Raw genomic sequence first — 448,939 nt, forward strand, 5'->3', positions numbered from 1 at the left:
GGTTTATTGCTGATGAGGGATCAATACCACCTGCGCCGGCAATGAACGCTGGATCTCATGCTTCTGCTTCAGCTCGAAGCCACTGTCGAGCTTGCGCACTCGCTTCTCCAGCAGGGTCTTGAGCCAAGGCGCATCCTCGGTACGCGGCACCTGGAACACCACCTCGCACTGATAACTCACCACGTCCGCCGCGATATCGTCCAACTGGCGACGCATCGCCCGGCTATCGGTGGTTTTCAGCGCCACGACGGTGGTCGGCGCGGTCGGGTCGATCACCCGGGCCTTGGGCTTGGACTCGGCAGCCTTGAGCGCCGCTTCGGCCTTTTCCAGTTCGGCCTTGCGTGCCTGGGCCACGGCATCGCCGCCGGTCAGGGCCGGTGCTTGCGGCATCAGCGCCCGGGCGCGGGCCAATGCCGTGGCAGCGGCATTCACATCGCCCTTCTGCAGGACGATCTGGCTACGGCGCAGGTAGGCCTCGGCCAGCTGGCGCTGGCGCGGCTCCAGGCGTGCGTCATCTGGCGCCTGGGCCTGCAAGGCGGCCAGTTGATCCTCGGCGGTGGCCAGCTCGTTGCTGGCGATGCTTTGCTCGAGCTGCTGCCAGGCATCGGGCTGGGCAGGCGCCACCGGCTGTTCGGCCGGCTTGCTGGAGCAGGCAGCCAGGAACAGGGAAAACGCGGCAACAAGCAGATAACGTGAGGCGAACGGCTTCATTCCTGCGACTCTCTATTTGCGCAAAAAGCGAGCAAGTCTACACCCAGGTGCGCACGCTCGAAAACAGGTCTTCTCAGACTCGAAACCTGCGAAAAGGTTGCAGGATGCGCCTGCGCGCACCCTGAAAATTCAGCGTTTCGGCAATGCCAGGCTCAGCAAGAATAGCACTGCCGCACAGACCACGATCGAAGGCCCGGCCGGGGTGTCCTTGAACCAGGACAGCGCCAGGCCCCCGCAGACCGCGGCAACCCCCAGCAGGCTGGCGCCCACGGCCATCTGCTCCGGTGAGCGGGCGTGACGCTGTGCCGCGGCGGCCGGGATGATCAGCAGCGAGGTGATCAGCAGCACACCGACGATCTTCATCGCCACCGCGATCACCACGGCGATCAGCAGCATCAGTGCCAGGCGCAGGCCGGTCACCGGCAAGCCTTCGACCATCGCCAGTTCCTCGTGCACGGTCACCGCCAGCAATGGTCGCCAGAACATCGCCAGCAGCACCAGCACCAAGGCGCTGCCGCCGAGGATCCAGGCAAGGTCGGTTGGGCTGATCGCCAACAGGTCGCCGAACAGGTAGGCCATCAGGTCGATGCGCACATCGTGCATGAAGCTCAGCACCACCAGCCCCAGCGACAGCGTGCTGGGGGCGAGGATGCCGAGCAGGGTGTCCGAGGCCAGCGGCTGGCGCTGCTGCAGGGTCACCAGCAGGATCGCCAGCAGCAGGCAGCCGACGGTCACCGCCAGCGCCGGGCTGACATCCAGGGCGAAGCCCAGGGCCACGCCGAGCAGCGCGGCATGGGACAGGGTGTCGCCGAAATAGGCCATGCGCCGCCACACCACGAACGAGCCCAGGGGGCCGGCGACCAGCGCCAGCGATACACCGGCAAGCAGGGCGTAGAGAAGAAAATCAGCCATGCTTGCAGTGCTCTCCGTGAACATGGGCGCCGGGGGCGATCACCGACCCGTGCAGGTCGTGGCTGTGATCGTGATGGTGGTGATAGACGGCCAGGCTCGGGGCGTTCTGGCCGAACAGCTCGACGAAGGCCGGGTCGTTGCTGACCTGTTCCGGGTGGCCCGAGCAGCACACGTGGCGGTTGAGGCAGACCACCTGGTCGGTGGCGCTCATCACCAGGTGCAGGTCATGGGAAACCATCAGCACGCCGCAGCCGTGGCGGTCGCGCAGGCGAGTGATCAGGTTGTACAGCTCGGTCTGGCCAACCACGTCGACACCCTGCACCGGTTCGTCGAGTACCAGCAGCTCGGGCTCGCGCAGCAGCGCGCGGGCCAACAGCACACGCTGCATCTCGCCACCGGAGATGGTCTGGATCGGGTTGTCGATCACCTGCTCGGCGCCGACTTCCTGCAACGCCGCCAAGGCTGCCGCACGGTCTACACCGGGCACCAGGCGCAGGAAGCGCAGCACCGACAAGGGCAATGTGGCGTCCACCTGGATCTTTTGCGGCATGTAGCCGATGCGCAGCCTGGGCTTGCGCCACACTTTGCCGCGATGCGGCTTGAGCAGCCCCAGCACGGCGCGCACCAGGGTGGTCTTGCCGGCGCCGTTGGGACCGATCAGGGTAACGATCTGCCCCGGTGCCACCGCCAGGTCGATGCTGTCGAGCACCGCTTCGCCAGCGAAGCTGACACCGACCTGCTCGAGGCGGATCAGGGCATCGCTCATGCCTTGCCCCGGCAGTTGCCGCACAGGCCGACCACTTCGACGGTTTGCGTCTCGACCGCAAAGCCCACGGCATTGGCGCTGCTGACGATGGCGTCGCTGATGCTGTTCTGCTCCAGCTCGATGGCGACATGACATTCGCGGCAGATCAGGAACTGCCCCTGGTGCGCGTGCTCGGGGTGGCTGCAGCCAATAAAGGCATTGAGCGAGGCGATGCGGTGCACCAGGCCATTTTCCAGAAGGAAGTCCAGGGCACGATAGACGGTCGGTGGCGCGGCGCGGCGGCCGTCCTGCTCGCTGAGCACGGCGAGGATATCGTAGGCGCCCAGCGGCTTGTGGCTCTGCCACACCAGCTCCAGCACGCGGCGGCGCAGGGCGGTCAGGCGCAGGCCCTGACGGTTGCACAGCGCGTCGGCCTCGGCCAGCGCACTGTGGACGCAATGGGAGTGATCGTGGGGACGGTGGGCCAGCGGCGTGATGGACATGGGCAGCGACGGTTCAGGATGGAGACGTTATTATGTTACCTGTTTCTGACGACCCGAGTATCCACCGTGTCCCGAATCCTTGCCCTCTTTGTCGCTTTCATCGCTTTTTCGGCGCACGCCGACGTACGCGTGCTGACCAGCATCAAGCCCCTGCAACAGATCGCCGCCGCCGTTCAGGACGGTGTCGGCAGCCCCGATGTGCTCCTGCCGCCGGGCGCCTCCCCGCACAACTACGCACTGCGCCCCTCCGACGTGCGCAAGGTCGCCGATGCCGACCTGCTGTATTGGATCGGCCCGGACATGGAAGGTTTCCTGCCCCGCGTGCTGAAGAGCCGCGCCAAGCCGACCGTGGCCGTGCAGTCGCTGTCGGGCATGCAGTTGCGTCATTTCGGCGAGGACAGCCACTCCCATGACGAGGAAGACCACGACGATCATGACCACGACCACCGCCCGGGCAGCCTCGATGCACACCTGTGGCTGTCGTCGCTGAATGCCCGGGTGATCGCGACGAAGATGGCCGGCGACCTGGCAGCGGCCGACCCGGCCAATGCCCCGCGCTACCAGGCCAACCTCAAGCAGTTCGTCGAGCGCCTGGATGCCCTGGATGCGCGCATCAAGCAGCGTGTGGCGGGGATCGCCGGCAAGCCTTACTTCGTGTTTCACGAGGCGTTCGACTACTTCGAAGCCGCCTATGGCCTGAAGCACACTGGCGTGTTCAGCGTGGCGTCTGAGGTGCAGCCGGGCGCGCAGCACGTCGCCGCCATGCGCAAGCGCTTGCAGGCGGTGGGCAAGACCTGCGTGTTCAGCGAGCCGCCGCTGAGGCCGCGCCTGGCCGAGACGCTGACGGCCGGGTTGCCGGTGCGGTTGGCCGAACTGGATGCGCTGGGTGGCACCGACAAGGTGGATGGCAAGGGCTATGAGCGCTTGCTGGAGAAGCTCGGCGGCGACCTGGTCGGCTGCCTGGAACAGCTCTGAGGCTGTAGGCGGACCAGGTGGGAGTGGGCTTGCCCCGCGATAGCGTTGGCAGGCCCGGCGCTATCGCGGGGCAAGCCCGCTCCCACAAATGCCGCTATTGCCTATCAGAGCGCGAACGGCAGCTTCAGCGCAACCTGCTGGCGTTGCGCCAGGCGCACCTCGAACTCGCTAGGGTCATGGATCATCACGTCCATCCCGGCGAACGCCTGCGCCGCGATCAGGCGCGACAGCCAGAAGCGCACGCACGCCACCCGCAGCATTACCGGCCACAGCTCAGCTTCAGCGGCGGTGAACGGCCGCAGTGCCGCGTAGGCGCCCAGCAATGCCTGGGCGTGTGGCAGGTCGATACCACTCTGCTCGTCCAGGCACCAGTCGTTCACGGTGATGGCGATGTCGTACAGCATCGGCCCGGAGCAAGCATTGTAGAAGTCGATCAGCCCGGTCAGGTGGGTGCCTTCGAACATCACGTTGTCACGGAACAGGTCGGCGTGCAGGTTGGCCTTGGGCAGGGCGAGGATCTGCGCCTTGTGCGCGGTGATTTCCGCCAGCGCCGGTTGCAACAGCCCGGCTTGCTCCCGGTTCAGGCTCGGCAGCAGCTCGGCGCCCGATTCCAGCATCCAGTCCAGGCCACGGTCGGTGCGGCGCTCGATGATGCGCTCGCGGGTGGCCAGGTGAATGTGCGCCAGCAGCTCGCCGACCTGGGCGCAATGCTGGTTGTTCGGCAGCTTGACGTGCTTGCCCGACAGTCGCGGCTGCAGCAGCGCAGGCTTGCCGCACAGTTCGCGCAGGCCATGCCCTTCGCGGTCGCGCAGGGCGTAGGGCACGGGCATGTCGGCATCGTGCAGCACGTCGAGCAGTTCGATGAAGAACGGCATGTCTTCAGCCGGCCCACGCTCGATCAGTGTGAGGACGAACTCCCCTTTTTCCAGGCTGACGAAGAAATTGCTGTTCTCGGTACCGGCGGCGATGCCCTGGAAGTCGAGCAGGCGGCCCAGCTCGTATGGCGCCAGAAAGGTTTCCAGCTCAGGCCGGGACACAGGGGTGAAGACTGACATGTTGAAGAATTGCCCATGCGGGCACTTCCGCCCGGAAGTGCCTGGTTGATAAGAACGATACGCGTTACTAGCTTACCACTCGAAGATCTTCCAGGACGGAATCAGCATGTCCGGCTGGTCGGAACGAATGAAATTGCCTTCGGAGCCATCGGCGCGTACCAGGAAATAAGGCTTGCCGTTCTTCGGCGTGACCTTGATCGCATACAGGAAACCGTTTTGCCGGTACTCCTGGATGGTTTTATCGCCTTCCGTGCGAATGGTTACATCGGGATCGGCCGATGGGGCTTCGTCCGCCGCCTGGGTGACGACTGGCATGGTGGCCAGCAGACCGAGCAGTAACAGGCGATTGAGTGTGCGCATGATAACCTAGTCCTTTTGTCGTCATTGATCCGGCTATTCTAGCGCCGGACCCGTCGAAAAGGTTGATTCTCCTCATGAGCCAAGCGCCCCTCGTCCTGGTGGACGGTTCGTCCTACCTCTACCGCGCCTTCCACGCGCTGCCGCCGCTGACCACCTCCAAAGGCATGCCTACCGGCGCGGTCAAGGGCGTGCTGAACATGCTCAAGAGCCTGCGCAAGCAGTACCCGGACAGCCTGTTCGCAGTGGTCTTCGATGCCAAGGGCGGGACCTTCCGCGATGCCATGTTCGCCGAGTACAAGGCCAACCGCCCGAGCATGCCCGACGACCTGCGGGTGCAGGTCGAACCGCTGCACGCCAGCGTTCGTGCACTGGGCTACCCGCTGTTGTGCGTCGAAGGCGTGGAGGCCGACGACGTGATCGGCACCCTGGCGCGCAGCAGCGCCGCCGCCGGCCGCCCGGTGATCATCTCGACCGGCGACAAGGACATGGCCCAGTTGGTGGACGGCCACGTCACCCTCGTCAATACCATGACCGGTAGCGTGCTCGATGTCGCTGGCGTGCACGAGAAGTTCGGCGTAGGGCCCGAACACATCATCGATTTTCTCGCCCTGATGGGCGACAAGGTCGACAACATTCCCGGCGTGCCGGGCGTTGGCGAAAAGACCGCGGTGGGCCTGCTGACCGGTATCGGTGGCGGCCTGAGCGATGTGTACCAGAACCTGGACAAGGTGCCGGGCCTGGCCATTCGAGGCGCCAAGACCCTCGCCGCCAAGCTCGAGGAGCACCGCGACGCGGCCTTCCTCTCCTACGAGTTGGCCACCATCAAGTGCGATGTGGAGCTGGATGTCGAGGTGGACGCCCTGGTCTGTGGCGAACCCGACCGTGAAGCACTGATGGCGCTCTATACCGAGATGGAGTTCAAGAGCTGGGTTGCCGAAGTCCAGCGCAGCGCGCCCCAAGCCGGTAATGGCGCCGCTGTCGCCGAGGCTGTGGCCGAGAAGGTCGAGCCGAAGTACGAAACCATCCTCGACCAGGCTCGCTTCGACGCCTGGCTGGAAAAGCTGCGTCAGGCGCCGCTGTTCGCCTTCGATACGGAAACCACCGGCCTGGATGCCCAGCAGGCGCAGATCGTCGGCCTGTCGTTCGCCGTCGAGCCCCATGAAGCCGCCTATGTGCCGCTGACCCACGACTACGAAGGCGCTCCGGCCCAGCTGGACCGCGAGCGCGTGCTGCTGGCGCTCAAGCCACTGCTGGAGGACCCGGCCAAGGGCAAGATCGGCCAGAACGCCAAGTACGACATCAACATCCTGGCCAACGGCAGCCCGGCCATCCACATGCGCGGCGTGGCCTACGACACCATGCTCGAGTCCTACGTGCTCGACTCCACCGCCACCCGTCACGACATGGACAGCTTGGCGCAGAAGTACCTGGACCACACCACCATCGCCTTCGAAGATATCGCCGGCAAGGGCGCCAAGCAGCTGACCTTCAACCAGATCCCGCTGGACAAGGCCGGCCCCTACGCTGCCGAAGACGCCGATATCACCCTGCGCCTGCACCATGCGCTGCAGGCACGGCTGGCCCAGACGCCCAGCGTGCTGCCGGTGCTGATGGATATCGAGATGCCGCTGGTGCCGGTGCTGGCGAAGATCGAGCGCCAGGGCGCGCTGGTCGATGCCGGGCTGCTCGGCGTGCAGAGCGGTGAGCTGGGAGCGAAGCTGGTCGAGCTGGAGCGTGAGGCATATGTGCTGGCCGGCGAGGAGTTCAACCTGGGCTCGCCCAAGCAGCTGGGCGCGATCCTCTACGACAAGCTGGGCATGCCGGTTTTGAGCAAGACCGCCAAGGGCCAGCCGTCCACCGCCGAGGCGGTCCTGGATGACCTGGCCGAGCAGGGCTACCCGCTGCCCAAGGTGCTGATGCAGTACCGCAGCCTGAGCAAGCTCAAAAGCACCTACACCGACAAGCTGCCGGGGCAGATCAACCCGCGTACCGGACGCATCCATACCTCGTATCAGCAGGCTGTGGCTGCCACCGGTCGCTTGTCGTCCAGCGACCCGAACCTGCAGAACATCCCGATCCGCACCGCCGAGGGCCGGCGCATTCGCCAGGCTTTCGTCGCCAGCCCCGGCTACAAACTGCTGGCGGCGGACTATTCGCAGATCGAGCTGCGCATCATGGCCCATCTGGCCAAGGACGAAGGGCTGCTGCACGCCTTCCGCAACGACCTTGACGTGCACCGCGCCACCGCCGCGGAAGTGTTCGGTGTCGCCCTCGAGAACGTCACCACCGACCAGCGTCGCAGCGCCAAGGCGATTAACTTCGGCCTGATCTATGGCATGAGTGCATTCGGCCTGGCCAAGCAGATCGGCGTCGATCGCAAGCAGTCGCAGGACTATATCGACCGCTATTTCGCCCGTTACCCAGGTGTGCTGGCCTATATGGAGCGCACCCGCGCCCAGGCCGCTGAAAAGGGCTTTGTCGAAACCCTGTTCGGACGTCGCCTGTACCTGCCGGACATCAACGCCAAGAACCCGGCCTTGCGCAAAGGCGCCGAGCGCACCGCGATCAACGCGCCGATGCAGGGCACCGCGGCAGACATCATCAAGCGCGCGATGGTGGCGGTGGACAACTGGCTGACCGAGAGCGGGCTGGATGCGCGGGTGATCCTGCAGGTGCACGACGAACTGGTGCTCGAGGTGCGCGAAGACCTGGTCGACCAGGTGAAAGCCGAGATTAGGGTCCACATGAGCGGCGCGGCGCAACTGGATTTACCGTTGCTGGTGGAAGCGGGCGTTGGCTCGAATTGGGACGAAGCTCACTAAACGCCGCGTGAAAGCTGTGTAGGATCTGCGGCGTGGTGTCGCGGATCCGGTGCAGGCCTCGGGCCTTAGATCGAGAGTTTCATGAAACTATCGCAAATAGTTTCCAGGGGCTCGGAACTAAACCGGTGAACCGCCACTCAGAGGTACTGAATGGCTGGTGAAGCCTTTCGATGCTCCTATGTTGTGTTAAGTGTTGGCAGATATCTGGACCCCGCCCTAGCGGTCCGGACTTGGACCCCGAACTTCCCCCTCCCCATACGAAGTCCGGGGTTTTTTTTGCCCGGAATTCGGCGTCATGTCTGCCTGGGCTCGTGGGGGCGGGCTTGCCCCGCGACAGGGCCATCGCGGGGCAAGCCCGCTACCACGAAAGCCTCACTCGAGCTCAGACAGCCGGCTTGTCTTCCAGCTCCATCCAGTCCGCCAGCACGCGATAGGCCTCTTCCAGGCCCAGGCGCTTGGGCGCCGAAAACAGCTGGATGGTCGCGGTATCGCCCCAGCCCTTGCGAATTTCCGACTGCACCTTGAGCAAGGTGTTCTTGCCCGCGCCGTGGGTCAGCTTGTCGGCCTTGGTCAGCAGGATGTGCATCGGCATGCCGCTGGCCTTGGCCCAGTCGAGCATCATCTTGTCGAAGTCGGTCATCGGATGGCGGGTGTCCATCATCAGGATGATCCCGCGCAGGCACTCGCGGCTGCCCAGGTAGGCTTCCAGGTGTTTCTGCCAGTGCTGCTTGAGCGGAATCGGCACTTTTGCATAACCGTAGCCCGGCAGGTCGACCAAACGCCGTTCATCGTCCAGACTGAAGAAATTCAGCAGCTGGGTGCGGCCGGGGGTCTTCGAGGTACGCGCCAGGCTGGCGTGGGTCAGGGTGTTGAGGGCGCTGGATTTACCGGCGTTGGAACGGCCGGCGAAAGCCACCTCGTAACCCTGGTCTTCGGGGCATTGTTCGACCTTGGCGGCGCTGAGGGCGAATTTGGCTTTCTGGCAGAGGCCGAGGATGGGGTTCTTGACTTGCATGGGATTTCCGATGTGGGTGTTGCCCAGCGCTGGAGGCGTAGGACCAGGCCTGGCAAGCGGTGTCGTTTCCGTTTGGCTGGCAGAAGTATATAATGCCCCAGTTTTTGTGTGCTCATTCGCCCAGCGAAGGCAATTGAGCATGGGGTGTCGAACAATAGCTCGCGCAACAGAACGCAGCGCGGCCCCCAACCCTGTCAGGTCGTTTCGCATGGCGAAATGGCTGCTTGCTGTCGGTATGTTCCTGCCGTTTTTCAGCGCACAGGCTACACAGGATCCCGAGGCGTTGTACAACCGCACGTGCGCGGCCTGTCACGCCGGACAACTGCCCCAGGCACCCAGAAGCGGTGACCGGGCGGCCTGGGAGCCAAGGCTGGCGCAAGGCATGGCGCAACTGGTGGTGCATGTTACACAGGGTTTCAAGGCTATGCCGCCGCGTGGATTGTGCATGGACTGCAGTGCCGAGGACTACCGTTTGGTCATCCTTTGGATGAGCGGCAGTCCCGATACATAACATTTCACCCTTAGCCGTGTTGGATTAGCTGATGAACAAACTAGTCGTGAGTCTGCTGTTGACCATGGGGGTCGCAGGTGCGGCAACTGCTGCGGGACCCATCAAAGGCGATGCCGCCGCCGGCCAGGCCAAGACAGCTGTCTGTGGGGCCTGTCACAACCCGGACGGCAACAGCCTGGCACCGAATTTCCCGAAGCTCGCCGGCCAAGGTGAGCCCTACCTGAACAAGCAGTTGCACGACATCAAGGACGGCAAGCGTACCGTGCTTGAGATGACCGGCATGCTGGCCAATTTCAACGACCAGGAGCTGGCCGACATCGCCGCTTATTTCGCCAGCCAGAAAGGCAGCGTGGGTGCTGCCGATCCGAAGCTCGTCGAGCGTGGCCGTGCCTTGTTCAACGGCGGCAACCTGGAGAAAGGCATGCCGGCCTGTACCGGTTGCCACTCCCCCAACGGCGCAGGCATCGCCCTGGCGAAGTTCCCGCACCTCAGTGGCCAGCACGCGCAGTACGTCAGCAAGCAGCTGACCGACTTCCGCGAAGGCAACCGCACCAACGACGGCGACGCCATGACCATGCGCACCATCGCCGGCAAGCTCAGCAACAAGGACATTGAAGCGCTGTCCAGCTACATCCAGGGCCTGCACTGAAATACGCGTTAACACTCGGTTAATGCTTCAGCGCTAAAGATGAAAAGGGCAGCCCGCGCTGCCCTTTTTTCTGTCCGTAGCCGTTACACTACAGAACTCGAGCCCTTCCCGACCTGTCCTACACAGGTCGCGTCGAGGCGACCAAAGACTGCTCAGGAGTAAAGCATGCGTAAACTGATTCTCAGCGCTGCGCTGGTCGCCGCCAGCGTATTCGGTATGGCCGCCGTCCAGGCTGCGGAGCCTGTGGCCGGCAAGGAATATATCGAGCTGAGCAACCCCGTGCCGGTGTCGGTGCCAGGCAAGATCGAGGTCGTCGAGCTGTTCTGGTATGGCTGCCCGCACTGCTACCACTTCGAACCGACCATTAACCCTTGGGTCGACAAGCTGCCCAAGGATGTCAATTTCAAGCGTGTGCCGGCCATGTTCGGTGGTCCCTGGGATGCCCACGGCCAGATGTTCCTCACCCTCGAAGCCATGGGTGTTGAGCACAATGTCCACAACGCGGTGTTCGACGCCATCCAGAACAAGCGCATGCGCCTGACCAAGCCTGAAGAAATGGCCGAGTTCCTGGCCACCCAGGGCGTGGACAAGGACAAGTTCCTCGCCACCTTCAACTCCTTCGCCATCAAGGGTCAGGTCAATCAGGCCAAAGAGCTGGCCAAGAAGTACGAAATCACCGGCGTACCGAGCCTGGTGGTCAACGGCAAGTACCGCTTCGACCTGGGTACCGCCGGTGGTCCGGAAGGCGTGCTGAACGTCGCCGACCAGCTGATCGCCAAGGAGCGCGCCGCTAAGTAAGCGGCGAATGCCATGGGCCGCTTTCGCTCAACCCGAAGCGTCGGCCTGCACCAGCCGCAGGTCAACGAACATCACCTGCAGGCCAGCGGCCTGCCGGCCGATGGTCGCCTGCGGCTGCTCAGTTTCAATATCCAGGTCGGTATCAGTACCGAGCGCTATCGCCACTACGTGACCCGCAGTTGGCAGCACTTGCTGCCGCACAACGGGCGAGCCGGCAACCTGCAGAAGATCGGCGACCTGCTCAACGACTTCGACCTGGTGGCCTTGCAGGAAGCCGACGGCGGCAGCCTGCGCTCCGGCTTCGTCAACCAGGTGGAGCACCTTGCCCAGCTGGGGGCCTTCCCCTACTGGTACCAGCAGCTCAATCGCAACCTGGGGCGTTTTGCCCAGCACAGCAACGGTGTGCTCAGCCGCCTCAAACCCCAGCACCTGGAAGACCATCCCCTGCCCGGCCCCTCTGGGCGAGGGGCGATCCTCGTGCGTTTCGGCGAAGGTGCCGACGCTTTGATCGTGGTGATGATGCACCTGGCGCTCGGCTCCAAGACGCGCGCACGGCAGCTGGCCTATATCCGCGAGCTGATCGGTGGCTATCGCCACCAGATCCTCATGGGTGACATGAACACCCACGCCAACGACCTGCTTGACCATTCGCCCTTGCGGGATCTCGGGCTTGTCGCGCCCCAGGTCGAGGCCACTTTTCCCAGCTGGCGTCCCCAGCGCTGCCTTGACCACATCCTGCTCAGCCCGAGCCTGACACTGGAGCGTGTCGAGGTATTGGCACAGCCAATTTCCGATCACCTTCCCGTCGCCGTCGAGATCCGATTGCCTGATGCCCTGACTGTGGATACGCTGCCGGTCCTGAGTTAGTCCTGCCTGGGCGAATCCTGCACTCAAGTGTTGGGCTTTTCCGCCGAAATCCAGTGATTGCAGGACTAGATGCCACTACCCGTTGCGGATCCAGGCATGACCGAAGAAGCCGAGCGCTGGAAAGAAAAATACCTCAAGAGCATCGAGCAGCAGGAAAAGCTCGAGCGGCGCTGGGAAGCCCGCCTCGACCTGCTGCGTCGTGGCCTGGTGCGCAGCACCCTGGCGGCGGAAGGTAGCGACAAGATCGTGGACCAGTGCATGAAGGAAATGCGCGAGGTCATCCGCAGCGACAATATGGACGCCGGCCTCGCCGGGCTGATTCCGCGCCTGGAAAAAGCCGTGCTCGATTCCGAGCAGCGCCGCGAAACTCGCATGAACCAGGTTAGCGAGGCGCTGACCGCGCTGGTTACCCAGTTGCAGACCTTGCCCCTGCCGGGCGATGTGGCACGTCCTTTGAAAAAGCTGGCGAAGAAGCTCGACGGTGGCGTCAGCCAGTCCCGCGAGCTACCACCCTTGCTGGGCGAGCTCAGTGGTTTGCAGGGGCGCGCCCTGGATGCTATGCAAAAGCCCGATGATGAAGCTCGCCCCGGGTTCCTGCAGCGCCTGTTTGGTGGCCGTGACGAGCCCCAAGGGGAATTGGCGACCGCACCTGTTGCCATCGAGGCGACGTCGCCCGCACCCCAGCCAGCCGCTGCAGCCCCGGTCATCGCACCTGAGCCACAGCCCAGGGATGCCGACGAACTGCACGCCCTGGCACCTGCCCCTCAGGCCTTGCCCGAAGCGGCACAGGCAGTGGATGAAACGGTGCCCGTCGAGCTGCCTGAAGCGGAAATCGAATTACCCGGCCCGGCGCTGGTTGAAACCACGCCGTTGGTCGTTGCCGATCCGCGTCCCGAAGCCGAGCCATCGGTGGCCGCGGTTGCCGAACCTGTACCCGAGCCTTTGACTGTCATCGAGTCGGAGCAAGCCGCAACGGATGAGCCGGACACAGTGGCGGAGCTGGTCACCGTCGATGATGGCCCCTATGCCCTGCCCGATGCGGTCGAGCCGCCCTACAGCCAGGTTGCCGCCCATATCGAGCAGACGCTGATCGGCCTGCTCGACGACCTGAGCCTGCCCGAGCGCCACAAGGCCCAGGCCCTGGAGATGCGCGAGCGGGTTTCGCGGGGGCTGAACTGGTACGAGCTGATCCCGGTACTGGATGACCTGGCCGTGCTCATGCTGGCAATCACCGACAGCGGCCAGCATGAGTTTGAGGCTTACCTGCAGCAGCTCAACGAGCGCCTGGAAACCTTCCAGAGCCACCTGCACGAAGCCAGCACCGGCCATGCCGACAACAGCTCCGCCGCCCGAGAGCTCGACAGCCAGCTGCGCGAGCAGGTCGATGGCCTGCAGAGCAGTGTACAGGGCGCTGCCGATGTCGACAGCCTCAAGCATATCCTGGAGAACCGCCTCGAAGGCCTGCTGGTGACCATGGATGATCACCAGCACGAGCGCGACCGCCGTGAGCATGAGCTGGCCAGCCGCCTGCAAGGCCTGGCCGAGCGCGTGGCGAGCATGGAGCAGGAGGCCCTGGGCTATCGCGAGCATCTCGAGGAGCAACGCCAGAAGGCCATGATCGATCCGCTCACCGGCCTGCCTAACCGGGCGGCCTGGAGCGAACAGGTCGAGCGCGAGGTGCTCGACTGGCAGGAAAACGGCGGCCACCTGGCGATGGCTATCCTCGACCTCGATCACTTCAAGCGCATCAATGATGGCTATGGCCACCTGGCGGGCGACAAAGTGCTGAAGATCGTCGCCGACCAACTGCGTAAGCGTATGCGTGGCCGCGACTTCATTGCCCGCTTCGGCGGTGAGGAATTCGTCCTGCTGTTGCCGCAAACCTCACCACCCGCTGCGCTGCAGGTTGCCGAAGCACTGCGTGCGGCAATCGAAGCCTGCCCGTTCCACTTCAAGGGCGAGCGGGTGGTGATCACTACCTCCATTGGTTTCAGCGCCTTCCGCCCCGGCGAGCGCGGCGACCAGGTGCTAAAGCGCGCGGACGAAGCCTTGTACCGGGCCAAGGACAAAGGGCGCAATCGCATTGAGCAGGCATAAATATATGCCGCATGACGGCCCCTGGTCTGACTAACACTGCTGGTCGAGGGCCTGGCATGCCAGCCCTGCGCCCTCGACCTAATTCAGTCTGGCAGTGGAGCAGTTATGACCGTCAATCGCTTATTCCTAGTGCTGATGTTGGCATTCGGGATTCAGGGCGCGGCGTACGCCAATCAGGCCATTTTTACCGCACACATCAGTGATGACGGCACGATCCTGAACCAATCCCCCCAATGGATCACACAAGTCGAGCGGCGGGTTCAGACCGATTACCTGACCGAGTACACCATAAGCCTCAAGAAGAAGGTGACCCAAGGTGACCCTGGTTATTGCGCCATGTCGCCCATTGATAACAGTCAATATGAACGCGTTATCTATGGTCAAGGTAAGGTGATTGGCAAGCCACGGGCAGACAAGGTGATCGTGGCCACCCAACTGGTCGACGTTAACGGGCCATCCGGTGATAACTCGCTGGCGTTCCAGTTGCTGTGCGTGCGCTGAACGCCACTGAGTCATCAGGAGCACGTTATACTGTAGCGCTGTTGTCACCTACTCAATGACGTGCTCCCCGCAATGAAAAGACTTTTCACCGCCCTGCTCCTGTTGGCCCTGGCAGGCTGTTCCAGTGGCCTGCGTATCGACCGCAACCACCCCTCGGCCAATCAGGACAGCCGCATCCAGTTCGTCGTCGTGCACTACACCAACGCGTCGCTGGAGCGCTCCCTCGCCCTGCTGACCCACGGCGAGGTCAGCAGCCATTACCTTATCGGCGACGGCCCGGCCACTGTCTACCAGCTGGTGGACGAGAACCGCCGCGCCTGGCACGCCGGGGATAGCCAGTGGCAGGGGCGCACCTGGCTCAATTCCAGCTCCATCGGTATCGAGATCGTCAACGAGGGCTACACGGACACGCCGACCGGGCGTGTCTGGCACCCTTACAGCGAAGCCCAGGTGCAAGCGCTGATCGCCCTGCTCCAGGATATCGTCAAGCGCAACAATATCGACCCGCGCCACATCATCGGCCATAGCGACATCGCCCCGCTGCGCAAGCTCGATCCGGGCCCGCTGTTCCCCTGGAAGCGTCTGGCCGAGGCCGGCCTGGGGGTCTGGCCGGACGCGCCTTCTGTAGCGCGGCAGCAGGCCTATTTCGAGGTCAATCCGCCGACCATCAGCTGGTATCAGCAACAACTGGCGCGTTTTGGCTACGCCATCGACCAGACCGGTGAACTGGACGTGGCCACCCGGCATGTGATCGCGGCCTTCCAGATGCGTTTCCGCCCGCGGCTATTCGATGGCACGCCGGATGCGCAGACCGCCGCGATGTTGCAGGTGCTTAACCGCAACCGCTGACCCGAACTTTTCGGATGCTTGGCGCGCAAGCGGGCCAATTCACATGCCCAGCGGCTGCGCCAAGCTTTGATTCAGTTGCTATACCTTTGGTATTCAACTGGATGCCACGCATGCTTGCCCTTTTCACTTCGGTGCGTCAATTTTTCCACCGTCCCTGGCTGTTGGCCGCGCTCGCGGCGCTTGCCAGCGCCGGGCTCTTGCTTGCGATCAGCGTCAACGTTGCCCTGCAACAGATGAAACAAAGTGAAAGCGCGCAGATGAATGCCCAGGGCGAGCGTTTCCTCGAGCGCCTGGAGCAGGTGTTCGGCCAATTGCGCGAGGCTGTGGACCAGCTTCAGGCGCAGCCCCTGCGCGGCTGTGATGCGCTGATGCTGACGCAACTGCAACAGGTGGCGCTGAAGTCGCGGTTCATCTATGAAGCGTCCTATGTGGAGGGTACGCGGGCCTGTTCCAACCGCGGCGACGAGCGGATCATCGAGCCCTTGCGCAGCCCGGACATCCAAGGGCCGACCTACAGCTACTGGCTCAATACCACTACTGAACCCAACGAGAATCTCGCGGCCCTGATGTTGGGCCGTGGCCGCTTCGTCGTCTCCACCTCCCGTGGCCACCTCACCGACGTCGTCGACCTGCCGCCCGGTGGCAGCCTGCTGGTAGTGCTGGATCGGGGTACCCGGGCCATCCCCGTGCTGGGCCCGACGCAACCCTGGCCACCGACCAGCGAATGGCCGCCCGCGCAGGGCAAGTCGTTGATCGAGCTGCCCGACCGCCTGGTCTACCGCATGTCCACCAAATCCCCGGACTACCAGTTGGTGCTGATCGCGCCGAGGGCAAGCCTGCCATTGAAGCTCAATGGCCTGCTCTGGTTGCTGTTCCCTGGAAGCCTGGTATTGGCCGGCTGCATCGGTTGGCTGGTGCTGCAACTGATCCTGCAACGCCGCTCGATGAGTTCGGAGCTGCAGCATGCGCTGCGCCGTGGCGAGCTACAGGTGCTGTACCAGCCGATCTTCGAACTGGACAGCCGCCGCTGTGTCGGTGCCGAGGCCCTGGTGCGCTGGCGCCGCCCGGACGGCAGCCTGACCAGTCCGGAGCTGTTCATCCCCCTGGCGGAGAACACCGGCCAGATTCGACAGATCACCGACTTTGTCCTGCAAAGGGTGCTCGAACAGCTGGGGCAGTTGCTGCGGGCCAACCGCCAGCTCTATATCTCGGTCAACCTGGCGGCCTGCGACGTCATGGCACCGCGTATAGGCCGGGTGGCGGCGCGGTTGCTGGCGCACCATCGCGTCGCCCCCAGCCAGATCGCTTTCGAGGTGACCGAGCGTGGCCTGATCGATGTGGTGGTGGCGCGGGACAACCTGCAGGCCCTGCGCGCCGTCGGGCACCAGGTGCTGATCGATGACTTCGGTACTGGCTATTGCAGCCTCGCCTACCTGCAGACCCTGCCGGTGGACTGCCTGAAGATCGACAAGTCGTTCATCGATGCCCTGGGCCATGACGCCGCCAGCAGTGGCGTGGCGCCGCACATCATCCGCATGGCCCACGACCTGCACCTGCGGGTGATCGCCGAAGGCATCGAGTGCGAGGACCAGGCGGTGCTGCTCAACAGCGAGGGGGTCAACTACGGGCAGGGCTGGTTGTTCGCCCATCCGCTGAATGCCCGTCAGTTTGCCGAGCTGATTACCCGCGGGCGGCGGGTGGCGGGGCGGCGGATCGATGATGAGCCTTGAGGCTGGGCGCCCTGGAGGGACAGGTCATACCGGCAGTGCCATGTAGAACTGCGTCCCCTGCCCCGGCCGTGAGAACACGCCCATCCGCCCGCCATGCAACTGCACGATTTCCTTGCACAGCGCCAGACCCAGCCCGGCCCCGCCCTTCTTGCGCCCGACCTGCACGAAAGGCTCGAAGATCCGCCCCTGCTGGCCATAGGCGATGCCCTCACCGTTGTCTTCGACGCTTATGATCACTCGCTCGGCATGCCGCCTTGCATGCAGGCGGATACGCCCGCCGGAGCCGGTGTGGCGAATGGCGTTGTGCAGCAGGTTGTCCAGCACGCGGTCGAGCTGGGCGACATCGGCCTGGATGCGTGGCAGCGGTGGCTCCAGCTCGCGGATGATCTCGATCTGCTTGTCAGAGGCTTGTTCGACGAAACGCGCCTGGGCGCGCTCGAACAGTTCCTCCAATGAACAGGGGGCCAGCTCCAGCTTCTGCAAGCCGCTTTGATAGCGGGAAAAGTTGAGCAGGTCGTTGATCAATTGGGTGAGGCGCTGCATTTCCTCGGCAATGGTTTCGAGCAGATCGTTCTCCCGCGCTTCGGGCGGGAAGCTGACACGTTCGCGCAACAGCCCGAACGCCATGTGCATGCCCGTGACGGGAGTGCGCAGCTCGTGGGAAGCACGCAGTACGAACTCGCTGCGTACCCGTTCGAAGGCGCGTTGTTCGGTGACATCGTGCAACACCATCACCGCGCCTAGAATAGGTCCTTCGGGGTGGCTGACCGGCGTCAGGCTATAGGTCAGCAGCCTGGTCTCTTCATCCACCTCAAGGCTCAGGTCTTCCGGCAGTCGGTCCAGGCTGCCACCGCGCAGCACCTGGCGCAGTTGTTGTTCCAGCTCGGGGCGTTGCAGGGCTTCGGCCAGGCTTACGCCCAGGCGGCTCGGGTCCCAGCCGAGCTGGCGCTGGGCCACCGGGTTGAGGTGCTCCAGGCGTCCTTGGCGGTCGATGATCAGTAGGCCGTCGTCGATGCTGTCCAGTACCGCTTGCAGGCGCTGCTGGCCAGCCTGCAGCTCATCGACATTGGTGGCCTGGTGCTTGCGCAGGGCGTCGGCCATCAGGCCGAAGCGGCGGGTCAGCAGGTTGAGCTCGGTGGCCTGCGTCACGGGCAGGGTGACGTCGAAGTTGCCCTGGCCGACCTGGTCGGCGGCCTTGGCCAGCGCCTCGATCGGCTGGCCAAAGCGGCGCGCGATGTTGTGCGCGGTGATGAAGCCGAGGACCAGTACGACAAGGCCCATCAGGCCGAGCAGGCCACTGATGAGCAAGGCGTGGTCGCGTGATGCCGCCTCGCTGCGGGTAATGTGCTCCAGGGCCTGGCGGTGCGAGTCGAGCAAGTCGGTGCGCACCTGGTTGAAGGCGGCGCCGAGGGGCTGGTCCACACCCATGCTGCGAGCGGGCGCCGGACTCTGCCGATAGGCCTGGACGAACGCCTGGTAGTTGCTGGCGGCCTTGCTGAAACCGGTACGCTCGCCGCCTTGTTCCAGCCCCTGCTTGAGCAGTGTCTGGAACTGATCCTGCAGGGTGACGAGGGTGCTTGGGGCGGTGTCCTCGTCGAGGATGAGGTTGAGCTGCTCGCCCAGGTTCTGGCGCAGCTTCAGGGCCAGCTCCAGGGTCTGGGTGGTGTCCTGCACCACGCGCTGCTGCAGCGCTGCCATCTGCAGCACACTGAACAACCCCAGCAGTAAGCCCAGCAGGGCCACGGTGACCAGCGCCGAGATGCTCAGGAACAGCCGCGTGCGCAGCTTCATCGGCCATTTCATAGGTTGTACTGCTTGCGCTTGCGGTACAGGGTGGAGGCATCGATACCCAGGGTCTTGGCGGCCTGGTCGAGGGTGTCGCTGGTGGCCAGCACCGCGCCGATATGGGCGCGTTCCAGCTCGTCCAGGCTCAACGCCGCACCGACCCGCGGCGCGTTGCCGGCGGGTTGCTCAGCCATGCCCAGGTGGCTGATCTCCACACGTTCCTGTGGGCAGATGATGCTGGCGCGCTCGATCACGTTGCGCAGTTCGCGGATGTTGCCCGGCCAGCGGTAGTTGAGCAGGGCGGCGCGCGCTTCGTCGCTGAAGCCACGGGCCGGGCGGGAATACTCCTTGACGAAGCGCGCCAGGAAACGGTCGGCCAGGGTCAGGATGTCTTCACTGCGCTCGCGCAGGGGAGGCAGGTGCAAGGTGATCACGTTCAACCGGTACAACAAGTCCTCGCGGAAACGGTTCTCGCGCACCATCTCGTCGAGGTTGAGGTTGGTGGCCGCGAGGATCCGCACATCTGCCCGTCGCGTGACCGGGTCACCGACCCGCTCGTATTCTTTGTCCTGAATAAAGCGCAGCAACTTTGGTTGCAATGTGAGGGGAAAATCTCCGATCTCGTCAAGGAACAGTGTGCCGCCATCGGCCTGGCTGACCCGCCCCAGGGTACTTTCGCTGGCGCCGGTGAAGGCGCCACGGGTGTGTCCGAACAGCTCGCTTTCCATCAGCTCGGCGTTCAACGACGGGCAGTTGATGGTCACGCAGGCCTTGCGTGCGCGCTTACTCCAGCCATGGATGGCGCGGGCCAGTTCGCCCTTGCCGGTACCGGACTCACCGAGGATGAGAATGTTGGCATCGGTGGTCGCCACCTGGCGGGCGGTTTCCAGCACCGCCATCATCGCGGGGCTGTGGGAGTCCAGGCCGTCCTTGGGCTTGCGTACTTCACCCTCGAGGGCCTCCAGGCGCGCCGACAGCTGGCGTACTTCCAACTGCTTGGCCGTGGCCAGGCGCAGTTGGTCGGGGCTGCAGGGCTTGACCAGATAATCGGCGGCACCGGCCTGGATGGCGTCCACCGCGGTATCGATGGCCGAGTGGGCGGTGACGATGACCACCCGCATCCATGGCGCCTGGATGCGCATTTGCGCCAATACGTCCAGGCCGTTGTCCTCGCCCAGGCGCAGGTCGAGGAAACACAGGTCGAACACCTGGCGCTGCAGCAGCGTCTCAGCCTGGGCGGCGCTGTTGGCGGTCGCCACGCTGTAGCCCTCGTCCTCGAGGCAGTAGCGGAAGGTACGCAGGATGGCGGACTCGTCGTCCACCAGCAGAATGCGGCCTTGGTTGTCCTGGGCTGATTCCATTTCCTGCGCTCCTTTGGGATTGATCTCAATTAGTGTCGGAAAAATCGGGCAAGTTGCATGGTCGATTCTGATTGATTCTGTTCCATGCATGCTAGCCGCATGCCTTCATGATGGCTAAGTGGTTGATAAATCGAAAGTTGATTGTGGGTAAACAGCTGGCATGTCGGTTGCGATAGTCCAAGGTTGAGTGATGCGAAAGGAGGTTTTGTGATGTGTATCTACCCTCGAATGGCCGTGCTAGCGGCTTGTGTGTTGTCGATCGTCGCCCAGGCCCACGCCGACCCGGTGCAGGAAGCGCGACTTGAAGGTGCCCTGCAGACGGCGCTGTCCCTTAACACCATGCTCAATGCCTTCCCTATAAAGGTAGAAGTCGATGGCCGGCGGGCTCGGCTTTCGGGCGAAGTGGAAAACCCGGTGGAACGCATGCTGGCCGAACAGGTGGCCCTGGCCACACGCGGGATCGAACAGGTGGACAACCAGTTGCGGATCGACCCGGGGCTGGTGGACAAGCCCTTGGAACTGCGTGCCTACGCCCAGCGTCTGGAGGACGCTACCCTCGGTGCGGTGGTGCGCGCACGGCTGCTGTGGAGCCGGATTACCGAGAAGGCCCCTATCGAGGTGGAAAGCCGTGAAGGCGTGGTGACCCTGCGCGGCAAGGTGGACAGCCCCGAGGCCAAGGAACTTGCCGGGGTTCTGGCGCGTACCACCGATGGGGTGCACCTGGTCAACAACCTGGTCAGCCTGGACAGCACGGCCCTGGCCAAGGCCAGGGAAAAACCTGTCGATGCCCCAACCGGTCCGCAGCCCAGCGACAGCTGGATCGTCGACAAGATACAGGCCAGCTACCGCTTCAGCCGCAACCTGGACGGGCTGAACATCAAGGTAGCCAGTGAAGACGGACTGGTCAGGTTATCGGGCGAGGTGGTCAGCAGCGAGCAGAAGGCCATTGCCGTGGACGTCGCGAGGCAGATCGTCGGGGTGCGCGGAGTAGACGCCGATCTGTTGAAGATCGCCACCAAGGTAGAGGGCTGATCGTGCAAATCGCACGAGCCCTTGTAGGGCCATCGTGCAGGATACGTCCTTCGCTATTATGCGTATATTCAGTAACTAATTGATTTAAAAGGATTTATCTAGAGTACTACGGCTGGCATGCAGGCTGCACTGATCTTCCCAAGAACGGATAACAAGTACTGCAGGAGGAGCCGGCATGAATCGCCCCAACGTCAACCGCACGCAGAGCGCTGTAGTACCCCTGCAGCAGCTGCTGTTCCTCGGCATGGCCCTGCTGCTGACCTTGGCGGTCGGCCTGTTCCATCACAGCTGGCAGACCGCCCGGCTGGCCGAGCAAGTGGCGGCGCAGACTGCGCTGTTGACGCAGCTGCGGGCAACGCCCCACGCCAGCACCTTGGTCAAGGCCACCCAGCCACTGCCCAGCGCCGATACTGCCCCTGCCGTTCTCGACCGCGTCGAGCCTCAGGAACGTTGGGTGTTCTGATACTTCTGACCGATTTCGTACAAGAAAAGGAGAAACATCATGCTGAGTTGGGCTATCACCTTCCTGATCATCGCCATTATTGCCGCAGTCCTGGGCTTTGGTGGTATCGCCGGTGCTGCGACTGGTATCGCGAAGATCCTGTTCATCGTCTTCCTGGTGCTGTTCGTAGCCTCCTTCTTCTTCGGCCGCGGTAGAGGTTGACGATCATGAGCAGGATGCTCCCGAAAGCCTTGGCCGTCGCACTGCTGCTAGGCAGTGGTGCGTCGGCGCTGGCCGCTAATGACGGCCAGGTCCGGGTCAACCAGTTGCTTGGCTCGGACCCCGAATACCAGAAGACCTGGCAGAACACGATAAAGAAAGAAGAGCGCTTGCCCGAATGGGTGATCAACCTCAGCGGCAGCTCGGCGCAGCAGATGTCGGCGGTGACCGAGGACGGCGACCAGTATCTGGTTGGTCCGCTCTGCGAATCCGAGGGCAATTGCACCTACAAGCGCCTGGTCGTTGCCTTCAGCTGGGACAAGGACGAAGCCTACGGCATGCTTGTGGAAGTGCCAGAGGGCTTGCCAGCGGACAAGTCGCCGACCCGCCATGCGGACTACCGCTGGTTGGGCAAGCCGGACGAAGGCATGAAAGCTTTGCTGCAGGAGCAGCTCAAGCGTGACCCGAACTGGTACTGACCAGCGGTCGCGCACTGTAACGCTATAGAAGCTGAACCTTTTTATCTTTCAGGCTTCTATGATGCGCCGCCCCGAGGAGGGACGGCGCATGACCAGGGGGCCGGGCCGTTCTGACTGTTGCAGGGTCGGAGTGGCCTAGGGGTACAGGGAGTGCCTCCATCATGGGCCGGGTCAGGAGAGGGTGGCATCGGAAGTTGCAGGTCGATCGGGTCTGCATAGCAGGACGTGACCGATCTGGCTTCCGAAGCGCCTGTAGGAATTTATCTATCCATACGAGCGACTTTTTAGTTCAGACACATTTTGTCGCTACCGTATATCGAAATTTTTTTAGTTGTCCGACAGGTCAGCCTGTGTGGCATTTCAGCCATTCGGATTGTCGAACACGCCATCAAACCCCCATCTTCCATACCTGCAAATCTGCCGAAAAATGGCGCATTGGCCTTGTTCGGAAATCCGAACGTTGAAAATCAAGGCTTTGGCGATGCTCGATTTCGGCTTCTGGTCTCATGCCGATTCGGTATGGGGTAGTCGTTTCCGGCATTAGACTGCCCCTGCCCACGTCGCAATAGTTGCCGCCTTTTTCCTTGGCCCGAGCGCCAGAAATACTCGCTCGCGGTGTCCTTACAGAGGGGCCCGGAACGGAACATGCAGCCCACCAGAAGCTTTCAAGCGCTCTGGAACGCGACTTTCCGTCAGGTGCCCGTGACCACTACAACAAAGGGTAATGACATGAAGAAGGCAAAACTGAGCCTCGCCTGGCAGATCGTCATCGGTCTGTTGCTGGGCGTTGCAGTCGGCGCGCTACTGAATCATTTCAGTGCAGAAAAGGCATGGTGGATCAGCAACGTCCTCCAGCCGGCCGGCGATATCTTCATTCGCCTGATCAAGATGATCGTCGTCCCGATCGTGATTTCGTCGCTGATCGTGGGCATCGCCGGGGTAGGCGACGCGAAGAAACTGGGCAGTATCGGCCTGAAGACCATCATCTACTTCGAGGTGGTGACCACCATCGCCATCGTCGTCGGCCTGGTCCTGGCCAACGTGTTCCACCCAGGCGCCGGCATCGACATGAGCACCCTGGGCACCGTCGACATCTCCAAGTACCAGGCCACCGCGGCCGAGGTGCAGCATGAGCACGCGTTCATCGAGACCCTGCTCAACCTGATCCCGTCGAATATCTTCGCGGCGCTGATGCGTGGCGAGATGCTGCCGATCATCTTCTTCTCGGTGATGTTCGGCATGGGCTTGTCGAGCCTGAACGCCGATCTGCGCGAGCCGCTGGTGCGTACCTTCCAGGGCGTGTCGGAGACCATGTTCAAGGTCACCCACATGATCATGAACTACGCGCCGATCGGTGTGTTCGCCCTGATCGCCGTGACTGTCGCCAACTTCGGCTTCAGCTCGCTGCTGCCGCTGGCCAAGCTGGTGCTGCTGGTGTACTTCGCCATCGCCTTCTTCGCCTTCATGGTGCTGGGCCTGGTAGCTCGCCTGTTCGGCTTCTCGGTGATCAAGATCATGCGCATCATGAAAGATGAGCTGATCCTCGCCTACTCCACCTCCAGCTCCGAGACCGTGCTGCCGCGCGTGATCGAGAAGATGGAGAAGTACGGTGCGCCGAAGTCGATCTGCTCGTTCGTGGTCCCGACCGGCTACTCGTTCAACCTCGACGGTTCGACCCTGTACCAGAGCATCGCGGCGATCTTCATCGCCCAGCTGTACGGCATCGACCTGTCCTGGAGCCAGCAGCTGCTGCTGGTGCTGACCCTGATGGTCACCTCCAAGGGTATCGCCGGCGTGCCGGGCGTATCGTTCGTGGTGCTGCTGGCCACCCTGGGCAGCGTGGGCATCCCGCTGGAAGGCCTGGCCTTCATTGCCGGTGTCGACCGAATCATGGACATGGCCCGTACCGCGCTGAACGTGGTCGGCAACGCCCTGGCCGCAGTGGTCATCGCCAAGTGGCAGGGTATGTACGACGCCGAGAAAGGCGAGGCGTACTACAAGTCGCTGGTGCTGGAAAAAGGCAAGAAAGAGGCCGTGGTGGCGGGCAAGACCGTCAACCAGTAAGCCGCTGAGCTGAACGAAGAGCCCCGACAAAGTCGGGGCTTTTTGCTGTCTGAAAGTTGACCGCGGCCGTGTTACCCACACTGGCCCCATCGCCGGCAAGCCGGCTCCCACACGGGTATCGCAAATCCCTGTGGGAGCCGGCTTGCCGGCGATGGGGTGCGAAGCGCCCCCAACAGCGCGTACGTTGATTGCGCTATCATTCGGGCATTTTTCACGGGGGAACACACGGATGCTCAACGGCCTCTGGCTCGGCTTTTTCCTGATTGCGGCCATCAGCGCCCTGGGCCAATGGCTGGTGGGCGGCAATGCCGGCATCTTCGCCGCTATGGTCGAGAGCATCTTCGCCATGGCCAAGCTCTCGGTAGAGGTGATGGTCCTGCTGTTCGGCACCCTGACCCTGTGGCTGGGTTTTCTCAAGATCGCCGAGAAGGCCGGTATCGTCGAATGGCTGGCCAAGGTCCTCGGGCCGCTGTTCGCCCGGCTGATGCCGGAGGTGCCGCCGGGTCACCCTGCCTTGGGCCTGATCACCATGAACTTCGCCGCCAACGGCCTGGGCTTGGACAACGCCGCCACGCCCATCGGCCTGAAAGCCATGCGTTCGCTGCAGGAGCTCAACCCCAGCAGCACCACGGCGAGCAACGCGCAGATCCTGTTCCTGGTACTCAATGCCTCGTCACTGACCCTGCTGCCGGTGACCATCTTCATGTACCGCGCCCAGCAAGGCGCGCCTGACCCGACCATGGTGTTCCTGCCGATCCTGCTGGCCACCAGTTGCTCGACCCTGGTCGGCCTGCTGTCGGTGGCGGTGATGCAGCGCCTGCGCCTGTGGGACCCGGTGGTGCTTGCCTACCTGATCCCCGGCGCGCTGTTGCTGGGTGGCTTCATGGCCTTCCTTGGCACGTTGTCAGCGGCCGCGCTGGCCAGCCTGTCCTCGATCCTGGGCAACCTGACGCTGTTCGGCGTGATCATCCTGTTCCTGGTGATCGGCGCGTTGCGCCGGGTGCAGGTGTACGAGGCTTTTGTCGAGGGTGCCAAGGAGGGTTTCGACGTGGCCAAGGGGCTGTTGCCCTACCTGGTGGCGATGCTGGTGGCCGTGGGCGTGCTGCGCGCTTCGGGCGCCCTGGAGCTGGCCCTGGACGGCATTCGCCACGCGGTGACCTGGATGGGCCTGGATACGCGCTTCGTCGAGGGCCTGCCCACGGCGCTGGTCAAGCCGTTCTCCGGCAGTGCGGCGCGGGCGATGCTGATCGAGACCATGCAGACCCAGGGCGTGGACAGCTTCCCGGCGCTGGTGGCGGCGACCGTCCAGGGCAGCACCGAAACCACCTTCTACGTGCTGGCGGTGTACTTTGGCGCGGTGGGTATCCAGCGCGTGCGCCACGCGGTGGGTTGCGCGCTGCTGGCCGAGTTGTCCGGGGTGATCGCGGCGATCTTCGTCTGCTACTGGTTCTTCGCCTGAGCCTGGCTGACAGTCCAGTCGATCACCTGGCGCGCCAGCTGGTCGCTGGCTGTACCGAAGCCGGCGACCACTGCCGGCACTTGCTGGCTGCCTAGCGGCTGGCGTACCTCGAAGCGTTTACTGGCGAGAATGCGCTGGCTGCGGCCCTGCACCAGCCGTGCATCGTAGCGGATCACCACCTCCACTGCCCCGCCCGGGCGGTACTCGCTCTGGAACGCTTGCAGTTCGCCACCCAGCTCGTAGTCCGCCTGCAGGTTGCTGTCGTCGGCACTCAGGCGCTGCACTCGGCCATCGCGCTGGAAGCCGTCGAGCAGGCGATTGCGCACCAGCATCGGCGTCGGATCGCTCCAGCGGGCGCCCTTGTAGCTGCTGATCACATCCCCCTGGGGAATGACCGCGATACGCGGCCCGGCCAGGGCTTCGCTGGCCAGTGGCTTGTTCAGGCGCAGCGACCAGTCCAGCGGCGCGGCACTGCGGGCGGTCTGGCTCACCGGCAGACGATAGATATCCACAGGCTCGGACTGCGGCAGGATCGAGCAGGCCGTAGCCAGGCTCAGGGTGGAAACGAGTGCGGCCAGGCGCAGCGACAGCTTCATGGCTGGAACTCCTTGTTGTTGTCGCGGCCCAGCAGGTAGCCGCTGGGGTCGGCTTCCAGGCGCCGGGAGATGCCCTTGAGCGAGTTGAGGGTCTCGCGCAGTTCGCGGATTGCCGGGGCGATCTGGTTCAGGCCCTGGGCGCCGTCGTCCAGGGACTGGCGGTTGTCCTGCAGCAGGCTGTTGATGGTCGCCGTGCTTTCGGCCAGCGACTGCATGGCCTGCTCGGCGCTGCCGATGGCCTGCTTGCCCTGGGTGCCGAGCAGGCCATTGGCGTTGCGCATCAGGGCCTGGGTCTCGGCCAGGGTGGCATTGGCCTGCTTGCCGACCTGAGCCAGCTGTTCGATGGCCTCGGAAATCCCGCCCTTCTGGTTGGCGAAGGCGCCGGTGGTCTGCTCGAGGTTGGCCAAGGTATTGCTGAGGCGCTCGATGTTGCTCGAGGAGAACATCTGGTTGGCGTTGTGCAGCAGCAGGTTGATGTTGGTCACCAGGTCGCTGCTGTCGTTGAGCAGGCGCGAGATTGGCGATGGCGAGGCGACGATCACCGGCAGCTTGCCGTCCTTGCCCTTGAGTTCCGGGCTTTGCGGCGTGCCGCCGCTGAGCTGGATGAACGAGTTGCCGGTCACCCCCGCCAGGGTCAGCTTGGCCTGGGTGTCCTCCTTGACCGGCGTGTCGCCGCTGAGGCGCACGCGAGCCAGGACCCGGCGCGGGTCCTTCGGGTCCAGGCGCAGGCTGCTGACATCACCGACCTTGATGCCGTTGTACTGCACCGGGCTGCCGCGGGACAGGCCCGAGACCGCCTCGTTGAACACCACTTCGTAGTCCTTGAAAGCGTCGTCGACACTGGACTTGGTCAGCCACAGGCCGAACAGCATGGCGCCCGCCACCACCAGCACGGTGACCAGGCCGATCAGGACATGATGAGCTCGGGTTTCCATCGTTCAGCGCTCCTGGCGGGCGCGCAGGGCGGCGTTTTCGGCCGCCCGGCCACGCGGGCCGTGAAAGTATTCGTGAATCCAGGGATCAATGGTCTGCTCGACCTCGGCCAGGGGCCCGGCTACCAGCACCTTCTTCTGCGACAGCACCGCCACCCGGTCGGTAATGGTGTAGAGCGTGTCCAGGTCGTGGGTGATGAGGAACACCGACAAGCCCAGGGCGTCGCGCAGGGTGAGGATCAACTGGTCGAAGGCGGCGGCGCCGATCGGGTCGAGGCCGGCGGTGGGCTCGTCGAGGAACAGGATGTCCGGGTCCAGGGCCAGGGCGCGTGCCAGGGCGGCGCGCTTGATCATGCCGCCGGACAGCGAGGCCGGGTACTTGTCGGCGGCGCTGATCGGTAGCCCGGCCAACGCCAGCTTGACCCCGGCCAGGTGCTCTGCGTCGGCCCGCGACAGCCCGGCATGCTCGATCAGCGGCAGGGCGACGTTCTCGGTAACGGTCAGCGATGAAAACAGCGCGCCCTTCTGGAACAGCACGCCGAAGCGGCGTTCGACCAGCGAGCGCTGGTTTTCGTCGAGCGTGGCCAGGTCCTGGCCGAACACCTTGACCGTGCCTTCATTGGGCCGGCGCAGGCCGACGATGCTGCGCAGCAGCACCGACTTGCCGCTGCCCGAACCGCCGACCACGGCGAGGATCTCACCGCGGTACAGGTCCAGGTCGAGGTTCTCGTGCACGCTCTGGCTGCCGAAGCGGTTGCACAGGCCCCGGGCTTCGATCACCGCTTCAGTCACCAGCCCATCTCCATGAAGAACAGCGCGGCCACCGCGTCCAGCACGATGACCACGAAGATCGATTGCACCACGGCGGAGGTGGTGTGGGCGCCCACCGACTCGGCGCTGCCGCTGACCTTGAAGCCCTCCAGGCAGCCGATGGCGGCGATCAGGAAGGCAAAGAATGGCGCCTTTGCCATGCCCACGAGGAAATGCTGCACGCCGATGTCGCTCTGCAGCAGCGAGAGGAACATGGCAGGCGAGATGTCCAGGGTCAGGGCGCAGACCACCGCGCCACCGATCATGCCGCAGAGCATCGCGACGAAGGTCAGCAATGGCAATGCGATCAACAGTGCAAGCACCCGGGGCACAACCAGCAGCTCGATGGGGTTCAGGCCCAGGGTGCGGATGGCGTCGATCTCTTCGTTGGCCTTCATCGAGCCGATCTGCGCGGTGAACGCGCTGGCGGTGCGCCCGGCCATGAGGATGGCGGTCAGTAACACGGCGAACTCGCGCAGGAAGGAGAACGCCACCAGGTCGACGGTGAAGATCGTTGCGCCGAAGTCGGCCAGTACCGTAGCGCCAAGGAAGGCCACCACAGCGCCAACCAGAAAGGTCAGCAAGGCGACGATGGGCGCGGCGTCCAGGCCGGTCTGCTCGAGGTGCGCGACCACCGGGGTGACCCGCCAGTGATGCGGCTGGAACAGGCGCAGGAACAAGGTCTGCAGGATCAGGCCGATGAAACCCAGCACCTGGGTGGTGTCCTGCCACAGCTGGTCGACGGCGCGGCCGATGCGCGCCAGCAGGAGCAGCAGCACTGGCTGCTCCGGTTCCTTGACCGGGATGCAGTAGTCTTGCACCGAGCAATAGACGTTCTTCAGCAAGGCCCGGCTGGCGTCGGGGAGTTCGTCGCTGCAGCGCGACAGGCGTTCGGAGCCCAGCAGTTCGGCCAGCAGCGAGGCACCGGCGGTGTCCAGGCGGCCCAGCTGGCTGAGGTCGACCTGGGTGTCATCGCCGTACTGGCTGCCCAGGCGCTCGCATTCGCGCTTGAGCTCGGCGTAGTGGGCCAGGGTCCAGTCGCCGACGATGCGCAGGCGGGTGGGCTGCTGCTCGGTGTCCAGGGTAGCGCTCGGGGCGGTCATAGGCTCCATGCATCTGACTGGTGAATCGGCGACTCAGATCATAGCCCATCACGGGGCAGGCCCGCTCCCACCAGAATCATGGCGTGGGAGCGGCGGTGCGCCGATGCGACTTGCCCGGCGATCTTGTCAGGATTCGACCACCCTGAACCGCAACACCCCGATCACCTGCCCGTCCTCGGTCAGCACCCTCACCTGCCACTTGCCCACGGGATTCGGTGGGAAGTTCTGCTTGTGGGTCCAGGCGCGGTAGCCCTCCTTGCGCCCGCCGTGGATGTCCAGGGCGATGCGGTCGACCTCTTTGCCGTCGAGCTGCCACACATGGTAGATGCGCTCGTTCAGCCCGCGCGGCGCGTTGATGGCGGTGTAGGCATACAGCCCGCCACTGCGGATGCGGCTGGCTGCTACTTCCTCCAGCGACGCGCCTGGCTGGCGGTTGAGCACCTCGGTGCTGATCGCCACGTCGGTCATCCACAGCGTGGCCGGCGGCACCCAGGAGCGCAGCAGCCAGCCGCCGCCGCCCACCGCCAGGGTCACCAGCACCAGCGCTACGCCACGGCGCCAGTTGTTGATCGGGAAGCTGCTGGCCAGGCTCGGGAACGACAGCGCCATGGCGGCGATCAGCGCAAGCTTGAAGCTCTGCGCGGTGGTCAGGTGAAGGATGATCGGCAGCGCCGTGAGCATGGCCGCGAACAGCGTCAGGGTATGCAGCGCCAGGAACAGCCAGCGCCGCGGCGCCAGCCACTTGTGGTACAGCGGGTCGATGATCGAGATCAGCCCCGCGGCACCGAGCAGGCCGGTGAACACCAGCTGGCCGCTGTTCCAGGTGGTGGTGATGAAGAAGAACGGCAGGACGAAGAACAGGCTTTCCTGGTGAATCATCTGCGTCGCGAAGCGCAGCAGCGGTTGTGGGATCTCGCGCTTGAAGGTGCGGGCGAACAGTTCGGTGAGGGTGTTCTCCAGCATCAGCCAGACCCAGCTGACCAGCATCGCGATGGCGATCCATCTGGCCAGGCCGGCCTGGCGGTCGACCAGGATGAAGCTGCCGATCCCCGAGACGAAGCCGTAGAGCGCAATGATGCCGGGGTAGCGCTTGAGCAGCTCGATGATGCGCAGGATGAAGCTGGGGAGTGGGGGCATGGGGCAAGCAACAGGGAGCGGTGGATGGCTGTGCCAGCTTCATCGCGGGGCAAGCCCGCTCCCACGCAAGAGTCGGCGTGGGAGCGGGCTTGCCCCGCGATGAGCGCTAGCGAACGGCTTACAGGATACCGCCGAATCAAGGCGCCCGTGTAGCACCGCTGGGCTTGGTGTGTGGCCGACGGCGACGGATCAACCCGACCGCCAGTATCAGCCCCAACAACAACGCCACCAGCCCATACAACTCGTCATAGCCCAGCAACGGCTTCTCGATACGCAGGTAACCAGGCTCCTTGAGCAGCTCGCGCAGCGCTGCATCGGCCTGTTTCAGGCTGACCTGGCGAAGTTCTCGCACCGGGTCGGTGAAGCGCCCGTCCTCGTAGGCGTTGAGCGCCCCCCAGTAGTAGTCGGCGAGCGCCGCGTTGCCCTGGGTGGTCCAGCTCTCCCGGGCAATCGCTGCCTCCTTGATGCGGGCGAAGGTGTCCGGGTCCAGGCCATGCTTGCGCAGGTGGTCGAACAACTGCTCGAGTACCTTGAGTGCCTTGTCGAGTTCCTGGCGCTCGAGGTCGGCATTCAGGCTGAGCAGCCCGCTGTCGCCAAAGCTCTCGCGTTGCACCGATGGCCCGTATGACAGCCCGTGGCGCAGGCGCAACTGGTCGTACAGCGCCCAGTCCAGGTAGCGCGACAGCAGCTCGAGGGTCTGGTCGTGCCCCTCCTCCAGGGTCGGCTCGATGAACAGCCAGTGCAGCTTGACGTTGTCGCCCAGCCAGCCGCGGGTCAGGTCGCGACGCGGCTCGGCCTGCTGGCTGATACTTTCGAGGTTGCGGCGTTCTTCGGGCTCGGTCGCCGGCAGCTCGCCGAAGGTGCGTTCCAGATAGGCCGGCAGCAGGCGGTCGAGGCCGCCGACGACGATCAGCGACATGTTGTTGGCCACATACCAGTGCTCGCGCAACTGCTGGACCTGCTCCAGTGTCATGTCGTCGAGGTTGGAGCGTTCCGGGCATTTCAGGCCCAGCTCGGTGGCCAGCTGGTCACTGGCCGGATGGCCGATGTCCTGGCGATCGAGCCAGCGTTGCAGGCGGCCATAATGGCCACCGTCCTCGCGCTCGATGATCTTTTTCGCGGTGGCCAGCGCCTTGGCGTCGATGTGGGTATCGCGGACCACCGCCAGCAGCAGGTCGAGCACCTTGCGCTGGTTGCGCGCCGGGGCCTCGATGACGAAGGTGGTGTCGGCGCTGCTGGTAAAGGCGTTCCACTCCCCGCCCAGGGCCTGGATGCGCTCCTCCAGGCCGCCCTCGCCCGTCTCGTCGATACCGCTGAACAGCAGGTGTTCGAGCAGGTGCGGCAGCTCGCGCTGGTCACAGTCGAAGTCGTCCAGGCCCACGCCCACCACCAGGCGGATCGACACATGATCGCGCTCGTAGCCGGACTTGAGGATTACCTGCAGGCCGTTGGGCAGCAGGTAGCCCTCGACCCGCGAGCGGTCGAGGGCGAGCGTGGGCAGGCTGCAGATCAGCAGGCAAACGAACAACAGGCAACGCATAGGCGAGCTTCGGTCTCCGGGGTGTCGTGGCTCAAGGCTGGCGGGCTTCGTCCGGCACGCTGTCGAGCATCAGCCCGCCGGTATCGGTGCCGCCCAGTACCACATAGGCACTGCTGCAGAACAAAGAGTTCAAACGCTTCATGTCGGCAATGAGCTCCAAGTGTAGCGAACTGGTCTCGATACTCTGCACCACTTTACGTTGCAGGCGGCTGACATGGGCGTGGGCCAGGCGCCGCTCCTGGGCGCGGAAGCGACGTTTCTCGCGCAGCAACTGGTGCGCGCTCTGCGGGTCGGCGCTGAGGAACACCGACAGGCCCAGGCGCAGGTTGGCCAGCAATTGCTCCTGCAGGCCGGTCAACTCCTCCAGGCCGACCTGGGAAAACTCCCGGCGCTGCGAGGTCTTCTGCTGCTGCACCTTGCGCAGCATGCGCTCGATCAGGTCGCTGGCCAGCTTGAGGTTGATCGCCACCTCGATGATCTCTGCCCAGCGCCGGTTTTCCTGTTCGGCGAGGTCTTCACGGGGCATCTGCGCCAGGTACAGCTTGATGGCGTTGTACAGTGCCTCGGCATCCTCCCCGAGGGCCCGAACCTGTTGCGGCAAGGCCGTCTGGGTACCGCGCAGGGCGCCGAGCATGGCCTCGAGCAGGCTGTCGACGATATCGCCCAGGCGCAGGGTCTCGCGCACGGCGTTGACCAGCGCCAGGCTGGGGGTGTTCAACGCGGTCGGGTCCAGGTGGCGTGGCTGGTGGTGGCCATTGCCGTTGTCGCGTTCGGGCAGCAGGTAGCCGCACAGGCGGCCCATGGGTTTGACCGTCGGCAGCATCAGCAGGCAGCGCAAGGTGTTGTAGAGCAGGTGGAAGCCGATCACCAGCTCCTGCGGGCTGAAACTCAGGCTGTCCATCCAGGCCACCAGCGGGTGCAGCACCGGGATGATCAGCAGCAGGCCGATCACCTTGTACAACAGGCTGCCCAGCGCCACCCGGCGCCCGGCGCTGTTCTGCAGGCTGGTGGTAAGGAAGGCGAGCAGGCCGCTGCCGATGTTGGCGCCGATCACCAGGCCGATGGCCACCGGCAGGCTGATTACCTCGGCGCCCGCCAGGGTGGCGGTGAGCAGCACGGCGGCCAGGCTGGAGTAGGAGATCATGGCGAACAGCGCGCCGATCAGGGCATCGAGGAGGATATCGCCGGTGAGCGAGGCGAACAGCACCTTCACCCCTTGGGCGTGGGTGATCGGCGCGGCGGCGTGGACGATCAACTGCAGCGCCAGGATGATCAGGCCCAGGCCGATGCCGACGCGGCCTAGCTGGCCAGCGCGGGTCTGCTTGCGCGAGAGGAAGAAGATCACCCCGAGGAAGATCAGCAGCGGCGACAGCCAGGACAGGTCGAAGGTCAGCACCCGCGCCATCAGCGCGGTCCCGACGTCGGCACCGAGCATGATCGCCAAGGCCGGGGTCATGGCCATCAGGCCCTGGCCGACGAACGAGGTGACCAGCATGGCGGTGGCGTTGCTGCTCTGCACCATGGCGGTGACCAGTATACCGGCGATGAAGGCCAGCGGGCGCTTGTTCATGTTCTGGCCGAGCACGCGGCGCAGGTTCGAGCCATAGACCCGCAGGATGCCGGTACGCACGATATGGGTGCCCCACACCAGCAACGCCACGGCGGATAGCAGATTGAGCAGGGTCAGCATGGTCGGGCCCCCTTTTCTTCTATGCCCCTGGGCGGGGCCAATGGGTGCAGCGGCGAGCCTGGCCCGGGGGTGGGCTGTTTTTTCCAGTGCTCACTGAAGCTTTAGTTGTTTTGCGTGGCTGGCGCCAGCTTGGCATGGGTGAAACGTATTTGAAACATGCTCTGGCCTCATCGTCGGCAGCAAAAAAGGCCCCGAAGGGCCCTTTTGCTACCGCGCTTCCTGGGTTTATTGACCCGGGATGTCCTTGCGCAGTTTCACTGGATCGTGTTCCTTGCCCTTCTTGCGTGCCATCGCCGTGCGCATGCGGATGTTGATCGCCTCCACCGCCAGCGAGAAAGCCATGGCGAAGTAGACATAGCCCTTGGGCACATGCACATCGAAGGACTCGGCGATCAACACCGTACCGACGACGATCAGGAACGAAAGTGCGAGCATCTTCAGCGACGGATGCTTGTCGATGAAATCGCTGATGGTGCCAGCGCAGAGCATCATCACCAGCACGGCGACGATGATCGCGGCGATCATCACCGGCACGTGGGAGACCATGCCCACCGCGGTGATCACCGAGTCCAGCGAGAACACGATGTCGATGATGGCGATCTGGATGATGGTGTAGAAGAACTTGCCGCCAGCCCCTTTCGGCTCGTCGGGGTTTTCGTCCTCGCCTTCCAGGCCGTGGTAGATCTCCTGGGAGCTTTTCCACAAGAGGAACAGGCCGCCGAAGAACAGGATCAGGTCGCGGCCGGAGATACCCTCGCCCAGCACATGGAACAGGTCGTCGGTCAGGCGCATGACCCAGGTGATCGACAGCAGCAGCATGATCCGCGTGACCATGGCCAGGGCCAGGCCGAATATCCGCGTGCGCGGTTGCATGTGCTTGGGCATGCGGCTGACCAGGATCGAGATCATGATGATGTTGTCGATCCCGAGCACGATCTCAAGCGCGGTGAGGGTGAAAAAGGCAACCCAGATTTCCGGGCTGGTCAGCCATTCCATGTGTATTCCTTCGAGCGGTAAAGGCAAAGCGCCCTGATGGCGGGCGCTTTGCGGTTGGATGAGGCGCTTGTATTACAGACTGCTGAACAGCGGGAAAGTCCCCAGTGCCAGAGCGCCGAACATTATGCACAGGCACACCAGCACTGCCCACTTGAGGGTGAAGCGCTGGTGATCGCCGAACTCGATGCCGGCCAGGGCCACCAGCAGGTAGGTGGAGGGTACCAGTGGGCTGAGCAGGTGTACCGGCTGCCCGACGATCGACGCGCGGGCCATTTCCACCGGGGTGACGCCGTAGTGGCTGGCGAACTCCGACAGCACCGGCAGCACGCCGTAGTAGAAGGCGTCGTTGGACATGAAGAAGGTGAACGGCATGCTGACCAGTGCGGTGATCACCGCCATGTAGGGGCCGAACGCTTCCGGGATCACCGCCAGCAGGCTCTTGGACATGGCATCGACCATGCCGGTACCCGACAGGATGCCGGTGAAGATGCCAGCGGCGAAGATCAGCCCGCTCACGGCCAGCACGCTGGAGGCGTGGGCGGCGATGCGGTCCTTCTGCTGCTGCAGGCACGGGTAGTTGACGATCATGGCGATGCTGAAGGCAATCATGAACAGCACCGGCAGGGGCAGTACGCCGGCGATCAGCGCGACCATCAGCGCGGCGGTCAGGGCGCCGTTGAACCACAGCAGCTTGGGCCGGCGGGCTTCCGGGAACTGCGACACGCTGATTTCGCTGTGGTCGATGTCGTCGGTCGGCAGGTGCAGTTCACCGAGGCGGGCACGTTCACGCAGGCCGTACCAGTAGGCGATGGCGAGGATCGCCAGCACACCGAAGGCCATGGCCGGGATCATCGGCACGAAGATGTCCGAAGGGTCCACGTGCAGGGCGCTGGCGGCGCGCGCGGTTGGGCCGCCCCACGGGGTCATGTTCATCACCCCGCCGGCGAGGATGATCAGGCCGGCCATGATCCGCGGGCTCATCCCCAGGCGGCTGTACATCGGCAGCATGGCGGCGCAGCAGATCATGTAGGTGGTGGCGCCGTCACCGTCCAGGGACACCACCAGGGCCAGCACCGCGGTGCCGACCGAAACTTTCAGCGGGTCGCCCTTGACCAGCTTGAGGATCTTGCGCACGGCTGGGTCGAACAGGCCGGAGTCGATCATCAAGGCGAAGTAGAGAATGGCGAACATCAGCATCACGCCGGTGGGCGCGAGCTTGCTGATGCCCTGCAGCATCATCGGGCCGATGTCGCTGTAGAAGCCGCCGAACAGGGCGAACAGGATCGGTACCAGGATCAGCGCGATCAAGGCCGACAGGCGCTTGGTCATGATCAGGTACATGAAGGTGATGACCATGGCGAAGCCGAGGAAGGTCAGCATGGCGGTACTCCAGGCGTGGCGCGGCGAAAGGAAGGACGATTCGGGCGGATCAGCGCGTCAGGCGCTGCGCGAGGAGCAGGCGGAGGGGGACTGCGAAAAGGCGGGCACAGGAAAACATCAGAATCACCATTGTTGTTGTTGATTGGGCCGGGCGCGGAAGTTTCCGGGTGCCCTGGCTGGCCGGTCTGCTGCCGGTGGTGGCGCTATCCTATGTGGGCAAGCTTTCAGCCAGCTTTCGGCTGGTGCCAGGCGACGGGAGGTCGTTACGATGGTGAATGTCGTGGAAGGCGGGTGCCATTGCGGTGCCCTGCGTTATCGCTTGTCGGGCGCCCTGGGCAATGTCGCCCATTGCCATTGTTCGATCTGCCGGCGGGTCAGCGGGGGCACGCTGGTGACCTGGGTCACGCTGCCCTCCGAGGCTTTCCAGTGGTTGGCGGGCTCACCGCAGCGCTATAGGGCGCCGGAAACCTGCAGTCGGTATTTCTGTGGCAGTTGCGGGGCGCACGTGGCGCTGGTGACGACCCATAGCCCGGACTCGATCGATGTGACCGTGGCGACGCTGGATCACCCGGAGCGGGTGCCGGCCAATCGGCATATCTGGGTGGGGAGTCGGTTGCCGTGGTTGCAGGTCGACCCGGGGTTGCCGGAGGAGAATGAAGAAAACCTCTAGGGCAGTTGCAATCCTCCGGCGGCCTTGTGCAACGCCCGCAGGTGCTCGCCTACCTGCTTGATATTGGCCTCCACCGCCTTGATTTCCCGGCCCCGCTCGGGCCCCAGCAGCGCCCTCACCTGCTGGTCGAGGTCGGTGCTCAGGCGCAGCAGCTGCGCCTGGCGCTCGCTGCTCACCTGCTCCAGTTGCTTGCGCTCGTCCGGCTGCGGCAGGCCGTAGCCCCCTGCCCCGAGCAGCTCCGCCGGGCGGCTGAGGAAGCCGCTGTTGGCCAGCATCGCCTGCAAGGTCTCGTTGGCCTTGTCGAAACTGCCGTCCTTGAGTGCCCGCCCGTTCAGGTAGCGTTGCTTGACCTCATCCTGGGCCAGCAGCAGCTGGCGCCGCAGCCCGGCCTGTTCGAGCAGCAGCAAGGCCGCGCTGGTGCGCAGGTCGGCGCGCTCGAACCACTGGCGGCGCTGCTCGGCGTCCAGCGCCAACCAGTCTTCCACCGTCGTCTGTTTGATTGGCAGCTGCTTGCGCAACACCTCGAACATCGCCTGGTAGCGGTCGCGGTAAGAGTCGAAGCGATAGCCCAGGCGCAGGGCTTCGCGTGGATCGTCGAGCACGCTGGTATTGGCCAGCCCCCTGCCCTTCATGACCTCGAGCAGGCCGTTGGGCATGATGCTGTCCAGGTCATTCAGGCGTGGATTGCCGGTGCCGCTGCGCAGCAGCTTGAGCGACTCCACCGCGCAGTTGTTGGACAGGAAGTAGTAGTTGCCGTCGTAGCTCCAGTGCATCTCGGCGGCCTGGCGCACCAGGTTCTCGATTTCGGCGCGACTGAGCTTGAGCGGCACCGAGGCCAGGCTGCGCAGCTCGGTCTTGGTGTACTCGTCGATCACCTGCCCCAGCGGCAGCACGAACAGCCGCGACGGGTAGGCGCCGACCAGGCCGTCCCAGCTGGACAGCTGCACATCATTGACGAAGGCGCGGTACGACAGCACCAGGCTCTGGTCGAGGTCCAGGCGACAGGCCGGCCCGCGTGGGCGGCCCGGGGCGCAGATCACCAGGCGCAGCATGCTGTGGCCCCAGCGGCTGACCCAGTTCTGGTTGGCTTCTGCCAGCAGGTAGTCGACCTCGTAGACCCGCTCCGGGTCGATCTCGCCCAAGGGTTGGCGGGCAAAGTCGTTGCCGGCGTTGAGGAACGGCAGGCCCTTGGCGCAGGCATCTTGTTGCGGCGCCCAGGCAAAGTGGTCGCGCAGGTACTGGTTCAGTGCCGGCCGGCGGCAGCCGTAGCTGGGATCGAGGAGGAAGTACTCCATGTTGACCGCGACGAATTCCTTCGGGCTGCTCAGCTCGTAGGGGTCTGGGCTGCGCACCAGCTGGCCGTTGTGCTGCTCGCGCTCGCCGCGCCGGCCGACGTACTGCGGCCAGCCGGCCAGGTCCAGCAGGCGCGGGTCGTCGCTCAAGGTGAAGCGGCGTTCGGCCTGGCCGCGACAGTCCTGCGGCAGGCCGACTTTGCCAAGCGCGCCCTGCTGGCGCTTGCAGCGGCTGATCAGCTGGCGCTCAGCCTCCGGCCACAGGCGGGCGCGGTCATAGATATGGGTCAGCTCGTGGAGCACGGTGGCCAGCAGTTCTTCGCGGACGGTGCCATGGGGGCGGTTGGTCTTCTCGCGGGCGGCGCTGCCATCCACGAGGCCCGGCAGCAGGCGCCGGTTTAGATCCAGACTGGCGACCGGCGAGGCCTGGCCATAGGCATCCTCGGGCATGCGCGCGGTCCAGCTGACCAGGATCTGCCGGTCGAGTTGCTGCTTGAAGCGCGGTGGCAGCTTGGCCATGGCTTCGTCGAGCAGCAGTTGGCTGGCTTGCCGTTGCGAAGGGTCAAGGCCGTCGGTCTGCAGCACGAGCTGCAGATCGGCCAGGGCGGGCGTGCCAAGCAGCGTCAGGGCGCAGCCCAGCAGCCAGGCACGCATGCGCTTCACAGGGCGAGGATGGCTTCGGCCAGCACCTGGTCGCTGGCGTCGCGGGCTTCGGGCACACGGGCGCGCAAGGTGTCGAAGGCGGCTTCGAGCTGCGCGCCGCGGATGTCGCCATTGCTGGCGACGAAGCTGGCGGCGTCGTCGTGGGCTTCACGCACCACTTTCGAGTCGCGGATCGAGGTAGTGGTGTCGGAGGTGAAGTCGATCGACCGGCCAAAGGCGCGGACGATGATGTTGCTGGTGGCCACCAGGGTGTGTGCCTGGGCCAGGTCGGCGAGCAGCAGCATGCCGAGGGTGGCGGCGATCAGCGGTTTACGCATGGAGCATCTCCGGAAATACAAGGGAGCGGGTGTAGTTATTGGACGAGAATCGCCTCGGCCAGTTCACGGTCACCGACAGAGTGCCGGGCGCAGCCTTGGCGCAGGGCGTCGAACGCCGCCTCCAGGCGGGCGCCACGGATCAGGCCGTCGCTGGCGACGAACACGGCGGCATCGTCACGGGCCGCGACGATCCGTTTGCGGTCGAAGGGGGCGGCAGTCACTTGGCTGGTGACGTAACCCGTGATGACCAGGCTCTGGGTGGTGGCATCCATCGCCTGGGCGCTGTTCATGCAGGCCAGGGCGACAAAGGAAAGCAGTAGGTAACGCATGGGCTTTGAAGTGGCGATTGTCTCGGGCTGCGAAGGCTACCCCGGATGCACGGCTCGGGGCCAGTGAATCCGGGGCAAGGGCAAGGTCAGATGGCGAGGATGGCGCGCGCCAGCTGCGCATCGCTGGCTTGCAGGGCCGGCAACTGCTGGCGGATGTGCACGAATGCGCTTTCCAGCTTGGCGCCGCGGATGGCGCCATCGCTGCCGACGAAGCTGGCGGCATCGTCACGGGCGGCCTTGACGATCTTGTCGTCGCGGAACGAGGAGGAGATATCGGACGTGGCATCGGTCGAGGCGGCTACGGCGCCGACGACGGCATCGGTGGTGACGACGAAGCTGGTGGCGTGGGCGGCACCGGTGAGGGACAGCAGCAAGGCGGCGCCAATCAGGTGATAACGGGACATGTTGGTGGACTCCTGCACAGGGTCAAGGGTGGTTCTGGTTATCGGACGCTCGCTTGGCTCGTCACGGTACGTTATATGCCAGGCGCGTAAGACAAGCGTAACACGCGGCGGTTCTGACGCCTGGGCGCGAAAAAGAGATCAAATCGTAACTGTATCTATAGAATTTGAGTTTTATAAAACTGTTACGGTTGCTTGCGCGAGAGCTCTATTGCGCGGCTCATAACAAAAAACCCGCCGCAGTTGCCTGCGGCGGGTTCTTGAGAATTCACGGTGCCGGCCTGGGCCGGCGGCCGGCGCTTAGCGCCAGAAAGGCTTGCTCAGCTCTTCGTAGCGCTGCGACTCGCTGATACCGGCGTCGGCCAGCAGGCGGGAGTCCAGGCGCGCCAGCTGGCGGCGGCTAGCCATGCGGCGCTGCCACAGTACCAGGGTGGACAGGACGCGCAGCGGCAGGGCGGCGTTGGAAGCTTGGGCGTTTTCGAAAACCAGGTCGGAACTGAGGGTACGTTCCATGATGTGTCATCCTTCCGCTTGTGGCGGCATTAGGGAGTGATTTAACTGGTGCCCATCTTCCTCCTCTCTCGTCCAGAACAGTAGGTACAGTTCAGGTGTATTGTGATGGGCCAGTTAACTGTTGAAAGCGACTGTTGCACCGGTTATTGAGGGAACTGTACTGGTACGCACTTTTTTGGTGCGGTTTTGTGGTGTTGGCAGTGAAATGGTCGGCAGGAAGTGAGGTATATAGCAGTACAGTAGTACAGTTTTATATGGATGCTGGCTTCAAAGTGTTCAGCGATACAGTTGCGGCGCTTGTGAAATCGAGCGCCGCCGCGCGGCGATGGCGCGCGCAGCGGCCTCGGGTGTCTCAGACTGACACCGCCGCCCGCCGCGCACGCTCAGCCTTGCCCAGCAGCCGCTTCATCCGCCATTCGAAGCCGAACGTCAGCGCCACCGCCGCGCAGGCCAGACCCAGCGCCAGCCCCCACCAGATACCCTGTGCGCCGCCACCGAAGGTGAAGGCGAACAGCCAGGCGCTGGGCGCGCCCACCAGCCAGTAGCACACCAGGCCGATCAGGAAGGTGGTCTTGGCGTCTTTCAGGCCGCGGATCGAGCCCATGGCAATGGTCTGCACGCCATCGAACAGTTCGAACCACGCCGCCACCATCACCAGTTGCACTGCCAGCATGAAGATCGCGGCGAAGGCCGGGTCGTTGCGGTCGATGAACAGCCCGACCAGGGCATCCGGCAGCAACCAGAACAGTGCCGCGAAGGCGAACATCAGCGATGCGCCAAAGCCAATGCCCACGCGCCCGGCGCTGCGGGCTGCCAGCAAGTTGCCGGCGCCGTAATAAAGGCCGACGCGCATGGTCACCGCATACGAAAGGCCCGTCGGCACCATGAACGCGGTGGAGACGATCTGCAGGGCGATCTGGTGCGCCGCCAGTTCCGTGCTGCCGAGCACGCCCATGCACAGGGCGGCAAAGGCGAACAAGCCCACTTCGACCATATAGGTGCCGCCGATCGGCAGGCCCAGCCGCCACAGCTCGCGCAGTGCCGGCAGGGAAGGGCGCAGCAGGCCCTTGCGCAGCGGGTAGGCGGCATAGGCCTTGTGCCAGCGGATATACAGTGCGAGCGCGATGGCCATGCCCAGGGTCACCACCGCCGTGACCAGGCCGATCCCCATCAGGCCCAGCTTGGGCAGGCCGAACATGCCCTCGATCAGGGCGTGGTTGAACAGGTAGTTGAACACCGTGCCCACCAGGCTGATGACCATCACCGGCGTGGAGTGGCCCAGGGCACTGGTAAAACCGCGCAGGGCCATGAACGTCATGTAGCCGGGGAGGGCAAGCGGCAGCAGGGTCAGCAACTGCATCGCCGAGTCCACGTTCTCCGGCTTCTGGCCGAACAACAGCAGCACCGGCTTGAGGTTCCACATCACCAGTGCCGAGACCAGCGCCAGGCCCCAGGCCAGCCACAGGCCACTCTGCGCCAGGCGGGTGACGCCCTCGATGTCGTTGGCGCCCTTGCGGATGGCCACCAGCGTGCCCACCGCGGCGATCACGCCCAGGCAGAAGATCGACACGAACGAGTAGCTCGCCGCGCCCAGGCCACCGCCGGCCAGGGCCTGCGGGCTGATGCGGGCCATCATCAGGGTGTCGGTGAGCACCATCAGCATGTGCGCCAACTGCGAGGCGATCAGCGGCCCGGCCAGGCGCAGCAAAGCCTTGAGTTCGGTGGTGGGCGCGACGTGCATGGGGGCGGTCCTTCTTGATGATTCTGGAAACGAGCCGTCGATTCTGAGGCTTCGGTCAGCTTTGCACAAAAGGATAAATGCGATCGGTGTCATGAGTCTGACTCATGCCTGTATGATCATCTGCTCCTATCCAGCTCCCGTATGACAGGTGCGCCATGATTCGCCAACTGCCTCCGCTCTATGCGTTGCGCGCATTTGAAGCCGCTGCTCGGCTGAGCTCGTTCACCCGCGCCGGGGAAGAGCTGGCGATTACCCAGAGCGCGGTCAGCCGGCATATCCGCACCCTGGAGGAGCATTTCGCCTGTCGCCTGTTCGTGCGCAATGGCCGCAGCTTGCAGCTGACCGAAGCCGCGCGCATGCTGCTACCTGGTGTGCGTGATGGTTTTGCTTCCCTGGAGCGGGCTTGCGAAACCTTGCGCGGCGAAGATGACATCCTGCGCATGAAGGCCCCTTCGACCCTGACCATGCGCTGGCTGCTGGCGCGCCTGAGTCGCTTCCGCCATCTGCAGCCCGGCAACGAGGTGCAACTCACCAGTGCCTGGATGGATGTCGACCATGTCGACTTCAACCAGGAGCCGTTCGACTGTGCAGTGCTGCTCAGCGATGGCAGCTTCCCGGCGGACTGGGAAGTGCGCCGGTTGTTCTCCGAGTTGCTGATTCCGGTAGGTGCGCCGGACCTGCTCGATGATGCGCCTTGGGACGAGCGGCGCCTGGCCGGTATCGAGTTGCTGCATCCCACGCCGGACAAGCGCGACTGGCGGGCTTGGCTGGCGCGCATGGGCCTGACCGACAAGATCTCGCTCAAGGGCGGGCAGGTGTTCGACACCTTGGAGCTGGGCATGATCGCCGCCGCGCGGGGCTACGGGATCTCCATGGGCGACCTGCTGATGGTGGCCGAGGATGTGGCGCAGCGGCGGTTGAGCCTGCCCTGGCCGACTGCGGTAGCCAGCGGCATGGACTACTACCTGGTGTGGCCACGGACCCGGCCGGGCGGGGAGCGGTTGCGCCGGCTCAGTGTGTTTTTGCAGGAGGAGGCGGCGGCGATGGATTTGCCGGCTGTGCAAATCCTGTCGGCACAGGGCTGACAACCCCTCTGAGGCCACGGCAAGAAAACGTTTGCGAATATCCCGGTCCCGCACTCAAGTATTTCCTACAGACGCCGATCAACTTGCACCAGCGTCCCGGAAGAGGACGCGATTCCCCGTCGATATGCAGCGGGCGGTCAGCGTGATCAGGACGATCCCGGCCTCTTGCCAGGAGCCTTGCCATGTCTCAACCGCGTGCCCGAATCGCCTCGCAGCTCGGGATTGCCCTCGCCATCGTGCTGGCGCTGGTGATCACCGGTAGCACCCTGTTCGCCCTGCGTTCGCTGGACGACGCCAACCTCACCACGCGCCAGGCGCACCTGGCCAGCGAGGCGCGGCTGCTGGCCGATCAGCTCGATACCTTCCACGGTTCGCTAAAGGACAATACCCAGCGCCTGAGCGGTCTGTTCGAGCGGCGGTTCGCCAGCGGACTGGCGCTGCACGCGGGGGAAACGGTCAACGTTGCAGGTGTCGCGACGCCTGCGCTGTACCTGGGTGACCACCTGTTGAACAACGATTTCCACCAGGTCGACGAGTTCCAGCAGATGACGGCCGGTGTTGCGACCCTGTTCGTGCGCAGCGGTGACGACTTCGTGCGCATCAGCACCAGCCTGACCAAGCAGGACGGCAGCCGCGCCATCGGCACCCAGCTCGACCGCCAGCACCCGGCTTATCCGAAACTGATAGCCGGGCAGACCTACGTCGGCCGTGCCGTGCTGTTCGAGCGCAACTACATGACCCGCTATGTGCCGGTGCGCGATAGCGGTGGCCGGGTGATCGCAGTGCTGTTCGTCGGCTTCGACTACACCGACGCGCAGAACGCCCAGTTTGCCAACCTCAAGCGCTTCCGCATCGGCCAGACCGGTTCGCTGGCGTTGCTGGACGAGCAGGGCAAGTGGCTGGTGCCGCCGGCCGAGGTGCGCGACGGTGAGGCGGCGGCCCAGGCGGTCAAGGCGATCAAACCGGGGGCAGGGCAGTTCTGGGCCGGTGCCGGCGAGCCTTTGTTCAGCGTCACCGAGCCGTTCGCCGAGGGGCCGTGGACCGTGGTGGCAAGCATGCCCGAGGGCGAGATCCGCGAAGTGACCTGGAGCGTCGGCCTGCGCCTGGCCATCGGCAGCGTACTGGCGATGCTGCTGGCCGTGGCCGCCACCCTCTGGCTGCTGCGGCGCAAACTGCGCCCGCTGGGCGACCTGGTGCGCCAGGCCGAAGCCCTCGGCGCTGGCGACCTGAATGCCCGCCTGAGCGTCACCAGCCATGACGAGATCGGCCAGCTCGCCCGCAGCTTCAACCAGATGGGCGATGCCCTGGCGACCATGGTCGAGCATATCCGTGCCGCCTCCGACCAGGTCAGTGGCCGCGCCCGCTCGCTGTCCGGCCTGTCGTCCGGCGCCTGCGAGGGCATGGACCAGCAGTCCGGCGAGATCACCAGCATGGCCGGCGCGGTGGAGGAGTTCAGCGCCACCTCGATGAACATTGCCGACAACATGGCCGGGACCGAGCGCATGGCCCGCGACAACGCCCAGCAGACCCGTATCGGTCGCAGCGCCATGGACGAAGCCTCGGTTTCCCTGCGGCAGATCGCCGAGGCACTGGGCGGTACTGCCAGTGTGATGGACACCTTGGGCGCTCGCTCGCAGGAGATCGGAGGCATTGTCGGCGTGATCACCTCGATTGCCGAGCAGACCAACCTGCTGGCGCTCAATGCCGCCATCGAAGCGGCCCGGGCTGGCGAGCAGGGCCGTGGTTTCGCCGTGGTCGCCGACGAGGTCCGCAGCCTGGCCGCGCGCACCCGCCAGGCCACCGACGAGATCTCGGGCATGATCGCCAGCATCCAGCAGCAGACCGGCCATGCCATCAGCACGCTGGAGCAGGGCAACCAGCTGATGCAGGAAGGCCTGGCGCGCAACGACAAGGTGGCCGAAGCCCTGGCGCGCATCGATGAGCAGAGCCGGGTGGCGGGCGAGCAGTTCGCCGTGATCAGCACCGCGACCCAGGAGCAGAGCAGCACCGCGACGGTGCTCAGCCGCAACCTGCAGAGCATCGCCCAGGCCAACAGCGAGCAGCGAGATGTGGCCAATGAGCTGGCCACGACGGCCCGCGAACTGGAAGGACTGGCGGGGCAGTTGCGCCAGGAAGTGGATCGGTTCCGAGTGGGTCGCTAAAACTTTCGCGGGGCAAGCCCGCTCCCACCGACCCTGTGGGAGCGGGCTTGCCCCGCGATGACGTTTATAGGGCCGACAGCCCCAACGCCTTTGCACACGCTTGCAATGAGCGGCGCTCGCTCTGGGCATACAACGCCAGTTCGTCCTGCACCATCAGCCCCAGCGCTGCCTCGAAGGCATCCCGATTGGCATTGCTGCCATAGTCGGCCTGGCCATCATCCCCCAGGTTGGACTGGAAGATCCCCGCCGCACTCACCGGCAGGAAGTCCTCGTACACCAGCGCCTCGTAATGCACATGCCCGGCGTCGACCAGCCCTTCCAGGGTGGTAGGTCGGCCAGGCTGCCCACGCGCCGCCAGTCCCTTGTCGGTGGCGAAATAGCGGAAGTAGGCCAGCCCTTGTTCGCGCATCTGCCCCAGGTCGTCCGGAAATTCGGCGAAATGCTCGGCGAGCAGGCTCATGTAGCGTTCTGCGTTGGCCTCGGCGGGCACGCCTCCCAGGGCCGCGCGGGTCGCGTCCAGCAGGCGGTCGTACAGCTGGCGCCCCTTGGGCGTCAGCGCTGCGCCGCGTTGTTCGATCTCGCCGAAGCGCGCCGTGTGACTGCCCTGGGCATCGCTGAAAGCGACCTTTTCCTGTAGCGCCTTGAAGCTGGTCTGGCGTAGCAGGATCGGCTGGCGGCGGGTGGGTGGCCCTTCGACCACGGCCTTGGGTGGAATGCCCTTGGCTGGCATGCCGAGCTGGATGGCGTCGATGTCCAGGGTGCGCGGGGTCAGGTGGTTGATGTGGGGGCCTTTGAACGCCACCACGTCAGCGATCAGGCGGTGCTGGTCGTGCAGTTGCTGGTACTGGTCGGCGGTAACGGTGGCGTCCTGGTGCCAGCGGAAGGTGTGCAGCGCTTCCTGGACGAAGGTCTCGGCATCGCTAGCGTTCAGGCCACCATCGCGTTCGCATTGGGCGATCAGTTCCAGCACACGGGCGGTGAAGATCTGCCGCTTGTCGAGGATGCCCTGGGCCAGTGTGCGCAGTTGCGGGTTGTCGATCAGTTCCAGGCGCAGCAGCGAAGTGAACACGCGGAACGGGCTGACATGCAGCGACTGTTCGTGCACGGCACGGAACGCAGTGGAATGCACCGGTACGCCGGCCGAGCTCAGGTCGTAATAGCCGACCGGCGCCATGCCCATGACCGCGAACAGGCGGGCAATGGTGGCGAGCTCCTCGGCGGTGCCCACGCGGATGGCGCCATGGCGCTCCTGGTCGAGACGTTCGATCTCGCCGGTCCAGCGTAAGGCCTCGGCCACCTTGGGTTGCGCAGCCACGACCTGCCGGTTGGTTTCGCTCACCAGTTCAAGCAGCGTGCCGTACAGGGGGACTTCCTGCTTGTACATGAGCGACATGGCGGCAGAGAACTGCGCACGGATGCTGTCGGGGCTGACGAAATCATGGGCGGGCATCGCAAGCTTCCTGGGTGAGTGGAGGACACTTACATGAAAGCTGGGAATGGAGATGCCGTACAAGCGAAAAAAAGTGCGGGTTTCATTCCTTTTCTTATCGATCTTGACGCCCCTATCGCGGCGCAAGCCTGCTCTCACGACGGCGTCAGTGGTGGCGCCGCTGGATCTGCTCGGCAACCCACTCCACCAACGCCCGCACCTTCGGCACCTCCGCCGCATGCTCGGCATACGCCAGGTAATGCGCGCCATTGCTCTTCATCGCATGGTCCCAGGCCAGCACCAGGCTGCCCTCAGCCAGCTCTTTGGCCACCAGGTAACTGGGCACCAACGCCACCCCGCATCCGGCCTGCGCCGCGCTCAACGCCATGTAGAAGGTATCGAAGCGCGGCCCATGGTAGCTGTTGTCGGTATGCAGCCCCTGCTCCAGGAACCATTCGTGCCACGCCTGCGGTCGCGAGGTGCTCTGCAGCAGCACCAGCTCCGCCACCGCGCCTGCGTCAGGCAGCGTGCGCCCTTGCAACAGCTCCGGCGCGCACACCGGCACCACTTCCTCGCCGAACAGCTCGATGCAGGTCGCCCCGGGCCAGGTGCCCTGGCCATAGAAGAACACCACGTCGGCCGAGCCCTGCAGCAGGGCGAACGGTTCCATCTCGTTGCGGATGTCCAGGTGCAGGTTCGGGTGGCGCTTGCCGAAGCCCTTGAGGTGCGGGATCAGCCAGCGCACGCCGAAACTCGGTTGAGTGGCTACCTTCAATACTTCGGTCTGCGAGCCGTAGCTCAGGACATAGCGGCTGGACATGTCCACCTGGGTGAGGATCTTGTTCACCTCGGCCAGGTACAGGCTGCCGGCCGGCGTCAGTTGCAGGCGGCGGCGGATGCGCAGGAACAGGTGATGGCGCAGCATTTCCTCGAGCTGCGCCACTTGCTTGCTTACCGCGCTCTGCGTCAGGTGCAGTTCCTCGGCGGCGCGGGTGAAGCTCAGGTGACGGGCTGCGGCCTCGAAGCACTGCAGGGCGGTCATGGACGGTACCAGGCGTTTGGACATAAGCGGTCTCGGCGGCTGAAATCATTACCTGGTGGAATGATATGCGGAATAAAGGTCGTTTGTTGCACCCGAGTAATCGGATTAATACTGACCCACGACATTTTCAACCCCTTCACCCGATGTAAGGAGAAGCATGATGGTTGCTGGATTGCTCGAGCGCCTTGGCGTTGCCGCTGCGGCTCACACCCAGGGCGATTACCCTGTCCATACCCCGATCGACGGCAGCCAGATCGCCTCGGTGAAGTTGCTCGGCAAGGCCGACACGGTTGCCCGCATCGACCAGGCGCAACAGGCCTTCGAAGCCTGGCGCAGCGTGCCGGCCCCACGTCGTGGCGAGCTGGTGCGCCTGTTCGGCGAGGTGCTGCGCGAGCACAAGGCCGACCTCGGCGAGCTGGTCTCGATCGAAGCTGGCAAGATCACCCAGGAAGGCCTGGGCGAAGTGCAGGAAATGATCGATATCTGCGACTTCGCCGTCGGCCTGTCGCGCCAGCTGTACGGCCTGACCATCGCCTCCGAGCGCCCGGGCCACCATATGCGTGAAACCTGGCACCCGCTGGGCGTGGTCGGGGTGATCAGCGCCTTCAACTTCCCGGTGGCGGTGTGGGCATGGAACACCGCGCTGGCGCTGGTGGCGGGTAACGCCGTGGTGTGGAAGCCGTCCGAGAAGACCCCGCTCACTGCGTTGGCGTGCCAGGCGCTGTTCGACAAAGCCCTGAAAGCCTTCGGCGATGCCCCGGCAGGTGTGGCGCAACTGGTGATCGGTGGTCGCGACGCCGGCGAAGCCCTGGTCGACGATTCACGCGTGGCGCTTGTCAGTGCCACCGGCAGCACCCGCATGGGCCGCGAAGTGGGCCCGCGTGTAGCGGCGCGTTTCGGCCGCAGCATCCTCGAGCTGGGTGGCAACAACGCCATGATCCTGGCCCCGAGCGCCGACCTCGACCTGGCCGTGCGCGGCATCCTGTTCTCTGCCGTCGGCACCGCCGGCCAGCGCTGCACCACCCTGCGCCGCCTGATCGTGCACCGCTCGATCAAGGACGACGTAGTCGCCCGCGTCAAAGCCGCCTACGGCAAGGTGCGCATCGGTGACCCTCGCAAGGACAACCTGGTCGGCCCGCTGATCGACAAGCAGTCGTTCGATGCCATGCAGGGCGCGCTAGCCAAGGCCCGCGACGAAGGCGGGCAGGTTTTCGGTGGCGAGCGCCAGCTCGCCGAGCAGTACCCGAACGCCTACTACGTGTCGCCGGCCATTGCCGAGATGCCGGCCCAGAGCGAGGTGGTGCGTCACGAGACCTTCGCGCCGATTCTCTACGTGCTGGCCTACGACGACTTCGAAGAGGCCCTGCGCCTGAACAACGAAGTGCCGCAAGGCCTGTCGTCGTGCATCTTCACCACCGACCTGCGCGAGGCGGAACGTTTCCAGAGCGCTGCGGGCAGCGACTGCGGCATCGCCAACGTCAATATCGGCACCAGCGGCGCGGAAATCGGCGGGGCGTTCGGTGGCGAGAAGGAAACCGGCGGTGGCCGTGAATCCGGCTCCGATGCCTGGAAAGGCTACATGCGTCGCCAGACCAACACCGTGAACTACTCTCGCGAATTGCCACTGGCGCAAGGGATCGTGTTCGACTGATGATCGTCGCGGGGGCTTTGCCCCCGTTTCGCCGGCAAGCCGGCTCCCACAGCGACCGCGTCGATCTGTGTGGGAGCCGGCTTGCCGGCGATGGGCCGCAACAAGAATAAAATCTGCTGGAGCCGGTCATGTCCGAACTGCGTCAAGAATGCTTGTGGGAACACATCACCCAGCCGACCGTTGCCGCCCAGGCCCTGGCCGGTGAGCTCAAGGCCGATGTCTGCGTGATCGGCGGCGGCATCACCGGCCTGTCCGCGGCGATCCACCTGCTGGAGCAGGGCAAGTCGGTGATCCTGCTGGAGGCCTGGAAAATCGGCCATGGCGGCTCCGGGCGCAACGTCGGCCTGGTCAACGCCGGCACCTGGATCCGCCCCGACGACGTCGAGGCCACCCTCGGGCACAAGCAGGGCGGACGCCTGAACAAGGTGCTCGGCGAGGCGCCGGGCGAAGTGTTCGGCATGATCGAACGATTAGGTATCGACTGCCAGGCCCGCCATCAGGGCACCCTGCACATGGCACACAATGCCACCGGCATCGCCGACCTCGAGGCCCGCCACCAGCAATGGACCCGGCGCGGCGCCGACGTCGAGCTGCTGACCGGCGCGCAATGCCAGGAGTACTGCGGTACCGACAAGATTTCCGCCGCGCTGCTCGACCGCCGCGCGGGTACCATCAACCCCATGGGATATACCCAGGGCCTCGCCGCTGCCGTGAGCCGGCTGGGCGGCAAGCTGTTCCAGCAGTCCGCGGTCGAAGGCCTGGAGCGCGACGGCGATGCCTGGCGGGTGAAAACGGCGCGCGGCGCGGTGCGCGCCGACAAGGTGGTGATCTCTACCGGTGCCTACACCGAAGGCGACTGGAGCAATTTGCAGAAGCACTTTTTCCGCGGCTACTACTACCAGGTCGCTTCCAAGCCGTTGCACGGCGCCGCCGCCGACCAGGTCCTGCCCCATGGCCAGGGTTCGTGGGACACCCGCACCGTGCTCAGCAGCATCCGCCGCGACGACCAGGGCCGGCTGCTGCTCGGCAGCCTTGGCCGAGTCGACAACAAGCCAGACTGGTTCGTGCGCAGCTGGGCCGACCGCATCCAGAGCCACTACTACCCGGCGTTGGGCAAGGTCGAATGGGAGATGCACTGGACCGGCTGCATCGATTTCACCCCGGACCACCTGATGCGCCTGTTCGAACCGGCGCCGGGGCTGGTGGCGGTCACCGGCTACAACGGGCGGGGCAACACCACCGGCACGGTGATCGGCCGGGCATTCGCCGAGTTCTTGCTCAAGGATGACCCGGACAGCCTGCCGATTCCGTTCTCGCCGATGAAGCCGGTGAGCGCGCCATCGTTGCGCACGGCGTTCTACGAGTCGGGGTTCTCGCTGTATCACGCCGGGCAGTGCCTGCGGGTGGTGCTGTAGTTCCTGTGCTGGCCTCATCGCTGGCAAGTCGCGGCGGCGAACCGCAGCTCCCACAGGCTTTTGCGCGTACCCTGTGGGAGCCGGCTTGCCGGCGATAGGGCCCGTGCGAGCGACGAAGCTCGGTCATTTGTGCAACCAGCTGAGGAAGCCACCCTTCTTCACAACCGCCGGCTTCTGCAACAACAGTGACTCGCGCTTCTGCCGCCGGAACCGCTGCAGTTTGGTCAGTGCCGACTTCACATCGCCGCTCTCGGCCAGGCAACCACGTACCTGTTCCTTGTCGATGCGATACAGCATGCAGCCACTGAGGGCGCGAAACTCGACAGGCGAGGCTTCGTCATCCACCAGGCCCTCGAGCCCGAGTACCTCGCCGGGCCCCATGCGGCCACCCTCGATAAGCCGCTCGCCATCGCGAACCGACGCCAGCACCACGCCGCGGCTGATCAGCAGCACATGCTCCGAGCGCTCGCCGATGTCGAGGATCACCTGGTCTGCGAGGTATTCCACCGTGGTCATACGCTGGCTCAGGGCGTCGCGCTCTTCGTTGCTCAGCGAGCGGAACACCCGCACTTCGTCCAGCAGCTCGCGCTGGCGGCTGCGCACCGGGGCGCCCAGCTCGGTGTTCCAGGTCACGCCGCTGGCTTCCAGGTGGCGGTGGGCGAGGTCGAACAACTGATTGCGCACTTCGGTCTTGCGCGACATCTCGGCGATGAAGCCGCTGGCCTCGTACTCCACTGACTCCAATGTCGAAGCCTTTACCGTGACCTTGGGCGCCGGCTTGTCCAGCAGGATGCTGGTGCCTTGCAGGGTCTTCTCCAGTGCATCGAACACCCGTTGCGGGCGCACCTTGGCCGGCACCACGACGCTGATCGACACCCCGTGCACCTCGGCCGGGCGGCTGAAGTTGAGAATCTTGGCCTTGGCCGCCACCGAGTTGGGGATCACCGCCAGGCTGCTGTTGCCAGTGATCAGCCGGGTGGCCCGCCAGTCGATATCAACCACCTTGCCCTCGGTGCCGTCGATCGAGATCGCGTCGCCGATCTGGTAGGGCCGAGTGGTGTTCAGCACGATGCCCGAGAACACGTCGGCCAGCGTGCTCTGCAACGCAAGGCCGATGACGATGGCCATGACCCCTGAGGTCGCCAACAGGCCTTTGACCGGCAACTGCATCACATAGGCCGCCGCCGCCACCGCTGCGACCAGGAAAATCAGCGCCCCGACCACATCCTGCAGCAGACGCCCGCCGTGGCTGCCCCGTGCCACCAGCAACAAGCCGAACACCACCGTCACCGTGCGTGCGCCGAACAGCCACCAGCCGATCCCCAGCACTGTGGCCATCAGGTTGCGCGAGACATCGTCGGCCCAGGGCGGGGGTTGCAGCGGGCTCATGCCCGCGGCCAGCAAGAGCCAGCTGAACAGCAGGAAAATCGCCAGCCGCGACGCGATGCGCCAGGCGCGGCGCTCCAATGGGATCAGGTGCCAAAGCAGCAGGTCGAGGAAGATCAGCAAGGTGCCGAGCAACAGCGGGTACGACTGGATGAACGCCAGCATGGTGGTCTCGGTGCGGGGGAGGGCTGTCCGTAGTAATAGAGCAGCTTGAGGTGCCAGGCAATGGGGGCAACGCCGTCCCTGTGGGAGCCGCAGTTCGCCGCTGCGACTTGCCGGCGATGAGGCCGGTGCAGCCAATGTTGCTTAATCGTTCATAAAACAGAACGCTAAAGCCAAATTTCGCTATCTACCGCCACAAAGGTCCTGGTTTTAATCTTCTCCCATCAACGCGAAACACCCAACCCACTGAAGATCGAAACCCAAGGAGCACCGGCAATGAACAACTTCAAATACAACCGCCTGAACAAAGACGACGCCGCCGTACTGCTGGTCGACCACCAGGCCGGCCTGCTGTCCCTGGTTCGCGACATCGAGCCGGACCGCTTCAAGAACAACGTGCTGGCCCTGGCCGACCTGGCCAAGTACTTCAACCTGCCGACCATCCTCACCACCAGCTTCGAGCAAGGCCCCAACGGCCCGCTGGTGCCGGAGCTCAAGGAGCTGTTCCCGGATGCCCCGTACATCGCCCGCCCCGGCCAGATCAACGCCTGGGACAACGAAGATTTCGTCAAGGCAGTGAAGGCCACTGGCAAGAAGCAGCTGATCATTGCCGGCGTGGTGACCGAAGTGTGCGTGGCCTTCCCGGCCCTGGCGGCCCTTGAAGAAGAGTTCGATGTGTTCGTGGTCACCGACGCCTCCGGCACCTTCAACGAAATGACCCGCGACGCCGCCCACGACCGCATGAGCCAGGCCGGTGCCCAGCTGATGACCTGGTTCGGCGTGGCCTGTGAGCTGCACCGCGACTGGCGCAACGATGTCGAAGGGCTGGCGGCGCTGTTCTCCAACCACATCCCTGATTACCGCAACCTGATCACCAGCTACAACGCCCTGACCGCCGGCAAGTAAGCCGCCGACAGCCTGGCACCCGCGAGGTGCCAGGCAAGGCAGCACACTCATCCAATCCAGCGCTCGTCTGCCGTTGCACAGTGGTTACAGGCCAGCTCACCTCCAGGGAATGTCAGCGATGAACACCGCAGCCGAAGGCAACCGCAGCGTCGTCACGCTTGTGATCCAGCACAAGGTCCGAGCCCAGGCGCTGGCGCACTACGAAACCTGGCTCAAGCGCGCCGTGACCACCGCTCGCAAACAGCCCGGTCATCTGGACGTCAATGTCATCCGACCGGACGACGGCGGCCGCCACTTCACCACCGTGGTGCGCTTCGCCGACGCCGGCCTGCTGCAGGCCTGGGTCAACTCTGCCGAGCGCCAGGCGTTGATCAGTGAAGTGCTGCCATTGTTGGAAGACGGCGATCAGACCCAGGTGCACGATGACCCGGAGTTCTGGTTCACCCCGCCCAGCGTCGGCGCCGCGCAACCGCCGCGCTGGAAGCAGGCTTTGCTGACCTACCTGGTGATCTGCCCGGTGACCCTGGTCATTCCGCAATTACTGGCGCCGCTGTTTGCCCGCTATCCGCTGTTGGGTGGCCAGATCACCGGCAACTTGATCACCAACCTGTTCGTCATCCTGCCCGTGGTGTTCTTCATCATGCCCTGGGTGACGCGCCGCTGTGCCGGCTGGCTGCGTCGCTGAGCGCCCGCCGTGATCCATTGCTAGCCTTCAACCGCCTGCCGATCACCCACCCGGACGGAGAGCACCATGAGCCAGGACCCTACCGACCAGAGCCGCCGCAAGTTCCTCGCCACCAGCACCGTGCTCGGTGCCGCCGGCGCCTTGTGGAGCGCATTGCCGTTCACCGATTCCGCCCATGCCGCCCTTTCAGGAGATCCCATGTCCGCCGACCTCATCTTGTTCAATGGCAAGCTGCACACCGTTGACCGCGAGAAGCCCACCGCCAGTGCCGTGGCCATCAAGGACGGCAAGTTCCTCGCCGTGGGCAGCGACGCCGAAGCGATGGCCCACAAGGGGACCGCCACGCAGATCATCGATCTCAAGCAGCGCACGGTGATTCCGGGCCTCAATGACTCGCACCTGCACCTGATCCGTGGCGGCCTGAACTACAACCTCGAACTGCGCTGGGAAGGCGTACCGTCGCTGGCCGACGCCCTGCGCATGCTCAAGGACCAGGCCGAGCGCACGCCGAGCCCGCAGTGGGTGCGCGTGGTCGGCGGCTGGAACGAATTCCAGTTCGCCGAAAAGCGCATGCCCACCTTGCAAGAGATCAACCAGGCCGCGCCGGACACCCCGGTATTCCTGCTGCACCTGTACGATCGCGCCTTGCTCAACCGCGCCGCGCTCAAGGCCGTGGGCTACACCAAGGACACGCCGAATCCGCCGGGTGGCGAGATCCAGCGTGACAAGTTCGGCAACCCCACCGGCATGCTCATCGCCCGGCCCAATGCCACGATCCTCTACGCCACCCTGGCCAAGGGACCGAAGCTGCCGCTGGAGTACCAGGTCAACTCCACCCGCCAGTTCATGCGCGAGCTCAACCGCCTCGGCCTGACCAGCGCCATCGATGCCGGCGGCGGCTACCAGAACTACCCGGACGACTACCAGGTGATCCAGGAGCTGGCCGACAACGACCAGCTGACCGTGCGCATTGCCTACAACCTGTTTACCCAGAAGCCCAAGGAAGAGCTCACTGACTTCAAGAACTGGACGCAGAAGGTCAAGCCGGGCGACGGCAACGACTTCTTCCGCCACAACGGCGCCGGCGAGATGCTGGTGTTCTCCGCCGCCGACTTCGAGGACTTCCTCGAGCCGCGCCCGGACCTGCCGCAGACCATGGAGCAGGAGCTGGAGCCGGTGGTGCGCCACCTGGTCGAGCAGCGCTGGCCGTTCCGCCTGCACGCCACCTACGACGAGTCGATCTCGCGCATGCTCGACGTGTTCGAGAAGGTCAACCGCGACATTCCGTTCAATGGCCTGCCATGGTTCTTCGACCATGCCGAGACCATCACCCCGCAGAATATCGAGCGGGTGCGGGCACTGGGCGGGGGCATTGCGATCCAGGACCGCATGGCCTTCCAGGGTGAATACTTCGTCGACCGCTACGGCGCCAAGGCCGCCGAGCACACCCCGCCGATCAAGCGCATGCTCGACATGGGCGTGCCGGTGGGGGCCGGTACCGACGCGACCCGGGTGTCCAGCTACAACCCGTGGACGTCGCTGTACTGGATGGTCAGCGGCAAGACCGTTGGTGGCCTGGAGCTGTACCCGGAGGGTTTGAGCCGCGAGACCGCGCTGCAGCTGTTCACCCACGGCAGCGCCTGGTTCTCCAGTGAGCAGGGCAAGAAGGGGCAGATCAAGGTCGGTCAGTTGGCGGACCTGGCGGCGCTGTCGCTGGACTTCTTCAGTGTCGATGAAGAGGCGATCAAGGGCATCGAGTCGGTGCTGACTGTTGTCGATGGCAAGGTGGTGTACGGCGCCGCCGAGTTCGACAAGCTCGGCCCGGCGCAGGTGCCGGTGTTGCCCGAGTGGTCGCCGGTGGCCAAGGTGCCGGGGCACTGGCGCGCTGGCGCACCGATGGCGGCGGCGCTGCACCAGTGCGTCGGGCCGTGCGGGGTGCATGCCCACAGCCATGAGAAGGCGCGGCATTCCAGTGTGCCGGTGAGTGATTACCAGGGCTTCTGGGGCGCATTGGGCTGTTCCTGCTTCGCGTTCTGAGGGTGGCCCGCTCCTGCTTAGGTCGTGGGAGCGGCGCTACGCCATGTCGCTGAAGGCGAATTCCTCCGCCAGATGATCGATCAACGACCGCACCGACGGCAGCAGTCCGCGCCGCGACGGGAAGATCGCATGCACGATGCCGCATCGCGGATGCCAGTCCGGCAGCATCTCCACCAGACGCCCCGCCGCCAAGTCCTCGCGCACCGCCACCCTGGGCAGGTGCGCGATCCCCACGCCCGCCACCACGAAGTGTCGCAAGGCAAACAGATCATCGGTGACCATTCGCGGCGTGTGCGGGATCACCAAGCTGCGGCTCATGTCCTCGCCCTGGAACAGCTCCCACTGGTACTCACGCTGGGCGCTGCCCCAATGGACGCTGGGCAGCTCACTGAGCTGCTGCGGGTCGAAGCCTTCGGCAAGCTGTTCGAGAAACGACGGATGCCCGACCAGGCACTGGGTGCTGTTGCTCAGCACCTTCATCACCATGTCGGTGTTCTCCAGCGGCGGGAAGCGCACCCGCAGCGCTACGTCGAAGCCTTCATGCAGCAGGTCGACGCGGCGGTTGGTGCTCTCGATGAACAGCTCCACCTGCGGGTATTTGAGCATGTAGCGGGTGAGCATCGGCCCGACCCAGGAGTTGAGCAGGGTGGTCGGGCAACTGATGCGCACCAGCCCCCTCGGTTCGCTGCGGTTGCGCTCGATGATCTCGGCGGCGCCCTCGGCCTCCACGCGCATGGCCAGGCAACGGTTGTAGTAGGCCTGGCCGATCTCGGTCAGCGAGCAGTGCCGGCTGGTGCGGTGCAGCAGGCGCACGCCGAGGCGCTCCTCGAGGTCGGCAATGCGCCGGCTGAGCTTGGACTTGGGCATGTCCAGCGCCCGCCCGGCCGGGGCAAAGCCACCGTGCTCGACCACCTGGGTGAAGTAGTAGAGGGAGTTGAGGTCTTCCAAGGGCGATCTCCGCAGCGCTCCGGGGTAATGGGGCGCAGTCTACCGGGCGGTGATGGCCTTCATCCAACTCCCTGAAGGCAATGTCGCTCAGGGCGACTCGATACCCTCCAGCATCGCTTCGGTCAGGCCCTCGGCCATCTCGATCCCATGCAGGCTGGCCCACAGCAGGCTCCTGCCGGTTTCATCCATATGGTCCAGCGCCTTGTAGCCAACGTTGTAGGCGCTGCGCAGGTACTCGGCGACATGCACCAGGGCGTCGTGGGCGTTGATATTGGGGTTGACCGCAAACAGCGGTGGGTGGCCGGCGTCGCATTTGCCGAAGGCGTGGTGACGGGTGTCGGGAAGGGGTGGGTCGGGGACGATTTTTTTCATGGTCAAGCTCCGATAGAAATTGACCGGCACCGTCCGTTTCCACGCGAAGGGTGGCGGCTGTACACGGGGTGGAAAACCAGGTCATCGGAGAACCCCGGCAGGCCTTGCGGCCTCCCGCGTACAGCTGCCGTCACGACAGATAATCCGATAACCAACCAGCCGGGTTTCCACGCCCGATCGCTGAACCGACAGCGACCCGGTCAGCCTAGAGGGCATGATTTCCCCGGACAATCAGAAGGGTATCGACAGACCTTGTAGGGTATTTCTTGGGCTGTAGGCTGCCCAGTGGGAAAGGTCCGCATAGCTCGTAGGAAGTGGATGGGGTTGTTCTAACTTGAGGTTGCCAGCCACTCGCAGCAGCTCAGGAACGATCTGACAAGAACTCCAGAGAGCGGGGGCTCTCATCGAGTTGGCCTGAGTGATCAAACTGTGTTCATGTCGAACTGGTCGATTACCTGGACAATCAATAAGGGGCTGAAACCATGCCTATGCACAACCCTCCCCACCCCGGCGAAGCCTTGCGCGAAGACGTCCTGCCCGCCATTGGCATGAACGTCTCCTCCCTGGCCCGCCACCTGGGCTATTCACGTGGTCAGTTATCCACAGTGCTCAACGGCCACGCAGGCATTTCAGCCGACCTGGCCTATCGCCTCGAACTGGCCGGGCTTGGCAGTGCCCGTCAGTACCTGGCCGAACAGGCGGCCTACGACCTGTGGCAGGCCGCGCACCGCGAGCATCCACCTATCGAGCGGCTGGCGTTCGCCTGAGACTCAATCCTCATCCGACGCAAACAACCGCTCCAGCTCCACCCGCGCTTCCTTGGCCGTCTGCATCACCTTGGCCCGGTCGTCGCGGACCTGCCCTTGGGCCTCCAGCACCTGTTCGTCATGCTCGGTGAACCGGGCGATGCGGTCTGTCGCCTGTGCTTCGGTGAGCCCCAGCCCGACCAGCGCGCGGCGGCTCATCTCCAGGCTGGAATAGAACGTCTCGCGGATCGGGTCGGCGCCCACGTCCATCAGCTTGTGCACATGCTGACGGTTACGTGCCCGGGCGATCACCTTCAGGTGCGGGTACAGGCGCTTGGCCCGCTCCGCGGTGTGAATGGCCACCTCGGGGTCGTCGATGGTGATGATGAAGTACTCGGCCTCGCCAACCTTGGCCGCGTGCAGCACTTCGGGGCGCAGTGGGTCGCCATAGAACACCGGCACCTGTTCGAACATGCGGGTCATCTCGATGGCGTCCACCGAGGTCTCCAGGGCTATGAACGGGATCTTCTGCGCCCGCAAGATGCGCGCGACGATCTGGCCCATGCGGCCCATGCCGGCGATCACCACGCGCGGGGTGCCAGCGTCGATGGCCTTGTACTGCTCGGGCACCTCGCGGGCAGGCTGCGGGCGCTTGAGGGCGCGGGCGCAGCCGAGCATCAGCAGCGGCGTTAGGGCCATCGACAGGGTGATGGTCATCAGCAGCAGGTCGTAGGTCTGGGTGTCGAACAGGCCCTGGTCCTTGCCCAGCTTGAACACCACGAAGGCGAACTCGCCGCCGGCAGCCAGTACCATCCCCAGGCGCAGGGCGCTGGCGCTGTTCAGGCCACCGGCCAGGCGGCCGACGCCAATCAGCAACGCAAGCTTCACGCCGATCAACAGCAGGGTCAGGCCCAGCAGCACCAGCGGCATTTCCAGCAGCAGGCGCAGGTTGGCGCCCATGCCGACGCTGATGAAGAACAGGCCCAGCAGCAGGCCCTTGAACGGTTCGATCTGCGATTCCAGCTCATGGCGGTATTCGGAGTCGGCCAGCAGCAGGCCGGCAAGGAAGGCGCCCAGGGCCATGGACACGCCGGCCTCTTCCATCAACCAGGCGGTGCCGATCACCACCAGCAGCGCGGTGGCGGTGGACACTTCCGGCAAACCAGTGCGGGCGACGATACGGAACAACGGGCGCAGCAGGTAGCGGCCGCCGACGATGACGATGGCGATGCTGGCGAACACCTTCAGGCCATGTTCGAGGCTGTCGCCGTGGCTGGTGTCGGGGCCGCTGGCGGCCAGCAGCGGCACCAGGGCGATCAACGGGATGGCGGCGATGTCCTGGAACAGCAGGATGGCGAAGGCCAGCCGACCGTGGGGCGCATTGAGCTGCTTGCTTTCGGCCAGGCTCTGCAGGCCCAGCGCGGTGGATGACAGGGCCAGGCCAAGGCCGAGTACGATGGCCGCCGGCAGCGTCTGGCTGAAGCCGAACAGGGCGATTGCGCCGAGTACCGCGCCGGTCAGGACTACCTGCGCGGCACCCACGCCGAACACCGACTTGCGCATCAGCCACAGGCGTCGTGGTGAGAGCTCCAGGCCGATGATGAACAGCAGCAGGACAACACCCAGCTCGGAGATGTGCGCGACGCTCTCAGTATCGCGGATCAGCCCCAGGGCCTGCGGGCCGATGGCCACGCCGGCTAGCAGGTAGCCGAGCACGGCGCCCAGCTGCAGGCGCTTGGCCAGCGGCACGGCGACCACGGCGGCGAGGAGGAAGATGACGGCGGTTTGTAAAAGGCTGCCTTCGTGTGGCATTGCTCGGACTCCTTGAACTGCGTGCGGCAGCGCTTGATGCAACAGCTTATGCCATCAATGAAAGAGGCGGGCATTTTCGGGCGGGGAGGGAAATAGGACAATCCTTGGGTTACAGGAAGCAGCGTTCTGAAAGTAGGACCTTTGCTGAATCCATCGCGGGGCAAGTCGGACCGCCGCATCGCCGCTCCCACGAAGGTCTTATACCTTGCGTGGGAGCGGGCTTGCCCCGCGATGGTGATCGGCCACTTATTGCAGATGGTTTTTCAAGGCCTGTGCCGCCTGGTCCATGGCACTGCGCACACTGGGCACGGTGCTCAGCACGTTGAGCAGGCCATAGTCATGGATCATGCCGTTATAGCGCACGGCGGTCACCGGTACCCCGGCAGCGTCCAGCTTGCGGGCGTAAGCCTCGCCTTCGTCACGCAGCACATCCATTTCGGCGGTCTGCACCAGCGCTGGCGGCAGGCCTTTCAACTGCTCCAGGCTGGCGCGCAGTGGCGAGGCGTGGATGTCGTCGCGTTGGCGCGGGTCGGTGGTGTAGCTGTTCCAGAACCACTGCATCATGTTTCGGGTCAGGAAGTGGCCTTCGGCGAACTGGTTGTAGGACGCATTGTTGAAGTTGGCGTCGGTCACCGGCCACAGCAGGGCCTGGAAGCGCAGCTTCGGTGTGCCGGCCTCCTTGGCCTTGAGTGCCACCACCGCAGCCATGTTGCCGCCGACGCTGTTGCCGGCCACCGCCAGGCGGCTACCGTCAACACCGATCTCCTTGCCGTGCTCGGCGACCCAGCGGGTGGCGGCGTAGGCCTGGTTGATCGCGGCGGGGAACTTCGCTTCCGGTGACGGCGTGTAGTCGACGTAGACCGCCGCAGCGCCGGAGCCCACCACCAGGTCACGGATCAGGCGTTCGTGGGTGGGGTAGTCGCCCAGCACCCAGCCGCCGCCGTGGAAGAACATGAACACTGGCAGCTCGCCCTTGGACCCTTCGGGCCGCACCACGCGGATTTCCAGCGGCTGGCCGTCGGCCTGGATGGTCCGGCGTTCGACGCGGATCCCCGACACATCGGCCTTCACCCCGGCCTGGGCACCGCTCAGCACCGCACGGGCATCCTTGGGCGCGAGGGTTTCCAGCGGCTTGCCGCCACCGGCGGCCAGGGCGTCGAGGAAGCCTTGGGTGGTGTGCTCGACGCCGGGGCTGCCAGCGGCGAAGGCGCTGTTCACGGCAAGGGCCAGCAGGCCGGCGGTCAGGGTGTGGGACAGTTTCATGTTCTAGCTCCTTTGGCGGGCGAGCCGCGGCTCAGTTCTGGTTGGCGAGGACGGTGGGTTGCACGTAGCTCACGGCGCGCAGCTGGCCGCTACTGTCGCGGTAGGTCAGGGTGGCGGTGCTGGTTTGGCCTTGGGCGCTGACGGGGGCATCGACGCTGACGACCTTGGCGATGTCCAGCTCCATGCCGTAGCGGTACGGGGTGGCTTCGCTGGCGAAGCTGCTGACGCTGGTGCCGAGGGCCAGGGTGGTGACGGTGACGGCGAAGGCTTTGCGAAGGGTCATGATCGTTCTCCGGGTTCTGCTGAGTGGGGTTGGCGACTGCTTTCTGCTTGAGATGAATGATGCGCGCAAATATTTAGTGCGCAAAATATATTTCCGCTATGAGACCGATTGAATGGATCTGTCGAAGGGGCTCAGCCACGCGGAAACCCGCCGTAAAAGATCAGGCGCTGGGCCGGTACTGCAGCGCCTCCGCCAGGTGCGACCTGGCGATGGATTGCGCCCCCTCCAGGTCCGCCAGGGTGCGGGCCACCTTCAACAGCCGGTGCGCTGCCCGCAACGACAACGTCAACCGTTCGCAGGCCTGCTCCAGCCAGGCCTGGTCGACCGGCTCCAGCGGGCAGTGCCGGCGCAGCCCCTTGAGGTCGAGGAAGGCATTGGCGCAGCCCTGCCGGCGCTGCTGCAGCTCCCGTGCCTCGGCCACCTGCTGGCCAACACTGGCGCTGGTCTCGCCGCTGGGCTGGTGGGTCAGCACGGTACTTTCCCGGGCCACCGTCAGGTGCAGGTCGATGCGGTCGAGCAGGGGGCCGGACAGCTTGTTGCGGTAGCGCTGGATCTGCTCGCTGCTGCAGCGACAGCGGCCGGTGGGGTCACCCAGGTAGCCGCAGGGGCAAGGGTTCATGGCCGCCACCAGCTGAAAGCGCGCCGGGAAGCGCACCCGGTCCTTGGCCCGGGCCACCACGATCTCGCCCGACTCCAGCGGCTCGCGCAGTACCTCCAGCACGCGTCGTTCGAACTCGGGCAGCTCGTCGAGAAACAACACGCCGTGGTGCGCCAGGGTGATCTCGCCGGGTTGCGGTCGGCTGCCACCGCCCACCAGCGCTGGGCCGGAGGCCGAGTGGTGAGGATGGCGAAAAGGCCGCTGTGGCCAGCAATCGAGCGGGGCATGGCCACTGACAGAGCGGATCGCCGCCACCTCCAGCGCCTCGCGCTCGTCCAGCGGCGGCAGCAGCCCGGGCAGGCGGCTGGCGAGCAGGGTCTTGCCGGTGCCCGGCGGGCCGGAGAACAACAGGTTGTGCGCGCCAGCTGCGGCGACCAGCAGCGCCCGCTTGGCGGCGATCTGGCCCTGCACTTCGCTGAGGTCCGGGTAGGGGCGTTGCTCAAGCAACAGGCCATTCGCGGCGTAGGGTGGCAGCGAAGGTTGCGCATTCAGGTGGGCGACCAGTTCCCGCAGGTGCCCCACCGCGTACACCACCAGGCCGCTGGCCAGGCTCGCCTCTTCGGCGTTTTCCTTGGGCACCACCAGCGCCCGACCCGCGTCTCGCGCCGCCAGTGCCGCAGGCAGTACGCCCTGTACCGGACGCAACGTACCCGACAGCGCCAGTTCGCCCAGGCATTCGATGCTGTCGAGGGCGGCAACCGGTACCTGGCCATTGGCGGCCAGGATGCCCAGGGCGATGGCCAGGTCGTAGCGGCCACCGTCCTTGGGCAGGTCGGCCGGGGCGAGGCTCTGGGTGATGCGTCGGGCCGGGTAGTCCAGCCCGGAGTTGACGATGGCGCTGCGTACCCGGTCCTTGCTCTCCTTGACCGTGGTTTCCGGCAGGCCAACCAGGGTGAGCGTGGGCAGGCCGTTGGCCAGGTGGGTTTCGACACTGACGGCGGGTGCTTGCACCCCCACCTGGGCGCGGCTGTGGACGAGGGCGAGGGACATGGGGCACTCCGTGTTTGCAGGTGATGGCCGCGTCCTGCGGCCTGGCAGAGCTTAGTGGTGTTCCTTGCCTGTTGGGCTCAAAGAGTGCGTCGAGTTTTGTCCGGCCTGGCGCCCAGATATGTGGATGCCCACCGTGTCGGACATCGGCGTGCCCCGACACGTCGACCTGCCTGGTTTCATGAAGCAGGTTGCGACCTCATTCGAATACGCCGCGCAAGGTCAGCACGAAGTTGCGTGGCTCACCGTAGTAGTTGCCGTACTCGGATGTGCCGACGCTGGCGTAGTACTTGCGGTCGAACAGGTTGTTGCCGTTCAGGGCCAGGGTCCAGTGATCGTCGACCTTGTACTCGACCATGGCGTCGTAGACGGCGTAGCCGCTCTGGCTGAAATCGAACGGGGTTTCACCCACGGTGTTCCAGTTGGCGTCGAAGCGGTAGGCCTTGCCTTCCACGTAGCTGGCGCTCTGGGCGGTTACCCCGGCGCCGACGCGCCACGCCGACCAATCGCCCGGCAGGTTGTAGACCGACCAGAGCTTGAACAGGTGCTTGGGCGTGACGGTGCTGTACAGCGTCTCCTCGCTCTGGTCATCCATCAGGTTGAGGGTATAGCCGGCGATCACATCCCAGCCCGGCAGGACTTCGCCGGTGGCCTCCAGATCGATACCCTTGCTGACCACCTTGCCCTGGCCGATGAAGCAGCAGGAGGCACTGTAGCTGAACGGTGTGTCAGGGTAGGCGGGGTCCTTGATCGCCTGGTGTTCACGCTTGGTGTAGAACAGCGCGGCGCTGAGGTTCAGCGCGCCATCGAACAGCTCGCCCTTGATCCCGGTCTCGTAGGTCTTGCCGGTCATCGGGTCGAGGGAGGTGCCGGACTTTTCCGGGCCCTTGAGTTTCTGCGCCTGGGGTTTGTAGACCTCGGCGTAGCTGACGTAGGTCGACCACTGGTCGTCGAGCGCGTAGATCAGGCCACCGAATGGCACCAGGGTGGTCGGCTCGCTGTGCGAGACCTGGTCCTGGCGAGCCCAGTCCCCGGAGCCATCGCGATTGCGTGTGGCGTAGGCCTGTTCGAAGGTATAACGCTGGGCGCGGGCGCCGATCACCAGCTTGAGCGGGTCGGCCAACTGCAGGCGTAGGGTGGAGTAGAGACCGTACTGCTTGCGTTTGTTGGGGTAGTAGTCGCGGTAGAAGGCATGGTTGGTGGCCTCGGTCGGCAACGGTGTCGACTGTGGGTCCCACAGGTCGATCATGCCGCCCAGGCCGATCTTGCCCTGGGCCGCGCGCCAGCGGCTGGTGACCTCCTGGTAGTCGCCACCCACCAGCAGTTCGTGTTGGCGGCCGAAGGCGTCGAAGGTGCCGGAGAGGTTGACGTCGAACACCGACTGCTTGCTCCAGCTGGAGACATAGCTGCCCCACCAGTAGGGGCCGGTGTTGCTGTTCTCGTCAACGGAGCCGTAGGGGATCACGCCTTCGGTGGAGCCTTCGTTGTACGAATAGGTGTAGGAGGTGTTGAGCTTCCAGTCATCGGAGAAGTGATGGTCGAGCTTGGCGAATAGCTCGCGGGTGTAGCTGTCGTTCCAGGCGCTGTTGGTGGTGTACCAGGTGTGCCGCGGCAGTTTCAGGTCGCCGCCGGTGCTGTAGCGCGGCAGGCCGTCGCCCACGCCGTTTTCATGAACCTTGTCGTAGCTGCCGCCGAAAGTGAGCATGGTGTCGTCGCTGACGTCGGCCTCGAGCACGCCATAGAAAAACGGCCGTTCGGTGCTGCGGTTGTCGAAGAAGTACTGGCGGTCCTGGTAGGCGGCCACCATCCGTCCGCGCAGCTTGCCGTCGAAGGCCAGGGGACCTGTGACATCCACTTCGCTGCGATAGTTGTCCCACGAGCCCGCCGAGGCTTCGAGCTTGAGCTGGTAGTGATCGAGCGGGCGCTTGCGCACCAGGTTGACGATGCCGCCCGGGTTGCCGGTGCCGCCGAGCAGGCCGCTGGCGCCGCGCAGCACTTCGACATGGTCATAGGCGGCCAGGTCGTACTTGCGCTGGCTGTAGAAGGTGCCCAGACCGTTGCCGATGTCCATCGGTGCCGTGCCGTCGATCTGCAGGTTGTCGATCGGGAAGCCGCGGGAGATGAATTCCTGGGTGTTGAAATTGACGTTGCGCAGGGTGATGCCGGGGGTGAATTTCATCGCGTCGTCAAGGCTGACCATGCGCCGGTCCTCGATCAGCTGGCGGCTGACCACCGATATCGACTGAGGGGTGTCCTTCAGGCTTGTCGGGGTCTTCGAGCCGACGCTCACCAGTCCGGTGGTGTAGGAGCGCGTGCCCTCGGTGGCCTGGCCCATGCCTTGACCCTGAACCTGCGTGCTGCCGAGTTCCAGAGCGTCGCCAGCGCTGGCGGCGAGCTGCAGCGCCCAGTTGCCGTCGGCGGCCTGCACGGCCTTGAGCCCGGTGCCTTCGAGCATCAGGTACAACGCCATGTCGGTGGGCAACTGGCCGCGCACCGGCCTGGCCTGCTTGCCCTGCACCAGCTGCGGGTCGTACGGCAGGGTGATGCCGGCCTGCTCGGCGAAGCGGTTGAGGGCTTCGGCCAGCGGCGCGGCGGGCAGGTCGTAACGGCGCAGAGGCTGTTCGGCCAGCACGGGATGGGCCAGGCCGATGCCGGCGCCAAGCAACAGGGCCCGGGCGAGCAAGGTGGGGCGGTAGCGGGACAGCAGATCCATCGGAAGCTCCTGGGAATTGGCAGGTGTTTTTCCTGTTTGTCGAAGGAGCGGGGAAAACCCGTAAACGAGAATCGATTTTCTTTACGCCGGGAGGATGCGCACCCACAACGCGGTGCGCCATTGCAGGCGCACTGGCCAGGTGTGGGCCAGGCTGCGCAGGGCATTGTCGGTGTCGTCGAGCTGGAACACCCCGGAAACGCGCAGGTCGGCCACCGTCGGATCGCAGCCGACCCAGCCTTCGCGCTGACGGGCCAGGGTATCGGCCAGTTCGGCCAGGGGCATGTCGTTGGCGATCAGCAGGCCACGGGTCCAGGCCGAGCCTTGGGCCTGGGGATTGGCCAGGAGCTGCGCGCCATGGCGGTCGATGCGGTACTGCTCGCCGGCCTTGGCCAGTTGTTGGGCTCGCCCGGGCACCTGGATCGCGATCTGGCCCTGGTCGATGGCCAGGCGCGTGTTGCCGCGCGCCTGGCAGACATCGAATGCCGCGCCGAACGTCCACAGGCTGGCCTCGGCACTGGTCACGCACAGGGGGCGTTGCCGGGTGTCGCCCTGCGCGCGGACATAGACCTGCCCTTCAAGCAGTTCGACCAGGCGCTCGGTCGCGCTGAAGCGCACGTTGACCGCGCTGCGGCTGTTGAGCTGCAGCTCGCTGCCATCGGCCAGCTGGACACGGCGGCGCTCTCCGGTGCGGGTGCTGTGGTCGGCCAGACTCAGGCGCCAGGGTGAGTGTTGCAATGCCGTGCCGCTCAGGCCCAGCCCCAGCAGGCCGAGGGTGAGCAGCTTGAGGGCGTGCCGGCGATCCGCCCGTTCGGGCGCCGTCAACGCACGCAGGGCAACGCCACCGGGCAGTTCGCGGGCCTGGCTGAAGCAGGCCTGGGCTTCCTGCAGGGCCTGCCAGGTGGCTTCATGGCGTGGGTCGCTCTGGCGCCAGGCAAGGCAGGCGGCACACAGTGCCGGCGCATGTTGCGCCGACTCGAGTCTGACCAGCCAGCCGATGGCCTGGTCGAGCACGTCGTCGCTCATGATTCCAGCCTTGCCAGATAGCAGTGGCGGATGGCCTTGACCATGTACTTCTCGACACTGCTCAGGCTGATCCCCAGGTGATGGGCGATTTCCTGGTAGCTCATGCCTTCCAGGCGTGACAGCAGGAAGGCCATGCGCACCTTCCCCGGTAGGCCATCGAGCATGGCGTCGATCTGCATCAGCGTCTGAAGCAGGATCAGCTGGCGCTCGGCCGAGGGCGCCTCGGGTTCGGGCAGGCTGGCCAGGGCCTGCAGATAGGCGGTCTCCAGCTTGTGTCGGCGTTGGCGGTCGATCATCAACCCTTTGGCCACGCTGCTGAGCCAGGCTCGCGGTTGGCGCAGCGTCGGGATCAGCTCCGGCCGGCCGAGCAGTTGCACGAAGGTATCGTGGGCCAGGTCAGCGGCGTTGTCGGCATGTTGCAGGCGTCGCCGCAGCCAGCCCAGCAGCCAGGCGTGGTGATCCTGGTACAGCGCATCCATGGCCTGGCGCGGCGGCGGAAGTGAGGGTGAGGGCACGACGAGCCTCTCCTGCAAAAGGAATGAGCGAGATGCAGATGGGAATCGCTCTCAATCCTACGGGGTTTGCGGTCGTGTGCTCAAGAGGGCTACGGAATGTTCTGATGGGGGACGCCAAGCGCCCCCTCAGATCGTGGTCAGGTCAATGTGACCGTGGCTGCCTGCCGCAGATCACCGGAATCCCCGAACCCCGCGCCCGTGCCAGCAGCTCCTCGGTATCGTCGCCGCCCGGCAGCGCCAGCACCAGGTCGGGCCGGCTGTCGCGCAGCATGAAGACGTTGCGCAGGCGTTCGGCCAGCTTGCCGTGCAATTGCCAGTTGGGCGGATAGCGCACGATGTCGGCGCCCTGTTCGCGGGCCCAGCCTTCGATTTCGCCGCCCAGGTGCTGGCTGCCACCGTGGATCAGCACCCGGATCGGTTGCTGGCGCTGGAGGGCGTCCAGCGCCTGGCGGCAGCGGTGGTTGTCGGCGTAGTTGCGCCCCGCGCAGATCAGTACACGCATGCCCACCCCCTCAGAACCACTGGCCGAAGCGGCGGATGTACAGGGTCTTCATGCCCTGGGCCACTAGGCAGTAGCCCAGCAGGGTCGCGGCCAGCCATGGGAAGTATTCCCACGGCAGCGGCACCAGCCCGACCATCGCCCCCAGTGGCGAGAACGGGATGTAGATGCCCAGGCACATCACCAGGCCGGTGGCCAGGATCACCGGCAGCGCCGCGGTGCTCTGGAAGAACGGCACCTTGCGGGTGCGCAGCATGTGCACCACCAGGGTCTGCGACAGCAACCCCTCGATGAACCAGCCGGACTGGAACAACGCTTGCATTTCCACGCTGTTGGCGGCGAACACGTACCACATCAGGGCAAAGGTGGTGATGTCGAACATCGACGAGGTCGGGCCGATCCACAGCATGAAACGGCCGATGTTGCGGGCATCCCACTTGCGTGGTTCGCGCAGGAACTCCTTGTCCATGCGATCCCACGGCAGCGACAGCTGGGAGAAGTCGTACATCAGGTTTTGCAGCAGCAGGTGGATCGCCAGCATCGGCATGAACGGGATGAACGCGCTGGCCACCAGTACCGAGAACACGTTGCCGAAGTTGGAGCTGGCGGTCATGCACAGGTACTTCATGATGTTGCCGAAGGTTTCGCGGCCCTTGAGCACGCCTTCCTCCAGCACCATCAGGCTCTTTTCCAGGAGGATGATGTCGGCCGATTCCTTGGCGATGTCGGTGCCGCTGTCCACCGAGATGCCCACGTCGGCATCGCGCAACGCCGGTGCGTCGTTGATGCCGTCACCGAGGAAGCCCACGGTGTGGCCATTGGCTTGCAGCGCCTTGAGCACCCGCGACTTCTGCAGCGGAGTGAGCTTGGCGAACACCGTGCGTTCTTCGACCAGGGCCTTGAGCTGGGTGTCGTCCAGGCGTTCGATGTCCTGGCCGAGCAGCGGCTGGCCGGGCTCCAGGCCCACTTCGCGGCAGACCTTGCAGGTGACCACCGGGTTGTCGCCGGTCAGCACCTTCACCTTCACGCCCATCTCGCGCAGGGCGGCGATGGCCGGGCCTGCGGTTTCCTTGGGCGGGTCGAGGAAGGTCAGGAAGCCACGGATCACCAGCTCGCGCTCGTCATCGGTGTGGTACTGGGGTTTGCCGTCAACGGCCGGAATATCACGGGTGCCAACCAGCAGCACGCGGAAACCTTCCTGGTTGTAGGCGCTGGCGGTGGCCAGCAATTGCTGGCGTCGCCCGGCATCCAGAGCGATCCGCTGGCCGCCTTCTTCGACATGGGTGGCGATGGCCAGCATTTCCTCGACGGCGCCCTTGCTCACCAGCAGGTGGTCGCCCAGGGCATCCTTGACGATCACCGACAGGCGACGGCGGATGAAGTCGAAGGGCAACTCGTCGACCTTGGCGTAGGCATAGGGTGGCTGGAAGCGCTGGTCTTCGCCAGCAAAGCGCAGCACGGCCTGGTCCATCAGGTTCTTCACGCCGCTCTGGTGATGGCTGTTTAGCCAAGCCAGCTCCAGCAGGTGCGGGGCCACCTGGCCACTGGGGTCGACGTGGTGTTCGAGGATGATGCGATCCTGGGTCAAGGTACCGGTCTTGTCGGTGCACAGCACATCCATCGAGCCGAAGTTCTGGATGGCGTTCAGCCGCTTGACCACCACCTTGCGCCGGGCCATGGCGACGGCGCCCTTGGCCAGGTTGGCGCTGACGATCATCGGCAGCATCTCCGGGGTCAGGCCCACGGCCACGGCCAGCGCGAACAGGAAGGCGTCGCTCCAGTCGCCCTTGACCACGCCGTTGAGCATGAACACCACCGGCACCATCACCAGCATGAAACGGATCAACAGCCGGCTGACGCTGTTCACGCCACGGTCGAAGGCGGTCTGGCTACGCGAGCCGACGATGGCCTTGGCCAGCGAGCCGAAATATGTGCGCTTGCCGGTGGCCACCACCACGGCGCGGGCGCGGCCGCTGACCACGTTGGTCCCCATGAAGCCGATGTTGGGCAGATCCAGCAGGCCGCTTTCATCGTTGGCGCTGTCGGCGGCGGACTTCTGCGCGACGTGGCCGAGGGTGTCGTACTTCTCCACCGGCAGCGCTTCGCCGGTCAGCACCGCCTGGCTGATGAACAGGTCGCGGGACTCGATCAGGCGGATATCGGCGGGGATCATGTCGCCGGCGGCCAGTTGCACGATATCGCCGGCCACCAGTTCGTTCATGGGCACTTCGCGCAGGCGCGCCGGCTGGTCGTGGCGCTCGCGGCGCAGCACGGTGGCGGTGGTGCGGACCATGGCCTTGAGGGCGTCGGCGGACTTGCCCGAACGGTACTCCTGCCAGAAGCGCAGCAGGCTGCTGAGGCTGACCATGGTCATGATGATGATGACCTTGGTCAGGTCCGCTTCTTCCATGTCGCCTGCGCGTACCGGCAGCCAGTAGTCGGTAACGAAGCTGATGCCGGCGAGGGTGAGCAGCACGTAGATAAAGGGGTTGTGCAAGGCCTTGAGCAATTGCACCAGGGCCGGTTGCGGCTTGTCATGGGCGACTTGGTTGGCGCCGTCGCGCTGCAGGCGCTTGGCGGCTTCGTGCTCGGTCAGGCCCAGTTCGCTGGCGTCGAGGTTGGCCAGGGTCACGGCCAGGCCGTTGCGTGCCTCGCGGGCGGCACGCATGGACAGGCGGGTGTCTTCGCCGGCTTTGCTGCGGGTGTTGTGGTCTTTTACGGTCATTTGGCTGTGCTCCTGCCGCAGGAGGCGGCACGACACACAGTCGACTCACGGTGGGGAAGGTGAGTGAACGTGTTTCGTGTCGCAATGATTCAAACAATGAAAAGCGTGGTTTTTCCGACATTTAAGTGTTCGCTGGCGAATGCCGGAAATAAGATCGGCAGCGAACTTTCTACTGGCTGATTCCATGGTCGGTTAATCCCATCTGTTAAATGGCGGGCAATAGAGTTCCAAAGAACTTTAATTACTTAAGGTTCGGAAGTTTCTGACGATTTAAATGGCGTCAGTTCAGCGAACAGACAGCATCGCGCGCGTCACTGCAGGCAGCAACGGGCACGCTATCGACTGGGCGGTTTCAGGGGCGAGGACAAGCCCCCGTCGCGGACAGGACGGTACGGGGCCTTGTGCGCAAAGGCGCGCAGGCGAGGGGTAGCGATATCAAGGTTCATGAGCTTGCCTCCGACCGGGCGGGCACCCGGGGCGGCAAGCTACGGCGGAGCATCAGGCTCTGGCGCGGCTTGCCCGACCTAGGGGCGGGCCCGGAGTTCCGGTTCAAGTGCCTGGCGGCCAGGAGCTGCCAGACAGCGACTAGATACTGTGTCCATTGAATTCTTCGTGAGTTGAAATAAAGGCCCGTTTTTCGGGGCGGGTGAACTTTATGCAAAGCATAGCGAGGAAGTCAACCAGGAAGACGTAACTTAAACAAGTTTCATCTGCTGGGAGGGAAATTAATGCAGTGTGCGGCGCGATTACCATCGCGTGGTAATCCCGCTTCTACCTGGGCAAGGTAGAAAGCGGGCATTCATTCAAGGCTTGGCACCCAGGATGATGTGCGAGGCCTTGATCAGCGCGGTGGCCTTCACACCCGGCTTCAGGCCGAGTTCCTGCACCGCTTCGCGGGTGACGATGGCATACACTTCGGTGCCGCCGGAAAGCTTCAGCACCACCTCGGCATTCACCGCGCCGTCACCGACTCGCAACACTTCGCCTTCGAGGCTGTTGCGCGCCGACAGCCTGTAGCCGGCGGCATCGGTCATCAGCACCACCCACGGCGCCTTGACCAGGGCAACGGCCTGTTTACCGACGTTGATACTGAGGTTGTGCAGGCTGGCCATGGTGACCACCGCGACCAGTTTCTCGCCGCCACCGAGAGTCAGCTCGACCTCGGCATTCACCGCGCCAGGCTGGACGGCGCTGACGGTACCTTCAAAGACATTACGGGCACTGACTTTCATGGCAAGCACTCCCTGTATCGATCGTTATTCTTTGGCGGACGGCGCCATCCTGGCTTCCAGCTCGGCGAATTGCTGCTCGAGGGCTTCGAGGCGGGCGCGTGTACGGGCCAGCACCACCATCTGGCTGTCGAATTCCTCGCGGCTGACCAGGTCGAGTTTGCTGAAGGCCCCCTGCATCAGCACCTTGAACTGGCTCTCCAGTTCGGCACGGGGCGCGGCGGTGTCGCCGCTGAACAGGCGCGAGGCCTGGTCGCTCAGGGCATCGAGGAAGGCTTTGGGCGCGAGCATGTCTGGTATCCGCTGATCACTGAAAGTGCCGCAGTGTAGCACGCCGCTTTTGCCCGCTTGCCCTGCACGCTTTTCGCGCAGGGCGGCCAAAGGTCGCGCACCGATTTTGTGCGCTTTTTCGCTGCTGGCAACTGGCCAATCCCTACCGATTCACGCAACTCCCTGTTTTCCCGATCGTTGTTCGAACTGGCAAGGTTTCTGCAAAGACCCGAGTGAGCCATGCACTGATGCAGTCCCTTGTGACCAGGCAGTGCGCAGGCGGAGCCGCAAGGTCCTTCGTCACAGGCGGATCGTGTGTCGGCGGGGAGAATGGAGCCGACGATGCGTTACAAAGCCAGGCGCTGCGCTTAGACTTGAGACGGGTTTGTTTTCCTGGGGCAAGTCCATCAAATCGGGAGAGAGTTTCATGAAGCTAGTCACTGCCATCATCAAGCCGTTCAAGCTGGACGACGTGCGCGAGTCGCTGTCGGAAATCGGCGTGCAGGGCATCACCGTGACCGAGGTCAAAGGTTTCGGCCGGCAGAAGGGTCACACCGAGCTGTATCGCGGCGCTGAATACGTGGTCGATTTCCTGCCCAAGGTGAAGATCGATGTCGCCATCGACGACAAGGACCTCGATCGGGTGATCGAAGCCATCACCAAGGCAGCCAACACCGGCAAGATCGGCGACGGCAAGATCTTCGTGGTCAATCTGGAGCAGGCGATCCGCATCCGTACCGGCGAAACCGATACCGACGCGATCTAAGCGCCAAGCAAAGCCTCACCAAACCCAACGCCCCAGGAGAAAACAACATGACTCTGCGCAAGATCGCAGGGCTAGGAGCCCTATTGTCCCTCGTAATGCCAGGGCTGGCCCTGGCCGAGGAAACTGCCGCCCCTGTGCTGAACTCCGGCGACACCGCCTGGATGCTCACTTCGACGGCATTGGTCCTGTTCATGACCATCCCGGGCCTGGCCCTGTTCTACGGCGGCATGGTGCGCTCGAAGAACGTGCTGTCGGTGATGATGCAGTGCTTTGCCATCACCGGCCTGATCAGCATCCTCTGGGTCATCTACGGCTACAGCCTGGCTTTCGATACCGCCGGTATGGAAAAGGGCGTGCTCAATTTCAACTCCTTCATCGGTGGCTTCTCCAAGGCCTTCCTCAGCGGCGTCACGCCGTCGGGCCTGACCTCGGCTACCGCGTTGTTCCCCGAGGCGGTATTCATCACCTTCCAGATGACTTTCGCCATCATCACCCCGGCGCTGATCGTCGGTGCCTTCGCAGAACGCATGAAGTTCTCGGCCATGCTGATTTTCATGGGTGTGTGGTTCACCTTGGTCTACGCGCCGATCGCGCACATGGTCTGGAGTGGTGACGGCGCGCTGATGTGGGACTGGGGCGTGCTGGACTTCGCGGGCGGCACCGTGGTGCACATCAATGCCGGTATCGCCGGCCTGGTCTGCTGCCTGGTGCTGGGCAAGCGCAAGGGCTACCCGACTACGCCGATGGCTCCGCACAACTTGGGCTACACGTTGATGGGTGCGGCCATGCTGTGGATCGGCTGGTTCGGCTTCAACGCAGGTTCCGCTGCGGCGGCCAACGGTACCGCCGGCATGGCCATGCTGGTGACCCAGATCGCTACCGCCGCCGCCGCCTTGGGCTGGATGTTCGCCGAGTGGGTTTTCCACGGTAAACCGAGCGCACTGGGCATTGCTTCGGGCGTGGTCGCCGGTCTGGTCGCCATCACCCCTGCCGCGGGTACCGTCGGCCCGATGGGCGCCCTGGTGATCGGCCTGGTGTCCGGCGTGGTCTGCTACTTCTGCGCCACCAGCCTCAAGCGCAAGCTGGGTTATGACGACTCCCTCGACGCCTTCGGCGTGCACGGTATCGGCGGCATCATCGGCGCCCTGCTCACCGGTGTGTTCGCGGCACCTGCCCTGGGCGGCTTCGGCGCGGTCACCGATATCGCCGCGCAGTTCTGGATCCAGGCCAAGGGCGTGATCTTCACCGTGGTCTACACCGCCATCGTCACCTACGTGATTCTCAAGGTCCTGGACCTGGTGATGGGCCTGCGGGTCAGCGAAGAAGAAGAGTCGGTCGGCCTCGACCTGGCTCAGCACAACGAGCGCGGCTACAACCTGTAACCGCCACGCTGGAAAACTTGCCCGGCTCGCCGGGCATTTTTTTTGCCTGTAGTTTGCCGATTCGCGCCGGGCAAACGGTTTCTCTGTCGTGATCGCGACGCAGGTAGAAAACTTACAAGTCATTGGGCGTTTCTGGAGCTTTGCTTTTTCTGCGAGCGCGCTAGAATGCGCGCCGAAGGGAGCTGGACGAGTAGTCCACACACTTCGCCACCCTTTGCTAGGCTTGCCAATAGCCTGTGGCCAGCAAGGGTTCAAAGGATTTTGTCAGGCCTTGCCAGGAGCAGGGCCTGCAGGGTGCCGGGCCTCCCATGAGGGGGCGGACACCCAGGGCAGTGGCCAACCCACGGCCAGTTGAATTTTCACTGGTGGCTGCCGGTCTACGGCTGCACCGGTCTATAACTAACCTGCTTTTTGCAAGTCATGAGGTAGAACATGAGCGACGACGATCTGGAAAATGATGACCTCGAAGTAGGCGACGAAGACGAGGCTGATGACGGCCTGGAAGCTGCGGCCGACGATGGCGCGGAAGATGCCGGCGATGACGACAGCAGCCCGGCACCTGCTGCCAAGGGCAAGTCCAAGGCGGCTGTCTCGGTAGACGAGATGCCGAGCATGGAAGCCAAGCAGAAAGAGCGCGACGCGCTGGCCAAGGCGATGGAAGAGTTCCTTTCGCGCGGTGGCAAGGTGCAGGAAGTGGAGGCCAACGTGGTCGCCGATCCGCCCAAGAAGCCGGACAACAAGTACGGCAGCCGCCCTATCTGAGTGGCTGAGCGCAAAGAAGCCCGCCGTCGCTGCGGGCTTTTTTGTGGGCGACTGTCAGTCAGCGCCAGCGTGCTAGCACGTCTGGCAACTGCGACAAACGCTGGATCTCCGCATCCGGCGCCTGTTCGCCGCTCCAGGGCTTGTGCTGGGGGTTGAACCACACCGCCCGCAGCCCGGCGCGCTGGGCGCCGGCTATGTCGTCGCCCGGGTGGTCGCCGACGTGCACCGCCGCTCCTGCGTCCACCTCGCCGCGCTTCAGCGCTTCGAGGAAAGGTGCAGGGTCCGGCTTGCCAATCCCCAGGTCTTCCGCGCACAGGGCGAAGCGGAAGTAGTCCGCCAGGCCGAGCCTGCGCACGTCGGCATTGCCGTTGGTGACCACGCCGAGGGTGTAGTGATGCCGCAGGATCTCCAGCACCGGCTGCACCTCTGGGAACACCTCGACTTGGTGCCGCGCATGCAGGAACACCTCGAAACCTTCGTTGGCCAGTTCCTGGGCGTGTTTTTCGCTGTAGCCGACCTCTTCCAGGGCATGGAACAGCACCCGCCGGCGCAGGGCGCTGATACGGTGCTTGAGGCCCGGCTCGGCCTGTACCAGGCGCTCGCGGATGGCGAACAGGTGCTCGACCGGCACGCCACCGAGAATCGGCGCGTTGGCTTCGAGCCAGTCGCGCAGGACGACTTCGGCGCTGGCGATGACCGGTGCGGTATCCCAGAGGGTGTCGTCCAGGTCGAAGGTGATCAGCTTGATGCTCATGAGTCCGTGTCCTTGCTGCGTTTGGCCCGGGGGTGGGCGCTGTCGTACACCGCGGCCAGGTGCTGGAAGTCCAGGTGGGTATAGATCTGCGTAGTGCTGATGTCGGCGTGGCCTAGCATCTCCTGCACCGCGCGCAGGTCCTGGGACGATTCCAGCAGATGGCTGGCGAAGGAATGGCGAAGCATGTGCGGGTGCAGGTGCTGGCCGAGCTCGCGCTCGCCGGCGGCCTTGACCCGCAGCTGGATGGCTCGGGGACCGAGGCGCTTGCCCTGGCGGCTGAGGAACACGGCGCTGTCCTGCGGGCCGGCGATGCCGCGCAGTTTCAACCAGGCCTGCAGCGCCTCCCGGGCCTTGCGGCCAACCGGCAGCACGCGGCTCTTGCCGCCCTTGCCTTGCACCTGCACCAGCCCGGCAGCCAGGTCCAGGTGCTCGAGGTCGAGCCCGGTCAGCTCCGACAGGCGCAGGCCGGACGAATAGAACAGTTCGAGGATGGCCTGGTCGCGGCGGGCGATGAACGCGTCGTCGACGCCGCCGTCGAGCAACTGCAGGGCGCGGTCGGTGTCCAGTACCTTGGGCAGGCGCCGCTCACCCTTGGGTGGCGCCAGGCCGTTGGCCGGATCGTGCTGGCACAGCCCTTCGCGGTTGAGGTAGCGGTACAGCCCGCGCACCGCCGAGAGCAGGCGCGCCAGGCTGCGCGAGGACTGGCCGTGATGGTGCTGGCGGGCGACCAGCTGGCGCAGTTGCTGGACCTGCAGGGCAGCCCAGCCGGCGATGCCCTGGGCGTTGCAGAATTCGATGACCTTCTCGAGGTCACGACGGTAGGCCAGCAGGGTGTGCTCGGACACCTGGCGCTCGTTGCGCAGGTGTGCGCAATAAGCCTCCAGCTGGCGTTCCATCAGCGCACCGAGCGCAGAGTCTGGGTAAAGCGCGGCACCACGCGGCCGAGCACTTCGGCGATGTAGCTGAGGAACAGGGTGCCGACACTGCTCTTGTAGTGCTGCGGATCGCGGCTGCCGATCGCCAGTACGCCGTGCAGGCCCTGGTACTCGAGGGTGGCCACGGCGCTGGAGCCGACTTCCTTGTGCTGATCGTTGCCGAACAGGAACGCCAGCTCATGTTCGCGCAGGCTGCCGCTGATGGTCTTGCCGCCGCCGATCAGGCCGCCGATGGCCTGCTGCGCCTCGGCCCCGGAAACCCAGCGCCCCACGGGCGCCGCGTTTTCGCCGAACAGGATCAGGCTGACGAAGGGTACCTGGAACTCCTGGCGCAGGCTGTCCTCGACCGCCATCACCACCTCTTCCAGGGTGCTGGCGTCGAGCAGGTCGAGGATCAGCCGGCGGGTCTTGTCGAACAGCCGGTCGTTGTCGCGGGCCACGTCCATCAGTTGCGACAGGCGATGGCGCATCTCGATGTTGCGATCGCGCAGCAGCTTGAGCTGGCGTTCCACCAGCGACACGCTGTCGCCGCGCTGGTGAGGAATGCGCTGTTCGACCAGCAGCTCGTCGTGCTCGGCGAAGAAGGTCGGGTGGGCGCGCAGGTAGGCGACCACCGCTTCGGCATCGAGCTCACTGGCCTGCGGGGATGCAACGTTAGGCTGATCGGTCATGGCGGATACTCGCTTAGAGACGAACTTGTCCTTCGAACACACGAACGGCGGGGCCGGTCATCAGCACCGGCTTGCCGGGGCCGGCCCACTCGATGCTCAGGCGCCCGCCTGGCAGGTCGATGGTCACCGGTGAGTCCATCCAGCCTTGGCTGATCGCCGCCACGGCGGCGGCGCAGGCGCCTGTGCCGCAGGCCTGGGTCTCGCCCGCGCCACGCTCCCACACGCGCAGGTTGGCGCGGTGGCGGTCGACTACCTGGATGAAGCCGGCATTGACCCGCTGCGGAAAGCGCGGGTGATGCTCGATCTTCGGGCCCAGCTCATGGACCGGCGCGTTGCGCACATCGTCCACGCGCAGCACCGAATGCGGGTTGCCCATGGACACGGCGGCGATCTGGTGCACCTGGCCGTCGACTTCGAGTGCATAGCTGCTCGCCTGCTCATCGGCGATGAACGGGACCTCGGCCGGCGTGAAGCGCGGCGGGCCCATGTCGACGCAGATCTGCCCGTCGTTGCGCACATCGAGCACGATGATGCCGCCCTTGGTCTCGACGCGAATGCGCTTCTTCGCGGTCAGGCGCTTGTCCAGGACGAAACGGGCGAAGCAGCGCGCGCCGTTGCCGCACTGTTCGACCTCGGAGCCATCGGCGTTGAAGATACGGTAGCGGAAGTCGACATCCGGGTTGTTCGGCGCCTCGACGATCAGCAGCTGGTCGAAGCCGATGCCTGTGTTGCGGTCACCCCATTGCTTGGCGTGCTTGGGTTGGATGTGTGCGTGCTGGCTGACCAGGTCGAGGACCATGAAGTCGTTGCCCAGCCCGTGCATCTTGGTAAAACGCAGCAGCATGGGTTCACTCCGGCAGCAGGCTTTCGCCGGCGAACAGTTCGGTGATGGTCTCGCGGCGACGCACTTCGAAGGCCTGATCGCCATCGACCAGCACTTCGGCGCAGCGGCCACGGGTGTTGTAGTTGGAGCTCATGACGAAACCATAGGCGCCCGCGGAGCGCACGGCCAGCAGGTCGCCCTCGGCCAGGTCCAGCACGCGGTCCTTGCCCAGGAAGTCGCCGGTCTCGCAGATCGGGCCGACCAAGTCGTAGGCCCGACCTTCGCCTTCGCGAGGCTTGACTGCGCTGATGTCCATCCAGGCCTGGTACAAGGCCGGGCGGATCAGGTCGTTCATCGCCGCGTCGATGATGGCGAAGTCCTTGTGCTCGGTGTGCTTGAGGTATTCCACGCGGGTCAGCAGCACGCCGCCGTTGGCGACGATGTAGCGGCCCGGCTCGAACACCAGGGCCAGGTCGCGGCTGCCGATGCGCTCGCGAATGGCCTTGATGTAGTCGGCAAGCTCCGGCGGCTGTTCGTCGCGATAGCGCACGCCGACACCGCCACCCAGGTCGAGATGGCGCAGGTGGATGCCGCACTCGGCCAGGCGATCGACCAGCACCAGCAGGCGGTCGAGGGCATCGAGGAACGGTTCGACGGTGGTCAGCTGTGAGCCGATGTGGCAGTCAACACCGACCACGTCGAGGTTCGGCAACTGCGCGGCGCGCACGTAGATGGCCTCGGCGTCGGCAATGGCGATGCCGAACTTGTTTTCCTTGAGGCCAGTGGAGATGTAAGGGTGGGTGCCGGCGTCGACGTCCGGGTTCACGCGCAGCGACACCGGCGCGACCTTGCCCATCTCGGCGGCCACCACTTGCAGGCGCTCGAGCTCGTCGGTGGACTCGACGTTGAAACAGTGCACGCCCACTTCCAGGGCGCGGCGCATGTCCTCGCGGGTCTTGCCGACACCGGAGAACACCACGCGATCGGCGCGGCCACCGGCGGCCAGCACGCGCTCCAGCTCACCGCCGGAAACGATGTCGAAGCCCGCGCCCAGGCGCGCCAGCAGGTTCAGCACGCCCAGGTTGGAATTGGCCTTGACCGCGAAGCAGACCAGGTGCTCCAGCCCGTGCAGGGCATCGGTGTAGTTGCGGTACTGCGCCTCGATATGGGCTCGCGAGTACACGTAGGTGGGCGTCCCGAAGCGTTCGGCGATCGCCGACAGGGCCACCCCTTCCGCGAACAGCTCACCGCCGCGGTAGTTGAATGCATCCATGGGATTTCCTTACTGCGCGGGCGACTCTTCTGGCTGCTCTTGCTGCTGCTCCAGCACAGGTTGCGGCTGGACTGGCTTGGCATGCTGGTGCGACTTGCGCGGGCCTTTGCCGTCCTTGCCGTCTTCTGGCAGGTACAGGGGGCCTTTCTGACCGCAGGCCGAAACGAGGCAGGCGACCGCGACCAGCGCCGCGAGGGAGGAAATCAGGCGTTTCATGGGTGAAATCCTTGGAAATATGCAGTATTGCGGCCGAGTATACCGAGCGACCACCTGATTGCCTATGCAAGGGGCACCCCCTTGGCGGCGGTGCGGCGACCAAAGGCGATGCGGCTTTTTCTTACAGCTATTAGCTTGTAGCTTGAGGCTTTCGCCCTTATCGTGCCCGGCTTGCGTGTGTACAGCCATTTTTCGAGGTCCTTGCAATGAGTTTGAGCGAAGCGCGTTTCCACGACCTGGTCGACGCGACCCAACAGGCCCTGGAAGATCTGTTCGATGAAAGCGGCATGGACCTGGACATGGAGAACTCCGCTGGCGTCCTGACCATCAAGTTCGATAACGGCAGCCAGCTGATCTTCAGCCGCCAGGAGCCGCTGCGCCAATTGTGGCTGGCGGACAAGTCCGGTGGTTTCCACTTCGATTACGACGAAGAGAGCGGCAAGTGGGTGTGCGAGAAGAGCGAAGAGCTGCTCGGCGAGATGCTCGAGCGCATCGTCTGGGAGCGGGCCGGCGAGAAGCTGGACTTCGACGAGATCTGAAATGAGCGAACAGCCCAGGCCGCCCAAGCCGCTCTACAGCAATGTGAGCCCGGCGGTGCCGTCACCTTGTATCAGCATATGTCGGCTGGATGAGTACAAGGTCTGTACCGGCTGCCACCGCCACGTCGAGCATATCCGTGAGTGGCGCTCGGCCGATGACGAACGGCGCCGGCAGATCTGCCGCGAGGCGCTGGCCCTGAAAACAGGGCGCCAGGCATAGCCACAACGACGGTGTGGGCTTGAGTATTTGCCCCGCTGTGGTAGTGTCAGGGTCTGCGTCGGTGACGCCAAGCATTTCACAAACCCCGCCCTTGGGCGGGGTTTTGCTTTATCTGCCTTTAGTAAATTGCCTGTTCAAAGGAGTCTGACTGGATCATGAGCACCAAGCCTTCCCTCATCCTCACCCGACTGGACGTGCAGCGTCTCGAGCGCCTGCTCGACGCCCTCGATGAAAGCACCCCGGGTGTGCTCGCCCTGCAGGACGAGCTGGACCGCGCCGAGAACGTGGTGGGTCACGAGGAAGTCCCGGCCGGCGTGGTGACCATGAACTCCCGCGTGCACTGCCGCGAGATCGCCAGTGGCAAGGATTACCACCTGACCCTGGTGTATCCGAAGGACGCTGGCCCTGAAGGCAACGTCTCGATCCTTGCGCCGATCGGCTGCGCACTGCTGGGCCTGTCGGTGGGCGACCAGATCGACTGGCCGGCGCCGGGCGGCAAGACGCTCAAGCTCGAGCTGCTGGCAGTCGAGTACCAGCCGGAAGCGGCAGGCGATTTCGATCTCTGAGGTGATCAGGGCTCCAGCTGCGCCTGCAGTTGCTCCAGCCCATCGTTGAGTGCCTGCTCCAGCTCGCGTTTGTAGCGCAGGTAGAGGCTGGTGGACCCTTGCTCGTCCTCCAGCAGCTCGGACAGGTCGAGGTCGGTGATGTAGCAGCGGTAACTGCCGCTGCCGCGGCGCTGGCGCAGGATCTGCCGGGCGACCACGGCATACAGCTGGTCGCCATGCTCCAGTTCGGAAAACTCCTGCTGGTCGCAGTAAAGGGTGACATGCACCTCTTCGCCCGTGCCGGCCTGGAGGATCGCCTGAACTTCGAAATACGCCTGGTTCTGGTTGTCCGAAGGTGTCGGTCTTGGCTCCAGGCTGCGTGCCTTGCCGATGCCTGAGGGCAGCAACTGGTAATAGAGGATGCGCAGCGATGCCAGCGGCAGGCTGTCCAGTGGCAACTGGGCGTCGCGGCGCATCAGCATCGATTGCAGGAAGCGTTGCAGCGGCAGCAGCAGGTGCGGCTCGTCCTGCAGTGGCAGCCGTTGTTGCCAGAGCGCGTTGTGCTCATCGAGCACGTACAGGTCGGCCCAGCCCTCGAACAGGCGGTAGAACACCTGGATGCAGCCGGGCTGGCCCTGGGCCAGGACCAGCGGCAGGTCGTGGTCCTGCAGGGCGTGGGTGTCCAGGTGCAACGGGCTGTATCTGCCGCGCTCCTCGCCGAGGGCCGCCAGCACCGCGTCGTGGTCGGCGAGGCTGGCCAGGGTCACCTGCCCGGGCTGCAGGTCGAGGATGTGGGTGTGCTGGGCCACCTGCAGCAGGTAACGGTGATTCAGGCCCTGGTCGAGCAGCAATTGCACGGTGTCGAAGATCTCCTCGACCCGCTGGCTGATGGCCTGGGCGCGGTTGTGGCAATAGCAGCGTACCCGCACCCGCGGGCGGTGGCTGCGCTGGCCCAGGCTGTTGAGGAAGTCGCGCAGGCAGCGCGCCAGCGCATGCTCGCCGTCGTAGCGTTGCACCAGCACCTCGTTCCAGCTGTTGAGGGTGATCTGGTCGAGGGTCAGCACCAGGTTCTCGCGCACCCCGGCGTAGCTCAGCGAGTCGGTGCGCTCAGTGGTCATCAGAATGTTCAGGTCGCGCTGATGGCGCAGCGGGTCGACGCCGACATTCACCAACAGCAGGATCTCGTCGGCCACGCTCGGCTGCAGCAGGCGCACCTCGCTGACTGTCTCCAGGGGCAGGGGGATGCTCTGCTGCAGGCTGCCTATCAGGTTGAACAGCTCGAACTCGCTCAGGTCGCTGACACCTGGGTGCAGGGCCAGGCGCGTGCTGCTGTCGATCACGCCGTTGCGATGGGCCCAGGTGAGCAGCTCTAACAGTTCGCGGCAGCGCTTGATCGGGCTGAAGTGCTCCCACTCGTGCACACCCAGGTTGCCGTTGTACAGCCCCCAGTGGTGTGTGCCCGGTTCCTTGCGGTTGGGTGATTGCACCAGGGTCAGGGTGTCCTCGGCCAGGTCCGGGGCGATGCCCGGGTTGATCACCTCGATCTTGCCGGCCCGGCGCTCGAAGGCGGCGTAGAGGCGGCGGCCAAGCACATTGAGGTCACGCTGGTCGGCGCGGCTGTTGGCGTTCTGCTGGCGGGCAAACTGGGTCAGGAAGCGGTAACTGTGGTTCAGCTCTGCCACCAGTTCGCGGCGCTCGACCGCCACTTGGCGCACTTTCCACTGGCTGCGACTGTCGAGCAGCGCCAGTTGGCGCTCGTCCCAGCCCCATTCTTCGGTCAGGCGCCCCAAGAGCTGGCGTTGCCAGCCCCCACTACGTGTACGGCCCTGGTCGCCGAGCTTCTTGTTTACCTTCAGGTACAGGCTGCGCCGCACCAGCTCCAGGCGTGCCGGCTCGCCGCGCAGGAGCAGGTAGCGTTCGATGCGGCGGTAGACCATCACGTAGGGGTCGAGCTCATCCAGATCCAGCTGGTTGGCGAACACGGCCCGTTTGTAGTCCAGGCTCAGGCAACGCACCTGCGGGTGCTCGCTGGCGTAGGCCTCGGTGAGCAGCAGCTTGAGCAGCGACTTGTAGGGTGAGTCGATACCCTTGAATAGCTGCCACAGCCCGGCGCCGACGAACTCGCCCGACGGAATGTGCGCCAGGTGTCCCAGGTCGAGATCGTCCTGGGCGCGGATGAAGCGCTTGGACAGCAGTGTCTGGGTGTAGTCGCGGTAGTTGTGTTCCTGGTACACCGGCACCAGCCACCACAGCGGCGTGCGCCCGGCCAGCCAGATGGCGGTGCGGTAGAACTCGTCGAGCAGCAGGTAATGCTGGGTGGTGCCGCAGTCGTCGGAGCTGAGCTGGCCATCGCGCTCGCCCTGGACGAAGCCCTGGGGTTCGATCAGGAAAAAATGAGCTTCGGCGCCTTGGCTGGTCGCCCAGGTTTCGAGCAGCTGGCACTTGCGTCGCAAGTCGGCCACGGCCTGCTCGTCCAGGTCCGGTGCATGGCAAACCCAAAGGTCCATGTCGCTCTGTTCGGCCTGGGCCAGCGTGCCGAGGCTGCCCATCAGGAACAGGCCGTGGATCGGCTGCGCTGGCTTGCCGTGGCGCGGCTTGTAGGTGAACGAGCGGGTCAGGCGCTGGACTTCGGCGAGCAGTTCGTCGTCGGGCTCGAAACCGGAGACGCCGGCGGGGGTGGTGCCGGAAACATAGCCTGGTAACAGCGGATGATTGACGTGGAAGAACAGCGGCAGCAGCGTGAGGACCTGCTGCTGGCGTGTGGATAACCCTTCCATCGCCCGTGCCAGGCGGCCCTGGTTGATTTTCAGGAAGCGCGCACGCAGCTTGGCCAGCTCCTTGCGGTCGATGCCTTGATCCAGGTCGGGGCGGATTTCGTGGGGGTGGTTCATTGCGCGCTCAGGCAGGCCGGGGGAAGCTCTGGCGAGTTTAGCCTGAGTGGCGCGGTCGGATAAGGGGTTGGTGGCTTTTTGACTTCAGTTTTGCAACGTTCGTCTGGGGGCTCATCGCGGGGCAAGCCCGCTCCCACGGGGTGAGGGCGGGGTTGGTTAAATCAGGCTGGCTGCGGGGTCTTTAGGATGGTCAGAAGCAGCTGGACGCTTTCGGCGGCATCGTTGCCCAGGCTGGTGAGGTAGCCACCATCAGGCTGGTCGGTGAGCTCTTTGTCGTACAGGCGCTGGGCGGCGGCGATCAGGGCCGGGGAGGCGCTGCTGCCAACCTTGATGCCTTCCTGGTGGCTGTCCAGGTTGAACAGGGCAAGCACTTCCAGTTCGGCGATCAGTTCCGGGGTGAAGGACATGGGCAACTCCTGACTTCGAAACAAGGATGGAAGTCAGGAGTGTAGTCAGGCTTATTCGATGTCGCCTTGATCCGCCTCAGGTGGCAGCTCCGGCAGGGCGCGCAGGGCGGTTTCGTACCACTCGGTATCGAACGGGCGATCTTCGTCGAGCATGGCGTCGATCTCGATGGCCAGCACGTGGGCCATGAGGTTGAGGATGTCTTCACGCTCGTAGCCGACCAGTGTCAGCTTGTTGAAAGTGGCCTTGGCGGCCGGCGGCTCGCCGCTTTCGATCTGGTTCTCGATCGCCTGGGTCAGGGTGGCCTCGGCGAAGTCTTCTTCATCATTGCTGTCGATGTCTTGGGGTTCGCTCATGGCGGTGCTCCTGTGGTAAGGCGCACAGTGTGCCACGCCTGCGCTGGCAATGCCCGGCCATCAGCGCCGGGCATGGCACTGGCCAAGGGTGGGCAAGGGCGCTATAACAGCCGGGCCAACCCCATACGGCCTTGGAGGCTGTCTCAATGCTCAAGCTTCATGGATTCGCGGTCAGCAACTACTACAACATGGTCAAGCTGGCCTTGCTGGAGAAAGGCGTGCCCTTCGAAGAGGTGCCGTTCTTCGGCGGCCAGTTGCCTCAAGCCCTGGCCATCAGCCCCCGTGGCAAGGTACCGGTGCTGCAGACCGAGCACGGCTTCATCAGCGAGACCGGCGTGATCCTCGATTACATCGCACAGACCGAGCCCGGCAAGGCGCTGCTGCCGGCCGATGCCTTCGGGCAGGCCAAGGTGCGCGAGCTGCTGCGGGAAATCGAGCTGTATATCGAGCTGCCAGCGCGTACCTGCTACGCCGAGGCGTTCTTCGGCGCGGCGGTGGAGCCGCTGATCAAGGAGCGGGCGCGGGTGGATCTGCTGGCGGGCTTTGCCACCCTCAGGCGCAATGGCAGGTTCGCGCCTTATGTGGCCGGTGAGCAACTGACCATCGCCGACCTGATGTTCTGTTTCTCGGTCGACCTGGCCTGCGCGGTGGGCAAGAAGGTGCTGAACATCGACTTCCTGGAGGACTTCACGGAAGCGAAGAAGCTGTTGCAATTGCTGGGTGAGAACCCACACATGGCGAGGATCGTGGCGGACAAGGACGCGGCGATGCCGGCATTCCTCGAAATGATCAAGAACAAGCGCTAACGCTGTAAACAATCGCGGGGCAAGTCGGGCCGCCGCATCGCCGCTCCCACGAGCCTTGTCCAGGCCTTGTGGGAGCGGCGATGCGGCGGCCCGACTTGCCCCGCGAGTGCGTTGTCAGCGCGAAGCCAGCAGTGCCTGGCCGCGAGCCACTGCCGCGCGCACCTGGGCCGGCGCGGTGCCACCGATATGGTTGCGGGCGTTGACCGAACCTTCCAGGGTCAGCACGGCAAACACGTCCTGCTCGATCTGGTCGCTGAACTGGCGCAGCTCTTCCAGGCTCATCTCGGCCAGGTCCTTGCCGGTGTCGACGCCATGTTTCACCGCGTGGCCGACGATCTCGTGGCAGTCACGGAACGGCAGGCCGCGGCGCACCAGGTAGTCGGCGAGGTCCGTGGCGGTGGAGAAGCCGCGCAGGGCCGCTTCGCGCATGATCGCGTGCTTGGGCTTGATCGCCGGGATCATGTCGGCGAAGGCGCGCAGCGAGTCGCGCAGGGTGTCGGCGGCGTCGAACAGCGGCTCTTTATCTTCCTGGTTGTCCTTGTTGTAGGCCAGCGGCTGGCCTTTCATCAGGGTCAGCAGGCCGGTCAGGGCGCCGAATACGCGGCCGCTTTTGCCACGCACCAGCTCCGGCACGTCCGGGTTCTTCTTCTGCGGCATGATCGAGCTGCCGGTGCAGAAGCGATCAGGCAAGTCGATGAACTGGAACTGCGCGCTGGTCCACAGCACCAGCTCTTCGGAAAAGCGCGACAGGTGCATCATGGCGATGCTGGCGGCCGCGCAGAATTCGATGGCGAAGTCGCGGTCCGAGACGCCGTCCAGCGAGTTGCCGGCCACGGCTTCGAAGCCCAGCAACTTGCAGGTCAGCTCGCGGTCGATCGGGTAGGTGGTGCCGGCCAGCGCGGCGCTGCCCAGGGGCATGCGGTTGGCGCGCTTGCGGCAGTCGACCAGGCGCTCGTAGTCGCGGCTGAGCATTTCGAACCAGGCCAGCAGGTGGTGGCCGAAGGTAACCGGCTGGGCGGTCTGCAGGTGGGTGAAACCGGGCATGATGGTTTCGGCTTCACGCTCGGCCTGTTCCAGCAGGCCCTTTTGCAGGCGGGTGATCTCGGCCAGGATCAGGTCGATCTCGTCACGCAGCCACAGGCGGATATCGGTGGCCACCTGGTCGTTGCGGCTGCGGCCAGTGTGCAGCTTCTTGCCGGTGATGCCGATGCGGTCGGTCAGGCGCGCCTCGATGTTCATGTGCACGTCTTCCAGGTCGACGCGCCAGTCGAAGGTGCCGACCTCGATCTCGCCCTGGATGGTCTTCAGGCCATCGATGATGGTGTCGCGCTCGGCGTCGCTGAGTACGCCGACCTGCGCCAGCATGGTGGCGTGGGCGATCGAACCCATGATGTCGTGGCGGTACAGGCGCTTGTCGAAATCGACCGAGGCGGTGAAACGGGCGACGAAGGCGTCGACGGGCTCACTGAAGCGGCCGCCCCAGGACTGATTGGTCTTGTCGGTGCTCATGGATTCACTCGTTGAAGGCGTGAACGGAAAAGTGGCGCCGATCATAGCAGGGTTGCGCCTGCCGCCGCAGGGCGCTGGTCGCGAGAATCGTCCGGTAACAAGGGGGTGCGGCATATTCAACGATTGAACGGCAGTGTTCCACGGAGCGTCTACAGTTGGACAAAGGGCTGGCGGTGAATCTGCCAGGCCAGTGAATCTTTGGCCTTCGCACCGGTCTGTAGCGTGACCGCGTTTCGGTCGCCCCACACTTGTCTACGCTATACCCGTGCGAGACTCACTCAGGAATCCAGCGCAATTATGAATGTCCTGATCGTTGATGATGAACCCCAGGCCCGCGAGCGCCTGAGCCGGCTGCTTGGCGAGCTGGAGGGTTACACCGTGATGGAGCCCAGCGCCACCAACGGCGAGGAGGCCCTGACCCTGATCGAAAGCCTCAAGCCCGACGTGGTGGTGCTGGACATCGGCATGCCGGGCCTCGATGGCCTGCAGGTCGCCGCCCGGCTCTGCGAGCGCGAGTCGCCGCCGGCGGTGGTGTTCTGCACCGGCGACGACGAATACGGCAGCGAAGCCTTCAGGGACAGCACTTTGAGCCATGTCGAGAAGCCCATCCAACCCCAGGCGCTGCGTGACGCCTTGCGTCGGGCTGAAAAACCCAACCGCGCCCAGCTGGCGGCGTTGACCCGCCCCGCAGGCGATACCGGCGGCCCACGCAGCCATATCAGTGCCCGCACGCGCAAGGGCATCGAGTTGATCCCTATTCCCCAGGTCATCTATTTCATCGCCGACCACAAGTACGTCACCTTGCGCCACGAGGCAGGCGAAGTGCTGCTCGACGAACCCCTCAAGGCCCTGGAAGACGAGTTCGGCGAGCGGTTTGTGCGTATTCACCGCAACGCGCTGGTTGCCCGTGAGCGCATCGAACGGTTGCAGCGCACGCCGCTGGGGCATTTCCAGCTCTACCTGAAGGGGCTAGAGGGCGATGCCCTGACCGTCAGCCGTCGGCATGTGGCCGGGGTGCGCAAGATGATGCAGTCCTTGCACTGAATACCCTTCGACAGCGTGAGAGCGGCCTTGCCCCGCGATAAGGTGCATTTCCCACCATCGCAATCGCGGGTCAAGCCCGTTCCCACGTGGCGCTTTGCTGATCTGAATCTGCGGGCACACCCGGAGGAGCTGTTATCATCGACGGCATTTCTCTGGTTCGGGGCGTTTCATGTCCACTCGCGAAATCCGCATTGCCACCCGTAAAAGTGCCTTGGCCCTGTGGCAGGCCGAATATGTAAAAGCCCGCCTGGAGCAGGCGCACCCAGGTCTCGTCGTAACCCTGGTGCCCATGGTCAGCCGTGGCGACAAGCTGCTCGACGCGCCGCTGGCGAAGATCGGCGGCAAGGGCCTGTTCGTCAAGGAGCTGGAAACCGCCCTGCTCGACAACGAAGCCGACATCGCCGTGCATTCGATGAAAGACGTGCCCATGGACTTCCCCGAAGGCCTGGGCCTGTACTGCATCTGCGAGCGCGAAGACCCGCGCGATGCCTTTGTTTCCAATACCTTTGCAAGCCTCGAGGCACTGCCGGCAGGCAGTGTTGTCGGCACTTCGAGCCTGCGCCGCCAGGCGCAACTGCTGGCGCGTCGGCCCGATCTTCAGATCCGCTTCCTGCGCGGCAACGTCAATACGCGCCTGGCCAAGCTCGATGCCGGCGAATACGACGCCATCATCCTCGCCGCCGCCGGCCTGATCCGCCTCGGCTTCGAGGACCGCATTACCGCCTCCATCAGTGTCGATGACAGCCTGCCGGCTGGTGGCCAGGGCGCGGTGGGGATCGAGTGCCGTAGCGCTGATACCGAGATTCATGCCTTGCTGGCGCCGCTGCACCATGCCGACACCGCTGACCGGGTGGTGGCCGAGCGTGCCCTGAACAAGCGCCTCAATGGTGGCTGCCAGGTGCCGATCGCCTGCTACGCGGTGCTTGACGGCGAACAGCTGTGGCTGCGTGGCCTGGTTGGCCAGCCCTCCGGTGGCACCTTGCTGGTGGCTGAAGCCCGCGCTGCGCGCGTGGATGCCGAGGCCTTGGGCATACAGGTCGCCGAAGACCTGCTGGGGCAGGGCGCCGAGGCGATCCTCAAGGAAGTCTACGGCGAGGCCGGCCACCCGTGAGCCCCTGGCGCCTGCTGCTGACCCGCCCTGAAGAGGACTGTGCGGCACTGGCGCAGACGCTGGCCGACGCGGGTATCGCCAGCGCCAGCCTGCCTTTGCTGGTGATCGAGGCGCTCGCGCCGGACCCGGCGCAGATGCAGCGCCTGCGGACGATCGCCGGGGCTCAGGCCATCATCGTGGTCAGCAAGCCGGCGGCCCGCCTGCTGCTGGAGCAGCTCGCCCAGGCGGGAGTGAAGCCGCCTTCCGCAGGTTGGTTCACGGTAGGTGAGGCGACGGCGCGAATTCTTCAGGAGCATGGGCTGCAAGTGGCCTTTCCAGCGGCCGGTGACGACAGCGAGGCCTTGCTCGGGCTGCCCGCCTTGCGCGAGGCTATTGCTGAGTCACCGAGGCCTCGCGTCCTGATCGTGCGCGGCGTCGGAGGTCGTGAACTGCTGGCCGAGCGTCTTGCCGAGCAAGGTGCTAGTGTCGATTATCTGGAATTGTATCGCCGCTGCCTGCCCGACTACCCTGCCGGAACCCTCGCCCGACGCATCGATGGGGAACGCCTCAATGGCCTGGTGGTCAGCAGTGGGCAGGGGCTGGAACACTTGCATCGACTCGCGGGTGCGCACTGGCCGCGGTTTTCCCGATTGCCGCTGTTCGTACCCAGCCCACGGGTCGCTGAACAGGCCCGCGCACTCGGGGCGCTGGATATTGTGGATTGCCGTGGCGCCAGCGCCGCGGCCTTGCTGGCAGCCGTGCAGCGAACCGCTGCGCCTGCCTCTTAAGGCGCTAAGCTAGAGAGCGATGCGCCACCATGCAAAGGATGGATACGTGAGCGAAACTGTCTTGTCCAACACCGAACAGCCCGTGGCGTCCGAGGCGCCGGAATCTGCCACCGCCAAGCCCGCCCGACGCTCCGGCAACGGCCTGGCGCTGCTGGCCCTGCTACTGGGCGCCGCAGGCGTCGCGGTCGGCGGCTGGGGCGTCTGGCAGGTTCGCCAGCTGCAAGGCAGCGAACAAGGCCAGGGCGAACACTTGCAAGCCCTCAACCAGCGCGCCGACGCGCTGCAGCAGCGCGAGCAGCAGCTCAGCGCGCAGCTGGCCAGCCTTCCGGCAGCCAGCGAACTGGAAGATCGCCGTCGCCTTGTAGCGCAACTGCAGGGCGACCAGCAGCGCCTGAGCCAGCGCCTGGAGACCGTACTGGGCGAAAGCCGCAAGGAATGGCGCCTGGCCGAGGCCGAGCACTTGCTGCGCCTGGCGACCCTGCGCCTGTCGGCGTTGCAGGACATCACCAGTGCCAAGGCGTTGGTCGAGGGCGCCGATGAAATTCTTCGTGAGCAGAGCGACCCGGGCGCCTTCGCTGCCCGCGAGCAGTTGGCACGCAGCCTGGCGACGCTTTCCAGCACCCAGCAGCCTGACCGTACCGGCCTGTTCCTCAAGCTCGCCGCGCAGCGTGAGATGGTCCAGCAGCTCAGCGCCCAGTCGCCCGAGTTCGACAGCCAGGCCGACGCCATGGGGGCCCTGACCGCCGATGGCGACGGCGCCAGCCGCTGGTCACAGTGGTGGGCGGAAATGTCCAAGTACTTCCAGATCGAGTTCAATGCCGACGACAACGTTCGCCCGCTGCTGTCCGGCCAGTCGCTCAACCAGCTGCGCCTGGCCCTGAGCCTGACCATCGAACAGGCGCAATGGGCGGCGCTCAATGGCGAAGCCAAGGTCTACACCCAGGCCCTGGACGATGCGCGCAGTGTGTTGCTGGCCAACTTCAACCCGGACAATCCGCAGAGCAAGGCGATGCTCGACAACCTCAATCAGCTGGCCGACCAGCCGGTGTCGGTGGTCACGCCTGACCTGAGCGAGAGCCTGGCTGCGGTGCAGGCCTATATCCAGCGTCGCCACCTGCCGGCCACCACGGAAGGGGCCAAGCCATGAAGCGCGTCTACCTGCTGGCAGTGTTGGCGATCGTCATTGCCGCGGCGCTGGGTATCGCGATCGCCAAGCACAGCGGCTACGTGCTGATCGCCTACGGCGGCTTCCGCTATCAGTCGGGGCTGTGGGCGGCACTGGGCGCGCTGGTCGGGATCGTCCTGCTGTTGCTGCTGGCGCGTTACCTGGTCGGGCTGGTGCTGACGTCCTCCGGGGTGGTCAACCCCTGGTCGCGGCGCAACCGCAGCCGCCGCAAGCGCATCGCCATCGAGCAGGGGCAGCTGGACCTGGCCGAGGGGCGCTGGGCAAGTGCCCAACGCCACCTGCAGCGTGCCGCCGAATCCGATCGCCAGCCACTGCTCTACTACCTCGGCGCCGCCCGTGCCGCCAACGAACTGGGCCGGGTCGAGGAGCGTGACCAGTTGCTCGAGCGCGCCCTGGAGCGCCAACCCCAGGCAGAGCTTGCCGTGGCCCTGACCCATGCCCAACTGCAGATGGACCGCGGCGAAAGCGACGGGGCGCTGGAGGCCCTGCAGGCCATGCAGGAGCGCCATCCGCACAATGCGCAGGTGCTGCGCCTGCTGCACCGCCTGCACCTGGAGCGTGGTGACTGGCCGGCGCTGATCCGCCTGCTGCCTGACCTGCGCAAGCACAAGGTGCTGCCAGCGGCCGAACTGGCCGACCTGGAGCAGCGTGCCTGGGGCCAGAACCTGGGCCTGGCGGCGACCCGTGACGAGGACCCGCAGACGGCGCGCCAGGCGCTCGAGCGCGCCTGGCAGCAGTTGACCAACGCCCAGCGCCAGGAGCCGCAACTGGTGTCGGCCTATGCCGAGCAGCTGCGCCAAATCGGCGCCCAGGGTGAAGCCGAGCAGGTGTTGCGCGGCGCGCTCAAGCGTGGCTACGAAAGCCATCTGGCCCGCTTGTATGGGCTGGTGCGCGGCGATGATCCTGGGCGCCAGTTGCAGACGGCCGAAGGCTGGCTGAAGGAGCATCCGCAGGACCCTAGTCTGTTGCTTACCCTAGGGCGCCTGAGCCTGCAGAATCGCCTGTGGGGCAAGGCCCGTGACTACCTGGAGAGCAGCCTGCGCATGGAGCGCAATCCAGAGGCTTGCGCGGAGCTGGCGCGGCTTCTGGCCGGCCTTGGCGAGACCGAGCGCAGCAACCAGCTGTTCCAGGAAGGCTTGGGGCTGCTGGATGAACGTTTGCTGGCGTTGCCGTTGCCGGAGGGGGTTCGGGCCTGAAGGGGCCTGGGCTCGCCCCACGCAGAGCTCATTGCCCTCGTGGGGCCGTGCCTGGCACCGGTTTTGTTGCCTTGGCATGCGTAAATGGCGGGCGCTGAACTTTCCTTCGTCCGTGTCGGAATGTTCCCACTTTCTACGAAAATGATTCCCTATCCATTCAGCGACTTGTCTGCGCTGTAGCGACTTGATACAAAGCGCCCCTTTCCTCTACCGTTTCAAACCACATCTCCTCTTTTCGGATCACCTTCGCCCATGTCGCTGGCCTGCCTGCGCAGCTTTTTCTTTCCCGCCTTCCTGGCCGCCGTCGCTGTGCTGGTGGCGTCGTTCCGCCTCGAGAACGTGGTCGGCCTCGACCCTTGCGCGCTGTGCTTCAGCCAGCGGCTGATGCTGGGGCTTTATGCACTGGCTTGCCTGGCCGCAGTCATTCACGCCGGTCAGCAGCGTTTGCATGCCTGGCTGGCCTTGGGGTTCTCGGTTGCCGGCGCCTTGCTGGCCGGTCGGCATGTCTGGTTGCAGGCCGAACCGCTGCCGGTCAGCGTTTGCCACCTGCCGCTGGCGCACCTGATGGAGCGCCCCTGGGGCGAGATCCTGCGAACGTTCCTGCTGGGCACCCCGGAATGCGTGTCGGTCAACTGGAGCTTTCTCGACTTGACCCTGCCTGAATGGAGCCTGCTGGCGTTCCTGTTGCTGGCCGCGCAACCACTGTCGTGGCTGGTGGTGTATCGATTGCGCCACGGCGCGGTGGCTTGATCCAGCGCAACGAGCCGGGGATTGCACGACCAGTGGTGGCCGGCAGAGGGATTAAACGCTTGTATGAACTTAGTCTGCTGCGTACCTTGATGGGCAGGTCGCGCGGGAATAATCTCCCAGCACGCATACCGAAAATACAACTGCTCGATGCCGTTTGCTGATGTCACCTTTGTGCCACGGTGTTGTGTCGCGAGGTGCAGCGGCATCTACCCAGAAGGGAAGAGATCGCCATGCTCGATAGTTGCCAGAACGCCCAGGAACGCTGGGGCGGTGTTCACAAGCTGATCGACCGTTGGCTGGAGGAGCGCCAGGAACTGGTGCAGGCCTTCCGCGCCCTGCGCGATGCCAAGCCGGCGTTTGCCGACAAAGAGAAGAACCGCGATTTCTGCGCCGTGCTGGTCGACTACGTCTCGGCCTGGCATTTCGAAGTCAGCGAGCAACTGGTCAGTGAAGCCAAGGCATTTGGCGACACCGGCGCGTTGGAACTGGCAAAACAGATCAACCCACGCATCGATGACAGTACCCAGATCGCCCTGGCCTTCAATGACCATTGCGAGAAAGGCGAGTGCAGGGATACCGAGCGTTTTGCCGAGAAGCTGGCCAAGCTCGGCAGCCTGTTGCACGAGCGCTTCGAACTGGAAGACTGCCTGATCGAAGTGTTGCACACCGCCCACAAGCAAGAAGACGCGGTGCAGGCCTGATTCAGTCGGCCACGTCCAGCAGTTCGATCTCGAACACCAGTGGGGTATAGGGTGCGATCAGGTCACCCGCACCGTCGGCGCCGTAGGCTTGCGCCGACGGGATCACCAGGCGCCATTTGGCCCCGGCTTTCATCCGTGGCAGCGCCACCTGCCAGCCCTCGATCACCGAATCCAGCTTGAACCACTGAGGTTGCAGGTTCTGGTCGAACACCGTGCCATCCGGCAGCTTGCCCACATACCGTACTTGCACGCGTCCATTGGTCTTGGGCTGCGCACCGCTGCCGCTGGCCAGTTCGCTGTAGAGAACGCCCTCGGGCAACTCACGGACTCCGGCCTTGGCCCGCTCACCAGCGATAAAGCGCTTTTCGGCTTCCACCAGCTTGTCCACCTGGGCCTGCTCTGCGGCGGCGTTGGCTTGTGTTTCGTGCTGTTCGAGGATGGCCTGCATGCGTGACTTGGCAATCCGTGGCGGCTCGCCCTGGTAGGCCTGGCGCAGCCCTTCGACCAGTGCGTCGAGCTGCAGGCCGGGCACTTCCTGACGCAACCGCTCACCGAGGCTGCTGCCCAGGCTATAGGCCAGGTCGCTGTCGTTGACGGGGGCGGTCTCGGCATTGGCCAGGGAGAGCGGCGTCACCAGGCACAGGCCGAGAATCAGATAACGAGGCATGGAGGTCTCCTGCGGCAATGAGCGCGAAGTATGCCAGCGTTGTTGGCCAGAGATGTGTAAATATCGGCACTGCACTAATGGGCAACTACACTTGTTTCCAGCTGCAAGACAACAACTTTGCCCAGGCATGCAACGCGGCGCTACCGAGACTGTCAACATGCCCTAGCGGCGGTAGCAGCAGAAGCATAGTATGAGCCGCACTCTCGTCAGCCAGGAGGTAAACCATGTCGGCCAAAAAGAAGCCAGTAAGTACGCCGTTGCACCTGCTCCAGCAACTTTCGGGCAGCCTGCTCGAACATTTGGAAGATGCCTGCTCCCAAGCGCTGGCGGATGCCGAGAAACTCTTGGCCAAGTTGGAAAAACAACGTGGCAAGGCCCAGGAAAAACTCCACAACGCCCGCCTGAAGTTGCAGGACGCCGCCAAGGCCGGTAAAGCCAAGGCACAAGGCAAGGCACAAAAAGCTGCTGGCGAACTTGAAGACTTGCTCGATTCGCTCAAGGATCGCCAGGCGCAGACCCGTACTTATATCCAGCAACTCAAGCGTGATGCCCAGGAGAGCCTGAAGCTGGCCCAGGGTGTCGGCAAGGTGCGCGAGGCGGCCGCCAAGGCCCTGGGCGCACGTACGGCAACACCGAAAGCTGCCGCCAAGCCCGCTGCAACCAAAGCCCCGGTCAAGGCTGCTGCCAAGCCGGCAACCCGTCCAACGGCCAAGCCTGCTGCTGCCAAGGCAGCGACCAAGACTGCCGCCGCCAAGCCAGCGGCCAAGCCAGCGGCCAAGCCTGTTGCCGCCAAGGCTCCGGCGAAGACTGCCGCCGCTAAACCGGCTGCCAAGCCAGCGGCCAGGCCCGCTGCCGCCAAGGTTCCGGCGAAGACTGCCGCGGCCAAACCGGCTGCCAAGCCAGCGGCCAAGCCTGCTGCCGCCAAGGCTCCGGCGAAGACTGCCGCCGCCAAACCGGCTGCCAAACCGGCTGCCAAGCCAGCGGCCAAGCCTGCTGCTGCCAAGGCTCCGGCGAAGACTGCTGCCGCCAAGCCAGCGACCAAGCCTGCTGCCGCCAAGGCCCCGGCGAAGCCTGCCACCGCCAAGCCAGCGGCCAAGCCTGCTGCTGCCAAAGCCGCCCCGAAGCCGGCAGCCAAACCTGCAGCCAGACCGGCCGCCGCCAAAGCCCCGGCCAAACCTGCCGCCAGCAAACCCGCCGAAAGCAAGCCTGCCACTCCGGCCGCCAGCGCCACTCCGGCGCCAGTGACCGGCGGCACCGCGCCTGCGGCCACCGGCACCCCGGCTCAGTCGCCGACTTCGGCGTCCTGAAGCCCACGGGCCGCGGCGCGCAGCTGATGCAGCGCGTCGTGGTCCCGGGCCTGGTCCGGCGCCAGCCGGGCTAGCCAGTCCGGCGCCGCGCCCGCTTGCGCCGGCCACTCACGCGCCAATGCCTCCAGGCGTTCCAGCAAGGTGCGTTCAGCCTGCAGTTCCAGGGCTTTCACCTGCTCACGCATCACGCTCAGTGGCGGGTCGGCCAGCGCGTGTTCGCGCCATTGCCGGCGCAGGGCGCGTAGCGGCGCCACAACGTCGCGCTGCCAGGGCCGGGCCAGCGCCTGCAGGGTGGCAATCCGTTGTTCGTCGGGGGCTATGCCGCGGGCCTGTAGCCAGGTGCCGCAGAGCAGCAGGCAGACATCGCCGCCAAGCTCCTGGAGGGCCAGGCAAGCTGCCTCGACACCCGGCCGGGCATACAGGGCCAGGGCATGATTCCACAGGTCGGTGTGCATGGTTTCACTCGCGCCAGTGATCGGTGAAGCTGGTAGACTCCGCGACCATCATGATCAGACTATCGAACCTCACTTTACAGCGTGGTCCCCAGCGCCTGCTAGAAGGCGCCGAGATGACCCTGCACACCGGCCACAAGGCCGGCCTGATCGGTGCCAATGGTGCCGGCAAATCCAGCCTGTTCGCATTGCTGCGCGGCGAGCTGTCGCCCGATGCCGGTGACTGCCAGCTGCCCGGCGACTGGCGCATCGCCCATATGCGCCAGGAGGTCGATACCCTCGACCGTATTGCCGTGGACTATGTCCTCGATGGCGACGTGCGCCTGCGCAAGGTCCAGGCAGATCTAGCCGCCGCCGAACTGGCCCACGATGGCACTGCCCTGGCGCGCCTGCACAGTGAACTGGACAGCGCCGACGGCTACACCGCCGACGCCCGCGCCCGCAAGTTGCTGGCCGGCCTTGGCTTCAGCAACGAGCAGATGGACCGCCGCGTCGGCGACTTCTCAGGTGGCTGGCGGATGCGCCTGAACCTGGCCCAGGCCCTGATGTGCCCGTCCGACCTGCTGCTGCTCGACGAGCCGACCAACCACCTGGATCTCGACGCCATCCTCTGGCTGGAGGATTGGCTCAAGGGCTACCCGGGCACGCTGCTGCTGATCTCCCACGACCGCGACTTCCTCGATGCCGTGGTCGACCATGTGCTGCACGTCGAACAGCGCAAGCTCAATCTCTACAAGGGCGGCTACAGCGCCTTCGAGCGCACCCGCGCCGAACGCCTGGCGCAGCAGCAGCAGGCCTACGAGAAGCAGCAGGCGCAGCGCGCGCACATGGAAAAGTACATCGCCCGCTTCAAGGCCCAGGCCACCAAGGCCCGCCAGGCGCAGAGCCGGATCAAGGCCCTGGAGCGCATGGAGGAGCTGTCGGCGGCTCACGTCGACTCGCCCTTCGACTTCGTTTTCCGTGAGTCCGAGAAGATCTCCAGCCCCTTGCTCGACCTGTCCGAAGGCCGTCTGGGCTATGGCGACAAGGCCATCCTCGAGAAGGTCAAGCTGCAGCTGGCACCGGGTGCGCGCATCGGTCTGCTCGGCCCCAACGGCGCGGGCAAGTCGACCCTGATCAAGAACCTCGCCGGTGAGCTGCAGCCATTGTCCGGGCGCCTGGTGCGTGGCGAAAACCTCGCCGTCGGCTACTTCGCCCAGCACCAGCTCGACTCGCTGGACGACAAGGCCAGCCCGCTGCTGCACTTGCAGCGCATTGCCCCGGGTGAGCGCGAGCAGACCCTGCGTGACTTCCTTGGTGGTTTCGACTTCCATGGCAACCGTGTCGACGAACCGGTGGTGAACTTCTCCGGTGGCGAAAAGGCCCGCCTGGCCCTGGCGTTGATCGCCTGGGAGCGGCCGAACCTGTTGCTGCTCGACGAGCCGACCAACCACCTGGACCTCGAGATGCGTCTGGCGCTGACCATGGCGCTGCAGGAATTCGCGGGTGCCGTGGTGGTGGTCTCCCACGACCGTCACCTGCTCAAGAGCACCACCAACGACTTCCTGCTGGTGGCCGACGGCAAGGTCGATACCTTCGACGGCGACCTCGACGACTACAGCCGCTGGCTGGTCGAGTTCCGCCAGCGCAACGCGCCGGTGAGCAGCACGCCGGCCAACCCGGACAAGACCGACAAGAAAGCCCAGCGCCAGGCGGCCGCGGCGCTGCGCCAGCAGTTGGCGCCGCACAAGAAGGCGGCCGACAAGCTGGAGACCGAGCTCAACCAGGTGCACAAGGACCTGGCCGAGGTCGAGACCGCCCTGGGCGACGGTGGCGTGTACGAGGCCGCGCGCAAGGACGAACTGCGCGACCTGCTGGCGCGCCAGACCAAGCTCAAGCAACGCGAAGGCGAGCTTGAGGAGGCCTGGATGGAGGCCCTGGAAACCCTTGAAAGCATGCAGGCCGAACTCGAGGCGCTGTCCTGATGGAGGAGCTGCGCTCGCTGTTACCGGGGCAGTGGATGGACTCGATGTGGCTGGGGTTGCAGATTCTGCTGATCCTGATCGCCGCGTTCGTCCTGCAGCGCATGGTCGCTCGCGGGTTGAGAAGCCTGGGCGAACGCTACCCGTTGCCGCACGAGCTGATGGTGCCGGTGCGCGGCGCCTTGCGCTGGCTGATCATGGGCAGCGCGCTGTTGTTCGTGCTCGAGCGCCTGGGTGTATCGGCCACGGTGCTGTGGACCGCGCTGTCGGGCTTCGTCGCGGTGGCGGCGGTGGCGTTCTTCGCTATTTGGAGCGTGCTGTCCAACCTGCTGTGCGCGGTGCTGATCTTCACCGTCGGGCCGTTTCGTATCGGCGATGTGGTCGAGCTGGTCGATACCCTCGACAAACCGGGGGTGAAGGGCCGGGTGATCGCCATCAACCTGCTGTACACCACGCTGATGGAAACGCCGGAAGCGGGTGGCGCACTGGTGCAGGTGCCCAACAGCCAGTTCTTCCAGAAAGCCGTGCGCCGTTGGCGTGGCGCCGAGGCCACCACTGCGGTCAAGCCGGAATCGATCGAAACCGACTGAAGCCGCAGAATTTACTGGTTATTTTTTCGCCAGCACCGTAGCTTAACGCTTTGTAACAAATGTTCGAGCGAGGTGTGCGATGTCGATGGAAACGTGGTTGGCCTTCTTTGCCGCGTGCTGGGTGATCAGCCTGTCGCCGGGTGCCGGGGCGATCGCCTCGATGTCCAGCGGGCTGCAGTACGGTTTCTGGCGTGGTTACTGGAACGCCCTGGGCCTGCAACTGGGCCTGATCGTGCAGATCGCCGTCATCGCCGCCGGTGTCGGCGCCATCCTCGCCGCTTCCGCCACGGCCTTCCAGGTCATCAAGTGGTTCGGCGTCGCCTACCTGGTCTACCTTGCCTACAAACAATGGCAAGCCCTGCCGATGGACATGAGCGACGAGTCCGGCGTGCGGCCGATCGGCAAGCCGCTGAGCCTGGTGTTCCGTGGCTTCCTGGTCAACGTCAGCAACCCCAAGGCGCTGGTGTTCATGCTCGCGGTGCTGCCGCAGTTCATCAACCCGCACGAGGCGTTGCTGCCGCAGTACGTGGCGATCACCGTGACCATGATCAGCGTCGACATGCTGGTGATGGCGGGTTACACCGGCCTGGCTTCGCGGGTGCTGCGCCTGTTGCGTACGCCGAAGCAGCAGAAACGCCTGAACCGTACCTTTGCCGGATTGTTCATTGGCGCGGCGACCTTCCTCGCCACCCTGCGCCGCGCGCCGATCTGAACTGTACTGGGGCCTCCCAGAGGCCCCATCAGCGCTGCCGGTCCACCAGCCCCTTTAGCAAGTCCAACGGCAGTGGAAACACGATGGTCGAGCTCTTGTCTCCGGCAATCGAACCCAGCGTCTGCATGTAGCGCAGTTGCATCGCCCCCGGCTCCTTGCCCAGCATCTGCGCCGCCTGCATGAGTTTCTCCGACGCCTGCAACTCACCTTCGGCATGGATCACCTTGGCCCGTCGTTCACGCTCGGCCTCGGCCTGGCGGGCAATGGCGCGGATCATCGACTCGTTGAGGTCGACGTGCTTGATCTCGACGTTGGCCACCTTGATGCCCCAGGCGTCGGTCTGCGCGTCCAGCACTTCGCGGATATCCGAGTTCAACTGTTCGCGCTCGGCCAGCAGTTCGTCCAGCTCGTGCTTGCCGAGCACCGCCCGCAGGGTGGTCTGGGCCAGCTGGCTGGTGGCGGCGAGGAAGTCCTCGACCTGGATGATCGCCTTCTGTGGGTCGAGCACGCGAAAGTACAGCACGGCGTTGACCTTGACCGAGACGTTGTCGCGGGTGATCACGTCCTGGGGCGGCACATCGAGCACCACGGTACGCAGGTCGACGCGCACCATCTGCTGGATCCCCGGAATCAGGATGATCAGGCCCGGGCCCTTGACCTGCCAGAAACGCCCGAGCTGGAACACCACGCCGCGCTCGTACTCGCGCAGGATGCGCAGCGCCGACAGCAGCAGTATGGCCAGCAGCACCAGTACGGCGCTGAAACCGAATTGCATGAACATCGTCTACTCTCCTTGCGCCGTGGGCGCAGTGGCGCTGACCTCCAGGGTCACGCCATGACGGGCCGTCACTCGCACGTGCTGGCCAGGTTGCAGTGGTGTCGCACACTGCACCTGCCACTGTTCGCCCTGGGCCTGTACCGAACCGCAGAACGGGTTGTCGGTGCGCACCTGCGTCACCGTGACCAGGCTGCCCACCAGCTCGGCATCGCCGCTGACCAGGGCGCGCCGGCGCGCTTTCACCGCCATGCCCAGCACGCCGCCGAGCAACAGCGCCGAGAGCACTGCCAGGCTGATGATCAGCGCCAGCGGAATGCCGAAGCCGGGGGCGTCGGTGTCCATCAGGATCACCGCCCCGACGACGAAGGCGACGATGCCGCCGAAGCCGACCACGCCGAAGCTGGGCAGGAACGCCTCGGCGACCATGAACGCCACCCCGAGCAGGATCAACGCCACCCCGGCATGGCTCACCGGCAGCAGTTGCAGGGCATACAGCGCCAGCAGCAGGCAGATGCCGCCGACCACGCCGCCGACCCCGGAGCCCGGGTTCATGAATTCGAACAGCAGGCCGTACACGCCGATCATGATCAGGATCAGCGCCACGCTGGGGTTGGTTATCACCGCCAGCAGGCGGGTGCGCCAGTCCGGCAGGTGTTCGGTCACACTGGCCTCATGGGTGCGCAGTTGCACGGTCTGGCCTGCGACGAGCAGTGACTTGCCATCGAGCTGGCGCAGCAGGTCGGGGAGGTCAGCGGCGACCAGGTCGATTACCTGCAAGCGCTGGGCTTCGCTGGCCGACAGGCTGACAGCCTCGCGCACGGCCTTCTCCGCCCAGTCGGCGTTGCGCCCGCGCAGCTGGGCCAGGCCACGGATGTAGGCGGCGGCGTCATTGACCTGTTTACGTGCCAGTGTGCCTTCTTCGCTGTTCGTGGCGGGTTGTTCAGCTTTGCCGGGAGCGCCGACCTGGACTGGCGTCGCGGCGCCGAGGTTGGTCCCTGGGGCCATGGCCGCGATATGGCTGGCGTAGAGGATGTAAGTGCCGGCGCTGGCTGCCCTGGCCCCACCCGGGGCGACGTAGGTGGCCACCGGCACGGGGCTTGCCAGGATCGCCTTGATGATCTGGCGCATGGCGCTGTCCAGCCCACCGGGGGTATCGAGGCGGATCACCACCAGTTGCGCGCGTTGTGCCTGCGCCTGGTCCAGCCCACGCAGCAGGTAGTCGGCGCTGGCCGGGCCGATGGCATCATCGACGCTCAACAGCCATACATTTGCGCCAGGCGCGCTCTGGCCACCCGGCGCGAAGCCGAGGATCAACAGCAACAGCAGCATGCGCCAGCGCTGGGCGATCACCTGTCGTCACCTCATGCAGACCTGTCCTTGAAGTTTAGCCGTGCCTGCCGGGTCACGGCCTAAACTTGAGGGTGGGGGCAAAACCGGAGGTGCATCATGCGTATGGCCAAGACCCTTCAGCAGCGCCTGGACCAGGCCAACTGCGACTACGACATCATTCCCCATCCCCACTCGGCCACCAGCCTTGAGTCGGCGCGCACGGCCGGCGTACCCGCCGAGCGGGTCGCCAAGTCAGTGATGCTTGATGACCGCCATGGCAACTTCATCATGGCCGTGCTGCCGGCCAACCGGCATCTGGACATGACCGAGGTGCGCATGACCGGCGCCTGGCAGCTGACCCGCGAAAGCAACCTGCCGAGCCTGTTCGGCGATTGCGAGCGCGGCGCCATCCCGGCCCTGGGCGACGCCTACAACATTCCCATGCTGCTCGACCGGAGTCTTACCCGCCAGGGCGATGTCTACCTCGAGGCAGGTGACCACGATCATCTGATCCACATGAGCATGGAGCAATACTTGAAGCTGGTGCCGCACGCCGAAGTGCGCGAACTGAGCTGATGCTCGCAACCAACGCCGGGTTGGCGTCGTGGACGACCCGCCCGGCCCGAGGAGGAATCATGGAAGCACCGAACCATCCATTTGCCGACCTGTTCAAGCAACTGGGGCTGGCGGACGATGCCACCAGCATCGACCAGTTCATTACCACTCATTCGCCGTTGAAGAATGAGATCAAGCTGGTGGACGCACCGTTCTGGACCGAGGCGCAAAGAACCTTTTTGAAGGAAAGCATCATAGAGGACGCCGATTGGGCGGTACCCTTCGACCAACTCAACGAAGCGCTGCGTCGCCCCCGCAAATAAAGCGCCGAGCGGCACCTGATGGGTGATCGGGCCGTTGCTATGCTCAGGTAAAACAAGAGGGGATGGCGCGATGAAAGATCCCTACGCACCAGGATTCTGGTGCACCGTGACGATCCTGGGCACCCTGACCGCCGGCTACTTCTACGGTATACGGCACACCCACCAGATGAACCAGGCCGTGCAGTTTCTCTATGCCGCCGCCGCCGTTACCGCGGCGGTGGCGCTCTGCGGCCTGGCCTGGATCGCCTGGCAGCATTTGCACCTGAACAAGCGTGAGGTGGCCCAGGGGCGAACGTTGCTGACCATCTGGAACACCAAGGTCGCCCTGCGCCGGGTCGAGACGGTGTTTGACCGCTACTTCTGGGGCAGCTACTGGCACTCCGGGCGCACCTTCGAGGAGGTGATGGGCGAGCTCAAGGGCACACCGCTGGAGCAGAGCCTCGACGCCCTCAAGCGCCAGTGCCGGGAACTCGACCGCGAGGTGCACGACCACCACCATCACTGGCTGGCCAATGCCCGCGACTTGTCCAGCGTGGCCACGGCGATGGCCCGCGAGCGCTATCAGCTGGACCTGTGCGATGCCCCGGTGCGCGAGGGCGGCAATACCGCCGTGCTCAATCGCGATCTGGAAGTGCTGGTGTACACCTGGTCGGCGCGCCTGCGCAGCTTCGACCATCAACTGGACGAGCTGGAGCGCGCTTACCACTGAGCGAGATCATTCGCCGCGGATGTATTGCTCAAGCTGCAGGATCAGGTTGGCCTGCTCGGCAATGGTTTCCTTCACCAGGTCGCCGATCGACAGCAACCCCAGCAGTTTGCCGTTGTCCACTACCGGCAGGTGGCGCAGGTGGCGGTTGGTCATCAGGTTCATGCAGTACTCGAGGTTCTGCTTGGGCTCCACGGTGACCACCGGCGAACTCATGATTTCCCGTACCGGCGTGGCAGCCGACGAGCGTCCCTTGAGTACCAGTTTGCGGGCATAGTCGCGCTCGCTGACGATGCCTACGACCTGATCGTTTTCCATCACCGGCAATGCACCGACGTTCTTCTCCGCCAGCAGCTTCAAGGCATCCAGCACCGAGTCATCAGGGCCTATGGTGTAGACGGTCTGATGCTGGGACTTGGCTTTGAGGATTTGTTCGACGTTCTTCATACGGGCCTCGGTGGGTGAAAAAGCGCTGTGTCGAAGTAAATAAAGCATCCGGCACGGCGCTCTGCACGGCAATGCAGGAAACGGCATCGAGGTGATTGAAAAACGTCATCGTGGCAAGGGGCTGCTGCGCAGCCCCGGGGTGAGTCATCAGAGCTTCGGCATCTGCCCGATCCGCGCCACCATCTCGCTGACGATCTGCAGGTCGAGCATGAACTGCTCCACGGTCTTGAACTCGTTGTCGTTGTGCCCGGTGTACTTCACATCCGGCATGGCCAGGCCGAACTGCACGCCGTTGGGCAGGTCGTGCACCGAGGTGGCGCCAGCGGAGGTGCCGTACTCGTGCTTCATGCCCAGGTTCTCGCTGGCCACGGCCAGCAGGGCCTTGACCCACTCGCCTTCGGGGTTGCGGTACATCGGCTCGTCCATGCTGTAGTCGAAGGCCACCTTGGCCTGGCTCTTGGCAACCCAGCTGTCGAGCTTGCCGGAGATCTCACCCTTGAGGGTGTCGAGCGACTTGCCTTTGGGAATACGCAGGTTCACCGCCAGCTTCAGCGCCTTGTCATCCAGGCCGACGAAGGTCAGCGAGGTGGTCAGCGGGCCCATGAAGTTGTCCTTGAAGCCCACGCCAAGCTTGTTGCCCAGGTAGTCCAGGCCCCAGTTGTCGGCGGCGTAGCGGGCGGCGTCGGTGATGTGGTTGTGCTTGAGCGGCACCTCCTTGCCCAGGCCATTGAGGAAGTCGAGCATGCGCGCCACCGGGTTGACCCCGGACTCGGGCTCGGAGGAGTGCGCCGACACGCCGGTCACGGTCAGCAGCACCTGCTTGCCGTCGACCTTGGCGTCGATGCTGAAGTCACCGCCATGGCGCTTGACGTAGGCCGCGCCGGCTTTTTCCAGGGCCTTGGCCAGCTCGGCCGGCTTGTCGCCGGTCAATGTCGCCACCGAGCTGCCGGGGATCTGGTTGGTGGCCAGGCCGCCGGTGAGGTTGATCACCTCGGCGCCTTTGCCATCACCGGCACGCTTGGCGAAGGTGGCCATGACGGTGCCATAGCCTTTCTCGGCGATCACGACCGGGTAGCCGCCGTCCAGCGCGAGGTTGTAGTCGGGGGTGGCGTTGCGTTCGAAGTAGTAGGGAATGGCGTCACCGGTGGTTTCCTCGGTGGTGTCCACCAGCAGCTTGAACTGGCGCGCCAGCGGCAGCTTTTCGTCCTTGGCTACTTTCAGCGCGTAGAGCGCCACGACGATGCCGTTCTTGTCGTCCTCGGTGCCGCGGCCATACATGCGGTCGCCCACCAGGGTGACCTTGAACGGGTCGAGCTTGGTGCCGTCCTTGAGCTTCCAGTTTTCCGGTGTGACAGGCACCACGTCGGCATGGGCGTGGATGCCGATGACTTCCTTGCCCTCGCCGAGGGTTATCTCGTAGACGCGGTTGTCGATATTGCGGAACTGCAGGCCGAAGCCCTCGGCCAGGGCCTTGATCTTGTCGGCGATCTTGAGGAAATCCGGGTTTTCGTGCTGCGGCACACCCTCTTTGCGAACGGTCGGGATCTCCACCAGCTCGCGCAGGGTCTCCTTGGCGGCCTTGCCGTACTTGATGCGGGTGTACAGGCCCAGCAGGCGGTTGATCTCGTCCTGCTGCTCGGCAGCCAGCGGCTTGCCGGCCAGGTACAGCTTGAGGGTGTCGTCCAGCTTGTCGGCCTTGGCCAGGTCGCTGCCGGCCAGCTTGCCGAGGAACTGCTTGAAGTCGGCCGGATCGCTGCCGTCGTAGGCCTTGATGATGGCGGCGGACTGCTGCTGGGAGAGGTTGGCCTGGGCCGGGATCGAGAACATGGCCACGCTGGCCAGCAGGAGCGATGCGGCGGATAGCTTGGTAAATGGCATGGGTGTGCGCATTCCTTTGCAAGGGGTGGAGGGTGACCGTTTACGCAAACGGAAGATGCCCACGCTATCACCAATGACTACTGGCGCGGGAGAGGTGGCAATGTGCATTTCCGCACAAACGTACAAGCTTTCATCTGCGGCGCGGCCTGCAGCTTTATGACAAAAATGCGTATCATTAGCGTTTTTTGCAATAACCCGTTCTACGAGAGAAGGATCCTCATGTTCACGTCTTACCTTGCACCCCTGGCCGGGGTGCTGGCCGTCACCCTTGCCTGCATCACACCCGCCCAGGCCCGGGACGATGGCACCGACCACTCTGTCACCCTGGAAAAGGTCGTGCAGACCTTCACCGTGCAGGCCGACGGCAGCTTCCAGGTGGCGGTCGAGTCGATCTCGCGCATCAACGAAGAGCGGGCCATCCAGGCCAAGGCCCAGCAGCCGCTGAGCTACAACCGCTCGTACGAAACCCTGGAGGTCGACGAAGCCTTCACCCAGAAGCCCGATGGGCGCAAGGTGATGGTCGATGCCTCGCAGATCAAGGAGCAGCAGGAGCAGGCGTCCACCTACGCGCCGATGTTCCAGGACTCCCGGGTCAAGGTGGTGATCTTCCCGGAAGTGGCCGTCGGCGATCGCCTGGTGCTGCGTTACAAGCGCCATCGCAACACTGCGCTGTTCCCCGGCCACTTCGAGGACCTCACCGGCCCGGATTTCCACCCCGTGGAGCAGTTCTCGCTAATCTACGACCTGCCGGCGGATCTGCCGCTGTACGCTGATGCCCGTGGCTTCAAGGCGTCCTCGCCCAAGGCCGGCAAGGGCCGCAAGGTCTACCGCTGGGACTTCGTGCCCGCCGACAGGGCCAGGATCGAGGCGAGCGCCGTGTCCTACCTGGACTATGGCCAGTACCTCGCGGTGTCGACCTTCAAGGATTACGCAGGGCTTGCCGCCAGCTACCAGACGCGCGCTGGGGTGGAAGTGACGCCGGCCATCGCCGCACTGGCCGAGCAGTTGACGGCGAACCTGCCCGATGCCCGGGCCAAGGCGCTCAAGCTCAGTGACTGGGTGCGTGAGAACATCCGCTACGTGGCGGTCTATGTCGGTGCCGGCGGGGTGGTTCCGCATTCGGCGCAGAGCGTGCTGGACAACCGCTATGGCGACTGCAAGGACCATGTCGCCCTGCTCGAGGCGTTGCTCAAGGCCGCGGCCATCGAAAGCTCGCCTGCCCTGATCAACCTCGGCAATGCCTACCACCTGCCCAAGGTGCCGACCCTGGGCGTGCTCAACCATGTGTTGACCTACGTACCGAGCCTGGATCTGTACCTGGACTCGACCGACCCGTCGGTGGCCGCCGGCTACCTGCCGCTGATGGATCTGGACAAGACGACGCTGCTGACCGCCTCGGGCGAATTCGGCAAGACCCCGGCCTCGCAGTTCGGCAAGCAGGTCGGTGAGATGCTGTTCAAGGTCAAGGGCACGGGTGCCGCGGACTTCACCGGCGCTTCGACGATCGAGGGTTGGGCCAGCGAGGTCAACCGCTATGGCGCCAAGTCGATGAAGCCGGCCGACCTCGACCGCATGGTCGAGCAGGTGCTCAATGCCTACGGGCAGCGGGGCAGCGGCAAGATCCTGATCCAGCCATCGGTGGCGCCGGAGCACTTCCACAGCCAGGTCCAGGGGCATACCGAGAACCTGGTGAACCTGCCAGGGCCAGTGGGGCTTCCAGCACTGAGCAGCCTGGTCGGTGGCATCTCGCAGATGGTCTATGGTTTTGCCGCCGAAAACGAACGCACCCAGGGCTTCGTCTGCATTTCCAACGAAACGGTGGAGAAGTCGCGCTTCGAGTTCCCTGCCGAAGTCACCGTCCTGGCGACGCCCAAGGCCGTTGCCGTGAAGGAAGGCAGCTTCGACTACAGTGCCCGTTACACGCGCGATGGCAATGCCGTGGTGGTCGAGCGGCGCATGCAGTTCAAGCATCCGAAGGCGGTGTGCACGCCTGAAGAGTTCAAGGCGATGAAGCCAGTCATTGAAACCATGGTCAGGGACCTGCAAGGCCAGATCATCGTGCAGGGCTGAGGCCCGGAAACGCAAAAGCCCCGCCAGAGCGATCTGAGCGGGGCTTTTGTTTGCCGCCATCGGTGAAAACACACGGGTGGCAGCGCGAAGTCATGGCGCACTCGGCGGGATTCGAACCCACGACCCCTGCCTTCGGAGGGCAGTACTCTATCCAGCTGAGCTACGAGTGCATCGGGGCGCATGATACCCATCTGCGTTGGTGGCGTCCATCGCCTTGATATAGGAGTGTTTTTCCCTGGCTGTGCGATCGCGCGCCCGTGGCAGCGGGCTTGCCCTGCGATGCGCTCTAACCATATTCGATATCGGTATTTTCCAGGCCAGGCTTATACCCGCTATCTTCTGGTCACAACTTGTTATAACAAGTCAGCCAGCAGAGAAGACCATGGCCGAATTGCTCCCGCTTTCTCCCGTACCGCTCTACACCCAGCTCAAGGAACTGCTACGCGAGCGCATCCTCGACGGCTGCTACCCACCGCACAGCCGCATGCCCTCGGAAAACGAGCTGGGCAAGGCTTTCGACGTCAGCCGCATCACCGTGCGTCAGGCCCTGGGCGACCTGCAGAAGGAAGGGCTGATCTTCAAGATCCATGGCAAGGGCACCTTTGTCGCCAAGCCCAAGGCGTTCCAGAACGTCAGCACCCTGCAGGGCCTGGCCGAGTCGATGACGCAGATGGGCTACGAAGTGCTCAACCGCCTGCGCAGTTTCCGCCATGTGCCGGCCAGTGCATTGGTCGCGCAGCGGCTGCAGGTCGAGGAGGGCAGCCTGGTTACCGAAATCCGCCGCGTGCGCCTGATCAACCGTGAGCCGGTGTCGCTGGAAATCACCTGGCTGCCCCAGGCGGTCGGCGAGAAGCTGGAGAAGGCCGACCTGGTCACCCGCGACATCTTCCTGTTGCTGGAAAACGACTGCGGCATCGCCCTTGGCCATGCCGACCTGGCAATCGATGCGGTGCTCGCCGACAGCGACCTGACCCAGGCCCTGGAGGTGGAAGAGGGCGCGCCGATCATGCGTATCGAGCGCCTCACCCACACCGCCGACGGCGCCCCGCTGGACTTCGAACACCTTTATTACCGTGGCGACGCGTTCCAGTACCGCCTGCGCATCGACCGCCAGAAGGGAGGCAAGGCATGAGCATCCAGACCCAGGATTACGACATCGTCGTCATCGGTGGTGGCACCGCCGGGCCCATGGCCGCGATCAAAGCCAAGGAGCAGGACAAGACCCTGCGCGTGCTGTTGCTGGACAAGGCCAACGTCAAGCGCAGCGGCGCCATCAGCATGGGCATGGACGGCCTGAACAACGCCATCATCCCCGGGCATGCCACGCCCGAGCAGTACACCAAGGAAATCACCGTCGCCAACGACGGCATCGTCAATCAGGCCGCGGTGCATGCCTACGCCACCAAGAGTTTCGAGACCATCGAGCAGCTCGACCGGTGGGGCGTGAAGTTCGAGAAGGACGAAACTGGCGACTACGCGGTGAAGAAGGTCCACCACATGGGCGCTTATGTGCTGCCCATGCCCGAGGGCCACGACATCAAGAAGGTGCTGTATCGCCAGCTCAAGCGCGCCCGGGTGGAGATCAGCAACCGCATGGTCTGCACCCGCGTGCTGCTCGATGGCGAAGGCGCCGCCGCCGGTGTACTGGGCTTTGACTGCCGCTCGGGCGAGTTCCGGGTGATCCGCGCCAAGGCGGTTGTCCTTGCCTGCGGCGCCGCCGGGCGCCTGGGCCTGCCCTCTTCGGGCTACCTGATGGGCACCTACGAAAACCCCACCAATGCCGGCGACGGATACGCCATGGCCTACCATGCCGGGGCGGAACTGGCCAACCTGGAGTGCTTCCAGATCAACCCGCTGATCAAGGACTACAACGGCCCGGCCTGCGCCTACGTCACCGGCCCCCTGGGCGGCTACACCGCCAATAGCAAGGGCGAGCGCTTCATCGAGTGCGACTACTGGAGCGGGCAGATGATGTGGGAGTTCCACCAGGAACTCGAAGGCGGCAACGGCCCGGTGTTCCTCAAGCTCGACCACCTGGCCGAGGAAACCATCCAGAACATCGAGGAAATCCTGCACAGCAACGAGCGCCCCAGCCGTGGCCAGTTCCACGCCGGGCGTGGCACCGACTACCGCCAGCACATGGTCGAGATGCATATCTCCGAGATCGGCTTCTGCTCCGGGCATTCGGCTTCGGGGGTGTGGGTCAACGAAAAGGCCGAGACCAGCGTCAAGGGCCTGTACGCCGCCGGCGACATGGCCGCGGTACCGCACAACTACATGCTCGGCGCGTTCACCTATGGCTGGTTCGCCGGGGTGAATGCCGCGCAGTATGTGGCCGGGCGTGAGTACGCCGAGGTCGACACGCAGCAGGTCGAACGCGAACAGGCGCGGGTGTTCGCGCCCTTGCAGCGTGAGCACGGCCTGCCGCCGGCCCAGGTCGAGTACAAGCTACGCCGCATGGTCAACGACTACCTGCAGCCGCCCAAGGTGACCAAGAAGATGGAAATCGGCCTGGCGCGCTTCGCCGAAATCGAACGCGATCTTGAGCAGATGAAGGCCAACAACCCCCATGAGCTGATGCGTGCCATGGAAGTTGCGGTCATCCGCGACTGCGCCGAGATGGCCGCGCGCGCTTCGTTGTTCCGCAAGGAGAGCCGCTGGGGGCTGTACCACCACCGGGTTGATTTCCCCGAGCGCAATGATGGCGAGTGGTTCGTGCATTGCCATCTGAAGAAGGGCGAGGACGGTGGGATGACCAGCTTCAAGAAAGCGGTGGAGCCGTACCTGATCCCGCTGGATGCCGAGGAACAGACCGCGTACGACCGGCTGCGGGTGAAGGCTGACGCGGCGTGAATGGGGCCGCTGTGCGGCCCTTTCGCCGGCAAGCCGGCTCCCACAGGGTGGGCATAGCGCTTTTGTGGGAGCTGGCTTGCCAGCGATAGGGCCAGCAGCCCCGGCGATGAACCATAAAGAGGGCCAAAGGCCCCAAGGACCCCGTGAACATGGCCTACCAACCCCAGGAAATCTTCTTTCGCAGCAGTGCCCCGGTGACTATCGACGAAGACAAATGCATCGCCGAAAAAGGCTGCACGGTCTGCGTCGAGGTGTGTCCCATGGACCTGTTGGCCATCAACCCGGCCACGCAGAAGGCCTACATGGCCTTCGATGAATGCTGGTACTGCATGCCCTGCGAGAAGGACTGCCCCACCGGCGCGGTGAAGGTCGATATCCCGTACCTGCTGCGCTGAACCCGAACCCCCGCCATCCGGCCGAACCACCGGACGCCCACCTGCAATACCCCTCGTTTCCCACCACCCCAGCCCGGTGGCGGAGACGACTCCAATACTCAAAACGATTCGAGGGGAAACACCCATGCGCCTTGTAGCAACCGTGGCCGGCTTTGCGCTGGCAATCACCGGCCTGAACGCCAGCGCCGAAACCATCCGTATCGCCATCGGCACCCAGGACACCACCATCAACTGCGCCACCGGCGGCCTGTTGATCCGCGAGCTGGGCCTGCTCGACAAATACCTGCCTCATGACGGCAAGTACAAGGACGCCCAGTACCAGGTCGAGTGGAAGAACTTCACCAGCGGCGCGCCGCTGACCAACGAGATGGTCGCCGGCAAGCTCGACTTTGGCGCCATGGCCGACTTCCCCGGCTCGTTCAACGGCGTCGCCCACCTCGATGCCGGCAAGCGCAGCCTGTTCATCAGCGTGCTGTCCGGCAGCGTGCACGGCAGCGGTAACGGCATCGTGGTGCCGGCCGCCTCCAGCGTGCAGTCGCTGGTCGAGCTCAAGGGCAAGACCATCTCAGTGCCGTTCGCCTCCACCGCCCACGGCATGCTGCTGCGCGCGGTCGCCGCCCAAGGCTGGGACCCGCAGAAGGACGTCAAGATCATTGCCCAGGCTCCGGAGATCGCCGGTTCCGCCCTGCGCAGCAACCGCATCGAGGCCCACGCCGACTTCGTGCCCTTTGCCGAGCTGTTCCCCAACCGCGGCTTCGCCCGCAAGATCTACGATGGCGCCCAGGCCAACGCGCCGACCTTCCATGGCGCGCTGGTGGACGCCGACTACGCGAAAAAGTACCCGGAAGTGGTCACCGCCTACCTGCGTGCCAGCCTGGAAGCCGACCGCCTGCTCGCCGCCGAGCCCGAGAAGTACAGCGAGCTGATCGAGAAAGTCACCGGCATCGAAGCCGAGGTGAACTACCTGTTCCACGGCCCGCTCGGCCTGCAGACCCGCGACCTCACCTGGAAGCGCGAGTACCGCCAGGCCGTGGCCACCTCCATCGACACCCTCAAGTTGCTGAAGAAGACCGACCGGGGTCTGGACACCGCGCAGTTCATCGATGACCAGTACATCCGCAGCGCCTACAAGCAGGCCGGGCAGGACTACGACAAGGCCCTGAAAAACTACGACCCGCTGCCACTCAAGGCCAATGATGCCGCGACCGGCAAGCCCATCACCGACTTCAGCCGCCTGGCGCAAATCTGGGTACGCGGCGAGGACAAGGTGCGCCACTACGGCTCCCCGGAAGCCGCGCTCAGCGCCCTGGCCCAGCTGGAACAGGAGGGCAAGGATATCCGCGCGATCTACGCCCAGGCCGCCGACAGCGGCATCAAGCTGCTGGCCAACCAGGCCTGGTTCGTGCGCAACGGCCAGGGCCAGCTGGCGGCTTTCCTGCTCAAGGACCAGGCCGAGCAGTACGCCAAGGCCCATGGCGGCGAAGCGCTGGACTTCGTGCAGGCCAACCAGAAGCTGCTGGCCCAGCGCTGATCGGGAGCCGCCGCCATGACCCGTGACCTTGCGCGCTGGCCCCTGCGCCTGGCGTCGCTGCTGGCCTGCCTGCTGTTCTGGCAGCTGGCCGCGAGCCACAAGCTGGACCTGCTGCTGTTCACCTTCACCTACGTGCCCACGCCCGGCGCGGTGCTCGACGCCGCCTGGCAACTGCTGGCCTCCAACGCCCTGCTGGCGCACCTGGGCAGCAGCCTGGCGCGGGTGTTCGCCGGCTACGGCGTGGCGGCGCTGCTGGGGGTGAGCCTGGGCCTGTTGATCGGTCGCTCGAAGTGGCTGGAGGACACGCTGATGCCGCCGCTGGAAGTGTTGCGGCCGATCCCGGCGGTGGCCTGGATCCCGCTGGCGATCCTGATGTTTCCCTCCTCGGAGCTGTCGATGGTGTTCATCACCTTCACCGGTGCGCTGTTCCCGATCCTGCTCAATACCGTGCACGGCGTCGAGGCGATCGACCCGCGCCTGGTGGCCTCGGCGCGCAGCCTGGGCGCCGGGCGCTGGGCGATCCTGCGCGAAGTGGTGCTGCCGGGCGCGCTGCCGAGCATCGTCACGGGGCTGGCCATCGGCATGGGCACCTCGTGGTTCTGCCTGGTGACTGCCGAGATGATCGCCGGGCAGTTCGGTATCGGTTACTACACCTGGGAGTCCTACACCTTGCAGAACTACCCCGACATCATCGTCGGCATGCTGCTGATCGGCGTGCTGGGCATGGGCAGCAGCGCGCTGGTCAAGCACCTTGGCGCGCTGGCCACGCCCTGGATACGGAGGCGTGCGTGATGAGCAGTTATCAACAGGTGCCCGGGCGTATCGAAGCGCAGGGTTTGTCGATTCGCCTGGGCCATGGGCGTGACACCTTCGAAGCGGTGCAGGCGCTGGACTTTGCCATCGCCCCGGGCGAGTTCGTGTGCATCCTCGGACCGTCCGGCTGCGGCAAGTCCACGTTGCTCGGCGCACTGGCCGGGCACCTGACGCCGGCCGGCGGCCAGTTGTTGGTGGACGGGCAAGCGGTCGACGGCCCTTCGCCGCAACGCGGCATGGTGTTCCAGCATCACACCCTGCTGCCTTGGCGCAACGTGCTCGACAACGTGGCCTTCGGCTTGAAGATGCAGGGGCTGGGCAAGGCCGAGCGTCGACATCAGGCCGCCGAGATGCTGCAACTGGTCGGCCTGGGTGATTTCGCCCAACGCTGGCCCAGTCAGTTGTCCGGCGGCATGCAGCAACGCGCCGAGATCGCTCGGGTACTGATCAACCGCCCGCGCCTGCTGCTGATGGACGAACCGTTCGGCGCCCTCGATGCGCAGACCCGTGCGCGCATGCAGGAACTGCTGCTGGATATCTGGGCGCGCATCCGCACCACGGTGGTGTTCGTTACCCATGACATCGATGAGGCGCTGTTCCTGGCCGACCGCCTCCTGGTGATGAGCCCCCGGCCTGGGCGTTTTATCGAAGATCTGCGGCTGGACTTCGCCCGCCCGCGGCGAGCGAGCCTGCTGACCAGCCCTGCATTCACCCACCTCAAACGCCATTGCCTGGCGTTGCTGCGCCATGAAGAAGGACGCGAACTGCCGCGCCTGACACCCTTGGGCCTGCCCGACACCGACCATCCTCCGCTGCGGATTGCGCTATGACTGAACGAATCACGGACAACCCCGACATCATCGAACTGCTGCCACGCCTGAACGCCCTTGATGCCGGCGTGCGACGCATCGCCCTGATCGAACTGGCCGACCTGGAAGACCCGGACGGCCTGCCTTGGCTCACCGATGCGCTGTTGGTCGACGCCAATGCTGATGTGCGCGCCGAAGCCGCGCGCTTGCTCGAAGCCTGGGAGGCGCCGGAAGTGGTGCAGGGCCTGTGCGCCGCATTGGCCGACCCCGCCGAGCCGGTGCGCCTGGCGGCCGCCCAGAGCCTCAGTGAGCTCAAGACCCAGGAGGCGGGGCAACTGATCCTGCCCTGGGCCAGCCATGCCGATGCCTTCGTGCGGGCCAGCGCCTTGCGCGCCCTGCGCGAGCTGCGCCTGGAGGACGCCGCTGTGCCTGCGTTGCAGGCGCTGGCGGATGTGGATGCCGGTGTGCGCCGCGAAGCGGTGGGCATCCTCGGCTGGCTCAAGCATGCGCCGGCCTTGCCCGCGCTGGCGCAACTGGCGGCCAACGAGCCGGATACCGACGTGCGCCGCGCCGCCATTGGCGCGTTGGGCCTCGCCCGGGATGCCCGTGTACTGCCGGCGCTGATCAGCGCCCTGGCCGATGAGGCCTGGCAGGTGCGTGAAGAGGCGGCGACCACCCTGGGCAAGGTCGGCCAGGCTGAAGCGGGTCAGGCCTTGATCGCGGCGCTGGGCGACAGCTATTGGCAGGTCCGCTTGCGCGCGGCGCGGGCCTTGGGCCGGCTGCGCCATGCGGCCGCGTTGGATGGGCTGGCGCAGTTGCTGGGCCATGGCATCGCCAACCTGCGCAAGGAAGCCGCACTGGCGCTGGGCGAGCTGGGTGAAGCCCGGGCTTTGCCGGCGTTGCAGGCGGCCGAGGCCGACAGCGACCCGGAAGTGCGCAAGGCGGTGCGCATCGCCCTGGCGCAGTTGCAGGGGGTGGTGTGATGAACGCGCCCAGCGCCTTGCGCAACCGCCGCGAACGCGGTGAGCTGCTGGTGCAGTGGGGTGAGGCTGAGCAGGTGATCAGCCACACCCGGCTGCGCGGTGCCTGCCCATGCTCACAGTGCCGGGCCGCACGGTTGAAGGGTGCGATTTCGCTGGTGGGCGAGGATGTGCGGGTGGCGCGGATCGAGGTCCAGGGGTATGGGGTGCAGCTGGTGTTCAGCGATGGGCATGAGCGGGGGATTTATCCCTGGGACTACCTGCGCAGTCTCGGTTGACCGCACCGGCCTCATCGCCGGCAAGCCGGCTCCCACAAAAGCAAGGCAATACCCTGTGGGAGCCGGCTTGCCGGCGATGAGGCCGGTACAGGCAACCCACCCCTAGAGCGCAATCAACTCCGGCCGCAACCCCTCCACCCTATGCACCACCGGCCGCAGATAGCCGCCATCCCCGGTAATCTGGTGCAGCACCTTCTCGCGCAAGCCATGCAGTGCCACCCCGGTGCGTTGGCGCGGATGCGACAGCCCAACTTCCACCACCGCCTTGATCCGCCCCGGCCGCGGTTCCAGCACCACCACCCGGTCGGCCAGGTAGGTTGCCTCTTCGGCATCGTGGGTCACCAGCAGAACGGTCACCCCAGAACGCTCACGTATTGCCAGTAACTCGTCCTGCAACTGCTGGCGGGTCAGTGCATCCAGGGCGCCGAACGGTTCGTCGAGCAGCAGGATGCGCGGGCTGGCCACCAGCCCCCGGGCGATCGCCACGCGTTGGGCCATGCCACCGGAGAGCTGGTGCGGGTAGGCCGATTCGAAACCGACCAGCCCCACCAGGTGCACGAATTCATGCACCCGACGGGCGCGCTCGCCCTGGGTGAGCTTGTCGTTGACCAGGCCCAGGCCGATGTTCTGCGCCACCGTCAGCCAGGGAAACAGGCGGTGCTCCTGGAACACGATGCCGCGTTCACCGCCGATGCCGTTGACCGGCTGGCCATCGACGCGGATCTGGCCGCTGTAGTCGTTGTCCAGGCCCACCAGCAGGCGCAGCAGGGTGGACTTGCCGCAGCCCGACGAGCCGACGATGGCGATGAATTCGCCCTGTTCGATCGACAGGTCGAAGTCGCGAATGGCTTCGAACGACTGACCGTCGACGCTGAAGGTCTTGCCGACTTTCTCGAAGCTGACCAGCGGCGGTGTGGCATCAGCTTGGTTGGCCGCGTGCAGGGCCGGGGTGATGAAAGCGTTCATGCGGATCTCCAGCGCGTGGCGCGTGATTCAAGGCGTTGGCCGAGGTGGCCGAGCAGGGCGCCGACCAGGCCGATCAGGACCATGGCAGCCATCACCTGGTCCATGCGGAACAATTGCTGGGCGCCGATCATCAGACTGGCGATGCCGCCGTCCGAGGGCATGAAGTACTCGGCGCCGATAGTGCCGAGCCAGGCATAGATCAGCGACAGGCGCAGCCCGGCGAAGATCGCCGGGGCGGCGCCAGGCAACACCAGCAGACGCAGCCGGTGCGGCAGGTCCAGGCGCAGGGCCTGCGCCGCCTCGCCCAACTGTGGCGGGAGGCTGGCGATGCCGCGTTGGGTGGCGATCAGCATCGGGAAGAACGCCGCCAGTGCGACGAACACCAGCTTGGCGCCTTCACCCAGGCCGAACCAGGCGGTCAGCAGCGGCACCCAGGCGAACAGCGCCACCTGGCGCAACGCCGACAGGCTCGGGCCGAGCAAGCGCTCGGCGTTGGCTGACAGGCCCAGCAGCAGGCCCAGGGCGAACCCCGCGCCACCGCCGATCAACAGACCGACCAGGGTGCGTTGCAGGCTCAGGCGCAGGGCCTCGGGTAACGAACCGTCGAGCAGGCCTGCGTACAGGCTGCGCAGCACATCCAGCGGTGAAGAGAGGATGTTGGCATCGACCCAGCCAAGGCTGTTGGCGGCCTGCCACAGCAGCAACAGCCCTGCAGGCAGCAGCAGGCTTTGCCAGCCGCGTGGCACCTGGCCGCGCAACTGCTCACCAGTGGCCGGTTGCGGCCAGTGCAATAGGCTGCGTTCCAGGCGCGAGAAGCCGCGATCCATCAGTGCGCCGACCAGGCCGATCAGCAGGATGCAGAGGAACACCAGGTCGAGCATGAACAACTGCCGCCCCCAGACCATCAGGTAGCCGATGCCTTCGCTGGAGGCCAGCAGTTCCACAGCCAGCAGCGAGGTCCAGCCAGTGGCCAAGGCCAGTCGCACACCGGCGAGAAACGCCGGCAGCGCGGCGGGCAGCAACAGGCGCAGGAACAGCAGGTGAGGGGGTAGGCGCAGGACGGCGGCGGCCTCGCGCAGCTTGGGCTGGGCGTCGCGCACGCCGACCAGGGTGTGCAGCGTGACCGGCACTACCACCGCCTTGACCAGCACCACCAGTTTGAGCAGCTCGCCGATGCCGAAGAACAGCATGAACAGCGGGATCCAGGCCAAGGTCGGGATTTGCGCCAGTGCGACGAAGGTGGGCAACACCAGAGTCTGCGCCCGTTGCGACCCGCCCAGCCAAGTGCCCAGCAGCAGGCCGCTGGCGACTCCTGCCAGCAGCCCCCAGATCAGGCGCCGCAGACTTATCCACAGGTGGCCCCAGAGTTCGCCGGAGCCGAACTCCAGCGCACTCTGCCAGACCAACGCGGGGGCGGGCAGGATCTGTTCGCTCATCCAGTGCTCCCGGCTGGCGACGACCCACAGGGCCGCCACCGCCAACGGCACGATCCACGGCAGATAGGAGCGGCCTTGCATCGCGAAAGGGCCGCGCAGCGGCCGCCACAGGCGCCGCAGACTTGCGCTCAAGACTTCGCTCATCGGGGCATCTCCCAAACCGTTCCTTGTTTATTCATTTATGGAATTAAAAATTCATATAAATAGTATTCAAGAGATAAGAGCATGCGGTCGGTGCATGCGGAAGCCCCGTCCCGTTGCGTTTTCCTCATATTTTCCATGCGTTTCCTGCAAGCCCGTCGCAGGCCCGCATGGCGCCTGGGTTATGTCTTCTGGTTACTAAAAAATGAAGTTTTGATCTTTGTAGGTTCTAACCGGACCTGCCTAGCTTCTGGCCCATAGCGCCGGCCATCGCCGGTGGCAGCCTGCCAAGGAGCCTTGCCATGAAAACCACCTTCCGCCACCTGCTCAGCCCGTTGCTCGCCGCCTTGTTGAGTGCCGTGCCCGTGGCAGCGCATGCCGCCCAGCCGGATGTGATCCGTATCGCCGTGCCCGACCTCAGCGCTGGCAGCAAGCCCAGTGCCGGCGGCGTGGTGGATGTGCTGCGCGATCAGCAACTGCTGGAGAAGGAGTTTGCCAAGGACGGCATCCGCATCGACTGGCGCTTCTTCAAGGGCGCAGGCCCCGTGGTCAACGAAGCGTTGGCCAACGGCCAGGCGGACTTCGCCTACCTGGGCGACCTGGCCGCGATCATCGGCAAGGCCAGCGGCCTCGACACCCGCGTGTTGTCGGCTGGGGTGCGCGGTGTGAAGAGCTACCTCGGCGTAGTCCCGGGCTCGGGCATCCACAGCCTGCAGGATCTCAAGGGCAAGCGCGTGGCAGTGTTCCGCGGCACCGCCAACCAGCTGTCGTTCGCCAGTGCCCTGGCCAGCCAGGGGCTGTCCGAGCGTGAGCTGAAAGTCATCAACCTCGACTTCAACGCCGCCAATGCCGCCCTGGCCGCCAAGCAGATCGACGCCACCTGGGGCCTGTCCAACCTGCTGTCGCTGCGCGAGCGGGGCTTGGTCGAGTTGCCGGTCAACTCACGCAACCTGCAAGGGGCCGGCAGTACTCAAGCGGTGCTGCTCGGCACCGGCGCGTTCATTCGCCAGTACCCCGACCTGGTGCAGCGCCTGGTCAACGCCCAGGAACAGGCGGCGAAGTGGCTGCGCGACGAGCGCAATCGCGAAGCCTACGTGGACCTGGTGGCCAATACCGCCAACTGGCCAAAGTCGATCCTGCGCGACGACCTGGCCGAGGAAAACCTTGCCGAATACTTCGACCCACGCCTGGACGCTGGCTTCGTCGGCCTGCTGCAACAGGGCGTCGACCTGGCCACCAAGGAGCGCCTGATCCGCCGTGGCTTCCAGGTAACCGACTGGATCGAACCACGCTTCATCGACCACGCCCTGCAACAGGACCAGGCCACCCAGGCCGCCCGCTGACCCGACAACAACCCTGAGGAGCACGACTATGAGCAACGCCGCACTGGCCACCGCGCCGCAAACCCTCGAACTCGACATCCACCCCGTTGCCGGGCGCATCGGCGCCGAGATCCGCAACATCAAGCTGTCCGCCGACCTCGACCCGGCAACCGTCGATGCCATCCAGGCGGCGCTGGTGCAGTACAAGGTGATCTTCTTCCGAGGCCAGGAGCATCTGGATGACGTAGGGCAGGAAGCCTTCGCCCAACGGCTCGGCGACCCCATCGCCCACCCCACGGTGCCCGTGATCGATGGCACCAGCTACTTGCTCCAGCTCGATGGCGCCGAGGGGCAGCGGGCCAACTCCTGGCACACCGACGTGACCTTCGTCGATGCCTATCCCAAGGCCTCGATCCTGCGCAGCGTGGTGGCGCCGGCCTCCGGTGGCGACACGGTGTGGGCCAACACCGCCGCGGCCTACCAGGAGCTGCCCGAACCGCTGCGCGCCCTGGCCGACCAGCTGTGGGCGGTGCACAGCAACGAGTACGACTACGCCAGTGCGAAACCTGATGTCGATCCGGCCAAGCTGGAGCGCTATCGCAAGGTGTTCACTTCGACGGTGTACGAGACCGAGCACCCGGTAGTGCGCGTGCATCCGGTCAGTGGCGAGCGTGTGTTGCAACTGGGGCATTTCGTCAAACGTATCAAGGGTTATTCGCTGGCCGACTCGCAGCATCTGTTCGCGGTGCTGCAGGGGCATGTGACACGCCTGGAAAACACCGTGCGCTGGCGCTGGCAGGCCGGGGACGTGGCGATCTGGGACAACCGCGCGACCCAGCACTATGCGGTGGATGACTACGGTACGCAGCCGCGCATCGTGCGTCGGGTGACCCTGGCCGGCGAGGTGCCGGTGGGCGTGGATGGGCAACTGAGCCGGACCACGCGCAAGGGCTGAGACCGTTGGGGCCGCAAAGCGGCCCCTGTTCGCTACAACTCGACGTCACAGGCCACCAACTGCCTCACCAATCCCTGCGCCAGCGCCGACAAGCCATACCCCACCCGGCTCACCACCCCATAGCGGGTGTAGAACGCCTCTTCCTGTTCCGGTGCCAGGTCCGCCAGCTTCAGCGCCACCAACCCTTCGTAAGGTCGCAGGTTCGCGCTGCAGGCGATGCCGATGGTGTCCGAGTGCTGCACTACATTGAGCAGCGCATAGCCATGCTCGCATTCCACGCTGGGCAGGAAGTCCTGCCGCCCACTGAGGTCGCTGAGGATCTTGCGGATGTTCGGCGGGCGGAAGGTGGTCGCCAGCGGATAGTCGAACAAGTCCTGCGCGCGCACTTCGCCACGCTCGGTCAGTGGATGCCCGGCGCGGCAGCAGAAGTGCCAGCGTTGGGGCGTGAGCTTGTGCACCTGGTAATCCGGGTCGGCTTCGAACTGGCGGGTGTCGGCGACGAAGAACTCGATCTCCTCGGCGATCAGCCGGCGGTTCAAGGCCTGCCAATTGTCCACCTGGAAGCAGGTGCGCGCCGCCGGGTACTCGGCGACGAAGCGCGCAACCGCCCGCGGCACCAGCCCGCCGGCGGGCGCCGGCCCCGAGCCAAAGCGCACCACGCCGGTGGTGGCGCCATTGAACTGGTTGATCTCGTTGACCAGGTTGTGCGCCCCATGCACCAGGCGCCGCGAATGCTCCAGCACCAGCAGGCCCTGGCGGGTCGGCGCCAGTTCCTTGCTGGCGCGGTCGACCAGGCGGCAGCCGACGTTGTGCTCCAGCGTCTGGATGCTGCGGCTGAAAGCCGATTGCGAAAGGTTCACCGCAGCCGCCGCGGCGACGAAGCTGCGGTGCTCGACAAGGGCGATGAAGTGGCGGAGCTGGCGCAGGTCGATATGCATTTTCTACATGGAAACTTTCGGTGGAATGCAATTGCTGGGAAGGGTTGGGAACCTTATAAAGGGAGTCTCTTATTCCACAAAATATGAATTACAAATATTTATATCTCTTAAAAGAATATAAGCCAGCCTGACCGCGATTCGGTTCCGCCAACGGAAATGCTCGCCTGGGCCCTTGCCTCAAGGAGCATCTGCATGTCCCGACTTTCCCGTTGGCCCGCGCGCGCCTCGTTGTTCGCCCTGCAACCCCTGGCGGCTGGAGTGCTGTTGGCCGCTTCCGGCAGCAGCTTTGCCGATGAGCCCAACGCCGCCCCAGCCGTGACGCAGGAAGCCCAGCTCGGCACCGTCACCGTCAATGCCCGGCGACGCGAAGAGACCGCGCAGAGCGTGCCCACTCCGATCAGCGTGCTGGGCAGCGAAACCCTCGAGACCCAGCGTATCTACCGCGTGCAGGATTTGCAGCAACTGGTGCCGAGCACCAACGTCGCCTATGTGCACGCCCGCCAATCGAGCATCTCCATCCGCGGCCTGGGCAACAACCCGGCCAGCGATGGCCTGGAAGGCAGCGTCGGGATCTACCTCGACAACGTCTACCTCGGCCGCCCGGGCATGGCGGTGTTCGACCTGCTCGATGTCGAGCAGCTGGAAGTGCTACGTGGCCCGCAGGGGACGCTGTTCGGCAAGAACACCACAGCCGGTGTGCTCAACATCACCACGCGCAAGCCGACTTTCCACCAAGAGGGCAGCGTGCAGTCGTCGCTGGGCGAGGATGGCTACTGGCAGACCCAGGGCAGTTTCTCCGGTCCTTTGACCGACACCCTCGCCGGGCGCATCAGTGCTTACCACACCGAGGACGACGGCTATGTGAAGAACGTCTACAACGGACATGACCTCAACGGCGGCAAACGCCAGGGCTTTCGCACCCAGTTGCTGTTCAAGCCCAGCGAAACCTTCAACCTGCGCTGGATCGGCGAATACAACGAAGAAAACTCCGACAACGGTATCCTCAGCCTCTACAGCACCGGCCCGACCATCAATGGCGTGAACCGCTACGAGAGCCTGGCCGCCCAGGCCGGCGCAACCCTGGTGTCGGGCAAGGACCGCAAGGTCAACTTCGACGCCGACCAGATGGTCAAGGTGTTCCAGGGTGGAACCTCGGTGGAAGCCAACTGGACCTTGCCCAACGACTTCACCCTTACCTCGATCACCGCCTACCGCTGGTGGGACTTCACGCCGCGCAACGACGACGGCCTCAACGTGCCGGTGTTCCACAGCGCCGGGGTCTCGGTGCGCGACAAGCAGTACTCCCAGGAAATCCGCCTCGCTTCTCCCACCGGTGGCTTCTTCGACTATGTGCTCGGCGCCTATTACTTCAAGCAGGATCTGGACAACAAATCGTTCACCTACAACGGACCGCAAGCCGACATCTGGAACCTGACCCCGGCTGGCGCCCTGGCCAACGTCACCACAATCGGCAACGGCCATATCGATACCGACAGCTACGCGTTGTTCGCCCAGGGCACCTGGCACCTGACCGAGCGCCTGGATTTCACCGCTGGCGTGCGGGGTACCTACGAAGAGAAAAGCGCCTGGGTGACCCGCGACGCGCCGTCCGGCGGCGCGGCCGTGACCGGTGCGGCGGCCGCGGCGCGCCAGGGCAGGGTGGGCGCCTACGATTCAGGTGACCTCAACCAATACAGCTTCGCCCCTTCCGGGCTGCTCAGCCTGAGCTACCGCTTCAGCGAAGCGGTGCTGGGCTATGCCAGCCTGTCCCACGGCGAGAAGTCTGGCGGTGTCAACCTCACCGTCGGCGCCGCGCCACGGCTGGGCACCGACTCGCTACTGGTGGGCACCGAACGCGCCAACAACGCGGAGCTGGGGATCAAGAGCACGCTGCTGGACAACCGCCTGCAACTCAACACCAACCTGTTCTGGACCGAAGTGCATGGCTACCAGGCCAACGTCTATGACGAGGCCAACCGCGTGCAGTACCTGGCCAACGCCGGCAGCGTGCGCTCGCGGGGCCTGGAGTTCGAGGCCACGGCCCTGCCGGTCCGCGGGCTGACCGTGAATTTCAATGGCTCGTGGAACGACGTGCGCTACACCGAGTACGACGACGCACCGTGCCCACCGGAGGTGAGCCTGGCCAATGCCGCGGCCACTTGCGATCTGTCCGGCCACCAGGTGGTCGGCGCCTCCAAGTACATCGCCAACCTCAACGGCCAGTACAAGTGGCAGCTGACCGAGCGTATCGAGCCCTACGTCACCGCCAGCTACGCCTTCCGCTCCAGGGCCGTCGGCACCATCGACGATTCCGACTATGGCCAGATCCCCAGCTACGCCATCGTCAACCTGTCCACCGGCGTGCGCCTGGACCAGGGCGACGGCGTGCTCGACCTGTCGCTGTGGGTGAAGAACGCCGGCGACAAGACCTACTTCACCAGCCTGTGGAACTCCGCTAACGGCGGCTATGCCGGGGTGCTTGGCACGCCGCGCACCGTGGGCGCCACCGCCCGTTACGACTTCTGAGCACAAGGAGCATTGCCATGAACGCCAAGACCCAACCCCACGACCTGCCCGAAGGCGCCTGCCTCACCGCCAAGGTGCCCGACCGCGACGAAGCCCTGCTCGGCGACGTGGTGGTCAACCCGTATCGCCTGGCGCCCCTGACTGCGATCATCCGCGACGGCGGCCGCAGCCTTGGCGCCGTTCACGTTCGTGTGCTGGGGCGTGGCGAGCGCGGTATCGATATCAGCTACGAGGTGTCCGAACGCTCGTTGTGGACCTACGGTGGCATTCCGGTGTTCGGCCTGTATCCGGACCACGTCAACCAGGTGGAGGTGAGCTACAAGCTCGAGGGTGAGCGCATTCGCGAGCGTTACGAAATCTACGCCCCGGCGGTGCGCCTGCCGGTGGTGGCGAAGCAGACGGCGGCGCTGCCCGAGGTCGAACCGATCAAGGTCGCGCCCGGTTTCGAGCGGCGGCTGTATCTGTTCAATCATCTGCTGGCCGACATCCCCGGCGGGCGTGCCTTCAAGTGGAACGGCCTGGGCGGCGCTGCCGAGTGGGACTCGGTGGGCAACAACTGGATCGCCGACAGCAACGGCGATGTGCGCTGGTACCTCGATATCGAGCAGATCCACGATTCCAACCACCGCGACGGCCTGGGCGGAACCATGGGCTTCCACCAGACCCGCGACGGCAAGCTGATCTGGGGCCAGGGCCAGACCTATTCCAAGTACGACCTGCTTGGCCGGCGTATCTGGCAGCGCAACCTGCCGGACAAGTTCGCCGACTTCTCCCACGAGATCCGCGAGACGCCCAACGGCACCTACCTGTTGCGGGTCGGCACCAGCGACTACCGCCGCCCGGATGGCAAGCGCGTGCGCTCGATCCGCGACCATATCATCGAGGTCAACGAGGCCGGCGACGTGCTCGACTTCTGGGACTTGAACCAGATCCTCGACCCGTACCGCGGCGAGCTGCTGGAAACCCTGGGCAAGGCCGCGATCCAGCTGCCGGACGGCGTGCAGAAACAGGACGAGCGCCTGGCCAACGAGCTGGCCGAAGGCGACCTGCCGTTCGGCGACACTCCCGGCGTCGGTACCGGACGCAACTGGGCCCACGTCAACGCCATCGACTACGACGCCGATGACGACAGCATCATCGTTTCAGCACGGCACCAGGGCGTGGTGAAGATCGGTCGCGACAAGCAGGTGAAGTGGATTCTTGCTGCGCCCCAGGGCTGGCCGGCGCGCCTGCAGGACAAGGTGCTCAAACCCGTGGGCGAGGGCTTCGAATGGTCCTGGACCCAGCACACCGCCTGGCTGACCGGGCACGGCACGCTGACCGTGTTCGACAACGGCTGGGGCCGGGACTTCGGCCCGACCAAGCTGGCGGGCAACTACAGCCGGGCGGTGGAGTACAGGATCGACGAGGCCAAGGGCACGGTCGAGCAGGTGTGGCAATACGGCAAGGAGCGTGGTGACGAGTGGTACAGCCCGATCACCTCGGTGGTGGCGTATCGGGCCGATACCGATACCCAGTTCATCTATTCGGCTTCGGTGAACTTCCTCACGCCCGAGAAGCTGACGACCAGCGTGCTCAATGAAGTGCGTCGCGGCACCCAGGAGGTGGCGGTGGAGCTGAAAGTGCACAGCCGCCAGCCGGGCAGCGTGGGCTACCGGGCACTGGTGATCGACCTCGACAAGGCGTTCTGACCCTTCCTTCTGACCGATGGTCTAACCTCTTACGGCCCAATCGCGGGGCAAGCCCGCTCCCACAGGAACCCTGCGCTCCTTGTGGGAGCGGGCTTGCCCCGCGATTGGGCCGTTTGCCAGGGGGTGTTCAACCACTCGTTCTTTTTTTCGAACAGCCTATTGTCCAACCCCCCAGCGCCCGCTTAGCATTCCGTTTGAGATTTCAAACGCTCGGCACCCAGGCGTCGAACACCCTGGTGCACGAATTCCTGACGGCCGCCCCCGCATCGAGGGCGCCTTTTCAACAATCAAAATTCGCAGTAAAGGGAAGCCGACATGCAGCTCAAAGACGCTCAGTTGTTCCGCCAGCAGGCCTTCATCAATGGTGAATGGCTGGATGCGGACAGCGGTCAGACCATCAAGGTGACCAACCCGGCCACCGGCGAAGTGATCGGCAGCGTGCCGAAGATGGGCGCCGCCGAAACCCGCCGCGCCATCGAGGCCGCCGACAAGGCGCTGCCGGCCTGGCGCGCACTGACCGCCAAAGAGCGTGCCGGCAAGCTGCGCCGCTGGTTCGAGCTGATGATCGAGCACCAGGACGACCTGGCCCGCCTGATGACCACCGAGCAGGGCAAGCCACTGGCCGAAGCCAAGGGCGAAATCGCCTATGCCGCCTCGTTCATCGAGTGGTTCGCCGAAGAAGCCAAGCGTGTCTACGGCGACGTCATCCCAGGCCACCAGCCGGACAAGCGCCTGATCGTCATCAAGCAGCCGATCGGCGTCACCGCCGCCATCACCCCGTGGAACTTCCCGGCCGCGATGATCACCCGCAAAGCCGGCCCGGCCCTGGCCGCCGGTTGCACCATGGTGCTCAAGCCCGCTTCGCAGACCCCGTACTCTGCCCTGGCCCTGGTCGAACTGGCCACCCGTGCCGGCATCCCGGCTGGCGTGCTGAGCGTGATCACCGGCAGCGCCGGCGAAGTCGGCTCCGAGCTGACCGGCAACTCCCTGGTGCGCAAGCTGTCCTTCACCGGCTCGACCGAAATTGGTCGCCAGTTGATGGAAGAGTGCGCCAAGGACATCAAGAAAGTTTCCCTGGAGCTGGGCGGCAACGCGCCGTTCATCGTGTTCGACGACGCCGACCTGGACAAGGCGGTCGAGGGCGCGATCATCTCCAAGTACCGCAACAACGGTCAGACCTGCGTCTGCGCCAACCGTATCTACGTGCAGGACGGCGTCTACGATGCGTTCGCCGAGAAGCTGAAAGCCGCCGTGGCCAAGCTGAAGATCGGCAACGGCCTGGAAGAAGGCACCACCACTGGCCCGCTGATCGACGGCAAGGCTGTCGCCAAGGTCCAGGAGCACATCGAGGACGCCGTCGCCAAGGGCGCCAAGGTGCTGTCCGGTGGCAAGCTCATCGAAGGCAACTTCTTCGAGCCGACCATCCTGGTCGACGTGCCGAAAACCGCCGCCGTCGCCAAGGAAGAGACCTTCGGCCCGCTGGCGCCGCTGTTCCGCTTCAAGGACGAGGCCGAAGTCATCGCCATGTCCAACGACACCGAGTTCGGCCTGGCCTCGTACTTCTATGCCCGTGACATGAGCCGCGTGTTCCGCGTCGCCGAGGCCCTGGAGTACGGCATGGTCGGCATCAACACCGGCCTGATCTCCAACGAAGTCGCGCCGTTTGGCGGCATCAAGGCGTCGGGCCTGGGCCGCGAAGGTTCCAAGTACGGCATCGAGGACTACCTCGAGATCAAATACCTGTGCATCAGCGTCTGATCGCCAGGTAAACGCTTTTACCTCTGCCAGCGGGGCGCGAGAGCGACGTCTCGCTGGCCTTTTTGACATAGCGGTACCCGGTGGCCAGGGCATGTGTGACAGTCGATCAACGAATACTGTGCACGCCTGCGTCCAGCCACCCCCGAATAAAAGCGCCGCAGAACCGGCGCAATTGAGGGCACTATGAGCAAGACCAACGAATCCCTGATGCAACGTCGTGTCGCCGCCGTCCCACGTGGCGTTGGCCAGATCCACCCGATCTTCGTCGATACCGCGAAGAACTCGACGGTGATCGACGTTGAAGGCCGCGAACTGATCGACTTCGCCGGCGGCATCGCGGTACTGAACACCGGCCACCTGCACCCGAAAGTGGTCGCGGCCGTGCAAGAGCAGCTGACCAAGGTCAGCCACACCTGCTTCCAGGTGCTGGCCTACGAGCCGTACGTCGAGCTGTGCGAAAAGATCAACAAGCTGGTGCCTGGCAACTTCGACAAGAAGACCCTGCTGGTCACCACCGGCTCCGAAGCCGTTGAAAACGCTGTGAAGATCGCCCGTGCCGCCACCGGCCGTGCTGGCGTGATCGCCTTCACCGGCGGCTATCATGGCCGCACCATGATGACCCTGGGCCTGACCGGCAAGGTCGTGCCGTACTCCGCCGGCATGGGCCTGATGCCAGGCGGCATCTTCCGCGCCCTGTTCCCGAGCGAGCTTCACGGTGTCAGCGTTGACGACGCCATCGCTTCGGTCGAGCGCATCTTCAAGAACGACGCCGAGCCGCGTGATATCGCCGCGATCATCCTCGAGCCGGTACAAGGCGAAGGCGGCTTCCTGCCTGCGCCGAAAGAGCTGATGCAGCGCCTGCGTGCCCTGTGCGACCAGCACGGCATCCTGCTGATTGCCGACGAAGTGCAGACCGGCGCCGGCCGTACCGGTACCTTCTTCGCCATGGAGCAGATGGGCGTCGCGCCTGACCTGACCACCTTCGCCAAGTCGATCGCCGGCGGCTTCCCGCTGGCCGGTGTGTGCGGCAAGGCCGAGTACATGGACGCCATCGCCCCAGGCGGCCTGGGCGGTACCTACGCCGGTTCGCCGATCGCTTGCGCCGCAGCCCTGGCGGTGATCGAAGTGTTCGAGGAAGAGAAACTGCTGGATCGCAGCAAGGCCGTTGGCGAACGCCTGACCACTGGCCTGCGTGAAATCCAGAAGAAGCACCCGATCATCGGCGATGTCCGTGGTCTGGGCTCGATGATTGCCGTGGAAGTCTTCGAGAAAGGCACCCACACCCCGAACGCCGCCGCCGTTGCCCAGGTTGTCGCCAAGGCTCGCGACAAGGGCTTGATCCTGCTGTCCTGCGGCACCTACGGCAACGTCCTGCGTATCCTGGTACCGCTGACCGCCGAAGATGCCCTGCTGGATAAAGGCCTGGCGATCATCGAAGAGTGCTTCGCCGAACTGGCCTGAAATATGTGACACGTTTCAGAAAAAAACCCGCCTCGGCGGGTTTTTTTATGCCGTTCGCCGGCTTCAGGCGCTAAGGTTGTAGGAGGATTCCGTGGAAGCTGCGATGGATCGCGCGTCATTTCTGGAGACTCGCTCATGAGCGCTGCCGACCCCGTTGCCCCTTGTGTCTTGATCGCCGAGGGTGACCCTTGGGTACGCGACATGCTCAGCGAAATGCTGCTCAGTGTGCGCTGTGACGCCCGCCTGCAGGTCTGTGCCGATGGCTCCCAGGCCCTGAGCGCGCTGGCGGCCAAGCCTGACCTGATCATCGCCGCCCGTGAGCTTTCCGGCCTCGATGGCCTGGATCTGCTGCGCAAGGTGCGCGCCAGGGGCGACAAGCCCGGCCTGCCGTTCATCCTGATGAGCAACCGCACCGACAGCGCCAGTGTGCGCGAGGCGCTGCCGTTGCACCCCACCGCCTACCTGAGCAAGCCGCTCGACCTGGACAACCTGCGCAAGCGTCTGGAAAACCTGCTGCTGGAGGTGGGCGAGCAGATCGCCTGCCCGGTGCCGCCGCTGCAGCCCGGCGTGCAACTGCCGGCCTACCTCGAGCAACGCCGCGCCACTGCCGATGGCGGCCCACTGTTCGCCGATGTGCAGGTGGCGGTCAAGCGCGCCCTCAACCCAAATGGCTTGAACCTCAAGGTGCTCGAGGAAGAGGTACGCAACGACCCGCAGATTACCGGCGTGCTCATCGCTGCCGCCAACAGCGCCGCGCTGCATCGCGAAGCGCCGGTGCAGACCTTGCTGCAGGCGCTGAACAAGCTTGGCAGCACCCAGAGCATGAACCTGATCCTCGGGCTAACGCTCAAGCGCAGCGCGCGGTTGAGCGACCCCTTGTTGGCGCGGCATGCCGCGCACTACTGGAACCTTTCGCTGCATGCCGCCGACTACGCACGCACCTTGGCGCGCACCCTCGAAGTGGACGAAGGGCGCTGCTACTGCGCGGGTTTGTTGCATTGCCTGGGCGACCTGGCGGTACTTCGCACCTTGCAGGAGTGGCGGCTGGCCGGTGGCGAGCTGGACGAAGACCAGGTGGAGCTGTCGCTCAACGAGTTCGGCGCCCCGTTCGGCTCGGCACTGCGCACCCGCTGGCGCTTGCCGCTCGACCTGCGCGAGCTGATCGCCGCGGTGTATCAGCTCGGTGGCGGCGTCTACTCCCGGGAGATCCTGGCGATGAACCTGGCCGGGCAACTGTCGCGACTCAGGCCCAGTGAGGGGCTGGAGAAGATCGCTAGCAGCAAGACGGCGCGCTTGCTCAAGCTGGGGTTGCCGGAGTTGTCGCGGCTGCGCAAGGTGGACCCGGAGGCGCTGGCACGGGAGGCGGCCGAGGGTCAGGAGGAGCAGGCTGCGCAGAGCGAGGCAGCGGTCGTTTCCAGCGCCTGCGCAACTGAGGACGATGGAGAAGAGAAGCAGCCTTAGTAGGCTGGAAAACCAGCGTTCAGTGGGTTTTCCAGGCTCCCCTCAGCCGCGAACGATCTGGTTCTTGCCCTGACGCTTGGCCCTGTACATCGCCGCATCGGCCCGAGCGAACAGGCTGTCCAGCGTTTCGTCTTCATCAATCAGCCCGGTCAGCCCCTGGCTCACCGTGACGCCATAGGTCTGCTCACCATGGCTGAAACTCAACCGCTGGATTTCCCGCTGCAGCCGCTCGGCGATCTGTTCGGCTACCTGAGCGGTGCAGCCTGGGAACACGGCGGCAAACTCTTCGCCGCCAATGCGCCCGAACTGATCGCCACGCCGTAGCACGGCCTTGCCACTGTCGGCGATGCGCTGCAGCACCTGGTCGCCTTCCTGGTGACCATAGCTGTCGTTGATGTGCTTGAAGTCGTCGATGTCCAACAGCAGGAAGGCCATCGGCGTGCCGTCCTCGCGGGCGCTGTCGAAGGCCTGCTGGGCGCACTCGAAGAAATGCCTGCGGTTGCTGCTCTGGGTGAGCACGTCGGTGGTGGCCAGGCGCTGCAACTCACCTTCGAGCTGTTTTTTCTCGGTGATGTCCTCGGCGATGCCGACGATGATCACCCGCTGGTCGCCTTCACGCTGTTGGTTGATATAGCACTTGTCGCTGAGCCAGCGCACCTCGCCGGCGGCGTTGAGGATGCGGTACTCGCGGTCCTCGACGGTGCCCTTGACCAGCACCTGGGCCAGGCTGCGCTCGGCGTACTCCAGGTCGTCCGGGTAGATGGCGTCGCGCCATTCGTTGTAGTCGGCCAGCACCAGGCTGGCCGGGCGGCCGAAAATGCGCTCGTAGGCGGGGCTGACATAAAGCACCTGGCGAGTTTCCCAATCGAAGGCCCAGAGCACGGCATTGACGCTGTCGAGCAGCGAGCTGTACAGCTGCTCGCGTTCGCTCAGGCGGGCCACTTCGCCTTGAGCGTGCAACAGGGCGAGCAGGGTTTGAGCAGCTTCGGGGCGCGGGGTGCCGGTAGAGGTGGGTGGGAGATCTTTGGCCATGAGCACGGAACGGTTCTCGACGATGGGCGTGCGGCCACGGTCCGGCCCGCCACGCGGGCGATATGCCGGATTTGAGTCGATTGCAGGGGGGGAAGTTCCGGTCGGCACGCCCCTCTGCGGGGCATGCCGATCAACGGTGGCTCAGGCGCCGTTGGGGCGCAGCGAGTAGGTCTTGAGCTGGGCGGCGAAGTCACGCAGCGACTGAATACCACTGGCCTCGGCCTCGTGTACCCAGTCCTTCATGGCGGCGAGCATGTCGTGGCCGTTGGCGCTGGTGCGCGCCCAGATCTGCTGTAGCGCCAGGCGCTTTTCGTAGATGGTCTTGAGAGCCTGGCTGTGGGCCAGCAGCGACTCGATGCGCACGTGGTGGCGATCCTGCAGCAGGCTGGTTTCCCGCGAGAGCAGACGCTTGGCGCGGCGGAAGCGGTGGCGTACCGAGGTGTCGACCTTGTCCAGCTCCTGCTTGACCAGCGGGCCGATCACCAGCTTGCGGTACTGGGCCATGATCTGGAAGCGGTTGTTGAGGATGGCCATGGCAGTGTCCATGTCCAGCGACGCCTTGCCTTCCACCCGATGGGCGATGGGCGCCACCCGTTGCACCTTGGCCAGGCGCAGCAGGCTCAGCAGGCGGATCCACATCCAGCCCATGTCGAACTCCCAGCGGCGTACCGAGAGCTTGGCCGAGTTGGGGTAGGTGTGGTGGTTGTTGTGCAGCTCCTCGCCGCCAATGATGATGCCCCACGGCACCAGGTTGGTGGCGGCGTCGCGGCATTCGAAGTTGCGATAGCCCACGGCATGGCCCAGACCGTTGACCACACCGGCGGCCCAGAACGGAATCCACATCATCTGGATCGCCCAGATGGTGATGCCGATGGTGCCGAACAGCAGCAGGTCGAGTACCGCCATCAGGGCGATGCCGCCGAGCTTGTAGCGGGTGTAGAGGTTGCGCTCGATCCAGTCGTCCGGGCAGTTCTTGCCGTAGATGCGCAGCGTTTCCTCGTTTTTCGCCTCTTCCCGGTACAGCTCGGCGCCCTTGCGCAGCACGGTGCCCAGGCCCTTGTGCACCGGGCTGTGCGGGTCGTCGGGGGTTTCGCACTTGGCGTGGTGCTTGCGGTGGATGGCGGTCCACTCGCGGGTGTTCTGCGCCGTGGTGAGCCACAGCCAGAAACGGAAGAAATGCTTGAGGCCCGCGTTCAGCTCCAGGGCGCGGTGGGCCGAGTAGCGGTGCAGGTAGATGGTGACGCTGACGATGGTCACATGGGTCATCAGCAGGGTGACGGCGACCAGTTGCCAGGCCGACAAGTCGAGCAGACCGTAATACCACATAACGGGAAATACCCTCGGAAAACAGGCGGAACAACGCAGGCATTATCCTTTGGCGGGGAAATAAAACCAGTCGCGCTTTTGGATAGGAAGTCACAGGGTGTTTCAGCCCCTATAATGCCCCTTCTTTTTTCATGGGCTCATTCACCCGACATGTCTGTTTCCGTTCGCGACGCCTTGCGCATGGCGGGGCTCTACGTGTTGCTTTCGATTCTCTGGCTGGTGCTGTCCGAGCTGGTCTTGCACGGCATGACCGAGGATCCGTTGGCCCTTGCCGTGGGGCGGCAAATCAATGTCGTGCTCTGGGTCTTGCTCAGTGCCGCGCTGATCTTCGTTTCACGTGCGCGCCTGCTCAACTTCATTGGTATCGGCGCGCGCCTGCGCAGCGATGACCGCGAGCGCCTGCGCATGGCTGCGGCGGTGTTCGACAGCACCCTGGAAGGGGTGCTGGTGACCGATCGCAACGGCCTGATCGTGCACGTCAACCGGGCATTCATGCGCATTACCGGCTACCAGCAGGAAGAAGTCATCGGTCAACGTCCGAGCAAGTTCAAGTCAGGGCGGCATGGGGCGCCGTTCTACCAGCAGATCTATGCCGCGCTGGCGGAGCAGGGCGAATGGAGCGGGGAAATCTGGAATCGCCGTAAAAGCGGGGAAATCTACCCGCAATGGCAGACGATCTGCGCCATTCGTGACGACAGTGGTGAGCTTAGCCATTACGTCGCAGTGTTCAGCGACATCAGCGTGATCAAGCACACCGAACAGGAGCTGGCCTATCTCGTTCACCACGACCCGCTGACCGGTCTGCCCAACCGCCTGCTGTTCAATGATCGCGCCATGCAGGCGATGGCCGCGGCGCAGGCCAACAAGCGCGGCTGCGCCTTGCTGCTGCTCGACCTCGATCACTTCCAGAGCATCAACGACGGCCTCGGCCACACCATTGGCGACCAACTGCTCAAGCTGGTCGGCGAACGCCTGCGCGAGGTGCTGGGCAACGGTGTGACCCTGGCGCGCCTGGGGGGAGACGAGTTCGGCGTGCTGGCCGAGAGCTGTCAGCAGGTCGGCCAGGCAGGCAAGTTGGCGCAATCGATCATCGAGCGCTTGAAAGAACCGTTCTGTTTCGAGGGCAACCGCCTGTTCATCAGTGCCAGCATCGGCATCAGCCTGTTCCCCAACGATGCACTGAGCGCCGAGCAGCTGCTGCGCAACGCCGATTCGGCGCTGTTCAAGGCCAAGAGCAATGGCCGCGCCTGCTACGCGCTGTACACCGAGGAGCTTACCGCCCATGCCCAGCAGCGGGTCGAGACCGCCGGCGAATTGCGTCGGGCGCTCGAACAGCAGGAGCTGCGGGTGTTCTTCCAGCCGGTGCACGACCTGTTCACCGCCCGGATGATCGGCGTCGAGGCGCTGGTGCGCTGGCAGCATCCCGTGCGTGGCCTGGTCCCCCCCGGGGAGTTCATCCCCATCGCCGAGCGTACCGGGCTGATTGCCGAAATCGACGCCTGGGTGCTGCACCAAGCGTGTCGGCAGATGGTGCAGTGGCAGGCCGAAGGGCGGCAGCTGGCATTCGTGGCGGTGAACATCTCCAGTCGCCTGTTCAGCCAGCGTGACCTGTACCGCCAGGTGGCCGATGCGCTGCACGATACCGGGCTGGATCCGTCGCTGCTCGAGCTCGAAGTGACAGAGAGCGCGGTGATGGAAGACCCAGAAGTCGCCCTGGAACAGCTGCATCGCCTGCGCGAGCTGGGCGTGACCTTGGCCATCGACGATTTCGGTACAGGTTATTCGTCATTGCTGCGGCTCAAACGCATGCCCGTGCAAAAGCTGAAGATCGACCAGGGCTTCGTGGCAGGCCTGCCCCACGATGAAGACGACATTGCCATCGTGCGGGTGATCATCGCCTTGGCGCGAAGCATGGGCATGCAGGTGCATGCCGAAGGGGTGGAGCAGGCCGAGCAGGCGCGGTTCCTGCTGGAGCAGCAGTGCCAGCTGGGGCAGGGGTACTGGTTCGGGCGGCCGGTGCCGGCGGCGGAGCTGCACTGGGGCTGACACCGTATCGCGTGGTAAGCCCGCTCCCACTGGTTGGAGCGGGCTTGCCCCGCGATGGGCTCAACGCTTGTTCAAACCTTTGGCCAAACGGTCCCCACCCAGCTGGATCACCGCCACCAGCGCCACCAGCATCACGATCACGGTCAGCATGATCTGGCTGTCGAAGCGCTGGTAGCCGTAGCGGTAGGCAATATCGCCCAAACCCCCGGCACCGATCGCCCCGGCCATGGCCGAGGAGTTGATCAGCGTCACCAGGGTGATGGTGAACCCGCCGACGATCCCCGGCAGCGCCTCGGGCAGCAGCACGTGCCAGACGATGTGCCAGCGCCGGCAGCCCATGGCCTGTGCCGCTTCGATCAGGCCGTGGTCCACCTCGCGCAGGCTGACCTCGGCGATGCGCGCGAAGAACGGCGTGGCGGCAATTGTCAGCGGCACCACGGCGGCCCACACACCATAGGTGGTGCCGACCACCAAGCGGGTAAAGGGGATCAGCGCGACCATCAGGATCAGGAACGGGATCGAGCGGAACAGGTTGACGATGGCGCCCAGCACCCGGTTCAGCGCGGCGGCCTCGAAGATCCCGTCCTTGTCGCTGGTGACCAGCAGCACTGCCATCGGTACCCCGACGACCAGCGCGACCAGCGAGGACACGCCGACCATCAGCAGGGTGTCGAGCAAGCCTTGCAGCAGGCGATCAATCCACATGGCCGAGTACCTCCACATCCACGGCCCAGCGGCGGGCGCGTTCGAGCAACTGGCGGGTGTCCAGCGGCGAGCCGCGCACGGCCAGGATCAGTTGCCCCAAGGCATGCTCGCCGATGGTCTCGACGCCGCCCTGGAGCAGCCGCACGCGTCCGCCCAGATCGCTGAACAGGGCGCTCAGTTCCGGCTCGCCCACCAGGCCGAGCTTGAGCACCACAGCCGCGTCGCGGCTGACCGGCTGGGCACGCAGACTGGCTTGCAAGGCGGCCGGCAGCTTGGTCTGCAGCGGTGCGAGCAGGGTACGGGTGACGTCGTGGCGCGGTGTGCCGAACACTTGCCAGACCTCGCCCTGTTCGACGATCTCGCCCCGCTCGAGCACCACCACGCGCTGGCAGATATCGCGGATCACCGCCATTTCGTGGGTGATCAGCACCACGGTCAGGCCCAGGCGTTGGTTGATGTCGCGCAGCAGCTCGAGGATCGAGGCAGTGGTTTCCGGGTCCAGCGCGGAGGTGGCTTCGTCGCACAGCAGGATCTCGGGGTCATGCACCAGCGCCCGGGCGATGCCGACGCGCTGCTTTTGCCCGCCGGACAGCTGCGCGGGGTAGACATGGTGCTTTTCCGCAAGGCCCACCAGCTCCAGCAGCTCGCGTACCTTGCGCTGGCGCTCGGCCTTGGCCACGCCGGCCACCTTCAGCGGCAGCTCGACGTTCTGCCACACGGTCTTGGCCGACATCAGGTTGAAGTGCTGGAAGATCATGCCGATGCGCCGGCGCAGGGCCACCAGGCGGTCCTCGTCGAACGGCGCGATATCCACCTGGTCGATCAGCACCCGGCCCTGGCTGGGCTGTTCCAGGCGGTTGATGGTGCGCAGCAGCGAAGACTTGCCGGCACCGCTGCGGCCGATGATGCCGAATATTTCGCCGCGGCGGATGTTCAGGTCGATGCCTTGCAGCGCTGGTTGGGCCTGGCCCGGATAGGTCTTGCCCAGGCCGATGAAGCGGATGTGCGCCTGGTTCACTTCCGGGCGCAGGGCCGTTTCCTCGGCCTTGCACGGTTCGGCGGGCGGGATGGGCGCCCTCAGGGCGCTGGCCTGGGCCATGTCAGCCTTCCCAGCCGGCCTGGTAGAGCTTGCCATGGGCCTTGTCCAGGGCGGCGCGCACGGCTGGCGAGTGTTGGTAGATATCGACGAACTTGGCCAGGCGCGGGTCGTTTTTCTCCTGTGGGCGGATGACGAACTGGATCACGTATTCCTTGTTCTCCAGGCCGTCGAACAGCAGCGCCGACGTAGCGTCAAAGGTGTTGGCCAGGCGGATATAGGCCGGGTAGCCCTGCACCAGGTCGGCGTCGTCATAGGCGCGCACCAACTGCACCGCTTCCACCTGGAGAATTTTGATCTTCTTCGGGTTGGCGATGATGTCGTCCTCGGTGGCCTTGTAGCCCACGCCCTGCTTGAGGGTGATCAGCCCGGCCTTGGCCAGCAGTTGCAGGCCACGACCGCTGTTGATCGGGTCGTTGGCGATGGCCACGCTGGCGCCTTCGGGCAGCTCGGCAAAGCTTTTGTACTTTTTCGAGTACAGCCCGACGTTGTTGATGATCCCCGGTGCATAGGGGACCAGGTTGAAGCCGGCGGCGGCCTTGGCGTTTTCCAGGAAGGGGATGTGCTGGAAGTAGTTCACGTCGATGTCGCCGCTGTTGAGGCTGACATTCGGCGCGATCCAGTCGCTGAACTCGATCAGCTTCACCTCCAGGCCTTGTTTGTGGGCTTCTGCCACCGCCGCTTCCAACGGGATGGCGAAGGCGGCGGTGGTGCCGATCTTCAGTGGCTCCGCGGCGAAGGCGGCGGCGGACAGGCCGAGGCCCAGGGCGATGGCCGCGACGGGCCGGAACAGTTTTTCAAGCATGGTGCAGGGCTCCAGTCGGGGCAGGGGTGGGGGTGTTGCGGTAGGAGGATCCGGGATGGTCGGCGGGCAAGTGCGGATGGTCGCTGGCGAACAGCTTCTCGCGCAGGGTGCCTTCGGCGTAGCCAGTCTTGTAGCGGCCACGGCGTTGCAGTTCGGGTACTACCAGGTCGATGAAGGCCTCGAAGCTTTCCGGGGTGACGGTGCGGGTCAGGTTGAAGCCGTCCAGGCCGGTGTCGTCGAGCCAGCCGATCAGTTGCTCGGCCACCTGCCCGGGGTCGCCGACCAGGGTCACGTAGCGGCCGCCCAAGGCGTGCTGCTCCAGCAGGCGGCGGCGAGTCCAGGCGCTGTCCTGCAATTGGCGGGTGGCGGACTGGATGGCATTGCCCTTGGCGAATCCGATGGGTTCGTCCAGTTCGTAGCGTGAGAAGTCGATACCGGTGGAACTGGCGAAATGCGCAACACCTGCCTCGGCGCTGGCGTAATGCAGGTACTCGGCGTGCAGGGCGTGGGCTTGGTCTTCAGTTGCGGCAACGATCACGGTGATGCCCATGAATACCTTGACCGCCTGCGGGTCGCGACCAGCGGCTTGCGCCGCTGCGCGCACCTTGTCGACCTGGGCGCGGGTGGCGGCCTTTTCCTGGCCGCTGATGAACACGCACTCGGCATGGTTGCCGGCAAAGGCCAAACCGCGCGCCGAACTGCCGGCCTGGAACAGTACCGGTGTGCGCTGCGGCGAAGGCTCGCACAGGTGATAGCCCTCGACCTTGTAGAACTCGCCCTGGTGCTCGACCTTGCGCACCCTGTCCGGCCGGGCATACACGCGCTGCGCGCGGTCGGCGACCACGGCATTGTCGGCCCAGCTGCCTTCGAGCAGCTTGTACAGCACCTGCAGGTATTCGTCGGCCTGGTCGTAGCGGCGGTCGTGCTCGGGTTGCTGTTCCAGCCCCATGGCCCGGGCGGCACTGTCGAGGTAGCCGGTGACGATGTTCCAGCCGACCCGGCCGTTGCTCAGGTGATCGAGAGTGGAGAGGCGCCGGGCGAACAGGTAAGGCGCTTCATAGGTCAGGTTGGCGGTGAGGCCGAAGCCCAGATGCCTGGTAACGGCGGCCATGGCCGAGACCAGCAGCAGCGGGTCGTTGACCGGCAACTGGATCGACTCCTTGAGCGTCACGTCCAGCGACTGGCCATAGACGTCGTAGGTGCCGACGATATCGGCGATGAACAGCCCGTCGAACAGCCCCCGCTCCAGCAGGCGGGCCAGGTCGGTCCAGTAGTCGAGGGTCTTGTACTGGGTCGAAGTGTCCCGCGGGTGGGTCCACAAACCGTGGTTGATGTGCCCGATGCAGTTCATGTTGAAGGCATTGAGCAGGATCTGCTTGGCCATCAGATGGTCCCTCGGCGCGGCGGTTTTTCGTCGTTGAGGTAGTAGTTGCCGATGGCGTGGTACTTCCAGCGCACCGGGTCGTGCAGGGTGTGCACCCGGGCGTTGCGCCAGTGGCGGTCGAGGTTGTGCTCGGCCAGGGTGGCCTGGCTGCCGGCCAGCTCGAACAGGGTGGTGCCGGCGGCCAGGGAGATCTCGGTGCTGATCGCCCGGGCCTCGGCGACGGCAATCGAGGCGGCGGCCAGGGTCTCGGCGTTGCTGTCGGCCTGGGCGATGTCGAGGATTTCACCCGCGCGTTCGAGCAGGGCCTCGGTGGCGTGCAGGCGGATTGCCAGTTGGCCGAAGCTCTTCAGAGTCAGTGGATCGTCGCTGGCCTTGTCGAGGCCAGAGTCGATCCAGGGTCGGCTGCGGGTACGCACGAAGTGCAGGGCGTCCTCGTAGGCGGCGCGGGCGATACCGGTGTCGATCGCGGCATGGAGGATCTGCGCCAGGGGGCCGACCGTGGTCGGGCGCTCGAAGGCGCTTTGGAACGGCACCACGTCTTCGGCGCGGACCGGCACATGGTTGAACACCACCGAGCCGCTGCCGGTGGTGCGCTGGCCGAAGCCGCTCCAGTCGTCGATCACCTCGATGCCCGGGCTGTCGGCGGGCACGAAGGCCAGGTGCGATACGCCCTGTTCGTCGATCACCAGGGTCGGGATGCGCTGGGCGTAGATCGCGCCGGTGCAGTAGAACTTGCGGCCATCGATGCGGTAATGGTCGCCGTCGCGGCTCAGGCGGGTGGTGCGTTCGTGGGCGTTCTTCGTGCCGAGTTCGGCCAGGGCGTTGCCGAAGCGGCGGCCGGCGAGCACTTCGGCGTAGAGCCGTTGCTGTTGTTCGGCGCTGCCGTTCACCCGCAGCACCTCCAGGGCGTAGAAGTGGTTCTGCGGGATCTGCCCGAGCGAGGCGTCGGCCTGGGCGATGCGTGCGATGACCTTGGCCAGGGTGGCACTGGACACGCCGGCGCCGCCAAAGGCCCTGGGCACGCTGATGCCCCACAGGCCGGACTGCACGAAATGTTCGAGTTCGGCATGGGGCAGGCGGCGTTCGCGGTCGCGCAGGGCGCTGTCTTCGCGCAGGTAGTGGGCGAGTTCGTCGGCGACGGCCAGGGCCTGGCCGTCGGTGGTGATGATGGATGCAGTCATTGTGCTCTCCAGGTCCCATCGCGGAGCACGCCCGACCTTACGCGAGCGCGTGGGAGCGGGCTTGCCCCGCGATGGGCCGATATCAGATCCAGGAATGGCGGGCAGGCAGGGTGCCGTTGAGGTGGTAGGCGCCGACGGCGTGGTATTTCCAGCGCACCGGGTCGTGCAGGGTGTGCACGCGGGCGTTGCGCCAGTGCCGGTCGAGGTTGAACTCGGCCAGGCTGGCGCGGCTGCCGGCCAGCTCGAACAGCTTCTCGCTGGCCTGCAGCGAAATCTCGGTAGTGAGCACCTTGGCTTCGGCCACGGCGATCGAGGCACGGGCCGCGGCGGCGGCATCGATCACGCCGGCGTTGACCTCGTCGAGCACCCTGGCGGCCTTGCGCAGCAGGGCCTCGGCGGCATGCAGTTCGAGCTTCAGGCGGCCGATGTCGGCAATCACATAGGGGTCGTCGCTGTTGCGTTCGACCTTGGCCTCGATCCAGGGCCGGGACTTCTCCCGCACGAACTGGATCGTGTCCTCGATGGCCGCTTCGGCGATGCCGGCGTCGATGGCCGCCTGGATCAGCTGCGAGGCGGCGCCCTGGATGCTGGGCTCTTCACGCAGGCGCCAGTTGTCCACCACCAGGTCGGCGTCCACCGGCACCTTGTCGAGCAGCACGGTGCCGCTGGCGGTGGTGCGCTGGCCGAAGCCGGACCAGTCGTCGACGATGCGCAGCCCCGGGCTGCCGCGACGGACGAAGGCCAGGCGTTGCCGGCCTTCATCGTCCAGGGCTTTTACCGCTACCCAGTGGGCGTACAGGGCGCCGGTGGAGTAGAACTTCTCGCCACTGATGCGATAGCCGTCGCCCTCGCGGGTAATGCGTGCCTTGAGTGTCAGGGTGTCCTTGGTCCCGCGCTCGGGGCCGGCATTGCCGATGCGCCAGCCGTCGAGCACGGCGCGGAAGATCGCTTCCTGCTGCGCCTGGGTGGCGGTAAGGCGCACCAGTTGCAGGATGCCGAACTGGTTCTGCGGAATCTGCCCCAGCGCCGGGTCGGCGGCACTGATCAGGCGGAACACTTCGGCGATGGTTTCGAACGAGACCTCGGGGCCGCCGAACGCCTTGGGCACGCTGATGCTGCCCAGGCCGCTACGGGTGAACTGTTCGATCTCGGCCCATGGCAGCTTGCGCTGCTGGTCACGTTTGGCGGCCTGCTGGCGGGCCACCTCGGCCAGTTCGCGGGCGGCCTGCAGGGCCTCTTCGTCGTTGCGCAGCACCTTGGCCGGCAGCAGCAGCGGCGAGCTGTCGTGATCGCTGTGGAATCGGGTAGTTGGTTGGCTGGACATCAGTACCGCTCCTTGGCTGCACTCAATGCCCTGGCGTTATGCACTGGGGTGATTGTGATCCTGACCATTCCTAACCTCACAAAGTTGAAAGCGTCGCCTCAGCTGATGGCGACAGACGTTTGCTGGTCCGGTGGTCCGGTTGATATACCCTATTCGTTTATAAAAAGTTTATGAACTACCGTTTAGGAATATGAATAGAAGAACTGCGGGGTCGGCCCTGTCACTGTGAGCCAGCGACAGGGCAGAAAGGTCAGCGCTGAACCGTTACCACCAGCTTGCCCGCTGCCTGGCGTTGCCCCAGACGTTCGATCGCGGCGCCGCCCTCGGCCAGCGGGTAGGTCTGCGACACCAGCGGTTTCAGCTTGCCCTCGGCATGCCAGGCGAACAGCTGGCGGAAGTTGGCGGCGTTGTCCTCCGGCTGGCGCTGGGCAAAGGCGCCCCAGAACACCCCGACCACCGCCGCGCCCTTGAGCAGCGCCAGGTTCACCGGCAACTGCGGGATCGTCCCGCTGGCGAACCCCACCACCAGCAACCGGCCGTTCCACGCCAGCCCGCGCACAGCCTGATCGAACAACTCGCCACCGACCGGATCGTAGATCACATCCACGCCCTGACCGCCGGTCAGGCGCTTGATCTCGTCCTTGAGGCTGGCCTGGCTGTAGTCGACCAGCTCGTCGGCGCCGGCCGCCTTGGCGATCGCCAGCTTCTCGGCACTGCTGGCCGCCGCAATCACCCGTGCCCCGAGGGCCTTGCCGATTTCCACTGCCGCCAGCCCCACGCCACCCGAGGCGCCGAGCACCAGCAGGGTTTCACCGGCCTTGAGCTGACCGCGCTGGGTGAGGGCGTGCATCGAGGTGCCGTAGGTCATGCCGAACGCGGCGGCAGTGGTGAAGTCCATGTCCGCCGGCATCGGCAGCACGTTGTAGAACGGTACCGCCACTTGCTCGGCGAAAGCGCCCCAGCCGGTCAGGGCCATGACCCGGTCGCCAACCTTGAACGCGCCGGCCTTCTCGCCGACCGCGGCTACCACGCCGGCGGCTTCCGCCCCCGGTGAGAACGGCAACGGTGGCTTGAACTGGTACTTGCCCTCGATGATCAGGGTGTCGGGGAAGTTGACCCCTGCGGCGTGCACGTCGAGGAGGATCTCGTTCTTCTTCGGCACGGGGCTGGCGACCTCTTCCAGGACCAGGTCCCGCGCCGGGCCCAGGGCTTTGCACAACAAGGCTTTCATCAGGGCTATTCCTTTGCGTGTGGTGGCCGATAAGTGTAGGAGGGCCGCCCCGAGGGTCAACGAGCATGGTCGGCCCTGATGAGCCGGCATAAGCCCGGGCTTGGGTTTGGCCGGCGCGCTGGGTAAGCTGGCGGCAACTGTAATGAGGAGCGAATTCGTGAAAGCGTGGATCTTGATGGTGCTGGCCCTGATGCTGCCGGCGGCGGCCATGGCCGAGGAAAAGGAAGGCGAGCCCAAGGTCGCCTATATCAGCCTCAGCCCGCCCTTCGTTGGCAACTACGCCCTCGACGGCGGCCCCAAGCTGCGCGTGTACAAGGCCGACGTCGCCCTGCGCGTGACCGGGGATGCCGCCGCCACGGCGGTCAAGCACCACGAACCGCTGATCCGCAACCAGCTGGTGGCGCTGTTCACCCAGCAGGGCGTGGACAACATGAGCAACGTCGAGGCCAAGGAAAAGCTGCGCCAGGAAGCCCTGAAACAGGTGCAGCAGGTGATGGAGTCCGAAGAGGGCAAGCCGATCGTCGAGGACCTGCTGTTCAACAACCTGATCGTGCAGTGATCAGGCGGCGAGGCTGCGGCGAAAGCGCGCCAGGGCCACGCCGAAGAATATCAGGCCGATCGCGGCCAGCGCCGCGACGTCCGGCCAGACCACGCTCAGCCCGGCGTCGCGGAACAGGATCGCCGCGCCGAGGCTGACGAAATGGGTCGAGGGCGACCCCTGCATGACCCACTGCAGCCACTGCGGCATGCTGTCCAGCGGCGTGCTGCCTCCCGACAGCAGCAGCATCGGGATGATCACCGGGATCGCCAGCAGGCCGAACTGTGGTGTCGAGCGCGCCAGGGTGGCGAGGAAGATGCCCAGTGCCGTGCTGGCGAACAGGTACAGCGCAGTCACCCCCAGGAACAGCCCCATGGAGCCCGCCAGCGGCACGCCCAGGGCGCCCTTGACCACCACTTCCAGCGAAATCCAGGTACAGGCCACCACCACCAGGGCGTTGCTGGCGATCTTCGCCAGCATGATTTCCAGTGCCGTCAGCGGCAGCACCAGCAGATGGTCGAGGGTGCCGTGCTCACGCTCGCGCAGCAACGCGGTGCCGGTGAGGATGATGGCCAGGATGGTGATGTTGTTGACGATCTGGATCACCGCCAGGAACCAGCCGCCTTCGAGGTTGGGGTTGAACAGGGCTTTCGGGTTGAGCAGGGCAGGGCTGCTGGTGCTGCGGCCTGCGTACTCCAGCAGTTCGCGTTCGAAGATCCGCCCGATGTAGCCGGCGCCCATGAAGGCCTGGCTCATGGCCGTGGCATCGACGTTGACCTGCAGCTCCGGCGAACGCCCGGCCAGCAGGTCGGCCTGGAAGTTCACCGGCACGTTGATCACGAAGGTGTACTGGCCGCTGTCCATGGCCTGGTCAAGGCGATCCGCCGGCAGTGCCACGGTGGGCTGGAACTCGGGCGGTTGCAGCGACTCGGCGAGCTTGCGCGAGATGGCGCCGTGGTCTTCGTCGACCACTGCGACACTGGCGTTGTGCACGCCGATTACCGAGCCTGCGGCGGGCATGTAGATCGCCACGCTGAAGGCGTACAGCAGGAACAGCAGCAACACGCTGTCATGGCGCAGGCTGGTGAGTTCCTTCAGGCCCAGGCGCAAGGTATGGGAGAGCTGGCTCATCTCAGGCCTCCTGCTTTTTCAGCATGATCAGGCTCAGCCCGGTGAAGGCGGCGAAGAAGCCCAGCAGCGCCAGGCACTGCGGCCACAGTTCGCGCAGGCCCAAGGCCTTGGTGAAGGTGCCGACGGCGATGTCGAGGAAGTAGCCGGCCGGGAACAGCTGGCCCATCAGCGCTGCCGCGCCGTCCAGCGACGAGCGCGGAACGATCAGGCCGGAGAACTGGATGGTCGGCAGGCTGGTGATGATCAGAGTGCCGAGGATCGCCGCGATCTGCGTGCGGGTGAACGCCGAGATCAGCAGGCCCAGGCTGGTGGTCGCCAGCAGGTAGGCCAGGCCACCGCAGGCCAGTGCCAGCGGGCTGCCCTTGAGCGGCACGCCGAACAGCCAGCGGTTCATTGCCACCAGCAGCGCCAGGTTGACCAGGCTTACCGCGAGGTAGGGCGCCTGCTTGCCGAGCAGGAACTCCAGGCGGGTCAGGGGCGTGGCGTAGAAGTTGGTGATCGAGCCCAGTTCCTTTTCCCGCACGATGCCCAGCGCGGTCAGCATGGCCGGGATGAAGGCCAGGATCAGCGCCATGACGCCGGGGCCGATGGCGTTCACGCTGACCACGTCCTGGTTGTAGCGAAAGCGTGTTTCCAGGCGTACCGGCTGCTGGCGCGAGACAGGGTTCGGGCCGAGGGCCGCGAGCTGTTCGAGGTTGGCCTGGTGCACGGCTTCGACATAGTTGCGGCTGGTTTCGGCGCGAAACGGCATGCCACCGTCAAGCCAGGCCGCAACCACCGGCTGGCGCCCGGCATGCAAATCGCGGCCAAAGCCTGGCGGGATCTCCAGGGCCAGCTTGATCTCCGAGCGCTGCAAGCGCTGGTGCAGCTGGCGGGCATCGCGGATCGGCGGCTGCTCGGCGAAGTAGCGTGAGCCACGGAAGGCCTCCAGGTAGGCGCGGCTCTGCGGGCTCTGGTCCTGGTCGTACACGGCGAAGGCGAGGTTTTCCACATCCAGCGAGATGCCATAGCCGAAGATCACCATCATGAACAATGCCCCTGCCAGGGCGAAGGCCAGGCGCACCTTGTCGCGCAGCAGCTCTTTGCCTTCGCGACTGGCGACGGCCAGCAGGCGGCGCAGACTGAATGCCTGGCGCAGGGCGGTCGCTGGGGCAGCGGCCTGTTCCAGCGTGGTGTCGGCTTGTGTCTGGGTGGGCGCGTCCTGGGCCTGTTCGAGGCAACGCACGAAAGCGTCTTCCAAGGTGTCGCCGCCGAACTGGATTTGCAGGGCCTGCGGGGTGTCGCAGGCCAGCACCCGGCCGGCGTGCATCAGTGAGATGCGGTCGCAGCGCAGGGCCTCGTTCATGAAGTGGGTGGACAGGAAGATGGTCACGCCCTGTTCGCGGGACAACTCCACCAGCAGCCGCCAGAAATCGTCGCGGGCCGCCGGATCGACGCCCGAGGTCGGTTCATCGAGGATCAGCACTTCCGGGCGGTGCAGCACTGCCACGGCCAGCGACAGGCGCTGACGCAGGCCCAGTGGCAGGGCGCCGGAAGGCTGGTCGGCGATGTTGCCAAGGTCGAAGCGCTCGATGAGTTCGGCGATGCGCGGCGCGCTGTCGGCCTTGGCCAGGTCGAACAGACGAGCGTGCAACTCGAGGTTCTGCCGGGCGCTCAGCTCGCCGTACAGGGAATAACTCTGGGACATGAAACCGACCCGCTTGCGCGTGGCCAGGTCACCGGCATCCACCGGGCGCCCGAGCAGGCTGGCGCTGCCTTCGCTGGCCGGCATCAGGCCGGTGAGCACCTTCATGGTGGTGGTCTTGCCGCAGCCGTTGGAACCGAGGAAGCCGAAAATCTCGCCGCGACCGATGGCGAAGCTGACCTTGTTGACCGCGGTGAAGTCGCCGAAGCGCAAGGTCAGGTCGTGGGCCTCGATGGCGACCGGCCCATCATCCACCTGGCGTGGCGGAATCCGCAGCGGCTCAGGCTGCTCGCGGCCGGCTCCCTGGAAGTGGGTAAAGGCATCATCGAGCTTGCCACTGGGCGTGGCCGCGGCCAGCTCACGGCTCAGGCCCGCAGCCAGCAGGCGACCGGCATCAAGCATCAGGCAGTGCTCGAACTGCTCGGCTTCCTCCATGTAGGCGGTGGCCACCAGCAGGGTCAGCTGCGGACGCTGGGCGCGCACCTGTTCGACCAGTTCCCAGAAGCGCCGCCGCGACAGCGGGTCGACGCCGGTGGTCGGCTCGTCGAGGATCAGCAGGTCCGGCTCGTGGATCAGCGCGCAGCACAATCCCAGCTTCTGCTTCATGCCGCCCGACAGCTTGCCAGCCGGGCGCTCGGCGAAACGTTCGAGGTCGGTGGCGCGCAGCAGGCTGGCCATGCGTTGCTCGCATTCGGCGCGGCCGAGGCCGAACAGGGTGGCAAAGAAGCGGATGTTCTCGCGGATCGACAGCTCCGGGTACAGGTTGTTGCCCAAGCCCTGGGGCATGAATGCGACCTTGGGGTACAGCGCGGTGCGGTGGCGGCGTTGGCGGATCGAACCGCCGAGCACCTGCAACTCACCCTGTTGCAGGCGCTTGACCCCGGCAATCAGCCCGAGCAGGGTCGACTTGCCGGCGCCATCCGGGCCGATCAGGCCGCAGCGGGTGCCGGCCGGCAGGCTGAATGCGAGGGGGTGCAGGGCCTGCAGATCGCCATAGCGGTGGCTGACACCGTCGGCCTGCAGCGCTGTCGCCGCGTTCATTGCAGGTTGGCCGGCCAGCCCACGTCGGCGGTGCGCACGTACCCGGCGCCGGGCATGCCCGGCTTGGCCTGGGGCACGGCGCTCGGCTCGGTCAGACGCAGCTTGACCCGGAACACCAGCTTTTGCCGCTCGTCACGGGTCTCGACCTGTTTCGGCGTGAACTGCGCCTTGGCCGCGACAAAGGCGATCTTCGCCGGCAGGGCCTGCTCGGGCAGGGCGTCGAGCACGATCCGCGCCTGGTCGCCCACGGTCAGCCGGCCGGTGGTGGCGGCGGGCAGGTAGAGGTTCATGTACTGGTCGCTGGGGTCGATCAGCATCAGCACCCGGCCACCGGCACCGAGCACCTCGCCAGGCTCGGCCAGGCGCAGCTGGATGATGCCGTCGATGGGGGCACGCAGGCTGCTGTCGTCGATCTCGCTGGTAAGCTGGGCCACCTGTGCCTCGGCGGCGCCAATGGCCGCCTTGATCGCCGCCAGCTGGGCGCGGGCGGCGACCACGGCTGAGGTGGCGGTGTCGTAGCGTGCCTGTTGCTGGTCGAGCAGTTGCTGGCTGGCGAACTTGCGCTGGTAGATTTCGCGCACGCGCTTGAGCTCCTGGCTGGCCAGCAGCAGTTCGCTCTGGCGCAATTGCACGCTGGCCTGGGCAGCGGCGTAGTTCTCGCGGGCGCGCAGTACCTCGGCCTCGGCCTGGCTGCGCTGGGCCTCCATGGTGCGGGTGTCGATGCGGGCGAGCAGTTGGCCGCGGGTGACCTTGTCGCCTTCATCGACCAGCACCTCGGCCAGGCGCCCGGGGACCTTGCTGGCGATCTGTACTTCGGTGGATTCGAGGCGCCCGTTGCCCATGCTCAGGCCTTCGGGCAGGCGGTCGTGAAGGGACTTCCAGTAACCCAGCCCGCCTGCCGCCAGCAACAGCAATACAAGGGCGGAGGCGAAGATTCTGGGGGCTTTTCGATTCATCGGTCTGCATCCTGCGGCTTGCACGCCTTATCCTGGCGCGACGCGCATCCTGGCGCGTTGATATTGATCAAACCCCTGACAATAGACGCACAATCAGCTCAGCGCGAGGATCGCGGTCCATTGTTCGGCGGTCACCGGCATCACCGACAGGCGGCTGCCCTTTTGCACCAGTGGCAGTTCCTCCAGTGCCGCCTGCTGCTTGAGCAGGCCCAGGCCGAGTACCTGGCGGAAGGTCTGCACATGCTCGACATCCACCGCGCTCCACGGGTTCTTCTCGGCGCTGGCCTTGGCGTCGTGGTAGTGGCTTTGCGGGTCGAGGGCAGTCGGGTCCGGGTAGGCCGCGGCGCTGATCCGGGCAATGCCGGCGATCCCTGGTTGCGGGCAGCTGGAGTGGTAGAAGAAGAACTCGTCGCCTACGCTCATGGCCCGCAGGAAATTGCGTGCTTGGTAGTTGCGTACTCCGTCCCAGCGGGCGCTGCCCAGGCGTGCCAAGGCTTCGATGGAGAGCTCGTCGGGCTCGGATTTCATCAGCCAGTAGGCCATGGATGCTGCTCCTGAAAGAGTTTGAAATAACTCGTTGCATGAAACCGACAGTCGGTTGGCGTCAACGTTTGCCTAGCGACTCATGTTGTCGGAAAATGCGCCGATTTTAAGCTATACGCTCCGGCAGCCATCAAGAAAGCCGCCGAGCCTGGACAGTTGTTCTTGGGGGGGCAATCAATGAAACAACGTAAACCGGACCTGCTCTGGATCCTGGCCTTCATCTTCGGCCTGGGCGTGGTTACCACCGGTTACGCGCAAGGTTTGTGGGAGCGCAAGCTCGATGCCGCCTATCAGCAGGCGCCCGTCGATCCGGCGCAGCAACAGCACCGCTGATCGCGGGTTCATTTCGCCGCCAGGTACCAACCACGGTCTGACACCGTGCCTTGCAACGGTACATCCCAGCTTGCCTGGTTGAGCCGCTCCACCTTCTGGCATTCATGCGCCAGCCCCAGCAGCAATGGTTTTTTCCAGGCCTTGCGCCGGCCCTGGTAGGCCAGGCTGCGGTCATAGAAGCCCCCGCCCATGCCCAGGCGCCCCCCCCTCTCATCGAAACCGACCAGCGGCAGCAGGATCAGGTCCAGCGCCCAGATCGGCCGTTGGCGTTTGCGCTCCACCACCGGTTCCGCGATGCCGAACCGGTTGGGGCGCAGCTTCTCGCCTGGCTCGAAACGCTGGAACACCATGCGCGTGGCGGGCCAGGCGTGCAGCACCGGCAGGTAGACACACTTGCCGCGTCTGTGCGCTTCACGCAGCAGCAGGCGCGGGTCGATCTCGCCGTCATTGGGCAGGTACAGGGCGATGTGTCGGGCGCGGCGGAACAGTGGATGCTGCGCCAACTGGCGATAGAGGCCTTCGGCGGCCTGGCGTTGCTGGGCGGGTGTGAGGGCGCGGCGGGCGTTGCGCAGGAGACGGCGAAGCTGGGGGCGGGTGAGCGGCGCGGTGTCGGTCATGGCACGGGCGATCCCTGAAGAAACGAAAAGCCCGCCGTTGGAGGCGGGCAGTTCTGAAAGCAGGCTCCCCGACAAGACCGCTATCGGTGTAGCCCTTGAACCCGAAAGTTCAAGGTGGAGATTGCAGGGGGCGTTAAGGCTTTCCGTCGGGCGGACATGCACACCGGCCCCAGCGTGCAACCCCCGTGGTTGTGCGTATCGGCTCAGGGACATAACCGACTGGCGCATCCCCCAGGGAGTGGCGCCAGTATACCAATCTCAGTCGCTTTTGCTAACCGGATCGTCGGAGAGCGCCTGGTCGACCCGCTCCAGCAGGTCACGCACCTGTTCGCGGGTGGTGCCGCCGCTGGCCACTTCGGGACGTTCCTGACGGTGCAGCAGCTCATGGGTGATGTTCAGCGCGGCCATCACGGCGATACGGTCGGCGCCGATCACCTTGCCGCTGCTGCGGATCTCGCGCATCTTGCCATCCAGGTAACGGGCGGCACCGACCAGGTTGTTGCGCTCCTCGGGCGGGCAGATGATCGAGTATTCCTTGTCGAGGATCTGGACGGTGACGCTATTGCTTGAACTCATGAGTCTTGCTCCAGGGCCTTGAGGCGCAGGATCATCGATTCGATCTTGCGTTTGGCGATCTCGTTCTTTTCGATCAGGTGGGCGCGCTCCTCGCGCCAGGATCGTTCCTGAGCTACTAAGAGTGCGTTTTGCCGCTTTAGTTGCTCGACCCGTTCGATCAGCAACTCGAACCGGCTCATCAGCGCTTGCAGGTCGTTCTCTTGCATGGATTGCACTCGATTCCTTGACTCGCCTGGCGATCATGCCTGCCCCAAGGGCGCGACGGCCAGTGCCGATGGTCTTGGCGCGCCTGCCGGTGCTAGGATACAAGGTCTCCATTCTAGTCATTGCGCCGTCTGGCGCCTAGCTGCCCATGCCCAATACCCAATCGCCCTACATTGCCTTCGCCATGTTGCTTTCGAGCAATGGCCACCCAGTCACCCCCGCCGAGCTGCATGGCCTGCTGATCGGCCGCAGCTGCGCCGGCGCCGGCTTCGATGCCGATGCCTGGCTGGCCGACGCCGCCCAGCTGCTCGAGACCGAGCCCGGTGACACTGTCCGCAACGCCCTGGTCGGCCTGCAAGAGATGGTCAAGGCCGAGCTGACCGGCGACGACGTCGCCATCGTCCTGCTGTTGCCTTCCGATGATGCCGCACTCAGCGACCGCGCCACCGCACTGGGCCAGTGGTGCCAGGGCTTCATCACCGGTTTCGGCCTGAACGCCGGTGGCAAGGACTTGTCCACCGATGCCAAGGAAGTGCTCCAGGACCTGGTGGCCATCTCGCAGGTCCAGGAAGCGCTGGAAGAATCCGAGGACGGCGAAAGCGACTACATGGAAGTCATGGAGTACCTGCGCGTCGCCCCGCTGCTGCTGTACACCGAGCTGGCCAAGCCCGAAGCGCCCGCGCCAAAGCCATCGCTGCACTGATCTGATCGGGGTCGTTTGCCCATGAGCCACATACCCAAGGCGGAGTACGCCCGTCGGCGCAAGGCGCTGATGGCGCAGATGGTCCCCAACAGCATCGCCATCCTGCCTGCCGCCGCAGTCGCCATTCGTAACCGCGACGTCGAGCATGTCTATCGCCAGGACAGCGATTTCCAGTACCTGAGCGGCTTCCCCGAACCCGAGGCGGTGATCGCGCTGATCCCGGGCCGCGAGCATGGCGAGTACGTGCTGTTCTGCCGCGAGCGCAATCCAGAGCGCGAGCAGTGGGACGGCCTGCGGGCCGGCCAGGAAGGCGCGGTGCGTGATTTCGGCGCCGACGATGCCTTCCCCATCAGCGATATCGACGAAATCCTCCCCGGCTTGATCGAAGGCCGCGAGCGGGTCTACAGCAACATGGGTGGCAACCCCGAGTTCGATCGCCGGCTGATGGAGTGGATCAACGTGATCCGCTCCAAGGCGCGCCTGGGCGCCCAGCCGCCGAACGAGTTCGTTGCCCTGGATCATCTGCTGCACGACATGCGCCTGTATAAATCGGCGGCGGAAGTGAAGGTCATGCGCGAGGCCGCGGCGATCTCCGCCCGTGCCCATGTGCGCGCCATGCAGGCCTGCCGGGCAGGGCTGCATGAGTACAGCCTGGAAGCCGAACTGGACTACGAGTTCCGCAAGGGTGGGGCGAAGATGCCGGCCTACGGCTCGATCGTCGCCGCCGGGCGCAATGGCTGCATCCTGCACTATCAGCAGAATGATGCGCCGCTCAAGGACGGTGACCTGGTGCTGATCGACGCCGGTTGCGAGATCGACTGCTACGCCAGCGACATTACCCGCACCTTCCCGGTCAGCGGGCGCTTCTCGCCGGAACAGAAGGCCATCTACGAGCTGGTGCTCGCGGCCCAGGCCGCGGCGTTCGCCGAGATCGCCCCGGGCAAGCACTGGAACCATGCCCACGAGGCGACCGTGCGGGTGATCACCGAAGGGCTGGTGACGCTGGGCCTGCTCAAGGGCGAGGTGCAGGCGCTGATCGACAGCGAGGCCTACCGTGCCTTCTACATGCACCGCGCCGGGCATTGGCTGGGCATGGACGTGCACGACGTGGGCGAATACAAGGTCGGTGGCCAGTGGCGCGTGCTCGAGCCGGGCATGGCGTTGACCGTCGAACCGGGCATCTATATCGCGGCCGACAACCAGGCCGTGGCGAAGAAATGGCGCGGCATCGGCGTAAGGATCGAGGACGACGTGGTGGTAACCAGACAAGGCTGTGAAATCCTCACTTCAGGCGTGCCGCGCACGGTCGCCGAGATCGAGGCGCTGATGCACGAAGCCCGCAAGGACGCCGCATGAACCGGGTCAACCTGGCGATCATCGGTGGCGGCCTGGTGGGCGCCAGCCTGGCCCTGACGCTGCAGGCCGCGGCCAAGGCGCGTGGCTGGACGATACTGCTGATCGAGCCGTTCGCCCCGGGCGACAGCTTCCAGCCCAGCTACGACGCGCGTTCTTCGGCGCTGTCCTTCGGCACCCGGCAGATCTACGAGCGGCTGGGGTTGTGGCAGGCCATCAGCCGCCGCGCCGAGCCGATCCGGCAGATCCAGGTGTCCGACCGTGGCCGCTTCGGCGCCACGCGCCTGGATGCGCTGGAGGAAGGCGTGCCGGCGCTTGGCTATGTGGTGGAGAACGCCTGGCTCGGCCAGTGCCTGTGGCAGGCCATCGACAACGAGGTGGTCAGCTGGCGCTGCCCGGCGCAAGTGCAGGCGATGCAGGCCATCGCCGGTGGCTATCGGCTGCAGCTGGACGACGACACCACGCTGGAATGCGACCTGGCGGTGCTGGCCGATGGTGGCCGTTCGGGCCTGCGCGAGCAGTTGGGCATCCATGTGCGCCACACGCCGTATGACCAGAGCGCGCTGATCGCCAACATCACCCCAGGCGAGGCCCATGCCGGGCAGGCGTTCGAGCGCTTCACCGAGCAAGGGCCGATGGCCCTGCTGCCGCTGGCGGACAACCGCTGCGCGCTGGTATGGACCCGTCAGGGGATGGACGCCAAACGCCTGGCCGAGCTCGACGAGCGCAGCTTCCTGCGCGAGCTGCAGGAAGCCTTTGGCTACCGCCTCGGTGCCTTGCGCCAGGTCGGAGCCCGCCATCTCTACCCGCTGGCGCTGGTGGAGGCCGAGGAGCAGGTGCGCCCGCACCTGGTGGTGCTGGGTAATGCCGCCCATAGCCTGCACCCTATCGCAGGCCAAGGCTTCAACCTGTCGCTGCGTGATGTGCAGTCGCTGGCGGATGCGCTACTAGCCGGCCCGGCGTTGCCCGGTGACCTGGGTTCGCTGCAGGCCTATCACCAGCGCCAGCGCCTCGACCAGGCCCTGACCATCGGCTTCTCCGACCAGGTCACCCGTGTGTTCGGCAGCAACCAGCCGCTGCTGGCGGCCGGGCGCAACATCGGCCTGCTCGGGCTGGACCTGCTGCCGCCGGCGAAAAGCTGGTTCGCCCGCCAGGCCATGGGCCTGGGTACCCGCCCCGACCTGCGGGGCCGCCCATGAGCGCTGCGCGCCGGCTCGCACGGCGAGCGCGGATGCTGCGCTGGTTGCTGAACGTCTACCCGCCCTACCTGGGCGCCGGCATCCACATCCAGGAAATCAGCCCGGACATGCGCAGCGTCAAGGTGCGCATGAAGCTGACGCGGTGGAATCGCAACTACGTCGGCACCCAGTTCGGTGGCAGCCTGTACGCGATGGTCGACCCGTTCTACATGCTGCTGCTGATCGAGCAACTGGGGCGCGAGTACATCGTCTGGGACAAGGCCGCCTCCATCGATTTCATCTCGCCGGGCAAGGGCCCGGTGTATGCCCAGTTCCACGTCGACGACGCGCTGCTCGACGAGATCCGCCAGCAGACCGCCAGCGGCAAGAAGTACCTGCCGCGGTTGCAGGTGGAGATCCGCGATGGCGCCGGCGAGCTGGTGGCGCGGGTCGACAAAACTTTATACGTGCGGCTCAAGCCGCAAGCGAGGCAGGCGTAAGGCATGGAAATGCGCGCAGATCTGTTGATTGTCGGTGCCGGCATGGTCGGCAGCGCCCTGGCCCTGGCCTTGCGCCACAGTGGCCTGGAGGTGCTCCTGCTCGACGGCGGTCCTTTGTCGGTCAAGCCGTTTGACGGCGAGGCGCCTTTCGAACCCAGGGTCAGTGCCCTGTCGGCCGCCAGCCAGCGCATTCTCGAGCGCCTGGGCGCCTGGGAGGGCATCGCCCGGCGCCGGGTTTCGCCCTACTCGGACATGCACGTCTGGGATGGTAGCGGCACCGGCGAGATTCATTTTTCCGCGGCCAGCGTGCATGCCGAGGTGCTGGGGCATATCGTCGAGAACCGTGTGGTCCAGGACGGCCTGCTGGAGCGTCTGCACGACAGCGATGTCGGGCTGCTGGCCAATGCCCGCCTGGAGCAGTTACGCCGCTCCGGCGACGAATGGCTGGTGACCTTGGCCGATGGTCGCAAGCTGCGCGCGCCGCTGGTGGTCGCCGCTGATGGCGCCAACTCGGCGGTGCGTCGCCTGGCGGGCTGCCAAACTCGCGAATGGGATTACCTGCACCACGCTATCGTCACCAGCGTGCGTTGCAGCGAGGCGCACCGTGCCACGGCCTGGCAACGTTTTACGGACGAAGGCCCGCTGGCGTTCCTGCCGCTGTCGCGTGATGGCCGCCAGGACTGGTGCTCGATTGTCTGGTCGACCACGCCGGAGCAGGCCGAGCAGGCCATGGCGCTGGACGACGCGGCGTTTCGCAAGGCGCTTGAGCGTGCCTTTGAAGGCCGTCTGGGGGACGTGCTCGAGGCTGATCCGCGGGTCTGCGTGCCGCTGCGCCAGCGCCATGCCAAGCGCTACGTCGATGAAGGGCTGGCGCTGATCGGCGACGCCGCCCACACCATCCATCCGCTGGCGGGGCAGGGGGTCAACCTGGGCTTCCTCGATGCCGCCGTGCTGGCCGAAGAGCTGGTGCGTGCCAGCGAGCGCGGCGAGCGCCTGGCCGATGTGAAGGTGCTGAGCCGCTTCGAAAGGCGGCGCATGCCGCACAACCTGGCGCTGATGGCAGCAATGGAGGGCTTCGAGCGGTTGTTCCAGGCCAACCCGTTGCCGCTGCGCTGGTTGCGCAACAGTGGGTTGAAGCTGGTGGAGCAGATGCCGGAGGCCAAGGCGCTGTTCGTGCGCCAGGCATTGGGGTTGTCCGGGGACCTGCCGGAGTTGGCCAAGGCCTGAGGGTCGCTGGGGCTGCGCAGCAGCCCCTTGCAACATCCAGTAACGGCTAAGCAGATGAGCGGGAAAATGGGATTCACTACCATTTGCACCTCTCAACCCAGCGAGGAGTACCCCCGATGTTGCCCCGCAAGCCCCTACTGGCCGCTTTGGCCCTCACTCTGTTCGGCGGCACCGCCCAGGCGGCGGAAGAAGTGGTGGTGTACTCCTCGCGCATCGACGAGCTGATCAAGCCGGTGTTCGACGCCTACACCGCCAAGACCGGCGTCAAGATCAAGTTCATCACCGACAAGGAAGCCCCCTTGATGCAGCGCATCAAGGCCGAGGGCGAGAACGGCGTGGCCGACCTGCTGCTCACCGTCGATGCCGGCAACCTCTGGCAAGCCGAGCAGATGGGCATCCTGCAACCGATCAAGTCGGCCACCATCGACCAGAACATTCCGCCGCAGTACCGCGCCTCGTCCCACGACTGGACTGGCCTGAGCCTGCGCGCACGGACCATCGCCTACTCCACCGACCGGGTCAAACCCACCGAGCTGACCACCTACGAGGCCCTGGCCGACAAGCACTGGGAAGGCCGCCTGTGCCTGCGCACGGCGAAGAAGGTCTACAATCAGTCGCTGACCGCCACCCTGATCGAGAACCACGGCGAGGCCGAGACCGAGAAACTGATCAAGGGCTGGGTCAACAACCTGTCCACCGACGTGTTCTCCGACGACACCGCAGTGCTTCAGGCCATTGCCGCCGGCCAGTGCGACGTGGGCATCGTCAACACCTATTACTACGGGCGCCTGCACAAGGAAAAGCCCGATCTGCCGGTGAAGCTGTTCTGGCCCAACCAGGGTGACCGCGGTGTGCACGTCAACCTGTCGGGCATCGGCCTGACCAAGCATGCGCCGCATCCGGAAGCGGCAAAGAAACTGGTGGAGTGGATGACCGGCGAGGAGGCGCAGAAGCTGTTTGCCGACATCAACCAGGAATTCCCGGCCAACCCGAAGGTGAAGCCATCGGCGGAAGTGGCGGCCTGGGGTAGCTTCAAGGCCGACAGCATTCCGGTAGAAGTCGCTGGCAAGCGCCAGGCCGAAGCCATTCGCTTGATGGATCGGGCTGGCTGGAACTGAGTCCACCGCCTTATCCTTGAGAACCGATCGCGGGGCAAGCCCGCTCCCACGAACCATGCGGACGTGTGAGCGGGCTTGCCCCGCGATGCTATCGCTCAGCCATCGAGACCTTCGATTTGCCTCACACCCCCCAACGCCGCTGGTACCTGCCGGTCTTCATGGTTGCCGCCCTGGTCTTGCTGCCGCTCAGCGTCTTGCTGTTGTCATGGCAGTCGGTCGACATGCAGATTTGGTCGCACCTGCTCGACACCCAGATGAGTCGCCTGCTGGGCAACACCCTGACCCTGGTGGTCGGCGTAGGTCTTGGCGTGACCGTGCTGGGGGTGAGTTTGGCCTGGCTCACCAGCCTCTGCGAATTCCCCGGTCGGCGATGGCTGGACTGGGCTTTGATGTTACCGTTCGCCATCCCGGCCTATGTGCTGGCGTTCGTCTTCGTCGGCCTGCTCGATTTTGCAGGCCCCGTGCAGACTGCGCTGCGCGAGGTGTTCGGGCCCATGCGCCTGCCCAGGGTGCGCTCCACCGGTGGCGTGATCACGGTATTGGTGCTGGTGTTCTACCCCTACGTCTACCTGCTGGCGCGCACAGCGTTCCTGGCCCAGGGCAAGGGCTTGATGGAGGCGGCGCGGGTGTTGGGGCTGTCACCGCTGCAGGCGTTCTGGCGGGTGGCCTTGCCCATGGCGCGGCCGGCCATCGGCGCCGGCATCGCCCTGGCATTGATGGAGACCCTGGCCGATTTCGGCGCGGTGGCAGTATTCAATTTCGACACCTTTACCACAGCCATCTACAAGACCTGGTACGGCTTCTTCAGCCTGTCCAGCGCGGCGCAACTGGCCAGCCTGCTGTTGCTGGCCGTGATGCTGGTGCTGTATGGCGAGCGCAGGGCCCGAGGGGCCAGCCGCAGTGGCAACGAACGCCCGAGGGCACAGGCGCTTTATCACTTGCGGGGTATCAAGGCGTTGGCTGCCAGTGTCTGGTGCCTGCTGGTGTTCGCCTGTGCCTTCGTCATCCCGATGCTGCAGTTGCTGGCGTGGCTCTGGCAGCGGGGTCGGCACGACCTCGACGAGCGTTATCTCGGCCTGGTCATGCACACCCTGTACCTCGGTGCCATGGCGGCGTTGATCACGGTCAGCGTGGCCATGCTGCTGGCGTTCGCCAGGCGGCAGGCCCCGATCGCTGGTATCCGCGCCGGGGTCGGCTTGGCCAACCTGGGGTACGCCTTGCCCGGCTCGGTGCTGGCCGTGTCGATCATGTTGGCGTTCAGCTACCTGGACAACGAGCTGGTAGTGCCGCTGTCCCAGTGGTTGGGTGGGGCTGGCAAACCGATGTTGCTGGGAAGCTTGTCGGCATTGTTGCTGGCTTATCTGGTGCGGTTCATCGCTGTGGCCTATGGTCCGCTGGAGAGCAGCCTGGAGCGGATCCGCCCATCGCTTCCGGAAGCGTCGCGCAGCCTCGGGGTCGGTGGCCCAGGATTGTTTTTCAAGGTGTATCTGCCGTTGCTGGTGCCCGGCGCCCTCAGTGCCGCCCTGCTGGTATTCGTCGATGTACTCAAGGAGATGCCGGCGACTTTGTTGATGCGCCCGTTTGGCTGGGACACCTTGGCCGTGCGCGTGTTCGAGATGACTAGCGAGGGCGAATGGGCGCGTGCTTCGCTGCCAGCGTTGACCCTGGTACTGGTCGGCCTGCTGCCGGTGATCGGCCTGATCCGCCGCTCGGCCCATCGTCCGGGGCATCCGCGCTGAGGGTGTCACGCAGCTCCCTTGCGGCTACAATGCGCGGCATTCGCAGCGACGGGTCCTACAAGAACAGGTGATGCTTGAACATCGCCGACCGCCGCCGCCTCGCCACGCCCGGAAGGAGAAACCCATGGGACAGCGTACGCCTCTGTATGACCTGCACCTGGCGCTCGGCGCCAAGACGGTCGATTTCGGCGGATGGGACATGCCCCTGCACTACGGCTCGCAAGTCGAGGAGCACCACCAGGTGCGCAGTGATTGCGGGGTGTTCGATGTTTCCCACATGACGGTCATCGATATCGATGGCTGCGCCGCCACGCCCTGGCTGCAGCACCTGCTGGCCAACGACGTGACGCGCCTGGAAACCCCCGGCAAGGCCCTCTACAGCCCGCTGCTCAATGCCGAGGGCGGGGTCATTGACGATCTCATCGCCTACCGCACCGAAGACGGTTATCGCCTGGTGGCCAATGCCGCCACCCGCGACAAGGTGCTGGCCTGGCTGCAGACCCGCAGCGAAGGCTTCAAGGTGAATTTCAAGGCGCGGCCTGAACTGGCCATTCTCGCCATCCAGGGGCCTCACGCCCGAGAAAAGGTCGCTGCCCTGCTCAGCGCCTCGCGGGCCGCGCTGATCCGCGAGCTGCGCCCCTTCGAAGGCCTCGCCGACGGTGACTGGTTCATCGCCCGCACCGGCTATACCGGGGAAGACGGGCTGGAAATCATTCTTCCGGGCGAACAGGCCCCGGCGTTCTACAACGACCTGGTCGGCGCCGGTATCGCCCCGAGTGGCCTGGGCGCCCGCGATACGCTGCGCCTGGAAGCCGGCATGAACCTGTATGGCCAGGATATCGATGAAGCCCATACCCCGTTGACCTCCAACCTGGGCTGGAGCGTCGCCTGGGAGCCGGCCGGGCGCGAATTTATCGGCCGCAGCGGCCTGCTCGCGGAAATCGAACAGGGCGTGAAGGAGAAACTGGTCGGCCTGGTGCTCGAGGAGCGTGGCGTATTGCGCGCGCATCAGGTGGTCCGTGTGTCCGGGATTGGCGAAGGGGAGATCACCAGTGGTAGTTTCTCGCCTACGCTGAGCAAATCCATTGCCCTGGCCCGCGTGCCCATGGCCACCGGTGACCGGGCCGAGGTGGAAATCCGCGGCAAGTGGTACCCGGTGCGAGTGGTCAAGCCGACCTTCGTGCGCCATGGCAAGATCCTGATCTGAACATTAACGGCGGGCCGTCCGCTGACCCATTACGAGGAATACAAGACAATGAGCCAAATCCCCGCCGACCTGCGTTTTGCCGAAAGCCACGAGTGGGCTCGCCTGGAAGCCGATGGCACGGTGACCGTGGGTATCAGTGACCATGCCCAGCAAGCACTGGGTGACGTGGTGTTCGTCGAACTGGCCGAAGTCGGCAAGGTATTCGAAGCCGGCGACGCCGCTGGAGTGGTTGAGTCGGTCAAGGCCGCCTCAGATATCTATGCGCCGGTGGGTGGTGAAGTCATCGCGGTCAACGAAGAGCTGGCCGACAGCCCGGAGCTGCTCAACGAAGAACCTTACGAGTCGTGGATCTTCAAGCTGAAGCCGAGCAACCCGGCTGAATTGGACAAGCTGCTGGATGCTGCTGGTTACAAGGCTGCCATCGGCGAGTAAATGATCGCGGGGCAAGCCCGCTCCCACGACGTGCGCCATGGCGATGTGTTCCAGGCGTGGGAGCGGGCTTGCCCCCGATGAGGGTTGCACGGCAAACGCAATAATCCCCGCATATTCGGCAATCCTTCCTAGACTTGTAAGTCTCCATGAGAGCTGGTCCAGGAAGAGATCGTCGCCATGTCCCAGTCACCATCGCTGAGCCAACTGCAAGAGCCAAACCCTTTCCTGCGTCGCCACCTGGGGCCCGATGCCCAGGAGCAGCAGGCCATGCTCGACGCCCTCGGCGTCGCCAGCCGCAGTGAACTGATCGAGCAGACGGTGCCGCCGGGCATCCGCTTCAATCGCCCACTCGACCTGCCGCCGGCCCTCGATGAGCAGGCCGCACTGGCCAAACTCGCAGGCTACGCTGCGCAGAACCAGCTATGGACCAGCCTGATTGGCATGGGCTACCACGCCACCATCACGCCCACCGTCATCCTGCGCAACGTGCTGGAGAACCCTGGCTGGTACACCGCCTACACACCCTACCAACCAGAGATCGCCCAAGGCCGGCTGGAGGCGCTGCTGAATTTCCAGCAAATGGTCATCGACCTTGCCGGCCTGCCCCTGGCCAATGCCTCGCTGCTTGACGAGGCCACCGCCGCCGCCGAAGCCATGGCCCTGGCCAAGCGCGTGGCGCGCAGCAAGAGCAACGCCTTCTTCGCCGACGAGCACTGCCACCCGCAAACCCTGTCGGTGCTCAAGACCCGCGCCGAGGGGTTCGGCTTCGAGCTGATTGTCGATTCTGTGGATAACCTGGGCCAGCACCAAGTGTTCGGCGCGCTGTTGCAATACCCCGACACCCACGGCGAGGTGCGCGACCTGCGCCCGCTGATCGACCAGCTGCATGGCCAGCAGGCCCTGGCCTGCGTCGCCGCCGACATCCTCAGCCTGGTGGTGCTGACGCCGCCCGGCGAACTGGGTGCCGACGTGGTGCTCGGCTCGACCCAGCGCTTTGGCGTGCCCATGGGCTATGGCGGGCCGCACGCGGCCTACTTCGCCTGCCGCGACGACTACAAGCGGGCCATGCCCGGGCGCATCATCGGCGTATCACGTGATGCCCGTGGCAACACCGCGCTGCGCATGGCCCTGCAGACCCGCGAGCAGCACATTCGTCGCGAGAAGGCCAACTCCAACATCTGCACGGCCCAGGTGCTGCTGGCCAACATCGCCGGCTTCTACGCCGTCTACCATGGCCCCGAGGGCTTGCAGCGCATCGCCCAGCGCGTGCATCGGCTGACGTTCATCCTCGCCGCCGGCCTCGAAGCCAAGGGCATCAAGCGCCTCAACCAGCATTTCTTCGACACCCTGACGCTGGACGTCGGCGGCACCCAGGCGGCGATCATCGAAAGCGCCGAGGACGCCCGCATCAACCTGCGCATCCTTGGCCGTGGCCATCTGGGGGTGAGCCTGGACGAAACCTGCGACGAGGCCACGGTGCTCAAGCTGTTCGACATTTTCCTCGGCGTCGACCACGGCCTGGACATTGCCGCCCTCGACCAGCAGGCCCTGCCCGAAGGCATCCCCGGCGCGCTGGTGAGGCGCACGCCGATCCTGCAGCACCCGGTGTTCAACCTGCACCACAGCGAGACCGAGATGCTGCGCTACCTCAAGCAGCTGGAGAACAAGGACCTGGCACTCAACCAGTCGATGATCCCGCTGGGCTCGTGCACCATGAAGCTCAACGCCACCAGCGAGATGATCCCCATCACCTGGCCTGAGTTCGCCCAACCGCATCCGTTCGCCCCGGCGGCGCAGGTGCAAGGCTACAAGGCGATGATCGACGAGCTCGAAGCCTGGCTGTGCGCCATCACCGGCTTCGATGCCATCTGCATGCAGCCCAACTCGGGCGCCCAGGGCGAGTACGCCGGGCTGATGGCGATCACTCGTTACCACCGCAGCCGCCACCAGGCCGGGCGCACGATCTGCCTGATCCCGTCCTCGGCCCATGGCACCAACCCGGCGTCGGCGCAGATGGCCGGCATGGAGGTGGTGATCGTCGAGTGCGACGGGGATGGCAACGTCGACCTCGACGACCTCAAGGCCAAGGCGCGCCAGGCCGGCGAGCGGCTGTCGTGCCTTATGGTGACCTACCCGTCCACCCATGGGGTGTACGAAGAGGGCATCCGCGAGATCTGCGAGGTGGTGCACCAGCTTGGCGGGCAGGTTTACATGGACGGCGCCAATCTCAATGCCCAGGTAGGGCTGACGCGGCCGGCGGACATCGGTGCCGATGTCTCGCACATGAACCTGCACAAGACCTTCTGCATCCCCCATGGCGGCGGTGGCCCGGGCATGGGGCCCATCGGCATCCGTGCACATCTCAAGCCGTTCGTGGCCAGCCACCCGGTGGTGCCGGTGCCGGGGCTGGACCCGAACAACAGCGCGGTGAGCGCGGCGCCTTGGGGCAGCGCCAGCATCCTGCCGATCAGCTGGATGTACATCGCCATGATGGGTCCGCAGCTGGCCGATGCCAGCGAGGTGGCGATCCTGTCCGCCAATTACCTGGCCAGCCAGCTGCGCGATGCCTTCCCGGTGCTCTACCGTGGGCGCAACCAGCGGGTGGCCCATGAGTGCATCTTCGACCTGCGCCCGCTCAAGGCGCTGACCGGCATTACCGAGGAGGACGTGGCCAAGCGCCTGATGGATTATGGCTTCCATGCCCCGACCATGTCGTTCCCGGTACCGGGCACGTTGATGGTCGAGCCCACCGAGAGTGAGTCGAAGGCCGAGCTGGACCGTTTCGTCGAAGCGATGCTGGCGATCCGCGCCGAGATCGCGCAGGTGCAGGACGGCAACTGGCCGGCCGAGGACAACCCGCTCAAGCATGCCCCGCACACCCTGGCCGATGTGCTGGCGCCGTGGAACCGGCCCTACAGCATTGAACAGGGCATCGCCCCCAGCGCTCACGCCCGCCAGCACAAGTACTGGCCGGCGGTGAACCGGGTCGACAACGTGTATGGGGACAGGAATCTGTTCTGCGCGTGCGTGCCGGTGGAGGCTTATCGCTGAGTTAGCGATCCACCGCCACAGCAGGAATGGGCTTACTCGGCCACAGCGTTCTTGGCCAGGATAGCGTTGGCCAGTTCCATGTCACTGGCCTGCACGCCCGGGTTGTCCGCGCGCACCTGGCGGATTGCGGCTTCCAGGAACGGCCCGCGAATGGCGCCATCACTGGCAACGAAGCTGCCGGCGTCGTCCTGGGCGGCGACGATCAGCTTGTGGTCCTTGAACGTCAGGTAGGTCGAGGCGGTAGTCGCGCCGGAGGAGATGATATTGCGCCAGAACGTGTCGGCCATGGCGGAGCCAAGGGGCAGCGAGAACAGGACGGTGGCTGCGATGGCTGTTTTGAAACGCATGATGAATCACCTCGGTGTATGAGGGCGGTTGAGATGCCGATTTGAGCGTTTCTCACTGCCCCAAGTTCCCGGCCACAAAGGGGATTTCTTGGTTATCCACAGACCCGCAGGACCTCTTCGGTACAGGTCCTGCCCTGGACGACCCGGTCACCACCGTGCCGTCGAAGGTCACGCAACCCGTCTACCTCGGCCTGTTGCCGCAAGTCGGCGAGATCGCTGGCGGGGGTGATCCGTTCGCGCAATGCGGCGCTGACCTGGAGCAGTTCGAACAGCCCGGTACGCCCATGGAAACCCGTACCCCTGCATTGCGGGCAGGCCTGGCGATCCTGCGGGGGCAGGCCCAGACAAGCGCGACATAGCGTGCGCACCAGGCGCTGGGCCATGACCCCGATCAGAGTCGCCCGGATCAGGTAGTCGGCGACGCCAAGCTCCAACAAGCGGGTGATCGCGCCGCAGGCGTCCTGGGTATGCAGGGTCGACAACACCAGATGCCCGGTGAGGGCCGCCTGCACGGCCACCTGGGCGGTTTCCCGGTCGCGGATTTCGCCGATCATGATGATGTCCGGGTCCTGGCGCAGCAGGGCGCGGACACCGCTGGCGAAGTCCAGCTCCAGGCTGGGCTGGACCTGCAACTGGTTGATCATCGGTTCAAGACGCTCGATCGGGTCTTCGATGCTGCACAGGTTGACCTGGGGGGTGGCCAGGTGCCGGAGGCTGGCATAGAGGGTGCTGGTCTTGCCCGAGCCGGTCGGCCCCGTCACCAGCAGGATGCCCTGGCGCTGTTGCAGCAGGGCCAGCCACTGCTCCAGCAACGCGCCCTCCAGGCCCAGGGTTTCTAGGCTGTCGTGCAGTTGCTGAGGGTCGGACAGGCGCAGCACCAGCTTCTCGCCGAACGGGGTGGGCAGGGTGGACAGGCGCAGTTCCACCTCGGCGCCGCTGGGCAGGCGGGTTTTCAGGCGGCCGTCCTGTGGCCGGCGTTTTTCGGCGACGTTCATGCGGCCCAGGTGCTTCAGCCGGCTGACCATGGCCAGTGTGACGCTGGCCGGGAAGGCATACACCGCGTGCAGCAGGCCATCGATGCGCAGGCGCAGATGGCCTTGTTCACGGCGAGGCTCCAGGTGGATATCGCTGGCGCGCTGCTCGATGGCGTACTGCAGCATCCAGTCGACGATGTGCACGATATGGGCATCGTCCGCGCTGGCCTGGGCTTGCCTGGCACCCAGTTCGAGCAGTTGCTCCAGCTCGCCGAGACGGGGCAACTGGCCAAGGCCCGCGCCGCGCACGGAGTGGGCCAGGCCCAGGAAGGTCGGGCGCAGCTGGCGGAGCTGTCGCGGACTGGCCAGCACCCGACGCACTGCCTTGCCCAGGCTACGGCTCAGGTCTGCCTCCCATTGGTGTTGATAAGGCTGCGCGCTGGCCACCGTGACACTGTATTCATCCACGGCCACGGCGAGGATGCCATGGCGCTGGGCGAAGGCTGCGGACATCAGCCCGGCCACGCGCACCAGGTCGACCTGCAAGGGGTCGATTACCAGAAAAGGTTGGCCAACCCGGTCTGCCAACCAGCGGCACAGGGCGTCCAGCCCCAGCGGGTGGCTGATGGCGGCGATCAGTTCCAAGGGATGTTCAGCAGGGTGGGTCTTGCCGCGCTCAAGTGCCGCGAGAACGGCTTCGGGGGCGATCCGCTGCTCAGCCAGCAAGGCATCCAGCAGGCGATTGAGGTCAAGATCATGGTTTTCGTTGGCGAGCATGGAAGTGTCCTTGCCGAGCTTCAGAGGCCTGGGCAAGGCTAGCCGTGCAGGACGCAAGGCGTCGGTGCAAAGGGTTTCCGGACATTGCCTGCCGGTTTCAACGGCTGGCGACCTCCGAAAGCTGTGGCAGATTCGCCAGGCACACTTCGCTGACGCAGACCAGGTTGCGCAGTTTCTGTGCGATCACTTCGGCCCGGTGCCAGCTCAGGCCGCCGACGCCGATCGCCACGTCCAGCAGATCGTCGCACTGGCTCACATTGACGCTGTGTGGGGTGAGGAACTGCAGGGCGAACAGGTTGAGCACGCGGCACAGGCTGTCCGGTTCGGCGTCGGCCTGCAGGCGGTAGTGCACCGTGCAGTGGACAGTGTTGGCGGCCCAGGCGTCGAGGCGGGGCAAGTTGAGGGGCCGTTCGAGTGCGTTCATGCTGGGTCTCCGCGAAAGTGGAGGAATTCTTGCACGTCACACGGGGTATTTTTTCGCTATGATTCGCCAGTATCGCGCTTATGCGAATTTTTTAATTCGTAAAAATGCAAATTGGAGAATTATTCATGCTTGGTGAGTTGGATGCTTACGACCGGCGCATTCTTGAACTGCTGCAAGACGACGCCTCGCTGTCCAGCGCACAGGTTGCCGAGCGTGTGGGCCTGTCGCAGTCACCTTGCTGGCGGCGTATTCAGCGCTTGAGAGAGGAGGGGGTGATTCGCGGCCAGGTGACGCTGCTGGACCGCAAGAAGGTAGGGCTGAACACGCAGATCTTCGCCGAAGTGAAGCTCAACGCCCACGGCCGTTCGAACTTCGCCGAATTCACCGAGGCGATCCGCGGTTTTCCCGAAGTGCTGGAATGTTACGTGCTGATGGGGGCGGTGGACTTCCTGCTGCGTATCGTCACCTCGGACATCGAGGCTTACGAGCGGTTCTTCTTCGAAAAGCTGTCGAACGTGCCGGGTATTCAGGAAGTTAACTCGATCGTGGCGTTGTCGGAGATCAAGTCGACCACGAGCCTGCCGCTGAGGCCCTGAAGTGCCAATCGCGGGGCAAGCCCGCTCCCACGAGTGCAGGAGCGGGCGGTGCGGACTCAGACCTTGAGCAGGTGCTTCCAGGCGCGGTTCTGCTCGATGGCGCGAGCCTGTTCGATACGGGCCTCCAGCAGTTCGCCCTTGTCTTCCTCCAGCAGCGGCAGTTCGGCCAGCTCGTGAAGCTTGTTCAGCTCGCCGTACAGACGGTCCAGCTGTGGCAGGTCGAGTACCTGGCGGGCGTGGTGCAGCCAAGTTTGCACGGTCTCTATGCGCGGCAGCTGCTCGGCCAGGTCCTCCGGCCGCTGCACATACAGCGGCAGCTTCAGGGCGCGGGCTTCCTCGCCCAGCAAGTGCTGCAGCCAGCTGGCCAGCTGTGCCTTGCCCTGGCGCTCGCCACGGCCCTTGCGCTCGACGGTCCAGGTGCGGGCGGTCAGCCAGCGTGCGGTCTCCAGGGAGAACTGGCCCCAGCGCGGGTCTTCCAGCTCTTCAGCGAACTGCTCGGGCGCGGCGCGGCGGATGTCTTCGTCATCGTTGCCGGCCAGTACCAGCGGGCGCCAGTCTTCCAGCAGCGCATCGAGGCTGGCGCGCAAGGCTCGGGTGGTCGGGCGCGGTGCCGCCTGGCCGAGGCTGGCGGTGATGGCGCGCAGTTCGGCCAGGCAGCGGACCCAGTCCTGCAGCAGGCGCCAGTGGCCATTGTGGCGATACTGCTCGGCCAGGCGCTGGCTGCTGCCCAGCAGTTGCCAGGCCAGGGCGGCGTAGGCGTCGTCCAGCGGCATCTCGGCGTGCAGCTCGGTCGCGGGCAGGCCCAGCTCGTAGCTGTCCGGATCGAGCAGGCGGTAGCCCCGCTCGGCCTTGCTGATGTCGCATGGCATCAGGGCGAGGCTGGCGGACAGCTCGGCGGCCAGTTCCAACAGCGCCTCCGGGGCACCTTCACGCAGTTCCAGTTCCAGCTCGCAGATCTCTTCCTTGCGCTTGCCGGCGATCACGAAGCCCTGGTCGATGGCCGCTTCGATCACCACCTTGGCCTTGCCGCGACCCCAGGCGATTTCAGCGTACTCGCGGGTGAAATCGGTGGTGAACAGCGGCTTGATGGTCTTCTTGTCCAGCCCGGCCAGTTGCTCGGGCCAGCAGGTGCCATCGAGCTTCTTCAGATCGAGCTTGACCTTGTCCAGGTGCCACTCGAACTCGTTGCGCTCGGACAGGCCGGCCACGCTCTGGCCGCGGCACTTGAGGGTCTGGATGATGACCTCGCCATCGCGGCGCAGGCGCAGGGCGACACGGGCGGCGGACAGGTCGCGCTCCGGGGTGTCGAAGTACTGGTTGAGCAGTTCGCGGGTCTGCCAGCCGGACTTGTTGCGCTTTTTCAGCAGCGGGTGCTCGCGCAGGGCGGCAAGGGTCTCGCGACTGGCGCGGAGTTTGAGTTCGGTTTCTTTGTGCATCGCGGGCTCGAAAGGAGGGGCATCGTGGTGTGCAGTCTACAGGAGTCGGGTGGTGCCTGCCGGTCCGCGAAGGGGCGTATGGGGTTGTCCTGCCAGGCGACCGCGTTGTTATGATGCCTCTCACGCTTCCGAGGAGTCCGCGCATGCCGTTGCCATCGCTGAAAGACCAGTTTGCCGCCCTGATCGCCGCACCTTCGGTCAGTTGCACCCAGGCTGCGCTGGACCAGTCCAACCGAGCCGTCATCGACCTGCTGGCCGGCTGGTTGGGTGACCTGGGTTTCACGTGCGAGATCCAACAGGTCGGCCCTGGCAAGTTCAACTTGCTGGCAAGCCGCGGCACCGGCCCGGGCGGCCTGGTGCTGGCCGGGCACAGCGACACGGTGCCCTTCGACCCGCAACTGTGGAGCAGCGACCCGCTCAAGCTGACCGAGGTCGATGGCCGTTGGGTCGGCTTGGGCAGCTGCGACATGAAGGGCTTCTTCGCCCTGGTCATCGAGGCGGTGATCCCGCTGCTAGAGCACGATTTCAAACAGCCGCTGCTGATCCTCGCCACCTGCGACGAAGAAAGCTCCATGTCCGGCGCCCGGGCCTTGGCCGAGGCCGGCCAGCCCCTCGGGCGGGCGGCGGTGATCGGCGAGCCCACCGGGCTCAAGCCGATCCGCATGCACAAGGGCATCCTCATGGACCGCATCGACATTCTCGGGCGCAGTGGCCATTCGTCGGATCCGACCCTGGGTCGCAGCGCCCTGGAAGCCATGCATGCGGTGATGGGCGAGCTGATGACGCTGCGCCGCAGCTGGCAGGAGCAGTACCGCAACCCACAGTTCACGGTGCCTGCGCCGACCCTGAACTTTGGCTGTATCCATGGCGGCGACAATCCCAACCGCATCTGTGGCCAGTGCGCCCTGGAGTTCGACCTGCGGCCATTGCCGGGCATGGATGTTGAGCAGCTGCGCGCAGCGATCCGCGGCAAGCTGGCACCGTTGGCCGAACGCCATGAAGTGCGCATCGATTACGCGCCACTGTTCCCCGAGGTGCCACCTTTTGAACAGGCCGCCGACAGCGAGCTGGTGCGCCTGGCCGAGCGTCTGACCGGCCATCGCGCCGAAGCGGTGGCCTTTGGCACCGAAGCGCCTTATCTTCAGCAGCTCGGTTGCCAGACCATCGTGCTGGGCCCCGGTGACATCGCTTGTGCCCACCAGCCAGGGGAATACCTTGAAATGTCACGCATCGAGCCTACCGTGCGTCTATTGCGTGATCTGATCCGCCACTATTGCCTGAACCATTGATCCTTCCTGAGCAGAGGAGACCGCGCGTGACCGCAAGCCTGTTCCGACGATGACTTTCGAACGTTGTGCGCCTTTTCGTTCTCCGTTCACTTATCCACAGGCCTTGTCATGCCCGATTACGTCAACTGGTTGCGCCATGCTTCCCCCTACATCAACGCCCACCGCGACTGCACCTTCGTGGTCATGCTCCCCGGTGATGGCGTCGAGCACCCGAACTTCGGCAACATTGTCCACGACCTTGTGCTGCTGCACAGCCTGGGCGTGCGCCTGGTGCTGGTACACGGTTCACGTCCGCAGATCGAAAGCCGCCTGGCCAGCCGTGGCCTGACCCCGCACTACCACCATGGCATGCGCATCACCGACGCGGCGACACTGGACTGCGTGATCGACGCCGTCGGTGCCCTGCGCCTGGCCATCGAAGCACGCCTGTCGATGGACATGGCGGCCTCGCCGATGCAGGGCTCGCGCCTGCGCGTGGCCTCCGGCAACCTGGTCACCGCACGGCCGATCGGCGTGCTTGAAGGGGTCGACTATCACCATACCGGTGAAGTGCGCCGGGTCGACCGCAAGGGCATCAATCGCCTGCTCGATGAGCGTTCCATCGTGTTGCTGTCGCCGCTGGGCTACTCGCCGACCGGCGAGATCTTCAATCTGGCCTGCGAAGATGTGGCCACCCGCGCCGCCATCGAGCTGGGGGCCGACAAGCTGCTGCTGTTCGGGGCCGAGCCGGGCCTGCTGGATGAGCGTGGACAATTGGTGCGCGAGCTGCGCCCGCAACAGATCGCGCCGCACCTGCAGCGACTGGGCAGCGACTACCAGGCCGAGCTGCTGGATGCCGCTGCCGAAGCCTGCAAGGGCGGTGTGGCGCGCAGTCACATCGTCAGTTACGCCGAGGACGGTGCGCTGCTGACCGAGCTGTTCACCCGCGGGGGCGGTGGCACGCTGGTGTCCCAGGAGCAGTTCGAGGTGGTACGCGAGGCGACCATCGAGGATGTCGGCGGCCTGCTGGAACTGATCAGCCCGTTGGAAGAACAGGGCATCCTGGTGCGCCGTTCGCGGGAGGTGCTGGAGCGGGAGATCGAACAGTTCAGCGTGGTCGAGCGCGAGGGCATGATCATCGCCTGCGCGGCGCTTTACCCGATTGCCGATTCCGAGGCGGGGGAGCTGGCGTGCCTGGCGGTAAACCCGGAGTACCGGCATGGCGGGCGTGGTGACGAACTGCTCGAGCGCATCGAGGAGCGGGCGCGCACGCTGGGGCTCAATACCTTGTTCGTGCTGACGACCCGGACCGCACACTGGTTCCGTGAGCGCGGCTTCTCGCCCAGTGGCGTGGAACGGCTGCCGGCGGCGCGGGCTTCGCTGTACAACTACCAGCGCAATTCGAAGATCTTCGAGAAACCGCTCTGACGCGAAGGCAATGAAAAACGCCGCCCCTGAGGGCGGCGTTTTCAGTTACACGGTGTGCAGGTACCAGTTGTACTCGAGGTCGGAGATCGAGTGCTCGAACTCCTCCAGCTCGCTTTCCTTGCACGCGACGAAGATGTCGATGTACTTCGGATCAATGTACTTGTTGAGGATCTCGCTGTCGTCCAGCTCGCGCAGGGCATCGCGCAGGTTGTTCGGCAGGCTCTGTTCCAGCTGCTCGTACGAGTTGCCTTCGATCGGCTCGCCCGGTTCGACCTTGTTGGTCAAACCGTGGTGCACGCCGGCCAGTACCGCAGCCATCATCAGGTACGGGTTGGCGTCGGCGCCGGCCACGCGATGTTCGATGCGCACGGCATCCGGCGAGCCGGTCGGCACGCGCAGCGCCACGGTACGGTTGTCCAGGCCCCAGCTCGGTGCGTTCGGCACGTAGAACTGCGCGCCGAAACGGCGGTACGAGTTGACGTTCGGGCAGAGGAACGCCATCGAGGCGGGCAGGGTCTCGAGCACACCGCCGACAGCGTGACGTAGCGCGGCGTTCTGCTCGGGATCCTCGCTGGTGAAGATGTTGTTGCCATCTTTGTCCAGCACGGAGATGTGTACATGCAGGCCGTTGCCTGCCTGGCCCGGGTAGGGCTTGGCCATGAAGGTGGTGTCCATTTCATGGTCGTAGGCGATGTTCTTGATCAGGCGCTTGAGCAGCACCGCATAGTCACAGGCCTTGAGCGGGTCGGCGACGTGGTGCAGGTTGACTTCGAACTGCGCCGGGGCGCTTTCCTTGACGATGGCGTCGGCTGGGATGCCTTGTTCCTTCGCGCCTTCGAGGATGTCCTGCAGGCAGTCGGCGTATTCGTCGAGATCGTCGATCAGGTACACCTGGGTCGACTGCGGGCGCTTGCCCGAAATCGGCGAGCGTGGCGGCTGCGGGCGGCCGTTCACGTTCTCCTGGTCGATCAGGTAGAACTCCAGCTCGAACGCGGCGCAGATGGTCAGGCCCAGGTCGGTGAACTTGCTCACCACCTGGCGCAGCACTTCACGCGGGTCGGCAAAGAACGGCTCGCCTTCGATCTCGTGCATGGTCATCAGCAGCTGCGCGGTCGGGCGCTTCTGCCAAGGCTCGTTGCAGAGAGTGTCGGGGATCGGGTAGCAGATCCGGTCGGCATCGCCGATGTCCAGGCCCAGGCCTGTGCTTTCGACGGTCGACCCGTTGATATCCAGGGCGAAGAGGGAGGCCGGCAGGTTGATGCCTTTCTCGTAAACCTTGTGGAGGCTGGTGCGCTCTATGCGCTTGCCGCGCACCACACCATTCATATCTGCAATCAGAAGGTCAACGTAGAGAACCTCAGGATGTTCCTTAAGGAACGCGTTCGCTTCGTTAAGCTGAACGGCACGCGGGGGTACCGACATGATGCAACACCTTTGTTGTTAAAAATATCAATCAAGGGGGGCTTGCAACCCCAGTCAATCGGAAAGACCAGGTTAAGTCAAGCCAGCACCCTGATGCCCTTAAATGGCACATCTACGGCAGATTTGCTGCATCTCGGGGCGTGCCATTATCCGCTATTTTCGACTTGAAGGGTTATCCCGAGCGGGGCGTGTTTTATTTTTTACGGGGGAGTTGTGTAAAAAAATGAACGAGGCTAAGCTCGGCATCAACCCAGAACACAATAATACGAGGGTCACATGGTCCGCCTGTCGAGACCTGCCAGCGCCGCATGCACGGTGCGTTCAGGTACATCTCCCGGTTGCCGTCCGGTCATTGCACGCCTGTTTCGAAGGGGCGCTGCGCTGGCCGCAATAATTGACGGTTCGCTTGAAAAAGCCATGCCTCGTAACGCTTTAGCGCAACACCTCCTTTCCTTCTGCCCTTCGCTTTCTGTCCGGACGCGCGCCCATGGCGTGTATGCATTGTCGTCCTGCGCGAGGGTTTTTGCTTTAGCCATGCACAGCATCCAGAATCAAGGCGCGGGCCTGTCCAGGCCCCTCGGCGCGCTGCGCGCCGACTTTGTCCGACGCCTGGCGTCAGTGGCCGCCGGTTGCCGCCAACCGCGCCACATTACCTCCTGAGGTATTTATGAGTAACAACCTCGACCAGCTCACCGATTGGTTGAAAGAGCACAAGATCACCGAAGTGGAGTGCCTGATCAGTGACCTGACCGGCATCACCCGCGGCAAGATCTCGCCGACCAACAAATTCATCGCCGAAAAGGGCATGCGCCTGCCCGAGAGCGTGCTGCTGCAGACCGTGACCGGCGATTACGTCGACGATGACATCTATTACGAACTGCTCGACCCGGCCGACATCGACATGATCTGCCGCCCCGACGAGAACGCGGTGTTTCTCGTGCCATGGGCCATCGAGCCGACCGCCCAGGTGATCCACGACACCTACGACAAGAAGGGCAACCCGGTCGAACTGTCGCCGCGCAATGTGCTGAAGAAGGTCCTGAAACTCTACGCCGACAAGGGCTGGCAGCCGATTGTCGCGCCCGAGATGGAGTTCTACCTGACCAAGCGTAGCGAAGATCCCGACTTTCCGCTGCAGCCGCCGGTGGGCCGTTCCGGCCGCCCGGAAACCGGCCGACAGTCGTTCTCCATCGAGGCGGCCAACGAGTTCGACCCGCTGTTCGAGGACGTCTACGACTGGTGCGAGCTGCAGCAGCTGGACCTCGACACGCTGATCCACGAGGACGGCACCGCGCAGATGGAAATCAACTTCCGTCATGGTGACGCCCTGCACCTGGCCGACCAGATCCTGGTGTTCAAGCGCACCATGCGCGAGGCGGCGCTCAAGCACAACGTGGCCGCCACCTTCATGGCCAAGCCCATGACCGGCGAGCCGGGCAGTGCCATGCACCTGCACCAGAGCGTGGTCGATGCCGTCACCGGCAAGAACATCTTCTCCAACGCCGACGGCAGCATGAGCGAGCTGTTCCTCAACCACATTGGCGGCCTGCAGAAGTTCATCCCCGAGGCGCTGCCGCTGTTCGCCCCCAACGTCAACTCGTTCCGTCGCTTCCTGCCGGACACCTCCGCGCCGGTAAACGTCGAGTGGGGCGAAGAGAACCGCACCGTCGGCTTGCGCGTACCGGATGCCGGGCCGCAGAACCGCCGGGTCGAGAACCGCCTGCCGGGGGCCGACGCCAACCCGTACCTGGCCATTGCCGCCAGCCTGCTGTGTGGCTATATCGGCATGGTCGAAGGCATCGAGGCCAGCGCGCCAGTCCAGGGTCGTGGCTACGAGCGCCGAAACCTGCGCCTGCCGCTGACCATCGAGGACGCCCTCGAGCGCATGGAAATCAGCCGCGCGCTGGAGCAGTACCTGGGCAAGAAATTCATCACCGGCTACGTCGCCACCAAGCGCGCCGAGCACGAGAACTTCAAGCGCGTCATCAGCTCCTGGGAGCGAGAGTTCCTGCTGTTTGCCGTGTGATCAACCCTGAGGCCGCCAGGGCGCGGCCACCGGACCATGGAGAAGCACATGAGCGTCAACAACCCGCAAACCCGTGAATGGCAAACCCTGAGCGGCGAGCACCACCTTGCACCTTTCAGCGACTACAAACAGCTGAAGGAAAAGGGGCCGCGCATCATCACCAAGGCGCAGGGTGTGCATTTGTGGGACAGCGAGGGGCACAAGATCCTCGACGGCATGGCCGGCCTGTGGTGCGTGGCGGTCGGCTATGGCCGCGAAGAGCTGGTGCAGGCGGCAGAAAAACAGATGCGCGAACTGCCGTACTACAACCTGTTCTTCCAGACCGCCCACCCGCCGGCACTGGAGCTGGCCGAGGCGATCACCGACGTGGCGCCCAAGGGCATGACCCATGTGTTCTTCACCGGCTCCGGTTCCGAGGGTAACGACACCGTGCTGCGCATGGTTCGCCACTACTGGGCGCTGAAGGGCAAGCCGCACAAGCAGACCATCATCGGCCGCATCAACGGCTACCACGGCTCCACCTTTGCGGGTGCGTGCCTGGGTGGCATGAGTGGCATGCACGAGCAGGGCGGCCTGCCGATCCCGGGCATCGTGCATATCCCGCAACCGTACTGGTTCGGTGAGGGGGGCGACATGACCCCGGACGAATTCGGCGTGTGGGCGGCCGAGCAGTTGGAGAAGAAGATTCTCGAAGTCGGCGAGGACAACGTCGCCGCCTTCATCGCCGAGCCGATCCAGGGTGCGGGCGGGGTGATCATTCCGCCTGAGACCTACTGGCCGAAGATCAAGGAGATCCTCGCCAAGTACGACATCCTGTTCGTCGCCGACGAAGTGATCTGCGGTTTCGGCCGTACCGGCGAGTGGTTCGGCTCCGACTACTACGACCTTGCACCCGACCTGATGACCATCGCCAAGGGCCTGACCTCCGGTTACATCCCCATGGGCGGTGTGATCGTGCGTGACAAAGTGGCCAAGGTGATCAGCGAAGGTGGTGACTTCAACCACGGCTTCACCTACTCCGGCCACCCGGTGGCAGCGGCGGTGGGCCTGGAAAACCTGCGCATCCTGCGCGACGAGAAGATTGTCGAGCGTGCCCGCAACGAAACGGCACCGTATTTGCAAAAACGACTGCGTGAGCTGCAGGACCACCCGCTGGTGGGCGAGGTACGCGGCCTGGGCCTGCTCGGCGCGATCGAGTTGGTCAAGGACAAGGCCACCCGCAGCCGCTATGAGGGCAGGGGCGTCGGCATGATCTGCCGCACCCATTGCTTCGAGAACGGCCTGGTGATGCGCGCGGTGGGCGACACCATGATCATTGCGCCGCCGCTGGTGATCAGCCGCGAAGAGATCGACGAACTGGTGGAAAAGGCGCGCAAGTGCCTGGATCTGACCTACGAGGCGGTCAAATGACAGTCTGCTAGGCTGGCGAGGTGACATTAATGTCGTTGCAAGGCCCTGCTTCTGTTGAAACAGCGCCTTGTAACTTGCCAGACTAACGGCTGTTTAGTCGCCCAACGCGCGTCCCGTGGTACCTGGCTGCTGAACAGATGGCTTGATAATAAATTCTGGAGCATTACGCATGAAGAAATTGGGCAAGACGCTGCTGGCCGCCGCCCTGATGGGTGCCATGGCCACCGCTGTTCAGGCTGACGACAAGGTGCTGCACGTCTACAACTGGTCGGACTACATCGCCCCGGACACCGTGGCCAACTTCGAGAAAGAGACCGGCATCAAGGTCGTCTACGACGTCTTCGACAGCAACGAGACCCTTGAAGCCAAGCTGCTGGCGGGCAAGTCGGGTTACGACATCGTCGTGCCGTCCAACAACTTCCTGGCCAAGCAGATCAAGGCCGGCGTCTACCAGGAGCTGGACCGCTCCAAGCTGCCGAGCTGGAAAAACCTCGACCCGGCCCTGCTCAAGGCGGTCGGCGATGCCAGCGACCCGGGCAACAAGTTCGCCTTCCCCTACATGTGGGGCTCCATCGGCATCGGCTACAACCCGGAGAAGGTCAAGGCCGCGCTGGGCATCGACAAGATCGACTCGTGGGACGTGGTGTTCAAGCCAGAGAACATCGCCAAGCTCAAGAGCTGCGGCGTGAGCTTCCTCGATGCACCGACCGAGATGATCCCGGCCGCGCTGCACTACCTGGGCAAGCCGAGCGACAGCACCAAGAAAGAGGACCTGAAGGCGGCCGAGGACCTGTTCCTGAAAATTCGCCCTTCGATCACCTACTTCCACTCCTCCAAGTACATCTCTGACCTGGCCAACGGCAACATCTGCGTGGCGGTGGGCTACTCGGGCGACCTGGAGCAGTCCAAGGCCCGTGCCCACGAGGCCGGTGACAAGGTCAAGCTGAGCTATGTCATTCCGAAGGAAGGCGCTGGCACCTTCTATGACATGGTCGCCATTCCGAAAGACGCCGAGAACCTCGACGCTGCCTACAAGTTCATGGAATACCTGCTGCAACCGAAAGTGATGGCCGGTATCACCAACGCCGTGCGTTTCCCGAACGGTAACAAGGCTGCCACCGAGTTCGTGGACAAAGACATTACCAGCGACCCGGCGATCTACCCGTCTGAAGAAGTGAAGGCGCAGCTCTACGCTATCAAGGCGCCAGAGAAGACCGCCCAGCGTGAGATCACTCGCAGCTGGACCAAGATCAAGTCGGGCAAGTAAGTCCGATGCACACCCCCTCTGGGCCGGGCCTTCCCGCCCTGGAGGGCGCTTGAGGCAAATAAGTTTGCGGCATCCCCGCCGTGAAGGTAAGTTGCGCGCCGGTTTTGCGTGAGCGGCCGAAGTCTACCGCCAGCAAAGGCACTGATTGTGAGGACCACCCACTTGTCTATTTCTGTTTTTCGCAAGGCCTTGATGGCTGGAGCGGGTCTGACGCTGGCTTGCAGCGTCCAAGCGGCGCCCACGGTGCATTTCTACAACTGGTCCGACTATGTCGGCCCGACCACACTCGCGGACTTCCAGAAAGCCACAGGCATCAAGCCTGTGCAGGATGTCTTCGACTCCAATGAAACCCTGGAAGGCAAGCTGCTGGCCGGCAACACCGGCTATGACGTGGTGGTGCCGTCCAACCATTTCCTGGGCAAGCAGATCAAGGCGGGCGCGTTCCAGAAGCTTGACCGCAACCTGCTGCCCAACTACGCAGACCTGGACCCGGCGCTGATGAAGCGCCTGGAGAAGAACGACCCGGGCAACCTGTACGCTGTTCCCTACCTGTGGGGCACCAACGGCATTGGTTACAACGTCGAGAAGGTCAAGGCGGCGCTGGGCACCGACAAGATCGATTCCTGGGCGGTGCTGTTCGAGCCTGAGAACATGAAGAAGCTCAGCCAGTGCGGCGTGGCCTTCCTCGATTCGGCCGACGAGATGCTGCCGGCGGTGCTCAACTACATGGGGTTGAACCCCAACAGCACCGACCCGAAGGACTATGCCAAGGCCGAGCAGAAGCTGCTGGCGGTGCGCCCCTACGTGACCTACTTCCATTCGTCCAAGTACATCACCGACCTGGCCAACGGCGACATCTGCGTCGCGGCGGGTTTCTCGGGTGATGTGTTCCAGGCCAAGTCCCGCGCTGAAGAAGCGAAGAAGGGCGTGAAACTGGCCTACGCCATTCCCAAGGAAGGCGGCAACCTCTGGTTCGACGTGCTGGCGATCCCCAAGGACGCCAAGAACGTGAAAGAGGCCCATGCCTTCATCAACTATTTGCTGAAACCTGAGGTTATCGCCCAGGTCAGTGATTACGTCGGTTACGCCAACCCGAACCCCAAGGCTGGCGACCTGATGGACCAGGCCGTGAGGACTGACGCCGCGGTTTACCCACCGCAGGAAGTGCTGGACAAGATGTTCGTCAACGCCGAGTTGCCACCCAAGGTGCAACGTTTGATGACCCGCAGCTGGACCAAGGTCAAGTCGGGCAAGTAACAATCCAGGCCCGCCAGCGCAGCGGCGGGCACACAAATCTTGTTGGGAGTTTCACTCATGGCAGTTGCCTCCGGTGCCTATAAGAAAGCCCTCGAGGGTGGCCAGCAACCCAAGCAGGTGCTGGTCAAGATCGACCGGGTCACGAAAAAGTTCGACGAAACGGTAGCCGTGGACGATGTGTCCCTGGAAATCCGCAAGGGCGAGATCTTCGCCCTGCTGGGCGGCTCCGGTTCCGGCAAGTCCACCTTGCTGCGCATGCTGGCTGGCTTCGAGCGTCCGACCGAAGGGCGGATCTTCCTCGATGGCGTCGACATCACCGACATGCCGCCCTACGAGCGGCCGATCAACATGATGTTCCAGTCCTACGCGCTGTTCCCGCACATGACCGTGGCGCAGAACATCGCCTTCGGCCTGCAGCAGGACAAGATGCCCAAGGCCGAGATCGACGCCCGTGTGGCCGAGATGCTCAAGCTGGTGCACATGACCCAGTACGCCAAGCGCAAGCCGCACCAGCTCTCCGGTGGCCAGCGCCAGCGCGTCGCTTTGGCACGCTCGCTGGCCAAGCGCCCCAAGTTGCTGCTGCTCGATGAGCCGATGGGCGCGCTGGACAAGAAACTGCGCTCGCAGATGCAACTGGAGCTGGTGGAGATCATCGAGCGCGTGGGCGTGACCTGCGTGATGGTGACCCACGACCAGGAAGAGGCCATGACCATGGCCCAGCGCATCGCCATCATGCACCTGGGCTGGATCGCCCAGATCGGCAGCCCGATCGATATCTATGAAACCCCGACCAGCCGCCTGGTTTGCGAGTTCATCGGCAACGTCAACCTGTTCGAAGGCGAAGTGGTCGACGATGCCGAAGGCCATGCGGTCATCGCCAGCCCGGAGCTGGAGCGCAAGATCTACGTCGGCCACGGTGTCACCACTTCGGTCGAGGACAAGCACATCACCTACGCCCTGCGGCCGGAAAAGCTGCTGGTCACCACCGCGCAGCCGACCTGCGAGCACAACTGGTCGCGCGGCAAGGTCCACGACATTGCCTACCTCGGCGGCCACTCGGTGTTCTACGTCGAGCTGCCCAGCGGCAAGATCGTCCAGTCGTTCGTCGCCAACGCCGAGCGCCAGGGCACTCGCCCGACCTGGGACGACGAAGTCTACGTGTGGTGGGAAGACGACAGCGGCGTGGTACTGCGGTCATGAAAATCCGCAAGCTCAAGCGAGCATTCCAGCGCCTTGTCCCGGAGGGGCGGCACCTGGTGATCGGCGTGCCGTTCATCTGGCTGTTCCTGTTCTTCATGCTGCCGTTCTTCATCGTCCTGAAGATCAGCTTTGCCGAAGCCGATGTGGCCATCCCGCCGTACACCGAGATCTACACCTACCTGGAAGGCAAGGTTCAGCTGGTGCTGAACCTGGCCAACTATGGCCTGCTGACCGAGGACGAGCTGTACATCGCGGCCTACCTCGGCTCGCTCAAGGTCGCCTTCTTCAGTACCTTGCTCTGCCTGCTGATCGGCTACCCGATGGCCTATGCCATCTCCAAGGCCAGGAAAGAGTCGCAGACCGTCCTGCTGCTGCTGATCATGATGCCGACCTGGACTGCGATCCTGATCCGCGTCTACGCCTGGATGGGCATTCTCAGCAACAACGGCCTGCTCAACAGCTTCCTGCTGTGGCTGGGGCTGATCGACCAACCGCTGCAGATCCTCAACACCAACCTGGCGGTGTATATCGGCGTGGTCTATTCGTACCTGCCGTTCATGATCCTGCCGCTGTACGCCAACCTGGTGAAGCACGACGAAAGCCTGCTGGAAGCTGCATCCGACCTTGGCTCGAGCACCTTCAACAGCTTCTGGAAGATCACCGTGCCGCTGTCGAAGAACGGCATCATCGCCGGCTGCATGCTGGTGTTCATCCCGGTGGTGGGTGAGTTCGTGATTCCTGAACTGCTCGGCGGCCCGGAAACCCTGATGATCGGTAAAGTGTTGTGGCAAGAGTTCTTCAACAACCGTGACTGGCCGGTGGCATCGGCGCTGGCGGTAGTGATGCTGGCGATCCTGATCGTACCGATCCTGCTGTTCAACCGCAGCCAGGCCAAAGAGATGGAGGGCCGCGCATGAAACGCTTCAGTTTCTCCAAGCTGATGCTGGTGCTCGGCTTGCTGTTCATCTACCTGCCGATGCTGATCCTGGTGATCTACTCGTTCAACGCCTCCAAGCTGGTAACGGTATGGGGCGGCTGGTCGGTGAAGTGGTACGTCGGCCTGCTCGACAACACCCAGCTGATGGGTTCGGTGATGCGCTCGCTGGAGATCGCCTGCTACACGGCGGTCGCCGCGGTGGCGCTGGGCACCCTGGCGGCCTTCGTGCTGACCCGGGTCACCCGCTTCAAGGGCCGCACCCTGTTCGGTGGCCTGGTCACCGCGCCACTGGTGATGCCCGAGGTGATCACCGGTCTGTCGCTGTTGCTGCTGTTCGTGGCCATGGCGCAGATGATCGGCTGGCCGCAGGAGCGTGGCATCGTCACCATCTGGATCGCCCACACCACGTTCTGCGCAGCCTACGTGGCGGTGGTGGTGTCGGCGCGCCTGCGCGAGTTGGACCTGTCCATCGAGGAGGCGGCCATGGACCTGGGTGCCAAGCCGTGGAAGGTGTTCTTCCTGATCACCATCCCGATGATCGCACCGTCGCTGGCGGCGGGCGGCATGATGTCGTTCGCCCTGTCGCTGGATGACCTGGTGCTGGCCAGCTTCGTCTCCGGCCCTGGCTCGACCACCCTGCCGATGGAAGTGTTCTCGGCCGTGCGCCTGGGCGTGAAGCCGGAGATCAATGCCGTGGCCAGCCTGATCCTGCTGTCGGTGTCGCTGGTGACTTTCATGGTCTGGTACTTCAGCCGCCAGGCCGAGGAGCGTCGTCGTCGGGCGATCCAGCAGGCCATCGAGGAGGGCGCCGCGGCGAACGTCTCGCAGCCGCAGGTACGTCGTCCGGCCCAGGCCGCCGCGCAGGCCTGAGCCAACGCATCGCGGGGCAAGTCGCATCGGCGGTGTGCCGATGCGCCTTGCCCCGCGGTCTTTTCAGCCCTGGTCCGGCCAGTTCCAGGCCGGCTCATCCAGCATGCCCTGCCCGACGATACCGGTCTGCCCCAAGGTCTTCTCCAGGTGGATCGAGTTACAGTCGGCATCCTCTTCCAGGGCCGCCACCAGCCTCGGCGCGTGCGACACCACCCATACCTGACATTCGCGCGCCGTGCGGCGGATCAGGCGCGCCAGCGCCGGCAACAAGTCCGGGTGCAGGCTGGTCTCCGGCTCGTTGAGCACCATCATGCTCGGTGGGCGCGGCGTGAGCAGGGCAGCCACCAGCAACAGGTAGCGCAAGGTCCCGTCGGACAGCTCGGCAGCGCTCAGCGGCCGCAACAGCCCGGCCTGGTGGAAACGCAGGGCGAACAGACCGCCGGGCTGGGCGTCGACCGCAAGCCGGGCGCCGGGAAACGCGTCGCTCACTGCATCCTGCAGGGCCTGCAGGTCGCCGATCTCGTCGATGGTCTGCAGGGCGGCGGCGAGGTCGCGGCCATCGTGATGCAGCACCGGCGTGCGCGTCCCCAGCCGCGATTGTCGGGCGGGCGCCTCGGCATCGGTACGGAAATGGTCGTAGAAGCGCCAGCTGCGGATCTGCTCGCGCAGATGCGGCACCTCGGGGGAGCCCTGGAGACTGCCGACCTGGTCGAACAGGCTGTCGAATTCGGTCATGTGCTGGTGCAGCACCTGCCATTGGCGCCCGTCGCGGGCCTTGACCATCCCCGCATGGCGCTGCACCAGTTGGCTGGCGGGTCGGCACAGGGGGCCGGCCCAGATCGTCTCCTGCTTGATCTGCGGGTCCAGAGCGAACTTCGATCGGCTGGGTTCGGGCAGACCGAGGCTGATCGCGTATCCGAAGTCTTCGCCGGCAAAGCCCATTTTCAGGCGCCGGGCTTGCTGGCGTGGCCCGCCTTCCACTGGCACCTCGCCGTTGAGCATGCGCCGGGTGAGCTTCTCGGGGCCTGCCCAGAAGGTCGATTCCAGCCCGCCCTCGGCAGCCAGCGCGTTGACCACGCCGCCGCGCGCGGTCTCGGCCAGCAGGCGCAAGGCCTTGTACAGGTTGGACTTGCCACTGCCATTGGCACCGGTAATCACGTTCAGCCGGCCCAGCGGCAGCACCAGCTGGTTGATCGAGCGGTAGTTGGCAATGGCCAGGGTGGTGAGCATAGGCGGCATCCTTGAGCGGTCGGAACGCAGTATCGCCGATACCGCCTCGCTTTGTTGAACCCTGGCCGATGCCGTTTGTCGATCCCTGATCTACGCTTTCAAACGCAACCCTTTCACCTGAGAGAAGCAAGGAGCCTGCATGACGCTAGAGCGTGTGCCGCTGGTCGTTTGCCTGGGGTTGCTGTCCCTGCTTTCAGGATGTGGCAAGGAGGAGGTCGGCCAGGTGCTGCCCCGCGTCGCGGTGCAGCAGGTGCAGCCCACCGACTTTGCTGCCCGGGTCACCCTGACCGGTGACGTGCAGGCGCGGGTGCAGACCGACTTGTCGTTCCGCGTGGGCGGCAAGATCATTGCGCGCAGCGTCGATGTCGGTGACCACGTGAAGGCCAATCAGGTACTGGCGCGCCTGGACCCCAAGGACCTGCAGAACAACGTCGATTCGGCCAAAGCCGAGGTGTTCGCCGAACAGGCCCGGGTTACCCAGACCAGCGCCGCGTTCGTGCGCCAGCAGAAACTCTTGCCCAAGGGCTACACCAGCCAGAGCGAATACGACTCCGCTGAAGCCGCGTTGCGCAGCAGCCAGAGCGCGCTCAAGGCCGCCCAGGCGCAACTGGCCAACGCCAACGAGCAGCTGAGCTACACGGCATTGGTGTCCGAGGCCGACGGCGTGATCACTGCGCGCCAGGCCGAAGTCGGTCAAGTGGTGCAGGCGACCATGCCGATCTTCAGCCTGGCGGTCGATGGCGACCGTGACGCGGTGTTCAATGTCTATGAGTCGCTGCTGGTGGCACCCAGCGGTGACAAGGGTGTGACGGTCAGCCTGATCGACAACCCCGCCATCACCGCCCAAGGCCACGTGCGCGAGATCACCCCGACGGTCTCTGCGCAAAGCGGCACGGTGCAGGTCAAGGTTGCCCTGCGCGACGTGCCCAAGGGCATGGCCCTGGGGGCGCCGGTGACGGCGTCGGCCAGTGCCCATGGCAAACCGAGCGTCGAGCTGCCCTGGTCAGCCCTGACCAAGGCGCTGAACGAGCCCGCCGTGTGGGTGGTCGGCGAGGGTGACAAGGCGCAACTGCGCAAGGTCCAGGTGGCGCGCTACCTGACCGGAAAAGTGGTGATCAGCGAGGGCCTGGAGGCCGGTGAGGTGGTGGTGGTCAGTGGTGGCCAGCTGTTGAACCCAGGTATTCAGGTCGAGAAGGTCGATGCCAGAAACGGGGGAGTCGCGCCATGAGGCCGTTGCTGCCGATAGTGTCTGCCTGCCTGTTGCTGGTTGCCTGTGGTGGCGAGGAAGTCCAGCCCGAACCCGTGCGACCGGTGTTGTCGACCGTGGTCGAACCCCAGGTGCAAGCGCAGCTTGGGCGCTTTGCCGGCAATATCCAGGCGCGCTTCGAGAGCACCTTGGGCTTCCGCGTGTCTGGCCGTATCGCCCGGCGCTGGCTGGATGTCGGGGCCCAGGTCAAGCCCGGCGATACCTTGGCTACCCTCGATCCGACCGACCAGCAGAACCAGCTGCGTGCCGCCGAAGGCGACCTCGCGCGGGTGCAGGCGCAGTGGATCAATGCCCAGGCCGATGCCCGTCGCCAGCAACAACTGTATGACCGCGGCGTCGGCGCCCAAGCCCAGCTGGACATCGCCCAGACCAACCTGAAGACTACCGGCGCGTCGCTGGCGCAGGCGCGTTCGGCAGTCAGCCAGGCCCGCGACCAGCTCGACTACAGCACCCTGCGTAGCGACCATGCCGCGGTGATCACGGCCTGGCAGGCCGAGGCCGGGCAGACTGTCAGCGCCGGCCAGGCCGTAGTTACCCTGGCGCGCCCGGACGTGAAGGAAGCGGTGATCGACCTGCCGATAGCCTTGGCCGAACAACTGAGCCGCGACCTCACCTTCACCGTCGCCTCGCAGCTCGACACCAGCATCAACACTACTGCCACCTTGCGCGAGCTGGAGCCCCAGGCAGATGCCACCACCCGTACCCGCCGCGCCCGCCTTACCCTGGCCAGCACCCCGGAGGCTTTCCACCTGGGGACAGCGATCAGCGTCACCCTGACCTCGGCGCTGACGCCGCGCAGCCAGTTGCCGCGTTCCGCGTTGCTCGAGCGCGATGGCAAGACCCAGGTCTGGGTGGTCGACCCGCAGGGCAAGACCGTGGCCACCCGTGACGTCACCCTGGCGGAGCGTGGCCCTGACAGCATCATCCTGTCCTCCGGTGTGCAACCCGGCGAGCGCGTCGTCACCGCCGGCGTGAACAGCCTCAAGCCTGGCCAGAAGGTCATCTTCGACGAGGACGCACGATGAAAGGAAGCTTCAACCTCTCCGAATGGGCGCTCAAGCACCAGTCCTTCGTCTGGTACCTGATGTTCGTCGGCCTGCTGATGGGGATTTTTTCCTACTTCAACCTGGGTCGAGAGGAGGATCCGTCCTTCACCATCAAGACCATGGTGATCCAGACCCGCTGGCCCGGCGCGACCCAGGACGAGACGCTGTACCAGATCACCGACCGGATCGAAAAGAAACTCGAGGAGCTCGATTCGCTCGACTACGTGAAAAGCTATACCCGCCCCGGTGAATCGACGGTCTACGTGTACCTGCGCGACACCACCAAGGCCAAGGACATTCCGGACATCTGGTACCAGGTGCGCAAGAAGATCCAGGACATCCGCGGCCAGTTCCCCCAGGGCGTACAGGGCCCGGGCTTCAACGACGAGTTCGGCGACGTGTTCGGCTCGATCTACGCGTTCACCTCCGATGGCCTGAACCTGCGTCAGCTGCGCGACTATGTGGAGCAGGCCCGCGCGGAGGTGCGCGAGGTGCACAACATCGGCAAGATCGAGCTGATCGGCACCCAGGACGAAGTGCTCTACCTGAACTTCTCCACCCGCAAGCTAGCAGCCCTGGGCATCGACCAGCGGCAGGTCATGGAGGCGCTGAAATCGCAGAACGCGGTGACCCCGGCGGGGGTGATCGAAGCCGGCCCCGAGCGGATCTCGGTGCGCACCACCGGGCAGTTCGCCTCGGAGAAGGACCTGGAGACGGTCAACCTGCGCATTAACGACCGCTTCTTCCGCCTGGCCGATATCGCCGACATCGAGCGTGGCTATGTCGACCCGCCGTCGCCGATCTTCCGCTACAACGGCCAGCCGGCCATCGGCCTGGCCATCGGCATGAAGGCCGGCGGCAACATCGAGGTGTTTGGCGCGGCGCTGAAGAAGAAGATGGACAGCATCGTCAGCGAACTGCCGGTCGGGGTCGGCGTGCACACCGTGTCCGACCAGGCGGTGGTGGTCAAGCAGGCGGTTGGCGGCTTCACCAGTGCCTTGTTCGAAGCCGTGGTGATCGTGCTGGTGGTGAGCTTCGTCAGCCTGGGCGTGCGTGCCGGGCTGGTGGTGGCCTGCTCGATCCCGCTGGTGCTGGCCATGGTGTTCGTGTTCATGGAGTACAGCGATATCACTATGCAGCGGATCTCGCTGGGTGCGCTGATCATTGCCCTGGGCCTGCTGGTGGATGACGCGATGATCACCGTGGAGGTGATGGTCACGCGCCTGGAAATGGGCGAGACGAAAGAGCAGGCGGCGACCTTCGCCTACACCTCGACGGCCTTCCCCATGCTTACCGGCACCCTGGTGACCGTGGCCGGTTTCGTGCCGATCGGCCTCAATGCCAGCTCGGCCGGTGAATATACCTATACCTTGTTCGCGGTGATCGCCGTGGCGCTGCTGGTATCGTGGGTGGTGGCGGTGTTCTTCGCCCCGGTGCTGGGGGTGCATATCCTCAGCAGCGAAAAGCTCAAGCCCCACGAGGCCGAACCCGGGCGAGTGGGTCGGGCATTCGAACATGGCCTGCTGTGGTGCATGCGCCACCGCTGGGTGACGGTGATCGGCACCATCGTGCTGTTCGCACTGTCGGTGGTGGGCATGCGCTTCGTGCAGAACCAGTTCTTCCCATCCTCGGACCGCCCGGAGATCCTGGTCGATCTCGACCTGCCGCAGAACGCCTCGATCGAGGAAACGCGCAAGGTGGTGGATCGCCTGGAGGCGAAGATCAAGGACGACCCCGACCTCGTGCGCTGGAGCACTTACATCGGCCAGGGTGCGATCCGCTTCTACCTGCCCCTCGACCAGCAACTGCAAAATCCCTATTACGCCCAGCTGGTGATCGTCAGCAAGGGCTTCGAAGAGCGCCAGGGCATGATCGAGCGCCTGCAGAAACTGCTGCGCGAGGACTTCGTCGGCATCGGCAGCAACGTGCAGTCGCTGGAGATGGGCCCACCGGTGGGCCGGCCGATCCAGTACCGGGTCAGCGGCAAGGACATCGACCAGGTGCGCCGCTATGCCATCGAACTGGCCACGGTGCTCGATGGCAACGAACATATCGGCGACATGATGTACGACTGGAACGAGCCCGGTAAGGTGCTGCGCATCGAGATCGCCCAGGACAAGGCACGCCAGCTGGGGCTGTCGTCCGAAGACGTGGCCAATGTGATGAACAGCATCGTCAGCGGCGTGCCGGTCACCCAGGTCAACGACAACATCTACCTGGTCGACGTCATCGCACGCGCCGAGGACAGCGAGCGGGGCTCGCCCGACACCCTGCAGAACCTGCAGATCGTCAGCCCCAGCGGTGTATCCATTCCCCTGTTGGCGTTCGCCACCGTGCGCTACGAGCTGGAGCAGCCATTGGTGTGGCGGCGCGATCGCAAGCCGACCATCACCATCAAGGCCTCGGTGGTCGGCGATATCCAGCCGACCAACCTGGTGGCGCAGCTCAAGCCGAAAATCGACGAGTTCGCCGGCAAGCTGCCGCCCGGCTACGGCGTGGCCACCGGCGGTACGGTGGAGGAGAGCGGCAAGGCCCAGGGGCCGATCGCCGATGTCATTCCGTTGATGCTGTTCCTCATGGCGACCTTCCTGATGATCCAGCTGCACAGCGTGCAGAAGCTGTTCCTGGTGGTCAGCGTCGCGCCGCTGGGGCTGATCGGCGTGGTGCTGGCCCTGGTGCCCACGGGCACGCCCATGGGTTTCGTGGCGATCCTCGGCATCCTCGCCCTGGCCGGGATCATCATCCGCAACTCGGTGATCCTGGTGACCCAGATCGACGAATTCGAGGAACAGGGTTACACCCCCTGGGACGCGGTGGTGGAGGCGACCAACCACCGCCGTCGGCCGATCCTGCTGACGGCGGCGGCGGCAAGCCTGGGCATGATCCCGATTGCCCGGGAAGTGTTCTGGGGGCCGATGGCCTACGCCATGATCGGCGGCATCATCAGCGCAACGCTGCTGACGCTGTTGTTCCTGCCGGCGCTGTACGTGGCCTGGTACAAGATCCGCGAGCCGGAAAAGACTTCCTGAGAACCACGCGCACCCTGTGGGAGCTGGCAAGCCAGCTCCCACAGGGTTCAGTGTTCGCGTTAATGGTTATATAAACATTCTTAAACAGTATTTTTAAGAATATCCGCGCCTCACTAGTATTGCCCTCAAGCCAGGCGCAAATCCCCTTCAAAACCTCTGCCCGGCGCCCTTACTCACAGGAGAACGAGCATGAGTGCATCTCTGCGCAGCATCGACGGTCAGGACGAAGCCACCATTCTGCGTGAAATCCAGAGTGCCCTGCGCGACCTGCGCTTTGGCGCGGTGGAGATCACCGTGCACAACGCCCAGGTGGTGCAGATCGAACGCAAGGAGAAGTTCCGCCTGCAGCAGCCCGGTAACAAGACCGGCTGACACCGCACCCCTTCAAAACTAGAAAAATGCCAATCGGGAGCTTCACCATGTCCATCCGCCGTTATGCGCTTGCCGCCCTGGCCAGTGCCGTTTTTGCCGGTTCCGCGATCGCCAAGGACTACGAATTGCTGAACGTGTCCTATGACCCGACCCGCGAGTTGTACCAGCAGTACAACGCCGAGTTCATCAAGCACTGGCAAGCCGCCAACCCCGGCGACAAGGTGAAGATCCAGCAGTCCCACGGTGGTTCGGGCAAGCAGGGCCGCGCGGTCATCGACGGCCTGCGCGCCGACGTGGTGACCCTGGCCCTGGCCGGCGATATCGACGAGATCGCCAAGCTTGGCAAGACCCTGCCCGAGGACTGGCAGAAGCGCCTGCCGGACGCCAGCACGCCGTACACCTCGACCATCGTGTTCTTGGTACGCAAGGGCAACCCGAAAGGCATCAAGGACTGGGGCGACCTGATCAAGAAAGACGTCTCGGTGATCACGCCCAATCCAAAGACCTCCGGCGGCGCCCGCTGGAACTTCCTCGCCGCCTGGGCCTATGGCCTGAAGACCGGCGGCAGCGAAGACAAGGCCAAGGCCTACGTGCAGGAGCTGTTCAAGCACGTGCCGGTGCTCGATACCGGCGCCCGCGGCTCGACCATCACCTTCGTCAACAACGGGCAGGGCGATGTGCTGCTGGCGTGGGAAAACGAAGCCTTCCTGGCGCTGAAGGAAGACGGTGGCGCCGACAAGTTCGAGATTGTCGTGCCTTCGCTGTCAATCTTGGCCGAGCCGCCGGTGGCGGTGGTCGACAAGAACGCCGAGAAGAAGGGCAACGAGAAGATCGCCGAGGAGTATCTCAAGCATCTGTACAGCCCGGCTGGCCAGAAGATCGCTGCACAAAACTTCTACCGTCCGCGTGACGCGAAGGTTGCCGCCGAATTCGGCAAGCAGTTCCCGAAACTGGACCTGGTGACCATCGACAAGGACTTCGGTGGCTGGAAGACTGCGCAGCCGAAGTTCTTCAACGATGGCGGTGTGTTCGATCAGATTTATCAGGCACAGTGATCGGCAATGAACAAGCGGGGCCGCTTCGCGCCCCTTTCGCCGGCAAGCCGGCTCCCACAGGAAGCGGGAATGCACCGCCACTGTGGGAGCTGGCTTGCCAGCGAAAGGGCTGCGCAGCAGCCCCACAAACAAAACCCTCCAGTAGCCTGCACCGGCCCGGGATGACTCCCGGGCTTCGTGCGTTCAACCAGGGACCTTTATGTCACGTCGCATTTCCCCCGTCATACCCGGCTTCGGGCTGACGCTGGGCTACACCTTGGTGTACCTCAGCCTGATCGTGCTGATACCGCTGGCGGCCATGTTCATCCATGCCTCGCAGCTCACCTGGGAGCAGTTCTGGAGCATCGTCAGCGCGCCGCGGGTCATCGCCGCGCTGAAGCTGAGTTTCGGCACCGCCCTGTTCGCCGCCATCATCAACGGCGTGATCGGCACCCTGCTGGCCTGGGTGCTGGTGCGCTACACCTTCCCCGGGCGCAAGGTCATCGATGCGATGATCGACCTGCCGTTCGCCCTGCCCACCGCCGTGGCCGGCATCGCCTTGACCGCCTTGTACGCCCCTGCGGGCTGGGTCGGCCAGTTCGCCACGGATCTTGGTTTCAAGATCGCCTACACCCCACTGGGCATTACCCTGGCGCTGACGTTCGTCACCCTGCCGTTCGTGGTGCGCACGGTGCAGCCAGTGCTGGCTGACATCCCGCGTGAGGTGGAAGAGGCCGCTGCCTGCCTGGGCGCGAAACCCTTGCAGGTGTTCCGCCATGTGCTGGCGCCCGCTTTGCTGCCTGCCTGGTTGACCGGCTTCGCCCTGGCCTTCGCCCGTGGCGTTGGCGAGTATGGCTCGGTGATCTTCATCGCCGGCAACATGCCGATGAAGACCGAGATCCTGCCGTTGCTGATCATGGTCAAGCTCGACCAGTACGACTACACCGGCGCCACTGCCATCGGCGTATTGATGCTGGTGGTTTCCTTCATCCTGCTGCTGCTGATCAACTTGCTGCAGCGGCGCATCGAAACCCCTTGAAGGAGGCCCGCTAATGTCTTCATCAACCCTTGGCGCAACCGCCGCCGCCAACGCCGCTCGGCGTGGCAGTGCCACTTCGCGCCGCGTGCTGATCACCCTGGCCTGGATCGTCTTTGCGCTGTTCCTGGCCCTGCCGCTGGTGATCGTTGTGTCCCAGGCCCTGAAAAACGGCTTCGGCACCTTCTTCGAGGCGATCTTCGAGGCCGATGCGTTGTCTGCGCTCAAGCTGACCCTGCTGGCGGTGGCCATCTCGGTACCGTTGAACCTGCTGTTCGGGGTCAGCGCCGCCTGGTGCGTGAGCAAGTACAGCTTCCGTGGCAAAAGTATCCTGGTGACCCTGATCGACCTGCCGTTCTCGGTGTCACCGGTGATCGCCGGCCTGGTCTACGTGCTGATGTTCGGCGCCCAGGGCCTGTTCGGCCCGTGGCTGCAGGACCACGACATCCAGATCGTCTTCGCCCTGCCGGGCATCGTCCTGGCGACCATCTTCGTCACCGTGCCGTTCGTCGCCCGTGAACTGATCCCGCTGATGCAGGAGCAGGGCACCCAGGAAGAGGAGGCCGCGCGCCTGCTCGGGGCCAACGGCTGGCAGATGTTCTGGCACGTCACGCTGCCGAACATCAAATGGGGCCTGATCTACGGCGTGGTGCTGTGCACCGCCCGGGCCATGGGCGAGTTCGGCGCGGTGTCGGTGGTGTCCGGGCATATCCGTGGCGTCACCAACACCTTGCCGCTGCACGTGGAGATCCTCTACAACGAGTACAACCATGTCGCGGCCTTCAGCGTGGCCAGCCTGCTGCTGATCCTGGCGCTCTTCATCCTGCTGCTCAAGCAGTGGAGCGAGAACCGTATTAACCGCCTGCGCCACAGCGCCGCGGAGGAATGATTCATGTCGATCGAAGTTCGTAACGTCAGCAAGCGCTTCAACAGCTTCCAGGCCCTGGACAACATCAACCTGGACATCCACAGCGGCGAGCTGGTTGCCCTGCTTGGCCCGTCGGGCTGCGGCAAGACCACCCTGCTGCGCATTATCGCCGGCCTGGAAACCCCGGATGACGGCAGCATCGTGTTCCATGGTGAAGACGTGTCCGGGCACGACGTGCGTGATCGCAACGTCGGCTTCGTGTTCCAGCACTACGCGCTGTTCCGCCATATGAGCGTGTTCGACAACGTCGCCTTCGGCCTGCGCATGAAACCCAAGGGCGAGCGCCCGAGCGAGAGCAAGATCGCCGAGAAGGTCCACGAGCTGCTGAACATGGTGCAGCTCGACTGGTTGTCCGATCGCTACCCCGAGCAGTTGTCCGGTGGCCAGCGCCAGCGTATCGCCCTGGCTCGTGCCCTGGCGGTGGAGCCCAAGGTATTGCTGCTCGACGAGCCGTTCGGGGCGCTGGATGCCAAGGTGCGCAAGGAGCTGCGCCGCTGGCTGGCGCGGCTGCACGAGGACATCAACCTGACCTCGGTATTCGTTACCCACGACCAGGAAGAGGCCATGGAAGTCGCCGACCGCATCGTGGTGATGAACAAGGGCGTGATCGAGCAGATCGGTTCGCCCGGCGAGGTGTACGAAAAGCCGGCCAACGACTTTGTCTACCACTTCCTTGGTGACTCCAACCGCCTGGCGCTCAGTGAAGGCCACCATGTGCTGTTCCGCCCGCACGAGGTGTCGCTGTCGCGCCATGAGACCGAAGGCCACCATGCCGCCGAGGTCCGCGATATCCGCCCGTTGGGCGCGACCACCCGGGTCACCTTGAAGGTGGAAGGGCAAAGCGAGCTGATCGAGGCCGAGGTGGTCAAGGATCACGACAGCCTGACCGGGTTGGCGCGCGGGGAGACGTTGTTCTTCCGGCCAAAGGTATGGCAGAAGGTGGCGGATATCTGAGCTGCAGGCATGAAAGGAAAAGCCCGGGCATGGTCCCGGGTTTTTTATGTGCTGGCGGATAGTCGGGGCTGCGCTGCAGCCCATCGCCGGCAAGCCGGCTTCCACAGTACAGGGTCTGCTGCAATGACCTGTGAGAGCTGGCTTGCCAGCGATCGAGGGTAAAGCCCTCGCAGCGGATTGATGCCTTGAACGAATATTTTGCATGCTGATAAGGCATCGTTCGCAAGCTGTTCTGCGGCAGGCCGCGAAAGACGCGGGTTGTGGACAGACCATCGAAATAGTTATTCCATTTAGGTCTAATTTTACGTTTAAACATTTCTTTATGAGCTAAGCCCCTAGGCCCGATGATTCAGCCACACACCTGAATCATCACTCCAGGAGTTTCTAGCAATGGGTAATGTCCAGACGGCCGTCAGGGCCTTTGAGCCGCCATGGCACCCGGCATCGGGCGACCTGGTCGAGCTCGGACGCACGCTACGCCTGCCGCTTGGCCAGTTACGCCTGCAACGCACGCCGCTGAGCGGCCTCAAACGACGCGACAAGCTGGCGTTGGTGCTGCTGGTGCTGGCCCTGCACGGTGCCGTCGCCTATTGGATCAACCAGGCACCGACCCCGGCGTTGCCCATCGTGCCGCCGCAGATTCCGCCCATGACCATCGAGTTCGCCGCGCCCGCGCCGCCAGTCGTCGAGCCGCCGCCGCCAGCCCCGGCAGCGCCTGTGCTCGAACCGCCACCGCCGGTGCTCGACGAGTTGGCTGCCAAGCCCAAACCCAAGCCGAAAGTCGTGCCCAAGCCTGTGGCCAAGCCACAGCCAAAACCGCAGCCGAAACCAGTCGAAGTGCCGCCACCCACGCCTACGTCCGTGGCCGCGCCGGCTCCGCCTTCGCCTGCGCCTGCGCCACCCGCCCCGGCCCCGGTGACGCCAGCCTCGGCCAACGCCGCGTACCTCAAGAACCCGGCGCCGGAATATCCGCAGATGGCCCAGCGCCGTGGCTGGGAGGGCACCGTGCTGCTGCGCGTCGAGGTGCTGCCCAGTGGCAAGCCGGGGCAGATCCAGATCCAGAAGAGCAGTGGCCGCGACGCCCTGGACGCCGCCGCACTGGCCGCGGTGAAACGCTGGAGCTTCGTCCCGGCCAAGCAGGGCGAGGTGGCCCAGGTGGGTTGGGTCAGCGTACCGATCGATTTCAAGCTTCGTTAACTTGCGAGCGTACACAGGAAGGACTTCATCATGAGCGTGTTGGCATCTCCCCTCGAATCCGTTGAAGGCGCGGTCATCTGGCTGCTGGTCGGCTTCTCCGTCGCCACCTGGGCGCTGGCCCTGGTCAAGGCCGTGCAGTTCGTGCGCCTGAAGAACCAGGACAAGCGCTTCCACCAGCAGTTCTGGGCTGCGTCCAGCCTCGACTCCGCCGCCGAGCCGGCCCACGATCTGCCAGGCCCGGCCGCCCGTGTCGCCCAGGCGGGCTTTGCGGCGATCGCGGTTGGCGAGCCTGGTCACGCTAACGATTTGAGCCAGGCCATCAACCACCAGGACCGCCTGGAGCGCGCCCTGCGCCAGCAGATCGTCCGTGAGCGTCGTTCGCTGGAAACCGGCCTGGCGGTGGTGGCCAGTATCGGCAGCACTTCGCCCTTCATCGGCCTGTTCGGCACGGTGTGGGGCATCATGGAGGCGCTCAAGGGCATCAGCGCGGCGGGCTCGGCGAGCCTGGAGACCGTGGCCGGGCCTATCGGCGCGGCGTTGGTGGCCACCGGCGTGGGGATCGCCGTCGCGGTGCCAGCGGTGCTGGTCTACAACTACTTCCTCCGTCGCCTCAAGCTGACCGCCGCCGACCTCGACGACTTCGCCCACGACTTCTACAGCCTGGCGCAGAAGAGTGCCTTCCGCGTGCTGGTGCACCCGGCGGTGCAGCGCCAGCACACCGGCTTCACCCAACCTGTGAAGGAGGCGTCCTGACATGGCCTTCTCGACCCAGGACAGCGATGAAGTGTTGAGTGAAATCAACGTCACGCCGTTGGTGGACGTCATGCTGGTGCTGTTGGTGGTGTTCATCGTCACCGCGCCGTTGCTGACCAACGCCATCCCGATCAACCTGCCCAAGACCGAGGCCGTGGCCCCGGTGGAGCAGAAGGACCCGCTGGTGGTGAGCATCGACGGCAGCGGCAAGCTGTTCATCAACAAGGACGAGATCCAGCCCGACCTGCTGGAGACCAACCTCAAGGTTGCCAAGGACAAGGACGCCGAGCTGCGTGTGCAGCTGCAGGCCGACGATGGTGTGAACTATGGCGAGGTCGCCCGCGCAATGGCGGCGATCGAGCGTGCCGGGATCAGCAAGCTGGCGGTGATTACCGCGCGCTGACCGGCGATACCTTCTTCAGGCAAGTGCTTAGGGGCCATTTTCCTTGGCAGGGGATGGCCCTTTTTTTATGCGCGAAGGCAGGCCTCTTTCATTTTGGTATTTTGGTATTTTGGTATTTTGGTTATTAATAAATAGCTTCTTATTCCTTTACGAATATAACCCCCTCCCTATACTTGCACCCAAGCACGCAAACTTCCGGAGGCGTCCCCATGCGCAATGAGTCGATTCGTTACCTGATTGTGCCGGGCTGGCAAGGATCGCCAGACAACCATTGGCAGAGTCACTGGCAGCGCAGCCTGCCCAACAGCGCACGGGTCGAGCAGAGCGACTGGCTCACGCCACAACGGCGCGATTGGGTACAGGCATTGGAGCAGGCGATTGCCGCCGAGCGCTCGCCGGTGATTCTCATCGCCCACAGCCTCGGCTGCATCACGGTCGCGCATTGGGCCGCCCAGGCCAGCCCTGATCTGCAGCAAAGGGTGCGCGGCGCGCTGCTGGTGGCACCGGCGGATGTCGAGCGGCCGAATTGCGCGCCGGCCCTGCGCAATTTCGCGCCGATTCCCCTGCAGGCCCTGCCGTTTCCCAGCCAAGTGGTCAGCTCCGACAACGACCCGGCGGTGAGCGTGCCGCGCGCGTTGTACCTGGCGCAGGCCTGGGGCGCCGAAGCGGGGCTGCTGGCCAACGCCGGGCATATCAACGTCAAGTCCGGGCACCTGCGCTGGGAGCAAGGCTTTGCCTATCTCTACCGGCTGCAGGCCCGTGTCGACCAGCGCGCCCTGCGCCGCGCCTGATCCACAGGTTTCATCGACTGAGCTGAATCCCTCGACCGCTTGCGGCCGGGGCGGGAGTATTCCATGACATTTCACACACCATTCGGTCAGCCGCTGCTGACCTTCCCCGAACTGGACAAGAGCCCACTGAGCATCCGCGCCAAGGCGCTGGTGTTCGTCGATCCGCGCTCCCAGGCGCTGCGCCAGGCCCTGGAGCGGCTGGCGCCACAACCGTTGCCGGTGCTGATTCGCGGCGAGACCGGCACTGGCAAGGAGCTGCTGGCCCGGCAGATTCATCGCGCCAGCGATCGGGGCGGTCTGTTCGTGTCGGTCAACTGCGCGGCCATCAGCCCGACCTATGCCGATGCCGAGCTGTTCGGCTACAGCGCCGGTAGCCAGGGCGGTACTGCCAGCAGTCGCGCCGGATGGTTCGGTTCGGCCAATGGCGGCACGTTGTATCTGGACGAGATCGCCGACCTGCCCCTGGCGATCCAGGGCAAGCTGTTGGCCGCCCTGGAGAATCGCGAGGTGATCCGGGTCGGCGCCACGCAACCGCAGGCGGTCGATGTGCGGCTGGTGGCCGCGTCCAGCATCGACCTGGCGCTGGCAGTGCGCGCGGGGCGTTTCAACGAGCGGCTCTACCATTACCTGCACGAAGGTGAGCTGGCGTTGCCGGCGCTGCGTGAGCGGGTCGGCGATATCCTGCCGTTGGCCGAGTACTTCGTGGGGATCTACAGCGTGCGCCTGGATCGGCCGGTTCCCCTCATCAGCGAGGCCGCCCAGCAGGCGCTCGAAGCGCATGCCTGGCCGGGCAATACCCGCGAATTGGAGAACGTCATTCACTTCGCCCTGCTGGTCAGCGATGGCGAGGAAATCCTCCCCGCGCATCTCGACCTGCCCGATACCGCTCCCCTCGCCAGCCTGGCCCGCCAGCTCATGCAGCTAGGCGGCAGTCGAGAGGCGGATACCTTGGCCGAACTGCGCGATCTGCTCGGCGCGGCGCTGGCACGACTGGGGAAAAGCTCGCCGTAGAGCAGTCTGCCGCCGTTCATAAGCAAAGGGCGTGATGGCCATTTGTTTTTGGCATAAGCAGCTAATCAAAAGATATTGTTCCGGAATAAAAAATCTCGGTATTGTCCGCTGCACGCCCACCCGAACGGATGGGCACCCGACTCGCCATCTGCGATGGCCCAGCTTTAGAACAAGGATCACCATGAAAAAGACCCTGCTGACCACCGCCCTGGCCGCCGCACTGTCGTTCGCGGGCCTCGCCAACGCCGCCGAGAAACTGGTGGTGGCCGCCACGCCCGTGCCGCATGCCGAAATCCTCGAACTGATCAAGCCGACCCTGGCCAAGGAAGGCGTGGACCTGGAGATCAAGGTCTTCACCGACTACGTCCAGCCCAATGTGCAGGTCGACCAGAAGCGCCTGGACGCCAACTACTTCCAGACCCTGCCGTACCTGAAGAACTTCAACGAAGGCAAGGGCACCCACCTGGAGACCGTGATCGGCGTGCACGTCGAACCGTTCGGTGGCTACTCGAAGAAGGTCAAGAGCCTGGCCGAGCTGAAGGACGGCGCGACCGTGGCCATCCCCAACGAGGGGAGCAACAGTGGCCGTGCCCTGCTGCTGCTGCAGAAGGCCGGGCTGATTACCCTGAAGGATCCGAAGAACGCCCTGGCCACGCCGAAGGATATCGCCGAGAACCCGAAGAAGCTCAAGTTCAAGGAGCTTGAATCGGCCATGCTCCCGCGTGTGCTGGATCAGGTCGACCTGGACATGATCAACACCAACTATGCGCTTGAAGCCGGCCTGAACCCGGCCAAGGACGCCCTGGTGATCGAAGGTAGCGATTCGCCGTACGTGAACTTCCTGGTTGCCCGCCCGGACAACAAGGACAGCGCGGCGATCCAGAAGCTGGCCAAGGCGCTGACCAGCCCGGAAGTGAAGGCATTCATCGAGAAGAAGTACAGCGGCGCGGTACTGCCAGCGTTCTGATACGCGACCTGGAACGAAAAACGCCGACGCATTTTGCGTCGGCGTTTTTGTTTGTGCTGGCCTGATGGCGGGCTGGCCGGTCTTGAGTAGTGCAGCGCGAGCCTCAGCGTTGAGTCGCCAGGGCCCGGCGCAGCGCCAGGAGCCACAGCAGTTGTTCGTTCGAAGCAGGCAAGCAGGGGCTATTCATCGTTGTCTTCCTTGTTGAATGTGATGGGCCGTGCAAGTCACAGTTTGAAATCCCTTTGAGGGGAAAATCCTCGGAAAGATCCGCGTCTAGGGAAGGAAATTTCCGAGCGTCACGGGGTGGTGATATAGATATGCAATAAAGATATTTATAAAAATATTTTTATGCCTTTAGAGTCTAGGAATCGTGCTTACCGGCACAGCGCCACTATTCGTGAAACGACGCCGAGCAACCCTCGTGCCGACCCTGGACCTTCCCATGCCGTACCTTCGTGACACCGTGCCGAGGCCCCTTCCATGAGCTTCGACACCGCTTTCATGCTTAGCACACTGCCGGCCTTCTTCAAGGCCGTTGGCGTGACCCTGCAAGTCGGGGCGATCGCAATCGTCACCTCGTTGCTGGTGGCGCTGCTCAATGCGACGATCCTGGTGTTGCGCACGCCGTACCTGTGGCGCCTGGTCAAGGGCTATGTGGAGCTGGCGCGCAACACCCCGCTGTTGATCCAGCTGTTCTTCGTCTACTTCGCCTTGCCGAGCCTGGGGGTGAAGGTATCCGGCTTCGCTGCCGCGATCATCACCCTGACGTTCATGGGCGGTGCCTACCTCACCGAGGTACTGCGCGCCGGGGTCGAGGCCGTGCCACGGGCGCAACTGGAATCCGGGCGCTCCATCGGGCTTTCCGAGGGCCAGCTGCTGCGCCATGTGATCCTGCCCCAGGCCGGCATCCTCAGCCTGCCGGCACTGTTCGCCAATTTCGTCTTCCTGCTCAAGGAAACCACCGTGGTTTCGGCGGTGGCGGTGCCGGAGATTCTCTACACCACCAAGAACTACATCGCCCTGTACTACAAGACCTACGAAATGCTCGCCGTGCTGACCCTGCTCTGCGTGCTGATCTTCCTGCCGCTGTCGCTGCTGCTGCGCTACCTGGAACGGAGGCTGCAACATGGCCAGTTCGGGCATTGAGCTGCTGCTGGTTTCGCTGCCGCAACTGGCCACGGGCGCTGGGCAGACCCTGGCGATCTCGGCGCTGGGCATCCTGTTCGCCACCTTGGGCGGCGTGCTCTACGGCGTGCTGGCGACCCTCGGCAGCCGTGGGCTGAACATCCTGTTGCAGGTGTACCTGGAACTGTTCCGGGCGATTCCGGTGCTGGTCTGGCTGTACCTGGTGTTCTTCGGCTTGCCGATCTTCTTCGGCCTGAGCATCCCCAGCTTCTGGTGCGCGGTGCTGGTGCTGGGCCTGTGGGGCGCCAGTGAGGTCGGCGAGGTGGTGCGCGGCGCCTTGCAGTCGCTGCCACGCGGGCAGCGCGAGGCGGGGTTGTCGATCGGCCTGGGCGGCTGGCAGCTGTATGCCTATGTGCTGCTGCCCCAGGCGCTCAAGCGCATGACCCCGCCGACCATCAATATCTACACGCGGATCATCAAGACCAGTTCGCTGGCGGTGCTGATCGGCGTGGTCGAAGTGATCAAGGCGGGGCAGCAGATCATCGAGCGCACCTACGAGTCGGTGCTGATCTACGGCGCGCTGTTCCTGTTCTTCTTTCTTGTCTGCTATCCGCTGTCAGCCGCCTCCCGCGTGCTGGAGCGGCGCTGGGCCCACGCATGAATCCATTGATCGAATTCCAAGGCTTCAACAAGTTCTTCGGCCAGCACCAGGTGCTCGCAGACGTCGACCTCAAGGTCGAGGCCGGCGAGGTGGTGGTGATCCTCGGCCCCAGCGGCTGCGGCAAGAGCACCCTGCTGCGCTGCCTCAACGGCCTGGAAGAGGCCCAGGGCGGGAGCCTGCGCCTCGACGGCCAGGAGCTACTCGGCCCCGACACCGACTGGCGTCAGGTGCGCCAACGGGTCGGCATGGTGTTCCAGAGCTACCACCTGTTCGGCCACATGAGCGTGATCGACAACTTGCTGCTGGGGCCGCTGAAGGTGCAGAAGCGCGAACGCCACGAGGCCCAGGCCCAGGCCGAGGCTCTGCTGGCCCGGGTAGGGCTGCTGGACAAGCGTGACGCGTTCCCGCGCCAGCTCTCCGGTGGCCAGCAGCAACGCATCGCCATTGTCCGTTCGTTATGCATGAACCCACAGGTGATGCTCTTCGATGAGGTCACCGCCGCCCTCGACCCGGAGATGGTCAAGGAGGTGCTGCAGGTGATCCAGGGGCTGGCCCGCGAAGGCATGACCCTGCTCATCGTCACCCACGAAATGGCCTTCGCCCGCGCGGTGGCCGACCGCATCGTGTTCATGGAGGCCGGCAGGATCCTTGAACAGAACCACCCTGAGCGCTTCTTCACTCAACCGCAGACCGCACGCGCGCAGCAGTTCCTGGAGAAATTCTCGTTCGTCGAAAGCCTGCCCAAGACACTGTCTAAGCCACTGCACAAGGAACTGTCATGAAGACTGCCCCGTTCGCCAAACTGCTCGCGCCATTGCTGGGCCTGGCCCTGCTGGCCGGCTGCAACAAATCCGAAGACCCGGCCAAGCCCGCCGCCGCCTCGCCGGCCAGCAGCTACCTGGAAACCATCAAGGCCCGCGACAAGCTGATCGTCGGCGTGTTCACCGACAAGCCACCGTTCGGCTTCGTCGATGAAAGCGGCCGCTACGTGGGCTTCGACACCGACATCGGTCGTCGCTTCGCCAAGGACCTGCTGGGCGACGAGAACAAGGTCGAGTTCGTCGCGGTCGAGCCTGCCAGCCGCATCCCGTTCCTGCAGAGCGACAAGGTCGACCTTATCCTCGCCAACATGACCGTCACCCCGGAGCGCAAGGAGGCCGTGGACTTCACCAACCCCAACCTGCGCGTGGCGGTGCAGGCCATCGTCGCCGACGGCAGTCCGGTGCAGAAGCTCGACGACCTGGCCGACAAGACCATCATTGTCACCACCGGCACCACCGCCGATATCTGGCTGACCAAGACCCACCCGGACTGGAAACTGCTCAAGTTCGAGAAGAACACCGAGTCGCTGGCCGCGTTGGCCAACGGTCGGGGTGATGCCTATGCCCAGGACAACCTGATCCTGTTCAGCTGGGCAAAGCAGAACCCGGGCTACCGCGTGCTGCCACAGCTGTTGGGTGACGAAGCACCGATCGCCCCGGCGGTGAAGAAGGGCAATACCGAGTTGCGCGATTGGGTGAACGCCGAACTGGCCAAGCTCGGCGAGGAGAAGTTCCTGCTCAAGCTGTACGACCAGTACGTGCGCAAGGAGCTGAGCGACGACACCAAGCCTGAGAGCGTGATCGTCGAGGGCGGCAACTGGCAGGGCTGATCGTCTAAACGGGGCTGCAAAGCAGCCCCTTTCGGTCTCAGCAATTGCGCGGTAACCAGTTCAACAGGAAATCATTCACCACCTGCGGATTCTCCAGGCTGGAGATATGCCCGGCGAATGGAATCTGTGCCGCCAGGCATCCAATCAACTGCGCCATCTCGGCGGACTCCGCCGGTGGCCTTGGTATGTCCTGATCGCCACAAAGCACGATGGTCCGCTCTCCCGGCAGCTCACTGAGTCGCGCCAGCAGGTCTGGCCGGCCGAAGATCACCCGGCCCATCGGGTCGAGGCTTTCGCGGATGGTTTCGGCGCTGCTTGCCTTGAGGTCCGCACGGAAGCACTCGCGCACCTCGGGCACCGTCTGGCCACCGGCATGGAAGAAGATCGGCACCACGACGTCCAGCAACGGGTCGATGAAGGCTCCCGCTTTGCTTGCCGCATCCAGCAAACCGAAATACTTCAGCCGCGTCGCCTCGGGCTCCGCGCCCAGGTAGGTGTCCATCAGCACCAGGCGGTCGACTCGTTCAGGGTGGTCGACGGCCAACTGCGCGCCCCACATGCCGCCAACCGACAGCCCGACCAGGTGGCACTTCTGGATATCCAGGGCATCGAGCAACGCCAGGTGCTGGCGGGCCAGGGCAGCCATGTCGACGGTGCTTGCGGGCGGAGCGGCGGAATCGCCGTGGCCCCACAGCTCAGGCACGATGACCCGGAAGTGCCGTGACAGGGCGTCGATCTGCGGTTGCCACATGGCGGACGACCACAGGTAGCTGTGACCGAGCAGCACTGGGAAGCCCTGGCCCTGGTCGACATAGCTCATGCGTGCTCCGTCGATCTCGATGAAGTGTTTCTGCATTGCGTGACCTCATGGATTGCGAGAGGGCCGCTGTGCGGCCCCGGTTTCTATCTGGGCACCAGCCGCAGCGTGCTTTGCGCCGGAATCACCCCCATCCGCGCCTTGTGATAGCGCCCCTCGATGTAGTCCTCGGCCTGGTCGCCATAGTGCCGGTCGAATGGCACGCCACTCTGCCCGACCGGGTTGATGGTCAGCGCGGCGCCGGCGTCGGCGAAGTCGATCAGGCGGCGGGTGGATGGCCCGTAGGTGACCGGCCAGGGCGCCGGGCCGATCTTCGCCGACAGGTTGTTCGGCACCTCATGGGTCCCGGGCGCGGCGTACGGCCCGACATTGAACAACAGGTTCAGCGGCTTCTTCACGCCCAGCGGATGGTTATGCGTGAGGGTATGGGCCTTGCCCCATTGCCAGCTGGCCGGATCCTTGCCGAAGGTCTCGCGCAGGTGCTTGAGGCTGCGCTGCCAGGCCAGGCGAACGATGGCGTTGCGATCGGTGTGTTCATTGCTACCACGCAGATTCCACCACGGCGATTGAGGGTCGCCAGCCAGGCGAGGCAGCGCGGCGTCGATGGCACGGGTGCTGATCAGCACCGGGAACCAGGTGTCGCCCAGTTCGTCGTGCAGGGCGGCGAACGCCAGCTCGTATAGGAACTGGTTGAACAGCGTGGCGCTGGTGGAGTCCAGCGGGTAGTCGCCGCGCCAGGCCGCCAGTTGCTCGACCAGTTCCTTCTCTTCGTCGCCCTGGGCGACATTGCGCAAGGTGCCGAGCAGCGGTGCCAGGGTACGCGGGCCATAGTCGGTGCTGGTGTCCAGCTGCAAGGCCTGGCTGTTCTGGGTGTCCCACTTGATGTCCGGGTCGCGTAACAGGCGATCGAGCTGGCGTCCCCGGTCGGCCAGGTTGTAGTAGCCGGGCACGGGCAGTGCGCCCGGTGGTTGGTAATTGGCCGAGACGATATAGCCGCTGGCCGGGTTCTCTTGCTGTGGATTGGCACTGAACGGGTAGAACCCCGGCTTGGCGGCCTGGCCGCTGCCGCCGTCGAGGATGAACGCCGGGTTGACTCCATCCGGGCGGATCGGCAGGCGCGCCGCCGCCCACCAGCCGATGTCGCCACGGGCACTGGCCCATACCAGGTTCAACCCTGGCGCCTGGATCTTGCTTGCCGCCTCGCGCATCTTGTCCAGGGTGTCGGCGCGGTTGATCTGGTAGAAACCCTCGAGTATCGGGTTCTCGGTTTCCAGGAAGGCCCACCACATGGCGATGGGCGTCGGGCCGGCGGTGTCGCCGAGCACGCTGTTGACGATCGGACCGTGGGGCGAGCGGCGCAAGGTGATGTTGGCCGGCTGCGCATCCTTGACCGCGATTTTCTGCTCGGTCTTTTCCAGCGACTGCCAGCGGCCATCGACCATCACCTGCTCGGGGTTCTGCGGATTGGTCCGCTCCGCGATCAGGTCGACGTCGTCGTTCTGGAACATGGTCAGGCTCCAACCGAAGTCGCGGTTGTGGCCGAGCAGGGCGAACGGGTTGAGCGCCTGGAAGTAGCCATACAGGTTGAAGCCTGGTGCCGACAGCTCGGCTTCGTACCAGATCGCCGGCACCGCGAAGCTGATGTGCGGGTCACCCGCCAGCAGTGGCCGGCCGCTGCGGGTATGGCTGCCGGCCACGGCCCAGGCGTTGCTGCCCTCGAACTGCGGAATGCCGGCATCGCCCAGGGCCTCGTGGCTGAGCCGCGCCAACTGCTCCAGGCTGCGCCAGTCGGCGGCGGCCAACGGCGTGGCCACGGCGCCGTCGGGCTGCCAGTCGAGGTCGAATATCTTCAGGTACTCGGGGCCGAGCTGGTCGCGGATGTAGGTCAGCGCCGGGTCGGTGCGGAACGCGGCGGCGAAGCTGTAGGCGAGGTAGCCGGCAATGCTCAGGGTGTCCTCGGCGGTGAAGGGGCGCGGCGTGATGCCGAGCAGGTCGAACTCCATCGGCTTGGGGTGGCTGGCCTGCCACTGGTTGATGCCGTCCAGGTACGCCTGCAGCGCCTGCCAGGCCGGTGACTGGCGGTCCTGGCGCTGCACCATCAAGGCTGCCTGGTCGCGAATGCGCAGGCTGCGGAACAGGGTGTCGGTGGGCAGCAACTTCTCGCCCAGCACCTCGGCCAGCTCGCCGCGAGCCAGACGGCGCATGATCTCCATCTGGAACAGACGGTCCTGGGCTTGTACGTAGCCCAGGGCGCGGTACAGGTCCTGCTCGTTCTGCGCCTGCAGGTGCGGCACGCCACGGGCATCGAAGCGCACGCTGACCGGCGCCTGCAAGCCGTTGATGGCCGCTTCGCCATCACGCTGGGGCTGCTTGCCCTGCACGTACCAGTAACCGCCGCCCGCAGCGGCCACGGCGATCACCACCGCCAGCAAGGTCAGGCTGCGCTTCATCGAGACTCCTTGTGCACTCGAGCGAAAGAATGTGGTCCGATCATCGGCGGATTCGCGAACTGAGCATAGCCCCCTGAAAGGAGTTTCCATGTCCCTCAGCGAAAAACAGAAAATGCTGGCAGGCCAGCTCTACCATGCCGGCTGCCCCGAGCTGCAAGCCGAGCAGGCGGCCAACCGGCACTGGATGCACCGCTACAACGGCAGCGTCGAGCAACCCAACGAGGCGCGCCATGATTTGTTGAAGGCGCATTTCGCCAACGTGGGCGAAGGCGTGGTGATCCGTCCGCCGTTCCACTGCGACTACGGCTACAACATCAGCGTGGGCGCCAACACCTTCATGAACTTCAACTGCGTGATCCTCGACGTGCTGCCGGTGCGCATCGGCGCCGACTGCCAGGTCGCCCCGGCGGTGCAGATCTACACCGCCGACCACCCGCTGGACCCGGCGCTGCGCCGCAGCGGCCTGGAAAGCGGGCGGCCGGTGATCATTGGCGACAATGTCTGGATCGGCGGCGGGGCGATCATCCTGCCTGGGGTGACCATCGGTGATAACGCCGTGGTCGGCGCCGGCAGTGTGGTGACCCGGGATGTGCCGGCCGGAGCGGTGGTGGTGGGTAATCCGGCGCGGGTGCGTCAATCGATCCAGGGGCAATAGCAGCCGACCGCCAGGGTATTTGAGGCCTGCACCCGACGCCCTTGTGCCAGCGCCTTGAGGATCGGCTCGATGAAACTGTTGCTCGAGTTGCACACCGCGCCTTCGCTGTAGGGGCCGAAGTAGGCGAGGTTGCCGTCGTGGTCCCAGATCGCCACGGCGGGGCTGGCGGGCAGGTGCTCGCTGCCGGGCAGGCTGGCCAGGGGCTTCAGTGTTCCCAGATTGGCCGGCAGTTGGCCGTGGCTGCCAGGCTTTTGCACGACATGGAAACTGACCCCGAGCGGCGCGAAGTGCTCGACCAGCTCGCCCAGGTGCTGCTGGTTGCCGACATTGCACGGGCAGGCCGGGTCCCAGAAGTGCACCACGCGGATCGGGCCCGGGCCGGCCAGCTCGGCTGGGAGGCGCAGTTGGCTGCCGTCGAAGAAGGTGGCCTGGTTGTCGAACGGACGCAGGTAGCGGGACTGGAAGCTGTCGTAGGCCCACCAGACGGTGGCAGCGCAGAGCAGCAGGGCAAGGATTATCAGAAGTCGCTTCGCCATAGGGGCCTTGCGCGATGCTCGTGGGAGCGGGCTCGCATTGTTCGTCGGAGGAGGACCAAGCTTGCCATGACGCGGCCCAGAGCTGAATATCGCAGATCAATACTTGCTTCACTCTGGATGTACCGATGCCCGCCAGTTTCCACCCCGACCTGCTGCGCGCCAGCCTGCCGCCCCTTGCCGATCGCCACCTGCTGTCCACCCCGGGCCAGGCCTACCAGGGCTTCTACGGCCTGGGCCTGTCCGCACACAGTTGGCTGGGCGGCTTCCAGGTGGCAGGCTTCGACCTGGTCGGCCAGGTCTGGCTGCCCGAACGGCCACAGGCGACGTTGTTCCTGTTGCATGGCTACTACGATCACATGGGGCTATACCGCCATGTGATCGAATGGGCCCTGGGGCGCGGCTACGCCGTGATCGGCTGCGATCTGCCAGGTCATGGCCTGTCCAGTGGCGAACGGGCCAGCATCGATGATTTCAGCATCTACCAGCAGGTGCTCGAGGCGTTGTTCGAACAGGCCCGCCTGCTCGACCTGCCACGGCCCTGGCATCTCTGTGGCCAAAGCACCGGTGGGGCGATCGTGGTCGACCATCTGTTGCACCAGGGCGAAAGCAGCCCTGTCGACGGCGAGGCAATCCTGTTGGCCCCCCTGGTGCGCCCGCGCGCTTGGCGCTGGTCGAAGCTGAGCTATTGCGTGCTGCGCCACTTCGTCAATGGCATCGAGCGGCGCTTCAGCGAAAACACCAACGACCCGGGCTTCCTGCCTTTTCTCGAAGCTGACCCGCTACAGCCACGGCGCCTGCCGACCGCCTGGGTCGGTGCGCTGATGAAGTGGGTCCGGCGCATCGAAGCCGCGCCCCGGAGTACGCGGCGGCCGCTGATCGTGCAGGGTGAGGCGGACGGTACGGTAGATTGGCCGTACAACCTCAAGGTGCTCAAGGCCAAGTTCGCAGAGCCGCAGATCCTCATGCTGCCTGAGGCACGGCACCACCTGGCCAACGAGCTGCCCGGCATCCGCCAGCGCTACTTCGAGTTCATCGGCCAGCGCCTGGACTGACTTACTTCAGGTTGGCGGCGTTCTGGCCCACGGCCAGGGCGGCGCGAATCGCGGCCACCGCGGCCTTGTAGTAGGCCTGGCCGTCCGTCGATTCGGCGAAGGTGGCGAACTGCTCGAGCTCAGCGTCGGACAGGTCGCGATAGACGTACAACAACGTGTTGTTCAAATCCTCGCCCACTTGGTTCATCAAACGCTGGCGCTGGCCATCGAGCAGGTTCTGGGCTTGGCCGCCGCCGAACAGGCCGGGCAGCATCGAGCTCAGGCTGTCGGCCGCCACGCCGGCGATCGCCAGGCTGACCTCGGCGCCGGCCTCGCGGGCGGGCAAGGCCTGGGCCAGGTGGCCGACGATCAGCACGCGGTTGTCGCTGGCCTGGATCTTCGGCAGGCCCTTGGCGTGCTTGGCCAGTTGGTCCTTGCGTGTGGCAAGTAGCTCGGCGGCCACGACCTTGCGCCCCAGCGGCGACTGGAAGAAGGCCAGGGCCGGCGAGGGGTTGGGCAGGTTGGCGCGCAGTTGCGCCTGGGCCCTTTGGTCCATGGCCTGGGCCTGGAACCGTTGGTTGCTGTTGTTGACCAGCGCCTGGTAGACCGCAGGCGGCAAGCTGTTGCGGTAGCGCTGTTGGGCGGCGCTCACGGCATCGTTGAAATGGGCGCGCTGGTCGGGCCAGCCAGCGACCTTGTACAGCTGATCGAGGGTGTCTGCCCAGACAGGCATGGTGCAGATCATCAGCAGAAGCAGGGAAAACAGACGGCGCATTCAGGACTCCTGTCGGCAGGCCGCTATTGTCCTTGGCGTGGCGGGGCTTTGTCGAGTCGCCAGCGGCGCTTCCTGACCAAGTGGCGCTGTGCGAGCGATGGCCGAATGGCTATGATGCGCCATGCACATTCCTTCCGAACATCCGCTGCTGTCGACCATTGTCGATGACCTGGCCACCCGTGGCTGGTCGCAGCAATCTCTTTTCCTGCCCGACGAACTGTCGCGTGCGCTGGCGGCCGAATGCCGTCGTCGCTACGCCGAGGGTGAGCTGAACCCCGCCGGCATAGGGCGTGGCGCCGCGCAGGAGATCCGCGAGGCGATCCGTGGCGACCAGATCCAGTGGATCGACCCCGGTGAATCGGAGGTCTGCGACCGCTACCTGGGGGCAATGGACAGCCTGCGCCAGGCCATCAACCGGGGGTTGTTCCTGGGGCTCGAGGACTTTGAGTGCCACTTTGCCCTGTATCCGCCGGGCGCCTTCTACAAGCGCCATCTCGACCGCTTCCGCGACGATGACCGGCGCATGGTGTCGGCCGTGCTGTACCTCAACGAGGGTTGGCAGCCGCAGGACGGTGGACAATTGCGCATGTTCCTGAAGGGCGATGTCGAACACGACGTGGCGCCGTTGGCCGGTAGCCTGGTGGTGTTCCTGTCGGGTGAAGTCCCGCACGAGGTACTCCCGGCAGGGCGTGAACGCCTGTCGTTGACCGGTTGGTTCCGGCGCCGTGGCAATGAGCCGTTCTGAGCTGGCGAAGGTGCTGGTCAGCGCCTGCCTGCTGGGCCAGCCGGTACGCTATGACGGGCGTGCCAGCGGCCATCCCGACCTATTGCAGCGTTGGCAGGCAGAAGGCAGGGTGGTGCCACTGTGCCCGGAGGTTGCCGGTGGCTTGCCTACACCACGACCGCCTGCGGAGATACCCGGTGGGCAGGGCGGGGCGGTTCTGGATGGGCAGGCACAGGTGCTGACGGTGACCGGCGATGATGTCAGCGGCGCCTTTCTCGCCGGGGCCCGCGTGGCGCTGGAACTGGTGCGTCGGCATGGCATCCGTGTGGTGGTCCTCAAGTCGGGCAGCCCCTCGTGTGGCAATCTGCAGACCTATGACGGCAGTTTCAGCGGTGTGAAGGTGGCAGGTGAGGGCGTGACCACGGCCTTGTTGCGGCGCGAAGGGGTACTCGTGTTCAGCGAGCTGGAGCTGGAAGACGCGCAGCGAGCGTTGAGCCAGATCTGATCGCGGGGCAAGCCCGTTCCCACGCAATGCTGAGCATGACGGCAGCGTTGCGCGGCAGCGGGCTTGCCCCGCGATGTGGTGTTACTGTCCGGCGCTCGCCTGCTTGGTGCCCTTGAGCCATTTGTTTTCCAGGTCAGCCAGGCGGCCATCGTCCTCGATCCGTTGCAGGGCATTGCTCACAGCCGTCTCGAAGGCTGGATTGCCCTTCAGGTACGGAATCACCAGTTTCTGGCTGGCGAGGGTCCGAATGGTGTCGAGTTGGTCGCTCGGTTCGATGCCTTGCTTATTGAAGGCCATGTCGAACTTGCCGCTCTCCACCCCAGGCAGCACCTCTTCGGCTGCGGTCTCGACGAACTCGGCCCGCACATCCAGCTCCTTGGCCAGGGCCTGGCCCAACTCGATCTCGAAGCCGGTCAGGTGTTCGTCTTCCTTGAACGCATAAGGTGGTGAATCGCTCAGCACGGCAATGCGCAGTTCGCCACGGTCGTTGATTTCGTCGATCAGTTCGGCCTGGGCCAGTGGGCTGAACAATACCGCCAGCAGAATGCCAATGGTCAAACGCATGAGTGCCCCTTCTTGTTCGGCAGGTGAATGTCATTCGCCGAGGCTTTCTTTTCTGCCGCGGTCGAACGCAGCCTATGACCGTGTAGCCGCGTTAATGTTTACGCCGGCCTGAAATATTTCTGCCCCTGTTTTTGAACCTCTGCCTGGCTGGTTGGACTATGGTGAAGTACCGCTGTGCTTCGTTTAAGTGATAGCGGTCAATTGAAGTGAATCACAGGAGAAGTGAATGAAAAGCCTATTTTCGCGTGCTGCCGTCGCCGGTCTGCTGATGGGGGCGTCGGTGTTCGCCAGTGCCGCGGATGCGCTGAAGAGCCAGCAGCCACCGGAGGGCGCCAAGGTCTTCATCGTTTCCCCCGCCGACGGGGCCACGGTCGACAAGACCTTCACCGTCAAGTTCGGTATCGAGGGCATGGGCCTCAAGCCTGCGGGTGACCAGACTCCGCACACCGGGCATCACCATCTGCTGGTAGATGTGGACAAGGCGCCGGTCGCCGACATGCCGTTGCCGACCAGCCTGATGCCGGAGAACAACGCACCCCTGCCAGCTGGCCCGCAAGTACTGCACTTCGGCAAGGCACAGACCGAGGCGACCATCACCCTGACGCCGGGCAAGCACACCCTGCAACTGGTGCTGGGCGACATGTACCATGTGCCGTTCAAACCGAGCGTCGAGTCACAGAAGATCACCGTCATCGTCAAATGACGCTTGCTCTGTAGACGCACGCAACGAAAAAGGGAGGCCACCAGGGCCTCCCTTTCTCATGCAGCCGGCAAACTTAGAACAGTACGCGCGAGCGAATAGTGCCCTTCACATGCTGCAGTTTTTCCTGGGCCAGATCGGAGTACTCGGCATCGACGTCGATGACCACGTAACCCACTTTCTCGTCGGTCTGCAGGAACTGACCGGAGATGTTGATACCGTTCTCGGCGAACACTTTGTTGATCTCGCTGAGTACGCCCGGGATGTTTTCGTGGATGTGCAGCAGGCGGTGCTTGCCTGGGTGGGCCGGCAGCGCGACTTCCGGGAAGTTGACCGACGACACCGAGGTACCGTTGTCGCTGTACTTGACCAGCTTCTCGGCCACTTCCAGGCCGATGTTGGCCTGGGCTTCGGCGGTGGAACCACCGATGTGCGGGGTCAGGATCACGTTGTCCAGGCCACGCAGCGGGCTTTCGAACTCTTCGTCGTTGGAGCGTGGCTCGACCGGGAACACGTCGATGGCGGCGCCGATCAGGTGCTTGTCCTTGATCGCGGCGGCCAGGTGGTCCAGCTCGACCACGGTGCCACGGGCGGCGTTGATCAGGATCGCGCCCTTCTTCATCGCGCGGATTTCCTTCTCGCCGATCATCCACTGGGTGGATGGCAGCTCGGGCACGTGCAGCGAGACGATGTCGGCCAGGCCCAGCAGCTCGTTCAGGCTGGTGACCTGGGTGGCGTTGCCCAGCGGCAGCTTGGTCAGCGGGTCGTAGAAGTAGACCTGCATGCCCAGGCTTTCGGCCAGCACCGACAGCTGGGTACCGATCGAGCCATAGCCGACGATGCCCAGTTTCTTGCCGCGGATCTCGAAGGAGTTGGCCGCGCTCTTGATCCAGCCACCGCGGTGGCAGGAGGCGTTCTTCTCGGGGATGCCGCGCAGCAACAGGATGGCTTCGGCCAGCACCAGTTCGGCCACCGAACGGGTGTTGGAGTACGGCGCGTTGAACACCGCGATGCCGCGGTTGCGGGCCGCGCTCAGGTCGACCTGGTTGGTGCCGATGCAGAAACAGCCGACCGCGACCAGTTTCTTCGCACAGTCGAAGACCTCTTCGGTCAGCTGGGTGCGCGAGCGGATGCCGATGAAGTGGGCATCGGCGATCTTTTCCTTCAGCTCTGCATCCGGCAGCGAGCCGGTGAGGTACTCGATGTTGCTGTACCCGGCAGCCTTGAGGATATCCACCGCATTCTGGTGGACGCCTTCAAGAAGAAGGAACCTGATCTTGCTCTTGTCGAGAGAAGTCTTGCTCATCTGCGTAAACCTGTATCCCGGAGAAAAATGGCGAGGGGGGTGAAGCGGCGCGGCGTCGGCCTTAGCACGAACAGCGGGAGGGCTATGCTAGCATACGCGACACAATCTGAGCCCATCCCGACAGGTGAAGCGTGCTCAGGGTGACTATGAATAAGTCGAGAGTTCCAGCGATGACCCAGTCCGTGGTAATTGATGAACTGATGACCCTGGTCGACCCTGGCAAGGTCCTCACCGACCCTGCCTCGCTCGACGCCTACGGCAAGGACTGGACCAAGCACTACCCGCCTGCGCCAAGCGCGATCGTCTTCCCCAAAACCATCGATCAAGTCCAGGCCATCGTGCGCTGGGCCAACCGGCACAAGGTCGCCTTGGTGCCATCGGGCGGGCGTACAGGATTGTCGGGCGCTGCCGTGGCCGCCCATGGCGAGGTGGTGGTCGCCTTCGACTACATGAACCAGATCCTGGCCTTCAATGAGTTCGATCGAACCGTCGTGTGCCAGCCGGGCGTGGTGACCCGCCAGCTTCAGCAGTTCGCCGAGGACCAGGGGCTTTACTATCCGGTGGACTTCGCCTCCTCCGGCTCCAGCCAGATCGGCGGCAATATCGGCACCAATGCCGGCGGAATCAAGGTGATCCGCTACGGCATGACCCGCAACTGGGTGGCTGGGCTGAAGGTGGTCACCGGCAAGGGCGAGCTGCTCGAGCTGAACAAGGACCTGATCAAGAACGCCACCGGCTACGACCTGCGCCAACTCTTCATCGGCGCCGAGGGCACCCTGGGGTTCGTGGTGGAGGCGACCATGCGCCTCGACCGTGCGCCGCGCAACCTTACGGCGATGGTGCTGGGCACGCCTGACTTCGACGCGATCATGCCAGTGCTGCACGCCTTCCAGGGCAAGCTCGACCTCACCGCTTTCGAGTTCTTTTCCGACAAGGGCCTGGCCAAGGTCCTCGCCAGGGGCGATGTGCCCGCGCCATTCGAAACCGACTGCCCTTTCTATGCCCTGCTGGAGTTCGAAGCCAGCACCGAGGAGGTGGCCAACGAGGCGCTCGCCACCTTCGAGCACTGCGTCGAGCAGGGCTGGGTGCTGGACGGGGTGATGAGCCAGAGCGACACTCAGCTGAAGAACCTGTGGAAGCTGCGCGAGTACCTGTCCGAGACCATCTCCCACTGGACGCCGTACAAGAACGACATCTCTGTCACCGTCTCGAAAGTGCCGGCGTTTCTGCGCGACATCGATGCCATCGTCGGCGAGCACTATCCGGACTACGAGGTGGTCTGGTACGGCCATATCGGCGACGGCAACCTGCACCTGAACATCCTCAAGCCCGACCACATGAGCAAGGACGACTTCTTCGCCTCCTGCGCCAAGGTCAACAAGTGGGTGTTCGAGATCGTCGAGCGTTACAACGGCTCGATCTCCGCCGAGCACGGCGTGGGCATGACCAAGCGCGATTACCTGGGCTACAGCCGCTCACCGGAAGAAATCGCCTGCATGAAGGCGATCAAGGCGGTGTTCGACCCGAACGGCATCATGAATCCGGGTAAGATCTTCGCTCCCGAATAAAAAGCAGTGTTCACAGGAGTCGGCCATGAGTTACCAGCACCAGTACGTAGACGGCACGCGCATCCACTTCCCGCTGGGCAAGGTGGTGTGCATTGGCCGCAACTACGCCGAGCATGCCAAGGAACTGGACAACCCCATCCCCAGCGAGCCGCTGCTGTTTATCAAGCCCGGCAGTTGCGTGGTGCCCCTGGAAGGTGGCTTCAAGATTCCGACCGAGCGTGGCTCGGTGCACTACGAGGCGGAAATCGCGGTGTTGCTGGGCAAGGCGTTGTCGACCAAGCCGACCGAGGAAGAAGTGCTCGATGCCATTTCCGGCTATGCCCCGGCTTTGGACCTCACCCTGCGCGACCTGCAGAGCAAACTGAAGGAAAAGGGCCTGCCGTGGGAGCTGTGCAAAAGCTTCGATGGTGCTTGCGTGCTGCCGCCGTTCGTCTCGGCAGGCGCCTTCGAGGATGTGAAGGACATCGGTATACGCCTGACCATCAACGGCGAGGTGCGCCAGGACGGCAACAGCGCGATGATGCTCAACCCTATCGTGCCGATGATCCAGCATATGGCCGCGTGCTTCTCGTTGCAGGCGGGTGATGTGATCCTCACCGGCACTCCGGCGGGCGTGGGGCCGTTCAAGGTTGGCGACGAGCTGGTGCTGGAGCTTCCAGGCGTCAGCCGGTTCGAGAGCCGGGTACTCTGACCCGAAGGTTCGCGCCTTTCCTGCAAAAAGTGCAGAGACGTTTACCGTTTTTTCACACCCTTTGCGGATAATGCGCGAACCTACGCCTACCCTCAGGACCCTTGCATGCCCTCTCCCTCCCGCGCTTCCGTGTCTCCCAAGCGCCCCTTTTACCGGCGCTGGCCGTTCGCCCTGGCAGCAGCTGCGGTTATTGGCTATGGCGTCATTTCGGCCATGCACTGGGACGACCGCGGCCTGCTGTGGATAAAGGAAGGTTTCGAAAGCCAGGCTGAACGCCAGGAAAGCATCTGGCTGCCCAGCTACGTGGTCGACATCGATGCCAAGCCGTTGCCCGGCATGGAGCGTGACGAGGCGTCGGACCTGGCGTTCAACCCGCACACCCGGTCGTTGTTCGCAGTCATGGGCAAGCACCCGTTCCTGGTCGAGCTCACCCTCGATGGCGACGTGTTGCGCAAGATTCCCCTGGTGGGCTGGTCCAACCCGGAAGGGGTGGCGGTGCTTGAGGATGGCCAGATCGCCATCGTCGATGAGCGCAACCATGACCTGACGCTGGTCAAGGTGGATGCCGGCACCACGTCGCTGAACCGCGCCGACTACCAGCCCTACGACCTGGGCGACGCTGATGAAGGCAACAAGGGCTTCGAGGCCATTGCCTGGGACCTGATGCGCCAGCGCCTGGTCATCGGCGCCGAGCGGCCGCCCAGGATGTTCATCTGGAACACCGATGGGCGCAGCCCGCTCAAGGGCCAGAAGCAGCCGCTGGCCAGCGACGAACTGGATCTGCGCAACTTGTCCGCGCTGGGTATCGACCCGCGCACAGGGCATCTGCTGGCATTGTCGGCAGACTCCAACATGCTGCTCGAGCTTGACGAAAAGGGTGAGCAGGTCAGCTTCATGACCCTGCTGGGTGGCTTCAATGGCCTGGCTGACACCATTCCCCGGGCCGAGGGAGTGGCAATGGACGACCAGGGCAACCTGTACATGGTCAGCGAGCCGAATCTGTTCTATCGCTTCAAGAAGAACTGACCGATCAGACATTTCTGATGGTGGCATTAAGCTTTGCTTCAGTTGATAGTGGTTAGCTACGCGCTCCTATTGCCGAGTCCGCCCGCATGCGCCGCCACGTTCGCCTGATCTTCGTCTTCTTCGTGTTTGTCTGCCTGCTCGTGCTGGGGGCTGCCGGGCACGAGTTCCGCTTGTTCGAGCGGGGCTGGTTCAACCTCAAGACCTGGTGGCAGCCGGCTGAGCAGAGCATCGGCCTGGATCGTTACCAGGTGGTGCTCGAGGCCAGGCCTATCGAGGGCCTGGACGACGACATCTCGGCGTTGACCTACGACCCCGACCGCAAGAGCCTGTTCACCGTCACCAATGCCCGGTCGGAGCTAATCGAGTTGTCACTGGATGGCCGTATCCTGCGCCGTGTCCCGCTGACCGGCTTCGGCGACCCCGAGGCGGTGGAGTACGTCGGGCCCAACAGCTACGTGATCACCGATGAGCGCCAGCAGCGGCTGATTCGTGTGCGCCTGGACGATGACACCCTGTTCCTCGATGCCGCCGACGCCGAGCAGTTGTCCCTGGGCATCGGCCTGAACGGCAACAAGGGGTTCGAGGGGCTGGCCTACGACTCGGCAGGCAAGCGCCTGTTCGTGGCCAAGGAGCGGGACCCGATGATGATCTACGAGGTGCACGGCTTTCCCCACGACAATCCCGACAAACCCTACGCCGTGCATGTGGTGCAGGATCGCAAGCGCGACCGGCGGTTGTTCGTGAGGGACCTGTCGAGCCTGCAGTTCGACGAACGCAGCGGGCACCTGCTGGCGCTGTCCGACGAGTCGCGGCTGGTGCTGGAGCTTGATGTGAAGGGGCGGCCGCTGAGTACCCTGTCATTGCGTAAGGGGTTCCAGGGGTTGAAGCAGACCGTGCCACAAGCTGAGGGGATTGCGATGGACGATGCCGGGACCATCTATCTGGTCAGTGAGCCGAACCTGTTCTATGTGTTCAAGCAGCCTTGATGGGTTGAGGATGGCACTTGCTTCGCCGGTATTCGCTGGCAAGCCAGCTCCCACAGGGTAGCGCGGATCCTGTGGGAGCTGGCTTGCCAGCGATTCGAGGGCGCAGCCCTCGCTGGCGATTACTCGGCCTTCAGGCTCTTCACGCCTTCAGCGGTCCCCAACAACAGCACATCCGCCGGGCGCGCCGCGAACAGACCATTGGTAACCACGCCGACGATCGCGTTGATCTGGCTTTCCAGCTCCACCGGGTTGGTGATCTGCAGGTTGTGCACGTCGAGGATGACGTTGCCGTTGTCGGTTACCACGCCTTCGCGATAGACCGGGTCGCCGCCCAGCTTGACCAGCTGGCGCGCCACGTGGCTGCGAGCCATCGGGATGACCTCGACCGGCAGAGGGAAGGCACCCAGCACCGGCACCAGCTTGCTGGCGTCGGCGATGCAGATGAAGGTCTTGGCCACTGCCGCGACGATCTTCTCGCGGGTCAGGGCCGCGCCGCCGCCCTTGATCAGGTTGAGGTGGGCATCGCTCTCGTCGGCGCCGTCCACGTAGAACTCCAGCTCGCTGACGCTGTTCAGCTCGTACACCGGGATACCATGGCCCTTCAGGCGCTGTGCGGTGGCTTCGGAGCTGGCGACGGCGCCGTCGAAGGCGGTCTTGTGCTGGGCCAGGGCGTCGATGAAGAAGTTGGCGGTCGAGCCTGTGCCGACGCCGACGACGCTTTTCTCATCCAGTTTCGGCAGGATGAGGTCGACGGCGGCCTGGGCGACGGCCTGTTTGAGTTGGTCCTGGGTCATGCGGGCTCCGGGAGGGGCAGGGCGGATATCGAAAGTTGCCTAGTATAACGGCTCCCGCGGCTTTGCTGTGGTCGCCCGACGTGGCGCTGCGGTAGACTCCCAGCCCTTGTCCCGCGGCCCAGTGATGCTTTCCGATGCTCGAACAGTACGTCAAGAAGATCCTCACCTCGCGCGTCTACGACGTTGCTGTCGAAACCCCGCTGCACACTGCCGGGCAACTGAGCAAGCGCCTGGGCAACACGGTGCTGCTCAAGCGCGAGGACCTGCAACCGGTGTTCTCGTTCAAGATCCGCGGGGCCTACAACAAGCTGGCGCAACTGAGCGCCGAGGAGCTGGCCCGTGGCGTGGTCACCGCCTCGGCCGGCAACCATGCCCAGGGCCTGGCACTGGCGGCGCGGGAGCTGGGTATCAAGGCGACCATCGTCATGCCCAAGACCACCCCGGAGATCAAGATCGAAGGCGTGCGCTCGCGTGGTGGCAAGGTGTTGTTGCATGGCGACAGCTTCCCCGAGGCGCTGGCCTACTCGCTGAAGCTGGTGGAGGAGAAAGGTTTCGTCTACATCCACCCCTACGACGACCCACACACCATTGCCGGGCAAGGCACGGTGGCCATGGAGATCCTGCGCCAGCACCCGGGCCAGTTGGACGCGATCTTCGTGCCGGTCGGCGGCGGCGGTCTGATCGCCGGTATCGCCGCCTACGTGAAATACCTGCGCCCGGAAATCAAGGTCATCGGCGTCGAACCGGACGATTCCAATTGCCTGCAGGCCGCCATGGCCGCCGGTGAGCGCGTGGTGCTGCCACAGGTCGGGCTGTTCGCCGACGGCGTGGCGGTGGCGCAGATCGGCCAGCACACCTTCGATATCTGCCGTCATCATGTGGATGAAGTGATCACCGTCAGCACCGATGAGATCTGTGCAGCAATCAAGGATATCTACGACGATACCCGCTCGATCACCGAACCTGCCGGTGCCCTCGGTGTTGCCGGGATCAAGAAGTACGTCGAGCTCAAGGGTGTGGCCGGGCAGACCCTGGTAGCCATCGACTCGGGCGCCAACGTCAACTTCGACCGCCTGCGGCATGTGGCCGAGCGCGCCGAGCTGGGCGAGAAGCGCGAGGCGATCATCGCTGTGACCATCCCCGAGCGCCCGGGCAGCTTCAAGGCTTTCTGCGAGGCCATCGGCAAGCGCCAGATCACTGAATTCAACTACCGCAAGCACACCTCGGACGAAGCGCACATCTTCGTCGGCGTGCAGACTCATCCGGAAACCGACCCGCGTGCGGCATTGGTACAACAGCTGACGGAGCAAGGTTTCCCGGTCACCGACCTGACCGACAACGAACTGGCCAAGCTGCATATCCGCCACATGGTGGGTGGCCACTCGGCCGGCGCCAGCGACGAAATGGTGCTGCGCTTCGAGTTTCCGGAGCGGCCCGGTGCCCTGTTCAATTTCCTCAACAAGCTGGGCGGGCGATGGAACATCTCGATGTTCCACTACCGCAACCACGGCGCCGCCGACGGGCGCGTGGTCGCGGGCCTGCAGGTGCCGGAGGATGAGCGTCACCTGGTGCCGGCGGCCCTGGCCAAGATCGGCTATCCATACTGGGACGAGACCGAGAACCCGGCTTACCGGCTATTCTTGGGCTGAACACGCTTCACCTCGCGGGAGCAGGCTTGCCCCGCGATGAGGCCGAAAGCGAAAAAGCCTGCTGAAGGATGATTTTCACATGGAACACCTGACCACCCTCAAGACCCTGCATATCCTCGCCACGGCCCTGTTGCTGCTTGGCGCCCTGGGCCTGGCGGGCTGGACCTGGCATGCCCGGCGCAAGGGCGACGCCGAGGCCTATGGCAAGTTGTTGCGCCGCCCGCTGGTGTTCGTCTGGCTGCTGATGGGGCTGTGCCTGCTGAGCATGCCGTTCACCGGCTGGTGGCTGGTGCACCTGGTCGGCTGGCCGCTGGGGCAGACTTGGGTGCTGGTCTCCAGCGTCATCTATACCCTTGGCGCGTTTGCCGTGTGGTGGCTGGTGGCGCGCCTCAACCGGCTGCGCAAGGCCGAAACCGTCGGCTTGAAGTTCACCTTGGCGCTGGCGGTGTTCAGCGGTGTGTGCTTCCTGTCCATCGCCGGCCTGATGGGCGCCAAGCCGGTCTGATGACACCCGCCAGCCCGCTCCCATTGGTAAACCTTGGGGGCGGGCGGGGCCCGCGAGGGGTTAACGCAGTCGCGTCACCTTGCCTTCATGCAAACCCTGTATACCAGTGCCACGCCCGGTGTGGCGACGCTCGCCCAATACGCAGTCTTCACCTCGCCGCACATAAGCGTGGCGGGCGCGTTGCTGCGCGCTCAGGCTTTGTGGAACAATGCGGCGACATGCGTTTGCGAGGTTGCTGCCGTGATCGACCCGGATGGTTTTCGCCCCAATGTCGGGATCATTCTCACGAATGATGCCGGGCAGGTGCTATGGGCTCGGCGGATCAACCAGGATGCCTGGCAGTTTCCACAGGGGGGTATCAACCCTGACGAAACGCCGGAAGATGCCCTGTACCGCGAGCTGAACGAAGAAGTAGGCCTGGAACGCCAGGATGTGGAAATTCTTGCCTGCACCCGCGGCTGGTTGCGTTATCGTTTACCCCAGCGCCTGGTGCGCACCCACAGCCAGCCGTTGTGTATCGGCCAGAAACAGAAGTGGTTCCTGCTACGCCTGGTGAGCAATGAGCAACGGGTGCGCATGGACCTGACCGGCAAGCCGGAATTCGATGGCTGGCGCTGGGTCAGCTACTGGTATCCGCTGGGCCAGGTGGTGACATTCAAGCGCGAGGTATACCGCCGCGCCCTGAAAGAGCTAGCCCCGCGCCTGCTGACGCGCGACTGACGACGGAGTCCGACCCCGAGCCATGCTCAATACGCTGCGCAAGATCGTCCAGGAAGTGAACTCCGCCAAAGATCTCAAGACGGCGTTGGGGATCATTGTCTTGCGCGTCAAGGAGGCAATGGGCAGCCAGGTCTGCTCCGTCTACCTGCTCGACCCGGACACCAACCGCTTTGTGCTGATGGCCACCGAGGGCCTGAACAAGCGCTCCATCGGCAAGGTCAGCATGGCGCCCAACGAGGGCCTGGTCGGCCTGGTCGGCACCCGCGAGGAGCCACTGAACCTCGAGAACGCCGCCGATCACCCCCGTTACCGCTACTTCGCCGAAACCGGCGAAGAGAAATTCGCCTCCTTCCTCGGCGCGCCGATCATCCACCATCGTCGCGTGGTCGGCGTGCTGGTCATCCAGCAGAAGGAACGCCGCCAGTTCGACGAAGGCGAAGAGGCCTTCCTGGTCACCATGAGTGCGCAGCTCGCCGGGGTTATCGCCCACGCCGAGGCGACGGGGTCGATCCGTGGCCTGGGCCGCCAGGGCAAGGGCATCCAGGAAGCCCGTTTCGTCGGGGTGCCGGGTTCGCCGGGCGCGGCGGTCGGTCGATCGGTGGTGATGCTGCCGCCCGCCGACCTGGAGGTGGTGCCCGACCGCACTGTCGAGGACATCGACAACGAACTCAAGCTGTTCAACAACGCGCTCGAAGGCGTGCGCGAGGACATGCGCAAGCTGTCGGCCAAGCTCGCCACCCAGCTGCGCCCCGAAGAACGTGCGTTGTTCGACGTGTATCTGATGATGCTCGAGGACGCCGCCCTCGGTGGCGAGGTGGTCGAAGTCATCAAGACTGGCCAGTGGGCCCAGGGCGCCTTGCGCCAGGTGGTCGGCGAACACGTCAATCGCTTCGAGCTGATGGATGACGACTACCTGCGCGAGCGGGCATCGGACGTCAAGGACCTGGGCCGGCGCCTGCTGGCGTATCTGCAGGAGGCCCGTTCGCAGTCGCTGGTCTACCAGGACAACACCATTCTGGTCAGTGAAGAACTGACCCCCGCCATGCTCGGCGAGGTGCCGGAGGGCAAGCTGGTGGGCCTGGTTTCGGTACTCGGCTCGGGTAACTCCCACGTGGCGATCCTGGCCCGGGCCATGGGCATTCCCACGGTCATGGGGGTGGTCGACCTGCCTTACTCGAAGGCCGACGGCATCGAGATGATCGTCGACGGCTACAAGGGCGAAGTCTTCACCAACCCCGGCGAAGTGCTGCGCAAGCAGTACAGCGACGTGGTCGAGGAAGAGCGCCAGCTGGCCAAGGGGCTCGATGCCCTGCGCGAGCTGCCGTGCATCACCCCGGACGGCCACCGCATGCCGCTGTGGGTCAATACCGGCCTGCTCGCCGATGTGGCCCGCGCCCAGCAGCGCGGCGCCGAAGGTGTGGGCCTGTACCGTACCGAAGTGCCGTTCATGATCAATCAGCGCTTCCCCAGCGAAAAGGAGCAGCTGGCGATCTACCGTGAGCAGCTGCAGGCGTTTCATCCGCTGCCGGTGACCATGCGCAGCCTCGACATCGGCGGCGACAAGTCGCTGTCGTATTTCCCGATCAAGGAAGAGAACCCGTTCCTCGGCTGGCGCGGCATCCGCGTCACCCTCGACCACCCGGAAATCTTCCTGGTGCAGACCCGCGCCATGCTCAAGGCCAGCGAAGGGTTGAACAACCTGCGCATCCTGCTGCCGATGATTTCCGGCATCCACGAGCTCGAAGAAGCCCAGCACCTGATCCACCGCGCCTGGGGCGAAGTGCGCGACGAAGGCACCGATGTACCGATGCCGCCGGTCGGGGTGATGGTGGAGATCCCCGCCGCGGTGTACCAGACCCGCGAACTGGCGCGCCAGGTTGACTTCCTCTCGGTCGGCTCCAACGACCTCACGCAATACCTGCTGGCAGTCGACCGCAACAACCCGCGGGTCGCCGACCTCTACGACTACCTGCACCCGGCAGTGCTGCAAGCTCTGCAGACCGTGGTCAGCGTGGCCCACGAGGAAGGCAAGCCGGTCAGTATCTGCGGCGAGATGGCCGGTGACCCGGCCGCGGCAATCCTGCTCATGGCCATGGGCTTCGACAGTCTGTCGATGAACGCCACCAACCTGCCGAAGGTGAAGTGGATGCTGCGCCAGATCAACCTGAGCAAGGCCAGGGAGCTGCTGGCCGATGCCATGAGTCATGACAACCCGCAAGTTATCCACAGCTCGTTGCAGCTGGCGCTGAAGAATCTTGGGCTGGCGCGGATGATCGGGCCGAACAAGACCCTCTGATTGCCTGTACCGACCTCATTGCGGGCTTGCCCCGCGATGAGGTCTATTCAGATCTCCAGGCTAACCTCGCCCAGATGCCCCCCAAACGGCCCGAAACTGCGCTCGATCATGCGCCGACGGCCTTGGTCATCGACGATCAGCACCGTGCTCGCCCGCGTTCCGTAGTTCTGGCTGGCGATGAATACACTCGATAGCAGCCGCTCGGTGGCCAGCCCCACGCCGGTCTCGGGTAGTTCGCCGTCCGGCGCGGGCTGTGCATCACCCAGCAGCGTCAATAGTTGCTGTGGATCGGCGTTTTCGAGCAATTTCTCAAGCCCGCTGCGCGCTTTGATCAGCTTCGGCCATGGCGTATCCAAGCCGGCATTCGACAGCCCGTACACCCCCGATTCAAGCAGGCGTGGCGCCGGCTCACGGGCATGCAGGTAGCCCAAGCGCTTGTCATCGCCGACCAGCAGGTTGAACCCTGAATACTGGTCACTGCGGCTGGCTACCCGGTCCAGATAGGCCTCGACCCCCAGTTCGCCTTGCAGGTAGGCTGCCACCAGTTCACCGCGGGACCGCGGCCCCAAAGGCTGGCGTGGGTCACGGATATTGGTCAGCGCCGCAAAACGCCCGTTCGGCCCGACACCCAGCCAGGTGCCACCGGCTTCCAGGTCACGCCCGGCGTGCACACCCGTCGCGTCCTCCCAGGCCTTCAAGGCCTGGGTCGGCCGCGCATAGAACTCATCGCGGTTGGCCGCGACGATCAGTGGCCGGGCTGTCCCCGGCCGCCAGGCGAATACGATCAGGCACATAGGTTGTCCCCTTGTGTATTGGGCCACTCTACCCGCGCCGCTGGCCGCTATCCATCTTCTGACACAGAGTTCACTAGAGCGCCGGGCGTGGGTTCCGTTACCATGCCGGATTGTTTTCCACTGGGGCCACGAATGGAATTCGCTCTCTATCTGCTGTTGGGCGCCTGCGCCGGCGTGCTGGCCGGGCTGTTCGGCGTCGGTGGCGGCATCATCATCGTGCCGGTGCTGGTGTTCAGCTTCACCTTGCAGGGCTTCGACCCTTCGGTGCTGACCCACCTGGCGGTCGGCACCTCGTTGGCGACCATCGTCTTCACCTCGATCAATGCCGTGCGCGAGCACCAGCGCAAGGGCGCGGTGCAATGGCCGATCTTCGCCTGGATGACCGTGGGCATCCTGCTCGGCGCGCTGGTCGGGGCCAAGACCGCCTCGCTGATACAGGGCCCGATGCTGCAGAAGATCATCGGTGTGTTCGCCCTGGTGATCGCCGCGCAGATGGCCCTGGACCTCAAGCCAAAGGCCAGCCGCGGCATTCCCGGCAAGCCCGGATTGACCGCCGCCGGTGGGGTGATCGGTTGGGCCTCGGCCATTTTCGGCATCGGCGGTGGCTCATTGACCGTGCCGTTCCTTACCTGGCGTAGCCTGCCCATGCAGCAGGCAGTGGCGACTTCGTCGGCCTGCGGCCTGCCGATCGCCCTGGCTAGTGCCCTGGGCTTCATGTGGCTGGGTTGGCATGAGGAACACCTTCCGGCCCACAGCCTGGGCTACGTCTATCTTCCGGCGCTGGTCGGCATCGCTGCCACCAGCATGTTCTTCGCCCGCTACGGCGCGCGTCTGGCCCACAAGCTGTCGCCGCGCGTGCTCAAGCGTCTGTTCGCCGCTCTGCTGTTCTGCGTCGGACTCAGCTTCCTTATCTGAACCTAGAGGAAAGACAATGCTGCCTTACCCGCAGATCGACCCGGTGGCCGTGGCCCTCGGTCCACTGAAAATCCACTGGTACGGCCTGATGTACCTGATCGGCATCGGCGGCGCCTGGCTGCTGGCCTCGCGCCGATTGAACCGCTTCGACCCCACCTGGACCCGCGAGAAGCTCTCCGACCTGGTGTTCTGGCTGTCGATGGGCGTGATCGTCGGCGGGCGCCTGGGTTACGTGCTGTTCTACGACCTGCACCAGTACCTGGCCAACCCGACGCTGATCTTCGAGGTATGGAAGGGCGGCATGTCGTTCCATGGAGGTTTCATCGGTGTGATGCTGGCCGCGCTGTGGTTCGGCAAGCGCAACAACAAGTCATTCTTCGAGCTGATGGACTTCGTCGCGCCGCTGGTGCCGATCGGCCTTGGCGCCGGGCGTATCGGCAACTTCATCAATGCCGAACTGTGGGGCAAGGCCACCGACGTGCCGTGGGCAATGATCTTCCCGCCGTTCAGCGACCCGGCGCAATTGCCGCGTCACCCGTCGCAGCTGTACCAGTTCGCCCTCGAAGGTGTGGCATTATTCGTCATCCTGTGGCTGTACTCGCGCAAGCCGCGCCCGACCATGGCCGTTTCCGGCATGTTCGCGCTGTTCTATGGCATCTTCCGCTTCATCGTGGAGTTCGTGCGCGTACCCGACGCCCAGCTTGGCTACATCGCCTTCGGCTGGTTGACCATGGGTCAGTTGCTCTGCGTGCCGATGATTCTCGGCGGCATCTTCCTGATCTGGTGGGCCTACAACCGCAAACCGTCGGCCAAGGCCACCGTCTGATTTCCACGGCAGGGGCGCTCCCCCTGCCGTTCTTGTTACAGGTAAGCCATGAAACAGTATCTAGATCTGGTCCGTGACGTCATCGACAACGGCACGCTGCAGGAAAACCGCACCGGTATCCGCACCATCAGCCTGCCGGGCGCGATGCTGCGTTTCGACTTGCAGAAGGGCTTCCCGGCCATCACCACGCGCAAGCTGGCGTTCAAGTCGGCGATCGGCGAGATGGTCGGCTTCCTGCGCGGCGTGAAGAACGCCGGCGAGTTCCGCGAGCTGGGCTGCAAGGTCTGGGACCAGAACGCCAACGAAAACGCCCAGTGGCTGGCCAACCCGTTCCGCCAGGGGCATGACGACCTCGGCGAAATCTACGGCGTGCAATGGCGCCAGTGGCCCGGCTACAAGCGCATACCGCTGAGCAACCCGGCCGCCATCGAGATGGCCGAGAAGGCCGGCTTCCGCCGTATCGCCCAGGACGAGGAGGACGGCCAGGCGTTCGTCATCCTCTACAAGGCCATCGACCAGGTGCGCCAGTGCCTGGACACCATCGCCAACGACCCGGGCAGCCGCCGCATCCTGTTCCACGGCTGGAACTGCGCCCAGCTCGACGAGATGGCCCTGCCACCGTGCCACTTGCTGTACCAGTTCCACCCGAATGTCGAAACCCGGGAAATTTCCCTGACCCTCTACATCCGCTCCAACGACCTGGGCCTGGGCACGCCGTTCAACCTCACCGAGGGCGCGGCGCTGCTGTCGCTGTTCGGCCGCCTGACCGGCTACACCCCGCGCTGGTTCACCTACTTCATCGGCGATGCCCATGTGTACGAGAACCACCTGGATATGCTGGGCGAGCAGATGAAGCGTGAACCGCTGGCGGCACCGAAGCTGGTGATCAGCGACCGCGTGCCGGCGTTCGCCGAGACCGGCAAGTACGAGCCGGAGTGGCTGGAGAAGATCGAGCCGAGCGACTTCTGGCTGGAAGGCTACGAGCACCATGCGCCGATGACGGCGCCGATGGCGGTCTGACAGACCTTCATCGCCTGAGCTTGAACAATCGCGGGGCAAGTCGCATCGGCGCACCGCCGCTCCCACGCAGGTTATGCACAGCCGGCGTGGGAGCGGGCTTGCCCCGCGATGCTTTTGGTATCAATGCCCGTGGCTGCGCCCCACATGGGAATGCTCGATCTCCGGCACCGACACCGCCCCATTCGTCTCCAACTGCTGCAAGATCGCGCACTCCGCCCCCTGCGCATTGCACTGCTGCCGCAGTTCCACCAGCTGCGCCTGCAGCGCCACCAGCCCATCGATCCTCGCCTGCACATGCTCGATATGCTCGTCGATCAGCGCGTTGACGCTGCCGCATGAGCCGTCGGGGCTGTCGCGCAGATTCAATAGGCTGCGGATCTCGTCCAGGGTCATGTCCAGGGTGCGGCAGTTGCGGATGAAGGTCAGGCGCTCGACATGGGCCTGGGTGTAGAGCCGGTAGTTACCGTCGCTGCGGGCAGGTTCCGGCAGCAGCTGTTCGCGCTCGTAGTAGCGGATGGTCTCCACGGCGCAGTCGGTGGCCTTGGCCAGTTCTCCGATCTTCATGGCAAATCTCCTGCAAAGGGCTTGACCCTATAGTGGCTACAGGGTGTTCACTTGGCAACAACCCACTCTGTGGATCTCTACAGAGGCCAGCGCTCAGTTAAGGATGATTCCATGAACCAGCCTGTCAGCCCCGACCACAAGCATGATCACGCCCATGACCTCGATCATGGCCACGCGCCCCACGCCCACGGCTGCTGCGCCAGCAAGGCCGCCCCGACCCTGGTGCAGCTGACCGAAAAGGCCAGTGGCCAGGCGCAGCTCAGCCGCTTCCGCATCGAGGCCATGGACTGCCCTACCGAGCAGACCCTGATCCAGGACAAGCTGGGCAAGCTGGCCGGTGTCGAGCAACTGGAATTCAACCTGATCAATCGTGTGCTCGGCGTGCGCCATACCCACGAGGGCACCGCCGAGATCGAGCGGGCCATCGATAGCCTGGGCATGAAGGCCGAACCCTTGGCCGCCGAGGATGATGGCGCCGCCAGCGCGCCCCAGGCCAGCAAGACCCGTTGGTGGCCGCTGGCGCTGTCCGGTGCTGCGGCGATCGCTGCCGAAATCGTGCACTTCTCCGGCAAGGCACCGGAGTGGGTGGTCGCCGCGCTGGCCCTGGCGGCCATCCTCGGCTGCGGCCTCGGTACCTACAAGAAGGGCTGGATTGCCCTGAAAAACCGCAACCTCAACATCAATGCGCTGATGAGTATTGCCGTGACCGGCGCCGTGCTGATCGGCCAGTGGCCGGAAGCGGCCATGGTCATGGTGCTGTTCACCGTTGCCGAACTGATCGAAGCCCGTTCACTGGACCGCGCGCGCAATGCCATCGGCGGGCTGATGCAGCTGGCTCCGGACATGGCCACCGTGCAACAGGCCGATGGCCAGTGGCGCGAGGTCGAGGTGCGCGAGGTGGCAATCGGCGCACGGGTGCGGGTGCGCCCGGGCGAGCGCATCGGCCTGGACGGCGAGGTGGTCGGTGGACAGTCCAGTGTCGACCAGGCGCCGATCACCGGGGAAAGTCTGCCGGTCGAGAAGGCGGTCGGCGACAAGCTGTTCGCCGGCACCATCAACCAGGCCGGCGCGATGGAGTACCGCGTCACGGCCGCCGCCGGTCAATCGACCCTGGCCCGCATCATCAAGGCCGTCGAAGAAGCCCAGGGCGCCCGTGCGCCGACCCAGCGCTTCGTCGACCAGTTCTCGCGCATCTACACCCCCGTGGTGTTCGCGGTAGCGCTCGCCGTGGCGCTCATCCCGCCGCTGTTCATGGCCGGTGCCTGGTTCGACTGGATCTACCGTGCCCTGGTGCTGCTGGTGGTGGCCTGCCCGTGCGCGCTGGTGATCTCCACCCCGGTGACCATCGTCAGCGGCCTGGCCGCGGCGGCGCGCAAAGGCATCCTGATCAAGGGCGGTGTGTACCTGGAGGGCGGGCGCAAGCTGGACTTCCTGGCCCTGGACAAGACCGGCACCATCACCCACGGCAAGCCGGTGCAGACCGACAGCAAGGTGCTCGACCCACTGTTCGAAGGCCGCGCCCAGGCCCTGGCCGCGAGCCTGGCTGCCCGTTCCGACCACCCGGTGTCAGGTGCCATCGCCCTGTTCGCCAAGGGCCAGGATCTGGTTCTGAGCGAAGTCACCGAGTTCGCCGCCCTGGCCGGTCGCGGTGTGCGCGGTGATATCGAGGGCCAGACCTACCACCTGGGCAACCATCGCCTGGTGGAAGAGCTCGGCCTGTGCTCCCCAGAGCTGGAAGCGCAACTGGATGTGCTGGAGCGCCAGGGCAAGACCGTGGTGCTGCTGCTCGACCGCTCAGGTCCGCTGGCGTTGTTCGCCGTGGCCGACACGGTCAAGGACAGCAGCCGCCAGGCGATTGCCGAGCTGCACGCGCTGGGTATCAAGACGGTCATGTTGACCGGCGACAATCCCCACACCGCCCAGGCCATTGCGGCCCAGGTGGGGATCGACCGCGCCGAGGGAAACCTGCTGCCCGCGGACAAGCTCGCCAGCATCGAGAACCTGTACGCCCAGGGGCATCGTGTCGGCATGGTCGGCGATGGCATCAACGACGCGCCGGCCCTGGCCCGCGCCGAGATCGGTTTTGCCATGGCCGCCGCCGGTACCGACACCGCCATCGAGACCGCCGATGTGGCGCTGATGGACGACGACTTGCGCAAAATCCCGGCCTTCGTCAGGCTGTCGCGCCAAAGCGCGGCGATCCTCACCCAGAACATCGTGTTGGCCCTGGGGATCAAGGCAATCTTCCTGGCAATCACCTTCGCCGGCATGGCCACCATGTGGATGGCGGTATTCGCCGACATGGGCGTGAGCCTGCTGGTGGTGTTCAACGGTCTGCGCCTGTTGCGCAAATAACGCCTGCGGCGTGAAAAAGAGGTCCTGCCAATGCTGAGCGCCGAGCTCAAAGCCTTCTACATGGTGGCCCGCCTGGGCAGCATCACCCTGGCGGCGAAGAAGCTCGGGCTCAGCCAGCCCACGGTGACCACGCAGATCCGCAACCTCGAGGGCCAGTACAACGTCGAGCTGTTCTACCGCGGCGGCCGGCGCCTGGTGTTGAGCGAGGAGGGCGTGCGCCTGCTGCCGATGGTCAAGGCGCTGCTGCAGCAGGAAGCCGATATCGAGTTCGAGTTGCGCAACAGCGGCCAGGCCCAGGGCAGCCTGCGCATCGCCGCCACCGCGCCGTACTACATCCTCGACCTGGTGAAGATCTTCCGCGAGCGCCTGCCGCAGGTGGAGGTGGCGGTGGAGATCGGCAACTCGCAGCAGGTGCTGGAAATGCTCGAGGACTACCGGGTGGATATCGCCGCCTCGTCGCAATTGCTCGAAGACGCACGCCTGGTACGCCGGGTGCTGGGCACCGACCCGCTGGTACTGGCGGTGCACCGCAATCATCCCTTGGCACAACGCCAGGCGGTGTCGATCGAGGTGGTGGCCGGGCATTGCCTGCTGATGCGCGAAAAGGGCTCGACCACCCGCAAGCTCACCGAGCAGATGATGCAGGACGCCGGGGTGAAGGCCGGGGCGCTGCTGGAGATCGGCAGCCGCGAGTCGATCCGCGAGGCGGTGCTGCGCAATATCGGCATCAGCATCATTGCCCGCCATGAGGTGCCGCATAACCCCGAGCTGCGGGTGCTGGCGCTGGACGACGCACCAGTGATGCACGAGTACCTGTACTGCCTGAAGGAGCGGCGCCAGGCGCGGTTGCCGGCGGCGTTCCTGGGGGTGGCGCAGGAGGTGGTTGGATCGCAATTCTGACAGGACCCAATCGCGGGGCCACTACAAAATCTGCCTATACCACTATCACCGGCTTTTGCTCCAACGCCACAGAACCTTCGCACAGTCTGCCTAGCATGGCCCCCATCGCTTCGATGAGGACCTGCCATGAACCACGTCACCCCGGGCGCACAGATGAAAGTGCGCGGCATCCACAAGCGCTTTGGCGCTTTCACCGCGCTCAACGACGTGTCCCTCGACATCGCCGCTGGCGAGCTGGTGTGTCTGCTCGGCCCCTCGGGCTGCGGCAAGACCACCCTGCTGCGTTGCATCGCCGGCCTCGAGCGCCAGGACCGCGGCACGCTGTACATCGGCGACCGCGATATCTCCGAGCTGCCGCCCCAGGCCCGTGACTACGGCATCCTGTTCCAGTCCTACGCGCTGTTCCCCAACCTCACCGTCGAAGCCAACATCGCTTATGGCCTGACCGGCGGCAACCGCGAGGCCGCGCGCCAGCGGGTGAGCGAGATGCTCGAACTGGTGGGCCTGGCCGGCAGTGAGAAGAAGTATCCCGGCCAGCTCTCCGGTGGCCAGCAGCAGCGTGTGGCCCTGGCCCGCGCCTTGGCGCCGTCGCCCTCGCTGCTGCTGCTCGACGAGCCCATGTCGGCCCTCGACGCCCGTGTTCGCGAGCACCTGTGCACCGAGCTGCGCCAGCTGCAACGCCAGTTGGGCATCACCACGCTGATGGTCACCCACAACCAGGACGAAGCCATGCTGATGGCTGACCGCATAGCCGTGATGAACAACGGCCAGGTCGAGCAATACGCCACGCCCCAGGAAATCTACGACCAGCCAGCCACGCCGTTCGTCGCGGAGTTCGTCGGCCAGGGCAACTGGCTGCCGTTCCAGCGCAGCAGCAATAGCCACGCCCAGGTCGGCGGCATGCACATGCGCCTGGCCGACAACGCCAGCGCCGTCAGCAGCGGCCGACTGTTCTGCCGGCCCGAGGCGATCACCGTCAACCCGGTGGTGCACGAGGAAAACCTGTTCCCGGCCAAGGTCCGGGAAGTCACCTTCCTCGGCAATCGCTGCCGCATGAGCTTCGAACTCGAAGCCCTGCCAGGCCATGCGCTGCTCGCGGAGCTTGCGCCCGAAGCCATGCCGCGCCTGGGTTCGCAGGACATCTGGGTGGCCCTGCCGCCGCAGAGCCTGCAGGTGTTCGCCTGAGATGGCCGCGCCCATGACCCTGCCGCTCACTCACGGCAACGACAGGCCACGCACCGGCGTCGCCCTGGGGGACCGACTGTTCGTTGTCGGTGGCAAGAGCCTGTTGCTGGGCCTGCTGGTGCTGGCGGTGCTGCTGCCGTTGCTGGCGATCTTCTGGCGTGGCTTCAGCGCTGAAGCCGGGCAGGGCGGGGGACTGCTGGCCGCCGGCGAACTGTTTGCCAGCGCGAACTTCCACTGGCTGCTCGGCAACAGCCTGTCGGTAGCCCTCACCGTTGCCGCCATCGTCGTGCCGCTCGCCTACCTGTTCGCCTATGCCCTGCAACGCACGCTGATCCCGGCCAAGGGGCTGTGGCGCGGCATTTCGCTGCTGCCGTTGTTGGCGCCGTCGATGCTGCCGGCGATCGCGCTGGTCTATCTGTTCGGTAACCAGGGCCTGCTGCGCGGGCTGCTCAGCGACAACATCTACGGCTTCTGGGGCATCGTGCTTGGCGAGGCCATCTACACCTTCCCCCATGCGTTGATGATCCTGCTCTCGGCGCTGTCACTGGCCGACGCACGGCTGTTCGATGCCGCTTCGAGCATGGGCGCGGGGCCTGCCCGGGCATTCTTCAGCATCACCTGGCCGGCCACGCGCCAGGCGGTGTTCGCGGCGTTCTGCCTGGTGTTCACCCTGACCATCACCGACTTCGGCGTGCCGGTAGTGGTCGGTGGTGATTACCAGGTGCTGGCGCTGGAAGCCTACAAGGCGGTGGTCGGCCAGCAGCAGTTCGGCCGTGGTGCGCTGATCGGCATGGTGCTGCTGGTGCCGGCGCTGCTCAGTTTTACCGTGGATGCCTGGCTGCGCCGCCGCCAGGGCGAGGCCATGAGCGGCCGCGCCCAGGTGTTCGAGCCCAAGCCGTCGAGGCTGCGTGATGGCTGCTACCTGGCCATCGTGTTGCTGGTCTGCACGGCGCTGCTGGCGGTGATCGGCATGGCGGTGTACTCGTCGCTGGTCAAGTTCTGGCCGTACAACCTGTCGCTGTCGCTCAAGCACTACATGTTCGAAGACACTGCCGGCGGCGGCTGGCTGGCCTATCGCAACAGCGTGACCATGGCCATCGGCACCGCGCTGATCGGCAGCGTGGTGATCTTCACCGGTGCCTACCTGATGGAGAAGACCCAAGGCCAGCGCCTGCTCAATCAACTGCTGCGCCTGCTCAGCTTCATCCCCATGGCGGTGCCCGGCCTGGTGCTGGGCCTGGGCTACGTGTTCTTCTTCAACCTCAACGGCAACCCGTTACACGTGTTCTACGGCAGCATGGCGCTGCTGGTGGTGTGTACCATCGCCCACTACCTGACCACCGCGCAGATGACCGCCACCACCGCCCTGCGCCAGCTCGACGGTGAGTTCGAAGCCGCCGCGCTGTCGCTCAAGGCGCCGCTGTACAAGCACTTCGTGCGGGTCACCGTGCCGATCTGCCTGCCCGCGCTGCTAGACATCATCCGCTACCTGTTCGTCTCGGCGATGACCACCGTGTCGGCGGCGATCTTCCTCTACAGCCCCGACACCATCCTTGCCGCCGTTGCCGTGCTGAACATGGATGACGCCGGCAACGTTGGCGGCGCCGCTGCCATGTCGACCCTGATCCTCTTGACCAGCGCCGCCGCCTCCCTGCTGTTGGCCGGCGCTTCGCGCGGCCTGCTGCGCCGCTCCCAGGCCTGGCGCCAACGCGCTCCCGGCCATTGACCGACTGCCCATACCAATAGGAACCGCATCATGTTCAAGCCCCTCGCACTTGCCGCTGCCGTATCCGCCGTGTTCAGCCTGCAGGCTTCGGCCGCGACCCAGCTGACCGTCTACACCGCCCTGGAGGCCGAGCAGCTCAAGAGCTACAAGCAGGCCTTCGAGAAGGCCAACCCGGACATCGAGATCAAATGGGTGCGCGACTCCACCGGCATCATCACCGCCAAGCTGCTGGCCGAAAAAGAGCGCCCACAGGCTGACGCCGTGTGGGGCCTGGCGGCCTCCAGCCTGGCCATCCTCGACCAGAACGGCATGCTCGAAGCCTATGCGCCGAAGGATCTGGGCAAGATCTCGCCCAACTACCGCGACGCCGCCAATCCACCGGCGTGGGTGGGCATGGACGTGTGGGCCGCGACGATCTGCTTCAACACCGTCGAGGCCGAGAAGCAGGGCCTGAGCAAGCCGGTGAGCTGGCAGGACCTGACCAAGCCTGAGTACAAGGGCAAGATCGTCATGCCCAACCCGGCCTCGTCCGGTACGGGCTTCCTCGATGTGAGCGCCTGGCTGCAAACCTTCGGCGAGCCTCAGGGCTGGGCTTACATGGACGCACTGCACCAGAACATCGGCCAGTATGTTCATTCCGGCTCCAAGCCATGCAAGCTGGCGGCGGCAGGTGAGTTCCCGATCGGCATCTCGTTCGAGTACCCGGCCGTGCAGCTCAAGCGCCAGGGCGCACCGCTGGACATTGTCCTGCCCAAGGAGGGCCTGGGCTGGGAGATCGAGGCCACGGCGGTGATCAAGGGCTCGCCGAAAGCCGATGCCGCCAAGCGCCTGGCCGACTTCTCCGCCAGCCCTGCCGCCATGGAACTGTACAAGGAGAACTTCGCGGTGCTCGCCGCCCCCGGCATCGCCAAGCCGCAGACCGAACTGCCGGCCGACTATGAGCAGCGCCTGATCAAGAACGACTTCGCCTGGGCCTCGAAGAACCGCGACCAGATTCTCGCTGAGTGGCGCAAGCGCTACGACGGCAAGTCGGAGAAAGTCGCCCAGCAGTAAGGCCCTCATCGCGGGGCAAGCCGGCTTCTACACTCAAGAAGCGGGCCTGCCCCGCGATGGCGTCAGCCCAGGCAACGCAGGAGTCCACGCAATGCCAACTTCTTCCCGGATCATCGACGACACCTTCGCCCTGTACGAGCGTCATGGCAGCGCCGACTACATCGGCGAGGCCATCACCCAGCTCGAGCACATGTCCCAGGCAGCCCAACTCGCCATGGCCGAAGGCTACGACGACGAAGTGATCCTGGCCGCCTTCTTCCACGACATCGGCCACCTGTGCGAGGGCGAGGACATGGGCGGTTATGGCGTCGTCAGCCATGAGCGCATTGGTGCCGAATATTTGCGCCGGTGTGGTTTCAGCGAGCGGCTGGCCAGGCTGGTGCAGTACCACGTCGAGGCCAAGCGCTACCTGACCTTGCGCCAGCCCGGATACTACGACCGTTTGAGTGAAGCCAGCCGACGCACCTTGGCGTACCAGGGTGGAGTGATGAACGATGCCGAAGCCGATGCGTTCGAGGCCGACCCGTTGTTCGGGGTCAGCCTGCGCCTGCGCGAGTGGGACGAGATGGCCAAGCAGGTCGGGGTGCCAGTGATGGATCTGCAAGTGTTGAAGGCAAAGGCATTGGCCGTGCTCTGAACAATCTGGCGATTCTCCCTGCTGCAAGATCCCGCATCACTTCTCCCGGTGTTTGCTCCGTTCCTCTCCCCATACTTCTCATCCTGGCAGCCCGCTTGTCGTAATGGTGGGTATGGTGTTGATAATTGTCTTTCGGTGGTTATACTAACCACCGATCGGCCGGCCCAAGGAATGGGTGAATGAACAGCCGTGAAATGATTGCTGTGATCGAGGCGGATGGCTGGTATCTGGTGCGCTCCAAAGGCAGCCACCATCATTTCAAGCATCCTGAAAAAGCCGGGCTGGTCACCATCCCGCATCCCAAGAAAGACCTGCTGCCCGCGACTGCGGCCAGCATTCTGCGCCAGGCACGCATCAGCTACGCCAGCTGACGAGGAGACCATCACCATGTTGTTCCCTATCGCGATCCTCCCCGGTGACGACCAGCACGCCTGGGGCGTGGAAGTCCCGGATATCCCCGGCTGCTTTTCGGCGGGCGAAGACCTCGACGACGCCATCGCCATGGCGCGTGAAGCGATCGAAGGCCACCTCGAACTGCTGGCCCAGGACCAGCAGGAAATCCCCAGGGCCAGCAAGGTCGGCGTGCATGCGGCCAATCCCGCCTATGCCGGCTGCACCTGGGCATTGATCGATATCGACATCACCCGCTACCTGGGCAAGGCCGAGAAGCTCAACATCACCTTGCCGGCGTACCTGCTCACCCGCATCGACAGCTACGTACAGAACCACCCGGAGCACAAGAGCCGTTCGGGCTTCCTGGCCGAAGCGGCGCTCAGGATCCTGCAGGGTGACGGCAAATGATCAGGCGATCCTGCCCTTGGGCAATCGCACGCTGACCCGCAACCCGCCCCCTTGCCGATTCACCAGCGTGAGTTCGCCGCCATGGCTGGAAACGATGCGCTGGGCGATGCTCAGCCCCAGCCCATAGCCGCCAGAGGCCTGGTTGCGTGAGCCCTCGCCGCGCACGAAAGGCTCGGTGACAGTCGCCAGCAAGCCCGGGTCGATGCCCGGGCCGCGATCGTCGATATGGATGTACCCATCGGTTGGCGTGCTTTCCAGCACCACCGCGACCTCCCTGGCATAGCGCAGGGCATTGACCAGCAGGTTTTGCAGGCACCGCTGCAGCAGCAGGGCGTCTACCTGGGCCAGACCCACCTGACCATGGATCGGCAAGGGCTCTTCGGCGCTGGCCAAATCCGCGCATTGGCGTGCCACCAGGCGGTCGAGGTCGACCGCTTGCAGGTTCTGCTGCTCGCCCGCCCGCAAGTAGTCGAGCACCTGGCCGATCATGCCGTCCATCTGCGCGATGTTCTGGCGCAGGCGTTCCTTGTGTTCGCTGTCCTCCAGCCGTTCCAGGCGCAGGCGCATGCGCGTCAGCGGTGTACGCAGGTCGTGGGACACGGCGGCGAGGAAGTAGGCCTTGTCGTTGACCATGCGGATCAGCCGCTGCTGCATGGCGTTGAAGGCCTGGGCGGCGTGCCGCACTTCCTCGGGGCCGTCCAGCGGCAACGGCGCCTGTTCCAGATTGCCTCCCAGGCCACGGGCGGCATCGGCTAGGCGGCGCAGCGGGCGCAGGCACAGACGTACCGCCACCAGGCACACCACAAGCACGGCGGCGATGCGCAGGGCATAGACCCGCAGCAGGTAGTCGCTGATCAGCACCCACGCCGACTCGCCGCTCCAGCCCTGCAACTCCTGGCCATCGATGACCAGCCAGTGGCCATCAGCGAGGGGCACGGCAAACTCGATATGCGCCTGGGCGGTGCGCAAGCCGAACAGGCTGCGCCAGACGATGGGCTGGCCCAGTTCGTCGGTGAGCCGGACCTTGAGCAACCTCGGCCGCGCATCGCCCCCCAGTTCGTAGGCCAATGCCTGATGCAGCAACAGCTCGATGCGCCGCCAGCCGCGCCGTTGGTCATGCTCACCCTCGGGCGGCGCTTCGGCGCAACGTAGCTGGTAATGCTTCGATTCCTGGCGTGCCGCGCCATGGCACTCGGCCTGGGCGATCAGGGGGGCGCTGCGCGCCGCGATCAACCGCACCGGCGCTTCCAGCACCTGGGCGAAGCGAACGTCGAACCAGATGCTGCTGGACATCAGCTGGATCACCAGGGTGCCGCTGATCATGATCAGCAGCAGTTGGCCGAACAGCGTGCGCGGCCACAGCCGGCGAAGCAGCCGCACCTCAGGCGCCCAGCGCTTCGCGGGCCAGGCTCAGCAGATAGCCTTCGTTGCGGATGGTGAGGATCTGCGCGCCTTGGCCTGGCGCCCGGCGCAGTTGCTGGCGCAGGCGGCTGATGCACATGTCCACCGAGCGGTCGTCGGGCAGATGGTCGCGGCCGAACGCGCTGCGTGTCAGGTGGTCCCTCGAGACCACGCGGTTGTTGGCGTCCAGCAGTTCACGCAGCACACGGTAGTCGGAGCGTGGCAGGTTGAAGGCTTGGCCGTCCGGGTGAACGAGCAACCGTTTGACGTGATCGAGACGCAAGCCTGCAAACAGTTGTGCCTCGCTGGCCGACATCTCGGGCTCTGCCTCCAGGCGTTGGGGGCGACGCAGCACAGCCTTGATCCGGGCGACCAGTTCGCGCGGCTCGAAGGGTTTGGCCAGGTAATCATCGGCGCCTACTTCCAGACCGATGATGCGGTCCAGGGTGCTGCCCCTGGCCGACAGCATCACCACCGCCAAGCCCGGCTGCGCCTGCAACTGCCGGCACAGGCTCAGGCCGTCCTCGCCGGGCAGCATCAGGTCGAGTACCACCAGGTCGACCTTGTGCCGGGTCAACTGCGCGTGCATTTGCTCTCCATCGGCGGCTGCGATTACCTGGTAGCCGGCGTCTGTCAGGTAATCGCAGAGAAGTTCGCGGATCTCGTCGTCATCGTCGACGACCAGCAAGGTTGTGCTCATGGTTGTGGGGTACCTGTGCAAAGGGGAACCGTGAGGCTCATTACGTTCGATTACATCCCCGTACATCCCGTCCATGGAGCCGAAGGGGCAGATGCCTAGAATCGTAACAAAAAATCATCTGCGAATACGAAGCCTTCCCAAATGGTATGCAAGAGCATCATGACTGACACAACCCCCTTGGTCCGAGGCGGCAGTCGCCTCTCCCCGCTTGCCTTCTTCGTGGCCCTCGGGCTTAGCGGCACAGCCTTCGCTGACGGTCCGGTGCTGGAACTGGGCGCCACCAACATCGACAGCAGTGCGCTGCCACAGGCCGACGACAGCGGCCAGATCGGCTACACCGTGCAGAACACACGCAGCTCCACAGGCTTGCAGCTGACACCCCGGCAGACGCCGCAGTCGGTCACCAGCATCACCCGCCAGCAAATGGAAGACCGTGATATCCACACCCTCGAGCAGGCCCTGGACACCACGCCGGGCGTGAGCATGAGCAAGATGGAAGTGGGCGGGCGCACCGACTTCCGCGCCCGTGGCTACTCGATCAGCAACTGGAAGATCGACGGCTTGCAGTTCCCCGGCGGTTCGGACTTCAGTGGCGGCGGCAATGCGCTGAACATGGACCTGTACGAGCGCATCGACATCGTCCGTGGCGCCAACGGCCTGCTCGGTGGCACCGGCGACCCCTCGGCCACCGTCAACCTGATCCGCAAGGCGCCGACCCGGACCTTCGGCGGCAGCGCCTACGCCACCTACGGCAGCTGGGACAAGCGCCGCCTGGGTGCCGACCTGAACCTGCCGCTGTCCGAGGACGGCCGCCTGCGTTCGCGTCTGGTCATGACCCAGCAGGACGCCGGCTCGTTCCGCGACAACCAGTCCGAACGCTCCCGCGCGGCCCTGGCCAACTTCGAATTCGACCTGGACGATGCCACCACCCTGGGTGCCGGCTACCAGTACGAGTACAGCAAAGTGGTCGGCGGCGGCTGGGGCGCCAACATCCCGATCTGGTACGGCGACGGCAGCAAGACCGACCTGCCGCGCAGCACCAACGTGGTACCCAGTTGGAGCTTTGGCGAGTACATCACCCGCACCGCCTTCGGCTCGCTGGCGCACCGTTTCGACAACGACTGGAGCCTGGACCTGAAGGTTGCCCAGAGCAGCGGCGAGGCGCTCAACCACCGTGGCCTGGCCAAGGTCAACTCGTCCGGTCGCGGTGTCTACGGAGGCTACTGGAACCAGGACGGCAGCGGCGCTGTGCTCAACGGCCTGCACAGCTCCACCGACACCACCCAGCAATCGGCGCAGATCGACCTGTCCGGCCCATTCCAACTGTTCGGGCGCACCCATCAGGCGATGGTCGGCTACAACGACAGCCGCACCGTGGCCTGGTCACCGCAGTACACCTGCAGCATGGTTGGCGGCGGCAAGGCAGTGAACAGTGGCGTGGGTTGCCAGTTCCGGGCGAACAATGGCCTGGGGCTGGGCAACTGGCTCGACGGCGTGGACGACGACTACGCCATGCTGGCCTCGAAAACCGGCCTGCACAGCAAGACCACCACCCGTCTGCAGGGCATGTATGCCGCCACCCGCCTGAGCGTCACCGACCCCCTGTCGCTCATCCTCGGTGTGCGCAGCACCGACTATTCGGCCACTACCGTCAGTGTCAACGGTGCGCGCAGCAACCAGCAGAACAATGGCATCGTCACCCCTTACCTGGGCGCGGTGTACGACCTGGACGACAACTACTCGCTGTACGCCAGCTACACCGACATCTTCAACCCGCAGAGCGAAGAGAGCGCCAGCGGCACCAAGGTCGAGCCGATCCGTGGCCAGAGCTACGAAACCGGGATCAAGGGTGAATGGTTCGATGGTCGCCTGAACGCGTCCGCGGCCTACTTCCGCACCAGGCAGGAAAACAAGGCGGTGATGGACGGCGACCTGCTGACGCCGACCGGCGCCACTGCCTACAAGGCCGGTTCCGGCCAGGAAACCGACGGTATCGACCTGGAAGTCGCCGGCGCCCTGACCCCGAACTGGAACGTCTATGCCGGCTACACCTACCTGCACTTCCGCCGCCTGGACAGCGACGGGCGCAGCGATCCTTCGCACCTGTTCAAGGCCTCGACCACCTATCGCCTGTCTGGCCCGCTGGACCGCCTGACCCTGGGCGCTGGCGTGAGTGCGCAAAGCAACATCCGCGCGGTGTCCACCCCTGCCGGGCAGCCGAGCAACGGCGTCAGCCGCAGCTCCAGCGATGTCAACTGGTCGGGCTATGCGATCTGGAATGCCATGGCCAAGTACCAACTGACCGACGACACCAGCGTCAGCCTCAACGCCAACAACCTGTTCGACAAGCATTACTACACCCGTTACGGGTTCTATGCCGGGGCAATCTATGGCGACCCGCGCAACCTGGCGGTGACGGTGAGCACGGCGTTCTAGAAAAGCTTTTGATACCGTTGATGCTGGTTGATTTTTGATCATGTTCCTTATACGTTACATTCATCTAAATTTGTCACGTATAAAGAACATGGACCACTCATTGATCGTTGAGCGCCTGGGCGCGCAGGTTCGCTCGCGAAGGCTTAACCGGGGATTGACCCAGCAGGCGCTCGCAACCTTGGCCGGTATCACCCGGCAAAAGATCATTGCCATGGAGAAAGGTAGCCTGTCAGTGGCCATCGGGGCATATGCACGTGCATTGGCGGCGCTCGGCTGCGAACTGCAGGTCATAGCGGCGGTGATGCCGACGCTTGACGAAATCGAGGGGATGTTCGAATGACGCCGCTGATAGTCGCGACACCCGAGGGTGACAGTGGAGCATTGCTGACCAGTTCAGGCGACTACCTCTTCCGCTATGGCCCGCACACCGTTGCTGATGCGGCGATCAGCCTGTTGATGCCGGTCCGCACCGAGGAATACAGGCATCGCGAGCTGCATCCGGTGTTCCAGATGAACTTGCCCGAAGGGTATGTGCTCGAGCAATTGCGCAACCGCCTGGCGAAGATCGTTCAGGTCGACCCCATGCTTCTCCTGGCGTTGTCCGGCAGCAGTTCGCCGATCGGGCGTGTGCATGTCAGTTCGCAGGTAGTGGACACATTGCTGCGGCGGCAGACGTTTCCGGGAGAGAAGCTGGCGAACATTCTTTCATGGGATGGGGGAGAGGATATCTTCGCCGATCTGGTGGATCGCTACATTCTGCGCGCAGGCATTTCTGGTGTGCAGCCGAAGGTCCTGGTTCCGGAGCAACTGGACCCGTTGTCACAGCGCTTTACCTCGAAAACAGCCGAGCTGATCATCAAGAGCGGGCGCGACGAGTTCCCGGGCTTGGCGATCAACGAATTCCTGTGCATGTCGGTTGCGCAAACCTCTGGCCTGCCAGTGCCTCAATTCTTCTTGTCCGACAACGGCAAGCTGTTCGTCATGCGCCGCTTCGATCGTGACGAGCAGAACAATCCACTTGGTTTCGAAGACATGGCTGCCTTGATGGGGCTTGGCGCCGAACAGAAGTACAGCAAGAGCTACGCTGCCATTGCCAAGGCGATCCGCCTGTTCTGCGCGCCTGAGCATCTTCGGCTATCGCTGCGGCAACTGTTCGAGATGGTTGCGCTCAGCTGTATCGTCGGAAATGGTGATGCCCATCTGAAAAATTTCGGGTTGTTGTACACCGATCCTCTTCGAGGCGATGCGCGCCTGGCTCCGGCGTACGACATCGTCAATACCACGGCTTACATACCGGAAGACGTGCTGGCGCTTTCGCTATCCGGTAACAAATCCTTGTTTGCGTCGCGGCAAGGCTTGCTGGACTTCGCACCGCTTTGCGACGTGAGCAACCCGGCTGAAGTCATTCGCAAGCAGCTTGAAGCATTGGAGCGAACACTGGCCAGGGAGTCCGCGCTTTGCGATCAGGCACCCAAGGTGGTTGCCGCCATCAAGGCGAGCGCGGCGCCGTTCATTCAGACTTTTGGTTGAGCGGCATTTCCTGTCCGGGCGCGGCATGCGAAGTGGCCATGGTCACATCCAGATGATCATCGAGCTGCTCCCAACCCTCGCCGAACAGCTCCACCGGGTGCATGGTCCGGTCCGCGCCATTGCCGCAGGCCAGCGCCTTGGCTGGGCAGTACAGGTCGCAGCCCCAGCAGATCCGTTCGGGATGGCTGGGGTTCGTGGGAAATCGCTTGGCCATGGTCTCCCTCCATGAAGTGGATGCCTGCGCTCAGGCTATGCCGCGCATGGCCAAGGGGTTTGATCCGGATCAATACCGCTAGCGGATCGGCCCGGGCGCCTGCACCTGCTTCATCAAGTCGTCATTCCACTGCCCCTCCACCTGCACATGCGCGGCGGCGCCGAGCATCACCGCCTCGATCAGGTTGTGGTTGAGGTAGGTGTACAGGCCGGGCTGGCGGAAGGTGTACAACGCCGCCCCCGCCGCGCCGCCGGGGATGAACCAGGTCTCCAGGTTGCGCTGCGGCGGGTTGGCGAACTTGCCCGAGGCCCAGACGTAGTCGCCGTGGCCGCCGATCAGGTGCGGGCGAGTATCACGGTTGGCCTGGGAGTGGACGATCAGCACGGTCTCGCCCACTTTGGCGGGGAGCGCCTGCTTGCCGGTCAGGGCGCCGACGCTGCCGTTGAACACCACATGGCTGGGCACCAGCCCCTTCATCAGCTGGCTCATGTCGCCAAAGCTGGCCATGGGGTTGACGTAGCGCTTGTACTTGCCGTCCTTGTCGCGCGGGATGTAGTAGTCCTGCTCGCCGATGTACCAGACCTTGTCGTACTGCAACGGGCGGCCTTCGGGGTCTTTCAGGCCGTCACGGGGCAGGACCATGATCGCGCCGTTCATGCCGCACACCACATGCCAGGGAATCATCGCCCCGCCCGGCGCGCAGTGATACACGAACACCCCGGCACGGTCAGCCTTGAAGCGCAGCACCACCTGCTCGCCCGGCTTCACATGGGTCAGCTCACCGCCGCCGAGGGCGCCGGTGGAGGCGTGGAAGTCGATGTTGTGCATCATGCTGTTGCTGGCCGGGTTGACCAGCGTCAGCTCCACGTAGTCGCCTTCGTGCACCACCATCAGCGGGCCGGGCACCGAGCCGTTGAAGGTCATGGCGTGGATATAGGCACCGGCGCTGTCGACGGCCAGTTCCTTCTCCTCGATGACCATGCGGAACTCGACAATGCGCGGCTTGCCGGGAGCGCGCTGGCTGTGGGGGTGCACCTGTGGCGGTGCCACCAGTTCGACGCTCACCCGCTCCAGTTTCGCCAGGTCAGGCACCGGGCCGGCGGCGGGTGAAGCGGTAGCGGCCTGGGCCAGGCCACTGCCAAGCGGCGAGGCACCGACGCCCAGCAACACAGTGCCGGCCAGCATGCCACGCCGGGTCAGGGACACGCCTTCTTGCTCGTTCATGGGACTTCTCCTTAAGTCGACGAAAGTCGTCGGGCACAGGAATAGCCGCTTTGAAAGTAGGGTTTATTGAGCGAAAACAAGAAGTGGAGAGGGTGGACAATGTGTCGCAGGAGCGGAAACGAAAAAGCCCCGACATTCGTCGAGGCTTTTGAGGATGGTGCCGGCACCAGGAATCGAACCCGGGACCTACTGATTACAAGTCAGTTGCTCTACCATCTGAGCTATACCGGCACAGGGGCGTCATTATAGCGATGGATTCGGCGCTGTAAACCACTTCGTTGCATCCAGCGCACAAAACCCTAAGTCACCGAACTGAAAGGAGAATTTTCCTACCAGCCGCGGTGAATGGAGTTGACGCTTGGCTCGGGCTGGCCGGGGTTGAAGAACAGCTTGCCGTTGTCGCAGCCGCGCTTGCGGCAGCTGCCGTCGGCGTTGTGCAGGGGCAGGCCGCGGTCACCGCCCAGCTGCATGCCGGGCATGTTCCAGTTCAGCGGGGCCGGCTTGCTGCTTGGCAGGCTGTTGGCGCAGCCGGTCATGGCCAGGGCTAGGGTCAGCAGGGCGAAAGGCTTGGTGTGTTTCACGATGTTCGAGTCCGTTCCGGGATCAGTCTTTGTTCAGGATGCGCTGGATGGTGCCGCCGCAGGCCATGTAGCAGGAGTCGTAGTCATTGCCGCAACTGTAGCTGCTCCCTGTGTTGAAGGGGTAGCTCGGGTAGTGGCAACTGTGACGCGCTTCCTTCTTGCTCTTGCCGTTCTGGCAGTACTGGTAGGCCCTCATCTCGGCCTGGTACAGCGCACGTTCGCTGTTGTCCTGCAGGCGGGCCATCTGCTGGCAGTGGTTGCGCTCCGTCGAACAGCTGTTGATGCAGTTCATGCCATGCGCGCTGGGCGGTGGCGAGTATCTATAGGTGTAGCTCGGGCCGCAGCCGGTCAGGGCCAGGGCCAGGCAGGCCAGCACGAGGGCGGCCAGGCCATTGTGGAAAAGTGCCATGGGTGTTGCAGTCCTTGATCATTCGTCGCTGAACTCCAGCAAATCGCCGGGCTGGCAGTTCAGGGCGCGACACAGCTTCTCCAGGGTCTCGATCTTGAAACCCTTGATCTTGCCGTTCTTCAGCAGCGACAGGTTCGCTTCCGTGATACCGATGATTTCCGCCAGGTCCTTGGAACGCATCTTGTTCCGGGCCATGACGACGTCGAGGCGGATGATTATCGGCATAGGAAGCAGTCAGACATAACAGTTGTGTTCATCGCTGATGGTCTTGGCGTCACGCATGAGCAGCGAGAAGGCACACAGCAGGATGCCTTTCATGATCTCGTAGACAGCCTGCGATGATACACCGATCGAGAAGCTGAAGCTCCTTTCGCCGGCCGGCAGGTCGATGGCCAGGGCCAGGCCCTGCAAGGTGTAGGTCACCGGCCACAGCAGCGGGGTGAAGATGCACAGCAGGCCGACCCACCACAGCAGCTTGATGTTGGCCGAGGTCCAGGTCTGCCCGCGCGAGAGGCGGTGGAAGAACAGGCCGGTCAGGCCGAGAGCCGCAACGGAAATCAGCGTGGGAATCATGTCCACCGCCAGTACCAGGCCGATGGCCAGGGGGGATGCCTGGTAGCCGGGTTCGAGCAGCAGCGGCATCTGATCGCCGTAGGCCTGCAGGTAGCCGTTGAAAATCTCGGGGAAGTCGAAGATGAAGAGCAAGGGCGTGATGGTCAGCTCGACGACCGCGGTTGTCCAGGCCAGGTAGGCGGCGAATGCGCCGATGGTGCGTAGGCGCGAACGCGCATAGGCCACGGATCTACTGTTCATGGGGTGCCTCCGTACAGTGATGAACGGAGCGGATTATTCTTGAATAATTATCGTAAAACAATAATTAATTTTGATTTTTTCTCAATGGCGACGGTTTGTCGCAGGATTGGCTTTGCTGGCTATTGCGGGGCAAGCTGGCTCCTGTATGGACAGTGTGGGGATTATAATTTACGAAGCTTTCACCAAGCTTTACGGGGTTCTTTCTTGAGAAGTCCATTTTTCTCGAGAAATAATTAGTCTCAACCTATCATTTTGACTAAATCGATCAGCTAAGCTAATCTTGTGTTCATTATGTTGAACAGTAAAGCTTTCAAGCTCCTCTCCTCTTCCCGCCTGGTCTCCCGTGAACGTCACTGGACCGGCGACCTCTAGCGCCACCCTCCCTCTACAGCCGTAAACGTCTCTGTCTGGCGCCGATGCCTGTGCGCTCGGCCGCTGTCGCCCATGGGAGGGCACCATGCGTTCCTGGATCTACCTGATTGTCGCCATCACCTTCGAGGTGATCGGCACGGCGTCGATGAAACTCGCCGCCACTCATTTCCCTGTGATGGGGCATGCCGTCATGTACGTCATGATCTGTCTGTCGTATTTCTTCCTGGCCCTGGCGGTCAAGCGCGTGCCGGTGGGTGTGGCCTACGCGCTGTGGGAAGGGTTCGGTATCGTGCTGATCACCTTGATCAGCGTGCTCTGGCTTGGTGAAAGCCTGGGCTGGACCAAGGCCCTGGGCCTGGCGGTGATGATCGCCGGCATCCTGCTGGTCAAGGCCGGTACCCGCGCCAAGCCCGTCGAGCGTGAAGGGGAGGCCGTGCCATGTTGATTCCATTTGCCTGGCTGGGCCTGGCCATCGTGCTGGAGGTATTGGCCAACCTGCTGCTCAAGTACTCCGACGGTTTCCGCCGCAAGGGCCTGGGCCTGGCCTCGATCCTCTGCGTGCTGGCGGCGTTCACCGCGCTGGCGCAGGCGGTGAAGGACATCGACCTGTCGCTGGCCTACGCCATCTGGGGCGGCTTTGGCATCCTTGCCACCGTGGCCATGGGCTGGGCCTTGTTCGGTCAGCGTCTGGCCGGGCGTGGTTGGTTGGGGCTTGCGTTGCTGCTGGTAGGCATGGGCTTGCTCAAACTGGCTTGACAACTGCCCTTCCAAAGCGCTTGGCAAAATTGCTTATGCACAAGTGGCATTGGCCGCTTGCGCGAAAGGCATGCCGACAGGGGCTACCACCGGTCTTTGCGCAAAGGCCTGTTTTTACTGGCTTTGAGGCCCATGACGGAATAAGCAAAGCAGCGCAAATAGCCCAAGGATCCAAAATTTCGTGATTTTCATCACAAGCTTGTACACAGAGTTATCCACAGGCTGTCAACCGCGCTGCGGCGTTGCGTCGCGCTCACCCAGCAGCAACAGGTTGCGCGGGGTCAGGGGGTAATCGCAGAACACGCCCAGGCGTACCGTATAGCCTTGCTCCTGCAGGAACAGGGCGCGATCGAGTACCAGCCACATCTCCAGTGGGCGGCGGAACAGGTTGCGTACCTGTTCGAGGTTGCGTACCTGGGCCAGGCGTTGCTGGCCAGCTGCCTCCAGGGCAACCCAGTCGGGTTGGTCGTTGATCGTCAGTTGCTTGAGTTCGGCCAGGTCGCGACAGTAGTGCTCGAAAGGCTTTGCCAGCCAGCTGACCGGCAGCGAAGGGGTGGGCAGGTATTCGTCCACGTCCCGTTGCTGGCGCTGCAGCAGGTCGAACCCGAGGCGGCGGGCCATGGACTGGTCGCGCTGGCGCCGAGTGCGCTGGCTGGAGGTGACCGCTTCGCTCAGTGGCAGGCCCAGGTCTTCCTGGGTCAATGCCAGAGCCGAGGCCTGGGCGGCACCGGAGAGCGGCTGATAGCGCTTGCCCTGGATGCGGTTGTAGCAGCAGGGCGCGACGGCGATCTGTCGGCACCCTTGCTGGCTTGCCAGTTGCAGCAGCCGCACATGCAAGTCGCCGCAAGCGTGCAGGGCGACCGCGCTCTTGTCGCCATCCAGATGCCGGGCGCTGTCCATGGCCATGACGTCCTGGTGGACATGGGTGGCAGCCAGGTGGTGATGCTCGCTCAGGGCCTTGCCGGCACTGACCAGCTCGGCATCGTACTCCAGGCAGGTCAGATGCTGGCCGGGTTGCAGCAGGCGCCTGCCCAGGTGGCCTTTGCCGGAGCACCAGTCGAGCCAGTGCCGCGCAGGCTGGCTGAATGCCAGGCGGCGGCTGAAGGCTTCGATCTGCTGCCACTTGCGGCCAGGGACGTTGACGTCGAGACGGTGGCCGGCGGGGTGCAGGCCGGCATCGGGCAGCTCGCCGACGGTGGACAGGGCCAACGCTTGGGCCGCCAGTTGCGGAAATGGGGCTGGGGCTGCAGGTTGCTCGGGTGCTTCAGCTTGCTCAAGGGTACGTTGGCGCAGCCAGCGGGACAGCTCGGTGTGCTTGTCTTCCCAGCCCAGGCGCAAGTGGTTGAACGGGCGCGGGCGCCACAGCTGTTGGTGCTGGAGCAGGAAGTGGTCGAGGGCCTGGAAGCGCTCGAACAGGTGCTGGTCGTGGAGGTAAGGCGTGGTCGGCATGCAGGTACCGCAGCACTATCGATGGGGGCCGCCATGCGGCCCCGATGTTGTTTACAGCCTCAACGCCCTTGGCAGGCATCCACGCGCAGCCAGCGCTCCAGCACTTTGAAACCCTGAACCAGCACAAACGAGATCAACAGGTAGAACACTCCGGCGGCAAAGAAGATCTCCACCGGCAGGTAGGTGCGGGCAATGATGGTCCGTGCCATGCCAGTCAATTCCAGCAAGGTGACGGTACTGGCCAGCGCACTGGCCTTGAGCATCAGGATCACTTCGTTGCTGTAGGCCGGCAGGCCGATGCGCGCGGCGCGCGGCAGCATGATGTAGAGCAGCGTCTTGCCCCGTGACATACCCAGCGCCCGTGCGGCTTCGATCTCGCCCTTGGGGATCGCCTGCAGGGCGCCGCGCAGTATCTCGGCAATATAGGCGGCGGTGTGCAGGGTCATGGTCAGCACCGTGCACCAGAACGGATCGCGCAGGTACGGCCACAGCGAGCTGTTGCGCACCACGTCGAACTGGGCCAGGCCGTAGTACACCAGGAACAGCTGCACCAGCAGCGGCGTGCCGCGGAAGAAGAAGATGTAACCGAAGGGCAGGGCGCGCACATACCAGTGACGCGACGAGCGCGCCACGCCCAACGGTATGGCCAGGATCAGGCCGGCGATGACGGCGATGGCCACCAGCTCCAGGGTCAGGGTGGCACCCTGGGCCAGGCGTGGCAGCCACTTGATGATGACTTCCCAGTTCATTTATTCGGCCCTCATGAAGCCGCGAGCGGCGCGCTTTTCCAGGAAGTGCATGCCGGTCATGGCAATCACGGTCAGGCCCAGGTAGATGCAGGCGGCCACGGCGTAGAAGGTGAACGGCTCCTTGGTGACGGTCACGCCGATCTGCGCGTGGCGCATGATCTCTTCCAGGCCGATCACCGACACCAGCGCAGTGTCCTTCATCAGGATCATGAACAGGTTGCCCAGGCCCGGCAGGGCGATGCGCCACATCTGCGGCAGGATGATCCGCGACAGGATGCGACCCTTGGAGAGGCCCAGGGCCAGGCCCGCTTCACGATGCCCCTTGGGGATGGCCAGGATCGCGCCGCGGAACACTTCCGTGGCGTACGCGCCGAAGCACAGGCCGAGGGCGACCACGCCAGCGGTGAAGGCGCTGAGCTCCAGGCCAGGCATGTTCAGCAGTTCGCCAAGGCTGTTCATCAGCCCGACGGTGCCGAAGTAGATGAGCAGCACCCAGAGCAGTTCGGGAACGCCGCGCACCAGTGTGGAATAAGTGCCGCCAAGCCATTGCAAGGGCTTGACCGGCGAGGTCTTGGCCAGGGCGCCGAGCAGGCCCAGGACCAGCCCCAGCAGCAAGGCGCAGAGCGCCAGTTTTACGGTCATCAGGGTGCCGGCCATCATGGCCGGGCCGAATCCGTGCAGGTCGATATTCATGGGTAAGTTTGTTCAAGGGACAGGCACCGCCAGGGCGGCGATGCCTGTCGGGGCGAATCAATAGATGCTGAACGGGAAGTACTTGTCGTTGATCTTCTTGTAGGTGCCGTCGGCGACGATTTCCTTCAGCGCGGCATTGAGCTTGTTGCGCAGCTCGTTGTCGCCTTTGCGTACTGCGATGCCGACCTTGTCGCTTTCGTTCACCGGGTCGCCTTTGAACTCGTAGTTCTTGCCGGCTTCGGATTTCAGCCAGTCGTAGTTGGCGTACTTGTCGGCGAGGATGGCGTCGACGCGGCCGGAGGTTAGGTCCAGGTAGGCGTTTTCCTGGCCGTCATACAGATTGACCTTGAATTTGCCGTCCATACCGCCGTGATCGTCCAGCCAGGTAGCGGCCTGGGTGGCGCGCTGGGTGCCAATGGTCTTGCCTTCGAGCGATTTGTCGTCAGTCTTGAAGTCGACGTTCTTCGGCGCGATGAACTGCTGCTTGTTGGAGTAGTACGGGTCGGTGAAGTCCACGGCCTGCTTGCGCTCGTCAGTGATCGACAGCGAGGAGACGATGAAGTCGAACTTCTTGGCGTTCAGGGCGGGGATGATGCCGTCCCAGTCGGAGGTGACCACTTCGCATTCGACCTTCATCTTGGCGCACAGGGCGTCGCCGATGTCTTTGTCGAAGCCGACGACCTGGCCGCTGGCATCTTTGTTGTTGAACGGCGGGTAGGCCGCCTCGATGCCCATTTTCAGTTTCTCGGCTGCCATGGCATTGGCCGAGAATACCAAGGTGGCGGCAGCGGCCAGGAGGACTTTTTTATAGGTCTGCATTCGTGTTGCTCCGTTAGCGGTGGCTGGACATGAATTGCTTGCAACGCGCCGAGGTCGGGTTCTCGAAGACCTGCTGCGGCGATCCTTGCTCTTCGACCAGGCCCTGGTGCAGGAAGACCACTTCACTGGACACCTGGCGGGCAAAGTTCATCTCGTGTGTCACCAGCAGCATGGTACGGCCTTCTTCGGCCAGGGCGCGGATGACGTTAAGCACTTCCTGGACCATTTCCGGATCGAGCGCCGAGGTTGGCTCGTCGAACAGGATGACCTTGGGTTTCATGGCCAGGGTACGGGCGATGGCGGCACGTTGTTGCTGGCCACCGGAAAGCTGGGCGGGGTAGCTGTGGCGCTTGTCGAAGATGCCGACCTTGTTCAGCAGCGCCTCGGCATGCTCGATGGCCTCGGCCTTGCTCTGGCCAAGTACGCGGCGCGGCGCCTCGATGATGTTGTCGAGGATCGACATGTGCGGCCACAGGTTGAAATTCTGGAAGACAAAGCCGATCTCGCTGCGCAGGCGGTTGATCTGGCGGTTGTCGGCGGCGATCAGGTCGCCGTTTTTCTGCGCCTTGAGCTTGAGGGCTTCGCCGGCGACCAGGATCTCGCCCTGGTGCGGGTTCTCCAGCAGGTTGATGCAGCGCAGCAGGGTGGACTTGCCAGAGCCGGACGAGCCGAGGATGGAGATCACGTCACCGTCGCGCGCGGTCAGCGAAATGCCCTTGAGAATTTCCTGCTCGCCATAGCGTTTGTGCAGGTTGCGGATTTCCAGCGCGGGCGTGGCCTGAGCCATTTGCGGTCCTCATGTGTTCGGGTGCGTTCCCAGCTGTTGGCGGCCTTCCTGGCGAGCGCCACGCTAGCATAGCGGCGCAACGGCGGCCAACCGGGTCGCGGGGTGCTCGGGTCGCTGGTGGGACAGTTTGTCGCATCGCTGCAGTGGACTGTCGCCAGGATGTCCGCAATAGCGTTTTGCCCAGCACCGGAGCCTTGATGAAAAAAGGCGCGATGGTGCCAGCTTTGGCCCGGTCTGGGAAGCCGTTTTTAGCCGGGTGGCACTGTGTCGCGGACTTGACGGGGGCAAGGTTGCGCCTGTTGGTTGCGCTTTCTGATGCGCAGAGTTCGTGCGCAGGTGTTACCGAGGAGCACCTGTGGTGCATTTGTAAGTGGGTATTTCCGTAATCCAGACTTGGCATGGGGATTTGGCGACCTTTCGGTCAAAGCTTGGCACAATGCCCTGCAAGCCGCGCCGTTATTGGAGGCAGAAACATTTCAGACGAAAGTCATTCTCACCTGGCCCGCTTATTGCCGTCTGCAAACCACTGAATGCGGCGACGCCTATCCACTCCCCGGCGCGCTGGCCAGTCATTCGTGTAGTCCACCTCCTTACAAAGGTAGTTTTATGAGCGGTAACAATTCCAATGACCTCGCTCAGGGGCTCAAGCAACGGCATGTGACCATGCTGTCCATCGCCGGCGTGATCGGCGCAGGGCTGTTCGTCGGCTCCGGCCACGCCATCGCCGCCGCCGGCCCCGCCGTGCTGCTGGCCTACGCCGCGGCCGGTACCCTGGTCGTTTTGGTGATGCGCATGCTCGGCGAAATGGCTGTCGCCTCGCCTGACACCGGTTCCTTCTCCACCTACGCCGACCGCGCCATCGGGCGCTGGGCAGGTTTCACCATCGGCTGGCTGTACTGGTGGTTCTGGGTGCTGGTGATTCCACTGGAGGCCAACGCCGCCGCCGCCATCCTGCATGCCTGGTTCCCCTCGGTGGACCTGTGGGCGTTCTCGTTGATCATTACCCTGGCGCTGACCATCACCAACCTGTTCAGCGTGAAGAACTACGGTGAGTTCGAGTTCTGGTTCGCCCTGCTCAAGGTGCTGGCGATCATCGGCTTCATCGTCGTCGGCTGCGCGGCCATGTTCGGCATGGTGCCGAGCAGCCAGATCAGCGGCGTCAGCCACCTGTTCGACACCCAGGGCTTCATGCCCAATGGCCTGGGCGCCGTGCTGGCCGCCATGCTGACCACCATGTTCTCGTTCATGGGGACCGAGATCGTCACCATCGCCGCCGCTGAATCGAAGGATCCGGGCAAGCAGATCAGCCGCGCCACCAACTCGGTGATCTGGCGTATCTGCCTGTTCTACCTGGTGTCGATCTTCCTGGTCGTGGCCATGGTGCCCTGGAACGATCCGACCCTGGCCGAGAAAGGCTCCTACCAGACTGTCCTCAGCCTGATCGGTGTGCCGAACGCCAAGCTGATCGTCGACATCGTCGTGCTGATCGCCGTGACCAGTTGCCTGAACTCGGCGCTGTACACCTCCTCGCGCATGCTCTTCTCCCTGAGCAAGCGTGGCGACGCCCCGGCCATTGCCCAGCGCACCACCAAGGCCGGCACCCCGCACTGGGCCGTGCTGCTGTCCACCTCCGCGGCGTTCCTGTGCGTGTTCGCCAACTTCCTGGCCCCGGCCGAGGTGTTCGAGTTCCTGCTGGCCAGCTCCGGCGCCATCGCCCTGCTGGTGTACCTGGTGATCGCCGTTTCGCAACTGCGCATGCGTGCCCAGCGTGAAGCCAAGGGCGAGAAGATCTCGTTCAAGATGTGGATGTTCCCGGGCCTGACTTGGGCGACCATCGCCTTCATTATCGCCGTGCTGGCGGTGATGGCGCTGCGCGAAGATCACCGTGCCGAGATCATCGCCACGGCAATCCTGAGCATTGGTGTGGTGGCAGCTGGTCTGCTGGTGCACCGCAAGCGTGGCGCTGCTGCGCGTGTGGCGCTGGATAGCTGATCCACAAATGAAATGAAAAGGCCGCGTCCTGTGAAGGACGCGGCCTTTTTTGTCTGCACGGGTTGTGGAAGCGGGTGCGTTTCGACTCAGCCGAACTGCTTCTGCTGTTGCTGCTGCTTGGCCACCGCTTCCGAAGCGGCGACATAGGCGTCCTGGAACTCGTCGCTCTCCAGCCACGCCATGGTCGCGTCCTCGTCAATGCCGTCGAGCCATGCGCGGTAGGCGGTGAACACCATGACGATGTAGTCGGTGGCGTGCTCTTCCTTGTGGCCCTTGAGCACCAACGCCAGCAGCGGGTCGACCAGGAACACCGAGATCATCGGCACCAGGCCGTTTTCCTGGGCTTCCTTCATCTTTTCGAACAGGCTGTTGTAGCTGCCCGATTCCATGGCCTTGTTGAACACCTGCTCGACACTGGCGCTGTCGCCGGCGCTGGCCTTGACCGCCTGGCCGCTGCGCACCATGCGATTCTGCTTGGCCTTGGTGGCGGCGCGCTTGGCGCGTTTCTGTTGCTTGGTGTTGGTGGCCATGGGTGGATCCTTGGGCTGACTGGTAAAGGCGCGTATTGAAGCGTAGTTGCGCGAGAAACCCAAGAGGCCGCCCAACGGCCCCAAAGTGTTCAGCTCACCAGCGCCTCCGGCTCATCTTCCTCGAACCCCCGCGAAGCCCGCCCGACCAGCAACGGATCCGGCGCATGCGCCACGCTGTGGTCCTTGCCTGGATAATCCAGCGAGTGCAGGAAGTGACGAATGCAGTTGATCCGCGCGCGCTTCTTGTCATCTGACTTGATCACTGTCCATGGCGCATCGGCCGTGTCGGTATGGAAGAACATCGCTTCCTTGGCAGCGGTGTAGTCCTCCCACTTGTCCAGCGACTTGATGTCGATGGGTGAGAGTTTCCAGTGCTTGAGCGGGTCGTCGCGGCGGGAGATGAAGCGGCGCAGCTGTTCCTCGCGGTTCACCGAGAACCAGAACTTGAACAGCAGGATGCCACTGTTGCACAGCATGCGTTCGAGGTCTGGTGCCTGGCGCATGAACTCCAGATATTGCAGGGGCGAGCAGAAGTCCATCACCTTCTCGACCCCGGCGCGGTTGTACCAGGAGCGGTCGAAGAACACCATTTCACCGGCGGTGGGCAGGTGCTGCACATAACGCTGGAAGTACCACTGGCCCTTTTCCTGCTCGGAAGGCTTCTCTAGTGCCACGATCCGCGCACCACGCGGGTTCAGGTGTTCCATGAAGCGTTTGATGGTGCCGCCCTTGCCCGCAGCATCACGGCCCTCGAACAGCACGACGATGCGCTGGCCGGTTTCCTTCACCCAGTTCTGCACTTTCAGCAGCTCGATCTGCAGATCGTGCTTGGCCTTCTCGTAGTCCTGGCGGCGCATGCGCGTGCGGTAGGGGTAGCTGGCCGGCAGGCGTGCCGAGGTGCTGTCCTCGCTGCTGCCCTTGCGCGCGTTGGCCACTTCCAGGGCTGCTGGCTGCTGGCTGACCTGGGTGATGATCTCTGGCGCGGCGGCGCTGGCGGCCGGCTTGCGCTGGCGCGGACGGCGGGTGCGAGGGGTGGGCTTGGCGCTGCTGCCGGCCTCGGCAGGCGATGGCAGGAGGAGGGTGGCGGATTCTTCGCTCATGGAGGTCCTTGCGGGGTCGTTCGAATGTCCACCTTCCATCCTATGAGCGCATGGCAAGTGGCTTTTTGATATCGATCAACCGGGCATGAAGGAGCTAGAAGAAAAATCGCAGGCAACAAAAAACCCGCACTAGGCGGGTTTCTTGTGTCGCTTCGGGTAACTTTGCAACCACCAGAAGCTGAAGGTGGTGCCCAGAGACGGAGTCGAACCGCCGACACGAGGATTTTCAATCCTCTGCTCTACCGACTGAGCTATCTGGGCGACGGGGTGAATTAAATAGATTTTCTCAGAGGCCGTCAACGACTTTTTCAAAAAAATTTAAATTAATTCCGTCGCTTACGTTTTCTGGGGTCAATTCGAGGGTGGAACGTAGCCTTCGGCCTGGGCGTAATCCTCGCCGGCGAAGAACTTGTCCATCTCGGCCTGGATGAACTTGCGGTCCTCGGCATTCATCATGTTCAGGCGCTTCTCGTTGATCAGCATGGTCTGGTGGTCCTGCCACTCCTTCCAGGCCTTCTGCGAGATGTGCTCGAAGATGTCCTGGCCCTTGGCGCCCGGGTAGGGCGGGCGGTCGAGGCCTGGGAGTTCTTCGTTGTACTTGCGGCACTTCACGGTGCGGGTCATCGCTTCTCTCCTGCAATCAGTTCGTCGGCCGCGCGTTGCAGCAGCTTCTTGACCGGGGCGGCGAGGCCCAGGCGCGGCGGGGTGGCGAGGTTATACCAGAGCCAGTCGGGCTCGGCCACGTGCGCGCCGGCGGGGTCGACACGCACCAGCCATGGCTCGATGGCCAGCTGGAAATGGCTGAAGGTATGGGTCAGGCCTGCCAGGGCCTGGCTGCCGGCCAGGCGCAGGCCGTGCTGGTAGGCGAGGTCTTCGAGCTGCTCGAGGCTGTCCAGCTCCGGCAGGCTCCACAGGCCGCCCCACAGGCCGGTGGAGGGCCGGCGGTAGAGCAGGATCGCGCCTTCGTGGTTGGTCAGCAGCGGCATCAGGGTCTTGCGCTGGGGCAAGGCCTTGCGCGGCTTTGGCTCGGGGTAGCGGGTCTCCTCGCCGTGCAGGTGCGCTTCGCAACCGCGCTGCAACGGGCAGATCAGGCAGCTGGGCTTGCTACGCGTGCACAACGTCGCGCCCATGTCCATCATCGCCTGGGTGTAGTGGTTGGCCCGGGCCATCGGCGTGAAGCGCTCGGCGCTGGCCCACAGCTGGTTGGCCACCTTCGGCTCGCCCGGGTAGCCGGCCTGGGCGGTGAAGCGGGCCAGTACGCGCTTGACGTTGCCGTCGAGGATCGGCGCGCGGATGCCCATGCTGATGCTGGCGATGGCCCCGGCGGTGGAGCGGCCGATACCGGGCAGTTCGGTGAGCTGCTCGACGCTGCGCGGAAACTCGCCGCCATGTTGCTCGACGACGATCTTCGCGGCCTTTTGCAGGTTACGGGCACGGGTGTAGTAGCCCAGGCCCGTCCACAGGTGCAGCACCTCGTCCTCCGGCGCCTCGGCCAGCGCCTGCACGGTGGGCAGCGCCTGCATGAAGCGGTCGAAGTAGTTGAGCACGGTGCTGACCTGGGTCTGCTGCAACATGATTTCCGACACCCACACCCGATACGGGGTGATGTCCTGTTGCCAGGGCAGGTCATGGCGACCGTGCTGGTCGTACCAGTCCAGCACGGCGCTGGAGAACTGCTGGGGTGTCATCGCTTGAACAGCCCCTTCAATGCATCTTTGAGTTCAGGGCTCACCTTGTCTCCGAGTTTCTCTTCGAGCTTTTCATCGATCTTGTCTTTCAGGCGATTGCCGGCCAGCTTCGCGGCCACCTTGCCCAGGCCGTCCTGGTCCAGGCGGCACGCCTTGGCACCCAGCTCCAGCGGGCCGCGGCAGCGCAGTGGCACTTCGACGCCGACATAGCGCTCGTTGACCTGGCAGGCCGGGTCGGGCATGGCGCGCTGGTCGCCTTCGACGACCACGCCGACGTTGTAGTCCATGCCCAGCACGCGCAGGTCGAGGTCGCCGTGACCGTTGACGGTCAGGCCTGGGATGCGCACCTTGAGGTCCGGGTTGCTGGCCACGCCGTTACGCAATACCAAGCTGCCGCGCAACTCCTGGAACGGCGTGTCCTTGCCACGGGGCTCACCGCTGAGCTGCTTGCGGTTGAGGGTGGCGATGGCCTGGCACAGTTGCTGTTCCAGGTTGGCGTTGACCAGCACGCCGTCGTTGATGGTGAAGCTGGCATTGCCATTGAGCGTATCGACCAGCGCCTTCTGGCTGTTGCCGGTGGCGGTGAGGTCGCTGTTCAGGGTCAGCAGGCCCTTGACCGGCGGCGCCTGCTCCGGGGATTCACGCTTGATGAAGTGTTCCACTGGCACGCGGTTGATCTTGGTGTTGACGCCGATCTGCGGCACGGCAGGGCGTACATCCACGGTGCCCTTGGCCTCGAAGGTGCCGTTGTACAGGGCGCCGCGCAGGGTCTGCAGGGTGACCAGGCCGCCTTGGCCGCTGGCGGTCAGCTGCGCGTCGCTGATCGGCAGCTTGTCCAGCGTCAGGGCGCCGAACGACAGGTCGGCCTGCAGATCGAGGGCGCGCAGGCGGTCGACCGGCAGCAGCTTGTCACTGCTCCAGGCAACTTGCGTCGGTGCTTCGGGTAGCGGCGTGGAGCCGGCGCCGGCGACGGCAGTGGCTTCCTGCTGCTTGACCTCGGCCTGGCGCGCTGCGGTGGCACCCTTGGCTTCCTCGCTCTTGGCCGGCAGGTAGCGGTCGGCGTCGAACTTGTCGCCCTTGAGGCGCACGCGCAGGGCCTGCTTGGCGAAGTCTTCCACGGCGACCCGGCCGGTGAAGGTGCTGTCGTCCAGCTTCACCGCCAGGTCTTCGAGGGCGATGCTGTTCGGCGTGCCTTGCAGGCGGGTGACCAGTTCCAGCTTCTTGAACGCTGCCGCGTCGGCGGTGGCGGGCAGCGGGTGGCCGATACCGTCGAGGAAGGTGCGCAGGTCGAACTGGGCGATGGACAGGCCGCCGCTGACCTGCGGCGCCTTGTCGAGGTCGCGCACGTTCAGCTCGCCCAGGGCGCGCAACTGGTTGGCCGAGACCTTCAGGCCGCTCCAGGAGGCGACATTGGCCGCCAGGTCGACCAGCACCTGGCCTTGGGCGGCGAAGGTCATGGTCTTGCCGGCCAGTGGCTCGCCCGAGGTTTCGCCAGACAGGCGCATGTCCTCGAGGTTGTAGCGCTTGAGACGGCGATCGAAGCGCAGTTCGCCGGTCAACTCGGTACGCGCCTTCAGGTTCGGTTGGCTGGCGCTGAGGAAGGCGCTGGCCTTGAGCGGGATGTTCACGCCTTCGTGCACGGGGCCGGTGCTCAACTGAATGCTTTCGGCGCCGTAGGTTTGGCCGGCTTTCTCGTCGGTGTACAGCACCCGGGCGTTGTTGACGGTCAGGCTGTCGATGTCGAGCTTGACCGAGCGCTCGCCACTTTCCGGCTTGGCTGGTTCTGTCGCTGAGCTTGCATCGGGCGGGCTCGCCGGTGCGTTGGCGATCGCCGGGGCCGGCAATGGTTTGCCGATGTCTTCCCAGTTGCCATGGCCGTTGGCATCGCGGGTCAGCGTCAGGTTGAGGCCTTCGACCCGCACGTCGCTCATCTGCACTTCACGGCGCAGCAGCGGCAGTACGCGTACCGACAGGCCGAGCATCTGCAGGTCGGCGAAAGGCACCTTGGGGTTGTTCAGCGTGGCGATGCTGGCCTCGTGCAGCTCCAGGCCCAGCCATGGGAACAGGCTCCAGCCGATATCGCCATTGAGGGTGAGCTCCACGTGGGCCTTGTCGCGGGCCAGCTGGCGGATTTCTTCTTTGTAGTCGTTGGGATCGAAGAGGTGGGTCAGGGCGAAGCCCAGCGCCACGATGATCAGCAACAACCCGAGAAGCCCCAGCCCCAGGATTTTGCCGAACGCTTTCATGGGCGAGTCCTTGTAGTCCGATTATGAATTTCAGCGGCGAGTATAGCGCCGTGGGTATAGGCACTGCTTATCCGACATTTCGACAATGGGATTGACGGCAGTTCATTTGTTGCCTGCTCTGGCCTCATCGCGGGGCAAGTCGCATCGGCGCACCGCCGCTCCCACGCAGATAGCACGCCTGCCTCGGCAATGCGTGGGAGCGGGCTTGCCCCGCGATAAGGCCAGAACAGGCGACACAACCTCACCTGAATACGCGAAATACCGATTCAGCTGACGAAAAAAACACGATATCAGATTGCTTTCATGTCACCCGCTGCTGGTAATCTTGCGCCCGCCCGTGCAGCCCCGCGACCCATTGTCGCGGGTAATGCCTGAAGCGGTCGGGCTGCCTTGCGTGCAGCCATACAGAGCCGTCCACGCGCACAGCCCACCTACAAAAGGATCAATCCATGAACAGCAGTATCACGGCGGGGGCGGCGGCAAGCACGCCGGGCTTCCTGTCGAAGGAGCGCATCATCGCCCGCCCGGGCTTCAACCGCTGGCTGGTGCCGCCGGCGGCCCTGGCCATTCACTTGTGCATCGGCATGGCCTATGGCTTCTCGGTGTTCTGGCTGCCGCTGTCCCAGGCTCTGGGTGTCAGCGCTCCGGTGGCCTGCGCCGCCGACATGGGCTTCGTCGCCCGCCTGTTCAGCGCCGAGTGCGACTGGCCGATCTCCATGCTCAGCTGGATCTACACCCTGTTCTTCGTGTTTCTCGGCTGCTCTGCCGCGGTGCTCGGCGGCTGGCTGGAGCACGCCGGCCCGCGCAAGGCCGGCCTGGTCTCGGCATTGTGCTGGTGCGGTGGCCTGCTGATCTCGGCGATTGGTGTGAAAACCCACCAGCTGTGGTTGATGTGGCTGGGTTCGGGGGTGATCGGGGGGATCGGCCTGGGCCTGGGCTACATTTCGCCGGTCTCGACCCTGATCAAGTGGTTCCCGGACAAGCGTGGCATGGCCACCGGCATGGCGATCATGGGCTTCGGTGGAGGTGCCATGGTGGGCGCTCCTCTGGCCACCGCGCTCATGGGCCACTTCGGCAGCGCGACCGAGGTGGGCGTATGGCAGAGTTTTGTCGCCATGGCCGCTATCTACTTCGTGTTCATGACCGCGGGTGCCCTGGCCTACCGCGTGCCGCCGACCGGCTGGAAGCCCGAAGGCTGGACTCCGCCGGCGAAGAAAGCCAACGCCATGGTTACCGACCGTCACGTGCATGTGAGCGTGGCCTGGAAAACCCCGCAGTTCGCCCTGGTGTGGCTGGTGCTGTGCCTGAACGTCTCGGCCGGTATCGGCATTCTCGGCATGGCTTCGCCACTGCTGCAGGAAGTGTTCGCCGGCAAGTTGCTGGGCAACGAGCTGACCTTCAGTGAGCTGAATGCCGCGCAGCTGGCGCAGATTGCCGCGATCGCCGCCGGTTTCACCGGTCTGCTGAGCCTGTTCAACATCGGTGGGCGCTTCTTCTGGGCGTCGTTCTCCGACTACATCGGCCGCAAGAACACCTACTTCGCCTTCTTCGCCCTGGGCGTGGGCCTCTACAGCCTGGTGCCGAACATGGGCCACATCGGCAACGTGGCGCTGTTCGTGGCGGCGTTCTGCATCATCCTGTCGATGTACGGCGGCGGTTTCGCCACCGTGCCGGCGTACCTGGCCGACCTGTTCGGCACGCAGATGGTCGGTGCCATCCATGGTCGCCTGCTGACTGCCTGGGCGGCGGCCGGCGTGCTCGGCCCGGTGCTGATCACCTACCTGCGCGAGGCGCAGCTGGCGGCGGGCGTGGAGCGGGCCGCGGCCTACGACATGACCCTGTACATCCTGGCCGGCCTGCTGGTGCTGGGGTTCATCTGCAACATGCTGGTGCGCCCGGTGGCGGACAAGTACTTCATGACCGACGCCGAACTGGCGGCCGAGCGCGCGCTGAGCCATGACAAGGGCGCCGATTCCGCGCGTTCGCTGGAGTGGCACGCGGCGCCGGGCAGCCTGCCGCTGGTGCTGGTGGCCTGGGCGGTGGTGGTGATTCCGCTGGCCTGGGGGGTGTGGATTACCCTGCAGAAGACGGCCGTTCTGTTCCATTGATATAGCTGTACTGGCCTCATCGCCGGCAAGCCGGCTCCCACAGGTATTGCACTGCCGCGATCTCTGTGGGAGCCGGCTTGCCGTGGCGACGAACCGCGGCGAAAGGGCTGCACAGCAGCCCCAGCTACACGCTTGTATAGACCTGTAAACCTGTTATCCCCCCGTAATTGCTTGCCCTGCCATATGTCATCCGCGTTTCAAGCGGGCGCGTTCTGGGCCTATAATGGAGCCCTTTTCGCCCAATGATTTTGCGGAGCTGGTGATGGTCGAACGTAAGGCTTCCGTCGAGCGCAATACCCTGGAAACCCAGGTCAAGTGCTCGATCAACCTCGATGGCAGCGGCAAGGCCCGATTCGAAATCGGTGTGCCTTTCCTTGAACACATGCTCGACCAGATCGCCCGGCATGGGCTGATCGACCTGGATATCGAGTGCAAGGGCGACCTGCATATCGACGACCACCATACCGTCGAGGACGTCGGCATCACCCTGGGAATGGCGTTCGCCCAGGCCATCGGCGACAAGAAAGGCATCTTCCGCTACGGCCATGCCTATGTGCCGCTGGACGAGGCCCTGTCGCGCGTGGTCATCGACTTCTCCGGTCGTCCGGGCCTGCAGATGCACGTGCCGTATACCCGCGCCACCGTGGGCGGCTTCGATGTCGACCTGTTCCAGGAGTTCTTCCAGGGCTTCGTCAACCATGCCCTGGTGACCCTGCATATCGACAACCTGCGTGGCCACAACACCCACCACCAGATCGAGACCGTGTTCAAGGCGTTCGGCCGCGCGCTGCGCATGGCCGTTACCCTCGACGAGCGCATGGCCGGGCAGATGCCTTCCACCAAAGGGTGCCTGTAAATGCAGACGGTAGCCGTGATCGACTATGGCATGGGCAACCTGCACTCGGTGGCCAAGGCCCTGGAGCATGTGGGCGCCGGCAAGGTGCTGGTGACCAGCGACGCCGCGGTGATTCGTGAAGCCGACCGCGTGGTGTTCCCAGGCGTCGGCGCTATCCGCGACTGCATGGCCGAGATCCGCCGCCTGGGCTTCGACAGCCTGGTGCGCGAAGTCAGCCAGGACCGCCCGTTCCTCGGCATCTGCGTAGGCATGCAGGCGCTGCTCGAGCGCAGCGAGGAAAACGACGGTGTCGACTGCATCGGCCTGTTCCCCGGCCAGGTGCGCTTCTTCGGTAAAGACCTGAAGGAAGACGGCGAGCACCTGAAGGTGCCGCACATGGGCTGGAACGAAGTCGGCCAGACCATCGACCACCCGCTGTGGCATGACATCCCCGATCGTGCGCGCTTCTACTTCGTGCACAGCTACTTCATCGAAGCCGGCAAGCCGGGCCAGGTGGTCGGTCGCGGCCACTACGGCGTCGATTTCGCCGCCGCGCTGGCCGAAGGCTCGCGTTTCGCCGTGCAGTTCCACCCGGAGAAGAGTCATACCCATGGCCTGCAGCTGCTGCAGAACTTCGTCGCCTGGGACGGGCGCTGGTAAATGAGCCGATCGAAGACCAAGGCCCCGATCATCACCCTGACCCCGGAGCAGGAGCGCGAGGCGCTCGACACGCTCAAGCGTTTTCTCGAAGACCGCTTCGAGCTGGAGCTGGGGTCATTCGAGGTGGCCGAGGTCCTCGAGCTGTTCAGCAAAGAGATTGCACCCCATTACTACAACAGGGCGATTGCCGATGTTCAGCTGCACCTCAAGGAGCGGTTCGAGAGCATCGAAAGCGACCTGTGGGCGCTCGAGAAGCCCTGAATTCCAACGATTAGACAGGTCCCTCACATGCTGATTATCCCCGCTATCGATCTCAAGGACGGTGCCTGCGTACGCCTGCGCCAAGGCCGCATGGAAGACTCCACGGTATTTTCCGACGACCCGGTGAGCATGGCCGCCAAATGGGTCGAAGGTGGCTGCCGCCGCCTGCACCTGGTCGACCTCAACGGCGCTTTCGAAGGCCAGCCGGTCAACGGTGAAGTGGTCACGGCTATCGCCAAGCGCTATCCGACCCTGCCGATCCAGATCGGCGGTGGCATCCGCTCGCTGGAGACCATCGAGCACTACGTCAAGGCCGGTGTCAGCTACGTGATCATCGGCACCAAGGCGGTCAAGCAGCCTGAGTTCGTCGCCGAAGCGTGCAAAGCGTTCCCTGGCAAGGTCATCGTCGGCCTGGACGCCAAGGACGGCTTCGTCGCCACCGACGGCTGGGCCGAAGTGAGCAGCGTGCAGGTCATCGACCTGGCCAAGCGTTTCGAGGCCGATGGCGTCTCGGCGATCGTCTACACCGACATCGCCAAGGACGGCATGATGCAGGGCTGCAACGTGCCCTTCACCAAGGCCCTGGCCGAAGCCACGCGCATTCCGGTGATCGCCTCGGGCGGCATTCACAACCTGGGCGACATCAAGGCCCTGCTGGACGCCAAGGCTCCGGGCATTATCGGCGCCATCACCGGCCGTGCCATCTACGAAGGCACCCTCGACGTCGCCGAGGCCCAGGCCTTCTGCGACAACTACCAAGGCTGAGGAGCGACCATGGCACTGGCCAAGCGCATCATCCCTTGCCTGGACGTGGACAACGGCCGGGTGGTCAAGGGCGTCAAGTTCGAGAACATCCGCGATGCCGGCGACCCGGTGGAGATCGCCCGGCGCTACGACGAACAGGGCGCCGACGAGATCACCTTCCTCGACATCACCGCCAGCGTCGATGGCCGTGACACCACCCTGCATACCGTCGAGCGCATGGCCAGCCAGGTGTTCATCCCGCTGACCGTGGGCGGTGGCGTGCGCACCGTGCAGGACATCCGCAACTTGCTCAACGCCGGTGCCGACAAGGTGTCGATCAACACCGCCGCGGTGTTCAACCCGGAGTTCGTGGGCGAGGCGGCGGACCGTTTCGGTTCGCAGTGCATCGTCGTTGCCATCGACGCCAAGAAAGTCTCCGGCCCGGGCGAAACCCCGCGCTGGGAGATCTTCACCCACGGTGGGCGCAAGCCTACCGGGCTGGATGCGGTGGAGTGGGCGAAGAAGATGGAAGGCCTGGGGGCTGGCGAGATCCTGCTGACCAGCATGGACCAGGATGGCATGAAGAATGGCTTCGACCTGGGCGTGACCCGCGCCATCAGCGATGCGCTGGGGATTCCGGTGATTGCTTCCGGTGGCGTGGGTAACCTGCAGCACCTGGCCGACGGCATCCTGGAAGGGCATGCCAGCGCGGTACTGGCGGCGAGCATCTTCCACTTCGGCGAGTACACGGTGCCGGAAGCCAAGGCCTACATGGCTTCGCGGGGGATCGTCGTACGCTGATCCACTGATTGGGGCCGCAAGGCGGCCCCAATTAAATCACCCGTGATTCTTGCCGAGCAACGCGTGATACAACTCGGTATCCCCGAGTATCCCCACCACCTTGTCGTTATCCTGCAGCACCAGCTTGTTGCCGGTCTGGTAACGAATCTGCAGCGCTTCGCGCATGCCGATATCAGCGTGTACCACGGTTGGCCTGCGCTCCAGCAAGCCGACGTCCTGCCCCGGCGCCCAGTTCTGCATGTCCAGGCCATTCTGGCCCTGGCGTGCGCGCTTGAGCGAACCGCCTTCGCCAAGGTCCAGCCATGAGTCGATGCCCGGGTCCAGGCACACCGAACCGTTGACTCGCCGGCAATTGTCCAGGCTGCGCATCAGGCTGCGGCCACACAGCACGTTGAGCGGGTTGGTGTGGGCGACGAAGGTGCGCACGTATTCGTCGGCCGGGTTGAGCACGATCTCTTCCGGCTTGCTGTACTGGATGATGCGCCCGTCCTTCATGATGGCGATGCGGCTGCCCAGTTTCAGCGCCTCGTCTAGGTCATGACTGACGAACACGATGGTCTTGCTGAGTTTGCTCTGCAGGGCCAGCAGTTCGTCCTGCAGGCCCTGGCGGATCAGCGGATCGAGGGCCGAGAACGGCTCGTCCATCAACAGGATATCGGCGTCCATCGCCAGCGCCCGGGCCAGCCCCACGCGCTGCTGCATGCCACCGGAGAGTTCGTCCGGTTTCTTGTTGCGCCACTGGGTCAGGCCCACCAGTTCGAGCTTTTCATCCACCAGCTTGCGCCGTTCCTTCTCCGGCCGGCCCTGCATCTCCAGGCCGAAGCTGATGTTCTCGCGCACCGTCAGCCAGGGCATCAGGGCAAACTTCTGGAACACCATGGCGATGCGCTTGGTGCGCATCATCTTCAGCTCTGCCGGGGTGCAGTGGGCAATATCGATGTGCTTGCCTTCGTGCTCGACGAACAGCTTGCCGCGGCTCACGGTGTTGAGGCCGTTGATGCAGCGCAGCAGGCTGGATTTGCCCGAGCCGGACAGGCCCATGAGCACGCATATCTCGCCCTTGTTGATGTCCAGGTTGGCCTTTTCGACGCCGACCACCAGGCCCGTCTGCTTGAGGATCTGCTCGCGGGTCTGGCCTTGGTCGAGCAGGGCCAGCGCTTCGCGCGGCTTGCTGGAGAAAATGACGTCGACGTCTTCGAAACGAATGATGCTCATGCCTCACCCCTTACCGGCAGCTCCGGTTGCTTGCAGATACGGTCGAGCATGATCGCCAGCAGCACGATGGCCAGGCCCGCTTCGAAGCCCAGGGAGATATCGGCGGTGTTCAGTGCGTTGACCACGGGTTTGCCCAGGCCGTCGGCGCCGACCAGGGCGGCAATCACCACCATCGACAGCGACAGCATGATGCATTGCGTCACCCCGGCAGCGATGCTCGGCATGGCGTGTGGCAGTTCGATACGGGTCAATAGTTGGCGACGCGAGCAACCGAAGGCCTTGCCGGCGTCCATCAGCTCCTGCGGCACGTCGCAGATGCCCAGATAAGTGAGGCGGATGGGCGCTGCGATGGCGAACACCACGGTGGAGATCAGCCCCGGCACCACGCCCAGGCCAAACAGGGTCAGGGTCGGGATCAGGTAGACGAAGGTGGGCACGGTCTGCATCAGGTCCAGCACCGGGCGCATGGCGGTGTAGAACATCGGCTTGTGCGCGGCGGCGATGCCCAGCGGCACGCCGATGACCACGCAGACCACCGTGGCGAAGGTAACCTGCGCCAGGGTTTCCATGGTTTCCTGCCAGTAGCCCAGGTTGAGGATCAGCAGGAACGAAAGGGCGACGAAGACGGTGAGCGCCCACTTGCGCTGTATCAGGTGCGCGAGGCCGGCGAACAGGGCGATGAGCACGAATGGGTTGAACCAGGTCAGGGCGCTGGTGACCCCATGGATCATGAATTCCAGGCCTGCGGCGATGGCGTCGAAGTAGCTGGCGCCATTCTGGGTCAACCATTCGACGAATGAGGCGATGTACTGCCCCAGGGGTATTTTCTGATCGATAAGCATGATAGCGAGCTTCCACCTGCAAAGATTGAAATCAGTCCGGGGTGGGCACGGTCCCACCCCGCGGTGTTGCCATGGCGTCTTGCGTTATTGCGTCAGTTTGGCCTTGGCCGCCTCAAGGCCGGGTTTGCCGTCCACGGTGGTCACGCCGGCGAGCCAGGCGTCGAGCTTGCCGGGGTTGTCCTTCAGCCATTTTTTCGCGGCCGCCTCGGGCTTCATCTTGTCGTCCAGGACATAGCCCATCATGGTGCTTTCATCCTTGAGCTCGAACGACAGGTTCTTCAACAGCTGGCCAACGTTGCTGCACTCCTGTGCATAGCCCTTGCGGGTGTTGGTCAGCACGGTGGCCTTGCCGAAGTCGGGACCGAAGTAGGCATCCCCACCGGTCAGGTACTGCATCTTGAAGCGGGTGTTCATCGGGTGCGGTTCCCAGCCGAGGAAGACGATCGCGTCTTCACGCTTCTGCGCCCGGTCGACCTGCGCCAGCATGCCCGCCTCACTGGACTGCACGATCTGGAAGCCGGCGTCCTTCAGGCCGAAGGCGTTGTCGTCGATCATCTTCTGGATGGTGCGGTTGCCATCGTTGCCCGGTTCGATGCCGTAGATCTTGCCCTTGAGCTCCTGCTTGAACTTGGGAATGTCGGCGAAGTCCTTCAGGCCCTTGTCATACAAGGCCTGGGGCACGGCCAGCGTGTACTTGGCGTTTTCCAGGTTGGCGCGCACGGTCTCGACGGTGCCGGCATCGCGGTACTGCTTGATGTCGTTCTCCATGGTCGGCATCCAGTTGCCGAGAAACACGTCCAGGTCCTTGCCGGTGGCCAGCGACTTGTAGGTCACCGGTACCGAGATCATGGTGGTGTGGGTCTTGTAGCCCAGGGCTTCGAGCACGACGCTGGTGGTCGCGGTGGTGACCGTGATGTCTGTCCAGCCGACATCGGAGAACCGTACCGTCTGGCACTGCTCGGGTTCGGCGGCCTGGGCCAACAGCGGAGCGGACAGCAACGCGACCAGCAACAGCGAGGGTGAACCTTTCATGGATGGACTCCTGTGATTTTATCTTCGGGTTCGCGTGGGCCGCCGGGCGTTCTCAGGGCTCCGGTCGACCAGGCCTGCAGAGGGCAGGATGCGAGGCCGTGCAATACGAGTCGCTTTCGATAATCCTCCAGCGTTCGGCAATCGCCTACTGGTGGCGTCGTATCCAGTACAGGACGGGTCGTATCCAGTACGGACGATGTCGCAACTGGATTTTTCCACCCCCATACCTCGGTTTTTGCGTCGTCCCGCCGCTGGAAAACGGCGCACGAAAGGCCCGTGCAGCGGCGGCGCTGCTGGACAAAAGTACGTCGGTTGCAGACGGCGAAGGGCTGGGCAAAAGCCCGATGATGCGAGCATTCAAGGCGGCTCGACTGTTTCAGCCTAGCAGTTGCTCCGCCCTGCGCCTGGCGCGCAGAGACAAGCCCAGCAAGAGGTGATTCGACAATGGCCATCAGCGTGTTCGACCTGTTCAAGATCGGTGTCGGGCCTTCCAGCTCGCACACCGTCGGCCCCATGCGCGCCGGTGCGCTGTTCGTCCAGGGGCTGCGTGAGCGCGGCGAGCTGGAGCAGGTGCGGCGTATCGAAGTGAGGCTGTATGGCTCGCTGTCGGCCACCGGCGTCGGCCACGGCACCGACAATGCCACGATCATGGGCCTGATGGGCGAATGGCCGGACGCCATCGATCCCAGCCAGATCACCCCACGCATCGCCGACCTGCGCGAAACCAACGTGCTCAAGCTCGACAGTCGCCTGCCCATCGAGTTCGTCTGGGCCCGCGACATGCTGCTGCTGGACGAGAACCTGCCGTACCACCCCAATGCCATGACGCTGATTGCCGAAGGTGAGGCGGGCGAGCTGCACCGCGACACTTTTTACTCGGTGGGTGGAGGCTTCGTGGTCGATGCCGCCCAGGCCGCCAGCGGCGTGCTGGACGCCGACCAGACCGTGCTGCCCTACGACTTCGACAGCGCCGCCGAACTGCTGCGCCTGTGCAAGCAAAACGACCTGCGCGTGTCGCAATTGATGCTGGAGAATGAAAAGGTCTGGCGCAGCGAAGCCGAGATCCGCGCCGGCCTGCTCAAGCTCTGGCAAGCCATGCAGGAGTGCGTGAACAACGGCCTCAAGCATGAAGGCATCCTGCCCGGCGGGCTCAATGTGCGCCGCCGCGCCGCCCGGCTGCACCGCAGCCTGCAGGAGCTGGGCAAGCCCAACGTGATCGGCTCGACCATGAGCGCCATGGAGTGGGTCAACCTGTTCGCCCTGGCGGTCAACGAAGAGAACGCCGCCGGCGGGCGCATGGTCACCGCGCCTACCAACGGCGCGGCGGGGATCATCCCGGCGGTGTTGCACTACTACATGCGTTTCTCCGACGCGGTGGACGAGTCCAATGTGGTGGACTTTTTCCTCGGCGCGGCGGCGGTGGGCATCCTGTGCAAGAAGAACGCCTCGATCTCCGGCGCCGAGGTTGGTTGCCAGGGCGAGGTCGGCTCGGCTTGCGCCATGGCCGCCGCAGGCTTGGCCGATGTCCTCGGCGCCACCCCGGCGCAGTTGGAAAACGCCGCCGAGATCGCCCTGGAACATAACCTCGGCCTGACCTGCGACCCGGTTGGTGGCCTGGTGCAGGTCCCGTGCATCGAGCGCAACGCAATCGCTGCGGTAAAGGCGATCAATGCCGTGCAGATGGCCCTGCGCGGTGATGGCGAACATTTCATCTCGTTGGACCAGGTGATCCGCACCATGCGCGACACCGGCGCCGACATGCACGACAAGTACAAGGAAACCTCCCGCGGAGGCCTGGCGGTCAGCGTCATCGAATGCTGATGCGCCGTTCTGGCCCGCGCGTGACCGATGCGCCACATTCTGGCGCATTGGTTGTCATCTACCGGCCGTCGCCTGTCGTTACCAGCAGGACCGTTGTCGGTGACACTTAAGTCTGTCGCATCTGGGCAAGCTTCCCACAAGTGCTACCGATTTGCTCAGGGGTGACGCGCAGAGGCGCTGGCTCGCCTGTTTGCGTTTGACGCAAGGCTGATTGCCCAGGCCGCTGGAAGGCGCATGCCGACGTCGCTTTTGGGTTTTATTGGATGGGCGTTCAAATTCAGGCATGCCATTTGCGTTGAGATTGGCAAAGCCCCTGCATACGAAATGGGGCCATTACAAGAACAGTGCTCGCCTGAGGCACACCCTGCATTGTGTGAGGAGAAATCGCGATGACGTCGTACACCTCCGGGACTCCAACCCAGAACCGCACAGCACCCCAGTCCATCGGCTTTCTCCTGCTGGACAACTTCACCCTCATTTCCCTGGCGTCGGCGGTCGAGCCGCTGCGCATGGCCAACCAACTGTCCGGGCGCGAGCTGTATCGCTGGCACACCCTGACCGTCGACGGTGGCCAGGTGTGGGCCAGCGACGGCCTGCAGATTACCCCCGACGCGGCCATGCACAGTGCCCCGCCGATAGACACCGTGATCGTCTGCGGTGGCGTCGGCATCCAGCGCACCGTCACCCGTGAGCACGTCACCTGGCTGCAAGCCCAGGCCCGGCAGTCGCGTCGCCTTGGCGCGGTGTGTACCGGCAGCTGGGCGCTGGCCTGCGCCGGCCTGCTCGACGGCTTCGATTGCAGCGTGCACTGGGAATGCCTGGCGGCGATGCAGGAGGCCTACCCGCGGGTGAACATGAGCACCCGCCTGTTCACCCTCGACCGCAACCGCTTCACCAGCTCCGGCGGCACCGCGCCGCTGGACATGATGCTGCACCTGATCAGCCGCGATCACGGCCGCGAGCTGTCGGCGGCGATCTCCGAGATGTTCGTCTACGAGCGCATCCGCAACGAGCAGGACCACCAGCGCGTGCCGCTCAAGCACATGCTCGGCACCAACCAGCCGAAGTTGCAGGAAATCGTCGCGCTGATGGAAGCCAACCTCGAGGAGCCGATCGACCTCGACGAGCTGGCGGTCTATGTGGCGGTGTCGCGGCGCCAGCTCGAGCGCCTGTTCCAGAAGTACCTGCACTGCTCGCCGTCGCGCTACTACCTCAAGCTGCGGCTGATCCGCGCCCGGCAGTTGCTCAAGCAGACGCCGATGTCGATCATCGAGGTGGCTTCGGTGTGCGGGTTCGTCTCCACGCCGCACTTCTCCAAGTGCTACCGCGAGTATTTCGGCATTCCACCGCGTGACGAGCGGGTGGGTTCGAACACAACTCAGCAAGTGGCGATGATGCCGATCCCGCAGGCCATGGCGCTGTCGCCCCATAGCGGGCCGATGGCGGCGCTGAGCCAGGCGCGCAATGAGTCGACCTTTGCCAGTGTGAGGCTCTGAACCCCACGTTTTCGATGCGGGATAGCTGCAACCAAGCGCTTTCAATAGCGTAGCTGATTACTCTTCAGCCTGGTCGCTCATTGCGACCAGGCTTTTTTTTGAGTTACACCTGATATTTCTACTAGTTGTTGATATTGATCTGTGGGCGAATAATGTCTGGGAGCGAGTGTCCGAGTAACTCTTCTAATCCGGTAATTTGAATTTTTGTATTGTGTTTGAGCGAGGTGAAGAAAGATGAAAGGAAGATGTTTTTACATTGCCTCAATTCTTGCAGTGGGTAACTTCATGATAGAAGCGACGGCTGCATCGGAGCCGTTAGCCGAAAAAAGAACGTACAGCACAATAGCGGTGACAGCATTTAGGGCTGACTACCTGCAAGGTGAAAGATGTACTGTTAATGCGCAGCCGGCTTATAAAATAGAGATGTGTGATGTCGCAAAAAATAAAGAGATTCGATCATTGATGCTTACACAGCTTCCCAATAGCACTATGACACTCTGTTTGACAACTGAATCAAATGAGAACGCACTGTGCATAACAGGTTCGCGCAATGGTCAGGAATTCAAGAGCAGGGAGATTATTGTGCTGCGTCCACAAAACTTAGTTGGTCTCTCGCCTTATAGGGTCTCGTCGTATAATCCGGCTTTGTATGACAAGGTCGCTTATGTGACTTACACGGCTTTAAGAGCCGTCACGGTAAGTATATATCCGCGGGTAGGTAGTTCGCCTATTTGTAAATTCGCGGTTGACGAAGGAGGCGAGGTTGATGTCAGGGCGATGTGCCCTGGGGCAGATTTTTCAAAGACGGATCTTCGCCTACAGATCTCCGAAAAACCTGTAAGTGGAAAGGTATGTTTTCAAGGGGCGACTAGTTCTGATAGCGCTTGCTACAGTACTGCTAGATCGGAATTTGAGGTGCCGGAGCTGGGCGGGCCCGCCCGTGGCGGGCAGGTGGAGCTTGAGACGAGAGGGGATGTCAGAGGTAAACTGCAGAAGGTGAAGTACTAAGCTCTGTACGAGAGCGATATTGCAAACACTGCATGGTACATGCCAGTGAGACCATGTCGGCGTAGCTTTTCGCGATTCTGTCGAAGCATTTCACGTTCAGGGGGCTGCCTTTCAGCCAGCCAAGCATGTGTTCGAGAATGCGCTGAGGCTCTTTGGACCGATCAATTAGTCTGGGTAAGTCAGACTGCGCTTTGCTTTGTCGAGCGCAGAGTGAAGAGAGGTGACTATGAAGTCCAATAAAATCATGGCGATGGTTGGGGCTATCTTGTGCATGGCGTCATCCGCTTTGTGGGGCGCACAGCCCGGTGTCGAAGGCGAGTATGACTTCATCATGCAATTTAGACTGTTTGACGGTGATCAGAAGGAGCTTTGCAAAGTCAAACACTGGGGGCTCGGTGAAGCGAAACCTTGCACATGGTCTGGCAAACCTGCTGAGTGGCTGGAGCTCTTTGCGGGCACTGATAATCGGGCCTATAGTTTCGGGCGCGTGTGTGGAAAAAAACCTACAGGAGAAAGCCTGTTTTGCGTGATGTTTGACCTGACTGATGGCGGTTATGGTGATAACGGTCTTCTCAAACTCATTCAACAGGACGAAAGATCTAGCATGGCTTTTTATCAGTATCAGCCTTCTCCCTACTCGGAAGTCGAATTGACCTATGAATCTGGGGCAATGTTCGTTGATTTCTATCCTTTCCAGAATATGCAAGGAGATAAACTGTGTACGATTGAAGTCGGGCGCGGCGCCTCCGTTTCAGCCTGTGGAGAAAGCGGTGAGCGTGCCCACTCTGCAAAAATAATCGGCCTTCCGAAAAATGCAAAGGCCTGTTTTCGAGCAGTGAAGGACGAGGCCAACCGGTGCTATGAGGGCGATCGACACAACTATGGCGTATATACACTTTCTATTCCGGACCTGAATAGCAAGGCCGTGCCTAGGGCAAAAGTAACGAGTAAAGGTGATGTATTAGCAACCAAGTTGTACAGTGTTGACCTGTTGCAATAACGCTTATTTGTCGGGAACCGGCCGATTGAGCATTGCGCGGCTTGCACAGGGTCTCGACCTCGCTGCCGCTGGCGGTCTTGGAACGCCACCGTGGTACTGTGATGTCGCGGTGGGGCGAGTCCATTCAATTACGATGGCCAGTCAAAGCTTCAGGCGCGCTTGTTGAACTGCGCCAACGCCGGCAGCAACTGCTTGTCGATAGCCTGACGCACTGCCGGGAGGATGGTCGCGCTGCCGGTGTACAACTGCTCGACCATGCCCTTCAGTGCCCGCACATTGGGCTCGGTCAGCCCGCGTATCACCACCTCGCAGGCCTGCTCGGCGCTGGCGCCGGCCGGAATGTCGAAACCCCGCGAGCGCAGTTGGCCCAGTAGGTCGTCCTGGTCGATCAAGTCCGCATGCATCATGACTAATGTCCTTCGCTGCTGTTGTTTGCCATCGATTCTGTGTCCGACGCACCAGCGTGGCAAGGGCGGATTGTCGCGATGGCCGCTTTGGCTAAGAACAGGTCGTTTACGGCTAAATCGCCGAGGAAGGAAGGCCGCACACTGAAGTCATTCACGGCACCGAGGGTTTGGTCACCCTCACTGCATGCACAGTGGATGTTGCTCGCTCTTGGCCCCGGATGCTCACGGCTTTCCGGGGTTGTTTTTTGGGCGACCTATAAATTCTGCTAGTTGTCGGCCGCCGTGCCTGCATCTCTAATGAGGTCATTCGAACAGGAGCAGCGGCATGGCCTCGCTATTAAGAATGATGTTAACAATGGCGTTAGCTATTTCCCTTCTTTCAGCTTGTTCCTTGACCCAGCAGACATCAGCGCCGACGGCGCGTGCGGCGCCAGCGCTTTTCGAGCTTGGGCCCACAATGGACCACCAAGGCTGGCTTGAAATGCAGCGTAAAATAAACCTTGGAGCTTATCTAAACGACTTGCTTGATGACCCTGCGAATCAGGAGATTCGTTTGGTGACCGTTTTCCCGGAAATTGTCGTGCATGGAACTCGAATGATTTCGGTACTACTGCCGGGTGAAAAGCAGGTGCACTATCAGCTTCGCTGGTTCGGTGATGACAAACCGGGCAAGTCCTATTGGTATGGCGACAGGCCGTCTGATCGTAAACAACGCTTCTCGTCATCTGCGGAGGTGGACGTCGATCCATCAAGCTGGGTGTCGCTGGTTCGCTATGGCGATAAAGTATTTGGAGAGATACGTGTAGACGGACAACTTTACCGGCTCGATTATGTGGGGGCAGGGCAGCAGGTATTGATAAGAGTGGACGCTTCGAAATCCGTGCAGGCCCAGACTTGTATTCGAGTAGAAGACCCTGATCCGAGCCCCTCCGCCCATCCTTTTGTACGGCAGCAGAGCGCGCGATCGACGGCAGTCAGTACTGTCCGGGTAATGATGATGAGTACTGTCGAAGCCCGTGCGGGTTTTTCCCGCAGGCCCGCAGACTATCCCAGCCTGTCAGATATCATGGAAGATCATCTGATTTTTGCAAATCGCCAGTTGCAGGGCAGTGGTGTTGAAGTAAAGTATGATTTTGCCGGGTATGTTGAAAGTATCGCCAGCGAAAAAGGCCGGACACCCAATGCGGTCTTGAACCTGATCCGTATGAGTGGCAGCGATGTGTACACTCAGATGCAGGCAGCTCGTGATAGCTTGCGCGCCGATCTGGTGCTCACCGCCATTGTCGACCCAACGGTGTTCGGCAGGTATTACTTCGCGAGTCGTAAAGAGACTGGATTCAGCACCTGGAACGTATTGGGTGATTACCTGGACATGGGGCATGTTCTGGGTCACAACATCGGCGGTGAGCATTACTGGGAACCAGGCGACCCAGATTTTTTTGACCCGCCCTATCAGCACGGCTATCTACTCCCTGGCGGCAATGCCAGAACCATAATGACGGATTATGAAGACTGCCGGGGCTGCACGAGGCTCAACTACTACTCGAGTCCGCTCAAACAGTGGCAGGGTATACCATTAGGCACGGCAGAGCGCCATGACGTGGTGCGTCGACTGAATGAGCGGCGGGCGGCTGTTGAAGATTTTTATCCTTGATGGCTTATTTCCAAGGCCCAATAGGCAGGGCGTAGTAAAATTTTCAGCGCTGCAGGAAAATGCTGTGATGAAATTACTTATGAGGATTGGGCGTGTCTGCATGACCATTATTTATTCGACAGGGCTGTATGCTGGCGAACCGGTAAAGCCGCGGGTGAGTCTGATTGCTTATAAGATATCAAAGTCGTTGGGGCTCTGTGCTCAGTCGACTATTTACAGTGACCTACATATGTGACATGGCCCTCGCCAGTAAGGGAGGGCCTTTCTGCGAGCGGGTGTTCAACGTGGGGCAAGTGAGATGGACCGGCCGATAAAGTCAGGGGGAAGGTCGGAATTCTGAGTTGCTACCAATTTTTCCAGTTTGTCCTTGCAGTCATCATCAAACGGCGCCGACTTCGGCCCCGCCAGATCCACATGCAGCAACATCTGCTCACTGGCCGCCAACGCCTCGTCAGACCCCTGCCGGTGCAGGCTGTGGTACAGGTGCAGGCGCTTCCTGTCGAAGCCGATGATCCGCGTCTGCACCCATACCTCGGTATCCAGTTTCACCTCATGCAGGTAGTTAATGTGTGCCTCCAGGGTGTACAGCGAATGTCCGCTCTGGCCCCGTGCATCAGCGTCCAGGCCGATACGCTCCATCAACGCATCGGTGGCATAGCTGAAGATCAGCAGGTAATAGGCATCGCGCAGGTGGCCGTTGTAGTCGACCCAGTCCGGCAGTACCGCAGTGCGATAAGTAATCAGTGCGGGCATCGTCGTTTCTCCTAGTCGCCGAAGGCCATGCCATGGCTGGCCTTGCTGTTCTTCACCGCCTCCAGAACAGCCAGCAGGGTGTCGTCACGATAACGCTCCAGCGCGGCGATGCTGCGTTCGCCCAATTGCTCCGAGGTGCCTTCAACCACGTCGTCAATCAGCTTGTCCGTCAGTTCCGGCGCTGGCAGGTAGGTCCAGGGTAGCTTCAATGCCGGGCCGAACTGGGCCATGAAATGGCGCATGCCGGCATCACCACCAGCCAGTGTGTAGGTGAGGAACGTACCCATGAACGACCAGCGCAGCCCAGCGCCAAAGCGAATCGCGTCGTCGATCTCGCCGGTGCTGGCGACACCGTCGTTGACCAGGTGCAGGGCTTCGCGCCATAGCGCTTCGAGCAGTCGATCAGCGATAAAACCGGGGACCTCCTTGCGCACATGCAGCGGGCGCATGCCCAGGCTGGTGTAGATGCTTTTCGCAGCTTCGACGGCTTCAGGGCTGGTCTTGCGACCGCCGACGATTTCCACCAGTGGCAGCAGGTAGACCGGGTTGAACGGGTGCCCCACCACGCAGCGTTCGGGGTGGGTCGCTGACTCGTAGAACTCGCTGGGCAGCAGCCCCGAGGTGCTGCTACCAATGATTGCATCCGGCTTGGCGGCGGCGCTGATCTTGCCATGCAGGTCGAGCTTGAGGTCCAGGCGTTCGGGGGCGCTCTCCTGAATGAAATCGGCGTCGCGCACGCATTCCTCGATAGTGGTCACGAACCTCAGGCGATCCTGCGATGCGCCGGGTGCCAAGCCTTGTTTTTGCAGCGCCGGCCAGGCGTTGGCGATGCGCTTGCGCAGCGCGGCCTCGGCACCGGGCGCTGGGTCCCAGGCGACCACGTCGAGGCCATGGGCCAGGGCACGGGCGACCCAGCCGCTGCCGATCACGCCGCTACCCAGTGCGGCGAAAGTCTTGATGTCGGTGATGAAAGGCATATCTGGCTCCTGCGGGGATATTAGCGACGCTTGAGGTTCATCTTTTCCCGGCCTTCGGCCGGGGTAAGCACACGGCCACCCATGCGGGTGATGATCTCGGCGGCCCGCTCGACCAGCTGGCCGTTGCTGGCCAGCACGCCACGGTCCAGGTACAGGTTGTCTTCCAGCCCGACCCGCACGTTGCCGCCAAGCAGGACCGCCTGGGCAGCCATCGGCATCTGCATGCGGCCGATGCCGAAACCGGCCCAGGTGACGTTGGCAGGCAGATTGTCGACCATGGCCTTCATGGTGGTGGTGTCGGCCGGGGCGCCCCACGGGATGCCCAGGCACAGCTGGAACAGCGGGTCTTGCAGCAGGCCTTCCTTGATCATCTGTTTGGCGAACCACAGGTGACCGGTGTCGAAGATCTCCAGCTCGGCCTTCACGCCCAGCTCGGTGATGCGCTTGGCGCCGGCACGCAGCTGCGCCGGAGTGGAGACATAGATGGCGTTGCCATCGCCGAAGTTGAGGGTGCCGCAGTCCAGGGTGCAGATCTCCGGCAGCAGCGCTTCGACATGGGCCAGGCGCTCCAGCGGGCCGATCAGGTCGGTGCCCGGGCCGAATTCCATGGGCAATTCGCCTGGGCCGATCTCCAGGTCGCCGCCCATGCCTGCGGTGAGGTTGACGATGATGTCCACGTCGGCCTCGCGAATGCGTTCCATCACCTCGCGGTAGAGGTTGACATCGCGGCTGAAGCGGCCGGTCTGCGGGTCGCGGACGTGGCAGTGGACCACCGTGGCGCCGGCCTTGGCGGCTTCGACGGCGGACTCGGCGATCTGTTTCGGCGTGACCGGGACCAGGTGGCTCTTGGCGACTGTGTCGCCGGCACCGGTAAGGGCGCAGGTGATGATGACGTCGTGGTTCATTGATCAGTTCCTTGGGGTGTCTTTGCTGGCCCTATCGGCGGCAAGCCGGCTCCCACAGGGTTGCCGATGAACCCTGGTCGTGTGGACGTCCTGTGGGAGCAGGCTTGCCTGCGATGAGGCCGTGTCAGTTGGCAGTGAACTTGAGGTTTTCCGCGGCTGGCTTGCCGTCGAAAGTGGTCACCCCGTCAAGCCAGCGGGCCTTGTCCTGGGGGTGGTCCTTGAGCCACTGGCGCGCGGATTCCAGCGCGTCCTTGTGATCGAGCAGCGGCTGCATCATCCGGCTCTCGTCCTCGGCGCTGAAGCTGAGGTTGGTCAGCAGGCGATGGGCGTTGGGGCAGCGCTGGGCATAGTCCGGCGCGGTCACCGTCCACACCGTGGCGCGGCCCTCGTCCGGGCCGAGGGCGTCCTGGCTGTCGCCCAGGTAGACCATGTCGATGTTCACGTTCATCGGGTGCGGCGCCCAGCCGAAGAACACCACCGCCTCCTTGCGCCGCACGGCGCGGTCGACGGCGGCGAGCATGCCGGCCTCGCTGGACTCGACCAACTGGAACTTGGCGAGGTCGAACTGGTTCTTGCTGATCATCGTCTTGATCTGGGTATTGGCGCCGGAACCGGGCTCGATGCCGTAGAGCTTGCCGCCCAGCTCCTTGTGGAACTTGTGGATGTCGGCAAACGTCTTCAGGCCCTTGTCGGCCAGGTATTTCGGCACAGCGAGGGTGGCGCGGGCATCTTCCAGGCTGGGCTTGTCGAGCACCTTCACCTGGCCGGCCTGGACGAACGGGGTGATGGTCTGGGTCATGATCGGGTTCCAGTACCCGAGGAACATGTCCAGGCGCTTGTCACGGATACCGGCGAAGATGATCTGCTGCGAGGCACTGGTCTGCTTGGTCTGGTAGCCCAGGCCGTCGAGCAGCACCTGGGCCATGGCGCTGGTGGCGATCACATCGGTCCAGTTGACCACGCCCAGGCGCACATCCTTGCAGGCGGCGGGTTCGGCGGCGAAAAGCGGCGTGGCTACGGTAGTGCTGAGCGCGAGGGACAACAGGCTGCGGCGGATAAAGCGATGCATGGTGGCTCTCCATCGGCAGTGCGTATTGTTATCGGATCCGGCCTCTGCGGGCCGTGAGAACACGCTACGCTGGCAGCAGGGTGGAAAATCGCACCCTGGCGACCAACACTTGCACGGAGGCGACCACCTTTGCCGCGGAGCACGCGATGCCGCAAACCATAGACTTCCTGTTGCTGCCAGGCTTCTCCGCCATGGGCTTCATCAGCGCCATCGAGCCGCTGCGCGTGGCTAACCGTTTTCGTGGCCCGCTGTACCGTTGGCGTGTGCTGAGCCTGGACGGTGGTGCGGTGCAGGCCAGCAATGGCATGTCGGTGAATGCCGACGGTGCGCTGGGGGAGGGTGAACACGGGCGCCTGTTGCTGCTGGTGGCGGGTTTCGAGCCGTTGGCGTGCTATGGGTTGAAGCTGCAGCACGTGCTGCGTCGTCTCGATCATGAGGGCGTGGTGCTGGGCGGGATCGACACCGGCGCGATGCTACTGGCCGAGGCCGGCCTGCTCGATGGCCACCGCGCCACCCTGCATTGGGAGGCACTGGAGGCGTTCAAGGAGCGTTACCCACGGCTGCAGGCAACCCAGGAGCTGTTCGAGATCGACCGCCGACGCATCACCTGCGCCGGCGGTACGGCCTCCATCGACCTGATGCTCGACCTGATCGCCCAGGCCCACGGCAGCGAACTGGCGGTGCAGGTGTCCGAGCAGTTCGTGCTCGGGCGCATCCGCCCGCGCCAGGACCACCAGCGCATGCAAATCGCAACGCGCTATGGGTTGCGCAACAAGAAGCTGGTGAAGGTGATCGGCGAGATGGAGCGCAATACCGAGCTGCCACTCAATACCCAGGTGCTGGCCGATGGCGTGCAGGTGACCCGGCGGCAGCTGGAGCGGCTGTTTCGCCTGCACCTGGACGACACGCCCAGTGGCTTCTATCTGCGCCTGAGGTTGGACAAGGCCAGGCAGCTGCTGCGCCAGACCGACATGAGTGTGCTGGAGGTGGGTGTCGCATGTGGGTTCGAATCGGCGTCGTACTTCACCCGCTGTTATCGGGCACGGTTCGAGCGCTGTCCCAGGGAGGATCGACGGCTGGCGGTGCCGTCATGACGCCTGGACCGGGTCGAGCCTCGGCAAGCCGGCTTCCACAGGTGCCGCGTAGCGCGAAACCTGAGGAAGCCGGTGAAGCTTAGCTGTTGGGCAGCAAGCGGCAGGTGATGCTCTTGATGTAGCGGGTCTCGGCGATGGCCGGGTGCACCGGGTGGTCCGGGCCCTGGCCGCCGCGCTCGAGCAGTTGCAGGTTGCGGTCCAGGTGGCGGGCGCTGGTCAGCAGGATGTTGTGCAGGTCGTCCTCGGGCAGGTGCATCGAGCACGAGGCGCTGACCAGGATGCCGTCCTTGGTGAGCATGCGCATGGCCTGTTCGTTGAGGCGGCGGTAGGCAGCCTCGCCGTTCTTCAGGTCTTTCTTGCGTTTGATGAAGGCGGGTGGGTCGGCGATGATCACGTCGAAGCGCTCTTCGGCGGCTTTCAGCTCGCGCAGTGCTTCGAACACATCGCCTTCGATGCAGGTCAGCTTCTCGCCGATGCCGTTGAGCGCGGCATTGCGCTCGACGCCATCCAGGGCGAAGCCCGAGGCGTCCACGCAGAACACCTCGCTGGCGCCGAACGCGCCGGCCTGCACGCCCCAGCCACCGATGTAGCTGAACAGGTCGAGCACGCGCTTGCCCTTGACGTAGGGGGCCAGGCGGGCGCGGTTCATGCGGTGGTCGTAGAACCAGCCGGTCTTCTGGCCTTCGCGCACCGGGGCTTCGAACTTGACGCCGTTCTCTTCAAGCGCGACCCAGTCCGGCACTTCGCCGTAGACGGTCTCGACATAACGCTCCAGGCCTTCGGCGTCGCGGGCGGCGGAATCGTTCTTGAACAGGATGCCGCTAGGCTTGAGCACCTGCACTAGCGCGGCGATCACCTCGTCCTTGTGTGCTTCCATGGTGGCCGACGCCAACTGGACCACGAGGATGTCGAAGAAGCGGTCGACCACCAGGCCTGGGAGCAGGTCGGAGTCGCCATACACCAGGCGGTAGCACGGCTTGTCGAACAGGCGCTCGCGCAGCGACAGGGCCACGTTCAGGCGGTGTACCAGCAGCGACTTGTCCAGCGGCAGCTTGGCATCGCGCGACAGCAGGCGGGCGCAGATCAGGTTGTTCGGGCTCATGGCCACAACCCCCAGCGGCTTGCCGTTGGCAGCTTCGAGAATGGCCTGCTGGCCGGCCTTCAGGCCTTGCAGCGGGGTCGCGGCAACATCGACTTCATTGCTGTAGACCCACAGGTGGCCGGCGCGCAGGCGGCGGTCGGCATTGGCTTTGAGGCGAAGGCTGGGCAGGGACATGACGTCGCTCCGGGAAAAAAGAGCGGGAGTATACCGTGTTGGCCCCAGGTTCGCTGGTGGGTGCGACCAAGTGGTCCATGCCCACGGCTAAAGAAATTCTTGGATCCAACGATTCACTGGTAGTCACCCTGCCGGCGTACAGGGTTAGAATCCCCCGTCCCCAGCGAGAATGCACGAATGTCCCAGGAACTCACCGCCGAACAGATCCAGCAAGCCCTGCAGGGCATCACCATCCCGCCACAGCCGCAGATCATGGTCGACCTGCAGTTCGAGCAGTACATGCCCGACCCGGATCTGGAGACCATCGCCAAGCTGATCGCGCAGGACCCAGGCCTGTCCGGCGCCCTGCTCAAGCTGGTCAACTCGGCGCAGTTCGGCCTGGCGAACAAGATCGGCTCGATCCAGCGCGCGGTAAACCTGCTGGGCAGCCGTTCGATCATCAACCTGATCAACGCGCAATCGATCAGGGGCGAGATGAGCGACGAGACCATCGTCACCCTCAACCCATTCTGGGATACCGCCCAGGACGTGGCCATGACCTGCCTGACCCTGGCCAAGCGCACCGGTATCCAGGCGGTGGACGAGGCCTACACCCTGGGCCTGTTCCACGATTGCGGCGTGCCGCTGATGCACAAGCGCTTCCCCAACTACATGGAAGTGCTGGAGGAATCCTACGCCAAGGCCAATGACGAGGTCCGCGTGGTGGACACCGAGAACCGCGTGTTCAACACCAACCATTCGGTAGTCGGCTACTTCACTGCCAAGTCCTGGCGTCTGCCCGAGCACATCAGCGCGGCCATCGCCAACCACCACAACGCCCTGGCGGTGTTCCGCGACGAATCCTCGCGCAACACCCAGACCCAGCTGAAGAACCTGCTGGCGGTACTGAAGATGTCCGAGCACATCTGCGCTTCGTACCGTGTGCTGGGCAACCAGAGCGTCGATCACGAGTGGAACATGGTGGGGCCGCTGGTGCTGGACTACATCGGCCTGACCGAATACGACTTCGAGCAGCTCAAGCAGAACATCCGCGAAATGGGCGGGCACTGAACCATGCCGGAGCTGCCAGAGGTCGAGACCACGCGGCGCGGCATCGCGCCTCATTTGCAAGGCCAGCGGGTCAGCCGCGTGGTGGTGCGTGACCGGCGCCTGCGCTGGCCGATCCCGGAAGACCTGGACGTGCGCCTGTCGGGGCAGCGCATCGTCAGTGTCGAGCGCCGTGCCAAGTACCTGCTGATCAACGCCGAGGTCGGTACCCTGATCAGCCACCTGGGCATGTCGGGCAACCTGCGCCTGGTCGAGGTGGGCTTGCCGGCGGCCAGGCACGAGCATGTGGACATCGAGCTCGAGTCGGGGCTGATGCTGCGCTACACCGACCCGCGCCGCTTCGGGGCGATGCTGTGGAGCCTCGATCCACTCAACCATGAGCTGCTGATTCGCCTGGGACCTGAGCCGCTGACCGACCTGTTCGACGGTGAGCGCCTGTTCCAGCTGTCCCGGGGGCGCTCGATGGCGGTCAAGCCGTTCATCATGGACAACGCGGTGGTGGTCGGCGTGGGCAACATCTACGCCACCGAGGCCTTGTTCGCCGCCGGGATCGACCCGCGCCGCGAAGCAGGCGGGATTTCACGGGCGCGCTATCTGAAGCTGGCGATCGAGATCAAGCGAGTATTGGCGGCGGCCATCGAACAGGGCGGGACCACCTTGCGTGACTTCATCGGTGGCGATGGCCAGCCGGGCTACTTCCAGCAGGAGTTGTTCGTGTATGGGCGTCGTGGGCAGCCGTGCAAACTGTGCGGCACCGAACTGCGCGAAGTGAAGCTGGGCCAGCGGGCGAGTGTGTTCTGTCCGAAATGCCAGCGTTGATGCCGCAGGCCTGATCGCGGGGCAAGCCCGCTCCCACCAAAGCGAGCCAAGCCAGTCGCAGTCGCGGGCTTGCCCCGCGATAGGGTCAGATCAGTCGACTACCGCTGCCTGCCCTACACCCCTGGGATCACTGGCTGCCTCCACAGTCCCGCCCGCCTTGTCCCAATAAAGCACCTGCTGATTGCCGTACTGACGCCCGACATCCTTCAACCGATACCCACGCCCTTCAAGCTCGGCCTTCTGCCGCGCACTGAACGTCCCCGGCTCATGCTCCACCACATCCGGCAGGTACTGATGGTGATAACGCGGTGTCGCTGGCCACTCGGCCACCGGCCGGCCCTCCAGGAACCCCAGCACCGACAGTAGCACCATGCTGGGTATGCGGCTGCCGCCCGGCGTGCCGAAAGTGGCAAGCTGGCTGGGGCTTTCGATGAAGGTCGGGCTCATGCTCGACAGGGGACGCTTGCCCGCCGCCACCGCATTGGCCTGGCTGCCGGCCAGGCCATAGCTGTTGCTGCCGGCTGGGTCGGCGGCGAAATCGTCCATCTCGTTGTTCAGCACCACACCGGTCCCAGGCACGCTGAACGCCGCGCCAAACGGCAGGTTTACCGACAGCGTGGCGGACACGGCGTTGCCGTCACCATCGATCACCGCGAAATGAGTGGTGTGGTCGCCTTCTCGCCAGGCCGGTGAGGGCGGCAGCGCGGTGCTGGGGGTGGCCTGGTGCACATCGATACTGTCGGCCAGCCCAGTCAGGTACTGGCGCGCCAGTAGCCGGTTGATCGGGTTGCTCACATAGTCCGGGTCGCCGAGCAGGCCGCGGTCGCGGTAGGCGCGGCGCAGCACTTCGATCACATAGTGGCTGCGTTGCACGGGCTCGGCGCTCTGCCAGGGCAGGCGCTGCAGCATGGCCAGGCTTTGTGCCAGGGCCACGCCGCCGGCCGAAGGCGGCGGGCTGCTGATCAGTTCACGCTGGTCGGCCAGTGGATAACGCAGCGGTTCACGCCACGCCGTACGGTAGCCAGCGAGGTCGTCTAGGGTCCAGATACCGCCGGCCTGGCGCACGCCTTCGACCAGGCGGCGGGCCATCGGGCCACGGTAGAAACCGTCGCGGCCCTGCTCGGCCATGGCTTGCAGGGTGGCGGCCAGTTCGGGTTGGCGGATCAGCGTGCCCAGGGCCGGCACGTCGTGGTCACTGAGGAACAGCCGTGCGCTTTCGGCATCATCGCGCAGGGCGCTCAGGCGCATGGTGGCGCGATCGCGATAGATACGGTCGACGGCGAAGCCCTGGTTGGCCAGGCGGATGGCCGGGGCCAGGCTGTCCTTGAGCGATAGCTTGCCATGTGTGCTGGCGAGGTCAGCCAGGGCCTGGGGCAGGCCGGGGATCGCGGCGGCCAGCGGCCCGTTGATCGACAGGCCGGGCTGCACCTTGCCGTCCTTGAGGTACATGTCCGCCCTGGCCGCGGCCGGGGCGCGTTCGCGCGCATCGAGGAAGGTATATCGGGGCGTGACGCCGCTCTCGCGCAGGAGGAAGAAACCACCGCCACCCAGGCCCGAGCCATAGGGCTCGACCACGGCCAGCGTGGCGCTGACGGCCACGGCGGCGTCGAAGGCGTTGCCGCCTTGTTGCAGGATTTGTCGCGCCGCCGAGGTCGCTTCGCTGTGCGGGCTGGCGATGGCTGCACGCCCCGGGCCTTGCGCCTGGGCAGCGCAGGCCAGCAGGGCCAGGCAGGCGCCGAGGGCTGCGCGCTGTAACGCCGCGACGAACGGCATCAGGCCTTGCCGGTGATCCGGCGGTACTTGGCCATCAGCTCGTCTTCGGTTTCCGGGTGGGCTTCATCCAGGGGGATGCAGTCTACCGGGCAAACCTGCTGGCACTGTGGCTCGTCGTAGTGGCCCACGCACTGGGTGCACAGGTTTGGGTCGATCACGTAGATCTCTTCGCCTTGCGAGATGGCGGCGTTCGGGCACTCGGGTTCGCAGACGTCGCAGTTGATGCAATCGTCGGTGATGATCAGGGACATGGGGACTCCGGCCTGGGCATCGGGCCCGGGCATGTTTCAAAGCGATGGGCGCAATTGTGCCGGATTCGCGCCCGCAGTGCACGCGGGCGCGACGTCGTGACCGCGAGGGTTACTTGCGGAAGCGCTCGGTCAGCGCATCGGCCACGGCCGGGTGCACGAACTTGCTGATATCACCGCCCAACGCGGCAATTTCCCGAACCAGCGTCGAGGAAATGAACGAATAGCGCTCCGACGGCGTGAGGAACAGGCTCTCGACGTCCGGCGCGAGCTGGCGGTTCATGTTGGCCAGCTGGAACTCGTATTCGAAGTCGGAAACGGCACGCAGGCCGCGCAGGAATACGTTGGCGCCTTTTTCCTTGGCGAAATGCGCCAGCAAGGAGGAGAAGCCGATGACTTCGACATTGGGCAGGTGCTTGGTGACCTCGCGGGCCAGTTCGACCCGCTGTTCCAGGGGGAACAGGGGGTTTTTCTTCGGGCTGGCCGCCACGGCGATGATCACATGGTCGAACAGGCGCGAGGCGCGCTCGACCAGGTCTCCATGGCCTTTGGTAATGGGGTCGAAAGTACCCGGGTACAACACTCGGTTCATCGCGTCATCCTGGCTGGAGTGCGTTGGGGAGTCGGATGGTAGCGCAGCGATTGCGCCCGGCCAAGTCGTGAGGCTGGCTGATGGCACTATAGACAGCGTGGCTATTGGCTGTCATGCGCCACGTGCCAGGCGGCCGATCAGCGCATCGCTGAGCAGGGCCGTCAGGGCGTACACCGACAGCTGCGGGTTGGCGCCAATGCTGGTGGGGAACAGCGAACCGTCGTGGATCGACAGGTTTTCCAGCTGGTGATGCCGGCCCAGGCTGTCGCACACGGCCTGGCGCGGATCCTCGCCCAGGGCGCAGCCGCCCATGACGTGGGCGCTGCCCAGGCGCATGCGCAGCAGTTCCAGGGGCAGGCCGTCGATCAGCGCCTGGGCTTGTGCCGGGTCGCTGACATAGCGCGCATCGCCATGCACCGGCATCACATGGCGAGCACCGGCGGCGAACTGGATCTGCGCCATGCTGTGCCAGGCCCGGCGCAGGCCGTCGCGCAGGTAGTCGGTGACGGGGTAGTCCAGCACAGGCGAGCCATCGCCGCGCAGCTCCACCTGGCCGCCGGGGCTGTCGGGGTGGAAGCCGTCGCGCAGCAGCGCCAGCATCACATGGGTGTGGGGCAGTTCGGCCATGCGCTGGGCATTGTCCTGGCCATGGCCGCCCAGCAGGGTGCTGGCCAGGGCCGGGTGCAGCGGTGGCACTTCGAGTTTGTAGCCTACCGGGCCGGTGACACCGTCCTGCCACTGGAACTGGTCGCTGTAGATCGATTGCGGCGCCCCGTAGTACGGGTCGATCCTCGCTTCGAACTGTGCGGCGCTGAAGTTGACCAGATGCAGGAAGGTTCGCTTGCCCAGGCGCTGGTGCGGGTCAGGCGCGTCTGAGCGCAGTAGCAGTGCCGGGCTGTTGATACCGCCGCCGGCGAGCACATAGTGGCGGGCGCGTACGCGAACCTGGCGGCCCGTGGGCCGAATACCCCGGGCGTCCAGGGCCTGGCATTGCAAGTGGTCGATGCGCTGGCCGTCATGACTGAACCGCTCGGCACGGGCCAGGTAGAGCAGTTCACCGCCGTGCTCCAGGGTGGCCGGGATGCTGGTGACCAGCATCGACTGCTTGGCGTTGACCGGGCAGCCCATGCCGCAGTACCCCAGGTTCCAGCAGCCGCGCACGTTGCGCGGAATCACCGCCCAGCGGTGACCAAGCGCCTCGCAGCCGCGGCGCAACACGTCGTTGTTGGCATTGGGCGGCATCGCCCACGGGCTGATGCCCAGGTGCTGCTCCATGCGCTCGAACCACGGCTTCAGGGTGTCGTTGTCCAGGCCCTTGACTCCATGCTCGCGGGCCCAGTGTTCCAGGGTCTGTGGCGGTGTGCGAAAGCTCGATGTCCAGTTGACCAGGGTGGTGCCGCCCACCGCCCGGCCCTGCAAAATGGTAATGGCGCCGTCTTTGCTCAGACGACCCAGGCCCTCCTGGTAGAGGTCGGCGTAGGCCTCGTGCTCGAGCAGGTGGAAGTCACTGCTGGTTTTCAGCGGCCCCTCTTCGATCAGCAGCACCTTCAAGCCGGCGGCGCTGAGCCGTTCGGCGGTGGTGGCACCGCCTGCGCCGCTGCCGATGACGGCGACGTCGACGGCGAGGGTCAGGTCCTGTTCCAGGCGCGAGCCGTCGTGGGTGATCCAGCCTCGTTGGAGGCCTTGGCGGAATGGGTCGGGGACGGGCATTCGGCGGTGCTCTTGTCTGGTGTTCAGATCTTTGGTGGGCCGGGGTAGCCGCACGCTGCCCAGGCTTCGGGGCGTTCGTACCAGGCCATCAGCAGCAGTTGCAGCAACGAGGCGTGACCCTGGCGCAGCAGGTTCAACGAGCTGTCGCGCCAGCGTTCGAGGAAGCGTTCAACCTCGGCACCGGTGGTATCGGCCCAGCCGCCCCAGACCCCGGTCAGTGGTCCGCGAGTGAGGGACAGGGTGAGCACGTCGAACAATTGCCGGGTCAGCTTGAGCATGGCGGGCGACAGCGCCGCCAGCTTGTGGTCGAGGCTTTGCAGCACAGACGCCGTGGACGCCTGGGTACCGGCCAGCACGACGGGAATCAGTGCCTGCAACAGCGGCAAGTCGTCGTCGCCCAGCGCCTGGTAACCAGCCGACGGCCTCTGCTGGCTGCAGCCGATCATGCTGGTCGCCCCCAGAAACAGGCTGGCGCCCAGGCCGAAGCGCAGCAGGTCGCGGCGCTGCATCAGCGGATGAACAGCTTGTAGACCAGTCGTTGCAAGGCCTTGCCATAGGGCGGGTAGATCACCTTGGCGGCATTGATGCGTTGCTTGGCCAGCACGGCCTTGGCCTTGCTGAAGGTCAGGAAACCTTCGTAACCGTGGTAGTGGCCCATACCGGACGGGCCGATGCCGCCAAATGGCAGGTCATCCTGGGCCACATGCAGCAGGGTGTCGTTGAGGCAGACACCGCCGGAGTGGGTGTCGCGCAGTACCCGGGCCTGCTCGCCACGGTCATAGCCGAAGTAGTAGAGCGCCAGGGGGCGAGGCCGCTGGTTGATGTAGGCCAGGGCGTCGTCCAGGCGCTCGTAGGGCACCACGGGTAGCAGGGGGCCGAAAATCTCGTCCTGCATCACCTGCATGCTGTCGTTTACGTCCAGCAGCAGGTGAGGGGGCAGTCGGCGACCCTGGCGCGGCTCGTCGGGATAGAGGTCGAGCACCTGGGCTCCCTGCTCGCGGGCATCGTCCAGCAACCGGTTCAGGCGGCCAAGCTGGCGCTCGTTGATGATCGCGCTGTAGTCGGGGTTGCCGGTCAGGCGCGGATAGAGGCGGCGCACAGCGCGCTGGTAGGCGTCGGCGAAGGCGCCCAGGCGCTCGCGGGGCACCAGCACGTAATCGGGGGCGACGCAGGTCTGGCCGGCGTTGAGGGTCTTGCCGAAGGCGATGCGTTCGGCGGCGGTGTCCAACGGCACGTCGGCCGAGACGATAGCCGGCGACTTGCCGCCCAGCTCAAGGGTCACTGGCGTGAGGTTTTGCGCGGCGGCCAGCATCACATGGCGGCCGACGCTGGTGGCGCCGGTGAACAGCAGGTGGTCGAAGGGCAGGCGGGCAAAAGCCTGGCCGACTTCCACCTCGCCCAGCGCGACGCTCACCAGATCATTGGGGAATACGCGCGCTAGCAGGTTCTTCAGGGCCTGGCCACTGGCCGGGGTCGACTCGCTGAGTTTGAGCATCACCCGGTTGCCGGCGGCCAGGGCGCCGGTCAGCGGGCCGATGGCGAGAAACAGTGGGTAGTTCCACGGCACGATGATGCCCACCACGCCCAGTGGCTGGTATTGCACCCGGGCGCTGGCGGGTTGGAAGGCCAGGCCGACCTTGCGCCGCGATGGACGCATCCAGCGGCTCAGCTGTTTCTCCGCGTCGCGCAGGCCCATGACCGACGGCATCAGTTCGGCGAGCAGGGTTTCGTCACGGCTGCGGCCACTGAAGTCGGCATCGATAGCTGTAATCAGGCGCTCCTGGTCCGCCAGCAGTGCCTCGCGCAGGCTTTTCAACCACTGCCGGCGTTGCGTGGCCGGGGGCATCGGGTTGCCGGCGAACGCCTGTCGCTGAGCGTCGAACGTCGCTTGCAGGTCGAGGTCGGATTGTACAGGGGGAAGTACGGCAGGCGAGGTCATGGCGGCTCCGGGGCTGACGAGTGAATAGAGCATATACTCTAATTGGTACTATCGTGCATCTTTTTCACTGGGTCGGCGGTGCACCCGACGGGCTGGAAGCCGTAAGATGGGCCCGATCCTTACACGCTGGAGACTGGAGCTGAGCATGGCCCCGCGCATGAAGACCCGAGAGCGCATCGTGCAGAGCAGCCTGGAGCTGTTCAACCAGCAGGGCGAGCGTTGCGTCAGCACCAATCACATTGCCGCGCACATGGAAATCTCGCCCGGCAACCTGTACTACCACTTCCCCAACAAGCAGGCGATCATCGCCGTGCTGTTCAATCAGTACGAAGAACTGGTCGACAGTTTTCTGCGCCCGCCCCAGGGCCGCACCGCCACCGTCGAGGACAAGCGCTTCTACCTCAAGGCGCTGCTGGCGGCGATGTGGAACTACCGCTTCCTGCACCGCGACCTCGAGCACCTGCTCGACAGCGACCCGGAACTGGCGGCCCGCTATCGGCGCTTCTCGCAGCGCTGCCTGCAGCAGGGGCAGGCCATTTACCGCGGCTTTGTCGAGGCCGGCATCCTGAACATGGACGCTGCGCAGGTGGAGTCGCTGACCATCAACGCCTGGATCGTGCTGACTTCCTGGGTGCGTTTTCTCAGCACCACCCGCGAGCATTCCGCGCACCTGGGTGAAGAAGCGTTCAAGCGCGGCGTCTATCAGGTGGTGGTGCTGGAGCTGGGGTATGTCACCCCCACCGCGCGTGTCGCGGTACAGGCGCTGTGCGCTGAGTTCCATGTCCCGTTCAACCAGGCCCTGGAGCATTGATCCGGGGTTTCGAGCCATTCATCAGGAGATTGTCATGCCCCTCGCGCAATTGATCACCCCGCAACAGCTGGCCGAACGCCTGGACGCGCCCGGCCTGGTGATCCTCGACTGCCGGTTTGCCTTGGAAGATGTCGACTACGGTCAACGCAGCTACGCCGAAGGGCATATTGCCGGGGCGCACTTCGCCGACCTCGAACGCGACCTGAGCGGGCCGGCGCTCAAGGGCAGCACAGGCCGCCACCCGCTGCCCGACCCGCAGCGGCTGGTGGAGCGCCTGCGCGAGTGGGGCGTGGACAACGACAGCCAGGTGGTGCTCTACGACGACGGCCCCGGCGCCTTTGCCGCCCGTGCCTGGTGGCTCCTGGCCTGGCTGGGCAAGCGCGATGCAGTGTTCATTCTCGATGGCGGCCTGAAGGCCTGGCACGCCGCTCACCTGCCGCTGAGCCTGGACCCGCCGGTACGCCGCGAAGGCAATTTCAGCGGTGAGCCGGACATGGCGCTGCTGATTGATGCCGCCCACCTGGCCAAGCGCCTGGACGACCCCGCGATGACCTTGATCGACGCGCGCGGCCTGCCGCGTTTCCGTGGCGAGGTCGAGCCGATCGACCCGGTGGCCGGGCATATCCCTGGCGCCCGGTGCGCGGCGTTCACCGACAACCTTGGCGCGGACGGGCGGTTCCTGCCGGCCGCCCAACTGAAACAGCGTTTTGCCGAAAAACTGGGCGACCGGGCGCCGGAGGACCTGGTGGCTTATTGCGGCTCTGGCGTGACGGCTTGCCATAACCTGTTTGCCCTGGCGCTGGCGGGTTATCCGCTGGGGCGGTTGTATGCCGGGTCGTGGAGTGAATGGATCAATGATCCACAGCGTGGCATAGCCACTGGCGAGTAATTCGTAATGTGGGAGCGGGCTTGCCCCGTGATGGTCTGGTGATGCTATCGCGGGACAAGCCTGCTCCCACAAATTCCCTCTTTCACCTCTTCCTGGAGGGGGCCTATCGCCCTTCCATCAGCCACTGCGGAATCCTTCGTTCCAGGTAATACCCCGGATTGCGCAGGCTGCCCTCGACGAACCCCACATGCCCACCCCGGCTGTGCAGTTCGAACTGCGTCTGTGCCGCCAGCTCACCGGCATTGGGCAGGCTGTGACCAAACACGAACGGATCATCGTTGGCGTGGATGATCAGCGTCGGTGTGCGGTTCTCGCCCAGGTAGTAGCGGCTGGAGGCGCGCCGGTAGTAGTCATGGGCATCGCTGAAGCCATTGAGGGGCGCGGTCACCTTGCCATCGAAGTCCCAGAACGTGCGCAGGTTGCGCAGCGAGCCCAGGCGTTCGAGGGTGGCCAGCCCTTCATGGTGGCCCTTGTCGCGGAAGTGCTGTTGCTTGTCCTGCACGTAGGCCAGCATCTGGCGCATGAAATGCGCCTGGTAGACCTTCGAGAAACCCAGGCCGATACGGTCGGCGCACTGGTCCAGGCGAAACGGCACCGACACCGCTACCGCTGCCTCCAGCTGGCTGGCCGCGCCGCTTTCCCCCAGGTACTTGAGCAGCACATTGCCGCCCAGCGAATAGCCCACGGCATACAGCGGCGCCAGCGGCCGCTGCGCCCGCAGGTGACGGATGGTTTCGGCCAGGTCTTCGCTGGCCCCGGAATGGTAGCTGCGCGCCAATAGGTTGGGTTCGCCCGAGCAGCCGCGCCAGTTCACCGCGACACTGGCCCAGCCGCGTGCCTGCAGGGCCAGTTGCAGGCCTTTGACATACGGCGAATTGGACGACCCGGTCAGGCCGTGGAGTACCAGCACCAAGGGCGCATCGGCCTGGTGCGGGCCGTGCCAGTCGAGGTCGAGAAAGTCGCCGTCCGCCAGCCATAGACGCTCGCGATTGCGCGTCAGGTCCGGGAGCTTGCGCCAGAGTGGCCCCCACAATGTCTGCAAGTGGGGGTTGGACAGCCCGGCGGCCGGGCGGAAGGTGGCGGTGAGGCTGGGCATGCTGAGCGGCTCGTGATGTGCCTGCCTAGAGTGCCATGAAACACCGCCCTCGCGCCTGCGCTATTGATCGCCAGCCTTGCGTCGCCACAGGGCGTAATGCACCTGGCCGGTCTTCTTCTCGCGGTGCAGGCGCCAGTTGCCCGGCATTGGCAGCGAAGAGGGCACGGCTTCGCTTTCGGTATAGATCCACGCCTGCTCGTGCAGCCACTGGCCCTGCTCCAGCAGGTTGCAGGTATTGGCCAGCAAATCCTGGTGGAACGGCGGGTCGAGGAACACCACGTCGAATTGTTGCTTGGCCGGGCCTTGCAGGTAGCGCAGGGCGTCAGTCTGCAGGATCTGCCCGCGCGGGCAGCGCAACACTTCGAGGTTGTCCTTGAGGTTGGTGGTGGCCGCAGGGTTGCTGTCCAGCGCCACGGCATCCTTCGCGCCACGGGACAACGCTTCGAGCACCAGCGCGCCGCTGCCGGTGAAGGCATCGAGCACAAGGGCGCCTTCGATGTAGGGGGCCAGCCAGTTGAACAGGGTTTCGCGCACGCGATCAGGGGTCGGCCGCAGGCCTTCGCCTTCCGGCACGGCCAGGCGGCGGCTGCGCCACTCGCCGGCGATGATGCGCAGTTGGCCGGGGCCCTTGCTGGCGCCCGGTGCCGGGCGCGCGGGGGTGTTGGGTCTTGCCATTAGTGCTCCGGTACGCCGAGCGGCTGCTCGGCGGGTTTGTCAGTGGGGGCCGGCAGCGGCTGCTGCGCCACCTTCGGGCCGACGGTGACGATCACCAGCTTGTCTGCCGCTAGATGCTTGTTCATGGCGGCCTTGACCTGCTCGACGCTCAGTGCCTGGGACTGTTGCATGAAGTCCTCCAGCCAGCTCAGCGGCAGGTTGTAGAAGCCGATCGCGCCCAGCTGGCCGACGATGCTGGCGTTGCTGGCATTGGACAGCGGAAAGCTGCCGGCCAGCTCGCGCTTGGCATCGTCCAGTTCCTGCTGGGTCGGGCCGCTCTTCAGGTAGTCGGCCAGAATATCCTGAACCAGCTTGAGCGTGCCCTCGCTGAGTTCGGCCCGGGTCTGCAGGTTGATCATGAACGGGCCGCGCACCTGCATCGGGCTGAAGACCGAGTACACGCCGTACGTCAGTCCGCGTTTCTCGCGAACCTCGCTCATCAGGCGGGTGCCGAATGCGCCACCGCCGAGGATCTGGTTGCCCAGCGACAGGGCCGGCCAGTCCGGGTCGTTGCGGTCGATGCCCAGCTCGGCCAGCATCAGGTGAGTCTGCTTGGACGGGAAGTCGATATGCGTAATCCCCGGCTTGGGCTCGACCGGTTGCTCCGGCTTGGCCAGTGCAGCGCCCTTGGGCAGGCCGGTGGAGACCTGCGCGGCGATGGCCTCGGCTTCGCCGCGGCTGAGGTCGCCGACCAGGGCGATCACCGCGTTGCCGGCGGCGTAGGCCTTGCCGTGGAAGGTGCGCAGCTGGGCCAGGGTGATGCCCGGAATGGACTCGGCGGTACCGTCGCTGGGGCTGGCATAGGGGTGCTGGCCATAGAGATTCGCGAACAGCGTCTTGCCGGCAATCTTGCCCGGGTTCTGCTTCTCGTACTCGAAGCCCGCCAGCAACTGGTTCTTGATGCGCTTGAGGGCGTCCTCGGGGAAGGTCGGCTGGCCCACCACCTCGGTGAACAGTTCCAACGCCGGCTCGCGTTTTTCCGTGGCGCTGAGGCTGCGTAGCGAGGCCACGGCCATGTCGCGGTAGGAACCGTTGCCGAAGTCGGCGCCCAGGCCTTCGAAGCCTTCGGCAATGGCGGTGACGTCCTTGCCGGCCACGCCCTCGTTGAGCATGGCGTTGGTCAGGGTGGCCAGGCCCGGGGTACCGCCGTCCTGGCTGCTGCCGGCGGCGAAGGTCACGCGCAGGTCGAACATCGGCAGCTCACGGGCCTCGACGAACAGCACCCGGGCGCCTTCGGCAGTGGTCCAGTGCTGGATGTTCAACTGGCGTCGGTTGGGGGCCTTGCCGTCCAGTTCGGCCAGCGATTGCAGGGTGTTGGCCGGGCGTGCCGCGGCGTCGGCCTGGCTTTGGCTGTCGGACTGGGCAGGGCGCGCCAGCAGCGCGGCGATGGCCACCACCAGCACGATGATCGCCAGGCCGAACATAGTGTAACGGGGTGCGCTGCGATCACTCATGAGCGGACTCCTCGGGCAGTACATGGGCAACGCTCAGGCGTTCGCGGGTGAAATAGGTGCGGGCGGCGGCCTGGATGTCCTCCGGGGTCACGCGCTTGAGGTCGTCGAGTTCGCTGTCGATCAGCTTCCAGGACAGGCCGACCGTCTCCAGTTGGCCGATGGTGGTGGCCTGGCTGCTGATCGAGTCGCGGTCGTAGACCAGGCCGGCGATTACCTGCGCGCGTACGCGCTCGAGCTCTTCGGCGGTCGGTGGCGTGGTCTTGAGCTCGTCGAGCAACTGCCAGATACCTTTCTCTACTTCGGCCAGGGTCTTGTGTTTCTGCACGTTGGGTGTGGCCGAGATCATGAACAGGCTGTCGCCGCGGGTGAAGGCGTTGTAGCTGGACGAGGCACCGGCCACCAGTTCCTGGCCGCGCTCCAGGCGTGCCGGCATGCGGGCGCTATAGCCGCCGTCGAGCAGGGCCGAGATCAGCCGCAGGGCGTTGACGCTGCGTGGGTCCTTGGCGGTGGCCAGGGCCGGGACATTGAAGCCGTAGATCAGGCTGGGCAGTTGCGTACGCAGGTGCAGGGTGAGCAGGCGCTGGCCCGGCTCGGCCAGTTCCAGCGGCAGTTTGCTCGGCGGCACGGCGCGTTTGGGGATGGGGCCGAAGTACTTCTGCGCCAAGGCCCTGACCTCGTCCGGCTTGACGTCGCCGACCACCACCAGGGTGGCGTTGTTCGGGGCGTACCAGGACTCGTACCAGTGACGCAGTTCCTCGACCTTCATGCGCTCGAGGTCGGCCATCCAGCCGATGGTCGGCGTGTGGTAGCCGCTGGCCGGGTAGGCCATGGCGCGGAATAGCTCGAAGGCCTTGGCGTTGGGCTGGTCGTCGGTACGCAGGCGGCGCTCTTCCTTGATCACCTCGATCTCACGGCTGAATTCGTCGGCTGGCAGGCGCAGGCTGGCCAGGCGGTCGGCTTCGAGCTCCAGGGCCACCGGCAGGCGATCGCGGGCCAGCACCTGGTAGTAGGCGGTGTAGTCGTCGCTGGTGAAGGCGTTTTCCTCGGCGCCGAGATCGCGCAGGATGCGCGAGGCCTCTCCGGGGCCGATCTTGGCGCTGCCCTTGAACATCATGTGTTCCAGGGCATGGGACAGGCCGGTCTGGCCCGGCGTCTCGTAGCTGGAACCGACCTTGTACCAGATCTGCGAAACCACCACCGGCGCCCGGTGGTCCTCGCGCACGACCACTTTCAGGCCGTTGTCGAGGATGAATTCGTGGGTGGGTTGCACATCGGCGGCGAAAGCCGCCAGCGGCAGGCACAGCGTGCCGAGCAACAGGCCAGCGGCGCGGCGGGCTAGAGCATTCATACGGTGTTCAACCTGTTCGGCGGCCCGCTTGGGTTTAGCGTCGGCGGGCCAGGAGGTGCTAGGATACTGATCCGGTTGCCTGGCGACCATGCCTGTCGCCGTTCTGGCCTGCAGGCCCTTACGACAAAACGTTGCGCATGAACCCGCTGGCTTCCCAGTAGTCTGTTCTGCGTGAGTTAAGAATTCCCGATGCGCCGCTGCTGGCCCATCGCTACCCTGAGATAGCCGTCTTCCATGTTTGGTTCCAACGACGACAAAAAAGCGCCGGCCGCGGCTGGCGAGAAGAAAGGCCTGTTCAGCTGGTTCCGCAAGAAGCCGGAACAACCTGCCGCCGAACAGCCGCAAGCCCCTGCACCGCAAGCGCCCGTCGAGCAGACCGCACCGGTTGCCGAGCCGTCGCAGGCACCTGTTCCTGAACCGGTGGTTGCCACGCCGCAGCTGGAGCCCGTGCCAGAACCGGTGGTTGTAGCGCCGCAGCCGGAGCCTGTGCCAGAGCCGGTGGTTGTAGCGCCGCAGCCGGAGCCCGTGCCAGAGCCGGTGGTTGCTGCACCGCAGCCGGAGCTCGCGCCAGAGCCGGTGGTTGCAATGCTGCAACCGGTCGAGGTCGAAGTGACCGCGGCCCCGGTCAGCAACCTGGTCTTGCCTGTCGCTGAAGAGCCGGTGGCATTGGTCGAGGACCTGGAACCCAAGGCGCCGCCCGTCATCCCCGCCCGGCCGTCCGTCGAAACGGTAGCCGCTGCCATTGTCGCTCCAGCACCGGTTGTCGAAACCGCGCCGGTCGTTGCGTCGGCTCCAGTCGACCCAGAGCCTGTCGTCGTGGCGGCCGCCGAGCCGGCCAAACCTGGTTTCTTCGCCCGCCTCAAGCAGGGCCTGTCGAAGACCAGCGCCAGCATCGGCGAAGGCATGGCCAGCCTGTTCCTCGGCAAGAAGGTCATCGACGACGACCTGCTCGATGAAATCGAGACCCGGTTGCTGACCGCCGACGTCGGCGTAGAGGCCACCTCGACCATCGTCCAGAACCTGACCCAGAAAGTTGCCCGCAAGCAGTTGGCAGACGCCGATGCGCTGTACAAATCGCTGCAGGAAGAACTGGCCGCGCTGCTGCGCCCGGTCGAGCAGCCGCTGAAGATCGAGGCGCAGAAAAAGCCCTACGTGATCCTTGTGGTTGGCGTGAACGGGGCTGGCAAGACCACCACCATCGGCAAGCTGGCGAAGAAGCTGCAGCTTGAGGGCAAGAAAGTCATGCTCGCGGCCGGCGACACCTTCCGCGCCGCCGCGGTAGAGCAGTTGCAGGTGTGGGGCGAGCGTAACCAGATCCCGGTGATTGCCCAGCACACCGGTGCCGACTCGGCTTCGGTGATCTTCGATGCGGTGCAGGCCGCCAAGGCCCGTAACGTCGATGTGCTGATCGCCGATACCGCTGGTCGTCTGCACACCAAGGACAACCTGATGGAAGAGCTGAAGAAGGTCCGTCGGGTCATGGGCAAGCTAGATGTCGAGGCGCCGCACGAGGTGCTGCTGGTGCTCGATGCTGGCACCGGACAGAACGCCATCAGCCAGGCCAAGTACTTCAACCAGAGCGTCGAGCTGACCGGCCTGGCCCTGACCAAGCTGGATGGTACCGCCAAGGGCGGCGTGATCTTCGCCCTGGCCAAGCAGTTCAACATCCCGATCCGCTTCATCGGTGTGGGCGAGGGTATCGACGACCTGCGCACCTTCGAAGCCGAACCTTTCGTCAAGGCGCTGTTCGCCGAGCGTGAACCTTCATGATCCGATTCGAACAGGTAGCCAAGCGCTATCCCAACGGCCATGTCGGCCTGCACGAACTGAGCTTCCGGGCGCGTCGTGGCGAGTTCCTGTTCGTCACCGGCCACTCCGGCGCCGGCAAGAGCACCCTGCTGCGGCTGCTGCTGGCCATGGAGCGTCCGACCAGCGGCAAGCTGCTGCTGGCCGGGCAGGACCTGGGCCAGATCAGCAACGCGCAGATCCCGTTCCTGCGTCGGCAGATCGGCGTGGTGTTCCAGAACCACCAGTTGCTGTTCGACCGCACGGTGTTCAACAACATCGCCCTGCCGTTGCAGATTCTCGGGCTGTCCAAGGCCGAGATCGCCAAACGCGTCGACTCGGCGCTGGAGCGTGTGTCGCTGAGCGACAAGGGCGAGCTGTTCCCGGCCGACCTGTCCACCGGCCAGCAACAGCGAGTCGGCATTGCCCGGGCCATCGTGCATCAGCCGGCCCTGCTGCTGGCGGATGAACCCACCGGTAACCTCGACCCGCGCCTGGCCGCTGAGATCATGGGCGTGTTCGAGGACATCAACCGCCTGGGCACCACGGTACTGATCGCCAGTCACGACCTGGCGCTGATCGCGCGCATGCGCCACCGCATGCTGACGCTGCAACGCGGCCGCTTGATCGGCGATGGGGAGGCCGGGCAATGAGCACCACACGTACACCAAAGGTTTCCGAGCGGGTCGCGCCGAAAGCCGCCGATCCGCAGCCGTCGAAGAAGAAACGTGGCGATCACGATGACGATGGCCCGGACTTCCGCAGCCTCCTGCACGCCTGGCTGGAAAGCCACCGTGCCAGTTTGGCCGACAGCTTGCGCCGCCTGGGCAAGCAGCCGATCGGCAGTTTCTTCACCTGCCTGGTGATGGCCGTGGCGCTGAGCATGCCCATGGGCCTGTCGTTGTTGCTCAAGAATGTCGAGAAACTCGGCGGCTCCTGGCAGCGCGCGGCGCAGATCTCGCTGTACCTCAAGCTCGATGCCAGCAGCCGCGACGGGGAGGCCCTGCGTGACGAGATCAAAGGCATGCCGGGCGTCGCGGAGGCCCAATACGTCAGCCGCGAGCAGGCCCTGGAAGAGTTCCAGCAACAGTCAGGCCTGGGCGAGGCGTTGCGTGAACTGCCGGACAACCCACTGCCCGGCGTGGTGGTGGTGACCCCGACCGAGGTCGACAAGCCGGCCCTGGAAGCCTTGCGTCAGCGCCTCTCCGAGCTACCTCGCGTGGAAGCGGCGCAGCTGGACCTGGTGTGGGTCGAGCGTCTGGCGGCGATTCTCAAGCTGGGTGACCGGTTCGTCTTCGGCCTGGCGGTGATGCTGATTTCCGCGCTGCTGTTAGTAATCGGTAACACAATTCGTCTACATATCGAAAACCGCCGGGTCGAGATCGAAGTGATCAAGCTCGTCGGTGGCACCGACAGCTACGTACGCCGGCCTTTCCTGTACATGGGCGCCCTGTATGGACTGGGTGCGGGCGTGCTGGCCTGGGGCATCCTGGCGTTCGGCCTGAACTGGCTGAACGACGCGGTGGTCGGGCTTTCCGGCCTTTATGGCAGTGATTTCGCCCTGGGTGGCGTACCGGCCTCGGATGGCTTTTCACTCTTGATCGGGGCGGTACTGTTGGGGTATATCGGTGCATGGATCGCAGTCGCTCGTCACCTGAACGAGCTTGCACCGCGATAAATGTTTCATGGCCAGTATTGACAAATTTTTCATTCTGGAACTTGTACAACGGTTCCTTGTCTATGCTGGCAGTGCCCAAAAGGCATGAGTCTGTAAGCCGGAGGTACTTGAATGACCAATTCGTTGCAACCTGCCTATGCCCTGGTTCCCGGTGCAAACCTGGAAGCCTATGTGCACACGGTCAACAGCATCCCCTTGCTGACGCCGGAGCAGGAGCGTGAACTGGCCGAGCGTCTCTATTACGAGCAGGATCTCGAGGCCGCTCGGCAAATGGTGATGGCCCACCTGCGTTTCGTCGTACACATCGCGCGTAGCTATGCGGGCTACGGGCTGGCCCAGGCCGACCTGATCCAGGAAGGCAACGTGGGCCTGATGAAGGCGGTAAAGCGCTTCAACCCGGAAATGGGCGTGCGTCTGGTGTCCTTCGCCGTACACTGGATCAAGGCCGAGATCCACGAGTTCATCCTGCGCAACTGGCGCATCGTCAAGGTGGCCACCACCAAGGCCCAGCGCAAGCTGTTCTTCAACCTGCGCAGCCAGAAGAAACGCCTCGCCTGGTTGAACAATGACGAAGTGCATCGCGTGGCCGAGAGCCTGGGTGTCGAGCCGCGTGAAGTGCGCGAGATGGAAAGCCGCTTGAGCGGCCAGGACATGGCCTTCGACCCGGCGGCGGAAGCCGACGACGACAGCGCCTTCCAGTCGCCTGCGCACTACCTGGAAGACCACCGTTACAACCCGGCCGTGCAACTGGAGGACGCTGACTGGAGCGACAACTCCACCAGCAACCTGCATGAAGCGCTGCAGGGCCTGGATGATCGCAGCCGCGACATCCTCTACCAGCGTTGGCTGGCCGAAGAAAAGGCCACGCTGCATGAGTTGGCAGAGAAGTACAGTGTGTCGGCCGAGCGTATTCGCCAGCTGGAGAAGAACGCGATGAACAAGGTCAAGGCATTGATCACGATCTGATCGGCGCCCTGGCTGGATTGAAAAGCCGCTGCTCTCGAAAGAGACAGCGGCTTTTTTGTGTTGATTGTCCCGGACCTGTTGCGGGCTTGGCAGCTCAGGGCCTGAGCTGCATCAAGTAGCTCGGCCCACCCAGCTGGCTCATCTGCCGCCTGATCCATCCCGCCCGGCTCGCCACATAGGCGCTGGGCCGGCTGGCACTCCACTTGAGCGGGCTTGGCAGCACCGCCGCGAGCTGTGCGGCCTGTTGTCGCGTCAGGCGGCTCGCATCCACGCCGAAGTGATAACGCGCCGCCGCCTGGGCACCGAACACGCCCTTGCCCCATTCGGCACTGTTCAGATACACCTCGAGTATCCGCTCCTTCGACCAGAACAGCTCGATCAGTGCGGTGAACCAGGCTTCCAGCCCCTTGCGCAGCCAGCTGCGGCCAGACCACAGGAACAGGTTCTTGGCCACTTGCTGGGTCAGCGTGCTGGCGCCACGCACCTTGCCGCCGCGCTCGTTGTAGGCCAGCGCCGCCTGTATTGCCGGGATATCGAAGCCCCAGTGGCTGGCGAACTTCTGGTCTTCGCCGGCGATGACCGCCACCTTGAGCTCGTCGGAGATTCCCTCCCACGGCGTCCAGTCACGTTGCAGGTCGATCGGCTCGCCGCTGGCCCATGACTGCACCTTGCGCTCGGCCATCAGCGCGGTGCCGGGCGGCGGCACCCAGCGCAACACCAGGACCACGGCGATGCTGCCAGCTGCGAACCAGAGCAGGGCGCGGGAAAGGCGGCGAAGAAGGGATGACAGCATGGTGATGGCTTGGCCGGACCGTTGGAACGGGCCATTATACAGACCCCTCCCGAGGAGTCGTCCCATGCTTCGCAGCTTCCTGATGCTCGCCGCGTTCTTCGGCTTTACCGGCGTTGCCCTAGGCGCCTTCGCCGCCCATGGCTTGAAAAACCGCCTCAGCACCGACTACCTGGCGATCTTCCATACCGGTGTCACCTATCAACTGGTGCATGCCCTGGCGATCCTGGGCGTGGCGGTGCTGTCGGCGCACTTGCCCGGGCGCCTGGTCGGCTGGGCCGGTGGCTTGTTCGCCGTGGGTATCCTGCTGTTCTCCGGTAGCCTCTACGCCCTCACGCTCAGCGGCCTGGGCAAGCTCGGCATGATCACCCCGCTGGGCGGCCTGTGCTTCCTTGCTGGCTGGTTATGCCTGGGGCTGGCCGCCTGGCGGCTGGGCTGACCGGTCGGTCCACAATCGCGACTAATGGCGTTTGTCGCCCTTGGGTTGCAGGGCGGATCGGGGCTAGAATGCGGGCCCCCAAAGAACAATGGTGGCCGTGCGCATGCGCATTCAATTGAACGGTGAACCTTACGAACTGCCCGCGGGCGAGAGCGTCGCGGCGCTGCTGGGCCGGCTGGAGCTGGCCGGTCGCCGGGTGGCGGTGGAACTGAACCTGGACATCGTGCCGCGCAGCCAGCACGAGAGCACGCAGCTCAAGGACGGCGACCAGGTCGAGGTGGTCCACGCCATCGGTGGCGGCTAACCGCCCCTGAAACCTCGCCAGCAAAGTCCCGCAATCTTTCCTGAGGAACAACGATGAGCAACGTTCGCAGCGACAAGCCCTTCATCCTGGCCGGGCGCACTTTCCAGTCGCGCCTGCTGGTCGGCACCGGCAAGTACCGTGACATGGAAGAAACCCGCCTGGCCACCGAGGCCTCGGGTGCCGAGATCGTCACCGTCGCCGTGCGCCGTACCAACCTGGGCCAGAACGCGGGTGAGCCGAACCTGCTCGACGTGCTGTCGCCAGACAAGTACACCATCCTGCCGAACACCGCCGGTTGCTTCGATGCGACGGAAGCGGTGCGCACCTGCCGCCTGGCCCGTGAACTGCTCGATGGCCGCAAGTCCCATGAGTCCAGGACGCTGGTGAAGCTGGAAGTGCTGGCCGACCAGAAAACCCTGTTCCCCAATGTGATCGAAACCCTCAAGGCCGCCGAAGTGCTGGTCAAGGAAGGTTTCGATGTGATGGTCTACACCAGCGATGACCCGATCATCGCCCGTCAGCTGGCCGAAGCCGGCTGTATCGCCGTCATGCCGCTGGCCGGCCTGATCGGCACCGGCCTTGGCATCTGCAACCCGTACAACCTGCAGATCATCCTGGAGGAATCCAAGGTGCCGGTGCTGGTCGATGCCGGCGTGGGTACCGCCTCCGACGCCACCATCGCCATGGAAATGGGTTGCGAAGCGGTGCTGATGAACTCGGCCATTGCCCATGCCCAGCAGCCCGTACTGATGGCCGAAGCCATGAAACACGCCATCGTTGCCGGTCGCATGGCCTACCTGGCCGGCCGCATGCCGAAAAAACTCTATGCCAGCGCCTCTTCGCCGCTGGATGGTCTGATCAAGTAAGAGCTCCTGATGACTGAATCGCAAGAAACGCCGATCTCCGAAGACGGCGAAACCCGCCCGCACCGCCGTATCAAGAGCTTCGTGATGCGCGCTGGGCGCATGACCGAAGGCCAGCAGCGCGGCCTGGACCAGGGCGGCCCGCAGTTCATCCTGCCGCTGGCCGACAGCCCGGTGGACTATGATCGGGTGTTCGGCCGTTCGGCACCGCGCACCCTGGAGATCGGCTTCGGCATGGGCCACTCGTTGCTGGAAATGGCTGCCGCATCGCCTGAGCTGGACTTCATTGGTGTCGAAGTGCACCGCCCGGGTGTCGGCGCGCTGCTCAATGGCGTGCTGACACAGGGGCTGAAGAACCTGCGGGTGTACGACTGCGATGCCATCGAAGTGCTCAACCGGTGCGTGGCGGACAACAGCCTTGACCGTCTGATGTTGTTCTTCCCCGATCCTTGGCACAAGGCGCGTCACCACAAGCGCCGGATCGTTCAGCCGGAGTTCGCCGAGCTGGTGCGCAGCAAGCTGAAAGTCGGCGGTGTGTTCCATATGGCCACCGACTGGGAGCCCTATGCCGAGCACATGCTTGAAGTAATGAAAGTGGCGCCAGGCTATCGCAACCAGGCGGCTGATGGCGCCTACGTGCCGCGTCCGGAAGAACGTCCGATCACCAAGTTCGAGCGTCGCGGTGAGCGCCTTGGGCATGGGGTGTGGGATCTGAAGTTCGAGAAGGTGAGCTGAGCCGGGTTCGTTCGGTGCTGCCCTTCAAACCTGCGAAATTGCAGGTACAAAAAAACCGCCTTGGCAAGGGCGGTTTTTTTATGCGGGCTTTGGGTTACGAATCCTTGGCCTGCGTACTTTGGTTTCACTGGAGACAACCCACGGGTGAAATATTAGGGCAGCCTCAAAACAGCGTCAATCATGGAAATATTCGGCATTATCTGTGACTGAGCTGGTAACAGTCTTGAACTTTCGATTGTCGTAAGATCGCTGCGCTCTCATGTGAGGATATCCAGTGGCGGGCCGGGAAACCAATGACTTTGCTGTCTCGGCCCCTTCGACGCGGCCTACGAACCGCGCCGGTGTGATTTTCGAAGGGCCATCCACCTGGCCACTTCACTGGCGATAACCCACATGATCACCGAAGGCGTCGAAGTGCCGGTCAGACGCTGGAAGATTGGCCCAGCCAGCACGGAGGCCAAGGCATATGAAGCGTTTGCTGAATACGCTGAGCCGCGTCTGGAAGCTCATTCGGATCCTGATCATTTTCAGGACCGTCAGGGACTTCCTGCGTGATCACTTCGACGATGCCCGTTAAGGGGTTAGTCGGGTGAGAAGCCGCCCTGGCCTGCCAGGGCGGCTTTTAGCGGACGCTCACCCCCGCCGATCAGCGACCACGCCGATCAAAACCAGCACCACCAGCAGCACCGGTGCCAGCGCATAGTTGTTGAACTGCCCCAGCCCCTTGACGATCCACGGAGTTGCATAGATCAGCGCCGCGCCGCTGCCGATCATCACCAGCAGTGCCATGAATGGCACGCGCAGGGCGCCGGCCAGGCCGCCCAGGCGCCCCTCGACCCAGCCTTTGATATCGGTGCCGAACAGCACCAGCAGGCAGCCCACCAGGGCCAGCGAAATCTCTGAGAGGTTGCTGCGGCTCCAGCGGGAAACGGTCGAGAGCAGGTCAAGTACCAGGTCCATGGGTCATCCTTAATTCAAGAAGTACTGCAGCAGGTCGTTGAGGAACAGCTGGCCGCGTGGCGTGGCGGCCAGACGATCCGGTTCGACCCGCAAAAGGCCTTTTTGTTCGGCTTCACGGCGGGCTTCGGCCAGTTGTGCAAGAGGCAGGCCGGTACGCAGGTTGAACAGCTCGGCATCAACTCCGTCGGTGAGGCGCAGCGCGTTCATCAGGAACTCGAAGGGTAGCTCATCGGCCGGCAACAGCTTCTCGCCGGCCTTGAACGGCTTGGACGGGTTCAGGTAGTCCTTGGGCAGGCGGGTCTTCCAGGTGCGTAGGATGCGCCCGTCCGGGAACGACAGCTTGCCATGGGCGCCGGCACCGATGCCGATGAAGTCGCCGAAGCGCCAGTAGTTCAGGTTGTGCCGCGCAGCACGACCGGCTTGGGCGTAGGCCGAGACTTCATACTGGCGGTAGCCGTGGTCCGCCATCAGCGCCTGGCCGGCTTCCTGGATATCCCAGAGGATGTCGTCCTCGGGCAGCTCAGGCGGCTGGTTCCAGAACACCGTGTTGGGTTCCACCGTCAGCTGGTACCAGGACAGGTGCGTCGGCGCCAGCTCGATGGCCTGGCGCAGGTCGCCCAAGGCGTCGTCGAGCGACTGGTCTGGCAAGCCGTGCATCAGGTCCATGTTGAAGTTGTCGAAGCCCGCGGCGCGGGCCATATCGGCGGCGCGCACCGCTTCGGCGCCATTGTGGATGCGCCCGAGTCGTTCGAGCTTGGCGGGCTGGAAACTCTGCACGCCGATGGACAGCCGATTGATGCCGGTCTGACGGTAGGCCTTGAACTTCTCCTGCTCGAAGGTACCCGGGTTGGCCTCGAGGGTGATCTCGATGTCCGGGGCGAACGGGATGCGTTGCTCGATACCGCGCAGCAGGCGCCCAAGCGCGTCGGCGCTGAACAGGCTCGGGGTGCCGCCGCCGAAGAAGATCGTGCTGATCGGACGGCCCTGCACGGCATGCATTTCCTGGTCGAGGTCGGCGAGCAGGGCGTCGATGTACTCGGCTTCCGGCAGGGTCGGGCCGGCCTGGTGCGAGTTGAAGTCGCAGTACGGGCATTTGCGCACGCACCAGGGAATATGGATATAGAGTGACAGCGGCGGGAGTTCGGGAAGGATCAGGCCCGCCGGCTGTACCAACAGCTTTTCGCTCATGCCAGGCCCAGGCGCTGACGCAGCAGGGCCATGGCGCGGGCGCGGTGGCTGAGTTGGTTCTTGTCGACAGGGTCAAGGTCGGCGCTGGAGCATTTGCGTTCCGGCACCCAGAACAGCGGGTCGTAGCCGAAGCCGTGTTCGCCGCTGGCCTCGAACAGGATGCTGCCGTGCCACAGGCCTTCGCAGAGGATCGGCAGCGGGTCGTCGGCGTGCCGCACCAGGGCCAGAACGCAGACGAACTGCGCGCCGCGCTGGCCTTCAGGCACGTCCCTGAGCGCATCGAGCAGCTTGGCGTTGTTCGCCGCGTCGCCCTTGCCGTCGGCATAGCGCGCCGAGTAGATACCCGGCGCGCCGCCGAGGAAGTCCACCGCCAGGCCCGAGTCGTCGGCCAGGGCCGGCAGGCCGGAAATGCGCGCGGCGTTGCGCGCCTTGAGGATGGCGTTCTCGACGAACGACAGGCCGGTCTCCTCCGGCTCAACCTGGCTGAATTCACCAATCGAGCGCAGGTTCACGGACTCGCCGAGCATGGCCTGCAGTTCCTTGAGTTTGCCGGCGTTATGGCTGGCCAATACGAGTTGCTGGAAATTCATCATTCGCCTGGGAACACTTCCTGGTTGAAGCTGAGTTTATTGCTGACGCCGCCGCTCTCGACGTTGAGGTCGAAGGTGACGGTCTCGGCCTGGTCGATCTTGAACTGTGCGATGTAGTACACCGCACCCTGATCGGTAATCTGCTTGAACGACAACGGACTGCTGCGCCCGGTGAGATCTTTCACTGTGCCGCTGACTACCGCCATCGCGGGCTTGCCGGCCTTGAGCACGGCGATGTTGAGCACGCCCTGGTTCTTGCTGCGGGTCAGGCCCGTGGCGGCAGCGATGTCGGGTTGCAGCATGCTTGAGGTGAAGGCGCTGTAGTGGACCGTCACATCACCGAACACTTCCTTGCGCTCGGGCCTGGCGGCATCGGCAGCCAGTACCGGCAAGGCCAGGCACAGGCTGATCAGAAACAGTGCTAGTCGACGCATGATGCCATTCCTCCGTTGAGGGTCAGACCGCGAGCTGATGCTCCTGCAGGCCCGGGCTGCTGACCCGATAGATACCGATCTCACCTAGAAGATTAGGCCAAAGCCGGCCGCCCAACCCGTTACGGTGCAGGTGGTCGACGGCAAGGCGGTCGAGGACCTTGGCCTTGCGCTCATGGCACAGGTTCTCGAAGTCCTCGAAGGTGCAGAAGTGGATGTTCGGCGTGTTGTACCAGGTATACGGCATGAAGTCCGAGACTGGCATGCGACCCTTGGTCGCCAGGTACCAGCGGCAGCGCCAGTGACCAAAGTTGGGGAAGGTGATGATGCACTGGCGGCCCACCCGCAGCATTTCGTCGAGGATCCGGTCGGGGTACTCCACGGCCTGCAGGGCCTGGGTCATGACCACCACGTCGAAGCTGTTGCTGGCGAAGTTGCCCAGGCCCTTGTCCAGGTCCTGTTCGATGACGTTGACGCCCTTGGCCACGCAGGCGGCGATGTTGTCGGCGTCGATCTCCAGGCCGTAGCCGGTGACGTTCTTGCGTTCACGCAGCGAGGCCAGCAGTTCGCCGTTGCCGCAGCCCAGGTCGAGTACCCGGCTGCCGGCGGGGATCCAGTCTTGGATGATTTCCAGGTCGGCTCTCATGGGGTCCTCAGACGGCGATGCGGTTCATGTAGTTGGCGAAACCCTGCATGTAGCGGGGGGTCGGGATGAGGAAGGCGTCGTGGCCGTAAGGCGAGTCGATGTCCAGGTAGCAGACGTTCTTGCGCGCGGCCATCAGGGCGTCGACGATCTCCCGTGAACGGGCCGGCGAGAAGCGCCAGTCGGTGGTGAACGACATGATGCAGTAGTCCGCCGTGACGTGGGCCAGGGTTGCCGCCAGGTCACCGCCGTGGGCGGCGGCCGGGTCGTAATAGTCCAGGGCCTTGGTCATCAGCAGGTAGGTGTTGGCGTCGAAGCGGCCGGAGAATTCCTCGCCCTGGTAGCGCAGGTAGCTCTCGACCTGGAATTCGACGCTGTGGAAGTCGTAGTTGAGCTTGTCGCTCTTGAGCTCGCGGCCGAATTTTTCGCCCATTGAGTCGTCGGACAGGTAGGTGATGTGGCCGACCATGCGCGCCAGCATCAGGCCGCGCTTGGGGATCACGCCCTGGTCCTGGAACGAGCCGCCGTGGAACTCGGGGTCGGTGAGGATGGCCTGGCGCGCCACTTCGTTGAAGGCGATGTTCTGCGCCGACAGCTTGGGCGCCGAGGCGATGTCCACGCAATGGCGCACCCGATCCGGGTAGGTGATGGTCCATTGCAGCGCCTGCATGCCACCCAGGCTGCCGCCGACGATGGCGGCCCAGGTATGGATCCCCAGGCGATCGGCCAGGCGCGCCTGGCTGTGCACCCAGTCTTCCACGGTCAGTACCGGGAAATCGGCGCCGTAGGGCTTGCCGGTGGCCGGGTTGAGGCTGCTGGGGCCGGTGCTGCCATTGCAACCGCCGAGGTTGTTCAGGCTGACCACGAAGAAGCGGTTGGTGTCGATCGGCTTGCCGGGGCCGATGCAGCTGTCCCACCAGCCCGGCTTGCGGTCGGTGGCGGCATGGTAGCCAGCGGCATGATGGTGGCCGGACAGCGCATGGCAGATCAGCACGGCATTGCTGGCGCTGCTGTTGAGGGTGCCATAGGTTTCGTAGATCAGCTCGTACGAGGCCAGGGCGCGGCCACAGGCCAGGGCCAGCGGTTCATCGAACCGGGCGATCTGCGGTGTTACCAGACCGACGGAATCTTCGGGAAGGACAGTGGACATCGACCCTGCTCACGCTTGACGGAGGCGTAAGTCTAAAGAGCGCTACCCCCAGCGGCAAGCAAAGGCTTGCCGCCGGATGCAGGCCGGGTCAGATCATCCGCCACAGCTCTTGCGGCATGCCGGCGTAGGCTGCCAGTTGGGGCATGAGGAACGACTGGATCACCTGGATGGCGATGAAGGCGAAGATCGGCGAAATGTCCATGCCGCCGAGGTTTGGCACCAGGCGACGGAACGGCGCCAGCACCGGTTCGCTGATCTGGTAGGCCAGTTCGGCGGCCGGGTTGTGGCTGTTTGGCGCGACCCAGGAGACGATCACCATGACGATCATCGCCACCCAGAAGATCTTCAGGAACAGCGAGGTGATGCCCAGGATCGACCACATCAGCAGGTGCAGGACGTCGCCGAAGGTACCGTAGGTGACCATCAGCACGAAGGCCATCAACAGCGCCTGGATGATGATCGACAGCAGCAGCGAGGAGGTATCCAGGCCAGCGATGCTGGGGACCACGCGGCGCAGCGGCTTGAGCAGTGGCTGGGTGGCGCGCACGGCGAACTGGCTCAGCGGGTTGTAGAAGTCGGCCTTGACCAGCTGCAGCACGAAACGCAGCAGGACGATCACCAGGTACAGGCTGACCAGGGTTTGCACCACGAAGATCGCGGCGCCGGACAGTGCATTCATCAAAGGCTCCTTATTTGCCCAGTTTCTCGGCCAGCTCGGCCGAGCGCTTCGCCGCGGCCTGCAGGGCCTTTTCGACGATGGCCTCGAAGCCGTTGGCCTGGAACGATTTGATCGCCGCTTCCGTGGTGCCGGCCGGTGAGGTCACGCGCCGACGCAGCTCGGCGGCGTCGACGTCGCTGGAAACCGCCATGCGGGCGGCGCCCAGGGCGGTCTGCAGGGTCAGTTGCGAGGCGGTCTCGCGCGGCAGGCCGAGTTTTTCGCCGGCAGCGGTCATGGCTTCGATCAGCAGGAAGAAATACGCCGGGCCACTACCGGAGACGGCTGTGACGGCGTCCAGTTGTTGTTCGTGCTCCAGCCACAGGGCGGTGCCCACGGCTGACAGCAGCTGTTCGGCCTGGCAGCGTTGTTCCATGGAAACTTCCCGGGTTGCGTACAAGCCGCTGACACCCTGACGCAGCAGCGCCGGGGTGTTCGGCATGCAGCGCACCAGGGGGATCGCGCCCAGCCAGGCCTGCAGGCTGGCGCAGGTGATGCCGGCGGCAATGGAAACCACCAGCTGGCCCGGTTTCAGGTTCGGCTTCAGTGTTTCGCAGACCGCTTTCATGACTTGCGGTTTGACTGCCAGGACGATCACGTCCACGCCATCGATAGCCTTGGCGTTGTCTTCAAAGGCTTCGATGCCGTGCTCGGCAGTGATGCGTGCGCGGGTTTCGGCACCTGGGTCGCTGGCGCGAATCAGTGCGGTGTCCAGGCCCTGGGCGCGCAGGCCGCCGATCAGGCTGGCGGCCATGTTGCCGGCGCCGATAAAGGCAATACGAGTCTTGCTCATGTCGGGTCCTTGTGGGGGAAGAGTGAGTTAAGCATGGAATCAGGCCTGGCCGTAGTCGCGGGCGCCGAACAAGGCGGTACCGATGCGGACCCAGGTCGCGCCTTGGGCGATGGCGGCTTCCAGGTCATGGCTCATGCCCATGGACAGGGTGTCCAGGCCGAGGCCGAGCTGGGCCTGCAGTTCACGCAGCGTGGCGAAAGCGGCCTCTTGCTCGGCGCGGTCCTCGGTAGGTTCCGGGATCGCCATCAACCCGCGCAGGCGAAGGCCGGGCAGGACGTTCACGGCCTGGGCCAGGGCTGGCAGTTCGGCGGGCGAGCAACCGGACTTGCTGGCCTCGCCGCTGACATTCACCTGCAGGCAGATGTTCAGCGGTGGCAGCTCGGCGGGGCGCTGCTCCGAGAGGCGTTGGGCAATCTTCAGGCGATCCACGGAATGTACCCAGTCGAAGTGCTCGGCGATGGCCTTGGTCTTGTTCGACTGAATGGGGCCGATGAAGTGCCAGATCAAGGGCAGGTCGGAAAGCGCCTGTTGTTTTGTCAGGGCTTCCTGAAGGTAGTTCTCACCCATGTGGCACAGGCCAGCGGCATGAGCCTCGCGGATGGCGCTGGCGGGCTTGGTCTTGCTCACCGCCAGCAGCTGCACGCTGGCCGGGTCACGCCCGGCGGCCCGGGCCGCGCTGTCGATGCGGCGGGCAATGACGGAAATATTGTCTGCTAGGGTGGACATGGTTCGTCGCCGACGGCTTTGGGGTCTGCGGCATTCTACCTGCTTGATCGCCGTTGGGGAGTCTCATGGATGTGACCGACCTGCTGGGCCGGGCCGTGGCCGCGGGCGCCAGCGATCTGCACCTGGCCGTGGGCGAGCCGCCGTTGCTGCGCCTGGATGGCGAGCTGCAGCGCCTGGCGGTGCCGGTGCTGACCTGCGCAGCTCTGGAGCAGGGAATGGCCGGCCTGCTCGATGACCGGCAGCGGCAGCAATGGCTAAGCGGTGATGAACTGGACCTGGCGCTGAGCTTGCCCGGCGTGGGGCGGCTGCGCTTGAACCTGTTCCGCCAGCGCAATGGGCTGGGCGCAAGCGTGCGGCTGATCCCGGCGCGGGTTCCCAGCCTCGATGAACTTGAGCTGAACGATGTGTATCAAACCGTTGCGCAATGCCGGGATGGCCTGGTGCTGGTGGGCGGGCCGACGGGTAGCGGCAAGTCCAGCACCCTGGCGGCGCTGCTCGATCAGATCAATCGCGAACGCGCGTTACAGGTCATCACCCTTGAAGACCCTATCGAATTTATCCACAGCGGCCAGGCTTGCCTGGTCAACCAGCGGGAGATCGGCGTGCACAGCCGTGACTTCGCCCAAGGGCTGCGCAGTGCCCTGCGCCAGGACCCGGATGTGATCATGGTGGGTGAGTTGCGTGATCTGGAGAGTATCCGTCTGGCGTTGCGCGCGGCAGAAACCGGGCACCTGGTGCTGGCAACGGTGCACACCCGCTCGGCGGTGAGCAGCATCGACCGGCTGGTGGAGGTGTTCGCGGCCGACGAGAAGCCGCTGGTGCGCATGATGCTGGCCGAATCACTGCGCCTGGTGGTGGCTCAGGTGCTGGTCAGGCGGGTGGGCGGCGGCAGGGTCGCGGCACGGGAGGTGCTGATGGCGACGCCGGCGGTGCGCAACCTGATTCGCGAGGGGCGCATGGCACAGCTGCAGTCGGTGATGCAGGCGGGTGCGGCGCTGGGAATGCGGACGATGGAAGGGGCGATGCAGGCGCTCAGGCAGAAAGGGCTGGTTGATTAGCACTGCTGCCTGCTGGGGGCAATCGCGGAGCAAGTCCGCGATTGACGGTCTAGCGCTTGGCCAGGGCCAGCGTCTGCTGGTTTTTGGGCAGGACGCGCTTGGCGACCACGTAGTGCTTTTGCCAATAGGGTTTTTCCAGGCTGTCGATACTCACCCGCTTGCCAGTGCGTGGCGCGTGGATGAAGCGATCGTTGCCCAGGTAGATGGCGACGTGATTGACCCGGCGACTCTTGATGTTGAAGAAGATCAGGTCGCCCGGCTTGAGATCGCTCTTGGCCACCTTGACGCCCTGGCCCTGAGCCATCGCGTTGGAGGTGCGCGGCAGGTCGACATCGGCCACATCGTTGAACGCGTACTTGACCAGGCCGCTGCAATCGAAGCCCTTCTTCGGGCTGCTGCCGCCCCAGCGATAGGGCGTACCCAGTACGTTCACGGCGCGGCTGAGCACTTCGCTGCTCTGTTTGGGTGACATGGCCATGGCCTGCATGCCCACAGCGTGTTGCTGCTTGGCGGCGTTGGCCGGGCGAGCGCGCACGGAACTGCTGCGATACTGGATCGGGGTGCGTTTCACCGTGGCATCGGCGTTGGTCGTATAGCCGGTGAATCCGCTGGGAAGTCGTTGCTCACGGTTGGTGGCGTGGGCGGCCAGGGGTAACAAAAGGCAGAGGGTCAGCCATGTCTTGATAAAAGGTGGCATAGATGAAGCTCTTATAAGTGTTGGCGCGCAACTTTATAACAGCTTTTTGATCAGATTCTGATCCGTTGGTCGCTCAAGCACGTACCATATGTCGGGTCAAAACGAAAAAGTCACATTTTTCCTTAGAAAATTTTCGGCTATCCCACGAGGGCTTCGAATGAATGGTTATCAACAGGGTGCCCCCTCGCACGACACCCATAGCAAGGTTCTCGGCTACCTGCTGTGGATCTTCGGCTTCACCGGCTCGCACCGCTTCTACTACGGCAAGCCGATCACCGGAACCCTCTGGTTCTTCACTCTAGGCCTGCTGGGCATCGGCTGGCTGATCGACCTGTTCCTGATCCCGTCGATGGACCGTGAGGCCGACATGCGTTTCGAGTCGGGCGGCGTGGACTACAACCTGGCGTGGATACTCCTGACCTTCCTCGGCATCTTCGGCGTGCATCGGCTGTATCAGGGTAAGTGGATCAGCGCGCTGATCTACCTGTTCACCGGCGGGTTGTTCCTGTTGGGCGTGCTGTATGACTTCTGGACGCTCAACAGCCAGATTTCCCAGGTCAACGCCGAGCGTCGCCGGGTATGAAAAAAGGCCTTGTCGCTACGAGCGGCAAGGCCTTTTTCATTACTGACGCCGCTGTTGCAGCAGCAGGTTGCTGAAACCTGCCCCGGCCAGTTGTTTCTGCGCCACGGTCAACTGTTCGCGGTTGCTGAACGGGCCGACCATCACGCGGTACCAGGTCTCTTCCTTCACCGTGCCTGACTCAACCTTGACCGCCTGGCCAAGCAGGATGATCTGCGCACGGACCTTGTCGGCATCGGCCTGCTTGCGGAACGATCCGGCCTGCAGGAAGAACTGGGTCGTGGCCGCTGGCTTGATCACCGGTGGTGCCGGTGGCGGTGTCTGGCCCAGCAGGGCGGCCTGGGCGCGGGCGGTATCGATCTTCGCCGCTTCCGCAGGGGTGACCGGCGTGCTTGGCACGGGCGGTTGTGCCGGCACCGGCGGGGTTTTCTCCGGCACGGCCTCGGGCGGCACGATCACTTCCGACTCCGGCAGCAGGGTGTAGAAGTCATACTTCGGCTTCACTGGTTGCTGGGGCGTCGGTGTGGTGGTCTTGCTCGCTTCGGCGACCTTCTCCTGCTTATGTTGCTCGGGCTTGGTGCGCTTGATATCAGCGCCACCGGGCTCGAGTTTCATCAGGAAGACGATGAACGCCCCCACGGTCAGGCCGACCGCCAGCCACACCCAGCCGGGGATCGGTTGCTTGGCGGGTGGCTGGTGGCGGCTGGCGCCGCGCTTGGGCGCGGGCTTTTTCTTTGCAGCCAACTTACATGCGCTCCAGGGTTTCCAGGCCAAGCAGCTCCAGGCCCTGTTTGAGGGTGCGACCGGTCAGGGCAGCCAGGCGCAGGCGGCTTTGCTGTTGTTCGGCGGTTTCGGCGGAAAGGATCGGGCAGTTCTCGTAGAAACTGGAGAACAGGCCGGCGAGGTCGTACAGGTAGGTGCACAGCACGTGAGGCGTGCCTTTTTCAGCGACGTTATTGAGGATCTCGCCGAACTGCGCCAGGCGCGCGGCCAGGTCCTGCTCGTGCGCCGCCTGCAGGACGATGCTGCCCTCGACTTCGTCGAAGCCTTTGCCGAGCTTGCGGAACACGCCGGCCACGCGGGTGTAGGCGTACAGCAGGTACGGCGCAGTGTTGCCCTCGAAGTTCAACATCAGTTCGAAGTTGAAGCTGTAGTCGCTGGTGCGATGTTTGGACAGGTCGGCGTACTTGACCGCGCCGATGCCGACCACTTCACCGATGTGGCGCAGCTCGTCCTCGGCCAGCGACGGGTTCTTCTCCTTGACCAGCGCATAGGCGCGTTCCTTGGCCTCGGTGAGCAGGTCGATCAGCTTGACGGTGCCGCCATCGCGGGTCTTGAACGGGCGGCCATCGGCGCCGTTCATGGTGCCGAAGCCCATGTGCTCCATCTTCATCGGGTGGCCGACAAAACCTGCGCGGCGGGCCACTTCGAACACCTGGTTGAAGTGCAGGGCCTGGCGCTGGTCGACAAAGTACAGCGCACGGTCGGCCTGCAGCTTGTTGCTGCGGTAACGCACGGCGGCCAGGTCGGTGGTGGCGTACAGATAGCCGCCATCGGCCTTCTGCACGATCACCGGCAATGGCTCGCCCTCGGCGTTCTTGAATTCCTCGAGGAACACGCACTGGGCACCCTGGTCCTCGACCAGCAGACCCTTGGCCTTGAGGTCGGCGACCACGTTGGCCAGGTCGTCGTTGTAGGCGCTCTCACCCATCACGTCGGCCATGGTCAGCTTGACGTTGAGCAATTCGTAGGTCTTCTGGCAGTGCGACAGGGAGATGTCCTTGAAGCGCGTCCACAGCGCCAGGCACTCGGGATCACCGGCCTGCAGCTTGACCACCAGCCCGCGGGCGCGGGTGGCGAACTCTTCGGACTCGTCGAAGCGTTTCTTCGCCGCACGGTAGAAGTTCTCCAGATCCGACAGCTCGTCACTGGTGATCGGGTTTTCCTGGAGGTAGGCCATGAGCATGCCGAACTGGGTACCCCAGTCACCCACGTGGTTCTGGCGGATGACGTCGTCACCGAGGAACTCCAGTACCCGTGCAACGCTGTCGCCGATGATGGTCGAACGCAGGTGGCCGACGTGCATCTCCTTCGCCAGGTTCGGTGCGGACATGTCGATCACCACCTTTTCCGCCGGGCCGGCCTTGCGCACGCCCAGATGGCCATCGGCCAGGGCAGCGTCGAGGCGGCCTGCCAGCGCTTCGGTGTTCTGGAAGAAATTGAGGAAGCCGGGGCCGGCGATCTCGACTTTAGTGATATCGGCGCTGGCCGGCAGGGCGGCGATGATCTTCTCGGCCAGGTCGCGGGGCTTCATTCCGGCCGGTTTGGCCAACATCATGGCGATGTTGCTGGCGAAATCACCGTGGGTCTTGTCCCGGGCGTTTTCCACCTGGATCGCCGGCGTCAGCCCTTCAGGCAGCACACCGTCGGCGACGAGTTGGGTGAGGGCTTGCTGGATCAGCTGGCGAATGGTGTCTTTCATGGGGTTCTCTTTTCGACCGCAAGCGCGGTGGAGCGCTTCGATGCGCAGGTGGAAAAACTGGGCATTATCCGTTGCCGGGGGCGGGTTGCCAACCTTTTGGGGCGAGCCCGCTCCTACGCCAAACCTCAAACAGTCAGTAAAGGTCGACCGGATCGACGTCCAGCGACCAGCGCACTTGCCGCCCCGATGGCATCTGCTCCAACACTAGCAACCAGGCACTGATCAGTCGATGCAGGGGGGCACGGGCATTGGCTTGGAGCAATAGTTGCGCACGGAATCTGCCCGCCCGTCGCTCCATGGGGGCCGGCACCGGGCCGAGCAACTCGATGCCGTGCAGGCCCTGCTCGGCAAGTATGCGCTCGGCAGCGGCGCAGGCTTCGTCAAGGAAGCCTTCCGCCTGGCCCGGCTTGTGCGCGTCGGCGCGCAGCAGTGCCAGGTGGGCGAACGGCGGCAGTCCGGCCGCACGGCGCTCGCTCAAGGCCTGTTCGGCAAAGGCGAAGTAGCCCTGTTCGGTCAACTGCACCAGTAACGGGTGGTCTGCCAGGTGGGTCTGCACGATGACTTTGCCCGGTTCCTCGGCGCGCCCGGCCCTGCCGGCCACCTGGACGATCAGCTGGGCCATGTGTTCGCCGGCGCGAAAGTCGCCGGAGAACAGCCCGCCGTCGGCATCGAGGATCGCGACCAGGGTGACGCGAGGGAAATGATGCCCCTTGGCCAGCATCTGGGTGCCGACCAGGATGCTCGGCTGACCACGCTGGATAGTGGCGAACAGGTTGTGCATGGCGTCCTTGCGCGAGGTGCTGTCGCGGTCCACGCGCAGGATCGGGTAATCCGGGAACAGCACCTTCAGACGCTCCTCGGCACGCTCGGTACCGGCGCCCACGGGACGCAGGTCGACGTGGGCGCATTGCGGGCACTGCAGCGGCAGGCGCTCGTCGTAGCCGCAATGGTGGCAGCGCAGCACGGCGGAGCGCTGGTGCACGGTCATGCGCGCATCGCAACGTGGGCATTCGGAGAGCCAGCCGCAGTCGTGGCACAGCAATGTGGGGGCGAAGCCGCGGCGGTTGAGGAACACCAGCACCTGCTGGCCGGCCTCGAGTGTCTGGCGGATGGCCTGCTGCAACGGGCCGCTGATGCCGCTGTCCAGTGGCAGGCTGCGTACGTCCAGGCGCAGGAAGCGGGGCGCCTTGGCGCCGCCGGCGCGCTGGTTCATGCGCAGCAGGCCGTAGCGGCCACTGTGGGCGTTGTGCAGGCTTTCCAGCGACGGTGTGGCCGAGCCCAGCAGGATCGGGATGTTCTCCTGGTGCGCACGCACCACGGCCAGGTCGCGGGCGTGGTAGCGCAGGCCTTCCTGCTGTTTATAGGAGCCGTCGTGCTCTTCGTCGATGATGATCAGGCCTGGGTTCTTCATCGGGGTGAACAGCGCCGAACGGGTGCCGATGATGATGTCCGCATCGCCATCACGTGCCGCCAGCCAGGCGTCCAGGCGCTCGCGATCGCCCACCGCAGAATGCAGCAGGGCGATGCGCGCGTTGAAGCGCTGCTCGAAGCGTTGCAGGGTCTGCGGGCCGAGATTGATCTCGGGGATCAGGATCAGGGCCTGCTTGCCGGCCTCGAGCGTTTCGCGGATCAGCTGCAGGTAGACCTCGGTCTTGCCGCTACCGGTGACGCCGGCCAACAGGTAGGCATGGAAGGCACCGAAGCCCGAGCGCACAGCCTCGAAAGCAGCGCGCTGTTCTTCGTTGAGCGGTAGTTCCGGTTGGGCCAGCCAGTGCTCGTGGCGCGCGGCCGGCAGGTGGCGGCGTACTTCGACTTCCACCATCTCCTTGGCCAGCAGCAGGTCGAGGCTGTCTTTGTTCAGGCCAAGCTTGCTCAACAGGCTGTGGGCCACGCCGTGGGGGTGCTGCGACAGGGTCTTGAGGGCGTCGCGCTGGCGCGGGGCACGGGCGATGCGGGGGTCTTCCAGGCGCGCACCGGGCGCGACATGCCAGAAGCGTTCCTGGCGTGCCTCGGCCGGTTCGCCCTGGCGCAGCAGCGTCGGTAGGGCCCAGTTGAGGGTGTCGCCCAGGCTGTGCTGGTAGTACTGGGCCGTCCACAGGCACAGCTTGAACAATGCCGGCGGCAGGGGTGAGACAGGGTCGAGCAGGGCGCTGGCTGGCTTGAGCTTGTCGGCAGGCACTTCGCTGTGCTCGGCGACTTCTACCAGCACCCCGATCATCTCGCGGCGGCCGAACGGCACGCGGATGCGCATGCCGGGCGTCAATGCCTGGCGCGCCATGCTCGCGGGCGCCCGGTAGTCGAACAGGCGACGCAGGGGCGAGGGCAGGGCAAGGCGCAGAATGACGTCGGACACGCGGAAGGTCTCTGGAGGGCGTTTCACAAATCAGGCGAGCCTAGCAGACGACGGTCGGTGCAAGCGACAACTTGCGCTACGGCCGCTCTCTGGTATTATTCGCCGCCTAATTACGTGCGGTATTCAACAATAGGTGTTGGGTGGCGGCACGCAGCTCGAGGAAGTGACCATGAAAGCAGATATTCATCCGAACTACGAAGTAGTTGCAGTCACCTGCAGCTGCGGCAACAAGTTTGAAACTCGTTCGACCATGGGCAGCGTCCTGGCGATCGACGTTTGCAACCTGTGCCACCCGTTCTACACCGGTAAGCAGAAAGTCCTGGACACCGGCGGCCGCGTACAGAAGTTCGCCGATCGCTTCGGCATGTTCGGTGCCAAGAAGTAATCATGCACATGGCGAAGCCTTCGGGGTTCGCGTTGTTGCAAAAGAAGGCGCCCCTTGTGGGCGCCTTTTTTGTGGCCGCGATCTGGCATTTCCCGGCCCTGGCCTTCTGCCCGATGCCCGACAAGGTGCAAGCGGTGGCGGTACGTCACGTGGTCGATGGCGACACCTTGCGCCTGAGCGATGGGCGCAGCGTGCGGTTGATCGGTATCAATGCCCCCGAAATCGGCCGCAAGGGGCGCTCCAGCGAACCTTATGCCGAGGCTGCCAAAAAGCGCCTGCAGGCGCTGGTGAAGGCCAGCGATGGCCGTGTCGGGCTGGTTCCGGGCGTCGAACCCAAGGACAAGTACGGCCGTATCCTGGCGCATATCTATGGCCGCACTGGCAACAATCTGGAAGCACAACTGCTCAGCGAGGGCCTGGGCTACCAGGTGGCCATTGCACCCAACGTGCAACTGTCGGGCTGCCAGCAGCAGGCCGAGCATCAGGCACGCCACGCCAGGGCAGGGCTGTGGAGACAATCACCGGTCACGCCTGGGCGCGAGGTGCGGCAATCCGGATTCGCAGTGATCGGCGGCAGGATCAACGGGATCGAGCGTAATCGCAGCGGCATCTGGCTGGAGCTTGACGAGAACGTGGTCCTGCAGGTTCCCGCTCGTCTGCAGCGCCACTTCCCCGCCAGCTTCTTCGCTAACCTCAAGGGACGCCAGGTTGAGGCGCGTGGCTGGGTGCTGGATCGTTCCCGCAAGGGCGGGCTCAAGCCTGGGCAGCGACGCTGGCTGTTGCCATTGACCGATCCGAGCATGTTGGCGCTTGTTTCTGGCTAAATAGTTGTAGACATTTTGCTATTGGATTGTACACACTGGCTCCCGTAAGCCCCGTGGGTTATAGCGTAAAGTCGTAGGCCAAAGGCCTTGACACATAGTGACCGGGCAGTCTTGTCGCCCCCCGGCTCTTTGCGTATCCTCGGCGGTCCGTCAGAACAGTAAATAGCGGAATGCCCATCATGTCAGACCTGAAAACCGCCGCTCTCGAATACCACGCTCAGCCTCGTCCGGGGAAACTGAGCGTCGAGCTCTCCAAGCCAACCGCCACCGCCCGTGACCTCGCCCTGGCCTACAGCCCGGGTGTCGCCGAGCCTGTGCGCGAGATCGGCCGTGATCCTGAGCTGGCCTACAAGTACACCGGCAAGGGCAACCTGGTTGCGGTGATCTCCGATGGCACCGCCATCCTCGGTCTGGGTGATCTCGGCCCGCTGGCCTCCAAGCCGGTCATGGAAGGCAAGGGTGTTCTGTTCAAGCGTTTCGCCGGTATCGACGTGTTCGATATCGAAGTCGAGTCGGAGAGCCCGCAAGCCTTCATCGACACCGTTCGCCGCATCTCCATCACCTTCGGCGGCATCAACCTGGAAGACATCAAGGCACCTGAGTGCTTCGAGATCGAGCGCACGCTGATCGAGCAGTGCGACATTCCGGTCTTCCACGATGACCAGCACGGCACCGCGATCGTTACCGCGGCCGGCATGATCAACGCCCTGGAAATCGCCGGCAAGAAGCTCGAAGACGCCAAGATCGTCTGCCTGGGCGCCGGTGCCGCGGCCATCTCCTGCATGAAACTGCTGGTGAGCATGGGTGCCAAGGTCGAGAACATCTTCATGATCGACCGCAGCGGCGTGATCCACGCTGGCCGCGACGACCTGAACCAGTACAAGGCCCAGTTCGCCCACGCCACCGACAAGCGCACCCTGGCTGACGCCCTGGACGGCGCAGACGTGTTCGTCGGCTTGTCCGGCCCGAACCTGCTGAGCGCCGAAGGCCTGAAGTCGATGGCCGCCAACCCGATCGTGTTCGCCTGCTCGAACCCGGACCCGGAAATCGCCCCGGAGCTGGCTCACGCCACCCGCAGCGACGTGATCATGGCCACCGGTCGTTCCGACTATCCGAACCAGGTCAACAACGTACTGGGCTTCCCGTTCATTTTCCGTGGTGCCCTGGACGTTCGCGCCAAGCGCATCAACGAAGAGATGAAGATCGCTGCCGCCATCGCCCTGAAGGACCTGGCCAAGCTGCCGGTGCCGAAGGAAGTCTGCGAAGCCTATGGCGTGCAAGCCCTGGAGTTCGGCCGTGAGTACATCATTCCGAAGCCGCTGGACGCTCGCCTGATCACCGTGGTTTCCGATGCCGTGGCCAAGGCCGCCATCGAGTCGGGTGTGGCTACCCTGCCGTATCCGAAGCACTACCCGCTCAAGAGCGTGGATGACGTGTTCAACGGCTAAAGCAGAACGCAAAAAAGAACCGGCTCATATGAGCCGGTTTTTTTTGCTTCGAGTTTTAAGCTTCAAGCGACAGGGCGGCGCCCATCAGCTTGCAGCTTAAAAGAGATCCATCGGCGCTGCTTCATCTGCCGGCAGCGGGCTGCCCGGAGCTGCGCCGTTGCCCAGTTCGTCCGCCGATGGTGGCGAGTCCTCGGCCTTGAACAGTTCGAAGTAGGCGTTCGGCGTGCTCGGCGTGGCGGCGCGGCCGCTGATCGGGTCGACGCGCAGGCTGAGGATGCCTTCGGGCTCGGCTGGCGGGTGCTCGGGCATGCCCTTGAGCGCTGCGCCCATGAAGCTCATCCAGATCGGCAGGGCCACGGTGCCACCGTATTCGCGGCGCCCCAGGGTTTCCGGCTGGTCGAAGCCGACCCACACGGTAGTGACATAGTCAGCGTTGTAGCCGGAGAACCAGGCGTCCTTGGACTCGTTGGTGGTGCCGGTCTTGCCCGCCAGGTCCGAGCGGCCGAGGGCCAGGGCGCGGCGGCCGGTACCACGTTTGATCACGTCCTGCAGCATGGAGGTGAGAATGTACGAGGTGCGCCCGTCGATGATCTGCTCGGCAACGGCGGGCGTCTGGGGCATTTGGGGGGGCGGGGTGACCTGACCTGCGGCCGACGGCGCTTCGCCCGGCATCGGTGCTACGCTGATGGCTTGCTCGGGCGCCGCCAGACCGGCCTGGTCCTGGTCGCCTTGCGGCACGCGTGGCGGGTTGGCGGTGAACAGGGTTTCGCCGTTGCGGCTCTCGACACGCTCGATCAGGTACGGGCTGATCTTGTAGCCGCCGTTGGCGAAGGTGCTCCAGCCGGTGGCGATCTCCATCGGTGTTAGTGTCGCGGTGCCCAGTGCCAGTGACAGGTTGCGCGGCAGGTCCTGTTTGTTGAAGCCGAACTTGGCGATGTAGTCGATGGTGCGATCAACGCCCATCGCCTGCAACAGGCGGATCGATACGAGGTTGCGCGACTTGTACAGCGCTTCGCGCATGCGGATCGGGCCGAGGAAGGTGTTGGTGTCGTTCTTCGGGCGCCAGACCTTGTCCAGGTACTCGTCGACGAACACGATGGGAGCATCGTTGACCAGGCTGGCGGCGGTGTAGCCGTTGTCCAGGGCTGCGCTATAGACGAAAGGCTTGAAGCTCGAGCCTGGCTGGCGCTTGGCCTGCATGGCGCGGTTGTAGTTGCTCTGCTCGAAGGAGAAACCGCCGACCAGGGCACGGATGGCGCCGTTGTAAGGGTCGAGGGTGACCAGTGCGCTCTGGGCGGCAGGAACCTGGCTGAACTTGAGCTTGCCATCCTCCTGGCGTTGCAGGCGCACCAGGTCGCCGACCTGGGCCACGTCGGCTGCTGATTGCGGCGAGCGCCCCTGCGAGTTGCTGTTGAGGTAAGGGCGGGCCCATTTCATGGTGTCCCAGGCGACGTTTTCCTCCAGGCCGCCACGGGTCATCACCTTCAACCCGGTCTTCTCGACCTGGGTGACGATGGCGGGCTCCAGGCCGCCCAGGGTACGTTGCTTGCTCAGCTCCTGCAGCCAGGCCGCACGCGTCTTGCCAGGGAAGCGCGCCTCGGGGCCGCGGTAGCCGTGGCGTTCGTCGTACTCGCTGAGGCCGTTGAGGACCGCGCTGTTGGCCATCTGCTGCATGTCGCTTGGCACCGTGGTGGTGACCCGGAAGCCTTCGGTATAGGCGTCGCTGCCGTAGCGACCGACCATCTCGGCGCGGGCCATCTCGGCGACGTACGGCGCATTCACTTCCGGGGTCGGTACGTGGTAGCTGGCATTCAGCGGTTCAGCCAGGGCGGCCTGGTAGCTGGCTTCGTCGATCTTGCCGAGTTTGTACATGCGCCCGAGGATCCAGTCGCGGCGCTCCTTGGCGCGTACCGGGTTGGCCAGCGGGTTGAAGCGCGAAGGAGCCTTGGGCAGGCCGGCGATCATGGCCATCTGCGCCAGGCTGACGTCGCGAATCGACTTGCCGTAGTACACCTGTGCCGCGGCGTCGATGCCGTAGGCACGGTTGCCCAGGTAGATCTTGTTGACGTACAGCTCGAGAATTTCGTCCTTGGTCAATTCCCGCTCGATCTGCAGGGCCAGGAGAATCTCGTTGGTCTTGCGCGAGAAGCTGCGTTCGCTGGTGAGGAAGAAGTTCTTCGCCACCTGCATGGTGATGGTGCTGCCGCCGCTCTGGATATGCCCGGACTTGACCAGCTGCGAGGCCGCGCGCATCAGGCTGCTAGGGTCGACGCCATAGTGGTTGAGGAAATTGTCGTCCTCAGCGGACAGAAGCGCCTGGATGAACTGTGGGGGAATTTCCTGGAACTTGATCGGCGAGCGCCGCATCTCGCCGAACTCGGCGATCAGCTTGCCGTCGCTGCTGTAGACCCTCAGGGGGATTTGCAACTGGACGCTTCTGAGCGCGTCGACCGAGGGCAGGCTGGGACTAAGATACAGAAACGCACCGCTCACACCGAGTACGAGCGCGCAGATGACGGCGACGAGAGACCACCAGAAGAACTTCAGCAGGCGTATCAAGGCTTTTGGGTGTCCAGGTTGAGAGTGGATTGCGCACAGGGCCGGCGGGCAGGAAAAACGCTGGCCATTATAAGCATTTTTCGCCCCGCCGGGTGACCGCCCGGGGAGAGCGACGACCGCCTGCGCCGCAAGGGGGCGGGCAGCCAATGACCAGGAAGGAACAGCGATGCTTGGACGCTTTGGCAGGGACGCCGGTTCACTGCTGGGGGTGGAAATCGCCTCCGACGCCATACGAATGCTGCACCTGCGCCGCCAGCGTGGCGGTTGTCGGGTGGTGGGTTGGGCGCAAGAGCGCCTTGGTGGCGCGCTAGGCCGCTCACTGGGGCGCGACGAGGTGGAGTGCCTGGTCGCGGGGCTGCGACAGGCACATGCCAGGTGTCGGACTTCGCAGTCCCGGGTCGCCCTGGCGTTGCCTGCATCGCAGGTCATCTGCAAGGTTTGCCGCCTGCCTGCAGGGTTGCCCGGCCATGGCGTCGAAGCTGTCTTGCTTGCACAGGCCGAGCAGCTGTTTCCCTTTCCTGTGGAAGACCTTGCCCTGGATTTCCAGGTGTATGGCCCGTGCGCGGAGGATGCCGGGCAGGTCGAGGTGTTGGTGGTGGCCTGTAGGCAAAGTCAGCTCGACCCACTGGAGCGCTTGTTCGCGCAAGCCAGCCTGCAGTTGGTAGCTGTGGAGGTGGACAGCTTTGCGTTGCGACGGGCATTGGTGCCCGAGGCGCAGGCAAACGTCACGGCGCTGCTGCAGTTGGAGCCGGATGAGGTAGTCCTGCATCGTTGGCAGGGAGGCCACGTACCGCATCGGCAGCGCTGTGTCGTGCCCTCTGTGGCGCGTTGGGCCGAGGCTGTCGATGGGCTCTGGCAGTCGGGTGCCCAGGGTGCGTTGGAGCAAGTTGTGTTGTTCGGGTCCGCCGTCGATGAGGTTCGGGCGGCAGACCTGTCCGAGCGTCTGGGCGTGAAATGCCATGTCGGCCGCCCCGGCCCTCTGGCCGGCGAATTCGATGAAGCCATCGTGCCCGCTGCCGCCATGGCCTTGGCCTGTGGCTTGGCAATGGGAGGCCTGGCATGAAAGGACGACTGAATCTGATGCCCTGGCGCGAACAGCGCCGGGCAACCGTTGTGCGGCGATTCCAGATCGCCCTGGTCGCCACGTTGGTGGTGGCGCTGTGCGGGGTCATGTTGCTTGATCGAATGGCGCGGTCGCGTCTGGCCAGGCAGGCGCAGGTCGTCGCCACGCAGCAGGCGGCCGTTGAGCGGTTGGACGCTTCGCTGCGGCAGATCGATCAGTTGCGTGAAGCACGGGATGCGTTGTTGGCCCAGCAAGCAGCGGTGTCTGCGCTGGGCGCCGGGCGGACGCAGTTGCCCGGGCTGTTTCTCGCACTGGAGCAGGCAATGCCAGAAGGGGCGCGCTTGACCGAGGTGGGTGTGGAGGACGGACGTCTGCGCCTTGCCGGTTTGGCAGCCTCTGCTTCAGTGGTGGCCAGGCTTATGCGCGGCCTGGAGCAGGCAAAGATGGTGCGGGATCTGGAGCTTGTTCACCTGCGGCGTCATGGCCAGGGCGATGAATTCCTGCTGGCGGCGCGCTTGTTGGCGGGTGAGTCATGAACCGCCCGTGGACCCTGGATTGGCAGGGCCTGGCGGCTAGGTCTTGGTTGTTCCGGTGGATGGTGGCAGTAGGGCTGCTGTTTCTGGTGGCTTTTGCGGGTTATTTCGCCAGTCTGCGTGAGCCGCTCAATAGCCATGCCGAAGCAGTCCAGAGACAGTTGCAGCTACAGGGTGTTCTGGCGGATGGGGCGGGAAAACTTGTCGAACTGGAGCGAGCGCAGCAGGCTCTGGAACAAGCCAGGACTGGGCTGCAAGCGTTGCGCTGGCGACTGGCTGCGGGCGAGGGCATGAGTGAACTGCTCGACCAGTTGGCCTTGTCGGGCCATGAGCATGGCCTTTCGTTCGAACGCATCGAGGTAAACGAAGCGCTGCAGGCAGCAGGGTACCGTCTGCAGCCTCTGGATATCAGCGTGCACGGGCGCTACCCGGCGTTGCGCTTATGGCTTGAGCAGTGGCTACAGCAGTTGCGTTTGCTGAACGTGCCCCATCTCAGGTTGGCCTTGCAGGAAGAGGGCACAGGGGTGGTTGGCGCACGGTTGCTGATACATGCCTATCACCCAGGGGAAGAACTTCCCGTGCCGGCTGCCTTGGCGGATGAGCCTGCCCAGGCTGCTCAGTCGAAGGCCACGTTCGATCCATTTCAGGCCTGGTTGCCCGCCACACACGGTAAAGAGCTGCGGCATATTCCCTTGGCGCGATTGGAAATGGTCGGAAGCCTGTCCCAGTCAGGGCGCCGCCAGGCGTTGTTGCGTTCGGCGGGGCACGTGTATCGGGTCGGGCAAGGCGACCGGCTCGGGTTGGATGAGGGGGTCGTGGTGGCAATCGATGCCGATCGGCTCGAGGTCCGCGAGCAGATCTACCTTGGCGGGCGCTGGCAGGCGCGTCCCAGGTATCTGGTGCTTGTAGAACGTGAGCAAGGAGAGGTCAGGGATGAGGCCGAGACGATGGTTGAGCGGCGTGGTGTTGATGTTGAGCATCCTGGCGGTGCAGGCAGCGGAGCTTCAGGGTGAGCCGATGTCGCTCAACTTCCAGGATGTCGAGCTGCGCTCGGTGCTTAAGGTCATGGCCGAGCACGCCGGCGTCAACCTGGTTGCCAGTGATTCGGTGCAGGGACGGATAACCCTGCGCCTGGAGGACGTGCCCTGGGAGCAGGCGCTCGACCTGGTGCTGCGCAGCAAGGGGCTGGGTAGGCGCCAGGAGGGCAATGTGCTGCTGATCGCCCCCGTTGCGGAACTGGCCGGGCAGGCCCGGGGTATGGGCGAGGAGGTGTTGCTGGAGCCCTTGCGGCGTGAACTGATCCCGGTCTTTCATGCCAAGGCCGCCGAGTTGGCGGAGCTGTTGCTGGCGAGCCTGGCCGATGACGGCATTCTGACGGGGCGCGGCAGCCTCAGTGTGGATGCGCGGACCAACACGCTGGTGGTCACCCAGCCTGGCGAACGGCTTGCCGAGCTGCGCAGGCTGGTGACGCAACTGGATGTGCCGGTGCGCCAGGTCATGATCGAGGCGCGTATCGTCGAGGCCAGCGTCGATTACGAGAAGGTGCTGGGCGTGCGATGGGGTGGCCCGTTGTATGGGGGGGACAGGAGCCTGGGTAGCGACCTGTTCGTCGATCTCGGGGTCGAGCGGGCCAATGCCGGGCTCGGCGTGGGGTTGCTGCGCAGCGACATTCTGCTGGACTTGGAGCTCAGCGCCATGGAGAAGAGCGGCAATGGCGAGATCATCTCCCAGCCCAAGGTGGTCACGGCCGACAAGGAGACTGCGCGCATACTCAAGGGCACAGAAGTGCCGTACCAGGAGACCACGCGCAGTGGTGCCACCTCGATTTCCTTTCGCGAGGCCTCCCTGTCGCTGGAGGTGACGCCGCAGATCACCCCGGATGGCAAGGTAGTGATGGATGTGCGTGTGACCAAGGACGAGCCCGACTTCATCAATGCGCTGAACGATGTGCCGCCGATCCGCAGGAACGAGGTTACGGCGAAGGTCCGGGTGACCGATGGGCAGACCATTGTGATTGGCGGCGTGTACTCGACGTCGCAGAACAAAGTGGTCGACAAGGTGCCATTTTTCGGCGATCTGCCGTATGTTGGGCGGCTGTTTCGACGCGATGTATTACAAGAGAAAAAATCCGAGCTGCTGGTCTTCCTGACTCCGCGTATCATGAGTGACCAGGCGATTGCTGTGAGTCGTTGATTCTGTGCGAAATTTGATACTTGTAGGGCCCATGGGCGCTGGAAAAAGCACCATCGGGCGCCTGTTGGCCAAAGAGCTGCGCCTGCTGTTCAAGGATTCCGACAAGGAAATCGAGCTGCGAACCGGCGCCAACATCCCGTGGATCTTCGACAAGGAAGGCGAGCCGGGCTTTCGCGACCGCGAGCAGGCGATGATCGCCGAACTCTGCGCGCTCGATGGCGTGGTTCTGGCGACCGGTGGCGGCGCGGTGATGCGCGATGCCAACCGTGCCGCGCTGCATGCCGGTGGCCGGGTGATCTACCTGCATGCCTCGGTGGAGCAGCAAGTGGGTCGCACCTCTCGTGACCGCAACCGACCGCTGCTGCGCACTGCCAACCCGGAAGCCACCTTGCGTGCCCTGCTTGAAACACGCGACCCGCTCTATCGCGAGATTGCCGACCTGGTGGTGGAAACCGACGAACGGCCACCGCGCATGGTCGTGCTCGACATTCTCGAACGTCTGCAGAAGTTGCCGCCCCGCTGAGCGGGGTCTATCCTCGGCGACCAACGCCGAGACGGGGTTTAACGTCACCGCGTGGGGCCACAGTGCCACCGCGCCCAAGTACATTGTGGGGATACATGCAGACACTTAAGGTCGACCTGGGCGAGCGTAGCTACCCGATCTACATTGGCGAAGGCCTGCTTGACCAGCCCGAGCTGCTGGCGCCGCACATTGCCGGCCGGCAGGTCGCCATCGTTTCCAACGAGACCGTCGCGCCCCTGTACCTCGAACGCTTGAGCAAGACCCTGGGTGCCTACTCGGTGTTGCCGGTGGTATTGCCCGACGGCGAGGCCCACAAGAACTGGGAAACCCTGCAACTTATCTTCGATGCCCTGCTGACTGCGCGTCATGACCGGCGCACCACCGTGGTCGCCCTCGGTGGCGGGGTGATCGGTGACATGGCCGGCTTTGCCGCGGCCTGCTATCAGCGTGGGGTCGACTTCATCCAGGTGCCGACCACGCTGCTGTCCCAGGTGGACTCCTCGGTGGGCGGCAAGACCGGCATCAACCACCCGCTGGGCAAGAACATGGTCGGTGCCTTCTACCAGCCCAACGCAGTGCTGATCGACACCACCAGCCTGAAAACCTTGCCTGCGCGTGAGTTGTCCGCCGGTCTCGCCGAAGTCATCAAGTACGGCCTGATCTGCGACAAGCCATTTCTCGCCTGGCTCGAGGACAATATGCAGGCGCTGCGTGCCCTGGACTCCGTCGCCCTGACCGAGGCCATCCGTCGCTCCTGCGCGGCCAAGGCCGCCGTGGTTGGCGCTGATGAGCGCGAATCGGGCGTGCGTGCCACGCTCAACCTTGGCCACACCTTTGGCCATGCCATCGAAACACACATGGGTTATGGCGTCTGGCTGCACGGCGAAGCCGTGGCGGCTGGCACGGTCATGGCCCTGGAAATGTCCATGCGCTTGGGCTGGATCGACCAGCCGGCGCGTGATCGCGGAATTCGCCTGCTGCAGGACGCAGGATTGCCGGTGGTGCCACCACAGGAAATGACCCCGGCGCATTTCATGGAGCACATGGCGGTCGACAAGAAAGTGCTCGACGGGCGCCTGCGCCTGGTGCTGCTGCGCCAGCTGGGCGAGGCCGTCGTCACCGACGACTATTCGACAGAGATTCTTCAGGCCACGCTGGCGGCGGATTACCGCGCGATCGTGGCCCAGCTTTGAGGTTGTGACAACGCAATGACCAGTCTGCATGCCGATGAGGCGTTTCTCGATCATTACCAGCTGAGCCACGATCCGTTCGCACCCCGGGTGCCCGGTTTCAAGTTCTTTCCCGCCCAGCGCAAGCCAGTGCTTGGCCAGCTGCACCACCTGGCGCGTTACAGCCAGTTGATGCTGGCGGTCACCGGCCCTGTGGGCAGCGGCAAGACCCTGCTGCGCCAGGCACTGGTGGCCAGCACTAACAAGCAGTCGGTGCAAAGCGTGGTGGTGTCCGCCCGTGGCGCCAGCGACGCGGCCAGCGTGCTCGGCCAGGTGGCGCAGTCGCTGGGCGTGGCGCAGCCGGAAGTGCAGGCGATCCTGTCGCAGGTGGTGCAACTGGCGCTGACCGGTCAGGAAGTCTATCTGCTGGTGGACGATGCGGAACAACTTGACGAGTCGGCACTCCAAGCGTTGCTGGAGTTGGCGGCAGGCGTAGCTGAAGGGCGCCCGCACGTGTTCCTGTTCGGCGAGCCTTCGCTGATCGCCGGGTTGGATGAGCTCAATGCCGATGGCGAGCGATTCCACGTCATTGAACTGGCCCCGTACAGCGAGGAAGAAACCCGCGAGTACCTGGAGCAGCGCCTGGAGGGTGCTGGCCGGGGCATCGAGGTGTTCACCGCCGAGCAGATCGTCGACATCCACGAAAACTCCGACGGTTGGCCTGGGAACATCAACCAGGTCGCCCGCGATACCTTGATCGAAGCCATGATCGCCAGCCGTACCACGGTCAAGCGACCATCCATGGGGTTCAAAATGCCTAAGAAACACGTGCTCGCGTTGTCCGCAGTGGTCGTGGTCGCCGTTGGCGCTGCGGTCCTGATGCCCAAGAAAGGCGACAAGGCCCCAGCCGACGCGCCCCCCGCTGCCCAGGCCCAATTGCCCCTGGGCCAGGGCGGCAACGGCGGCGCGCCCGCCATCGAGTTCTCCGGCTCCTCGCAGCCGATGCCGTTGCCGCTGGTCGGTCAGTCGCAGCCGGTGATGCGCGAACCGCTGGCCCAGGCCGCTGGCATGGGTGAAGGTGAAGACGGCGGGCCGGCCGACAACACTGCGCTGCAGCCAGCCACGCCATCGGCTGCCGTGCCGCCGACCGTGACCACCATCGCGCCGCCGCAAGGTGCCACCGCCAGTCCTGCGCCGGCCCCGGCCCAGCCGGTGACCAGCGCCCCGGTACAGCCGGTTGCGCCTGCGACAAAACCTGTAGCAACCCAACCGGCAAAACCGGTTGCACCTGCCAAGCCAGCCCCGGCCCCGACCCAGGTCGCGAGCGCCAAGCCTGCAGCCAAACCCGTCGAGAAACCGGCTGCCGGCGGCGCCGGCAACAGCAGCTGGTACGCGGGCCAGAAGCCCGGCAATTATGTGGTGCAGATCTTCGGCACCAGTTCCGAGGCGTCGGCGCAGTCGTTCGTCAAGGCGCAGGGTGGCGACTATCGCTACTTCAGGAAAAACCTGCAGGGCAAGCCGCTGTACGTGGTGACCTACGGCAACTTCGCCAACCGCGATGCCGCCGCTGCGGCAATCAAGAACTTGCCAGCCAAGGTCCAGGCTGGTAAACCTTGGCCACGTACCGTGGGCAGCGTCCAACAAGAGCTGGCCACGGCCCGCTGATACCTTCCGGGCGGCATCACCCCGCCGCCCAGTTGCTGAGCGACTTTCTAGCTTTCAACTAGCCTGCTGCGCCTGAGCGCGGCAGGCTTTTCTGTCCCAGACTGCCGGCCACAAGCCCTTTCTTGCAGTCATGGCTGAAACGCTTCAGACTCCAGTCAAGCCGCTATCACGGCGTACGACTTAAAAACATTCAAAATTGCGACATAAATTTTCAATGGTGAGACATGAAAATTTGTGGGCGTCGCTGTCGCTGTGCAACAATGGTTTTCCATGGCCACCGCAAAAAAGCTGGCGTTTGATCGGCGTGGATGGTAAGTGGTTGTTAAAAAAGAGATTTGCCTCCGGTTGAGAGGTGAACCTGGTGAGAAAGTGTCTATGAAAACAGGTCTGTACCATCCCGAAGAATTCAAGGACAACTGTGGTTTCGGCCTGATCGCCCATATGACGGGCGAGCCGAGTCACCACCTTCTGCAAACCGCCATGCAGGCGCTGACCTGCATGACCCACCGCGGCGGCATCAACGCCGACGGCAAGACCGGCGACGGTTGCGGTCTGCTCATGCAGAAGCCCGATCAATTCCTGCGCGCCGTGGCCCAGGAGCACTTCGCCGTCGAGCTGCCCAGGCAGTACGCCGTCGGCATGGTGTTCTTCAACCAGGACCCGGTCAAAGCCGAAGCCGCCCGCGCCAACATGGATCGCGAGATCGTTAACGCCGGCCTCAAGCTGGTGGGGTGGCGCAAGGTGCCGATCGATACCAGCGTCCTTGGCCGCCTGGCCCTGGAGCGCCTGCCGCAGATCGAACAGGTGTTCATCGGCGGCGAAGGCCTGAGCGATCAGGAATTCGCCATCAAGCTGTTCAGTGCCCGTCGCCGTTCGTCCGTGGCCAACGCCCATGACGCCGACCACTACATCTGCAGCTTCTCGCACAAGACCATCATCTACAAAGGCCTGATGATGCCGCGCGATCTCGCGGCGTTTTATCCGGACCTCGGTGACGAGCGCCTGCAGACCGCAATCTGCGTGTTCCACCAGCGCTTCTCCACCAACACCTTGCCGAAGTGGCCGCTGGCGCAGCCTTTCCGCTTCCTCGCCCACAACGGCGAGATCAACACCATCACCGGCAACCGCAACTGGGCCATGGCCCGGCGCACCAAGTTCGCCAACGACCTGATCCCTGACCTCGAAGAGCTCGGCCCGCTGGTCAACCGCGTCGGTTCCGACTCATCCAGCATGGACAACATGCTCGAGCTGATGGTCACTGGTGGCATCGACCTGTTCCGCGGCGTGCGCATGCTGGTACCGCCAGCCTGGCAGAACGTAGAGACCATGGACGCCGACCTGCGCGCCTTCTACGAATACAACTCCATGCACATGGAGCCGTGGGATGGCCCGGCCGGTATCGTCATGACCGAAGGCCGCCACGCGGTGTGCCTGCTCGACCGCAACGGCCTGCGCCCGGCGCGTTGGGTGACCACCACCAACGGCTACATCACCATCGCCTCGGAAATCGGCGTATGGGGTTACCAGCCTGAGGAAGTCCTGGCCAAGGGCCGTGTCGGCCCAGGCCAGATCCTGGCTGTCGATACCGAGACCGGTCAGATCCTCGACACCGACGCCATCGACAACCGCCTGAAGTCGCGCCATCCGTACAAGCGCTGGTTGCGCCAGCACGCCACGCGCATCCAGGCGACGCTGAGCGACGACCAGGGCGTGGCCAGCTACGACGCTGACCAGCTCAAGCAGTACATGAAAATGTTCCAGGTCACCTTCGAGGAGCGTGACCAGGTGCTGCGCCCTCTGGGTGAGCAGGGCCAGGAAGCGGTCGGCTCGATGGGTGACGACACGCCGATGGCCGTGCTGTCCCAGTGTGTGCGTTCGCCGTACGATTTCTTCCGTCAGCAGTTCGCCCAGGTGACCAACCCACCGATCGACCCGCTGCGCGAAGCGATCGTGATGTCCCTGGAAATCTGCCTGGGCGCCGAGCGCAACATCTTCCAGGAGTCCCCCGAGCATGCCTCGCGGGTGATCCTCAGCTCGCCGGTCATCTCGCCCGCCAAGTGGCGTTCGCTGATGAACCTGGAGCGCGAAGGTTTCGACCGCCAGCTGATCGACCTCAACTATGAGCAAAGCCTCGGCCTTGAAGCGGCCATCCGCAATATCGCCGACCAGGCCGAAGAAGCGGTGCGCGGCGGCAAGACCCAGCTGGTGCTCAGCGACCGCTACATTGCCCCGGGCAAACTGCCGGTACACGCCTCGCTGGCCGTCGGTGCGGTGCACCACCGCCTGACCGAACAGGGCTTGCGCTGCGACAGCAATATCCTGGTCGAGACCGCCACTGCCCGCGACCCGCACCACTTCGCTGTGCTGCTGGGCTTCGGTGCCTCGGCCGTCTACCCGTACCTGGCCTACGAAGTGCTGGCCGACCTGATCCGCACCGGCGAAGTGCTGGGTGATCTGGACGAGGTATTCAAGTACTACCGCAAGGGCATCTCCAAGGGCCTGCTGAAGATCCTGTCGAAGATGGGTATCTCCACCATCACCTCGTACCGTGGCGCGCAGCTGTTCGAAGCCATCGGCCTGTCCGAGGAAGTGGTTGGCCTGAGCTTCAAGGGCGTGTCGAGCCGCATCAAGGGTGCGCGTTTCGAAGACCTGGAGAGCGACCAGAAGCTGCTCGCCGCCGAAGCCTGGAGCGCGCGCAAGCCGATCCAGCAGGGTGGGCTGCTCAAGTTCGTCCATGGTGGCGAATACCATGCCTACAACCCGGACGTGGTCAACACCCTGCAGGCCGCCGTGCAACAGGGCGACTACGCCAAGTTCAAGGAATACACCACGTTGGTCGACCAGCGTCCGGTGTCGATGATCCGCGACCTGCTGAAAGTGAAAGTGGCCGACCAGGCCCTGCCATTGGATGAAATCGAGCCGCTGGACGCGATCCTCAAGCGCTTCGACTCCGCCGGCATCTCGCTGGGTGCGCTGTCGCCAGAGGCGCACGAAGCCTTGGCTGAGGCGATGAACCGCCTGGGCGCGCGTTCCAACTCCGGCGAGGGTGGTGAAGACCCGGCCCGCTACGGCACCATCAAAAGCTCGAAGATCAAGCAGGTGGCCACCGGCCGCTTTGGTGTGACCCCGGAATACCTGGTCAATGCCGAAGTGCTGCAGATCAAGGTCGCCCAGGGCGCCAAACCCGGCGAGGGCGGCCAACTGCCAGGTGGCAAGGTCAACGGCCTGATCGCCAGGCTGCGCTACGCGGTACCGGGCGTGACCCTGATTTCGCCACCGCCGCACCACGACATCTACTCGATCGAAGACTTGGCCCAGCTGATCTACGACCTCAAGCAGGTCAACCCTAAGGCGCTGGTCTCGGTCAAGCTGGTTGCCGAAGCCGGTGTGGGCACCATCGCCGCCGGCGTGGCCAAGGCCTATGCCGACCTGATCACCATTTCCGGCTACGACGGCGGCACCGGCGCTTCGCCGCTGACCTCGATCAAGTACGCCGGCGCCCCGTGGGAACTGGGCCTGGCTGAAACCCACCAGACCCTGCGCGGCAACGACCTGCGCGGCAAGGTGCGGGTGCAGACAGACGGCGGCCTGAAAACCGGCCTCGACGTGATCAAGGCTGCGATCCTCGGCGCCGAGAGCTTCGGCTTCGGCACCGCGCCGATGATCGCCCTGGGCTGCAAGTACCTGCGCATCTGCCACCTGAACAACTGCGCCACCGGCGTGGCCACCCAGAACGACAAACTGCGCAAGGACCACTACATCGGCACTGTCGACATGGTGATCAACTTCTTCACCTTCGTCGCCGAAGAGACCCGTGAGTGGCTGGCCAAGCTGGGCGTGCGCAGCCTGGGCGAGCTGATCGGCCGTACCGACCTGCTCGATGTGCTGCCGGGCGACACCGAGCGCCAGGGCCACCTCGACCTGTCGCCGCTGCTGGGCAGCTCGCACATCCCGGCCGACAAGCCGCAGTTCTGCCAAGTGGACAAGAACCCGCCGTTCGACCAGGGCGAACTGGCCGAGAAGATGGTCGCCATGGCCCTGCCGGCGATCCGCGACATGGCTGGTGGCGAATTCGCCATGGACATCTGCAACTGCGACCGTTCCATCGGTGCGCGCATCTCTGGCGAAATCGCCAGGCTGCACGGCAACCAGGGCATGGCCGCGGCGCCGATCACCTTCCGCTTCAAGGGCACCGCGGGCCAGAGCTTCGGCGTGTGGAACGCTGGTGGTTTGAACCTGCACCTGGAAGGCGACGCCAACGACTACGTCGGCAAGGGCATGACCGGGGGCAAAGTGACCATCGTCCCACCGGCCGGCAGCCCGTTCGAAACCCAGCACAGCGCCATCGTCGGCAACACCTGCCTGTATGGCGCCACCGGCGGCAAGCTGTTCGCCGCAGGCACCGCGGGCGAGCGCTTCGCTGTACGTAACTCCGGCGCCCACGCTGTGGTCGAGGGCACCGGCGATCACTGCTGTGAATACATGACCGGCGGCTTTGTCTGCGTCCTGGGCAAGACCGGTTACAACTTCGGTTCTGGCATGACTGGCGGCTTCGCCTACGTGCTCGACATGGACAACAGCTTCTTCGACAAACTCAACCACGAGCTGGTGGAAATCCAGCGTATCAGTGGTGAGGCGATGGAAGCCTACCGCAGCCACCTGGCGCGGGTCCTGGGCGAGTATGTGGAGGAGACCGGCAGCGAGTGGGGGCGTGAGCTCTCGGAGAACCTGGACGACTACGTGCGGCGCTTCTGGCTGGTCAAGCCGAAGGCGGCCAACCTCAAGCACCTGTTGTCCAGCACCCGTGCCAACCCGCAGTAAGAACAGCTGCAAGTGGCAAGCCTCAAGCTGCAAGTAAATGCGCTTCGAGGTTTGCCCGGCTTAAGTGATCGTCTTGCGGCTTGCAGCTTGTAGCTTGCAGCTGCTGTTAAGAGGTTTTGAAAAATGGCTGAACGTCTGAGCAACGACTTCCAGTTCATCGAAGTGGGGCGCAAAGACCCCAAGAAGAAGCTGCTGCGCCAGCGCAAGAAGGAGTTCGTCGAGATCTACGAACCCTTCAAGCCGCAGCAGTCCGTGGAGCAGGCGCACCGCTGCCTGGGCTGCGGCAACCCGTATTGCGAGTGGAAGTGCCCGGTGCACAACTTCATTCCCAACTGGTTGAAGCTGGTTTCCGAGGGCAACATCCTGGCGGCAGCCGAGCTGTCGCACCAGACCAATACCCTGCCGGAAGTCTGCGGTCGCGTGTGCCCGCAGGACCGTCTGTGCGAAGGGGCCTGCACCCTGAACGACGGCTTCGGCGCGGTCACCATCGGTTCGGTGGAGAAGTACATCACCGACACCGCGTTCGCCATGGGCTGGCGCCCGGATATGTCCAAGGTCAAGCCGACCGGCAAGCGTGTCGCCATCATCGGCGCCGGTCCGGCCGGCCTGGGCTGTGCCGACGTGCTTGTGCGTGCCGGCGTAACCCCGGTGGTGTTCGACCGCAACCCCGAGATTGGTGGCCTGCTGACTTTCGGCATCCCCGAGTTCAAGCTGGAAAAGACCGTGCTGAGCAATCGCCGCGAAGTCTTCACCGGCATGGGCATCGAGTTCCGCCTGAACACCGAGGTGGGCCGCGACATTACCATGGAGCAACTGCTCGCCGAGTACGATGCAGTGTTCATGGGCATGGGCACCTACACCTACATGAAGGGCGGCTTCCCCGGCGAGGACTTGCCGGGCGTGCACGACGCGCTGGACTTCCTGATCGCCAACGTCAACCGCAACCTCGGTTTCGAGAAGTCGCCGGAAGACTTCGTCGACATGCAGGGCAAGAAGGTCGTGGTGCTTGGCGGTGGCGACACCGCGATGGACTGCAACCGTACCTCTATCCGCCAGGGCGCCAAGTCGGTGACCTGTGCCTATCGCCGTGACGAGGCCAACATGCCGGGTTCGCGCAAAGAGGTGAAGAACGCCAAGGAAGAGGGCGTGAAGTTCCTCTACAACCGCCAGCCCATCGCTATCGTCGGCGAGGACAAGGTCGAGGGCGTGAAGGTGGTCGAGACCCGTCTCGGCGAGCCGGATGCCCGTGGTCGCCGCAGCCCCGAGCCAATCCCGGGCTCCGAGGAGATCCTGCCGGCCGACGCCGTGGTGATCGCCTTCGGCTTCCGCCCGAGCCCGGCACCGTGGTTCGAGCAGTTCGGTATCCAGATGGACAGCCAGGGCCGCGTGGTGGCCCCGGAGAAGGGCAAGTTCAAGCACCAGACCAGCAACCCGAAAGTGTTTGCCGGTGGCGACATGGTGCGGGGGTCGGACCTGGTGGTGACGGCGATCTTCGAAGGGCGTACGGCGGCTGAAGGCATTCTGGATTACCTCGAAGTCTGATCCATCGCATCGCGGGGCAAGTCGGATCGCCGCTCCGACTTGCCCCGCGATGCTGTTTGTATACAAAAATGCTTGATCCATGGCACCTGATAGACAAAACGCATGGCCATGGCCGTGCCTTTTGCGTCCGCGTCTGAGAAAATGCCCGCACTTTTTTTCCGGATGCCGACATGACTGCCCTGAAGAACGATCGTTTCCTGCGTGCACTGCTCAAGCAACCCGTAGACGTCACCCCGGTATGGATGATGCGCCAGGCCGGCCGCTACCTCCCGGAGTATCGCGCCAGCCGCGCCAAGGCCGGCGACTTCATGAGCCTGTGCATGAACCCGCAGTTCGCCTGCGAGGTCACCTTGCAGCCGCTGGACCGCTACCCGCTGGACGCGGCGATCCTGTTCTCGGACATCCTCACCATCCCCGACGCCATGGGCCAGGGCCTGTACTTCGAGACCGGCGAAGGCCCGCGCTTCAAGAAAGTCATCAGCACCCTGGCCGACATCGAAGCGTTGCCTATCCCCGACCCGCAGAAGGACCTGGGCTACGTGATGGACGCAGTCAGCACCATCCGTCGCGAGCTCAACGGCCGCGTGCCGCTGATCGGTTTCTCCGGGAGCCCGTGGACCCTGGCCACCTACATGGTCGAAGGCGGCTCGTCGAAGGACTTCCGCAAGACCAAGGCCATGGCCTATGACAACCCCGAGGCCCTGCACCTGCTGCTGGACAAGCTGGCGCAGTCGGTCACCAGTTACCTCAATGGCCAGATCCTGGCCGGTGCCCAGGCCGTGCAAATTTTCGATACCTGGGGCGGCAACCTGTCGGCGGCGGCCTATCAGGAGTTCTCCCTGGCCTACATGCGCAAGATCGTCAGCGGTCTGATCCGCGAGCACGAAGGGCGCAAGATTCCAGTGATCCTGTTTACCAAGAACGGCGGCCTGTGGCTGGAAAGCATTGCCGATGCCGGTGCCGACGCCCTGGGCCTGGACTGGACCTGCGAGATCGGCGACGCGCGCCGCCGCGTAGGCGACAAGGTGGCGCTGCAGGGCAACATGGACCCGACCGTGCTGTATGCCAAGCCCGAGGCCATCCGCAAGGAGGTGGCGCGCATCCTGGCCAGCTACGGCAAGGGCAGCGGCCATGTGTTCAACCTGGGCCACGGCATCACCCCGGAGGTTGACCCGGAGCACGCCGGCGTGTTCATCAACGCCGTGCACGAACTGTCGGCGCAGTACCACCAGTAATAGATATGCAACGCGAAAAGCCCTGCCAAGTGCCGGGCTTTTTGTTGTATTAAGTTTCAATTCAGCGATCGTCGGTAATCTGGGGCCATCAAAACGCAAACAGGACCCGATCACCATGAAAGCCCGTTACCTGCCCCTGATCCTCGCCCCGCTGTTCAGCACCGCCGCCCTGGCCGCCGGCTACACCGGCCCTGGCGCCCAGGCAGTGACCACGGTCGCCGCCGCCAACGATGCCGCCGACGATACCCCGGTGGTGCTGCAGGGCTTTGTGACCAAGAAGATCAACAACGACGACAAGTACGAATTCAAAGACAACACGGGCACCATCACCGTCGAGATCGACGATGAGGACTTGCCGCCGACCCCTTTCAACGACAAGACCAAGGTCAAGCTGACCGGCGAGGTGGAGAAGCACCTGATGAGTCGCGAAGTGGATGTGGATATTGTCGAGATCATCAACTGATCGGCAAGTATGGGGCTGCCTAGCAGCCCTTTCGCGGCACAAGTCCGGCCCCCGTTTCGCGAGAGCAGGATCACCCGCGCTGATGCCACTGGCTTCAACGCATTTCGGCGCGCAACGCCTCGATTCGCTGGTCTTTCTCCCTCCACAGCTGGTTCACCCAGGCCTGCACCGTCTGGCGGAAGACCGGGTCGTTCTCGTAGTCGCCTTCGCTCAGCGCGGGGGCCAGCTCGCGTACGCGTATGTCGATGATTACCCGGCTGATGCTACCGTTGAGCAGGTCCCAGAACCCTGGTGCCTTGTCGCCCGGGTAGACGATGGTCACGTCGAGCAGCGCATCCAGCTGCTCGCCCAGCGCTGCCAGCACGAAGGCCACGCCGCCGGCCTTGGGTTTGAGCAGGTGGCGGTAGGGCGACTGCTGCTGTTGGCGCTTGGCCTCGGTGAAGCGGGTGCCTTCGAGGTAGTTGACCACGGTTACCGGCTGGCGCTTGAACAGCTCGCAGGCGGCCTTGGTGATCTCCAGATCCTTGCCCTTGAGTTCGGGGTGCTTGTCGAGGAAGGCCTTGCTGTAGCGCTTCATGAACGGGTAGTCCAGGCCCCACCAGGCCAGGCCCAGCAGCGGTACCCAGATCAGCTCCTTCTTGAGGAAGAACTTGAAGAACGGCACGCGACGGTTGAGGCTCTCTATCAGTGCCGGGATATCGACCCAGGTCTGGTGGTTGCTCACGCACAGGTACGAGGTGTCCTGGCGCAGGGTGTCGACGCCGCGGATATCCCATTGGGTGGGGATGCACAGGGTGAAGATGGCCTTGTCGATCTCCGACCAGGTCTCGGCGATCCACATCACTGCAGCCGATGCGTAGTCGCGGCCACGGCCTGGCAGCACGAGCTTGAGCAGGGCGAAGACCAGCAACGGGCCGATCAGCACCAGGGTGTTGAGCAGCAGCAGGGTGAGGGTAAGGATGCCGGTCAGCAGGCGACGCATAAGGGGACTCTTGTTGTGTGAGGTGAACGGTTGGCAATGATAAGCAGGGTATGGCCCTTAGCCAAACGTCGTACGTCCATTAACTGGGACAAATGTTTCACATTATGTTGTTTAACCTGTGGCGACGAACCTATCCTGCCCGCACAGTCTAAGCACTGACCCCTCTCAAGGAAGCCTGCCCTGTGAAACCCTTGCTTGCCCTGCTGTCCCTTCTGGCGCTGCCGGTGATGGCCGCCGAACCGACGCTCTATGGCCGTTACGAGAACATCAAGCTGCCGGAGATCGGCCAGACCCTCAAAGCCAAGATGGATACCGGTGCCTGGACCGCTTCGCTGTCGGCCAAGGACATCGAGATGTTCACCCGTGATGGCAACGAGTGGGTGCGCTTCCGCCTGGCGACCGAGGGTGCCAGCGACAAGCTCTACGAACATGAAGTGTCGCGTATCAGCAAGATCAAGAACCGCGCCGAGGAAGATGACGAGGAGGAGTCGCCAGCGCTCTCGCATCGCCCGGTGATCGACCTGGAAATGTGCCTGGGCGATGTGAAACGCACCGTGGAGGTCAACCTGGTTGACCGCAGCAATTTCCGTTATCCGCTGTTGATCGGCTCCAAGGCCCTGCGCAAGTTCAAGGCAGCAGTGGATCCGCGCGAGAAGTTCACGGCAGGCAATCCGGGCTGCTGATGCAGAAGCTGCAAGCATCGAGCGACAAGCTGCAAGAAACGGCGGATCGGTGTAAGTTGCCGCGATCCGCTTTCACTTGAAGCTTGCAGCTCGAGGCTTGCCGCTCAGATGCCCCACATCCTCATCGTCGAAGACGAATCCGCCATCGCCGACACCCTCATCTACGCCCTGCAGGCCGACGGCCACAGCACCGAGTGGGTGACCCTCGGCAGCGCTGCCGTCGAGCAACAGCGTCTGCGCCCGGCCGACCTGGTGATCCTAGACATCGGCCTGCCTGACATCAGCGGTTTCGAAACCTGCCGCCAGTTGCGCCGTTTCAGCGAGGTGCCGGTAATGTTTCTCAGCGCCCGCGACGCCGAGATCGATCGCGTGCTGGGCCTGGAGATCGGCGCCGACGACTACGTGGTCAAGCCGTTCAGCCCCCGCGAGGTGGCGGCGCGGGTGCGGGCGATCCTCAAGCGCATGACGCCGAGGGTTGAAGCGGCCAGCGACAGCACACCGTTCCAGCTCGATACCCTGGCGATGCGTATCAGCTACCGGGGCCAGGCGCTGGCGCTCACCCGCCACGAGTTCCGCCTGTTGCAAAGCCTGCTCGAGCAACCGCGCCGGGTGTTCAGCCGCGAGCAATTGCTCGATGGCCTGGGCGTGGCTTCGGACGTAGGCTATGAGCGCACCATCGACAGCCATATCAAGAGCCTGCGCGCCAAGCTGCGCCAGGTCGCGCCTGACGCCGAGGCAATCCAGACGCACCGCGGCCTGGGCTACAGCTACAGCCCGGAGCACGCCTGATGCGCCTGGGGATTCGCATCTTCCTGGTGTACTTCCTGTTCGTCGGCCTGGCGGGCTACTTCCTGCTCAACACGGTGCGCGAGCAGATCCGCCCGGTGGTGCGTCAGTCATCGGAAGAAACCCTGGTGGACACCGCCAACCTGCTGGCCGAGATCCTTCATGACGATGTGAAGAACGGCACCCTGACCCAGAGCCGCCTGTCGCAGGTGCTGGCTTCCTATGGCGAGCGGCGCCCGAGCGCGCAGATCTGGGGATTGGCGAAAAACCAGGTCAGCCACCGGATCTACGTGACCGATGCCAAGGGCGTCGTCCTGCTCGACTCCAGCGGCCAGGCCGTGGGCAAGGATTATTCGCGCTGGAACGACGTCTACCTGACCCTGCGTGGCCAGTACGGCGCACGTTCGACCCGCAGCGACCCGGATGATGAAAGCACCTCGGTGATGCATGTGGCGGCGCCGATCCTCGACGGCGGCCAGATCATCGGCGTGGTCACCGTGGCCAAGCCCAACAGCTCGCTGCAGCCGTACATCGACCGCTCCGAGCGGCGCCTGCTGATCCTCGGCCTCGGGCTGATCGTGCTTGGCCTGTTGGTGGGGGCGGCGCTGTCGTGGTGGTTGACCCGCTCGCTGCGCCGACTCACCCACTATGCCCAGGCGGTCAGCGAGGGACAGCGTGCCGCGTTGCCGCACTACAAGGGCGGCGAGCTGCTGCAGCTGGCCACGGCGGTGGAGCGCATGCGCACCCAGCTCGAAGGCAAGGCTTATGTCGAACGCTACGTGCACACACTCACCCATGAGCTCAAGAGCCCGCTGGCGGCGATCCGTGGCGCCTCGGAGCTGCTCCAGGGCGACATGCCGCAAGAGCAGCGGGCGCGTTTTGCCGGCAACATCGAGCGCGAGAGCGACCGCTTGCAGCAGATGATCGAGCGGCTGCTCAACCTGGCCCGGGTCGAACAGATGCAGGCCCTGGAGGACGAGCAGCAGGTGGCGGTGGCGGCGCTGATCGATGAGCTGTTGCTGGCCCATGGCACGAGGATAGACGGTGCCGGGTTGCAGGTGCGCCAGCGCATTCCGGCGGGCCTCAGGCTGCTGTGCGATCCATTCCTGATGCGCCAGGCACTGGCCAACCTGCTGGACAATGCGCTGGACTTCACTCCGCAGCAAGGCGCGCTGGCCTTCGAGCTGGAGCGCGATGGCGAGCGTGTGGCATTGAGCCTGTTCAACCAGGGGCAGGCGATCCCCGAATATGCCCTGGACCGGGTCAGCGAGCGGTTCTATTCGCTGCCAAGGCCCGGGACCGGGCGCAAGAGCACCGGGCTGGGGCTGAACTTCGTGGCCGAGGTGATGCAGTTGCATGGCGGGGCGCTGGCGGTGGACAACGTCGAGGGTGGCGTGCGAGTGAGGTTGTGGCTGCCGGCGCGGCGCGTCAGTTGAGTTACCGGGGGCCGCTTTGCGGCCCTTTCGCCGGCGAGCCGGCTCCCACAGGGATTTGCGCATGGCATGCGCGCGGGTAGCCCGAATCTCCACACAATCTCCACATTCCCTCCCCAAGGGCTCCACGCAGCGGGCAGACACTGCCCGCATCGCAAACGGAGCCCAACCCCATGAACAAGACCCTAGGTTTCAAGCTCGGCCTGATCGCCGTGCTGATCCTGCTGCTGCTGATTCCCCTGCTGATGATCGGCGGGCTGATCGACGAGCGGCAGCAACTGCGCAACAACGTGCTGGGCGAGATCGCCGCGAGCTCCAGCTTCGACCAGCTGGTCAGCGGCCCGGTCGTGGTGGTGCCCTATCGCAAGTACGAGCGCCGCTGGATCGACAAGGACGGCAAGAGCGTCCAGGAAACCAGCACGGTCCATGGCCAGCTGTACTTCTTGCCGGAAACTTTCGAAATGGATGTGGGCGTTGATACCGAGCTGCGTGCCCGGGGCATCTACCAGGCGCGCCTGTTCCATGCCAAGAGCAGGATCAGCGGCCGCTTCAAGCTGCCCGAGCGCTGGGGGATCGAGAAGGACTACGAGGACTATCGCTTCGACAAGCCGCGGCTGATGGTCGGCATCAGTGATATCCGCGGCATCGAGAACAGCCTTGAACTGAAGTTGGACGACCAGCGCCTGCCGTTCCAGCCCGGCAACGGTGTCGACTGGTTACCGGGCGGCGTGCATGTGGACCTGCCGCAGTTCAGCGAACCGCAGGCCCGGGAGTTCACCTATGCCTTCGATTTGGACTTGCTGGGCACCGGGCAACTGGCCGTGCTGCCGGTCGGGCGCAGCAGTACCGTGGACATGCGCGCCAATTGGCCGCACCCAAGCTTCATCGGCAACTTCCTGCCCAGCCGCCGCGCCATCGACGAGAAGGGCTTCAGCGCCCACTGGCAGACCACGTTCTTCGCCACCAACCTGGAAGAGGCGGTGCGCCTGTGCGCCACGGCGCAGAAGTGCGCTGACTTCACCGACCGGGCGTTCGGCGTGAGCTTCGTCGACCCGGTGGACCAGTACCTCAAGAGCGAGCGGGCGATCAAGTATGCCCTGCTGTTCATCGCCCTGACCTTTGCCGGCTTCTTCCTGTTCGAGGTGCTGAAGAACCTCAGCGTGCACCCGGTGCAGTACATCCTGGTGGGCGTGGCCCTGGCGTTCTTCTACCTGCTGCTGTTGTCGTTGTCGGAGCACCTGGGGTTCGGCCTGGCCTATGGGCTGTCGGCGTCGGGCTGTGTGCTGCTGATCGGCTTCTACCTGGTCCACGTGCTGCGCAGCCTCGGGCGGGGGGTGGGCTTTGCGGCGGGGCTGGCGGCGTTGTACGGCATGCTCTACGGGCTGCTCAGCGCCGAGGACTACGCATTGCTGATGGGCTCGTTGCTGTGCTTCGGCCTGCTGGGTGTGTTCATGGTGTTGACCCGCCGGCTGGACTGGTCGCGGGTGGGGAGGGCGGTATGAGGGAGGACCGTGAGATCGGGCGCTGGTTGGCGATGAGGATCGGGCAGTTGTTTCCTGGACTACCGAGGTGAGGCCATCGCGGGGCAAGCCCGCTCCCACGCCGATCCAGATTTTGGCGTGGGAGCGGCGATGCGGCGGCCCGACTTGTCCCGCGATAGGACCCGGTCAGGCTGCCGGCGCGGTGGCCAGCATCGACGCCCGCTGGCTGACCTCGGCATACCACGCCGCCAGCCCCGGATACTCTCCGCGCCAGTCGAACTCTGGCTGGCGCAAGTCCAGATAACCCAGGGCGCAGGCCACACCGATCGCGGCGATATCGAATCCGGAAATAATCTCTGCCAGGTGCTCGTGCTCCAGGCTCGCCAGCCCGCGGCGGATCTTCTCGCCCTGCGCTGTCACCCAACCGTCCCACTTTTTGTCCACCGGGCGCAGGAAGGTCTCGTAGCGGGTGGCCACCGCGGCATCCATGATCGCGTCGGCCTGCGCGGCCAGGGTCAGGCGCCGCCAGCGCGCCGAGCCCTCGCGGGGGATCAACGGCAGGCCGACATGCTGGCTGTCGAGGTATTCGCAGATCACTCGGCTGTCGTGCAGCACGCTGCCATCGTCCAGGCGCAGGGCTGGTATCTTGCCGATCGGGTTGTCCCGGTTGAGTTGCTCGTCGCCGTTCAGCGGACTGATGTTCACGCCCTGCACGGTGACGCGCTCCAGCTGGCCGGTCTCGTGCAAGACGATCATCACCTTGCGTACGAACGGCGACAACGGCGAATGGAACAGGATCATGGCTCAGTTGCCCTGCAGGCTGGGCGGCAGGCACACGCCGGTGCCACCGATGCCGCAGTAGCCGTCCGGGTTCTTGGCCAGGTACTGCTGGTGGTATGCCTCGGCGAAGTACACGGTCGGCGCCTGGGCGATCTCGGTGGTGATCTCGCCAAAGCCTGCCTTGCTCAGCTCGGCCTGGTAGGCGGCCTGGCTGGCCTGGGCTTCCTCGAGTTGCTGCGCAGAGGTGCAGTAGATCGCCGAGCGGTACTGGGTGCCGACATCGTTGCCCTGGCGCATGCCCTGGGTCGGGTTGTGCAGCTCCCAGAACATCGCCAGCAGTTCGCGGTAGCTGACCTTGTTCTTGTCGAACACCACCAGTACCACTTCGGTGTGGCCGGTCAGGCCCGAGCAGACCTCTTCATAGGTCGGGTTGGGGGTGAAGCCGCCGGCGTAGCCGACCACGGTGCTGACCACGCCCTCGCGCTGCCAGAAGCGCCGTTCGGCGCCCCAGAAGCAACCCAGGCCGAAGATGGCGAAGTCGATGTCGCCTTCGAAGAACGGGCCGAGCAGCGGGGTGCCTTCGAACACGTAGTGGAACTCGGGCAGGGTCATCGGGGTTTCACGGCCAGGCAGGGCCTGTTCCGCGGTGGGCAGGACGTTTTTGTTCACCAGGATTTCCGAACGCAGGACCATGGCCGTTCCTCTGTGTCTTTTCAGTTGGATAGGTGTTGGACCCATCGCGGGGCAAGTCGCATCGGCGCACCGCCGCCCCCACGCAGGCTATACACAGTCTGCGTGGGAGCGGCGGTGCGCCGATGCGACTTGCCCCGCGATGGGGACCGAATGGCTTCTATAGTGCCCGAGCTTTACGCTGCTGTCAGTCCACCGGCCCACGCGGATAGCGGCGCAGCTTCTCGCTCAGCTCGCGCCCCGGGATAGGGCGGTCGAACAGGTAACCCTGGCCGACGTCGCAGCGGTGCCGGCGCAGGAATGCCAACTGCTCGGGCGTCTCGATGCCCTCGGCGACCACCTTGAGCTTGAGGTTGTGGGCCATGGCTACCACCGCCGAGGTGATCTCCATGTCGTCCTGATTGTCGGGGATCTCGTTGATGAAGCTGCGGTCGATCTTGATGATGTCGATCGGGAACTTCTTCAGGTAGCTCAGCGACGAGTAACCGGTGCCGAAGTCGTCCATGGCCAGGGTCAGGCCCAGGGCCTTGAGCTCGTCGAGCTGGCGGTGGGTGTCTTCGGTGGCTTCGAGCAGCAGGCCTTCGGTCAGCTCGAGTTCCAGCAGGTGCGGCGGCAGGGCTTCTTCCTTGAGGATGCCGGCGATCGAGCCAACCAGCTCCGGGTCGGAGAACTGCTTGGGCGACAGGTTGATGGCCACGTGCAGGTTGCCAAGACCTGCTTCGCGCAGCTGCTGGCTCATGCGGCAGGCCTGGCGCACCACCCACTTGCCGATGGGGATGATCAGGCCGGTTTCCTCGGCCACGCTGATGAACTGGTCGGGGCGGATCATGCCGCGCTCGGGGTGGTTCCAGCGCAGCAGCGCCTCAAGGCCCAGCAGGCGACCGCTGCGCAGGCAGAGCTTGGGCTGGTAGAACACTTCCAGTTCGTTCTGGGTCAGGGCGCGGCGCAGGTTGTTCTCGACGAACAGCTTGTAGCTGGCCTCGGCGTTGAGCACCTCGGTGAACACCTGGACCTGGTGCTTGCCGTTGGCCTTGGCCTTGTGCAGGGCCAGGCCTGCGTTCTTCATCAGTGTGGCCGGGTCGCTGCCGTGCAGCGGCGCGCAGGCCAGCCCCACGGAGGCGGTGACGTTGATCAGCTGGTTGTCGACGAACATCGGCTTGTCGAGGGTGCGCAGCAGCTGGTGGGCCACGCCCTGGCCGTCATCGAGGCTGGTATCGTCGAGCAGCACGGCGAACTCGTTGCTGGCGAAGCGCGCCAGGCTGCCGCCGTTGGCCAGGCTGTTGCGCAGGCGCCGGGCCAGGCTGATCAGCAACTTGTCGCCGGTCTGGTGGCCGAGGCTGTCGTTGATCCGCTTGAAGTTGTCGATGTCCACCAGCAGCAGGCAGATCGGGCTGTTGCTGTCGCGGGCGAAGCGCTCGTCGAGGTTGCGGATGAACGCAGGGCGGTTGCCCAGGTTGGTCAGGTTGTCGGTGTAGGCCAGGCGCTCGATGCGCTGCTGGGCCAGCTTGCTCTGGGTGACGTCTTCGTAGATGCCAATGTAGTGGGTCAGCTCGCGGTTGTCGCCGTACACCTTGGAGATCGACAGTTGTCCCCAGTAGGGCTCGAGGTTCTTGCGCCGGCTCTTGAACTCGCCCTGCCAGCTGTTGCCCATGGCCAGGCTCGACGGCGAGTCGAACAGCAGCTCGCTGAGGTTTTCCAGGGCCGGCAGTTCGGCCAGGTGGTGGCCTTGGACTTCCTCGGTGCTGTACTGGGTGATCGCCGTGAAGCTGGGGTTGACGTACTCCACCACGCCGTCGCGGTTGACCAGCAGGAAGGCGCTGGCGCTTTGCTCCACGGCCCGCTGGAACAGGTGCAGGGCGCTGGCGGCGGTGCGTCGGTTGTGGTTGTTGATGACCTGGGCGAACTGGTCGGCCAGCTCGCCAGCAAAGGCGATCTCGTCCGACTGCCAGGCCCGCGGCTGGCCGGTCTGCTCCAGGCACAGCACGCCGACCACCTGGCCATCGATGCGGATGCTGGCATCGAGCATGGCGTTGTCGTCGGTGCTGTACAGCGACTCGGCCATTTCGCGGGTACGTGGGTCGTGGCTGGCGTTGTGGGCGTCGATGGCGCGGCTGGCGTGCAGGGCCTCGAGGTAGTCGGGGAAGCGGCTGGCGTCGATCGCTTCGGGCATGCGGTGCTGCTGTTCGCGGCGATACCAGGCGCTGATTGGCTCCAGGCGCTGGTCATTCAGGTACCAGATGCTGGCGCAGTCGACCCGGTAGATCTCGCAGGCGCTGCGGGTGATCAGCTCGGCGGCTTCGAGCAGCGAGTTGCCCACGCTGTAGCGCTGTCGCGCCAGGCGCAGGATCAGGTCTTGCTGGGCGCGTACCCGGTCCAGGTGCTCGAGCTGCTCCTGCTGGGCGCGCTGGTTCAGCTGCAGGGCCAGCTGCAGGCGGTTGTTGCGCGATTCCAGATCGTTGGCGTCGAGGTCGGGGGCGTCCTGCTGGTGGTCATCGAAGGCCGTCAGGTAGCCACGCAACAATTGGCGGTTGTGCTGCTTGTAGCTTTCGCCGACCTCCAGCAGGCGCAGTGGCGCAGGGCTGGCGTGCAGGGTGTAGCACACCCGGTAATAGCCGCGCTGGGCCAGTTGCAACTGGATCTCGTCGTGCAGCTTGTAGCGCGCCTCCGGCTCCATGAGGCTGGCATAGGGCGAGCCGATCAGGGCGCAGAGCTCGGCGGCGGGCAGGCCGAACTGGCGGTCGCAGGCCGGATCGAGGTAAAGCATCGCCCAACTGGCTTCGTTCAGCCGTTCGAAACGCAGCATGCCGAGCCGCGAGGGCACGGGGAGCTGCGTCACGACCTCGGCCGCCACACGGCTGGCGGCATCGGGTTGGCTTTTCATCGAAGACTCGCTTGAACTGGGGCGCGGCCTGAGGCACGGCGTATCGGGCAAGGTTGCATCATGTCCCGTGGGCTGGCAAGCGGCCATGCGGGATGCTGTGAACAGGTTGTCGGCTGGTGGGGGGGAATCTGAAGGTCAGGAGCTTGCAGCTTGCAGCTGATAAAAAAAGCCCCGCCAATTGGCGGGGTTGAGGTACGAGCGTGGCAGCTCGAAAACGGTGCTGCCCCTCGAGTGAGGGGCAGCGTGCAGCTATTACAGCAGCATGGTGCGGATATCGCCCAGCACGTCGCCCAGGCGCTTGGTGAAGCGCGCGGCGGCGGCGCCGTTGATCACACGGTGATCGTAGGACAGCGACAGCGGCAGCATCAGCTTGGGCTGGAAGGCCTTGCCATCCCAGACTGGCTGCATGGTCGCCTTGGACACACCGAGGATCGCCACTTCCGGCGCGTTGACGATCGGCGTGAAGCCGGTGCCGCCAATGTGACCGAGGCTGGAGATGGTGAAGCAGGCGCCTTGCATGTCGTCGGCCGAGAGCTTCTTGGTGCGGGCCTTCTCGGCCAGCGCGGCGGCTTCGGCAGCCAGTTGCAGCAGGCTCTTCTGGTCGACGTTCTTGATCACAGGGACCAGCAGGCCGTCCGGGGTGTCCACGGCGAAGCCGATGTGCACGTACTTCTTGCGGATGATCGCCTTGCCGCTTGGTGCCAGCGAGCTGTTGAAGTCCGGCAGTTCCTTGAGCAGGAAGGCGCAGGCCTTGAGCAGCAGCGGCAGCACGGTCAGCTTGACGCCAGCCTTCTCGGCCACGGCCTTCTGCGCAACGCGGAAGGCTTCCAGCTCGGTGATGTCGGCGGAGTCGAACTGGGTCACGTGCGGCACGTTCAGCCAGCTGCGGTGCAGGTTGGCGGCACCGACCTGCATCAGGCGGGTCAGGGCGACTTCTTCGACTTCACCGAATTTGCTGAAGTCGACGGCCGGGATCGGCGGGATGCCGGCACCACCGGTGGCGCCGGCAGCCGGGGCTTCCTTGGCCTTCTGCATCATCGCCTTGACGTAGACCTGCACGTCTTCCTTGAGGATACGGCCGTGCGGGCCAGTGGCCGCGACCGAGCCCAGGTCGACGCCGAATTCACGGGCCAGCTGGCGAACGGCAGGGCCGGCATGGACCTTGGCGTTGCTGCCGGCGGCAGGCGCGGTGGCGACCGGTGCAGGGGCGGCAGCCGGAGCAGCAGCGGCAGGTGCCGCGGCCGAAGCGGCTTCAGCCTTGGCCGGTGCTGCAGCGGCCGGCGCCGGAGCGGCGGCAGGAGCAGCGCCAGCGGCTTTGATCTTGAAGATCAGGTCGCCGGTGCCAACTTCGTCTTCCAGCTTGCACAGCACGGCTTCGATCACGCCAGCGGCAGGCGACGGGATCTCCATGGAGGCCTTGTCGGACTCCAGGGTGATCAGCGACTGGTCGGCTTCGACGGTGTCGCCGACCTTGACCAGCACTTCGATGATCTTGGCCTTGCCCGACGAGCCGATATCCGGCACGTGGATGTCCTGTACGCTGGCGGCAGCCGGGGCTGCGGCCGGAGCAGCAGGCGCGGCTTCAGCGGCAGGCGCTGGAGCAGCTGCCGGGGCCGCGGCCGGAGCCTCAGGCGCCGCGGCAGCGGCACCCTCGACTTCCAGGACCAGCAGCTCGTCGCCTTCTTTCAGGCGGTCGCCCAGCTTGACCTTCAGTTCCTTGACCACGCCGGCCTTGGGGGCCGGAATCTCCATGGAGGCCTTGTCGGACTCCAGGGTCAGCAGGCTCTGGTCGGCCTCGATACGGTCACCGACCTTGACGAACAGCTCGATGATTTCACCTTCACCGCTGCCGATGTCAGGTACGCGAATGAGTTCGCTCACTTAAAAATACTCCTCAGCAGTCCAGTGGGTTGCGCTTGTCCGGGTCGATGCCGAACTTGACGATGGCGTCAGCCACAACCTTGGGTTCGATCTCGCCACGGTCAGCCAGGGCTTCCAGGGCAGCCAGCACCACGAAGTGGCGGTCGACTTCGAAGAAGTGACGCAGCTTCTTGCGGCTGTCGCTGCGACCGTAACCGTCGGTACCCAGGACCTTGAACTCTTTGCTCGGCACCCACTGGCGAATCTGCTCGGCGAACAGCTTCATGTAGTCGGTGGAGGCGATGACCGGGCCCTTGCGACCGGCCAGGCACTCTTCGACGTAGGTCTGCTGAGGCTTCTGGCCCGGCTTGAGGCGGTTGGCGCGTTCCACGGCCAGGCCGTCGCGACGCAGTTCGTTGAAGCTGGTGACGCTCCACACGTCGGCGCCGACGTTGAACTCTTCACGCAGGATCTTCGCCGCTTCGCGGACTTCGCGCAGGATGGTGCCGGAGCCCATCAACTGCACGTGGTGCGCGGCTTCGCGGGTGTCTTCTTCGAGCAGGTACATGCCCTTGATGATGCCTTCCTCGACACCGGCCGGCATGGCTGGCTGCTGGTAGGATTCGTTCATCACGGTGATGTAGTAGAAGATGTCCTGTTGCTCTTCGGTCATCTTCTTCATGCCGTCCTGGATGATCACCGCCAGCTCGTAGCCGTAGGTCGGATCGTAGGTGCGGCAGTTCGGGATGGTGCCCGCCATCATGTGGCTGTGACCGTCTTCGTGCTGCAGGCCTTCACCGTTGAGGGTGGTACGGCCGGCGGTACCGCCGATCAGGAAACCACGGGTGCGGCTGTCGCCAGCAGCCCAGGCCAGGTCGCCGATACGCTGGAAGCCGAACATCGAGTAGAAGATGTAGAACGGCAGCATCGGCTGGTTGTGGCAGCTGTACGAGGTACCGGCAGCGATGAACGACGACATGGCGCCGGCTTCGTTGATGCCTTCCTCGAGGATCTGGCCCTTCTTGTCTTCGCGGTAGAACATCACCTGGTCTTTGTCGACTGGCTCGTAGAGCTGGCCGACCGACGAGTAGATGCCCAGCTGGCGGAACATGCCTTCCATACCGAAGGTACGGGCTTCGTCCGGGATGATCGGGACGATGCGCTGGCCGATGTCCTTGTCCTTGACCAGCTGCGCCAGGATGCGCACGAAGGCCATGGTGGTGGAGATTTCGCGGTCGCCCGAGCCGTCGAGGATCGCTTTCAGCGTTTCCAGTGGCGGGGTCGGCACGCTGAAGCTCTTGGCGCGGCGCTGCGGCACGAAACCGCCCAGGGCAGCACGGCGTTCGGCCAGGTACTTGGCTTCGGCGGAACCTTCTTCGGGCTTGAAGAATGGCAGGTTCTCGAGGTCGGCATCCTTGACCGGGATGTCGAAGCGGTCACGGAAGTGACGCAGGCTGTCGACGTCGACCTTCTTGGTGTTGTGCGCGGTGTTCTTGGCTTCGCCGGCACCGGTACCGTAACCCTTGATGGTCTTGGCCAGGATGACGGTTGGCTGCTCTTTGTGGTTCACGGCCTGGTGGTAGGCCGCGTAGACCTTGTACGGGTCGTGGCCGCCACGGTTGAGCTTCCAGATCTCCTCGTCGGACAGGTCTTCGACCATGGCCTTGAGCTCTGGGGTGTTGAAGAAGTTCTCACGGACGTACGCGCCGTCCTTGGCCTTGTAGTTCTGGTACTCGCCGTCGATGACTTCGTCCATGCGGCGTTGCAGGGCACCGTTGGTGTCCTTGGCCAGCAGTGGGTCCCAGAAGCGGCCCCAGACGACTTTGTTGACGTTCCAGCCACCGCCACGGAACACGCCTTCGAGTTCCTGGATGATCTTGCCGTTGCCGCGAACCGGGCCGTCGAGGCGCTGCAGGTTGCAGTTGATGACGAAGATCAGGTTGTCCAGCTTCTCGCGGCCGGCCAGGGCGATTGCGCCCAGGGATTCCGGCTCGTCGCACTCGCCGTCGCCCATGAAGCACCAGACCTTCTGCTTGCCGGCCGGGATGAAGCCACGGGCTTCCAGGTACTTCATGAAGCGCGCCTGGTAGATGGCCTGGATCGGGCCCAGACCCATCGAAACGGTCGGGAACTGCCAGAAGTCAGGCATCAGCCATGGGTGCGGGTACGAAGACAGGCCGTTGCCGTCCACTTCCTGGCGGAAGTTGTTCATCTGCTCTTCGTTGATGCGGCCTTCCATGAAGGCGCGGGCGTAGACGCCTGGGGATGCGTGGCCCTGGAAGAAGATCAGGTCGCCGCCGTGTTCGTCGGTCGGGGCCTGGAAGAAGTAGTTGAAGCCGATGTCATACAGGGTGGCGCTGGAGGCGAAGCTGGAGATGTGTCCGCCCAGGTCCGAGTCTTTCAGGTTGGTGCGCATGACCATGGCCAGGGCGTTCCAACGCACCATCGAGCGAATGCGGCGTTCCATGAACAGGTCGCCGGGCATGCGTGCTTCGTGGGTGACAGGGATGGTGTTGCGGTACGGCGTGGTGATGGCATATGGCAGCTGGGAGCCACTGCGGGTGGCCAGCTCGCCCATACGGGTCATCAGGTAATGAGCGCGGTCTTCGCCTTCTTTGTCGAGGACCGACTCCAGGGCATCCAGCCATTCCTGGGTTTCGATTGGATCGAGGTCTTGCATGGCTTGCTCCAGGGCGGAAAGGCCACCAGAATCGATGGCCTGAGTTTGCGACTGGCCTTATGGGCAGACGTCGTGAATTCTTGGATTACCGGACAGTCATCCGGCGCGGTGTAGTTTTACTACAAATGCTTTCGCATTTCATGCTTTTGCACGTTGGGCGTAGTAGTAAAACTACACAAATGCGACGTTTGGTCGCATCCCGGGTTGTGAGGAAAAACGTTCATGTTGGTTGGCGGTGTGTCGCGAGCAGGTGAATCTTGATGGGTTTTGCCAATTTTTCGTCTTTATCAGCTATTTCCAACTTTTGTACGACAGTCCAACCGTGGTCCAACCCCCGTTTGACCTCTCCAACCGCTCTCTTTCACGCCGATCAAGGATAGACCATGCGCCTGCCTTTGCCGCTCGATCTGCCTGCCGCTCTCCAACCACTGGTCGCTCGCAACCAGCAATTTCTCCGCGATGCCTTGGCCGGTCATGCTGATCTGCACCTGGACAGCCTGGGCGCCGAGCATCGTCGCCAGTTCGACCAGGTCGCTGCGGCCAGTGACTTCGTCCTGGAGCAGGCCCAGCGCGATCCGGCGGTGCTGTTCGAGCTGCTGGCCAGTGGCGCGATGGACCAGGCATACACCCCGGGCCAACTTCGCGCTCACATCCATGTCGTCGCCCAGGCCGCGCAAAGCGAGGACGAACTGGCGCGCAACCTGCGCCGTGAGCGCAACCGCCAGCAGTTGCGCATCATCTGGCGCGACCTGACCCGCCAGGCAGCGTTGGCCGAGACGTGCCGCGATCTGTCCGACCTGGCCGATGCCAGCATCGACGAAGCCTATCAATGGCTCTACCCGCGCCATTGCCAGCAGTTCGGCACCCCCATCGGCAACCGCAGCGGCCAGCCCCAGCACCTGGTGGTGCTGGGCATGGGCAAGTTGGGCGCGGTGGAGTTGAACCTGTCGTCGGACATCGACCTGATCTTCGCCTTCCCCGAGGGCGGTGAAACCGAAGGCGTGAAGCGCTCGCTGGACAACCAGGAGTTCTTCACCCGCCTCGGCCAGCGCCTGATCAAGGCGCTCGACCCGGTCACCGTCGATGGCTTCGTGTTCCGTGTCGACATGCGCCTGCGCCCGTACGGTTCGGCCGGCGCGCTGGTGCTCAGCTTCAATGCCCTGGAGCAGTACTACCAGGATCAGGGGCGCGACTGGGAACGCTACGCCATGATCAAGGCGCGGGTGGTGGCCGGCGACCAGGCGGCCGGCGCGCAGCTGCAGGAAATGCTGCGGCCTTTCGTCTATAGGCGCTACCTGGACTTCTCCGCGATCGAAGCGCTGCGCACCATGAAGCAGCTGATCCAGCAGGAGGTGCGGCGCAAGGGCATGGCCGACAATATCAAGCTGGGGGCCGGCGGCATCCGCGAAGTCGAGTTCATCGCCCAGGCATTCCAGCTGATCCATGGCGGGCGCGACCTGAGCCTGCAGCAGCGGCCGCTGCTGAAGGTGCTGACCACCCTGGAGGGCCAGGGCTACCTGCCGCCGGCGGTGGTCGCCGAGCTGCGCGACGGCTATGAGTTCCTGCGTTACACCGAGCACGCGATCCAGGCCATCGCCGACCGCCAGACCCAGATGCTGCCGGATGACCCGACCGACCGCGCGCGCATCGCCTATATGCTGGGCTTTGCCGATTGGGATGGCTTCCATGCCCAACTGATGCACTGGCGTGGGCGGATCGACTGGCATTTCCGTCAGGTGATCGCCGATCCGGATGAGGATGAAGCCGAGGGCGAACTCGTAGTCGGTGGCGAATGGTCGCCCCTGTGGGAGCAGGCCCAGGATGAAGAAGCCGCCGGGCGCCAGTTGCAGGAGGCCGGTTTCCACCAGCCTGCCGAGGCGCTGCGCCGGCTCAATGCCTTGCGGGTCAGCCCGACGCTGCGTTCGATGCAGCGCATCGGTCGTGAGCGCCTGGATGCCTTCATCCCGCGCCTGCTGGCCCAGGCGGTCGAGCATGACAACCCTGACCTGGTGCTGGAGCGGGTGCTGCCCCTGGTCGAGGCGGTGGCGCGCCGCTCGGCCTACCTGGTGCTGCTCACCGAAAATCCCGGCGCGCTGCGTCGTCTGCTGACCTTGTGCGCGGCCAGTCCATGGATTGCCGAGCAGATTGCCCGTTACCCGCTGCTGCTTGACGAGCTGCTCAATGAAGGCCGGCTGTTCAGCCCGCCGCTGGCCCCGGAGCTGGCCGCCGAGCTGCGTGAGCGGCTCACCCGCATCCCCGAGGATGACCTTGAGCAGCAGATGGAGGCGCTGCGCCACTTCAAGCTGGCCCACAGCCTGCGCGTGGCCGCCTCGGAGATCAGCGGCAACCTGCCCCTGATGAAGGTCAGCGACTACCTGACCTGGCTGGCCGAGGCCATTCTCGACCAGGTGCTGGCCCTGGCCTGGCGCCAGACCGTGGCGCGCCATGGCCAGCCCAAGCGCAGCGACGGCAGCCTGTGCGACCCGGGCTTCATCATCGTCGGCTACGGCAAGGTCGGCGGCCTCGAGCTGGGCCACGGCTCGGACCTGGACCTGGTGTTCATCCACGATGGCGACCCGAACGCCGAGACCGACGGCGCCAAGCCCATCGACAGCGCGCAGTTCTACACCCGCCTGGGTCAGCGCATCATCCACCTGCTGACCACCCAGACCAACTCCGGCCAGCTCTACGACGTGGACATGCGCTTGCGCCCGTCCGGCGCCTCGGGGTTGCTGGTGAGCTCGTTGGGCGCCTTCGAGCGCTACCAGCAGAACGAGGCCTGGACCTGGGAACACCAGGCCCTGGTACGGGCCCGGGTGCTGGTCGGCTGCCCGCAGGTGGCGACGGCCTTCGAGGGCGTTCGGGCCAAGGTGCTTGGCCAGCCCCGCGACCTGGACAAGCTGCGCGTCGAAGTGAGCGAGATGCGCGCCAAGATGCGTGACAACCTGGGCACCAAGGCCACCGGCGCAGGCACTGCGGGCAATGCCTTCGATGCCGGCCAGCCCTTCGATATCAAGCAGGATGCCGGCGGTATCGTGGATATCGAATTTATGGTGCAATACGCCGCTTTGGCCTGGTCCCACGACCATCCGGCCATACTGCGCTGGACCGACAACATCCGTATCCTCGAAGAGCTCGAACAGGCCGGGTTGATGCCCGCCGCCGACGCCGTGCTGCTGCGCGAACTGTACAAGGCGTTCCGCTCGGCCTCGCACCGCCAGGCCTTGCAGAAGCAGGCCGGGATGATCGACGCGGCGCAGTTCGCCGAGGAGCGCCGTGAGGTAAGGCGGATCTGGGGGCAGCTTGGGTTGACCTGAGCTTGCCGGGGCCGCGCTGCGGCGAAAAGGGCGCAATGCGCCCTCGGTGGTACACTGTCCGCCACATAGCCTGAATATAAAGAGGGGAGGCCAGGTTGTAGCGCAGCCTGCAGCCTCCCCGAATGTTTCTGGATAAAGCATGAGAATACTGATCATTGGCCCCAGCTGGGTCGGCGACATGGTGATGGCGCAGACCCTGTTCCAGAGCCTCAAACAGCAGCACCCCGACTGCGTGATCGACGTGCTGGCACCCGAGTGGAGCCGGCCGATCCTCGAACGCATGCCCGAGGTGCGCCAGGCCTTGAGCTTCCCGCTCGGCCACGGCGCGCTGGAGCTGGCCACGCGGCGGCGCATCGGCAAGTCGCTGGCCGGCCAGTACGACCAGGCGATCCTGCTGCCCAATTCGCTCAAGTCGGCGCTGGTGCCGTATTTCGCCGGCATCCCCAAGCGCACCGGCTGGCGCGGCGAGATGCGCTACCTGCTACTCAACGATGTGCGCAAGCTGGACAAGGCGCGTTACCCGCTGATGATCGAGCGCTTCATGGCCCTGGCCTACGCACCGGGTACCGAGCTGCCTAAGCCGTATCCGCGCCCGGCCCTGCAAATCGAGGCCGCCAGCCGCGAGGCCGCCCTGGCCAAGTTTGGCCTGGAGCTGGACCGCCCGGTGCTCGCCCTGTGCCCCGGCGCCGAGTTCGGCGAGGCCAAGCGCTGGCCCGCCGAGCATTACGCCGAGGTGGCCGAGGCGATGATCCGCCAGGGCTGGCAGGTGTGGTTGTTCGGTTCGAAGAACGACCACCCGGTCGGTGAGCAGATCCGCGACCGACTGATCCCGGGCCTGCGCGAAGAATCCTGCAACCTGGCCGGCGAGACCTCGCTGGCCGAGGCCATCGACCTGATGTCCTGCGCCAGCGCGGTGGTGTCCAATGACTCCGGCCTGATGCACGTGGCCGCCGCCCTCAACCGTCCGCTCGTGGCGGTGTATGGCTCGACCTCGCCGGGCTTCACCCCGCCGCTGGCCGACCAGGTGGAAGTGGTGCGCACCGGTATCGAATGCAGCCCCTGCTTCGACCGCACCTGCCGCTTCGGCCACTACAACTGCCTGCGGCTGCTGGAGCCGGCTAAAGTGATCGCCGCCTTGCACAGCCTGGGTGGCTCCGACCTGATCGCAACCGTGGCCGAGGTCGACTGAGTGCGGGTCCTGATCATCAAGACGTCGTCGCTGGGCGACGTCATCCATACGTTGCCAGCGCTTACCGACGCCGCCCACGCCATCCCCGGCATCCGTTTCGACTGGGTGGTGGAGGAAGGTTTCGCCGAGATCCCCAGCTGGCACCCGGCGGTCGACCAGGTGATCCCGGTGGCGATCCGCCGCTGGCGCAAGAATATCTGGCAGACGCTCAAGAGCGGCGAATGGAAGGCCTTCAAGCAGCGCCTGCGCGAGCACAAGTACGACTTGGTGATCGATGCCCAGGGCTTGGTCAAGTCGGCCTGGCTGACCCGTTACGTGAAAGCGCCGGTAGCCGGTCTGGACCGTTACTCGGCCCGTGAGGGCTGGGCCAGCCGCTTCTACGACCGGCGGCTGTCGGTCGCTGTCGGCCAGCATGCCGTTGAACGCGTGCGGCAACTGTTCGCCCTGGCCCTGGCCTACGACCTGCCGGAAGGGCTGGGCAACTACGGCCTTGACCTCAACCGCTTGCAACTGCCGCCCGCCGCGCCTTACGTGGTGTTCCTGCATGGCACCACCTGGGCCACTAAACATTGGCCTGAGGCCTACTGGCGCGAGCTGGCCGAGCGCATGGGCCGGCGCAAGCTGCAGGTAATGCTGCCATGGGGCAACCCTGCGGAAAAAGCCCGCGCCGAGCGTATCGCCCAGGGCTTGAACAATTGCCAGGTGCTGCCCAAATTGAACCTGGCTGGCGTAGCCCGTGTGCTGGCCGCCGCCAAGGCCTGCGTGGCGGTGGACACCGGCCTGGGCCACCTGGCCGCCGCCCTGGATGTGCCGACCATCTCCCTGTTCGGCCCCACCAACCCTGGTCTGACCGGTGCCTACGGACGCGCCCAGATCCACCAGGCGAGCGACTTCCCCTGCGCCCCGTGCCTGCAGAAGAAGTGCACCTACAAACCGAGCGCCGAGGACCTGCGCCGGTTCGATCTCAAACGCGAGTGGCCGCTGTGCTTCACTCGCCTGAATCCCGAGCATGTGGCGGGCCGCTTGAGCGCGCTGCTGCTGGCTGAGGATGTTCGTTGATGCAACTGGCTTTTGTGCTCTACAAGTATTTCCCCTTTGGCGGGCTGCAGCGTGACTTCATGCGCATCGCCCTCGAATGCCAGAAGCGTGGCCACCAGATCCGTGTGTACACGCTGATCTGGGAAGGTGACATTCCGCCGGGCTTCGAGGTGCTGGTGGCGCCGGTCAAGGCGCTGTTCAACCATCGCCGCAACGAGAAGCTCAGTGCGTGGATGGCGGCGGACCTGGCCAAGCGTCCGGTCGATCGCCTGATCGGCTTCAACAAGATGCCTGGCCTGGATGTCTACTACGCCGCCGACGGCTGCTTCGAGGACAAGGCCCAGACCCTGCGCGGCGGCCTCTACCGCCGCTGGGGCCGCTATCGCCACTTCGCCGAATACGAGCGGGCGGTGTTCGCCAAGGACGCACGTACCGAGATCCTGATGATCTCCGAGGTGCAGCAGCCGCTGTTCATCAAGCACTACGGCACTCCCGAGGCGCGTTTCCACCTGCTGCCGCCGGGCATTTCCCAGGACCGCCGGCGCCCGGCCGACGCCGAGGCCATCCGCGCCGCCTTCCGCCAGGAGTTTGGCCTGGCCGACGACGAGCTGCTGCTGGTACAGATTGGCTCGGGCTTCAAGACCAAGGGCGTTGACCGCAGCCTCAAGGCCCTCGCGGCGCTGCCATCGAGCCTGCGCAAACGCACGAAACTGATGGTCATCGGCCAGGACGACCCCAAGCTGTTCCAGGTGCAGAGTACTGCGCTCGGCCTGGGTGATCAGGTGCAGTTCCTCAAGGGGCGCAGCGATATCCCACGCTTCCTGCTCGGCGCCGATCTGCTGATCCACCCTGCCTACAACGAAAACACCGGTACCGTATTGCTCGAGGCGCTGGTTGCCGGCCTGCCGGTGCTGGTGTCGCAGGTGTGCGGCTACGCCCACTACATCGCCGAGGCCGACAGCGGCCTGGTGCTGGACGAGCCGTTCGAGCAGGACCAGCTCAACGCTTATCTGCAACGCATGCTCGAAGACGCCGCGGCCCGTGCAGCCTGGTCGAGCAACGGTGTGGCGTTCGCCGCCACCGCCGACCTGTACAGCATGCCGCAACATGCCGCCGACGTGATCCTTGGGCAGGAAACCGCATGAAGCTGATACTGGCCGAACCGTTCAAGCGCCTGTGGGCCGGGCGTGACCCCTTCGACGCCGTCGAAGCCCTGCAGGGCGAGGTGTACCGCGAGCTGGAAGGCCGTCGCACCCTGCGTACCGAGGTCGATGGCGCGGGCTTCTTCGTCAAGATCCACCGTGGCATCGGCTGGGGTGAGATCTTCAAGAACCTGTTCAGCGCCAAGCTGCCGGTGCTCGGTGCTGGCCAGGAATGGCGTGCGATCCAGCGCCTGCATGAAGTCGGCGTGCCGACCATGACCGCGGTGGCCTACGGCGAGCGGGGTGGCAACCCGGCCACCCAGCACTCGTTCATCGTCACCGAGGAGCTGGCGCCGACCGTCAGCCTGGAAGACTTCAGCATCGATTGGGTGAAGCAGCCGCCAGCGCCCCGCCTGAAGCGCGCGCTGATCGCCGAGGTGGCGAAGATGACCGGCGGCATGCACCGCGCCGGGGTCAACCACCGCGACTGCTACATCTGCCACTTCCTGCTGCACACCGATCGCCCGGTGACGGCGGACGACTTCCGGCTGTCGGTGATCGACCTGCACCGTGCCCAGACCCGGGCGACGGTCAGCCGCCGCTGGCGCGACAAGGACCTGGCGGCCCTGTATTTCTCGGCCCTGGACATCGGTCTGACCCGTCGCGACAAGCTGCGCTTTTTGCGCGGCTACTTCCAGCGCCCGTTGCGCCAGGTGCTCAAGGACGAGGCTGCACTGCTCGCCTGGCTGGAGCGCAAGGCGCAGAAGCTCTACGACCGCAAGCAACGTTACGGGGACGCACTCTGATGGCGAGCTGGAACCTGGCGCCTGAGTATGCGCACCTGGCGGCCGATTTCGGCAGTATCGACGCGGTGTTCGCCATCAAGGGCGAGCGTCTGACCCGCGACCCGTTGAGCGAGGTCATCCGCATCGAACGGGACGGGGTCAACTACTACGTCAAACGCTACACCGGAGCCGGCAAGCACATGCGCCGCTACCTGGGGCGCCCGCGAGTCAAGGCTGAGTGGCAGAACCTCAAGCAGTTCGCCAAGTGGGGCATCCCCACCGCCGACGTGGTCGCCTGGGGCCTCGAGCGCCAGGGCCTGGCGTTTGGCCGTGGGGCGATGATCACTCGCGAACTGCCACGCACCGAGGACCTCTCGGCGTTGGCCGAGCGCAATGACCCGCGCCTGCGTGACGCGGCCTGGGTCGATCATGTCAGCCGTCAGCTGGCGCGGCACACCCGGGTAATGCACGATCACCATTTCGCCCACAACGATCTCAAATGGCGCAACCTGCTGGTCGATGACCAGGGCACGCTGTTCTTCATCGATTGCCCGACGGGCGACTTCTGGCGTGGTTTCATGCTGCGCCACCGGTTGATCAAGGACCTGGCCTGCCTGGACAAGGTCGCCAAGTATCACCTGTCGGCGACCCAGCGCTTGCGCTTCTACCTGCAGTACCGCGGGCATGCGCGCCTGCATGCGCGCGACAAGAAGCGCATCCGTCAGGTGCTGAGCTTTTTCGAGGGAAGGGAATGACCGACTACCTGGCCAGTGCCGACCAGGCACTGCTGCAACGGCACGGACTGGGCGACTTCGAGGCGCTCTGGGCCCTGCAACTTGACGCCGTGGACGAACCCAACACCGGCCGCGGCGGCTGGAGCAGCGTGTTCCGCCTCGAGCTCGAGGGCAAGGGGTACTACCTCAAGCGCCAGAGCGACTACCTGACTCGCAGCCTGCACCGGCCGTTCGGCGAGCCGACCTTCGCCCGTGAGTTTCGCAATATCAGCCGTTACCAGAAGCTCGATATCCCGGCCTTGCAGGCGGTTTTCTATGGGGAGCGCAAACAGGCCGGCCAACACCGGGCGATCCTCATGACCCGGGCGCTGGACGAATGGACCGACCTTGAGCATTTGCTCGGCCATTGGCCGCAGACATCCGCGCCGCAACGCCAGGGCATCCTCCAGGCCTGTGGCCAGCTGGCGCGCACACTGCACGGCGCCGGGCAGATGCACGGTTGCTTCTACCCCAAGCACATTTTCCTGCGTGAGCGCCGCGAGGGCTGGCAGGCACAGTTGATCGACCTGGAGAAGACCCGTCCGCTGCTGTTCGGCATGCGTGACCGGGTCAAGGACCTCGAACCGCTGCTGCGCCGCGCCCGGGCCTGGGACGAGGCGGACGTGCGCATGCTGCTGGCGGCCTACCTGCAGCAGCCGGCCGACAGCGCTCTGGTTTCCACCTGGCTGCAACGCCTGACCCAACGCCGCCGTCACAAAGAGGCCCGCTGATGCGCCTGTCCGAATTGAAGGAGGCCGGGCGCAACCCAAGCCTGCCCCTGATCATCACCCTCGCCGACGCAGCAGGCAGCGCCGACCTGCAACTGCTCAGCCTGCTGCGCGTGCTGCCGGGCCAGCGCTATGTCGGCGCCGGCATCTGGCGAGGCACCAAGGTCCTGGCCAAGTTGCTGGTCGGCGGCAATTCCGCCCGCCACTTCCAGCGCGAACGCGATGGCGCCCGACTGATGGCCGATCAGGGCCTGACCACGCCACGGCTGCTGGTCGATGGCCTCAAGGAAGGCGAAGGTGGCTGGCTATTGTTCGAATACCTCGATCACGCCGAAAGCCTGGGTGACGCCTGGGCCAAGGTGGAATCATTGCCGATGCTCGCCGACGAGCAGCACCTGGTGCTTGGCGAGGCGTTGACCGCCATCGCGCACCTGCATGCCAAGGGTTTGTGGCAGGAAGACCTGCACTTGGACAACCTGCTGCGCCAGGACGGTCAGCTGTACCTGATCGACGGCGCCGGCATCAAGGCCGAAACGCCCGGCCAGCAGCTGTCGCGCCAGCGTGTGCTGGAAAACCTCGGGGTGTTCTTCGCCCAGTTGCCCAAGCGCCTGGAGCCCTTTATCGAGGAGGCGCTGGTGCATTACATCCTGGCCAACGCCGAGCATGCGCTGCCGCTGGAGGCGTTGCAGAAGCAGGTGGACAAGGTGCGCAACTGGCGCCTGAAGGACTACCTGGACAAGGCCGGGCGTGAATGCACGCTGTTCAGCGTTGCGCGCAACCTGTCGGGCCTGCGCGCCATCCGCCGCGGCGAGGTCGAGGCGCTGCTGCCGGTGCTCGAGCAGGCCGATGCGTTGATTGACCAAGGCCACCTGTACAAGACCGGTGGCGCGGCCAGCGTGGCGCGTATCGAGGTGGGTGGCCGCACGCTGGTGCTCAAGCGCTACAACATCAAGAACACCGCGCACTGGTTCAAGCGCTTCTGGCGCCCGAGCCGGGCCTGGCATTCGTGGATCGAAGGGCATCGCCTTGAGTTTCTCGACATTGCCACGCCACGGCCATTGGCGGTGCTGGAGCAGCGGGTGATGGGGCTGCGCAGCACGGCCTACCTGGTGACCGAGTACGCCGACGGGCCGGACCTGATCGAATGCTTCGCGCCCTATGTGGAAAGCGGCGAGGCGCCCGACGAGCAGGTCGAGGCCCTGGTGCGGGTGATGCAGCAGCTGATCCGCGAGCGCATCAGCCATGGCGACTTCAAAGGCCATAACCTGTTCTGGCAGGCCGGCCAGTGGTCGCTGATTGACCTCGACGCCATGTGTCAGCACGCCACCCAGCTCAGCTTCGCCCCGGCGTTTGCCCGTGACCGGGCGCGGTTGCTGCGCAACTGGCCGAGCGGCAGCGCCTTGCATCAGCGACTGGACCGGCTTTTGCCAAAACGGGTCGAGTAAGGCAGCGGGTTCGGGCTTTCATTGGGCGGGCGGTGGTTGGTCTGGCAGGGTCAGCCAGTCACTGCTGCGCCCTGCCTGGCGAACGCGTATCAGCCACTGGCCGTTTTCGTGACGCATCACCGCCCACGGCACCACCCCGGCGTTGTTGGCGACAGTAATCTGCAAGTGGTAGTGATCCGGCAGCAGGTGACGACGCACCGGCAACTGTCCGTTCTCGAGCGCCAGGTACAGCTGATCGTCAGCCTCAAAGAGCCCTTGTTCGATGTTCAGTGGCAGGCCGGCCACAGGCACCTGCAGGTAGCAGTCTTGCAATAACTGCTTCAGGTCGGGCAGCCCGTCGTACCAGAGTACCGGTGAGTCTATGACCCACTGCCCGTCGGACTTGCGCTTGAGCGGTTGCTGCAGGTAAACGTCCGGCTGGTCAGGGTCGATGGCCCGCCAGCGGTAGCCGTCGAAGCTGACCTGGTAATAACGGTTGTCGTTGTCCTTGACGAAGTACAGTGAGTGCCCGCCAAACGCCGAGCTTTGCTCGTATACACCTTCACCGTAGATACCGTCTATGCGATAGCGCAGGCTGCTGCCTGGTTGTACCTGGAGGCGTGCGGGCAGTGGCAATGGCGGTTGTTTGGGGATCCCGCGCAGGGATCGGCGTAGCACTCTGGAACCCAGAAAGCTGGTACCCGCATCGTTGAGGTGGCTAAGCGCTTGATAGGCATGCCGCATCACCCCTGCGACATCCTCTTGCTTGAAGGCCTCGACGCCGTCCCAGATATCAATTGCCATGCGGCCGATCGACAGCACCAGCAGCGCACGGTTTGGCAGCAGCAGGCTGATGAAGTCCAGTAAGCGCCAGCTGAGCGCCATGACCGATGCCACGTTCACTTCCCTGGTCGTCATGCTGTCGGCATCGGCCTGAGCGATCAGCGCCCGGGCTTCGGCCATGTAGTAGACGAAGAAAAGGTCGTCCTTGATCTCGGGTGTCGTCAAATGTGTGCTCATGCGCCCCTTGTCCAGCAGCCGCTGCACCGTGGCGGCAGGCAGCAATGGCAGGCGCTGGGCTACGTATGCTCTCAACGTGGGCTGTTGGCGCAATGTGCGAAGCAGTTCGCGGGTTGTTCGAAAGCGGCGCCAGGACCTGCGGTCCGGGGCATCCGGGGTGTACAGCACGCATGCCGGAGACTTGTTGGGAGGGCTGTTGAGCAGAAGCACGCCCTGCAGGGTATGGCCCATGATGTTTAGCTGCCGAACAGTGACCGGGTAGCCTGTGACTGGCGCACGCAAGGCATTGTGTGGTTGGTCCAACACTGCGCGCACCCAGTTGTAGCCGTGTTCGAAAGGGTCTTCGCCAAAGTGTCCGGCGTAGCGCGCCTTGACTGCTTCAGCGTGCATGCGTGCACGGTTGACCTTGCTGTGCGCGGTCAGGCGCCATTTGCCCGCTCTGGAACTGATAAGTTGGGTGTGCAGGTACTTTGCGTAGCTGTCACCTACGTTCAGTTCCCGGACCATGTGCTTGACATGCTGCGGCGTGAGCCCGGCGGGAATGGCTTTTCCGTGGGCATGGCTCACCCGAGCAGTAAGCCAGTAGTCGGTATCGAACCACGGCAAGTTCTTGAGGGCGATCTCTTCGAGCGTGTTGATTTCCTCGACCATTTCCACCATCTCGTGGCCCACGCGTCGCATGCCGACATAGGTGACATAGGATGAGATGGCGAAGGGATGCATGATGGCGCCGGTGCGGCGGGCACGCACGACCCTGATCTTGATATCGCGAGGATCTGTGTCGTACCCCAGGTTATGGCTAAGGCGCTCGCGAAGGCGTGCGTTGGCCCAGGCCAGCAGGCTATTGCGGTGCTTGAAGTCGTTAAGGCTCAGCACTCCCGGGGCAGCAGCCTGCTCGGCGATTGCCACCAGCTCTTGCATGGTCTGCATCATATGGCTCAGGCCTTGCGCAGATGTGTTGCGCAGCCAGTTCGGCAGGTTCTTCTCAAGTAATCTGGAGTAACGTGTCAGCAGGATGGGTTTGGCGCCGACTTCGTGCCAGAGTTGCATGGCTTTATGTATTCGGGTGTGCTGGTCGGGTGAGCCGTTGCTCCACAAGACGGCGTCACTCAAGCGTTGGCGCTGGGCTTCTATCGCACTGTCGATCTGGGCCTCCAGCAGGCTATCGGTGTACCAGTCATAGCGCAGGCGCTGTGACCGACGAACGCGGTCCGCCTGTGGGTCAGGATACAGATGCAGCAGAGGCTTGCTCTGGAGTGGGTCCTCCAGGCGTTCGCAAAGTTCCTGGTGCAGTGCGGCAGGGGAGTCGAAGGCCTCTATGCCTTGTGAGAGGCTGCATAGCAAGGCCATGCCTGCGGCATCCTGAGGCGTGAGCATAGGGCCCTCGGCGGTGCCGGCGACGATGATCAGTGTGCCTGGCAGGTAGCTACGCCAGTTGGGTCGTATGCCGTCGAGCAGCACGCGATAGACCTGTGGCCTGCTGGCCAGCGGCAGCTGCCTGCGCTGGGAGGGAAGTGGCTGTTCCAGGCACGCCCGCAGCTGCTCGGCTGACCCGTTGGCCAAGGTCTGGTCGCCCAGGCGCAATTCAACCTCGGCAAGCATCAGCGCCTTGCGCAGTGCCAGCAGCTTTTGTCTTGGGGTTTCGCCTTGCTCATCGGCCGTTGTCCAGAAGCTGGCCAGTTCGCCGTGCAGCCAGGTGCGTGTATCGGGGTTGATGGGGTGCTGAGGGTCAAGGGTCGGGAGGCCGCCGAGCAGGTCGCTGATATGTCGGTCGATCTGTTCCAGTTGTTCGAGGGGGCGCATGGGGCGGGTCCTTGGTTGAGGAAAATCCCCATGCTTGGCAATGCCTGCGGTTGCGGGGTGGTAGTGGGCTAGCGCACCCGACGCCAGAGCAGCCCGCGCAAGCTCAACAGGGCCGGCAGACCCAGGCCGGCCCATGCCAGAATGTCCCAGCCACCGTCGCCGAGCAGTGCGGCGAAGAGGCCCAGAAGCCCAAATATGGCAATCAACGCTGGCCAGACGAAGATGCGTACAGTGGCTTGCGACCTGTGGCTCATGCGCGCGACTCCCTGGTTTTGCGCTGCTTGCCCCACCACAGGTAGAGGCCGCTGCCGAGCACGATGATTGTCAGCACGTCCAGCAAAGCCCAGAGGATCTGCATCGGTCTCCCGCCGTAATCGCCGAAATGCAAAGGCTGCGACAGGCCCATCGCATCCATGTACCAGGGACGATCGCCTACGGCCGTCACTGCAAGGGTGCGAGCATCGATCAGTACCGGAGTGAACAGGTGCGAACTCAGGTGTGTGGCACCGTTCATGAACACCGCGTAATGGTGCTCGCTGGAGAAGCGCGTGCCGGGGAAGGCGATGAAGTCCGGGCGCATGCCGGGCGCGGCCTGTTCGGCGATCTTCAGCAGCTGCGTGGCCGGGGCGCGTTCGGTGAGCGGCGGGGCATCGCGGTAGGGCGCGACCATGGCCGCCAGGCTGTCGTTGCGCCAGGCGGCGATCACCAGGTCGGACAGGGCGCTGATCACCCCGGTGACGCCGACCACCAGGGCCCAGGTCAGGGTGACCACGCCGATCAGGTTGTGCAGGTCGAGCCAGCGCAGGCGCCGGGATTTGTCGTGGCGCACCGTGGCGAACTTCAGGCGGCGCATGAACGGCGCGTACAGCACCGTGCCGGAGACGATCGCGACGACGAACAGCAGGCCCATGAAGGCCAGCCACAACTTGCCGGGCAACCCGGCGAACATGTCCACGTGCAGGCGCAGCATCAGCATCATGAAACCGCCGTTGGCCGCCGGCATGGCCACGGCCTCGCCTGTGCGGGCATCGAGCATGAAGGTGTGCGATTGGTCGGGGTGGGTGCCGGCGGTGGCGGCCATGATCGCCACCACGCCGTTGGGTTCGTCCTCTTCGTAGCCGAAGTACTGCATGACTTCGCCAGGACGGTGTTGTTCGGCCTTGAGCACCAGTTGCTGCAGGTCCAGGTGCGGGGTGCCGGCGGGCATCTCGCGCAGTTCGGGGGCATCGCCCAGCAGGTGTTCCAGCTCGTGGTGGAAGATCAGCGGCAGGCCGGTGAGGGCCAGCAGCAGCAGGAACAGCGTGCACACCAGGCTGCTCCAGGTGTGGATCGCTGACCAGCGGCGGATGGTTTGGCTTTTCATCACGGCTCCTTACGCATCGCGGGGCAAGTCGCATCGGCGCACCGCCGCTCCCACCGCCTGTGGGAGCGGCGGTGCGCCGATGCGACTTGCCCCGCGATGGCTCCGGTCACTCAGAACTTGTAGGTGGCGCTGGCGACGACACTGCGCTGGTCGCCGTAGTAGCAGTAGTAGCCGTCGCAGGTCGAGAGGTAGTCCTTGTTCAGCAGGTTGCTGGCGTTGACTGCCACCGAGGCGCCCTTGAGGCTGCTGTCCAGGCGGCCGAGGTCGTAGTGCACCGCGGCGTCGAACACAGTGTAGGCCTTGCTCTTGCCGAGCCAGGTGTTGGCTTCGTCACCGTAGCGGTTGCCGGTGTAGCGTGCGCCAAGGCCAATGCCGAAGCCGTCAAGCACACCGGTATGCCAGGTGTAGTCGGCCCACAAGGAGGCCTGCTGGTTGGGCATCTGTTGCAGGCGGTTGCCTTTGTACTGCCCCTTCTGGACTTCGGACTTGGCCAGGGTATAGGCGGCGATCACTTTCAGGTTGTCGGTGACGTCGGAGACGGCTTCCAGTTCCAGGCCGTGGACCTTGACCTCACCGGTCTGGCTGGAGACCGGCACCCCACCCACGTTGTTGGTGACGGTCACGTTCTTCTGGGTGAGGTCATACACGGCCGCAGACAACAAGGTGTTGGAGCCAGGTGGCTGATACTTGATCCCCAGCTCCCATTGCTGGCCTTCGGTTGGTTTGAACGACTTCTCGACGTCCGCGCTCGAGCCGGTGCTTGGCTGGAAAGACTCGGCGTAGGACAGGTAGGGAACAAAACCTGAATCGAACACATAGCTCAGTGCCGCGTTGCCGCTGAACTGCTTGTCGCGCTGGGTGTTGGTGGCATTGCCCTTGTTGAGGAACGTGGTGCCGGTATGCACCCAGTCTTCACGCCCGCCCAGGGTCAGACGCCATTTGTCGAGCGCCATCTGGTCCTGGATGTAGAGCCCGGTCTGCACGGTTTTCTGGTTGTAATCAAGATAGGCCGAGGCGCGGTCCGGGCGGGTGATCGGCAAACCGTACACCGGGTTGTTGACGTTGGTGGGCGGTACGTTGAAGCCATAGATGGAGAGGAAGTCGGACTTGGTGCGCTGGTGGTCCAGGCCGATCAGCACGGTATGGCTGATATCGCCTGTGGTGAAGTCGGCCTGGAAGTTATTGTCGAGCGCGAACTGGCTGATGTCCTCATCGACGTTGGTGGACATGCGGCTGGCATTGCCCTCGTTGTCCACCGGGCCGCCGGGTTGGTAGTAGCTACCAACGGTGATCGTCTGGAACGACAACTCGCTCTTGGTGTAGCGCAGGTTCTGGCGGAACTGCCAGACATCGTTGAAACGATGCTCGAAGGCATAGCCCAGCGCGTAGTAGGTGCGGTCGTAGTATTCGTAATCCGGGTCACCCAGGTTCTTGTGGCGGGATACCTTGCCGAACGGCATGTCGATCTTGGTGCCTTGGATCGGGTAGAACTGGCTGGTGGCGCCGGTATCGTCGCGGGTGAACTGGCTGAGGAAGGTCAGCGAGGTGTCGTCGTCGATGTTCCAGGTCAGGCTTGGGGCGATGTTGTAGCGCTTGTTGTCGATATGGTCGATCTGCGTGCCGCTGTCGCGCACCACGCCGCTGACGCCATAGAGGAACTGGCCCTGCTCATCGAGCTTGCCGGTGCTGGCGAAGTTGATCTGGCGGTGGTTGTCGCTACCGTACTGCAGCTGGATCTCGTGGCTGCTCTCGGCCTGGGGGCGGCGGCTGACCATGTCCAGCAGGCCGCCGGGCGGGGTCTGGCCGTACACCGACGAGGCCGGGCCACGCAGCAGTGCAAGGCGGTCGAGGTTCCAGGTTTCGGCTTTCGGGTTGGCATAGACGCCGCGAGGCAGGGGCAGGCCGTCGAGGAACTGGGTCGGCTCGAAGCCGCGCACGCGCATCCAGTCATAGCGGGTGTCGCTGCCGAAACTGGCGGAGACGATGCCGGGCATGTACTTCACTGCATCATCCAGGCTCTGCACGCCGCGGTCGCTCATCTGCTGGCGGGTGGCGACGGAAATGGAGCGTGGGACTTCGACCAGCGCGGTGTCGGTCTTGGTGCCGGCGGCGGTGCGCTTGGCGGTATAGCCCTCCACCGCGCCCCAGGCGCTTTCAAAGCTGCTGTTGGCGTCGATGTTGGTCTCCGGCAGTGCCAGCGTGCCCTCGCTCGCCGTTACCAGGCTATAGCTGCCGGCGCTGCTCTGCTGCAGTTGCAAGCCCGTACCACGTAGCGCGGCTTGCAGAGCGCCGACGGCGTCGAACTGACCGCTGACCGGCGCCGAATTGCGCCCACTGACCAGCGCCGGATCCAGCGCCAGGGCGATACCGGCCTGGCTGGCGATCTGGTTTAAAGTGCTGGCCAGCGGTGCGCTGGGCAGGTTGTAGGCACGCATGGCGGACTGTTCGGCGGCGAACAGGGCGGTGCTGGCCAACGGGGTGGCCAGGCCGATGGCCAGGGCCATCAGGCTGGGGCGAAGCAAAGCATCAACGGCACGGGACATTCAGCGGCTCCTCGACGAAATAGTGCTGACTGCTTCCTTGCCGAGCGAAAGTGGGAAAGTGACAGGGGGGTGTGAAAAAATACGACTGATTTGCAAAACCCTTTGGGAGGCGGCGAGCCGGCTCCCAAAGGGGGGGCTGGCTGGGGCTATTTGGCGGTAACGGTGACCCACCACGGCGTATGCCGTTCGATCTTCACCGGCAGCACCGGTTGCAGCGAGGCCAGGGCCAGGTCGGTGTCGGTCAGCGGGAAACTGCCGCTCACGCGCAGCTCGGCCACTGTGTCGCTGACGCCTAGATGGCCGCTGCGGTACTGGCCGAGGGTGGCCACCAGGTCGGCCAGGCGCACGTTGTCCACCACCAGCATGCCGCGGGTCCAGGCGTCGCTGCCGACCGCCACGGGGCTGACACTGCCCAGGCCATCGGCGCTCATCAGCACTTGCTGGCCTTCGCGCAGCACCTGCTCGTCGCCGCTGTGCTGGGGTTTGGCGGCTACCGATGCCTGCAGCACCTCCAGGCGTGTGCCGGCCTCCTCGCGCTTGACCAGGAAGCGGGTACCCAGCGGACGCAGGCGGCCCTCCTCGGTGCGCACCAGCAATGGGCGGCTGTCCTTGTGGCCGGTTTCCACCGAGATCTCGCCCTGGTGCAGGACGATCAGTCGCTGCTCACCTTGGAAGTCGATGTCCACCGCGGTCTGGCTGTTGAGGCTGAGCAGGGTGCCGTCTTCCAGGCGCAGGGTGCGCAGCTCGCCGGTACTGGTTCGTTGGTCGGCCAGCCAGTAGGTGGGCGACAGTGACGGTGCGCCGGCCCAGGCCAGCAGGCTGCCGAGCAGCAGCATGCCGGCCAGGCCGCCCAGGCGCTGGCGCAACCCGGCCCGGGATTGCAGCAGGGTGTGGCGTACCGGCCCGGCGGCAGCGTTGACGCGCTGGTCGAGTATGCCCAGTTGCAGCCAGGCGCGGGCGTGCTCCTCGTGGGCGGCGTGCCAGCGCGTGAACTCGCTGCGTTCGTCAGGGGTACCGCTACCTTCGTCGAGGCACAGCTTCCAGGCGATGGCCGCTTCCAGCACCTTGCTGGAAACCGGGGCATGCTTCATGTCGGCTCCCCGTAAAGGGCGACATAACACTGGCGCAGACCTTGGGCGATGTACTGGCGCACGCGCGAGATCGACACCCCGAGGCGCTCGGCGATCTCGGCGTGCCCCAGGCCGTCCAGGCGGTTGTACAGGAAGGCTGCCCGGGCCTTGCTCGAGAGCTTGCCCAGCAAGCGGTCGATGGCCTTGAGGTCTTCGAGGATCAGGTGTTGCTGTTCCGGTGACGGGTGCTCGGCTTCGGGCAGCAGCGCCAGTTCCGCGAGGTAGGCCTGCTCGAGGGCGGCGCGGCGGAAGTGGTCGAACAACAGGCCCTTGGCCACGGCGACCAGAAAGGCGCGGGGTTCGCGGGGGGTGTCCAAACGCTCGCGGCCGAGCAGGCGCACGAAGGTGTCCTGGCTCAGGTCCTCGGCACGCTGGCGGCAGGCGGTGCTGCGCTGCAGCCAGGCCAGCAGCCAGGTACGATGGTCGCGGTACAGCGCGCCGACCAGTTCGGCATGTGGACTGTGCGCAGACGTCAAGAAGCGTTCCCCGGGAAAGAATGCGTTAACTAACGATAATTATTCGCGATTGTGGCAGAGGCAGGGGGAGGGCGCAATTGACGCTTATCGGATTGCCAGCATGTCAGGGGGCGCGATAAAAATCAGAGGCCGTGGTGCTGCGCCTTGCGTCGTCGCCACTGGCGCACCCGCTGTTCCAGCTGCAGCGGGCTGTCCAGTTGCTGGCGGCGCGCTTGGCTGAAGAGGATCAACGCAAGTTCCGCGGTCACCTGGGCATCGGCGCTGGCATGGTGGCGGGCCTGGACTTCGAGGCCGAAACGGGCGATCCAGTCGTCCAGCCCGGCCTCGCGCAGCACGGTGTCGGGGTTGAGCATCGGCGCCAGCTCTGCCACGTCGAGAAACGGATGCTGCAGGCGCAGGCCCAGGCTGTCCTTCAACGCCCGGGCCAGCATGCGCTGGTCGAAAGGGGCATGGAACGCCAGTACCGGACTGTCGCCGATGAACGTCATCAGGTCGAGCAGTGCTTCGGCCGGTTCGCAGCCGGCGGCCAGGGCACTGGGGCCCAGGCCGTGGATCAGCACGCTGGCGTTGGTTTTCTGTTCGGGGCGACGCAGGGTCCGCTCGAATGGCCGACCGAGGTCGATGGCACCGTCCTCGATGGCCACCGCGCCGATCGACAGCACCTGGTCGCGATTGAGATTCAGGCCGCTGGTCTCCAGGTCCAGCACCACCCAGCGCTGTTCGCGCAGGGAGCACACGCCCAGGGGCGCAGGGCCGGGCAGCGCGGCCAGGCGCCGCTGCAGCGCCGCATCGAGTTCGGGGGCTGTGGGGCGCAACCAGGCGAACAGGTTCACAACTGGTACCGCAGGGCCAGGCTGCTCTGCAGGCGCTGGGCCTGGCGCAGGGACTCGCGCAGGATGCGCCGGTCCAGGTGGTTGAGGCTGTCGGGGTCGAGCCGGTTGGAGTAAGGCATGTTCTCGCGGCTCTGGCGTTGGTGCTGCTGCATGCGGGTCTGCTGGATGAAGTGGTAGGCCTCTTCATAGGCGGCGCCGTCGAGCGAGTCGATGATGCCCTTGGCGATCAGCTGGCGCAGCCGCTCCAGGGTATTGCACGCCGTGATGCCGTGGGCCAGGGCCAGCAGCCTGGCGCCATCGACGAACGGGGTCAGGCCCTGCACCTTGAGGTCGAGGGTGGCGGCCTTGTCGTCACCCTGGCGGGTCAGCACGAACTCGCGCAGGCGCCCGACCGGCGGACGCTGGCGCAGGGCGTTGTCGGCCAGCATGCGCTGGAAAATTCGGTTGTCCGCGACTTGCTCCAGCAGGCCCTGGCGCAGTTGCTCGCAGCCCTGCTCGTCGCCCCAGACCACGCGCAAGTCGAAGTAGATGCTTGAGCCCAACAGGTTCTCGGGGCTGGCTTCGCGCACGAAGCCAGCGAAGCGCCGCGCCCATTCGCCACGCGATAGGCACAGCTCGGGGTTGCCGGCCATCACGTTGCCTTTGCACAGGGTGAAGCCGCACTGGGCCAGGTTGTGGTTGATCTGCTGGGCCAACGGCAGCAAGCGTGCGCGGATCGCCTCGGCTTCGGCGCCGTCACGGGCCTCGAAAAGAATGCCGTTGTCCTGGTCGGTGTACAGGGTCTGCTCGCGGCGGCCCTCGCTGCCGAAGCACAACCAACTGAACGGCACGCCCGGGTCGCCGCGCTCGGCGATGGCCAGTTCGATCACCCGGCACACGGTGTGGTCGTTGAGCAGGGTGATGATCTGGGTGATCTGCGTCGAAGAGGCGCCGTGGGCGAGCATGCGTTCGACCAGTTGGCCGATTTCGCCGCGCAGTGCCACCAGGCTGTCCAGCCGCGGTGCATGGCGGATGGTGCGGGCCAGGTGCACCAGGTCGACGCGCTGCAGGGAGAACAGGTCGCGCTCGGAAATCACCCCGCACAGGCGCTGGTTGTCCACCAGGCAGACATGGGCAATGTGGCGTTCGGTCATCGCCATGGCAGCGTCGAACGCACTGGCCTGGGGGCTCAGGTAGAACGGTTTGGCGGTCATGTAGCGCTCGATGGGCGCGGTCAGTTCGGCGCTGGCGTCGGCCACCACCTGGCGCAGGTCGCGCAGGGTGAAGATGCCGATGGGGTGGCGCTGCTCATCGATGATCACGATGCTGCCGACCTGTTGCTCGTGCATTTGCCGCACGGCTTCGCGCAGGGGCGTGTCTGGCGTGCACACAACCGGGTGGCGCAGCGCCAGTTCGCCCAGCGGTGTGTTGAGCGAGTACTGGGTACCCAGGGTCTCCACGGCGCGCTGGCGCACTTGCTGGTTGACCTGGTCGAGCAGGCTGCTGACGCCGCGCAAGGCGAAGTCGCGGAACACCTCGGACATGGAAAACACACGGATGAACGCGGCCTTGTCCAGTTGCAGGCAGAAGGTGTCTTCGCCGGCCAGGTGCTCGGTGCGGGTGGCCCGCTCGCCGAGCAAAGCCGCCAGCGGGAAGCATTCACCGCTGGTGATCTCGAAGGTGGTCTCGGTGCCTGGCTTGGTGACATGGTGACGTTCGCCAACCACGCGCCCCTGCTTGACGATATAGAAGTGCTCGACCGGGCCCTCGGCCGGCGTGATGATGCTTTCGCCGCCCGCGTAGAAGCGCAGCTGGCACTGTTCCACCAGGTAGGCCAGGTGGCTGTGTTCCATCTGGTTGAACGGCGGGAAACGCTGCAGGAACTGCAGGGTGCCCTGGATGTTTTGCAGTACCGCTGTCCTGCCGGCCTGGGTATAGGCGTCCTTTTTGCTCATGAAGCTGACCGTATCGCTACGCCGAACTATATATATCTATCTATAGGGGTCGGCTTTGTTGTTCTCGGCCCCCATGGTCGGCTGGCCGTACTGTGGTGCCCATTGGACGTAAGTCTAGAGCGAGGCTGTCAAGGACCCGACGAAAGGCGAACCGGGCTATGTAAATTTCGCGGTCCTAAGCTGTGAACGAGATTTTTTTGACGAGATGGGCCATGGCCGAGCATGACGACATACTGAGTGACGCCGAGCGCGAGGCACTGGCCGGGGTGAGTGCGCCTGTCGCGGCTCGTCCCGTAGTGCTGGTGGTGGACGACAACCCGGTGAACAGCGAGGCGCTGAGCCTGTACCTGAAGAGTCGAGGCATCGCCTGCATGACGGCTGACGGCGCGCAGGAAGCGATGTTGAAGCTGCATTACGAACCGCGGATCGCGCTGATGATCACCGACCTGCGCATGGAGCCCGAGGATGGCCTGGAGCTGATTCGCCAGGTTCGCGAGTCCGAGCGGGCGGCGCTGTCGATCATCGTGGTGTCGGGCGACACTGATGTGAAGGAGGCGGTGGACGTGATGCACCTTGGGGTGGTGGACTTTTTGCTCAAGCCGGTGGACCTGGGCAAGTTGCTGGAGCTGGTGCGTCGCGAACTGAGGATGGATCAGGGCTGAAAACGATCGCGGGGCAAGTCGCATCGATGCTCCGATGCGACTTGCCCCGCGATGTGTTACAGGCGGCTTACAGCCCGTTGCGCGCCTTGAACTCGCGACGACGACGGTGCAGGACCGGCTCGGTGTAGCCGTTCGGTTGCTTGGCACCCTCCACCACCAGCTCGATCGCCGCCTGGAACGCGATGTTGTCATCGAAGTTCGGCGCCATCGGGCGGTACAGGGCGTCACCGGCGTTCTGCTTGTCCACCACCGCGGCCATGCGCTTGAGGCTTTCCAGCACCTGCTCCTGGGTGACCACGCCATGGCGCAGCCAGTTGGCCAGCAGTTGGGCGGAAATCCGCAGGGTGGCGCGGTCTTCCATCAGGCCAACATCGTTGATGTCCGGTACCTTCGAACAGCCCACGCCCTGGTCGATCCAGCGCACCACGTAGCCGAGGATGCCCTGGGCGTTGTTGTCCAGCTCGTTGCGGATTTCCTCGGCCGACCAGTTGGTGTTGGCCGCCAGCGGGATGGTCAGGATATCGTCGACCGAAGCCGGGGTGCGCGAGGCCAGTTCGCGTTGACGGGCCTGCACGTCGACCTTGTGGTAGTGCAGGGCGTGCAGGGTGGCGGCGGTCGGCGACGGTACCCAGGCGGTGTTGGCGCCGGCCAGCGGGTGGGCGATCTTTTGCTCGAGCATGGCGGCCATCAGGTCGGGCATGGCCCACATGCCCTTGCCGATCTGCGCGCGACCCTGCAGGCCGGTGGCCAGGCCGACGTCGACGTTGTTGTTCTCGTAGGCGCCGATCCACTTCTCGTTCTTCATGGCGCCCTTGCGCACCACGGCGCCGGCCTCCATGGAGGTGTGGATCTCGTCACCGGTGCGGTCGAGGAAGCCGGTGTTGATGAACACCACGCGCTCGGCCGCAGCCTTGATGCAGGCCTTGAGGTTGACCGTGGTGCGGCGCTCCTCGTCCATGATGCCGACCTTGACGGTATTGCGCTGCATGCCCAGCAGGTCTTCGACGCGGCTGAAGATCTCGGCGGCGAATGCCACCTCTTCAGGGCCATGCATCTTCGGCTTGACGATGTAGACGCTGCCGGTACGGGTGTTCTTGCGGCTGGTGTTGCCGTTGAGGTTGTGCAGGGCGATCAGGTTGGTGAACAGGCCGTCCTGGATACCTTCGGGGATTTCGTTGCCCTGGGCGTCGAGGATCGCCGGGTTGGTCATCAGGTGCCCGACGTTGCGCACGAATAGCAGCGAGCGGCCGTGCAGGGTCACGCTGCCGCCATTGGGCGCCGCGTACTCGCGGTCCGGGTTCATCGTGCGGGTGAAGGTCTTGCCGCCCTTGCTCACGCTTTCGGCCAGGTCGCCTTTCATCAGGCCCAGCCAGTTGCGGTAGACGATGACCTTGTCGTCGGCATCGACGGCGGCGACCGAGTCTTCGCAGTCCATGATGGTGGTCAGAGCCGATTCCATCAGGATGTCTTTCACGCCGGCGGCGTCGGTGCTGCCGACCGGGGTGCTGGCGTCGACCTGGATCTCGAAGTGCAGGCCGTTGTGCTTGAGCAGTACGGCGGTCGGTGCGGCGGCATCGCCGTGGAAACCGATCAGCTGGGCATCGTCACGCAGGCCGCTGTTGCTGCCGCCCTTGAGGGCGACCACCAGCTTGCCGCCGTCGATGCGGTAGGCGGTGGAGTCGACATGGGAGCCTGCGGCCAACGGCGCGGCCTGGTCGAGGAAGGCACGGCCGAAGGCGATGACCTTGTCGCCACGGGCCTTGTTGTAGCCCTGACCTTTTTCAGCGCCGCCTTCATCGCTGATGACATCGGTGCCGTACAGCGCGTCATACAGCGAGCCCCAGCGGGCATTGGCGGCGTTCAGGGCGAAACGGGCGTTCATCACCGGCACCACCAACTGCGGGCCGGCCATGACCGCGATCTCGTCATCGACGTTCTGGGTGGTGGCCTGGAAGTCCTCGACTTGTGGCAGCAGGTAGCCGATCTCCTGGAGGAATGCCTTGTAGGCGACGGCGTCATGGGCCTGGTCTTTGCGGGCCTGGTGCCAGGCGTCGATCCTGGCTTGCAGCTCGTCGCGCTTGGCGAGCAGGGCTTTGTTCTTGGGAGCGAGGTCTTTAATGATCTCTGCCGCCCCGGCCCAGAACTTGTCGGCTTCGATGCCGGTTCCAGGAATCGCTTCGTCGTTGACGAAGTCGTACAGGGCCTTGGCGACCTGAAGGCCACCGACTTGAACGTATCCAGTCATTGCTTGCCTCACCTCTGCTCAGCTATTTCGCTTTCGCTCTTCTGTATTAAGCCTGTAGCGCTTCTCTAAACACGGCACCAGTGCATGCCCGCGTAATCCGGGGCGGCTGGGTGCGGCTCGCCAGACGGGCCGGCGGGCGGTTGGCGTATTTTCACAGGCGCCTTGGCAGACATCGAAACGACGTTTTTGTAGTCCGCGCCGATGCATACTACATGAAGCAGCAGGCAGGTAAACATCAGACTAAAAGCGTCGCTCTGCGACCGATTGGTCGCATAGGGTCACGCTGGGAGAGGACATGTTCGCAAAAAACAGGTGGATTGTTCCAGATAAATCTTGAAACAGTACACGATTAGTTAGCCTGGCTGTCCTGCGGCAGGTTGCCGCGCCTTGCCTATACTGATTCGATCCCCGTATCGCCCCCATCTGCGGCGGCGCTTGCAGACGAATGAAGGAGTGGCCCCGTGGACCATCTTGTACTGACCGTGATCGCCCCTGACAAGGCCGGGCAGGTAGAACGTATCGCCCAGTGCATCGCCGATCACAATGGCAACTGGCTGGAAAGCCGCATGTCACGCATGGCCGGCCAGTTCGCCGGGATCTTGCGGGTGGCGGTACCGGCGGAGAACTACGCCGAACTGGTCGAGTCGTTGCAGAAACTGGGCGACCACGGCATTCGAGTGTTGATCGCCGAAAGCGGCATCGAGCCGTCCTGCACCTGGAAACCGATCGCGATGGAACTGGTGGGCAACGACAGGCCCGGCATCGTTCGCGACATTACCCGCCTGCTGGCAGAGCTTGGGGTGAATGTGGAGCGTCTGAGCACTGAGGTGCGCCCGGCGCCGATGAGCAGCGAGCCATTGTTCCAGGCCGATGCACTGCTGGCGCTGCCCTTGACCTTGTCTCTGGATGATTTGCAGGCAAGGTTGGAGAGCCTGGCGGATGATCTGATGGTGGAGTTGCGGCTGCGGCCGGAGGATTGATTGCGGGCAATCGCGGGGCAAGTCGCAACGGCGAACCGCCGCTCCCACGGTTATCCCGATTTAACGGGGACGCCCCTGTGGATAACCTGGGGGCGTACTGCTACAGCCCAATAACCACGCCGGTTAGCCAGTATTGAGCAAAAAACACCCAGTAATTAGTTGCTTGTGCACAAACCACGGGGACGAGGGTGTGGATAACCTCTGGAGACCTTGCTGCAGGCCACGAAGTCCGTGGCCTGCAGATGTTTGATCATTAATTGATCAGGCGCGCTTGCGCAAACTCAGCCAGGCATCGACGCTGTACACCGCCAGCCCCGCCCAGATGCACGCGAACGCCAGCAGGTTGCTGGAGGTCAGGTGCTCATCGAACAGCCACACCGCCTGCAGCAGCACCAGGGTCGGCGCCAGGTACTGCAGGAAGCCCAGGGTGGTATACGGCAGGTGGCGCGCGGCGGCGTTGAAGCACACCAGGGGTATCAGGGTGACCGGGCCGGCGGCGATCAGCCACAGTGCCTCGCTGCTGTTGAAAAACGCCAGGCTGGCGCTGTTGGCCGTTGGGTGCAGCAGCAGCCAACCGATCGCCAGTGGTACCAGCATCCAGGTTTCGACCACCAGGCCGGGCAGCGCCGCGACCGGCGCCTGCTTGCGGATGAGCCCGTAGAAGCCGAAGGACAGTGCCAGCGCCAACGATACCCAGGGCAGGCTGCCGACCTGCCAGACCTGTTGCGCCACGCCCAGGGCCGCCAGGCCCACTGCCAGCCATTGCAGGCGGCGCAGGCGCTCACCGAGCAGCAACATGCCCAGTAGTACGTTGATCAGCGGGTTGATGTAGTAGCCCAGGCTGGCCTCGAGCATTCGCCCGTTGTTCACCGCCCATACATAGGTCAGCCAGTTGCCGGCGATCAGCGTGCCGCTCAGGGCCAGGATGGCCAGGCGCCTGGGGTTGTCGCGCAGTTCGCGCCACCAGCCGGGGTGCTTCCATACCAGCAGCAGGAGCGAGCCGAACAGCGCCGACCAAAGCACCCGATGGACGATGATCTCCACCGCCGGGACGCTCTGGATGGCTTTGAAGTACAGGGGGAACAGGCCCCAGATGATGTAGGCGCCGAGGCCCAGAATATACCCGCGACGCGGGTTTGCGGCGTGCATGCAGAATCCTTGCTTAGGTAGCTAAATAAAGCGACGCCTATTGTAGACAGAGCGCGACGTGCACCTAGAACAATTTCAGCGGTTGTTCATCGAGGGCGGCCATCTGCTCACGTAGCGCCAGGATCTGGTCCCCCCAGTAGCGTGGTTGGCCGAACCACGGGAAGCTGCGGGGGAACGCCGGGTCATCCCAGCGCCGCGCCAGCCAGGCGCTGTAGTGCAACTGGCGCAGGGCGCGCAGTGGCTCGATCAGGGCCAGTTCACGCGGGTCGAAGTCGTGGAATTCGTTGTAGCCGTCGATCAGCTCGGCCAGCTGGCCGAGGCGCTCTTCGCGGCTGCCGGCAAGCATCATCCACAGGTCCTGCACCGCGGGGCCCATGCGGCAGTCGTCGAGGTCGACCACATGGTAGACGTCGTCGCGGTGCATCAGGTTGCCGGGGTGCAGGTCGCCGTGCAGGCGGATTCGTTGGTGCGGGGTGCGGGCGTAGATATCCTCGACCCGCTTGAGTAGGTCGCGGGCCACGGATTCGAAGGCCGGCAGCAGCTCGCGAGGAACGAAGCCACCGTCCAGCAGGGTGTTGAGCGAGGCATGGCCAAAGTTGTCCACAGCCAGCTGCTCACGGTGTTCGAATGGCCGGATGGCCGCCACGGCATGCAAGCGCCCGAGCAACTGTCCCAGGCGGTACAACTGGTCGAGGTTGCCCGGCTCCGGGGCATGGCCACCACGGCGCGGGAACAGGGTAAAGCGAAACCCCCGGTGCTCGAACAGGGAGCGGCCCTCGTGCAGCAGCGGCGCCACCACGGGCACTTCGCACTCCGCCAGTTCGGCGGTGAAGGCATGTTCTTCGAGGATTGCCGCATCGCTCCAGCGCCCAGGGCGGTAGAACTTGGCGATCAGCGGTTGTTCTCCCTCGATGCCCACCTGATAGACACGGTTTTCGTAGCTGTTGAGCGCCAGCACCCGCGCATCGCTGAGAAAGCCAAGGCTTTCCACGGCGTCCAGCACGAGGTCGGGGGTGAGGGTGTCGAAGGGGTGGGACATGAAAGGCTCCAGGCGCGGGGACGGCGTGGCTGCATGTTACCCCAATCACAAGGCAGGCCCCGCCCTTGTCGTAGCCGGTTAGACCGGCACGCCCAGCAAAACGAACGACGGATGGAACTGCACCCGCATCATGCTCTGCGGCCCGACTTGATACTGCGCCAGCCAGTCAGCCTCGGCGAAAGCGCACAAAGTCTGCCCGTTACCCAGTGCCAGGCGCACCTCGACTGGACCGTCCTGCTCACCGACAAGCTCCTCGACCTTGGCCTTCAGGCAATTGCTGCCTTGCTCCGCCAGCTCGTCCGGCCCCAGCAACTGCACCCACCCCGCCTTCAGCAGCGCCACCACCGTGCCCCCCAGCGCCAGCTCCAGCCGCTCGGTACTGCCCCGGGTGATCAAGGCCTCGATCTCCAGACCGCCGCCCAGGTCCAGGCTGATACGGTCATGTCGGCCTTCGCGGCGCAGCCCGCTGATGCGTCCCTGCAACTGGTTGCGCGCACTGGTGCGTAGCATCAGCCGGCCAAGCAGGGCGAAGTCGCTGCTGTCCTCGGCGGACTCCAGGATCTCTGCCTGCAACGCCTGCAGGCGCTGGTACAGGCGCAGTACCCGTTCGCCTTCGGCGGACAGCCGGGCGCCACCACCGCCCCGGCCCCCGGTGCTGCGTTCGACCAGGGGGTGTGCCGCCAGGTTGTTGAGTTCGTCGATGGCATCCCAGGCGGCCTTGTAGCTGATCCCCGCGGCCTTGGCGGCGCGGGTGATGGACCCCTGCTCGGCGACATGTTGCAGCAGGGCGATGCGCTGTGGGCGGCGGGCGATGTGCTGGGTGAGCAAGGCGGGCAGGGACATGGGCGGGCATCAGGCGTGGTGTAGGTCCCGCGACGTTGCCGCCGTCACCGGGGCAAGTCAAGCCTGGCCCGGGCGCGGTGTGCGCGCCAGGCAGTAGATATCCACCCGCCGGGCACCGGCCTGGCGCAGCAATCGGGCGATGGTCTGTGCGGTCGCCCCGGTGGTCAGCACGTCGTCGACCAGCGCCAGATGCAGGCCGTCCAGTTCACTGCCCGGGGCGAGGGCGAAGGCCTGACGCAGGTTGCGTTGCCGGGCCTTGGCACCGAGCGCCTGTTGCGCCGGTGTATCGCGCACCCGCTGCAGCAAGTGCTCGTCGCAGGGCAGGCGCAACTGTCTGGCGAGCCAGCGGGCGAGCATCGCCGCCTGGTTGAAGCCGCGCTGGCGCAGTCGACGCCCGGCCAGGGGAACGGGCAACAAGCGATCTGGCCGTGGCAAGCCTTCGTGATAGTGGTGGCTCAGGTTCTGGCCGAGCAGTTGGGCGAGCAACCGTCCCAGGGGCCACTGGCTGTTGTGCTTGAAGCGGCTTATCAGGGTGTCGACGGGAAAGCCGTAATGCCAGGGCGCGATCACTCGTTTGAATGCCGGTGGGCGGCGGCTGCAACTGCCGCAGAGAAGGTCGTCCAGGGCCAGGGGCAGCGCGCAACGGCGGCATTGCTCCTGCAGCCAGGGCAGCGCCTGCTCGCAGGCGACGCACAGTGGGTAGGGCTGCCCCGCGAGCTCATCGCAAAGCAAACAGGATTGTTCGATATTTGTACAGATGTAAACCAGTGTGTTCTTGATTGGTTGACAGTTCATGGGGCCTTCCGTGACTATGCGAGCTATCCGTGATGCGCTGGTGGGTTTCCCTGTCCCGGCGTCAGTCAGACCATAGATAAGGAAACGCCGATGAGCGCCAGCGCAATTGCAACAACCCGTCACGACTGGTCCCTGGCCGAGGTCAAGGCACTGTTCCAGCAGCCGTTCAATGACCTGCTGTTCCAGGCCCAGACCGTTCACCGTGCACATTTCGACCCCAACCGCGTGCAGGTTTCCACGCTGCTGTCGATCAAGACCGGCGCCTGTCCGGAAGATTGCAAATATTGTCCGCAGTCCGGCCACTACAACACCGGGCTGGAAAAACAGAAGCTGATGGAAGTGCAGAAGGTGCTGGAGGAGGCCGCCCGGGCCAAGGCCATCGGCTCGACCCGCTTCTGCATGGGCGCGGCGTGGAAGCATCCCTCGGCCAAGGACATGCCCTACGTGCTGGAGATGGTCAAAGGGGTCAAGGCCATGGGCCTGGAAACCTGCATGACCCTCGGCAAGCTCGACCAGGAGCAGACCCAGGCCTTGGCCCAAGCCGGCCTGGACTACTACAACCACAACCTCGACACCTCGCCGGAGTTCTACGGCAGCATCATCACCACCCGCACCTACAGCGAACGCCTGCAGACCCTGGCCTACGTGCGTGACGCCGGCATGAAGATCTGCTCCGGGGGCATCCTTGGCATGGGCGAGTCGCTGGACGACCGCGCCGGCCTGTTGATCCAGCTGGCCAACCTCCCCGAGCACCCGGAGTCGGTGCCGATCAACATGCTGGTCAAGGTTGCTGGCACGCCGCTGGCCGACGAGGAAGACGTCGATCCGTTCGACTTCATCCGCATGCTCGCCGTGGCCCGGATCCTCATGCCCAAGTCCCACGTGCGCCTGTCGGCCGGCCGTGAGCAGATGAACGAGCAGATGCAGGCCCTGGCGTTCATGGCCGGGGCCAACTCGATCTTCTACGGCGAGAAGCTGCTGACCACGGCCAACCCGCAGGCCGACAAGGACATGCAGCTGTTCGCCCGCCTGGGTATCCAGCCGGAAGCCCGTGAAGAGCACGCCGACGAAGTGCACCAGGCCGCCATCGAACAGGCGCTGGTCGAGCAGCGCAGCAGCGAGCTGTTCTACGACGCAGCCTCGGCCTGAGCATGGCCTTCGATCTCGCCGCGCGCCTGGCCGAACGGCGTGCCGCGGACCTCTATCGGCAACGGCCGCTGCTGGAAAGCCCGCAAGTGCCGCAGGTGGTGGTCGATGGCCAGCCGCTGCTGGCCTTCTGCAGCAATGACTACCTGGGCCTGGCCAATCACCCCGAGGTGATCAAGGCCTGGCGCGATGGCGCCGAGCGCTGGGGTGTCGGCGGTGGCGCCTCGCACCTGGTGATCGGCCACAGCACGCCGCACCATGACGTTGAAGAAGCACTGGCCGAGTTGACCGGGCGCCCTCGCGCGTTGCTGTTTTCCACTGGCTACATGGCCAACCTCGGGGCCATCACCGCGCTGGTGGGGCAGGGCGACACAGTCTTGCAGGACCGCCTCAACCACGCTTCCCTGCTCGACGGCGGGCTGCTCAGTGGCGCCCGCTTCAGCCGCTATCTGCACAACGACCCGGCCAGCCTGGCCAGTCGCCTGGAGAAAGCCACCGGCAATACCCTGGTGGTCACCGATGGCGTGTTCAGCATGGATGGCGATTGCGCCGACCTGCCGGCCCTGGCCAAGGTCGCCTGCGGCCGTGGGGCATGGCTGATGGTCGACGATGCCCATGGCTTTGGTACCTTGGGCGCCAACGGCGGCGGCCTGGTCGAGCATTTCGGCCTGGGTGTCGACGACGTACCAGTGCTGATCGGCACGTTGGGCAAGGCCTGTGGCACCGCCGGCGCCTTCGTTGCCGGCAGCGAGGACCTGATCGAGGCACTGGTGCAGTTCGCCCGGCCCTACATCTACACCACCAGCCAGCCGCCGGCATTGGCGTGCGCCACGCTCAAGGCGCTGGAGCTGCTGAGCCGGGAGCGCTGGCGGCGCGAGCACCTGGCCGCGCTGATCCAGCAGTTCCGCACAGGCGCCGAGCAGATCGGCCTGACCCTGATGGAAAGCCACACCGCGATCCAGCCGATCCTTATCGGCGATGCGGGGCGGGCGCTGGCATTGTCCCGCTTGTTGCGTGAACGCGGTCTGCTGGTCACGGCGATTCGCCCACCCACCGTACCCGCTGGCAGCGCCCGTCTGCGGGTGACCCTGAGCGCCGCCCACAGTGAGGCGCAGGTGCAGCTATTGTTGAATGCATTGGCCGAGTGTTATCCACAGCTGGAGTCCGCCGATGCGTAACCGAATGATCCTTCTGCCCGGCTGGGGGCTGGGCACCGCCTCACTGGAGCCGCTGGCCGCCAGCCTGCGTGCCCAGGACCCGCGCCTGCAGGTCGAACTGATGCCGTTGCCGGACCTGGCCGACAGCGACCCGCTGGCCTGGGTCGACTACCTCGACCGCAAGCTGCCCAACGACGTGTGGCTTGGCGGCTGGTCGCTGGGTGGCATGCTCGCCAGCGCCCTGGCCCACAAGCGCGGCGATCATTGCTGCGGCTTGCTCACGCTGGCGAGCAATCCCAGCTTTGTCGCTCGGCCGGATTGGCCGCACGGGATGGCACCGGATACCTTCGGTACCTTCCTCGATGGCTGCCGCAGCCATACCCAGGTGACCCTCAAGCGCTTTCGCACCTTGTGCAGCGATGGCGCGCAGCAACCGCGCACCTTGCTGCGCCAACTGGGCGTCGGCGTGCCCGATACCGATCCGCTGTACCTGGCCACTGGGCTGGAGGTGCTGGACAGCCTTGATACACGCGCTGCCCTGGAGCAATACGGCGGCCCGCAGCTGCACCTGTTCGCCGGCAGTGATGCGCTGGTGCCGGTGGAGGCTGCCAAGGCCCTGAGCGACCTGTTGCCCGACGTGGAAGTCGGCCTGGTCGAAGACAGTTCCCACGCCTTCCTGCTGGAGTACCCGCAGGAGCTGGCGGCGGGCATCAAGAGTTTCCTGCATGAGAGTGGCGATGACTGATCTTTCCCAGCCCACCTTGCCCGGTGCCCTGCCGGACAAGCGCCAGGTGGCGGCTTCGTTTTCCCGCGCTGCGGCCAGCTATGACAGTGTCGCGGCCTTGCAGCGCGCAGTAGGCATGGCGCTGTTGGAGAAACTGCCCGCAGGTCTCGTCCCAGCGCGCTGGCTGGACATGGGCAGTGGCACCGGCCATTTCAGCCGGGTCCTGGCCGAGCGCTTCAGCGATGCCGACGGTGTGGCGGTGGACATTGCCGAGGGCATGTTGCGCCATGCCCGTGAGCAAGGCGGCGCCCGGCACCATGTGACGGGTGACGCCGAGCGTCTGCCGTTGCGCGATGGCAGTGTCGATCTGCTGTTCAGCAGCCTGGCGGTGCAGTGGTGCGGCCAGTTCGCCAGCGTGCTGGGTGAGGCGCGGCGGGTGCTGCGCCCAGGCGGGGTGCTGGCATTCAGCAGCTTGTGCGTGGGCACCCTTGATGAGTTGCGTGCCAGCTGGCAAGCCGTCGATGGCATGGTGCACGTCAATCGCTTCCGGCGTTTCGAGGATTACCAGCGTCTATGCGGGGAAAGCGGTCTGGAGCTGATCGGCCTGGAGCGACATCCCCATGTACTGCATTACCCCGACGTGCGCAGCCTGACCCACGAGCTCAAGGCACTGGGTGCGCACAACCTCAATCCGGGGCGCCCATCGGGGTTGACCGGACGTGCGCGGATGCAGGGCCTGTTGCAGGCCTATGAACAGTTCCGCCAGCCTCAGGGGCTGCCTGCCACCTATCAGGTGGTGTATGGCGTCTTGCGCAAACCGCTGGCCGGGGAGCAGTGACATGAGCCAGGCCTATTTCATTGCCGGCACCGACACCGATGTCGGCAAGACCACCATCGCCGCGGGTCTGCTGCATGCGGCGATGCAGTCGGGGCTGAGCACGTTGGCGGCCAAGCCGGTGGCATCCGGCTGCATGGTGACGCCCAGAGGGTTGCGCAACAGCGATGCCCTGGCATTGATTGACGAAAGCTCGGTCAAACTGCCCTATGAATCGGTCAACCCTTTCGCTTTCGAGCCGGCCATCGCTCCACACGTGGCGGCGCACGAGGCGGGGGTGGTGTTGAGCGTACTGGTGCTGCGTAATGCGATGCAGCAGGTGCTGGCGCAGCACGCCGACTTCACCTTGATCGAAGGGGCCGGCGGCTGGCGGGTGCCGTTGTCCGACCATGCGAACCTGTCAGACCTGGCCATTGCCCTGAAACTACCGGTGATCCTGGTGGTAGGGGTGCGGTTGGGGTGCATCAACCACGCCTTGCTCAGCGCCGAGGCCATCGCCCGCGATGGCCTGCAACTGGCCGGTTGGGTGGCGAACATCGTTGATCCGCGCACATCGCGTCTGGAAGAGAACCTGTCGAGCCTGGCCGAGCGGCTGCCCGCACCATGCCTGGGGCGCGTGCCCTGGTTGAAGGTGGCGGGCGCGGCTGCGGTGGCCGAGCATTTGCATCTGGACCTGTTGGATTAGGTCTCCTGTCTATCGGCTGGCACAAGGCTATTAGGGATTTCAACGGGCCTTTTTCCCGTTCTGCTGCTTTAATAAGGCCTGTTCATCATCCAGCGTCATGGAGTCCTGACATGGTAATCAATGCGAGCTCCGCCTATTACGCGGGCCTGGGTGCCATCCAGAACGGCCAGAACCGTGTCGACCAGGCCGCCCAGCAGATCGCCAGCGGCGCCGTCGAACGTGGCACCAGCGGGCAGTCCACCGACTACCAGGCCGAGCGCCTGCGCGGCGTTGACCGCAGCCAGCAGATGGATCTGGCCACCAGCACCGTGCAATTGGCCCTGGGCAAGCACGAAGTCGAACTGGGTGCCAAAGTTGCCAAGGCTTCCGATGAAATGCTCGGTCGGTTCATCGACACCTACGCCTGACTCGCTGAACCCCATTCGCTTACTTCGCGGGGCAAGCCTGCTTCCATTCGTGGGAGCAGGCTTGCCCCGCGATGCGTTTGAGGGTGCTTGGCTGAATCATCATATTCGGCGGCATAAATGCCATTGTTAGCCCACCTTGACAGCGAGGCCTCCTAAACGTAAGTTTCAAACAACTGTTTGACCGAAAGCCGCCAAGAGCTGGTCGGTACCCGCGGTCTTCCCACCGAACTCATCACAGAGGTTCATCGCAATGCCTGATTACAAAGCCCCCTTGCGTGATATCCGCTTCGTCCGCGACGAACTGCTTGGCTATGAGGCGCATTATCAGAGCCTGCCGGGCTGCCAGGACGCCACGCCCGACATGGTCGACGCGATCCTGCAGGAAGGCGCGAAGTTCTGTGAAGAGGTGCTGGCCCCGCTGAACCGCGTCGGCGACCTGGAAGGCTGCACCTGGAGCGAGGCGGGCGTGAAGACCCCGACCGGCTTCAAGGAAGCCTACCAGCAGTTCGTCGAAGGCGGCTGGCCGAGCCTAGCCCACGCCGCCGAGCACGGCGGCCAGGGCCTGCCTGAGTCGCTGGGCCTGGCCCTGAGCGAAATGGTCGGTGAGTCGAACTGGTCGTGGGGCATGTACCCAGGCCTGTCCCATGGCGCGATGAACACCATCTCCGAGCACGGTACCCCCGAGCAGCAGGAGACCTACCTGACCAAACTGGTGTCCGGCGAATGGACCGGCACCATGTGCCTGACCGAACCGCACTGCGGCACCGACTTGGGCATGTTGCGCACCAAGGCCGAACCTCAGGCCGACGGCAGCTACAAAGTGTCCGGCACCAAGATCTTCATCTCGGCCGGTGAGCACGACATGGCCGACAACATCGTGCACATCGTCCTGGCCCGCCTGCCCGACGCACCGGCCGGCACCAAGGGCATCTCGCTGTTCATCGTGCCGAAGTTCCTGCCCAACGCCGAAGGCGGCGTGGGCGAGCGCAACGGCGTGAGCTGCGGCTCGCTCGAGCACAAGATGGGCATCCACGGCAACGCCACCTGCGTGATGAACTTCGACAGCGCCACCGGCTACCTGATCGGCCCCGCCAACAAGGGCCTGAACTGCATGTTCACCTTCATGAACACCGCTCGCCTGGGTACTGCGCTGCAAGGCCTGGCCCACGCCGAAGTGGCATTCCAGGGCGGCCTGAAATATGCCCGCGATCGCCTGCAGATGCGCTCGCTGACCGGCCCGAAAGCACCGGAAAAAGCCGCTGACCCGATTATCGTCCACCCGGACGTGCGCCGCATGCTGCTGACCATGAAGGCCTTCGCCGAAGGCAACCGCGCCATGGTCTACTTCACCGCCAAGCAGGTGGACATCGTCAAGTACAGCCAGGACGAGGAAGAGCGCAAGAAGGCCGACGCGCTGCTGGCCTTCCTGACCCCGATTGCCAAGGCGTTCATGACCGAAGTCGGTTTCGAGTCTGCCAACCACGGTGTGCAGATCTACGGCGGCCACGGCTTCATCGCTGAATGGGGCATGGAGCAGAACGTACGCGACAGCCGTATTTCCATGCTGTACGAAGGCACCACCGGCATCCAGGCGCTCGACCTGCTCGGCCGCAAGGTGCTGATGACCCAGGGCGAGGCGCTCAAGGGCTTCACCAAGATCGTTCACAAGTTCTGCCAATCCCAGGAAGGCAACGCCGCCACCAAAGAGTTCGTCGAGCCACTGGCCGCGATCAACAAGGAGTGGGGCGAGCTGACCATGAAGATCGGCATGGCCGCGATGAAGGACCGCGAGGAAGTGGGTGCCGCTTCGGTGGACTACCTGATGTACTCTGGCTACGCGTGCCTGGCCTACTTCTGGGCCGACATCGCCCGCCTGGCAGCCGAGAAACTGGCGGCCGGCACCAGCGAAGAGGCGTTCTACACCGCCAAGCTGCAGACTGCGCGCTTCTACTTCCAGCGCATCCTGCCGCGTACCCGCAGCCATGTGGCGGCGATTCTGTCTGGCGCCGATAACCTCATGGCGATGAAGGAAGAAGACTTCGGTCTGTCCATCTAAGCTCGCCGGTTGTAAGAAAACCGCCTGCCCTTACCGGTAGGCGGTTTTTTTTTGCCTCTTTTTTGCAGTCTACGCCTGCCCCGGCAGGAGCGGCCCTGTGTAAACAAACAGGAATAATCCTACCGGGTGTCGCATCCAGTAACGAGAAAGTCTCAAGCTTCGCCCCTGATCTGCCGTTAAAGCGGGCATCTGTATTCATCTATTCATGTGCACTGCCGATGAAGTAGGGGCACAATGCCATTATTGATCTGCCGGGTCGGAGATTACCCTTGTTTCGTCTATCCGCTGTACGCGCGAGCCACTTCCTGCCTTCGCTGATTCTGTTGCTGGCAGGGCTTGCGGCAGCCTATGTAAGGGACCTCAGCGTCTTCTTCACATCGCTGTTCAACGTTCTACCCACCTTGGTGCTTTTGCTGGGTGGCGCCTACTGCGCCGTATACCGCCGCCAGCGCGAGCTGTTCCTGATGGTCACGGTCTACATCGCCTATTTCCTGCTCGATACCCAGACCGACTTCTATCGCGACAATGGCCGAGTCCGCGAGGATGCCGCGGTGATCTTCCACCTGGTCTGTCTGCTGCTACCCGCGCTGTTCGGCCTGTACGGTGCGTGGCAGGAACGCACGCACCTGGCCCAGGACCTGCTGGCCCGCTTCGCCGTGCTGTTCGCCGTGAGCAGCGTGGCGGTGGCCCTGGAGCAGAGCTTCCCAGAGGCGCTGCTGGGCTGGTTGGCCGAGATCCGCTGGCCCTCGCTGCATGGCCAGTGGATGAGCCTCATCCAGTTGGCCTATCCGCTGTTCCTGGCGGTGTTCATCCTGCTGGTGGTGCAGTACCTGCGTGAGCCCAGGCCGTTGCATGCCGCGCAGATCATTGGCCTTATCGGCATCTTCTGGATGCTGCCCAAGACCTTTATCCTGCCGTTCACCCTGAACATCATGTGCAGCCAGGTGATGCTGATGATCGCCGCCGCGGTATCCCACGAGGCCTACCAGATGGCCTTCCGCGACGAGCTGACCGGCCTGCCGGGGCGGCGCGCCCTGAACGAGCGCATGCAACGCCTGGGGCGCAACTATGTGATCGCCATGACCGACGTCGACCACTTCAAGAAATTCAACGACACCCATGGTCACGATGTCGGCGACCAGGTGTTGCGCCTGGTTGCCAGCCGCTTGTCCAAGGTGACCGGGGGCGGGCGCGCCTACCGTTACGGTGGCGAGGAGTTCGCCCTGGTGTTCGCCGGCAAGACCGCCGAAGAATGCCTGCCGCACCTGGAGGCGGTGCGCGAGATGATCGCCAACTATGCCATCCAGTTGCGCGACCAGAACAGCCGACCGCAGGATGACTCCACCGGTCGCCAGCGCCGTGGGGGCGGCGCCAATACCACGGTGTCGGTGACCATCAGCATCGGCGTCGCCGAGCGCCAGGTCGAGCACCGCAACCCCGACGAAGTGCTCAAGTCCGCCGACCAGGCGCTGTACAGCGCCAAGGGAGCGGGGCGTAACTGCGTCATGACCTTTGGTCAGCAGTCGCGGCGTGGGGCCGTGCGCATGGCGGGTTAGCGCGTGACTATGTCTGACCATTCGGTCGCATGATGACCCTATGTCTCGTAAAAGTTGTTCGGTTACACTGCGGTCATCCCAGTGCCGCGGCCTTCACGGGCCGCCCCGACCCTTATAGCGAGAGGTTGTCATGGCTGAATATAAAGCGCCCCTGCGCGATATGCGCTTCGTCCTCAATGAAGTCTTCGACGTGGCCACGCTCTGGTCGCAACTGCCCGGCCTTGCCGAGGCAGTCGATGCCGACACGGCCATGGCCGTGCTGGAGGAGGCCGGCAAGGTCACCGGCAAGACCATCGCGCCGCTGAGCCGCGCTGCCGACGAAGAGGGTTGCCACTGGGACAACGGCTCGGTGCGCACCCCGGAGGGCTTCATCGAGGCATACAACACTTATGCCGAAGGGGGCTGGGTCGGCGTTGGCGGAGATCCGCTCTTCGGTGGCATGGGCATGCCCAAGGTTGTCTCGGCCCAGGTCGAGGAAATGGTCAATGCCTCGAGCCTGGCCTTCGGCCTGTACCCGATGCTGACCGCCGGCGCCTGCCTGTCGATCAACGCCCACGCCAGTGAAGCGCTCAAGGAAAAGTACCTGCCGAACATGTACTCGGGTGTCTGGGCCGGCTCCATGTGCCTCACCGAGCCCCACGCCGGTACCGACCTGGGTATCATCCGCACCAAGGCCGAGCCCCAGGCTGATGGCAGCTACAAGGTCAGCGGCACCAAGATCTTCATCACCGGCGGCGAGCACGACCTCACCGAGAACATCATCCACCTGGTACTGGCCAAGCTGCCGGATGCACCGGCAGGCCCGAAAGGCATCTCGCTGTTCCTGGTGCCCAAGTTCCTGGTCAACGAAGATGGCAGCCTCGGCGCGCGCAACCCGGCCACGTGCGGCTCGATCGAGCACAAGATGGGCATCCAGGGCTCGGCTACCTGCGTGATGAACTTCGACGAAGCGGTCGGCTATATCGTCGGCGAGCCGAACAAGGGCCTGGCGGCCATGTTCACCATGATGAACTACGAGCGCCTGGGTGTCGGCATCCAGGGCCTGGCCTCGGCCGAGCGTTCCTACCAGAATGCCGTGGAATACGCCCGTGACCGTCTGCAGAGCCGCGCCCCGACCGGCCCGCAGGCCAAGGACAAGGTGGCCGACCCGATCATCGTCCACCCGGACGTGCGGCGCATGCTGCTGACCATGAAGGCGCTGACCGAAGGCGGCCGGGCGTTCTCCACCTATGTGGCGATGCAGCTCGACAGCGCCAAGTACAGCGAAGACGCCGCGACCCGCAAGCGCAGCGAGGAACTGGTGGCGTTGCTGACCCCGGTGGCCAAGGCCTTCCTCACTGACCTGGGCCTGGAGTGCACCGTGCATGGCCAGCAGGTCTTCGGCGGGCATGGCTACATCCGCGAATGGGGCCAGGAGCAACTGGTGCGCGATGTGCGTATCACCCAGATCTATGAAGGCACCAACGGCATCCAGGCACTGGATCTGGTCGGCCGCAAGGTGGTGGCCAGTGGTGGCGCCTACTACAAGCTGTTCGCCGACGAGATCCGCGAGTTCATTGGCGCCAGCGCTGCTGACCTTGGCGAGTTCACCAAGCCCCTGGCAGCCTCCCTCGACCAGCTCGACGAGCTGACCGCCTGGGTGCTGGATCAGGCCAAGGGCAACCCCAACGAGATCGGTGCAGCTTCGGTCGAGTACCTGCACGCATTCGGTTATGTCGCCTATGCCTACATGTGGGCACTGATGGCGCGGGGCGCCAAGGCCGGCGAAGGGGATGCTGACTTCTATGGCGCCAAGCTGGGCACGGCACGGTTCTACTTTGCCCGCCTGCTGCCGCGAGTCCATTCGCTGGCGGCGTCGGTGAGGGCTGGTAGCGAGTCGCTCTACCTGCTGGACGCTGCACAGTTCTAACCCCGCCGGGCTGCCTGGCGGCCCGATTGCGGCATGAGGCCGCCCCCGCACTGGATGCATTTCCGGCAGCGGGGGCGGCCTTTTGTTTGGTCGGAGGCGCATGTTTGTGAATGGACCTCTCTTGTAAGCTTTGGCTTACACGACGTGGTGACGTTTCGCCTCTTTCCTAAGATTGGATCCACGGTTACTCTTTCTTACATGGACGTAGCGCAGGACGCGCAATGGACAGAGCAGGACGCCTTACAAGGAAGTTGCGCAGGAAGCGCGAAAAGATAGAACAGGGACAAGAAGGATTTCCTGCCAGGATGGCGGGGTGATAGGGATGTCGAAGGGAAACAGTCTGGAAAACCCCGCTTAGGCGGGGTTTTCTTTATGCGCGTGTTTCAGCCAAGCACGTCCAGCGGCGAAACACCCAGCTGGCGTGGCTCGGCCTCTTCCTCCAGCAAGCTACGCAGCAGCTCGACCGAGGCCTGTTGACGTTGCGCGTCACGAAACACCAGGCCTACCTTCAGCGGTATACGTGGCTCGCTGAGAGGCTTCCACAGCAGCTCCTGGTCGTCCTGTGCGGCATCCTTGGCCCGGCCCGGCAGGATGGTCACCAGCGCCGTGTGCGCCAGGCTGTCGAGGATCCCCGCCATGTTGTTCATCTCGGCCTGCACCTGCGGCCTGCGCCCTTGGCTGGCCAGCTGCGCCTTCCAGATCTGGCGGATCTGGAACTCCTCGCCAAGCATCAGCATCGGCAACTCGGCCGCCTGACGGATCGAGACCTTCTTGAAGTCCTTCAGCGGGTGGGTACAGGGGATGACCAACTGCAGTTCATCTTCGTACAGCAGTAAGCCATGCAGCCCTGGCTGGCGTGGCGGCAGGTAGCTGATGCCGATGTCCAGGCTGCCGTTGAGCAGGCGCCGCTCGATCTCCGACCCCGACAGTTCATAGATCTGTACCACCAAGTGCGGCTGGGCCTTGCGCACCCGCTCCAGGAGCTGCGGCACCAAGCTTGGCCGTACGGTCTGCAGCACGCCGATGGCCAGGGTGCGCAGCGACTGGCCCTTGAAGTTGCCCATGGCTTCATGGGCCCGTTGCAGGCCATCGAGCAAGGGCACGGCGTGGTTGTACAGGGTATGCGCGGCGAGCGTGGGCAGCAGGCGTTTGTTGCTGCGTTCGAACAAGCTCAGGTCGAGGCTGTGCTCCAGCTGGCGAATCTGCTGCGACAGTGCTGGCTGGGACAGCGACAGGCGTTCGGCGGCGCGGCCCACATGGCCTTCTTCATAGACCGCGACGAAGTAACGCAGTTGGCGAAAATCCATAAGTGATACTTATCGAAAAAGCTGGGAAATCGAAATGGCCGCTAAACAACCAGAGGCCTAGTCTATCGCCGTATTCCAACGGGTTACAGCGCTCATCCCGGTGATTGTTACCCCAGCTGAAAAACACTTTTGATAGGCAAGGCAGAATATTCAATTCCGGCGCCAGACCGGAACCTTGACCGCCCACCACCGTGATTGGCCGGAGTCCCGATGAACCTGTTCAACCTGCGCCGTTCGGCACCCGCCGTCGCCGAGCCCAAGCGTGCCTTTGTGAGCGTGCCGGCCGCCGCGCAGTGCTCCCGCGAGCGGCTGATGCCCAGCATCGAACGTGCGCCGCATGTGTTCGTGCGAGGCCAGGGATCGTGGTTGTGGGATGACGAAGGGCACGCCTACCTGGACTTCACCCAGGGTTGCGCGGTGAACAGCCTGGGCCACAGCCCGAGCGTGCTGGTCAAGGCCCTGGGCGACCAGGCCCAGGCCTTGATCAATCCCGGCGCGGGCTACCACAGCCGCGGCCTGCTGAACCTGGTCGAGCTGCTGTGCCAGCGCACTGGCAGTGATCAGGCCTACCTGCTCAACAGTGGCGCCGAGGCCTGCGAGGGTGCGATCAAGCTGGCGCGCAAATGGGGCCAACTGCACCGCAATGGCGCCTATCACATCATTACCGCCAGCCAAGGCTGCCATGGGCGCACGCTCGGGGCGTTGTCGGCTTCCGACCCGCTGCCATGCAATCGTTGCGAGCCCGGCTTGCCGGGTTTCAGCAAGGTGCCGTTCAACGACCTGGCGGCGCTGCATGCGGCGGTCGACTCGCGCACCGTGGCAATCATGCTCGAGCCGATCCAGGGCGAAGCCGGCGTGATTCCGGCCACCCGCGAGTACCTCCAGGGTGTCGAGCGCTTGTGCCGTGAGCTGGGCATTCTGCTGATCCTCGATGAGGTTCAGACCGGTGTAGGACGTTGCGGCGCCCTGTTGGCAGAAGAAACCTACGGCGTGCGGGCCGACATCATCACCCTCGGCAAAGGCCTGGGCGGCGGTGTGCCGTTGGCGGCGCTGCTGGCCCGTGGGCGTGCCTGCTGCGCCGAGCCGGGCGAACTGGAAGGCAGCCACCATGGCAACGCACTGATGAGTGCTGCCGGGCTGGCTGTGCTGCAGGCCGTGCTGGATACGGGGTTCTTCGAGCAGGTGATGGACAGTGGTCGCCACCTGCGCGATGGCCTCAGCCGCCTGGCTGGTCGCTATGGCCAGGGCGAAGTGCGCGGCCAGGGGCTGTTGTGGGGGCTGCAACTGCGTGAGGGTGTCGCGGCGCAGCTGGTCGAGGCTGCGTTGCAGGAAGGCTTGCTGCTCAATGCGCCGCAGGCCGACGTGGTGCGCTTCTCGCCGGCATTGACCGTGAGCAAGGGCAACATCGACGAGATGCTCTTACGCCTGGCCCGGGCGTTCACCCGGCTGCATGCCCAGCAGCACAATCGCCGTGAAGTGCCGGCCTGACCCGGCAGCCGACGTACAGAATTTCAACGAACCGTCTCGCGTTCCTGCGCATCGCCTCTGGTCTGAAATACATGGCCAGGGGCGTTTTTTTGTCCGGTGGAACCTCCGGCAGGTACGGCTAGTCTGTGTTGATACACCTTCAAGGAGCACACCGCATGGACTTCATCCGCATCATCATCGCCATCCTCCTGCCGCCGCTGGGCGTTTTCCTCCAGGTAGGGTTCGGTGGCGCGTTCTGGCTGAACATCCTGCTGACCTTGCTGGGTTACATCCCCGGGATCGTGCACGCGGTGTACATCATTGCCAAGCGCTGAATACTGGGGCTGCGTAGCAGCCCCAGGTGAGTTACCGGCCTAGCAACCGGCAGTAGAACTTCCACTCTTCGTTGAGCGCATGCGCCAGATTCGCCGCCTGGCGGAACCCATGCCGCTCGCCCGCATAAAAATGCCCCTCGGCTTGGATGCCATTGGCCTGTAGGGCCTCGAGCATCAAGCGTGTCTGCTCCGGTACCACCACCGCATCCAGCTCACCCTGGAAGAAAATCACCGGTACCTTGATCCGCCCGGCGTGCAGCAATGGTGTGCGCTGGCGATACCGCTCGGCATCGCGCTGCGGGTCGCCGATCAGCCAGTCCAGGTAGTCGCCTTCGAACTTGTGGGTGGCCCGGCCCAGCGCCTCGGGGTCGCTGACGCCGTACAGGCTGGCGCCGCCACGGAACACATCCTGGAAGGCCAAGGCGCATAGGGTGGTGTAGCCGCCGGCGCTGCCACCGCGGATGAAGGCCTGGGCCGGGTCGATCAAGCCCTGCTCGGCAAGATGCCTGACCGCAGCGCAAGCGTCCTCGACGTCGCATTCGCCCCAACGCAGGTGCAGCGCCTGGCGATAGGCGCGACCGTAGCCGCTGCTGCCTCGGTAGTTGAGGTCGGCCACGGCGAAGCCGCGTTGGGTCCAGTACTGGATGCGCGGGTCGAGCACCGGGTAGCAGGCCGAGGTCGGGCCGCCATGGATGAACACAACCATTGGGGGTAGGCCGGCCGCACCTTGCATGGCCGGATAGAAGAAACCGTGGGCCGTGCCATCGCCACTGGCATAGTGGATCGGCTGCGGGCGGCTGATGTATTCCACCGGCAGCACCTCGGCGCCGCCTGCCAGTACTTCGACTTCGTGGCTGCGCCGGTCGATGGCGATCACCGCCGGTGGGCTGATCGGCGAGGCGGCCACTGCATAGATGCGCTCGTTGTCCAAGGCCAGGCTACGGAACCGTGTGTAAGCACTGGCATAACGCTCCACTTCGCCAGTGTCACGGCGCAGCCCCAGTTGCCCGAAGCCGTTCTCGAACCAGCTGGCCAGGTAGCTGGTGGGGCCGAGGGCCAGCCAGGTGCTGGCGCCCAGTTGCCAGGGCGCGGTGGCATGATCGGCGGCCGCTGCGGGGAGGCGTTGCCAGCCCCCGTCGAGTTCGCCCCAAGGCTGCCAGAAACCCTCGCGGTCGGACAGGCAGTGCAAGCGGCCCTGCTCATCGAAGCGCGGCTGCTGCAACGATTCGTCCTGCGCGGCGATGCAGCGTGCCGTTCCCCAGGCACCGGACGGGGCGCGCTCGCGACACATCAGCCGGGTAACGGTCCAGGGTTGCGCCGGGCGGTCCCATTCGATCCAGGCCAGGCGGCAGCCATCTTGGCTCAGCGTTGGCGAGGCGTAGAAGTCGGCTCCTTCGGCCAGGACTTCCCGATGATCCGCCGCGAGGCTGACCAGGCGATGCTCGACCTGTTGGGCATGGCGTTCCTCGACGGCCAGCACCTGGCCGGCATGCCACTGGACATCGCCGTAGCGACAATTGCCGGCGTGGCTGAGCGGACGCGGGGGGCTGCCGTCGAAACCCTGGGTGTAGACTTGCTGGTCCTGTTCGTTGACGAACACCAGCCCGTCGCCACCGAGGCAAAAGCTGCCGCCACCGTATTCATAGACCCGGCTGCGCACACTGTAGCCGTCGGGGGTCAGGCAGCGAGCCTGGTGGTCGAGCCAATGCCAGATGCGGCAGGCGCCATCGGCGGGCCGGAACTCGTTCCAGAACACACCCTGTTCGCCGACCTTCAGCTCGGCGAAATCGGTCCCGGCGGCTACCGCCTGGGTGGCGCTGAACTCAGCCGCGGGCAATGACATGGGAGTTGCGCTCGTTGCGGAAGGTCATCTGTTCAATCTCCAACGTGGCGTGCTCGGCTTCCTCGCGGGCCTTGAGGATGATGCCGTGGTCCGGTGACTTGGCGCACACCGGGTCGGCCTTGCTGGCATCGCCGGTGAGCATGAAGGCCTGGCAGCGGCAGCCGCCGAAGTCCTTTTCCTTTTCGTCGCACGAGCGGCACGGCTCGGGCATCCAGTCATAGCCCCGGAAGCGGTTGAAACCGAACGAGTCGTACCAGATGTGGCGCAGGTCATGGTCGCGCACATTGGGGAACTGCACCGGCAGCTGGCGCGCGCCATGGCAGGGCAGGGCGGTGCCGTCCGGGGTGATGGTCAGGAACAGGCTGCCCCAGCCATTCATGCAGGCCTTGGGGCGCTCTTCGTAGTAGTCGGGGGTGACGAAGATCAGCTTGCACGGGCTGCCTTCGGCCTTGAGCTTGTCGCGGTACTCATTGGTGATGCGTTCGGCCCGTTCCAGCTGGGCGCGGGTCGGTAGCAGGCCAAGGCGATTGAGGTGCGCCCAGCCGTAGAACTGGCAGGTGGCCAGCTCCACGAAGTCGGCCTCAAGGGCGATGCACAGCTCGATGATGCGGTCGATCCGGTCGATGTTGTGCCGATGGGTGACGAAGTTGAGCACCATCGGGTAGCCGTGGGCCTTCACCGCCCGGGCCATCTCCAGCTTCTGCGCGAAGGCCTTTTTCGAGCCGGCCAGGAGGTTGTTTACCTGCTCGTCGCTGGCCTGGAAACTGATCTGGATATGGTCCAGCCCGGCCTGTTTGAAGGCGGCGATCTTCTGTTCGGTCAGGCCGATGCCGGAGGTGATCAGGTTGGTGTAGTAGCCCAGGCGCCGAGCTTCAGCGATCAGTTCGGCAAGGTCCTGGCGCACCAGCGGCTCGCCGCCGGAAAAACCAATCTGTGCGGCGCCCATCTCGCGGGCTTCGGCCATTACCTTGAACCACTGCTCGGTGCTCAGCTCCTTGCCCTGCTCGGCGAAATCCAGTGGGTTGGAGCAGTACGGGCACTGCAAAGGGCAGCGGTAGGTGAGCTCGGCCAGCAGCCACAAGGGCAGGCCGACCGGCACCTCAGGCGAGGGTGATCCAGTGTTCGGCACGGGCCACCTCCATGAATTGCTCGATGTCGTCGGCGACTTCGGGCACATCGGGGAATTGCTGTTGCAGCTCGCCGATGATCGCGGCGACGCTGCGCTGGCCATCGATCAGCCCGCCGATCAGGCCGGCGCTGTCGTTGAGCTTGATCATCCCCTCGGGGTACAGCAGCACATGGCCCTTTTGCGCGGGCTCGTACTGGAAGCGATAGCCAGGGCGCCAGGCGGGCACCTGTTGACGGTCGAAACTCATAGGGCGATCCCCTTGTGCCAGACCCGCTCGGCGGTGACGCTGTGGTACGGCGGGCGGTTCAGTTCATAGGCCATGCTCATGGCGTCGAGCATGCTCCACAGGATATCCAGCTTGAATTGCAGGATCTCCAGCATGCGCTCCTGCCCTTCGCGGGTGGTGTAGTGCTGCAGGGTGATCGCCAGGCCGTGTTCCACATCACGCCGGGCCTGGCCCAGGCGGGTACGGAAGTATTCATAGCCGGCCGGGTCGATCCACGGATAGTGCTGCGGCCAGCTGTCCAGGCGCGACTGGTGGATCTGCGGGGCGAACAGTTCGGTCAGCGAGCTGCTGGCGGCCTCCTGCCAGCTGGCGCGGCGGGCGAAGTTGACGTAGGCGTCCACGGCAAAACGCACCCCGGGCAGCACCAACTCCTGGCTGCATAATTGGTCCGGGTCCAGGCCCACGGCCTGGCCCAGGCGCAACCAGGCCTCGATGCCGCCGTCCTCGCCGGGTGCGCCGTCGTGGTCGAGCAGGCGCTGGATCCACTCGCGGCGGATTTCGCGGTCCGGGCAGTTGGCCAGGATCGCCGCATCCTTCATCGGAATGTTCACCTGGTAGTAGAAGCGGTTGGCCACCCAGCCCTGGATCTGCTCGCGGCTGGCGCGGCCTTCATACATCGCCACGTGGTAGGGGTGATGGATGTGGTAATAGGCGCCCTTGGCGCGCAGGGCCTGCTCGAACTCGGCAGGGGACATCGGCGTTGCGTCGCTCACAGGGCCTCCTTACAACTCGATACTCATGCCATCGAAGGCGACTTCCACGCCGCGGCGCTGTACTTCGGCACGCTCCGGCGAGTCTTCGTCGAGGATCGGGTTGGTGTTGTTGATGTGGATAAGCACCTTGCGCTGACGTGGGAAGCCGTCCAGCACCTCGAGCATACCGCCCGCGCCATTCTGCGCCAGGTGGCCCATCTCGCGGCCGGTGCGGGTGCCGACGCCGCGGCGCTGCATCTCATCATCCTCCCACAGGGTACCGTCGACCAGCAGGCAATCGGCGCCGTGCATCATCTCCAGCAGCTTGGCGTCGACCTGGCCCAGGCCCGGCGCGTAGAACAGCTTGCCGCCGGTGCGGGTGTCCTCCACCAGCAGCCCGAGGTTGTCGCCGGGGTGCGGGTCGAAACGGTGCGGCGAGTAGGGCGGCGCGGCGCTGCGCAGCGGGAAGGGAGTGAAGCGCAGGTTCGGGCACGCGTCGATGACGAAGCTGCCAGCGAGCTCGATGCGGTTCCACACCAGCCCGCCGTTCCAGTGGCTGAGCATGTTGAACAGCGGGAAGCCGGTGCTCAGGTCCTGGTGGACCATGTCGGTGCACCACACCTGGTGCGGGCAGCCTTCGCGCAGGCTGAGCAGGCCGGTGGTGTGGTCGATCTGGCTGTCGAGCAGGACGATGGCACTGATACCGGTGTCCCGCAGGGCCCGGGCCGGCTGCATTGGCGCGAAAGCCTGGAGCTGGGCGCGGATGTCCGGTGAGGCATTGCACAGGATCCAATGCTCGCCGTCGTCGGACAGGGCGATGGACGACTGGGTACGCGCCGTGGCGCGCAGGGTGCCGTCGCGGTAGCCCTTGCAGTTGACGCAGTTGCAGTTCCACTGGGGGAAGCCGCCACCGGCGGCGGAACCGAGAATCTGGATGTACATGCGCGCCCTCGTAAACGCTGATCCGAAAAACGACAACGCCCCGGCGGGCCGAGGCGTCGTAACGCACTGCCGCTTAGCGGTTGGCGAAGTACATGGTCACTTCGAAGCCGATACGCAGGTCAGTGTATGCAGGTTTGGTCCACATGGGTTTGCTCCTTCCGGATGGGGTTTGAGGTGGTCGGTTCATTATTGGGTTCTCTCAGGCACGAGAGGTTCCATTGACCGAGATTGCGCTATCTTACAAGAAAAAATTGTACCGAAAGGTTAATTATTCGAAATGTGCCCTTGCCCAAATGGTAACAATCCTCCCAAGCGTTATCGCCATTTTGCGTCTGGGGCGGCGGCATTGGCCAGGCACAGCCAACCGTGCGTGGCGTCGATGAGTTGTTGCAGCAAGTCGTCCAACTGAGCTTGTTCGACGTTGAGAATAGACTGCTGCATGCGCGAAAGGTCCGGATTATGTGTCGCCATATGTGCCTGCCAGGCCCATTGCACGACATCGGCATTGCTCATCGCCGTTTCGTCGAACTGGTCTGCCAACTGCGCACGGGCAGCGGCGTCCAGCGCGACGCCTTGACCCAGCAGTTCCAGCAGGTGGCCAAGGATCTGCGCGTGGCTGGCGTGCGGCGATTGCACGCCGAACAGGAGCCCGCCGTAGCCTTCGATCTGACGAAAGGCGCTGAACACCGCATAACCCAGTTGTAGCTCGACGCGCAGGCGTTGATAGACCGGGCCCTGCAACAGCTGGGCGAGCAGGCGGCCGGCAGGGTGCAGGCGCGCGGGCAATGGGCAGAACAGCAACAGTGCGGGCTCGCTGCCCGTAGTCGGGATCTGCCGCCAGTAGCGCTCGTGGATCGGACGTGGCGCTGAAGGCTCGGCAGGTTGGCCCATGAGGCTTTGCAGTACCGTTCCCAGCGCCCCCTGTTGCGCCGCGTCGAATCCTTGCGCCAATCCCTGCCACCGGGCCTGTCGCCAGAGTGAATCGAGCTGCGGCTGGTCCGGCGTGCAGGCATGCAGTGGTTGTATTGCGCCCATCAGCAAAGTGTCTGGCAGTGCCTTGAGCAGGGTGCGGATCGGTATCAAGGGTGCTTCGGCTGCCGCTGGCGCGTGCCAATGCTCCCTGGCAGGCGAACGCAGCAACGCAAGCGCCTCCTGCGTGGCGTTGATCACGGCCAGGGGATGCCCCGCCAGGCGCAACTGCCAGTACTCGCCGCAGGCCTCGAAGCCCAGTCGCAATGCCGCCTGCGTGGCACGCTCGCGCAACGGTCGAAGGCTGTGTTCGAGAACGGTCCACAGGCGTTGGCGCAGAGGCGACGAAACCTGCCAGCGCAGATCCAGCGCCGCGAACTGGCGTGCTGGCGGCAGGCAGTCGCCGATACCGAGCGCGGCTGGCAATACGCTGCCGATCATGGGCAGTGCGTCTGCCAGCAGTACTTCTTCGGGAGGGAGCTGCCAGTCTCCTGCCGCCGTGGATGGCAGGTCGGCCAGCAGTGCATCGAAGGCGGCCAGGCCTTGGGCCGACAGGCCGCTGAACGGCCGCCCGGCGCTGTCGCGCTGGGCCAGTTCGAGCGCGCTGCCAGCTTGCTCCCGGCGTTGCTGCAGTTGCGTGAAGCGCAGGTTCAGCTGCCCAGGATCCTGCTGCCGTAGAAAACCCAGCCAGCCATGCAGCAGCGCCCAGGTCTCGGCCAGGCAGGCTTCGTCCGCCAGCTGCAACTGAACATGCCAGAGCAGCTGCCCGGCATGGGCGTAAAGTTGTTGCGCCTTGCAGTCCTGCAGCCAGCCGCGCTTGCGCAAGGCATCCAGCCAACCGCCAGGCCGGCTGTCGGTGAGCTGGGCCAGTAACAATTCAAGCGCCTGTTCCGCGCCTTCCGGCACGCTGTCATGGGCGAACAGCCAGTCATGACGGGCACCCCATGCGGTTGGCTGGCGCAAAGGCGCTTCGAGCAAGGCGGGCGGTCGGTCCCGGACGGTGCCGGCGCCCTGGGTGAACAGCTCGCCGTATCGTCTGCCCAGTTGTGCCAGCTCATCCAGCGGTTGCGGGCCGACCAGGCTCAGGGTGAGCTGCCCGCCCTGGTAGTGGCGTTGATGGAACTGCCTCAGCCCTTGTTGGAAGGCGGGGCTTTCCAGCGGCAAGCTATAGCGGTTGCCGGCATGGAAAGCGCTCAGCGGATGGCGCGCCGACACCGATTGCAACAGGGTGAACTGGCGTTGGGCCTCGGGATTGCGCGCCCAGGCGATGAACTCGGCATGGATCACCTCGCGTTCGCGGCGTTGACGCTCGAGGGCGAAGTCCGGTTCGGCGAGCATCTGGCACAGGCGCTCCAGCCCGCCGGCCAGCGCTGTGCGCGGCACTTCGAAGAAGAAGTCGGTGGTGCGCTCGCGGGTGCTGGCGTTGACCTGGCCACCCAGGCTTTGGACGTAGCGCATCAGGCCGTCGTCCAACGGAAAACGCGTATTACCGAGGAAGAACAGGTGTTCGAGAAAGTGCGCCAGGCCCGGCCAGCGCGCTGGTGCGTCGTGGCTGCCGGCATGCACCCGCAGCGCTGCGGCCGCGCGCTTGAGGCGTGGCGCGTGGCGCAGGGTCAGGTGCAGGCCGTTGGCGAGGGTGAGGTGACGAATGGTGTCGGACATGACGCCATGCTAGCGCGCAATGCTGGGGTTGTCTGTTCTGGCCCTGCGGCTGTCAATGCAGGTCCCGACGCAGGTCCGCCAAGTAGGGAAACGCTTCCCGCCCTTTCAGTACCCGCTCGCGTTGCAGATCTGCCAGCAACAGTCCTTCCTCGTGGTCGGCCATCGCCAGTACATCGCCGTCCGGCCCGATGATGCTGCTCTGCCCGCAATACTGGATCTCGCCCTCGCTGCCGCGGTAGTTGGCGTATACCAGGTAGCACTGGTTCTCCTGCGCCCGCGAGCGCACGGTCACCTGGCAGACGAAGTCGTAGGGCGCCATGTTTGCCGTCGGCACCAGGATCAGCTCGGCGCCTTTCAGCGCCAGGCGCCGGGCGTTCTCCGGGAACTCGATGTCGTAGCAGATCAGCATGCCGACCTTCCAGCCCTCCAGCTCGACGACCGGGAAGTGATCGCCGCCCGGGCTGAACATCGAGCGGTCCAGCTCACCGAACAAGTGGGTCTTGCGGTAGTTGCACAGGCTGCGGCCATGGGCGTCGATCAGTTGCACGCTGTTGTAGATCGCCCCGTCCTCGGCCCGCTCGGGGTAGCCATAGACGATGGCGATGCGGTGCGCCTGGGCAATCTCGACGACGCTCATCGCCGAGGGGCCGTCCTCGGCCTCGGCCAGGCGTTCCACCTGGTCCAGGCCGATGTTGTAGCCGCTGAGGAACATCTCCGGGCACACCAGCAACCGGGCGCCGCGGGCAGCGGCAAGCTGGGCCTGGTGCTGCAGGCGCTCGAGGTTGCCGGGCACGTCCAATGGCTTTGGCGTGCCCTGGTACAGGGCGATGCGCATGGCGCTACTCCTTCGCTCAGTCGGCCAGGGCGATCGGACCGATCTCGTGGAACACATCGCCCGGGCCGGGGTTGTCCGGGTGGGTCTGGCCACCGAAGTGGTTGATGATACCCCACACGGCATTGAGCGAGGTCTGCACCGCGCCTTCGACCCAGGCCGGGGTCCACGATACGTCGTCACCGGCGATGAAGATGCCGCGCTGCTCGGCGGGCATGTCGGCCTGCATGAAGTGCGCGTACATGCGCTGGTTGTAGCGGTAGTGGCCCGGCAGCGCGCCCTTGAAGGCACCGAGGAAGTGCGGGTCGGCCTCCCACGAGATGGTGATCGGATCGCCGATGATATGCCCGGCGATATCGGTCTTGGGGTAGATCTTCTTCAGCGCGTCGAGAGCCAGTTGCACGCGCTTTTCGGTCGGGTGCGGCAGCATCTTCAGGGCGTCGCTCATCCAGGCGTAGGACAGGCAGATCACCCCCGGCTTGTCGTCGCCGTTGTCGAACAGGTAGGTGCCGCGGGTCAGGCGGTCGGTGAGGGTCATGCTCATCAGGTCGCGACCGGTCTGCGGGTCTTTGTCCTTCCAGAACGGGCGATCGACCATGACGAAGGTCTTCGACGACTGCATGTAGCGGGTGCGGTCCAGGGCCATCCACATTTTCTGCGAGAACAGCGACTCTTCGCAGTCGATCTGGGTGGTCAGCAACCAGCTCTGGCAGGTGGTGAGCACAGCAGCGTAGTGGCGCACGTCACCGTAGTTGTCGGTGACCGCCAGGCGCCCATCGCTGGCGCGGGCGATGCGCTTGACCCCGGTGCGCGGCGCGCCGCCATGCAGCGTACTGAGGCTGGTGCCCGCCGGCCAGTGGGCGCAGCGCTCCGGTACATGGCGCCAGATGCCTTGGGGCACCTGCTCGACGCCGCCGACCACTAGGTGCTGGTGGTCGTCGCAGTTGGTCATCACCACGCGGAAGATTTCCAGCATCGAGTTGGGGAAGTCCGAGTCCCAGCCGCCGGTGCCGAAGCCCACCTGGCCGAACACCTCGCGGTGCTGGAAGCTCAGCTTGGCGAACGAGCGCGAGGTGGCGACGAAGTCATAGAAAGTGCGGTCGTCCCACAGCGGCACCAGCTTGTTCCACAGGTCTTTCAGGCGTGGTACGTCGCGGTCGCGAATGGCCTGCTGAATGTCGGCGAACTGCGCGCCGCTCTCCAGGGCGTCGGCCCAGGCGTCGGCCACTTCGTGGAACAGCTGCGGCAGGTCGGCGTACTTCTCGGCGTAGTAGGTCTGGCCTTCCAGGTCGATCACCGTACTCCCTGAGGCCGGCGTCAGCGGGTTGGGGAAGGGCTTGGTCTCCAGGCCCAGCTTGTCGACGTAGTGGTAGAAGGCGGTGGACGACACCGGGAAACGCATGCCGCCCAGTTCGGCGACGATGCCGTCGGTACCGTTGAACACCTGCGAACGCAGCCTGCCACCCAGCTTGGAAGCTTCGTACACCACGGGCTTGAGGCCCAGCTTCATCAACTCGTAGGCCGCCACCAGCCCGGCAATACCGCCACCGACGATCGCCACTTCTTCGCCATGGCGCGCCTCGGGAATGCTGCCCAGGCCGGCCGGGTGCTCCAGCCAGTCGTCGAAGGCGAAGGGAAAGTCCGGGCCGAAGATGGTGATGGGTTTCTTGCCGTCGGCGGGGTGGCGGTTTTTCTTGTTCATGTAATGACCTTGCCAGGGGCTGCGCAGGGGGCGGAGCCTGAGTATAGAGAATGCCTGGTGGCCATTTTATGAAGTGGGGTGTTCGTTATTAAGGTGAAAATCGACGTCGTTATGTGATTTGTTTCGTCTTGATGATTGATGTTTATTAAAAAATGACGAATCAGCTCAATGATGCCAGGTGCTCGACGGTTTCAGGGTATTTCTGCACCAGCCGGATCAGCGCCACGGCCTGGGCGTTGGGCTTGGAGCGGCCTTGCTCCCAGCTCTCCAGGGTGCGGGCGTTGGTGCGCAGGTACGCGGCAAATACCGCCCGGGACATGTTCAGGCGCTGGCGCAGCTCGGTCAGTTCATTGGGGGCCAGTGGGGCCAGTTCCTCGAAGGCTACCTTGTGCGAACGCAGGGTCAGTTTGCCGGCGCGCTCATCGGCAAGGGCGTCGAAACCTTCGGTGAGTTCAGTGAAGATGTTGCGTGGCATTGGTGGCTCCTGCTTTTCAGGTGCACCATAATGCCACTTCTATACGTGATTTACGTATAGAGCATTACTTTCAAGTTGTTTCACTTGGGTTTCCAAGTCCTGAGGCGAGATGCATCCCTCGCCCAGCACCATGCCCCCGAGGCGGGGCGGGCGATGATCTGGTCGACCCTGCATTCGGCGGAAACGGTACGGGCGCTGCTAGAAGGGCTGCTCGACGCGATGGAGGCCTGAGGGCCTCAGCCTGGCTGCCCGCGGTCCACCTTGCTGCTGAGGATGATCGACGTGGTGGTCTTCTCCACCCCGTCGAGGCTGCCGATCAGGTCTAGCAACTGGTCCAGCTGCTCCGGTGAGTCGCTGAGCAGCCAGGCCACATAGTCGAATTCGCCACTGACCGCGCATAATTGCTGGACCTGCCCCATGGCGCTCAGGTGGCGCACGATGTCCTTGCCCGAGCGCGGCTGAGCCTTGATCCCCACGTACGCCTGCAGGCCGCCGCCGATCAGGCGCTGCCCCAGGCGCACGCCATAGCCGGTGATCACCTTGTTGCGTTCCAGGCGTTCGAGGCGCGAGTTCACCGTGGTACGGGCGATCCCCAGTTGGCGGGCGAGCGTGGCGACGCTTTCGCGGGCGTTGATCTGCAACAGGGAGATCAACTGGCGATCGATGGCGTCGAGGGTGATGGAGGAGGTGGCCGGCATGGTAGGTCTCTTTTGTCGAGCTGCTAGCCTATGCAAGCGCGACCGATTCGCGCAAGGCGCCCAGGGCTGGCATTACGTTGGCAAGGCGGTACGATAGCGGGCCGCTGCCGCTCGGCAGCCTGGACCATGGCAGGAGTGATTGACCCATGAAGTTCAAGGACTGGTACTGGCGGCGATGGATTCGCCAACACGGTTGCAAGGTGAGTACGGGCATTTCCAAGTTCGGCAAGCGGGCGAAGCTGGCGCTCGAGGCTGAAGTGCGCATTGGCGATGTGACGGTCAGCGCCGCCACCCTGGATGTCTCGATCGGGGCTCATACCTATATCCGCAGCGGCGGCTCGCTGCAGGTGGTCGAGTCGATCGGGCGTTACTGCTCCATTGGCAGCGCGGTGGTCATTGGCCAGGAAAAATACGCTCATCCCACCGACTGGTTGAGCTCCCACCCTTTCCAGTTCACCGGCACCCAGTGGCAGTACGAGCCGCCGAGCACGCCGGCGCGCATTGGCCATGACGTGTGGATCGGCGAAGGTGCGATGATCATGGAGGGCGTCGAAGTGGGCACGGGCGCGATTGTCGCCACTCGCGCCCTGGTGACTCGGGACGTGCCGCCCTATGCCGTGGTGGCGGGCTTTCCAGCCAAGGTCGTGCGTTATCGATACCCGGAAGCGATGATCGAGCGTCTGCTCGCATCGCGCTGGTGGGAGCGCGATACCCGGCAGTTGCTGGAGCTGCCGCTGCAGGACCCTGCCGCCTGCCTTGACCGGATCAGCGGGCTGGGTGAGGCAAGTTACACGAGGATCGAGATTTCGCGGCGTGGCTGCAAGGTGCTGGCGTCGGTTTGAATCGCCGAGAGACGTTTACGACCGGGGCTGCTGCGCAGCCCTGATCGGATTTGATCAACGTGACGCGCTGGTCTGCGCCGTGGTGCAAGGCGACTTCAGGCCAGCAGTCATGCTCTCGACATTGTCGAGCATCTGGTTGCCTTTGTTGACCTTCTGCGCGTTCTCTGCAAGCTGCATGCGTTGGTCATAGGTGGCTGAAGTGCCATTCATGCTGTTCTTGGTTTCGAGCACGGAGTTGGCGATGCTGAGCAGGCTGCGGCCGGTGGAGATCAGGTTGTCGGTCGCACTGGGCGTGCAGGGGGCGTTGCCGCCAGCCATCTGACTGGGCTGCTGGCCCTGGTTGTAGGAGCCCGGTGCCACGCAACCTGCGAGCGTGGCCAGCATCGGTACAACGAGTAGGGTCCCAAGCGTTCCTTGGATGTTCATGTGACGTTCCCTCGATCACTGGGCTCCGACCCGGTGCCGAAGCGATGGAGGGATTCTAGAAACGCGGCAGTGATGGCGAAATAGAACGGGTGTGCTAAAGGCACTTTGCCGCTGGTCAGAGTGACCCGAGCTACAAATCCAGGGGAAGCTGGGCACTGTAGCGCCAGTGTATTGTTTTTTGTACCGCGGAGCGGTCAGGTTTTCGGCCATGACGTTGTTCTCCTGGTAAAAATGTGATCAAGGTTGTTGCAAGGTGGCAATTGCACACCTAAGATGCCCGCCTTCTCTCACCCCGACAGCAAAGGAGGTACATCATGCAACAGTTGATCACCCTTTGCAGGTCGCGCCTGGCTTGATCGCATTCGCCGCTACTCGTTAGCGGTACCGCAACGCCCGGCCTCTGGCCTGCCAATCCGAACATCTTTTTGTTTCAACCCATCAGGATTGGACTATGGGCACTTGCATTCGCAATTTGTCCGACGGCGCCGTATTGGTCGCCGCGGACGACACCTGGATCGAAGGAAAAGCGATCCAACAACTCGAAACCACCGCTCGCCTAAGGGGCATGCATCGGGTGGCCGGCATGCCGGACCTGCACCCGGGGCGTGGCTATCCGGTCGGCGCGGCATTCTTTTCCGTGGGGCGTTTGTACCCGGCGCTGGTCGGCAATGACATCGGCTGTGGCATGGCGTTGTGGCGCACGGACATCCCGACCGCCAAGCTGCATCTGGACAAGCTGGAGAAACGCCTTGGCAACCTCGACCTGCCGCTCGACGAGACGTGGCAGGAGGCCGTCGCCAGCTTCGGTTTGCCTGCCACGGGGCACGAGCGCTCTCTAGGCACCATTGGTGGTGGTAACCACTTCGCCGAGCTGCAGCAACTCGATGAAAACTACGACGATGCTGCCCTGACAGCCTTGGGCATCGAGCGCAAACACCTGCTGTTGCTGGTGCACAGCGGCTCGCGTGGTTTGGGCGAGGCGATCTTGCGTGAGCAGGTCGACCTGTTCGGTCATCACGGACTGGAGGCGGGCAGCGAGGCCAGCACTCATTACCTGGGCCGGCACGACGGCGCGCTGCGTTTTGCCGAAGCCAACCGTCAGTTGATTGCCCGGCGCATGCTCGACCGCTTGCGTGCCGATGGCGATGTACTGCTCGACATCAACCACAACCTGGTGTCGCCAGCGCAGGTCGACGGGCTCGATGGTTGGCTGCATCGCAAAGGCGCCACACCTTCGGATCAGGGGGCGGTGGTGATCCCTGGTTCGCGCGGCGACTACAGCTACTTGGTACAGCCGATCGCCGACGAGCGCAGCCTGTTGTCCCTGGCCCATGGCGCCGGACGCAAATGGATGCGCAGCGAGTGCAAGGAGCGCCTCGCCTCGCGCTACAGCGTCGAGCAACTGAGTCGCACCGCACTAGGCAGCCGCGTGATCTGCGCCGACCGGGCGCTGATCTACGAGGAAGCGCCGGAGGCCTACAAGGCTATCGACTCGGTGGTGGGTGCCTTGCGTGAAGCGGGCTTTGTTCGCGTGCTGGCACGACTGAAACCGGTGCTCACCTACAAGACGCGCGGAGGGTGCTGCTGATGATCCTACTGCAACTCTCGGCGGCTCAGGGGCCGGAAGAATGTGCTCTGGCAGTGGCCAAGGCATTGCTCAGGCTGCAGGCCGAAGCGGATGCCCAGGCCGTGGCGGTACGGATACTCGAACAAGAGCCGGGGCCGCGGCGCGGTACCTTGCGCTCGGTGTTGCTGGCACTGGATGGCGAGCAGGCCGAGCGCCTGGCGGATCACTGGACGGGCTCGCTGCAATGGACGTGCAGCAGTCCGTACCGGCCGGCGCATGCGCGCAAGAACTGGTTTTTTGGGGGCGCACGGTTTGCGCCACCGGCACCGGAATTGGCGAGCGAGATCCACTTCGAGACCTTGCGTTCGTCCGGGCCGGGTGGTCAGCATGTCAACACCACCGACTCGGCAGTGCGCGCCACGCACCTGGCCAGCGGCGTCAGCGTCAAGGTACAGAGCGAGCGTAGCCAGCACGCCAACAAGCGCTTGGCGCTGCTGCTCATCGGTCAACGCCTGGCGCAACAGGCAGAGCAGGTCGACAGCGAACTGCGCGCGGAGCGGCGGTTGTTCCATCACCGCATCGAGCGTGGCAATCCACGTCGGGTGTTTCGTGGCGAGCGCTTCGAGCCGGCTGACGAGTAGATTGTGTGCGAATAGTCGTCGAGCAAAAGTCAGGCCGGGCGGCGTAGGCGATGCCGGCCCCACAAAAACGGATGAGGAAAGGACCCGGCTCGCACTCGGGTGTACGAGTTGCAAATGAGCATTCCGTATCTGAGGCGATCCCGCCAAAAACGCAAAAGCCGCGCAATGCGCGGCTTCGAAGATGGTGGGCCCACACGGACTCGAACCGTGGACCAAAGGATTATGAGTCCTCTGCTCTAACCAACTGAGCTATAGGCCCTCAGCAAGTGGGCAGGATTATAACGAGGGTTTAGATAGCGTGCCATCCGAAAGATCCGTTTGTGCTATGCGAAGAAAGGTCGCCGCGAATTCGTCCGGGGGCAGGGGCAGGCTGACGATGTAGCCCTGGATCTGCTCGCAACCTTCGGCGGCTAGGAAGCGCTGCTGCGCCTGGTTCTCCACGCCTTCGGCAATGATCGTCAGTTGCATGCTGCGGCCCAGGGCGATGATGGCGCGGGCGATGGCGGCGTCGTGGGGGTCGTCGGGCAGGCCCCGAATGAACGACTGGTCGATCTTGAGGATGTCCAGCGGCAGGCGCTTGAGGTAGCTGAGCGAGGAGTAGCCGGTGCCGAAGTCGTCGATGGCCAACTGCACGCCCAGTTGCTTGAGCTGGTGCAGCACGCTCAGCGCCTCCTCGGCCTGGCTCATGATGAAGTTTTCGGTGATCTCCAGTTGCAGGTCGCCCGCCTTGAGCTGGTAGCTGCGCAGCAGTTGCTCGATGCGCCGGGCCAGGTTGGGCTGGCGCAGCTGGGCGCCGGCGAGGTTGATCGAGAGCGGGCCGAAGGCGTGGTAGGTCTTCTTCCAGCTGTGCATCTGCCGGCAGGCCTGCTCCAGTACCCAGTCGCCAAGCTGGAGAATGGTGCCGTTCTCCTCGGCCAGGTGAATGAACTGCTCGGGCGGCACGTCGCCGAAAGTCGGGTGGCTCCAGCGGATCAGCGCCTCGGCGCCCACCAGGCTCTGGGTCTTTAGGCTGAACTTGGGCTGGTAGCACAGGCTCAGCTCATTGCGCTCGATGGCGCGGCGCAGTTCGTGTTCCAGGGCGATGCGCTCGCTGGCCTGGGTGGTCAGTTCGCGGGTGTAGGCCTCTACCCGGTTGCGGCCCTTGGCCTTGGAGCGGTACATGGCGGCGTCGGCGTTGCGGATCAGGTTGGCGACATCGGTGCCGTCTTGTGGGTAAAGGCTGATACCGATGCTGGCGCTGGTGAAGAACTCGTGCTCGCCGGCCTGGAAGGGTGCGTGGAAGCCGGCCAGCAGCTTGTTGGCGATGGCGCTGGCATCGCTGGGCTTGTGCAATCCGGGCAAAAGGATGATGAACTCGTCGCCGCCCAGGCGGGCCACGGTGTCGACATCACGCACCTGCTCCTTGAGGCGCTGGGCGATGCCCTTGAGCAACAGGTCGCCCACTGGGTGGCCGAGGCTGTCGTTGATGTGCTTGAAGCGGTCGAGGTCGAGGAACAGCACCGCGCCCTGGCGGTTGGATACCTGGGCGCAGCTGAGCGCGGCCTGCAGGCGGCTTTCGAACAGGGCGCGATTGGGCAGGCCGGTCAACGGGTCGTGGTGGGCTTGGTAGTCGAGCTTGGCCTGGGCGTGCTTGATACTGGAAATGTCGGCGAAAACGGCGACGAAGTGGGTGATCTCGCGTTCGTGGTTGCGCACGGCGCTGATGGTCAGCCAGCCGGGGTAGAGTTCGCCGTTCTTGCGTTTGTTGTAGATCTCGCCCTGCCAGTGGCCTTCCGCGGTCAACTGGTGCCACATGGCGACGTAGAAGGCGCTGTCGTGCTGGCCGGAGGCGAGCAGTCGCGGAGTCTGGCCGAGGGCTTCGATCTCGCTGTAGCCGGTGATTTCGCTGAACGCGCGGTTGACCGCGCTGATGCGCTGGTCGGTGTCGGTTATCAGCACGCCCTCGGCGGTGTTCTCGAACACCGTGGCGGCCAGTTGCAGCTTCTCCTGCATCAGGTGGCGTTCGGTGATATCGCGGGCGATGGTCAGCATACAGTCGACGCCGCCGATCGGCAGTGGCCGGGCGGACAGTTCACAGAGGCGGATCTGCCCGTCGCTGCGGCGGATATGGCAGCTGAAATCGCGCACGAAACCGTCACGCTGCAGTTGATCGACCAGGCGTTGGCGCTCGTTGAGGTCGACCCAGATACCCAGGTCCAGCGAGGTCTGGTCGACCGTTGGGCTGATGTCGTAGCCGGTGAGGCGGCAGAAGCCTTCGTTGACCTCCAGCAGCAGGCCGTCGCTCTGGCGTGACAGCAACAGGCCATCGGGTGAGGCGTGGAAGGCCTTGGCGAACTTCTCCTCGGAGGTCTGCAGTTGCTGCTGGGTTTCCTTCAGCTGGCTGATATCGCGGATCGCCACAACCAGTGCCGGCATGCCGTCGAGGTCGAAAGTCTCGGCCGAGGTCAGACCGGTGAACAACTCGCCGTTGTTGCGGCGAAAGGTCATCTCCAGGTTGCGGATGCCGCCGCGATGCAGGCGCTCGAGCAGGGCCGGGCCGGTACCGGCCACGCCCCACAGCCCGAGCTCGGTGGCGGTGCGGCCGATCACTTGCGCCGGGCTCAGGCCGATCAGTTCCTCGAAGGCTTCGTTTACCTCCAGCAGGCAGCCGTCGCTGTGCCGGGCGATGATCAGGATGTCCGGGCACTGCTGGAACACCGAGGCGAACTTCTGCTCCGACAGGCGCAGGGCATCTTCGGTGTGCTTGGTTTCGCTGATGTCGATCATCAATCCGCGCATCAGCGACTTGTGGCCATGTTCGATCATGCTGACGATGTTGCGCACCCATAGGGTGTGGCCGTCGGCGCGGATCACCCGGTAGTCGAGGCTGTGGTCGCGCCCGGCGGCTGTTTCGCTGTCGCAGTAGGCCTGCGCCCACAGGGCATCTTCCGGGTGCAGGATGCTGCGCCAAAAGCCCGGTTTGAGCCATTCTCCTGTCGGGTAGCCGAGCAGGTCCTCGGCGTGCGGCGACACATAGCTGTAGCTGAAATCGTTGGCATCGGCCTCCCAGGCCACTGCTGACAGGCTCTCGACCAGGCCGCGGTAATGATACTCGCTGCTGCGCAGTTCCTGTTCCAGGGCGATGCGCCGGGAAATCTCCGAACTCAGACGGCGGTTGATGCGGATCACCACTGCCAGGATGGCCATCAGCACCATCACGGCTGGTAGGCCGTAGAGCAGCACGTCGTGCCAGAAAGTCCGCTGGTCGACGACGTTGCCCACCCAGCGCTGCTGAATGTGGCTGACTTCGCTGCTGCTCATGTCGGCCATGACCTTGTCGAGGATGCCGACGAGCATCTTCTGTTCCCGCGGCACGGCCATGGCCAGCTGGTAGCGGTACGGCGTTTCACCGCTTACGTACAAGCCGTCGAGCTTGAGCTGGCGCAGGCTCCAGATGCTCGAAGCGAGGTCGCCGACCACGGCGTCCACCTCGTCGGTAGCCAAGGCCTGCAAGGTGGAACTGACATTGGGCATGGCCACCAGGTTGAGGTCCGGGTGGTGGGTGCGCAGCAGCTCATGGGGGGCGTAGTTCTCCACCACGGCGATCTTCAGGCCGTAAAGGTCCTTGAGGTTGCGCGGTTGGGCGCCGCCGGAGTGGGCGAGGATGACGATAGGGAAGTCCAGGTAAGGGCGGGTGAAGGCCAGATAGCCTTGCCGCTCCGGTGTGGACATGATGCCGGGCAGCAGATCGAGTCGGTTGCTGCGTGCCTGTGCCAGGACTTCGGTCCAACTGCTGGGCTCGATCGGCTTGAGGGTGATCCCCAGGCGCTCCTGGATCAGGGCGATGTAATCGGCGGCCAATCCCTGGTAGCGACCTTCCTGGTCGCGGAATTCGAACGGCGGCCATGAAGCATCGACGCCCAGGCGCAGCTGCGGGTGGGCGCTGAGCCAGGCTTGTTCCTCGTCGGTCAGGGTCAGGGCGCCGGCCGTTGTGTTCCAGGTGAGCAGGAGCAGCAACAGGAAGGCCGGCATCATGGGCATAGCGGCCTCTCGAACAGGGGGTCTGATTCGAGTGTAGACGGGCATTCCGCCCGCTGGGTAGACAGTGGCAACGACCTTCCGTCACATAAGAAAAACCCCGGCCTGGGCCGGGGTTCGTCTTTACTCGTCGAGGAAGGAGCGCAGATGCTCGCTTCGCGTCGGGTGGCGCAGCTTGCGCAACGCCTTGGCTTCGATCTGACGGATCCGCTCGCGGGTCACATCGAACTGCTTGCCGACTTCTTCGAGGGTGTGGTCGGTGTTCATGTCGATGCCGAAACGCATGCGCAGCACCTTGGCTTCGCGTGCGGTCAGGCCCGAGAGCACGTCACGGGTCGCTTCCTTGAGGCTTTCGACCGTGGCCACGTCGATCGGGGACTGCATGGTGGAGTCCTCGATGAAGTCCCCCAGATGCGAATCTTCGTCGTCACCGATCGGGGTTTCCATGGAGATCGGCTCTTTGGCGATCTTCAGTACCTTGCGGATCTTGTCCTCAGGCATTTCCATGCGTTCGCCCAGCTCTTCCGGGGTCGGTTCGCGACCCATTTCCTGCAGCATCTGGCGGGAAATACGGTTGAGCTTGTTGATCGTCTCGATCATGTGCACCGGGATACGGATGGTGCGCGCCTGATCGGCGATCGAGCGGGTGATCGCCTGGCGGATCCACCAGGTGGCGTAGGTCGAGAACTTGTAGCCGCGACGGTATTCGAACTTGTCCACCGCCTTCATCAGGCCGATGTTGCCTTCCTGGATCAGGTCGAGGAATTGCAGGCCGCGGTTGGTGTACTTCTTGGCGATCGAGATCACCAGACGCAGGTTCGCCTCGACCATTTCCTTCTTGGCGCGGCGAGCCTTGGCCTCGCCGATGGACATGCGGCGGTTGACGTCCTTGATCTCGGCGACCGTCAGGCCGGTCTCGGTCTCGAGGTCGATCAGTTTTTGCTGGCAGGCAACGATGGCGGCGTTTTTCTCACCCAGGGCGGCGGCCCATTTGGTGTTGCGCTTGGCCAGGTCACCGGACCAGGTCTGGTCGGTCTCGTTGCTCGGGAACAGGCGCAGGAAGTCGGCACGCGGCATGCGCGCGTCACGCACGCACAGTTGCATGATGGCGCGTTCTTGCTGGCGCAGGCGATCCAGGGCACCGCGTACGCGTTCGACCAGAACGTCGAACTGTTTCGGTACCAGCTTGATCGGCATGAACAGGTCGGCAAGCGCCTGCATGGCGCCGATGCTGTCTTTATGGCCTCGACCGTGCTTCTTCAGCACTTTGAGGGTATCGACCAGCTGATCCTTGACCGCACCGAAACGCTGGGCGGCAACGACCGGATCCGGACCGCTTTCGGCCTCTTCCTCGTCGTCGCCATCGGCGTTCTCTTCGTCTTCGTCGTCGCTTTCTTCCTTCGCGGCAGCGGCCTTGGCACCTGGGATCGGTACTTCTTCGGTCGGTGCGGCGATGTTGTCGTCAGGGTCGATGTAACCGCTGAGAACGTCGGACAGCCGGCCACCTTCGGAGGTGACACGGTCGTATTCGCCGAGGATGTAGTCGACAGTACCCGGGAAGTGAGCGATGGCGCCCATGACTTCACGGATGCCTTCCTCGATACGCTTGGCGATTTCGATCTCGCCTTCGCGGGTCAGCAGCTCGACGGTACCCATTTCGCGCATGTACATGCGCACCGGGTCGGTCGTGCGGCCGATATCGGTCTCGACAGCCGCCAATGCGGCGGCGGCCTCTTCGGCTGCGGCCTCGTCAGTGTCGGCTTCCGCCAACAACAGGGCATCCGCATCCGGAGCACTCTCGAATACGTTGATCCCCATGTCGTTGATCATGCGGATGATGTCTTCCACCTGCTCCGGATCTGAAATATCCTCTGGCAGGTGGTCGTTGACCTCCGCGTAAGTCAGGTAGCCCTGCTCACGACCGCGGGTGATCAACTCTTTGATACGAGATTGCTGTTGCGCTTTTCCGGACATAACACCCTATCCACTGAAGGTCTTGGCGGGCAAAAAACAAGCCGAGGATTATACCCGAGCATGGACCTCACGCGCCAGATGAGGTCGGGTTTTGTGCGGGAACATTACGGCTCAGCAGGGTAAGCAGCTGAGATTTTTCCTCTGTACTCAGTTCACTTAGACGCGCTTTCCTGAGCAGATGTTCCAGGCTGCGCTCGCGCTGGCGAGCGGACAAGCTAGTTATAGTGTCGAAAAACTGTTGTTCAAGGTTGTCGGCATCGATCAACCATTCCTTTTCCGCCAGGGCGCGCAGCAGGCGACCCTGTTCGGTCCCGTGCCAGCGTGCAATCAGCTGCATTGAGCTTAGCTTAGGATTCTTCTGCGCGGCCTCGATGAGGGCCACCAGCAGTTGGCTGTACAGTTGCTCTTCGTCGGCGAAGTGGCTGGCATCCTCGACCTTGCCGGCCAGCAGCGGGTGATGCAGCAAGGTGCGCAGGGCCGAGAGCGTCGGTGGTTCCACTGGCGCGGGTACCCGCGGTGGCGCTTCGCCGCGCTGGCCATCGCGCTGCCACGGCTTGCCACCTTTCTTGTCCCAGGGCTTGCCGTCCCACTGCTTTTTGCCGCCACCTTTGTTCGGCGTCCAGGGGCGTTGCTCCTGATGTGGTGCGGCATAGTCGGGCTGGTAGTGCATATCGCCATGGTCAGGCACGTAGCTTGCCATGGCGTCGTAGTCGTAGCCGGGGTCGTAATCCGGCGCGCTGGGTGCTGGCGCGCTCTGGGCCAGTTGCTCCATCTGCTGCGGGTCGAGGCCGGTGATGTCTTTCAGGCGATTGCGCATCAGTTGGCGCAGGTTGGCGCCCGGGACCTTTTCGATCAGCGGTGCGGCCAGCGTCACCATGTGCGCCTTGCCTTCCAGCGAGCGTGGGTCGGCCTCGTTGCTCAACTGCTCGAAGAAATAGTCGGCCAATGGCTGGGCGTGCTGGTTGATGCGGGCCTGGAAGGCGTCGGTGCCTTCGGCGCGCACCAGGCTGTCCGGGTCTTCGCCTTCGGGCAGGAACAGGAAGCGTGCGCGGCGACCGTCCTGCAGGCTCGACAGGGTCGCCTCCAGGGCGCGCCAGGCGGCCTTGCGGCCAGCTTGGTCACCGTCGAAACAGAACAGCACGCTGGGCACTACGCGGAACAGGCGCTTGAGGTGTTCCTCGCTGGTGGACGTGCCGAGGGTGGCCACCGCATTGCGCAAGCCCTGCTGGGCCAGGGCGATCACGTCCATGTAGCCTTCGACGACGATGATCTCGTCGAGGTTGCGATTGTGCTTGCGTGCCTCGTACAGGCCGTAGAGCTCCTGGCCCTTGTGGAACACCGGGGTTTCCGGTGAGTTCAGGTACTTGGGCTTGTCGTCGCCCAGCACCCGGCCGCCAAAGGCGATGACCCGGCCGCGGCTGTCGCGGATCGGGAACATCACCCGGTCGCGGAAGCGGTCATAGCGCTTGCCGCTTTCGGCGTTCTCGATCAGCAGGCCGGCGTCGATCATCACTTTCTGTTGCAGCGAGTCGGCACCCAGGTGCTTGAGCAGGTTGTCCCAGCCCGGCGGCGCGAAGCCCAGGCCAAAGTCGCGGGCGATCTCGCCGGATAAGCCGCGCCCCTTGAGATACTCCACCGCCGCCTTGCGGGTGGCGTGGCTGCGCAGGGCCTGGCGATAGAACTCGCTAGCCGCCTCCAGCAAGGGGTACAGCGGCGAGTCGGTCGGCTGGCGTGGCTTCTGCCCGCGGCGGCCTTCCTCGCGAGGGACTTCCATGCCGGCCGCGCGGGCCAATTCCTCGACTGCCTGGGGGAAGTCCAGGTTGTCGTGGTCCATGACAAAGCCGAGGGCGTTACCCCCTGCGCCGCAGCCGAAGCAATAGTAGAACTGCTTGTCGGGGCTGACGGTAAAGGAGGGGCTCTTTTCCTTGTGGAACGGGCAGCAGGCGGAAAGATTCTTGCCGGTCTTTTTCAGCTGGATGCGCGAACTCACCACATCGACGATGTCGGTGCGGTTGAGAAGGTCATCGATAAAGCTCTGGGGAATCAGCCCGGCCATGGCAGCCTCGTCATCTGGCAACTGGCAAGTCTAAACGCTTGTGCGCGGGTTTGGCGTGGGGTGTCGCAGGAAGAGGTGTGTGCTCGTCGGTAGCCGGTGAGGGCTCGTCAGAAAAGACGTGCACGCCTGGCCAAAGACCAGTTCTGACGCGTTGAGGCAGGTTGCCCATGGCTTTTGCCGGGGCGCCCCAGGCGCATGGCCAAGGGTTTCAAGCAACCGCTACCATAAGCCCGGCACGAGGCCGGGCATGGCAGAAGCTTTGCGTAGAACGGCTGTACTTAGTACAGACGAACGGCGCGGCGCTGTTCGCGCTGAACTTTCTTCGCGTGACGCTTAACAGCGGCAGCGGCTTTGCGCTTACGCTCGGCGGTCGGCTTCTCGTAAAACTCGCGGCTACGAACTTCAGCCAGTACACCGGCTTTTTCGCAGGAGCGCTTGAAACGACGCAGAGCTACGTCGAAGGGTTCGTTCTCTTTAACTTTGACGGCTGGCATCCAGGGCTACCTTAATTCATTACCGGGGTAGACGTGCTCCTGGCAAAACATAAGGTGTGCTGGAGAACGTCGGTTTTCAAGGGTTGCGGATGTTAACCCTTAGCTGGCCGGAATGCAAAGCCTCTGATCGAAAACCGCTGGTCGGCATCGGGCACGGGGACTATCATGCGCGCCTTCGAATTCAGCCTCCACAAGGCACGGACCCATGCTAGTACTGGGATTGGAAACATCCTGCGACGAAACTGGCGTCGCATTATACGACAGCGAACGCGGCCTGCTGGCCGACGCGCTGTTCAGCCAGATCGACCTGCACCGCGTCTATGGCGGCGTGGTGCCCGAGCTTGCCTCGCGCGATCACGTCAAGCGCATGCTGCCCCTGATTCGCCAGGTGCTGCAGGAGGCCGACTGCGTCGCTACCGAGATCGACGCCATCGCCTACACCGCAGGCCCGGGCCTGGTCGGCGCGCTGTTGGTGGGCGCCTCTTGCGCCCAGGCACTGGCGTTCGCCTGGGATATTCCGGCGATTGGCGTGCACCATATGGAGGGCCATCTGCTGGCGCCGATGCTCGAAGAGCAGCCGCCGCAGTTTCCGTTCGTCGCTTTGTTGGTTTCAGGTGGCCATACCCAACTGGTTCGGGTCGATGGCATCGGCCAGTACGAACTGCTGGGCGAGAGCCTGGACGACGCGGCTGGCGAGGCGTTCGACAAGACCGCCAAGCTGATCGGCCTCAATTATCCGGGTGGCCCCGAGATCGCCCGCCTGGCCGAACAAGGCACGCCTGGGCGCTTCGTGTTCCCGCGGCCGATGTGCGACCGCCCCGGCCTGCAGTTCAGCTTCAGTGGCCTGAAGACCTTTGCCCTGAATACCTGGCAGCAATGCCGCGATGCCGGGGACGACAACGAGCAAACCCGTTGCGACGTGTCGCTGGCGTTCCAGCAGGCGGTGGTGGAGACTCTGACCATCAAGTGCAAGCGCGCCCTTAAGCAGACCGGCCTCAAGCGCCTGGTCATCGCCGGCGGCGTGAGTGCCAACAAGGCCTTGCGTGTTTCGTTGGAAGAGATGCTGGCCAGCATCAAGGGCAATGTCTACTACGCCCGCCCACGCTTCTGCACCGACAACGGTGCGATGATTGCCTATGCCGGTTGCCAGCGTCTGTTGGCTGGGCAGCAACAGGACCTGGCGATCAGCGTGCAGGCGCGCTGGCCGATGGAGCAGTTGCCGGCAGTATGAGGTGAGCCGGGCTTGTGCGAGCGCATCAGAAGTGGCGTTCGCGCCCGGCGAACAGGTCACGCAGGTTGCGGCGGTGGCGCCACACGATCAGCACCGTCAGCACGGTCATCGGCAGCAGCGCTTCAGGCTCGCGCCAGGCCAGCAAGGGCAGCGTCAGCGGTGTGGCGATCAACGCCGCGAGCGAGCTGGTGCGGGTCAGGTAGAAGGTCAGCAGCCAGGCGCCGATGGCCAACAGGGCGGCTGGAAAGTACAGGGCCATGAGCATGCCGGCGGCGGTGGCCACGCCTTTGCCGCCCTTGAAGCGGAAGTACACCGGGAACAGGTGACCGAGCACCGCGCAGATGCCTACCCAGGCCTGCTCTTGCTGGTCGAGCCCGGCCAGGCGTGCCAGCAGCACTGGCAACATGCCCTTGCACAGGTCGCCGAGCAGCGTCAGGATCGCCAGTTTGCGGCCCGCCAGGCGTAGCATGTTGGTGGCGCCGGCATTGCCGGAACCGCTGGAGCGCGGGTCGGGGCTGCCACTGAGGCGGCTCAGGACAATGGCGAAGGACAGAGAGCCGAGCAGGTAGGCAAGCAGCGCCAGTGACCAAAACATGCTAACTATTCCGGGCGAGGACGCCCTGATTCTAACGGCGCCCGTCGCCCTTGTCGTGCTGTGGAGAGAAGTGCTTGGACAGAGTGTTCATCGAAGGCCTGGAAGTCGATACCGTGATCGGCGCCTATGACTGGGAGCGGGATATTCGCCAGTGCCTGCGCCTGGACCTGAGCTTCGCCTGGGACAACCGCCCGGCGGCGGCTGGTGACGACCTGTCGCTGGCACTGGACTATGCCAGTGTCTCGGCACGTATCCAGGCGTTCGCCGAACAGGCCCGTTTCGAGCTGGTCGAGACCTTCGCCGAGCGCTTGGTTGCGGTGTTGATGGCGGAATTCAACATTCCCTGGGTGCGCCTGAAACTCACCAAGCCGGGCGCGGTACCGGCGGCCCGTGGTGGTGTTGGCGTGGAGATCGAGCGCGGATGTCTCTGAGCACGGTATACCTTGGGCTGGGCAGCAACATCGAGCGTGAGCGGCACTTGTGCGCCGGGCTCGATGCCCTCGCCGGCATCCTCAAAGACATGCAGTGTTCCGCGGTGTTCGAGAGCCAGGCCGTGGGGATCAAGAGTGGCCCGTTCTACAACCTGGTGGTGCGCGGGCGCACCGAACTGCCGCTGCTGGAGCTCGATCGCCGGCTCAAGTTCATCGAGGCCGACAATGGCCGCTACGCGCCGGACCGCAAGGGGCTGCCGCTGGATATCGACGTACTGATGTTCGATGAACTGTGCGGGACCTTCGATGGCCTGGTGCTGCCGCGCGCGGAGATCCTGAAGAACGCCTTCGTGCTCTGGCCGCTGTCGTTGCTGGCCCCGGAGCTGGTGCACCCGGGCGAGGGCAAGTCCATGGGGCAGTTGTGGCGGGAAGCGCGCATCGAGCAGGTACTGGCGCCGGTTCCGTTCGAATGGCGCGGGTTGCAGTTGACTCCCGCTTAGCCTGCGCCGGCCTCTTCGCGGGTCTACCTGCGAAGAGGCCGGGCAGATCAAGCAGCCTTGTAGGCTTCTAGCGCTTTCAGTCGCTCACCTTTGAGCGCTTCGCCCAGGCCCTGGCCGGCAAGTCCGGCTTCCAGCAACGGCTTCACATCCACGGCACGCGCCGCTTCAGCGGCCCCGCGCAAGTACTCGCCTTGTGGATAACCTGAACCCAACGCCGCCATCTCGCAGGCGGCGATGAAGTCCTCGAAGCGCTGCGGCCGTCGGTACACGTCGAACTTCTGCAGCATTTCCAGCAGGCTTGCAGGCTCCAGCTGCGCAGCCTGGTCTGCGCGCTCGGCAAACTCCCCCACCAGCATTGCCAGTTCCTGGCATTCACGCGGGGCCTTGAAGCGCTGGTTCAGCGCCTTGAGCGCGGCAGGCGGCAGTCCGCGCAGTAGGCACGCCCAGCGAACCGCCAGCGGCTGCTGGTGCCTTGCCGCCTGGTGCAGCGCTGCCAGTGTACTGGCACCCTCAAGCTCGGGCATCAGCTCGCTCAACCCGCCGCAGCTGCGCAGCACCTCAATGAATACCTGCGGTTCGCTTTCCATCAATGCACGCTCGATCTCCTTCCAGCTGCGCTCGGCGGTCAACGCCTGCAGTTCGCCCGATTCGGCGATCTGGCGCATCAGCTGCAACGTCTCATCGGCCACACGAAAGCCCAGCGGCGCGTAGCGCGCGGCAAAGCGGGCAACGCGCAGCACTCGCAGGGGATCTTCGGCGAATGCCGGGGAAACATGGCGTAGGAGGCGCTGCTCGAGATCTGCCTTGCCATGGTAGGGATCGTGCAGGTTGCCGTGCTCGTCCTCGGCCATGGCATTGATGGTCAGGTCGCGACGAACCAGATCCTCCTCGAGGGTGACTTCGGGGCTCGCGTGGAAGGTGAAACCGCCATAACCGCGCCCGCTCTTGCGTTCGGTGCGGGCCAGGGCATATTCCTCGCCCGTCCTGGGGTGAAGGAATACCGGGAAATCGGCACCGACCGGGCGAAAGCCCTCGGCCTGCATCTGTTCGACCGTGGCGCCGACCACCAGCCAGTCGATGTCGCTGACCGGACGGCCGAGCAGACGGTCGCGCACGGCGCCGCCAACCTTGTAGATCTGCATGTGGAACCTCCATTACTGGCGACAGGATACCTTGTCGGCAGCAATGGAGGTGATGGCGGCTAGAGGTGGTGCACCACTGCGAGGTCCATGCGCCCGTAGTCGCCGGCCTCGCTGTGCTCGCCACGCGGCGGCATGTGGTGGGTCTTTATCACCTGGTCGCCCTGAACGGTCTCCAGGTGGATATCGAAGCCCCACAGGCGATGCAGGTGCTTGAGCACCTCTTCGGTGGAATCACCCAGGGGTTTGCGGTTGTGCTGCTGGTGGCGCAGGGTGAGCGAGCGGTCGCCGCGGCGATCAATGCTCCAGATCTGCACGTTGGGTTCACGGTTGCCCAGGTTGTACTGGGCGGCCAGTTGCTCGCGGATGGTGCGGTAGCCGGCCTCGTCATGGATCGCCGGGACCAGAAGGTCGTCACGCTGGTCATCGTCGAGGATGCTGAACAGCTTGAGGTCGCGCATCACCTTGGGCGACAGGTACTGCAGGATGAAGCTTTCGTCCTTGAAGCTGCTCATGGCGAACTTGATGGTCGAAAGCCAGTCACTGCCGGCGATGTCCGGGAACCAGCGGCGATCTTCCTCGGTGGGGTGTTCGCACATGCGACGGATGTCGGTGTACATCGCAAAGCCCAGGGCGTACGGGTTGATGCCGCTGTAGTAGGGGCTGTCGAAGCCTGGCTGGAACACCACGCTGGTATGCGACTGGAGGAACTCCATCATGAAGCCCTCGGTGATCAGGCCCTCGTCGTAGAGATCGTTCATCAGCGTGTAGTGCCAGAAGGTCGCCCAACCTTCGTTCATCACCTGGGTCTGGCGTTGTGGATAGAAGTACTGGGCGATCTTGCGCACGATGCGTACCACCTCGCGCTGCCAGGGCTCGAGCAGCGGGGCGTGCTTCTCGATGAAGTAGAGAATGTTCTCCTGGGGTTCGGCCGGGAAGCGCGCATCGTCCCTGTCGCCACCCTTTTCGGCACCCTTGGGAATGGTCCGCCAGAGGTCGTTGATCTGCCGTTGCAGGTGCTCTTCACGCTCCTTCTGCCGGCGCCGTTCCTCTTCGGCGGAGATGGGGTAGGGGCGTTTGTAGCGATCCACGCCGTAGTTCATCAGCGCATGGCAGGAGTCGATCAGGTCCTCGACGGCGTCGATGCCATGACGCTCCTCGCACTGGGCAATGTACTGCTTGGCGAACACCAGGTAGTCGATGATCGAGCTGGCGTCGGTCCAGGTGCGGAACAGGTAGTTGCCCTTGAAGAAACTGTTGTGGCCATAGCAGGCATGGGCGATCACCAGTGCCTGCATGCACATGGTGTTTTCTTCCATCAGGTAGGCGATGCACGGATCGGAGTTGATCACGATCTCGTACGCCAGGCCCATCTGGCCCCGACTGTAGGACTTCTCGGTGCTGAGGAACTGTTTGCCGTATGACCAGTGGTGATAGCCCAGCGGCATGCCGACCGAGGCGTAGGCGTCCATCATCTGTTCGGCGGTGATGACTTCGATCTGGTTGGGGTAGGTATCCAGGGCATAGCGGGCGGCCAGGCGACTGATCTCGCGGTCGTAGGTCTGGATCAGCTCGAACGTCCATTCGGAGCCGGTGGAAATGGGTTGGCGTCTCTGCTCTCTGGCGGTCATGTGGCTAACCTGCGCTGGAAGAGTTCACGGAAGACCGGGTAGATATCGCCGGCCGATACCAACTGCTGCTGGGCGAAGGTGTCGGGAAATGCTTCGCCGATGCGCTCGTACTCGTACCACAGCGCCTGATGTTCGCGTGGGGTGATCTCGACGTAAGTGTAGTACTGCACATGCGGCATGATCTGGTTGGCGAGGATGTCGCGGCAGATCGGCGAATCGTCGTTCCAGTTGTCACCGTCCGAGGCCTGGGCGGCATAGATGTTCCAGTCGCTGGCCGGGTAGCGCTCGGCCATGACTTCCTGCATCAGCTTGAGCGCGCTGGAGACGATGGTGCCGCCGGTCTCGCGGGAGTAGAAGAACTCTTCCTCGTCCACTTCGCGGGCGCTGGTGTGGTGGCGGATGAACACCACCTCGATGCGGTCGTAGTTACGCTTGAGGAACAGGTACAGCAGGATGAAGAAGCGCTTGGCGATGTCCTTGGTAGCCTGTGTCATGGAGCCGGAGACATCCATCAGGCAGAACATCACCGCCTTGGAGCTGGGGTTGGGCTGCTTGATCAGCAGGTTGTACTTGAGGTCGAAGGTGTCGAGGAAGGGCAGGCGATTGATGCGCGCCTTGAGGCGCTCGATCTCGGCCTCGGTATCCTGGATGTCGGTAAAGTTGTCGGGCTCTTCGACCTTGAGTCGGTCCAGCTCCTTTTGCGCCTCGCGCAGCAGTGCGCGGCTGCTGCCGGTCAGGGCGATGCGACGGGCGTGGGCCGAGCGCAGGGTACGCACGATGTTGATGCGCGAAGGGTTGCCCTCGTTGGCAATACCGGCGCGCACGGTCTTGAAGGTGTCGGCACCGGTAAGGTGGCGTTTGACCAGGTTGGGCAGCTCCAGGTCTTCGAACATGAATTCGAGGAATTCTTCCTGGGTGATCTGGAACACGAAATCGTCCATGCCCTCGCCGGAATTGCCGGCCTTGCCGCGCCCACCGCCACCGCCACCACCTTGTGGCCGGGCGATGTGCTCGCCGGCGGTGAACTCTTTGTTACCTGGGTGAACGATGGTCTGCTTGCCGCCGCGACCGTGGTGCAGCACCGGTTCGTCGATGTCACGCCCCGGGATACTGATTTGCTCACCGTGCTCCATGTCCATGATGGAGCGGCGGCTCACGGCCTCTTCGACGGCTTTCTTGATGTGCTCGCGGTAACGCCGCAAGAAGCGCTGGCGGTTGACCGTGCTCTTGTTCTTGCCGTTCAGGCGTCGGTCGATAACGTAGCTCATGGGCCCTCCGGTAGCTGGGTACAGCTGCAAGCTTCAAGCTACGAGCTGCAAGTAAAAGCAGTTGCTGCCGCCACGGGCCGGCGGTGTGCCGGGGCACACCGCCAAGCGCCCGGGGCGTGCCGCTTTTACTGCGATTTCCTGACCCGCAGGTACCATTCCGACAGCAGGCGTACCTGTTTGTCGGTGTAGCCACGCTCCACCATCCGGGTGACGAAATCGTTGTGCTTCTGCTGGTCTTCCTTGCTGGCCTTGGCGTTGAAGCTGATGACCGGCAGCAGGTCTTCGGTGTTGGAGAACATTTTCTTCTCGATCACCACCCGCAGCTTCTCGTAGCTGAGCCAGCTGGGGTTCTTGCCATTGTTGTTGGCACGGGCGCGCAGCACGAAGTTGACGATCTCGTTGCGGAAGTCCTTCGGATTGCTGATGCCGGCCGGCTTCTCGATCTTCTCCAGCTCCTCGTTGAGGGCGATGCGGTTGAGGATCTCGCCGGTCTCCGGGTCGCGGTATTCCTGATCCTGGATCCAGAAGTCGGCATACAGCACGTAACGGTCGAAGATGTTCTGGCCGTACTCGCTGTAGGACTCCAGGTAAGCGGTCTGGATTTCCTTGCCGATGAACTCGATATAGCGCGGCGCCAGGTACTCCTTGAGGTAGCGCAGGTAGCGCTCGCGTACTTCGGCAGGGAACTGCTCCTGCTCGATCTGCTGTTCCAGCACGTACAGCAGGTGCACCGGGTTGGCGGCAATCTCATGCGGATCGAAGTTGAATACCTTGGAGAGAATCTTGAAGGCGAAGCGGGTCGACAGGCCATTCATGCCCTCGTCGACGCCCGCGGAGTCGCGGTACTCCTGGATCGACTTGGCCTTCGGGTCGGTGTCCTTGAGGTTCTCGCCGTCGTAGACGCGCATCTTCGAGTAGATATTGGAGTTCTCCGGCTCCTTGAGACGTGAAAGCACGGTGAACTGGGCGAGCATCTTCAGTGTGTCGGGAGCGCAATGAGCCTTGGCCAGCGAGCTGTTGATCAGCAACTTGTCGTAGATCTTGATCTCGTCGCTCACGCGCAGGCAGTACGGCACCTTGACGATGTAGATACGGTCGATGAACGCTTCGTTGTTCTTGTTGTTGCGGAAGGTGTGCCATTCCGATTCGTTGGAGTGGGCCAGCAGGATACCGGTGTAAGGGATCGCCCCCAGGCCTTCGGTACTGTTGTAGTTGCCTTCCTGGGTAGCGGTGAGCAGCGGGTGCAGCACCTTGATCGGCGCCTTGAACATCTCGACGAATTCCATCAGGCCCTGGTTGGCCCGGCACAGCGCGCCCGAGTAGCTGTAGGCATCGGCGTCGTTCTGCGGAAACTCCTCGAGCTTGCGGATATCCACCTTGCCCACCAGCGCCGAGATATCCTGGTTGTTCTCGTCACCTGGTTCGGTCTTGGCGATGGCGATCTGGTTGAGGATCGACGGATAGAGCTTTACCACCCGGAACTTGCTGATGTCGCCGCCGAACTCCTGCAGGCGCTTGGTGGCCCAGGGCGACATGATGGTATTGAGATAGCGGCGCGAAATGCCGAATTCTTCCTCCAGGATCGCACCGTCCTCGGTGGCGTTGAACAGCCCGAGTGGCGACTCGAAGACCGGCGAGCCCTTGATGGCGTAGAACGGCACCTTTTCCATCAGCTGCTTGAGTTTTTCGGCCAGCGACGACTTGCCGCCGCCCACCGGACCCAGCAGGTAGAGGATCTGCTTCTTCTCTTCCAGACCCTGGGCGGCGTGGCGGAAGTAGGAGACGATCTGGTCGATGCACTCTTCCATGCCATGGAAATCGGCAAAGGCCGGATAGCGGCGGATCACCTTGTTGGAGAAGATCCGCGATAGCCGGGAGTTGCTTGAGGTGTCGATCAGCTCTGGTTCACCGATGGCCAGCAACAGCCGCTCGGCCGCCGAGGCATAGGCGCTGCGATCCTCTTTGCACAGCTCGAGGTACTCCTGCAGCGAAAGTTCTTCCTGGCGGGTGGACTCGAAACGTTGTTGGAAGTGGCTAAAAATGCTCATGACGTCACCTCGCTCGATACGTGGAGACGACGCCGGATCAGTCAGCCGATGCTGGCATGCAACCGGTTTTGCCGGTTGCTGTATACCCCCCAGAACACCCTGTAACGCTACCGATGACCCGCACGCCGGTGTACCGGCTCTCCCCTTTTTTGGATGGCCTGGGCTTAAGGATAGTTGGTTATACGAGAGGTCAAGGGCGGGGAGCGGAGAAGACGCCTACGACCGTTCGTCAGGTCGGGCGCTAGCCCGCGCCAAGCGCGGGCTGCAGGAAAAATGAAAAAATTATTCGGCGCTGCCCTGGGCGGTTTCCGCCGGGTAGGTGTTACGCCACAGTTCGAAGCCACCATCGATGCTGTAGACGTTGGAGAAGCCCTGGCCGACCAGGTAGGCGGCGGCACTCTGGCTGGAATTGCCGTGGTAGCAGACTACCAGTGTAGGCGCGTCCAGGTCGGCGCTGCGGATGAAGTCGGCTACCGAGTGATTATCCAGATGAGTGGCGCCGGCGATATGGCCGGCGGCGAACGCCTGTGGGTCGCGGATATCGACAACGATCGCACCTTCGGCACGCAGGGCGAGGGCTTGTTCTGGGGAGATACGCTTGAATTCGCTCATGGGTGCGGTTCCTTCATGGCTGATCGTTGGGTGATGCCGGCGGGCGAGGGGTGCCTTCGCGGGTGCAGTCGCAGCGGTGGAATTCGCCGCTGTCGACATTGTACAGGGTCATCGCGCCCCCCCAGACACAGCCGGTATCCAGGGCAATCACACCGGGGGCGTCGACCCGGCCTTCGAGGGCGGCCCAGTGACCGAAGATGATCTTCACATGGCGCGAGCGGCGGTCCGGGTGAGCGAACCATGGTTTATAGCCTTTGGGCGCGCTGTCGGCGCCTTCCTTGGTCTTGAGGTCGAGCTTGCCGGCGGCGGTGCAGAAGCGCATGCGGGTGAAGTAGTTGGTGATCACTCGCAGGCGTTCGACGCCGGCCAGATCCTTGCTCCACTTGTTCGGCTCATTGCCGTACATGCCGTCCAGATACAGTTTCAGGCGACTGTCGTCGCGCAGCACTTCCTCGACCTCCGCGGCCAGCTCCAACGCCTTGCCCAGGGTCCACTGCGGTGGGATGCCGGCATGGGCCATGGCGATGCCGCGGGCTTCGTCGTAGTGCAGCAGTTTCTGCTGGCGGAGCCAGTCGAACAGCTGGTCGGCGTCCGGGGCTTCGATGACTTCGCGCAGGGTGTCGCTTTTCTTCAGGCGCTCGACATTGTGCCAGGCGGCCAGCAGGTGCAGGTCATGGTTGCCCAGCACGCAGACCAGCGCATGGCGGATCGAGTAGAGATAACGCAAGGTCTCGAGGGACTCTGGGCCACGGTTGACCAGGTCGCCCACCAGCCACAGGCGATCGACGGCCGGGTCGAAGCGTACGCGTTCGAGCAGGCACTTGAGTGGTTGCAGACAGCCTTGCAGGTCCCCGACGGCATAGGTGGCCATCAGTGCAGCGCCCCGGGCACGGCCAGGCGAAACGGGGCGATCTGGGCATCGAAGCGTTTGCCGTCTTCGGCGAACATCTGATAGCTGCCCTGCATGGTGCCGACGCGGGTGCTGATCACGGCGCCGCTGCTGTAGGTGTGGCTCTGGCCGGGCTCGATCAGCGGCTGCTGGCCGATCACGCCGGCGCCGCGCACTTCCTCGACTTCGCCGTCACCGTTGGTGATCAGCCAGTGGCGGGACATCAGCTTGGCCTTGACCGTACCGTTGTTCTGCACGGTGATGGTGTAGGCGAAGGCGAAACGGCTGCTTTCGGGATCGGATTGTTCTTTGAGGTAGCGGGTCACGACGCTGACGTCGATCTGGTAGCGGGGGTCGGACATGCAAGGGCCTTGGGCGAACTGACGCAATAATGCAGTCTAGGCCATTGGCGGGGGTGGAGGCCAGTCATGCCTGAGCGCGGGGCAAACCCATTCCAAGGGTGGGATGGGCTTATCCTACGCTGGCTCGGTCAGCCCTGCTGTTCAGCCAGCTTGTCGGCCAGGCGGACGAAGGCGGCCAGGTCGAGCTGCTCGGGGCGCAGGCTGCCATCCACGCCAGCGGCCTCGATGGCCTGGCTGTCGAGCAGGCCCTTGAGCGTGTTGCGCAGGGTCTTGCGGCGCTGGTTGAAGGCTTCGCGTACCACGTGTTCCAGCAGCTTTGGATTTTTAGCCGGATGCGGCAGGGTCTCGTGGGGCACCAGCCGCACGATCGCCGAGTCCACCTTTGGTGGCGGGTTGAAGGCGCCCGGGCCGACGTTGAACAGGTGCTCCACGCGGCAGTGGTACTGCACCATGATCGACAGGCGGCCCCAGTCGCCGCCGCCAGGGCCTGCGGCCATGCGTTCGACCACTTCCTTCTGCAGCATGAAATGCATGTCGCGGATCAGGTTGGCATGGGCCAGGAGGTGGAAGATCAGCGGCGTGGAGATGTTGTAGGGCAGGTTGCCCACCACCTTGAGGCTGCGCTCCGGCACGCCCAGCTGATTGAAGTCGAACTTCAGGGCATCACCCTGGTGCAGGCGGAAATTACCGCGCCCGGCGAACTTGTGTTGCAGGATCGGCACCAGGTCCTTGTCCAGCTCGACCACGTCCAGCTGAGCGCCACTGCCCAGCAGGCCCTCGGTCAGGGCGCCCTGGCCCGGGCCGATTTCCAGCAGGTGTTCGCCGGCCTTGGCGTTGATCGCCCGCAGGATGCGGTCGATGATTCCGGCGTCATGCAGGAAGTTCTGGCCGAAGCGCTTGCGCGCCCGGTGTTGGTAGTGCTCGGTCATGGTCGGTTCTCGGCCATCTGGTAGGCGGTTTGCAGGGCGACGCGCAGGCTGCCGGTGTCTATCCGGCCGGTGCCGGCCAGGTCCAGGGCGGTGCCATGGTCGACCGAGGTGCGGATGATCGGCAGGCCCAGCGTCACGTTGACCGCGGCGCCGAAGCCCTTGTGCTTGAGCACGGGCAGGCCTTGGTCGTGGTACATCGCCAGCACCGCGTCGCAGTGCTCCAGATATTTGGGGGTAAACAGGGTATCGGCCGGCAGCGGGCCGCGCAGGTCCATGCCTTCGGCACGCAGGCGCTGCAGCGCCGGCTCGATGATGTCGATTTCTTCGCGGCCCAGGTGGCCGCCTTCTCCGGCATGCGGGTTGAGCCCGCAGACCAGGATGCGAGGGTTGGCAATGCCGAACTTGTCGCGCATGTCCGCATGCAGGATGCGGGTGACGCGCTCCAGGCGGTCGCCGGTGATGGCCTCGGCGATGTCCCGCAGGGGCAGGTGAGTGGTCACCAGTGCCACGCGCAACCCGTGGGTGGCCAGCATCATCACCACTTGTGTGGTGTGGGTGAGGTCAGCGAGGAACTCGGTATGCCCGGAGAAGGCGATACCGCTTTCGTTGATCACGCCCTTGTGCACCGGCGCGGTGATCATCCCGGCGAAGTGCCCGTCCAGGCAGCCTTGCCCGGCACGGGTCAGGGTTTCCAGGACGAATGCGGCGTTGGCCTTGTCCAGCTGCCCGGCTGTCACCGGGCGGGCCAGGGGGGTATCCCAGACATACAGGCTGCCGGCGGCAGCCGGGTGCTCTGGCCAGGCGGTCGGCACGACCGTGATCAGCTTGACGTCCAGGCCCAGCTGCGTGGCCCGCTCGGCGAGCAGGTCACGGCTGGTGATGGCGATCAGGGGGTGGGGCTGGACCTCGGCGGCGAGCAGCAGGCACAGGTCGGGACCGATGCCGGCTGGCTCGCCGGGGGTGACGGCGAAGCGCAGGGGTTTCACTGGGTGACCTGGTCGGCGCCAGGCAGCTTGATTTCAACGTAGGCTTCGTCGCGGATCTGGCGCAGCCAGTTCTGCAGCTCTTCGTCGTACTTGCGGTTGCGCAGGACGTTCATGGCCTGCTGCTCGCGAGCCTGTTCGGTGCTGTCGGTGGCGCGGCGGCCCAGCACTTCCAGCACATGCCAGCCGTACTGGGTTTTGAAGGGCTTGGTCACCACGCCTTGCTCGGCGTTGGCCATCTGCTCACGGAACTCAGGTACCAGGCTGTTCGGGTCGACCCAGTTGAGATCGCCGCCGTTGAGCGCCGAACCCGGGTCTTCCGAGAAGCTCTTCGCCAGCTCGGCGAAGTTTTCACCGTTTTGGATCCGGTCGTACAGGCGCTCGGCCAGTTGCTCGGTGGCGGCTTCGCTGCGGATCTCGCTCGGTTTGATCAGGATGTGGCGTACATGCACTTCGTCGCGCAGCACGCTCTGGCTCCCGCCGCGCTTCTCTTCCAACTTGAGGATGATGAAGCCGTTGGGGATGCGGATCGGCTCGGTGATGTCGCCGACTGCCATGCTGCTGAGCATCTTGGCGAAGTCTGGTGGCAGCTGGCCTGCCTGGCGCCAGCCCATCTCACCGCCTTCCAGGGCGTTTTCACTGCGCGAGCGAGCGATGGCCATCTGGCCAAAGTCCGCGCCTTGCTTGAGCTGCTGGTAGACATCGCCTACCTGGCGCGCGGCGGCCTGGATGGCCTCCGAGTTGGCGCCTTCCGGGGTCGGGATGAGGATGTTGGCCAAACGGTACTCTTCGGACATCTGCATCTTGCCCAGGTCCGAGTTGAGGAAGTTCTTCACTTCCTGCTCGGAGACCTGAATGCGCTCGGCGACGCGGCGCTGACGCACGCGGCTGATGATCATCTCGCGCTTGATCTGCTCGCGGGCATCGTCGTACGACAGGCCGTCATGGGCCAGGGCGGCACGGAACTGTTCCAGCGACATGCCATTGCGCTGGGCAATGGTGCCGACGGCCTGGTTCAGCTCTTCGTCGGTGATGCGGATGCCAGAGCGCTCGCCGATCTGCAGTTGCAGGTTCTCGACGATCAGGCGTTCCAGCACTTGCTGTTCCAGCGCACCGGTGGGCGGCACGCCGCCGCCACGCTTGGCGATGGTCTGCTGCACTTCGCGAACGCGCTGGTCCAGCTGGCTCTGCATGACCACGTCGTTGTCGACGGTGGCCACGATGCGATCGATGGGTTGTACCGCGGCATGCACCGCGCCACTCAGCATTGCGGCGCCCAGCATCAGCGGGCGCAGACGATCAATAAGCTTGCTCTTCACGGGTACGGTAACCTTGAATGCCTTGGTCCAGGAACGATTCGACCTTGTTGCCGACTACACCACCGAGCCCTTTGAGCACGATCTGCAGGAAGATGCCGTGGTCGCCCTTTTCGTTTTGCGGAACGGCTTGGCTGAAATCGTCGTAGTCGATCCAGTAGCGGTTGATCAGACGCAGCTTCCAGCAGCAGTTGTCGTACTCGAAACCGCCCATCGCCTCGAGGGTACGGTTGCGGTTGTAGTCATGCTGCCAGCGACCGATCACGCTCCACTGAGGCACGATCGGCCAGATGACCGAGAAGTCGTGCTGCTGGATCTTGTAGTAATCCTTGATGTAGTTCGGGGTGCCCGGCGTGCCGTAGTCGCCACCGCCGACCTTCCAGTTACCGGTCTGCGAGTCATAGGTGATCAGGTCGTTGCGGTAGCGATAACCGAGGTTGACGACCTTGTTCGGGTTGTCTTCAGGCTGGTAGTGGAACATCGCGCTGCCCGAACGGGTGCTGCGGCTGTCCGGGTCCCAGTTGAAGTCCGAGTTGAAGCGCCAGTCGCGGTTGAAGGCGTATTCGTATTCCAGCGCGTACGGCGAGACATCCGATTTGCTGTCTTCGCGGGTACGATAGTCGATGCCAGGAAGCTGGACCTTGCGATCCTTGAAGTAGAACGCCTGGCCAATGCTGAAACGCTGACGTTGGAAGCCGTTGTCTTCAATCCAGCGGTTGGTCACGCCCAGCGACAGCTTGTTCTCGTCACCGATACGGTCTGTGCCGCTGAAACGGTTGTCGCGGAACAGCGAGGAGTAGTTGAACGTGTTTTCCCCGGTGTCGAAGAGCGGGATATCGGTCTGGTCCTTGTACGGCACATAGAGGTAGAACAGGCGTGGCTCGAGAGTCTGCCTGTAGTTGGTGCCGAACAGCTGTGTGTTGCGGTCGAAATACAGACCGCTGTCCACGCTGAATACCGGAATGTCGCGGTTCTGATTGCTCTTGAAGTCGCCGTAGAGTTCGTTCCGGCCTGGATTGTCGATCAGGTCCTGTTTGCCCTTGCCGTCCAGATCCAGATCGTAATGGGTGTAGACGTACTTCAGTTTCGGAGTGACGAAGCCATAGCTTGCTTGCATCGGCAGGCTGATTGCCGGCGCGACGTTCAAGCGGGTGCCGTTGGAGCGGGCGATGCCAAAGACGTTCTCATCCAGGCGACGGCCGTTTGGACCTGCGGTGGTGTCCAGGAAACCGTCCTTGTTTCTGACGGTGTCGTTGAGCAGGTCGCGCTCAAAGCGCACGGCCTCGGTCTCGTAGCTCAGATCGAAGCCACCCGGATGGAACGGCAGCATGCCATTGAAGGTGACCTGCGGCAGCTTGTCGTACGGTGTGATCTGCGAGATGGTCGCCATCTCGTAGGCGTGCACGTTCAGGCGTGCGGTATAGCTGTCGCCCCGGTAGGTCAGTGTGCCGCGCTGGTTCAGGATGTCCCGGCTCTGTACGCCGATCTGGTCGGTTTCCAGGTCCTGGAAGTAGAACGGATCGCTGATGTCGGTGTAGTCCACCTCGGTCATCAGGCGCTCGTCCAGACCACCCTTGTGCTGCCAGTTGATCATCCAGCGGTCTTTCTTGTAGTCCGTCTGTTTCTTGCGGTCGTCGTCCTGATCGCTCAGGAAGCCGCCGCCGAACTGCCCTTCGCTGGACTTGGTCAGGTAGCGGAACTCGCCTTCCATCAACATGCCGCGCTTGGCCATGTAGCGCGGGTACAACGTGGCATCGTAGTTCGGTGCCAGGTTGAAGTAATACGGCGTGACCAGCATGAAGCCGGTGTCGCTGCTGGAACTGAACGACGGCGGCAGGAAGCCGGACTGGCGACGATCGTCGATCGGGAAGTAGATGTACGGTGTGTAGAACACCGGGAAATCCTTGACCCGCAGCGTCACGTTGGTCGCGGTGCCGAAGCCGGTGGCCGGGTTCAGGGTGATGTTGTTGCCCTTGAGCTGCCATGCGTTGCTGCCCGGCTCACAGGTGGTATAGGTACCGTCCTTGAGGCGGATGATGGCGTTTTCCGCACGTTTGGCGTACAGCGCGTTGCCGCGGATGTGCGACTTGTGCATCACGTATTCGGCGTTGTCGACCCGGGCCTCGCCGGTATCGAGCTGGATCTGCGCCTCGTCGCCGACCACCAGCGAGCCGTTGTCGCGGATCTTGACGTTGCCCTTGAGCTCGCCGCGGTTTTCGGCCTGGTACAGGTTGGCCTCGTCGGCCTCGGCCTGCATGCTGCCCTGGCGCATGACCACGTCACCGGCGAGGGTGGCGATCTGCTGCTCCTGCTGGTACTTGGAGACCTTGGCGTTGATGTAGGTCGGCGACTCGTCCTTGGGCGTGGAGTCGTTCATGCCCGGGCGGGTCGGCTCGATGTAGGCGCCGCCGCAGTACGGGCCGGTCTCGGCCAACTGCGCGGCAGTGAGCTTCTCGCGCGGGACCCAGTCCAGATGGCTGTAGTCTTCGCTGCGCGACTTCAGGCCGCGGCCCTTGGCCTCGGTGACCAGCATCGGCTTGTCGGCCTCGGTCGTGGCGACTTCGCCGGGTGCCTCGGCACCCGTGCTGGCCGCGGCAGCGCCCGGGTGTACCGGGCGCGGAGGCAAGTTGGCAGCGGTCTTGGGCTTGCAGTCCCAGCCACCGGAAGCGGACACTTGGCAGTCGAACTGCTCGGCCGCCACCACGTACGACGTGGCCAGGGGTTGCAGGGCCAGCAAACCGCCAGTCACGAGCAACGGAAACTTTCTACGAAACGCGGGGGATTTCAATGCCATCTTATTAGTCCGGGCTTCCTGCGTGCCATCTGCCCGCGTGTGGGGGCCGCACGCCTCTCGATGGTCTGAAAAAGATGCTGGATAATAAAGCATGACCCGCTTGACGGCTAGGGCCGTCGGAGAACCCTTGTAATGCCCGATCACGATGTACGCCTGCAACAACTGACCGCCTGGCTTGCCGGGCAGCTGGAGAACCTCTTCCGTACCAATGCCTGGGGCGAAGTGCCCGCCGGCAGCCTGACCGCCGCCAGCAGCGATGCGAGTTTCCGCCGCTACTTCCGCTGGGAGGGCGCCGGGCACAGCTTCGTGATCATGGATGCGCCGCCGCCCCAGGAGAACTGCCGCCCGTTCGTCGACATCGACCATTTGCTGGCCACGGCGGGCGTGCACGTGCCGGTCATCCACGCCCAGGACCTGGAGCGCGGTTTCCTGCTGCTGGGGGATCTCGGCCGGCAGACATACCTGGACATCATTGATCAGGGCAATGCCGATGCCCTGTTCGCCGACGCCATCGATGCGCTGCTGGCGTTCCAGCGCTTGCCGATGGACGCACCACTGCCCAGCTACGATGTCGCCCTGCTGCGCCGTGAGGTCGAACTGTTCCCCGAGTGGTACGTGGGCCGCGAGCTTGGCCTGAAACTCAGCGACGCGCAGCAGGCCACCTGGCAGCGGCTCAGTCAGCTGCTGATCGACAGTGCCCTGGCCCAGCCCAAGGTGCTGGTGCACCGCGACTACATGCCGCGCAACCTGATGCACAGCGCGCCCAATCCAGGCGTGCTGGATTTCCAGGACGCAGTCTACGGCCCGGTCACCTACGACATCACCTGCCTGTTCAAGGACGCCTTCCTCAGCTGGCCCCAGGCCCGCGTCGAGGGCTGGTTGCGTAATTACTGGCACAAGGCGCAGGCCGCCGGGATTCCGGTACAGGCGGACTTCGAAGCCTTCCAGCGTGCCAGCGACCTGATGGGGGTGCAGCGCCACCTCAAGGTGATCGGTATCTTCGCGCGCATCTGCCACCGCGACGGCAAGCCACGCTACCTGGCCGACGTGCCGCGGTTCTTTGCTTATATAGATGAAGTGATCAGCCGCCGGCCTGAGTTGGCCGAGCTGGGCCAGCTGATTGCCGAACTGCATGCCGGGGCGCGTTCATGAAGGCGATGATCCTGGCGGCAGGCAAGGGCGAGCGCATGCGCCCGCTGACCCTGCACACGCCCAAGCCGCTGGTGCGAGCCGCCGGCAAGCCGTTGATCGAGTACCACCTCGAGGCGCTGGCCCGTGCCGGTATACGCGAGGTGGTCATCAACCATGCGTGGCTTGGCCAGCAGATCGAGGATCACCTGGGCGATGGCAGCCGCTTCGGCCTGGTGATCAGCTATTCGCCGGAGGGCGAGCCGCTGGAGACCGGTGGTGGGATCTTCAAGGCGCTGTCGCTGCTGGGTGATGCGCCGTTCATCCTGGTCAACGGCGATGTCTGGACCGACTACGACTTCGCCGGCCTGAATGCGCCGTTGCACGGCCTGGCACATCTGGTGCTGGTGGACAACCCCGGCCACCACGGCCGTGGCGACTTCCGCCTGGCGGACGGGCAGGTGAGCGATGGCGATGACGCCCCGGGAACGCTGACTTTCAGTGGTATCTCGGTGCTGGACCCGGCGCTGTTCGCAGGTTGCCAGCCCGGTGCATTCAAATTGGCCCCCCTGTTGCGCAGCGCCATGGCCGAAGGGCGGGTGAGCGGCGAGCACTATGGCGGGCACTGGATCGATGTCGGCACCCTCGAGCGTCTGGCCGATGTCGAGCGCCTGATCGGGGAGCGTGCCTGATATGTGGTGGCCGAGCACAGTGATTGGTGCCGGTGCCGGTTTCGCCGTGGCCAGCATCCCCGGTGCGTTGCTGGGGGCGCTGCTGGGCCAGGCCATGGATCGGCGCCTGCGGCTGCAGGGGTGGGATGACGTGCGCGAGCGCCTGGGCGGGCGCCCGGCACTGCGTGACGAAGAGTTGTTGTTCGTTCTGCTCGGGCGGCTGGCCAAGAGCGATGGCCGGGTAGGTGAAGGGCATATCCAGCAGGCGCGGCAGGAAATGACCCGGCTGGACCTGGCGGAGCCAGCGCGGATGCGTGCGATAGCCGCGTTCAACCGGGGCAAGTCGGGCAAGGAGCGCCTGGGGCACTACCTGCGCCGCATAAAGATGCAGCCCCACGGCGCCGAAGGCACCTTGCGTGCCTGTTGGCGCATGGTCTGGGCCGACGGCAAGGCCGGGCGCCAGGAGCGTGACCTGTTGCTCGGCTGGGGGCAGCAGTTGGGGCTCAGTCGCAACCAGGTGCAGGCATTGTCGCTAGATTATGAGCCGCGACGTTCTTCGACCGAAGGCGGCGTCATGACCTATGCGGCGGCGCTGAGATTGCTGGGGGTAGAGCCGGACACCGAGGCCGACAAGGTCAAACAGGCCTATCGGCGCCTGCTCAGCCGGCACCATCCGGACAAGCTGGTGGGCAGTGGCGCCAGCGAAGCGAAGGTGCGCGAGGCGACCGAGCTTACCCGTGAGTTGCATCAGGCCTATACCATGATCCGCAAGCGGCGGGGGCTGTAGGTACACCGGCGGGCAAGCCCGCTCCTGCCGAGGTGGCAGGAGCGGCTGTTGTTACTCTTCCTTCGGCGTCAACCAGCCGCGCACCCGCCGCAACAGTTGCTCCTGTTCCGCCGCTTTGTTGCCAGGCATGGCCATCAGCGACACCTGGCGATACTGGCTGCCCTTTTGCCGCTTGCTGGCCTGCAGGCGCTGCTGGGCCGCCAGCCGATCTGCTGTGCGGGTGACGTAGTAGAGGTCGGCGGTTGGTACCTTCAGCGTTGGGGTCAGGCTCAGCAGGTCATGCTCAACCCGCGCGGGTGTCTGCGCGGCGACCATTACCAGTTTCTGTACCTGGGGCGGCTGCTTCTCGCTGAGATAACGTGCGGCCCAGTACGCGCCACTGCCGTTGCCCAGCAACACGATGCTGCGCGCTTTCTCCTGCTGGGCATAGGCCACGGCGGCGTCGAGGCGGGCAAAGATGCGCTCGGCATCTTCCTCGCTGGTGTGTTCGTCGGCTTCGACCGCGTCGGTGCTTTCGGCGGTATCCGCTTCCGGCGCGGTCGCCTGGGCAACGTTGGCGTTGGCATCGGCGGGCGTGTCCTTGGCTGGAGCCGACTCGCCGTCCTGTTTTTTCGGTTCGACTGCGGGCTTGGCCTCGACCCGCGCCTGTGGGCGCTCGGCCAGCAGGTCGGGCATGCTCAGGCTCAGGGTGCTCCAGCCGACATCGGGGAAACCTCGACGCAGCGGGCCGACGGTGGTGGGCCAGTCGGCACTTTCGCCTGCGCCCGGGACAATGATCACCGCGCCTTGCGGATCGCTGTCGTTGGCAGGCTTCCAAAGCGCCAGGAAGTTTTCACCATTGGCCTGCAAGGTCTGCTGTTCGGCCTTGGGTACCTGGCGCTCGAGGGCCATGGCATCGTCCTGGCTGCGCTCGAGCAGCGGTGGGCGCGGAGCGGGAGCGGACGCGGCCGCTTCGGCGGGCGCTTCGGGTTTCTCGGCGTCGTCGGCTTGAGCCGCGAACGGCAGGGCCGAGGCCAGGCAGAACATTGCCAGCGTCGTGCGATAAAGTGTGAACATCGATCAATCCAAGGCCAGAATCATACCGGCAGCCTAATGGTATTTGCCCGCGACGGCCACGTCAGGTGGCCGTCATTGCCAAGACGAGCGTAGAGATGAAGCGAGTGCGTTGCCTGTGGGTTATCGGCTGGTTGTGTCTACCCTTGATCGCCCTGGCCAAGCTGCAGGCGCCGCCTGCCGTGGTGCTGGATCCTGCCCAGCAGCAATGGTTGGACGAACACCGCGGCTTGCGCGTCGGCCTGGTACTGCAGGCGCCCTATGCCCAGTTCGACCGGCGCCTGCAGCAGTTCTACGGGGCGAACGTCGAACTGGTCGGCGCCTTGTCCCAAGCGTTGGGCCTGGATTTGACCTGGCGCGGCTTTGCCGACCAGGCCGCCCTTGAGCATGCCTTGCAGGCGGGCGAGATCGATTTCGCCCCAGGCCTTATGCAAACGCCGACCAGCCTGCGGCTGTGGCTGTTCAGTGACCCTTACATGCGTGTGCCGCAATTGGTGGTAGGGATGCGCAGCGGCGTGGTAGCCGTGGAGCTGGAAAAGTTGAGCGGCAATGACCGCGTGGCGGTACGGATGCCCGGTACCTTGGCGGATTACCTGCGCGGCAACTACGGCAATCTGAACCTGCAGGGTGTACCCGACGAGCGCGAGGCCCTGCAGTTGGTGTTGGGTGGGCAGGCCAGCTTCGCCGTGCTGGACGAGTCGCAGCTCAGCCGGTTGTCGCGCGAAGGTGAGTTCGCCGACTTGGCGGTGGTGGGTGATATCGGTCTGCCGCAGTTGCTGCGGGTCGGCTCACGGCGCGATTGGCCAGTGCTGGCCGATATTCTCGAGCGTGCCTTGCAGGCCTTGCCGGCAAAGACCCTGGAGCAGATGCACCAGCGCTGGTTGCAGCCCAGGTATCCACGTTTCTCCGAGTCTGCCGGGTTCTGGCAGAACCTTGCCTTGCTGTTTGGCCTGCTGCTGCTGTGCGCATTGGCGACCCTGGCCTGGCAGCGTCGTCAGCAGCGCGGCCTGGAGCGGGGGTTGCTGGCGGCCCGGGAGAGCCTGGTCGAGCGCCAGGTGCGTGAGGAGGCCTTGCGCCTGAGTCAGTTTTCCATCGACCAGAGCACGGTGGGCATCCTCTGGGTCAACTGGGACAGCCATGTGCGCTACGCCAACCATGCCGCCGAGCGCATGCTGGGCTTTGCCGAGGGGGCGTTGCTGGAGCTGCCACTGGTCGTTATCGAGCCGAACCTGAAGATGGATCGCTGGCTGGAACTGTGGAAGCGTGCCCGTACCGGGGATGGCGGCGAACAGCAGTTCGAAAGCCAGTGTCGGCGCGCCGACGGCAGCCTGTTCCCGGTCGAGTTGTCGCTGTCGTTCCTGCGTTTTCGCGACGCCGAGTACCTGGTGGTGTTCCTCGCTGACGTCACCGAGCGCCGGCGCGACCTGGCCGCGCTGCGCGAAAGCGAGGCGCGGCTCAAGGGTATCGCTGGCAACGTGCCGGGGCTGGTGTTTCGCCTGGAGCGCGATCCGGCCGAAGGCGACCCGGAATTTCCCTATATCAGCGAAGGCAGCGAGGCGCTGGTCGGTTACACCCCGGCGGAGATCCAGCACCCGCAGATGGGGCTGCGCAACCTGGTCCATCCGGAGGATCGCGCCGACTACCATCGGGTACAGGACCTGGCCTTGGCCAGCGATCAGGACTGGTCCTGGCAGGGGCGTATCCTCACCCGCCAGGGCGAGCAGCGCTGGGCCGACATCAAGGCGACCACCCGCCGCCTGGCCGATGGGCGCATGGTGTGGGACGGCGTGGTCTGGGACATTACCCAAGGCAAGCAGGCCGAGCTGGCGCTGGCCGGGTCCCAGGAGCAATTGCGCGAGTTGTCGGCGCACCTGGAAAGCGTGCGCGAAGAGGAGAAGGCGCGGATTGCCCGCGAAGTGCACGACGAACTGGGGCAGATGCTTACGGTGCTCAAGCTTGAAGTGTCGATGTGCGAGCTGGCGTTCGCCGAGCTGGACCCCGCCCTCAACGAGCGCCTGGCCAGCATGAAGCGCTTGATCGCCCAGTTGTTCCAGCTGGTACGGGACGTGGCCACGGCCCTGCGCCCGCCGATCCTCGACGCTGGCATCGCCTCGGCCATCGAGTGGCAGGCGCGGCGTTTCGAGGCGCGCACGCAGATCCCCTGTCTGGTGCAGGTACCGGACAATCTGCCACCCTTGAGCGATGCCAAGGCCATCGGCCTGTTCCGTATCTTGCAGGAGGCGCTGACCAACGTCATGCGCCATGCCCAGGCGCACACGGTGCAGATCGAGCTGGTTCACGAGGCCGGGCAGTTGCGCATGACCGTGATCGACGACGGCGTGGGGTTTGCCATGGAGGCGGCGCGGCCGACTTCGTTCGGCCTGGTGGGTGTGCGTGAGCGGGTGTTGATGCACGGTGGCAGCATGAGCCTGGACAGCGAGCCGGGCGAGGGCACCAGCCTGAGCGTGGCGATTCCTTTGAAGCAGGAGAAACAATCGTGATTCGAGTGCTGGTGGCGGAAGACCACACCATCGTCCGGGAAGGCATCAAGCAATTGATCGGCCTGGCCAAGGACATGCAGGTGGCGGGCGAGGCGGGCAATGGCGAGCAGTTGCTGGAGACCCTGCGCCACACACCCTGCGAGGTGGTGCTGCTGGATATCTCCATGCCTGGGGTGAATGGCCTGGAGGCGATCCCGCGGATCCGCGCGCTGAACAATCCGCCGGCGATCCTGATGCTGTCGATGCATGACGAGGCGCAGATGGCGGCGCGGGCGCTCAAGGCCGGTGCGGCGGGCTATGCGACCAAGGACAGCGACCCGGCGCTGTTGCTCACGGCCATCCGCCGGGTGGCGGGGGGAGGGCGCTACATCGACCCGGCCCTGGCCGACCGCATGGTGTTCGAAGTGGGCCTGACCGAAACCCGGCCGCTGCACACGCTGCTGTCGGAGCGCGAATTCTCGGTGTTCGAGCGCCTGGCCCAGGGCGCCAACGTCAACGACATCGCCCTGCAGCTGGCGCTGTCGAGCAAGACCATCAGCACCCACAAGGCGCGGCTGATGCAGAAGCTCAAGGTCAACTCACTGGCGGAGCTGGTGAAGTACGCCATGGAGCACAAGTTGGTGTGAGTGTTCTGGTTGCGACAGGTAATCCAGAACTGGAACCGCCGCTGCCACGATCCCAAGCGTCATAGTTGTCTGGGAGCGTCACCCTTGTAGGGCGATCCCTACAGCAACTCTTCCATCCGGATGATGGCATTCTCTCAGCGCCCCCGATTTCCTGGGCTTTGCGCGTCTTCTACGCTTTTGCCTACGCAGTCATTCCAACAAGAAGGTGCAGGGCATGAGCGAGGCGAATTCGAACGAGACGCTGGTCAGCTTCCGAGGTGTGCAGAAGAGCTACGACGGCGAATCGCTGATCGTCAAGGACCTCAACCTGGACATCCGCAAGGGCGAGTTCCTGACCCTGCTCGGCCCTTCCGGTTCGGGCAAGACCACCAGCCTGATGATGCTGGCAGGCTTCGAGACCCCCACCGCCGGTGAGATCCAGCTGGCCGGGCGCTCGATCAACAATGTGCCGCCGCACAAGCGCGATATCGGCATGGTGTTCCAGAACTACGCACTGTTCCCGCACATGACCGTGGCCGAGAACCTGGCCTTCCCGTTGACCGTGCGCAACCTCAGCAAGACCGACGTCAGCGAGCGGGTCAAGCGCGTGCTCGGCATGGTCCAGCTGGATGCCTTCGCCAAGCGCTATCCCGGCCAGCTTTCCGGTGGCCAGCAGCAGCGCGTGGCACTGGCCCGCGCCCTGGTGTTCGAGCCACAGCTGGTGCTGATGGACGAACCGCTCGGCGCCCTCGACAAACAGTTGCGTGAACACATGCAGATGGAGATCAAGCATATCCACCAGCGCCTGGGCGTGACCGTGGTCTACGTGACCCACGACCAGGGCGAGGCGCTGACCATGTCCGACCGGGTGGCGGTGTTCCACCAGGGCGAGATCCAGCAGATTGCCGACCCGCGCACCCTCTACGAAGAGCCTTGCAACACCTTCGTCGCCAACTTCATCGGTGAGAACAACCGCATCAACGGCACCCTGCTGGCCAGTGACGGTAATCGTTGCCAGGTGCAACTGGCCCGTGGCGAGCGGGTCGATGCACTGGCGGTCAACGTTGGCCAGGCCGGTGACCCGGTGACCCTGTCGATTCGCCCCGAGCGGGTACGCCTGAACGGCCACAGCGAGAACTGCGTCAACCGCTTCTCCGGTCGTGTCGCCGAGTTCATCTACCTCGGCGACCACGTGCGGGTGCGCCTGGAGGTCTGTGGCAAGGCCGATTTCTTCGTCAAGCAGCCAATCGCCGAGCTCGACCCGGCCCTGGCGGTGGGCGACGTGGTACCGCTGGGCTGGGAGGTGGAGCACGCCCGCGCGCTCGATCCGATTGCCGAGGCCCATTGATGGTTTGCTTCACCAACCCTGAACTGTGGAGAGAATAATAATGCGCAAGCAGTTGAAACTGACCGCCCTGGCCCTTGGCCTGTTCGCCGCCGGCCAGGCCATGGCGGGCGACCTGACCGTGATTTCCTTCGGCGGCGCCAACAAGGCGGCCCAGACCAAGGCGTTCTACGAGCCATGGGAAAAGGCGGGCAAGGGCAAGATCGTCGCCGGTGAGTACAACGGCGAGATGGCCAAGGTCAAAGCCATGGTCGACACCAAGAGCGTCAGCTGGAACCTGGTCGAGGTAGAGTCGCCGGAGTTGGCCCGGGGTTGCGATGAAGGCATGTTCGAAGAGCTTGACCCCGCACTGTTCGGTAATGAAGGCGACTTCGTGCCCGGCGCCATTCAGCCGTGCGGCGTGGGCTTCTTCGTCTGGTCCACGGTGCTGGCCTACAACGCCGACAAACTCAAGAGCGCGCCTGCCAGCTGGGCCGACTTCTGGGACACCAAGAAATTCCCGGGCAAGCGCGGCCTGCGCAAGGGCGCCAAGTACACTCTCGAATTCGCCCTGATGGCTGACGGCGTCGCACCCAAAGAGGTGTACAAGGTGCTGGCGACCAAGGAAGGCCAGGACCGCGCCTTCAAGAAGCTCGACGAACTCAAGCCGAGCATCCAGTGGTGGGAAGCCGGTGCCCAGCCGCCGCAGTACCTGGCCTCGGGTGACGTGGTCATGAGCTCGGCCTACAACGGTCGTATCGCCGCGGTGCAGAAGGAAAGCAACCTCAAGGTAGTGTGGAACGGCGGCATCTACGACTTCGATGCCTGGGCCATCCCGAAAGGCGCCAAGGATGCGGAGGAGGCGAAGAAATTCATCGCCTACACCGTCCAGCCCGAGCAGCAGAAGACCTACTCCGAGAACATCGCCTACGGCCCGGCCAACTCCAAGGCCGTCCCGCTGTTGGCCGACGCGGTGAAGAAGGACATGCCGACCACACCTGAGAACATCGCCAACCAGGTGCAGATTGACGTGGCCTTCTGGGCCGACAACAGCGAACAGCTGGAGCAACGCTTCAACGCCTGGGCGGCGAAGAAGTAACACCTGCGCCGGAGCGTCGGCCTGATGGGCTGGCGCTCCTCTGTTCATCGGTTTTTCGGAGTTCGCCATGGCCATTGCAGTGCCCCTCAACGAAGGCGCGGGTAAAAGCCTCAAGCAGCGCCTCAAGCATGCCGAGCGGGTCAACCGCTGGAAGGCCCAGGCGTTGATCGCGCCGCTGGCGCTGTTTCTCCTGCTGGTGTTCCTGGTGCCGATCGCGGCGCTGTTGTACAAGAGCGTCGGCAACCCCGAGGTGGTCGCCGGCCTGCCGCGCACCGTCGAGGCAGTGGCGCAGTGGGATGGCAAGAGCCTGCCGGGCGAGGAGGTCTACAAGGCCCTGAGTCAGGACCTGGCCGAGTCTCGCAAGAACCAGACCCTGGGCGACCTTTCCAAACGCTTGAACATGGAGTTGGCCGGCTATCGCAGCCTGTTGGCCAAGACCGCGCGGGCGCTGCCGTTCAAGGCCGAGCCTGCCTCTTATAAAGAAGCCTTGCAGACGCTCGACGAGCGTTGGGGCGATCCTGCCTACTGGCAGGCGATCCGTCGCAACACCAGCAGTGTCACGCCGTTCTACCTGCTGGCCGCGCTGGACCACCGTATCGACGACCTGGGCGAATTGGCCAAGGCCACCCCTGACCAGGCCATCTACCTGGACATCTTCGCTCGCACCCTGTGGATGGGTGTGGTGATCACCGTGATCTGTCTGTTGCTGGCCTATCCCCTGGCGTACCTGCTGGCCAACCTGCCGACCCGGCAGAGCAACCTGCTGATGATCCTGGTGCTGCTGCCGTTCTGGACCTCCATCCTGGTGCGGGTGGCGGCCTGGATCGTGCTGTTGCAGTCTGGCGGACTGATCAACAGTGCGCTGATGGCCATGGGCATCATCGATCAGCCGCTGGAGCTGGTGTTCAACCGTACCGGCGTGTACATCTCCATGGTGCACATCCTGTTGCCGTTCATGATCCTGCCGCTGTACAGCGTGATGAAAGGTATCTCGCCCAGCTACATGCGCGCGGCGATCTCCCTCGGCTGCCATCCGTTCGCCAGTTTCTGGCGGGTGTACTTCCCGCAGACCTACGCCGGTGTCGGCGCCGGCTGCCTGCTGGTGTTCATCCTGGCCATCGGCTACTACATCACCCCGGCGCTGCTGGGCAGCCCGAACGACCAGATGGTCAGCTATTTCGTCGCCTTCTATACCAACACCAGCATCAACTGGGGCATGGCCACCGCCCTGGGCGGATTGCTGCTGCTGGCCACCGTGCTGCTGTACCTGATCTATAGCTGGCTGGTCGGCGCCAGCCGCCTGCGCCTGAGCTGAGGAGCCTTGTCATGCTGAGCCCTTACATGTCCCCCGTGGAGCGGGTGTGGTTCTACAGCCTGCGTATCCTGTGCGGTCTGATCCTGCTGTTCCTGGTGTTGCCGGTGCTGGTGATCATCCCGCTGTCGTTCAACAGCGGGAGCTTCCTGGTCTATCCCCTGCAAGGCTTTTCGTTGCACTGGTACCAGGACTTCTTCGCCTCCGCCGAATGGATGCGCGCCCTGAAGAACAGCATCATCGTTGCCCCGGCAGCCACGCTGCTGGCCATGGTGTTCGGCACCCTGGCGGCCATCGGCCTGACCCGTGGCGACTTCCCCGGCAAGTCGCTGGTGATGGCGCTGGTGATTTCGCCGATGGTGGTGCCGGTGGTGATCATTGGCGTGGCCAGCTACCTGTTCTTCGCCCCGTTGGGCATGGGTAACAGCTTCACCTCACTGATCCTGGTGCATGCGGTGCTGGGTGTGCCGTTCGTGATCATCACCGTGTCGGCCACGCTGCAGGGGTTCAACTACAACCTGGTGCGCGCGGCGGCGAGCCTTGGGGCCTCGCCTCTGCTGGCCTTCCGTCGGGTGACCTTGCCGTTGATCGCCCCGGGGGTGATCTCCGGCGCGCTGTTTGCCTTCGCCACGTCGTTCGATGAGGTGGTGGTGACCCTGTTCCTTGCCGGGCCTGAGCAGGCGACCCTGCCACGGCAGATGTTCAGCGGCATCCGCGAGAACCTGAGTCCGACCATCGCCGCGGCTGCCACCTTGTTGATCGCCTTCTCGGTGATCCTGCTGCTGACCCTGGAGTGGTTGCGTGGGCGCAGTGAGAAACTGAGGACCCAGCAGCCAGGTTGAATCTTCGACGCGGGTGACGTGGGCTTGCCCCGCGATGGCATATCGAATTCACGATCGCAATCGCGGGGCAAGTCGGGTCGCCGCATCGCCGCTCCCACGCCATCCGTTCGACCATCTGCCGCGCTGGCGTTGATACCAATCAGCCCCGATCCGCTTCCCTGAGTTACAATGCGCGCCACCGTGATTCTGCCCAACAGGTGCGCCATGCAGCCCTACGCTATTGCCCCCTCCATTCTGTCCGCCGACTTCGCCCGCCTGGGCGAGGACGTCGACAAGGTCCTGGCCGCCGGGGCCGACATCGTCCACTTCGATGTCATGGACAACCACTACGTGCCCAACCTGACCATCGGCCCGATGGTCTGCAGCGCCCTGCGCAAGTACGGGGTGACCGCGCCCATCGACGTGCACCTGATGGTCAGCCCGGTCGACCGCATCATCGGCGACTTCATCGAGGCCGGCGCCACCTACATCACCTTCCACCCGGAAGCCACGCAGCACATCGACCGTTCCCTGCAACTGATCAAGGACGGCGGCTGCAAGGCCGGGCTGGTGTTCAACCCGGCTACCAGCCTGGATGCGCTGAAGTACGTGATGGACAAGATCGACATGGTCCTGTTGATGAGCGTCAACCCAGGTTTCGGCGGCCAGAAGTTCATCCCCGGCACCCTCGACAAGCTGCGCGAAGCCCGTGCCCTGATCGACGCCAGCGGTCGTGACATCCGCCTGGAGATCGACGGTGGCGTGAACGTCAACAACATCCGCGAGATCACCGCCGCTGGCGCTGACACCTTCGTTGCCGGCTCGGCGATCTTCAATGCCCCGGACTACAAGGAAGTCATCGACAAGATGCGTGCCGAAATGGCGCTGGCACGCGCATGAGCGGCTTCGAGCAGCTGTTCCCGGGGACACTGCCCAGGCTGGTGATGTTCGATCTGGATGGCACCCTGATCGATTCGGTACCTGACCTGGCCGCAGCCGTCGACCGCACGCTGCTCGAACTCGGGCGACAGCCTGCAGGCCTGGAGGCCGTGCGCCACTGGGTCGGCAACGGCGCCCAGGTGCTGGTGCGCCGGGCCCTGGCCGGCGGTATCGACCATGCCGCGGTGGACGATGCGCTGGCCGAGCGCGCGCTGGCGCTGTTCATGGAGGCCTATGCCGACAACCATGAACTCACCGTGGTCTACCCCGGCGTGCGCGACACCCTGCGCTGGTTGCGCAAGCAGGGCGTGGAAATGGCGCTGATCACCAACAAACCCGAGCGCTTCGTTGCCCCTTTGCTCGACCAGATGAAGATCGGGCGCTACTTCCGCTGGATCATCGGCGGCGACACCCTGCCACAGAAGAAGCCCGACCCTGCAGCGCTGCTGTTCGTCATGAAAATGGCCGGCGTCAGCGCCGAGCAGGCGCTGTTCGTCGGCGATTCACGCAGCGACGTGCTGGCCGCCAAGGCCGCGGGGGTGCAGTGCGTCGGCCTGAGCTACGGCTACAACCATGGCCGCCCCATCGACGAGGAGTCGCCCAGCCTGGTGCTCAGCGATCTGCGCCTGCTGCTGCCCGGTTGCTTAGTCACCGACACTGGGATAACGTTGGCGGACCTTCAAGCCCCGCAAAGCAGAGACAACGACGTGGTGGTTACTGGCAAATTCTGGATGAAAGTCATCAAGGCCCTGGCCCGCTGGCGCTGGCGCGCCTGACTCCCGCCCGCCGGCGCCTGCCGGTACATCCGTTTGCCCGACCCCATTGCTGCTTGCCCCGAGGCTACACATGACCCGCGAAGAATTCCTGCGCCTGGCCGCTGCCGGCTACAACCGCATCCCCCTGGCCTGCGAAACCCTGGCTGACTTCGACACGCCGCTGTCGATCTACCTGAAACTGGCTGACCAGCCCAACTCCTACCTGCTCGAGTCCGTGCAAGGTGGCGAGAAATGGGGCCGCTACTCGATGATCGGCCTGCCGTCGCGCACCGTCATGCGTGTGCATGGCTACCATGTGAGCATCCTGCAGGATGGCGTCGAGGTGGAAAGCCACGACGTCGAAGACCCGCTGGCTTTCGTCGAGGCGTTCAAGGACCGTTACAAGGTCGCTGACATCCCAGGCTTGCCGCGTTTCAATGGTGGCCTGGTCGGTTACTTCGGCTACGACTGCGTGCGTTATGTGGAAAAACGCCTGGGCGCCAGCCCCAACCCCGATCCGCTGGGCGTGCCAGATATCCTGCTGATGGTCTCCGACGCGGTAGTGGTGTTCGACAACCTGGCCGGCAAGATGCATGCGATCGTGCTGGTCGACCCCGCCGAAGAACAAGCGTTCGAGCAGGGCCAGGCCCGCCTGCAAGGTTTGCTGGACACCCTCCGCCAGCCGATCACCCCGCGCCGCGGCCTGGACTTGAGCGGGCCACAGGCAGCCGAACCCGAGTTCCGCTCCAGCTACACCCGTGACGACTACGAAAACGCGGTGGGCCGGATCAAGGAATACATCCTGGCCGGCGACTGCATGCAGGTGGTGCCATCCCAGCGCATGTCCATCGACTTCAAGGCCGCGCCCATCGACCTTTACCGGGCGCTGCGTTGCTTCAACCCGACGCCGTACATGTACTTCTTCAATTTCGGCGACTTCCATGTGGTGGGCAGCTCGCCGGAAGTGCTGGTGCGGGTCGAAGACAACCTGGTGACCGTGCGCCCGATCGCCGGTACCCGCCCGCGTGGCGCCACCGAAGAAGCCGACCGGGCCCTGGAAGACGACCTGCTGTCGGATGACAAGGAAATCGCCGAGCACCTGATGCTTATCGACCTGGGCCGCAACGACGTGGGCCGCGTGTCCGCCACCGGCAGTGTTCGCCTGACCGAGAAGATGGTGATCGAGCGTTATTCGAACGTCATGCACATCGTGTCCAATGTCACCGGCCAACTGCGTGAAGGCCTGACCGCCATGGACGCACTGCGGGCGATCCTGCCGGCCGGCACCCTGTCGGGTGCGCCGAAGATTCGCGCGATGGAAATCATCGACGAGCTCGAGCCGGTCAAGCGCGGTGTCTACGGTGGCGCGGTGGGTTATTTTGCCTGGAACGGCAACATGGATACCGCCATCGCCATCCGCACCGCGGTGATCAAGGACGGCGAACTGCATGTGCAGGCCGGCGGCGGCATCGTCGCCGACTCTGTGCCGGCGCTGGAATGGGAAGAGACCATCAACAAGCGCCGGGCAATGTTCCGGGCAGTGGCGTTGGCCGAGCAGACCTGCGCCAAGTAAATAGATCGGGGCCGCAACGCGGCCCCGACAACTTAGAAGTCCAGGCTCAACGCCACGCTCACGCCCTGCTGGCGCAACTCATCACTCTTGCGCCAATTGTAGTTCCCCCGCAGGTTCACCCCCGGCACCAGTTCATGGCTCACCCCCAGGCTGGCCCGCGTCAGGTTGCTGTCCGGTGTATAGCCGGTGAGGGTGAAGTCGTTCGCCGGCAGGCTGGTCAGGTGCATGCGCAAGTCCTGCTGGTCATCCTCGAACTCATGCTCGCGGGCCACCTCGGCAAACAGCTTTGTCGTCGGCAGCAGTTGCACGCTACCCAGCAGGCCGGCCCCGAGCCGACGTGATGTACGTTCCTGATCGTCGAAACCGAGCGCCGTGGAGCGGCCGCTCTTCTCGTCGTAGCCATCGACCTTGACCCGCGCATAGTCGGCACTGATGAACGGCGCCAGTTGCCAGTGGCTGCTCTCGGGCGCCAGGTTGTAGCCCACCCGGCCGGTGACGGCCCAGGCCTCGCCATCGGTGTTGCCTTTCTCGCTGCGGTCGTTCACACCCAGGGCGAAGGTGCGCTTGAGGTCGCGGTAATCCAGGTGACCGGCGGTCAATGCCGCATCAGCCCACCAGCGATCCCGGCGGAACTGAGCGAAGGCGCTGGCAAGGTAGCTGTCGAGCTTGTAATCCGAGTCATCCTGGCCCGCCTCGAGCTTTTGCCGGTACACGCCGGCCGCCAGCCCCACGCGCCACGCTTCGTCGAGCCGGTAGCTGCCGCCGAGGGTCAGGTTGTAGCCGCGCCCGTCACCACTGGCGGCGCTGCGCTGGCTGCCGAAGTCCAGGTCCTGGCCGCCGGTGGCGACGAAGGCCTGCCATTGACCGACGGCCTGCCAGGGTGTCTGCCACTGGTTGCGCAGTTCATCCTGGTGGGCGCGGATACTGGCGTGGGCGATTTCCGGGAGCAGGGTCAGCTCCCACGGCGCGGCCAGGATCGAATAGGCATAGTCGGCGATCAACTGCTGGCCGGCGATGGTCGGGTGCACCGAGTCGTTGAACAGCAGCCGGGTCGGGTCCGGGGTAGTGCCGTTCAGCCCGTAGACCGGGTTGCCCACGCAGCCGTCGCCGCTGTAGCAGGTGCCGACCAGGTTCTGGTCGGCGGCCAGGCCGAACTGGGCGGGGCTGGTGAGGGCCTCCTGCAGCAGGGTGGGGATGTTGAGCGGAATGATCTCGGCGTCGATCTGCCCGAGCTGGCTGACCAGCGACTGGTTGAACACGCTGGACAGTTGCGACAGCGGCCCTTGCTGGGGCGTGCCGCTGAAGTTCGGTGTCTGTCCCAGGTCTGGCAGCAGCCAGACCATGATGTAGCGCGCTCCGCCCTGTTGCAGCGCCTGGGCGCTGGCCGCCAGGCGGGCGCCAGCTGCGGCAGCGGTAGCGGGGCTGTTGACCAGGCCCTGGAGGAAGTCGTTGCCGCCACCGGTCAGGTAGTACAGGGCATTGGGGTCGGCGCGCAGGCCGTTGGCCAGGTAACCGTCACGCTCGCGCAGGACCACCCCCGCGCCAGGGCGCCCGGGCGGGATGACGGCTTTCGAGGTGTCGGTGATCGAGTCGAGGATCTGCTGGGTGGTGTAGCCGCCGACGGCCCAGTTGTTGCCGTCGGGCGTGCCTTGCAGCTGGTTGCTGAGTGATGTCGATGGTCCCAGGGCAGATCCCGAAAAGCCCAGCCTGCCCCCCAGGATCATCGGCGAGACGGGCGCGTAGTTGCCATCGGCATCGCGGTTGGTGAAACGCATGCCTGGCGTGCCGCCGGTCAGGTCGGGAAACTGCCCGGCATCACTGAGGCTGTCGCCAAAGACGATGAGCGATGAATAAGGGGAGGGGCCGGCCATCGCCTGGCTGCAAGCCAGGGCGAGGATGCCGAGGGCGGAGTACAGGAAGGGAGTCTTGCGCATGCATGAATATCCTTTTCGTTGTTTTTATCGAAGCAAGCCGCATGACCTTAGCAAATCGCCGGTCTTCGCCCACCATCGCATTGGTTTCCCCGTGTTTACGGGCGTATTGCGCCCGTCGCCCCGGTAGGCTACTGTGCCCTGACGTATGAACGAGACCTACCCCGTGTTGATCGTCAGCAAACTCTTGATGCGCGTTATCAAGGCCGTCGCCCGTTGGCGTTGGCGCGCCTGACTTTATCTCTTGCCGGCATGCCCGGCCCGCTCCTGTTTGCCTTCCTTTCGCTTTACCCGCCGCTCACCGCGGAATTTTCCCGCGCCCATGGCAGCAGGGAAGGCTCGAATCAAAAGTCAGTATTCAAGAGGTTCGTTCCAGATGTTACTGATGATCGACAACTACGACTCCTTCACCTACAACGTCGTGCAGTACCTCGGCGAGCTCGGTGCCGAGGTCAAGGTCATTCGCAATGACGAAATGACCATCGCCCAGATCGAAGCCCTGAATCCCGAGCGCATCGTCGTCTCCCCGGGCCCCTGCACGCCGAGCGAGGCCGGTGTGTCCATCGAGGCCATCCTGCATTTTGCCGGCAAGCTGCCAATCCTCGGCGTGTGCCTGGGTCACCAGTCCATCGGCCAGGCCTATGGCGGTGACGTGGTGCGTGCCCGCCAGGTGATGCACGGCAAGACCAGCCCGGTGTTCCACCGCGACCTGGGGGTGTTCTCTGGCCTGAACAACCCGCTCACCGTGACCCGCTACCACTCGCTGGTGGTCAAGCGCGACACGTTGCCCGACTGCCTGGAAGTGACCGCCTGGACCGCGCATGAAGACGGCTCTGTCGACGAGATCATGGGCCTGCGTCATAAAACCCTGAACGTGGAGGGGGTACAGTTCCATCCGGAATCCATCCTCACCGAGCAGGGACACGAGCTGTTCGCCAATTTCCTCAAGCAGACCGGCGGACGCCGTTAAGGACCGATCATGGAAATCAAGACCGCTTTGAGCCGCATTGTCGGCCACCTGGACCTGTCCACCGAGGAAATGCGCGACGTCATGCGCCAGATCATGACCGGCCAGTGCAGCGAGGCGCAGATCGGTGCCTTCCTCATGGGCATGCGCATGAAGAGCGAGAGCATCGACGAGATCGTCGGCGCGGTGTCGGTGATGCGTGAGCTGGCCGACAAGGTCGAGCTCAAGACCCTCGACGGCGTGGTCGACATCGTCGGCACCGGTGGCGACGGCGCCAACATCTTCAACGTGTCCACCGCCTCGGCCTTCGTGCTGGCGGCTGCGGGCTGCACGGTGGCCAAGCACGGCAACCGCGCCGTTTCCGGCAAGAGCGGCAGCGCCGACCTGCTGGAAGCTGCGGGCATTTACCTGAACCTGACCCCGGTCCAGGTGGCCCGCTGCATCGACAGCCTCGGCATCGGCTTCATGTTCGCCCAGACCCACCATACCGCGATGAAGCACGCCGCTGGCCCGCGTCGCGAACTGGGGCTGCGTACCTTGTTCAACATGCTCGGCCCGCTTACGAATCCGGCCGGTGTGAAGCACCAGGTGGTCGGCGTGTTCACCCAGGCCCTGTGCCGCCCATTGGCCGAAGTGCTGCAGCGCATGGGCAGCAAGCATGTGCTGGTGGTGCACTCCAAGGATGGCCTGGACGAGTTCAGCCTGGCTGCGCCAACCTTTGTCGCTGAACTGAAGAACGACCAGATCACCGAGTATTGGGTCGAGCCGGAAGACCTCGGCATGAAGAGCCAGAGCCTCCATGGCCTGGCGGTCGAGGGCCCGCAGGCCTCGCTGGAACTGATCCGCGATGCCCTGGGCCGGCGCAAGACCGAGAACGGCCAGAAGGCCGCCGAGATGATCGTGCTCAACGCTGGCGCGGCGCTGTATGCCGCTGATCACGCGATGACCCTGGCCCAGGGTGTCGAGCTGGCTCACGATGTCCTGCACACCGGCTTGGCCTGGGAAAAACTCCAGGAGCTGGGCGCCTTTAC

The 448,939-nt window shown here is 64.4% G+C and carries 410 protein-coding genes, 4 tRNA genes, 1 other RNA gene and 2 pseudogenes (1 of these 417 only partly in view); 220 read left to right on the top strand and 197 right to left on the bottom strand.

Features of this window, described 5'->3' with window-relative positions:
* Nucleotides 1–3 precede the first annotated feature (3 nt).
* From DFS21_RS04990 to zur, 4 genes are all read right to left on the bottom strand, one after another.
* Entirely contained in the window at nt 4–711 is a 708-nt protein-coding gene (locus DFS21_RS04990; RefSeq protein WP_111531938.1) for a PA5502 family lipoprotein, read from the bottom strand.
* Nucleotides 712–840: 129 nt separating this feature from the next.
* A complete protein-coding gene (znuB, locus tag DFS21_RS04995; RefSeq protein WP_046853614.1) occupies nt 841–1,623 on the bottom strand; it encodes a zinc ABC transporter permease subunit ZnuB in 783 nt (260 codons plus the stop codon).
* Nucleotides 1,616–2,389 (bottom strand): zinc ABC transporter ATP-binding protein ZnuC, encoded by a 774-nt coding sequence (gene znuC, locus DFS21_RS05000; RefSeq protein ID WP_110696969.1) that lies wholly within the window; start codon nt 2,387–2,389, stop codon nt 1,616–1,618. Before znuC ends, znuB begins: the two co-directional genes overlap by 8 nt.
* Nucleotides 2,386–2,871, bottom strand: coding sequence for a zinc uptake transcriptional repressor Zur (gene zur, locus DFS21_RS05005; RefSeq protein WP_046853615.1), 486 nt, complete (start codon nt 2,869–2,871; stop codon nt 2,386–2,388). The genes znuC and zur overlap by 4 nt, the downstream gene beginning before the upstream one ends.
* Before the next feature lie 18 nt (nt 2,872–2,889).
* Between zur and DFS21_RS05010 the strand changes: the two genes are divergently transcribed.
* Nucleotides 2,890–3,846, top strand: coding sequence for a zinc ABC transporter substrate-binding protein (locus DFS21_RS05010; RefSeq protein ID WP_110696971.1), 957 nt, complete (start codon nt 2,890–2,892; stop codon nt 3,844–3,846).
* 104 nt (nt 3,847–3,950) lie between these two features.
* Here DFS21_RS05010 and DFS21_RS05015 read toward each other — a convergent pair whose 3' ends face one another.
* Together DFS21_RS05015 and DFS21_RS05020 are read right to left on the bottom strand one after the other, a co-directional pair.
* Nucleotides 3,951–4,901: a homoserine kinase gene (locus DFS21_RS05015; RefSeq protein WP_111531939.1), complete on the bottom strand. Its 951-nt coding sequence runs from the start codon at nt 4,899–4,901 to the stop codon at nt 3,951–3,953.
* Nucleotides 4,902–4,973: 72 nt separating this feature from the next.
* Entirely contained in the window at nt 4,974–5,261 is a 288-nt protein-coding gene (locus tag DFS21_RS05020) for a DUF2782 domain-containing protein (protein WP_046853618.1), read from the bottom strand.
* 74 nt (nt 5,262–5,335) lie between these two features.
* On the opposite strand from DFS21_RS05020, the gene polA reads away from it, so the two are divergent.
* Nucleotides 5,336–8,083, top strand: a complete 2,748-nt coding sequence (gene polA / locus DFS21_RS05025) for a DNA polymerase I (RefSeq protein ID WP_111531940.1) — start codon at nt 5,336–5,338, stop codon at nt 8,081–8,083.
* 382 nt (nt 8,084–8,465) lie between these two features.
* On the opposite strand, the gene yihA is transcribed toward polA, so the two are convergent.
* On the bottom strand, nt 8,466–9,098 hold the full coding sequence (gene yihA, locus DFS21_RS05030; RefSeq protein WP_023629403.1) for a ribosome biogenesis GTP-binding protein YihA/YsxC: 633 nt from the start codon (nt 9,096–9,098) through the stop codon (nt 8,466–8,468).
* Nucleotides 9,099–9,306: 208 nt separating this feature from the next.
* Between yihA and DFS21_RS05035 the strand changes: the two genes are divergently transcribed.
* The 8 genes from DFS21_RS05035 to DFS21_RS05070 all read left to right on the top strand — a co-directional run bounded on the left by DFS21_RS05035 (nt 9,307) and on the right by DFS21_RS05070 (nt 17,100).
* The gene (locus DFS21_RS05035) at nt 9,307–9,609 is read left to right on the top strand and encodes a cytochrome c5 family protein (protein WP_031314666.1); all 303 of its coding nucleotides are present in this window, start codon (nt 9,307–9,309) and stop codon (nt 9,607–9,609) included.
* Nucleotides 9,610–9,640: 31 nt separating this feature from the next.
* Nucleotides 9,641–10,258: a cytochrome c gene (locus tag DFS21_RS05040; RefSeq protein ID WP_110696975.1), complete on the top strand. Its 618-nt coding sequence runs from the start codon at nt 9,641–9,643 to the stop codon at nt 10,256–10,258.
* Between the two features lie 165 nt (nt 10,259–10,423).
* Nucleotides 10,424–11,056, top strand: a complete 633-nt coding sequence (dsbA, locus tag DFS21_RS05045) for a thiol:disulfide interchange protein DsbA (RefSeq protein ID WP_110696977.1) — start codon at nt 10,424–10,426, stop codon at nt 11,054–11,056.
* A 12-nt stretch (nt 11,057–11,068) separates the two neighbouring features.
* On the top strand, nt 11,069–11,923 hold the full coding sequence (locus DFS21_RS05050; protein ID WP_046853623.1) for an endonuclease/exonuclease/phosphatase family protein: 855 nt from the start codon (nt 11,069–11,071) through the stop codon (nt 11,921–11,923).
* A gap of 96 nt (nt 11,924–12,019) precedes the next feature.
* A complete protein-coding gene (locus DFS21_RS05055) occupies nt 12,020–14,020 on the top strand; it encodes a diguanylate cyclase (protein WP_110696979.1) in 2,001 nt (666 codons plus the stop codon).
* Nucleotides 14,021–14,125: 105 nt separating this feature from the next.
* Nucleotides 14,126–14,521, top strand: coding sequence for a hypothetical protein (locus tag DFS21_RS05060; protein WP_110696980.1), 396 nt, complete (start codon nt 14,126–14,128; stop codon nt 14,519–14,521).
* Nucleotides 14,522–14,593: 72 nt separating this feature from the next.
* Complete coding sequence (locus tag DFS21_RS05065; protein ID WP_214500761.1) at nt 14,594–15,370, top strand: N-acetylmuramoyl-L-alanine amidase; 777 nt, start codon at nt 14,594–14,596, stop codon at nt 15,368–15,370.
* A gap of 110 nt (nt 15,371–15,480) precedes the next feature.
* The gene (locus tag DFS21_RS05070; RefSeq protein ID WP_371926770.1) at nt 15,481–17,100 is read left to right on the top strand and encodes an EAL domain-containing protein; all 1,620 of its coding nucleotides are present in this window, start codon (nt 15,481–15,483) and stop codon (nt 17,098–17,100) included.
* A gap of 24 nt (nt 17,101–17,124) precedes the next feature.
* Here the strand turns inward: DFS21_RS05070 and DFS21_RS05075 are convergent, their stop codons facing one another.
* Nucleotides 17,125–18,903 carry a KinB sensor domain-containing domain gene (locus DFS21_RS05075; RefSeq protein WP_110696985.1) on the bottom strand — a complete coding sequence of 593 codons (1,779 nt, stop codon included), beginning with the start codon at nt 18,901–18,903 and terminating at the stop codon, nt 17,125–17,127.
* Nucleotides 18,900–20,246: a sigma-54-dependent response regulator transcription factor AlgB gene (gene algB / locus DFS21_RS05080; RefSeq protein WP_046853630.1), complete on the bottom strand. Its 1,347-nt coding sequence runs from the start codon at nt 20,244–20,246 to the stop codon at nt 18,900–18,902. The genes DFS21_RS05075 and algB overlap by 4 nt, the downstream gene beginning before the upstream one ends.
* A 210-nt stretch (nt 20,247–20,456) precedes the next feature.
* Here algB and DFS21_RS05085 point away from each other — a divergent pair, with 210 nt between their 5' ends.
* The 6 genes from DFS21_RS05085 to DFS21_RS05110 all read left to right on the top strand — a co-directional run bounded on the left by DFS21_RS05085 (nt 20,457) and on the right by DFS21_RS05110 (nt 25,941).
* Nucleotides 20,457–21,278 (top strand): BON domain-containing protein, encoded by an 822-nt coding sequence (locus tag DFS21_RS05085; protein ID WP_111531941.1) that lies wholly within the window; start codon nt 20,457–20,459, stop codon nt 21,276–21,278.
* A 175-nt stretch (nt 21,279–21,453) separates the two neighbouring features.
* Entirely contained in the window at nt 21,454–21,741 is a 288-nt protein-coding gene (locus DFS21_RS05090; RefSeq protein WP_102683024.1) for a hypothetical protein, read from the top strand.
* 39 nt (nt 21,742–21,780) lie between these two features.
* Nucleotides 21,781–21,942 carry a DUF1328 domain-containing protein gene (locus tag DFS21_RS05095; protein ID WP_008092060.1) on the top strand — a complete coding sequence of 54 codons (162 nt, stop codon included), beginning with the start codon at nt 21,781–21,783 and terminating at the stop codon, nt 21,940–21,942.
* Nucleotides 21,943–21,947: 5 nt separating this feature from the next.
* On the top strand, nt 21,948–22,418 hold the full coding sequence (locus DFS21_RS05100; RefSeq protein ID WP_102683025.1) for an inhibitor of vertebrate lysozyme family protein: 471 nt from the start codon (nt 21,948–21,950) through the stop codon (nt 22,416–22,418).
* Nucleotides 22,419–23,147: 729 nt separating this feature from the next.
* Nucleotides 23,148–24,482: a glutamate/aspartate:proton symporter GltP gene (gene gltP, locus DFS21_RS05105; protein WP_023629390.1), complete on the top strand. Its 1,335-nt coding sequence runs from the start codon at nt 23,148–23,150 to the stop codon at nt 24,480–24,482.
* 229 nt (nt 24,483–24,711) lie between these two features.
* Complete coding sequence (locus DFS21_RS05110) at nt 24,712–25,941, top strand: nucleoside recognition domain-containing protein (protein ID WP_110696991.1); 1,230 nt, start codon at nt 24,712–24,714, stop codon at nt 25,939–25,941.
* Here DFS21_RS05110 and DFS21_RS05115 read toward each other — a convergent pair.
* The 9 genes from DFS21_RS05115 to DFS21_RS05155 all read right to left on the bottom strand — a co-directional run bounded on the left by DFS21_RS05115 (nt 25,923) and on the right by DFS21_RS05155 (nt 36,125).
* The gene (locus DFS21_RS05115) at nt 25,923–26,537 is read right to left on the bottom strand and encodes an ABC-type transport auxiliary lipoprotein family protein (RefSeq protein WP_102683026.1); all 615 of its coding nucleotides are present in this window, start codon (nt 26,535–26,537) and stop codon (nt 25,923–25,925) included. The two genes, DFS21_RS05110 and DFS21_RS05115, sit on opposite strands and share 19 nt — an antisense overlap.
* Nucleotides 26,534–27,472: an MlaD family protein gene (locus tag DFS21_RS05120; RefSeq protein ID WP_046853636.1), complete on the bottom strand. Its 939-nt coding sequence runs from the start codon at nt 27,470–27,472 to the stop codon at nt 26,534–26,536. The genes DFS21_RS05115 and DFS21_RS05120 overlap by 4 nt, the downstream gene beginning before the upstream one ends.
* A gap of 3 nt (nt 27,473–27,475) precedes the next feature.
* Nucleotides 27,476–28,261: an ABC transporter ATP-binding protein gene (locus DFS21_RS05125; RefSeq protein WP_110696993.1), complete on the bottom strand. Its 786-nt coding sequence runs from the start codon at nt 28,259–28,261 to the stop codon at nt 27,476–27,478.
* On the bottom strand, nt 28,258–29,391 hold the full coding sequence (locus DFS21_RS05130; RefSeq protein WP_110696995.1) for an ABC transporter permease: 1,134 nt from the start codon (nt 29,389–29,391) through the stop codon (nt 28,258–28,260). The genes DFS21_RS05125 and DFS21_RS05130 overlap by 4 nt, the downstream gene beginning before the upstream one ends.
* Before the next feature lie 117 nt (nt 29,392–29,508).
* Complete coding sequence (locus DFS21_RS05135) at nt 29,509–30,519, bottom strand: DUF5924 family protein (RefSeq protein ID WP_111531942.1); 1,011 nt, start codon at nt 30,517–30,519, stop codon at nt 29,509–29,511.
* A gap of 136 nt (nt 30,520–30,655) precedes the next feature.
* Entirely contained in the window at nt 30,656–32,059 is a 1,404-nt protein-coding gene (locus tag DFS21_RS05140) for a pitrilysin family protein (RefSeq protein WP_111531943.1), read from the bottom strand.
* 31 nt (nt 32,060–32,090) lie between these two features.
* A complete protein-coding gene (locus DFS21_RS05145) occupies nt 32,091–33,749 on the bottom strand; it encodes a Na/Pi cotransporter family protein (protein WP_102683030.1) in 1,659 nt (552 codons plus the stop codon).
* Between the two features lie 225 nt (nt 33,750–33,974).
* Nucleotides 33,975–34,745 (bottom strand): TerC family protein, encoded by a 771-nt coding sequence (locus DFS21_RS05150; RefSeq protein ID WP_023629725.1) that lies wholly within the window; start codon nt 34,743–34,745, stop codon nt 33,975–33,977.
* Nucleotides 34,746–34,817: 72 nt separating this feature from the next.
* Nucleotides 34,818–36,125, bottom strand: coding sequence for a CitMHS family transporter (locus tag DFS21_RS05155; protein WP_046853643.1), 1,308 nt, complete (start codon nt 36,123–36,125; stop codon nt 34,818–34,820).
* 268 nt (nt 36,126–36,393) lie between these two features.
* On the opposite strand from DFS21_RS05155, the gene DFS21_RS05160 reads away from it, so the two are divergent.
* A complete protein-coding gene (locus DFS21_RS05160; RefSeq protein ID WP_111531944.1) occupies nt 36,394–36,795 on the top strand; it encodes a GFA family protein in 402 nt (133 codons plus the stop codon).
* Here the strand turns inward: DFS21_RS05160 and DFS21_RS05165 are convergent.
* The 6 genes from DFS21_RS05165 to DFS21_RS05190 form a co-directional block, all read right to left on the bottom strand.
* Nucleotides 36,792–38,750, bottom strand: a complete 1,959-nt coding sequence (locus DFS21_RS05165) for a DUF4105 domain-containing protein (RefSeq protein ID WP_111531945.1) — start codon at nt 38,748–38,750, stop codon at nt 36,792–36,794. The genes DFS21_RS05160 and DFS21_RS05165 overlap by 4 nt on opposite strands.
* On the bottom strand, nt 38,747–39,067 hold the full coding sequence (locus tag DFS21_RS05170; protein ID WP_011531558.1) for a DUF2388 domain-containing protein: 321 nt from the start codon (nt 39,065–39,067) through the stop codon (nt 38,747–38,749). The genes DFS21_RS05165 and DFS21_RS05170 overlap by 4 nt, the downstream gene beginning before the upstream one ends.
* Before the next feature lie 35 nt (nt 39,068–39,102).
* Nucleotides 39,103–39,396, bottom strand: coding sequence for a DUF2388 domain-containing protein (locus DFS21_RS05175; protein ID WP_110697006.1), 294 nt, complete (start codon nt 39,394–39,396; stop codon nt 39,103–39,105).
* Nucleotides 39,397–39,482: 86 nt separating this feature from the next.
* Nucleotides 39,483–39,800, bottom strand: a complete 318-nt coding sequence (locus DFS21_RS05180) for a DUF2388 domain-containing protein (RefSeq protein ID WP_102683036.1) — start codon at nt 39,798–39,800, stop codon at nt 39,483–39,485.
* Nucleotides 39,801–40,097: 297 nt separating this feature from the next.
* Nucleotides 40,098–40,310: a DUF1127 domain-containing protein gene (locus tag DFS21_RS05185; protein WP_011531561.1), complete on the bottom strand. Its 213-nt coding sequence runs from the start codon at nt 40,308–40,310 to the stop codon at nt 40,098–40,100.
* A gap of 352 nt (nt 40,311–40,662) precedes the next feature.
* Entirely contained in the window at nt 40,663–42,051 is a 1,389-nt protein-coding gene (locus DFS21_RS05190; protein ID WP_110697008.1) for a NorM family multidrug efflux MATE transporter, read from the bottom strand.
* Between the two features lie 155 nt (nt 42,052–42,206).
* On the opposite strand from DFS21_RS05190, the gene DFS21_RS05195 reads away from it, so the two are divergent.
* From DFS21_RS05195 to DFS21_RS27210, 3 genes and pseudogenes are all read left to right on the top strand, one after another.
* Nucleotides 42,207–43,136 (top strand): LysR substrate-binding domain-containing protein, encoded by a 930-nt coding sequence (locus tag DFS21_RS05195; RefSeq protein ID WP_102683038.1) that lies wholly within the window; start codon nt 42,207–42,209, stop codon nt 43,134–43,136.
* 182 nt (nt 43,137–43,318) lie between these two features.
* Nucleotides 43,319–44,431, top strand: a pseudogene (locus DFS21_RS27205) (Cache 3/Cache 2 fusion domain-containing protein); the annotation flags it as partial.
* Nucleotides 44,432–44,566: 135 nt separating this feature from the next.
* Nucleotides 44,567–45,298, top strand: a complete 732-nt coding sequence (locus DFS21_RS27210; protein WP_371926785.1) for a methyl-accepting chemotaxis protein — start codon at nt 44,567–44,569, stop codon at nt 45,296–45,298.
* Nucleotides 45,299–45,362: 64 nt separating this feature from the next.
* Here DFS21_RS27210 and DFS21_RS05205 read toward each other — a convergent pair whose 3' ends face one another.
* A complete protein-coding gene (locus tag DFS21_RS05205; RefSeq protein ID WP_110697012.1) occupies nt 45,363–46,748 on the bottom strand; it encodes a VOC family protein in 1,386 nt (461 codons plus the stop codon).
* A 145-nt stretch (nt 46,749–46,893) separates the two neighbouring features.
* Nucleotides 46,894–47,793 carry a LysR family transcriptional regulator gene (locus tag DFS21_RS05210; RefSeq protein WP_102683041.1) on the bottom strand — a complete coding sequence of 300 codons (900 nt, stop codon included), beginning with the start codon at nt 47,791–47,793 and terminating at the stop codon, nt 46,894–46,896.
* A 136-nt stretch (nt 47,794–47,929) separates the two neighbouring features.
* Between DFS21_RS05210 and DFS21_RS05215 the strand changes: the two genes are divergently transcribed.
* The gene (locus tag DFS21_RS05215) at nt 47,930–49,420 is read left to right on the top strand and encodes an aldehyde dehydrogenase family protein (RefSeq protein ID WP_110697014.1); all 1,491 of its coding nucleotides are present in this window, start codon (nt 47,930–47,932) and stop codon (nt 49,418–49,420) included.
* Nucleotides 49,421–49,548: 128 nt separating this feature from the next.
* The gene (locus tag DFS21_RS05220) at nt 49,549–50,835 is read left to right on the top strand and encodes an FAD-binding oxidoreductase (protein WP_111531946.1); all 1,287 of its coding nucleotides are present in this window, start codon (nt 49,549–49,551) and stop codon (nt 50,833–50,835) included.
* A 123-nt stretch (nt 50,836–50,958) separates the two neighbouring features.
* Here DFS21_RS05220 and DFS21_RS05225 read toward each other — a convergent pair whose 3' ends face one another.
* A complete protein-coding gene (locus tag DFS21_RS05225; protein WP_111531947.1) occupies nt 50,959–52,386 on the bottom strand; it encodes a mechanosensitive ion channel domain-containing protein in 1,428 nt (475 codons plus the stop codon).
* A gap of 273 nt (nt 52,387–52,659) precedes the next feature.
* Between DFS21_RS05225 and ycaC the strand changes: the two genes are divergently transcribed.
* The 3 genes from ycaC (at nt 52,660) to DFS21_RS05240 (ending at nt 56,011) form a co-directional block, all read left to right on the top strand.
* Nucleotides 52,660–53,289, top strand: a complete 630-nt coding sequence (gene ycaC, locus DFS21_RS05230) for an isochorismate family cysteine hydrolase YcaC (RefSeq protein ID WP_046853656.1) — start codon at nt 52,660–52,662, stop codon at nt 53,287–53,289.
* Between the two features lie 118 nt (nt 53,290–53,407).
* Nucleotides 53,408–53,974: an antibiotic biosynthesis monooxygenase gene (locus tag DFS21_RS05235; RefSeq protein ID WP_110697020.1), complete on the top strand. Its 567-nt coding sequence runs from the start codon at nt 53,408–53,410 to the stop codon at nt 53,972–53,974.
* Between the two features lie 66 nt (nt 53,975–54,040).
* The gene (locus DFS21_RS05240; protein WP_110697022.1) at nt 54,041–56,011 is read left to right on the top strand and encodes an amidohydrolase; all 1,971 of its coding nucleotides are present in this window, start codon (nt 54,041–54,043) and stop codon (nt 56,009–56,011) included.
* A 36-nt stretch (nt 56,012–56,047) separates the two neighbouring features.
* Here the strand turns inward: DFS21_RS05240 and DFS21_RS05245 are convergent, their stop codons facing one another.
* Both DFS21_RS05245 and DFS21_RS05250 read right to left on the bottom strand, forming a co-directional pair.
* A complete protein-coding gene (locus DFS21_RS05245; protein WP_102683047.1) occupies nt 56,048–56,959 on the bottom strand; it encodes a LysR substrate-binding domain-containing protein in 912 nt (303 codons plus the stop codon).
* Nucleotides 56,960–57,046: 87 nt separating this feature from the next.
* A complete protein-coding gene (locus DFS21_RS05250; RefSeq protein WP_102690648.1) occupies nt 57,047–57,331 on the bottom strand; it encodes a DUF6124 family protein in 285 nt (94 codons plus the stop codon).
* Between the two features lie 482 nt (nt 57,332–57,813).
* Between DFS21_RS05250 and DFS21_RS05255 the strand changes: the two genes are divergently transcribed.
* On the top strand, nt 57,814–58,098 hold the full coding sequence (locus DFS21_RS05255) for a HigA family addiction module antitoxin (RefSeq protein ID WP_111531948.1): 285 nt from the start codon (nt 57,814–57,816) through the stop codon (nt 58,096–58,098).
* Between the two features lie 3 nt (nt 58,099–58,101).
* On the opposite strand, the gene DFS21_RS05260 is transcribed toward DFS21_RS05255, so the two are convergent.
* From DFS21_RS05260 to DFS21_RS05310, 11 genes are all read right to left on the bottom strand, one after another.
* Nucleotides 58,102–59,889, bottom strand: a complete 1,788-nt coding sequence (locus tag DFS21_RS05260) for a monovalent cation:proton antiporter-2 (CPA2) family protein (protein WP_110697023.1) — start codon at nt 59,887–59,889, stop codon at nt 58,102–58,104.
* 246 nt (nt 59,890–60,135) lie between these two features.
* Nucleotides 60,136–61,152, bottom strand: coding sequence for an alpha/beta hydrolase (locus tag DFS21_RS05265; protein ID WP_110697024.1), 1,017 nt, complete (start codon nt 61,150–61,152; stop codon nt 60,136–60,138).
* Between the two features lie 31 nt (nt 61,153–61,183).
* On the bottom strand, nt 61,184–61,435 hold the full coding sequence (locus DFS21_RS05270; RefSeq protein ID WP_110697025.1) for a DUF2790 domain-containing protein: 252 nt from the start codon (nt 61,433–61,435) through the stop codon (nt 61,184–61,186).
* A gap of 160 nt (nt 61,436–61,595) precedes the next feature.
* On the bottom strand, nt 61,596–63,083 hold the full coding sequence (locus DFS21_RS05275) for a YifB family Mg chelatase-like AAA ATPase (RefSeq protein ID WP_110697026.1): 1,488 nt from the start codon (nt 63,081–63,083) through the stop codon (nt 61,596–61,598).
* Nucleotides 63,084–63,279: 196 nt separating this feature from the next.
* Entirely contained in the window at nt 63,280–65,793 is a 2,514-nt protein-coding gene (locus DFS21_RS05280) for a TonB-dependent receptor (RefSeq protein ID WP_110697027.1), read from the bottom strand.
* Between the two features lie 81 nt (nt 65,794–65,874).
* Nucleotides 65,875–66,816, bottom strand: coding sequence for a FecR domain-containing protein (locus tag DFS21_RS05285; RefSeq protein ID WP_110697029.1), 942 nt, complete (start codon nt 66,814–66,816; stop codon nt 65,875–65,877).
* A complete protein-coding gene (locus DFS21_RS05290; RefSeq protein WP_110697031.1) occupies nt 66,813–67,295 on the bottom strand; it encodes a sigma-70 family RNA polymerase sigma factor in 483 nt (160 codons plus the stop codon). The genes DFS21_RS05285 and DFS21_RS05290 overlap by 4 nt, the downstream gene beginning before the upstream one ends.
* Nucleotides 67,296–67,473: 178 nt before the next feature.
* On the bottom strand, nt 67,474–67,833 hold the full coding sequence (locus tag DFS21_RS05295; RefSeq protein WP_110697033.1) for a DUF2493 domain-containing protein: 360 nt from the start codon (nt 67,831–67,833) through the stop codon (nt 67,474–67,476).
* Between the two features lie 10 nt (nt 67,834–67,843).
* Nucleotides 67,844–70,555: a magnesium-translocating P-type ATPase gene (gene mgtA, locus DFS21_RS05300; protein ID WP_111531949.1), complete on the bottom strand. Its 2,712-nt coding sequence runs from the start codon at nt 70,553–70,555 to the stop codon at nt 67,844–67,846.
* An 803-nt stretch (nt 70,556–71,358) separates the two neighbouring features.
* Nucleotides 71,359–71,787, bottom strand: a complete 429-nt coding sequence (locus DFS21_RS05305) for a molybdopterin-binding protein (RefSeq protein ID WP_110697037.1) — start codon at nt 71,785–71,787, stop codon at nt 71,359–71,361.
* A gap of 24 nt (nt 71,788–71,811) precedes the next feature.
* The gene (locus tag DFS21_RS05310; RefSeq protein WP_102683536.1) at nt 71,812–72,075 is read right to left on the bottom strand and encodes an accessory factor UbiK family protein; all 264 of its coding nucleotides are present in this window, start codon (nt 72,073–72,075) and stop codon (nt 71,812–71,814) included.
* A 406-nt stretch (nt 72,076–72,481) separates the two neighbouring features.
* Between DFS21_RS05310 and glnK the strand changes: the two genes are divergently transcribed.
* The 3 genes from glnK (at nt 72,482) to sutA (ending at nt 74,964) form a co-directional block, all read left to right on the top strand.
* Entirely contained in the window at nt 72,482–72,820 is a 339-nt protein-coding gene (gene glnK, locus DFS21_RS05315; protein WP_002555808.1) for a P-II family nitrogen regulator, read from the top strand.
* Between the two features lie 47 nt (nt 72,821–72,867).
* The gene (locus tag DFS21_RS05320) at nt 72,868–74,202 is read left to right on the top strand and encodes an ammonium transporter (protein WP_102683535.1); all 1,335 of its coding nucleotides are present in this window, start codon (nt 72,868–72,870) and stop codon (nt 74,200–74,202) included.
* Nucleotides 74,203–74,634: 432 nt separating this feature from the next.
* A complete protein-coding gene (sutA, locus tag DFS21_RS05325; RefSeq protein WP_023632536.1) occupies nt 74,635–74,964 on the top strand; it encodes a transcriptional regulator SutA in 330 nt (109 codons plus the stop codon).
* Nucleotides 74,965–75,022: 58 nt separating this feature from the next.
* Here the strand turns inward: sutA and DFS21_RS05330 are convergent, their stop codons facing one another.
* From DFS21_RS05330 to DFS21_RS05355, 6 genes are read right to left on the bottom strand one after another with little or no spacing between them, the layout of a single operon-like run.
* Entirely contained in the window at nt 75,023–75,718 is a 696-nt protein-coding gene (locus DFS21_RS05330; RefSeq protein ID WP_046853674.1) for an HAD family hydrolase, read from the bottom strand.
* Nucleotides 75,715–76,614: a tyrosine recombinase XerC gene (xerC, locus tag DFS21_RS05335; RefSeq protein WP_110697039.1), complete on the bottom strand. Its 900-nt coding sequence runs from the start codon at nt 76,612–76,614 to the stop codon at nt 75,715–75,717. The genes DFS21_RS05330 and xerC overlap by 4 nt, the downstream gene beginning before the upstream one ends.
* On the bottom strand, nt 76,614–77,324 hold the full coding sequence (locus DFS21_RS05340; protein ID WP_046853676.1) for a DUF484 family protein: 711 nt from the start codon (nt 77,322–77,324) through the stop codon (nt 76,614–76,616). Before DFS21_RS05340 ends, xerC begins: the two co-directional genes overlap by 1 nt.
* A gap of 13 nt (nt 77,325–77,337) precedes the next feature.
* On the bottom strand, nt 77,338–78,168 hold the full coding sequence (gene dapF, locus DFS21_RS05345; protein ID WP_110697041.1) for a diaminopimelate epimerase: 831 nt from the start codon (nt 78,166–78,168) through the stop codon (nt 77,338–77,340).
* A gap of 4 nt (nt 78,169–78,172) precedes the next feature.
* Complete coding sequence (lysA, locus tag DFS21_RS05350; protein WP_111531950.1) at nt 78,173–79,420, bottom strand: diaminopimelate decarboxylase; 1,248 nt, start codon at nt 79,418–79,420, stop codon at nt 78,173–78,175.
* A gap of 9 nt (nt 79,421–79,429) precedes the next feature.
* Nucleotides 79,430–79,636, bottom strand: a complete 207-nt coding sequence (locus tag DFS21_RS05355) for a lipoprotein (RefSeq protein ID WP_102683530.1) — start codon at nt 79,634–79,636, stop codon at nt 79,430–79,432.
* A gap of 206 nt (nt 79,637–79,842) precedes the next feature.
* Between DFS21_RS05355 and cyaY the strand changes: the two genes are divergently transcribed.
* The 3 genes from cyaY to rnk all read left to right on the top strand — a co-directional run bounded on the left by cyaY (nt 79,843) and on the right by rnk (nt 80,961).
* The gene (cyaY, locus tag DFS21_RS05360) at nt 79,843–80,175 is read left to right on the top strand and encodes an iron donor protein CyaY (RefSeq protein ID WP_102683529.1); all 333 of its coding nucleotides are present in this window, start codon (nt 79,843–79,845) and stop codon (nt 80,173–80,175) included.
* Between the two features lies 1 nt (nt 80,176).
* Nucleotides 80,177–80,395 (top strand): DUF1289 domain-containing protein, encoded by a 219-nt coding sequence (locus DFS21_RS05365; RefSeq protein ID WP_110697045.1) that lies wholly within the window; start codon nt 80,177–80,179, stop codon nt 80,393–80,395.
* Nucleotides 80,396–80,550: 155 nt separating this feature from the next.
* Nucleotides 80,551–80,961, top strand: coding sequence for a nucleoside diphosphate kinase regulator (gene rnk / locus DFS21_RS05370; RefSeq protein WP_102683527.1), 411 nt, complete (start codon nt 80,551–80,553; stop codon nt 80,959–80,961).
* A gap of 5 nt (nt 80,962–80,966) precedes the next feature.
* Here rnk and DFS21_RS05375 read toward each other — a convergent pair whose 3' ends face one another.
* The 3 genes from DFS21_RS05375 to DFS21_RS05385 all read right to left on the bottom strand — a co-directional run bounded on the left by DFS21_RS05375 (nt 80,967) and on the right by DFS21_RS05385 (nt 84,592).
* Nucleotides 80,967–83,831, bottom strand: coding sequence for a class I adenylate cyclase (locus DFS21_RS05375; RefSeq protein ID WP_110697047.1), 2,865 nt, complete (start codon nt 83,829–83,831; stop codon nt 80,967–80,969).
* A 161-nt stretch (nt 83,832–83,992) separates the two neighbouring features.
* Nucleotides 83,993–84,238, bottom strand: coding sequence for a TIGR02647 family protein (locus DFS21_RS05380; RefSeq protein ID WP_110697049.1), 246 nt, complete (start codon nt 84,236–84,238; stop codon nt 83,993–83,995).
* 51 nt (nt 84,239–84,289) lie between these two features.
* Nucleotides 84,290–84,592 (bottom strand): hypothetical protein, encoded by a 303-nt coding sequence (locus tag DFS21_RS05385; protein ID WP_046853681.1) that lies wholly within the window; start codon nt 84,590–84,592, stop codon nt 84,290–84,292.
* A gap of 146 nt (nt 84,593–84,738) precedes the next feature.
* Between DFS21_RS05385 and DFS21_RS05390 the strand changes: the two genes are divergently transcribed.
* Nucleotides 84,739–85,398 carry a glutathione S-transferase gene (locus DFS21_RS05390; RefSeq protein WP_111531951.1) on the top strand — a complete coding sequence of 220 codons (660 nt, stop codon included), beginning with the start codon at nt 84,739–84,741 and terminating at the stop codon, nt 85,396–85,398.
* A gap of 114 nt (nt 85,399–85,512) precedes the next feature.
* Here DFS21_RS05390 and argH read toward each other — a convergent pair whose 3' ends face one another.
* The gene (gene argH / locus DFS21_RS05395; protein WP_110697050.1) at nt 85,513–86,907 is read right to left on the bottom strand and encodes an argininosuccinate lyase; all 1,395 of its coding nucleotides are present in this window, start codon (nt 86,905–86,907) and stop codon (nt 85,513–85,515) included.
* Between the two features lie 297 nt (nt 86,908–87,204).
* On the opposite strand from argH, the gene DFS21_RS05400 reads away from it, so the two are divergent.
* From DFS21_RS05400 to rsd, 7 genes are all read left to right on the top strand, one after another.
* Nucleotides 87,205–87,951 carry a LytTR family DNA-binding domain-containing protein gene (locus tag DFS21_RS05400; RefSeq protein WP_110697052.1) on the top strand — a complete coding sequence of 249 codons (747 nt, stop codon included), beginning with the start codon at nt 87,205–87,207 and terminating at the stop codon, nt 87,949–87,951.
* Between the two features lie 169 nt (nt 87,952–88,120).
* Nucleotides 88,121–89,062: a hydroxymethylbilane synthase gene (hemC, locus tag DFS21_RS05405; protein ID WP_110697078.1), complete on the top strand. Its 942-nt coding sequence runs from the start codon at nt 88,121–88,123 to the stop codon at nt 89,060–89,062.
* Nucleotides 89,059–89,829 carry a uroporphyrinogen-III synthase gene (locus DFS21_RS05410; RefSeq protein WP_110697080.1) on the top strand — a complete coding sequence of 257 codons (771 nt, stop codon included), beginning with the start codon at nt 89,059–89,061 and terminating at the stop codon, nt 89,827–89,829. The genes hemC and DFS21_RS05410 overlap by 4 nt, the downstream gene beginning before the upstream one ends.
* A gap of 46 nt (nt 89,830–89,875) precedes the next feature.
* Nucleotides 89,876–90,976: a uroporphyrinogen-III C-methyltransferase gene (locus tag DFS21_RS05415; protein WP_102683518.1), complete on the top strand. Its 1,101-nt coding sequence runs from the start codon at nt 89,876–89,878 to the stop codon at nt 90,974–90,976.
* Nucleotides 90,973–92,211, top strand: a complete 1,239-nt coding sequence (locus tag DFS21_RS05420) for a heme biosynthesis protein HemY (RefSeq protein WP_102683517.1) — start codon at nt 90,973–90,975, stop codon at nt 92,209–92,211. The genes DFS21_RS05415 and DFS21_RS05420 overlap by 4 nt, the downstream gene beginning before the upstream one ends.
* Nucleotides 92,212–92,463: 252 nt before the next feature.
* Nucleotides 92,464–92,961, top strand: coding sequence for a disulfide bond formation protein B (locus DFS21_RS05425; RefSeq protein WP_110697084.1), 498 nt, complete (start codon nt 92,464–92,466; stop codon nt 92,959–92,961).
* Nucleotides 92,962–93,191: 230 nt separating this feature from the next.
* Entirely contained in the window at nt 93,192–93,662 is a 471-nt protein-coding gene (gene rsd, locus DFS21_RS05430) for a sigma D regulator (protein ID WP_110697086.1), read from the top strand.
* A gap of 1 nt (nt 93,663) precedes the next feature.
* On the opposite strand, the gene DFS21_RS05435 is transcribed toward rsd, so the two are convergent.
* Complete coding sequence (locus tag DFS21_RS05435) at nt 93,664–94,329, bottom strand: FKBP-type peptidyl-prolyl cis-trans isomerase (RefSeq protein ID WP_110697088.1); 666 nt, start codon at nt 94,327–94,329, stop codon at nt 93,664–93,666.
* Between the two features lie 224 nt (nt 94,330–94,553).
* Between DFS21_RS05435 and DFS21_RS05440 the strand changes: the two genes are divergently transcribed.
* Nucleotides 94,554–95,636, top strand: coding sequence for an AlgP family protein (locus DFS21_RS05440; protein ID WP_110697090.1), 1,083 nt, complete (start codon nt 94,554–94,556; stop codon nt 95,634–95,636).
* Here the strand turns inward: DFS21_RS05440 and DFS21_RS05445 are convergent.
* The gene (locus tag DFS21_RS05445; protein WP_110697092.1) at nt 95,612–96,091 is read right to left on the bottom strand and encodes a TIGR02444 family protein; all 480 of its coding nucleotides are present in this window, start codon (nt 96,089–96,091) and stop codon (nt 95,612–95,614) included. The genes DFS21_RS05440 and DFS21_RS05445 overlap by 25 nt on opposite strands.
* 50 nt (nt 96,092–96,141) lie before the next feature.
* Between DFS21_RS05445 and DFS21_RS05450 the strand changes: the two genes are divergently transcribed.
* The 3 genes from DFS21_RS05450 (at nt 96,142) to DFS21_RS05460 (ending at nt 99,351) form a co-directional block, all read left to right on the top strand.
* On the top strand, nt 96,142–98,052 hold the full coding sequence (locus tag DFS21_RS05450; RefSeq protein WP_102683511.1) for an ATP-binding cassette domain-containing protein: 1,911 nt from the start codon (nt 96,142–96,144) through the stop codon (nt 98,050–98,052).
* On the top strand, nt 98,052–98,639 hold the full coding sequence (locus DFS21_RS05455; RefSeq protein ID WP_110697093.1) for a mechanosensitive ion channel family protein: 588 nt from the start codon (nt 98,052–98,054) through the stop codon (nt 98,637–98,639). Before DFS21_RS05450 ends, DFS21_RS05455 begins: the two co-directional genes overlap by 1 nt.
* A 79-nt stretch (nt 98,640–98,718) precedes the next feature.
* On the top strand, nt 98,719–99,351 hold the full coding sequence (locus DFS21_RS05460; RefSeq protein WP_110697095.1) for a LysE family transporter: 633 nt from the start codon (nt 98,719–98,721) through the stop codon (nt 99,349–99,351).
* 28 nt (nt 99,352–99,379) lie between these two features.
* On the opposite strand, the gene DFS21_RS05465 is transcribed toward DFS21_RS05460, so the two are convergent.
* The gene (locus DFS21_RS05465) at nt 99,380–100,132 is read right to left on the bottom strand and encodes a slipin family protein (RefSeq protein ID WP_110697097.1); all 753 of its coding nucleotides are present in this window, start codon (nt 100,130–100,132) and stop codon (nt 99,380–99,382) included.
* Between the two features lie 3 nt (nt 100,133–100,135).
* Entirely contained in the window at nt 100,136–101,458 is a 1,323-nt protein-coding gene (locus tag DFS21_RS05470; RefSeq protein WP_371926786.1) for a nodulation protein NfeD, read from the bottom strand.
* Nucleotides 101,459–101,575: 117 nt separating this feature from the next.
* On the opposite strand from DFS21_RS05470, the gene DFS21_RS05475 reads away from it, so the two are divergent.
* The 3 genes from DFS21_RS05475 to DFS21_RS05485 all read left to right on the top strand — a co-directional run bounded on the left by DFS21_RS05475 (nt 101,576) and on the right by DFS21_RS05485 (nt 103,045).
* A complete protein-coding gene (locus DFS21_RS05475; RefSeq protein ID WP_023629227.1) occupies nt 101,576–102,034 on the top strand; it encodes an aminoacyl-tRNA deacylase in 459 nt (152 codons plus the stop codon).
* A gap of 59 nt (nt 102,035–102,093) precedes the next feature.
* On the top strand, nt 102,094–102,336 hold the full coding sequence (locus DFS21_RS05480) for a DUF2789 domain-containing protein (RefSeq protein WP_023629226.1): 243 nt from the start codon (nt 102,094–102,096) through the stop codon (nt 102,334–102,336).
* Between the two features lie 70 nt (nt 102,337–102,406).
* Nucleotides 102,407–103,045 carry an NADH:ubiquinone oxidoreductase subunit N gene (locus tag DFS21_RS05485; protein WP_102683508.1) on the top strand — a complete coding sequence of 213 codons (639 nt, stop codon included), beginning with the start codon at nt 102,407–102,409 and terminating at the stop codon, nt 103,043–103,045.
* Nucleotides 103,046–103,051: 6 nt separating this feature from the next.
* Here the strand turns inward: DFS21_RS05485 and DFS21_RS05490 are convergent, their stop codons facing one another.
* Together DFS21_RS05490 and DFS21_RS05495 are read right to left on the bottom strand one after the other, a co-directional pair.
* A complete protein-coding gene (locus DFS21_RS05490; RefSeq protein WP_110697101.1) occupies nt 103,052–103,489 on the bottom strand; it encodes a CBS domain-containing protein in 438 nt (145 codons plus the stop codon).
* Between the two features lie 147 nt (nt 103,490–103,636).
* A complete protein-coding gene (locus tag DFS21_RS05495) occupies nt 103,637–105,367 on the bottom strand; it encodes a dipeptidase (RefSeq protein ID WP_111531953.1) in 1,731 nt (576 codons plus the stop codon).
* Nucleotides 105,368–105,586: 219 nt separating this feature from the next.
* Between DFS21_RS05495 and DFS21_RS05500 the strand changes: the two genes are divergently transcribed.
* The gene (locus DFS21_RS05500; RefSeq protein WP_111531954.1) at nt 105,587–107,437 is read left to right on the top strand and encodes a DUF3857 and transglutaminase domain-containing protein; all 1,851 of its coding nucleotides are present in this window, start codon (nt 105,587–105,589) and stop codon (nt 107,435–107,437) included.
* Between the two features lie 93 nt (nt 107,438–107,530).
* On the opposite strand, the gene DFS21_RS05505 is transcribed toward DFS21_RS05500, so the two are convergent.
* Nucleotides 107,531–107,607, bottom strand: a tRNA-Arg gene (locus tag DFS21_RS05505).
* Between the two features lie 212 nt (nt 107,608–107,819).
* On the opposite strand from DFS21_RS05505, the gene DFS21_RS05510 reads away from it, so the two are divergent.
* The 8 genes from DFS21_RS05510 to DFS21_RS05545 all read left to right on the top strand — a co-directional run bounded on the left by DFS21_RS05510 (nt 107,820) and on the right by DFS21_RS05545 (nt 115,096).
* Nucleotides 107,820–108,569: a GntR family transcriptional regulator gene (locus tag DFS21_RS05510; protein ID WP_111531955.1), complete on the top strand. Its 750-nt coding sequence runs from the start codon at nt 107,820–107,822 to the stop codon at nt 108,567–108,569.
* On the top strand, nt 108,566–110,290 hold the full coding sequence (locus DFS21_RS05515; RefSeq protein ID WP_102683503.1) for a fumarate reductase/succinate dehydrogenase flavoprotein subunit: 1,725 nt from the start codon (nt 108,566–108,568) through the stop codon (nt 110,288–110,290). The genes DFS21_RS05510 and DFS21_RS05515 overlap by 4 nt, the downstream gene beginning before the upstream one ends.
* A 149-nt stretch (nt 110,291–110,439) precedes the next feature.
* Nucleotides 110,440–110,685: a ferredoxin family protein gene (locus DFS21_RS05520; protein WP_008096634.1), complete on the top strand. Its 246-nt coding sequence runs from the start codon at nt 110,440–110,442 to the stop codon at nt 110,683–110,685.
* 124 nt (nt 110,686–110,809) lie between these two features.
* Nucleotides 110,810–112,216 carry an ABC transporter substrate-binding protein gene (locus tag DFS21_RS05525; protein WP_110697109.1) on the top strand — a complete coding sequence of 469 codons (1,407 nt, stop codon included), beginning with the start codon at nt 110,810–110,812 and terminating at the stop codon, nt 112,214–112,216.
* 15 nt (nt 112,217–112,231) lie between these two features.
* Nucleotides 112,232–113,008, top strand: coding sequence for an ABC transporter permease (locus tag DFS21_RS05530; protein WP_102683501.1), 777 nt, complete (start codon nt 112,232–112,234; stop codon nt 113,006–113,008).
* Nucleotides 113,008–113,859: an ABC transporter ATP-binding protein gene (locus tag DFS21_RS05535; protein WP_111531956.1), complete on the top strand. Its 852-nt coding sequence runs from the start codon at nt 113,008–113,010 to the stop codon at nt 113,857–113,859. Before DFS21_RS05530 ends, DFS21_RS05535 begins: the two co-directional genes overlap by 1 nt.
* The gene (locus DFS21_RS05540) at nt 113,856–114,821 is read left to right on the top strand and encodes a HEAT repeat domain-containing protein (protein ID WP_110697113.1); all 966 of its coding nucleotides are present in this window, start codon (nt 113,856–113,858) and stop codon (nt 114,819–114,821) included. Before DFS21_RS05535 ends, DFS21_RS05540 begins: the two co-directional genes overlap by 4 nt.
* Nucleotides 114,821–115,096, top strand: coding sequence for a gamma-butyrobetaine hydroxylase-like domain-containing protein (locus DFS21_RS05545; protein ID WP_111531957.1), 276 nt, complete (start codon nt 114,821–114,823; stop codon nt 115,094–115,096). The genes DFS21_RS05540 and DFS21_RS05545 overlap by 1 nt, the downstream gene beginning before the upstream one ends.
* A gap of 102 nt (nt 115,097–115,198) precedes the next feature.
* Here DFS21_RS05545 and DFS21_RS05550 read toward each other — a convergent pair whose 3' ends face one another.
* Together DFS21_RS05550 and DFS21_RS05555 are read right to left on the bottom strand one after the other, a co-directional pair.
* Entirely contained in the window at nt 115,199–116,062 is an 864-nt protein-coding gene (locus DFS21_RS05550; RefSeq protein ID WP_111531958.1) for an ABC transporter ATP-binding protein, read from the bottom strand.
* Entirely contained in the window at nt 116,059–117,642 is a 1,584-nt protein-coding gene (locus tag DFS21_RS05555; protein ID WP_111531959.1) for an ABC transporter permease, read from the bottom strand. Before DFS21_RS05555 ends, DFS21_RS05550 begins: the two co-directional genes overlap by 4 nt.
* 299 nt (nt 117,643–117,941) lie before the next feature.
* Between DFS21_RS05555 and DFS21_RS05560 the strand changes: the two genes are divergently transcribed.
* Together DFS21_RS05560 and DFS21_RS05565 are read left to right on the top strand one after the other, a co-directional pair.
* Nucleotides 117,942–118,982, top strand: coding sequence for an ABC transporter substrate-binding protein (locus DFS21_RS05560; protein ID WP_111531960.1), 1,041 nt, complete (start codon nt 117,942–117,944; stop codon nt 118,980–118,982).
* Nucleotides 118,983–119,010: 28 nt separating this feature from the next.
* A complete protein-coding gene (locus DFS21_RS05565) occupies nt 119,011–119,916 on the top strand; it encodes a TauD/TfdA family dioxygenase (protein ID WP_111531961.1) in 906 nt (301 codons plus the stop codon).
* A 32-nt stretch (nt 119,917–119,948) separates the two neighbouring features.
* Here the strand turns inward: DFS21_RS05565 and DFS21_RS05570 are convergent, their stop codons facing one another.
* Complete coding sequence (locus DFS21_RS05570; protein WP_110697125.1) at nt 119,949–120,854, bottom strand: LysR family transcriptional regulator; 906 nt, start codon at nt 120,852–120,854, stop codon at nt 119,949–119,951.
* 192 nt (nt 120,855–121,046) lie between these two features.
* Between DFS21_RS05570 and DFS21_RS05575 the strand changes: the two genes are divergently transcribed.
* The 5 genes from DFS21_RS05575 (at nt 121,047) to DFS21_RS05595 (ending at nt 129,751) form a co-directional block, all read left to right on the top strand.
* On the top strand, nt 121,047–123,380 hold the full coding sequence (locus DFS21_RS05575; protein ID WP_111531962.1) for a TonB-dependent receptor: 2,334 nt from the start codon (nt 121,047–121,049) through the stop codon (nt 123,378–123,380).
* Between the two features lie 17 nt (nt 123,381–123,397).
* Nucleotides 123,398–125,071, top strand: coding sequence for an aryl-sulfate sulfotransferase (locus tag DFS21_RS05580; RefSeq protein ID WP_111531963.1), 1,674 nt, complete (start codon nt 123,398–123,400; stop codon nt 125,069–125,071).
* 315 nt (nt 125,072–125,386) lie between these two features.
* Nucleotides 125,387–126,829: an NADP-dependent succinate-semialdehyde dehydrogenase gene (gabD, locus tag DFS21_RS05585; protein WP_046853707.1), complete on the top strand. Its 1,443-nt coding sequence runs from the start codon at nt 125,387–125,389 to the stop codon at nt 126,827–126,829.
* 183 nt (nt 126,830–127,012) lie between these two features.
* Nucleotides 127,013–128,290: a 4-aminobutyrate--2-oxoglutarate transaminase gene (gabT, locus tag DFS21_RS05590; RefSeq protein WP_110697131.1), complete on the top strand. Its 1,278-nt coding sequence runs from the start codon at nt 127,013–127,015 to the stop codon at nt 128,288–128,290.
* A 135-nt stretch (nt 128,291–128,425) separates the two neighbouring features.
* Entirely contained in the window at nt 128,426–129,751 is a 1,326-nt protein-coding gene (locus DFS21_RS05595; RefSeq protein WP_110697133.1) for a response regulator, read from the top strand.
* Nucleotides 129,752–129,793: 42 nt separating this feature from the next.
* On the opposite strand, the gene DFS21_RS05600 is transcribed toward DFS21_RS05595, so the two are convergent.
* Both DFS21_RS05600 and desA read right to left on the bottom strand, forming a co-directional pair.
* A complete protein-coding gene (locus DFS21_RS05600; protein WP_110697135.1) occupies nt 129,794–130,783 on the bottom strand; it encodes a sensor domain-containing diguanylate cyclase in 990 nt (329 codons plus the stop codon).
* Between the two features lie 141 nt (nt 130,784–130,924).
* A complete protein-coding gene (gene desA, locus DFS21_RS05605) occupies nt 130,925–132,109 on the bottom strand; it encodes a delta-9 fatty acid desaturase DesA (RefSeq protein ID WP_102683489.1) in 1,185 nt (394 codons plus the stop codon).
* Between the two features lie 150 nt (nt 132,110–132,259).
* Between desA and dibA the strand changes: the two genes are divergently transcribed.
* Nucleotides 132,260–134,155, top strand: a complete 1,896-nt coding sequence (gene dibA, locus DFS21_RS05610) for a phosphodiesterase DibA (RefSeq protein ID WP_102683488.1) — start codon at nt 132,260–132,262, stop codon at nt 134,153–134,155.
* A 60-nt stretch (nt 134,156–134,215) separates the two neighbouring features.
* On the opposite strand, the gene DFS21_RS05615 is transcribed toward dibA, so the two are convergent.
* The 7 genes from DFS21_RS05615 to DFS21_RS05645 all read right to left on the bottom strand — a co-directional run bounded on the left by DFS21_RS05615 (nt 134,216) and on the right by DFS21_RS05645 (nt 141,881).
* Entirely contained in the window at nt 134,216–134,860 is a 645-nt protein-coding gene (locus DFS21_RS05615; protein WP_110697137.1) for a methionine ABC transporter permease, read from the bottom strand.
* Nucleotides 134,850–135,959: a methionine ABC transporter ATP-binding protein gene (locus DFS21_RS05620; RefSeq protein WP_110697139.1), complete on the bottom strand. Its 1,110-nt coding sequence runs from the start codon at nt 135,957–135,959 to the stop codon at nt 134,850–134,852. Before DFS21_RS05620 ends, DFS21_RS05615 begins: the two co-directional genes overlap by 11 nt.
* 1 nt (nt 135,960) lies before the next feature.
* Nucleotides 135,961–136,761, bottom strand: coding sequence for a MetQ/NlpA family ABC transporter substrate-binding protein (locus DFS21_RS05625; RefSeq protein ID WP_110697141.1), 801 nt, complete (start codon nt 136,759–136,761; stop codon nt 135,961–135,963).
* Nucleotides 136,754–138,145, bottom strand: a complete 1,392-nt coding sequence (locus DFS21_RS05630; RefSeq protein WP_110697144.1) for an LLM class flavin-dependent oxidoreductase — start codon at nt 138,143–138,145, stop codon at nt 136,754–136,756. The genes DFS21_RS05625 and DFS21_RS05630 overlap by 8 nt, the downstream gene beginning before the upstream one ends.
* The gene (locus DFS21_RS05635) at nt 138,145–139,326 is read right to left on the bottom strand and encodes an SfnB family sulfur acquisition oxidoreductase (protein WP_110697146.1); all 1,182 of its coding nucleotides are present in this window, start codon (nt 139,324–139,326) and stop codon (nt 138,145–138,147) included. The genes DFS21_RS05630 and DFS21_RS05635 overlap by 1 nt, the downstream gene beginning before the upstream one ends.
* An 82-nt stretch (nt 139,327–139,408) precedes the next feature.
* Nucleotides 139,409–140,650, bottom strand: coding sequence for an SfnB family sulfur acquisition oxidoreductase (locus DFS21_RS05640; RefSeq protein ID WP_110697148.1), 1,242 nt, complete (start codon nt 140,648–140,650; stop codon nt 139,409–139,411).
* Nucleotides 140,651–140,900: 250 nt separating this feature from the next.
* Entirely contained in the window at nt 140,901–141,881 is a 981-nt protein-coding gene (locus DFS21_RS05645) for an NADPH:quinone oxidoreductase family protein (protein WP_110697150.1), read from the bottom strand.
* A gap of 157 nt (nt 141,882–142,038) precedes the next feature.
* On the opposite strand from DFS21_RS05645, the gene DFS21_RS05650 reads away from it, so the two are divergent.
* Nucleotides 142,039–142,440, top strand: a complete 402-nt coding sequence (locus DFS21_RS05650) for a flagellar basal body-associated protein FliL (RefSeq protein ID WP_046853718.1) — start codon at nt 142,039–142,041, stop codon at nt 142,438–142,440.
* Here DFS21_RS05650 and DFS21_RS05655 read toward each other — a convergent pair whose 3' ends face one another.
* From DFS21_RS05655 to DFS21_RS05670, 4 genes are all read right to left on the bottom strand, one after another.
* On the bottom strand, nt 142,441–143,550 hold the full coding sequence (locus DFS21_RS05655; protein ID WP_111531964.1) for an ABC transporter permease: 1,110 nt from the start codon (nt 143,548–143,550) through the stop codon (nt 142,441–142,443).
* A gap of 1 nt (nt 143,551) precedes the next feature.
* Nucleotides 143,552–146,275 carry a ribosome-associated ATPase/putative transporter RbbA gene (gene rbbA / locus DFS21_RS05660; protein WP_111531965.1) on the bottom strand — a complete coding sequence of 908 codons (2,724 nt, stop codon included), beginning with the start codon at nt 146,273–146,275 and terminating at the stop codon, nt 143,552–143,554.
* Nucleotides 146,272–147,231, bottom strand: coding sequence for an HlyD family secretion protein (locus tag DFS21_RS05665; RefSeq protein ID WP_046853721.1), 960 nt, complete (start codon nt 147,229–147,231; stop codon nt 146,272–146,274). The genes rbbA and DFS21_RS05665 overlap by 4 nt, the downstream gene beginning before the upstream one ends.
* Before the next feature lie 93 nt (nt 147,232–147,324).
* Nucleotides 147,325–147,774 (bottom strand): EVE domain-containing protein, encoded by a 450-nt coding sequence (locus tag DFS21_RS05670; RefSeq protein ID WP_110697156.1) that lies wholly within the window; start codon nt 147,772–147,774, stop codon nt 147,325–147,327.
* A 177-nt stretch (nt 147,775–147,951) separates the two neighbouring features.
* Here DFS21_RS05670 and DFS21_RS26715 point away from each other — a divergent pair, with 177 nt between their 5' ends.
* Nucleotides 147,952–148,107 carry a hypothetical protein gene (locus DFS21_RS26715; RefSeq protein WP_011536298.1) on the top strand — a complete coding sequence of 52 codons (156 nt, stop codon included), beginning with the start codon at nt 147,952–147,954 and terminating at the stop codon, nt 148,105–148,107.
* A gap of 8 nt (nt 148,108–148,115) precedes the next feature.
* Here the strand turns inward: DFS21_RS26715 and DFS21_RS05675 are convergent, their stop codons facing one another.
* The 4 genes from DFS21_RS05675 to DFS21_RS05690 form a co-directional block, all read right to left on the bottom strand.
* Nucleotides 148,116–148,724 (bottom strand): 5-formyltetrahydrofolate cyclo-ligase, encoded by a 609-nt coding sequence (locus DFS21_RS05675; protein WP_102690651.1) that lies wholly within the window; start codon nt 148,722–148,724, stop codon nt 148,116–148,118.
* A 61-nt stretch (nt 148,725–148,785) separates the two neighbouring features.
* Nucleotides 148,786–148,965, bottom strand: a non-coding RNA gene (gene ssrS, locus DFS21_RS05680) — 6S RNA.
* A gap of 17 nt (nt 148,966–148,982) precedes the next feature.
* Nucleotides 148,983–149,300 (bottom strand): cell division protein ZapA, encoded by a 318-nt coding sequence (locus DFS21_RS05685; protein WP_023631617.1) that lies wholly within the window; start codon nt 149,298–149,300, stop codon nt 148,983–148,985.
* Nucleotides 149,297–149,506, bottom strand: coding sequence for a TIGR02449 family protein (locus DFS21_RS05690; RefSeq protein WP_023631616.1), 210 nt, complete (start codon nt 149,504–149,506; stop codon nt 149,297–149,299). The genes DFS21_RS05685 and DFS21_RS05690 overlap by 4 nt, the downstream gene beginning before the upstream one ends.
* A gap of 146 nt (nt 149,507–149,652) precedes the next feature.
* On the opposite strand from DFS21_RS05690, the gene DFS21_RS05695 reads away from it, so the two are divergent.
* The 10 genes from DFS21_RS05695 (at nt 149,653) to gcvP (ending at nt 162,012) form a co-directional block, all read left to right on the top strand.
* On the top strand, nt 149,653–150,207 hold the full coding sequence (locus DFS21_RS05695; protein ID WP_038707024.1) for a YecA family protein: 555 nt from the start codon (nt 149,653–149,655) through the stop codon (nt 150,205–150,207).
* Between the two features lie 21 nt (nt 150,208–150,228).
* Nucleotides 150,229–151,563, top strand: coding sequence for a Xaa-Pro aminopeptidase (gene pepP / locus DFS21_RS05700; RefSeq protein ID WP_110697160.1), 1,335 nt, complete (start codon nt 150,229–150,231; stop codon nt 151,561–151,563).
* Entirely contained in the window at nt 151,560–152,759 is a 1,200-nt protein-coding gene (ubiH, locus tag DFS21_RS05705) for a 2-octaprenyl-6-methoxyphenyl hydroxylase (RefSeq protein ID WP_110697162.1), read from the top strand. The genes pepP and ubiH overlap by 4 nt, the downstream gene beginning before the upstream one ends.
* Nucleotides 152,756–153,238, top strand: a complete 483-nt coding sequence (locus tag DFS21_RS05710; RefSeq protein ID WP_110697164.1) for a DUF4442 domain-containing protein — start codon at nt 152,756–152,758, stop codon at nt 153,236–153,238. The genes ubiH and DFS21_RS05710 overlap by 4 nt, the downstream gene beginning before the upstream one ends.
* 9 nt (nt 153,239–153,247) lie before the next feature.
* Nucleotides 153,248–154,465: a 2-octaprenyl-3-methyl-6-methoxy-1,4-benzoquinol hydroxylase gene (locus DFS21_RS05715; protein WP_178082000.1), complete on the top strand. Its 1,218-nt coding sequence runs from the start codon at nt 153,248–153,250 to the stop codon at nt 154,463–154,465.
* A 116-nt stretch (nt 154,466–154,581) separates the two neighbouring features.
* On the top strand, nt 154,582–155,583 hold the full coding sequence (locus tag DFS21_RS05720; protein WP_110697168.1) for an extracellular solute-binding protein: 1,002 nt from the start codon (nt 154,582–154,584) through the stop codon (nt 155,581–155,583).
* A 158-nt stretch (nt 155,584–155,741) separates the two neighbouring features.
* The gene (locus DFS21_RS05725) at nt 155,742–157,322 is read left to right on the top strand and encodes an iron ABC transporter permease (RefSeq protein ID WP_178082001.1); all 1,581 of its coding nucleotides are present in this window, start codon (nt 155,742–155,744) and stop codon (nt 157,320–157,322) included.
* Nucleotides 157,323–157,446: 124 nt separating this feature from the next.
* Complete coding sequence (gene gcvT, locus DFS21_RS05730) at nt 157,447–158,529, top strand: glycine cleavage system aminomethyltransferase GcvT (protein WP_110697170.1); 1,083 nt, start codon at nt 157,447–157,449, stop codon at nt 158,527–158,529.
* A 48-nt stretch (nt 158,530–158,577) separates the two neighbouring features.
* Nucleotides 158,578–158,961: a glycine cleavage system protein GcvH gene (gene gcvH / locus DFS21_RS05735; protein ID WP_111531967.1), complete on the top strand. Its 384-nt coding sequence runs from the start codon at nt 158,578–158,580 to the stop codon at nt 158,959–158,961.
* A 177-nt stretch (nt 158,962–159,138) separates the two neighbouring features.
* The gene (gene gcvP, locus DFS21_RS05740; RefSeq protein WP_111531968.1) at nt 159,139–162,012 is read left to right on the top strand and encodes an aminomethyl-transferring glycine dehydrogenase; all 2,874 of its coding nucleotides are present in this window, start codon (nt 159,139–159,141) and stop codon (nt 162,010–162,012) included.
* Nucleotides 162,013–162,044: 32 nt separating this feature from the next.
* Here the strand turns inward: gcvP and DFS21_RS05745 are convergent, their stop codons facing one another.
* The 3 genes from DFS21_RS05745 to DFS21_RS05755 all read right to left on the bottom strand — a co-directional run bounded on the left by DFS21_RS05745 (nt 162,045) and on the right by DFS21_RS05755 (nt 164,534).
* Nucleotides 162,045–162,359 (bottom strand): DUF2388 domain-containing protein, encoded by a 315-nt coding sequence (locus tag DFS21_RS05745; protein ID WP_102685073.1) that lies wholly within the window; start codon nt 162,357–162,359, stop codon nt 162,045–162,047.
* Nucleotides 162,360–162,451: 92 nt separating this feature from the next.
* Entirely contained in the window at nt 162,452–164,110 is a 1,659-nt protein-coding gene (locus DFS21_RS05750) for a GspE/PulE family protein (RefSeq protein WP_111531969.1), read from the bottom strand.
* A gap of 97 nt (nt 164,111–164,207) precedes the next feature.
* Entirely contained in the window at nt 164,208–164,534 is a 327-nt protein-coding gene (locus tag DFS21_RS05755; protein ID WP_110697176.1) for a hypothetical protein, read from the bottom strand.
* A gap of 125 nt (nt 164,535–164,659) precedes the next feature.
* On the opposite strand from DFS21_RS05755, the gene DFS21_RS05760 reads away from it, so the two are divergent.
* Nucleotides 164,660–165,130, top strand: a complete 471-nt coding sequence (locus tag DFS21_RS05760) for an Lrp/AsnC family transcriptional regulator (protein ID WP_110697178.1) — start codon at nt 164,660–164,662, stop codon at nt 165,128–165,130.
* A 56-nt stretch (nt 165,131–165,186) separates the two neighbouring features.
* Here DFS21_RS05760 and DFS21_RS05765 read toward each other — a convergent pair whose 3' ends face one another.
* Nucleotides 165,187–166,566: an inorganic triphosphatase gene (locus DFS21_RS05765; RefSeq protein WP_111531970.1), complete on the bottom strand. Its 1,380-nt coding sequence runs from the start codon at nt 166,564–166,566 to the stop codon at nt 165,187–165,189.
* 143 nt (nt 166,567–166,709) lie between these two features.
* On the opposite strand from DFS21_RS05765, the gene argE reads away from it, so the two are divergent.
* Nucleotides 166,710–167,855: an acetylornithine deacetylase gene (argE, locus tag DFS21_RS05770; protein ID WP_110697180.1), complete on the top strand. Its 1,146-nt coding sequence runs from the start codon at nt 166,710–166,712 to the stop codon at nt 167,853–167,855.
* Nucleotides 167,856–167,963: 108 nt separating this feature from the next.
* Nucleotides 167,964–169,262, top strand: a complete 1,299-nt coding sequence (argA, locus tag DFS21_RS05775) for an amino-acid N-acetyltransferase (RefSeq protein WP_102685077.1) — start codon at nt 167,964–167,966, stop codon at nt 169,260–169,262.
* Nucleotides 169,263–169,307: 45 nt separating this feature from the next.
* Here argA and DFS21_RS05780 read toward each other — a convergent pair whose 3' ends face one another.
* Complete coding sequence (locus tag DFS21_RS05780; protein WP_038707015.1) at nt 169,308–170,684, bottom strand: glutamine synthetase family protein; 1,377 nt, start codon at nt 170,682–170,684, stop codon at nt 169,308–169,310.
* A 667-nt stretch (nt 170,685–171,351) separates the two neighbouring features.
* Here DFS21_RS05780 and DFS21_RS05790 point away from each other — a divergent pair.
* From DFS21_RS05790 to DFS21_RS05820, 7 genes are all read left to right on the top strand, one after another.
* Nucleotides 171,352–172,710 carry a glutamine synthetase family protein gene (locus tag DFS21_RS05790; RefSeq protein ID WP_038707014.1) on the top strand — a complete coding sequence of 453 codons (1,359 nt, stop codon included), beginning with the start codon at nt 171,352–171,354 and terminating at the stop codon, nt 172,708–172,710.
* 48 nt (nt 172,711–172,758) lie between these two features.
* A complete protein-coding gene (locus DFS21_RS05795) occupies nt 172,759–174,120 on the top strand; it encodes an aspartate aminotransferase family protein (protein ID WP_111531971.1) in 1,362 nt (453 codons plus the stop codon).
* 169 nt (nt 174,121–174,289) lie between these two features.
* Entirely contained in the window at nt 174,290–175,387 is a 1,098-nt protein-coding gene (locus tag DFS21_RS05800; RefSeq protein ID WP_110697184.1) for a polyamine ABC transporter substrate-binding protein, read from the top strand.
* 162 nt (nt 175,388–175,549) lie between these two features.
* Nucleotides 175,550–176,644, top strand: coding sequence for a polyamine ABC transporter substrate-binding protein (locus tag DFS21_RS05805; RefSeq protein WP_111531972.1), 1,095 nt, complete (start codon nt 175,550–175,552; stop codon nt 176,642–176,644).
* 57 nt (nt 176,645–176,701) lie between these two features.
* A complete protein-coding gene (potA, locus tag DFS21_RS05810) occupies nt 176,702–177,844 on the top strand; it encodes a polyamine ABC transporter ATP-binding protein (protein ID WP_110697188.1) in 1,143 nt (380 codons plus the stop codon).
* Entirely contained in the window at nt 177,841–178,761 is a 921-nt protein-coding gene (locus DFS21_RS05815) for an ABC transporter permease subunit (RefSeq protein ID WP_023630467.1), read from the top strand. The genes potA and DFS21_RS05815 overlap by 4 nt, the downstream gene beginning before the upstream one ends.
* Nucleotides 178,758–179,651 (top strand): ABC transporter permease subunit, encoded by an 894-nt coding sequence (locus tag DFS21_RS05820; RefSeq protein WP_038707013.1) that lies wholly within the window; start codon nt 178,758–178,760, stop codon nt 179,649–179,651. The genes DFS21_RS05815 and DFS21_RS05820 overlap by 4 nt, the downstream gene beginning before the upstream one ends.
* A 63-nt stretch (nt 179,652–179,714) precedes the next feature.
* On the opposite strand, the gene DFS21_RS05825 is transcribed toward DFS21_RS05820, so the two are convergent.
* Complete coding sequence (locus DFS21_RS05825; RefSeq protein WP_110697190.1) at nt 179,715–180,881, bottom strand: AAA family ATPase; 1,167 nt, start codon at nt 180,879–180,881, stop codon at nt 179,715–179,717.
* A gap of 139 nt (nt 180,882–181,020) precedes the next feature.
* On the opposite strand from DFS21_RS05825, the gene DFS21_RS05830 reads away from it, so the two are divergent.
* The 18 genes from DFS21_RS05830 (at nt 181,021) to DFS21_RS05915 (ending at nt 199,106) form a co-directional block, all read left to right on the top strand.
* Nucleotides 181,021–182,109, top strand: a complete 1,089-nt coding sequence (locus tag DFS21_RS05830; protein WP_102685442.1) for an efflux RND transporter periplasmic adaptor subunit — start codon at nt 181,021–181,023, stop codon at nt 182,107–182,109.
* The gene (locus tag DFS21_RS05835) at nt 182,106–183,173 is read left to right on the top strand and encodes an efflux RND transporter periplasmic adaptor subunit (protein ID WP_111531973.1); all 1,068 of its coding nucleotides are present in this window, start codon (nt 182,106–182,108) and stop codon (nt 183,171–183,173) included. Before DFS21_RS05830 ends, DFS21_RS05835 begins: the two co-directional genes overlap by 4 nt.
* Nucleotides 183,170–186,223: an efflux RND transporter permease subunit gene (locus tag DFS21_RS05840; RefSeq protein WP_102685444.1), complete on the top strand. Its 3,054-nt coding sequence runs from the start codon at nt 183,170–183,172 to the stop codon at nt 186,221–186,223. The genes DFS21_RS05835 and DFS21_RS05840 overlap by 4 nt, the downstream gene beginning before the upstream one ends.
* Before the next feature lie 189 nt (nt 186,224–186,412).
* Complete coding sequence (gene oscA / locus DFS21_RS05845) at nt 186,413–186,595, top strand: sulfur starvation response protein OscA (protein WP_003258557.1); 183 nt, start codon at nt 186,413–186,415, stop codon at nt 186,593–186,595.
* 47 nt (nt 186,596–186,642) lie between these two features.
* On the top strand, nt 186,643–187,650 hold the full coding sequence (locus DFS21_RS05850; protein WP_102684754.1) for a sulfate ABC transporter substrate-binding protein: 1,008 nt from the start codon (nt 186,643–186,645) through the stop codon (nt 187,648–187,650).
* Nucleotides 187,651–187,849: 199 nt separating this feature from the next.
* Nucleotides 187,850–188,668 (top strand): sulfate ABC transporter permease subunit CysT, encoded by an 819-nt coding sequence (gene cysT / locus DFS21_RS05855; protein ID WP_110697194.1) that lies wholly within the window; start codon nt 187,850–187,852, stop codon nt 188,666–188,668.
* A gap of 13 nt (nt 188,669–188,681) precedes the next feature.
* Nucleotides 188,682–189,554, top strand: a complete 873-nt coding sequence (gene cysW / locus DFS21_RS05860) for a sulfate ABC transporter permease subunit CysW (RefSeq protein WP_046853746.1) — start codon at nt 188,682–188,684, stop codon at nt 189,552–189,554.
* A gap of 3 nt (nt 189,555–189,557) precedes the next feature.
* Entirely contained in the window at nt 189,558–190,547 is a 990-nt protein-coding gene (locus DFS21_RS05865; RefSeq protein WP_008093195.1) for a sulfate/molybdate ABC transporter ATP-binding protein, read from the top strand.
* A 390-nt stretch (nt 190,548–190,937) separates the two neighbouring features.
* Nucleotides 190,938–191,744, top strand: coding sequence for an energy transducer TonB (locus DFS21_RS05870; RefSeq protein ID WP_110697196.1), 807 nt, complete (start codon nt 190,938–190,940; stop codon nt 191,742–191,744).
* A 30-nt stretch (nt 191,745–191,774) separates the two neighbouring features.
* Nucleotides 191,775–192,497 carry a MotA/TolQ/ExbB proton channel family protein gene (locus DFS21_RS05875; protein ID WP_111531974.1) on the top strand — a complete coding sequence of 241 codons (723 nt, stop codon included), beginning with the start codon at nt 191,775–191,777 and terminating at the stop codon, nt 192,495–192,497.
* A 1-nt stretch (nt 192,498) separates the two neighbouring features.
* Nucleotides 192,499–192,900, top strand: a complete 402-nt coding sequence (locus DFS21_RS05880) for a biopolymer transporter ExbD (protein ID WP_111531975.1) — start codon at nt 192,499–192,501, stop codon at nt 192,898–192,900.
* 209 nt (nt 192,901–193,109) lie between these two features.
* Complete coding sequence (locus tag DFS21_RS05885; protein ID WP_111531976.1) at nt 193,110–193,691, top strand: alpha/beta hydrolase; 582 nt, start codon at nt 193,110–193,112, stop codon at nt 193,689–193,691.
* A gap of 63 nt (nt 193,692–193,754) precedes the next feature.
* Entirely contained in the window at nt 193,755–194,702 is a 948-nt protein-coding gene (locus DFS21_RS05890; protein ID WP_110697203.1) for a sigma 54-interacting transcriptional regulator, read from the top strand.
* Between the two features lie 181 nt (nt 194,703–194,883).
* Nucleotides 194,884–195,669 carry a MetQ/NlpA family ABC transporter substrate-binding protein gene (locus tag DFS21_RS05895; RefSeq protein ID WP_094010961.1) on the top strand — a complete coding sequence of 262 codons (786 nt, stop codon included), beginning with the start codon at nt 194,884–194,886 and terminating at the stop codon, nt 195,667–195,669.
* A gap of 480 nt (nt 195,670–196,149) precedes the next feature.
* Complete coding sequence (locus tag DFS21_RS05900; protein WP_102684747.1) at nt 196,150–196,815, top strand: amino acid ABC transporter permease; 666 nt, start codon at nt 196,150–196,152, stop codon at nt 196,813–196,815.
* Complete coding sequence (locus tag DFS21_RS05905) at nt 196,796–197,455, top strand: amino acid ABC transporter permease (protein ID WP_110697205.1); 660 nt, start codon at nt 196,796–196,798, stop codon at nt 197,453–197,455. Before DFS21_RS05900 ends, DFS21_RS05905 begins: the two co-directional genes overlap by 20 nt.
* On the top strand, nt 197,452–198,237 hold the full coding sequence (locus DFS21_RS05910; protein WP_110697207.1) for an amino acid ABC transporter ATP-binding protein: 786 nt from the start codon (nt 197,452–197,454) through the stop codon (nt 198,235–198,237). Before DFS21_RS05905 ends, DFS21_RS05910 begins: the two co-directional genes overlap by 4 nt.
* A complete protein-coding gene (locus tag DFS21_RS05915) occupies nt 198,234–199,106 on the top strand; it encodes a transporter substrate-binding domain-containing protein (RefSeq protein WP_110697209.1) in 873 nt (290 codons plus the stop codon). Before DFS21_RS05910 ends, DFS21_RS05915 begins: the two co-directional genes overlap by 4 nt.
* A gap of 37 nt (nt 199,107–199,143) precedes the next feature.
* On the opposite strand, the gene DFS21_RS05920 is transcribed toward DFS21_RS05915, so the two are convergent.
* Both DFS21_RS05920 and DFS21_RS05925 read right to left on the bottom strand, forming a co-directional pair.
* Nucleotides 199,144–199,962 carry an alpha/beta fold hydrolase gene (locus DFS21_RS05920; protein ID WP_110697211.1) on the bottom strand — a complete coding sequence of 273 codons (819 nt, stop codon included), beginning with the start codon at nt 199,960–199,962 and terminating at the stop codon, nt 199,144–199,146.
* 47 nt (nt 199,963–200,009) lie between these two features.
* Complete coding sequence (locus DFS21_RS05925; RefSeq protein WP_110697213.1) at nt 200,010–202,373, bottom strand: penicillin acylase family protein; 2,364 nt, start codon at nt 202,371–202,373, stop codon at nt 200,010–200,012.
* A gap of 88 nt (nt 202,374–202,461) precedes the next feature.
* Here DFS21_RS05925 and DFS21_RS05930 point away from each other — a divergent pair, with 88 nt between their 5' ends.
* A complete protein-coding gene (locus DFS21_RS05930) occupies nt 202,462–203,028 on the top strand; it encodes a sugar O-acetyltransferase (RefSeq protein WP_110697215.1) in 567 nt (188 codons plus the stop codon).
* On the opposite strand, the gene DFS21_RS05935 is transcribed toward DFS21_RS05930, so the two are convergent.
* Nucleotides 203,007–203,564, bottom strand: a complete 558-nt coding sequence (locus tag DFS21_RS05935; RefSeq protein WP_110697217.1) for a DUF6436 domain-containing protein — start codon at nt 203,562–203,564, stop codon at nt 203,007–203,009. The two genes, DFS21_RS05930 and DFS21_RS05935, sit on opposite strands and share 22 nt — an antisense overlap.
* 125 nt (nt 203,565–203,689) lie before the next feature.
* Here DFS21_RS05935 and DFS21_RS05940 point away from each other — a divergent pair, with 125 nt between their 5' ends.
* Nucleotides 203,690–204,616 (top strand): alpha/beta hydrolase, encoded by a 927-nt coding sequence (locus tag DFS21_RS05940; protein WP_111531977.1) that lies wholly within the window; start codon nt 203,690–203,692, stop codon nt 204,614–204,616.
* Between the two features lies 1 nt (nt 204,617).
* On the opposite strand, the gene DFS21_RS05945 is transcribed toward DFS21_RS05940, so the two are convergent.
* Complete coding sequence (locus DFS21_RS05945) at nt 204,618–205,370, bottom strand: DUF2059 domain-containing protein (RefSeq protein WP_038707001.1); 753 nt, start codon at nt 205,368–205,370, stop codon at nt 204,618–204,620.
* 121 nt (nt 205,371–205,491) lie between these two features.
* Here DFS21_RS05945 and DFS21_RS05950 point away from each other — a divergent pair, with 121 nt between their 5' ends.
* Together DFS21_RS05950 and DFS21_RS05955 are read left to right on the top strand one after the other, a co-directional pair.
* Nucleotides 205,492–206,115 carry a 2OG-Fe(II) oxygenase gene (locus DFS21_RS05950; protein WP_110697221.1) on the top strand — a complete coding sequence of 208 codons (624 nt, stop codon included), beginning with the start codon at nt 205,492–205,494 and terminating at the stop codon, nt 206,113–206,115.
* Nucleotides 206,102–206,599: a DUF523 domain-containing protein gene (locus DFS21_RS05955; RefSeq protein WP_111531978.1), complete on the top strand. Its 498-nt coding sequence runs from the start codon at nt 206,102–206,104 to the stop codon at nt 206,597–206,599. The genes DFS21_RS05950 and DFS21_RS05955 overlap by 14 nt, the downstream gene beginning before the upstream one ends.
* 81 nt (nt 206,600–206,680) lie before the next feature.
* Here the strand turns inward: DFS21_RS05955 and DFS21_RS05960 are convergent, their stop codons facing one another.
* Nucleotides 206,681–207,163: a transporter substrate-binding domain-containing protein gene (locus DFS21_RS05960; protein WP_111531979.1), complete on the bottom strand. Its 483-nt coding sequence runs from the start codon at nt 207,161–207,163 to the stop codon at nt 206,681–206,683.
* A gap of 226 nt (nt 207,164–207,389) precedes the next feature.
* Between DFS21_RS05960 and DFS21_RS05965 the strand changes: the two genes are divergently transcribed.
* Nucleotides 207,390–207,866, top strand: coding sequence for a DUF4399 domain-containing protein (locus DFS21_RS05965; protein ID WP_110697227.1), 477 nt, complete (start codon nt 207,390–207,392; stop codon nt 207,864–207,866).
* A gap of 73 nt (nt 207,867–207,939) precedes the next feature.
* Here DFS21_RS05965 and serA read toward each other — a convergent pair whose 3' ends face one another.
* Nucleotides 207,940–209,169, bottom strand: coding sequence for a phosphoglycerate dehydrogenase (serA, locus tag DFS21_RS05970; protein ID WP_110697229.1), 1,230 nt, complete (start codon nt 209,167–209,169; stop codon nt 207,940–207,942).
* Between the two features lie 170 nt (nt 209,170–209,339).
* Between serA and DFS21_RS05975 the strand changes: the two genes are divergently transcribed.
* The 4 genes from DFS21_RS05975 to DFS21_RS05990 all read left to right on the top strand — a co-directional run bounded on the left by DFS21_RS05975 (nt 209,340) and on the right by DFS21_RS05990 (nt 213,440).
* The gene (locus tag DFS21_RS05975) at nt 209,340–210,737 is read left to right on the top strand and encodes an FAD-binding oxidoreductase (RefSeq protein WP_111531980.1); all 1,398 of its coding nucleotides are present in this window, start codon (nt 209,340–209,342) and stop codon (nt 210,735–210,737) included.
* A gap of 25 nt (nt 210,738–210,762) precedes the next feature.
* Entirely contained in the window at nt 210,763–211,428 is a 666-nt protein-coding gene (locus DFS21_RS05980; RefSeq protein ID WP_110697233.1) for a fumarylacetoacetate hydrolase family protein, read from the top strand.
* A 105-nt stretch (nt 211,429–211,533) separates the two neighbouring features.
* Entirely contained in the window at nt 211,534–212,454 is a 921-nt protein-coding gene (locus DFS21_RS05985; RefSeq protein ID WP_110697236.1) for an SdiA-regulated domain-containing protein, read from the top strand.
* An 86-nt stretch (nt 212,455–212,540) separates the two neighbouring features.
* Nucleotides 212,541–213,440, top strand: coding sequence for an SdiA-regulated domain-containing protein (locus tag DFS21_RS05990; protein ID WP_111531981.1), 900 nt, complete (start codon nt 212,541–212,543; stop codon nt 213,438–213,440).
* A gap of 119 nt (nt 213,441–213,559) precedes the next feature.
* Here the strand turns inward: DFS21_RS05990 and rpiA are convergent, their stop codons facing one another.
* Nucleotides 213,560–214,234, bottom strand: a complete 675-nt coding sequence (gene rpiA, locus DFS21_RS05995; RefSeq protein WP_038707000.1) for a ribose-5-phosphate isomerase RpiA — start codon at nt 214,232–214,234, stop codon at nt 213,560–213,562.
* 134 nt (nt 214,235–214,368) lie between these two features.
* Between rpiA and ilvA the strand changes: the two genes are divergently transcribed.
* The 4 genes from ilvA to ptsP all read left to right on the top strand — a co-directional run bounded on the left by ilvA (nt 214,369) and on the right by ptsP (nt 219,404).
* Nucleotides 214,369–215,883, top strand: coding sequence for a threonine ammonia-lyase, biosynthetic (ilvA, locus tag DFS21_RS06000; protein ID WP_102684731.1), 1,515 nt, complete (start codon nt 214,369–214,371; stop codon nt 215,881–215,883).
* 79 nt (nt 215,884–215,962) lie between these two features.
* A complete protein-coding gene (locus DFS21_RS06005; RefSeq protein ID WP_111531982.1) occupies nt 215,963–216,388 on the top strand; it encodes a DUF2269 family protein in 426 nt (141 codons plus the stop codon).
* Between the two features lie 240 nt (nt 216,389–216,628).
* Complete coding sequence (locus DFS21_RS06010) at nt 216,629–217,108, top strand: RNA pyrophosphohydrolase (protein ID WP_028688498.1); 480 nt, start codon at nt 216,629–216,631, stop codon at nt 217,106–217,108.
* A gap of 22 nt (nt 217,109–217,130) precedes the next feature.
* A complete protein-coding gene (gene ptsP, locus DFS21_RS06015; protein ID WP_046853769.1) occupies nt 217,131–219,404 on the top strand; it encodes a phosphoenolpyruvate--protein phosphotransferase in 2,274 nt (757 codons plus the stop codon).
* A gap of 47 nt (nt 219,405–219,451) precedes the next feature.
* On the opposite strand, the gene DFS21_RS06020 is transcribed toward ptsP, so the two are convergent.
* Nucleotides 219,452–220,198, bottom strand: coding sequence for an NRDE family protein (locus tag DFS21_RS06020; protein ID WP_111531983.1), 747 nt, complete (start codon nt 220,196–220,198; stop codon nt 219,452–219,454).
* Nucleotides 220,199–220,330: 132 nt separating this feature from the next.
* On the opposite strand from DFS21_RS06020, the gene DFS21_RS06025 reads away from it, so the two are divergent.
* From DFS21_RS06025 to DFS21_RS06035, 3 genes are read left to right on the top strand one after another with little or no spacing between them, the layout of a single operon-like run.
* Nucleotides 220,331–221,113: a sulfite exporter TauE/SafE family protein gene (locus tag DFS21_RS06025; protein WP_028688501.1), complete on the top strand. Its 783-nt coding sequence runs from the start codon at nt 220,331–220,333 to the stop codon at nt 221,111–221,113.
* Between the two features lie 16 nt (nt 221,114–221,129).
* Nucleotides 221,130–221,939 (top strand): prolipoprotein diacylglyceryl transferase, encoded by an 810-nt coding sequence (gene lgt, locus DFS21_RS06030; protein WP_110697244.1) that lies wholly within the window; start codon nt 221,130–221,132, stop codon nt 221,937–221,939.
* 48 nt (nt 221,940–221,987) lie between these two features.
* Nucleotides 221,988–222,959, top strand: a complete 972-nt coding sequence (locus tag DFS21_RS06035; protein ID WP_046853772.1) for a thymidylate synthase — start codon at nt 221,988–221,990, stop codon at nt 222,957–222,959.
* A 120-nt stretch (nt 222,960–223,079) separates the two neighbouring features.
* On the opposite strand, the gene cadR is transcribed toward DFS21_RS06035, so the two are convergent.
* Entirely contained in the window at nt 223,080–223,523 is a 444-nt protein-coding gene (gene cadR / locus DFS21_RS06040; protein WP_023630699.1) for a cadmium resistance transcriptional regulator CadR, read from the bottom strand.
* A 111-nt stretch (nt 223,524–223,634) separates the two neighbouring features.
* Here cadR and DFS21_RS06045 point away from each other — a divergent pair, with 111 nt between their 5' ends.
* The 8 genes from DFS21_RS06045 to DFS21_RS06080 all read left to right on the top strand — a co-directional run bounded on the left by DFS21_RS06045 (nt 223,635) and on the right by DFS21_RS06080 (nt 232,180).
* Entirely contained in the window at nt 223,635–225,878 is a 2,244-nt protein-coding gene (locus DFS21_RS06045; RefSeq protein WP_111531984.1) for a heavy metal translocating P-type ATPase, read from the top strand.
* A gap of 30 nt (nt 225,879–225,908) precedes the next feature.
* Nucleotides 225,909–226,778 (top strand): LysR family transcriptional regulator, encoded by an 870-nt coding sequence (locus tag DFS21_RS06050; protein WP_046853775.1) that lies wholly within the window; start codon nt 225,909–225,911, stop codon nt 226,776–226,778.
* Between the two features lie 126 nt (nt 226,779–226,904).
* Nucleotides 226,905–227,963: a putative 2-aminoethylphosphonate ABC transporter ATP-binding protein gene (locus tag DFS21_RS06055; protein WP_110697248.1), complete on the top strand. Its 1,059-nt coding sequence runs from the start codon at nt 226,905–226,907 to the stop codon at nt 227,961–227,963.
* Nucleotide 227,964: 1 nt separating this feature from the next.
* A complete protein-coding gene (locus DFS21_RS06060; protein WP_110697250.1) occupies nt 227,965–229,689 on the top strand; it encodes a putative 2-aminoethylphosphonate ABC transporter permease subunit in 1,725 nt (574 codons plus the stop codon).
* Between the two features lie 30 nt (nt 229,690–229,719).
* On the top strand, nt 229,720–230,742 hold the full coding sequence (locus DFS21_RS06065) for a putative 2-aminoethylphosphonate ABC transporter substrate-binding protein (RefSeq protein ID WP_110697252.1): 1,023 nt from the start codon (nt 229,720–229,722) through the stop codon (nt 230,740–230,742).
* A gap of 91 nt (nt 230,743–230,833) precedes the next feature.
* On the top strand, nt 230,834–231,379 hold the full coding sequence (locus DFS21_RS06070; protein WP_102681828.1) for a phosphonate degradation HD-domain oxygenase: 546 nt from the start codon (nt 230,834–230,836) through the stop codon (nt 231,377–231,379).
* A 179-nt stretch (nt 231,380–231,558) separates the two neighbouring features.
* Nucleotides 231,559–231,750, top strand: a complete 192-nt coding sequence (locus DFS21_RS06075; RefSeq protein WP_102681827.1) for a type II toxin-antitoxin system HicA family toxin — start codon at nt 231,559–231,561, stop codon at nt 231,748–231,750.
* 16 nt (nt 231,751–231,766) lie between these two features.
* The gene (locus DFS21_RS06080; RefSeq protein WP_110697254.1) at nt 231,767–232,180 is read left to right on the top strand and encodes a type II toxin-antitoxin system HicB family antitoxin; all 414 of its coding nucleotides are present in this window, start codon (nt 231,767–231,769) and stop codon (nt 232,178–232,180) included.
* Here DFS21_RS06080 and DFS21_RS06085 read toward each other — a convergent pair whose 3' ends face one another.
* A complete protein-coding gene (locus tag DFS21_RS06085; protein ID WP_110697256.1) occupies nt 232,181–233,560 on the bottom strand; it encodes an ATP-binding protein in 1,380 nt (459 codons plus the stop codon).
* Between the two features lies 1 nt (nt 233,561).
* Complete coding sequence (locus DFS21_RS06090) at nt 233,562–234,281, bottom strand: response regulator (protein WP_110697258.1); 720 nt, start codon at nt 234,279–234,281, stop codon at nt 233,562–233,564.
* 159 nt (nt 234,282–234,440) lie between these two features.
* Here DFS21_RS06090 and DFS21_RS06095 point away from each other — a divergent pair, with 159 nt between their 5' ends.
* The 3 genes from DFS21_RS06095 to DFS21_RS06105 all read left to right on the top strand — a co-directional run bounded on the left by DFS21_RS06095 (nt 234,441) and on the right by DFS21_RS06105 (nt 238,247).
* Entirely contained in the window at nt 234,441–236,717 is a 2,277-nt protein-coding gene (locus tag DFS21_RS06095; protein WP_371926778.1) for a TonB-dependent siderophore receptor, read from the top strand.
* Between the two features lie 88 nt (nt 236,718–236,805).
* On the top strand, nt 236,806–237,057 hold the full coding sequence (locus tag DFS21_RS06100; protein ID WP_110697262.1) for a helix-turn-helix domain-containing protein: 252 nt from the start codon (nt 236,806–236,808) through the stop codon (nt 237,055–237,057).
* Nucleotides 237,054–238,247: a type II toxin-antitoxin system HipA family toxin gene (locus tag DFS21_RS06105; protein WP_111531986.1), complete on the top strand. Its 1,194-nt coding sequence runs from the start codon at nt 237,054–237,056 to the stop codon at nt 238,245–238,247. Before DFS21_RS06100 ends, DFS21_RS06105 begins: the two co-directional genes overlap by 4 nt.
* Here the strand turns inward: DFS21_RS06105 and DFS21_RS06110 are convergent.
* The 7 genes from DFS21_RS06110 to DFS21_RS06140 form a co-directional block, all read right to left on the bottom strand.
* Nucleotides 238,228–238,461: a DUF3079 domain-containing protein gene (locus tag DFS21_RS06110; RefSeq protein WP_111531987.1), complete on the bottom strand. Its 234-nt coding sequence runs from the start codon at nt 238,459–238,461 to the stop codon at nt 238,228–238,230. The two genes, DFS21_RS06105 and DFS21_RS06110, sit on opposite strands and share 20 nt — an antisense overlap.
* Nucleotides 238,462–238,539: 78 nt before the next feature.
* Complete coding sequence (nirK, locus tag DFS21_RS06115) at nt 238,540–239,685, bottom strand: copper-containing nitrite reductase (protein WP_111531988.1); 1,146 nt, start codon at nt 239,683–239,685, stop codon at nt 238,540–238,542.
* Between the two features lie 155 nt (nt 239,686–239,840).
* Nucleotides 239,841–239,916 (bottom strand) — tRNA-Thr (locus DFS21_RS06120).
* Nucleotides 239,917–240,014: 98 nt separating this feature from the next.
* Nucleotides 240,015–240,266: a hypothetical protein gene (locus DFS21_RS06125; RefSeq protein ID WP_371918090.1), complete on the bottom strand. Its 252-nt coding sequence runs from the start codon at nt 240,264–240,266 to the stop codon at nt 240,015–240,017.
* A 22-nt stretch (nt 240,267–240,288) separates the two neighbouring features.
* Nucleotides 240,289–240,675 (bottom strand): hypothetical protein, encoded by a 387-nt coding sequence (locus tag DFS21_RS06130; protein WP_046853791.1) that lies wholly within the window; start codon nt 240,673–240,675, stop codon nt 240,289–240,291.
* A gap of 18 nt (nt 240,676–240,693) precedes the next feature.
* Nucleotides 240,694–240,900 carry a helix-turn-helix transcriptional regulator gene (locus tag DFS21_RS06135; protein WP_023629980.1) on the bottom strand — a complete coding sequence of 69 codons (207 nt, stop codon included), beginning with the start codon at nt 240,898–240,900 and terminating at the stop codon, nt 240,694–240,696.
* Between the two features lie 9 nt (nt 240,901–240,909).
* Entirely contained in the window at nt 240,910–241,488 is a 579-nt protein-coding gene (locus DFS21_RS06140; protein WP_110697272.1) for a hypothetical protein, read from the bottom strand.
* A 457-nt stretch (nt 241,489–241,945) separates the two neighbouring features.
* Here DFS21_RS06140 and DFS21_RS06145 point away from each other — a divergent pair, with 457 nt between their 5' ends.
* Both DFS21_RS06145 and mdtI read left to right on the top strand, forming a co-directional pair.
* Nucleotides 241,946–242,305 (top strand): multidrug/spermidine efflux SMR transporter subunit MdtJ, encoded by a 360-nt coding sequence (locus tag DFS21_RS06145; RefSeq protein ID WP_023629979.1) that lies wholly within the window; start codon nt 241,946–241,948, stop codon nt 242,303–242,305.
* Entirely contained in the window at nt 242,299–242,616 is a 318-nt protein-coding gene (mdtI, locus tag DFS21_RS06150; RefSeq protein ID WP_023629978.1) for a multidrug/spermidine efflux SMR transporter subunit MdtI, read from the top strand. The genes DFS21_RS06145 and mdtI overlap by 7 nt, the downstream gene beginning before the upstream one ends.
* A 225-nt stretch (nt 242,617–242,841) precedes the next feature.
* Here mdtI and DFS21_RS06155 read toward each other — a convergent pair whose 3' ends face one another.
* The 5 genes from DFS21_RS06155 to DFS21_RS06175 are packed head-to-tail and all read right to left on the bottom strand — an operon-like array spanning nt 242,842 to nt 247,113.
* Nucleotides 242,842–244,065 carry a methyltransferase gene (locus DFS21_RS06155; protein ID WP_111531989.1) on the bottom strand — a complete coding sequence of 408 codons (1,224 nt, stop codon included), beginning with the start codon at nt 244,063–244,065 and terminating at the stop codon, nt 242,842–242,844.
* Between the two features lie 59 nt (nt 244,066–244,124).
* Nucleotides 244,125–244,814 (bottom strand): ABC transporter permease, encoded by a 690-nt coding sequence (locus DFS21_RS06160; protein WP_110697277.1) that lies wholly within the window; start codon nt 244,812–244,814, stop codon nt 244,125–244,127.
* Nucleotides 244,815–245,507, bottom strand: coding sequence for an ABC transporter permease (locus DFS21_RS06165; RefSeq protein ID WP_110697279.1), 693 nt, complete (start codon nt 245,505–245,507; stop codon nt 244,815–244,817).
* Between the two features lie 57 nt (nt 245,508–245,564).
* Entirely contained in the window at nt 245,565–246,326 is a 762-nt protein-coding gene (locus DFS21_RS06170) for an ABC transporter substrate-binding protein (RefSeq protein ID WP_094010997.1), read from the bottom strand.
* Nucleotides 246,327–246,339: 13 nt separating this feature from the next.
* On the bottom strand, nt 246,340–247,113 hold the full coding sequence (locus DFS21_RS06175; RefSeq protein ID WP_046853793.1) for an ABC transporter ATP-binding protein: 774 nt from the start codon (nt 247,111–247,113) through the stop codon (nt 246,340–246,342).
* A gap of 606 nt (nt 247,114–247,719) precedes the next feature.
* Here DFS21_RS06175 and gabP point away from each other — a divergent pair.
* A complete protein-coding gene (gene gabP / locus DFS21_RS06180; RefSeq protein WP_111531990.1) occupies nt 247,720–249,105 on the top strand; it encodes a GABA permease in 1,386 nt (461 codons plus the stop codon).
* 86 nt (nt 249,106–249,191) lie between these two features.
* Here the strand turns inward: gabP and DFS21_RS06185 are convergent, their stop codons facing one another.
* From DFS21_RS06185 to DFS21_RS06210, 6 genes are all read right to left on the bottom strand, one after another.
* Entirely contained in the window at nt 249,192–249,635 is a 444-nt protein-coding gene (locus tag DFS21_RS06185; protein WP_110697285.1) for a hypothetical protein, read from the bottom strand.
* A gap of 89 nt (nt 249,636–249,724) precedes the next feature.
* On the bottom strand, nt 249,725–250,735 hold the full coding sequence (ppk2, locus tag DFS21_RS06190) for a polyphosphate kinase 2 (protein ID WP_110697287.1): 1,011 nt from the start codon (nt 250,733–250,735) through the stop codon (nt 249,725–249,727).
* 185 nt (nt 250,736–250,920) lie between these two features.
* A tRNA-Phe gene (locus tag DFS21_RS06195) sits at nt 250,921–250,996 on the bottom strand.
* A 90-nt stretch (nt 250,997–251,086) separates the two neighbouring features.
* Complete coding sequence (locus DFS21_RS06200) at nt 251,087–251,359, bottom strand: oxidative damage protection protein (RefSeq protein WP_011536185.1); 273 nt, start codon at nt 251,357–251,359, stop codon at nt 251,087–251,089.
* A complete protein-coding gene (gene mutY, locus DFS21_RS06205; protein WP_111531991.1) occupies nt 251,356–252,423 on the bottom strand; it encodes an A/G-specific adenine glycosylase in 1,068 nt (355 codons plus the stop codon). Before mutY ends, DFS21_RS06200 begins: the two co-directional genes overlap by 4 nt.
* A complete protein-coding gene (locus tag DFS21_RS06210) occupies nt 252,420–254,669 on the bottom strand; it encodes an AsmA family protein (protein ID WP_111531992.1) in 2,250 nt (749 codons plus the stop codon). Before DFS21_RS06210 ends, mutY begins: the two co-directional genes overlap by 4 nt.
* A gap of 449 nt (nt 254,670–255,118) precedes the next feature.
* Here DFS21_RS06210 and DFS21_RS06215 point away from each other — a divergent pair, with 449 nt between their 5' ends.
* The 6 genes from DFS21_RS06215 to hisF all read left to right on the top strand — a co-directional run bounded on the left by DFS21_RS06215 (nt 255,119) and on the right by hisF (nt 260,078).
* Nucleotides 255,119–256,777 (top strand): OFA family MFS transporter, encoded by a 1,659-nt coding sequence (locus DFS21_RS06215; protein ID WP_046853801.1) that lies wholly within the window; start codon nt 255,119–255,121, stop codon nt 256,775–256,777.
* 262 nt (nt 256,778–257,039) lie between these two features.
* Nucleotides 257,040–257,633: an imidazoleglycerol-phosphate dehydratase HisB gene (gene hisB / locus DFS21_RS06220; protein ID WP_028688464.1), complete on the top strand. Its 594-nt coding sequence runs from the start codon at nt 257,040–257,042 to the stop codon at nt 257,631–257,633.
* Nucleotides 257,634–258,272, top strand: coding sequence for an imidazole glycerol phosphate synthase subunit HisH (gene hisH, locus DFS21_RS06225; RefSeq protein WP_046853802.1), 639 nt, complete (start codon nt 257,634–257,636; stop codon nt 258,270–258,272).
* Complete coding sequence (locus DFS21_RS06230; protein ID WP_023629859.1) at nt 258,273–258,533, top strand: DUF2164 domain-containing protein; 261 nt, start codon at nt 258,273–258,275, stop codon at nt 258,531–258,533.
* Nucleotides 258,534–258,560: 27 nt separating this feature from the next.
* The gene (hisA, locus tag DFS21_RS06235) at nt 258,561–259,298 is read left to right on the top strand and encodes a 1-(5-phosphoribosyl)-5-[(5-phosphoribosylamino)methylideneamino]imidazole-4-carboxamide isomerase (protein WP_046853804.1); all 738 of its coding nucleotides are present in this window, start codon (nt 258,561–258,563) and stop codon (nt 259,296–259,298) included.
* Nucleotides 259,299–259,307: 9 nt separating this feature from the next.
* The gene (gene hisF, locus DFS21_RS06240; protein WP_023629858.1) at nt 259,308–260,078 is read left to right on the top strand and encodes an imidazole glycerol phosphate synthase subunit HisF; all 771 of its coding nucleotides are present in this window, start codon (nt 259,308–259,310) and stop codon (nt 260,076–260,078) included.
* Between the two features lie 36 nt (nt 260,079–260,114).
* On the opposite strand, the gene choV is transcribed toward hisF, so the two are convergent.
* The 3 genes from choV to DFS21_RS06255 form a co-directional block, all read right to left on the bottom strand.
* The gene (gene choV, locus DFS21_RS06245; RefSeq protein WP_102681807.1) at nt 260,115–261,293 is read right to left on the bottom strand and encodes a choline ABC transporter ATP-binding protein; all 1,179 of its coding nucleotides are present in this window, start codon (nt 261,291–261,293) and stop codon (nt 260,115–260,117) included.
* Nucleotides 261,290–262,138, bottom strand: coding sequence for a choline ABC transporter permease subunit (choW, locus tag DFS21_RS06250; RefSeq protein WP_172670914.1), 849 nt, complete (start codon nt 262,136–262,138; stop codon nt 261,290–261,292). The genes choV and choW overlap by 4 nt, the downstream gene beginning before the upstream one ends.
* An 81-nt stretch (nt 262,139–262,219) precedes the next feature.
* Nucleotides 262,220–263,167 carry a choline ABC transporter substrate-binding protein gene (locus tag DFS21_RS06255; RefSeq protein WP_111531993.1) on the bottom strand — a complete coding sequence of 316 codons (948 nt, stop codon included), beginning with the start codon at nt 263,165–263,167 and terminating at the stop codon, nt 262,220–262,222.
* A gap of 444 nt (nt 263,168–263,611) precedes the next feature.
* On the opposite strand from DFS21_RS06255, the gene DFS21_RS06260 reads away from it, so the two are divergent.
* The 4 genes from DFS21_RS06260 (at nt 263,612) to DFS21_RS06270 (ending at nt 268,492) form a co-directional block, all read left to right on the top strand.
* Entirely contained in the window at nt 263,612–264,988 is a 1,377-nt protein-coding gene (locus DFS21_RS06260; RefSeq protein WP_102681805.1) for an L-serine ammonia-lyase, read from the top strand.
* A 389-nt stretch (nt 264,989–265,377) separates the two neighbouring features.
* Complete coding sequence (locus tag DFS21_RS06265) at nt 265,378–266,484, top strand: GlxA family transcriptional regulator (protein ID WP_028688457.1); 1,107 nt, start codon at nt 265,378–265,380, stop codon at nt 266,482–266,484.
* A 234-nt stretch (nt 266,485–266,718) separates the two neighbouring features.
* Entirely contained in the window at nt 266,719–267,492 is a 774-nt protein-coding gene (locus DFS21_RS26420; RefSeq protein ID WP_146603132.1) for a hypothetical protein, read from the top strand.
* 226 nt (nt 267,493–267,718) lie between these two features.
* Nucleotides 267,719–268,492: a hypothetical protein gene (locus DFS21_RS06270; RefSeq protein WP_110697300.1), complete on the top strand. Its 774-nt coding sequence runs from the start codon at nt 267,719–267,721 to the stop codon at nt 268,490–268,492.
* Between the two features lie 149 nt (nt 268,493–268,641).
* On the opposite strand, the gene DFS21_RS06275 is transcribed toward DFS21_RS06270, so the two are convergent.
* Nucleotides 268,642–268,899 (bottom strand): hypothetical protein, encoded by a 258-nt coding sequence (locus DFS21_RS06275; protein ID WP_110697302.1) that lies wholly within the window; start codon nt 268,897–268,899, stop codon nt 268,642–268,644.
* A gap of 325 nt (nt 268,900–269,224) precedes the next feature.
* On the opposite strand from DFS21_RS06275, the gene DFS21_RS06280 reads away from it, so the two are divergent.
* On the top strand, nt 269,225–270,553 hold the full coding sequence (locus DFS21_RS06280; protein WP_110697304.1) for a hypothetical protein: 1,329 nt from the start codon (nt 269,225–269,227) through the stop codon (nt 270,551–270,553).
* Nucleotides 270,554–270,832: 279 nt separating this feature from the next.
* Here DFS21_RS06280 and DFS21_RS06285 read toward each other — a convergent pair whose 3' ends face one another.
* The 4 genes from DFS21_RS06285 to choX all read right to left on the bottom strand — a co-directional run bounded on the left by DFS21_RS06285 (nt 270,833) and on the right by choX (nt 274,257).
* Entirely contained in the window at nt 270,833–271,306 is a 474-nt protein-coding gene (locus tag DFS21_RS06285) for a thioesterase family protein (protein WP_110697306.1), read from the bottom strand.
* Nucleotides 271,307–271,317: 11 nt separating this feature from the next.
* Nucleotides 271,318–272,283, bottom strand: coding sequence for an L-carnitine dehydrogenase (locus DFS21_RS06290; RefSeq protein WP_110697308.1), 966 nt, complete (start codon nt 272,281–272,283; stop codon nt 271,318–271,320).
* 20 nt (nt 272,284–272,303) lie between these two features.
* On the bottom strand, nt 272,304–273,188 hold the full coding sequence (locus tag DFS21_RS06295) for a 3-keto-5-aminohexanoate cleavage protein (RefSeq protein WP_110697310.1): 885 nt from the start codon (nt 273,186–273,188) through the stop codon (nt 272,304–272,306).
* A 124-nt stretch (nt 273,189–273,312) separates the two neighbouring features.
* Nucleotides 273,313–274,257 carry a choline ABC transporter substrate-binding protein gene (gene choX / locus DFS21_RS06300; RefSeq protein ID WP_111531994.1) on the bottom strand — a complete coding sequence of 315 codons (945 nt, stop codon included), beginning with the start codon at nt 274,255–274,257 and terminating at the stop codon, nt 273,313–273,315.
* 146 nt (nt 274,258–274,403) lie between these two features.
* Here choX and DFS21_RS06305 point away from each other — a divergent pair, with 146 nt between their 5' ends.
* Nucleotides 274,404–275,351 carry a GlxA family transcriptional regulator gene (locus tag DFS21_RS06305; protein WP_110697314.1) on the top strand — a complete coding sequence of 316 codons (948 nt, stop codon included), beginning with the start codon at nt 274,404–274,406 and terminating at the stop codon, nt 275,349–275,351.
* Nucleotides 275,352–275,430: 79 nt separating this feature from the next.
* Here DFS21_RS06305 and DFS21_RS06310 read toward each other — a convergent pair whose 3' ends face one another.
* Nucleotides 275,431–276,627: a class I SAM-dependent rRNA methyltransferase gene (locus DFS21_RS06310; protein ID WP_046853814.1), complete on the bottom strand. Its 1,197-nt coding sequence runs from the start codon at nt 276,625–276,627 to the stop codon at nt 275,431–275,433.
* Between the two features lie 231 nt (nt 276,628–276,858).
* On the opposite strand from DFS21_RS06310, the gene DFS21_RS06315 reads away from it, so the two are divergent.
* A complete protein-coding gene (locus DFS21_RS06315; protein ID WP_172670915.1) occupies nt 276,859–277,677 on the top strand; it encodes an HDOD domain-containing protein in 819 nt (272 codons plus the stop codon).
* A gap of 3 nt (nt 277,678–277,680) precedes the next feature.
* Nucleotides 277,681–278,493, top strand: coding sequence for a bifunctional DNA-formamidopyrimidine glycosylase/DNA-(apurinic or apyrimidinic site) lyase (gene mutM, locus DFS21_RS06320; protein ID WP_110697317.1), 813 nt, complete (start codon nt 277,681–277,683; stop codon nt 278,491–278,493).
* 90 nt (nt 278,494–278,583) lie between these two features.
* On the opposite strand, the gene ggt is transcribed toward mutM, so the two are convergent.
* The 6 genes from ggt to DFS21_RS06350 form a co-directional block, all read right to left on the bottom strand.
* Nucleotides 278,584–280,266, bottom strand: coding sequence for a gamma-glutamyltransferase (ggt, locus tag DFS21_RS06325; protein ID WP_178081998.1), 1,683 nt, complete (start codon nt 280,264–280,266; stop codon nt 278,584–278,586).
* Nucleotides 280,266–280,517, bottom strand: a complete 252-nt coding sequence (locus DFS21_RS06330; RefSeq protein WP_011531711.1) for a YfhL family 4Fe-4S dicluster ferredoxin — start codon at nt 280,515–280,517, stop codon at nt 280,266–280,268. The genes ggt and DFS21_RS06330 overlap by 1 nt, the downstream gene beginning before the upstream one ends.
* A 109-nt stretch (nt 280,518–280,626) precedes the next feature.
* Complete coding sequence (gene coaD / locus DFS21_RS06335) at nt 280,627–281,106, bottom strand: pantetheine-phosphate adenylyltransferase (RefSeq protein ID WP_023631729.1); 480 nt, start codon at nt 281,104–281,106, stop codon at nt 280,627–280,629.
* 111 nt (nt 281,107–281,217) lie between these two features.
* The gene (locus DFS21_RS06340) at nt 281,218–282,816 is read right to left on the bottom strand and encodes a GMC family oxidoreductase (RefSeq protein ID WP_110697319.1); all 1,599 of its coding nucleotides are present in this window, start codon (nt 282,814–282,816) and stop codon (nt 281,218–281,220) included.
* Nucleotides 282,817–282,839: 23 nt separating this feature from the next.
* Nucleotides 282,840–283,325 carry a twin-arginine translocation pathway signal protein gene (locus tag DFS21_RS06345; protein ID WP_111531995.1) on the bottom strand — a complete coding sequence of 162 codons (486 nt, stop codon included), beginning with the start codon at nt 283,323–283,325 and terminating at the stop codon, nt 282,840–282,842.
* Nucleotides 283,325–284,755, bottom strand: a complete 1,431-nt coding sequence (locus tag DFS21_RS06350) for a coniferyl aldehyde dehydrogenase (RefSeq protein WP_110697323.1) — start codon at nt 284,753–284,755, stop codon at nt 283,325–283,327. The genes DFS21_RS06345 and DFS21_RS06350 overlap by 1 nt, the downstream gene beginning before the upstream one ends.
* Before the next feature lie 145 nt (nt 284,756–284,900).
* Here DFS21_RS06350 and DFS21_RS06355 point away from each other — a divergent pair, with 145 nt between their 5' ends.
* Nucleotides 284,901–285,566, top strand: a complete 666-nt coding sequence (locus DFS21_RS06355; protein ID WP_110697325.1) for a TetR/AcrR family transcriptional regulator — start codon at nt 284,901–284,903, stop codon at nt 285,564–285,566.
* Nucleotides 285,567–285,600: 34 nt separating this feature from the next.
* Nucleotides 285,601–286,455 (top strand): sulfurtransferase, encoded by an 855-nt coding sequence (locus DFS21_RS06360; RefSeq protein WP_110697327.1) that lies wholly within the window; start codon nt 285,601–285,603, stop codon nt 286,453–286,455.
* A gap of 103 nt (nt 286,456–286,558) precedes the next feature.
* On the opposite strand, the gene DFS21_RS06365 is transcribed toward DFS21_RS06360, so the two are convergent.
* Genes DFS21_RS06365 through DFS21_RS06380 form a run of 4 tightly spaced genes read right to left on the bottom strand, consistent with a single transcriptional unit; the run spans nt 286,559 to nt 291,067 of the window.
* On the bottom strand, nt 286,559–287,551 hold the full coding sequence (locus tag DFS21_RS06365; RefSeq protein WP_111531996.1) for a hydrolase: 993 nt from the start codon (nt 287,549–287,551) through the stop codon (nt 286,559–286,561).
* 60 nt (nt 287,552–287,611) lie between these two features.
* Nucleotides 287,612–288,226 carry a 16S rRNA (guanine(966)-N(2))-methyltransferase RsmD gene (gene rsmD, locus DFS21_RS06370; RefSeq protein WP_111531997.1) on the bottom strand — a complete coding sequence of 205 codons (615 nt, stop codon included), beginning with the start codon at nt 288,224–288,226 and terminating at the stop codon, nt 287,612–287,614.
* Nucleotides 288,226–289,719 carry a pitrilysin family protein gene (locus DFS21_RS06375; RefSeq protein ID WP_111531998.1) on the bottom strand — a complete coding sequence of 498 codons (1,494 nt, stop codon included), beginning with the start codon at nt 289,717–289,719 and terminating at the stop codon, nt 288,226–288,228. The genes rsmD and DFS21_RS06375 overlap by 1 nt, the downstream gene beginning before the upstream one ends.
* Nucleotides 289,712–291,067, bottom strand: coding sequence for a pitrilysin family protein (locus DFS21_RS06380; RefSeq protein WP_102681789.1), 1,356 nt, complete (start codon nt 291,065–291,067; stop codon nt 289,712–289,714). The genes DFS21_RS06375 and DFS21_RS06380 overlap by 8 nt, the downstream gene beginning before the upstream one ends.
* 234 nt (nt 291,068–291,301) lie before the next feature.
* Here DFS21_RS06380 and ftsY point away from each other — a divergent pair, with 234 nt between their 5' ends.
* The 4 genes from ftsY to rpoH all read left to right on the top strand — a co-directional run bounded on the left by ftsY (nt 291,302) and on the right by rpoH (nt 295,496).
* Entirely contained in the window at nt 291,302–292,837 is a 1,536-nt protein-coding gene (ftsY, locus tag DFS21_RS06385) for a signal recognition particle-docking protein FtsY (protein ID WP_111531999.1), read from the top strand.
* A complete protein-coding gene (gene ftsE / locus DFS21_RS06390) occupies nt 292,834–293,505 on the top strand; it encodes a cell division ATP-binding protein FtsE (protein WP_011531723.1) in 672 nt (223 codons plus the stop codon). The genes ftsY and ftsE overlap by 4 nt, the downstream gene beginning before the upstream one ends.
* Nucleotides 293,502–294,530 carry a permease-like cell division protein FtsX gene (ftsX, locus tag DFS21_RS06395; protein ID WP_111532000.1) on the top strand — a complete coding sequence of 343 codons (1,029 nt, stop codon included), beginning with the start codon at nt 293,502–293,504 and terminating at the stop codon, nt 294,528–294,530. Before ftsE ends, ftsX begins: the two co-directional genes overlap by 4 nt.
* Nucleotides 294,531–294,641: 111 nt before the next feature.
* A complete protein-coding gene (gene rpoH / locus DFS21_RS06400) occupies nt 294,642–295,496 on the top strand; it encodes an RNA polymerase sigma factor RpoH (protein WP_023630664.1) in 855 nt (284 codons plus the stop codon).
* Between the two features lie 94 nt (nt 295,497–295,590).
* On the opposite strand, the gene mtgA is transcribed toward rpoH, so the two are convergent.
* The gene (gene mtgA, locus DFS21_RS06405; RefSeq protein WP_110697341.1) at nt 295,591–296,289 is read right to left on the bottom strand and encodes a monofunctional biosynthetic peptidoglycan transglycosylase; all 699 of its coding nucleotides are present in this window, start codon (nt 296,287–296,289) and stop codon (nt 295,591–295,593) included.
* A gap of 64 nt (nt 296,290–296,353) precedes the next feature.
* On the opposite strand from mtgA, the gene DFS21_RS06410 reads away from it, so the two are divergent.
* The 5 genes from DFS21_RS06410 to DFS21_RS26605 all read left to right on the top strand — a co-directional run bounded on the left by DFS21_RS06410 (nt 296,354) and on the right by DFS21_RS26605 (nt 299,182).
* The gene (locus tag DFS21_RS06410; protein WP_110697343.1) at nt 296,354–296,725 is read left to right on the top strand and encodes a DUF423 domain-containing protein; all 372 of its coding nucleotides are present in this window, start codon (nt 296,354–296,356) and stop codon (nt 296,723–296,725) included.
* A 103-nt stretch (nt 296,726–296,828) separates the two neighbouring features.
* Nucleotides 296,829–297,029 (top strand): sulfur carrier protein ThiS, encoded by a 201-nt coding sequence (gene thiS, locus DFS21_RS06415; protein ID WP_038707614.1) that lies wholly within the window; start codon nt 296,829–296,831, stop codon nt 297,027–297,029.
* 53 nt (nt 297,030–297,082) lie between these two features.
* Nucleotides 297,083–297,895: a thiazole synthase gene (locus DFS21_RS06420; protein WP_046853827.1), complete on the top strand. Its 813-nt coding sequence runs from the start codon at nt 297,083–297,085 to the stop codon at nt 297,893–297,895.
* A gap of 9 nt (nt 297,896–297,904) precedes the next feature.
* The gene (gene trmB / locus DFS21_RS06425; RefSeq protein WP_110697345.1) at nt 297,905–298,627 is read left to right on the top strand and encodes a tRNA (guanosine(46)-N7)-methyltransferase TrmB; all 723 of its coding nucleotides are present in this window, start codon (nt 297,905–297,907) and stop codon (nt 298,625–298,627) included.
* A 393-nt stretch (nt 298,628–299,020) separates the two neighbouring features.
* Nucleotides 299,021–299,182: a hypothetical protein gene (locus tag DFS21_RS26605; protein ID WP_158539545.1), complete on the top strand. Its 162-nt coding sequence runs from the start codon at nt 299,021–299,023 to the stop codon at nt 299,180–299,182.
* A gap of 78 nt (nt 299,183–299,260) precedes the next feature.
* Here the strand turns inward: DFS21_RS26605 and DFS21_RS06430 are convergent, their stop codons facing one another.
* From DFS21_RS06430 to DFS21_RS06470, 9 genes are all read right to left on the bottom strand, one after another.
* Nucleotides 299,261–299,587, bottom strand: a complete 327-nt coding sequence (locus DFS21_RS06430) for a DUF3392 family protein (RefSeq protein ID WP_011531731.1) — start codon at nt 299,585–299,587, stop codon at nt 299,261–299,263.
* A gap of 9 nt (nt 299,588–299,596) precedes the next feature.
* Nucleotides 299,597–300,775 (bottom strand): radical SAM family heme chaperone HemW, encoded by a 1,179-nt coding sequence (gene hemW / locus DFS21_RS06435; protein ID WP_111532001.1) that lies wholly within the window; start codon nt 300,773–300,775, stop codon nt 299,597–299,599.
* Complete coding sequence (rdgB, locus tag DFS21_RS06440; RefSeq protein WP_110697349.1) at nt 300,772–301,368, bottom strand: RdgB/HAM1 family non-canonical purine NTP pyrophosphatase; 597 nt, start codon at nt 301,366–301,368, stop codon at nt 300,772–300,774. Before rdgB ends, hemW begins: the two co-directional genes overlap by 4 nt.
* Complete coding sequence (locus DFS21_RS06445; protein WP_110697351.1) at nt 301,365–301,799, bottom strand: DUF4426 domain-containing protein; 435 nt, start codon at nt 301,797–301,799, stop codon at nt 301,365–301,367. The genes rdgB and DFS21_RS06445 overlap by 4 nt, the downstream gene beginning before the upstream one ends.
* Before the next feature lie 22 nt (nt 301,800–301,821).
* On the bottom strand, nt 301,822–302,442 hold the full coding sequence (gene metW, locus DFS21_RS06450; protein WP_110697353.1) for a methionine biosynthesis protein MetW: 621 nt from the start codon (nt 302,440–302,442) through the stop codon (nt 301,822–301,824).
* A 7-nt stretch (nt 302,443–302,449) separates the two neighbouring features.
* Complete coding sequence (locus DFS21_RS06455; RefSeq protein ID WP_094011022.1) at nt 302,450–303,589, bottom strand: homoserine O-acetyltransferase; 1,140 nt, start codon at nt 303,587–303,589, stop codon at nt 302,450–302,452.
* An 88-nt stretch (nt 303,590–303,677) separates the two neighbouring features.
* Nucleotides 303,678–304,268 carry a YggT family protein gene (locus tag DFS21_RS06460; protein ID WP_023630880.1) on the bottom strand — a complete coding sequence of 197 codons (591 nt, stop codon included), beginning with the start codon at nt 304,266–304,268 and terminating at the stop codon, nt 303,678–303,680.
* 10 nt (nt 304,269–304,278) lie between these two features.
* Complete coding sequence (proC, locus tag DFS21_RS06465; RefSeq protein WP_111532002.1) at nt 304,279–305,097, bottom strand: pyrroline-5-carboxylate reductase; 819 nt, start codon at nt 305,095–305,097, stop codon at nt 304,279–304,281.
* A gap of 39 nt (nt 305,098–305,136) precedes the next feature.
* Entirely contained in the window at nt 305,137–305,823 is a 687-nt protein-coding gene (locus DFS21_RS06470) for a YggS family pyridoxal phosphate-dependent enzyme (RefSeq protein WP_110697357.1), read from the bottom strand.
* A gap of 65 nt (nt 305,824–305,888) precedes the next feature.
* On the opposite strand from DFS21_RS06470, the gene DFS21_RS06475 reads away from it, so the two are divergent.
* Nucleotides 305,889–306,881 (top strand): type IV pilus twitching motility protein PilT, encoded by a 993-nt coding sequence (locus DFS21_RS06475; protein WP_111532003.1) that lies wholly within the window; start codon nt 305,889–305,891, stop codon nt 306,879–306,881.
* A 49-nt stretch (nt 306,882–306,930) separates the two neighbouring features.
* Here DFS21_RS06475 and DFS21_RS06480 read toward each other — a convergent pair whose 3' ends face one another.
* Complete coding sequence (locus DFS21_RS06480) at nt 306,931–307,578, bottom strand: C40 family peptidase (protein WP_111532004.1); 648 nt, start codon at nt 307,576–307,578, stop codon at nt 306,931–306,933.
* Nucleotides 307,579–307,735: 157 nt separating this feature from the next.
* Here DFS21_RS06480 and DFS21_RS06485 point away from each other — a divergent pair, with 157 nt between their 5' ends.
* On the top strand, nt 307,736–308,161 hold the full coding sequence (locus tag DFS21_RS06485) for a TM2 domain-containing protein (protein WP_102681780.1): 426 nt from the start codon (nt 307,736–307,738) through the stop codon (nt 308,159–308,161).
* Between the two features lie 39 nt (nt 308,162–308,200).
* On the opposite strand, the gene DFS21_RS06490 is transcribed toward DFS21_RS06485, so the two are convergent.
* The 3 genes from DFS21_RS06490 to DFS21_RS06500 form a co-directional block, all read right to left on the bottom strand.
* Nucleotides 308,201–308,902 carry an SPOR domain-containing protein gene (locus DFS21_RS06490; protein ID WP_102681779.1) on the bottom strand — a complete coding sequence of 234 codons (702 nt, stop codon included), beginning with the start codon at nt 308,900–308,902 and terminating at the stop codon, nt 308,201–308,203.
* Nucleotide 308,903: 1 nt separating this feature from the next.
* On the bottom strand, nt 308,904–310,640 hold the full coding sequence (gene argS / locus DFS21_RS06495) for an arginine--tRNA ligase (protein WP_111532005.1): 1,737 nt from the start codon (nt 310,638–310,640) through the stop codon (nt 308,904–308,906).
* Between the two features lie 133 nt (nt 310,641–310,773).
* Nucleotides 310,774–312,993: a primosomal protein N' gene (locus DFS21_RS06500; RefSeq protein ID WP_111532006.1), complete on the bottom strand. Its 2,220-nt coding sequence runs from the start codon at nt 312,991–312,993 to the stop codon at nt 310,774–310,776.
* 169 nt (nt 312,994–313,162) lie between these two features.
* On the opposite strand from DFS21_RS06500, the gene rpmE reads away from it, so the two are divergent.
* From rpmE to DFS21_RS06515, 3 genes are all read left to right on the top strand, one after another.
* Nucleotides 313,163–313,378, top strand: a complete 216-nt coding sequence (gene rpmE, locus DFS21_RS06505; protein WP_031315083.1) for a 50S ribosomal protein L31 — start codon at nt 313,163–313,165, stop codon at nt 313,376–313,378.
* Between the two features lie 2 nt (nt 313,379–313,380).
* Nucleotides 313,381–314,202, top strand: coding sequence for a thermonuclease family protein (locus DFS21_RS06510; protein WP_110697367.1), 822 nt, complete (start codon nt 313,381–313,383; stop codon nt 314,200–314,202).
* Between the two features lie 179 nt (nt 314,203–314,381).
* Entirely contained in the window at nt 314,382–315,650 is a 1,269-nt protein-coding gene (locus tag DFS21_RS06515; protein ID WP_046853841.1) for a malic enzyme-like NAD(P)-binding protein, read from the top strand.
* Between the two features lie 96 nt (nt 315,651–315,746).
* On the opposite strand, the gene DFS21_RS06520 is transcribed toward DFS21_RS06515, so the two are convergent.
* Nucleotides 315,747–318,206 (bottom strand): penicillin-binding protein 1A, encoded by a 2,460-nt coding sequence (locus DFS21_RS06520; protein ID WP_371926787.1) that lies wholly within the window; start codon nt 318,204–318,206, stop codon nt 315,747–315,749.
* A 169-nt stretch (nt 318,207–318,375) separates the two neighbouring features.
* Between DFS21_RS06520 and pilM the strand changes: the two genes are divergently transcribed.
* The 11 genes from pilM (at nt 318,376) to DFS21_RS06580 (ending at nt 333,416) form a co-directional block, all read left to right on the top strand.
* Nucleotides 318,376–319,272 (top strand): type IV pilus biogenesis protein PilM, encoded by an 897-nt coding sequence (gene pilM / locus DFS21_RS06525; protein ID WP_110697371.1) that lies wholly within the window; start codon nt 318,376–318,378, stop codon nt 319,270–319,272.
* Nucleotides 319,269–319,808: a PilN domain-containing protein gene (locus DFS21_RS06530; protein ID WP_146230396.1), complete on the top strand. Its 540-nt coding sequence runs from the start codon at nt 319,269–319,271 to the stop codon at nt 319,806–319,808. The genes pilM and DFS21_RS06530 overlap by 4 nt, the downstream gene beginning before the upstream one ends.
* Complete coding sequence (locus DFS21_RS06535) at nt 319,805–320,818, top strand: pilus assembly protein PilP (protein WP_110697375.1); 1,014 nt, start codon at nt 319,805–319,807, stop codon at nt 320,816–320,818. Before DFS21_RS06530 ends, DFS21_RS06535 begins: the two co-directional genes overlap by 4 nt.
* Complete coding sequence (locus DFS21_RS06540; RefSeq protein ID WP_110697540.1) at nt 320,775–321,998, top strand: type IV pilus secretin PilQ; 1,224 nt, start codon at nt 320,775–320,777, stop codon at nt 321,996–321,998. The genes DFS21_RS06535 and DFS21_RS06540 overlap by 44 nt, the downstream gene beginning before the upstream one ends.
* A gap of 4 nt (nt 321,999–322,002) precedes the next feature.
* Nucleotides 322,003–322,521, top strand: coding sequence for a shikimate kinase AroK (gene aroK, locus DFS21_RS06545; protein WP_038706967.1), 519 nt, complete (start codon nt 322,003–322,005; stop codon nt 322,519–322,521).
* Nucleotides 322,522–322,616: 95 nt separating this feature from the next.
* The gene (gene aroB, locus DFS21_RS06550; protein WP_023631794.1) at nt 322,617–323,714 is read left to right on the top strand and encodes a 3-dehydroquinate synthase; all 1,098 of its coding nucleotides are present in this window, start codon (nt 322,617–322,619) and stop codon (nt 323,712–323,714) included.
* Between the two features lie 15 nt (nt 323,715–323,729).
* Nucleotides 323,730–325,355, top strand: a complete 1,626-nt coding sequence (locus DFS21_RS06555) for an AAA family ATPase (RefSeq protein ID WP_111532007.1) — start codon at nt 323,730–323,732, stop codon at nt 325,353–325,355.
* 375 nt (nt 325,356–325,730) lie between these two features.
* Nucleotides 325,731–330,176, top strand: coding sequence for a glutamate synthase large subunit (gene gltB, locus DFS21_RS06565; protein ID WP_111532008.1), 4,446 nt, complete (start codon nt 325,731–325,733; stop codon nt 330,174–330,176).
* 123 nt (nt 330,177–330,299) lie between these two features.
* Nucleotides 330,300–331,718 carry an FAD-dependent oxidoreductase gene (locus DFS21_RS06570; protein WP_046853848.1) on the top strand — a complete coding sequence of 473 codons (1,419 nt, stop codon included), beginning with the start codon at nt 330,300–330,302 and terminating at the stop codon, nt 331,716–331,718.
* 170 nt (nt 331,719–331,888) lie between these two features.
* Nucleotides 331,889–332,953, top strand: a complete 1,065-nt coding sequence (gene hemE, locus DFS21_RS06575; RefSeq protein ID WP_110697381.1) for a uroporphyrinogen decarboxylase — start codon at nt 331,889–331,891, stop codon at nt 332,951–332,953.
* A gap of 115 nt (nt 332,954–333,068) precedes the next feature.
* The gene (locus DFS21_RS06580) at nt 333,069–333,416 is read left to right on the top strand and encodes a YgiW/YdeI family stress tolerance OB fold protein (protein WP_028689103.1); all 348 of its coding nucleotides are present in this window, start codon (nt 333,069–333,071) and stop codon (nt 333,414–333,416) included.
* Between the two features lie 94 nt (nt 333,417–333,510).
* Here DFS21_RS06580 and DFS21_RS06585 read toward each other — a convergent pair whose 3' ends face one another.
* Complete coding sequence (locus DFS21_RS06585) at nt 333,511–334,398, bottom strand: acyltransferase (protein WP_110697383.1); 888 nt, start codon at nt 334,396–334,398, stop codon at nt 333,511–333,513.
* 182 nt (nt 334,399–334,580) lie between these two features.
* Here DFS21_RS06585 and DFS21_RS06590 point away from each other — a divergent pair, with 182 nt between their 5' ends.
* The 4 genes from DFS21_RS06590 (at nt 334,581) to creD (ending at nt 338,802) form a co-directional block, all read left to right on the top strand.
* Nucleotides 334,581–335,081 carry an ATP-dependent zinc protease gene (locus tag DFS21_RS06590; RefSeq protein WP_094011550.1) on the top strand — a complete coding sequence of 167 codons (501 nt, stop codon included), beginning with the start codon at nt 334,581–334,583 and terminating at the stop codon, nt 335,079–335,081.
* 108 nt (nt 335,082–335,189) lie between these two features.
* On the top strand, nt 335,190–335,870 hold the full coding sequence (gene creB, locus DFS21_RS06595; RefSeq protein ID WP_110697385.1) for a two-component system response regulator CreB: 681 nt from the start codon (nt 335,190–335,192) through the stop codon (nt 335,868–335,870).
* On the top strand, nt 335,870–337,303 hold the full coding sequence (creC, locus tag DFS21_RS06600) for a two-component system sensor histidine kinase CreC (protein WP_110697387.1): 1,434 nt from the start codon (nt 335,870–335,872) through the stop codon (nt 337,301–337,303). The genes creB and creC overlap by 1 nt, the downstream gene beginning before the upstream one ends.
* A 170-nt stretch (nt 337,304–337,473) precedes the next feature.
* Nucleotides 337,474–338,802 (top strand): cell envelope integrity protein CreD, encoded by a 1,329-nt coding sequence (creD, locus tag DFS21_RS06605; protein ID WP_110697389.1) that lies wholly within the window; start codon nt 337,474–337,476, stop codon nt 338,800–338,802.
* A 165-nt stretch (nt 338,803–338,967) separates the two neighbouring features.
* On the opposite strand, the gene DFS21_RS06610 is transcribed toward creD, so the two are convergent.
* The 5 genes from DFS21_RS06610 to aceE form a co-directional block, all read right to left on the bottom strand.
* Nucleotides 338,968–339,582 (bottom strand): glutathione S-transferase, encoded by a 615-nt coding sequence (locus tag DFS21_RS06610; RefSeq protein WP_111532009.1) that lies wholly within the window; start codon nt 339,580–339,582, stop codon nt 338,968–338,970.
* 3 nt (nt 339,583–339,585) lie between these two features.
* Entirely contained in the window at nt 339,586–340,254 is a 669-nt protein-coding gene (gene msrA, locus DFS21_RS06615; RefSeq protein ID WP_110697393.1) for a peptide-methionine (S)-S-oxide reductase MsrA, read from the bottom strand.
* Nucleotides 340,255–340,438: 184 nt separating this feature from the next.
* The gene (locus DFS21_RS06620) at nt 340,439–343,132 is read right to left on the bottom strand and encodes a bifunctional diguanylate cyclase/phosphodiesterase (protein ID WP_110697395.1); all 2,694 of its coding nucleotides are present in this window, start codon (nt 343,130–343,132) and stop codon (nt 340,439–340,441) included.
* 252 nt (nt 343,133–343,384) lie between these two features.
* Entirely contained in the window at nt 343,385–345,013 is a 1,629-nt protein-coding gene (gene aceF / locus DFS21_RS06625; RefSeq protein WP_110697397.1) for a dihydrolipoyllysine-residue acetyltransferase, read from the bottom strand.
* Nucleotides 345,014–345,026: 13 nt separating this feature from the next.
* A complete protein-coding gene (aceE, locus tag DFS21_RS06630; protein ID WP_110697399.1) occupies nt 345,027–347,672 on the bottom strand; it encodes a pyruvate dehydrogenase (acetyl-transferring), homodimeric type in 2,646 nt (881 codons plus the stop codon).
* A 383-nt stretch (nt 347,673–348,055) separates the two neighbouring features.
* Here aceE and glnE point away from each other — a divergent pair, with 383 nt between their 5' ends.
* The 8 genes from glnE to DFS21_RS06670 all read left to right on the top strand — a co-directional run bounded on the left by glnE (nt 348,056) and on the right by DFS21_RS06670 (nt 358,089).
* Entirely contained in the window at nt 348,056–350,989 is a 2,934-nt protein-coding gene (gene glnE, locus DFS21_RS06635) for a bifunctional [glutamate--ammonia ligase]-adenylyl-L-tyrosine phosphorylase/[glutamate--ammonia-ligase] adenylyltransferase (protein WP_110697401.1), read from the top strand.
* Between the two features lie 139 nt (nt 350,990–351,128).
* Nucleotides 351,129–352,178 carry a lipopolysaccharide heptosyltransferase II gene (gene waaF / locus DFS21_RS06640; protein WP_046857431.1) on the top strand — a complete coding sequence of 350 codons (1,050 nt, stop codon included), beginning with the start codon at nt 351,129–351,131 and terminating at the stop codon, nt 352,176–352,178.
* A complete protein-coding gene (waaC, locus tag DFS21_RS06645; RefSeq protein WP_102681879.1) occupies nt 352,179–353,237 on the top strand; it encodes a lipopolysaccharide heptosyltransferase I in 1,059 nt (352 codons plus the stop codon).
* Complete coding sequence (locus DFS21_RS06650; protein WP_110697403.1) at nt 353,237–354,361, top strand: glycosyltransferase family 4 protein; 1,125 nt, start codon at nt 353,237–353,239, stop codon at nt 354,359–354,361. The genes waaC and DFS21_RS06650 overlap by 1 nt, the downstream gene beginning before the upstream one ends.
* Nucleotides 354,358–355,164 (top strand): lipopolysaccharide core heptose(I) kinase RfaP, encoded by an 807-nt coding sequence (rfaP, locus tag DFS21_RS06655; protein ID WP_046857428.1) that lies wholly within the window; start codon nt 354,358–354,360, stop codon nt 355,162–355,164. The genes DFS21_RS06650 and rfaP overlap by 4 nt, the downstream gene beginning before the upstream one ends.
* Entirely contained in the window at nt 355,164–355,898 is a 735-nt protein-coding gene (locus DFS21_RS06660) for a lipopolysaccharide kinase InaA family protein (protein ID WP_102681882.1), read from the top strand. Before rfaP ends, DFS21_RS06660 begins: the two co-directional genes overlap by 1 nt.
* A complete protein-coding gene (locus tag DFS21_RS06665) occupies nt 355,895–356,647 on the top strand; it encodes a lipopolysaccharide kinase InaA family protein (protein WP_110697405.1) in 753 nt (250 codons plus the stop codon). The genes DFS21_RS06660 and DFS21_RS06665 overlap by 4 nt, the downstream gene beginning before the upstream one ends.
* Entirely contained in the window at nt 356,647–358,089 is a 1,443-nt protein-coding gene (locus tag DFS21_RS06670; RefSeq protein WP_110697407.1) for a lipopolysaccharide kinase InaA family protein, read from the top strand. Before DFS21_RS06665 ends, DFS21_RS06670 begins: the two co-directional genes overlap by 1 nt.
* 18 nt (nt 358,090–358,107) lie before the next feature.
* On the opposite strand, the gene DFS21_RS06675 is transcribed toward DFS21_RS06670, so the two are convergent.
* The 8 genes from DFS21_RS06675 to DFS21_RS06710 form a co-directional block, all read right to left on the bottom strand.
* A complete protein-coding gene (locus DFS21_RS06675) occupies nt 358,108–360,891 on the bottom strand; it encodes a dermonecrotic toxin domain-containing protein (RefSeq protein ID WP_111532010.1) in 2,784 nt (927 codons plus the stop codon).
* 68 nt (nt 360,892–360,959) lie between these two features.
* On the bottom strand, nt 360,960–361,145 hold the full coding sequence (locus DFS21_RS06680) for a hypothetical protein (protein ID WP_111532011.1): 186 nt from the start codon (nt 361,143–361,145) through the stop codon (nt 360,960–360,962).
* Complete coding sequence (locus DFS21_RS06685; RefSeq protein ID WP_110697413.1) at nt 361,142–362,254, bottom strand: PepSY domain-containing protein; 1,113 nt, start codon at nt 362,252–362,254, stop codon at nt 361,142–361,144. The genes DFS21_RS06680 and DFS21_RS06685 overlap by 4 nt, the downstream gene beginning before the upstream one ends.
* A 110-nt stretch (nt 362,255–362,364) precedes the next feature.
* Entirely contained in the window at nt 362,365–364,797 is a 2,433-nt protein-coding gene (locus tag DFS21_RS06690; protein ID WP_111532012.1) for a TonB-dependent siderophore receptor, read from the bottom strand.
* A gap of 146 nt (nt 364,798–364,943) precedes the next feature.
* Nucleotides 364,944–365,888 carry a FecR domain-containing protein gene (locus tag DFS21_RS06695; protein ID WP_110697417.1) on the bottom strand — a complete coding sequence of 315 codons (945 nt, stop codon included), beginning with the start codon at nt 365,886–365,888 and terminating at the stop codon, nt 364,944–364,946.
* Complete coding sequence (locus DFS21_RS06700) at nt 365,885–366,403, bottom strand: RNA polymerase sigma factor (RefSeq protein ID WP_110697419.1); 519 nt, start codon at nt 366,401–366,403, stop codon at nt 365,885–365,887. The genes DFS21_RS06695 and DFS21_RS06700 overlap by 4 nt, the downstream gene beginning before the upstream one ends.
* A 122-nt stretch (nt 366,404–366,525) precedes the next feature.
* The gene (locus DFS21_RS06705) at nt 366,526–367,236 is read right to left on the bottom strand and encodes a PolC-type DNA polymerase III (protein WP_110697421.1); all 711 of its coding nucleotides are present in this window, start codon (nt 367,234–367,236) and stop codon (nt 366,526–366,528) included.
* The gene (locus DFS21_RS06710) at nt 367,233–369,170 is read right to left on the bottom strand and encodes a putative nucleotidyltransferase substrate binding domain-containing protein (RefSeq protein ID WP_110697423.1); all 1,938 of its coding nucleotides are present in this window, start codon (nt 369,168–369,170) and stop codon (nt 367,233–367,235) included. Before DFS21_RS06710 ends, DFS21_RS06705 begins: the two co-directional genes overlap by 4 nt.
* Before the next feature lie 205 nt (nt 369,171–369,375).
* Between DFS21_RS06710 and DFS21_RS06715 the strand changes: the two are divergent.
* Nucleotides 369,376–369,832 (top strand): annotated as a pseudogene (locus tag DFS21_RS06715) (response regulator).
* Between the two features lie 67 nt (nt 369,833–369,899).
* Here the strand turns inward: DFS21_RS06715 and DFS21_RS06720 are convergent.
* Nucleotides 369,900–372,077 carry a malate synthase G gene (locus DFS21_RS06720; RefSeq protein WP_111532013.1) on the bottom strand — a complete coding sequence of 726 codons (2,178 nt, stop codon included), beginning with the start codon at nt 372,075–372,077 and terminating at the stop codon, nt 369,900–369,902.
* Nucleotides 372,078–372,538: 461 nt separating this feature from the next.
* On the opposite strand from DFS21_RS06720, the gene DFS21_RS06725 reads away from it, so the two are divergent.
* Entirely contained in the window at nt 372,539–373,057 is a 519-nt protein-coding gene (locus DFS21_RS06725) for a glycine cleavage system protein R (protein ID WP_046857418.1), read from the top strand.
* A gap of 261 nt (nt 373,058–373,318) precedes the next feature.
* Here the strand turns inward: DFS21_RS06725 and rarD are convergent, their stop codons facing one another.
* The 4 genes from rarD to DFS21_RS06745 form a co-directional block, all read right to left on the bottom strand.
* The gene (rarD, locus tag DFS21_RS06730; RefSeq protein WP_046857417.1) at nt 373,319–374,206 is read right to left on the bottom strand and encodes an EamA family transporter RarD; all 888 of its coding nucleotides are present in this window, start codon (nt 374,204–374,206) and stop codon (nt 373,319–373,321) included.
* A 64-nt stretch (nt 374,207–374,270) separates the two neighbouring features.
* Nucleotides 374,271–375,245, bottom strand: coding sequence for a serine/threonine protein kinase (locus DFS21_RS06735; RefSeq protein ID WP_110697429.1), 975 nt, complete (start codon nt 375,243–375,245; stop codon nt 374,271–374,273).
* Between the two features lie 78 nt (nt 375,246–375,323).
* Nucleotides 375,324–376,088, bottom strand: a complete 765-nt coding sequence (locus DFS21_RS06740; protein ID WP_110697431.1) for a TOBE domain-containing protein — start codon at nt 376,086–376,088, stop codon at nt 375,324–375,326.
* Between the two features lie 57 nt (nt 376,089–376,145).
* Complete coding sequence (locus tag DFS21_RS06745) at nt 376,146–376,883, bottom strand: ComF family protein (RefSeq protein WP_111532014.1); 738 nt, start codon at nt 376,881–376,883, stop codon at nt 376,146–376,148.
* Nucleotides 376,884–376,973: 90 nt separating this feature from the next.
* Here DFS21_RS06745 and bioB point away from each other — a divergent pair, with 90 nt between their 5' ends.
* The 9 genes from bioB (at nt 376,974) to DFS21_RS06790 (ending at nt 387,358) form a co-directional block, all read left to right on the top strand.
* Entirely contained in the window at nt 376,974–378,032 is a 1,059-nt protein-coding gene (gene bioB / locus DFS21_RS06750; protein WP_110697436.1) for a biotin synthase BioB, read from the top strand.
* A 2-nt stretch (nt 378,033–378,034) separates the two neighbouring features.
* A complete protein-coding gene (gene bioF / locus DFS21_RS06755; RefSeq protein ID WP_111532015.1) occupies nt 378,035–379,207 on the top strand; it encodes an 8-amino-7-oxononanoate synthase in 1,173 nt (390 codons plus the stop codon).
* On the top strand, nt 379,200–379,931 hold the full coding sequence (locus DFS21_RS06760) for an alpha/beta fold hydrolase (protein ID WP_110697440.1): 732 nt from the start codon (nt 379,200–379,202) through the stop codon (nt 379,929–379,931). Before bioF ends, DFS21_RS06760 begins: the two co-directional genes overlap by 8 nt.
* Nucleotides 379,924–380,748: a malonyl-ACP O-methyltransferase BioC gene (gene bioC / locus DFS21_RS06765; protein WP_110697442.1), complete on the top strand. Its 825-nt coding sequence runs from the start codon at nt 379,924–379,926 to the stop codon at nt 380,746–380,748. The genes DFS21_RS06760 and bioC overlap by 8 nt, the downstream gene beginning before the upstream one ends.
* 1 nt (nt 380,749) lies before the next feature.
* Entirely contained in the window at nt 380,750–381,430 is a 681-nt protein-coding gene (gene bioD, locus DFS21_RS06770; RefSeq protein WP_110697443.1) for a dethiobiotin synthase, read from the top strand.
* Nucleotides 381,431–381,540: 110 nt separating this feature from the next.
* Complete coding sequence (locus tag DFS21_RS06775; protein ID WP_111532016.1) at nt 381,541–381,837, top strand: pyrroloquinoline quinone biosynthesis protein PqqE; 297 nt, start codon at nt 381,541–381,543, stop codon at nt 381,835–381,837.
* A 250-nt stretch (nt 381,838–382,087) separates the two neighbouring features.
* The gene (locus tag DFS21_RS06780) at nt 382,088–383,893 is read left to right on the top strand and encodes a phenylacyl-CoA dehydrogenase (protein ID WP_110697445.1); all 1,806 of its coding nucleotides are present in this window, start codon (nt 382,088–382,090) and stop codon (nt 383,891–383,893) included.
* A 269-nt stretch (nt 383,894–384,162) separates the two neighbouring features.
* Nucleotides 384,163–385,449, top strand: coding sequence for a diguanylate cyclase (locus DFS21_RS06785; protein ID WP_046857406.1), 1,287 nt, complete (start codon nt 384,163–384,165; stop codon nt 385,447–385,449).
* A 130-nt stretch (nt 385,450–385,579) separates the two neighbouring features.
* Complete coding sequence (locus tag DFS21_RS06790; RefSeq protein ID WP_110697446.1) at nt 385,580–387,358, top strand: acyl-CoA dehydrogenase C-terminal domain-containing protein; 1,779 nt, start codon at nt 385,580–385,582, stop codon at nt 387,356–387,358.
* Between the two features lie 383 nt (nt 387,359–387,741).
* Here DFS21_RS06790 and DFS21_RS06795 read toward each other — a convergent pair whose 3' ends face one another.
* Nucleotides 387,742–388,665: a LysR family transcriptional regulator gene (locus tag DFS21_RS06795; RefSeq protein WP_110697447.1), complete on the bottom strand. Its 924-nt coding sequence runs from the start codon at nt 388,663–388,665 to the stop codon at nt 387,742–387,744.
* Between the two features lie 210 nt (nt 388,666–388,875).
* On the opposite strand from DFS21_RS06795, the gene DFS21_RS06800 reads away from it, so the two are divergent.
* Together DFS21_RS06800 and DFS21_RS06805 are read left to right on the top strand one after the other, a co-directional pair.
* Nucleotides 388,876–390,153, top strand: coding sequence for an aspartate aminotransferase family protein (locus tag DFS21_RS06800; protein WP_110697448.1), 1,278 nt, complete (start codon nt 388,876–388,878; stop codon nt 390,151–390,153).
* A 155-nt stretch (nt 390,154–390,308) separates the two neighbouring features.
* The gene (locus DFS21_RS06805; RefSeq protein ID WP_003177654.1) at nt 390,309–390,467 is read left to right on the top strand and encodes a YqaE/Pmp3 family membrane protein; all 159 of its coding nucleotides are present in this window, start codon (nt 390,309–390,311) and stop codon (nt 390,465–390,467) included.
* Nucleotides 390,468–390,498: 31 nt separating this feature from the next.
* Here the strand turns inward: DFS21_RS06805 and DFS21_RS06810 are convergent, their stop codons facing one another.
* The 11 genes from DFS21_RS06810 to DFS21_RS06860 all read right to left on the bottom strand — a co-directional run bounded on the left by DFS21_RS06810 (nt 390,499) and on the right by DFS21_RS06860 (nt 401,697).
* Nucleotides 390,499–392,310 carry a S9 family peptidase gene (locus DFS21_RS06810; RefSeq protein WP_111532017.1) on the bottom strand — a complete coding sequence of 604 codons (1,812 nt, stop codon included), beginning with the start codon at nt 392,308–392,310 and terminating at the stop codon, nt 390,499–390,501.
* Nucleotides 392,291–393,439 (bottom strand): pyrroloquinoline quinone biosynthesis protein PqqE, encoded by a 1,149-nt coding sequence (gene pqqE / locus DFS21_RS06815; protein ID WP_102681909.1) that lies wholly within the window; start codon nt 393,437–393,439, stop codon nt 392,291–392,293. Before pqqE ends, DFS21_RS06810 begins: the two co-directional genes overlap by 20 nt.
* Complete coding sequence (gene pqqD / locus DFS21_RS06820; protein WP_102681910.1) at nt 393,411–393,686, bottom strand: pyrroloquinoline quinone biosynthesis peptide chaperone PqqD; 276 nt, start codon at nt 393,684–393,686, stop codon at nt 393,411–393,413. The genes pqqE and pqqD overlap by 29 nt, the downstream gene beginning before the upstream one ends.
* Nucleotides 393,683–394,420, bottom strand: a complete 738-nt coding sequence (gene pqqC, locus DFS21_RS06825) for a pyrroloquinoline-quinone synthase PqqC (protein WP_178082002.1) — start codon at nt 394,418–394,420, stop codon at nt 393,683–393,685. Before pqqC ends, pqqD begins: the two co-directional genes overlap by 4 nt.
* A 27-nt stretch (nt 394,421–394,447) precedes the next feature.
* Nucleotides 394,448–395,359 carry a pyrroloquinoline quinone biosynthesis protein PqqB gene (pqqB, locus tag DFS21_RS06830; RefSeq protein ID WP_111532019.1) on the bottom strand — a complete coding sequence of 304 codons (912 nt, stop codon included), beginning with the start codon at nt 395,357–395,359 and terminating at the stop codon, nt 394,448–394,450.
* 73 nt (nt 395,360–395,432) lie between these two features.
* The gene (gene pqqA / locus DFS21_RS06835; protein WP_003243383.1) at nt 395,433–395,504 is read right to left on the bottom strand and encodes a pyrroloquinoline quinone precursor peptide PqqA; all 72 of its coding nucleotides are present in this window, start codon (nt 395,502–395,504) and stop codon (nt 395,433–395,435) included.
* A 170-nt stretch (nt 395,505–395,674) separates the two neighbouring features.
* Nucleotides 395,675–397,990, bottom strand: coding sequence for a pyrroloquinoline quinone biosynthesis protein PqqF (pqqF, locus tag DFS21_RS06840; RefSeq protein ID WP_111532020.1), 2,316 nt, complete (start codon nt 397,988–397,990; stop codon nt 395,675–395,677).
* A gap of 52 nt (nt 397,991–398,042) precedes the next feature.
* Entirely contained in the window at nt 398,043–398,825 is a 783-nt protein-coding gene (locus DFS21_RS06845; protein WP_111532021.1) for a carbon-nitrogen hydrolase family protein, read from the bottom strand.
* A 16-nt stretch (nt 398,826–398,841) separates the two neighbouring features.
* A complete protein-coding gene (locus DFS21_RS06850; RefSeq protein ID WP_102681915.1) occupies nt 398,842–400,524 on the bottom strand; it encodes an NAD(P)/FAD-dependent oxidoreductase in 1,683 nt (560 codons plus the stop codon).
* Nucleotides 400,525–400,684: 160 nt separating this feature from the next.
* Nucleotides 400,685–400,999, bottom strand: a complete 315-nt coding sequence (locus DFS21_RS06855; protein ID WP_023630006.1) for a DNA-binding transcriptional regulator — start codon at nt 400,997–400,999, stop codon at nt 400,685–400,687.
* A gap of 236 nt (nt 401,000–401,235) precedes the next feature.
* On the bottom strand, nt 401,236–401,697 hold the full coding sequence (locus tag DFS21_RS06860) for an Lrp/AsnC family transcriptional regulator (protein WP_094011516.1): 462 nt from the start codon (nt 401,695–401,697) through the stop codon (nt 401,236–401,238).
* Nucleotides 401,698–401,843: 146 nt separating this feature from the next.
* Here DFS21_RS06860 and DFS21_RS06865 point away from each other — a divergent pair, with 146 nt between their 5' ends.
* On the top strand, nt 401,844–402,539 hold the full coding sequence (locus DFS21_RS06865; protein WP_111532022.1) for a CatB-related O-acetyltransferase: 696 nt from the start codon (nt 401,844–401,846) through the stop codon (nt 402,537–402,539).
* Between the two features lie 54 nt (nt 402,540–402,593).
* Here the strand turns inward: DFS21_RS06865 and DFS21_RS06870 are convergent, their stop codons facing one another.
* Nucleotides 402,594–402,965 carry a hypothetical protein gene (locus DFS21_RS06870; protein ID WP_111532023.1) on the bottom strand — a complete coding sequence of 124 codons (372 nt, stop codon included), beginning with the start codon at nt 402,963–402,965 and terminating at the stop codon, nt 402,594–402,596.
* A gap of 451 nt (nt 402,966–403,416) precedes the next feature.
* Here DFS21_RS06870 and DFS21_RS06875 point away from each other — a divergent pair, with 451 nt between their 5' ends.
* Nucleotides 403,417–404,553, top strand: a complete 1,137-nt coding sequence (locus tag DFS21_RS06875) for an RNA ligase RtcB family protein (protein ID WP_111532024.1) — start codon at nt 403,417–403,419, stop codon at nt 404,551–404,553.
* Complete coding sequence (gene prfH, locus DFS21_RS06880; RefSeq protein ID WP_110697542.1) at nt 404,553–405,173, top strand: peptide chain release factor H; 621 nt, start codon at nt 404,553–404,555, stop codon at nt 405,171–405,173. Before DFS21_RS06875 ends, prfH begins: the two co-directional genes overlap by 1 nt.
* 182 nt (nt 405,174–405,355) lie before the next feature.
* Here prfH and DFS21_RS06885 read toward each other — a convergent pair.
* From DFS21_RS06885 to rpsU, 5 genes are all read right to left on the bottom strand, one after another.
* Nucleotides 405,356–405,432, bottom strand: a tRNA-Ile gene (locus tag DFS21_RS06885).
* Nucleotides 405,433–405,449: 17 nt separating this feature from the next.
* Complete coding sequence (locus DFS21_RS06890; protein ID WP_111532025.1) at nt 405,450–409,193, bottom strand: EAL domain-containing protein; 3,744 nt, start codon at nt 409,191–409,193, stop codon at nt 405,450–405,452.
* Nucleotides 409,194–409,313: 120 nt separating this feature from the next.
* Nucleotides 409,314–411,164 (bottom strand): RNA polymerase sigma factor RpoD, encoded by a 1,851-nt coding sequence (gene rpoD / locus DFS21_RS06895; protein WP_110697463.1) that lies wholly within the window; start codon nt 411,162–411,164, stop codon nt 409,314–409,316.
* A gap of 67 nt (nt 411,165–411,231) precedes the next feature.
* On the bottom strand, nt 411,232–413,220 hold the full coding sequence (gene dnaG / locus DFS21_RS06900) for a DNA primase (protein WP_110697465.1): 1,989 nt from the start codon (nt 413,218–413,220) through the stop codon (nt 411,232–411,234).
* Between the two features lie 278 nt (nt 413,221–413,498).
* The gene (rpsU, locus tag DFS21_RS06905; protein ID WP_003255575.1) at nt 413,499–413,714 is read right to left on the bottom strand and encodes a 30S ribosomal protein S21; all 216 of its coding nucleotides are present in this window, start codon (nt 413,712–413,714) and stop codon (nt 413,499–413,501) included.
* Between the two features lie 205 nt (nt 413,715–413,919).
* Here rpsU and tsaD point away from each other — a divergent pair, with 205 nt between their 5' ends.
* The gene (gene tsaD, locus DFS21_RS06910) at nt 413,920–414,945 is read left to right on the top strand and encodes a tRNA (adenosine(37)-N6)-threonylcarbamoyltransferase complex transferase subunit TsaD (protein WP_046857388.1); all 1,026 of its coding nucleotides are present in this window, start codon (nt 413,920–413,922) and stop codon (nt 414,943–414,945) included.
* A 25-nt stretch (nt 414,946–414,970) separates the two neighbouring features.
* Here tsaD and plsY read toward each other — a convergent pair whose 3' ends face one another.
* Nucleotides 414,971–415,540 carry a glycerol-3-phosphate 1-O-acyltransferase PlsY gene (gene plsY, locus DFS21_RS06915; protein ID WP_046857387.1) on the bottom strand — a complete coding sequence of 190 codons (570 nt, stop codon included), beginning with the start codon at nt 415,538–415,540 and terminating at the stop codon, nt 414,971–414,973.
* A gap of 74 nt (nt 415,541–415,614) precedes the next feature.
* On the opposite strand from plsY, the gene folB reads away from it, so the two are divergent.
* Both folB and folK read left to right on the top strand, forming a co-directional pair.
* Nucleotides 415,615–415,971, top strand: a complete 357-nt coding sequence (gene folB / locus DFS21_RS06920; RefSeq protein ID WP_046857386.1) for a dihydroneopterin aldolase — start codon at nt 415,615–415,617, stop codon at nt 415,969–415,971.
* On the top strand, nt 415,962–416,471 hold the full coding sequence (gene folK / locus DFS21_RS06925; RefSeq protein WP_111532026.1) for a 2-amino-4-hydroxy-6-hydroxymethyldihydropteridine diphosphokinase: 510 nt from the start codon (nt 415,962–415,964) through the stop codon (nt 416,469–416,471). Before folB ends, folK begins: the two co-directional genes overlap by 10 nt.
* A gap of 47 nt (nt 416,472–416,518) precedes the next feature.
* Here the strand turns inward: folK and DFS21_RS06930 are convergent, their stop codons facing one another.
* The 11 genes from DFS21_RS06930 to DFS21_RS06980 all read right to left on the bottom strand — a co-directional run bounded on the left by DFS21_RS06930 (nt 416,519) and on the right by DFS21_RS06980 (nt 430,442).
* Nucleotides 416,519–417,613, bottom strand: coding sequence for a multifunctional CCA addition/repair protein (locus tag DFS21_RS06930; protein WP_111532027.1), 1,095 nt, complete (start codon nt 417,611–417,613; stop codon nt 416,519–416,521).
* A gap of 59 nt (nt 417,614–417,672) precedes the next feature.
* On the bottom strand, nt 417,673–419,241 hold the full coding sequence (locus DFS21_RS06935) for a SpoVR family protein (protein ID WP_110697471.1): 1,569 nt from the start codon (nt 419,239–419,241) through the stop codon (nt 417,673–417,675).
* On the bottom strand, nt 419,238–420,509 hold the full coding sequence (locus tag DFS21_RS06940) for a YeaH/YhbH family protein (RefSeq protein WP_046857382.1): 1,272 nt from the start codon (nt 420,507–420,509) through the stop codon (nt 419,238–419,240). Before DFS21_RS06940 ends, DFS21_RS06935 begins: the two co-directional genes overlap by 4 nt.
* Before the next feature lie 125 nt (nt 420,510–420,634).
* A complete protein-coding gene (locus DFS21_RS06945) occupies nt 420,635–422,557 on the bottom strand; it encodes a PrkA family serine protein kinase (protein ID WP_023629260.1) in 1,923 nt (640 codons plus the stop codon).
* A 282-nt stretch (nt 422,558–422,839) separates the two neighbouring features.
* Entirely contained in the window at nt 422,840–423,169 is a 330-nt protein-coding gene (gene glpE / locus DFS21_RS06950) for a thiosulfate sulfurtransferase GlpE (RefSeq protein WP_046857381.1), read from the bottom strand.
* Between the two features lie 13 nt (nt 423,170–423,182).
* The gene (locus DFS21_RS06955; protein ID WP_102681927.1) at nt 423,183–424,040 is read right to left on the bottom strand and encodes a symmetrical bis(5'-nucleosyl)-tetraphosphatase; all 858 of its coding nucleotides are present in this window, start codon (nt 424,038–424,040) and stop codon (nt 423,183–423,185) included.
* A complete protein-coding gene (gene apaG / locus DFS21_RS06960; protein ID WP_046857379.1) occupies nt 424,040–424,420 on the bottom strand; it encodes a Co2+/Mg2+ efflux protein ApaG in 381 nt (126 codons plus the stop codon). The genes DFS21_RS06955 and apaG overlap by 1 nt, the downstream gene beginning before the upstream one ends.
* Nucleotides 424,421–424,548: 128 nt before the next feature.
* Complete coding sequence (gene rsmA / locus DFS21_RS06965) at nt 424,549–425,349, bottom strand: 16S rRNA (adenine(1518)-N(6)/adenine(1519)-N(6))-dimethyltransferase RsmA (protein WP_110697473.1); 801 nt, start codon at nt 425,347–425,349, stop codon at nt 424,549–424,551.
* Entirely contained in the window at nt 425,346–426,335 is a 990-nt protein-coding gene (gene pdxA, locus DFS21_RS06970) for a 4-hydroxythreonine-4-phosphate dehydrogenase PdxA (RefSeq protein WP_111532028.1), read from the bottom strand. The genes rsmA and pdxA overlap by 4 nt, the downstream gene beginning before the upstream one ends.
* A complete protein-coding gene (locus DFS21_RS06975) occupies nt 426,332–427,651 on the bottom strand; it encodes a peptidylprolyl isomerase (RefSeq protein ID WP_111532029.1) in 1,320 nt (439 codons plus the stop codon). Before DFS21_RS06975 ends, pdxA begins: the two co-directional genes overlap by 4 nt.
* Nucleotides 427,632–430,442 carry an LPS-assembly protein LptD gene (locus tag DFS21_RS06980; protein ID WP_111532030.1) on the bottom strand — a complete coding sequence of 937 codons (2,811 nt, stop codon included), beginning with the start codon at nt 430,440–430,442 and terminating at the stop codon, nt 427,632–427,634. The genes DFS21_RS06975 and DFS21_RS06980 overlap by 20 nt, the downstream gene beginning before the upstream one ends.
* Nucleotides 430,443–430,574: 132 nt before the next feature.
* Between DFS21_RS06980 and DFS21_RS06985 the strand changes: the two genes are divergently transcribed.
* Genes DFS21_RS06985 through DFS21_RS06995 form a run of 3 tightly spaced genes read left to right on the top strand, consistent with a single transcriptional unit; the run spans nt 430,575 to nt 433,028 of the window.
* Nucleotides 430,575–431,594 (top strand): aminoglycoside phosphotransferase family protein, encoded by a 1,020-nt coding sequence (locus tag DFS21_RS06985; RefSeq protein WP_110697482.1) that lies wholly within the window; start codon nt 430,575–430,577, stop codon nt 431,592–431,594.
* A complete protein-coding gene (murU, locus tag DFS21_RS06990; protein WP_110697484.1) occupies nt 431,591–432,262 on the top strand; it encodes an N-acetylmuramate alpha-1-phosphate uridylyltransferase MurU in 672 nt (223 codons plus the stop codon). Before DFS21_RS06985 ends, murU begins: the two co-directional genes overlap by 4 nt.
* 1 nt (nt 432,263) lies before the next feature.
* Nucleotides 432,264–433,028: a TerB family tellurite resistance protein gene (locus tag DFS21_RS06995; protein WP_110697486.1), complete on the top strand. Its 765-nt coding sequence runs from the start codon at nt 432,264–432,266 to the stop codon at nt 433,026–433,028.
* Nucleotides 433,029–433,079: 51 nt separating this feature from the next.
* Here the strand turns inward: DFS21_RS06995 and DFS21_RS07000 are convergent, their stop codons facing one another.
* Nucleotides 433,080–434,084 (bottom strand): alpha/beta hydrolase family protein, encoded by a 1,005-nt coding sequence (locus DFS21_RS07000; protein WP_110697488.1) that lies wholly within the window; start codon nt 434,082–434,084, stop codon nt 433,080–433,082.
* 95 nt (nt 434,085–434,179) lie between these two features.
* On the opposite strand from DFS21_RS07000, the gene DFS21_RS07005 reads away from it, so the two are divergent.
* The 9 genes from DFS21_RS07005 (at nt 434,180) to trpE (ending at nt 445,010) form a co-directional block, all read left to right on the top strand.
* The gene (locus DFS21_RS07005) at nt 434,180–436,582 is read left to right on the top strand and encodes a PAS domain S-box protein (protein WP_110697490.1); all 2,403 of its coding nucleotides are present in this window, start codon (nt 434,180–434,182) and stop codon (nt 436,580–436,582) included.
* Complete coding sequence (locus tag DFS21_RS07010; RefSeq protein ID WP_172670942.1) at nt 436,576–437,208, top strand: response regulator transcription factor; 633 nt, start codon at nt 436,576–436,578, stop codon at nt 437,206–437,208. The genes DFS21_RS07005 and DFS21_RS07010 overlap by 7 nt, the downstream gene beginning before the upstream one ends.
* Nucleotides 437,209–437,422: 214 nt before the next feature.
* Nucleotides 437,423–438,535 (top strand): ABC transporter ATP-binding protein, encoded by a 1,113-nt coding sequence (locus DFS21_RS07015; RefSeq protein ID WP_046857370.1) that lies wholly within the window; start codon nt 437,423–437,425, stop codon nt 438,533–438,535.
* A 40-nt stretch (nt 438,536–438,575) separates the two neighbouring features.
* Entirely contained in the window at nt 438,576–439,610 is a 1,035-nt protein-coding gene (locus tag DFS21_RS07020; protein WP_110697492.1) for an ABC transporter substrate-binding protein, read from the top strand.
* 67 nt (nt 439,611–439,677) lie between these two features.
* Nucleotides 439,678–440,925, top strand: a complete 1,248-nt coding sequence (locus tag DFS21_RS07025) for an ABC transporter permease (protein ID WP_110697494.1) — start codon at nt 439,678–439,680, stop codon at nt 440,923–440,925.
* Nucleotides 440,926–440,936: 11 nt separating this feature from the next.
* The gene (locus DFS21_RS07030) at nt 440,937–441,764 is read left to right on the top strand and encodes an ABC transporter permease (RefSeq protein ID WP_023630658.1); all 828 of its coding nucleotides are present in this window, start codon (nt 440,937–440,939) and stop codon (nt 441,762–441,764) included.
* A gap of 204 nt (nt 441,765–441,968) precedes the next feature.
* Entirely contained in the window at nt 441,969–442,643 is a 675-nt protein-coding gene (gene rpe / locus DFS21_RS07035) for a ribulose-phosphate 3-epimerase (protein WP_102685224.1), read from the top strand.
* Nucleotides 442,640–443,458 carry a phosphoglycolate phosphatase gene (locus DFS21_RS07040; RefSeq protein WP_110697498.1) on the top strand — a complete coding sequence of 273 codons (819 nt, stop codon included), beginning with the start codon at nt 442,640–442,642 and terminating at the stop codon, nt 443,456–443,458. Before rpe ends, DFS21_RS07040 begins: the two co-directional genes overlap by 4 nt.
* Before the next feature lie 70 nt (nt 443,459–443,528).
* Nucleotides 443,529–445,010, top strand: coding sequence for an anthranilate synthase component I (gene trpE / locus DFS21_RS07045; RefSeq protein ID WP_110697500.1), 1,482 nt, complete (start codon nt 443,529–443,531; stop codon nt 445,008–445,010).
* A gap of 32 nt (nt 445,011–445,042) precedes the next feature.
* Here trpE and estP read toward each other — a convergent pair whose 3' ends face one another.
* Nucleotides 445,043–446,944, bottom strand: coding sequence for an esterase EstP (estP, locus tag DFS21_RS07050; RefSeq protein WP_110697502.1), 1,902 nt, complete (start codon nt 446,942–446,944; stop codon nt 445,043–445,045).
* A 373-nt stretch (nt 446,945–447,317) separates the two neighbouring features.
* Here estP and DFS21_RS07055 point away from each other — a divergent pair, with 373 nt between their 5' ends.
* Together DFS21_RS07055 and trpD are read left to right on the top strand one after the other, a co-directional pair.
* Nucleotides 447,318–447,911: an aminodeoxychorismate/anthranilate synthase component II gene (locus DFS21_RS07055; protein WP_023629300.1), complete on the top strand. Its 594-nt coding sequence runs from the start codon at nt 447,318–447,320 to the stop codon at nt 447,909–447,911.
* A 9-nt stretch (nt 447,912–447,920) separates the two neighbouring features.
* Nucleotides 447,921–448,939 carry the 5' portion of an anthranilate phosphoribosyltransferase gene (gene trpD, locus DFS21_RS07060; RefSeq protein WP_102685216.1) on the top strand. It continues 31 nt past the right edge of the window, so the window shows 1,019 of its 1,050 coding nt (coding positions 1–1,019); it begins with the start codon at nt 447,921–447,923; its stop codon lies off the right edge, out of view.

This window comes from Pseudomonas sp. 2848, from assembly GCF_003253945.1.
Taxonomy (GTDB): domain Bacteria; phylum Pseudomonadota; class Gammaproteobacteria; order Pseudomonadales; family Pseudomonadaceae; genus Aquipseudomonas.

Excerpts from the sequence above, each read along its gene's own strand:
- DFS21_RS06580 (WP_028689103.1), top strand. The coding sequence starts at position 333,069 with ATGAAAGCCCGTTACCTGCCCCTGATCCTCGCCCCGCTGTTCAGCACC.
- cysT (WP_110697194.1), top strand. The coding sequence starts at position 187,850 with ATGTCACGTCGCATTTCCCCCGTCATACCCGGCTTCGGGCTGACGCTG.
- DFS21_RS05420 (WP_102683517.1), top strand. The coding sequence starts at position 90,973 with ATGAAGCGCGTCTACCTGCTGGCAGTGTTGGCGATCGTCATTGCCGCG.
- DFS21_RS05115 (WP_102683026.1), bottom strand. The coding sequence starts at position 26,537 with ATGAAGCTGTCGCTGCGCCTGGCCGCACTCGTTTCCACCCTGAGCCTG.
- DFS21_RS05075 (WP_110696985.1), bottom strand. The coding sequence starts at position 18,903 with ATGAAATGGCCGATGAAGCTGCGCACGCGGCTGTTCCTGAGCATCTCG.
- DFS21_RS06530 (WP_146230396.1), top strand. The coding sequence starts at position 319,269 with ATGAAAGGACGACTGAATCTGATGCCCTGGCGCGAACAGCGCCGGGCA.
- DFS21_RS05720 (WP_110697168.1), top strand. The coding sequence starts at position 154,582 with ATGTTGCCCCGCAAGCCCCTACTGGCCGCTTTGGCCCTCACTCTGTTC.
- DFS21_RS05620 (WP_110697139.1), bottom strand. The coding sequence starts at position 135,959 with ATGGCCCAGGCCAGCGCCCTGAGGGCGCCCATCCCGCCCGCCGAACCG.
- sutA (WP_023632536.1), top strand. The coding sequence starts at position 74,635 with ATGAGCGACGACGATCTGGAAAATGATGACCTCGAAGTAGGCGACGAA.
- DFS21_RS26420 (WP_146603132.1), top strand. The coding sequence starts at position 266,719 with ATGAAAGGAAGATGTTTTTACATTGCCTCAATTCTTGCAGTGGGTAAC.
- serA (WP_110697229.1), bottom strand. The coding sequence starts at position 209,169 with ATGAGCAAGACTTCTCTCGACAAGAGCAAGATCAGGTTCCTTCTTCTT.
- DFS21_RS06050 (WP_046853775.1), top strand. The coding sequence starts at position 225,909 with ATGCTGAGCGCCGAGCTCAAAGCCTTCTACATGGTGGCCCGCCTGGGC.
- DFS21_RS05010 (WP_110696971.1), top strand. The coding sequence starts at position 2,890 with ATGGAGACGTTATTATGTTACCTGTTTCTGACGACCCGAGTATCCACC.
- DFS21_RS05485 (WP_102683508.1), top strand. The coding sequence starts at position 102,407 with ATGAAAGATCCCTACGCACCAGGATTCTGGTGCACCGTGACGATCCTG.
- DFS21_RS06710 (WP_110697423.1), bottom strand. The coding sequence starts at position 369,170 with ATGAGCAAAAAGGACGCCTATACCCAGGCCGGCAGGACAGCGGTACTG.
- DFS21_RS06025 (WP_028688501.1), top strand. The coding sequence starts at position 220,331 with ATGGAATTCGCTCTCTATCTGCTGTTGGGCGCCTGCGCCGGCGTGCTG.
- DFS21_RS06695 (WP_110697417.1), bottom strand. The coding sequence starts at position 365,888 with ATGAAGCATGCCCCGGTTTCCAGCAAGGTGCTGGAAGCGGCCATCGCC.
- DFS21_RS05275 (WP_110697026.1), bottom strand. The coding sequence starts at position 63,083 with ATGTCCCTCGCCCTCGTCCACAGCCGCGCCCAGGTGGGGGTGCAAGCA.
- DFS21_RS05385 (WP_046853681.1), bottom strand. The coding sequence starts at position 84,592 with ATGAGCGAACCCCAAGACATCGACAGCAATGATGAAGAAGACTTCGCC.
- DFS21_RS06105 (WP_111531986.1), top strand. The coding sequence starts at position 237,054 with ATGACGCCGCTGATAGTCGCGACACCCGAGGGTGACAGTGGAGCATTG.
- DFS21_RS06170 (WP_094010997.1), bottom strand. The coding sequence starts at position 246,326 with ATGCAGACCTATAAAAAAGTCCTCCTGGCCGCTGCCGCCACCTTGGTA.
- znuB (WP_046853614.1), bottom strand. The coding sequence starts at position 1,623 with ATGGCTGATTTTCTTCTCTACGCCCTGCTTGCCGGTGTATCGCTGGCG.
- aceE (WP_110697399.1), bottom strand. The coding sequence starts at position 347,672 with ATGCAAGACCTCGATCCAATCGAAACCCAGGAATGGCTGGATGCCCTG.
- DFS21_RS05630 (WP_110697144.1), bottom strand. The coding sequence starts at position 138,145 with ATGGCCAAGCAGATCCTGCTCAATGCCTTCAACATGAACTGCATCGGG.
- DFS21_RS05175 (WP_110697006.1), bottom strand. The coding sequence starts at position 39,396 with ATGCGTTACCTACTGCTTTCCTTTGTCGCCCTGGCCTGCATGAACAGC.
- DFS21_RS26605 (WP_158539545.1), top strand. The coding sequence starts at position 299,021 with ATGATCACCGAAGGCGTCGAAGTGCCGGTCAGACGCTGGAAGATTGGC.
- DFS21_RS05815 (WP_023630467.1), top strand. The coding sequence starts at position 177,841 with ATGAAAATCCGCAAGCTCAAGCGAGCATTCCAGCGCCTTGTCCCGGAG.
- DFS21_RS05355 (WP_102683530.1), bottom strand. The coding sequence starts at position 79,636 with ATGAAACGCCTGATTTCCTCCCTCGCGGCGCTGGTCGCGGTCGCCTGC.
- DFS21_RS06515 (WP_046853841.1), top strand. The coding sequence starts at position 314,382 with ATGTCAGACCTGAAAACCGCCGCTCTCGAATACCACGCTCAGCCTCGT.
- DFS21_RS06075 (WP_102681827.1), top strand. The coding sequence starts at position 231,559 with ATGAACAGCCGTGAAATGATTGCTGTGATCGAGGCGGATGGCTGGTAT.
- DFS21_RS07005 (WP_110697490.1), top strand. The coding sequence starts at position 434,180 with ATGAAGCGAGTGCGTTGCCTGTGGGTTATCGGCTGGTTGTGTCTACCC.
- DFS21_RS05435 (WP_110697088.1), bottom strand. The coding sequence starts at position 94,329 with ATGCCTCGTTATCTGATTCTCGGCCTGTGCCTGGTGACGCCGCTCTCC.
- DFS21_RS05455 (WP_110697093.1), top strand. The coding sequence starts at position 98,052 with ATGGAGGAGCTGCGCTCGCTGTTACCGGGGCAGTGGATGGACTCGATG.
- DFS21_RS05790 (WP_038707014.1), top strand. The coding sequence starts at position 171,352 with ATGAGTAACAACCTCGACCAGCTCACCGATTGGTTGAAAGAGCACAAG.
- DFS21_RS06130 (WP_046853791.1), bottom strand. The coding sequence starts at position 240,675 with ATGGCACTTTTCCACAATGGCCTGGCCGCCCTCGTGCTGGCCTGCCTG.
- DFS21_RS06360 (WP_110697327.1), top strand. The coding sequence starts at position 285,601 with ATGCCCCTCGCGCAATTGATCACCCCGCAACAGCTGGCCGAACGCCTG.
- DFS21_RS06870 (WP_111532023.1), bottom strand. The coding sequence starts at position 402,965 with ATGAACATCCAAGGAACGCTTGGGACCCTACTCGTTGTACCGATGCTG.
- DFS21_RS06345 (WP_111531995.1), bottom strand. The coding sequence starts at position 283,325 with ATGCAGCGCCGCGACCTGCTGCGCTTCGGCCTGGGCGCCAGCCTGTTT.
- DFS21_RS06890 (WP_111532025.1), bottom strand. The coding sequence starts at position 409,193 with ATGCCCATGATGCCGGCCTTCCTGTTGCTGCTCCTGCTCACCTGGAAC.
- DFS21_RS06540 (WP_110697540.1), top strand. The coding sequence starts at position 320,775 with ATGTTGAGCATCCTGGCGGTGCAGGCAGCGGAGCTTCAGGGTGAGCCG.
- DFS21_RS05180 (WP_102683036.1), bottom strand. The coding sequence starts at position 39,800 with ATGTCCCGTTATCACCTGATTGGCGCCGCCTTGCTGCTGTCCCTCACC.
- DFS21_RS05095 (WP_008092060.1), top strand. The coding sequence starts at position 21,781 with ATGCTGAGTTGGGCTATCACCTTCCTGATCATCGCCATTATTGCCGCA.
- pilM (WP_110697371.1), top strand. The coding sequence starts at position 318,376 with ATGCTTGGACGCTTTGGCAGGGACGCCGGTTCACTGCTGGGGGTGGAA.
- DFS21_RS06185 (WP_110697285.1), bottom strand. The coding sequence starts at position 249,635 with ATGGCCACCAACACCAAGCAACAGAAACGCGCCAAGCGCGCCGCCACC.
- DFS21_RS06155 (WP_111531989.1), bottom strand. The coding sequence starts at position 244,065 with ATGCCGACCACGCCTTACCTCCACGACCAGCACCTGTTCGAGCGCTTC.
- ftsX (WP_111532000.1), top strand. The coding sequence starts at position 293,502 with ATGAGCACCACACGTACACCAAAGGTTTCCGAGCGGGTCGCGCCGAAA.
- rbbA (WP_111531965.1), bottom strand. The coding sequence starts at position 146,275 with ATGAACGCGGCGACAGCGCTGCAGGCCGACGGTGTCAGCCACCGCTAT.
- rpiA (WP_038707000.1), bottom strand. The coding sequence starts at position 214,234 with ATGACCCAGGACCAACTCAAACAGGCCGTCGCCCAGGCCGCCGTCGAC.
- gltB (WP_111532008.1), top strand. The coding sequence starts at position 325,731 with ATGAAAACAGGTCTGTACCATCCCGAAGAATTCAAGGACAACTGTGGT.
- choX (WP_111531994.1), bottom strand. The coding sequence starts at position 274,257 with ATGCATCGCTTTATCCGCCGCAGCCTGTTGTCCCTCGCGCTCAGCACT.
- DFS21_RS05760 (WP_110697178.1), top strand. The coding sequence starts at position 164,660 with ATGCTTGGTGAGTTGGATGCTTACGACCGGCGCATTCTTGAACTGCTG.
- DFS21_RS05955 (WP_111531978.1), top strand. The coding sequence starts at position 206,102 with ATGAGCCGTTCTGAGCTGGCGAAGGTGCTGGTCAGCGCCTGCCTGCTG.
- zur (WP_046853615.1), bottom strand. The coding sequence starts at position 2,871 with ATGTCCATCACGCCGCTGGCCCACCGTCCCCACGATCACTCCCATTGC.
- DFS21_RS06875 (WP_111532024.1), top strand. The coding sequence starts at position 403,417 with ATGGGCACTTGCATTCGCAATTTGTCCGACGGCGCCGTATTGGTCGCC.
- DFS21_RS06775 (WP_111532016.1), top strand. The coding sequence starts at position 381,541 with ATGGTAATCAATGCGAGCTCCGCCTATTACGCGGGCCTGGGTGCCATC.
- DFS21_RS05185 (WP_011531561.1), bottom strand. The coding sequence starts at position 40,310 with ATGGAACGTACCCTCAGTTCCGACCTGGTTTTCGAAAACGCCCAAGCT.
- prfH (WP_110697542.1), top strand. The coding sequence starts at position 404,553 with ATGATCCTACTGCAACTCTCGGCGGCTCAGGGGCCGGAAGAATGTGCT.
- DFS21_RS06675 (WP_111532010.1), bottom strand. The coding sequence starts at position 360,891 with ATGCGCCCCCTCGAACAACTGGAACAGATCGACCGACATATCAGCGAC.
- glpE (WP_046857381.1), bottom strand. The coding sequence starts at position 423,169 with ATGAGCGAATTCAAGCGTATCTCCCCAGAACAAGCCCTCGCCCTGCGT.
- DFS21_RS05575 (WP_111531962.1), top strand. The coding sequence starts at position 121,047 with ATGTCCCGACTTTCCCGTTGGCCCGCGCGCGCCTCGTTGTTCGCCCTG.
- gcvT (WP_110697170.1), top strand. The coding sequence starts at position 157,447 with ATGGGACAGCGTACGCCTCTGTATGACCTGCACCTGGCGCTCGGCGCC.
- DFS21_RS06795 (WP_110697447.1), bottom strand. The coding sequence starts at position 388,665 with ATGGATTTTCGCCAACTGCGTTACTTCGTCGCGGTCTATGAAGAAGGC.
- DFS21_RS05840 (WP_102685444.1), top strand. The coding sequence starts at position 183,170 with ATGAAAGGAAGCTTCAACCTCTCCGAATGGGCGCTCAAGCACCAGTCC.
- DFS21_RS05290 (WP_110697031.1), bottom strand. The coding sequence starts at position 67,295 with ATGGATGCGCTGTACCAGGATCACCACGCCTGGCTGCTGGGCTGGCTG.
- DFS21_RS06445 (WP_110697351.1), bottom strand. The coding sequence starts at position 301,799 with ATGCGTCGACTAGCACTGTTTCTGATCAGCCTGTGCCTGGCCTTGCCG.
- DFS21_RS06665 (WP_110697405.1), top strand. The coding sequence starts at position 355,895 with ATGACCGACTACCTGGCCAGTGCCGACCAGGCACTGCTGCAACGGCAC.
- DFS21_RS06470 (WP_110697357.1), bottom strand. The coding sequence starts at position 305,823 with ATGTCCACCCTAGCAGACAATATTTCCGTCATTGCCCGCCGCATCGAC.
- DFS21_RS05560 (WP_111531960.1), top strand. The coding sequence starts at position 117,942 with ATGAAAACCACCTTCCGCCACCTGCTCAGCCCGTTGCTCGCCGCCTTG.
- DFS21_RS05210 (WP_102683041.1), bottom strand. The coding sequence starts at position 47,793 with ATGTCCAAACGCCTGGTACCGTCCATGACCGCCCTGCAGTGCTTCGAG.
- DFS21_RS05765 (WP_111531970.1), bottom strand. The coding sequence starts at position 166,566 with ATGCACAAAGAAACCGAACTCAAACTCCGCGCCAGTCGCGAGACCCTT.
- DFS21_RS05750 (WP_111531969.1), bottom strand. The coding sequence starts at position 164,110 with ATGCTCGCCAACGAAAACCATGATCTTGACCTCAATCGCCTGCTGGAT.
- DFS21_RS06670 (WP_110697407.1), top strand. The coding sequence starts at position 356,647 with ATGCGCCTGTCCGAATTGAAGGAGGCCGGGCGCAACCCAAGCCTGCCC.
- tsaD (WP_046857388.1), top strand. The coding sequence starts at position 413,920 with ATGCTAGTACTGGGATTGGAAACATCCTGCGACGAAACTGGCGTCGCA.
- znuC (WP_110696969.1), bottom strand. The coding sequence starts at position 2,389 with ATGAGCGATGCCCTGATCCGCCTCGAGCAGGTCGGTGTCAGCTTCGCT.
- rpsU (WP_003255575.1), bottom strand. The coding sequence starts at position 413,714 with ATGCCAGCCGTCAAAGTTAAAGAGAACGAACCCTTCGACGTAGCTCTG.
- DFS21_RS07040 (WP_110697498.1), top strand. The coding sequence starts at position 442,640 with ATGAGCGGCTTCGAGCAGCTGTTCCCGGGGACACTGCCCAGGCTGGTG.
- DFS21_RS05190 (WP_110697008.1), bottom strand. The coding sequence starts at position 42,051 with ATGCACGTCGCGCCCACCACCGAACTCAAGGCTTTGCTGCGCCTGGCC.
- DFS21_RS05340 (WP_046853676.1), bottom strand. The coding sequence starts at position 77,324 with ATGACCGATCAGCCTAACGTTGCATCCCCGCAGGCCAGTGAGCTCGAT.
- DFS21_RS06350 (WP_110697323.1), bottom strand. The coding sequence starts at position 284,755 with ATGACCTCGCCTGCCGTACTTCCCCCTGTACAATCCGACCTCGACCTG.
- DFS21_RS07030 (WP_023630658.1), top strand. The coding sequence starts at position 440,937 with ATGCTGAGCCCTTACATGTCCCCCGTGGAGCGGGTGTGGTTCTACAGC.
- pepP (WP_110697160.1), top strand. The coding sequence starts at position 150,229 with ATGAGCCACATACCCAAGGCGGAGTACGCCCGTCGGCGCAAGGCGCTG.
- DFS21_RS05670 (WP_110697156.1), bottom strand. The coding sequence starts at position 147,774 with ATGGCCTACTGGCTGATGAAATCCGAGCCCGACGAGCTCTCCATCGAA.
- DFS21_RS05100 (WP_102683025.1), top strand. The coding sequence starts at position 21,948 with ATGAGCAGGATGCTCCCGAAAGCCTTGGCCGTCGCACTGCTGCTAGGC.
- DFS21_RS05950 (WP_110697221.1), top strand. The coding sequence starts at position 205,492 with ATGCACATTCCTTCCGAACATCCGCTGCTGTCGACCATTGTCGATGAC.
- DFS21_RS05310 (WP_102683536.1), bottom strand. The coding sequence starts at position 72,075 with ATGCTCGCGCCCAAAGCCTTCCTCGATGCCCTGAGCGACCAGGCCTCG.
- DFS21_RS05645 (WP_110697150.1), bottom strand. The coding sequence starts at position 141,881 with ATGAAAGCCTTGTTGTGCAAAGCCCTGGGCCCGGCGCGGGACCTGGTC.
- DFS21_RS05265 (WP_110697024.1), bottom strand. The coding sequence starts at position 61,152 with ATGAAACTGTCCCACACCCTGACCGCCGGCCTGCTGGCCCTTGCCGTG.
- DFS21_RS07015 (WP_046857370.1), top strand. The coding sequence starts at position 437,423 with ATGAGCGAGGCGAATTCGAACGAGACGCTGGTCAGCTTCCGAGGTGTG.
- DFS21_RS05570 (WP_110697125.1), bottom strand. The coding sequence starts at position 120,854 with ATGCATATCGACCTGCGCCAGCTCCGCCACTTCATCGCCCTTGTCGAG.
- cyaY (WP_102683529.1), top strand. The coding sequence starts at position 79,843 with ATGAGTTTGAGCGAAGCGCGTTTCCACGACCTGGTCGACGCGACCCAA.
- DFS21_RS05260 (WP_110697023.1), bottom strand. The coding sequence starts at position 59,889 with ATGCCACACGAAGGCAGCCTTTTACAAACCGCCGTCATCTTCCTCCTC.
- DFS21_RS06135 (WP_023629980.1), bottom strand. The coding sequence starts at position 240,900 with ATGCCGATAATCATCCGCCTCGACGTCGTCATGGCCCGGAACAAGATG.
- rpoD (WP_110697463.1), bottom strand. The coding sequence starts at position 411,164 with ATGTCCGGAAAAGCGCAACAGCAATCTCGTATCAAAGAGTTGATCACC.
- bioD (WP_110697443.1), top strand. The coding sequence starts at position 380,750 with ATGAGCCAGGCCTATTTCATTGCCGGCACCGACACCGATGTCGGCAAG.
- msrA (WP_110697393.1), bottom strand. The coding sequence starts at position 340,254 with ATGGTCCTGCGTTCGGAAATCCTGGTGAACAAAAACGTCCTGCCCACC.
- cadR (WP_023630699.1), bottom strand. The coding sequence starts at position 223,523 with ATGAAGATCGGAGAACTGGCCAAGGCCACCGACTGCGCCGTGGAGACC.
- DFS21_RS06660 (WP_102681882.1), top strand. The coding sequence starts at position 355,164 with ATGGCGAGCTGGAACCTGGCGCCTGAGTATGCGCACCTGGCGGCCGAT.
- DFS21_RS05550 (WP_111531958.1), bottom strand. The coding sequence starts at position 116,062 with ATGAACGCTTTCATCACCCCGGCCCTGCACGCGGCCAACCAAGCTGAT.
- lgt (WP_110697244.1), top strand. The coding sequence starts at position 221,130 with ATGCTGCCTTACCCGCAGATCGACCCGGTGGCCGTGGCCCTCGGTCCA.
- DFS21_RS06160 (WP_110697277.1), bottom strand. The coding sequence starts at position 244,814 with ATGAACTGGGAAGTCATCATCAAGTGGCTGCCACGCCTGGCCCAGGGT.
- mutY (WP_111531991.1), bottom strand. The coding sequence starts at position 252,423 with ATGACACCCCAGCAGTTCTCCAGCGCCGTGCTGGACTGGTACGACCAG.
- DFS21_RS05460 (WP_110697095.1), top strand. The coding sequence starts at position 98,719 with ATGTCGATGGAAACGTGGTTGGCCTTCTTTGCCGCGTGCTGGGTGATC.
- DFS21_RS06555 (WP_111532007.1), top strand. The coding sequence starts at position 323,730 with ATGACCAGTCTGCATGCCGATGAGGCGTTTCTCGATCATTACCAGCTG.
- ptsP (WP_046853769.1), top strand. The coding sequence starts at position 217,131 with ATGCTCAATACGCTGCGCAAGATCGTCCAGGAAGTGAACTCCGCCAAA.
- DFS21_RS06045 (WP_111531984.1), top strand. The coding sequence starts at position 223,635 with ATGAACCAGCCTGTCAGCCCCGACCACAAGCATGATCACGCCCATGAC.
- DFS21_RS05035 (WP_031314666.1), top strand. The coding sequence starts at position 9,307 with ATGGCGAAATGGCTGCTTGCTGTCGGTATGTTCCTGCCGTTTTTCAGC.
- pqqD (WP_102681910.1), bottom strand. The coding sequence starts at position 393,686 with ATGAGTTTCGACCGTCAACAGGTGCCCGCCTGGCGCCCTGGCTATCGC.
- argH (WP_110697050.1), bottom strand. The coding sequence starts at position 86,907 with ATGAGCACCGACAAGACCAATCAGTCCTGGGGCGGCCGCTTCAGTGAG.
- DFS21_RS05215 (WP_110697014.1), top strand. The coding sequence starts at position 47,930 with ATGGTTGCTGGATTGCTCGAGCGCCTTGGCGTTGCCGCTGCGGCTCAC.
- DFS21_RS05960 (WP_111531979.1), bottom strand. The coding sequence starts at position 207,163 with ATGCGTTTGACCATTGGCATTCTGCTGGCGGTATTGTTCAGCCCACTG.
- rsmA (WP_110697473.1), bottom strand. The coding sequence starts at position 425,349 with ATGACCGAGCACTACCAACACCGGGCGCGCAAGCGCTTCGGCCAGAAC.
- DFS21_RS06690 (WP_111532012.1), bottom strand. The coding sequence starts at position 364,797 with ATGTCCCGTGCCGTTGATGCTTTGCTTCGCCCCAGCCTGATGGCCCTG.
- DFS21_RS05500 (WP_111531954.1), top strand. The coding sequence starts at position 105,587 with ATGTTCACGTCTTACCTTGCACCCCTGGCCGGGGTGCTGGCCGTCACC.
- hemW (WP_111532001.1), bottom strand. The coding sequence starts at position 300,775 with ATGAGCGAAAAGCTGTTGGTACAGCCGGCGGGCCTGATCCTTCCCGAA.
- DFS21_RS06200 (WP_011536185.1), bottom strand. The coding sequence starts at position 251,359 with ATGACCCGCACCGTGAAGTGCCGCAAGTACAACGAAGAACTCCCAGGC.
- DFS21_RS06255 (WP_111531993.1), bottom strand. The coding sequence starts at position 263,167 with ATGAAAGGTTCACCCTCGCTGTTGCTGGTCGCGTTGCTGTCCGCTCCG.
- rsd (WP_110697086.1), top strand. The coding sequence starts at position 93,192 with ATGCTCGATAGTTGCCAGAACGCCCAGGAACGCTGGGGCGGTGTTCAC.
- DFS21_RS06955 (WP_102681927.1), bottom strand. The coding sequence starts at position 424,040 with ATGGCCACCTATGCCGTCGGGGACCTGCAAGGCTGTCTGCAACCACTC.
- mdtI (WP_023629978.1), top strand. The coding sequence starts at position 242,299 with ATGTTGATTCCATTTGCCTGGCTGGGCCTGGCCATCGTGCTGGAGGTA.
- ftsY (WP_111531999.1), top strand. The coding sequence starts at position 291,302 with ATGTTTGGTTCCAACGACGACAAAAAAGCGCCGGCCGCGGCTGGCGAG.
- apaG (WP_046857379.1), bottom strand. The coding sequence starts at position 424,420 with ATGTCCGACCCCCGCTACCAGATCGACGTCAGCGTCGTGACCCGCTAC.
- murU (WP_110697484.1), top strand. The coding sequence starts at position 431,591 with ATGAAGGCGATGATCCTGGCGGCAGGCAAGGGCGAGCGCATGCGCCCG.
- aroB (WP_023631794.1), top strand. The coding sequence starts at position 322,617 with ATGCAGACACTTAAGGTCGACCTGGGCGAGCGTAGCTACCCGATCTAC.
- algB (WP_046853630.1), bottom strand. The coding sequence starts at position 20,246 with ATGGAATCAGCCCAGGACAACCAAGGCCGCATTCTGCTGGTGGACGAC.
- DFS21_RS05480 (WP_023629226.1), top strand. The coding sequence starts at position 102,094 with ATGGAAGCACCGAACCATCCATTTGCCGACCTGTTCAAGCAACTGGGG.
- DFS21_RS05110 (WP_110696991.1), top strand. The coding sequence starts at position 24,712 with ATGCTCAACGGCCTCTGGCTCGGCTTTTTCCTGATTGCGGCCATCAGC.
- DFS21_RS05060 (WP_110696980.1), top strand. The coding sequence starts at position 14,126 with ATGACCGTCAATCGCTTATTCCTAGTGCTGATGTTGGCATTCGGGATT.
- DFS21_RS05135 (WP_111531942.1), bottom strand. The coding sequence starts at position 30,519 with ATGCCCCCACTCCCCAGCTTCATCCTGCGCATCATCGAGCTGCTCAAG.
- DFS21_RS05835 (WP_111531973.1), top strand. The coding sequence starts at position 182,106 with ATGAGGCCGTTGCTGCCGATAGTGTCTGCCTGCCTGTTGCTGGTTGCC.
- DFS21_RS05130 (WP_110696995.1), bottom strand. The coding sequence starts at position 29,391 with ATGGAGCCTATGACCGCCCCGAGCGCTACCCTGGACACCGAGCAGCAG.
- xerC (WP_110697039.1), bottom strand. The coding sequence starts at position 76,614 with ATGGAACGCCAGCTGGAGGCTTATTGCGCACACCTGCGCAACGAGCGC.
- DFS21_RS06265 (WP_028688457.1), top strand. The coding sequence starts at position 265,378 with ATGACGTCGTACACCTCCGGGACTCCAACCCAGAACCGCACAGCACCC.
- DFS21_RS05580 (WP_111531963.1), top strand. The coding sequence starts at position 123,398 with ATGAACGCCAAGACCCAACCCCACGACCTGCCCGAAGGCGCCTGCCTC.
- DFS21_RS05595 (WP_110697133.1), top strand. The coding sequence starts at position 128,426 with ATGAGCGCTGCCGACCCCGTTGCCCCTTGTGTCTTGATCGCCGAGGGT.
- DFS21_RS06745 (WP_111532014.1), bottom strand. The coding sequence starts at position 376,883 with ATGAACTGTCAACCAATCAAGAACACACTGGTTTACATCTGTACAAAT.
- cysW (WP_046853746.1), top strand. The coding sequence starts at position 188,682 with ATGTCTTCATCAACCCTTGGCGCAACCGCCGCCGCCAACGCCGCTCGG.
- DFS21_RS05330 (WP_046853674.1), bottom strand. The coding sequence starts at position 75,718 with ATGAGCATCAAGCTGATCACCTTCGACCTGGACGACACCCTCTGGGAT.
- DFS21_RS06940 (WP_046857382.1), bottom strand. The coding sequence starts at position 420,509 with ATGAGCTACGTTATCGACCGACGCCTGAACGGCAAGAACAAGAGCACG.
- DFS21_RS05525 (WP_110697109.1), top strand. The coding sequence starts at position 110,810 with ATGCGCCTTGTAGCAACCGTGGCCGGCTTTGCGCTGGCAATCACCGGC.
- DFS21_RS05150 (WP_023629725.1), bottom strand. The coding sequence starts at position 34,745 with ATGGAATGGCTGACCAGCCCGGAAATCTGGGTTGCCTTTTTCACCCTC.
- DFS21_RS05565 (WP_111531961.1), top strand. The coding sequence starts at position 119,011 with ATGAGCAACGCCGCACTGGCCACCGCGCCGCAAACCCTCGAACTCGAC.
- DFS21_RS04990 (WP_111531938.1), bottom strand. The coding sequence starts at position 711 with ATGAAGCCGTTCGCCTCACGTTATCTGCTTGTTGCCGCGTTTTCCCTG.
- DFS21_RS05825 (WP_110697190.1), bottom strand. The coding sequence starts at position 180,881 with ATGCTCACCACCCTGGCCATTGCCAACTACCGCTCGATCAACCAGCTG.
- DFS21_RS05365 (WP_110697045.1), top strand. The coding sequence starts at position 80,177 with ATGAGCGAACAGCCCAGGCCGCCCAAGCCGCTCTACAGCAATGTGAGC.
- DFS21_RS05440 (WP_110697090.1), top strand. The coding sequence starts at position 94,554 with ATGTCGGCCAAAAAGAAGCCAGTAAGTACGCCGTTGCACCTGCTCCAG.
- DFS21_RS06510 (WP_110697367.1), top strand. The coding sequence starts at position 313,381 with ATGCACATGGCGAAGCCTTCGGGGTTCGCGTTGTTGCAAAAGAAGGCG.
- DFS21_RS06850 (WP_102681915.1), bottom strand. The coding sequence starts at position 400,524 with ATGAACAAGAAAAACCGCCACCCCGCCGACGGCAAGAAACCCATCACC.
- creD (WP_110697389.1), top strand. The coding sequence starts at position 337,474 with ATGAACAAGACCCTAGGTTTCAAGCTCGGCCTGATCGCCGTGCTGATC.
- DFS21_RS06430 (WP_011531731.1), bottom strand. The coding sequence starts at position 299,587 with ATGGACCTGGTACTTGACCTGCTCTCGACCGTTTCCCGCTGGAGCCGC.
- ggt (WP_178081998.1), bottom strand. The coding sequence starts at position 280,266 with ATGCCGTTCGTCGCGGCGTTACAGCGCGCAGCCCTCGGCGCCTGCCTG.
- DFS21_RS05170 (WP_011531558.1), bottom strand. The coding sequence starts at position 39,067 with ATGCGTAAACCGCTGATCGCCGCCACCCTCGGCATGCTGCTGCTCGCC.
- DFS21_RS05225 (WP_111531947.1), bottom strand. The coding sequence starts at position 52,386 with ATGCTGGCGTTCATCCAGTCGTACCCGCTGTTGCTCGGCACCTTGCTG.
- estP (WP_110697502.1), bottom strand. The coding sequence starts at position 446,944 with ATGCGCAAGACTCCCTTCCTGTACTCCGCCCTCGGCATCCTCGCCCTG.
- DFS21_RS05675 (WP_102690651.1), bottom strand. The coding sequence starts at position 148,724 with ATGACCGACACCGCGCCGCTCACCCGCCCCCAGCTTCGCCGTCTCCTG.
- DFS21_RS05205 (WP_110697012.1), bottom strand. The coding sequence starts at position 46,748 with ATGCCCGCCCATGATTTCGTCAGCCCCGACAGCATCCGTGCGCAGTTC.
- dsbA (WP_110696977.1), top strand. The coding sequence starts at position 10,424 with ATGCGTAAACTGATTCTCAGCGCTGCGCTGGTCGCCGCCAGCGTATTC.
- DFS21_RS05520 (WP_008096634.1), top strand. The coding sequence starts at position 110,440 with ATGGCCTACCAACCCCAGGAAATCTTCTTTCGCAGCAGTGCCCCGGTG.
- DFS21_RS05710 (WP_110697164.1), top strand. The coding sequence starts at position 152,756 with ATGAGCGCTGCGCGCCGGCTCGCACGGCGAGCGCGGATGCTGCGCTGG.
- DFS21_RS06100 (WP_110697262.1), top strand. The coding sequence starts at position 236,806 with ATGGACCACTCATTGATCGTTGAGCGCCTGGGCGCGCAGGTTCGCTCG.
- lysA (WP_111531950.1), bottom strand. The coding sequence starts at position 79,420 with ATGGATGCATTCAACTACCGCGGCGGTGAGCTGTTCGCGGAAGGGGTG.
- DFS21_RS07000 (WP_110697488.1), bottom strand. The coding sequence starts at position 434,084 with ATGTTCACACTTTATCGCACGACGCTGGCAATGTTCTGCCTGGCCTCG.
- DFS21_RS05895 (WP_094010961.1), top strand. The coding sequence starts at position 194,884 with ATGAAAAAGACCCTGCTGACCACCGCCCTGGCCGCCGCACTGTCGTTC.
- hemC (WP_110697078.1), top strand. The coding sequence starts at position 88,121 with ATGTCCACTCGCGAAATCCGCATTGCCACCCGTAAAAGTGCCTTGGCC.
- DFS21_RS06930 (WP_111532027.1), bottom strand. The coding sequence starts at position 417,613 with ATGCAGATCTACAAGGTTGGCGGCGCCGTGCGCGACCGTCTGCTCGGC.
- DFS21_RS06035 (WP_046853772.1), top strand. The coding sequence starts at position 221,988 with ATGAAACAGTATCTAGATCTGGTCCGTGACGTCATCGACAACGGCACG.
- trmB (WP_110697345.1), top strand. The coding sequence starts at position 297,905 with ATGACTGAATCGCAAGAAACGCCGATCTCCGAAGACGGCGAAACCCGC.
- DFS21_RS06685 (WP_110697413.1), bottom strand. The coding sequence starts at position 362,254 with ATGAAAAGCCAAACCATCCGCCGCTGGTCAGCGATCCACACCTGGAGC.
- DFS21_RS05475 (WP_023629227.1), top strand. The coding sequence starts at position 101,576 with ATGCGTATGGCCAAGACCCTTCAGCAGCGCCTGGACCAGGCCAACTGC.
- DFS21_RS06810 (WP_111532017.1), bottom strand. The coding sequence starts at position 392,310 with ATGTCATTGCCCGCGGCTGAGTTCAGCGCCACCCAGGCGGTAGCCGCC.
- nirK (WP_111531988.1), bottom strand. The coding sequence starts at position 239,685 with ATGAACGAGCAAGAAGGCGTGTCCCTGACCCGGCGTGGCATGCTGGCC.
- DFS21_RS06420 (WP_046853827.1), top strand. The coding sequence starts at position 297,083 with ATGAGCAACGTTCGCAGCGACAAGCCCTTCATCCTGGCCGGGCGCACT.
- DFS21_RS05285 (WP_110697029.1), bottom strand. The coding sequence starts at position 66,816 with ATGAGCGACGACGTGCTCGACCAGGCCATCGGCTGGCTGGTCAGACTC.
- DFS21_RS05015 (WP_111531939.1), bottom strand. The coding sequence starts at position 4,901 with ATGTCAGTCTTCACCCCTGTGTCCCGGCCTGAGCTGGAAACCTTTCTG.
- hemE (WP_110697381.1), top strand. The coding sequence starts at position 331,889 with ATGACTGCCCTGAAGAACGATCGTTTCCTGCGTGCACTGCTCAAGCAA.
- DFS21_RS06060 (WP_110697250.1), top strand. The coding sequence starts at position 227,965 with ATGGCCGCGCCCATGACCCTGCCGCTCACTCACGGCAACGACAGGCCA.
- DFS21_RS05685 (WP_023631617.1), bottom strand. The coding sequence starts at position 149,300 with ATGAGTTCAAGCAATAGCGTCACCGTCCAGATCCTCGACAAGGAATAC.
- pqqC (WP_178082002.1), bottom strand. The coding sequence starts at position 394,420 with ATGTCCCCTGCCGAGTTCGAGCAGGCCCTGCGCGCCAAGGGCGCCTAT.
- DFS21_RS06570 (WP_046853848.1), top strand. The coding sequence starts at position 330,300 with ATGGCTGAACGTCTGAGCAACGACTTCCAGTTCATCGAAGTGGGGCGC.
- DFS21_RS06760 (WP_110697440.1), top strand. The coding sequence starts at position 379,200 with ATGCGTAACCGAATGATCCTTCTGCCCGGCTGGGGGCTGGGCACCGCC.
- gcvP (WP_111531968.1), top strand. The coding sequence starts at position 159,139 with ATGTCCCAGTCACCATCGCTGAGCCAACTGCAAGAGCCAAACCCTTTC.
- DFS21_RS06005 (WP_111531982.1), top strand. The coding sequence starts at position 215,963 with ATGGAACACCTGACCACCCTCAAGACCCTGCATATCCTCGCCACGGCC.
- DFS21_RS05160 (WP_111531944.1), top strand. The coding sequence starts at position 36,394 with ATGGTGAATGTCGTGGAAGGCGGGTGCCATTGCGGTGCCCTGCGTTAT.
- DFS21_RS05280 (WP_110697027.1), bottom strand. The coding sequence starts at position 65,793 with ATGGATCTGCTGTCCCGCTACCGCCCCACCTTGCTCGCCCGGGCCCTG.
- gabD (WP_046853707.1), top strand. The coding sequence starts at position 125,387 with ATGCAGCTCAAAGACGCTCAGTTGTTCCGCCAGCAGGCCTTCATCAAT.
- DFS21_RS05445 (WP_110697092.1), bottom strand. The coding sequence starts at position 96,091 with ATGCACACCGACCTGTGGAATCATGCCCTGGCCCTGTATGCCCGGCCG.
- DFS21_RS06805 (WP_003177654.1), top strand. The coding sequence starts at position 390,309 with ATGGACTTCATCCGCATCATCATCGCCATCCTCCTGCCGCCGCTGGGC.
- DFS21_RS05925 (WP_110697213.1), bottom strand. The coding sequence starts at position 202,373 with ATGAAGCGCAGCCTGACCTTGCTGGCGGTGGTGATCGCCGTGGCCGCT.
- DFS21_RS06855 (WP_023630006.1), bottom strand. The coding sequence starts at position 400,999 with ATGCCACGCAACATCTTCACTGAACTCACCGAAGGTTTCGACGCCCTT.
- DFS21_RS06740 (WP_110697431.1), bottom strand. The coding sequence starts at position 376,088 with ATGTCCCTGCCCGCCTTGCTCACCCAGCACATCGCCCGCCGCCCACAG.
- DFS21_RS06280 (WP_110697304.1), top strand. The coding sequence starts at position 269,225 with ATGGCCTCGCTATTAAGAATGATGTTAACAATGGCGTTAGCTATTTCC.
- DFS21_RS05450 (WP_102683511.1), top strand. The coding sequence starts at position 96,142 with ATGATCAGACTATCGAACCTCACTTTACAGCGTGGTCCCCAGCGCCTG.
- DFS21_RS06985 (WP_110697482.1), top strand. The coding sequence starts at position 430,575 with ATGCCCGATCACGATGTACGCCTGCAACAACTGACCGCCTGGCTTGCC.
- DFS21_RS06380 (WP_102681789.1), bottom strand. The coding sequence starts at position 291,067 with ATGAATGCTCTAGCCCGCCGCGCCGCTGGCCTGTTGCTCGGCACGCTG.
- DFS21_RS06995 (WP_110697486.1), top strand. The coding sequence starts at position 432,264 with ATGTGGTGGCCGAGCACAGTGATTGGTGCCGGTGCCGGTTTCGCCGTG.
- DFS21_RS06310 (WP_046853814.1), bottom strand. The coding sequence starts at position 276,627 with ATGTCCCTGCCCAGCCTTCGCCTCAAAGCCAATGCCGACCGCCGCCTG.
- DFS21_RS06230 (WP_023629859.1), top strand. The coding sequence starts at position 258,273 with ATGAGCCGATCGAAGACCAAGGCCCCGATCATCACCCTGACCCCGGAG.
- DFS21_RS05780 (WP_038707015.1), bottom strand. The coding sequence starts at position 170,684 with ATGTCGGTACCCCCGCGTGCCGTTCAGCTTAACGAAGCGAACGCGTTC.
- DFS21_RS06070 (WP_102681828.1), top strand. The coding sequence starts at position 230,834 with ATGCCAACTTCTTCCCGGATCATCGACGACACCTTCGCCCTGTACGAG.
- DFS21_RS05625 (WP_110697141.1), bottom strand. The coding sequence starts at position 136,761 with ATGCTTGAAAAACTGTTCCGGCCCGTCGCGGCCATCGCCCTGGGCCTC.
- DFS21_RS06735 (WP_110697429.1), bottom strand. The coding sequence starts at position 375,245 with ATGTCCCACCCCTTCGACACCCTCACCCCCGACCTCGTGCTGGACGCC.
- gabT (WP_110697131.1), top strand. The coding sequence starts at position 127,013 with ATGAGCAAGACCAACGAATCCCTGATGCAACGTCGTGTCGCCGCCGTC.
- DFS21_RS06790 (WP_110697446.1), top strand. The coding sequence starts at position 385,580 with ATGGCTGAATATAAAGCGCCCCTGCGCGATATGCGCTTCGTCCTCAAT.
- DFS21_RS07055 (WP_023629300.1), top strand. The coding sequence starts at position 447,318 with ATGTTACTGATGATCGACAACTACGACTCCTTCACCTACAACGTCGTG.
- DFS21_RS06365 (WP_111531996.1), bottom strand. The coding sequence starts at position 287,551 with ATGCCCAGCCTCACCGCCACCTTCCGCCCGGCCGCCGGGCTGTCCAAC.
- DFS21_RS06275 (WP_110697302.1), bottom strand. The coding sequence starts at position 268,899 with ATGATGCATGCGGACTTGATCGACCAGGACGACCTACTGGGCCAACTG.
- argE (WP_110697180.1), top strand. The coding sequence starts at position 166,710 with ATGCCGTTGCCATCGCTGAAAGACCAGTTTGCCGCCCTGATCGCCGCA.
- DFS21_RS05715 (WP_178082000.1), top strand. The coding sequence starts at position 153,248 with ATGCGCGCAGATCTGTTGATTGTCGGTGCCGGCATGGTCGGCAGCGCC.
- DFS21_RS05040 (WP_110696975.1), top strand. The coding sequence starts at position 9,641 with ATGAACAAACTAGTCGTGAGTCTGCTGTTGACCATGGGGGTCGCAGGT.
- DFS21_RS05240 (WP_110697022.1), top strand. The coding sequence starts at position 54,041 with ATGAGCCAGGACCCTACCGACCAGAGCCGCCGCAAGTTCCTCGCCACC.
- DFS21_RS06485 (WP_102681780.1), top strand. The coding sequence starts at position 307,736 with ATGAATGGTTATCAACAGGGTGCCCCCTCGCACGACACCCATAGCAAG.
- DFS21_RS05070 (WP_371926770.1), top strand. The coding sequence starts at position 15,481 with ATGCTTGCCCTTTTCACTTCGGTGCGTCAATTTTTCCACCGTCCCTGG.
- DFS21_RS06620 (WP_110697395.1), bottom strand. The coding sequence starts at position 343,132 with ATGAAAAGCCAACCCGATGCCGCCAGCCGTGTGGCGGCCGAGGTCGTG.
- DFS21_RS05535 (WP_111531956.1), top strand. The coding sequence starts at position 113,008 with ATGAGCAGTTATCAACAGGTGCCCGGGCGTATCGAAGCGCAGGGTTTG.
- DFS21_RS05635 (WP_110697146.1), bottom strand. The coding sequence starts at position 139,326 with ATGACTGCATCCATCATCACCACCGACGGCCAGGCCCTGGCCGTCGCC.
- DFS21_RS06375 (WP_111531998.1), bottom strand. The coding sequence starts at position 289,719 with ATGAGTGATCGCAGCGCACCCCGTTACACTATGTTCGGCCTGGCGATC.
- DFS21_RS05305 (WP_110697037.1), bottom strand. The coding sequence starts at position 71,787 with ATGAAAGTCAGTGCCCGTAATGTCTTTGAAGGTACCGTCAGCGCCGTC.
- DFS21_RS05945 (WP_038707001.1), bottom strand. The coding sequence starts at position 205,370 with ATGCGCCGTCTGTTTTCCCTGCTTCTGCTGATGATCTGCACCATGCCT.
- potA (WP_110697188.1), top strand. The coding sequence starts at position 176,702 with ATGGCAGTTGCCTCCGGTGCCTATAAGAAAGCCCTCGAGGGTGGCCAG.
- argS (WP_111532005.1), bottom strand. The coding sequence starts at position 310,640 with ATGAAAGACACCATTCGCCAGCTGATCCAGCAAGCCCTCACCCAACTC.
- DFS21_RS05295 (WP_110697033.1), bottom strand. The coding sequence starts at position 67,833 with ATGCGTGTACTGATCTGCGCGGGGCGCAACTACGCCGACAACCACCGC.
- DFS21_RS05530 (WP_102683501.1), top strand. The coding sequence starts at position 112,232 with ATGACCCGTGACCTTGCGCGCTGGCCCCTGCGCCTGGCGTCGCTGCTG.
- DFS21_RS05885 (WP_111531976.1), top strand. The coding sequence starts at position 193,110 with ATGCGCAATGAGTCGATTCGTTACCTGATTGTGCCGGGCTGGCAAGGA.
- rdgB (WP_110697349.1), bottom strand. The coding sequence starts at position 301,368 with ATGATGAATTTCCAGCAACTCGTATTGGCCAGCCATAACGCCGGCAAA.
- DFS21_RS05985 (WP_110697236.1), top strand. The coding sequence starts at position 211,534 with ATGCCCTCTCCCTCCCGCGCTTCCGTGTCTCCCAAGCGCCCCTTTTAC.
- DFS21_RS06340 (WP_110697319.1), bottom strand. The coding sequence starts at position 282,816 with ATGCCCGTCCCCGACCCATTCCGCCAAGGCCTCCAACGAGGCTGGATC.
- ppk2 (WP_110697287.1), bottom strand. The coding sequence starts at position 250,735 with ATGAGCGAAGAATCCGCCACCCTCCTCCTGCCATCGCCTGCCGAGGCC.
- DFS21_RS06295 (WP_110697310.1), bottom strand. The coding sequence starts at position 273,188 with ATGAACCACGACGTCATCATCACCTGCGCCCTTACCGGTGCCGGCGAC.
- hisF (WP_023629858.1), top strand. The coding sequence starts at position 259,308 with ATGGCACTGGCCAAGCGCATCATCCCTTGCCTGGACGTGGACAACGGC.
- DFS21_RS05640 (WP_110697148.1), bottom strand. The coding sequence starts at position 140,650 with ATGTCCAGCCAACCAACTACCCGATTCCACAGCGATCACGACAGCTCG.
- DFS21_RS05510 (WP_111531955.1), top strand. The coding sequence starts at position 107,820 with ATGGCCGAATTGCTCCCGCTTTCTCCCGTACCGCTCTACACCCAGCTC.
- DFS21_RS05975 (WP_111531980.1), top strand. The coding sequence starts at position 209,340 with ATGACCCAGTCCGTGGTAATTGATGAACTGATGACCCTGGTCGACCCT.
- rnk (WP_102683527.1), top strand. The coding sequence starts at position 80,551 with ATGAGCACCAAGCCTTCCCTCATCCTCACCCGACTGGACGTGCAGCGT.
- DFS21_RS06860 (WP_094011516.1), bottom strand. The coding sequence starts at position 401,697 with ATGCCGGCCACCTCCTCCATCACCCTCGACGCCATCGATCGCCAGTTG.
- DFS21_RS06460 (WP_023630880.1), bottom strand. The coding sequence starts at position 304,268 with ATGAATGCACTGTCCGGCGCCGCGATCTTCGTGGTGCAAACCCTGGTC.
- DFS21_RS05055 (WP_110696979.1), top strand. The coding sequence starts at position 12,020 with ATGACCGAAGAAGCCGAGCGCTGGAAAGAAAAATACCTCAAGAGCATC.
- DFS21_RS06305 (WP_110697314.1), top strand. The coding sequence starts at position 274,404 with ATGCCGCAAACCATAGACTTCCTGTTGCTGCCAGGCTTCTCCGCCATG.
- DFS21_RS05930 (WP_110697215.1), top strand. The coding sequence starts at position 202,462 with ATGTCCCTCAGCGAAAAACAGAAAATGCTGGCAGGCCAGCTCTACCAT.
- DFS21_RS05220 (WP_111531946.1), top strand. The coding sequence starts at position 49,549 with ATGTCCGAACTGCGTCAAGAATGCTTGTGGGAACACATCACCCAGCCG.
- DFS21_RS05255 (WP_111531948.1), top strand. The coding sequence starts at position 57,814 with ATGCCTATGCACAACCCTCCCCACCCCGGCGAAGCCTTGCGCGAAGAC.
- DFS21_RS06145 (WP_023629979.1), top strand. The coding sequence starts at position 241,946 with ATGCGTTCCTGGATCTACCTGATTGTCGCCATCACCTTCGAGGTGATC.
- DFS21_RS05830 (WP_102685442.1), top strand. The coding sequence starts at position 181,021 with ATGACGCTAGAGCGTGTGCCGCTGGTCGTTTGCCTGGGGTTGCTGTCC.
- plsY (WP_046857387.1), bottom strand. The coding sequence starts at position 415,540 with ATGTTTTGGTCACTGGCGCTGCTTGCCTACCTGCTCGGCTCTCTGTCC.
- DFS21_RS06140 (WP_110697272.1), bottom strand. The coding sequence starts at position 241,488 with ATGAACAGTAGATCCGTGGCCTATGCGCGTTCGCGCCTACGCACCATC.
- rfaP (WP_046857428.1), top strand. The coding sequence starts at position 354,358 with ATGAAGCTGATACTGGCCGAACCGTTCAAGCGCCTGTGGGCCGGGCGT.
- coaD (WP_023631729.1), bottom strand. The coding sequence starts at position 281,106 with ATGAACCGAGTGTTGTACCCGGGTACTTTCGACCCCATTACCAAAGGC.
- DFS21_RS05250 (WP_102690648.1), bottom strand. The coding sequence starts at position 57,331 with ATGAAAAAAATCGTCCCCGACCCACCCCTTCCCGACACCCGTCACCAC.
- DFS21_RS05795 (WP_111531971.1), top strand. The coding sequence starts at position 172,759 with ATGAGCGTCAACAACCCGCAAACCCGTGAATGGCAAACCCTGAGCGGC.
- DFS21_RS05465 (WP_110697097.1), bottom strand. The coding sequence starts at position 100,132 with ATGTTCATGCAATTCGGTTTCAGCGCCGTACTGGTGCTGCTGGCCATA.
- DFS21_RS05940 (WP_111531977.1), top strand. The coding sequence starts at position 203,690 with ATGCCCGCCAGTTTCCACCCCGACCTGCTGCGCGCCAGCCTGCCGCCC.
- DFS21_RS05120 (WP_046853636.1), bottom strand. The coding sequence starts at position 27,472 with ATGGAAACCCGAGCTCATCATGTCCTGATCGGCCTGGTCACCGTGCTG.
- DFS21_RS06270 (WP_110697300.1), top strand. The coding sequence starts at position 267,719 with ATGAAGTCCAATAAAATCATGGCGATGGTTGGGGCTATCTTGTGCATG.
- DFS21_RS06290 (WP_110697308.1), bottom strand. The coding sequence starts at position 272,283 with ATGCCTTTCATCACCGACATCAAGACTTTCGCCGCACTGGGTAGCGGC.
- DFS21_RS06845 (WP_111532021.1), bottom strand. The coding sequence starts at position 398,825 with ATGCGCATCGCCCTGTACCAGGGCACGCCAAAGCCATTGGACGTGCCC.
- DFS21_RS05690 (WP_023631616.1), bottom strand. The coding sequence starts at position 149,506 with ATGCAAGAGAACGACCTGCAAGCGCTGATGAGCCGGTTCGAGTTGCTG.
- DFS21_RS06935 (WP_110697471.1), bottom strand. The coding sequence starts at position 419,241 with ATGACCGCCAGAGAGCAGAGACGCCAACCCATTTCCACCGGCTCCGAA.
- DFS21_RS05400 (WP_110697052.1), top strand. The coding sequence starts at position 87,205 with ATGAATGTCCTGATCGTTGATGATGAACCCCAGGCCCGCGAGCGCCTG.
- DFS21_RS06980 (WP_111532030.1), bottom strand. The coding sequence starts at position 430,442 with ATGGCATTGAAATCCCCCGCGTTTCGTAGAAAGTTTCCGTTGCTCGTG.
- DFS21_RS05375 (WP_110697047.1), bottom strand. The coding sequence starts at position 83,831 with ATGAACCACCCCCACGAAATCCGCCCCGACCTGGATCAAGGCATCGAC.
- DFS21_RS06480 (WP_111532004.1), bottom strand. The coding sequence starts at position 307,578 with ATGCCACCTTTTATCAAGACATGGCTGACCCTCTGCCTTTTGTTACCC.
- DFS21_RS05515 (WP_102683503.1), top strand. The coding sequence starts at position 108,566 with ATGAGCATCCAGACCCAGGATTACGACATCGTCGTCATCGGTGGTGGC.
- rpmE (WP_031315083.1), top strand. The coding sequence starts at position 313,163 with ATGAAAGCAGATATTCATCCGAACTACGAAGTAGTTGCAGTCACCTGC.
- DFS21_RS05020 (WP_046853618.1), bottom strand. The coding sequence starts at position 5,261 with ATGCGCACACTCAATCGCCTGTTACTGCTCGGTCTGCTGGCCACCATG.
- creC (WP_110697387.1), top strand. The coding sequence starts at position 335,870 with ATGCGCCTGGGGATTCGCATCTTCCTGGTGTACTTCCTGTTCGTCGGC.
- DFS21_RS05900 (WP_102684747.1), top strand. The coding sequence starts at position 196,150 with ATGAGCTTCGACACCGCTTTCATGCTTAGCACACTGCCGGCCTTCTTC.
- DFS21_RS06110 (WP_111531987.1), bottom strand. The coding sequence starts at position 238,461 with ATGGCCAAGCGATTTCCCACGAACCCCAGCCATCCCGAACGGATCTGC.
- waaF (WP_046857431.1), top strand. The coding sequence starts at position 351,129 with ATGAGAATACTGATCATTGGCCCCAGCTGGGTCGGCGACATGGTGATG.
- DFS21_RS05665 (WP_046853721.1), bottom strand. The coding sequence starts at position 147,231 with ATGAATCGAAAAGCCCCCAGAATCTTCGCCTCCGCCCTTGTATTGCTG.
- argA (WP_102685077.1), top strand. The coding sequence starts at position 167,964 with ATGCCCGATTACGTCAACTGGTTGCGCCATGCTTCCCCCTACATCAAC.
- DFS21_RS05320 (WP_102683535.1), top strand. The coding sequence starts at position 72,868 with ATGACTCTGCGCAAGATCGCAGGGCTAGGAGCCCTATTGTCCCTCGTA.
- DFS21_RS06090 (WP_110697258.1), bottom strand. The coding sequence starts at position 234,281 with ATGAGCACAACCTTGCTGGTCGTCGACGATGACGACGAGATCCGCGAA.
- ubiH (WP_110697162.1), top strand. The coding sequence starts at position 151,560 with ATGAACCGGGTCAACCTGGCGATCATCGGTGGCGGCCTGGTGGGCGCC.
- DFS21_RS05615 (WP_110697137.1), bottom strand. The coding sequence starts at position 134,860 with ATGTGGATTGATCGCCTGCTGCAAGGCTTGCTCGACACCCTGCTGATG.
- DFS21_RS05880 (WP_111531975.1), top strand. The coding sequence starts at position 192,499 with ATGGCCTTCTCGACCCAGGACAGCGATGAAGTGTTGAGTGAAATCAAC.
- pqqF (WP_111532020.1), bottom strand. The coding sequence starts at position 397,990 with ATGTCCGACACCATTCGTCACCTCACCCTCGCCAACGGCCTGCACCTG.
- DFS21_RS05495 (WP_111531953.1), bottom strand. The coding sequence starts at position 105,367 with ATGCCATTTACCAAGCTATCCGCCGCATCGCTCCTGCTGGCCAGCGTG.
- DFS21_RS05745 (WP_102685073.1), bottom strand. The coding sequence starts at position 162,359 with ATGCGTTTCAAAACAGCCATCGCAGCCACCGTCCTGTTCTCGCTGCCC.
- DFS21_RS05905 (WP_110697205.1), top strand. The coding sequence starts at position 196,796 with ATGGCCAGTTCGGGCATTGAGCTGCTGCTGGTTTCGCTGCCGCAACTG.
- DFS21_RS06065 (WP_110697252.1), top strand. The coding sequence starts at position 229,720 with ATGTTCAAGCCCCTCGCACTTGCCGCTGCCGTATCCGCCGTGTTCAGC.
- DFS21_RS05920 (WP_110697211.1), bottom strand. The coding sequence starts at position 199,962 with ATGCAGAAACACTTCATCGAGATCGACGGAGCACGCATGAGCTATGTC.
- DFS21_RS06080 (WP_110697254.1), top strand. The coding sequence starts at position 231,767 with ATGTTGTTCCCTATCGCGATCCTCCCCGGTGACGACCAGCACGCCTGG.
- DFS21_RS05910 (WP_110697207.1), top strand. The coding sequence starts at position 197,452 with ATGAATCCATTGATCGAATTCCAAGGCTTCAACAAGTTCTTCGGCCAG.
- DFS21_RS05820 (WP_038707013.1), top strand. The coding sequence starts at position 178,758 with ATGAAACGCTTCAGTTTCTCCAAGCTGATGCTGGTGCTCGGCTTGCTG.
- hisA (WP_046853804.1), top strand. The coding sequence starts at position 258,561 with ATGCTGATTATCCCCGCTATCGATCTCAAGGACGGTGCCTGCGTACGC.
- DFS21_RS06945 (WP_023629260.1), bottom strand. The coding sequence starts at position 422,557 with ATGAGCATTTTTAGCCACTTCCAACAACGTTTCGAGTCCACCCGCCAG.
- DFS21_RS07025 (WP_110697494.1), top strand. The coding sequence starts at position 439,678 with ATGGCCATTGCAGTGCCCCTCAACGAAGGCGCGGGTAAAAGCCTCAAG.
- DFS21_RS06260 (WP_102681805.1), top strand. The coding sequence starts at position 263,612 with ATGGCCATCAGCGTGTTCGACCTGTTCAAGATCGGTGTCGGGCCTTCC.
- DFS21_RS05725 (WP_178082001.1), top strand. The coding sequence starts at position 155,742 with ATGGTTGCCGCCCTGGTCTTGCTGCCGCTCAGCGTCTTGCTGTTGTCA.
- gcvH (WP_111531967.1), top strand. The coding sequence starts at position 158,578 with ATGAGCCAAATCCCCGCCGACCTGCGTTTTGCCGAAAGCCACGAGTGG.
- DFS21_RS06095 (WP_371926778.1), top strand. The coding sequence starts at position 234,441 with ATGACTGACACAACCCCCTTGGTCCGAGGCGGCAGTCGCCTCTCCCCG.
- DFS21_RS05870 (WP_110697196.1), top strand. The coding sequence starts at position 190,938 with ATGGGTAATGTCCAGACGGCCGTCAGGGCCTTTGAGCCGCCATGGCAC.
- DFS21_RS06455 (WP_094011022.1), bottom strand. The coding sequence starts at position 303,589 with ATGTCCACTGTCCTTCCCGAAGATTCCGTCGGTCTGGTAACACCGCAG.
- gltP (WP_023629390.1), top strand. The coding sequence starts at position 23,148 with ATGAAGAAGGCAAAACTGAGCCTCGCCTGGCAGATCGTCATCGGTCTG.
- DFS21_RS05145 (WP_102683030.1), bottom strand. The coding sequence starts at position 33,749 with ATGCTGACCCTGCTCAATCTGCTATCCGCCGTGGCGTTGCTGGTGTGG.
- mgtA (WP_111531949.1), bottom strand. The coding sequence starts at position 70,555 with ATGACCGTAAAAGACCACAACACCCGCAGCAAAGCCGGCGAAGACACC.
- DFS21_RS06175 (WP_046853793.1), bottom strand. The coding sequence starts at position 247,113 with ATGGCTCAGGCCACGCCCGCGCTGGAAATCCGCAACCTGCACAAACGC.
- DFS21_RS05540 (WP_110697113.1), top strand. The coding sequence starts at position 113,856 with ATGACTGAACGAATCACGGACAACCCCGACATCATCGAACTGCTGCCA.
- DFS21_RS05555 (WP_111531959.1), bottom strand. The coding sequence starts at position 117,642 with ATGAGCGAAGTCTTGAGCGCAAGTCTGCGGCGCCTGTGGCGGCCGCTG.
- DFS21_RS05865 (WP_008093195.1), top strand. The coding sequence starts at position 189,558 with ATGTCGATCGAAGTTCGTAACGTCAGCAAGCGCTTCAACAGCTTCCAG.
- DFS21_RS06535 (WP_110697375.1), top strand. The coding sequence starts at position 319,805 with ATGAACCGCCCGTGGACCCTGGATTGGCAGGGCCTGGCGGCTAGGTCT.
- glnK (WP_002555808.1), top strand. The coding sequence starts at position 72,482 with ATGAAGCTAGTCACTGCCATCATCAAGCCGTTCAAGCTGGACGACGTG.
- DFS21_RS06055 (WP_110697248.1), top strand. The coding sequence starts at position 226,905 with ATGAACCACGTCACCCCGGGCGCACAGATGAAAGTGCGCGGCATCCAC.
- DFS21_RS06210 (WP_111531992.1), bottom strand. The coding sequence starts at position 254,669 with ATGAAAGCGTTCGGCAAAATCCTGGGGCTGGGGCTTCTCGGGTTGTTG.
- DFS21_RS06215 (WP_046853801.1), top strand. The coding sequence starts at position 255,119 with ATGAACAGCAGTATCACGGCGGGGGCGGCGGCAAGCACGCCGGGCTTC.
- proC (WP_111532002.1), bottom strand. The coding sequence starts at position 305,097 with ATGAGCAAGACTCGTATTGCCTTTATCGGCGCCGGCAACATGGCCGCC.
- DFS21_RS06020 (WP_111531983.1), bottom strand. The coding sequence starts at position 220,198 with ATGTGCCTGATCGTATTCGCCTGGCGGCCGGGGACAGCCCGGCCACTG.
- DFS21_RS06475 (WP_111532003.1), top strand. The coding sequence starts at position 305,889 with ATGGATGTGACCGACCTGCTGGGCCGGGCCGTGGCCGCGGGCGCCAGC.
- ilvA (WP_102684731.1), top strand. The coding sequence starts at position 214,369 with ATGCTCGAACAGTACGTCAAGAAGATCCTCACCTCGCGCGTCTACGAC.
- DFS21_RS05270 (WP_110697025.1), bottom strand. The coding sequence starts at position 61,435 with ATGACCCTTCGCAAAGCCTTCGCCGTCACCGTCACCACCCTGGCCCTC.
- DFS21_RS05490 (WP_110697101.1), bottom strand. The coding sequence starts at position 103,489 with ATGAAGAACGTCGAACAAATCCTCAAAGCCAAGTCCCAGCATCAGACC.
- DFS21_RS05155 (WP_046853643.1), bottom strand. The coding sequence starts at position 36,125 with ATGCTGACCTTCCTCGGCTTCGCCATGGTCATCACCTTCATGTACCTG.
- polA (WP_111531940.1), top strand. The coding sequence starts at position 5,336 with ATGAGCCAAGCGCCCCTCGTCCTGGTGGACGGTTCGTCCTACCTCTAC.
- metW (WP_110697353.1), bottom strand. The coding sequence starts at position 302,442 with ATGAGAGCCGACCTGGAAATCATCCAAGACTGGATCCCCGCCGGCAGC.
- bioC (WP_110697442.1), top strand. The coding sequence starts at position 379,924 with ATGACTGATCTTTCCCAGCCCACCTTGCCCGGTGCCCTGCCGGACAAG.
- DFS21_RS06650 (WP_110697403.1), top strand. The coding sequence starts at position 353,237 with ATGCAACTGGCTTTTGTGCTCTACAAGTATTTCCCCTTTGGCGGGCTG.
- DFS21_RS05655 (WP_111531964.1), bottom strand. The coding sequence starts at position 143,550 with ATGAGCCAGCTCTCCCATACCTTGCGCCTGGGCCTGAAGGAACTCACC.
- DFS21_RS05090 (WP_102683024.1), top strand. The coding sequence starts at position 21,454 with ATGAATCGCCCCAACGTCAACCGCACGCAGAGCGCTGTAGTACCCCTG.
- DFS21_RS06165 (WP_110697279.1), bottom strand. The coding sequence starts at position 245,507 with ATGAATATCGACCTGCACGGATTCGGCCCGGCCATGATGGCCGGCACC.
- DFS21_RS05935 (WP_110697217.1), bottom strand. The coding sequence starts at position 203,564 with ATGGCGAAGCGACTTCTGATAATCCTTGCCCTGCTGCTCTGCGCTGCC.
- bioF (WP_111532015.1), top strand. The coding sequence starts at position 378,035 with ATGGCCTTCGATCTCGCCGCGCGCCTGGCCGAACGGCGTGCCGCGGAC.
- DFS21_RS06330 (WP_011531711.1), bottom strand. The coding sequence starts at position 280,517 with ATGTCCCTGATCATCACCGACGATTGCATCAACTGCGACGTCTGCGAA.
- DFS21_RS05990 (WP_111531981.1), top strand. The coding sequence starts at position 212,541 with ATGCGCCGCCACGTTCGCCTGATCTTCGTCTTCTTCGTGTTTGTCTGC.
- desA (WP_102683489.1), bottom strand. The coding sequence starts at position 132,109 with ATGTGGTATTACGGTCTGCTCGACTTGTCGGCCTGGCAACTGGTCGCC.
- DFS21_RS05755 (WP_110697176.1), bottom strand. The coding sequence starts at position 164,534 with ATGAACGCACTCGAACGGCCCCTCAACTTGCCCCGCCTCGACGCCTGG.
- ftsE (WP_011531723.1), top strand. The coding sequence starts at position 292,834 with ATGATCCGATTCGAACAGGTAGCCAAGCGCTATCCCAACGGCCATGTC.
- dibA (WP_102683488.1), top strand. The coding sequence starts at position 132,260 with ATGTCTGTTTCCGTTCGCGACGCCTTGCGCATGGCGGGGCTCTACGTG.
- DFS21_RS06800 (WP_110697448.1), top strand. The coding sequence starts at position 388,876 with ATGAACCTGTTCAACCTGCGCCGTTCGGCACCCGCCGTCGCCGAGCCC.
- DFS21_RS06865 (WP_111532022.1), top strand. The coding sequence starts at position 401,844 with ATGAAGTTCAAGGACTGGTACTGGCGGCGATGGATTCGCCAACACGGT.
- mutM (WP_110697317.1), top strand. The coding sequence starts at position 277,681 with ATGCCGGAGCTGCCAGAGGTCGAGACCACGCGGCGCGGCATCGCGCCT.
- DFS21_RS27210 (WP_371926785.1), top strand. The coding sequence starts at position 44,567 with ATGGCCGGCGCGGTGGAGGAGTTCAGCGCCACCTCGATGAACATTGCC.
- DFS21_RS07020 (WP_110697492.1), top strand. The coding sequence starts at position 438,576 with ATGCGCAAGCAGTTGAAACTGACCGCCCTGGCCCTTGGCCTGTTCGCC.
- rpoH (WP_023630664.1), top strand. The coding sequence starts at position 294,642 with ATGACCAATTCGTTGCAACCTGCCTATGCCCTGGTTCCCGGTGCAAAC.
- folK (WP_111532026.1), top strand. The coding sequence starts at position 415,962 with ATGTCTCTGAGCACGGTATACCTTGGGCTGGGCAGCAACATCGAGCGT.
- dnaG (WP_110697465.1), bottom strand. The coding sequence starts at position 413,220 with ATGGCCGGGCTGATTCCCCAGAGCTTTATCGATGACCTTCTCAACCGC.
- DFS21_RS06720 (WP_111532013.1), bottom strand. The coding sequence starts at position 372,077 with ATGACTGGATACGTTCAAGTCGGTGGCCTTCAGGTCGCCAAGGCCCTG.
- creB (WP_110697385.1), top strand. The coding sequence starts at position 335,190 with ATGCCCCACATCCTCATCGTCGAAGACGAATCCGCCATCGCCGACACC.
- DFS21_RS06680 (WP_111532011.1), bottom strand. The coding sequence starts at position 361,145 with ATGAGCCACAGGTCGCAAGCCACTGTACGCATCTTCGTCTGGCCAGCG.
- DFS21_RS26715 (WP_011536298.1), top strand. The coding sequence starts at position 147,952 with ATGAAACAACGTAAACCGGACCTGCTCTGGATCCTGGCCTTCATCTTC.
- dapF (WP_110697041.1), bottom strand. The coding sequence starts at position 78,168 with ATGCTGCTGCGTTTTACCAAGATGCACGGGCTGGGCAACGACTTCATG.
- oscA (WP_003258557.1), top strand. The coding sequence starts at position 186,413 with ATGAGTGCATCTCTGCGCAGCATCGACGGTCAGGACGAAGCCACCATT.
- gabP (WP_111531990.1), top strand. The coding sequence starts at position 247,720 with ATGAGCGGTAACAATTCCAATGACCTCGCTCAGGGGCTCAAGCAACGG.
- DFS21_RS05065 (WP_214500761.1), top strand. The coding sequence starts at position 14,594 with ATGAAAAGACTTTTCACCGCCCTGCTCCTGTTGGCCCTGGCAGGCTGT.
- DFS21_RS05140 (WP_111531943.1), bottom strand. The coding sequence starts at position 32,059 with ATGCGTTGCCTGTTGTTCGTTTGCCTGCTGATCTGCAGCCTGCCCACG.
- ycaC (WP_046853656.1), top strand. The coding sequence starts at position 52,660 with ATGAACAACTTCAAATACAACCGCCTGAACAAAGACGACGCCGCCGTA.
- pqqB (WP_111532019.1), bottom strand. The coding sequence starts at position 395,359 with ATGTACATCCAGATTCTCGGTTCCGCCGCCGGTGGCGGCTTCCCCCAG.
- DFS21_RS05965 (WP_110697227.1), top strand. The coding sequence starts at position 207,390 with ATGAAAAGCCTATTTTCGCGTGCTGCCGTCGCCGGTCTGCTGATGGGG.
- choV (WP_102681807.1), bottom strand. The coding sequence starts at position 261,293 with ATGAGCATCATTCGTTTCGAAGACGTCGACGTCATTTTCTCCAGCAAG.
- DFS21_RS06585 (WP_110697383.1), bottom strand. The coding sequence starts at position 334,398 with ATGCGTCGCCTGCTGACCGGCATCCTTACCCTCACCCTGCTGCTGCTC.
- DFS21_RS05875 (WP_111531974.1), top strand. The coding sequence starts at position 191,775 with ATGAGCGTGTTGGCATCTCCCCTCGAATCCGTTGAAGGCGCGGTCATC.
- DFS21_RS05085 (WP_111531941.1), top strand. The coding sequence starts at position 20,457 with ATGTGTATCTACCCTCGAATGGCCGTGCTAGCGGCTTGTGTGTTGTCG.
- DFS21_RS05850 (WP_102684754.1), top strand. The coding sequence starts at position 186,643 with ATGTCCATCCGCCGTTATGCGCTTGCCGCCCTGGCCAGTGCCGTTTTT.
- bioB (WP_110697436.1), top strand. The coding sequence starts at position 376,974 with ATGAGCGCCAGCGCAATTGCAACAACCCGTCACGACTGGTCCCTGGCC.
- DFS21_RS06285 (WP_110697306.1), bottom strand. The coding sequence starts at position 271,306 with ATGCCCGCACTGATTACTTATCGCACTGCGGTACTGCCGGACTGGGTC.
- trpE (WP_110697500.1), top strand. The coding sequence starts at position 443,529 with ATGACCCGCGAAGAATTCCTGCGCCTGGCCGCTGCCGGCTACAACCGC.
- DFS21_RS05545 (WP_111531957.1), top strand. The coding sequence starts at position 114,821 with ATGAACGCGCCCAGCGCCTTGCGCAACCGCCGCGAACGCGGTGAGCTG.
- DFS21_RS05380 (WP_110697049.1), bottom strand. The coding sequence starts at position 84,238 with ATGTCCTTCACCCCGGAACTGATCGCCGAACTGGAAGTGCTTGCCCTG.
- glnE (WP_110697401.1), top strand. The coding sequence starts at position 348,056 with ATGCGCCTGCCTTTGCCGCTCGATCTGCCTGCCGCTCTCCAACCACTG.
- DFS21_RS05600 (WP_110697135.1), bottom strand. The coding sequence starts at position 130,783 with ATGGCCAAAGATCTCCCACCCACCTCTACCGGCACCCCGCGCCCCGAA.
- hisB (WP_028688464.1), top strand. The coding sequence starts at position 257,040 with ATGGTCGAACGTAAGGCTTCCGTCGAGCGCAATACCCTGGAAACCCAG.
- hisH (WP_046853802.1), top strand. The coding sequence starts at position 257,634 with ATGCAGACGGTAGCCGTGATCGACTATGGCATGGGCAACCTGCACTCG.
- DFS21_RS05695 (WP_038707024.1), top strand. The coding sequence starts at position 149,653 with ATGCCCAATACCCAATCGCCCTACATTGCCTTCGCCATGTTGCTTTCG.
- rarD (WP_046857417.1), bottom strand. The coding sequence starts at position 374,206 with ATGCACGCCGCAAACCCGCGTCGCGGGTATATTCTGGGCCTCGGCGCC.
- DFS21_RS06780 (WP_110697445.1), top strand. The coding sequence starts at position 382,088 with ATGCCTGATTACAAAGCCCCCTTGCGTGATATCCGCTTCGTCCGCGAC.
- DFS21_RS05195 (WP_102683038.1), top strand. The coding sequence starts at position 42,207 with ATGATTCGCCAACTGCCTCCGCTCTATGCGTTGCGCGCATTTGAAGCC.
- DFS21_RS05235 (WP_110697020.1), top strand. The coding sequence starts at position 53,408 with ATGAACACCGCAGCCGAAGGCAACCGCAGCGTCGTCACGCTTGTGATC.
- mtgA (WP_110697341.1), bottom strand. The coding sequence starts at position 296,289 with ATGCTGTCATCCCTTCTTCGCCGCCTTTCCCGCGCCCTGCTCTGGTTC.
- DFS21_RS05425 (WP_110697084.1), top strand. The coding sequence starts at position 92,464 with ATGTCGCTGGCCTGCCTGCGCAGCTTTTTCTTTCCCGCCTTCCTGGCC.
- DFS21_RS05980 (WP_110697233.1), top strand. The coding sequence starts at position 210,763 with ATGAGTTACCAGCACCAGTACGTAGACGGCACGCGCATCCACTTCCCG.
- DFS21_RS05470 (WP_371926786.1), bottom strand. The coding sequence starts at position 101,458 with ATGCTGCTGTTGCTGTTGATCCTCGGCTTCGCGCCGGGTGGCCAGAGC.
- DFS21_RS06410 (WP_110697343.1), top strand. The coding sequence starts at position 296,354 with ATGCTTCGCAGCTTCCTGATGCTCGCCGCGTTCTTCGGCTTTACCGGC.
- DFS21_RS05050 (WP_046853623.1), top strand. The coding sequence starts at position 11,069 with ATGGGCCGCTTTCGCTCAACCCGAAGCGTCGGCCTGCACCAGCCGCAG.
- DFS21_RS05800 (WP_110697184.1), top strand. The coding sequence starts at position 174,290 with ATGAAGAAATTGGGCAAGACGCTGCTGGCCGCCGCCCTGATGGGTGCC.
- yihA (WP_023629403.1), bottom strand. The coding sequence starts at position 9,098 with ATGCAAGTCAAGAACCCCATCCTCGGCCTCTGCCAGAAAGCCAAATTC.
- rsmD (WP_111531997.1), bottom strand. The coding sequence starts at position 288,226 with ATGGCAAGACCCAACACCCCCGCGCGCCCGGCACCGGGCGCCAGCAAG.
- DFS21_RS05890 (WP_110697203.1), top strand. The coding sequence starts at position 193,755 with ATGACATTTCACACACCATTCGGTCAGCCGCTGCTGACCTTCCCCGAA.
- rpe (WP_102685224.1), top strand. The coding sequence starts at position 441,969 with ATGCAGCCCTACGCTATTGCCCCCTCCATTCTGTCCGCCGACTTCGCC.
- thiS (WP_038707614.1), top strand. The coding sequence starts at position 296,829 with ATGCGCATTCAATTGAACGGTGAACCTTACGAACTGCCCGCGGGCGAG.
- DFS21_RS05390 (WP_111531951.1), top strand. The coding sequence starts at position 84,739 with ATGCTCAAGCTTCATGGATTCGCGGTCAGCAACTACTACAACATGGTC.
- DFS21_RS06355 (WP_110697325.1), top strand. The coding sequence starts at position 284,901 with ATGGCCCCGCGCATGAAGACCCGAGAGCGCATCGTGCAGAGCAGCCTG.
- DFS21_RS06610 (WP_111532009.1), bottom strand. The coding sequence starts at position 339,582 with ATGATCCTGTTCCATTCGCCGTTGTCGCCGTTCGTACGCAAGGTGATG.
- DFS21_RS05915 (WP_110697209.1), top strand. The coding sequence starts at position 198,234 with ATGAAGACTGCCCCGTTCGCCAAACTGCTCGCGCCATTGCTGGGCCTG.